Origin of the sequence: Mycolicibacterium setense, assembly GCF_000805385.1 — a bacterium.
Classification (GTDB): Bacteria; Actinomycetota; Actinomycetes; order Mycobacteriales; family Mycobacteriaceae; genus Mycobacterium; species Mycobacterium setense.
The window spans coordinates 461374-894023 of sequence record NZ_JTJW01000005.1 but is presented as its reverse complement, the minus strand read 5'-3'; the positions used below and the strand labels follow the sequence as shown (position 1 = coordinate 894023).

Here is a 432650-nt window from a genome sequence, read left to right as displayed (position 1 = left end):
ATATATTAGTGTGAATTTAATTCATACTTTTGTTTTTTCGTTCTCCCCCACCCGATTTTCCTCCCTGCCCCGGACCCACCGGCGAACGCGCCGACTGGTGGTGGTACACACCCTTCCAACCCCAACCACCACCATCGACGAACTAGCCGCGGGAGCGGCACGCGTCACGGTTCGTCGGAGACTACTTCCCGGAGGAACTGACCGCCGTGGATAGCGGCCAGTAGTGAACTCTCTGAGGTGCGGTTGGCGGTGAAGAGCAATTCGTCTCCGGCCTCGAGCACATCGTCGGGTTTGGGCAACCGGACCTTGTCTCCGCGGACGACCGTCACCAACGCGGTGTCCGCCGGCAGGTCCAGCCGGTCTACCCGCTGCCCGACCACCGGGTTATCGTGCGGCAGCGTGAGTTTCGTCAGCTCTACCCGTCCCCCGCGCAGCATCATCAGCCGGACCAGGTGGCCGACATCGATGGCACCCTCGACACCGGCCACCAATGCCCCGGGTGTCGACACCGCGACATCGATACCCCAGTCCTGGCCGAACAACCATTGGTTGCGGACGTCATTGATGCGCGCCACCACTCGCGGCACCCCGAACTCCGACTTGGCCAGCAACCCGACCACCAGATTGGACTTGTCGTCACCGGTGGCCGCGATCAGGACATCGGCGGTTTCGATGCCGGCCTCCTCCATCGCGGAGAGTTCGCAGGCGTCGGCCAGTAACCAGTCGGCGCTCGGCACGGTGTGCGGCTCGTATCGCCGGTGCAGCCTTTCGATCAGCAAGACCTTGTGACCGTTGTCGAGCAATTCCCGCGCAACGGAACGGCCCACGTTGCCCGCTCCGGCAACCACCACTCGCATATTTCCGTCCGCCACTCAGTCATCTTCGCCTATTCGCATGGCCCACTCACGCCCCTTCGTCCTGATTAACTAACTCTCGATGAGCCTGAACCAGCTGTACCTGACCTTGCTCACCGGCGGCGTCGTGCTGCTGGCAAGCATCATCGGCACGCGGGTGGCGACCCGGATCGGGTTCCCCAGCCTGCTGTTCTTCCTGCTGGTCGGAATGGTGCTCGGGGTCGACGGGATCGGGCTGGACTTCGACAACGTTGAACTGGCCCGCAACGTGTGCACCACCGCACTGGCGATCGTGCTCGTCGAAGGCGGTCTGACCACACGGTTCTCCGATATCCGCGGAGTACTGGCACCCGCAGCCGTGCTGGCCACCGTCGGAGTGATGATCAGCACCGCCATCACCGCCGTCGGCGCGCACCTGCTGCTGGGCATGGACTGGCAACTCGCGCTGCTACTCGGCGCGATCGTCTCCTCCACCGACGCCGCCGCGGTGTTCTCGGTGCTGCGGATCCTGCCGCTGCCCCGTCGGCTGGCTGGTCTGCTGGAGGCCGAATCCGGTTTCAACGATGCGCCGGCCGTGATCCTCGTACTGATGTTCAGCGTGGTGCCATTCGTGTTGCACCCCGAAGGCGCCATCACCCACCTCGCCTACGAACTGATCACCGGTGCCCTGCTGGGTCTGGCCGTCGGGTTCGCCGGGGCATTCGCGTTACGCCGTATCGCGCTGCCCGCCTCCGGTCTCTACCCGATCGCCACTTTCGGGCTGGGTTTCATCGCGTTCGCTGCCGCCGGCAGTGCCCACGCGAGCGGTTTCATCGCCGCCTACCTGTCCGCCGTGGTGTTGGCCAACTCCGGTCTGCCACACCGGTCGGCGACCCGTTCCTTCGCCGAAGGGGTGGGCTGGCTAGCCCAGATCGGCCTGTTCGTGCTCCTCGGGTTGCTGGTGAACCCGCACGACCTGGCCGGCGACATCATCCCGGCGATCGTCATCGGGCTGGTGCTGCTCCTGATCGCCCGGCCGGTATCGGTGGTCCTGTCGCTGGCCGGGTTCCGGATCCCGTTCCGCGAACAACTCTTCCTGTCCTGGTCGGGGTTGCGCGGTGCGGTGCCGATCGTGCTGGCGACGTTCCCGATCGTCGCGGGTGTGCCCGACAGCTACCGGTTGCTGAACGTCGTGTTCGTCCTGGTGGTGATTTTCACCCTGATACAGGCGCCCAGTATCCGATTCGTGGCGAATGCGCTGGGGCTGATCACCCGCGACATCACCCGCGAGATTCAGGTCGAGGCCGCACCCCTGGATGTGCTCGACGCCGAGTTGCTGACCATGACGGTGCAACCCCATTCCCGGCTGCACAACGTGACCATCCTCGAACTGCGGCTACCCGACCCCGCGGTGATCACGCTGATCATCCGCAACGGGCGCACCTTCGTCCCGCTGCCGGACACCCGCATCGCCGTCGGCGACGAACTGCTCATCGTCACCACCAGCAGAACCCGGCACGCGGCCGAGGCGCGGATGCGGGCGGTGAGCCGGCGCGGCAAACTCGCGTACTGGTTCGACGAATACGGGCTCGAGGACTGAAGCGGGCACAAGTACCCGTCACGGAGTGGCGGTCAGAAACTCCCACGTTGGCCCAGCGTTGCGCCCGGTCGGCTGACCGTCTTTAACGACCTCCGTTTTGCACAGATCCTGGCCGGCGCGCTTGAGCGCGAACATCAGATCGAAGACGGAGTCGAACGCCGTCGGGTCCCCGGCGAAGGTCTTGTGCAGGGCCGTCAGCAGGTCGGTGAGGCAGCGAGCGAACTTCACAGCCTTCTGCCCCGCCTCAGATTGCGGGTCGAGGTCGGTCAGCCGCTGGTTCGCGGTGATCGGGAAGACGCCGGTAGGGTCGTATGGGATCTCGGGCCCGGTGAACGAGAAGCCCTGCGGAACAGTGGAATCAGCGACGAGTTCCCGGCCTTTGATGATCTGTTCGAACCGGTAGTAGTGCGCTACCTCACCGGCAGCGTCCTTCGGTGATGTCTGGGTTCCCTCACCCTCGCGGACGATCACGTCGATGGCGGCCGACGCCGAGGTCACATCGACGATGGGAATCAATCGCGGAAACTCGAAACCCGTGTCGCTGAGTAACTGTCCGGTGGTGTCGCCGCGGAACGCGGAGTCGCCTAGTTGCGTGAGTTTCTCCTCAAGGGCGGCATAGAACGCCCCGATGGTGGCGAAGGCCGGCGCTTCTGCAACGCCGGGGAAGTGCAGCGGATCCTCGGGATGCTCGATACCCATGAAGGTGCGCTCCACGACGTCCAACGAAAAGCGCTCGACGCCAACGACGAGGCCCGAGGAAACCGCCATCGGCAGTTTCGAGGGATACGCCGGGACGAAGCCAGCGCTCGCGATGTCCGGCGTCCCACCCAACGCGATGAGAAGGTTGCAGCACAGCAGCATGTGCAGCATCTCGTCCACCGCCACACTCGACAGAATCCGTCCGATCTTGGCGTTGCGCTGGGCATCCAGCGACATCATGGCGGTGAGATACGGCGGCATGGTGGCGAATTCCAGCTCGATCGCGTGCTGGACGCTCTCGTGGAGGTCGGCCGCTGAGCTGGCCTCGTTGACCGCGTCGAGATAACGGGTTTCGAGTTCGACCATCGCCGCCGCCTCCTCGTGTCACCGGTCTTCCTCGCTCAGTGTGCGCGGGCGCTGCGGCGAGCGCGTGAGTAGCCGACTACGTGTATCGCGGGTCTCGCGACTGCCCATACGGGCACGGATCGAGTAGCCGACTACTCGCGCCAACTACCCATCACGAGGTTGATAGTCAGGGCACGGCGCGCGACAGATATGGCCGAAAGGGGCGGCGCGATGGACTTTCAGGGTGTTGTGGCAATTCTGGACGAGTCGATCGGCGGGCCGGGGGTGGGCATCGGCGCTCACCAAGCCTTCTGGCGCGACATCAGCCGCGATGAGTTCGTCGCCAAGAAAGTGATCGGCAAGAAACTCATCGTCATAGGCGACGGCGCTAATTCGAACCTGGTGCGCGCACTCAAGGGCGAAATCCCGTTCGGTTCCGACCTTCCCGGCGCCCCGCCCGAGGCGACGACACGTCGCATGCCCTCCGGCCGGCAGCCCGTGCCCGCCGAATCCATCGCTGCGATCGAGCAGTGGATCAACGACGGATGCCCGGAGAAACCCGCTGTGCAACCGGCGATCTGGCGGGAAACGAACGCACCGGCAGCCACGTCACGCACCGATGACATTTGGTTCATCGACTCACAGCGCGGCTGGGCGGTCAACAGCGACGGTCAGATCCTGCACACCGAGGATGGGTTCGCGACGTTCCAGGAACAGTTTCATGACGAAGACTCGGGCCTGTATCTGCGGTCGGTCGGGTTCGCCTCGGCCACTCGCGGCTGGGTAGGTACGACCACACCCGGCAGACAGCTGTTACAGACCGCCGACGGCGGGGCCACGTGGACCGAGGTGGCCAACTTGCCCGATCTGGCACCGCCTTTCGTGTGCGGCCTGTCCGTCGTCAGTGAGTCCGTCGTCTACGCCTCAGGCACCAACGATCCCGGTATGCCCGTACGCGTCATGCGCACCATCGACGGCGGGGCGACGTGGCAGGCCAACGACATGTCCGACCACGCCACGATTTTGATCGATATCTACTTCACCGACACCGACACCGGGTGGGTCGTCGGCGGCAAGGCCGCGCGGCCAACCCCGCCGATCCCGCACGATCCGCGAAGCCACATCAAGCCAGTCGTTCTGCACACCACCGACGGTGGACTGACATGGACAAACACAGTCGAGGGCCTGACCGATCAATTCCCCCTCGGGGAATGGGGATGGAAGATCCATTTCATCGATGATCATGTCGGGTTCATCTCCCTGGAGAACTTCTCCCAGGCTGCCATCCTCAAAACCGTTGACGGCGGTCATACTTGGGCCCGTATCGAAGTCCAGGACCCCCAGGGCAACGTCAACCTCGAAGGCATCGGATTCCTCGACGAGAACACCGGCTGGGTCGGCGGCTGGGGCAGCACCGATTTCCGCAAAGGCTTTTCCAGCGCCACCACCGACAGTGGAATGACCTGGAAGGACGCCAACGAGATCGGTCGATTCATCAACCGGTTCAGGTTCTTCCGCGACATCCCGCTCGGATACGCATCCGGGAAATCGGTCTACAAATACTCGGCCGAACCCGTCCCGCCCGCCATCGCCGGAGTCGCCGAATTCGGACCGCACCTGCTCGCCGACAACGAGCCGATGGCCGGCGCACTGCCATTGCCGGTCACGGTCGACGTGCCTCCAGACGCCGGCAGGCTCATCGTCTGTATCTGGGACCACTTCGCCAAACACGTCACGCGTCTGATCGATGAAGCCAGGCCGGCCGCCGGCGCACGCACCCTCGAGTGGGACGGACATGACGACGACGGCCGCGCCCTGCCTGCCGGGGACTATCTGATCCGGGTGACCGTCGACGGAAGCTCCGAAAGCCGAATCGTGTATGTGACGGGGTAGCTTGCGTTTGTCGGCACTTGGCGATGCCATTGGCGGCCAACCTATTTCGTCGAAGTGCCATCGTCTCGGTGGTCACTCACACCCCCGACACGCGCGGCGACTTGACCGCAGGCGTCGAACGTGTGTTCTAATGTCTCCGACCGCCAGCCCGCCCAGCGTAAGCGATGTTCGAAAAGGAGTTCGCCGTGACGATGACTGTAGACGCCCTGGCCCCAGAAGCTTTGACCCCCGACACCGACACTCCCGCCGATTCGGTCGCACCGACCGAGAACGCCGCGCCCACCGCTCAAGCCCCGGTCGACGACAAGCCCAAGAAGGCGCCGGCCAAAAAGGCGGCAGGCAGGAAAGCCAAGACCATCGAGCTGACCCTCACCGTCACCGGTACCGCCGACGGTGAGTGGCATGCCGAGCTCAAGCAGGGCAGCACTTACCTGGCGCGCAACGTCGCGGTCGCGGCCGCTGCCGTCTCCCGTGCCGCCAAGGAACTTCACGAGGACCTCTCCACCCCGATCGACGAGGTGATCGAAGAGGCGCGTTCGCAGCAGGCCGCCAAGGTTGCCGCCCTCGAAGCCGAACTTGAGGCAGCGCGAAAGGCCTTGTCCGACTTGGAGTGAGGCTGGAGCCGGCTTTTCCGACGGGGAAATTGGGATTCGAACCCCGAGGGGCGTCCGCTACTTTTCTTGGCGGAAATAAGGTTCAACGGTGCCGCTGACCTTGACGACCATCGGATTTCCGCGACGATCCTTGGCGGTAGGAACTTCGACACGCACCCAACCCTCGGCCACGTCGTATTCGTGGACATTGGATTTCTCGACGCCATTGAAGCGAATACCCACATCGCGGAGGAGCACCTCTTCGTCATAGAAGGGGCTGCGGGGATCGACGGAGAGGTGATTCGGTGGAACGTCTGTGTTCTGATCCTCGGGCATGATGGCTTTCGTTGAAGGCTGCGTTAGGCGCTTGGATTTGATTCCCTAAGAACCTACGCGACCTGTAGTGGCGGGTTCCGGCTAGGTCCTGGCGAGCTACCCTCGGGGGGATTCGGCCACAACAATCCCCGCACAGCAAAGAACCCGAAGCCGTCTGACTTCGGGTTCTCAAACGTGGAGCTAAGGGGATTCGAACCCCTGACCCCCACACTGCCAGTGTGGTGCGCTACCAACTGCGCCATAGCCCCGTTTGTCGTGCCCCACGAAGTTACACCACGGCCACCCGCCATTCAAAATCGCTGGTCAGGGAACCTCTCCGCCGGCTTCCGGGCCCAGCGCGCGGGCCGGCGTGTGCTCCGCGGAGGGCCGTCCGCGGGTCTCGGGAGCGAAGATCCAGCCCACCGCGGCCACGAGCAGAATCACCCCGCTGATCACGAAGGCCCACGAGAACGACAGGTACTGCGCGATCAGCCCGACCAGCAGCGAGCCGCCGACCGAACCGACGTCGGCCATCATCTGGAACGTCGCCACCGCAGTGCCGCCGCGCGCTTTGTTGCCGATGATGTCGGCCACCGCGGCCTGTTGAGGCGCGGTGAAGATCCCGGTCGAGAATCCCGCGATGTAGGCGCTCACCAAGAACAGCGTCAGCCCGTCGGTGAACCCCACCATCACGGTGGAGATCCCGGCCGCCGTGAGCCCGACGATCATCAGCAGGCGGCGCCCCACCCGGTCGGAGAGGTAACCGCTGGGGATCACCGCGGACACGTTGCCGACGGCGAACGTGGCCAGCGCCAGTCCCGCCATCCCGGGACCGCGATGCAGCACATCGACGATGAACAACGGCACCAAGGCAATTCGGAGGCCGAACGCCGACCATCCGGTCGCGAAATTCGACAACAACGCCGCCCGGTAGGCAGGGTTGCCCAGCGCCGTGCGGACGGTCACTTTCGCACCGTCGTCCGGCGCGGGCGCGGCCAGCGACGAGTGCCGCAGGCTGACGAACACCACGGCGGCAGCAACCGTCAACGCGGCACCGTAGATGACGAACGGGGCATTCAGTCCGAGCCCGGCGGTCAGGCTGCCGAGCACCGGCCCACCGACCGAGCCGACCAAAAAGGCCGAGGAGAACATTCCGGCGACGCGGCCGCGGGCGTCCTCCGGGCTCACGCGGATCATCAGCCCCAACGCCGACACGAAGAACATCGTGGAACCGACACCGCCGAGCGACCGGAACAGCAGCAGCTGCCAATACGTCTGCGCGAACGCACACGCACCGGTGGTGACGGCGACGATCAGCAGGCCCCAGACGTAGATCCGGCGCTCCCCCAGCCGCTGGATCAGCGCCCCGGTGGCCGGGGCGAAACACAGCCTCATCAGCGCGAACGCGGTGATGACGAACGTCGCGGCGCTGATGCTGACCCCGAAGTGGCGGGCGTAGGCCGGCAGCACCGGCGCCACCACCCCGTAACCGAGCGCGATGACGGCGTTGGCGACGATCAGAACCCAGACTTCACCGGGCAACTTCGGCTTGGCGTCGCTCTGACAGTCGCCCTCCGTAACGCTCACCCAACGACTGTATTAACCACGTCCTTCGCGGCCTCCTGCACCTCCGCCAGATGCTCGGCTCCGAGGAAGGACTCGGCGTAGATCTTGTAGACGTCCTCGGTGCCCGACGGCCGTGCGGCGAACCAGGCGTTCTGCGTGGTGACCTTGAGTCCGCCCAGCGCCGCACCGTTGCCCGGCGCGGCGGTCAACTTGGCGGTGATGGGTTCACCGGCCAGTTCGGTGGCGCTGACCTGCTCGGGTGACAGTTTCGCCAGCCGTGCCTTCTGGTCCCGGTCGGCCGGCGCGTCGATGCGCGCATAGGTCGGCGAGCCGTAGCGTTCGGCCAGTTCGGCATAGCGCTGCGACGGCGTCGTCCCGGTGATCGCCAGGATCTCCGAGGCCAGCAGCGCCAAGATGATGCCGTCCTTGTCGGTGGTCCAGGTCGAACCGTCGGTGCGCAGGAACGAGGCCCCGGCGCTTTCCTCGCCGCCGAAGCCGATACCGCCGCCGATCAACCCGTCGACGAACCACTTGAACCCGACCGGCACCTCGACCAGCTTGCGATCCAGCCCGGCCACCACGCGATCGATGATCGAACTGCTCACGGCGGTCTTGCCCACCGCGGTGGCCGCCGGCCAGTTCGGGCGATGGGTGTAGAGGTAGTCGATGGCCACAGCGAGATAGTGGTTGGGATTCATCAGCCCGCCGTCGGGGGTGACGATGCCGTGCCGGTCCGAGTCGGCGTCGTTGCCGGTGGCGATCTGGTAGGAATCCCGATTCGCTATCAGCCCGGCCATGGCGTTGGGCGAGCTGCAATCCATCCGGATCTTGCCGTCGGTGTCCAGGGTCATGAACCGCCATGTCGCGTCCACCAGCGGGTTCACCACGGTCAGGTCCAGGTTGTACCGGTCGGCGATGGCCCCCCAGTAGTCCACGCTGGCCCCGCCCAGCGGGTCGGCACCGATGCGGATCCCCTCGGCCCGGATCGCGTGCAGGTCCACCACATTGGCCAGATCCGCGACATAGGCATCGAGATAGTCGTGACGCTGTGCCATCTGCAATGCCCGCGACAGCGGCATGCGTTTCACCGACTTGAACCCCTCACGCAGGATCTCGTTGGCGCGCTTGGCAATCCAACCGGTTGCGTCCGTGTCGGCGGGTCCGCCGTTGGGTGGGTTGTACTTGAAGCCGCCGTCGCGCGGCGGGTTGTGTGAGGGGGTGACGACGATACCGTCGGCCAAATCCGAATCGCGGCCACGGTTGAACGTCAGGATGGCGTGGCTTACCGCGGGCGTCGGGGTGTAGCGGTCGGCCGAATCGATCATGGCCACAACATCATTGGCGGCCAGCACCTCCAGAGCCGACGCCCATGCGGGCTCCGACAGGGCATGGGTGTCGCGGCCGATGAACAACGGTCCGGTGGTGCCCTGTGCGGCCCGGTACTCGACGATGGCCTGAGTGGTGGCCAGGATGTGACCTTCGTTGAACGCGGTGTCCAGACTGGAGCCGCGGTGCCCCGAGGTGCCGAACGCCACCTGCTGCGCGATGTCGTCAGGGTCGGGTCGCCGGGTGTAGTACGCGGTCACCACCGCCGCGATGTCGATCAGATCCTCGGGTTGAGCCGGTTGCCCGGCGCGGGGATTGGCAGCCATGGTTCCCGATTGTGCTCCCCAACGGATGTCGCTGCCCGCCAGTCGCGCACCAACAGCCATACTTTTGGCTTATGTTCGGCCACGATCCCCGAGAATTGGCCGCGGTGTTCGTCGGCGGCGCCCTGGGCACGCTGGCACGCGCCGGCCTGGCGGTGATCGCGGCCCACGATCCCCATCGATGGCCCTGGCCCACCTTCATCGTGAATATCGTCGGCGCGTTCCTGCTCGGCTACTTCACCACCCGCTTGCTGGAGCGGCTGCCGGTGTCCAGCTATCGCCGTCCGCTGCTGGGGACGGGGTTGTGTGGCGGGCTCACCACGTTCTCCACGATGCAGGTCGAGACCATCACGATGCTCGAACACGGCCAGTGGGTGTTGGCCGCCGGCTACACCGTGGCCAGCATCGCTGCAGGCCTGCTCGCCGTCGCGCTCGCGACCGCGCTCGTCCGGCGGTCCGCGGTGCGAGGTTGAGTGCCCCGATGACCGCCGTCGTCTGGGCCGGGGTGATGCTGCTCGGCGGCCTGGGCGCGGTGTGCCGGTTGCTTCTCGACCGCGCGGTGTCCGCACGACATTCCCGGGGATTCCCGTTCGGCACCCTGGCGGTCAACCTCAGCGGCGCCCTTCTGCTGGGCTTCCTCGGCGGCCTGGCGCTGAACCCACACGCCGCGTTGCTGGCCGGCACCGCATTCGTCGGCTCCTATACGACGTTCTCCACCTGGATGCTGGAAACCCAGCGGCTCGGCGAGGAGCGCCGGATCTGGCCGGCGATCGGCAACATCGTCGTCAGCGTCGCACTCGGTCTGGTCGCGGCGTGGCTGGGCATGTCACTGGGGAGCCGCCTGTGACCACCACCGATTACCTCAAGCTCACCGCATACTTCGCCGAGCGGCTGCGCCATGAGCACCGGTTCGTCGCCGATGCACTCCTGGATCTGTACGGAGGCAGCGACATCGCGATCAGCGTGATGATGCGCGGGATCGCGAGCTTCGGACCACACCATCACCTGCGCACCGACGAGACATTGACCGCCTCGGAGGATCCGCCGGTCGCCATCGCGGCCGTCGACACCGCCGACAAGATATCCGCACTGGCCGAGCAGACCGTGGCGGTCATTCCCCGCGGGCTGGTCACCCTCGAGCGCGCTCAACTGATCCGCCGCGAGTCGACAGCACCGACGGTGGCAGACATGTGCAAGTTGACGGTGTACGTCGGCCGCCATCACCGAGTCGGAAGGATTCCGGCCTACCGCGCCGTGTGCGAAGTGCTCCACGGGCACGGCTTCGCCGCGACCACAGTCTTTCTCGGCGTCGACGGGACAGTGCACGGCGACCGTCGGCGCGCCGAGTTCTTCGGCCGCAACACCGAGGTACCGCTCATGATCATCGGGCTGGGGGCCGGCGCCCAGGTGAACACTGCTCTCGGTGAGCTCACCGAACTGCTGGACAATCCCCTGCTCACCGTCGAGCGGGCGCAGCTGTGCAAGCAGGGCGGGCAACTGCTGGCCCGGCCGGCCGCACTGCCCGCAACAGACGCCGAAGGCCGGCCGCTGTGGCAGAAGCTGATGGTCCACACCTCCGAAACCGCACAACATCACGGTGTCCCGATCCACCGGGCCATCGTGCGCACACTGCTCGAATCCAAGGCGGCCGGCGGCGCGAGCGTGCTGCGTGGAGTCTGGGGTTACAGCGATGGCGGTAAGCCCCACGGGGACAAGCTGTTCCAGGTGGGCCGGCAGGTGCCGGTGACGACGATCGTCGTGGACACGCCCAAACGGATCGCCGCATCCTTCGACGTCATAGACGAGATCACTCGCGAACACGGCGTGGTCAGCGCGGAGGTGGTTCCGTCGGCCACCGTCGTCGACGACGGTCAGCGCTTCGGCGGGACCGATCTGGCGCGTTTCTGAGGGTTCCGAGCACCCGCCGGCGCCGAGCGAGGCAGACCAGCCGTTGCTACGGTGAACGGGATAGCGCCTAGGGTTCCGGTGCGCCAGTCATGGTGTGCGTCTGGTCCGAGCGGCGCCACCGTAGTCCTGGACGGGGTGCGGTCATCTGAACGGACAAAAGCCTGGAGGATCTCCGTCGGCGTGCCCCACGCCGACGAGAAGGTCCTGCGATGTTGACTCTCGTCCTGGTTTTCATTCTCGCGCTTGGCGCCGGAGCACTCGGCGGTCTGGTGGGCACCGGATCGTCGCTCGTACTGCTTCCGGTGCTGGTGCTGCTGTATGGACCGCGCGCGGCGGTGCCGATGATGGCGATAGCAGCCGTGATGGCCAACGTCGGCCGCGTGGCCGCCTGGTGGCGACAGATCAGCTGGCGCCCCGTGTTCGCCTACTCGGCAACAGGCGCCCCCGCCGCAGTCCTCGGCGCGCACACACTGCTGACGATCTCTCCGAAGATCGTCGATGGGCTCCTGGGTGGGTTCTTTCTGGTGATGATTCCGGTCCGCAGAGCAATGGCGAAGCGAGGGTGGCGGGTGCGGCTGTGGCAGCTCGGTGTCGCGGGCGCTGTTGTGGGCTTCTTGACCGGACTGGTCTTGTCGACCGGACCGTTGAGCGTCCCGATGTTCACCGGATATGGGCTCAGCGGAGGTGCCTTCCTGGGATCCGAAGCGGCCAGCGCCTTGCTGCTTTACACAGCCAAGCTCGCCACCTTTGGTCAAGGCGGCTCCCTGACAACGGGTGTCATCGCTGACGGGGTGGCGATCGGGACGGCGTTGATGATCGGCCCATTCTTGGTCCGGCGGATCGTGCAACGACTTCGACCGCAGACCTACGCTCGCCTGATCGACATGGTCCTGGTTGCCGCCGCCACCGGCATGTTCATCGCCATGGGCTCGGTCTGAGCGCACACCCGGTCGCAGACTTAGTTATCGACCTCACAACAGCCTTGGTAAGGCTAGCCTACCTTTCATCAGGCGTGTACCGTGCCACCCCATGCAGTCGACAACACCCGAAGCGGTCAGCGCCGCCCTCACCGAGATCCTTCGCGACGACATGAACGTCGATGTCCGCCGGGTGACCAGGGAATCCCGACTGATCGACGACGCCGGGCTGGACTCCGTGGCGTTCGCGGTCGGGATGGTGGCGATCGAGGACAAGCTCGGGGTTGTGTTGTCCGAAGAGGACCTGCTGAGCTGCGACACCGTGGGCGACCTCGAAGCGGCCATCCTGGCGAAAGTGCCTGCCGCGCAGAGCAGCCAGTGAGCGTGCTCGCCACGGCGCTCGCCGCGTCGCTGACCACCACCGACGCCGACCTCGTGGTGTACGACCAGGAGACGAGCACCTGGATCCGCCGGCCTTGGGGCGAGATGTACGCCCGCGCCGAGAATGTCGCCGAACAGATCGGCCAGGACGGTTCGACAGCTGTCGGCGTGGTCGGTGAGCCCACGGTCGAGGGAATCGCGACGGTCCTCGGCGCGCTTCTGGCCGGTGCGGCGCTATCGGTACTGCCCGGCCCGATCCGGGGCGCCGACGTGGATACCTGGGCGCAGTCCACCATCAACCGGTTCGCCGGTATCGGAGTGGGCACGGTGTTCAGCCACGGTGGCTATCTCGATCTGCTCCGGACAGCCGAGACCTCCCTGCCGATCCACGACCACGCCGTCGTCGCCCACGCCCAACGCTCCACCACGCTGCCGCTGGGAACCGGCCCGTTCGCGGTACTGCAGGGCACTGCGGGTTCCACCGGTACGCCCCGTACCGCGCAGCTGACGCCCTCGGCAGTGCTCGCCAATCTGCAGGGACTCAGCGAGCGGATCAGCTTGTCGCCCAACGACATCGGCTGCTCGTGGCTGCCGCTGTACCACGACATGGGCCTGACATTCCTGCTGGCCGGGGCGCTCGGCGGCATCGAAGTGTGGCAAGCACCGACCCTGGCGTTCGCCGCCTCGCCGTTCAGCTGGGTGCGCTGGCTGACCGAGAGCCACGCCACCCTGACCGCCGCGCCGAACATGGCTTACGGCCTGATCGGCAAATACTCCAAACGGCTGACCGATCTGGATCTGTCGGCTGTGCGGTTCGCACTCAACGGCGGTGAGCCCGTCGACTGCGAGGCCACCAGCCGCTTCGGCACCGAGTTGTCCCGCTTCGGCTTCAACCCCGGTGCCCTGTCACCGTCCTATGGGATGGCCGAATCATCCTGCGCGGTAACAGTTCCCGTTCCAGGTCTCGGCGTCGTCCTCGACGAGATCACGGTCGCCACGGACGCCGGCTCCAACCGCCAGCAGCTCGCGGTCCTCGGTGACGCCATCCCTGGAATGGAAGTGCGGCTACGCCCCAGCGAGGACAATGCGGGCATCGTCGACCGCGAGGTCGGCGAGGTGGAGATCCGCGGCACCTCGATGATGACGGGCTACCTCGGCCAGGCTCCCCTGAACCCCGACGAGTGGTTCGCCACAGGCGATTTGGGCTACTTCGTCGACGGTGGCCTGGTGGTCTGCGGACGCAGCAAGGAACTGATCACGGTGGCCGGACGCAACATCTTCCCCACCGAGATCGAACGGGTTGCCGCCCAGGTCAAGGGTGTTCGTGAAGGCGCGGTCGTGGCCGTGGGCGCCGGGGAGAAGTCGGTCCGGGCCGGGCTGGTGATCGCAGCGGAGTTCCGTGGCGACGATGAGGCCGGGGCCCGCAGCCAGGTCATCCAACAGGTGGCATCCGAGTGCGGCATCGTGCCCGCCGACGTGGTGTTCCTTGCGCCGGGGTCACTGCCCCGCACCTCCTCGGGCAAGCTGCGCCGCCTTGAGGTCAAACGACAATTGGAGACAGCGAAGTCATGACCACGCTCACACCAACGCCGACTCCGGCCACCACCACGCTCGACGAGTACCGCGACCTGCTGGATCGGGCATTCGACAGCCAGGTCAAGGAGTGGACCGCCGAAGCCGAAGAGACGGAGAGCTTTCCGCGTCAGCTCATCGAGCACCTGGGCCGCAGCGGGGTGTTCAGCGAGAAATGGGGCGACGGTCAACAACCCGACGTGGCCAAGCTGATCGAACTTGCCTTCGCACTGGGCCGCAACGGTTCGTCCGGCATCGGCGTGGGGGTCAGCCTGCACGATTCGGCAATCGCCCTGCTGCGCCGCTTCGGGAAATCCGACCACCTGCGAACGATCTGCGAACAGGCCGTCCACGGCGAGGCCGTGCTGTGCATCGCGGCCTCCGAGGAATCCGGAGGTTCGGACCTTCAGATCGTAGAGACCGAAGTACGCACCGCCCGCGATGGATTCGAGATCAAGGGCATCAAGAAGTTCGTCTCGCTGTCCACGATCGCCGATCACATCATGGTGGTGGCCCGCAACGTCGACCACGATCCGACCAGCAGGCACGGCAACGTCGTCGTCATCGCGGTGCCGACCTCTCAGGTCGAGATCCAGACGCCCTATCGCAAGGTCGGCAACGGACCCCTGGCCACCGCTGCGGTGCACATCGACACATGGGTGCCCGCCGATCACCTGGTGGCCCGGGCCGGCACCGGCCTGGCGGCGATCTCCTGGGGATTGGCCCACGAACGCATGTCGATCGCTGGGCAGGTCGCCTCCGGATCGCAGCGGATTCTCGGAATCACGTTGGCGCGCATGATGAAACGGCGGCAGTTCGGGCAAACACTATACGAGCACCAAGCGCTGCGGATGCGCATCGCCGATCTGCAGGCTCGCGTCGACCTGCTGCGTTACGCCCTGGCCGGGGCGGCCGCGCAGGGCAAGCTCGATCTCCGGGCCGCCGCAGCCTTCAAGGTGACCGCCGCACGCCTGGGCGAGGAGGTCGCATCGGAGTGCATGCACATCTTCGGCGGCTCCGGCTATCTCGTCGACGAGACGCCACTGGGCAAGTGGTGGCGTGACATGAAGCTCGCCCGCGTCGGTGGCGGCACCGACGAAGTGCTGTGGGAGCTGGTGGCCGCGGCCATGAAGCCCGATTACGAGGGCTACGCGGAGTTCGCCGGATCCTGAACCGGTTCTCCGATCACCCGGCGGCGCCCAGGGTGTCGTCGGGTGTACGCGGCAGTGCGTAGAGGGCCATCCGGCGGTTGGACATCTGGTGCTCGCCGAGGAACTCGCATCCGGCCCATTCGCACACCCGGCGGGCGCCGGTGTTGCGATGGTCCGGATCGAACATGATGCGCCGGCAGTTCGGTTCGAGTTCGAACACGTTTGCCACGATGCGCGGCAGCAAGATCGGACCCATACCGCGGTTGACGAATCTCAGATCGGCGATCGCGGCGTGCATGCCGATGTCATACGGGTCGGCGGCGTAGCGCGGCGCGATCGAATCCTTGGCCGCCCGGTACAACTCGACGTAGCCGACCGGCTTGCCGCGAAAGCTCGCGATGAACGGCCGTGAGTATTCACCGTCAAGCTGAGCCTGCAGGTACCGGCGCCAGCGCTGCGGCTCCCAGTCGTACTCCCAGGCTTCCACCAGGTGCGGGCGGTTCATCCACTCCGATACCAGCTCGGCGTCGACGGCCGCGTCGGCCACCCGGATGTCGTACGGCTCGGCGAGGACAGGGGTGGGCGGGGCGTCGACAGCACGCACCTCGTCGGTGATGTCGGTCAGCTCGCGTTTGAGGACGGGGGCTCCCGGCACGTCCGTCACGTCGGTATCGATATCGCTCATTTGAGCGCCGAGCCTACCGCAGCGAATGAGGGTAGGTTTACCTTCCTCCGCGCGGCGCGATTCAGGTCAACAGCCCGGCAAGCACACTCAGGTGGCTGAGTTCGAGGTCACGGGTGGCCGTCACCAACGTGACGGTCCCCTTGCCGACCAGCGCCCGCAACTCGTCGAGCGCGGTCGACTCCTCGCCGGACTGCAGCTCCTGGGTATAGCGCGCTGCGAACTCCTCGTAGCGCTCCGGCTTGTGGTCGTACCAGTGACGCAACTCTGTGGACGGGGCAACCTCGGGCAGCCAGTGCCCGACCCGCGGATCGGTTTTCTTCAGCCCCCTGGGCCACAGTCGATCGACCAGCACCCGCTGCCCCTCATCGGGTTCGGGATCGGTGTACACCCGAGCCAACCGCACACGGTTCTTTTCGGCCATCACATGCCATGGTAGGAGGCATGAGCGTCGACCGGTTGGCAGATTTGCAGCGCTGGGAGGATTCCGGCGCTCACTGGCGCGTCCTCACCCGCACCGCCGACAGCCTCACGATCGCCCTGCTGCGGTGCGACGGCGGTGAGGAGGTGGACCGGTTCACCTCCAGCGATCCGCGGCTGATCGAGTTCGTGGGTGTGCGGGCTTCCAGCGAGGATCCCGAGCCGACGTAGGTCTCACCGGGATAGGTCCTCACCGGGCCCGGCGGTAGCGCACCAGCCGGGCCAGATGCGATCGGTCCTCGACGCCGACCTTGGCGAACACGCGGTACAGATGCCCGTCGACGGTACGTACGGACAGGCACAACAGATCGGCGATCTGCCGATTGCTCAACCCCGAATCGACGAGGTCGGCGATCTCCCACTCACGCTCGGTGAGCGGCAGTGGCTCCCCGGTGCAGCGCAGTGCCGGGGACTCCGCTCCGCCCTGGGCGGACAGCCACCGCGCTCTGGCGGCGGATTCCAATTCGGCACCGCGGCAGCCGGCCCGGGCATACTCGCGGGCCGCGTGGGCGGCAGCGTCGGCGGCCAGCGCGAGCGCGCCGAGCGCCTCAAATGTGTCTGCCGCGGCGACCAGTTGGGCGGGATCGTGCCGAGCCAGGCCACGGCTGTGGGCGCCGATCGCCTCGGCCATCCGGCCACCGTGCAGGGGCACCAAATGCCGGATTCGCCCGTGGCCCGTTGTTGCCCCGAACCGCAGCGCGGTGTGTAGAGCGGTGAGTTCGACCGCATCCATCCCGGCATCCTTGGCACGGCGCGCGGCCTGCAGGGCGTGCTCCACCGAGACCGCGGTGTCACCTGCGGCGGCCGCCGCCCAGCCTCGGGCCAGCTCCCACTCCGGCCGGAACACCTCGAGTGACGGCCCCACCGCGGCAGAGCCGGCCCGCGCCAAGGTGGCCGCTGCGGCGATGCCGTTGCCGCGCATGCCCTCGGCCTGGGCCAGCCACGCGGCAACGATCATCAGCCAGCCGGGGGGAAGCCCGTGCGGGGTGGCCCACATCGCGGCCCGAAGTGCTTCACAGGCCGAAGGCAAACAGCCACGGGCCAACTCCACCCGCCCGGACAACGCGCTGACGATGGACTCGGCCTGCGGCGAACCGGCCGCCAGAACGGCATAGCGGTCACACACCCGGCGTGCCGCCGCCAGCTCGCCGTCCGCCACATGAGCCGACACCTGCGCGAAGGCCAGCCAGTACCGCTGCAGTCCCGACTCGCAGCTCGCGGCCGCTCGTTCACCGGCCCGCACCACCGCGGCGACGTCGTCGGATCGGCCCGAAAGGGCCAGTGCGCCCGAGGCTCCCAGCGCCGCCCACATACCGGCCGTCGGCGACACGTCATCGTCGAAGCCGGCGGTGCCCAGCCTGACCGCGTCGGCCATGTCACCGACAAAGAATGCGAAGACCGCTTCCATCGCCGCCACCAGGCACGATGTCTGCGAACGGTGTATCCGCTCACGAAGCATCGTGAGCACCGCGTGCGCGGCTTCCGGACGGGCACAGCCGAAGAACAGATTCGACGCTCGCAGGCAACCCCACCGGGCCAACCCGGGCACGTCGTCGGTAGCCGGTACATTCCGGGCCAACAGCTCCTCGGCTTGCTCGCCACGACCCTGCCGGCTCAACGCATCGGCCAGCACGATGGCCGCGGGCACTCCGGCGCCGTGATCCAGTGCGTAGCGCGCGAGTTCTTCTCCGAGAACCAGATTGGACATGGTGACCGCACTTGCCGCAGCGTCGGCGATGACCTTCGGATCGGCCGGGACATCACCTTCGACCATGAATCGTGCCAACTGGATGCGTCCCCGCACATCGGCAACGGCGCCGCCGCCAGACTGCACGTGGTCCTGCAGCAGCCCAGCCAGTTGTGTATTGATCTGCCGGGAACGGCTTTTCGAGCAGCGGCTGCGCGCGACCTCTCCGGCGATCGGATGGCCGGGCCGCACGAGCGTGCAGGCCGCATCGTTGAGCACCTGAATCGCTCCCCTGCGCTCGACCCGGGCGATCGCATCGGCGTCGCAGGCTCGGACGAGCACGTCCCAGTCGAGCACCTCGGCTGTCGAGACGACCTCCACCACATCACGTTCATCCGGTGTCAGGGTGTCGAGCCGGGAAGCGATGAGCGCGTAGAGGTCCGCGCTCGCCCGCAACTGCCCGTGTAATCGCCAGCGCCCCTGATCACAGGCCAACACCGCATCGGCCAGCGCTGCATTGAGCGCACCCCGAAGGTAGAGCGGGCTTCCGGCGGAGAACCGATGCAGCTCGCCGACCGCATGCTCGTCGATCTCACCGCCCAGCACCGCCGCGGCCAACTCACCGGTCTGCGCCCTGGTGAAGGGTTCGAGGTCCATCCGCAGCAGTAGCTGTTCCTTCCACAACGTTGTCACGGCGTCGGAGATGGTCGCGCCGTTCTGCATGGTGACGATCAGCTTCGGCGAGCCGGCCACCGCCAGTTGCTGGACCAGCAGCGCCGACAACGAATCCAGGTGCTGCACGTCATCGACCACGATGAGCAGATCGGGTTCGGACGCCAACGCCTCGTGGGCTGCCGCCAGCATCACCGTCGGATCACGTGCGTCGGGCAGGGTCAGTGCGTGACGAAAGGCCCCCAGTGACACCGCGCGCCCTGTCTCGGTGCCCAGCACGAACCGCACCGGGCAGCCGTCGGCCTCCAGTTCGTCGGCCAGAACGCGGGCCAAAGCCGATTTGCCGACTCCGGCACCGCCGGCCAGAACCACACCCCGGGAACCGCCGCGCAATGCCTGCGCGGCCTCGCGCTGTTCGGCATCCCGTGCCACAAATGGCCAGTCCGACAAAACACCCCCAGATGCATTCCCTGAGCCGGGTGGTACCCAGCTCCGACGCTACGCCGGTGCAAGAAACCGTAACGGCCAATCACCACCGCCGCAGCGCGGATCCTTGCCTCAGAAAACAATTTTCGGACCGTCGAGCAGTGCCTCAGGCGACCTATGCCGTGGGCTCCAACTCCCACACGCCGCGACGCAACACTGCCTCCACCTTCAGATCCCGACCCAGGACCACGAGATCGGCTGCAGCACCCGGCGTCAGGTCGCCGCCAGGCAGACCGAGGGCTCGCGCCGGGTTGAGCGCGGCCTGGCGAACAGCGAGCATCAGGGCCTCGTCGCCTGCCAAACCGCAATGGGCCACGGCGAATCGGACCACGTGGTCCATGGTCGCGGTGCTCCCGGCGATGGTGTCGGTGCCCCCGACGAACGCCACCCCGTCCGCCACGTCGACCTCGACCGGCCCCAGGTGATAACGGCCGTCGGCCATGCCGGTGGCGGCCATCGCGTCGGTGATCAGCGACACCCGGTCCGGTCCGACAGCACGCGTGACGTGCCGGTAGACGGCCGGTGCGAGGTGGACCCCGTCGGTGATGAGTTCGACTGTGACAGAGTCATCTTCGAGAAGAGCGATCACCGGGCCCGGCTCGCGCCGGTCGATCGGGCGCATGGCGTTGAACAGGTGAGTGCCGATGGTGGCACCGGCGGCGATCGCCGCGCGGGTCTGTTGGTATGTCGCCTCGGTATGACCGACGGCCACCACCACACCGGCGTCGACCAACCGCTCGATGGCCGCAAGCGCACCAGGACGTTCGGGGGCGATCGTCACCATCCGGACCGTGCCCGCGGCGGCCGCGAGTATCCGGTCGATCTCGTCCGGATCCGGATCACGCATGAGTGCCGGTTGATGGGCCCCGCACCGCACCGTCGACAGCCAAGGACCTTCGAGGTGGATCCCGTCGATCCGCCCGGCCCGGACGTCCTCGGCCAGCACACCGACCTGGCGCAGCAGATCGTCCGGACTCGTGGTGACCAGGGAGGCGATCAGGGTCGTGGTGCCGTGCCTGCGGTGCAGTGCCACCGCGGCTGACGTGTCGGCCCGCGATGCGATCGAGAAACTGCCCCCACCACCGCCGTGGTTGTGAGTGTCGACGAAACCCGGCACGACCGTCACCGGACCGAGGCCGCGATCGGCAGGACGAGGCGCAGCGCCTGCCCCCAGCGCCGTCACCCGGCCGCCGGACACCTCAATCCACCCCGGCCGCAACAGTTCTGCGCCCGTGATCACGGTGTCGGCGGTCAACAACACTCAGATACCCTGCCAATCCGGCTTCGAGCGGTAAGTCTCACGGTAGTAGTCGATGAGCTGAAGCCGTTGCGCCGCAGAGTCGTCGAGCAGAACCGTGACATGCGGGTGATGCTGCAGGATGGTCGCCGGCCACATGGCGCTCACCGCACCCTCGACGAGATGGTGCACCGCTTCGGCCTTGCTGCGCCCGTGGGCCACCAGGATCACATGCCGGGCCGCCATGATGGTGGCCAGCCCCTGGGTCAGGCAATGCGTCGGCACCGCGTCGAGGTCGTCTCCGAAGAACCGGGCATTGTCGAGGCGGGTCTGGCGGGTCAGTGTCTTGATGCGGGTGCGCGACGCCAGCGAGGATCCCGGCTCGTTGAAGGCGATGTGCCCATCGGTGCCGATACCGACTATCTGCAGATCGACACCGCCCGCATCGCGAATCGCGTCCTCGTACGCCGCGCACGCCGCAGGAATGTCGGCCGCCAGACCATCGGGCCCCTGCACCGCATCCGGGGCGAAGTCGACGCGGGATACGAATACGGTGTCGATCACATTGCGGTAGCGCTCAGGATGATCCGCTGGCAGGCCGACGTATTCGTCCAGGGTGAACCCCCTGGCCTGCCGGAATGAGATCAGCCCGGCGGCACACCGCGCGGCGAGTTCGTCATAGATCGCCAGCGGCGACGAGCCCGTGGCCAGACCGAGGACCGCGTCTGGTTTGCGGCTCAGCAGCGCCCCGATCGCGTCGGCAGCCACGCCACCGATCGCCGCGGCACCGGCCAGGATGACGACCTCCATCTACCGATCCTGCTTGCTCGCCGTGAAAAGCTCTGCGCCCGAGTCGATATCGTCTCCGGCCTGGACGGGGCCGGCCACGGTCACGTTACGGGCCTCCCGCTCGTCCATGACCACCACCGGGACGATCGGATTGAGGCCCTTCGCCTCGACGGCGGGCACGTCGTAGGTGATCACGACCTGACCGGCGACCACCTGATCGCCCTGGCTCACATGCGTGGTGAATCCTTCGCCGTTCAGCGCGACCGTGTCCAACCCGAGGTGGACCAGCACGCCCACGTTGTCGGCCGTCATGATCACGTACGCGTGCGGCATCAGCTTCAACAATCTGCCGCTGACCGGGGCAATCGCGTCGACCACGCCACGCGACGGGTCCACCGCCGCGCCGTAGCCCACCATGCCGGCCGAGAACACCGGATCCGGAACATCCTGGAGTGCCACTGCGCGCCCGGCGACCGGGGCGAGTACCTGCGTCCTGCTCACTGTGCGACTCCTTCGTGGCGCGGCGTGCTCGTGCCACAAACAATACGAGCGTGCCCGAAACCGGGCCGCGAGTTCGCGGGTTCTCGTCTAAGCTTCCGCACAGCTTCGCGGCGGGTCGCGCCGGTTGCCAGGAGGGCGGTAGGCGATGAGCAGTCCGACGAATTCCGTAGGTGCACAGTCGAAATCAGGCTTGCGCATACCCGCTTTCGCGCAACTACAGCGACTCGGCAAGAGCCTCATGTTGCCCATCGCCGTGTTGCCCGCGGCGGGCATCCTGCTGCGGCTGGGCCAACCCGACCTGCTGGGCCGGATCGATTCTCCCGTGATCGGCCCTTTCTTCAAGGCGATGAGCGCCGCGGGCGACGCATTGTTCAGCAACCTTCCCCTGCTCTTCGCCGTCGGTGTCGCAATCGGCTTCGCCCGCAAGGCCGACGGGTCGACGGCGCTGGCCGCGGTGGTCGGCTATCTGGTGATGTCGGCGGTCTTCAAGACGATGTCCCCCATCGTGCTGGCGGGCGAGGTGGACAAGGCCGGCGATCAGGCACAGATCAACTACAGCGTGTTCGCCGGCATCGTAGTGGGCTTGTTGACGGCATGGCTGTTCGACCGTTACCACACCATCCAATTGCCTTCCTATCTCGGCTTTTTCGGTGGACGCCGATTCGTGCCGATCGTGGTGTCCCTGGCGAGCCTGTTCATCGCCTTCTTGATGAGCTACTTCTATCCGATCTTCGACACGGGGCTGACCGGACTCGGCCGGTTCATCGGCGGCAGTGGCGCGCTGGGCGCCTTCGTCTACGGTTTCGCCAACCGCATGCTGATTCCCTTGGGCCTGCACCACATCCCGAACTCATACGTGTGGTTCATCTACGGCGACTATCAGACCGCGGACGGCAACGTGGTCACCGGTGAGCTCACGCGCTTCGCGGCCGGCGATCCGACGGCGGGCATCCTCACCTCTGGGTTCTACCCGGTGCTGATGTTCGGATTGCCCGCCGCGGCCCTGGCGATGATCCTGGCCGCGAACCGCAAGCAGCGCAAGGTTGCGGTCGGCATCCTCTCCGCCGCTGGTCTGACCGCCTTCCTGACGGGCGTGACCGAGCCGCTGGAGTTCGCATTCATGTTCGTGGCGTTTCCGCTCTACGTCATCCATGCGGTCCTGACCGGGCTGTCCCTGGCAGTCGCCTACCTGCTCGACATCCACTTGGGCTTCTCGTTCTCGGCCGGACTCCTCGACCTGCTGCTCTACGGTGGCGCGCCCGCCGCGAGGAACATCTGGCTGCTCATCGCGATGGGAGCGGTGGTCGCGGTCATCTACTTCGTGTTGTTCTACGTGGCGATCACGAAGTGGAACATGCGCACTCCGGGACGCGAGCCCGAGTCAGAGTTCGAGGCAGAGGAGCAGGCGAACCTGGGCGAGGGCGCCGATTCCACTGCTGCCGGCGGTGCCGGCGATCCCACAACGGCCGGCGGAACCGCCACCGAAACCCTCACCGCGCCCGCGCGGGCAAACACCCAGGCCGAACAGATCATCGCAGCGTTCGGTGGTCGCGAGAATCTCGTCAACGTCGATGCCTGCATCACCCGGCTGCGGATGGAAGTGGCGGACAAGTCCAAGGTCGACCAGGACCGGTTGAAGGCGCTCGGCGCCGCTGGCGTGATCGAAGTCGGCAACAGCGTTCAAGCGGTGTTCGGCACCAATTCCGAGGCGCTGAAGAACGCGATCATCGACAGCCTGTAGGCGCCGGGGTCAGCCCCGGCCCGTCACACCGACAGCAGCCGCTGGAAGAAATCGCGGTACCTCGTGAGAGCGACACGGAGATCTTCGGTGGACGCCTTCTCGCCACGGGACCATTGCGCCTCGAGCCGCGAACGGGTGTCGGCGAAACTCGCGGTGAGCTCTTCGACGACCTCCGCCACAAGGTTGTCCGCTCTCTGCACGCACTCCTTCGGATCGTCGACGAAGGCCGCCTGGATGTCATTCCACCGCGAGTGCAATCCCGACCGATGCTCGTCGGCGAACAACAACGTGTTGTCCTCGGTGAGCGCCCCGGCCGGCGCACCTGAAGCTGCGTCGCGCGCCGGTGTCGATATCTGCTCGTCATGGGTCGTCATGCTCGCGCCTCCTTCGGCGAATCCGTACCGGCGTCGTTCGAACGGGCATTGTTCGCACGGGCATCGTTCGGTCGGGCCTCGTTCGGTCGGGCCTCGTTCGTACGGGCCTCGTGTTTGCCGGCGTCGCGCTCGGCCCCGGCCTCAGGCTGGGCTTCGTGTTCCAGCCGGCCTCCACGTTCTTCTGGCACCCCGCGTTCTTCTGGCACCCCGCGTTCTTCGGGCGCCTCGTGCCCGGCCCCGACCAACTGCTCGAACAGCGCGCGATAGTGGACCAGCGCCTCACGTTGGGCCTCCGTGCCGATGTCGCCCTGCTCCTGAGCGGCGTGCAGGATGTGCGCGGCGCGGTAGTGCTCCACCACCTTGGGGTGATCGACAGAGATGTCAGCCGCGCGTTGCTCGAAATCGTCTACCGGATAACCGCGTTCGCGCATCACCTCGGTGACGAGACGATCAGCTTCACTGACGGACTTCGCCGGGTTGTCGACGAAGCCGGCCTGCGTCGCCGCCCACGCCTCGACGTATCGCACCCGGGATCCCGGCGTCAACTCGGCGATGTCCAGCTTGTCGTGCTTCCGTTTGCGCGCGATGAGCTCCCGCTCCGCCGCACGTTGACCACCGGCGGTTTCTACGGCGTGCTCATACTCCGGGCCGAACTCTTCTTTGAGCCGTTCACTGCGCTTCTGACGCATCATCGATGCGGCCACGACCACCGCGAGCAGCACGATGACCGCGACAACCACAGCGATGACGATCCAACTCCATGTAGGCATTTCCAGACCTCCTGCGGCCAGGAGTACCCGCAGTGGGTCTACAGAAACGTCAATACTGGAGCGCCGCCGCGGTCAGCGGCAGTAGGACCTGGTGGCGTAGTCCAGTGCCCGGCGGAACAGCGGATCCAGCTTTCGTGCCGTGGCCACCGCATCGACGGCGTCCGCCAGGTCGGCCCGGCAGGCCGGTGAGTGCAGGACGAGCCATCGGCCGGCGATCTCGTCCACCATCGTGTGGTTGAGCGTGTCGATCGTCGACCTGGATGCCGCGAGGTCGGGCGCGGTCACCGGAGCCGTCGCCGGATCCAGCTTCCATTGCGAGAACAGGCCGTACTCCACTGCGACGGTCGCGTCGATCTGATCACGAAACACGCCGCTGACGTAGGCCGGATCGATGTGGCGGCCGGCGGCTTCGGCCATGGTGGCGTCGATGACCTGTTGCTCGCGACGCGGGTCCTCGATCGGCCCACCGGTACGGAACTTGTTGGCGGCCACCGAGTCCGCCGTCTGCAGACGCTGCGCGGCCGCATCGACCAGTGGCAGTAACGGACTGGGAGGTTCGGCCCGCGCGACCGGCACGATAAACAGCGCCGCGAACGTGAGCGCACCGGCCGCTGCGGCTCGGCTCTTGGTCACAGCTTCGAGAAGCAGGCGTCGTCGGATTCGTCGTTCGGAATGGCCGCGTTCTGGCTCGAGAACTTGCCCACCACGCCGGTGTCGGTCACCGCGACGCTGTCCGCGTGGATGCCCAGCGGGTAGGCATCGTTCAGCTTCGAGGTGAGGCTGTCGAGGGCCGCCTGCACGGTGTCTTTCTCGAAGGGCCCGCTGACATCGATGACCTGCAGATCCAGATTCCCGTTGTCCACCACCGGCTTCGCCGTGACCTCGGTGTCCCCCACGGCCTGCAGGGTGATGGTGCCCGCGGCCGGGTCGGTGCTCACGTCGGAGACCAGCGCACCGACGCCGGGCAGGTTCTCGGCCACCGTGTCCTTGATACCGGCCGATGTCCAACTCAGGGTGGCGCTCAATGATCCGATGGTGCCCTTGGAATCCTCGGTGCCCTGCAACCGGATGTCGGAGAGCGCCACATCGGCCGTCATCCCCTTCGCTGCCTGCACCTGCTTGCCGCCGGTCTTGACCGAGATGTTGGTGTAGTGCCCGTTGACGTGCTGCCAAAGGAATGGCGGATTGACCCCGAACGAGACCGAGGCACTGTCCTCCACAACGCATTCGGCGACCGCCACGAGTACCGAGTCGGCCTTGTGCCGGGCGTACAGTTCCGCACCGGTCAGGCCGATCACCACAACCGCCACCGCGACGACCGCGATGAGGATGATCGCCTGCGGGCTGCGCCATCGTGAGGACGGCTTGCCCGGCTCGGGAGCGGTAGCCCTTGGGCCGGCGGGCGGATGCTGCGGCGGCGGTCCTGCCGGGCGAGGAGCCATGGGTGGAGGCGGCCGCATGATCTTCTGGGTTGCCGCATCGGGTGGCTGGTGGCGGGCGCGGATCTGTTCGGTGGGTGCCTCGGATCGTCCCGGGCGGGGCAGCCGCCGAGTGGCCGGGTCGGGAGGCGGCACGGGGCCGCGGCCTTGCCGGCCGGGGTCGCCGGGGCGTTGCGGCGGTGTCGGCACCTCCGCATTCTGCCTCATCACCCCGGCGCTCAGCTGTGTGCCGCGCCTGTGGATTCTCTCCTCATTCCTGGTCGCCCGCGGCACCCGAAGGCACCGATTCGGGCTGTTGTTGCAGGCCGGCGGGATTTACGGTGGCCGCCGCGGCGATCGACAGTCCCGCGATCACCAGGCAGATCACGGTGTAGACCAGGCTGCCGGTGGGATCGCCGTCCATGGTGACCCCGTCGACCGCCCCGAAGTAGGCCGGCAGTGCCGTCAGCCACAGGACGGTCATGACCGCCAGGTAGACCGTCGCGTAGCGCAGGATGAGCGGGTTCGTGTAGCGCACGGTCGTCGGGTCGCGATCCTTGCGCAGGGTCGACCATTGACCCACGAGCACCGGGATAGCCACAACGGTGAGCACGACGAGTTCGGCGGCGTAGACGACGCCTCCGACGGTTGTGCTGCCCGAGATCGTCGCGGCCAGCGTGGCGGGCAGGGGCAGGATCGCGGTTCCGATGGACGCCAACACACCGACGACGATGGTGCGGCCCACCAGCTGCAACCCGCTGAAGGTCTTGCCGTCCTGGACATGGCGCCCGACGAAGAGCTGCACACAGAAGGCCAGCGACATCGGCCACAGCGCGGCGAACACCACCACGCTGGGCAGCGGCACCGAATCGAAGAACGGCTGGTTCATCGGATGATCGAGCGTCCACTCCCACCACCGCAGCTGCGGCCCGAGGTGGTCGAAGATCTCGTAGAACGCGTGATGGACGAAGCCGACGCAGATCGCTCCGACCAGGACACCGCGCCGGCGGAACACCCCGAGGATCCGGACGATCTCGTAGGCCACGGTGGCCATCATCGGGTAGATCGCCACGATGTACAGCGGGAGCCTGCCCCACAGGAAGTCCACGGTGAACACGTTGTGCGCGAACATCGTGTCGACGTGTTCGCTGATCCCGAACGCGCCGGGGAAATACAACGGCGGCTCGATGATCAGCAGATAGGCGATGGCGCCGAACCACAGCACCAGGTTGGTCGGATCGTTGTGCCGCCGCAGCCGCACGATCGCGTACACCAGGGCCAGCACCGCACCGACGATCACGGTGATCTCGAGCACCGGCAACGTCCAGTTCTCCAGCCCGAACGGGTTACGGAACTCGACCAACCCGCCGGCGGTGTCGCACGAAAAGCCCAGGCGCTGAGCCAAACCCGAGAAGGTCGGGGTACACAGATCAGACATCGGCGGTATCCGCCCTCTGGGCCGGGGCCTTGTCGGCGGTGTACCACTGGGTGACTTCGTAGCCGTCCTCGTAACGCTGGAACCACTCGTCGGCCAGTGCCGGCAGCTTCTCATGGGCAGGATTGTGGCCCGGGACCTGGCTGCGCACCACACCGGAGAGGGCGGTCAGCATCTCGCGCACCGGCAGGTGGGCGAAGGCGTTCGCCACCGGCCCGTCGTACGGGGTCTTGGTGAACGGAAGCTTTTGCAGCAGAGCCTTTTTGCGCGCCTGCATGCCGAACATCGACATCGCGTCGATCTGGCGTTCCTCCAGCGGAACATGCTTGTTGAAGCCTTCGCAGGCCACCTTGAGCACGGCCCAGACGTGTTTGAAGATCGACGGCGCGACGCGCATGCGGTACCACGGATCGTCGGCCACCGCGTCGTAGATGATCAGGGCCGAGCTGCGGTGCTCGACCTCTTCGACGAAGTGCCACAGGAACAGTGACGCCACCCGGTCGTCCCCCGGTGCGAACAGCGTGTCGTCATGGTCGAGCATCAGCTTGAACACCGGCGTGAACGTCGCCTCCAGATCGGCGGTGTAGGCCAACCGGTACTTCAGCGGCGTCTCGGCCGTCAGGTCGTCGAACGCCTTGACCACCTCGTCGAGGGTCTCCTTGAGGCCCGGGTACGTCTTGATCAGTCCCTTGGCGTGCTGACGGTGGGCCATCGCGTGCTGGCCTTCCTGCCGGACGAAGGCCTGGGCCTCCTCGGCCACCGCCGGATCGGTGATGTAGGGCATGGCCTCGGTGATCATGTGGCCGATCATCTTCTCGAATGCGATGGCCAGGAACGACACCGCGTTGGCCATCGACGAGAACGCCGGGTTGGCCTCGTTCCACAGGAACGGGACGCGGTGGTCCGCGAACGCGAACCTCATCTTGCGCACGATCAGATCCGTCATCGCCTGCCACCTCGCTTGTCCGAGCAATCATACAAAGTACGTCTTAGTTGTATGATTACTACACGCGGATGCGGCCCGTCAACGGCGGGTGGCGATATCCTGCATGAATGTCGGTGGCCAGGAGTCCGGACCATGGCGCGTAGGCGCGGGTGGGACGGGCGGCCGCCCAGCAGCGACGAGGAAGCCTCCGAGCGCATCGTGGCCGCCGCGGTGCAGCTGATCGCCGATACCGGCACCAGCATCAGCATCGCCGACGTCGCGGCATCGCTCGGCGTCATCCGCCAGACCGTCTACCGCTACTTCCCCACCGCCGAATCCCTGATGCATGCGGCGGCCATCGCCACGGTCGACGGATTTCTCGATCGGCTCGCCGAGAGTGTGCGTGGCATCACCGATCCCGCCGAGGCGATGACCGAAGGCGTCATGTTCACCCTGGAGGAAGTCGCCCGCACACCGCACCTGCGCATCATGCTGTCCGGGCCGCAGGCCGCAGCCAGTTCGGTCAACGTCGCCTCCGATGAAGGCCAAGCTTTCGGTATGCGGATGATCACGCGATTCGACGTCGACTGGGAGAAGTACGGGTACGACGAATCATCCCTGCGAGACCTGGTCGAGTTCACGTTGCGCACGATGCTCTCGTTCTTCGTCGCTCCGAACGAGCCCTCCCGCAGCCCCGAGGAATTGCGGCGCTTCGTCAGACGCTGGCTGGGCGGGGCGATTCTGGCGCAGCCGACCGATGATTCGCGATGACGTCACCGAACACCGCGGGCAGCAGCCGGTTGAAGATGTCGGCACGCTCCCACTGCAGGAAGTGACCGGCGCCCGGAACCACGAGCGGCCCAATCCGATTGAGAAACGCCCGCTCGCAGCGTGGGACGAAATCCTCACCGACCACATGATCGTCGGGACCGTACAGCACCAACGTGGGTACCTCGACCGCATCCATCAGTGGGATGTCGGACATGGCGCGACCATAGGCGAGTTGGTAGGACGCCCAGCCGGCACGTAGTCGCGCCTCGTCGGTGAACGGCTCGGTCATGAAATCCACGTCGGACTGCGTGAACGCATACGCCGAGCCCCACAACCGATTGGTGTACATCGCCGCCACCCACTGCCTGCGCGCCTCGGGTGTAGGCAGCATCGCTGCGAGTTCATCGGGGAACGCGCCCTGCATCCACCGGTAATCGCCGGTGGGATCGGCCGCACCGCCCACCGACGCCGGGTGCTGCGAACCGATTCCCGAATAGTCGACGGCCATGGGCGGCACCGTGTTGAAAACACAGAACCGCGTGACGAATCCGGGAAACCGGTGGATCAGATCGGTGCTCACGACCGCACCGACATCACTCGCGGCGATCAGGCAGGACTCGTGCCCCAGCCGGTCATGCACCAACGCGTACAGGTCGCGCGAGTACGTGACGATGTCGTGCTGATCACCGGACGGAATCGCGCTGTCGCCCATACCGCGCAGGTCCGGGGCGATGACCTCGAAACCGGCTGCGGCCAGAGCCTCGATGTTGCGCCACCAGATCCGCTTGGTCTCGGGATAGCCGTGCACCAGCAGCAGCGGCACGCCGCCGATGCCTTCCCGGACGAACGCCAGCGAAACGCCTTCGGCGACAACGGCAGTGTGAACGGTGAACGCGTCAGCGCCCGGCGCCTGAGGTTGCGCCGGACGGTGACGCGGATCGTAACGGAAATCCGCCATGACGAAAGATTCTGCCGGTCAGCGGGTCCCGCGCACCAGCCGGCCCGGACGGGCCCCGGTGTCGGCGCCGTGGCGGCGGGTCACCGTGCCGCTGACGATCGTCGCATCGTAACCACTTGCCCCCTGCACCAACCGCTTCCCACCCGCGGGCAGGTCGTAGGCCATCCTCGGCGCGTGCAAGGTCAGCGCGTCGAGGTCGATGACGTTGAGATCGGCCTTCTTGCCCACGGAGATCACGCCACGGTCCGACATCCCGTACAGCTGGGCGGTGTCGTGCGACTGCTTGCGGATGACGTATTCCAAGGGCAGCTTCTCGCCGCGATGACGGTCGCGCGCCCAATGCGTCAGCAGGAACGTCGGATACGAGGCATCGCAGATCATGCTGCAGTGCGCGCCACCGTCGGACAGGCCCAGCACGCCGGCCGGATGGGTGAGCATCTCGCGGATGGCATCGTGATTGCCGTCGGAGTAGTTGAACATCGGGTACATCAGCATGGCACCGGCATCAGCCTCGAGCATCAGGTCGTACATCGCGGTCAGCGGGTCGACGCCGCGCCGCTCGGCGATCGCCGCGACGGTGCGCTCAACAGTCGGCTCGTAGTCCGGCGGTTCCCCGATGTGGTACAGCCGGTTTGCCGCGTGCTGCGCCAGCATGAACATGCCGTCGAACAGCTTGTTCGGGTCGATCGGCAGGTCTTCCTCGGCCAGGATCGCGGCGCGCACCTTGGGATCCGCGAGCCGCTCGGCCAGCTCCTCGCGGGTGCATTCCGCTTGCAGGCGCCGGTACGTCGGGCGGTGGGTAAAGGCGTGGTGGCCCGGGAAGCCCAGCAACATGCCGAACGGCCGCGCCGCCACCTGCGGGAACAACCGGCTGCCGGCCTGGTGCGCCGCAGCCGACAGATCGAGCTGCTCACGCCACAGATTGGGGTCGGCGTCGACCTGGATCAGGGCGAAGCTGAGCGCGCAGTCGATCTCCTCGCCCAGGCGACGCATCCAATCGAGTTCTTTCTTGGGTGCGACGATGTCCTCGCCCGCAGCACCCTGCGGAGCCAGCTCGAAAACCGCTGCTCCACCAGCTGCAGTGGCCCGACCCAGGGCAAACAACTCGTCCTCTGCGGCGTACGTGCCGGGTACCGGCTCGCCGTCCATGGCGGTGTGCGCGATGGTGCGTGACGACGAAAAGCCAAGCGCGCCTGCCTCGATGGCCTCCTGCACCAATTTCGCCATGGCCTTGATGTCATCAGGGTTGGCCGGTTCATTGCGGGCGCCGCGCTCCCCCATCGCGTAAGCCCGGACCGCGCCGTGGGCGATCTGAGTACCCATGTCGACGGCCAACTCGCGCTGTCCGATCACGTCCAGATACTCGCCGAAGGTCTCCCAACCCCAGGTGATGCCCTCGGTCAGCGCCGTGCCGGGAATGTCCTCGACGCCCTCCATCAAGGAGATCAGCCACTCCTCCTGACCGGGCCGCACGGGCGCGAATCCGACCCCGCAGTTACCCGCCACCACGGTCGTGACGCCGTGATTGCTGGACGGTTCGAGCACGGCGTCCCAGCTCACCTGTCCGTCGTAGTGAGTATGGATGTCGACGAATCCGGGTGCGACGATTCTGCCGGTGGCATCGATGGTTTCGCCCGCATCACCGGCCAGTGCGGGGTCGTTGGGACCGCGACGGTGGACCTCGACGATCTTCCCGTCCTTGATCGCGACGTCGGCGGTGAACCGGTCGGCGCCGGTCCCGTCGACAACCGTGCCGCCGGTGATTTTGAGATCGAACACGTTTCTGCTCCCTTGAGGCGTTCAGGCCGCTACGGTGGCAATGTAACACCGTTACAGAACCGCCGTGCCGAGTTTTCGATCTTCGCACCGGGAGGAATTTGATGTCCCTGAGCTCCACCCGTAACGACAGCCCGAGACGGACCGACGCGATCGGCGATCCACCACAGCGCCCCACCCTGGTGCCGGCCGATCGGTACTACTCACCGGCATTCGCCCGACTGGAAGTGGAACGCATGTGGCCACGCGTGTGGCAGGCGGCGTGCACGGTGGACCACGTGGCCGAGGCGGGCGACTACTTCGAATACCGTTGCGGCCCATACTCGGTGCTGATCGTCCGGGACGACGACGGCGCGTTGCGCGCCTTCCAGAACGCCTGCCGCCATCGCGGCAACGCCCTGTGCACCGGCGCCGGGTCGTCACTGCGGGAACTGAAATGCGGTTACCACGGCTGGACCTGGGACCTGGCCGGAGCACTCAAGCGGATCCCGAACCGCAAAGGATTCGGATCCGTGCACATGTCCGAATTCCCGCTGGCACCGGTGCGGGTCGACACCTGGGAGCGTCTGGTCTTCGTCAACCTCGACATGTCCGCCATGCCGCTGGCAGACTACCTGGAGGCCGTCCCCGGCGACATCGCCTGGTGTGGACTAGGCGACTTCCGTTGCTACGCAACGATGACCATCGACGTCGATGCCAACTGGAAGACCATCGCCGACGGGTACAGCGAGACCTATCACGTCCAGACCCTGCACCCCGAACTGCACCGGTGCATGGACGATGTGTACGCACCGCAGACGATCTGGGGCCACACAGGCAAATCCGAATCCCTATACGGAGTTCCGAGCCCCCGACTGGCCGACGCGCTGAGCGACGAAGAGGTGTGGGACGCCTACGTGTGCACGCAAGGTCCGCTGATGGGCGTCGCCGAAGGCACACCGTTCCCCCGTGACCGGCAGTCTCCCGGCCAGACCGTCGCCGACGTGATCGCCACGCAGATCAAGGAATTCGCGGCCGGACGCGGGGTGGACATCGGCTGGGCCGACACCGACCAGGTGATGTGCCTGCACCAGTACAACATCTTCCCCAACCTGACCCTGCTGGCCAGCGCCGACCATCTGACCGTGATGACGTCGTTGCCCGGGCCCGATCCCGACCGGGGACAGCTCGTGATGACACTGATGACCCGCATGCCGCCGCACGCCCCCCGCGTCAGGCCGACCGACGTTCGGTTGGCTGCCGACGAGGCCCACCCGGGCGTGGTGATGAGCCAGGACCTCGCCGTGCTGTCCGGACTGCAGCGTGGATTGCATCAGCCGGCGATCACCCACCTGACCCTGTCCGCCGAGGAGCGCAGAATCATCAACATGCACCGCAACCTTGAGCGCTATCTCGATCTCCCCGAATCCGAGCGAATGTCCGCAGCAGAAGTCGGCGGATGACGCCCAAACCCAAGACGGTCAACGCCGACGTCATCCTCGACGCGGCGGCCGACCTCATCGAATCCGATGGGGTGGAAGCGTTCTCGATGCGGATGCTCGCCGAGCGCATCGGCGTGGCCGTCACGTCGATCTACTGGCACATCGGCGGCCGCGACGCACTCTTCGACAGCTTGGTCGACCGCCTGCTGACCGAGATGGCCGGCCTGCCGATGGAGGGCGACACCCCCGTGGACCGGATTGCCTCGCTTGCGCGTAACCAGCGCAGTCTGCTGATCCGCCGCCAGCACCTCCTGGCGATCGCCCATGAGCGGGACCGCACGCCGATGTTGTTCCTGCCGGTCCAGCAGAAGCTGGCCGCCGAACTCGCCGGGGCGGGGATCACCGGCACGCACGCCGCACTGGTGTTACGAGCCGTACAGGTACACGTGACGGCCTCTGCGGTGATGCTGTTCTCGGCTGTGCGCGGTCCTCAACACCAGGAGGAGGACCCGTCGCTGTGGACCGCCGACTGGCCCGATCAGGCGCTCGTCGCGGCCCTGCAGTCACCCACCGACTACGACGCGGTGTTCGAGTACGGCCTCGACGCGATGCTGGCTCCGCTGGCACAGGTCAACGGTCGGGTCAGGGCAGCACGGTCTTCATCAACATGACGTTGTAGGCCGACCACAACGACAGGTTGTAATACAGCTCCTTGCCCGTCGACCACGGATGCAGATACGGCGCGTAGATGCCGCCGGGGATCTGCGACGAGGGCGCGATCAACTGCTCGGGCCCCCACGGCCCCTGTGGCGCCGGCGCGGTCCGCATCACCACATCGTTGGCACCGTTGCCGTACAGCACCAGATACTGCTTGAGATACGTGTTGTACTGCGCCGACATCTCGCTCACCGGACCCGGGATCACCGGGGTCGCGGCGGCCGGATTGGCCGGCACCCAGGCGTTGTTGTCGGCATTCCAGTATTCGTATTTCGTCAGGTCCGGGATGAGTCCCGGAGCCACCCGTGCCAGATACGCCGAGCCGCCGCGTCCGTTCGGCGTACCGAACGTGTAGATGTACGGATCACCCGGGCCGGGTTTGAGGAATGCGCCCATCTGGAAGTTCTCGTTGCCGCCGCCGGGCGGACGGATGGTGCCCGGGTAGACGCCCCAGTTCTCGCCGTTGTCCGGCGACATCGCGATCGCCGAGAAGTTGGTCGACCACGCCCCCGGACTGTCCCAGTTCCGGATCGACATGAAGTTCAGATACTGGTTGCGACCGACCGCGATTCCCGCTGTCGGGATGATCCCGGTCTCCTCCGGCGCCCGGCCGATGCTGTTGACGATCTGCTTGGAGATGCCCTGCCGCCACACCGGCGAACCCGAATACTTGTTGTTGACCACACCGTCGGGCACGGCGACCGTGTTCGAGAGCGCACCGTCCGTGCTGCGGAACAACGCGTTGTACCGCCACTGCTTGCCGGGAATACCGCAATATCCGTTGGTGTCGCCGAAGGCCATCAGCACCTGGCGGTTCACCGGGTCTCCGTTGTCCCACATGATCCCGAGGTCGGTCCCGGTGATGGCGAAGCGCTTGATGGTCTGGTTGGGGCTGTCCGGGCCGGTCACCCATCCCACGATCGACGTGCCCGGCGGTGCCCCCGGCGCCGGTTGCGCTGCGGGGGCCGGGGCGGCCGCTGCCGGCTCCGGAGCCGGCTGTGCCACATTCGGGACAGGTTGGGCACCACCGGGATTGGGTGCGGGTACCACTGCCGCTTTTTGCCTGACCTGCCCGGTGTTCGGGATCAGCGCCTTGAGGATGGCCAGCGGCAACTGGCCGAGTTTGGGCAGCGGCGCCCGGTCATTCGCGCCCACCGGCATGTGCCCGATGGGGCGGTTGAGGGGCGCCAGCCTCGAGGGTTTGGGGATCTGAAAGGCCTGATGCGCGAGAGGTTGCGCGGCCGCGGCAGCGCCTTCGCAGGGTTCAGCCGATGCCGACGGCGCCACGCCGACGGCGACGACGAGTCCGATTGCGGCCGCCGCTGCCATCGTCGAAGTAGGTCGAGGACGTCGCGACATGTCACACCTTCCCAATACAGGGACGTCGACATGACGTCACAGTTGGCTGATGTGACGTTAGTGATCAATGTTGCCGATGTGGCCACTGATGCACTGATAGGTATCGTCCCGTGACCGTGTCGCAACCAGACCGGCGTGTTGCTTTTCCCCCCGTCACGCGAGAACCTGACAGGCCCGGCAACGTTGCGCTCATCGGTTGCCCACCCGCGCTGAACTGCCGCGAAAGCCGTTGACACAAGCCTGGGGCGCGCGCTGTTTTGAAAGGTTGACCGCGGTTCGCGTGCCGGACCCAGCGAATCTGGTTACGGTGGGCAGTGGTGGAACTATCGAAACGAGCGAGAGGCATCACCATGGCAGGAACATTCGATCCGAAAAAGGGCGGCAAATTCGAGCCGACCACCAAGGCCAAGCCGCCGCCACCGCCGCGGCCTGGCGGCAACAAGAAGTAGTCAGACGAAACTGCCCACGTGCAAGCGTTGTTCGCGAGCACGTGGGCAGTTTCGTTCGGCGGTCAGCTACGCACGGCTTCCAGCCGCCGCTTGGACGCCGCCGACTGGATGGCCTGCGGCCACCAGAACCACCGCCCCAGCAGCGCCGCGATCGCAGGGGTCATGAAGGACCGCACGATGAGGGTGTCGAACAGCAGGCCGAGCGCGATGGTGGTGCCGACCTGTGCCATGACCTTGAGATCGCTGAACGCGAACGACGCCATGGTGAACGCGAACACCAGGCCCGCCGAGGTCACCACCGAACCCGTTCCCGCCATCGCCCGGATGATGCCGGTCTTCAGGCCACCGGCGAGTTCTTCCTTGAACCGCGACACCAACAACAGGTTGTAGTCGGAACCGACGGCCAACAGCAGGATCACCGACATCGCCAACACCATCCAGTGCAATTCCAGACCGAGCAGGTGTTGCCAGACGAGCACGGACAATCCGAACGACGCACCGAGGGACAGCAGCACCGTACCGACGATCACCGCTGCCGCCACCACACTGCGCGTGATGAGCAGCATGATGATGAAAATCAGTGACACCGCTGAGATTCCGGCAATCAGCAGGTCGTAGAAGGAACCGTCCCGCATGTCCTTGTAGGTGGCCGCGGTGCCCGCCAGGTAGATCTTGGAACCTTCCAGCGGCGTGCCCTTGAGCGCTTCCTTGGCCGCCAACTTGATGGGATCCACATGGTCGACGCCCTCGGGCGTCGCGGGATCGCCCTCATGACTGATGATGAACCGCACCGACTTTCCGTCGGGCGAGATGAAGTTCTTCATGCCGCGCTTGAAGTCCTTGTTGTCGAAGGCTTCCGGCGGTAGATAGAACGTATCGTCGTTGCGGGCCTCGTCGAAGGCCTTGCCCATCGCCGTCGAATTCTCCTGCATGGCGGCCATCTGATCCTGTTGGCCGGCCTGCGTGGAGCGCTGCGTCAGCATCATCGTCTTCATGGTCTTCATGGACTCGATCTGCTGGGGCATCAGCGCGACCAACTGCGGCATCAACGTGTCGAGCCGCTCCATGTCGGGCAGGAGCTTCTGAATGTCGTCGGTCATGGTGTCGACACCGTCAAGGGTGTCGAAGATCGACCGGATCGACCAGCACACCGGGATGTCGGCGCAGTGCGGCTCCCAGTAGAAGTAGTTGCGGATGGGGCGCAGCCAGTCGTCGAAATCCGATATGTTGTCCCGTAATTCGGCGATGTCGATCGTCATCGCCTTCATCTTGGTCACCATCGAGTGCGTGGTGTCGGCCATCTCCTGAGTCAGCCGCGCCGTCTCCTCCAGAGTGTCGATGGACTTCTGCATCTCGTCGGCCTGGACCAGCATGTCGGCCATCCGGTCCTGCTGGTACTTCCGGTTCATCGTGTTGGTGGTGCCCTGCCGACTGAGCAGGAACGGGATGCTGGTGTGCTCGATCGGGCGACCGTTCGGCCGGGTGATGGCCTGCACCCGGGAGACTCCGGGCACCCGGACCACACCCTTTGCGATCCGGTCGATGATCAGGAAGTCGGCGGGGTTCCGCAGATCGTGGTCGGCCTCGATCATCAGTAGTTCGGGGTTCATCCGGGCGGCGCTGAAATGCCGTTCGGCAGCGGCGTATCCGAGATTGGCCGGCAGATCGGACGGCAGGTATTTCCGGGCGTCGTAATTGGTCTTGTAGCCCGGCAACGTGAGCAGGCCGACGAGCGCCAGCCCCAACGTCGCGGCCAGGATCGGGCCGGGCCACCGCACCACCGTGATGCCGACGCGACGCCACCCCCGCGACCGGATGCTGCGCTTGGGCTCGAAACGGCCGAACCGGCTGCCGATCACGATGACCGCCGGGCCCATCGTCAACGCGGCGATCACCGCGACGAACGTGCCCACCGCGCACGGCACACCCATGGTCTGGAAATAGGGCAGGCGGGTGAAACTCAGACACAGCATCGCGCCGGCGATCGTCATACCCGAACCGAGCACCACATGCGAGGTGCCACGGAACATCGTGTAGTACGCGGTTTCCCGGTCTTCGCCTGCGCCGCGCGCTTCTTGATAGCGGCCGATCGCGAAGATCGCATAGTCGGTTCCCGCCGCGATGACCATCAACGTCAGGAGGTTGACCGCGAAGGTGGACAGGCCGATCACCCCGGTGTGGGCCAGGAACGCCACGATGCCGCGCGCCGCGCCGAGCTCCATGAACACCATGAGCAGCACCAGGATCATGGTGGCCACCGACCGGTAGACGATCAGCAGCATCACCGCGATCACCACGAGCGTGATGGCGGTGACCCGGGCGACGCTCTTGTCGCCGGCATGGTGCTGATCGGAAACGAGCGGAGCCCCGCCGGTCACGTACACCTTGATGCCGGCCGGAGGTGACGACTGCCCGACGATGTCACGTACCGCGGCCACCGAATCGTTGGCCAGCGTTTCGCCCTGATTGCCCCGCAGGTACACCTGGACATAGGCGGACTTGCCGTCGTTGCTCTGTGCGCCCGAGGCCGTCAGCGGATCGCCCCAGAAGTCGGCCACGTGCTGCACGTGGGCGGTGTCCGCTTCGAGCTGGTCGACGATGCCGTCGTAATAGTGGTGCGCGTCGTCGCCCAGTGGGGCTTCGCCCTCCAGCACCACCATCGCCGTGCTGTCGGAGTCGAACTCTTGGAAGTCGCTGCCGATCTTGCGCATGGCGATCATCGCCGGCGCGTCTTTCGCGCTCAGCCCGACGGTGTTCTCCTCGCCGACCTTCTCAAGCGGTGGGACGAGAGTGTTGGTCAGGATGGTCAGGGCCACCCAGCCGAGCACTATGGGCAGGGCCAGCCGGCGAATGAACCGGGCGATGCCCGATCCGTTCTGCGTGCCGGCGCCGTGACTGCTCATCGAACGCCCGCGCGTATAGGTGATGCCTTGGTCTGCACAACCCGCCCCTTCGATCAGGCCACTGTCGCCCGGTGGGACAGGTCGCAAGCGATACACATTCGCGAACGCGCGTAATATACCTAGCCCGTCAAAGTGTTCGTGTCAATAATCACTTCGCACGTCGACGGACAGCTATTTCACAGTTGCGGGGCGCCGGCCGTCAGTCGGTGCCGTGCCCGTTCCCACGGCCAGGTCATCAGTGCCCACACCATCAGCACGATCGCCACCTCCGCCGCCAGATACACCGGCCACGGGCCCAATAGATCCAGCAGGGACGCGGTGGGAGGCTTCCGGTTGAGATAGCCGTAATTGGTTCCGGTGACCACGTTGAAGGTGAACGTGGCTGCCGCCCAGACCAGGGTTGCGATCACCGCGAAGGCGTAGTCGCGCCACCGCGGTCGCATACCTCTACCCCACGTGAGATAGACGGCGGCCAGCACGACGAGCACGTGAAGCGTGAAGAACGTGACGAAGAGGTGGTGGGGAAAGTCCGGAGCCCCCTCCTTCGGCGTTCCGATATCCGGCGTGATCAATGCCTGCGAGCTGAGCACCAGGCCCCAGTAATAGGTGAGGACGAAGGCCCAATGCCGTTGCGACCACAAGGCATACGCGGCTGCCAGTTCAGCGAGATCACACAGTTGCAGCGGTACCGACGTGTCGATCGTGGGATCGACCAACTTGTAGACCAGCGCCACGATGAACGCCCCGATGAGCAGAACCGCCAGGACACGGCCCAAGGTGCGGGCCTGCGCCTCGGTCTGCCGACGGCCGATCACGACCAGCAGCGCGGCAGCCGTCACGAACACCGCCAACACGACCAAGTGCGACGGGCCGTATGCCGAAAACTCACGCTGCGCAGAGAACATGTCGATCAACTCCCCGTTTCGTCGCAGGGACCGCTATCCATGATGGCAGGCCACGTCGGGAAACTTCATCAACCCACCTCAGGACACGATCGAACCGCCCTATACTCCTGCCGAACCCTGCGTTTGGCGGGAGTCGAGAATGGTCGGGCACGCAGCGGCAACGGCTTTGGGGCGTTACTCCCAGGGCGCAGCTTTTCGCGGGCTGCTGCTGCAATTCGCCCTGCGGATCGTGTTGGTGGCGTTCATCTTCTTCGCGTTGTTCCTGCAACCGCCCGAAACCTACCGCTGGCCATACGGGCTCGTCTGGATCGGCTACATCGCGGCGATCGCAGGTTGGGGCTTCTGGGCGCTGCGGCCGTCGAATCCGGCCGGGATCGAGGCCCGGCGCTCGGTCGCGCTGCTCATGTTGTTCGCGGATGTCGCTGTGGTGTCGATACTTTCGGTCGAATCGGGCCTCAGCTCACCGAACACCTGGACCTCCGATGTGCTCCACTACGGCTTGTTTCTGGTCCCACTGATCGCGGCGGCTCAGCTCGATCCGTTCGTGAGTGCGGTGATCGCCGTCCCCACAGTGGCCGCATACGTCGTTGTGCTGTGGGTAAACCAGGCGGCCAACGGAGATGAGCCGTGGGGTTCGATCCTCACGACCACCGGACTCCTGTTCGGATTGGCAGCAGGGTCGGTCACGCTGTCGTGGATCCAGAAATCGAAAGAGCAGACGATCGCCGGGTTGGCCCAGGAACGCAGTCACCTGCTCGAAGAAATCGTCATCCTCGAAAAGCGCGAAAGACAAACCCTTTCCGAACGGCTACACGATGGAGCGCTGCAGTATGTCCTGGCCTCACGCCGGGAGATGGAAGAGGTGCGAGAGGGATCCGCCGAATCGATGGACCGGGTCGACATGGCGCTCGGCGAGTGCTCGCGGCTGCTTCGCGACGTGGTGCGTGAATTGCATCCCGAAGTGCTTGCCCGCGCCGGGCTCAGGGCTGCCATCACCTCGCTGGCCGACGGCATCGCGGCACGCACCGACCTTGCCGTCCACCTGGACTTCGACAATTGGCCCGACGACTTGCGAACCGACGCCGATCACCTGCTCTACAGCGCTGCGCGTGAGTTTTCGACGAACGCGATCAAGCATGCCAAAGCCGACAACCTGAGGTTCACCCTGCAACGGTCGAACGGACGCGCCACGCTGTGCGTCGCCGACGACGGCGTGGGCATTGAACCGGAGCGCCTCGCGCTGAGCGTCGAAACCGGTCACATCGGTTTCGCGTCGATTCGGGCCAAGGTGTTGGCCCTCGGTGGCGTGCTGGACGTTCACGATGCCCGCGGCACCGAGATCGCGATCTCGCTGCCGTCGCAGGCAGCGGTCTGAAAACCGCTCAGATCCATCCGATTTCGGAGGGCGATGACGTGGGGCCGGGTGTCGACGGGCCAGACCCGGGTGGCTGCTGCCCGTACCCGGGTGACTGTGGGCTGTACGCGGGTGACGGACCGTGCAGGGAAGTATCAGGCCCAGGCACGGGGCCGTACTGCGGCACTGGGCCGGAACCCGGCAGCGGGCCGAACTCAGGCAGCTGACCGTAATCGGGTAGCGCCGGCCCGTACCCGGGCAGCGTTTGACCGGACCCGGCCAGCAGCTTGGAGGCGACGAAAGCCGCTGCCTGGGTGGTGTACACGGGGACGTAGCCCTCGGTGTGCCCACTCCACTCATTGCCCTGACCCTCATGACAGATCGGGTCGCTCGGGTTACACAGGTCGATCGCCTTGGAACCGAACAGTGCGCTCTGGGTTGCAATCGTTTGCTTGGTGCGGGTGCCCACGTCGCCGAAGGTAGTGATCGCCGCGACGTTGTCCGCATACTCGGGCGGCAGCGAATCGCCCCACTTGATGCCACCCAGCGGGTTGCCGGCCACGATGTTGATCACGCTCGCACCCTGCGAATAGCCGCCGAGCACGATCTGCGTGTCGGGGCACGAGGACAGCGTGGACTTGATGTGGGAAATCGCGTCTTTGGCGCCGTCACCACCGTGCAGCTGCAGCTTGCTGGCCTTGTAGTTCACCGCATAGGTGGCGATGTTCATGCCCACGGCCTGCTTGCGCAGGGACTCGACCAGTGCGTCACCGACCCGGCCCATACCCGGCGGCTCATCGGTGCCGCGCGCGAAGACGACCTCGACGTCAGCACAGTCGGCGGCCGACGCCGACGGCGGCGCGATCAGGGCGACCACCGGGCCGCCGAAGGTGAGAAGTGCAGTAGCGCCAAGCCCGACCCAGCGACCACCTGACCGCACACTGCCCCTCCCCGGGGTGTGTTTGCGGCAAGAAAACATGTCTCAACCTAACCCGTATCCCCGACGGATCAACATCAATGCCTGGATGGCCGCCGGCGATGTCGCTGCGAGATGCTGAAGGCAAGCCGAAACGGGGCCTCTCAATTGCCTCGTCTCGATGTGCTCAGGCCCGTGAATGGCCAGCCGCGTAGAGCTCCAAATGTGAGGTAGTCGTCTACCCCATCCCTGCGTGGGCACCCGACCGAAGATGTGATGCGAGGGGCCGCGATGAGCAAAGGAGGCAACATGAACAGCACCAACGTCCTGAAACGGGCAGTCGTTGGGGTGACGACAGCTGTCGTGATGTCTGGTTTGAGCCTGGCGGGTGTGACGCTGGCGGGTACCGCGCAGGCCCGGCCGACCTGGTGCCCGGGGGATCCCAGGCCGGCCGCGGCGCCGTGGCCCGACTTCGACTGGTCGTCCTGTTACGAGTACAGCGGAGCAGGCGGTCGGTACGGCTGGATCGACTTGGGCACCGGCATCTTCCATCCCATGCCCCTGGATATTCCGCCCACCCCGCCGCCGCCGAATCCGCCGGAATGCATCGGCTTCTTCCCGCTTCCCGGGGCAGACCCGTCACATTGCGTGATATGAGGAGGCAACGATAAAGGCCCAGGTCTGAGGGTTACTCAGACCTGGGCTTTTGTCGTGGAGCTGCCGGGAATTGAACCCGGGTCCTACGGCATGTCCTCGAGGCTTCTCCGTGCGCAGTTCGCTGTGTCTCTACTCGGATCTCTCAGTCACGCGAACAAGCCGAGATGACGATCCCAGTCGCTGTTTGGTGTCCCCATGGGTTCCGCGACCGAACCCGTGGGTGGGTCCCTCTAGCTGATGCCAGGGTCCGGGCCGAGGGCGCTCCCGGTCTGACAGACACGCAGTCGCTTAGGCAGCGAGTGCGTAGTCGCGCTGATTGGAATCGGCGCTTAATTGGTTGCAACGACGCTTACGGTGGTCTCTTGCCTGCACCGGCACGCTTCCCTTGATTCGATGCGCGAAGTCGAAACCGATCAGCCCCTCGCATCCCTGCCGACTTTCGGCAGGACAGTCAATGGTACGCCAGACTCAACTGCCGATGCCAAGTCATTATTCCGCGGTATTTTCGAGTCGCTCGCGACCGCTGAACGTGCTCAGGACATGCCCTTGGCGCGGCGGCCCAACTCGCGCGTGATCTCGCGGTCGGCGTCCCGTTTGGCCAGGTCCTGACGTTTGTCGTGGGCCTGCTTGCCGCGGGCCAGCGCCAGCTCGACCTTGACCTTGCCGTCGGAGAAGTACATCGACAGCGGCACCAGCGTCAGGTTGCCGTCGCGGATCTTGCCGATCAGGTTGTCGATCTGGCTGCGGTGCAGTAGCAGCTTGCGGTTGCGCCGCGGCGCGTGGTTGGTCCAGGTGCCGTGGTGATACTCCGCGATGTGCACGTTGCGCAGCCAGATCTCGCCGTCGTCGACGGTGGCGAACGCGTCGGCCAGCGACGCCTGGCCTTCACGCAGACTCTTGACCTCGGTGCCCATCAGCGCGATGCCGGCCTCGTAGGTGTCGAGGATCATGTAGTTGTGCCGCGCCTTGCGATTGCTGGCCACAATCTGCTTATTGCCGGCGGGGCTGGATTTCTTGGTCGCCACTAGCTCACGATTACCTTCGGATGTAGAGCCGCAGTGTCACGTACGCGGTAACCCCGGACATCGCCAGACCGAGGAACAGCATCCATGGTGCGCTGAAGTAGAGGACGTCAGCGTAGTCGACCCTGGCAATCAAATTCGACTGATAAAACTGGTCGAGCGCTTTCTCCAGGAACACCGCTCTGACCACGATCAATCCCACGATCGCGATCACCACACCGATCAGGGCCGCGATCATCGCCTCCACCAGGAACGGCAGCTGCGTGTACCAGCGGGTGGCACCGACCAGGCGCATGATGCCGATCTCGGTGCGCCGCGTGTAGGCGGCCACCTGGACCATGTTGGCGATCAGCAGCACCGCACCGATCGCCTGCACCAGCGCCACCGCGAACGCGACGCTACTGAGCCCGTCGAGCACGGCGAACAAACGGTCGATGAGGTCCTTCTGGTTCAGCACGTTGAGGACACCGGGCTGGCCCTGCATCGCCTTGTCGAACGCCTCGTGCTGCTCGGGGTCGTTGAGCTTGACGATGAACGACGCCGGGAACGCATCCTTGCCCGCCACGTCCTTGTACTGCGGGAACTTCTTGATCGCGTCCTCGTAGGCCTGGTCGCGGTTGAGGAAGCTCAGCGAGCGCACGTCATCGCGGTCGTCGATCATGCGATACAGCGCCTTGCACGCTTCGGCGTCGCAGGTGGGGTCGTTGGCGGAGATGTCGTCGGTCAGGAACACCTGGCTCTCGACACGGTCCAGGTAGATGTCACGAGACTGGTCGGCCAGCCGCACCACCAACAGACCGCCACCGAACAACCCGATCGAGATCGCGGTGGTCAGGATCATCGCCACCGTCATCGTGACGTTGCGACGAAGCCCGGTCAGAACTTCATTGACGAGAAAGCCGAAGCGCACTTAGCGATCCATTCCGTAGACGCCGCGCTGCTCATCACGGATCAGCCGGCCGAGTTCGAGTTCGACGACCCGCTGACGCATGGAGTCGACGATGTGATGGTCGTGGGTGGCCATCAGCACCGTGGTTCCGGTGCGGTTGATCCGTTCCAGCAGATCCATGATGTCCTTGCTGGTCTCGGGATCCAAGTTGCCGGTTGGCTCGTCGGCGATCAGGACCAGCGGGCGGTTGACGAAGGCCCGCGCGATGGCGACGCGCTGCTGCTCGCCACCGGAAAGTTCGCTCGGCAGCCGGTTGGCCTTGCCGGACAGACCGACCATCTCCAGCACATCCGGGACAACGCGGTTGATCACCTCGCCGCGCTTGCCGATCACCTCGAGGGCGAACGCCACGTTCTCGAACACGGTCTTCTGCTGCAGCAGCCGGAAGTCCTGGAAGACGCAGCCGATGACCTGACGCAGGTTGGGGACGTGCCGGCCGGCGAGCTTGTTGACGTGGAACTTGGAAACCCGGATGTCACCCGAGGTGGGCGTCTCGGCTGCCAGGAGCAGCCGCATGAACGTCGACTTGCCCGAACCCGACGGTCCGATCAGGAAGACGAACTCACCCTTGTCGATTTTCAACGAGACGTCGTCGAGCGCGGGGCGCGCCGAAGACTTGTAGTGCTTCGTCACGTGGTCGAGGGTGATCATCACGGCACGCCAGTGTAGCGGGGCAAGCGCATCGAGCAGGTCAGGCTATCGCGGCAAGGTCGGTGCCACCGGCTCCTGGCCGGGTTGCTGCTGCTCGACCGGGGGGCCGGGGGCCGGCGCGGGGAACACCGGCAACGTGATCGGCGGAAGCAGGCCGGGACCATCCGGATCGACGACCGTCGTGCGCGGAGCCCCCGGCGGCGTCGTCGTGGTGGGACTGGTGGTGGTCTCGGTCGTCTCCGGCATCTCGGTCGTCGTCATGGTCGTCGGAGGCGTGGTCTCGGTCGTCTCCGGGGTCTCGGTCGGCGTCGTCGAGCGCGGAGTCTGCAGCTTGGTACGCGGCACCCAGGTGTATTCGGGATCGGGCACGAATCCGGGCGGCACCACCTGGGTGTCCGGCGACTGCGGGGCGGCCTCCTTGGGGCGGTACTCCTGTTGCACCCACGACAGCGCGACGAACGCGACAAGCAGCACCACGGTCGACGTGCGGAGCCTGCCCACCCGGCTGCGCCACAATTTTTCTCCCGCGTCGACCACCCGGCTGAAGTCGAGTTTCACTTCTTCGGCTCCTGAGTCGATGCCGGGGGCGTCGCGACCGTCTCGGCGACGGCAGCCGGATGCATGACGTCGCCGGCCGCGGCGATCGACCCGTCCGACGATGTCACCACCCCGGCCCGCCGGAGCGCCCGCACCACCCGCACCCGCAACCGCCTGCCCACATCGAACTGTTTGCCCGGCAGGGTGCGCGCCACCATCCGCAGGTTCACGGTGTCGACTCCGATGCTCTCCACGCCCATCAGCTGCGGCTTGTCGAGCAGCAGCTTGGACAGCTCCCCGTCTTCGGCGGCCTTCTCGGCAACATCGTTGAGCACATCGTTGACCACGTTGAGGTCGGCACTCACCGATACCGGAATGTCGACCACCGCGCGCGCCCAGTCCTTCGACAGATTCAGCGATTTGACGATCTGTCCGTTGGGCACGGTGAACATCTCGCCTTCGGAGGACCGCAGCTTGGTGACCCGGAGCGTGACGTCCTCGACCGTGCCCTCTGCCTCGTTGGCCGCGGCGATCGTCAGTCGGACGAGATCACCGAAGCCGTACTGCTTCTCGGTGATGATGAAGAAGCCGGCGAGCAGGTCCTGCACGATGCGCTGGGCGCCGAAACCGAGGGCGGCGCCGAGCACCGCGGCCGGGGCGACCAGGGATGCGATGGGCACCGCGAGCGCGTCGGTGACCTCGACCAGCACGATGATGAACAGCACCGCCACCGACACCCAGGAGATCACCGAGGCGACGGCTTGCCGGTGCTTGGCGCTCTCCGAACGCACCAACTGGTCGCTTTCCTGGTACTCGGCGTCGATGCGGCGCACCACCCGTTGGGCGGCCCAGTTGATGAAGCGCGCGGCGAGCAGGCCGCCGATGAGCAGCAGCGCGATTCGCAGACCGGTGGTCAGGATCCATACGCCGATCTCGCCGTGCCAGAAATCGTGCCAGCGGTCGGCGAGGGCAAGGGCGAGCACGGTTTCAGTCATCGTCAATCAGTCGTCGTCGTCTTTTCGGTTGCGCCACCTGATCCCCGCTTCCAGGAATCCGTCGATGTCTCCGTCCAGGACGGTGGCCGGATTGCCGACCTCGTACTCGGTACGCAGGTCTTTCACCATCTGATAGGGATGCAGGACATAGGACCGCATCTGGTTACCCCAGGAGCTGCCGCCGTCCCCCTTGAGCGCGTCCATCTCGGCGCGCTCCTCCAGCCGCTTGCGTTCCAGGAGGCGTGCCTGCAGGACCCGCATCGCCGCGACCTTGTTCTGCAGCTGCGACTTCTCGTTCTGACAGGTCACCACGATCCCGGTCGGGATGTGGGTGAGCCGGACGGCCGAGTCGGTGGTGTTCACCGACTGCCCGCCGGGACCGCTCGAGCGGTACACGTCGACGCGCAGGTCGCCTTCTGGAATCTCGATGTGGTCGGTCGTCTCCACCACCGGGAGCACCTCGACGTCGGCGAACGACGTCTGACGCCGGCTCTGGTTGTCGAAGGGACTGATGCGCACCAGCCGGTGCGTGCCCTGCTCGACCGAGAGAGTGCCGTAGGCGAACGGGGCGTGCACGGCGAAGGTCGCGCTCTTGATCCCGGCTTCCTCGGCGTAGGACGTGTCGAACACCTCGACGGGGTAGTCGTGCTTCTCGGCCCATCGGACATACATCCGCATCAGCATCTCGGCCCAGTCCGCGGCGTCGACGCCACCGGCGCCGGAGCGGATCGTGACGACGGCCTCACGCTCGTCGTACTCACCCGAGAGCAGGGTGCGGACCTCGAGGGTCTCGATCTCTTCGCGGAGCTTGGCGAGCTCGGCGTCGGCCTCGGCGAGGGCGTCGGAACCTTCTGCCCCCTCCTCCTCGGCGGCGAGTTCGAACAGCACCGGCAGGTCCTCGACACGCTGGCGTAGTTCCTGCACCCGGCGCAGTTCGCTCTGCGCATGCGAGAGCTCACTGGTGACTTTCTGCGCCCGCGACTGGTCGTCCCAGAGCTTCGGATCGGAGGCCTGCTGCTCGAGCATGTCGATCCGCTGGCGCAGGCCATCGATGTCGAGCACCCGCTCCACGGTTGTCAGGGTGGTGTCGAGTGCGGCTACGGCGGCTTGGCGGTCTGGATCCACGAATGTTCAGGGTACCCGGCGGCATTTCGGCGGCAGATCTCTCCGACTCGCGGCAGCGCGGACGTTCTGTGTTTAAAGTCGGTTGGTACCCGGCCCCGCAGCCCTGGGCGGGTACGTGACGGCTTTTCAAGCTCGTAGAAGGCAGGCGTATGCGCCCATATCATGTAGCGATCGTCGGCTCCGGCCCCTCGGGATTCTTTGCTGCCGCATCGTTACTGAAGTTTGCCGATTCGCCCGACTCCGATCGCGACGTGCGCGTCGACATGCTCGAGATGCTGCCGACCCCGTGGGGCCTGGTGCGTTCGGGAGTGGCGCCGGACCATCCGAAGATCAAGTCGATCAGCGCGCAGTTCGACAAGACCGCCGCCGATGCGCGGTTCCGGTTCTTCGGCAACATCAAGGTCGGCGAGCACGTCACGCCGGCTGAATTGGCGGACCACTACGACGCGGTGGTCTATGCCGTCGGCGCGCAATCCGACCGGGCGCTGCACATTCCCGGAGAAGAGTTGCCGGGCAGCGTGGCCGCGGTGGATTTCGTCGGCTGGTACAACGCCCATCCCCACTTCGACGGCATGGAGCCCAATTTGGCGGGCGGCCGGGCAGTGGTCGTCGGCAATGGCAACGTCGCCCTGGACGTGGCCCGCATCCTGGTCAGCGACCCAGAGGCGCTGGCCAACACCGATATCGCCGACCACGCGCTGGCCTCACTGGACACCCGAGGGGTGGAGGAGGTGGTCGTCATCGGCCGCCGCGGACCGCTGCAGGCGACGTTCACCACCCTGGAATTGCGTGAACTCGGCGATCTCGAGGCGTTGGGCGATGTCGACGTCATCCTCGACCCGGCCGATTTCGACGGAATCACCGACGCCGATCTGGAGGCGGCGAGCAAGACCGTCAAGCAGAACATCAAGGTGCTGCGAAAGTATGTCGAGCAGCAACCGCGAGAGGCCAAGCGGCGCATCGTGTTCCGCTTCTGCACCTCCCCCGTTGAATTGCGCGGTGAGGACCGGGTCGAGTCGATTGTGCTGGGCCGCAACCAACTTGTCCGCGACGCCGACGGGCGCGTGGTGGCGAAGGACACCGGGGACCGCGAGGAGTTGCCGGTCCAGCTGGTGGTGCGCGCGGTCGGGTACCGCGGGGTGCCGACACCGGGACTGCCGTTCGACGAACGCTCGGGAACGATTCCGCACACGAACGGACGCATCGACGGCAGCAGCAACGAGTACGTCGTCGGCTGGATCAAACGGGGGCCGTCGGGTGTGATCGGCAGCAACAAGAAGGATTCACAGGACACCATCGACACGTTGCTGGAAGATCTTCGCGCCAGCGGCGTCGACGAGCGAGGCCCCGAGTACGGTATCGAACTCGCCCAATGGCTGTTGGAACACCAGCCGAAGCTGGTCAGCGGCGAACACTGGCAGCTGATCGACGCTCATGAGCGCGCTGCCGGGGAGTCAGCCGGCAGGCCCCGCGTCAAGCTGGCCAGCGTGGCCGAATTGCTCCGGATCGCGCACGCCTGATCAGGCCGGCGGCCCTCAGGAGGTCCAGGGGCCCAGCGGTTCGTGTGGCTCCGGTCTCCCCGGCGGCCCGTCCGACGCGAAGGCCCATTTGTCCGGGTTGCCCGGCGAGTAGACCACGGGGAACAGCGCACCCATCGCCGGCCACTCGTTGACGTCGACAGCCATGCGCTGGTACACGACGTGCTCGTTGACGGTCGGCCCGGTGATGACGCCGGTGATGGTGACGTACTGCTCCCCCGTCGCGTCCGGGCGCGGGCTCACTCCCGTCACCAGCAACGTGCCGTGGGCCAGCTCACCGCGAATTCCGCGGCGCCGCATGATCCGTGGCGCCAGCAGCAGCGCGAGGGCTCCGACCAGCAGGAGGAGTATCCCGAATTCCAGCACCAGGCCATGGTAGGACTTCTCGCATGAGTTCCACCTCGGATGACCTCACTCTGGCCCTCGAATTGGCCGATCAAGCCGATGCCCTGACCATGGACCGCTTCGGCGCGCTGGACCTGCGCATCGAGACCAAGCCCGATCTGACGCCGGTCACCGATGCCGACCGCGGGGCCGAGGAGGCGTTGCGCGCCTCGCTGGCCGCAGCGCGCCCCGACGACACGGTGTTCGGCGAAGAATTCGGTGGCACAACGACATTGACCGGGCGCCAGTGGGTGATCGATCCGATCGACGGGACCAAGAACTTCGTCCGCGGCGTGCCGGTGTGGTGCACGTTGATCGCGTTGCTCGACGACGGCGTTCCGACCGTCGGCGTGGTGAGCGCACCGGCACTCGCGCGACGGTGGTGGGCCGGGCTGGGCCAGGGGGCGTTCGGCTCATTCGCCGGGGCGACCCGCAAACTGTCGGTGTCGGGTGTCACCGATCTCGCGTCGGCAAGCCTGTCGTACTCGGATCTGACAACCGGATGGGAAGACCGCCGGAACCGATTCGTCGAACTCACCGACGCGGTGTGGCGCGTGCGGGCCTACGGCGACTTCTGGTCGTACTGCATGGTCGCCGAGGGCGCGGTCGACATCGCCTGCGAGCCCGAGGTGAAGCTGTGGGACATCGCCCCGCTCGACATCCTCATTCGCGAGGCCGGCGGCACGTTCACCAGCATCGACGGCGCCCCGGGCCCGCACGGGGGCAGCGCGCTGGCCACCAACGGGCCGCTCCACGACGCCGTCCTGGCCAGGCTGGCCGGCAACTGAGTTCACGGCTGGATGACGAACCGGCCACGGACCCCGCCTTTGGCGAGCGCCCGGTGGGCATCGGCCACCTGATCCAACGGCAGCACGGCGTGCACCCGCGCCGGCAACTGCGCGGAGGCCGCACGGGCCAGGAGTTCGGCAAGCCGAGTGCCATCGGGGTGGGCCACCACGGCCGTCACGGCGATGCCGCGTTCGGTCGGCAGTTCAGAACTCGGCTGCACACCGACGAACCGCCCGCCGTCGCGGACCAGCGCGAGAGCCGCATGCTGCATCGCGCCGGCGTCCGCGACCGCGTCCCACCCTGGCTCGGCGTCGGCTGTGAAGTCGCCTCCGAGGCCACGGACGAACTCCTCGTCATGGTCGCGGGCCAGACCGGCCACCTGCCAGCCCCGCTCTCCGGCGAGCGCGATGAGGTAACCCCCGACCGCGCCGGCGGCGCCGGTGACCAAGAGGCGGCGACCGTCGGCGGGCGCGTCGCCGAGCAGATCGAGGATCTGCAGTGCAGTTAATCCGTTGAGCGGCACTGTCGATGCGGTGATCAAGTCCAGCGCGTCGGGCACGACGGCAACATCGGCGGCGGACACCACCAAGCGCTCGGCGTAGGTGCCGTAGTCCCGGTCGAACCCGGCCACCACCCCGGCGACCCGTGTGCCCGCGGCCAGATCCACACCCGGACCGGCGGCCTCGACGGTGCCCGCGAAATCCCAGCCGAGCCCGGTCCAGTTCGGCTGATGCACCAGCCCGAGATCGTGGAACACGCCGGCTGCCACACCGAGGTCGACGGGGTTGACCGCCGCCGCGACGACCCTCACCCGGACCTGGCCGGGACCCGGCTCGACCAGCGGAACGTCGACGATCTCGATCGAGTCCGGACCGCCGGGAGTACGGACGACCGCGGCGCGAAACGTCGGAACAGACATGAAAATTCACTCCTTCAGAACTTGCGACGAACTGCTCTCCCACTCCACGATGGAGGGGTAACTCTCCAATGGGAAGTACGCACTTCGAAGTGCGTAACTCACCCCGGATCAAACGGAGCGGACGTGCCGACGAAAATCGCAGCCCAGAAACGGGCCCGAGCAAAGCTCGAATACGACGCCTTCCTGGCGAACTGCCCTAGCCGCCAACTGCTCGACAGGATCAGCGACAAGTGGGTGGCGCTGATCCTGGCGGCGCTCGGTGGCGACGGTCCGCACGCCGGGACCGGCGACACCGGGCAACCGCGCGCGATGCGCTACTCCGAGCTCTCGCGACGCCTGGCCGGTGTCAGTCAGAAGATGCTCACCCAGACCCTGCGCTCCCTCGAGCGCGACGGTCTGCTCACCCGGACAGTGACGCCGAGCGTGCCCGTCACGGTCACCTACGAGCTCACTGAACTGGGCTTTTCCCTGCAACAGCTGATGATGGGCATCAAGTCGTGGGCCGAGACCCACATGGACGAGGTCCGCGCCAGCCGCGAGCGGCACGACCTGCTCTCACCGGCGGAATCCTGACGCCAAGGGATGTGAGGTTGGTAACAGATGGCGTACCTTACTCCGGAGTAAGATACGGTCAGAAGCGTCGCCACGACCAACAGAGGCAGCTGACATGACCAACACCCTGCCGTCCAAGAACGGCACCCCCACACGTCCCTCCAGCTCCGGCCGGCAAAGCGCGGTCGGACTGCAAAAGCACAAGCGGACAGCGACCGACATCGGTTTGGCGCTGATCACCCCGATCGTCGGTCAGGAATTCCTGGACCGCTACGGCTTGCGGGATCCGCTGAATCGCGGCCTGAAATATGGTGTGAAACAAGTATTTTCGGCCGCAGGTGCCGCCACCCGGCAATTCCAGCGCGTCCAGGGCCTGGGCAAGGCACCGACCCGGCTGAAGGCCAGCGGGGCCGACTACTTCGACCTCACGCCCGACGATGACCAGCAGATGATCGTCGAGACGGTCGGGGAATTCGCCGCGGAGATTCTGCGGCCCGCCGCCCACGACGCCGACGAGGCCGCCGCCTACCCCGCGGACCTGATCGCCAGGGCTGCCGAACTGGGCATCACCGCGGTCAACGTGCCCGAGGACTTCGACGGCATCGCCGAGCACCGCAGCACCGTGACCAACGCGCTGGTCGCCGAGGCACTGGCCTACGGCGACATGGGCCTGGCCCTGCCGATCCTGGCGCCCGGTGGCGTCGCCGCGGCACTGACGCACTGGGGCAGCGCGGACCAGCAGGCCACCTACCTCAAGGAGTTCGCCGGCGAGAACGTGCCGCAGGCCTGCGTCGCGATCGCCGAACCGCACGCCCTGTTCGACCCCACCGCGCTGAAGACCACCGCGGTGCGCACCCCCAGCGGCTATCGCCTGTCCGGCGTCAAGTCGCTGGTGCCGGCCGCCGCTGAAGCCGAATTGTTCATTGTGGCAGCGCAATTGAACGGCAAGCCGGCATTGTTCATCGTCGAGGCCTCGTCGAAGGGGCTCACGGTCAAGGCCGACCCGAGCATGGGCATCCGGGCCGCGGCGCTGGGCCAGATCGAACTCGACAACGTGGCAGTGCCGCTGGGCAATCTGCTCGGTGAAGACGGTGCGACAGATCAGGATTATTCCGACGCGATCGCGCTGTCCCGGCTGGGCTGGGCCGCACTGGCCGTCGGCACCTCGCATGCGGTGCTCGACTACGTGATTCCCTACATCAAGGAACGCCAGGCATTCGGTGAGCCCATCGCCCACCGCCAGTCAGTGGCCTTCATGACCGCCAACATCGCCATCGAACTCGACGGCCTGCGGCTGATCACCTGGCGGGGCGCCGCCCGCGCCGAGCAGGGGCTGCCGTTCGCCCGCGAGGCGGCGCTGGCGCGCAAGTTGGGTACCGACAAGGGCATGCAGATCGGCCTCGACGGCGTGCAGCTGCTGGGCGGTCACGGTTACACCAAGGAGCACCCGGTCGAGCGCTGGTACCGCGATCTGCGGGCCATCGGCGTCGCCGAAGGTGTCGTTGTCCTCTAACTGCAGCGTCCTTTAACGGTCCTCCCTACATCACGCGAAAGACTAATCATGGCAATCAATCTGGAAATGCCTCGCAAACTGCGGGCGGTCATCGAGAAGGGCCACCAGGGCGCCGCCGAGATGCTTCGCCCGATCTCGCGCAAGTACGACCTCGCCGAGCATGCCTACCCTGTCGAGCTCGACACCCTGGCCACCCTGTTCGAGGGAATCTCGGGCGCGAAGACGATCTCGTTCGCGGGCGCCGAGGCGTTCCGCGACGACGCGAACGGCGACGGCAGCAAGACCACCGTCAACGGCGCCAACATGTCCGCACTGCTCAACGCGCTCGAAATCAGTTGGGGCGATGTCGCCCTGCTGCTCTCGGTGCCACGTCAGGGCCTGGGTAACGCCGCCATTTCCTCGGTGGCCACCCCCGAGCAGCTCGAGCGCCTGGGCAAGGACGTGTGGGCCGCGATGGCCATCACCGAGCCCGGCTTCGGCTCCGACTCGGCCGCCGTCACCACCACCGCGGTGCTCGACGGCGACGAGTACGTGATCAACGGTGAGAAGATCTTCGTCACCGCGGGTTCGCGTGCCACCCACATCGTGGTGTGGGCGACACTCGACAAGTCGTTGGGCCGGGCGGCGATCAAGTCGTTCATCGTGCCGCGCGAGCATCCCGGAGTCACCGTCGAGCGCCTGGAGCACAAGCTGGGCATCAAGGCGTCGGACACCGCGGTGATCCGCTTCGAGAACGCCCGCATCCCCAAGGACAACCTGCTGGGCGACCCGGAGATCCACGTGGAGAAGGGTTTTGCCGGGGTCATGGAGACCTTCGACAACACCCGGCCCATCGTGGCGGCCATGGCGGTCGGCATCGCCCGCGCCGCTCTGGAGGACCTGCGCGCGATCCTGACCGACGCGGGCATCGAGATCTCCTATGACAAGCCGGCCCATGCGCAGAGCGCCCCCGCGGCGGAATTCCTGCGGATGGAGGCCGACTGGGAGGCCGGGTACCTGTTGACCGTCCGCTCCGCGTGGCAGGCCGACAACAGCATTCCCAACTCCAAAGAGGCGTCGATGGGTAAGGCCAAGGCCGCCCGGGTGGCCAGCGACATCACCCTCAAGGCCGTCGAAATGGCCGGTACCACCGGCTATTCCGAGCAGACCCTGCTGGAGAAGTGGGCCCGCGACTCGAAGATTCTCGACATCTTCGAAGGCACGCAACAGATCCAGCAGCTCGTGGTGGCCCGCCGGTTGCTGGGGCTGTCCTCTGCCGAACTGAAGTAGCCCTCCCCCGCGGCCAATAGGGTGGCCGCATGGACACCTTTCAAGCACTCGTGGCACGCACCGACGGCGACAGCATCGTCGCCGCGGTCGAGACACTGCAGGCATCCGAGCTGCCGCCCGGCGAGGTCACCATCCGGTGCTGTATTCCAGCGTCAACTTCAAGGATGCACTGGCGCCGACACCCAAAGGCGGTGTGGTGCGCGATTATCCGATCGTTCCCGGCATCGACCTGACCGGCGAGGTGGTGACATCGGATTCGCCGGATTTCTCGCCGGGTGACGCGGTGCTGGCCCACGGCTATCAGATCGGCACCGGCCATCACGGCGGCTACGCCGAATACGCGCGGCTGCCCGCCGACCAGGTGGTCGCACTGGGCCCGCTGAGTCCGCGCGAGGGCGCGGCGATCGGCACCGCCGGGTTCACCGCCGCGATGAGCGTGCAGGCCCTCACCCGTCACGGCATCGGCCCGCAGGATGGCCCGGTCGTGGTGACCGGCGCGACCGGTGGTGTCGGGTCGGTCAGCGTGGATCTGCTGGCGGCCGCCGGCTACCACGTGGTGGCATCGACCGGAAAGGCCGATCACGCCGATCAACTGAGAGCGCTGGGCGCAGCAGAGGTGATCGGCCGGCTCCCGGCCGACCCCGACGCCAAGCCTCGCCCCCTGGGACGAACCCGATGGGCCGCGGCGGTGGACTGCGTCGGCGGCGCCACGCTGGCCGATGTGCTGAGCACCCTGGAGTACGGCGGTGCGGTGGCGGCCAGCGGACTGACCGGTGGCGCGGCCCTCAACACCACGGTGATGCCGTTCATCCTGCGCGGTGTGTCGCTGTTGGGCATCGATTCGGTGCAGCTGCCCATCGAGCCGCGGCGCGACCTGTGGGCCCAGCTGGGCGGTCCACTCAAACCCCGCCATCTCGACGACGTCACTCACGAAGTCGACGTCAAGGACGTCGTCGCGGTGCTCGACGAGGTCCGTGCGGGCCGCTACTCCGGACGTGCTGTGGTCAAAGTGGCCGGCGGCTTCCGACCAACAGACGCAAAACCCCCCGAATCTCACCGGATTCGGGGGGTTTCACTGGGGTACCGCCCGCTTGCGGGGGACTGCTCGCGCCAAGAGGGCGAGCGGGATGGACTAGCCGAGCACCCGCTGCAGGTCCGGAACCATGGCCTGCAGTTCCCGTGCCCAGTAGGCCCAGTTGTGCGTGCCGTTGTCCGGGAAGTTGAACACACCGTTGCTGCCGCCGGCAGCGATGTAGTTGTCCTGGAAGGTGCGGTTGGTCTTGATGGTCAGGCCTTCGAGGAAGGTGGCAGGCAGATCGCCGCCGCCGAGCTCGTTGGGCTGGCCGTTACCGCAGTAGATCCACAGGCGCGTGTTGTTCGCGACGAGTGTCGGGATCTGCAGCATCGGATCGTTGCGCTTCCAGGCGCTGTTCGGATCTTCGGTCGGACCCCACATGTCGTTGGCCTTGAAGCCACCGGCGTCACCCATGGAGATGTTGATCAGGAACGGCCACCAGCCCTCGGAGGGGTTGAGGAAGCCGGACATCGACCCGGCGTAGATGAACCGGTCGGGGTGGTAGGCAGCCAGGATCAGCGAGGCGGAGCCTGCCATCGACAGACCGATCGCAGCGTTGCCGTTGGCCGCGACGTCGCGGTTGGCGGCCAGCCACGCCGGCAGCTCGTTGGTCAGGAAGGTCTCCCACTTGTAGGTGACGCAGCCGGCCTTACCGCACGCCGGCGAGTACCAGTCGGTGTAGAAGCTGGACTGGCCGCCGACGGGCATGACCACCGACAGTCCGCTGTCGAGGAACATCTCGAACGCGTTGGTGTTGATGTCCCAGCCGTTGAAGTCTTCCTGGGCGCGCAGGCCGTCGAGCAGGTACACCGCGTGCGAACCCGGTCCGCCACTCTGGAACTGAATCTTGATGTCGCGGCCCATCGACGGCGACGGGACCATCAGGTACTCCACCGGCAGGCCCGGCCGGGAGAATGCCCCAGCGGTCGCCGATCCGCCGATAACGCCGATCAAGCCAGGCAGCATCAGCGCCACCACAGCCGCCACCGTCATGCGGCGGGCCCAATGGCCACGAATCTTGTCAATGAAGGTCATACTGCGAATCCATCCGTCTTCCGGTCAATTACGCCATTTGCGCGATCAGCGATCAGCATCGCCAAGCGACACCGCAGCGATCCCCTCGCCGCACTGTCACGCCCGCTCGCCGTCGCCGGACGCCTTATCAGACGCAGCAGAGCGGACCGAAGAATTCAGTTGTTGCGCCATGAGTAAAGCACGGGCCCACGACGGGGGAAAAGCCACGCCGCGCCGCTGAACGGCATATCCGGGGATTCAAAAAAGCGAATTCGGCACCGTCGACCTCCCACTGGCGGCCCATCTACCTGGGAAAACAGCACGATTCCACCGATCGCACCGGTAGTACTCGATGAACGCCGATGCCTATCCGTTCACAACTGGTGTCCGGAGGGTTATCCGATCGTCGCCAACCGGTATTCGAAATGCCCGCCCGACGCCCCGAGAACCGCCCGAAACTCAGAACATACTAAAAAGTATGGTAGCTTTCGGGCCATGACCTCGCCCCCCGCCACGGACCGCGTCATCACGTCCGAATTCGTCTCACGACTGGCCGAACGGGCCGCTGAAGCCGAACAGCTGCGCCGCCTTCCCGACGCGACGGTGGCCGACCTCGTCGAGTCCGGGTTCACCGAACTCCTGGTACCCGCCCGCTACGGCGGCCAGCAGGCAGATTTCCCACGGATCCTCGACCCCGTGCGCCGGATGGCCCATGGCTGCACATCGAGCGCGTGGACCATCGGCTTCCTGGCTCTGCACAACTGGATGCTGTCGCTGTTCGGCGAGCAGGCCCAGGAGGAGGCCTTCGCGAGCCGGCCGTTCCTGGCCCCGGCACCGCTCGCACCGACCGGGCGCGGGTTGCCGGCCGACGGCGGCATCCGTCTGACCGGCAGGTGGTCCTGGGCCACCGGGGTCATGCACGGGAACTGGATCATCGTCGCCGCGCTCTGCGGACCTGACGATGCGCTGTATCCCGCACTGGCATTGCTGCCCATCTCTGACGTGACCGTGGCCGATGTGTGGCACACCGACGGCATGCGGGCCACCGGCTCCAACGACGCCATCGCCACCGATGTCTTCGTGCCCGAACACCGGCTGGTGAAAGTGCTCGACATCTACTCCGGTACCGCCCCGGGCGCCGGGCTACATGACAGCCCCGCCTACCGCTGGCCGATGGTGCCCGCGCTGGCCCTGCTGGCCGCGATGCCCGCCCTCGGAAGCGCCGAGCGGGTCGCCGAGATCTATGCGCAGCGCCTCGGCGAACGGGTGCTGCCGTACGAAGGCGTCATACAGAAGGACAAACCGATCGCTCAGGCGCACCTGGCCGGGGCTCAGGTCCGGGTTCGCGCCCTGCGCGCCCTGCTGGCCGACACCGTCGGCGAGATCGAGGCCATCGTGGCGGCCGGCGACTCGGTGGACAAGCCGGTGCGCGCGCAGGCCCGCCTGTCGGCCGCACACATCGTCAGCGAATCCAAGGCGGTGATCGCGGACCTGTTGGGCGCGGGCGGCGCGAGCATCCATTTCCTGTCCAGCCCGCTGCAACGGTTCAAGCGCGATGTCGATGTTCTCGCCGGGCATGTGGTGTTCGACTACGACACCAGCAGGGAGCTGGCCGGTGCGCTGGCGCTGGGCATGCGGATTCCCCGAACGTCGATGATCTGAGGCGCGACCCGCGCTCAAGTCTGGGCCGGGGTACTCGCCAATACTTCGGTGACGGCCTCACAGAACGCCGGTAGATCGTCCGGCGAGCGGCTGGTGATCAGGTTGCCGTCGACGCAGACCTGCCGGTCCACCACGGTGGCCCCGGCGTTGCCGAGATCGGTGCGAATACTGGGATAACTGGTCAGCGTGCGTCCGCGCACCACATCGGCTTCCACCAGCGTCCAGGGCCCGTGGCAGATCGCCGCGACGGGCTTGCCCGACCGGACGAAATCGCGGACGAACGCCACCGCGGTCTTGTCGAGCCTCAGTTTGTCGGGGTTCACGGTCCCACCGGGCAGGATCAGCGCATCGAACTGGTCGACCTTCGCCTCGGCGACCGTGCGGTCGACGGGGAAGGTGCCTGCGGGTTCCAGATCGTGGTCGCGGGCCTGGATCTCGCCGGCCTTGAGCGACAGCAACTCGACGTGACCGCCCTCGTTCTCGACGGCCGCGCGCGGTTGTTCGAGTTCGATGCGCTCCACACCGTCGGCGGCAAGGATTCCGACCCTGCGGCCTTCCAATTCCTTTCGCATGCGAGTCCTTTCGTTGACACCGACGGGCGACTACAGGCGCGTGCGCCCCGTCAGGGGCTACCCGGACAAGCAGCGCCCGAAACGGGGGCGAGCACGCGATCGACACCCTTGCCACCCACCGCAACAAAAAGTAAAGTCACTTTCAGTTTTCGCCCGCACCCTTCAGGAGTCGAGCATGGAATCCTTCGTTCACCTGCGTAAAGGCAAGACCCCGAAACGGGTGCATGCCGACCTCAGCGCCATTGGGGGCCTCAAGGACGATGAGCTGGGCCGCGGCGGGTTCGTCGGCCGCACCGCGAACATGTACCGGCGCAATGATCCGACCGCCTACCGCACCGTCGGACCCCTGCGCCCCACCGACGTGTTGTCCAGCGAGCTCAAGCCCAGCGACGCCACCGACGCCCACGGCGGCCCGCTGCTGATGTTCTCCAACGCCGATTGCCAGGTCCTGCTGAGCCGGCGCACCGAGGAGATGCCGTTCTTCGTCCGCTACGTCGACGGCGACCTGTTGCTGTTCGTGCACAAGGGTTCGGGCCTGCTGGAGACCGAGTTCGGTCCACTGCGCTACCGCGAGGGCGACTGGGTCTACATCCCGAAGGCCTGCACCTGGCGCCACGTGCCCGAGACCGAATGCACCTGGTTAATGATCCAGGCCACCGACGATTTCCGGGTCCCGCCGGCGGGCACCCTGGGCCGCCACTTCCCGTTCGATCCCGCGCAGGTCACCATTCCCGAGCCCCAGCCGATCGACGACGACGGCCGGGACGAGTACGAAGTGCGGCTGATCCATTCCCCGATCGATGGAGTTGGGACGACCTCTCTCATCTACCAACACAATCCCTTGGACGTGGAAGGCTGGCGGGGCGACAACTTCCCGTTCACCTTCAACATCGAGGACTACACCGTCATCACCTCCGAGAGCGTGCACCTACCGCCGACGGTGCACCTCTTCATGCAGGCCACCGGGGTGTACGTGATGAACTTCCTGCCCAAGCCGGCCGAGAGCGTGCCGGGCACCGAGCGCACCCCGTGGTATCACCGCAACGTCGACTACGACGAGATCGCCTTCTTCCACGGCGGCACGTTGTACGGCATCCCGATGCCGCCCGGCCTGATTTCCCATGCACCACAGGGTGTTCACCACGGGGCCCCGGAGAAGGCACGGGAACGCGCCCGCCGCAAGTTCGACGACTACGACCGGGTCGACTGGTCGGTGATCGCGATCGACACCCGTCGTCGTCTCGTTCCGTCCGCCGAAATCCTCGCCAACGATCTGGGGCAACACTAGCGATGACAACCACCGAAGCACCTGTGAAGCACGAGTACGACCGGATCCCGTATCTGGTTGCCTACCAGAACAACTCGTCGGTCCGCGACGTCTACGGCGGCGTCGCCGAGCTGGTCGTGCTGGAGAGCTACCTGTTGCGGCCCAAATCGAAGCCCTCAGATACCGTCCTGGTGTTCATGCACCCGATCGGTGGCGGCGCGTACCTACCGATGATCAATGCGCTGGCCCGGGCCGGGCACCATGTCATCTACTGCAACAGCAGGTTCCGCGGCACGGACTCGGCGCTGCTCATGGAAAAGGTGGTCGAGGACCTCGGCGAGTGCATCAAGGACGCCAAGAACCGCCTGGGCTACGACAAGGTGGTGTTGGCCGGATGGAGCGGCGGCGGATCCCTGTCGGTGTTCTACCAACAGCAGGCGCAGAAGCCGACGGTGACCGCCAGCCCGTCCGGTGACGGTCCCGACCTCACCAAGCTCGGCCTGATCCCGGCAGACGGAATCATGTTGCTGGCCGCGCACATCAGCAGGCACGGCACCATGACCGAGTGGATGGACGCCTCCATCCTGGACGAGAACGATCCATCGAAGCGGGACCCGGAGCTCGACCTCTACAACCCCGACAACCCGAACCAGCCGCCCTACACCCCCGAGTTCCTGGAGCGGTACCACCAGGCCCAGATCGCGCGGAATCGGCGAATCACCAAGTGGGTCAAAGAGAAACTGGCGGAACTCAAGGCAAGCGGACGTCCCGACGACGAGTACGCGTTCGTCGTGCACGGCACCATGGCCGACCCGCGCTGGCTCGACCCGAGCGTCGATTCCAACGAACGCACGCCCGGCACCTGCTATCTGGGCGACCCGCAGGTGGTCAACATGAGCCCGGTCGGCCTGGCCAGATTCTGCACCTTGCGCAGCTGGCTGTCGCAGTGGAGCTACGACGACGCCAACGGCGACGCGGTCAAGGCCGGGCCCGATATCGCGGTGCCCGCCCTGGTGATCGGCAACTTGGCCGACGACGCCTGCACGCCCAGCCACACCCGTCGGCTGTACGAGGCGATCGGCCATCCTGACAAAGAGATGCACGAGATCCCTGGCGCCAATCACTACTATTCGGGCCCCGACCAACGCGGCACACTGCGCCAAGCCGTCGGGATCTGCACGGATTGGCTGCACCGCCACGGATTTTCAGCGGAGGGCAGGAGCGCAGCGACCCGGGAATCGGCACAGTGACCTCGGGAGCTTTGGACGGTATCAGGGTGATCGAGCTCGGCACCCTGATCTCCGGACCGTTCGCGGGCCGGCTGCTGGGTGACATGGGCGCCGAAGTCATCAAGATCGAGTTGCCGGCCACCCCCGATCCATTGCGCACCTGGGGGCAGGCCGAACTCGACGGGCACCACTTCTTCTGGACCGTGCACGCCCGCAACAAAAAGGCCGTCACCCTGGACCTGCGGACCGCCAAGGGCCGCGAGATGTTCCTCGAGCTGGTGGAGCGGTCCGACATCATCGTGGAGAACTTCCGCCCGGGCACCCTGGAGAAGTGGGATCTGGGTTACGACGTTCTGCGCGAGCGCAACAAGGGCATCATCCTGGTGCGAGTGTCCGGGTACGGGCAGACCGGACCCGACGCAGGCAAGGCCGGCTACGCCTCGGTGGCCGAGGCCTCCAGCGGTCTGCGGCACATGAACGGGTTCCCCGGCGGTCCCCCGCCGCGGCTGGCCCTGTCCCTGGGCGACAGCCTGGCCGGCATGTTCGCCGTCCAGGGCGCCCTGGCGGCCCTGTACCGGCGCACGGTCACCGGTGAGGGCCAGATCGTCGACACCGCATTGACCGAAAGTTGTCTGGCCATACAGGAATCCACCATCCCCGACTACGACGTCGGCGGCGTGGTGCGCGGTCCGTCCGGCACGCGGCTGGAAGGCATCGCGCCGTCGAACATCTACCAGAGCGCCAACGGCAGCTGGGTGGTGATCGCGGCCAACCAGGACACCGTGTTCCGCAGGCTGTGTGCGGCGATGGGCAACCCGGACCTGGCGACCGACGATCGCTTCGCCAATCACGTTGCCCGCGGCCGTAATCAGGACGAACTGGACAAGATCATCGGTGATTGGGCCGCCGCGCGGCAGCCTGACGAGATCATCGAGACCCTGTCGCAGGCCGGGGTGATCAGCGGGCCGATCAACACCGTGGCCGAGGTGGTGCAGGACCCACAGTTGCAGGCTCGCGGCATGATCGCCGACCACTTCGACGAGCGGATCGGGCGGACGGTAAAGGGTCCAGGCGTCGTCCCGGTGCTCTCCGAGTCACCCGGCACCATCCGCAACGCCGGTTCGGCACGCCCCGGCCAGCACAACGACGAGGTGTACGGCGGCCTACTGGGGCGCAGTGCACAAGACCTGGAAACCCTACGTTCGGAGGGGGTGCTGTGAGATGAACCTGCCCACCAAGGTCGACATTCGCGAGGTGTGCCTGCGCGACGGCCTGCAGATCGAGGCACCGATTCCGTTGTCCGCCAAGGTCGCGATCCTGGAGGCGATCGTCGCCACCGGGGTGCGGGAGGTGGAGGCGACGGCGTTCGTCTCCCCCTCGAAAGTGCCGGCCCTGGCCGACGCGGCCGAACTCGCGGAGGAATTGCACCGGTTCCCGGAAGTCGAGTTCTCCGCATTGGTGGCCAGCCCGAACGGCGCCAAACGCGCCATCGCCGCCGGGCTGCGCTCGATCGAGTACGTGGTGTCCGCATCGGATGCCCATTCTGAAGCCAACGTCGGCCGCACCTCGGCTGAGGCGACCGCGCAGATCGCCGACATCGTGGCCATCGCGGCCGACAGCGACACTTCGGTGGAGGTCATCATCGCCACCGCGTGGGACTGCCCGTTCGACGGACCGACCGAGCCGCAGCGGGTGCTCGACATCGCTTCGGCTGCCGTCGGTTTCGGAGTGAGCCGGCTGGCGATCGCCGACACCATCGGCACTACCACCCCGCGCCGGGTCAGCACATTGGTCGCGAAGGTCCGGCCGCTGATCGGGGACCTGCCGCTGGGCGCCCACTTCCACAACACCCGCGGCGCGGGCCTGGCCAGTGCGTGGGCGGCCGTTCACGCCGGTGTGACCCGGCTGGACGCGTCGGTCGGCGGGTTGGGCGGCTGCCCGTTCGCCCCGGGAGCCAGCGGCAACATCGCCACCGAGGACCTCGTCTACATGTTGCGCGACAGCGACATCGCCGTCGATGTCGACCTGTCCGCCGCCATCGACGCCGCCCGAGTCGCACAAGACGCGGTGGGCCACGAACTTCCCAGCGCCCTGCTGCGCGCCGGGGACCGGATCCTGGGCTGAGGCGCCGATGACTGCCGCCGAGCTGGGCACCAAGGGCCGCCAAACCCGGTCGGCCATCGAGCTTGCCGCTCGGAAACTGTTCGCCGAGCGTGGCTTTCACGGCACCACGCTCGCCGACATCACGTCGGCCGCCGGCAAGAGCCCGGCCGTGTTCTACCGGTATTTCACCGACAAGGAAGACCTACTGGCGGCGCTGGCCGAATCGTTCCTGCACGACGTCGTCGAACCGTCCGGCCTGAACCTGCACCTGCCGGACTCCCCCGACGACACCGAGTTCTTCACCACGGTGGTCACCGGGTACTGGAACATCTTCAAACAGAACATCGGCATCATGATCGCCGTCGCCCAGTTGGCTGCCACCCAGCAGCGCTTCGCCGACGTGCAGAACAACTTCCGCCGGTTCGGCATCGACATCGTCGTCGCCTCGGTGCGTCACGCCCAGGACCAGGGCCACGCGCACGGACTGGAACCGGAACACATCGGCGCGGCCATCGCCTTGCTGTTCGAGAACTTCACCACGGTCTTCGTCGGCGACTCCGGGCTCGGCATCGAGATCAGCGATGCCGACGCCATCGCCACCCTGTCCACAATCTGGAAGCGCACCCTGTACGGCTTCTGACCTGAAGAAGAGAGATCAACGTGGATTTCGCTTTACCCGAACACCTTTCAGACGTGCTCGCCGAGATGGACGCCTTCATCGAGGCGGAGATCAAGCCGCTCGAGCGCGAGCACATGCAGTACTTCGACCAGCGCCGCGAATACGCCCGCACCGATTGGGAGAACGGTGGTGTGCCGGCCCGTGCCTGGGAGGATCTGCTCGACGAGATGCGTCGCCGCGCCGATGCCGCGGGCTGGCTCCGCTACGGCTTGCCTGCCCGCTTCGGCGGGCGCGACGGCAGCAATCTCGACATGGCGGTGATCCGGGAACATCTGGCGCACAAAGGCCTCGGGTTGCACAACGACCTGCAGGACGAGTCCTCGATCGTGGGCAACTTCCCCCAAGTGATCATGATGGACCGGTTCGGCACCGAGGCACAGAAGGCCGAATGGGTCGAGGCGATGCTCACCGGCAAGCGTTCTATGGCGTTCGGATTGACCGAGCCCGACCACGGTTCCGATGCCACCTGGCTGGAGACGACAGCGGTACCCGACGGGGATGGATGGATCATCAACGGCCGCAAGCGGTGGAACACCGGAGTGCACCGCGCCACCCACGATCTGATCTTCGCCAGGACATCGGGCGATCCCGGTCAGGCCAGAGGGATCTCGGCATTCCTGGTGCCCACCGACACACCGGGATTCAGCGTCCCCTTCTACTGGTGGACGTTCAACATGCCCACCGACCACGGCGAGGTCGAGTTGGACAACGTGCGGGTGCCGGCTGATGCGGTGCTCGGCGAAGTCGACCGCGGCCTGGAGGTCGGTCAGACGTTCCTGCACGAGAACCGGATTCGACAGGCCGCCAGCAGTCTCGGTGCCGCCCAGTTCTGTATCGACCGCGCAGTGGACTACGCCAACCGGCGAAAGGTGTTCGGCAAACCGCTCGCGGTGAATCAGGCCGTCCAGTGGCCGTTGGTGGAATTGCAGACCGAAGCCCAGATGGTCCGGTTGCTCGTCCGCTATGCCGCAACGCAGTTGGACCAGAACCACCACATGGAGGTGTCCGACAAGGTATCGATGGCCAACTACCGCGCCAATCGCCTGGTGTGCGAAGCGGCGGATCGGGCCATGCAGGTGCACGGCGGCATCGGCTACAGCCGTCACGAGCCGTTCGAGCACATCTACCGCCACCACCGCCGCTACCGCATCACCGAAGGTGCCGAGGAGATCCAGATGCGCCGAGTGGCCCAGCGGCTGTTCGGCTTCGGCAGGGCCAAGCAGTGACCAGCCCGTCCGCACCGGCCGGCCGACTCACCTCCCGGCTGGCCGGTGTCCTGGCCCCGGTGCTGGGCGACACGGTAGCGGTGGAGAACCTGCGCGAGCTCACCGGCGGAGCCAGCCGCACCACGTGGTCCTTCGACGCCGTGACGAACTCGGCCCGGCGCCCGCTGATCCTTCGCACCGGCGCACCCGATGAAGTACACGCCGGGATGGAACTGGAGGCCGGTGCACAACGTGCGGCGGCGCTGGCCGGGGCGCCGGTCCCCCACGTGCTGATCGCCGACGATTCCGCCGCCCCGCTGGGCGATCCCTTCCTGATCTGCGACTTCATCGGTGGTGAGACCATCGTGCGGCGCATTCAACGCACCCTCGACGAGGTCGGCCGGGCCCGGCTGCTCACCCAGTGCGCACAGGCCCTGGCCGCCATCCACCGGGCCGAGCCACCGGCCCTGCCCGGCCTCGTCGAGCAGGACCAGCTGGCCCAGTGGCGCGAACAACTCGACGAGATGGGCGACACCACAGCCACTTTCGAGTGGGTGTTCCGCTGGCTGGCCGCCAACCGGCCGCCGCCCTCGACGACGCGGTTGGTGCACGGCGACTTCCGAATGGGCAATCTGATCGTGGATGACTCGGGTCTGGCCGCGGTGCTGGACTGGGAGCTGGTGCACCTCGGCGAGGTGTACGAGGACCTGGCCTGGTTCTGCATCCGGGCCTGGAGGTTCGGGGCGCCGGCGAGCGTCGGGGCGGGCGGTCTGGGCAGTATCGAGAGCTTTCTGACTGCCTACGAAGAAGCCGGCGGCGCGAATCTGGACCGATCCGCGATCCGTTGGTGGCTCGTACTCGCCACCCTGCGCTGGGGCGTCATCTGCCGCTATCAGGCTGAGCGCCACTTGAGCGGGCAGACCCGCTCGGTGGAGCTGGCGACGATCGGCCGTCGGGTCTGCGAAACCGAATGGGACCTGTTGTGTCTGCTGGACGGGAGCAGCTGGTGAGCAACCTCTACGGGCGGCCGAGCGCAGCCGAACTCGTCGCCGCGGTCGCCGAGTTCCTGGACAGCGAGGTGCGGGACAGTGAGACGGTCGCAGCCCCGGTGAAGTTCCAGGCCCGCGTCGCCGCCAACGCCCTGCGCATGGTCGAACGCGAACTGTTGGCCTCCGACAGCCCTGCCGCGGCCACAGCCTCGTCTGCAGCCTTGGCCGGTGTCGGGTTCAGCGACGAGGGTGCGCTGGCGGCGGCGATCCGGGCCGGGAGACTCGATGACCGAGCTGACGAGGTCACCGCCTGCCTGCGCGTCCTGGTACGGCAACGGCTTGCCGCCGCGCATCCGGGGTACGACGGACCGTGACCACCTTCGCGCCGAGTTCTACACCACGGTCGCGGTTCGCGCCTCGGTCACAGCCCTCGTGTCGATCTCGGCGTAGGTCAGAGCCGTCGAATCCGGGCCAGCCACGCCGGCTCGTCCACCTGGGCTCCGATCTGCTCGCCGAGCGCCTCGGCATGTGCGGCAGTCACCACGCCGCGGTATGTCGTGGCCTCCAACGCCTCCAGCTCCCAGCCCTCGGCAAAGGCCCGGCGGATCACGTCGGCGCTGACCTGGGGTCCGAAGCCGCGGCCCGCGTCGGAAAGCGCCAGCACATGCACCGTCGCACCGGGGCGGGCCGCGCGGTGCAAGCTGGAAACGTAGCGGGGCCGGTCGGCATCGCCGAAGATGTGGAACAGCGCGCTGTCGACGATGGTGTCGTAGCGCGGGCCCTGCGACTCACCCAGGCGGGTCGCGTCGGCGACGGCGAAGTGCGCGTCGATACCCCGCTGCGCGGCGTTCTCACGGGCCTGGACGACGGCCTGTTCGGAGAAGTCGATGCCGAGCACGTCGTACCCGAGTCGAGTCAGCAGCATGGTGTGTTCACCGGCACCGCAGCCGACATCGAGCACCTTGCCGCCCAGACGGCCGGTGCGTTCCAACTCGACGATGGCCGGTTGAGGCTCGCCGATCACCCACGGCGCGGTGCGGGACTCGTAGGCTTCGTCGAACAGCGAATGTGCAGGCGTGGAGTTCATGATTCGAGTGTGAAACCTGAATGACGATTGAGGTCAAGCCCCACACCCCGAGGAGCCGATGATGTCCCTTGCCGAGGTCCAGCGCGCCGAGGACGTCGCGCACCGGCTGTTCGAGGCGATCGAGCGCGGCGACAGGGCCGCTGTCGCCCAACTGTGGGCGGATGACGTCGCGGTGTGGCACGCCGGCGATGCCCGGGACAACGATCGGACCCGCGCGTTGAAGGTGATCGACTGGTTCATCGGGGCGACCCCCGTGCGCCGCTACGAGGTGCTGGATCGGCAGTTCTTCGACGGTGGGTTCGTCCAGCAACACATCCTGCACGCCACCGGGCGGGACGGCGCGGTGATCGCGCTGCGCGTGTGCATCGTGATCAAAGTGGGTACCGACGGTCTTATCCACCGGATCGACGAGTATTTCGATCCGAAAGACATCGCGCCCTTGTTCACCTGAACCGAACCGACGAGACAGGAGGCGGCATGGCCACGATCAGCGACGTCCTGACCGCGAGCGCGGGAAACTGGACACTGGTTCCGGATCGGTCGCGGGTGACGTTCCGGAACAAGACGCTCTGGGGCCTGGCAACCGTCACCGGCCGGTTCACCGAATTCACCGGTGAGGGCTCGGCGGGCGCCGGGGTCACCGGCCGGGTGGTGATCCCGGCGGCGTCGGTGAACACCGGGATCGCCAAGCGCGACAACCATCTGCGGTCCGCGGATTTCTTCGATGTCGACGCACACCCCGACATCACCCTGGAGGTGACCGGTTTGGTTCCGTCCGAAGCCGGCGCCACGCGGTTGACGGCGGTGCTGACGGTGCGGGGCGTGTCGAAACCCGTCGAGATACCGGTCGATACGCAGGCCGTCGATGACAACACCCTGCGGCTGTCGGGCCAGTTCGAGGTCCAACGGGACGACTTCGGAGTGTCGGGCGACCTGCTCGGGATGGTGGGGCCGACGACGGTACTTTCCGGTGAACTCGTGTTCACCCGAGACTGATGCGGCCCAACAGAATTCGTTGAGTTGTCCGGCCGAGGGCTCCCTGCGCAGTAGCATCGGCAGCATGGCCGGCCCCGAGCCGCTGCACATCCTGGTGTACAGCGACAACCCGCGCACCCGCGAACAGGTCCGTCTCGCACTGGGCAAACGGGTCCACCCGGAACTCCCCGAGCTGGACTATGTGGAGGTCGCCACCGCGCCTGCGGTGATCTCGCGGATGGACGCCGGGGGTATCGACCTGGCCATCCTCGATGGGGAAGCAACCCCGGCCGGGGGCATGGGCGTGGCCAAACAGCTCAAGGACGAGATCGCTAATTGCCCACCGGTCCTGGTGCTCACCGGGCGGCCAGACGATGCCTGGCTGGCTAGCTGGTCACAGGCCGAGGCGGCGGTACCGCACCCGATCGATCCGATCCGGTTGGGTGACGCGGTGGTGTCGCTGCTGCGCACCCCGGCCCAGTAACTTTCTTCGAATTGCCATGCTGCCGTTGATTGTTCGTGGCATGGCTATGGCCGCAGCGACACGCTGCCCCGATATGAAACGATACTAACCAAAATGTGTGGCACAGGCCGCAAAGCTCGCTAGGCTGTGGGTTAGCTCACATCGACAGCCCAGCGAGGGAGCGATCAGTGGCATGAATTTATACACGCCCATCCTGGTTCTCGGAGTGATCGCGGCGGCGTTCGCCGTGGTCTCCGTGGGGATCGCGCTCGTCATCGGCCCGCGCCGCTACAACCGGTCCAAACTCGAGGCCTACGAGTGCGGTATCGAGCCGATGCAACCCGGCGCCGCGGGGCTGACCGGCCAGCGCATGCCCATCCGGTACTACCTCACGGCGATGTTGTTCATCGTGTTCGACATCGAAATCGTCTTTCTCTACCCGTGGGCGGTGGCATTCGACAGCCTCGGGTTGTTCGCGCTGGTGGAGATGTTGCTGTTCATGCTCACGGTGTTCGTGGCATACGCCTATGTATGGCGGCGAGGGGGCCTGAATTGGGACTAGAGGAGCGTCTGCCCGGGGGAATCCTGCTGTCGACGGTGGAAGCCGTCGCGGGCTACGTGCGCAAGGGGTCGTTGTGGCCCGCCACATTCGGCCTGGCCTGCTGCGCAATCGAGATGATGTCGACCGCAGGACCGCGTTTCGACATCGCCAGATTCGGGATGGAACGATTCTCCGCGACCCCGCGTCAGGCCGATCTGATGATCGTGGCGGGCCGGGTGAGCCAGAAGATGGCGCCGGTGCTTCGGCAGATCTACGACCAGATGGCCGAGCCGAAATGGGTGTTGGCCATGGGAGTTTGCGCCTCGTCGGGTGGCATGTTCAACAACTATGCGGTGGTCCAGGGTGTCGATCATGTGGTGCCCGTCGACATCTATCTGCCCGGCTGTCCGCCACGGCCGGAAATGCTGCTGCACGCAATCCTGAAGCTGCACGACAAGATTCAGCAGATGCCACTCGGGGTCAACCGCGAGGAGGCCGTCCGCGAAGCCGAAAAGGCAGCGCTGGCGGTCACACCCACCATTGAGCTCAAGGGGCTGCTGCGGTGAGCACCACGAACGGAGGCAGCGAGCACACCGAGGCGGGCACCGGACAGGGGCCGGAGGTGATCGCGACGCGGCGCGGCATGTTCGGCGCCTCCGGCACCGGCGACACGTCGGGGTACGGCCGGCTCGTGCGGTCGGTGGCGTTACCCGGCAGCTCCCCGCGGCCCTACGGCCAGTACTTCGACGCGGTCGTCGACCGGCTCGCCGAAATCCTCGGTGAGGAGCGCTATGCCGTGTCGATCGAACGCGTGGTGGTTCATCGGGATGAGCTGACGCTGGAGGTCAGCCGGGTGCAACTGCCCGCCGTGGCCAGCGTGCTGCGCGACGACCCCCAGTTGCGGTTCGAGCTGTGCCTCGGCGTGAGCGGAGTGCACTACCCCGACGACACCGACCGCGAATTGCACGCTGTCTACCCGTTGATGTCGATCACCCACAACCGCAGGGTCCAGTTGGAAGTCGCAACGCCCGATGCCGATCCGCACATCCCGTCCCTGTACGCGATCTATCCGACCACCGACTGGCACGAGCGTGAGACCTATGACTTCTTCGGCATCGTGTTCGACGGACACCCGGCACTGACCCGCATCGAGATGCCCGACGACTGGGTCGGGCATCCCCAGCGCAAGGACTATCCGCTGGGCGGTATTCCGGTCGAATACCACGGCGCGCAGATTCCGCCGCCCGATCAGCGGAGGTCGTACAACTGATGAGCACCGAATCCCCTGTCGTGGTGGTCGGCGGGCAGGACTGGGAAGACGTGGTATCCGCGGCCCGTGAGCATGCGGGTGAGCGCATCGTGGTCAACATGGGCCCCCAGCATCCGTCGACCCACGGTGTGCTGCGGCTCATCCTGGAGATCGAGGGCGAGATCATCACCGAAGCCCGTTGCGGCATCGGCTATCTGCACACCGGCATCGAGAAGAACCTCGAGTACCGGAACTGGACCCAGGGCGTCACCTTCGTCACCCGGATGGACTACCTGTCGCCGTTCTTCAACGAAACGGCGTACTGCCTGGGTGTCGAGAAGCTGCTGGGCATCACCGACGACATTCCGCCGCGCGTCAGCGTGATCCGGGTGATGCTCATGGAGCTCAACCGGATCTCCTCGCATCTGGTGGCGTTGGCCACCGGCGGGATGGAGCTGGGCGCGATGTCGGCCATGTTCTATGGCTTCCGGGAACGCGAAGAGATCTTGCGGGTCTTCGAGTCGATCACCGGCCTGCGGATGAACCATGCCTACATCCGGCCGGGTGGGCTGGCGGCCGACCTGCCCGACGATGCGGTGAGCCAGGTTCGCGCGCTGCTCGATCTGCTGCCGAAACGCTTGCAGGACTTGGAGGACCTGCTCAACGAGAACTACATCTGGAAGGCTCGCACCGTCGGTGTCGGGTATCTCGACCTCACCGGATGTATCGCGCTGGGGATCACCGGACCGGTGCTGCGCTCCACCGGGCTTCCTCACGATCTGCGTCGCGCACAACCGTACTGTGGTTACGAGGACTACGAATTCGACGTCATCACCGACGACGGCTGCGACTCCTACGGCCGGTACATCATCCGGGTCAAGGAGATGCGGGAGTCACTGAAGATCGTCGAGCAGTGTGTCGACCGACTTGAGAAGCTCGGGCCGGGTCCGGTGATGATCAGCGACAAGAAGCTGGCCTGGCCCGCCGATCTGACGCTCGGTCCGGACGGCTTGGGCAACTCCCCCGAACACATCGCCAAGATCATGGGCCACTCCATGGAGGGGCTGATCCACCACTTCAAACTCGTCACCGAAGGCATCCGGGTGCCGGCCGGGCAGGTGTACGTCGCAGTGGAGTCCCCGCGCGGAGAGCTCGGGGTGCACATGGTCTCCGACGGTGGCACCCGGCCCTACCGCGTGCATTACCGCGACCCCTCGTTCACGAATCTTCAAGCGGTGGCAGCGATGTGTGAGGGCGGCATGGTGGCCGATGCCATTGCCGCGGTGGCGTCGATCGATCCGGTGATGGGCGGGGTTGACAGATGAGCGCTTGCGCGAAGAGGAGACAGCACAGATGAGCGCTTGCGCGAAGAGGAGACGGCACGGATGAGCGCTTGCGCGAAGAGGAGACGGCACGGATGACGGAAGTATTCCTCGAGCTGGGGCAGCGCCCCGATGAAGCGGGCCCGCCGATCAACGGGCCCGTGGCGTATCCGGAGGAGGTGACGGCCCGGCTCCTCGCGGACGCCGAGCAGATCACCGCCCGCTATCCCGACGCCCGCTCGGCCCTGCTGCCGCTACTGCATCTCGTGCAGGCCGAGGACGGTTGCCTCACCCCCGCCGGAATCGGTTTCTGCGCTGCGTTGTTGGGCCTGACCGAAGCCGAGGTCACCGCGGTGGCCACGTTCTACTCGATGTACCGGCGCACCCCGACCGGCGACTACCTCGTCGGCGTGTGCACCAACACGTTGTGCGCGATCATGGGCGGCGACGCGATCTTGGAAGCACTGCAGGACCATCTGGGTATCCACGCCGGGCAGACCACTACCGACGGCCAGGTCACCCTGGAGCACATCGAGTGCAATGCGGCATGCGATTACGCGCCCGTGCTGATGGTCAACTGGGAGTTCTACGACAACCAGACTCCTTCGTCGGCCCGGGATCTGGTGGACGGACTTCGCAGCGGGACACCCCCGGCCCCGACCCGAGGGGCCCCACTGTGCACATTCCGCGACACGGCCCGCACGTTGGCCGGCCTGACCGATCCGCACACCCCCGGCGGCGCGCCAGGGCCAGCCACCCTCGCCGGGTTGCGCGAGGCCCGCAATCGCGGAATGTCCACCCCCGATACGGCAGGTCCGATCGCATGACGCCGCTCACCCCGGTATTGAGCCGGTTCTGGGACGAACCGGAACCGTGGACGTTGGACACCTACCGCCGCCACGACGGATACCGCGGGTTGCAACGCGCCTTGGCGATGGAGCCGGACGAGGTCATCGCGCTGGTCAAGGATTCGGGGCTGCGCGGACGCGGCGGAGCCGGTTTCCCCACCGGGACCAAATGGTCGTTCATCCCACAAGGTGACGACGGCGCCGGGGCAAAGCCGCACTATCTCGTGGTCAACGCCGACGAGTCGGAACCCGGTACCTGCAAGGACATTCCGCTGATGCTGACCACGCCGCATTTCCTGGTCGAGGGTGTGATCATCGCGGCCTACGCGATCCGGGCGCGCCACGCCTTCATCTATGTCCGCGGCGAAGTGGTGCCGGTGTTGCGGCGTCTGCAGGCCGCCGTCGCCGAAGCCTACGCGGCCGGATATCTGGGCACCGACATCCTCGGCTCGGGATTCGACCTGGAACTGATTGTGCACGCCGGGGCGGGTGCCTACATCTGCGGCGAGGAAACCGCACTGCTGGACTCCCTGGAGGGCCGGCGTGGCCAACCACGTTTGCGTCCACCGTTTCCCGCGGTCGCGGGCCTGTACGCCTGCCCGACTGTAGTCAACAACGTCGAATCCATCGCCAGTGTCCCGCCGATCCTGGTCAACGGAGTGGACTGGTTCCGGTCGATGGGGTCCGAGAAATCCCCTGGATTCACGCTGTATTCGCTGTCGGGCCACGTCGCAAGGCCGGGGCAGTACGAGGCGCCGCTGGGCATCACGCTGCGCGAGCTGCTCGGTTACGCCGGGGGGGTCCGCGACGGGCACACCCTGAAGTTCTGGACGCCGGGCGGTTCCTCGACTCCGCTGCTCACGTCCGAACACATCGACGTGCCACTGGATTACGAGGGCATGGCCTCCGTCGGGTCGATGCTCGGCACCAAGGCGCTGCAGATCTTCGACGAGACCACCTGTGTGGTGCGGGCGGTGCGGCGCTGGACCGAGTTCTACGCACATGAGTCCTGCGGCAAATGCACACCGTGCCGGGAGGGCACCTACTGGCTGGCCCAGATCTATGCCCGGCTGGAAACCGGTACCGGCACCCGGGCAGATATCGACAAGCTGCTCGACATCGCCGACAACATCTTCGGAAAATCGTTCTGCGCGTTGGGAGACGGTGCGGCCAGCCCGATCGTGTCCTCGATCAAGTATTTCCGTGACGAGTACGTGGCGCACCTCGATGGGGGCTGCCCGTTCGACCCCCATGCCTCGACGTTGATGGCGACCGAAGGGGCGGGTGCGTAGATGAGGTCCTTCGCCACGAGAAGGGGGCGTGCATGACGCTGGCCGAGCCGACCAAGGACACCCCAGCGGTGGAGATGGTGTCGCTGACCATCGACGGTGAGCAGATCAGTGTTCCCAAGGGCACGTTGGTGATCCGCGCCGCCGAGCTGATGGGTGTCCAGATCCCGCGCTTCTGCGACCACCCGCTGCTCGATCCGGTCGGGGCCTGCAGACAATGCCTCGTCGAAGTCGAGGGCCAGCGCAAGCCGATGGCCTCGTGCACCACCACGGTGAGCCCGGACATGGTGGTGCACACCCAGTACAGCTCCGAGGCGGCGGACAAGGCACAGCGCGGCGTCATGGAACTGCTGCTGATCAACCATCCGCTGGATTGCCCGATCTGCGACAAGGGCGGCGAATGTCCGCTGCAGAATCAGGCGATGTCCAACGGGCGCCCGGAAACCCGGTTCGAGGATGTCAAGCGGACCTTCCCGAAGCCGATCAGCATCTCGGCACAGGTGCTGCTGGACCGCGAGCGCTGCGTCCTGTGTGCACGCTGCACCCGCTTCTCCGCGCAGATCGCCGGCGATCCGTTCATCGACCTGTTGGAACGCGGTGCACTCCAACAGGTGGGTATCGCTCCGGGCGAGCCGTTCCAGTCCTACTTCTCCGGCAACACGGTGCAGATCTGCCCGGTGGGTGCCCTCACCGGAACGGCATACCGGTTCCGGGCCCGGCCCTTCGATCTCGTCTCCAGCCCCAGCGTCTGTGAGCACTGCGCGTCGGGCTGCGCCCAGCGCACCGACCACAGGCGCGGAAAAGTGCTGCGCCGCTTGGCCGGCGACGACCCAGAGGTCAACGAGGAGTGGAACTGCGACAAGGGCAGGTGGGCGTTCACCTATGCGACGGTCGGTGACCGGATCACCACGCCGCTGCTCCGTGAGGACGGTGCGTTGCGCCCTGCTTCGTGGTCGGAGGCGCTGACGGTCACCGGGGCGGAGCTGCTGTCCGCCGGCGCGAACACAGGTGTGCTGGTAGGTGGGCGCTGCACCGTGCAAGACGCTTATGCCTACTCGAAGTTCGCTCGAATGGTGCTGGGCACCAACGATATCGACTTCCGCGCCCGCGCCCACTCCGTCGAGGAAGCGGACTTCCTCGCGGCACGTATCGCAGGTCAACCCATGACATTGCGTTACGCCGAACTGGAAAAGGCCCCGACCGTGCTGCTGGCCGGGCTGGAACCGGAAGAGGAATCCCCCATCGTCTTCCTGCGGCTGCGCAAGGCCGCCCGCAAGAACGGCCTGCAGGTGCTCGCGGTGGCGCCGTTCGCCAGCCGTGGACTGACCAAGATGGCGGGCACATTGATCCCGACGGTGCCAGGTGCCGAGGCTGCCGCGCTGGACGCGCTTCAGACCGATGAACGGCTGCGGCGCCCGGGCGCCGCGATCCTGGTCGGTGAACGCCTGGCCACCTCGCCAGGTGCCCTGTCGGCCGCACTGCGGCTCGCCTCGGTCACCGGCGCCCGGCTGGCCTGGATTCCCCGCCGGGCCGGCGAACGCGGGGCCGTGGAGGCCGGCGCCCTGCCGAACCTGCTTCCCGGCGGACGTCCCGTGGAGGACGCCGACGCCCGAGCCCAGACCGCCGCGGTGTGGAACACCTCCGATCTGCCCGACACCCCGGGCCGCGACACGAGCGCCATCCTGGCCGCGGCCGCCGACGGAATGCTCTCCGCGCTGATCGTCGGCGGTGTCGAGGTCACCGACCTGCCCGACCCGGCTGCCGCAGTGGCTGCGCTGCGGGCCACCCCGTTCGTGGTGAGCCTCGAACTGCGCGAGAGGGAGGTCACCGAACTGGCCGACGTGGTCTTCCCTGTCGCGCCGGTGGTGGAGAAGGGCGGCGCATACCTCAACTGGGAAGGCCGGATTCGCCCGTTCAAACCAGCATTGCAAACCAACGCGATCCCGGATCTACGCGTCCTGCACTACATTGCCGACGAGATCGGCATCGACCTCGGTCTTTCCGGACCCGACGCCGCCGACAGCGAACTGGCGCGGCTCGGCGCCTGGACGGGGCCGCGCGCCGCTGCGCCATCGACGGCGCCCGCACCGCCGGCCGCACCGGCCGCCGGACAGGCCGTGCTGGCCAGCTGGCGCCTGCTGCTGGACGCCGGCCGTCTGCAGGACGGCGAACCACACCTGGCCGGCACCGCCGTCAGCCCCGTGGTACGCCTGTCTCCGGCTACCGCAACGGAAATCGGAGCCACAGCGGGAGAGCCGGTCACCGTGAGCACCGAGCGCGGATCGGTCACCTTGCCGCTGGCGGTCACCGAGATGGCCGATCGGGTGGTGTGGCTGCCCGCGAACTCCCCGGGCTCGTCGATCCATCGCCAACTCGGGGCGACGGCCGGTGCCCTGGTTTCGATCACGCCGGCCGCGATCGGGCGGGCCGACTCATGACCTATCCCGACCCCACCCTGTTCGGTCATGACCCGTGGTGGCTGATCTTGGCCAAAGCCCTCGGGGTGTTCGTCTTCCTGCTGTTGACGGTGCTGGCGGCGATCCTGATCGAACGTAAGGTGCTGGGCCGCATGCAGATGCGGCCCGGACCCAACCGGGTCGGCCCATGGGGTCTGCTGCAGTCGTTGGCCGACGGCGTGAAACTCGCCCTCAAGGAAGGCCTCACCCCGGCCGGCATAGACAGGCCCATTTACCTTCTGGCGCCCATCATCTCGGTGATCCCGGCGTTCATGGCCTTCGCGGTGATCCCGATGGGCGGCGAGGTCTCGGTGTTCGGTCACCGCACCGCACTGCAATTGACCGACCTGCCCGTGGCGGTGCTCTACATCCTGGCTGTCACCTCGATCGGGGTGTACGGCATCGTGTTGGCCGGCTGGGCATCCGGATCCACCTACCCGCTGCTGGGCGGCCTGCGCTCCAGCGCCCAGGTGATCTCGTACGAGATCGCGATGGCCTTGTCGTTCGCTGCGGTGTTCCTCTACGCCGGCACCATGTCCACCTCAGGCATCGTCGCGGCGCAGGATCGCACCTGGTATGTCTTCCTGCTGCTGCCCTCGTTCATCGTCTACGTGACCTCGATGGTCGGCGAAACCAACCGGGCGCCTTTCGATCTGCCCGAGGCCGAGGGTGAGCTGGTCGGCGGATTCCACACCGAGTACTCGTCACTGAAGTTCGCGATGTTCATGCTCGCCGAGTACGTCAACATGACCACCGTCTCCGCGCTGGCCACCACCATGTTCCTCGGCGGCTGGCATGCGCCGTTCCCGTTCAACCTCATCGACGGTGCCAACAGCGGCTGGTGGCCGCTGCTGTGGTTCACCGCCAAGGTGTGGACGTTCATGTTCATGTACTTCTGGCTGCGGGCCACCCTCCCCCGGCTCCGCTACGACCAGTTCATGGCATTGGGCTGGAAAGTGCTCATCCCGGTGTCGCTGGTGTGGATCATGGTCGTCGCGATCACCCACAGCCTGCGCGAGCAGGGCTACCACAACTGGGCCACCGGTTTGGTGACCGCCGCGGTCGCGGTCGTGGCGGTACTGGCCGCCGCGCTGTGGAAATCCATGCGAGGCAGAACCGTTCAGCCGATCCCGGAGCAGAGTGTCGGCGCCTATCCGGTGCCCCCACTGCCGAACGTCAGCAAGGAGGCTCTCGATGTCTAAGAAGCCCAAGTTTCTCGACGCCCTGGCCGGGTTCGGGGTCACCTTCAGCTCGATGTTCAAAAAGACACTCACCGAACAATATCCGGAGAAGCCCGGCCCCGTCGCACCGCGCTATCACGGCCGGCACCAACTCAATCGCTACCCCGACGGCCTCGAGAAGTGCATCGGGTGCGAACTGTGCGCCTGGGCCTGCCCCGCCGACGCCATCTTCGTCGAAGGCGCCGACAACACCGAGGCACAACGCTTCTCGCCGGGTGAGCGCTACGGCCGGGTGTACCAGATCAACTACCTGCGCTGCATCGGCTGCGGACTGTGCATCGAGGCCTGCCCGACTCGCGCCCTGACCATGACAAACGAATATGAGATGGCCGACGACAACCGGGCGGATCTGATCTGGGGCAAGGACAAATTGCTGGCCCCAATGCAACCCGGCATGCAGGCACCGCCGCACGACATGGCACCGGGCAGCACCGACGACGATTACTACCTGGGCCGGATCACACCGCTCACCGAGGACGTCCCGTGAGTCCGGAGGTCATGCTGCTCGCCGCTGAGCACACTTCGCGGCTCGCCGCGGGAAACACCGCCGCGCACACCTCGACATCCGAAGCCGTGTTGTTCTGGATCCTGGGGACCGTCGCGGTGCTCGGCGCCATCGGCGTGGTGGCCGCACCGAAGGCGGTGTACTCCGCGGTGTTCCTGGCCTGCACCATGATCTCGCTGGCGGTGCTCTACATCGCACAGGACGCCCTGTTCCTGGGCGTGGTACAGGTGGTGGTCTACACCGGAGCGGTGATGATGCTGTTCCTGTTCGTACTGATGCTGATCGGTGTCGACCTGTCCGAATCGTTCACCGAAACGCTACGCGGACAACGTCTTGCCGCGCTCGCCGCGGGCACCGGATTCGGCATCCTGCTGATCGCCGGGATCGGCAGCGTATCGGTGAACGGATTCACCGGGCTGGCACAGGCAAACAGCGGCGGCAACGTGGAAGGGCTCGCAGCGCTGATCTTCACCCGGTACCTGTGGGCGTTCGAACTTACCAGCACACTGCTGATCACTGCGGCGCTCGGTGCGATGGTGCTCGCACACCGGGAACGCTTCGAGCGCCGCAAAACTCAGCGTGAACTGGCCGTCGAACGGTTCCAGGCCGGTGGCCACCCCACCCCGATGCCGAACCCCGGCGTCTACGCCCGGCACAACGCCGTCGACGTCCCCGCACGGCTTCCCGATGGCTCCGATGCGGCGTCGTCGGTCAGCGCGATTCTTCCCCCACGCAGCATGAGTAACTCGGGCAGGGAGGTCGAGTGAATGAACCCCGATAACTACCTGTATCTGTCGGCGCTGTTGTTCACCATCGGCGCATCGGGAGTGCTGTTGCGCCGCAACGCGATCGTCATGTTCATGTGCGTCGAGCTCATGCTCAACGCCGCCAACTTGGCATTCGTGGCATTCTCCCGCATGCACGGTCAGCTCGATGGCCAGGTGGTGGCGTTCTTCACCATGGTGGTGGCCGCCTGCGAAGTGGTGATCGGCCTCGCCATCATCATGACGATCTTCCGTGCCCGCCATTCGGCCTCGGTCGACGACGCCAGCCTGCTGAAGCACTAAGGGCAACATGACGCTAACTGATTGGCTCCCGGTCTGGCTCGTGATCGCCCTCCCCGCCGCCGGCGCAGCGGTGCTGTTGTTGAGCGGCAGACGCTCCGACCGGTGGGGACACCTGCTGGGTTGCGCGACCGCTCTGGCCGCCTTCGTCGTCGGGGCCGTGCTGTTCGCCCAGATGCTGGGCCGCGACGGGGAGCACCGCGCAATCGGTGAATCCCTGTTCTCCTGGGTTCCGGTGGCCGGTCTACAGGTGGATTTCGGGCTGCAACTCGACCAGCTGTCGATGTGCTTCGTTCTGCTGATCACCGGCGTGGGCTCGCTGATCCACATCTACTCGATCGGGTACATGGCGCACGATCCTGATAGGCGACGGTTTTTCGCGTATCTGAACCTTTTCCTGGCTGCCATGCTGCTGCTCGTGCTCGCCGACAACTACCTGGGCTTGTACGCCGGGTGGGAAGGCGTGGGCCTGGCCTCGTATCTGCTGATCGGGTTCTGGTCGCACAAACCCTCGGCCGCCGCGGCTGCCAAGAAAGCGTTCGTCGTCAACCGGGTCGGTGACATGGGTCTGGCCATCGCGTTGATGATCATGTTCGCCGCCATCGGGTCGGTTTCGTTCGCCGGAGTCTTTTCCGCCGCACCGGCATTGAGCGAGGCCACGCTGACTGCGATGGGTCTGCTGCTCCTACTGGGCGCGTGCGGCAAATCAGCCCAGGTGCCGCTGCAGTCCTGGCTCGGGGACGCGATGGAGGGCCCGACCCCGGTGTCGGCGCTGATCCATGCCGCCACCATGGTCACCGCCGGTGTCTACCTGATCGTGCGGTCCGGGCCGATCTTCGATCTGGCCCCCGGCGCGCAGACGGGCGTGGTGATCGTCGGCGCCGTCACACTGCTGTTCGGTGCGATCATCGGCTGCGCCAAGGACGACATCAAGAAAGCGCTTGCCGCGTCGACCATGTCGCAGATCGGCTACATGGTGCTCGCGGCAGGCCTCGGCCCCGCCGGATATGCGTTCGCGATCATGCACCTGCTGACCCACGGCTTCTTCAAGGCCGGGCTGTTCCTCGGCGCCGGGTCGGTGATGCACGCGATGGACGACGAGGTGAACATGCGCCGCTACGGCGGCCTGCGCAAGGTCCTGCCGGTCACGTTCGCCACATTCGGGCTCGGATATCTCGCGATCATCGGAGTACCTCCACTGGCCGGCTTCTTCTCTAAAGACAGCATCATCGAGGCCGCACTGGGCGCCGGCGGAGTGCGCGGCGTGATCCTCGGCGGCGCGGCGATTCTCGGCGCCGGAATCACCGCGTTCTATATGACGCGCGTGATGCTGATGACGTTCTTCGGTGAGAAGCGTTGGGATGAAACGACACATCCGCACGAGGCTCCTGCCGTGATGACCTGGCCGATGATCCTGCTGGCGGTCGGTTCGGTGGTCTCCGGTGGGGCGCTGGCCATCGGCGGCACGCTGTCACACTGGCTCGAGCCGGTGGTCGGCGCCCACGAGGCGCACCACGCGATCCCGGCATGGGTGGTCACGGTGGTGGTCCTCACCGTCGTCGCCATCGGCATCGCGATCGCCTACCGCATGTATGCACAGCAAGCGGTGCCGGCCGAGGTGCCCGACGGGTCGGCACTGACGGTGGCCGCCCGCAGAGACCTCTACGGCGACGCGTTCAACGAGGCGGTGTTCATGCGAGGGGGACAGACGCTGACCGCGGCTCTGGTGGTCGTCGACGACAAGGTGGTCGACGGCACCGCCGGCGGGTTGGCCGCGCTGGTGAGCCGAACTTCGGATGGGTTGCGCCAGTTGCAGACCGGCTTCGCCCGGTCCTATGCGCTGTCCATGCTCGGCGGGGCGGCTCTGGTGGTGGCGACGATTCTGGCGGTGCGACTGTGGTGAGCTCATTTCCGTGGCTGACGGCGTTGTGGGCTGTCCCGACGGTGGGAGCCGCCGTGGTGATGCTGCTCCCGGCCGCGCAACGGACGCTGGCGAAATGGCTGGCACTGGCGATCTCGTTGGCTGCGCTTGGGCTGGCAGGGGCGATCGCCGTCGGCTTCGAGCCAGCCGGCGAGCAGTTTCAGTTCGTCGAATCGCACCGCTGGATCCCGTCATTCGGGACGGGCTACATCCTCGGGGTCGACGGAATCGCCTTGGCCCTGGTGGTTCTCACCGCGGTGCTGCTGCCGCTGCTGATCGTCGCGGGCTGGAACGACGCCACCCATCAGACCGGGCTCGGCGGCCGGGGCGTGCAGGCCTACCTGGCCTTGACCCTGGCCGTGGAGGGCATGGTGTTCATGTCCCTGGTGGCGCTGGACATCCTGCTGTTCTACGTGTTCTTCGAAGCCATGCTGATCCCGATGTACTTCTTGATCGGCGGGTATGGAAGAGACCGTGGTGAGTCCTCCAAGGCGGCGGTAAAGTTCCTGCTGTACAACCTGTTCGGCGGTCTGGTCATGCTCGCCGCGGTGATCGGCCTGTACGTGGTCACCGCCGGCAGCGACGCGTTCCCGTCCGGGACGTTCGATTTCCGCGCGATCGTCGCCGCGGCCTCCTCCGGCGAGTTCGTGATCAACCCAGCGGTGGCCAACCTGCTGTTCCTGGGCTTCATGTTCGCGTTCGCCGTCAAGGCCCCACTGTGGCCATTCCACCGTTGGCTGCCCGATGCGGCGGTGCAGGCCACGCCGGCCAGTGCGGTGCTGATGATGGCGATCATGGACAAGGTTGGCACGTTCGGCATGCTGCGCTACTGCCTGCCGCTGTTCCCAGACGCATCAACGTATTTCCGGCCGCTGGTGATCACCCTCGCGGTGATCGGCATCGCCTACGGTGCCGTGCTGGCGATCGGGCAGACCGACGTGATGCGATTGATCGCCTACACCTCGATATCGCACTTCGGTTTCATCATTCTGGGTATTTTCGTGATGACCAGCCAGGGCCAGGCCGGGTCGACGCTGTACATGGTCAATCACGGCATCTCCACGGCTGCCCTGTTCCTGATCGCCGGATTCCTGGTGACGCGACGCGGTTCCCGGTTGATCGACGCCTACGGCGGCGTGCAGAAGGTGGCTCCGGTTCTCGCCGGTACGTTCCTGGTGGCCGGCCTGGCGACGTTGTCGTTGCCGGGTCTGGCGCCCTTCATCAGCGAATTCCTGGTTCTCATCGGCACATTCACGCGCTACCCGGTGGTCGCGGTGTTCGCCGCCACCGCCTTGGTGCTGTCGGCGGTGTACATCTTGTGGATGTATCAGCGGATGATGACAGGTCCGGTCCGCGACGATCTGGTCGACGGCGAGCACAAGGTGCGTGACCTGGTGCCGCGAGAACTCGTGGTGGTGGCACCTCTGATCGCGCTGCTGCTGGTGTTGGGCATCTATCCCAAACCCGCACTGGACGTGATCAATCCGGCCGTGCAACACACCCTGACCACCATCGGACAGACCGATCCGGCACCGAGCGCACCACCGACCATCGCCGAGGGGGGCCGCTGATCATGGTGACGCCGAGCATCGAGTACGCCCTGCTCTCCCCCATGCTGATCGTGTTCGGGGTGGCGGTGGCCGGTGTGCTGGTCGAGGCCTTCCTGCCCCGGCCGGCGCGTTACGGGGTGCAGGTCACTCTCGCGCTGGGCGGGCTGGTGGCCTCCGTGGTGGCGGTCGTGCTGCTGGCCCGGGACCTGCACGGCACGCCCGGCCGACCCGCGGTGTTGGGCTCTGTGGTGCTCGATGCCCCCGCGCTGTTCCTGCAGGGCACCATCGCCCTCGTCGGCATTCTGGGCATCCTGCTCATCGCCGAACGCCAGTCCGCGACCGAAACTTCCGGTGGTCCACGCGGTCTGGACGGCTTCACACCTCAGGCGTCGGCGGTGCCGGGAAGTGTGGCCGAGCAGCTGGCCACGAAGACCGGTGTGATGCAGACCGAGGTCTTCCCGCTGACCATGTTCGCCATCGGCGGCATGCTGCTGTTCCCGGCCGCCGACGATCTGCTGACCATGTTCATCGCGCTGGAAGTGCTCTCGCTACCGCTGTATCTGCTCTGCGGGCTGGCCCGTCGCCGGCGGTTGCTGTCGCAGGAAGCATCCTTGAAGTACTTTCTGCTGGGCGCGTTCTCGTCGGCGTTCTTCCTGTACGGCGCAGCGATGCTGTACGGCTATGCCGGCACCCTGGACCTCAACGGGATCGCCAACGCCGTCGTCACCAAGGAGCCCAACATCCCGCTGGCACTGATCGGAATCGCCCTGTTGCTGGTCGGGGTGCTGTTCAAAGTCGGTGCCGTGCCGTTCCATTCGTGGATCCCGGATGTGTACCAGGGCGCGCCCACTGCGATCACCGCGTTCATGGCGGCGGCCACCAAGATCGCCGCGTTCGGCGCGATGCTGCGCATCTTCTACGTCGCGCTGCCGCAGTTGCGTGACGATTGGCGGCCGGTCCTGTGGGCCATCGCGATCCTGACCATGGTGGTCGGCACCATCACCGCCGTCACCCAGACCGACGTCAAACGCATGCTGGCCTACTCCGCGGTGGCACATTCGGGGTTCATCCTCACCGGTGTGATCGCCGCGAATCCGGCCGGGGTGTCCTCGACGCTGTTCTACCTGTTCGCGTACGGATTCAGCACGCTGGGCGCGTTCGCGGTCGTCGGCCTGGTGCGAAACGCTTCCGGTGAGGAGGCCACCGCGATGGCCCAGTGGGCCGGCCTGGGCAGACGGTATCCGATTGTCGGCGTGGTGTTTTCGCTGTTCCTGCTGGCGTTCGCCGGGATTCCGCTGACCAGCGGATTCGTCAGCAAGTTCGCGGTGTTCAAGGCTGCGGGTGAGGGCGGCGCGATCCCGCTGGTGGTCGTCGGCGTCGTCGCCAGTGCGGTCGCGGCCTACTTCTACGTGCGGGTGATCGTGCTGATGTTCTTCACCGACCCACCCGAGGACGCCCCCGAGGTCGTCGTCCCCAGCGGGTTGTCCACCGCCGTCATCACCGTCACCGCGGCCATCACCTTCGCGCTCGGCGCGCTGCCGCAGCCGTTGCTGGATCTGGCCAACAACGCCGAGACCTTCCTGCGCTGACGATTTCCCACGAGCAGACGGAGAATCGCATTACCAAGTGCAGTTTCATGCGATTCTGTGTCTGCTCGCGCAGGCTAGATTGATCCCATGACGACCGTCCTCATCGCCGACCACGGCGCGGTTCGCGTGCTCACCCTCAATCGCCCGCAGTCGCGCAATGCGCTGGGTCGTGAGCTGATCGAGGAACTCTACGGAGCGCTGGACGGCGCCGATGCCGACGAGGCGGTGCGCGCCATAGTCCTGACCGGCGCCGATCCGGCCTTCTGCGCGGGTGTCGACCTCAAAGAGGCGCAGTCGCTGGGAATGGGATATTTCGAGAAATTTCAGTCGCACAACTGCATCACCAAGACGGGCGAACTCCGCACGCCGATCATCGGGGCGATCAACGGTGCGACGTTCACCGGCGGGCTGGAGATGGCGCTGGGCTGCGACTTCCTGATCGCCTCCGAGCGCGCGGTGTTCGCCGACACCCACGCCCGCGTCGGCATCCTGCCCGGCGGCGGGATGACAGCACGGCTGCCCCACGTGGTCGGCGCCGCGATGGCACGCAGGCTGTCGATGACCGGCGAAGTCATCGACGCCGCCCACGCCGAACGCCTGGGCCTGGTCACCGAAGTGGTCGCACATGAACGCCTGTTGGGCCGGGCGCTGGAACTGGCCGGGCACATCGCCGAAGTGCCCGGCCCGATCATGTCCGGGCTCAAGGAGATCTACACCCGAGGAAGCGAGCCGGTCATCGGTCCGGCGCTGGCCGCCGAGCAGGCGATCGCCGGCGCGCAGACGCGCGACCTCGACGGACTCGGTGACCGTTATCGCGCTGTGGCTCAACGGAACCGAGGCCAGATCGACGGTTAGCCGTTCTGGCTGGGCTCGATGATCGTCATCCCAGATCCGGCGGGCACATCCATGGCGGCCAACGCCGCGCCGGCGTCGTCCAGCCCCACTCGCCGGGTGACCAACAGCTCCGGCTGCAGCGCACCGGAAGCGACGAGGCCGAGCATCGCCGGATAGTCGACGGCCGGCATGCCGTGCGACCCCAGGATCGAAAGTTCCTGTGCGATCACCCGGTCCATCGGGAAGGCGGTCTGCGCCGCGTCGCCGAGCAGAAGACCCGCTTGGATGTGCCGGCCGCGACGACGCAGCGAACAGATCGAAGCCACTGCCACGGACGGATGCCCGATGGCATCGACCCCGATGTGTACGCCGCCACTGGTGCGATCGATCACTTCGGTTGCGACATCGGCGCTCTCGGTACCGTTGATGATCTCATCGGCCCCAAGTCGAGCGGCCGCCGCCAACGCATCGGCGCTCACGTCGACCGCAACAACCTTGGCGCCGAACGCTTTTGCGGTCATCACCGCCGACAGTCCGACTCCGCCGCAACCATGGACCGCCACCCATTGCCCCGGCTGCACGGCGCCGTGGGTGACAACGGCGCGGAAGGACGTCGCGAACCGGCACCCCAAGGACGCCGCCGCGACGAACGAGACGTTATCGGGAAGCCGGACGAGGTTCGCCTCAGCTCGTGGCACCGCGACCCGTTGTGCGAACGATCCCGGCAAAGTGAAGCCAGGCTGCAACTGATCGGGACACACCTGGGCGTCACCGGCCAGGCAGAATTCGCAGCGCCCGCAGCCCAGCACGAAGGGGGCCGTCACGCGGTCGCCCACCTGCCAGCCCGATACTCCGGCACCGACGGCCACGATGGTGCCGGCGAACTCATGCCCGGGGATGATCGGCAACTCGACCGGATCGTGACCCCGCCAGGCGTGCCAGTCGGACCGGCACACACCGGTGGCCGCAACCTCGACCACCACTCCCTCGTCGGGACACGCGGGGTCGGGCACCTCGGCCACGGCGGGCAACACGCCGACCTCGGAATACATCACAGCACGCACAGTTGCGATGGTAGGCCGACGGCCCCCGGATCAGCGATGCCGCTTCAGGATGAAGCCGACGGTTCGCTCGCCGAAGTCCGGCAGTGCCGGGGTCGACATCTCCACCTGCTTGCGGGCCTGCTCGAGGACGGGCGTGTCCGGATCGAGCACCGTGAGATAAACCTCATGAGCGGCAAGGGAATTCACCGCGATCTCGGTGTAGCCGTCGACCACCTCGCAGTGCGTGGGCTCCGGTCCGTTCTCGAAGAGCCACGTCGGTGGGTCGTCGAGGCTGTCGTAAGCCGCGGCAACGGCGTGGGCGAACTCGATGTGATCGCGTTGGTTGGGCGCGCCGGGCGCCCAGCTCGGCCCGCTGTACAGCGTGATGACGACGTCAGGCCCCAGCGCCTCGATGGTCTCGGCGATCTTCGCCCGCAGCTCCGGGGTGTCGCGGATGTTGCTGTCCGGAAACTCCCAGAACTCCACGTCGTCGACTCCGACGATGGCGGCCGATCGTCGCTGCTCGCCTTCCCGCAGCGGCCCGGCCTCCTCCGGTGGCATACCGGCGATACCGACCTCGCCCCGCGACGCCAGCGCGTAGTGCACGGCCTTGCCCGCGGAGGTCCACTTCGCCACCGCCGCGCCGACCCCGTATTCGGGGTCATCCGGGTGAGCGACCAGAACGAGCGCGGTCTGCCAGTCGGTGGGAAACGGTTGCAGCGCCATGGCTGGATCCTGCGCGTTCATCACACCAGTGTCGAACCTGAACGGCAGTTCATGTCAACCGAAAGGCCGCACCCGGATGCTCAGGAGCCAGTAACGGCCCGGCGCCGCCGAGCCGCTCGCGGAGGGTGACCGGCTCGCTGTGGTCGGGCACCCGGCCACGTCGACGCAGCTCGGGCACGACGAGGCGGGCGAAATCGACAAAGGTGCCCGGCGTCGTGACGTAGGCCAGGTTGAATCCGTCGACACCGGCCTCATCGACCCACCGCTCGAGTTCGTCGGCAACCTCGGTCGGTGAGCCCACCACCACCGGACCACGGCCGCCCAGACCCACCTCGTGAGCCAGCTCGCCCGCCGTCCAGTTGCGGTCCGACGTGGTAAACGACGCCAGCGCAGAACGATTGGCTTCGGTCTGGACATACCTCAGGGGTTCGTCTGCCCCGAGCTCGGCCAGATCAACCCCGGTCCAGCCACCGAACAGTGCCAACGCACCCTCCGTACTGACAAACTGCCGATACTCGTGCAGCTTGGCGACAGCCAACTCATGAGTCTCGGCGACGATCGGCGTGAGCATCGTAAACACCTTGATGGCCTGAGGATCTCGTCCGTGGTCAGCCGCGGCGGCGCGCAGCGCCTTGACCGGCTTGGCCACGATCTCCGGCGTCGGGCCCGACACGAACACCGCCTCAGCATGAGCCGCGGCGAACCGGACTCCTCGCGGCGAAGCGCCTGCCTGAAACAGCATCGGGGTGCGTTGCGGGGACGGTTCACACAGGAACGGCCCTGGCACGCTGAAGTACTGGCCCTTGTGTTCGATGTCATGCACTTTCGCCGGATCGGTGAACACGCCTCGCTCCCGATCACGGACGACGGCGTCGGGCTCCCACGACGCCTCCCACAGCTTGTAACAGACCTCGAGGTATTCCTCGGCGATCTCGTAGCGCTCGTCGTGCGGGATCTGGCTGCCCAGCCCCAGGTTGCGGGCGGCACTGTCGAGGTAGGAGGTGACGATGTTCCACGCCACCCGGCCATCGGTCAGATGGTCCAGCGTCGAGAGCCGGCGGGCCAGCGCATAGGGCTGCTCATAGGTCAACGACACCGTGACACCGAATCCCAGGGTCTCGGTGACCGCCGCCATGGCCGACACTGCCAAGGTCGGATCATTGACCGGTACCTGTGCGGCATCGGCCACCGCCGCATCTCGTGAACCGCCGTACACGTCGTAGACACCGAGCACGTCGGCGAGGAACAACGCGTCGAAGCCACCGGCCTCCAGGGTGCGGGCCAATTCGGTCCAGTATTTGAGTTCGCGGTAGCGGTAGCCCTGATCGTCGGGATGGCGCCACAAGCCCGCGGATTGGTGTCCCACGCAAGCCATGTCGAAGGCGTTGAGATAGATCCTGCTCATCGCTCATCCCCCATCTCGTCGCGATGGGTTTCCCGCGCGAAGTACGCCGCGGTGAAGGTGATGGCCGTCAGCACCGCGAAGTATCCGACGATCAGCCAGGGGCTACCACCACCGGCGACCAGCAGTGCCGCGGCGATCAACGGAGCGAAACCTCCCGAGAGCACCGCACCGATCTGGTAGCCCAACGACGCCCCGCTGTAGCGCACCCGGGTGTCGAACAGCTCCCCGAACCACGCGGCCTGTGGTCCGTACATGGCGTCGTGAGCGATGTTGACGCCGAACACAATCGACAACACGATGGCGACGTGCGATCCGGTGCCCGCCGCGACGAAGAACAGGATCAGCGCCAGCACGCCGGCCACCGCGCCGAACAGGTACGGAGGCCGCCTGCCGTAGCGGTCTGACACCATTGCCCACACCGGCGTACTGACCAGGCCGATGGCCGACGCGATGAGAACCGCCGTCAGGCCGACCTGGCTGCCCGCATTCGTCGAATCCTGAAGATATGTCAGTGAATACGTGGTCAGCAGGACGAACAGGGCGATCTGCGAGAACCGCAATCCGGTGGTGATCAACACATTGCGCGGCTGGGTACGCAGCACCTCCAGCACCGGCAACCGCGCCACCTCGCCGCGGTCTCTGATCTCGGTGAACACCTCCGCATCGGTGAGCCTCAGCCGGATCACCAGGCCGACGACGACCAGAACAGCACTGAGCAGGAATGGGATTCGCCAGCCGTAGGCGAGGAACGCATCGGGGCCGGTGACTGTTCTGGTCACGTAGAAGATCGCCGTCGACAGCAACATGCCGGCCGGTGAACCCAGTTGGGTGAAGCTGCCGAACAAACCTCGACGCCCTGGTGGCGCGTGCTCCACCGAAAGTAAAGCCGCACCGCCCCATTCGGCACCCACCGCCAGGCCTTGCAGCAACCTCAGGGTCACCAGCAACGCGGGTGCGATCAGCCCGACGTGGGCGTACGTCGGCAGGAGTCCGATCGCGAACGTGCTCAGACCCATACCCACCAGCGCGGCCACCAGAACGGTCTTGCGGCCCAGCCGATCTCCGTAGTGACCCGATATCAGGGCACCCAACGGCCGGGCCCCGAACCCCGCGGCATAGGTCGCGAACGAGGCCAGCGTGCCCGCCGTCGACGAGATGTTGGGGAAGAACAGGGGTTTGAAGACCAGGGCCGCGGCCGTGGCATACAGGTAGAAGTCGTACCACTCGATCGTGGTGCCGACCGCGCTGCCCAACGCGACGGTGCGCGCGCTCGGCTTGGCGGTGACCACTGAACGTGGATCGGTAACAGTCACGTGGCCGCAGGTTATGCGGGGTCGGAATCACCCGGAAGATTTGTCCTCAGCCTGACGCAAAGACGCCCGCCCTCACTTGGCGACGGTGGCTCCGTGCACCAGGATCGCCGCCGTCTGTGCGACCCACTCGTCGTCGAGTTCACGTTCGGGCCACAGCAGCATGCGCAGCATGGTCGAGCCGCCGATGAGCTCCACCAGGCGGTCGGGGTCGACATCCGGTTGGACCTCACCGCGGACGATGCCGTCGACGATCCGGGCGCGCACCGTGACGAAGGTCCCGGCGAACCGCTGCATCACCCGCGCGTTCAAGTCGGTGTCGGCGACGACGTCGGCGACCAGTCCGGGAAGCGCCGCGCGCATCACCGGACTGGTGAACACGTCGCGGGCGGCACCGATCATCGCCCGGATATCTGCGGCGATGTCACCGGCCGGCGCCGTCAGTGCGGTCGCGGCGGCGGGGAACACCGCCTCGTGCACCAGCTCCGCTTTGCTCGACCACCGCCGGTACAGCGCGGTTTTCGTGGTCTGTGCCCGCTCTGCGACCGCCGCCATGGTCAGGTTCGCATAGCCGATTTCGACAAGCAGGTCCGTGGTCGCCTGCAATATGGCAGCGTCGATGCGCGGGTCGCGGGGACGTCCTGCTCCGGCGGTCTTGCCAAGTGGTGATGGCTCTGCTTTCATAACGCTACTAACAGTATCGTAATTGTGGCCGTAAGGAACAGTTGAATGGCAAACGAGGCCGTGGACGCTCCTGTGGAGAATGTCGACCACCTGCAACGCTCCAGCCGTGACGTCACCACCCTGCCATCGGTGCTGTCGAAATGGCTGTCCACCGTGATGCCGGGCGGCATCGCCCCGGAGATCACCGTGGAAAGCGGAGTCGACTCCAACGGAATGTCGTCCGAGACGATCATGCTGACCGGCCGCTGGGAAGAAGACGGCGAGCCCAAAGAGCAGAAGTGGGTGGCCCGCGTCGCCCCCACCCAGGACGACGTCCCGGTGTTCTCCTCCTACCGGCTCGATCACCAATTCGAGGTGATGCGGCAGGTCGGCGAACTCACCGATGTGCCGGTCCCCGACGTGCGCTGGATCGACGCCACCGGCGAGGTGCTGGGCACCCCCTTCTTCCTGATGGACCGCGTCGACGGCCAGGTGCCGCCGGACGTCATGCCATACACCTTCGGTGACAACTGGTTCGCCGATGCCCCCGCCGCACGCCGCCGCGAGTTGCAGGACAGCACCGTGGCCGTGCTGGCGAAACTGCACGCGATCCCCGATGCCGCAGAACGATTCGCGTTCCTGTCCGAGGTCGATCCGCCGGGCGATACACCGCTGAGCCGCCGCTTCGGCTGGCTCAAGGACTGGTACGAGTTCTCGGTACCCGACATCGGCCGCTCACCGCTGGTCGAGCAGGCGCTGCAATGGCTCGAGGACAACTTCCCCACGGATGTGGCCGCCTCGGAAAGCGTTCTGACCTGGGGCGATTCCCGCATCGGAAACGTGCTCTACGACGACTTCCGCCCGGCCGCCGTCCTCGACTGGGAAATGGCCACCATCGGCCCACGCGAACTGGACGTTTCCTGGATCATCTTTGCGCACATGGTGTTTCAGGAACTGTCCGGCATGGCCGGGCTGCCGGGCCTGCCCGATGTGATGCGCGAAGAGGATGTCCGGGCCACCTATCGCGAGTTGACCGGGGTCGAGCTCGGCGATCTGCGGTGGTTCTACATCTACTCAGGCGTCATCTGGTGCTGCGTGTTCATGCGCACCGGTGCTCGGCGCGTGCATTTCGGCGAGGCGGAGAAGCCCGACAACGTAGAGACCATGTTCTACCATGCGCCGTTGCTGCGGCGCCTCATTGAGATCCCGGAGGGCAGGAGCGAAGCGACCCGGGGAAAGGAAGGAGCGTAAATGCTCGGCCCGATGGACGAATTCCCGGTACATCAAACCCCACAACCGATCGCCTGGCCCGGATCGTCGGACCGGAACTTCTACGACCGTTCGTATTTCAACGCCCACGACCGCACCGGCGACGTCTTCGTCATCACCGGTCTCGGCTACTACCCCAATCTCGGGGTGAAGGACGCCTACTTCCTGGTGCGACGTGGAAATGAACAGACGGCCGTGCACCTGTCCGACGCGATCGATCAGGACCGGCTCAACCAGCACGTCGGCGGCTACCGCGTCGAAGTGCCCGAGCCACTGCACAAGGTGCGCATCGTGCTGGAGGAAACCGAGGGCATCGCCGCGGATCTCACCTGGAACGGCCTGTTCGATGTCGTCCAGGAACAGCCGCACCTGATGCGTCAGGGCAATCGGGTCACCCTCGACGCCCAGCGCTTCGCCCAATTGGGTTCCTGGAGCGGCCATCTGGAGATCGACGGCCAGCGTATCGACGTCGACCCAGAGACCTGGATCGGCTCGCGCGACCGGTCCTGGGGTATCCGGCCGATCGGCGAGGCCGAACCCGCCGGGCGTCCCGCCGACCCGCCGTTCGAAGGCATGTGGTGGCTGTACGTACCGATGGCCTTCGACGACTTCGCGCTGGTCCTCATCATCCAGGAGGAGCCCAACGGGTTCCGCTCGCTGAACGACTGCACGCGGGTCTGGAAAGACGGCCGCGTCGAGCAGCTCGGCTGGCCGCGGATCAAGATCCACTACCGCTCGGGCACCCGCATCCCGACGGGCGCCACCATCGAGGCCACCGCGCTCGACGGCACCCCGGTCCGGTTCGACGTGGAATCCAAACTGCCCGTGCCGATTCACGTCGGCGGCGGCTACGGCGGCGACGTCGACTGGATCCACGGCGTGTGGAAGGGCGAGAAGTTCACCGAACGGCGGACCTACGACATGACCGACCCGGCCGTCGTCGGCCGGACCGCATTCGGCGTGATCGACCACGTCGGGCGGGCGGTGTGCACCGAGGGCGATGGTGCGCCGGTGGAAGGCTGGGGCCTGTTCGAGCACGGTGCGCTAGGGCGTCACGATCCCTCGGGCTTCGCCGACTGGCTCACGGTCGCCCCCTAGGCACTCCCCTGCGCGAGCCGGGAAATCAGGCGGCCAAGAGCAGCGCTGCCGCGCCGATCGCTTCGACCAAGGAGTAGAACCAGTTGGGGTAGAACGACGTCCTTTCGTCGAACACCGCCGAGACGGCGCGACCGACGGCCATTCCGGCCAGTGCCGCGCCGACCGTGATCAATATCCCGGTGCGCACCTCGGCCGGGGCCATGGCCGCATAGGCCAGCACCGCCGCCATGGCCAGACCGAAACCGCCATACACACCACGGACTTCCGCGCGGGCCGCAGCCGTTCTGAGGTCATAGTCGAACGGCCGCAGAATCGCGGCGGGAGCCGCCAGGGCGTACAAACCCATGCCGGCGAAGAACACGCCGACGACGGCGATCACAGCAACAGCCACGGTATCCTCCTGTTCACGTTGTCCGCACAGCATGCCCCCGACACCGTCGAGCCGCTTCCACAAACCTGCTGCCCGACGGTGTGGTTGTGGCCCGGGCAGGCGCTCTACGCCGGGCCGGGCCTCGGTCTCGAACCGCACTCCGGGTCGGTGTGGTGCTCAGTGGTCGGGGTCGACGGGCCGTTGTCAGTGGCTGTGGAGGGCCACACCGTCGTCGCACGCAGTGTGTTGGTCCCACCACGGCTCACCCATCACCTGTCGATGCAGGGCGCGATGGTGTCGTGCTATCTCGATCCCAGCTCGCAACGAAGCGCATCGTGCCGGCAGCAGTTCACCGAATTCCGGCACGGCATCGGTGTCGGCCACGCCGCCGAAGCCGAACTGACGGTGACGCCGCGCGACGACGCGGCCGCCCGGCGCTGGCTCGACCTGGCCGCCCCCGACACGGTTCACCGCATTGATCCACGGATCGAACTGGTGGCCAAGCAGATTCGCCAAGACCCGGCGGCAGCGGCGTCGGCGCGCGAGCTCGCGGCCGCCGCAGGCCTGTCGGAGTCTCGGTTCCTTCATCTGTTCCGGCGCGAGGCCGGCACCAGCCTGCGGCGCTACCGGATGTGGAGCAGGCTCGTGGCGGCGGGCACCGCCGTGGCGGCCGGTGAGAATCTGACCACGGCCGCCGCCGATGCCGGGTTCGCCAGCCCGTCACACCTGGCCGACCGGTTCAAGACCACGTTCGGATTGTCCGCCACACAGCTGCTTTCGACGGGTTTGCGCATCCGCACGCCGTGACGCGTACCGGCCCGCACACTCGCGGCGTTCAGGAGGCCACGTTCTCGACGGCCGGGGCACGGCCGAAGACCATCGACTCCTCGATGCGGTCGAAGCGGTGGTCGATGGCATCGAGCACATAATTGTGCCGAACGTGCCATGGCCGCTTGGTGCCCGACCGCGGCAACGCATGCTCTGAACGCTGGATGTAGCCGGCCTCCAGATCCCACGTCCGCTTCTCCGGCATCGGCGCCGCACCCTTGTGCGGATAGGCATGGGTGTACCCGTGAGCGCCCATGTAGGCCAACAGGTTCGCGAATGCCCGCGCGGTCATGTCCGCCCGCAATGTCCACGATGCGTTGGTGTAACCGATGCACCAGGCCAGGTTCGGGACATCCTCCAGCAGAAATTCCTTGTAGACGAACCTCTCGGTGGGCTTGACCTCGTGACCGTCGACCGCCAGCCTGATCCCGCCGAGCGCCTGAAGTTGCAAGCCGGTCGCGGTGACGATCACGTCGGCATCCACCCGCGCACCGGATTTCAGCACGATGCCGGTCGCGTCGACGTGGTCGATGTGATCGGTGATGACGTCCACTTGGCCGTGGCTGATGTGCTGGAACAGGTCTCGGTCGAGCACCAGGCACAAACGCTGGTCCCACGGGTTGTACCGCGGCTTGAAGTGCACGTCGACGGGGTAGCCCTCGGGTAATGCGGCGATCGTCCGGTTGCGGATCAGCCACCGCCCGAACTTGGGCGCCTTCCGGAACACGAAGTACATCAGCACGTGGATCATCGCATTGCGGAACCGCACCACCTGATGAGAAACCCTGCGCGGCAGGATCTTCCGGATGGCTTGAACCATCGGATCGATGCGCGGCATCGACATCATGTAGGTGGGCGAGCGCTGCAGCATCGTCACATGGGAGGCCTGCTCGGCCAACGCGGGCACCAGGCTGATCGCCGTGGCACCGCTGCCGATCACCACGACGCGCTTGCCGGAGTAGTCCAGCGACTCGGGCCAGAACTGCGGGTGGACCACGTCGCCGCCGAAGCTCTCGATACCGGGGAATTCCGGGGTGTAGGGCTCGTCGTAGTTGTAGTACCCCGTGCCGCAGAACAGGTACCGGCACCGGTAGGTCCCGGGCCGGCCGTCCTGTTCGGTCTGCACGGTCCAGGTGTCGGTGCCCGAATCCCAATCCGCCGACAGCACATGGGTGTTGAACCGGATGTGGCGGTCAATGCCGTGTGCCCGAGCGGTCTCGGTCAGGTAGTCGCGGATGTCGTCGCCGTCAGCCACGTTCTCCGGCCTGGTCCACGGTTGGTACGGGAAGCTCAGCGTGAAGATGTCGCTGTCCGAGCGGATCCCGGGATAACGGAACAGGTCCCAGGTACCACCGATCCGCTCCCGGCGTTCCAGGACGGTGTAGGTCAGCCCGGGGCTCTTCTCATGTACGCGGTAGGCCGCCCCCAACCCTGAGATGCCGGCCCCGATGATCAGTACATCCGAATAGTCCGGATCCGCAGCCCGACGAGCGTCGTCCATGGCGAACCTCCTTTGGTCCCGCTCAGTACCACCCTATGTGCTCAGTCGCGCAGCGCGTCAACGATCTGGGCAAGCGAATCCACCTCGATCGGACCCGGCTGGTACAGGCAGATCCGGTCGGACACGCCGGCCACGCGGTCCCGGATGTGGGCGGCGATGTCGGCGGGGCTGCCGCAGGCCGCGATGGTGTGCAGCACATCGTCGTCGATCAGCGAACCCATCTCCTGCCAGCGGCCCTGTTTGGACAGCGCATTGAGCTCGGGCTGCAAATCGCCCCAGCCGTGCACATCCAGCACCGGCCGGTAGGCCGGGGTGGAACCGTAGAAGGCGAGCAGGCGTCGCGCCGCGTCGTGATTCGGGTCCTTCTCGGATGCGGCCGACACGATGATCTCCGGGACGATCGCCAACTCCGCCTCGTCGCGTCCCGCGGCGGTCAGCCCCTCGCGCACCGCGGGCAGCGTGGCCTCCTGCAGGAACCGTTTGGACCCGAACGGCATGACCAGCAGGCCGTCCGCGAACTGTGCGGTGGCCCGGGTGAGCCGCGGCCCCAGCGCGCCCACATAGATCGGCGGTGGACCGTACGGGTTGTCCCGCGGCGTGAACGTGGGCGTCATCAACGTGTGCCGGTAATACTCGCCCCTGAAATTCAAGGAGTTCAGTCCGTTGGGGTCATCCCACGCCGCGAAGATCGCCCGCAACGCGCCGAGCAACTCCGACATCCGTTCCACCGGGCGGTCGAACTCGGCGCCGAACCGCTTCTCGATCTGCGTACGGATCTGCGTGCCGAGCCCCAGGGTGAAGCGCCCACCGGACAGGATCTGGTGGTCGATGGCCTGGTGTGCGAGGTGAATCGGGTTGCGGGGAAAGGCGATTGCCACATTGGTCATCAGGTCGAGACCGCCGACCGTGGCGGCCAGCGTCAACGGGGTGAACACATCATGGGGACCCTCGAAGGTGAACACCCCACTGGCACCCGCCTCACGCAGGGCCCTGGCCCTCTCGATGGCATCTTGCGGGCCGAACAACGCTGTCATGACCTTCACGCGTGAGAGCCTAGACAGGTGAGCATCCCAACGAACACCGACGTCGTCGTGGTCGGCGCCGGTTTCGCCGGCCTGACCGCCGCCCGCGCGCTGGTCGGGCTCGGACATCAGGTGGTGGTGCTGGAGGGCCGCGACCGCGTCGGCGGCCGCTCGTCGACCGCCATGATCGCCGACGTGCCGGTGGACCTGGGGGGCACGTTCGTCGGCCCGACCCAGGATGCGGTGCTGGCGCTGGCCGACGAACTCGGGTGCCGCACGGTGCCCACCTACGACCGCGGCAAGAACCTGATCCGGTGGCACGGGCGGGTGCGCTCCTACCGGAGCACCATCCCGCGGCTGTCGATGATGGAACTGTTCGACGTGTCGCGCATCCAGTGGCGCTTCGAACGGCTCTGCCGGCTGATCCGGATCACCGAGCCGTGGACAAGTCCCAACGCCGAGAAACTCGACGAACTCACCCTCGAGCAGTGGTTGCGCTCGGCCGGTGCCAACGCGTCGACCCGCAACCTCATGGCGATCATGTCGCGGGTCACCTGGGGTGCCGAGCCCGACGAGGTGTCGATGCTGCACGCCGCCCGCTACGTCAAGGCCGCGGGCGGGCTGGATCGCATGCTCGACGTCCGCGACGGCGCGCAACAGGATCGTTTTCCCGACGGGAGCCAGCAGATCGCCGTGAAGATGGCCGACGAGCTCGGAGATCGGGTGCTGCTCAACGCCCCTGTCGGCGCCATCGAGCGCCGCCCCGACGGCACTGTCGCGGTGAGCTCCCCGGCCGGCGCAGTACACGCACGCGCGGTGATCGTCGCCATCCCGCCCCAACACCGGGTCGGCATCGAATTCAACCCGCCACTGCCCGAGCCCTACACCGAGCTGGCCGAGAACTGGCCGCAGGGCAATCTCAGCAAGGCCTACGCCGCCTACGAACGACCGTTCTGGCGCGCCAACGGCTGCTCGGGTGAGGCATTGTCCGACGAGGGGCCGGTGTTCATCACCTTCGACGTCAGCCCGGGAGACGGTTCATCCAACGGGCCCGGAATCCTGCTCGGGTTCACCGATGCCCGCACATTCGACCGGCTCCCACCGGACCAGCGGCGCGAGCAGGCACTGTCCGGGTTCGCCACGCTGTTCGGCGATGCGGCGCTGACACCGATCGACTACATCGACCAGTGTTGGAGCGCAGAACAATTCGCACCCGGCGGGCCGACGGCGGCGGTGCCACCGGGTTCGTGGACTCAGTACGGCCGGTGGCTGCGCGAACCGGTGGACAGCATCCACTGGGCGGGCACCGAGACCGCCGATGAGTGGACCGGATTTCTCGACGGGGCAGTCCGGTCCGGCAAGCGGGCGGCCGCCGAAGTCGCGGGCCGGCTCACCGGCTGACTGCTTGATCCACCGCCCGGGTCGAAGCCACCGATTCGGCCAGCGCGCGCAATTGGGCATTCACCTGTGACGGGCATTCCAGGATGGCGCAGTGCCCGCCGGGCATCTCGACGAACGCGCTCAGGTTCGGGGCGTCGGCGGCGATGCGGCGGGCGGCGTTGATGGGCAGCAACCGGTCCTTGGCACTACCGATCACGAGCGTCGGGACCGACAGATTTTTCAGTGAGATATGTTGCGGTCCAACACTGTTGACCAGCGCCCTGGCCCAGCCGCCGCGTCCGGCCGCCGACGTCTCGGCGAACAGGCGATAGACGAACTCGGCGACCCACGGCTCGGCCTCGTAGCCCACCGCCAGACGCGCGACCAACCGCTTGTTGGGACGCTCGGTGATCCGGGGCATCCGCGCTCCGCCCAAGGTCCTGATCGCGGTACCCGCGGCCCGGATGCGCGTCGACGCCAGCGGCGCGGGCACCCGCAGTAGTTGCACGTCCCGCACCAGGTCCCCGGTGGTGGTGTTGATCAGCGCGACAGCGTCGGCGCGGGCGGCCACCTGGGCCGGGTAGCGCTGCGACCACGAGGTGATCGCGATGCCGCCCATCGAGTGCCCGGCGATAATCGCCCGTTCACCGGGCTTGAGCGTGGCGTCGAGTACCGCGTCGAGGTCGGCTGCGAGGTGGTTGAGGCTGTAGCGATCGCGGCCGCGTGGAGCCTCGCTGCGGCCGTGCCCGCGGTGGTCGTAGGCGATGACGCGGTAATCGGTGGCCAGATCGGCGATCTGATGGGCCCAGACCCCGATGGCACAGGTGATGCCGTGGGCCAGCACGATCGGATAGCCGTCGGCGGGCCCGAACACCTCGGCGTGCAACCGCACGCCGTCGACAGCGCGCACCTGCACGGCGCGCCCCGGTGGTAGCTGGGGAAGGGTCATGATGCTCCGATCATTGGCGTCGTTGCCGGGTGAAACCGGGCTTTATGAGCCTACCGTTCCGGTGATCAACACCGGTTTGACGACGTCAGCGGCCTTGGCAGCGGCCCAGGCCCGGTCGAAGTCGTCGAACAGGAAGCGGCTCACGAATTTGTCGAGCGGAAGTTCGCCACGGCGATGCAGATCCACCAGGCGCGGGATGAAGGTGTGCGGTTCGCTGTCACCCTCCACCACGCCGCGCACGGTCAGACCCTTGCCCATGATGGCAGCGACGGGTAGCTCGGCGGTCAACGCACCCAGGCCCAGCAGCGCCAACGTGCCACGTTCGCGCAACACCCCGACGGCGGCGGCCAGGACGTCGGGCCGTGCGGTGGTGTCGACGGCGGCGGCCGCTCCCCCGGTCAGCTCGAGCACCACCGCAGCGGCGTCGGACGCGACCGGGTCGATGGCCGCGGTGGCTCCCAATTCGGTTGCCAGCGTGCGCCGCTGCACGATCGGATCGACGGCGATGACGGTGCGGCACCCGGCGATGCGGGCGCCCATCACCGCCGAGAGCCCGACGGCGCCGGCACCGAACACCACGAGCGCATCCGCGGGTTGTGGCGCAAGCACATTGAGCACCGCACCCACACCGGTCTGCACGCTGCAGCCCAGCGGGGCGGCCAGCGCGGGATCCATCGGCTCGGGCAGCACCACGGCATTGCGGCTACCGGCGATCGCGTAGGTGCAGAAGCTGGACTGGCCGAAGAACCCGCCGCCGATCGGGGCACCGTCGCGGTACATGGCGCTGGACGCGTCGGGACGGCTGCCGCGCATGTTCAGGTCGGTGGAACGCTCGCAGTAGGCCGGGGCGTCGGCCCGGCAGTTGAAGCACGTGCCGCAACTGGCGAAGGTGAGGACCACTTGGTCGCCGATCCGGGCGACGGCATCCGGCCCGGTCTGGACCACGGTTCCCGCGCCTTCATGGCCGAACACCATCGGGAGCCTGCGAAACCGCGCGGCCACGCTCACATCGGTGTGGCAGATGCCCACCGCGTCGATGCGGACCAGAACTTCGTCACCGACTGGCTCGCGCATCTGGACGTCAGTGAGCTGCGGATCGGCTCCGGCGTCGAGCACCACCGCGGCGCGGGCGTTGAGCATCCGGTGATGCTAACCACCAACTTGACACCTGTCACAATTGGCTGGCGACCCACCAGAAGGAGACACCGATGCGTGCAGCACAGATCACCGCCCTCGACGGTCCCGATGCGGTACGGGTGGCCGACGTCGCCGAACCCTCAGCTGACGAGGCGGTGGTGATCGACGTCCACGCCGCTGGGGTCGCGTTCCCGGACGCCCTGCTCACCCGCGGGCTCTACCAATACAAGCCTGATGTGCCGTTCACTCCCGGCGCCGAGGTCGCCGGGGTGGTCCGCAGCGCTCCGGCCGGGGCCCACGTCCGCGCCGGTGACCGGGTGCTTGGCCTGACCATGTTGTCCGGCGGCATGGCCGAAGTCGTGGCACTGCCCGCCGATCGGGTGTTCGCTCTGCCGCACGCGGTCTCGTTCGAGGCCGGCGCCGGCATCCTGTTCAACGACCTGACCGTGCATTTCGCGTTGCGCACGCGCGGCAGGCTGGCCAAGGGTGAGACCGTACTGGTGCACGGCGCGGCAGGAGGCATCGGCACCTCCGCGCTGCGATTGGCCCCTGCGCTGGGCGCGTCGCGCACCATCGCGGTGGTGTCCACCGAGGAGAAGGCCGAAATCGCCAGGGCCGCAGGCGCATCGGAGGTGGTGCTGGCCGACGGATTCCGGGATGCGGTAAAGGAACTCACCGACGGCCGCGGCGTGGACATCGTCCTCGACCCGGTCGGCGGCGACCGCTTCACCGACTCACTGCGGTCGCTGGCCGTGGGCGGACGCCTGCTGGTCGTCGGGTTCACCGGCGGTGACATTCCCACGGTCAAGGTCAACCGCCTGCTGCTCAACAACGTCGACGTGATCGGCGCGGGCTGGGGTGCCTGGACGTTCTCCCACCCCGGTTATCTGCAGGAGCAGTGGGCCGAACTGCAACCGTTGCTGGCCTCCGGTGCGGTGCCCGCACCGCAGCCGCAGGTGTACCCGCTGGAGCAGGCCGCGCAGGCCATAGCGTCACTGGAGAACCGCAGCGCGAAAGGCAAAGTGGTCCTGAAGCTGCGCTGACCCCGGAATATCTCCGCGGTCGCCGGTGTTGCGGGGTGCGTGAGCGAACATGCCGAACTGAGCCCGACCGACTGGGTACGTGACCAGACCCAACGCATCCTGGAGCAAGGCACCACCGACGGCGTCGAGGTGCTCGATCGCCCGATCGTGCTGTTCACGACGACAGGCGCCAAGTCAGGTAAGAAGCGGTACGTGCCGCTGATGCGCGTCGAAGAGAACGGTCGTTACGCGATGGTGGCGTCCAAGGGCGGCGACCCGGCGCACCCCTCGTGGTACTTCAACGTCAAGGCCAACCCGGCCGTGACGGTGCAGGACGGCGACAAGACCGCGTCGCTGACTGCCCGTGAACTGGCTGGCGAGGAGCGCGAGCATTGGTGGAAGCTGGCAGTCGAGGCCTACCCGCCTTATGCCGAGTACCAGACCAAGACCACTCGGCAGATTCCCGTCTTCATCGTCGAATAAGCGGCGTCGAATAAGCGCTACCACCATCCGAGGGCGTCGGACATCTGCCGCGCCAACTCGGTGGTGAGTGTGCGCACGTAGGCCGCCGACAGGTGATGGGCATCGTGGTACACCAGCACGTTGCCCTCCACGGCCCGACAGACGGTGGGCCGGCACACCGCATCGCTGAGGTCGAGCGCCTTCATCAGCGGATAGTCGGTTAGGTACTCGACGGTCGGATTGCGCTGGGCCAGCGCCAAGTCGCGCGGCAGCCCGCAGGAGTCGGCGTCGCCACCTTTCGACAGACAGTCGACGGGTGAGAAGAACCATCCGTCCCGGATCATCCACGGTGTATCGCGTATGCCAAGCATCGGGATCCCGTTGGCGGACAAGTCATCCCAGATCCCGAGGTAGTGGTCGGGCACATAGTCGCCCGGGCTGTTGAGCTTCGGGCGCGTCGAGGTGAAGAACACATAGTCCGGGCGGTCGGCGATGATCCGCGCCAGCGCATTGTCGGACCACGTCCGGCAGGACGGATAGGTGTCCGAGGATCCCGCGATGATCGGTACGCGTTTGGTGGTCAGCGGGCAACCGAACTTCAGGTAGGTGGTCACCTTGAAGCCGTGTTGACGCCCGAGCTGGTGCAGCGCGGTCAGCCAGTGCTCCGAATGCGATCCGCCGGCCAGCGCGATGGTGTGGTCACCCTTGGGGTCGCCGTACACGCACGTGAGGACGTCATCACCGGTGAACCCCGTGACGCAATGGTCGACCGATGAGGGCGGGATATCGTCGTCGGCCTCCAGCGCACTCGGCCGAGTCGGCAACTTCGCGACCCGACGATTCTCGATCAGCGCCTGCGCCCCCGGATAGTCGCGGATCGGGAGCATGCCGAGTTCCGCGCCGCTGGCCCGGGCCAATGCGACATGGCCCTGCCACATCAGCGACATCGCCACGAGCACCACCGCGACCAGCAGCACGACCGCACCCGACACCATCCGGATGCCGGGCCCGCGACGCCACGGCAGCTGCGCACACCGCGCGGTCAGCAGCGCCAGCAGCCCTGCGGCCAGCATGATCGCGATGCCGTCGACCAGGCCGACGGCATCGTCGTTGATGGTGGCCAGCCAGAAGATCAGCACGGGCCAATGCCACAGGTACAGCGGATAGGCCGCCGCCCCGATGGTGACCAACGGGCCGCTGCGCAGGAACTCCGTTGCCCTGTCCGACGTCCCCTGTGCCGCACTCACGATGATGAGCACCGTCGCGGCCACCGGAATCGCCGTCCAGAGGCCCGGGGACTGCACGGTCCGGTCGGTCACCACACCGCACACCAGGATCGCCGCCAGCCCGGCCACCGCCGCACCCGCGCGCAACCAGTCGGGCCACCGGATTCCGCCCACCGGGCCGGAGACGACAGCTGCCGCCAGCACTCCGGCCAACGGCTCCCACGCCCGGGCGGCGGTGCTGTAGTAGGCGAGCATCGGGTTGTCCGATTGTGTCGTGAGCGCGTAGTACAGCGATGCCGCCGCCCCGATCCCGGCCGAGGCCACCAGAACCCGGCGTCGCGCACCGCGACCGCGACGCAATGTCAGCACGATCGCCGCACCGGCGAGCAAGAAGAACGCGAGCGCGAACTGGCCCAGCACCGAGACGGCCCACAGGTGGTGCAGAGGCGTCACCGCCTCACCGGCCTGCACATAGTCGTCGGCCGACCGGAGCAACTGCCAATTCTGATAGAAGCCGAGGCCGGCCAGGGTCTGGTCGGCGAATGCCTCCCACCGGGTCTGCGGCTGGATCAGCACCGTGCCCACCGCACTCACCAACACCACGAGAACCAGGGGAGGCAGCAGCCTGCGCGCGACCCGTACCAGCTCCGCCACCAGAACCGTCGGGCTCGCCGTGCCGATGCTGCGGAGTACGCGGCCGCCGAGGAAGTACCCGGACAGGACCAGTAGGACGTCCAGGCCGCCGGGCGCCCGACCGAACCAGAGGTGGCAGACGACCACCATCAGGATGGCCACGCCGCTCAGTCCGACCAAGTCGTCGCGAACCGGACGGGTCGCGGCGGCAATGCGGACCCGATCGCCAACAATCGCCTGCACGCTGAAACTTCCCCTGGGCCGAGTTCGCCGGTCAATGACGATGAGAACACCCTGGGGCCACACCGATCGCCTCAGCGAGCATAGGCCACCCCAACAGGTGGTGATCCCCCGCGTCGACGCCTCTGGGACGCCACATCGGACAACCATGATGGCAGCGTTGTACGAACCGGCCATAGGCAGATTTGCCCGGCAAATCTAGCCTTGACCCATGACCGCCACCACCGCACCGGCTGCCAAGAAGTCCACCTACCGGCCGCTGGAGCTGTTCGACACCGACCGACTGCTCGATCAGGACGAGCGCGACATCGCCGCGAAGGTGCGGCAGTTTGTCGACAGCCGGCTACGGCCGAATGTCGGTGAGTGGTTCGAAGATGCCACGTTGCCGAGGGAGTTGGCCAAGGAGTTCGGCAAGCTCGGGGTGCTCGGCATGCATCTGCAGGGTTACGGCTGCGCCGGCACCAACGCCGTCAGCTACGGCCTGGCCTGCATGGAGCTGGAAGCCGGCGACAGTGGCTTCCGCAGTTTCGTATCCGTACAGGGCTCGCTGTCGATGTTCTCGATCTACCGGTACGGATCCGAGGAACAGAAGAATGAATGGCTGCCGCGACTGGCGACCGGTGATGCGATCGGCTGCTTCGGCCTCACCGAACCCGACTTCGGCTCGAACCCCGCCGGTATGCGCACCCGCGCCCGCCGCGACGGTGCGGACTGGGTGCTCAACGGCACCAAGATGTGGATCACCAACGGCAACCTGGCCGATGTGGCCACGGTGTGGGCCCAGACCGATGACGGCATTCGGGGATTCCTGGTGCCCACCGACACGCCGGGCTTCACCGCCAACGAGATTCATCGCAAGCTCTCGCTGCGGGCCTCGGTGACCTCCGAGCTCGTCTTGGACAACGTGCGGCTGCCGGCCTCGGCGCAACTGCCGCTGGCCGAGGGCCTGTCCGCGCCGCTGTCGTGTCTGAACGAGGCCCGGTTCGGCATCGTGTTCGGTTCACTCGGCGCCGCGCGCGACAGCCTGGAGACCGCGATCGACTACGCCGGCTCACGTGAGGTGTTCGACAAGCCGCTGACCAGCTACCAGCTCACCCAGGAAAAGCTGGCCAACATGACCGTCGAACTCGGCAAGGGAATGCTGCTGGCGATCCACCTGGGCCGCATCAAGGACGCCGAAGGAGCCAGGCCCGAACAGATCAGCCTGGGCAAGCTCAACAACGTCCGCGAGGCACTGGCCATCGCCCGGGACTGCCGGACCCTCTTGGGCGGCAGTGGAATCACCCTCGAATACTCACCGCTGCGGCACGCCAACAACCTCGAATCGGTTCTCACCTACGAGGGCACCTCCGAGATGCACCTGCTGTCGATCGGCAAGGCGCTGACCGGGCAGGCGGCGTTCCGCTGATGAGCGCTTGCGCGAAGAACAGAACGCACTGATGAGCGCTTGCGCGAAGAAGAGAACGCACCGATGAGCGCTTGCGCGAAGAGGAGAAGGCACTGATGGGCGCCCTCGACGGTGTGGTCGTCGTCGATTTCAGCCGGGTACTCGCCGGACCGTACGCGACCATGATGCTCGGCGACTTCGGGGCCGAGGTGATCAAGGTCGAACGACCGGGAACCGGCGACGACACCCGCGCCTGGGGACCGCCCTACGACTCATCTGGCGTGGCAACGTATTTCAATGCCGTCAATCGCAACAAGCGCTCGGTGGTGCTGGATCTGACCGACGCCGGCGACCGTGACCGGGCCAGATCCCTGGTGGCCGGCGCCGACATCGTGGTGGAGAACTTCCGGCCGGGCACCATGGAGAAACTGGGGCTCGGTTACGAGGATCTGCGAGCGATCCGTCCCGATCTGATCTACTGCTCGATCACCGGATTCGGTCGCGACGGCGGGGCCGAGTTGCCAGGATATGACCTGCTGGTCCAGGCGGTGGGCGGCCTGATGAGCGTCACCGGAACCGAACCGGGCGATCCGACCAAGGCCGGCGTGGCCCTGGTCGACGTGTTGGCCGGCCTGCACGCGCTGAGCGGAATCCTGGCGGCGCTGGCACACCGCGACCGCACCGGAGTCGGCCAGCGCGTCGACACCAACTTGTTCTCGGTTTTGTTGTCCTCCATGGTGAACCAGGCCTCGGGCTATCTGGGCGCCGGTGCGGTGCCGCAGATGATGGGCAACCGGCATCCGAGCATCGCCCCGTACCAGACATTCGATACCGCCGACCGCCCCATCGCGGTCGCCGTCGGCAACGACAAGCAATTCCGCGCCTTCGCCGCCGCCATCGGTGAACCACAGCTGGCCGACGACCCGCGGTTCGCTACCAATCCCCAACGGGTTGCTCATCGAGATGTGTTGTGCCCCGTCATCGAAACAGCGCTCAAGGTCCACGGTGCCGATCACTGGTATGCGGTGCTGACCGCCGCCAGTGTGCCCGCCGGGCCCATCAACGACCTCGCGGAGGCATTCGATTTCGCCCGCCGGCTCGGGATCGACGCGACGGTCCCGGTGCCCGGAACCACCACACCCCAAGTGGCCAACCCGATCACCTTGTCGGCGACACCGGTCACCTATCGCAGCGGGCCGCCACTACTGGGTGGCGATGACGCCGATCTCAGCCTGGCCGGCGAGACGCCAGCAGCTGCCAGGCCTTGAGGGCCAGCCACAGCTGCGCGCGGGTGTCGGCCGATTCCAGGTCGTCGCCCAACAGGCCAGAGATGCGCCGCATCCGGTTACGCATGGTGTGCCGATGGACCGCGAGCTCGGCGGCCGCCGCCTCCATCTGACCGTTGCGTCCGAGGAAGGCGGCCAGGGTGGGAATCAGTTCCTCCGCGCCGTCCAACGAATCCAATGGCGCTGCCAACAAGCGTAATTCGGCGGAACTGCGGCCGTCGAGCAGCACGCCCATCGGAGTGAGGTCCTCGAATTCGCTGAACCGCCCAGGGCTGGAATGCGCCGCAATGTGGGCCTGTTCCAGTGCCGTACGAACATCTGCCAGACGGGCAGGGCGGCTCATTCCGCCGCTGACCGTGATGCCCGCCTGCTGTTCGAGTTCGTCGATGACAGCGCGAATGCGGCTTCGGCCATCGCCGGCCGGAATCACGATCACGATCTCGCCGGCTCTCGGGGCCATCAGAAACGTGCTCAGCACACGGCCCAGTACGTGCTCGGCCGCCAACACCGGCCCCGTGCCGGTGAACGATGCCACCACCACGTCACCGTCGGGCTCAAAACCGAAGTAGCGCAATACCGCACGGTCGACAGCGCCGGAACCGGTGAACATCTCACGGGTGACGGCAATCCGCAGCAGTTGCTCCGCGTCGATCACCCGCGCCGGCTTCTCGATCGCAATCGAGATGAGCGACACCGCGTGCGCCACCAGTAGGCGGTCGGAATTGGACATCGGGGCGAGGGTCCGTACGGCGAGCCGACCGCGAACCGGATGGGCGGCCCGCAGATTCTGGATGGTCACAAAGGCATCCCCGTCGACGGTGACGTGAGCACCGTGGCGACGCGTCGCGCCGGCCTGCTCACCGAGCACAGCGATCAACCGCTCCTGCCCGCTGCCGGCGGCCGCCAACACCGTGCTGTCGGTGTCGACGACCACGACGGTCCCCGACAGACACTCGGCCAGCGCACCGACCACGCCGGGGATGCCGCCGCGCAGCGTGGCCCGGGCGAGGACTTCCTGCGCGTCGACGACCCGCTGCACCGATTGCAATTCGTCCGCCTTGAGCGCATCGACCACCACCCGGGCGATCGCGATGAACGGCGTCGATGCCGGCACCTCCAGCACCGGGAGACCGAATTCGTCTCCCGCGGCGCGCACGGCCGGTGGCACCTCGGCGATCGTGGTGCCGATATCGACGGCCAGCGCCGCCGTCCCGGCCGCGGCCAGGCGCGCTACGTAAGCGGATTGCGCGACGGCGTCCACACCGATGTTGATGCCCGTCGTCATGACCAACTCACCACCGGCCAGGTACGGGGTCGGATCCGGCAGCTCGATCGCATGCGCCCACGCGATCTCACGGTCGGCGCCTCGCCCTCCTGCCACCAACACCAGACCGAGGCTGTCGACCTCGGCCAGATCTCGTACGGTGAGCCCCACAGAAGCAGTCTTACTCCCCGAGACAGTCACGTGGCCACCCTCTGAGATTCGAGGTTTCCGCGGTCACCGGCATCACCCCAGAGCCCTGCTGTGACCGCCGGCACATCATCGCAGTCAATCACGTTGGGCTGTAGTGGAACTCACACTCTAAGAATTGGTTTTAATCTGCGCCGGCGGCGAGCATGGAGGGGTCCCATTTTCTTCGGGCGACCCCCGATGTGTGGATGTCAACAAACAAGCGAGGGCCCGCGATCCGGGCGCTCAGAGGAGTGAGAAGGATGTCGTTCGCACAATTTCGTGCAAATCAGAAGCGGGCCAGTATGCGGCGCCGCCTCTACGCGCGGATCAACCAGCTGCCCGACTCGTCGGTTCGCGAAGAGTTGATCGCAGTCGTCCAGCGGTACGAGCTTCAGGATTCAGTTCACTGAAATAGCGACTCCGCTGTCCAGAGCCGGTGGCCCCAAGGCCTCCGGCTCTGTTGTTTTACGGGTGGAACCGTCAGCCGCGGCCGAAGTACGGCATGGCCCGCGCCATCACGGTGAGCGACGGGACCGAAACCTCCAGCGGCAGATCGACCAGGTGCGCAACGGCACGCGCCACATGCTCGACGTCGAAAGTCGGCTCAGCCGCGAGACTTCCATCGGCCTGCAAGGTCTGGTGGCTGAAACCGGCGGTCATGTCGGTGGCGGCATTGCCGATGTCGATCTGGGTGACACAGATGTCGACATCGCGCAGATCCAACAACATTGACGCGGTCAAGCCACTCATCGCGTGCTTGGTGACGGTGTAGGCCAGGCTCTTGGGGCGCGGCCGGTGAGCGGAGATCGACCCGTTGTTGATGATGCGCCCGCCCCTCGGCAACTGGGCGGCCATGACGCGCGCGGCTTCTCGGGCGCAGAATACTGCGCCGTCGACATTGGTACGCCAGGTGGAATGCCACTGCTCATCCTCGATATCGGAAATCGAAGCCGACGGTCCGAACACACCTGCGTTGTTGAACAGCACATCGACCCGCCCAAAGGTGGAGACCGCATCGGCGAACAGAGCCTGCACCGAGGCTGAATCCGTGACATCAGTCGGGACGACACGGGCATTCGGGTTCCCGTCAGCGACAGCGCTCAGCGGTTCGGGGCGCCGGCCCGCCAGCACCACCCGATGGCCGGCATCCAACAGGACCCGGGCCGTCGCACGGCCGATGCCACTGCCCGCGCCGGTGATGATCACGACTTTCTGCACGGGTTCGATTGTGCCCCACCTCGCCTCAACGCATCCGGGATCGCCGGTTGCGCTGAGGCGAGGGAGTTCAGGTGAGCAGGTAAAGACCCACCGTGCCACCGTCGTTCACGGCGTAGACGGCCTCACCCGGGCCGGCGCCGACCGCGTTTGCGGCGGCCACCGCCGATGGGGCATCGGCATGATTTCCGGTCCAGTGCCACGCGCGTCCACCCGTGCCGGTGTGGTTGTCGAAGATGTAGAGGCCGACGGTCCCGCCGTCGTTGACCTCGAAGATCGCCTCGCCGGGGCCCGCACCCGATTCGGTGGCCGCGGCTGCCGCCGACGGTGCGTCCCCGTGATTGCCAGTCCATCTCCAGCTCATGTTGATCTCCTGTGTCGCGCGCCGATGCCCCCGGTTGATGGGCACATCCACTGTCGGCCGCAATCAGGGCATGACGCATGCGTAGTGCACTACTCGACTGCTGACGGACTTACGAGAAATTGCGCAGTTCCCTCCCGCGTCAATGCGTCGGCGTACCGCCCGCGGGACTCGGACGCGGCGCCGTGAAGAACGACGTGACCACCGCGATCACGCTGATCACCGCGGCGGCCATGAAAGCCGCATGCACGCCAGGCAGATCCGGCGCCCCACCCGAGCGGGACGCCTTGGTCATCACGGTCACGAACAGGGCTGTGCCCGCCGCGCCCGCCACCTGTTGCAGCGTCGTCAAGATGGCACTGCCATGTGAATAGAGCCGGTCGGGTAGGACGCCGAGCGCGTCAGTCATCAACGGGGTGAACATCATCGACAAGCCCACCATCATGATCGTCTGCAACACAACGAGTTCCCACACCGGCGACGCCGCCGACAACAACGTGAATCCCCACAACGACACACACAGCAGTACCGAACCGGGCACGACGAGCACCCGGGCACCGTGCCGGTCATACGCCCGCCCGACCAATGGACCGGCCAATCCCATCAGCAGACCGCCCGGCAACGTCGCCAACCCGGCGACCAACGCGCTCTGCTTCAACACGTCCTGGACATACAGCGGCACCATGATGATCGCGCCGAAGAGCCCCATGAAGCCCAGGACCACCAGGCCCAGCGACACCGAGAACCGCCGATAGGTGAACGGCCGCAGATCCAGGAATGCGCGGTCGCGTCGCTGCAGCTGTATCTGCCGCGCACCGAAGAGCACCATGGCCACCGCACCGATCGTCATCGGCACCCACGCGGGCAACGACTGCTGACCGTGTGCGGACTCCCCCATCAGCGACAGCCCGAACACCAAGCCCGCGAACGCAATCGCCGACAGCGGTACCGAAATGGGATCGATCGGGGTCGGTTCTTCACGCTCATCGCCGACCCGCAGCCATGCCATCCCGGCACTGAGCGCCGCCAGCGCGATGGGCAGCACGATCCAGAACATCCACCGCCAGTCGAGTGAGCCCAGGATGAATCCCGACAATGTGGGTCCGATCGCCGGTGCGACGGCGATGACGATCGAGATAGTGCCCATCATCTGGCCGCGCCGATCGGCCGGGATCAACGTCATGACCGTCGTCATCAACAACGGCATCATGACGGCGGTGCCGCAGGCCTGCACGATCCGTCCGATCAGCAGGACCGCGAATCCAGGCGCCAGCGCGGCGACCAGCGTGCCGGTACAGAACAACGCCATCGACCCCAGGTAGATGCTGCGCACCGGAAAGCGCTGCAACAGCGAGCCCGACATCGGGATGACGACGGCCATGGTCAACAGGAAGCCACTGGTCAGCCATTGCGCGGTGCTCGCGGAGATGTCCAGGTCGACGATCAGGGCGGGCAGCGCCACGCTCATGATCGTCTCGTTGAGGATCATCACGAACGCCGACCCCACCAACAGCGCGATGATGACATTTGCGCTCGCCAGGGCGCGCGGCTGCGTCGCGATCTCCCGGGTGCTCGGGCCCGTCGTCATTACCTCTCCCTGTCTCCCCCGAGACTTCGTCTTCGCAGCCACCCAGGGTAGGTGGGACACCCGACATGAGGGAAACCAGTTTTCGGGCTCCGCGGCAGCACACAAATTGACGCTGGCAGAAATTGAGTAGTGCACTACTGCATACGCCCGCGGCGCCGGGGCGAGAGCATCTCCCTGTGTGAGCATCTGCCCACGGCAGCTTCGGCGGCCCACTCTGAGGAGACGCAATGACAATTGCCGACGCGATCCCGCTCCAAGACGGCGCTATCCCCGCATCTCCCATGTCCGCCAACGGGATGCCGCATCCACTTGCGCTCACCGCGGCGAGTTTCAACGCAGCGATGACGGCTGCGGACAGGCTGATCATCGACGGTCACGCCACGAACGATGAAGTGCAAACACGAGTTGACTCCGCCTGCGATGCGCTTTCCGATCAGATTCACCTCCACCTGCGCTCCGGCACACCTGGCGCCGACGAGATGGGTACCTTCGTACGCCGGGAGACCTACCCGTACCTGGGGCTGAGCACCCTCATCGACCGGTCCTACACCAAGCCCCGCGGCTACGCAGGTGACTACCTGACGTTGCAGATGGTCTACGACGACCAACCGGACGGAGCCGGCAGACTCGGCCCCTACATCGACCGCTGGTTTCTCGGGATTCCGGCCTCCAGAGCGGTCAAGAATCGACGAAAACTATTGCGGGACATTATCGTCGATATCGCGCAGTCCTGCCACGGCAGGCCAACCGCGATCACCAGCCTGGCCTGTGGGCCGGCCCGTGAGATCTTCGACATCTTCGGCGAGCCGGACCACCCCGACATCATCGCCACCTGCTTGGACATCGACGACCAGGCTTTGGCCTACGCCACGAGCATCGCGCGCAGCATCGGCGTGACCGGACGAGTTGAGTTCGTGCAAGCCAATGTCGTCAAGATCGCTCTAGGACGCCAAGTACTCGAGTTGGGTGACCAGGATCTGGTGTATTCGATCGGCCTCATCGACTACCTGGCCGATCACCTCGTGGTGAGGCTGCTCGACTGGATGTACCACCGCCTGCGGCCCGGTGGCACCGCGATCGTCGGCAACTTCGACGTCGACAACCCCGACCGCGCCTTCATGGACCACCTGCTCGACTGGAGACTGATCCATCGGTCCCCGCAAGACTTGGCGGATCTGTTCGCGCAATCGGAGTTCGGGACCGCGCGGGTGCAGGTGCGGCGCGAAGCGGCCGGGATCAACCTGTTCGCGTCTGCCAATCGGCCGGGGTAACCGGGCGCGCAATCCATTCACATGCAATAGAGAATGGCCCCCGGAGATGATCTCCGAGGGCCATTCTCGCTAGTAGCGGGGACAGGATTCGAACCTGCGACCTCTGGGTTATGAGCCCAGCGAGCTACCGAGCTGCTCCACCCCGCGTTGGTAAATAGAAGGTTACCGGGGTGGTCGGCACAGTTCCAAATCGTCTGCTCAGAGCCGGTTTTTGGCCCGATAGGACATAGATCGCGACCCGAAATCCGGCTCACGATCAGTCCACGAAACGCACCACCTGGCCGCATCGGAACACACCGGCCGGGTCGTGCCGCTCGGCCAGGGCGGCCAGCCAGTGCCGGCTCTCCTCGTCGTAGACCCGTACAGCCCGCCCAGCGTCCTCAGAGGGCGCGAAATTGACCAACTGGCCGCCGCTGGACCATTGCGACAGCGCGACGATCAATGCGCCGGCCTGAGGCGCCACGGCTTCGGCCATCGGAGGCACCAGGACGCCGACGGTGCTCACCGCGAAAGCCGCGTCACGATGGCAGAACGCGCTGCGATGTCGCCCCTCGCGCGCCAACGCCCCGCCGAGCATCCGGACTTCGACGATGGTCTGCACCGAACCGGAATCCGGCCCGGCCGCGCCCAGAAGTACCTCGACGGCCTCCGCGGTCAATTCCCGCAGCAGCGTGTGATGTTCGTAGATCGGCATCGGGTCGACCGGATCGGCATGCACCGCACCGATTGCGGCGTACGGCATCACTGCCACGGTGTCGAGGACCGGGGTGGCGATCGCCCGCATCGGCGCCAGGAGCCGTTCGGCCTCGGCGAAATCGCCGAGGGCGGCGTAGCGCACCGCGACCGTGAAGCGGCCGGCCAGCGGCTCGGGAATCGCGGGCAGCGGCGGAAGCTGCTGCAGGGCAATGGATGTAGAGACCGATTCGGGTAGGTCAGCGCACCAACCGGCCCATTCGCGCAGCACCACCGCGGCATCCGCACCGTCGAAATACACCGCGCCGCCATAAAACTCGGAGATCGGGAGCAGATCGATCTCGACGGCCGTGACGATGCCCAACGTCGACTTGCCGCCGCGCAGACCCCAGAACAGCTCCGCGTTCTCCTCCGGCGACGCGCGCAGCAACTCCCCTGCGCCGGTGACCAACTCGAAGGACCGCACATAGTCCGACGACAGCCCCACCGAGCGCACCAACGGACCGATGCCCGCGCCGGTCAGGAATCCGACGACACCGACGCCGGGCGCGGAACCACCCAACCCCGCGAGCCCGTGCGGCGATGCCGCGTCGAGCACGTGCTGCCACGTAGCCCCGGCCGCCACCCGCGCGGTGCGGGTCACCGGGTCCACGGTCACGTCGGTCATGGCAGAGGTCACCACGAGGATCGTGTCGGAGGCGACAGACAAAGCACCGTGGCCGGTGGCCTGCACGCCCACCCGGTAACCCTTTGCGGCCGCGAAGCCGACGGTGTTGGCGATGTCGTAGGCCGTGGACGCCAACACCACCGCCGCGGGCGCCACGGTGGCCGCCACATTCCACGGGGTGGCCCGCTCATAGCCGGCTTCCCCCGGCAATGCGACAGGCGCGGCAACATGGGCTCGTAACCCTTCCAGGGCATCGTCCAGGCCCTCGTGCGGAAGGTCGGTCATGGTCATCGGGATCCTCCAGGAAATGGCGCTCGACAGCACGTGCGAATTCTCGGCGCACAGCATCGCCGCGGCCACTTGGCATCTACTTGGCGGCCAGCTCAGGCGGGACCAGCTGCGACAGAAGTGCCCACCTTCCAAGGAAAGTGGGCACTTCTGTCGCGCCAACCCGCTGCGCTACTTGGACGAATCGAACTTCTTCATCGCATCGTTCAAACGCTGCAGCGCCTGCCCGTACTTGCCGAAGTCACCGCTGCGCTGCGCATCCTGCGCCTCCGTCAGGGCCGATTCGACCTCCTTGAGGGCGGCGGCCTTGGCGGGCGACAACTGCACCGGCTCACCGGGCGGGATCGCCCCGGCCGGCGGCGCGACGACCTGCGGCGCCTGACCGTCCGGACCGGCCGGCGGCTGGGCGGCCGGCGGCGCTTCCGGATTGGCTATGGCCTGCGGCCTGCCGTCAGTGGGAGCCACATTGGTGGCGGTCGCTCCCGCCCCCGGGCCGAACAACTCGGTCAGCGCGTCACTGACGGTCGGGCCGTACCCGACCTTGTCGCCGTAGAGCATGGCCACCCGGATCAGGCGCGGATAGGTCGATGCCGCGTCGCTGGTACCGGGGGACGCGTAAACCGGTGCCACGTACAGCAATCCGCCGTCAGCGACCGGCAGGGTCAACAGGTTGCCCCACCGGATCCGGTTCAGGTTGTCGCGCCCGATCACACCGAGGTCCTGTGTCACGGCAGTGTCGGTACTGATCGCGTTGAACGCCTGCTTCGGGCCCTTGACCTCACCCGGGATGGTCAGCACCGTGATCTTGCCGTAGCTCGACGGATCCGAGCTGGCGCTGACATAGGCGGCGAGGAACTCACGCTGCAGCCAGTTCAGCGCGCTGGTCAGCTGGAACGACGACGAATTGTCGTTGTTGGCCAGGTCCCGGGCCACGATGTAGTACGGCGGCTGGTAGCTGCTCGCGTTGGGGTTGGGATCCAGCGGCACATTCCAGAAATCGGCGTTGGTGAAGAACTTCACCGGATCGTCGACGTGGTACTTGGTCAGCAGGGACCGCTGGACCTTGAACAGGTCTTCGGGATAACGCAGGTGCGACTGCAACTCCGGGGAGATGTCGGCCTTCGGTTTGACGGTGCCCGGGAACACGCTCATCCAGGCCTTGAGAACGGGATCCTGTTCGTCCTGGGCGTACAGCGTCACCGTGCCGTCGTAGGCGTCGACCGTGGCCTTGACGGAGTTGCGGATGTAGGACACCTGCTTGTCGGGAGCCAGCCGGTTGACCGCGACCTCGTTGGAATCAGCTGTCGCACTCGACAGCGTGGTCAGCTCCGAATACGGGTAGTTGTCCAGTGTTGTGTAGCCGTCGACGATCCAGACCATGCGCTTGTTGACGATCGCCGGGTACACGCTCGTGTCGGTGGTCAGCCACGGCGCCACCGCCTCCACCCGCTCGGCCGGATCCCGGTTGAACAGGATCTTGCTGTTCTCACCGATCACGTTGGACAGCAGGAAGTTTCGCTCGGCGAACTTGGCGGCGAACACCGACCGCGCCAGCCAGTTGCCGATCGGCACTCCGCCGGTGCCCGAGTATGTGTAGTTCTTGGTGTCGGTGTTGGTCTCGTAGTCGTACTCGCGGTCGGCATCACCGTTCTTGCCGACGATCGCGTAGTCAGCGGCGGTGTCGGAGATGACCGGCCCGAAGTAGACGCGCGGCTGATCGAGCGGTGCGGGGCCGGGTGAGACGACCTTGCCGTTGGCACCGACGACGCTGGCGAGGAACTCCGGGTAACCGCCGTTCTGGTTGGGGTCGTTGGCGATTCCGCGCACCGTGTTGGCCGGCGAGGCGATGAACCCGTTGCCGTGCGTGTACACGGTGTGCCGGTTGATCCAGTCGCGCTGGTTCTCGATCAGCCGATCCGGGTTGAGTTCACGTGCGGCGACGACGAAGTCGCGAGGATTCCCGTCGGGACCGGCATAGCGGTCGATGGCCAGCTGGTCCGGGAAGAAGTAGAAGTTCTTGCCCTGCTGGAACTGCGTGAACGCGGGGCTGACGATCGTCGGATCGAGCAGCCGGATATTCGACGTGGTGGCCCGGTCCGCCGCAACCTGCGCGGCGGTCGTCTGACCGTTGCTCTCGTAATTGCGGTACGTCACCGTGTCGTCGGTGAGCCCGTAGGCCTGCCGCGTCGCGGTGATACTGCGGCTGATGTACTCGCTCTCCTTCTGCGCGGCGTTGGGCTTGACGCTGAACTGCTCGACGATCAACGGCCACCCCGCCCCGACCACCAGAGAGCTCAGCAGCAACAGCACCACGCCGATGGCCGGAATCCGCAAGTCGCGCAGCACGATCGCCGAGAACACCGCCACCGCACAGATCACAGCGATGGCCAGCAGGATCAGCTTGGCCGGCAGCACGGCGTTGATGTCTGTGTAGCCGGCACCGGTGAACGGCTTGCCGGCGCGAGTGTTGCTCAGCAATTCGTAACGGTCCAGCCAGTACGCGAGTGCCTTAAGCACGATCAGGAAACCGACCAGGCTGATCAGTTGGATGCGGGCGGCCCGGCTCAGCGCTCCACTGCGGCCGGCCAGCCGAATCCCGCCGAACACATAGTGCCCCAGCAGATTCGCGATGAACGCCAGGAACGTCGCGACGAACAGGTAGGTCAGCACCAACCGGTAGAACGGCAGATCGAACGCGTAGAAGCCCAGATCGCGGCCGAACTGGGGATCGGTGATCCCGAAGTCACTCCCGTGCAGGAACAACTGCACCCGCACCCAATAGCTCTGAGCGATCACGCCGGCCAGCAGGCCGATGAAGACCGGCACCCCGATTCCGAACAGCCGCAACCGGGCGAGCACGGTGGTGCGGTAACGCGCCACCGGATCGTTCGGGCCGGTAGCCGGGACGAACACCGGGCGGTTGCGGTAGGCCAGGGCCAGCCCGGCGAACACCACCGCTCCGATGAGCAACCCCACCACGAGGAACACGATGAGCCGGGTGGCCAGCACGGTGGTGAACACCGAGCGATACCCCAATTCGCCGAACCACAACCAGTCGACATAGGTGTCGACCACCCGGGGTCCGATCAGCAACGCCAGCACCGCCACCAGTGCCAGCCCGATCAGGACCCGACTACGTCGCGTCAACTTCGGCATCCTCGCCGCGGGCCGCATCCCCACTCGTGAACTCCCGTTTCAGCCTCGGTGGACTCGTGACATGCCCGACGGGGCCGCCCGATTTTCTACAACTCTAGTCATCCACGGGCCGCGTGCGGTCTAGCAGCGAGGCGGTTCGCCACCGGCAGAAATCGAGTGCAGCGCATCGACCGCCTGCGTCAGCGTCTCCACCCTCACCAAGTCCATGCCGTCCTGGGGTGCCGACCGTGCTTCTGTGCAGTTGTCCGCGGGCACCAGGAACACCGAGGCGCCCGCTTCCTTGGCGGCGAGCATCTTGTGCGTGATGCCACCGATGGACCCGACCTTGCCCTCGCCGGTGATGGTTCCGGTGCCGGCGATGAACTTGCCGTCGTTGAGATCACCGGTGGTCAGCTTGTCGACGACGGCGAGGCTGAACATCAGCCCCGCCGAGGGGCCACCGATGTTGGCGAGGTTGAAGTCGATGTCGAACGGCGCCCATGGGGCGTCGAGCACACCGACGCCCAGGAATCCGTAGTCCCGGTCGGGGTTGTCGCCGAGGGTGATGGTCGCGACTCCGGGCGGCGCGTTCTTGCGGCGGTAGTCGATCACCAGCTGGTCACCCGGCTTGGTCTTCTTCAGAATGGCCTGGAACTCGTCGAGGTTGGCGACCGGCGTGCCGTTCACCCCGTCGATCGCGTCGCCGTCGTGCAGCTTGCCCGCCGACGGACCCGGATCGGTGACGCTCTGCACCGTCACCGCCACCGGGTACTTCAGGAAGGACAGAGCCGCGTACGCGGCGCTGTCCTCGGACTTCTTGAAATCGGAGTTGTTGGCCTCGTCGATGTCCTTCTTGGACTTGTCCGGCGGATACACCAGGTCGCGCGGAACCAGCTGCTCACGCCCCGACATCCACAACGCCATCGCCTGGCCCAGGGTCAGGCCGTCGCGCTGGGACACCGTGGTCATGTTCAGATGCCCCGAGGTGGGGTGGATGACCGAGTCGCCGGCCCCACCGGTGCTCTTTATATCGACGACCTGCTTGCCCTCGACCTCACCGAGCGTGTTGAAGGTCGGCCCCGGGCCCAGCGAGACGAAGGGCACCGTCACCACCGACAGCAGTACGCCGAACGCCACAATCGGCACCAGCGCAACCAGCAGCGTCAAAATCCGCCTGTTCACGCCGCCCACAGTAAAGCCTGCGCCATCGTGTTCACCCACAGCGTGACCCGCAGCCGCACCGAGGCACCCGGTCATGAGTACCGTTGTGGGTATGGCTGACCTGCCCTTCGGCTTCTCCGCCGGGGATGAACCCGACCGAGACAAAGACAAGAAGGACCCCGATCCGGGATCCGGCTCCGGCAACCCCGGACCAGGCCCGGGTTCGGATCCGTTCGGTTTCGGCATGGGCGGAGCCAACTTCGACATGGGCGATCTCGGCCAGATCTTCACGAAGCTCGGCGAGATGTTCAGCGGCGCAGGCAGCGCGATGGCCGGCGGCAAACAGTCCGGCCCGGTGAACTATGACCTGGCCCGGCAATTGGCATCCAACTCCATCGGGTTCGTCGCACCTGTTCCGGAAAAGACCACCGGCGCGGTCGCCGACGCGGTGCGGTTGGCCGAGACGTGGCTCGACGGGGTCACTCCGCTGCCGGCGGGCACCACCAGAACGGTGGCGTGGACTCCAAGCGACTGGCTGGACAACACCCTCGACACCTGGAAGCGGTTGTGCGACCCGGTGGCCGAACAGATTTCGTCGGTGTGGGCCTCGGCATTGCCCGAAGAGGCCAAGAGCATGGCCGGCCCGTTGCTGGCGATGATGTCGCAGATGGGCGGCATGGCATTCGGCTCCCAACTCGGCCAGGCGCTGGGCAAGCTGTCCCGCGAGGTGCTGACCTCCACCGACGTCGGCCTGCCGTTGGGCCCCAAGGGTGTCGCGGCGCTCATGCCCGAGGCCATCGAATCGCTGACCGAGGGGCTGGAACGTCCCCGCAGCGAGATCCTGACCTTCCTGGCCGCGCGCGAAGCTGCGCACCACCGGCTGTTCAGCCACGTGCCGTGGCTGTCGAGCCAGTTGCTCGGTGCCGTCGAGGCCTTCGCCAAGGGCATGAAGGTCGACATGACCGGGATCGAAGACTTCGCCCGCGGCTTCAACCCCGCCTCTCTCGGCGACCCCTCGGAGATGGAGCAGCTGCTCAACCAGGGCATCTTCGAACCGAAAGCCACCCCCGAGCAGGAAGCCGCGCTGGAGCGGTTGGAAACCCTGCTCGCGCTGATCGAGGGCTGGGTACAGACCGTCGTCACCGCGGCACTCGGTGATCGCATCCCAGGCGCCTCGGCACTGGCCGAGACCCTGCGCCGGCGTCGCGCCACCGGCGGGCCCGCCGAACAGACCTTCGCCACGCTCGTGGGCCTGGAACTTCGCCCCCGCAAGATGCGCGAAGCGGCGGCGCTGTGGGAACGGCTGACCCAGGCGGTCGGCACCGACGTCCGCGACAGTGTGTGGCAGCACCCCGACCTGCTGCCGAGCGCGGCCGATCTCGACGAGCCGGCCGGCTTCATCGACCGGATGGTCGGCGGCGACACCACCGGCCTCGACGATGCCTTCGAGCAGGCCATCGCAGATCTGGAAAAGGAACAGGGCGAGCGCGGCGACGACGACGGCAACGGCAACTGACCCCTGGACGACGGCCTGTGGATAACTGAAACGGCCGTACCCGCCGTCATGGCAGAGTCGTCGCATGACGCGCTACGTGCTCGCCTCGGGCCGGCCGATCCTGCTGCGTCCCGACGACGCGATTCAGCTGGGCTGGGACCCGAGGCGTGCGGTGCTGGTCCATCCGCCCGCAGGGATGACCCAGAAGCAACTGGCCGAACTACTGCGCGTGTTGCAGGCCGGCGCCACCCGCGACGAATTGATCACGGCAGCAGGATTATTCGACGATCCCGAACCGATCGATGAGTTGATCGACGGGCTCACCCAGATCGGGTTCCTCACGGCGCTGAACGTCCGGCCGTCACGACCGACCCGCTCGGCATCCATCCGTGTCCACGGCCGCGGCCCCCTGTCAGACCTGCTGGCCAACGGCCTGCGCTGCTCGGGCGCGAAGATCAGACACAGCACCAACCCGCACACCGGAAACGTGGCAGCATCTACCGACCTGGTGGTGCTGGCCGACGATCAGATCACCGACCCGCGGCTACTGCAGGACCTGCATCACGACGGCATCGCCCACCTGCCGGTGCGGGTCCGAGACGGTGCCGGGCTGGTAGGGCCGCTGGTGATCCCTGGTCTGACCAGCTGCCTGCATTGCGCTGATCTGCACCGCACCGATCGCGACGCGGCATGGCCGGCCGTGGCAACCCAACTGCGAGGCGCCGTCGGCAGTGCCAGCCGGGCGACCATCCTGGCCACCGCGGCGTTGGCGATGCATCAGGTAGACCTCGTGATCCGGGCCGTCCGCACCGGAGACGACCAGCCGGCGCCGGTCGCGCCGCCGACGCTGAACACCACCCTTGAACTCGACGCCGATGGATACTCGATCGTCGCGCGGCGCTGGTCCAGGCACCCCGACTGCCCATGTTGAAAACGATTGTTGCCAGTTGGTTGTGGGCGGTTCAGCCGAGTCGTGGATGATGGTCTGGTGACCGACATCAAACGGGGAAGCGTCGCACGCAATGCGAAGCTCGCCGGCCTGGCCGGCGGCATGGCGGGACGGGCCGCGCTGGGCTTCGGCAAGCGTCTGACCGGCAAGTCCAGGGACGAAGTCACTGCCGAATTGATGGACAAGGCCGCCCAACAACTGTTCACCGTCCTCGGTGAGCTCAAGGGCGGCGCGATGAAGGTGGGCCAGGCCCTGTCGGTGATGGAGGCAGCCATCCCCGAGCAGTACGGCAAGCCGTATCGCGAGGCACTCACCAAACTGCAACGGGAGGCGCCGCCGCTGCCCGCGCCCAAGGTGCACCGCATGCTCGACTCCCAGCTGGGCACCAAGTGGCGGGACCGGTTCAGCTCATTCGACGACACCCCGGTGGCCTCGGCCAGCATCGGCCAGGTCCACAAGGCAGTGTGGTCGGACGGACGTGAGGTGGCCGTCAAGATCCAGTACCCCGGCGCCGACGAGGCTCTGCGCGCCGACCTCAAGACCATCCAGCGCCTGGTCGGGGTGTTCAAGCAGCTGGCTCCCGGCGCAGACATCCAGGGTGTGGTCGACGAGCTGATCGAACGCACCGAGATGGAACTGGACTACCGGCTGGAAGCCGACAACCAGCGAGCGTTCGCCAAGGCCTACGAGAACGACCCGCATTTCGCGATTCCCCACATCGTGGCCAGCGCACCCAAGGTGGTGATCGCGGAATGGATGGAGGGCATCCCGATGTCGGCGATCATCCGCGACGGCACGCCCGAACAACGCGACCTGATGGGTACCCGGCTCACCGAGCTGACCTTCGGCGCGCCGAAACGCCTGGAGATGATGCACGGCGACGCGCATCCCGGAAACTTCATGCTGTTGCCCGACGGTCGGATGGGCGTCATCGACTTCGGCGCGGTCGCACCGTTGCCCGGCGGCCTGCCATACGCGCTGGGCGAGATGATCCGCTTGGCGCGCGACAAGAACTACGACGAGCTGCTCCCCGTGATGGAAGCTGCGGGCTTCATCCAGAAGGGTGAACAGGTCTCGATCGAGGAAGTCAACGACATGCTGCGCCAGTACGTCGAACCCATCGAGGTCGACGTCTTCCACTACACCCGACGGTGGTTGCAACGCATGGCCGCCGGGCAGATGGACAATTCGGTGGCGCAGATCAAGATGGCCCGCCAACTCGATCTGCCGGCGACCCTGGCGATCCCGGCCCGCGTGATCGCTTCGATAACCGCGATCTGCTGTCAGCTCGACGCCCATGTGCCCGTGAAAGACATTGCCACGCAATTTGTTCCGGGCTTCATCGAGGAAGCCGCCTGAGCGTCGACTCTGCGGTCAGGGTGTGAGAGTTCGAGAAGAACTCGCCCTGACCGCAGAGTCAACGCCGTTAAGCGGCGACCACGTTCTTACGCGGACGCCCACGCGGCCGCTTGCGGGCCACGATGCTTCCCCGGTCGAGGATCTCTCCGCCCCAAACGCCCCACGGCTCTTGCCGTTCCAGCGCGGCGGCCAGACACTCGCGGCGGATCGGGCAATCCGCGCACAGCGCCTTGGCCTGCTCCAGATCGACTGGACTCTCGGCGAACCACAGATCGGGATTCCCGATGTGGCACGGCACCGCCGGCAGCCGCTCCTCGCATGTCAACGGCGCGACGCTCACCTCCGGAGCGGTCATCGCAATGGACATGTGCTTATCCCCTACTTCCTGGTCGTAGTTGTCGGCGATCTGTCTTTTCGATGGATCTGCGACCAGGCTTCTTGGGGTGGAACAACTCCCAAAAAATTTGGCCACGGATCCGGTTGACTGCGGGTCCGTGGCCATTTGGCTGTGATGGGAGCTCTACCTAGTAGGGGCTCCGATCCACGGACGTGCCAGTCGCGGCGGCCGGACGGCGCTTGTGCTGCGGTGCAGCAGGAGCAGCGGCGGCGGCCAGCCATGCGGCGGCGGGGGCAGCGGGCGCGGCATGCCGACGTCCCTCCGGGGAGACGGGGGAAACGGCGACGGCGAGCACGGACGACGGCATGCCTGCAACCGCTACACCACTGAAATTAATGTTGCTATCCATTGCGGGCACCCTCCTTCCGTCTCGTCACCAGAGCTGTGTTACGAGGCTAAAGCCTAACAGCCAAATCGCACAACCTATTTTCTACCTGCGGTTTTGGCACAATCTTTACGAACTTTGGCGGCTCCGGACCAACTCGAGTACATCGGGGCCGTACTGCTCGAGCTTGCGGGCACCGATGCCGGGAAGGGCGACCAGTGCCGCCTCGTCGGCCGGAAGAGACTCGGCGATGGCGATCAGGGTGTTGTCGGTGAACACCACGTACGCAGGCACTTTCATCTCCTTGGAGACGCGCAGCCGCCACTCCTTGAGCTCGGCGAGCAGCTCCTCATCCAGGTCCGACGGACACGTTTCGCAGCGGCGCAACATGATCGCCGGAGGTGTCGTCAATGCGGCATTGCATACTCGGCACCGCGGTGCCGGACCACGTTGACGACGAGACCGATCCGGGCCGGGGCCGGACGAATTCTGCAGTTGCGGCGCGATGCCGTTGAGGAACCGCGACGGCCGGCGGCCCTGACGCCCGCCGGGAGTGCGGGCCAGCGCCCAACTGAGCCCAAGATGCACGCGGGCCCGGGTGACGCCGACATAGAGCAGCCGACGCTCCTCCTCCACCGGCTCGCTGTCGGGCCCGTGCGCAAGGGCATGGGAGATCGGCAACGTGTTGTCGGCCAGGCCGACCAGGAACACCGCATCCCACTCCAGGCCCTTGGCGGCGTGCAGCGATGCGAGTGTCACGCCCTGCACCACCGGTGGATGCCGGGAGTCGGCCCGTTGACGCAGCTCGGCGACCAGTGCCCGCAGATCCAGCTCCGGGCGCAGCGCAACCTCTTCGTCGACCAGTTCGGCCAACGCCGTCAGCGCTTCCCAACGTTCGCGGGCCTTGGCGCCGGCCGGGGGTTCGGCGGTCAGGCCGAGCGGTTCGATGAGCTCACGCACGAGGGCAGGCAGGTTGTCCTCGGGAACGTCACGTTCGGCGAAGCGCTGCATGGCCACCAGCGCCTGACGGATCTCCTGACGGCTGAAAAAGCCCTCACCGCCACGGACCTGGAATGCGACGCCGGCCTCGGTGAGCGCCTCCTCATACACCTCGGACTGCGCGTTGATCCGGTAGAGCACCGCGATTTCGGCCGGCTCCGTTCCGTTTTCGATCAGCTTCTTGATGGACCGGGCGACGGCGTTGGCCTCGGCCACCTCGTCGGGGTACTCCGAGAACGTCGGTTCGGGACCCGGATCGCGCTGCCCCACCAGATGCAGCTTGCTGCCGGCCATCCGCCCGCGTGCGGCCGCGATCACCCGGTTGGCCAGGGACACCACCTGCGGCGTGGAACGGTAGTCACGTTCCAGCCGGACCACCGAGGCGTCCGGGAAGCGCCGCGAGAAGTCCAACAGGAACCGCGGGGTGGCCCCGGTGAACGAATAGATCGTCTGGTTCGCGTCACCGACCACGGTGAGATCGTCGCGCTCCCCCAGCCAGGCGTCGAGCACCCGTTGCTGCAAGGGCGTGACGTCCTGGTATTCGTCGACGACGAAGCAGCGGTAGCGGTCGCGGAATTCCTGCGCGACAGCGGCGTCGTTCTCGATGGCCGCGGCGGTGTGCAACAGCAGATCGTCGAAATCCAGCAGCGCCGAGCCGTCCCGGCGAGCCTTGAGCGCCTCGTAACCGGAGTAGACGGCCGCGACCTTGGCCGCATCGAACGGAATGTCGCGGCCGACCTTGGCCACTGCGGTGCTGTAGCCCTCAGGGGTGATCAAAGATGCTTTGGCCCACTCGATTTCGCCGGCCAGGTCACGAACGTCGTCCGTGCTGGTCTGCATCCCGGCCCGGTTCGCGGCCTGCGCGACGACCGCAAACTTGCTGTCGAGCAGCTCCCAGCCGGTGTCACCGACCAGGCGCGGCCAGAAGTACTGCAGCTGCCGGCGCGCTGCCGCGTGAAACGTCACCGCCTGCACCGCCGCGGTGTTGACTCCCGACTCCTGACCCAATATCCGCAACCGGCTCCGCATCTCACCGGCGGCCCGCGCGGTGAACGTCACCGCGAGTACCTGGCTGGGCGCCACATGACCGCCGGCCACCAGATGGGCGATCCGGCGGGTGATGGTGCGGGTCTTGCCGGTACCCGCGCCGGCCAGTACGCAGACCGGGCCGCGGGCGGCCAACACGGCCTCCCGCTGCTCATCGTCCAGATCGCCCAGCGCGGGCGAGGGAGCCTCCAACGGCATGCGCTCCATGATGTCAGGGACCGGTGACTGTTCTGGGCCCGGCGTGGCCGTGGCCTACCGCTGCCGGCTCAGCCACTGGTCGAACGTGGTGGGCGCGACGCGGGCGTCGTCGCCGGGTAACAGCGCATTGCCCGACATCTCGACACCGAAGATCGATGACCACGTCGGCACCAGGGTCACGTCGCGGCCACGCACCGCCAAGGTTCGCCGGGCCATGTCCACGACATCCTCGGTCCGCGGGCCGGCCACGTCGCGGTAGCGGCCGTGCGGATCACCTACGACGATCTCGGCGAGCACGGCGGCGATGTCGTCGGGATCGATGGGCTGCACCAGAAGCGGGGCGATCGCCGCACGGCCGTCCTGTTCGGTCCAGCCCACCACCATCTCGGCGAAATCGTGGAACTGGGTGGCCGGCACGATCGTCCACGGCACCGGCCCGGCCTCGATCAGCCTCTCCTGCTCGCGTTTTCCGGCGTAGTGCGGATTTCCGTCGATGCCGTGGATGCCCACGATGGACAGCAGCACATGGTGAGCCACCCCGGCCCGCTTCTCTGCGGCGAGCAGGTTGGCCGTGGCAGTGCCCAGGTAGTCCACGGTGCGGTCCCGGTCGGCGGGTGGCGCGCTGATCGCGTCGACGACCGCATGGACGCCGGCCAGGGCAGCGTCGAGGCCCTCCCCGGTGGACAGGTCCACCCCGGCCGAGCGGCTGATCGCCACCACCTCATGTCCTGCCTCCTGCAGGGCCGCGACCACGCGCGCCCCGATGTTTCCCGTAGCTCCGGCAACTGCGATTCGCATGGTGTCTCCCGTCCTGGCCGATAGATTATCTCGGACTATATAGGTCCGTGATATCTGTAATACACTCCGGGCTGTGAAACTTCCCGTGGCCACCGAGTGGGCGCTGCACTGCGCGACGTCGCTGGCACAGCTCGAGCCCGGGACCAGCGCATCGGCCGCCGATCTCGCGGAGTATTTCGACCTGCCCGCGGCCTATCTGGCCAAGCAACTGCAGGCGTTGACGCGTGCAGGCGTGCTGACCGCGACAACCGGTCCGCGGGGCGGATTCCGACTGGGGCGCGCGCCGGCCGACATCACGCTGTTGCAGATCGTCGAGGCCGTCGACGGCGCCTCCCGTCCGTACGAATGCCGGGAGATCCGCCAGCAGGGCCGGGGCGCGCTGCCTGCCAGTTGGTGTCGCCACGAATGCATCCTGGCCGTGAAAATGGCGGAGGCACACCAGGCCTGGCAGGCCAGCCTCGACGGTGTCACGCTTGCCGACATCCTCGCCGACATCCCGGCCGCAGCGCCGGCCCGCACCCGAAAGTTGTTGGGACGGCGGGGCTGACACCCGGGTCAGGCCACGGCGAGCAGCCGGCGCAGCTCCTCGCGGCCGTCGTCATCGAGGGGTAGCAGCGGAAGCCGCGGCACTCCGACGCCCTGGCCCAACAGCTCGAGCCCGCCTTTGACCGTGGTGGGCAGACCGCCGGCCACGATGAACTCCAACAGCGGACGCAAATCCTCGTACAACTCCTCGGCCCGGCCCTTGTCGCCCGCGCGAATCGCCTCGTAGAGAGCCAGGCACGGCTCCGGGCGCAGGTTCGGCGCCGCGGTGCACCACCCTTTTGCTCCGGCGTTGAAAGCCTTGAGCGCCAACGGGTTGTTGCCGTTGTAGAAGGGCAGCTGCCCATCGCTCAACTCGGCAATCCGGTGCATCCGCGACAGGTCGCCGGTGGATTCCTTGACCATGGTGACATTGTCGATGTCCTCGAACATCTGAACCAACAGCTCCGGCTGCATGTCGATGCCACTGGTGGCCGGGTTGTTGTAGACCATGATCGGAATGCCGATCGCGGCGCCGACCGCGGCGTAATGCTGGGCGATCTCGCGTTCGGACAGCTTCCAGTACGAGATCGGCAGCACCATCACGGCATCCGCACCGGCCCGCTCGGCGTACTGGGCCCGGCGAATGGTGTTGGCGGTGGTGAGATCTGACGCGCCGATGATGACGGGCACCCGGCGGTCCACCACGCCGATGGTGGTGTCGATGACGGTATCGAACTCGGCCTCGGCGAGGTAGGCCGACTCACCGGTGCTGCCGAGTGGGACGATCCCGTGCGCGCCGCCGGTGACCAGGCGGTCGACCAGGGCGGCGAGCTTGGGGGTGTCGACCTGGTTGTCCTCGGTGAACGGCGTTACCGGATAGGCGAGAATTCCGTGGATCTCGGTGCTGGAGGGCATCGTGGTGTCCTTCTTTCGTGTCGTTGTGGGCCGGTCGGACGGATCAACTGGTCAGCGCGTCGGGATGGTTGCGCAGCGCACGTCGGGCGTAGTAAGCGAAATTGGCCTGGCTGCGCTTGGGCCGCAACGTCCAGTCGTGGGCCTCACGCGCCAACCGGGGCGGCAGGTCGGCGATCGTTCCGGCCGCCATGGCGGCCAGTTGCAGCTTGGCGCCGCGTTCGATCAGCATCGCCAGTGAGCACGATTCCTCGATGCTGGCCCCGGCGATCACATGGCCATGGTGAGCCAAGAGGATGGCCTTCTTGTCCCCCAGTGCGGCACTGATGATCTCGCCCTCTTCGTTACCCACCGGAACGCCGGGCCAATCGGCCAGGAAGGCGCAATCGTCGTACAGCGGGGCGATGTCCATCTGCGACACCTGCAACGGAACTTCCAGCATCGACAATGCGGCGACGTGGAACGGGTGAGTGTGCACGATGCACTGGACGTCGGGCCGCGCGCGGTAGATCCAGCTGTGGAAGCGGTTGGCGGGGTTCGCCATTCCGCCCCCCTCGAGGACGTTGAGATCTTCGTCGACGAGCAGCAGATTGTCTTCGGTGATCTCGTCGAAACCCAGTCCCAGGCGTTGGGTGTAGTACGTACCCGGTTCCTCGGCGCGCGCGGTGATCTGGCCGGCCAGGCCCGAGTCGTGGCCCGCGTCGAACAGGGCCCGGCAGGTCAAGGCCAGCTTCTGCCGTGTCGTCAGCGTGGACTCCTCGATATGGGTGGACAACCCGTCGAGCGCACGCTGCATCAGAACTTGTTTCGAATCACCAAGCGTGGTGGTCATCTCGGCGTTCCTTTCCGTATTGCGGGACCGAAGACACAACACGAACAGTAGGACACTTTGTGTCTTCAAGTCAACGGTCGCGGCCAGGCCGAAAAGTGTCCGTCGCATCAGACGGCACCGCCGCCCCCACCGGTCCATCGGCAACCGAAACAATCGCGCGCCTACAAGCCGACGGCACAAGGGTGATCATCAACAAGGTCGGCACGGTCGTGGTCCGCCCTCAGGCGAAGACGGTCACCATCCACGGCCTACCGGATTTCGAACCGATCCCCACAGTGCACGTCAACCTCAAGTGCTGACGGTCCACCGCTGGAGCCCGGAGCGCGAGCTGTCAGCGATTACGGCCGTACTCGGTGTGGGTGATCACCAGAACCTCACTGGGCGTGCCGCCTCGCTGCCGAAGTTGGTGCGGCAGCGAGGCGTCGAAATAGGCGCAATCACCGGGCTCCAAGACGACCGACTCGTCCTGGTACCGCAACTCCACAGTTCCGGCGTGGACGAACACCAACTCCTGCCCGGCATGCTCCGGATGAGGATGCTCGGCGAACTTGAGAGTGGGGCGCACGACGAACGGCGACATCGACTTCCCGAGCATCCCCGCGGCCACGGCGTGGTATCGGCTACTTGCTCGCTCGCCGGCCCGGTCAACCGATATTGTCGTGACGGCTGGATCCTCTGAAAACAGCTGTGCGACATCGACGTCGAGCGCACGCGCGACCTTCATCGCCACCGCAATCGACGGCGTGGAACGCTGTCGCTCGACCTTGGACAGGTAGCTCTTGGTCAATCCGGTTGCCTCGGCGAGCTCTTCGAGCGTCATACCCCGCTGTTGACGCACAGCCCGCAACAAGGCGCTCATGACACCTCCCGAGGCAAGCCAACGATCGACATGACCACATGGTCGCATATGACAGCCAGTGTCATATGGTCGACATTCCGATCGCTAGCCACCGGTGGCAGTGACCAACGCCCACAACCCATCTGCGCCCGTCCCGGTGGCGTGGTCGGTCAGGACCTCGTCCCAGTGGGCCACCGAACCGTACTCCGAACGCCAGGCCAGGGCAGGCATGGTGAACTCGTGCAAGCGGTGTTCTTTGGTGGTGCCGATCGCACCGTGCACCTGATGAGCATTGCGCACCACGACGGAAGCAGCATGCCCGGCACATGAACGCGCAACCGCGACAAGGAAATCCAGGTGTGGCGAGGACCAATCCGAGCGCAGCGCCTCGGCGAGTGCACCGTCGGTGGCAGCGCGGGCCAGTGCCGACTCGGCAGCGATGTCGGCCACGAGGTTCTGCACGGCCTGAAACTTGGCGAGCGGCCTGCCGAACTGAGTGCGTTCGCGGGAATGCGCAACCGACAGCGCCAGGATCCGGTCCAGTGCGGCGCAGACTTGAACGGCCCGCACCAGGGCCGCCCGTCGCATGAACTGTGCGACCGCCTCGTCGGGTACCGGGCTGCCGGTCAACGCCGCCAGGTCCACCCTGACGTCATCTCGCGGCTCTCCCGCGTTGTTGTGGCCCGCGGTAATCGACAACGACGATGCCGCCACGTCGGCCACTTGGTAGCCGGTTGCGCTCTGCCACAGCAGCACCACCGACTCGGAGTCGGCCGCCCATGGCACATCGCGCGCGGCACCGTCGTCGTCGAGCAGGCAGGCGGTGCGCCGGGCGTCATCGACCGGCAGGCCCACAGTGTCCAACAGCCAACAGGCCAGCAGATCATGCTCGGCCAGAGGGATTCTCACGCCGTTCCAGACAGCGGCACGCAGTAATTCGGCGGCCTCGGCCCAGCCCGCGCCACTGCCGCCGGACTCCTCGGATCCGGTGAGCCGGACCAGACCGAGTTCGTCGAGCCGGCTCCACAACTCCGCCACGCCCTCACCTGGTTCATGCTGCTCCCGGTGCGCGGCGAAGACCGCCGACATCATCTCCACCAGTTCAGCATCGACGGCACTCATGAGCGCAACCCCAGTCCCCTCGCAATGACCCCACGCAACACCTCATTGGTGCCGCCGCGCAGCGTGAACCCCGGGCGCTGCACCACGGCATCGGCCAGCATGGTGCGGTAACCCTCGTCGTCGGTCTCACCGAGAACATCGGCGAAGTCGGCGACATCACCCTCGGTGGATGTTCCGAGCACCTTGACCACGGCAGCCGCTGTATCGGCCGATTCATGGCGTTCCAGCGCACCGGCGACCGCCATCGACATCTGGTGCAGGCCGGCGATGCGGGCCAGGTAGCGCCCCAGATCGGTGTGCCGGGGCAGAGATCCGTCGCGCATGTGGGTGGCCATGTCCGCCAGGAGCGGGAACGTCGACAGGAAACGTTCGGGACCACTGCGTTCGAAGCTGAGCTCCGAGGTCACCTGCTGCCAACCGTTGCCGATGGTGCCGAACACCATGGCGTCGGGCACGAACACCTCATCGAGGATCACCTCGTTGAAATGGTGCTTTCCGTTCATCGAGATGATGGGTCGGATATCGACGCCGGGGGCGTGCAGATCGACGATGAACTGACTCAGACCGTCGTGGCGATGCGTCGGGTCCACCGGTGCATCACGCGCCAGGCAGATGAAAGCGTGGGCCAGATGCGCCCCGGAGGTCCACACCTTGGCGCCCGTGATCACCCAACCACCGTCAACCTGGACAGCCCTGGTGCGCACGCTGGCCAGATCCGACCCGGAATCCGGCTCGCTCATCCCGATTCCGAAGTAGCACTCACCTTTGGCTATGGCCGGCAAGAACTTTCGTCGCTGCACCTCGGTGCCGTACTTGAGCAACGACGGAACGATCTGGCGGTCGGCGATCCAGTGGGCCCCGACCGGAGCTCCGGCGGCCAGCAGTTCTTCGGTGACCACGAACCGTTCCTGATGACTGCGCCCGTGCCCGCCGTACTCGACCGGCACCGTCATGCCCAACCAACCGCGGGCGGCCAACGCCCGGCTGAAGTCCTCGTCCCAACCGGTCAGCCAGCTGTCGGCGTACCGGCCGATCTTGCCGGTCCGCTGCTGCTCGGTGACGAACTGGCGCACCTGCAACCGCAACTCATCGAGCACATGCGGGTCACCGGCCACCGGCGGCACCAATCGGGTCATGTTCAGCTCCGTCCCACTGCGGATTAGCAACTTACCGGTGAGTGCCGGAGACCTGCGTCACCGCGGGCATGAGACAGCGGTTCGGCTACGTTATGTGCACTATGACCGCTACACCGGCTTTGACCATGTACACCACCACCTGGTGCGGCTACTGCTCGCGACTCAAAATGGCACTGAAGTCTGAGGGCATCGCGTGGACCGAGGTCGACATCGAGCAGGATCCGACCGCCGCCGAGTTCGTCGGCTCGGTGAACGGGGGCAACCACGTGGTGCCCACGGTGAAGTTCGCCGACGGGTCGACGCTGACCAATCCCACGATCAAGCAGGTCAAGGCCAAACTCGCCTGATCCCGCGTGCGCGGATCGGGCAGCCCCTAGTCCAGGGCGGCCCAGGACTCGATGATCTCGCGCGCAATCGAGATAGATCCCGGCAGTAGCAGTCTCGAACGTGAATCGCCTTCGGCTGCGCTCCAGTCACCCTGATCCAGCGCCTCACGGATCTCGGCGCGAGTGAACCAGTCGGCCTCGGCGATCTCGCCGTCGTTGAACGAGAACGGCTGCTCCGGATCGGCGGTGGCATGGAACCCGACCATCAGCGACCTCGGGAACGGCCACGGCTGACTGCCGAGGTACTGCACGTCGGTGACCGTGAGGCCGACCTCCTCGGCGATCTCACGCACCACACAGGCCTCGAAGGATTCACCGGCCTCGACGAAACCGGCCAGGATCGAGAACAACCGCTCCGGCCACGCGGTCTGCCGGGCCAAGACCGCACGATCATGGCCGTCGTGGACCAGACAGATCACCGCAGGATCGATACGCGGGAACTCTTCATGGCCGCTGACCGGGTCGATCCGTGACCAGCCGCCCTTCGCCGACTTCGTCGCCGCACCGTCCACCGCACTGAACCTGGCCCGGTCATGCCAGTTCAGCAGTGCCGTCGCGGTCGCCACCAGCTGGGCGCTGGTGTCGTCGAACACCTCGCCGGCCCGACGCAGGTCGAGCACCTCGGCAGGTACATCGGGATCCTCGGGGCCCTCCAGCGCGCTGCGGATACCCCAGACGTGCCTGCCGTCGCCCAGCCGACCCAGGAACACCGCCTGCTCCGGCGGCTTGTCGGTGCCCAGGCTCGACGCCTTGCCGAGCACCACCTGGCCGTTCGAGATCAGCACTTGATTGCGTCGGTCGACACGCAGCAAAAGCGCGTCCTTCCAGCCCTCGGTCGCGGCGTCGACGTCGGTGCGCAGCGTGTCGGCCCGATCGGCGCCGACACGCGAGAGCAAGGGAACGTTGCGCAGGCCGAAGGTTCTGCGCTCCAGATCACCCGATGTCATCGCTCGGCATCCGCGCTGCGGATGTAGAGCAACCTGTCGCCGGCCTCCAACGCATCCACCTCCGGGGCATCGACGCGCACCAGCCGGCCGTCCCGCACCACACCCAGCACGATGTCGTGCAGATGCCGCGGCGAGCCCCCCTCCTCCTTGGGCGTCACCTCGCGCTCTGCGATGGCGAAGCCGGCATCGGGGGTCAGCAGATCCTCCATCATCTCCACCACGCTCGGGGTCTGCGTCGCGATACCGAGCAGCCGGCCGGCGGTCTCGGAGGACACCACGGTGGAGTCCGCACCGGACTGCTTGAGCAGATGCAGGTTGTCGGATTCCCGCACCGCCGCGATGATCTTGGCCTTGGGCGCCAACTCGCGGGCCGTCAACGTCACCAGCACCGCGCTGGCGTCGTTGTCCGCGGCGACGATGATCGACTTGGCGTGCTGGGCCCCGGCCAGCCGCAGCACACCGGAATTCGTGGCGTCGCCGTGCACGGTCACCAGCCCGGCGCCCTTGGCGCGTTCCAGCGCGGCGGCACTCTCGTCGACGACGACGATGTCGGCCGGCGAGACCTCGTCGCCGACCATCGCGGCGACCGCCGTCCGGCCCTTGGTGCCGTATCCGACGACGACGGTGTGGTTGCGCACTTTGTTCCTCCATCGCTGAATCTTCAGCGCCTGCCGCGATTGGGTGGTCAGGGTTTCCACGGTGGTACCGATGAGCACGATCAGGAAAGCCACCCGCAGCGGCGTGATGACGATGACGTTGACCAGACGCGCCGTATCCGAATACGGCGTGATGTCGCCGTAGCCGGTCGTCGACAGTGACACCGTCGCGTAGTACAGGCAGTCCAGGAACGAGAGCGGATTGTTCGCATCCGGGGCGCTGTCGTTGTCCCGGTACCCGTACCGGTCCGCGTAGACGATGAGCACCGCGGCGAACAGCGCGCCCAGCGCGTACAGCACCCGCATGATGATCTTGCGAGCCGGACTGACGAACGGCTCGGGGATACGCAACACGTCGACGAGCGCGGCGTCCGGACGCGAGGTCAGGTTCGAGTCGATCGCGGCGAGTCGGCGCCGCAGCCTGCCTTTAGCCACGCGAACCCGTCATCGAGCAAAGCGCCCCGGGACGCGCCGGGATCAATCTGATCAGACGCACGCCACAATGTAACCATGACTGCACCCGAGCCTCAGCGGATCTCCACCGCACCCGCCGCCCAACGGATGGCCGCCCTGCTCCTGGGCATGGGGGTTCTGCACTTCGTGGCACCCAAACCATTCGACTCGATCATTCCGGCCGAGTTGCCCGGCACCCCGCGCTTCTACACCTACGCCTCCGGCGTCGGCGAGCTCGCCACCGGCGCGCTGCTGGCCGCACCCCGCACTCGGCGGCTGGGCGCGCTGGCCGCGGTGGCCCTGTTCGTCGCGGTGTTCCCGGGCAACGTCAACATGGTGCGGTTGTGGTGGGACAAGCCATGGCCGATGCGCATCGGGGCGATCGCCCGGCTGCCACTGCAGATCCCGATGATCACCTCGGCCCTGCGGATCTACCGCAACTCCTAGCCGATCCGGCCAGAACACCTGGGCTCCAACTGGTTTCGCTACCAGCCCGGCCCCGGGAACGTCTGCAACCAAGTTTGGCAAGGCTATCGTTGCTGGTGGCGTCCAGTTTTCGCCGATACCGTCGGACCGTGACGAACCTCAGCCATCCGTCCGAACCGCACGTGGGTTCACTGTCGTCCAAGCTGAACTGGCTTCGCGCCGGAGTTCTGGGCTCCAACGACGGCATCGTCTCCACCGCGGGCATCGTCGTCGGCGTGGCTGCCGCCACGGTGGACAAAGCGCCCATCCTGACTGCCGGCATCGCCGGCCTGGCCGCAGGAGCGGTCTCGATGGCGCTGGGTGAATACGTCTCTGTGAGCACGCAACGCGACACCGAGCGCGCATTGCTGCGCAAGGAACGCCGCGAGTTGCGCGACGACCCGGCCGCCGAACTGGACGAGTTGGCGTCGCTGTACGAGGCGAAGGGCCTGTCAACGGCCACCGCGCGCACCGTGGCCGAGGAACTCACCGATCACGACGCCTTTGCCGCACACGCCGAGGTCGAATTGGGGCTCGATCCCAAAGACTTGACCAATCCGTGGCAGGCTGCCGCGTCCTCGGCGCTGTCGTTCACCATCGGCGCGCTGTTGCCGTTGATCGCGATCCTGGTTCCGCCGACCACATGGCGGATCCCTGTGACCGCCGCGGCCGTGCTGCTGGCGCTGATGCTCACCGGAGCGGTGTCGGCCGGGCTGGGTGGGGCGCCCAGAGGACGGGCGGTGCTGCGCAACGTGATCGGCGGCGGCTTGGCCCTGGCGATCACCTACCTGATCGGCCTGCTGGTCGGGACCACGCTCGCCTGACGGCCTACCCGTCCACGTTCGGCTCGCCGTGCCGCACCGGTGTATCCGGCACGTCCCGCGCATCGGGCACATCCGGCACGTCCCGCGCATCCGGCGAGGTGGTCGTGGTGTCGGTCAACAGGGCGACGAGCTCGTCCTCGCCGGGAAGCGACTCGGGGCTGACGGTGAGACCTGACCGCACGTAATGGAAGGCGGCGCGCACCGATTCCGGCGGACAGCCGCGCAATGATGCCCAGGCCAGGCGGTACACCGCGAGCTGAACCGCGGCCTGCGCCATGGCTTCCGGCGTGGCCGGTGGTTCCCCGGTTTTCCAGTCCACCACGGTGGTGGTGCCGTCTTCCTGCGCGAAAACCGCGTCGATCCGGCCCCGCACAACGGTGGTCCGGGTCCGCCCGATGGCCATGTCGAACGGCACCTCGACCTCGATCGGGGTACGCGCGGCCCACGGGGACATGACGAAGGCGTCCTGCAGCTCGGACAGTTCGGCAGCACTGACGCGCCCACTGTCGCTGTCCACCGCACCGGGCAGATCGTCCAGATCGAACAACCGCTCGGAATGGAAGAACCGCTGCACCCACTCGTGGAACGCGGTGCCCAACAACGCGTGCGGGTCCGGACGCTGCGGCAGCCTGCGGTGCAGACGCTGCAACGCAGCCTGTCGATCACGACTGAGCTCCACCAGCGTGCTGACCGACAGCTGGCCGGGCAGCTCCATCGGGGCGGGCCGCGGCGCGCGATCACGTTCGGCCAGTAGGGCATCGACGTCGGCGGCCCAGCCTTCGCCATCGACCGTTTCGGCGGGCTCGTCGCCGGGGTCGAGCGTCAGCGCCTGCGCCACCAGGGCCGCGCCCCGATCGACATCAGCGGCTTTGGCCGGCGCCGCCGGCCAGAGGGCCTCGACGGCCGTGTCCCGCAATGGGTTTACCTCCCCAGCCGGAGGATCGGGCGCCCATTGCTCGATCACGCCACAGGGATGGCCCTGGGCAGCTGCGTCTTCGATGATCGTCTTGATCTCGCACAGGAACTCCGATGGGCCACGCGGCTTGCTCTCGGTGGCCCCCCAGTGATGTCCCGAGATCAGCAAGGTGTCCTCGGACCGGGTGATCGCGACATAGAGCAGTCGGCGTTCCTCGTCGACGCGGCGCTGCTCGAGGCTGCGCTTGTGATCAGAGATTTTGTCCGACAAGATTTTCCGGTCGTAGATATCGGAGGTGTCCAGCACGGGGACACCCAGCTCCGATTCGGTCGCACGGTCGCCGCGCAGCAGCGGCGGCAGATCCGACGGATCCGTGAGCCAGGTGCGTGCCGAAGCCGTCGACGGGAACACCCGGGCACTCAGATGCGGAACCGCCACCACCTGCCATTCCAGCCCCTTGGCGGCGTGCACCGTGAGAATCTGCACCCGGTCGTGGGAGACCGTCAATTCCGCAGGGGCCAGGCCATTTTCCACGTCGGTGGCCACGTCCAGGTAGGCCAGCAGGGCGAGCACCGAGCTTCCCGGCCGGCCCGCGAAATCGGCCACCAGATCGCAGAACGCGTCAAGGTTCTCGGTCCCCGTCCAGCCCGCGGTCACCGGGCGGGCCGCGCGCGCCTCGGCGTCGAGTCCGGCGACGCGCCGCACCTCGGCCACCAACTCCGGCAGCGGGTGGCTCAAGTGCGCACGCAGCATGGTCAGCTCGCGCCCGAGGGTCTGGATCCGCTGATAGCCGGTCGGTGAATAGTGTTCGGCGGCACCGGGATCGCAGATCGCGTCGGCCAGACATGCCGAATCGGCATCCGGGGCGGCCTGAGCCACGATCTCGGCGGGGCCGAGCTCCCCCACCGGCCGATCGTCGAGTTCCCTGGCTCTCCGCCACAACGCCGCGATGTCCCGTGCGCCGAACCGCCAGCGCGGCCCCGTCAGCACCCGCATCACCGCCGACCCCGCGGCGGGATCAGCCACCAACCGCAACATGGCGACCAGGTCGGCGACCTCGGGCACCGCCAACAATCCCGCCACCCCGACCACCTCGACCGGCACCCCGCGGGCGCTCAGCGCCTCGGCCATCGGCGCGGCGTCGGCGTTGCGCCGTACCAGTACCGCCGCGGTCGGCGTGGCCGTGTCCCGGGCCACCGCGCCGTGGTAGATCCGGGCCAGATGGTCTGCCACCCAATCACGTTCGGTCTCGACATCGGACAACAGTGCGCACCGGATGGTGCCGGGCTCGGCGTCAGGCCGCGGCCGTAGCTCATGCACCGTGACCGAGCGGCTCCGCGCCTCGGCCGACACTGCGTTGGCCAGATGCAGGGCACTGGGCGGATTGCGCCAACTGGTCCGCAATTCCAGCGTCGGGGCCGGGGTGCCGTCGACGAGCGGAAAGTCGGTGGTGAACCGGGGCAAGTTCGTCGCCGACGCGCCGCGCCACCCGTAGATCGACTGGATCGGATCACCCACCGCGGTCAATGCGAGACCTTCGTCGACGCCGGCGCCGAACAGCGAGGACAACGCCACCCGCTGCGCATGCCCGGTGTCCTGGTACTCGTCGAGCAGCACCACACGGAAGCGTTGCCGCAACTGCTCACCGACTTGGGGAAAATTGGAGGCCAGCCGTGCCGCCGCGGACATCTGCATGCCGAAATCCATCACCTTGTCGGCACGCATCCGCTGGTGCAGCGCGTCGATCAACGGCACCAGTTCGGTGCGCTCGGTCTGGGTGGCCAGCATTTTCAGCAGCCACTGGCTGGGTCCGCGCTCGCGCTGGTAGGGGCCGGCCGGCAGGGTGTGCACCAGCCGCTCCAGCTCCACATGGGTGTCGCGCAGCTGGACTGTGTCCACCAGATGCTCGGCGAGCGCACCGGCCAGACGCAGCACCATGTCGGTGACGGTGGCCGGCGTCTTCTCGATGGCCAGCTCCCCCGGATGGGCGCAGACCACCTCGAAAGCCAACTGCCACAGCTCTGTCTGGCTGAGCAGCCGGGTGTCCGGCTCCACCGGGAGCAGCAAGCCGTGCTCACGCAACAGGGTGCCTGCGAACGCGTGATAGGTGCTGACGGTGACCGACTCGGCCGATCCGTCCATCGGCCCCTGCACGGGCGCGAGGCCGGCGCCGGCCAGCCGTGCCAGCCTGGTCCGCACCCGGCGCAGTAGCTGACCCGCGGCCTTACGGGTGAAGGTCAGACCCAGCACCTGCGATGGCGTGGCATATCCGTTGGCCACCAACCAGACCACCCGGGCCGCCATCGTCTCGGTCTTGCCCGCGCCCGCACCGGCGATCACCACCACGGGACCGGGCGGTGCGGCGATCACCGCGGCCTGCTCCTCGGTCGGCGGGAAAAGCCCGAGGGCCGTGGACAAATCGGCCGGGCTGTACCGAACACCGGCCGGCACGACACCTGTCATGATCGGTCCCCGAGTGCCTGGGCCGGGCATGACGAACGCACCGGGCAGTTCGCGCAGCCGTCGTTGACTCGAGCCACGAAGTGCGGCGCGGCCGTGGCGGCCGCAGCGGCGCTGACGGTGCCCAGCCAGTCGGCACGGGTGTCCGGTGACATCGGATCCTGTTCGCGTTCGGTGGCGCCGGCGGCCCCGGCCTTGCCCAGGTATACCAGCCGGCCACCGCCGGGCTCGTCGCCGTGCGGCAACAAGCCCGCGGCCACCGCGAGCTGGTAGGTCGCCAGCTGGGCATGCTTCTGCGCATCGTCCTTGGTGACCGGACTCTTACCGGTCTTGAGGTCGACCACGACAAGCCGGTCCTCCCGATCCCGCTCGAGCCGGTCCAACCGGCCCCGCACCCGAACGGCCGGCCCGCCGGAACCTGGTTCGACGATCACACCGTCGACATCGATCTCGGTGGCGACCTCGGTCAGCTGCGCCCGGGAGTCCGCGCGCCACCGGGTGAAGGTCTCCAGCATCGCCCGGTGCCGCGTCAACTCGTTGTCCGAGTACCACTTCGCCTCGAAAGGCAGGTCTTCCCAGACCTTTTCCAGATCGTTGATCAACTGGCTCTCGCTCTTACCGGAGTCGGAGACCAACGCGTGCAACAACGACCCGACCGTCGAGCGCACGTCGCGTCCGTCACTGCCACCGTGCCGCTCCAGCAGCCAACGCAACGGGCAGTCGGTCAGCATCTGCAACGTCGAGGGCGACAAGACAACCTCGGGCGCCACGCCATCGACCTCCGCCCACAGCGGCTCCTCGGTGGACAACGGTGTCATCGTGTGCCATTGCGAAGGGTCGGCACCCGGCACTCCCGCGGCGGCCAGCCTGGCCAATTGGTTTGCGGCACAGGCGCGTGACTCATCATCGACGGCGCCCTCCGGCGCGCACACGACGGCCCGGAGCCGACCGACCACCGCCGACGGCAGCAGCACCCGCGGGGCGGCCAGTGGGGGCAACGGCACGGATTCCCCTGCCACTTCAGCCAGCTCGGCACAGAACGGCGACGGCAGCAGCGATTCATCACCGTCGCTGTCCACCGCGGTCACCAGCAGCCGCGTCCTTGCCCGTCCCATGGCCGCCATCAACAGCCGCCGCTCCTCGGCAAGCAGCGGCGCTCGGGTCGAGACCGCCCGATCGTCCGGAGCGGCGACCCCGTCGAGCACATCCACCAGGTTCTGCGTACCCAGGATGCCGCCGCGTGGAACGATGTTGGGCCACAACCCTTCCTGCACACCGGCGATCACGACGAAATCCCACTCCCGCCCGAGTGCGGCGTGCGCGCTGAGCACCGCCACCGCGTCGGTCTGCGACGGCGAATCGGATGCCGACAGCGACGTTCCCAATGTCGCCACATGGTCGACCAGCCCGCGCAGCGACGCCCCCGCGGTACGGCCCACATACTGATCGGCCACATCGAACAAACCCGTCACCGCGTCCAGATCCCGGTCGGCCTGCGCCCCGATGGTGCCGCCCCGCTCGCTGGCGGCCAGCCAGCGCGGCTGCAACCGGCAGGCGTTCCAGGCCTGCCACAGCGTGTAGCGCGGATCGCCACCGTCACGCTGGCTGCGGCGGGCCGCGGCCAGCACCGACCGGAGCCGGCGCAGCGGCTTGACGTGTTCGGGCGACAATCCGGCCGGCTCCGCGGCGATCGCGGCGACCAGGAGGTCGGTGAAATCCCGTGGTGGCGTGGAGCCGTCGGCGCGGCGCAGTGCCCGGCGCAACTGCCGCAAGGTCACCGGGTCGACGCGGCCGATCGGACCGGTGAGCAGGCTGATCGCGCTGTCCCCGTCCAGCTGCCCGGACGCGGTCACCTCAAGCACCGTCAGCAGCGCCGCAACCGCGGGCTGCTGAGCCAGCCCCAGATCGGGGCCCGTGGCCTGCACGGGGACACCCGCACTACTCAGGGCCCGCGCCAGTGCCGCCCCCACCCGGGGTACCGAGCGGACCACGACGGCCATTTCGGACCACGGCACGCCGTCGACCAGATGGGCGCGGCGCAGGGCGTCGGCGATGAACGCGTTCTCGGCGTGCGGTGTGGCCGCCAGCCGCATGGTCACCTCTCCCTGCCCACGCTCCGGATTGCCCTCCAGCACACGGCAGGCCCCGACGCCGGGCAGCCGGCGCGCGATACCCGAGATCGCGGCGGCGACCGTGGGAGCACAGCGGTGCGACCGGGTGAGGGTGATGGCCGGGGTGTCGTCACCACCACGATCACGCAGCAATACCGGCTCCGCGCCGCGGTAACCGAACACCGCCTGGTCGGGATCGCCCGCGATGACGGTCAAACCTGGCCGGGCAGCCAGCACCCGGACCAAGAGGGCAGCCTGCGGGTCGAGGTGTTGCGCGTCGTCGACCAGCAACAGGCTGATCCGCGCGCGTTCGGCCGCCAGTAGATCGGCGTCGGTCCCGAGGGCTTCCAGGGCCGCCCCGACGAGTTCGGCGGCGCCCAGCGCCGGCACCGTGGCCTGCGGCGCGGCCATGCCGACCGCCGATCGCAACAGCATGATCTGCTCGTAGGCCTGCGCAAACCTGCCTGCCGCCAACCATTCCGGACGCCCGGCCGAGCGGCCGAGCCGTTGCAGGGCACGTGGGTCCACACCGCGCTCGGTGCAGCGGGCCAGCAGATCCCGCAACTCGGTGGCGAAGCCTGCGGTGCTCAGCGCCGGCCACAGCTGCTCGGGCCAACCCACGGGCGAATTGGCACCGTCCTCCAGGTCGCCTGCCAACAGTTCACGAATGATGCCGTCCTGTTCGGCGGTGGTGATCAGACGCGGCGGCGGATCACCGTTGCGCTGGGCGGCCAGCCGCAACAGTGCAAACGCATAGGAGTGCACCGTCCGAACCATCGGTTCACGTACCACGCCGTGGGTGCCCGCGCCCAGCAGTCGCGCGGTGATGGCGGCCCTGGCCTCCGAGCGCAACCGGGCCGAACCGGTCAGCAACAGCACCGATTCGGGATCGGCGCCCGCCGCGATGTGATCGACCGCCGTGCTGATCAGCAGTGAGCTCTTTCCGGTGCCCGGGCCGCCCAGCACCCGCACCACGCCGTCGCACCCCGGTGCCAGCCGCTCGGTGCCTTCCAGGGTGGGCTGGGCGTGTTGTGCGGTCATGGAATGCATGACACCAGAGGGGACCGACAAGTAGCGGAGCGGATTGGAGCGAATGGCCCGACAAGTTTGGCTCTGGCAGCATCTATGGAATGTCAGCCGAGAAGTTGCACGTCCACCACTACGGGCCCGACCAGCCGCCCCAGCTGTTGCTCATCCATGGGTTGACCGGGCACGGCCAACGCTGGAAGACCCTGGCCGAGCAGCACCTGCCCGAGACTGCGGTACTGGCCCCCGATCTGCTCGGCCATGGCCGCTCGTCGTGGGCTGCCCCGTGGACGCTGGATGCCAACGTCGAGGCCCTGGCCTCCCTGCTGGACGGTCCGACGTTGGTGGTCGGGCATTCCTTCGGTGGTGCGGTGGCGCTCAATCTTGCTGCCGCACATCCGGATCTGGTCAGCGGGTTGGTGTTGCTGGACCCCGCGGTGGAGCTCGACGGCGAATGGATGCGTGAGATCGCCGATGCCATGTTGGCCTCACCGGACTATCCCGACCGGGCCGAGGCACGCGCCGAGAAGGCCAACGGGTCGTGGGGCGAGGTGGCTGCGGCCGAGTTGGACCGTGACCTCGACGAACACCTCGTCGAACTGCCCGGCGGCCGCTACGGGTGGCGGATCAGCATTCCGGCCATGATGTCCTACTGGAGCGAGCTGGCCCGCCCGGTTGCCTTGCCGCGCAAGGGCACTCCCACGGTCCTGGTCCGCGCGACCCGCACCAGCCCGCCGTACGCGCGTGAGGGGCTCATCACCGCGCTCAGCGGGCATCTCGGTCCGGATTTCACCCTGCTGGATTGGGATTGCGACCACATGGTCCCCCAGGCCAAACCCGCCGAGACCGCGAAACTGATCCTCGAACAACTGGGCTGACATGCCGGCCGTGACCGAGGAGCAGGTGGAGCTGGTGCGGACACTGGTGGCTGCGATCCCATCGGGAAAGGTGTCGACGTATGGCGACATCGCCGACGCCGCAGAGCTTTCCAGCCCCCGGATCGTCGGCTGGATCATGCGGACCGATTCCTCGGACCTGCCCTGGCACCGGGTGATCCCGGCGTCCGGACGCCCGGCCCCGCATCTGGCCACCCGACAGCTGGAACGGTTGCGCGCCGAGGGCGTGCTCGCCACCGACGGGCGGGTGTCACTGCGCGAGTACCGGCACAGTTTCTAGCTAGGAGACCTCGCCGCCAAGCGCGCTCAAGCAGAAGCGTCACAGCCGTTCATTGACGAGTTCCAGCTCGCCTTCGGGGTGGGGAGCGAAGGCGTAGGTATGGAAGACCGAGCGCGCAAGTTCGGCCAGAAACCACGGATCCCATTCCGGATCGGGGGGGTTCAGCAGGCCTCGCCGTCAGCTTCTCCAACCGAAACGGCAGAACAATTTCCAGTTTGTCGTTCAGCCGGCAGCTGCGCCGGCGACATCTGCGACGACGGGCGTGGCGATGCCGAGTCTCATTCCAGCGGCTCTTCGCCCGCGAGGATCGTGCGATGCATGAGCCGGCCGCTGTCGACGGCATACGGCAGTGCCCGGTGCATGGTGCCGGTGTTGTCCCAGATCAGCAGGTCGCCGGCCTGCCACTGGTGGCGATAGACGTACTGCGGCTGAGTTGCCCAATCACGCAGGCGCGCAAGCAAAGCGCGGCTTTCCTCAATCGGGAGACCGATGACGTAATCCGCCGTGGCGCCGAGCAGCAGTGACTTGCGGCCAGACTGGTGCGTCCACACCATCGGGCAGGTCTTCGTCGCGGACTTCTGCCAGAACGCGATCTCGTCGTAGCTCATCTCCGGGGTGACGTAGTACTGCGATCGCTCAGCACTGTGCACGACGCGAAGATCCGCGATGAGGTCCTTGTCGGCCTGCGGCAAGTCGTCGTAGGAGGCGTAGGTGTTGCAGAACTCGGTGTCCCCACCGGTAGCGGAGAGCTTGACCGCACGAAGCAGGGTCGCGAGGTTCGGGTAGGGCTGCAACGAACCGTCGAAGTGCCAGAACAACGAGCCCTTCAGATATTTGGCGCGTTCGTTCACCGTGTCGTCGAGGGAGATCTTGTAGATGCCCTCCTCCCCCTCGTTCTGCACGAGATTGCCGAGGGTTTTGGCGATGGAGACCTGCTCGTCGTCACCGATCTGCAAGCCGCGGAAGTAGACCACGCCACGCTGTTCTAGCGTCGCGCGGATGTTCGCAGCCTCTCGGCCGCTCAACAGGGCCTCGAGGTCGATTCTGATTTCACTACCGATCCGCGGAGCGACATCGACGACGTCCAGCTGTGCCGAAGTAAGTGCCATGGTTCAGCTCACTCTCGTGAGAATGGTTTTGGCCGAATGCTTTACGCGAGGTTGCCGCCACAACTCGACCGCAAGCGAAACGGTGATCAGCGAGTACAGCAGGTTTCGGAGATTGGCGACGTCATCTGGTAGCGGTTCGGCATAGTCGAACTTGTCGATGTAGGCGACCGCTTCCTCGGCGCGGGGAAACACCTGGTCGTAAAACGCCTGAATCTCGTCCATGGAACTGTTCACGCGCTTCAAATAGCGCTCGTGCCCGTCCTCGATGGCCCACTCACCGACCAGGTGCTCGAGTTGTGAAAACTCAGGCGGCAGAGACTCACTCATCGCGATGCCTTCGCATTCTCGCCCGTCTCAACGTAATCGGCCACCACCTTGTGCAGATGACGCAGCAGGATCTCTTCGTCATTCATCGTGAAGTGCGTCAGCGCCCCGCTGTTGAGCATCGCCTGCAATCCTTCAGATGGGCTGGCGTCTTCCAGGATGATGTCGTTGAGAAACGTCACCGTCAACTCCTGCCCCAGCCGCTCCTTGTGCGTGGTCGGCGGCTGGTAATACATCTCAGTTTCGAAGATGTGAGAGTGCGGCCCGGTGGGCCAATGGGTGTGGATCGTGTAGCCCGACGCTCCGAAGATGAGGATGAAGTTGGGGAAGAACTGAAACGAATCGAAGCCGTATTTCTCGGAGCGGGTGGGATTGAGCCCAGGCGGCATCGGTCCACGGTCGGTGCGCTTGTTCCACGGCCCGGCAGCGCTGGCCTCCATCACACATTCGATCGGCTTGGAGTACGGAGTTTTCTGCGACGGTTCGCCGGCGAAGGAGTACATCCGGTGTGGACCGCTGAGCCGGTAGGACAAGGCATCGGTAAACGGGTTCGGCTGGTCAAACGCATCCCTGGCTTCCGCCGTGACCGCCCCGAACGACGAGGCATGGAGATATGGGCCGTGGTAGCTCTCAGCGAAGCCATCGAGAAAGATCTTCCAGTTGCACTGCAACTCGGCATTGAATCGGTAGACCTGGTGCGGCCCGGCAAAGGGATAGCCCTCGATGCCATGGGCCAGGTCACCGAGGTAGTCGCGCACCGACTCGGTGTTGTCGGGGTTGAGATTGACGAAGATGAAGCCTTCCCAGACTTCGCATTGAATCGCAGGCACCCGGCAGCTGTCGGCATCAAAATCCAGGAGGAGATCCTTCCTCGTGGCTGAGTGCAGCGAGCCGTCGAGCTTGTAGCGCCAGCCATGGAAGCGGCAGTACAGCAGTGGCGCGCGGCCCTGTACCTCCTGGAAAGGGTCGTCCTCCCACAACATTTTGTTGCCGCGGTGTGGGCAGACGTTGTGCAGGGCCCGAACCACGCCGTCCTTGCCCCGCACGACGATGATCGAAGTATTGAGGAATTTCAGTTCGCGCGTGAAGTAGCTGCCCGACTTGGGTATTCGCTCGACCCGCCCCATGTAGAGCCAAGTCTTCTTGAAGACGTGCTCACGTTCCTTCTCGTAGAACTCCTCGGAAACACAATCTTCAAGGGAAACCGGACCACGACCCAGTTCCGGATACGCGTCTGTCCAATGCCCGCTTGCCGGCTTTGTGACCAGGGCTTCAGTACTCACGAAAGCGCTCCCATCAGGCCTAGAGGCCGAACGTAGCACTTGACAAATGTGCCTAGAAAGGGCCGACAGCGCAACAGGCTGTTGCATATCTGGAACACTCACGGCCGTGGAGCAGAGCCTTCCTTTTGACGTCGACGCACTGCTGATATTCGGCAAGGTGGTCGAATGCCGCAGTTTGTCGAAAGCGTCCGCGCTGCTCGGCATGCCCAAATCCACGGTCAGCCGCAAGCTCAGCAAGTTGGAGGCCGATCTCGGCATCAAACTGCTGCGCATGAACACCCATCAGCTCACGGTCACCGACCTCGGCAAGAAGATCTACGACCACGGGGCGAAGATCCTCACCGAGGCCAACAGCGTTCGCGCGTTGGTCGAAAGCAGTAGGCAAGAGCCACAGGGTGAGCTGCGGGTTGCCATGCCGGTCTTTGTCGGCACTGACTATGCGTCCCGGGTGGGGGCCTCGTTTCTACAGCGGTATCCCCACTCTCGACTCGACATTCAGCTGGTCGATGACATGGTCCATCCGATCAATGACGGCTTCGACGTGGTGTTCGGAATCGGGCCACTGCAGGACTCGACGCTGATCTCGCGAAAGGTTTTCAGTCTTGAACTCTTTCTGTGCGCATCACCGGGTTTCGTCCGACGGTTGGCTGAGCCGCTTACCAACCCGGCGCAACTGAACTCACTGCCGTTCATCGACTTCGGCTTTCGCGACGCCCAACGCAAGCTCACGGTCGTCAGGCACAAGCGGCGTCACGAGCTCGCGCCCGCGGTCCGCGCTCGGGCCAACAGCTTTCAGGTTTGCAAGCAGTACATCCTTCATGGGCTGGGAGTCGGCGCGATGCCCAACCAGATCATCTGCACCAACGAGCTGCGCGATGGCAGCATCGTGCCTGTCCTGCCGGGGTGGGACCTCGAGCCCCTGGACGTGCACATGGTCTATCCCTTTCAGCTGTCCTTTTCCACCCTCATCAGCGCGTTCTATGACGCCGCCTGCGAGATCATCGTCGAGAACACGGCGCGGGAGTGAGGACAGCTCCGGATCGACCTCGCCATGATGCACGTCGGTCGAGTTGACTGCGGCGGCGCCTGGCGCTCAGTTCGCCCCCTCGATCGGCACCGTATTCGGAAATTCAGCACCGCCGGGCAGCACGAACTCGCCGTCGATGTTGATATAGCCAGAGTGTTTGGCGGGCAACGGAAGAGCGGGATCAGGGGACGGCCGATCGGTCCCGTCGCCGCACAGACCACCGTTGGCCCATCGACACCTGAAAGGTCAAGATGGCGCCGCCGAGGACAGCCCAGATGAGGACAGCAGCTCGGTGAAGAAGCTGTGAATCTCGGCGCAGAGGCGCAGACGAAGGTCAAGCCCGATCAACTACACGCTCACTTGACCGCGAGCCCAGAAGCTACAGGATCAGCCGGATGAGCGAGGCGGTGCGCGCCAGGCCCGGAAAGGCCGCCGCGGTGGACCGCGGGTGCAGCGCGTGCACGGCCAGCCGGAACATCAACGCGCGCAACAACATCTGCGGCCATTCCGGTAGCGACGCCCAACGCTCGACCAGTCCGTCGTCGGCGTCACCCCAGGATAACGCGTCGACCACCACCACCCCGGCAGCCCACGGCGCCGGGCGCCAGTACGGGGTGATGTCGGTGATTCCCGGTGCCGCCGTCCCGGCGAAAAGCACTGTGCCGTAGAGGTCACCGTGCACAAGTTGGCTGGCGCTCCTGGTCGGTCTGCGCAAGCCGGCCAACTGATTGATCAGTTCTACGGAGCGTTGACCATCTGACGAACCGGGCGAAACCCTTGCGCCGGGCGGCAGGGAGTGCAGCGGGCGTTCCTCCCAAGCGGCCCGGTCCGCCGCGATGAACACGTCGATGTCAGCCCACGGTGCGACGGGCGGTTGTGTGAGGAAGCGGGGCCGCTCCAGCTTCGCGGTGGCCTCGTGCAATCGAACCGCCGCGGACACCACCTCGTCGTGACGGGGTTCAGGCGTGCCGGCGACGTAGGTGTCGGCACGCCATCCGGCCACCACGTAACGGCCGTCTGTCGAGCGGACCGGGCGGGCGAGCCGCACGCCGTCGATGAACAACGATTCCCGAACCTTGGCCGACCACGCCGCACGGGCGTGCTCGGGCACCATCGACATCACCACTTCGCCGCAGCGCCAGCCACCCTCCCAGCTCGAGCCGAGCGGTACCGGGCGCACCCCGGACAGGCCGAACGCCGCCAGCACATGTTCCGGCGGCCGTTCCACACTCACAGCCTCAGCCTAAGCTGTTGACCGGCAAACCAGCGCTCAGTACATCACCATGTCGGGCTCGAGTTGCTTGGCCCAGGCCACAATTCCGCCCTGCAGGTGCACCGCATCGGAGAATCCTGCCTTCTTGACGATGGCGAGCACCTCGGCCGACCGGATCCCGGTCTTGCAGTACAGCACCGGTGTTCGGTCCACCGGGAGCTTGGCCAACGCGTCACCGGACTCGAACGACGGCTTCGGAATGAGCTCGGCGCCCTCGATGTGATTGATATCCCACTCGACGGGCTCACGGACATCGATCAGCGCCAACGGTTTCCCGGAGTCGATGAGATCCTTCAGCTCCAGCGGGGTGATCGTCGAGCCGGCCGCAGCATCCGCGGCGGCTTCGGAAACGACACCGCAGAAGGCCTCGTAGTCGATCAGCTCGGTGATCTTCGGCGTGGCCGGATCCTTGCGGATTCGGATGGTCCGATACGACATCTCCAGCGCGTCGTACACCATGAGACGGCCCAGCAGCGGTTCACCGATGCCGGTGATCAGCTTGATCGCCTCGGTACCCATCACCGACGCGATCGACGCGCACAGGATGCCCAGCACGCCACCTTCGGCACACGAGGGCACCATCCCCGGTGGCGGCGGCTCGGGATAGAGATCGCGGTAGTTGAGGCCGAGACCGTCGGGGGCGTCCTCCCAGAACACCGACACCTGGCCTTCGAACCGGTAGATCGAGCCCCACACGTAGGGCTTGCCTACCAACACCGCAGCATCGTTGACCAGATACCGGGTGGCGAAGTTGTCGGTGCCGTCCAGGATCAGGTCGTACTGGCTGAACAGGTCCACCGCGTTGTCCGGCTCCAACCGGAATTCGTGCAGATTCACCGTCACCAGCGGGTTGATCTCGAGAACCGAATCCTTGGCGCTCTGCGCCTTGGACCGGCCGATGTCCGACTGACCGTGGATGATCTGCCGCTGCAGGTTGGACTCGTCGACCACGTCGAATTCGACGATGCCGATGGTGCCCACCCCCGCCGCCGCCAGGTACAGCAAGGTCGGCGAACCCAGCCCGCCGGCACCGATCACCAGCACCTTCGCGTTCTTCAATCGCTTCTGCCCGATCACACCGACATCCGGAATGATCAGGTGCCGGCTGTAGCGCGTCACCTCTTCACGCGTCAGTTCTGCGGCCGGCTCAACCAACGGCGGTAACGACACGTCCAAATTCGCGGACACCGTATGTCTCCTCAGTTTTCCTGGTCAGTTCATCGTCCCAGCTGCTCGTACCCACAACGGTAATCCGGTGCCGATGCTTCCCACTCTCGGGCCACCACGACCGCGCGCGCCAGGACCCGGGTATGCGCGCCTCGACGCGCAGCAAGGCACGCGTCGCCGCGCCCGAAGTCAGGCGATGGGGTACGGCCAGGGATTGAACTTGCAGGTCAACCCATCGGCCTTGACCGTTTCCGGGTCGAACTTGGCTGCATCGTCGTTCGAGGTGGAGAACGTCTGCTGCATCATGATCGGCGCCAACTGTCCGTTGGCCTCGCACCCCTCGTGCCGCTGATATCCGATGGCGTGACCAACCTCATGGTTGATCAGGTACTGCCGGTAGGAGCCGATGTCGCCCTGGAACGGCACAGCGCCGCGAACCCATCGGGCCTCATTGACGAACACCCGCGGCTGATGCCCGTCGAACGACGGGTTGTAGCAGGACGCCTCCAACTGGATGTCGTAACCGCAGCCCTCGCGCACCGTCATCGGCGACGTCAGCGACACCCGGAAATCGGGTTCGATGCCACTGCTCTCATCCACCCGCGTGAAGGCGAACAGCCCGTTGTGCGTCCAGCTCTTCGGATTGGCCAGCGTCTCGGAGACCATCCGGGCGAAACCATCGTCACCACCGAAGGCGGTGGTGTCCACGCCGTCCTCGATCTCGACGGTGTAGTGGAACGCTTTCGTCGTGCCTTCACCGATCTTGGGTGTGGTACCCGGCACGATCCGCCAGGTCCGGGCGCCGGCCTCGGTGAACTGGCCGCCCGCGGGCAGGATGCCGGTGGGCAGGTTCGCGTCGAACTGGGTCAGGCCTTTGGGCGGCGCACCGATGATCGACGTGCTCGCCACGTCGATGGTGGGCGGCCCCTGCACGGGACCTTCGTCTCCCTGCGCCGCGTGCGGCGCGCTGGTGCCGGTGACGGTCTGGTACATCACGACCACGGTCAGCACGATCAGCACCGGCAACGCATACGCGCGCCACCCATAGGTGGACACGAAGCGGCCGATCCATGTCTGCTTGCGCCACTGTTGGTGGTCGTCCCGATTCGATCTGGCTCGGCCCGAATCGGCCGCGATCGGATCTCGCTGTGCGCGAAGCGGCTCCCGCCACTCGTTGCGCAGCGCCGGGACACGGCCACCCCCGCGACGTCCCGGGTCGTAGGTCACGGGAACCAGAATGGCACAGAGTCCTGTGGATCGGTTCTCAGCGCAGCTAGGCCGTGACCACGCTGGTGTCATTTCGAAACCCATGACCGTTTCGGGACGACCGAGCGGAGGAAAGAGCGCGCCACGGTAGTAGTGTCGGTGCGATCAGCGGCTCGGATGATCATGTCCAAGTGCGCCAGAGCAATACAGATTGAGGACCTGATGAGCGATCTCGCCAACACCGCCGAGAGGAGAGGTGACAAGCCTGCGTCCGCTGGTCGACGCGGCAATCGCCTGCCTCGTGATGAGCGGCGGGGACAGCTGTTGGCGGCCGCCAGCGAGGTATTCGTCGAGCGCGGTTACCACGCAGCAGGCATGGATGAGATCGCCGAACGCGCAGGCGTGAGCAAGCCTGTTCTGTATCAACACTTTTCGTCAAAGCTCGAGCTCTACCTGGCAGTGTTGCAGCGCCACGTCGACAATCTGGTGTCGGGTGTGCGCCAAGCCCTGCGCACCACGACCGACAACCGCCAGCGCTTGCGTGCGGCGGTCGAGGCGTTCTTCGATTTCATCGAGCACGACAGCCAGGGTTACCGGCTGATCTTCGAGAACGACTATGTCAGCGAGCCGCAGGTGGCCGCGCAGGTGAAGGTCGCCACCGAAGCATGCACCGATGCGGTGTTCGATCTGATCAGCCGCGACTCCGGACTCGAGGCGCACCGCGCCAGGATGATCGCGGTCGGATTGGTGGCCATCAGCGTCGACTCGGCGCGGTACTGGCTGACCAATGACCGCCCGATCGACCGGAACACCGCCGTGGATGGCACGGTGCAGTTCGCCTGGGGCGGACTGTCACACGTGCCACTCACCCGGTCCTGATCTCAGGCGGATTCCGCTCCCACCCCGAAGCCGACCCGGCGCACATCGGCGGCGCCGATCTCGACGTAGGCGATCCGGCTGTTCTGCACCAGGAATCGCCGTCCCTTCTCATCGGTCAACGCCAGCACACCCGAATCCTTGGCGAGTGCGTCGATGACCTGCTGCTCCACCTCGGTGGGTGTCTGCGCACTGTTGAAGGTCAGCTCGCGCGGGCTGTCCGTGACACCGATTTTGACCTCCACGCTGGGCCCTTCTTTCTTTCTCACTTCGTTTCTCGACTTCCCTGAGCAGGCTAGTAGACAGCCGGACCTCACCGCCGCCGCCGGGTCGGGACCGGAGCTACGCCGTGCGCGAAACACGGATACCGAACCGAGTCCGGACCGTGACCGACACGCACCAGCCTCAACCTCATCTGTCACTTTTGCCTCGATAGCATCAGGATCGATATTGGACGAGACGACTGGGGCAGCCGCATGACCAGGCACTATTCGCCGTATGACACCACCCCGACCGAGCGCTTCGGGGACCGCTCGTATGAGCCGAGCGGGTACTCCGGTTACGGCACCGACGCCGGCGCCGAGGCGGATTACCCGGCCGATTACGACAACTACGACGCCGACTACGACGACGAGGTCACGTTCTACGAGGACCCCATCGACCGGCGCTGGATCTGGGTCGCCGGCGTGGCAGGCGCGATCCTGCTCGTCGCGGTGATCTGCACCGTGGTGATCCTGGGCGGCGGGGACAGCGGGTCGGTGTCGGCCACCCTGACCTCACCCTCGGCACAGCCGACGCAGACCACCCAGCCCGCGCAGGACGCCACCTCCAAGCCGGCTCCGCCGCGCGCGGCACCCACGGCGCCGCTGTCGCCCGAGACCGTCACCACGCTGACCCCGGCACCTAGTGCGACCGCGACACCCGCGCCCGTCGCGCCCCCTGCGGCGGCCCCGCCTGCAGGAATCGCGACCCCGAACGCGGTCACCTACCGGGTGACCGGCAACCGGCAACTCATCGACCTGGTGACCATCGTCTACACCGATGAGCAGGGTGCACTACAGACCGACATCAACGTGGCGCTGCCGTGGGCCAAGACCGTCGTGCTGAACCCGGGTGTGACGCTCAAGTCCGTGACGGCGACCAGCGTCGCCGGCCAGCTCAACTGCTCGATCACCGACGCCTCGGGCGCCGTGCTCGTCGCGCAGGCCAACAACACGATGATCACCACCTGCACGCAGTGACCCGTGAGGGTGGCAGCGACCCTGCCGCTAGAGCGAGGCGATGGCGAAGGCCGACTTCGGGAGACGCGGTGACGGGCCCGCGGGCACGGGTGGCGCGCGGCGGGCTGCTGTTCTTCGCCGTCGTCTCCGCTGTCCTGGGAGTTGTCATCCTGGCCGTCCCCGAGTCGTTCTTTGCCCTGTCCTGGGTCAATCTCGGGATGCCGTACAACCCGCATCTCATGCTCGACTACGGGGCCATGAATCTGGCATTGGCGATTCCACTGGCGGCATCGGCCCTGACAGCAAATCCGTTGGCCGTGCGCAGCGGACTGGCCTCGTACGCGGTGTGGTCGATCGCGCACCTGGTGATCCACCTGCGCTACCGCGCGCATCTCGCGGCGCACACCTCCGATGAGAACGCGACGGTGCTGTTGGCGATACTCGCCGTCGCGGTAGTGGTGTCGCTGGCGCTGTTCCTGCTCTCGCTCACCGATCGGGACAGCGGCGGCCTACCGCCGGGCGGCCGCCATCAGTGATGTAGCCGGCCTCAGGCCAGGCCCAGTTCCTGCATCCGGGACTGATGGGTGTTCTGCAGCCGGTCGAAGAACTCGGCCAACTGGGTCAGACCCTCACCACTGGACATCACCAGGTCGACGAGTTCGTCATGATCGGCCAGCACGAACTGCGCCTGGGTGACGGCCTCGCCGAGCAGACGACGCGCCCACAACGCCAGCCGATGCCGCTGCCGATCGCTGGCCGTCACCGCCGCACGCACCTCGGCGACCACGAACTGCGAATGCCCCGTTTCGGACAGCACCGCGCGCACCACCGTCGACACCGCCTCGGGCAGTGCATCGGCGATCTCGAGATAGAAATCGGCGGCGAGCGCATCGCCGATGTAGGTCTTGACCAATGCCTCCAGCCACGTGCTGGGTGTGGTCATCCGGTGGTAGTTCTCCAACGCCGACGCGTACTTGGTCATGGCCGGAACGACGTCAACTCCCCTGTGTTCCAACGCATCCCGCAACAGCTCGTAATGGCCCATCTCGGCGGCCGCCATACTCGCCATGTTGATCCGGCCGCGCAGATTCGGCGCCATGCGGGCCTCTTCGGTGAGCCGGTAGAACGCGGCGACCTCGCCGTAGGCCAGGACGGCGAACAGTTCATTGACCCCGGGATGATCCGCCGTCACGCCCGAATCGACCGGTTTGACGATCTGTTCCGTGGCAGGCCGAGGCGAATTCATGAGCCCAACTCTAGACGCCGTCAGAACACCGTGATCGGCTGGCAAATCGGCCCAGATCCCACGACCAGCTACAATGGCATTTGGTAACGGCTTCGAGCCGACAATTGAGCGCCCGAACCGCTACCAGGAAATGTGCGTGCACGCAGTTGGCCCGCCCTCTGGGAGCTGGGCCCAACGGATCGGCAGCGCCGAGGATACGAACCTTATCCGGGCGAACCCGACCGTTTCACCGTCAAACTCCGTGTGCGCTGGATGCCCGTGAGGTTTGACAGTGAAAGGCCACCTCTACCAACCATGACGCATGTAAATAAAACGTTTGCCGAACTCGGTGTCCGCGACGAAATCGTCCGCGCCCTGAGCGAAAACGGCATCGAACATCCCTTTGCCATCCAAGAACTGACCCTCCCGCTGGCACTGGCCGGCGACGATCTGATCGGTCAGGCCCGCACCGGTATGGGCAAGACCTTCGCCTTCGGTGTCCCGCTGCTGCACCGCATCTCCACCGACCAGGCCCGCCCGCTCAACGGCACCCCTCGCGCCTTGATCGTGGTGCCCACCCGTGAGCTCTGCATTCAGGTCTATGGCGACCTCGCCGGAGCGGCCAAGTACCTGAGGGTCGACACCGAAGCGGGCAAGGACCGCAAGTTCTCCGTGACCTCGATTTACGGCGGCCGTCCCTACGAGTCCCAGATCGAGGCACTGCGCAACGGCGTCGACGTCGTCGTCGGCACCCCGGGCCGGCTGCTCGACCTGGCCCAGCAGGGCCACCTGCAGCTGGGCGGACTGTCCGTGCTGGTGCTCGACGAGGCCGACGAGATGCTCGACCTGGGCTTCCTGCCCGACATCGAACGCATCCTGCGGCTCACCCCTGACGACCGGCAGTCGATGCTGTTCTCGGCCACCATGCCCGACCCGATCATCACGCTGGCTCGCACCTTCATGAACCAGCCGACCCACATCCGGGCCGAGGCCCCGCACTCGGCGGCCACCCACGACACCACCGAACAGTTCGCCTACCGGGCTCACGCACTGGACAAATCCGAGCTCGTGAGCCGGATCCTGCAAGCCGAGGGCCGCGGCGCCACGATGATCTTCACCCGCACCAAGCGCACCGCGCAGAAGGTGTCCGACGAACTCGGCGAACGCGGGTTCAAGGTCGACGCCGTACACGGTGATCTCGGCCAGGGCGCCCGCGAAAAGGCCCTCAAGTCGTTCCGCTCCGGAACGGTGGACGTGCTGGTCGCCACGGATGTGGCGGCCCGGGGTATCGACATCGACGACGTCACGCACGTCATCAACTACCAGTGCCCCGAGGACGAGCAGGCCTACGTGCACCGCATCGGCCGCACCGGCCGCGCCGGCAAGACCGGTGTCGCGATCACCCTGGTCGACTGGGACGAACTGCCCCGCTGGGAGACGATCGACAAGGCGCTGAACCTGGGTTGTCCCGCTCCCGCCGAAACCTATTCCAGCTCGCCGCACATCTACGAAGAGCTCGGCATCCCGAGCGACGCCACCGGCCGGATCGGCGAAGCGCGCAAGCCCGCGCCCAAGCGCAGTGCCGACGAGAAGCGCATCTCCTCGGCGGATTCCGAGGACCGGCCCGCCAAGACCCGCAACCGCAGCCGTCGGCGCACCCGAGGCGGCCAGGCGGCCACCGGGCACCCCCAGGGCACCCCTGCGCCGGCAGCGAACGACGGCGATACCGCTCCGGCGACCGACGCGGACGCCGCGGACGAAACGTCCGCCAACGGACGTCGCCGCCGCCGGCGTCGTCCCCGGAAGACCGAGACCGCTACTGCCGGCTGACCGGCGAACGCCAGACAAGACCTGTCAGTGGTCAAACCCGAACGCCGCACCCGCGGCGACATGGCTGCCGCGGCGGCAATCGTCGCGGTCATCGCGGTGGTGGCCGGCCTGATCTGGTGGACCAGTGACGCCAGGGCCACCATCAGCAGGCCCGCCGCGTCACCGGTTCCCTACCTGACTCCGGCCCGCGAGGTTCCGGCAGGACTGCAACAGCTGTGGGTCGCCAACAGCCCGAAGACCACCGAACCCGTGCTCGCAGGTGGATCGGTGGTGACCGCCGACGGCTCCACCGTCGAGGGCCGCGACCCGGTCAGCGGAGCGGTGTTGTGGAGCTATGCCCGCGACCTCGAACTGTGCGGTGTGACGTCGGTGTATCAGAACGCGGTCGCCGTGTATCCAGACGTCCGCGGTTGCGGACAGGTCAGCACCGTCGACGGCAAGACCGGCAGACGCGGGCCGGCCCGCACCGCCTACGCCGACCCCGAGGTCCGGCTGTCCTCCGACGGGTCCACCGTGCTCTCGGCCGGGGACAGTCGCCTCGAACTGTGGCGTTCGGACATGGTCCGGATGCTCTCCTACGGCGCCCTCGACGCCCGCATCAAGCCGGACGTACCGGCTTCACCTGTGTGCCGGCAACTGTCGGCAGCAGCGAGTTCCTCGGCGGTCTCGGTGCTGGAATCCTGTCCGAAGAGCAAGTTCGTCCGGCTGACGCTGCTGCGCCCGGCCGACGAAGAGGACACGCCCGACGTGCGCTACGTCGAACTGCAGGACATCACCGAGGAGTCGGGGGCCCAGGTCGTCGCGGTGTCGGGCACCACGACCGCGGTGTACCTGCCCACGCCGAAGCCGATGGTCAACGTCATCGACGAGACCGGCAAGACTCTGGCCAGCCTGCCGCTGGCCAAGCCTGCCGCGCCGCAGTCGACGACCACCCGGAGCGGCGATCTGATCAGCTGGTGGACCGGTGACTCGGTGTTGGTCTTCAGTACCACCGGGACAGCGGGTCTGCAGTACAAGTACACCGTGACCCCAGCCGGACCGCATTTTCCCGTCGGGCCCGCCACGGTGATGGCGGGCCTGCTCGTGGTTCCGGTCAACGACGGTTACGACGTCTTCGATCAACAGACCGGCGCCGGACAGCGCCACATCGCGCTGCCGCGCACACCCAGTGTGTCGCCGGTAATTCCGGTGGCGGCCGGAGACACCCTGCTCGAGCAGCGGGGCACGCAACTGGTCGCGCTGGGCCCCGCATAGGACCCGGCCGCACGTCGGCTCAACCGATGTCGATCACGATCACGGTGGTGTTGTCGCTGCCGCCGGCATCGTTGGCCACCTGAACCAGCCGCTGCGCCGCGATCTCGGGTTCCTGATCCGTTGCGGCGACGGCGATCTCGGCCGTATCGGCTCCTGCGAACAAGCCGTCGCTGCTGATCAGCAGCCGGTCACCGGGACGGCAGTCGAGATCGAACAGATCCGGCCGGATGACGGGACCGATGCCCAGCGCCCGGGTGAGCAGATGCCGGTGCGGGTGAAAACGGGCCTCCTCCCGGGTGATCTCACCGGCGCGCACCAGCTCCCCCGAGACACTGTGATCGTCGGTGAGCTGATACATGACTCCTTCGCGAATCCGGTTCAGCGGCGAATCCCCGATGTTGATGGCCATGGGCCCGCCCTGCTCGTCACCGAACATCGCGACCACCGTCAGCGTCGCCCCAGAACTGGTGCCGGATGCGTTCACATGTGCGACGACCTGCTCGTTGGCCTGTTGGACCGCGCCGATCAAGCCGTCACGGTCGGGGGCGGCGGCGAATCCGGCGGCCAGCACCTCGAGCGCGATCCGGCTGGCTTGTTCACCGCCGGGTCCGAAACCGTCCGAGATCGCGTACAGAATGCCGTCGGCGAGCAGTGAATCCTGATTGCTCTCCCGTACCGGCCCCTGATCGGTTGCCGTCGCGGCCCGCAACACCGAAGCCATGCAGATCGTCCTCTCATCGGTCCGGCGGCCCCCTGCCGTCGGAGAAGCTTGAGCCAGCAGCGCGCCCCGAACCGCCCCGAGTGCCGCACGGCGGTGCGCATATTCGTCATCGAGTGCCGTCCGCCAGGCAGTCAGTTGCTGCTCGGTCGGATGCTCCAGGAATTCGGCGATTTCGGCGACCGGTATCTGAGCTCCGCGGAGCAACCCCACCGTGCGGGCCTGGGCAATCTGGTCGTGAGAGTAGTACCGGTAACCCGTCAACTCGTCGACCGCGGCCGGTGTCAATGCGCCCGAGGCCGCATACGAGCGCAACATCTTGGCCGACAACCCGGTCCGGGCCGCGAACTCTCCGATGCTCAGCAGGTCTTGGTTCATGTCGTCAGCATCGGGTCTGCCCGGCGGGCAAGGTCAAGGCCGGCCGCCCGCCTACACCACCTCGGGCGTGAAGGTGGGCAGCTTCTTGCCCGACTTCCAGTGTTTGAGCAGGGCCTGCGCCAGCTCGCGGTAAGCCAGCCCGCCCTTGCTCTTGCGGCCCGCCAGCACCGAAGAACCCGACGCGCTGGCCTCGGCGAACCGGACGGTGCGCGGAATGGGCGGAGCCAGCACCGGCAGCTGGTACCGATCGGCGACGTCCAGCAGCACGTCGCGGCTGTGGGTGGTGCGCGAATCGTAGAGCGTGGGCAACGCGCCCAGCAGCGCGAGATCGGGATTGGTGATCTGCTGCACGTCGGAGATCGTCCGCAGGAACTGCCCGACACCGCGGTGCGCCAGGGTTTCGCACTGCAACGGGACGATCACCTCGTCCGCGGCGGTCAGACCGTTGAGCGTCAAGACACCCAGCGATGGCGGACAGTCGAGGATCACCACATCAAAATCGGATTCGACCTTGGCCAGGGCCCGCTTGAGGGCATATTCCCGCCCGGCCCGCATCAACAGCATGGCCTCGGAGCCCGCCAGGTCGATGTTGGCCGGCAGCAGCGTCATCCCCTCGGCCGTCTCGACCAGGGCCGCCCCCGGCTCGACGTCGCCGAGCAGTACTTCGTGCACCGACACCGGCAGCTTGTCCGGATCATGGCCCAATGAAAACGTCAGACAGCCTTGCGGATCCAGATCGACCAGCAGTACGCGCTTCCCCTGCTCGGCCATCGCCGCGCCCAGCGACGCCACCGTCGTCGTCTTGGCTACCCCACCCTTTTGATTGGCGACCGCTAATACTCGCGTCACACCTTCATCCAAGCACGCTCTCGGCGGCATTGCCGGAACGTGGGGCAGAATCGCCGGTGTGAGCGACCGCCTACACCGCCTGATCCTGCTCCGCCACGGCGAGACCGAGTGGTCAGCGAGCGGCAGGCACACGGGCCGCACCGAGCTGGATCTCACCGAGACCGGACGTGAACAAGCCGAGCTGGCCCGCCCCGCACTTGCCGAACTGCAGCTGAGCAACCCGCTGGTGATCAGTAGCCCGCGGCGCCGCGCGCTGGTCACCGCCGAACTGGCCGGCCTGCACGTCGATGAGGTCAACGCCGTGCTGTCCGAGTGGGATTACGGCGACTACGAGGGACTGACCACACCGCAGATCCGCGAGACCGTGCCCGATTGGCTGGTGTGGACTCACGGTTGTCCGGGAGGTGAGACCGTGGCACAGGTGAGCACCCGTGCCGATCAGGCCGTCGCGCTGGCGCTGGAACATGTGCCCACCCGCGATGTGGTGTTCGTCGGGCATGGGCATTTCTCCCGCGCGATGCTGACCCGCTGGGCGGAACTGCCGGTGGCAGAAGGAATCCGGGTGTCGATGGTGCCCGCATCTCTGGCGGTATGCGGCTTCGAGCACGGCGTGCGCCAGATCACCGCGCTCGGCCTGACCGGGCACCCCAACCCGTGCCTGTCGCTGTGAACCCCTCGTTCGTGCTGGCCGGCCCGACCGGTGCCGTCCTGGCCGAGGGCATCAGCACCGGCTTCGCCGATATCGCCGACGCCCAGGCAGCACTGCGCGCGGGAACGCCAATTGTGCTGGGCGCCTTGCCATTCGATTTGACCGCACCGGCCGCCCTTTACGCGCCGCAGGCGGTTCAATTCGGCGAGGCACTGCCGGAATGGGACGCGAGCCCACCCCCAGCGGTGCTGGACCGCGAAACGCTGCCGCCCGGGCCGGTGCACCGCGCGAGGGTGGCCGAGGCGATCCGTCGGCTGCGGGACCCGGAGATCCCGCTCGACAAGGTGGTGCTGGCCCGCGCGTTGCGGCTTTCCGCGGATTCCGCATGGGACGTGTGCGGTGTGCTTCGCAGGCTGGCCGACGCCGACCCGGCCGCCACGGTCTATCTGGCGGACCTGTCCCCGGCGGGAGCAGCCCACGCCGGCACCGTGCTGGTGGGCGCGAGTCCGGAATTGCTGGTGGCGCGCGAGGGCGAGACGGTGATCTGCCAGCCGTTCGCCGGGTCGGCACCACGATCGCCCGATCCCGAGATCGACGCGGCCAATGCGGCCGCGCTGGCCGCCTCGGCGAAGAACCGGCACGAGCATCAATTGGTGGTCGACATGATGCGTCAGGCGCTGGACCCGTTGTGCGCGGAACTGGAGATCGCCGAGGAACCCCAGTTGCACGGCACCGACGCGCTGTGGCACCTGAGCACGCCGGTCGTTGGACGATTACGCGAAAGGCACACCACGGCAATCGATCTGGCGCTGGCATTGCATCCGACGCCGGCCGTCGGCGGCGTTCCGAACGACCGCGCAGCTGCGCTGATCTCCGAGTTGGAGGGCGATCGCGGGTTCTACGCGGGCGCCGTCGGCTGGTGTGACAGCAACGGTGACGGACGGTGGGTGGTCTCGATCCGCTGCGCGGTGTTGTCCGCGGACCGGCACACCGCCCTGGCCAGTGCCGGCGGCGGTATTGTCGCCGAATCCGATCCAGATGACGAAGTCGACGAGACCACCACCAAATTCAGGACCATCCTGACGGGACTAGGGGCGACATGAGCGACGCTTGCGAGCGAATCATCGGCCGGCCATGCGGCGACGGAGCCTGCGAGGGCGTCGCATGAGCGACGCTTGCGAGCGAATCATCAGCCGGCCATGCGGCGACGGAGCCTGCGAGGGGGCCGCATGAGCGAGTTGATCCGCCGGGCACGGCCCGGCGACGAAGTCGAGATCACCGCGATGGTTCGGGAGCTGGCCGAGTTCGAACGAGCCTCCGATGAGTGCACCGTGACCGAACAGCAGATGCACACAGCGCTTTTCGGTGACCATCCGGTGGCGTACGCCCACATGGTCGAGGTCGACGGGCACGTCGCCGCGACCGCGGTCTGGTTCCTCAACTTCTCCACCTGGGACGGCGTGGCCGGGCTCTACCTGGAGGACCTCTACGTGCGCCCGGCGTTCCGGCGCCGCGGCCTGGCCCGGAAACTGTTGTCCGCCTTGGCCGCCGAATGCGTCGAACACGGCTACACTCGCATGACCTGGGCGGTGCTGAACTGGAATGTCAACGCCATCGCGCTCTATGACGCCGTCGGCGGCAAGCCACAGACCGAGTGGACCACCTACCGGGTATCGGGCGCCGAACTTTCGGCGTTGGCCGGCGAGTCGGCCCACGGCAGCTGAGCAGTCGACTAGCGCTCATTCGAATCTGCGGTGAGGGCACAGAATGTCGAGAACGACGCGCCCTCAGCGCAGAGTCGATGCACAGTTACGGCCGGCGAGCCCCGTAGCTAACTGCGCCGGGTGATCCAGTCCACCGATGACGGGCTGAACAGCAGACCCAGCGTCACCAGCGCGAGTAATCCGACCAGCACGCCGTACACGACGTGGTGCGAGGTGATCACGTACCAGGCCACGGGCAGCAGCAGCAGGTTGGTCATCACCGCGATCCCCCGGCCCCAGCGCCGGGCGGTGATCAGCGCCCATCCTCCGGCGAGCACCCCGCCACCGATCAGCACGAACCAGATCGCGGTGCCGTAACCGCTGACGATGTGCTGGTCGGCACCGCCGACCGCGCGCACCAGCAGCACGACCGCCATGATCAGCGCGGCGACTCCTTCGGCGGCGGTCAGAAAACCTGCGTACCGGATGGACGGAGGCTGGATCACGACTGCCGCTCCGCGAGGTAGCGCACCGCGTACTCATATCCGGCCGGACCCGCTCCGGCGATCACCACCTGCGCGACGGCCGACACGTACGAGTGGTGCCGGAACGGTTCCCGGGTGTGGATGTTGCTCAGGTGCACTTCTACGACCGGCAGTTCGGCGGCACTCAGCGCGTCGCGGATCGCCACCGAAGTGTGGCTGTAGGCCGCGGGATTGATAATGATGCCCACGCAGTCACCACGCGCCGCCTGGATCGCGTCGACGAGCACGCCCTCATGGTTGCTCTGCACCGCGCGGACCTCGAAGCCGAACCCGGCGGCTACTTCGGCCACCCGCTGCTCGATCTGAGCCAGGGTGGTGGATCCGTAGATCTCGGGCTGACGGGTGCCGAGCATGTTGAGATTCGGCCCGTTGACGAGCAGTAAACAGGGCTTGTCCGAGCGTGCGGTCACCCGTAGTACGGTACCGACGCTCGCGCCGCTGACCGCAAGGCGCACCGGCACACCGGCCGTGCCGTTGGCGCCGGTTCACGACGTCGAGATCGACGCCAGGGTTGTGGTTGGGCAAAATCCACAGCCCTCACGTCGAATTCGGCGTACGGGACGGGTGCGGATGGCGCACGGGACGGCTGGAGATACTGAACGGCGTGTCGAGCGTCAACTCCTGCCCGTGCGGTACCGGCCGCGCCTACATCGAGTGCTGCGGACCGCTTCACACCGGCGCCCGCACCGCCCCGACGGCCGTCGCACTGATGCGGTCGCGGTTCAGCGCGTTCGCCGTCGGCGACATCGGCTACCTGCTGTCCTCCTGGCATCCCGACACCCGCCCCGCCGAGCTGGAACTCGACGAGGCGATCACCTGGCGCCGGCTGCAGATCGTCGACACCGACGCGGGCGGAGAAGGAGATGCCGTCGGCATCGTCGAATTCCGTGCCCAGTACGTCGACGGCGGCGGCAGGCACATCCTTCATGAACGAAGTCGTTTCGAGCGGGTGAAGGGCGAGTGGCGCTACCTCGACGGGGAGCTCTACAAATAACGCCCGTACACCTCGCCCGGTTAGGCTCATGCCCCGTGCGTGCCGTGCTGATCGTCAACCCGAACGCCACCTCGACCACCCCTGCGGGTCGTGACCTGCTCGCCCATGCGCTGGAAAGCCGGGTGACGCTGACCGTCGAACACACCAACCACCGTGGTCACGCCATCGAGATCGCCCGTGACGCCACCCGTGATGGTGTCGATGTGCTGATCGTCCACGGCGGCGACGGCACGGTCAACGAGGTGGTCAACGGCGTCCTCGGGGACTGTGGCGGCACCCGTCCCGATGCCGGCGTGGCCCCGGCGGTCGCCGTCGTCCCGGGAGGTTCGGCCAACGTCTTCGCCCGTGCGCTGGGCATCAGCCCCGATCCCATCGAGGCCACCAACCAACTCGTCGACCTGCTCGGCGGTTACCGGATGGGACGTCCGTGGCGCCGGATCGGCCTGATGGACTGCGGCGAGCGCTGGGGCGTGTTCACCGCGGGGATGGGTGTCGACGGCGACGTGGTGGCGGCCGTGGAGGCCCAGCGCGAAAAGGGACGCAAGGTCACCGCATCGCGCTATATCCGGGTGGCCGTGCGCGAGATGCTGGCCAGCGCGCGCAAGGAACCGATCCTGACGCTGCATCTGCCGGGCGCCGACCCCGTAGCCGGGGTGCACTTCGCCTTCGTGTCGAACTCGAGTCCGTGGACGTATGCGAACGCCCGCCCGGTGTGGACGAACCCCGAAACCACGTTCGATACCGGCCTTGGCGTGTTCGCCATCACGAGCATGAACATATGGGCGAATCTGCGGCTGGTCCGGCAGATGGTGGCACGCAAACCACGCCTTGCCGCCAAGCATCTGATCCGTGACGACGACGTGTCATCGGTGACCGTGACGAGCAACACGCCTGTGGCCTGCCAGATCGACGGAGATTACATCGGCACGCGCGAAACTATGACGTTCACGTCGGTTCCCGAGGCGCTGAGCGTCGTCGCACCCACGAAGAAAATTGATTGACCTGCGCAAACACACCGCTTAGGGTGGAATTAGGGCGCAGCTGAATCCAGAGTGTAGTACACAGGAGTGAGGCTTCCGGTCACCGCCCCACCCAGTGACTTTGCCCACGTGTTAACTCAATGCTATTGACATCTGTTCAGCCTGTGAAAGCATCGATGCAACAGTGCAGAAACATTCGTGTGCACGCGTTAACAGCCGAAGAAAATCTAGTGCGCTTCGCCGCGCACGCATGACATGTCTAACGAGGAGTTTGATCTTATGGATTGGCGCCACAAGGCCGTCTGTCGCGACGAAGATCCGGAGCTGTTCTTCCCCGTGGGAAACAGTGGCCCGGCGCTTGCTCAGATCGCCGACGCGAAGCTGGTGTGCAACCGGTGCCCCGTGACCACTGAGTGCCTCACCTGGGCCTTGGACTCCGGCCAGGATGCCGGCGTGTGGGGCGGGATGAGCGAGGACGAGCGTCGCGCGCTCAAGCGCCGCAACGCCCGCACCAAGGCCCGCACCGGAGTCTGAGCTTCCTCAGACCTCGACACAAGCTATGGCCCCGACGAATGTCGGGGCCATAGCTTATTTTTGCGGCATTTATCGATAGCAAATTGCGTAATGGTCGTCACATTTCGCATTGGCTGGTTGCGTAATTACTTCATTGGTACTGATGTCCCACTGTGGACATCCTGTGAACCACTCACTGGATCCCCCGGCCGCGGCGGCCGATCGGCACCCTCAGCACCACGTCGGTGCCGCCCGAGGCGACCTCGTGCATGCCCAGCGACCCGTCCAATTCGGCGGTCACGAGCGTCCGGACGATCTGTAGGCCCAACCGGTCGGACTTCTCCAGGCTGAACCCGTCCGGCATCCCACGCCCGTCGTCGTGCACCACGACGTCGAGCCAGCGTGCCGACCGCTCGGACCTGATGGTGACGCATCCCTGGGCCGTGTTCGCGTCGAAGGCGTGCTCGATGGCGTTCTGGACCAATTCGGTGATCACCATGATCAGCGCGGTCGCGCGATCGGCGTCGAGCACACCGAGGGCGCCCTCCCGGTTGATCCGGATCGGGGTGTCCACCGAGGCGACGTCGTTCATGATCGGCAGGATCCGGTCGATCACCTCGTCGAGGTTGACCTCCTCATCGACCGACATCGACAGCGCGTCGTGCACGAGCGCGATCGAGGACACCCGTCGGACCGATTCGATCAGGGCCTCGCGGGCCTCCACATTGTTGGTGCGGCGCGCCTGCAGCCGTAGCAGGGCTGCCACGGTCTGCAGATTGTTCTTCACCCGGTGGTGGATCTCCCGGATGGTCGCATCCTTGCTGAGCAACGCGCGGTCACGCCGTTTGACCTCGGTGACGTCACGGATCAGGACGGCTGCGCCCACCGCGGTGCCGTGCACCACCAGCGGGAGGGTCCGCAACAGCACCGCCGCACCGCCTGCGTCGACCTCCATACGCATGCTGGAGCCGCCGGCCAGCGAGTCGCGCACATGGTTGGCCAGTTCCTGGGCCTCGAACGGGTCGGAGATCAGCGGCCGGGTGACGGTGACCAAATTGTGCCCGTCGAGCTCGGAGGCCAGGCCCATGCGGTGATAGGCCGAGATGGCGTTGGGGCTGGCGAACACCACGTCGCCGACCTCGTCGAGGCGGATGAACCCGTCACCCACCCGCGGGCTGGAACGCGACATGGCCAGATCGCCGACATTGGGAAAGGTGCCCTCGGACAACATGTGCAGCAGGTCGCTCGCGCAGTCCAGGTAGGCACCCTCAAGCGGACTGGCCATGCGACGGGCGGCCAACGCGGTCTGGTGCGTCAGGACCGCGACGACGTGATCTTGGTGCCGCACCGGCACCGCTTCCACGTTCAGACCGGGCAGATCCGGCGAATGCCGTTGTGTACCACCATTTCCCCGCCCGATCGCACCGGACTCGAAGGCAGTTGTGACCACAGGAAGATCGGCGGCCGCCGCCAGCGAGCCGACCGAATCGGCGAGCAACACCGTCGGTGCGGTGTTCGGGCGCACCTGGGCGACACACACCAGGACGCCGTCGTCGCGGCGGACCCACATCAGGTAGTCGGCGAACGACAGGTCAGCCAGCAGCTGCCACTCCCCGACCACCGCGTGCAGGTGGTCCACCGCACTGCCCGGCAGCACGGTGTGCTCAGCGAGCAGGTCACCGAGGGTGGACATCAGCCAGCGCTTCGCAAGCGTCAGTCGATAACCGCGATCAGGTGGCCCGCCTGGATGACGTCGCCCTCGGCGACATTGACCTTGGTCACAGTGCCCGCGACCTCGGCCAGAACCGGGATCTCCATCTTCATCGACTCGAGCAGCACCAGGGTGTCCCCCGCACCGATCTGATCGCCCTCGTGAACCACGACCTCAAGCACACTGGCCACGATTTCGGCGCGAACGTCCTCGGCCATCTTCACCCCACTTCACTCCGGCTGCTACCCGACTACTTGTGCGGCCTATATCGAACCACAACACCGGGTGGTCAGCGGCGCCGCCGGGTCATGAGACACTAGGGGGCAAGCTCTTACACCATCTGGAGGATCATCATGGCCAAGCGTGGCCGCAAGAAGCGGGACCGCAAGCACTCGAAGGCGAACCACGGCAAGCGCCCCAACGCCGGTTCGAAGTCAGTGCGCTAGCCATTTCGGCTTGACTTGACCGCCCGACTCCCTTCGGAGATCGGGCGGTTTGTCGTCGAACCCACCTGGGGATACGCGGCGTGTCAGCCCTGGATGATCGTGGTCCGGCTGATCTGGATCCGCAGCCGCTCCCGCAGGCCTTCCGGGGCCTTTTCGCCGCTGCACTTGGCCGCGATCAGTCGCTTGACCCGCTCCTCGACCCCGTAGTGACGCAGGCAGGCCGGGCATTCTTCGAGGTGGTGCTTGAGCTTGTCACGGCTTTCGGGCGTGCATTCGCCATCGAGCAGCGTCCATACCTCCGCGATCACCGCAGCACAATCGGGATGCTCGGGATCGACGGGACCGATCGGCGGAGTCCAGCGCTCGCCCTCATCGTGCTTGTCACTCATGACGAGACCTCCTCCGGCTCACCAAGCTGCTGACCTCGGATGAAGCCACGATCCCTGGCCACATCCGCCAGCAGCTCGCGCAGCTGCTTACGACCGCGGTGCAGTCGGGACATCACCGTCCCGATGGGAGTATCCATGATCTCGGCGATCTCCTTGTAGGGAAAGCCCTCGACGTCGGCGTAATACACCGCCATCCGGAATTCCTCGGGCAGTGCTTGCAGCGCTGCCTTGATCTCGGTGTCGGGCAGCGCCTCCAGCGCCTCCACCTCCGCCGAACGCAGGCCGGTCGAGGAATGCTCGGCATTGGCGGCCAGCTGCCAATCGGTGATCTCGTCCGTCGGGTATTCAGCGGGCTGGCGCTGCTTCTTGCGGTAGCTGTTGATGTAGGTGTTGGTCAGGATGCGGTACAGCCACGCCTTGAGGTTGGTGCCCTCGCGGAATGACCGGAACCCGGCATACGCCTTGACCATGGTTTCCTGCAGCAGGTCCTCGGCGTCGGCGGGGTTGCGGGTCATCCGCAGCGCGCCGCCGTACAGCTGGTCCAGCAGCGGAATGGCATCACGTTCGAACCGCGCGGTCAGCTCGGCATCGGTTTCGGCAGGAGGCTGCGGCGCGTCAGGCTCGGCCTGCTCGACGTCAGTCATCGTGGGAAACACCTTCCCTTCTGTCGCGGCGCCACCAACAGGCGCGGAATACCACTGGGTATCCGCCGGCCGTTCCAGGCATACGGTTGGCACCAGAATCCTCCTTAGATCCTAGAGCGTGCTACCGACAAGTAGCGCTGAGCAGGTGTCGAGAGCAATAACAGCATGTAGGGGCCACTGTGTTCCCGGCGTGCCCGGCGTGCCCCCGGCTACCCTGTGCCGATGGCACGCGCAGCGACCCCGGCCATCGCCGCCCTGGTGGCAGCAGGTATCGACCATGAGGTGGTGCAGTACCACCACGATCCGCGCAACGAATCCTTCGGTGCTGAGGCGGTGGCCGAACTCGCCGCGGCCGGTTTCGCCGCCGAACAGGTTTTCAAGACACTGGTCATCGCCTTGCCCAAGGGCCTGGCAGTGGCGGTGCTACCGGTGCCGACCAAGCTTTCTCTCAAGGCCGCGGCCTCGGCGCTCGGAGTGCCGAGGGCCGAGATGGCCGACCCTGCCGCAGCGCAGCGCTCCAGCGGCTACGTGGTCGGCGGCATATCCCCGCTGGGACAACGCAAACCGTTACCGACCGTTGTCGACACCTCGGCGCTCGCCTTCGACAAGGTGCTCTGCAGCGCGGGAAAACGGGGCTGGGATGTCGCGCTGGCCCCAGAGGACCTGATCCGCGCGACAACGGCGGTGACAGCCGATATCGCCGTGACCGCCTGAACCCCTGCCTGCCATGCGGCACCGGCATGTCGCAAACGGAAATCTGTCGGTGTGCGAATGCGTGATTTACACCACGCCGCATGCCAGATTGCATGTACCCGACAAGGAAGGCGGGTGCACATGACGATCAGCGTGGCCGAACGAGCGGAACTGGCCGCCGCGGTCTCCGGGTTGCTGCACGACGAATGCACCGAGGGCGACGTGCGCCGGGTGATGGGCACCGACGAGGCCTTCGACCGCGAGTTGTGGCGCAAGCTCGCGGCCCAGGGCGTCACCGGTCTGTTGGTCGCCGGCGAGTTCGGGGGCGTCGGCCTCGGTGCTCTCGAGCTCGAGGCCGTCGCCGAAGCGACCGGGGCCGCGCTGCTGCCCGCTCCGTTCCTGTCCAGTGCGGTGCTGGCGTCGGCACTGATCGGTGAGGCCGGCACGGGAGACGACAAGCGGCGCCTGCTTCCGGGCCTGGTCGAGGGAACCTCGGTGGCGACCGTCGCGCTGACCGGCTCCCGGGGCACCTGGGCGCCGGAGGGCGTCGCGGTCCGCGCCTCCTGTGAAACAGGCCCGGATTACACCCTCAGCGGCAATGCCCACTATGTGCTCCACGGTCAGGTTGCCGACGTGATCCTGGTCGTCGCCCGCACCAACGGAGACTTCGGCGTTTTCCAGATCGAACCAGATGCCGACGGCTTCGAGCGCACGGCCGCAACGGTTTTCGACCCGACGGTGCCCCTGTCGACGTATACCTTCGACGCCACACCGGCCCGGCGGATCGGCACTGCCGGATGGGACGCGGTGCGGCACGCCCTCGACCTCGCATCGATCGCGCTGGCCGGCGAACAGGTCGGCGGGGCGCGGCGGATCTTCGACATCACCGTGGACTACCTCAAGACCCGGATCCAGTTCGGCCGCCCCATCGGCAGCTTCCAGGCCCTCAAGCACATGGCCGCCGACCTGCTGTTGCAGGTGGAATCAGCCACCTCGGCCGCCCAGCACGCGGCCGCAGAGTTGGCATCCGGTAGCGAAAAAGCCGGCGGGGCAATCGCTCTGGCCGGATTCGCCTGCGCCGAGGCCTACCACACGACCGCCATGTCGGCCATCCAGATGCACGGCGGCATCGCATTCACCTGGGAACACCCGGCTCACCTGTTCCTGCGCCGGGCCCGCACCGGCCTGCAACTGTTCGGTAGCTCGGAACTGCACCGCGAGCGCTACCTCACCTCGAAAGGTGCCTGAAGATGACCGCCGACCTGCCCAGCGCCGATGAACTGCGCACCGAGGTGCGCGACTGGCTCGCCCAAAACTGGTCCGGGCTACCGAAATCCACCGATCCGTGGGTCAGCTCCCCCGAGCGGGTGGCATGGCTGCAGAAGGTGCTCGACGCGGGCTACGCCGTGCCAACCTATCCGAGCCAATGGTTCGGACGGGAGTACCCGAACGCGCTCGCGGCGGTCGTCGAACAGGAGTTCCGGGCCGTCAAGGCCCCGGGTGCCCGCCAGGACAAATACAGCATCCCGGCGAACACCGCGCTCACATTCGGCACCGAGCGACTCAAGAACGATCTGCTGCGTGACTTCCTGACCGAGCGGGCCCGCACCTGTCTGCTCTACAGCGAGCCCGGAGCCGGATCCGATCTGGCCGCCGTGCGCACCACAGCGGTGCGCGATGGCGACGAGTGGGTGGTCAACGGCCAGAAGGTGTGGACGTCGGGGGCCACCACGGCCCAATACGCACTGCTGATCGCCCGCACCGACTGGGACGTGCCCAAGCACAAAGGCTTGAGCTTCTTCATGATTCCGATGCGCCAGCCCGGTATCGACGTCCGGCCGCTGGTCCAGATCACCGGGGAATCGCACTTCAACGAGGTGTTCATCACCGACGCACGGGTGTCCGACGCCTATCTGCTGGGTGGCGAGGGCAACGGGTGGCGGGTGCTGCAGACCGCACTGGCCTATGAGCGGTCGATCATGGGCGACGCCGGGCGCGGCTCACGCAACCGGACCCGGGCCGACGATCTCATCGGCCTGGCCCGCGACCACGGCCGGCTGGACGATCCGGCGGTGCGCAGGGAACTGGCCAACGTGCTGGCGTTGCGGGAGCTCAACGCACTCAACAACGCTCGCGCCAAAGCCGCTGCGACACAAGGAACATCAAGCTCGATCATGTCACTGGGCAAGCTCGCGATGTCGAACATCCTGCATTCGGAGGCGCGGCTCAAAACCGAGATCATCGGCGCGGAGGCGCTTTTGGCCGGGCCCGAGAACCCCGAGGCCGACGACATCAACTTCCTCACCCTCAACGCGTTCTTCACCTCGATCGGCGGCGGCACCGACCAGATCCAGCGCAACATCATCGGTGAGCGGGTCCTCGGTCTGGCCAAGGAGCCCGAGGTCGATCGCGACATCCCGTTCCGCCAGGCCCGTCGGAGCTGACCGCGATGGCCAACCCCGTCAACCCCCTCAACCCCGCCGCCTACGACCCACCCCTGGCCGGGGTTCGGATCCTCGACCTGTCACGCGGCCCGATGACCGCGGTGGGCCGGCTACTGGCCGACCTCGGTGCCGCGGTCACCCAGGTGCACCTGCACGGCGTCACCGAGAAACCCGCCGAGCCCCTTGGCATCGGGGTCGATGCCGACTCCGTGGCCATCGCGATCAACCGACACGGGATACCCACCGTCGTCCTCGATCCGGCGGCACCCGGCGACCAACGTCGATGGGTCCAACTGCTGGCCGGAGCCGATATCCTGATCGAGAACACCGCGCCCGGCTCCCTCGCTGAAAAGACCTTGGCAGCGCATAACATTCACGCTGAGCACCCGAGCCTGGTGATCTTGTCCATCAGCGATTTCGGCCGCGACACCAGCTACCGCGGCTGGCAAGCCACCACCCCGGTGCTGCATGCGCTGACCAGCGAGCTGTCCCGCTCGGGCATTCCGGGGCGCGAGCCCCTGGTACCGCCTGCCGCGCAACTCCCCTACCACGTGGCGGCGGCACAGGCCGCCGTGATGACCGTCAGCGTGTACCTCGACCGATTACGTACGGGCGAAGGCGATCTCATCGATTTCTCGATCCTGGACGGGGCCATGCAAACGCTCGATCCGCCGTACGGGACAGCAGGCACCGCCTCGGCCGGGGTCGCGCTCAGCGCGCAACGACGCGACTGGAAGGCCGAACAGCTGCGGTACCCGATCATCGCGTGCAAGGACGGTCACGTGCGGATCTGCCTGCTGGCAAAACGCCAGTGGCACAGCATGTTCGAATGGATGGGCCGGCCCGAACAGTTCGCCGATCCATCCTTCGACCGGCTGCGGGTACGGCTCAGCTCGCCGGAACTGATGGCCGCGATCGGGCGGTTCTGCGCCGGGCAGACCCGGGCCGAACTGGAAATTGCCGGCCAGCGTCACGGGGTCCCCACCGCGGCGGTGCTGACTCTGGCCGAAACCCTCGGCACCGAGCAGGTCGAGAGCCGTGGGTTCTTCCACGAAGTCGAACTGGCGCCCGGCATCCCGGCACCGGTGCCTGCGGGTGTCGTCGAGATCGATGGGCACCGCGCCGTCGCACCGCCGCGCTCCGAACGGGCGCGACGCATCGATGTCGCCCCGATCCTGGCCGCCCGCGGGCGTCGCAACGAAGGCCTTCCGCTGGAAGGCGTACGCGTGCTCGATCTCGGCGTCATCGTCGTCGGATCCGACACCGGGCGGCTGTTCGGCGATCTCGGCGCCGATGTCATCAAGATCGAGAACTCGGCATTCCCGGATGGACTGCGCGGCAACCTGACCGCGATGTCCCAGACCTACGGCGCGGGCCACCGCAACAAACGCTCGATCGGCATCGACCTGCGGACACCGCGGGGCCGCGCCCTGGCACACGAACTGGCCGCGGTGTCCGACGTCGTGCTCACCAACTTCAAACCGGGTGTGGCCGAGACGCTGGGAATGGACTTCCAGAGCTTGCGGGAGCTGAATCCGGGCATCGTGGTGGTGGACAGTTCGGCGTTCGGCCCCACCGGCCCGTGGGCGAAGCGGATGGGCTACGGCCCGCTGGTACGGGCGGCCGCCGGGTTCACCGACCTGTGGGTGTACCCCGACGAGCCGGAATCCTTCTGCGACACGGTCACCGTCTACCCCGACCACGTGGCTGCCCGGATCGGTGTACTCGGGGCTCTCGGCCTGTTGTTGCGCCGGGAACGCACGGGCACCGGCGGGTCGGTCAGCGTCGCGCAATCAGAGGTGATGCTGAGCCACCTGGCCGGCGAGATCGCTGCCGACGTCATGGTGCGGCGCGGGCACGAGCCTTCGGTTCAACCGGCCCACGGTGCAACGTGGGGCCTGTTCCCGGCCGCCGGCGAGGACCGGTGGCTTGCCGTCACCGTGCGCGACGACGCCGACTGGTGCGCGCTCTGTGCGGTGATCGACCGTCCGGATCTCGGTGCCGACGTGCGACTGCGCACCCGCACCGGACGCGACGCCCACCGCGGCCGCATCGATGAGGCCGTGCGTGCGTGGTCATCACAGCGCCCGGCGGCCGAAGCGATGGATCTGCTGCAGGCGGCCGGTGTGCCGGCCGGCGCCGTGCTGCGTGCCGTGGAAGTCGCGGAATGGGACTACTACGTGCAGCGACGCGCATTCCGCGAGGAACTCCATCCCTACGCGGACGAGCCGTTCACGATGGAGAACGTACAGATCCATTCGGATCGCATCGCTGACCCGCCGCTGCTGCAGGCGCCGCTGCTCGGCGAGCAGACCCGGGAGATCGCCGCCGAACTGCTCGACATGGATGAGGCAGGCATCGATGAGCTGATCGCCGCCGGCGTGTTCGAGGTTCCCCAACGCGCGCAACCGGCGGGGCGCTGATCACCCGTCTCGTACGATTCGTGGGCACACCCCTCGAACAGCCCTCGAATCGCCGGAAATGACCGCATGGACTTCACCAGACTCTCCTACTTCGTGGCGGTTGCCGAGGAACTGCACTTCAAGCGGGCCGCCGACCGGTTGATGATCACGCCGCCACCGTTGAGCAAGCAGATCAAGCTGTTGGAGAAGGAACTCGGCGGGCAGCTGTTCGAACGCAACTATCACGAGGTCCGCCTCACTCCGCTGGGCGCCAAGCTGCTCGGTCCCACTCGCGAGATCCTGCGGCAGATTGATGAGTTGAAGGCCACCGCGGTACGGCTCACCGAGGGAGCCACGACGGTCCGGGTGGGCGCAACCGCTTACGCGCCATCGGATTTCGTCGCAGAGGTCGAGGCCGCCGTCGCCGGCCTGCCTGTGCCGACCGAGTTCAGTGTTCCCGGATCGGCCGCGGAGGTCACGGCCAAGCTGGTGTCCGGCCACCTCGACCTCGGGCTGATCCACCTGCCCACGTCCGACAAACGGCTGCGATACCGCGTGGTGGCCACGTTCGGCGGTGCCGTGGCAGTGCGATTCGACGATCCGCTGGCGGCCGAGGACCTGGTGTCGATCGAGGATTTGCGCGATCGCGACGTCGTGATCGACTTCGCCCGCCCCAATCCCGTCATGCTGGCCGGCCTGACCCGTGCGCTCAACGCCCGCGGGGTGACTCGCATCGTGCGGACCACCAACCAGTTCGGCGGTGAACTGGAGATGGCTGCCCAGGTGTCCAACCGCCACCTCGTCGCGCTGGTGCCCTACGCACCCGAATCACTGATCGGCAAGATCTTCTCGCCGCCGGAGTTCACGCTGGTGCCCATCGACGAGAGCACCTGGGCACCGGCGCGGATCGCCTTGGCCTGGGTGCCCGATCGCCTGAAGGACCCGGCAGAGATGGAGGCGCTGGTGGCTCAGCTCGCGCCGGTATTGGTCCGCGGGCGGCCGCAGTAAGGTGTTCACGGTGATGCCGATGATGGTGGGCGCAACTGTGGCCTCGAGTGTCGCCGCACTGGCGGCACTCCTGGGAACGTCCGCGCCCGCACCGCAGATTCACCTGGTCGACGACTCCATCCCGATGACCCAGGGTGACGGCTCGCTCGCCGACGGGCAGGTCCTGACACCGTTCGACGTGCAGAACCCGGCCATCGGCCGGCTGGAACCGCGGCTACTGGCCGCCATCCAGAACGCCGCCACCGCCGCGGCCGCCGAGGGCGTGACCATGACGATCAACTCGGGCTGGCGGTCGGCGGAGTTCCAGCAGTCGCTGCTCGATCAGGCGGTGCAGACGTACGGCAGCCTTGCAGCCGCACGGCAGTACGTGCAGACCCCGGCCGCGTCCCGGCATGTCACCGGCGAGGCGGTCGATGTCGGTGGCCCGCAGGCTGATCACTGGTTGATCGCCAACGGCGCGCGATTCGGGCTGTGCCAGATCTACGCCAACGAGCTGTGGCACTTCGAACTGGTCGCCGACCCGGCGGGCGTGTGTCCCCCGCTGCAGCCCGACGCCGCGGGCTGACCTAGTCGGTGACCGGCACCATGTCGGCGCCGCAGGTGCACTTGTAGTTGCTTTCGGGGCCTTTGCAATGGCATTCGGACTCGACGCGGATCCGGCACCCACAGCCCTCGTGAGCACAGGTCAGCACGGTGCCTGCCGGGACAACGCTCATGTCTCCTCCAGTTTCGTCTGCACGGTGGACCAGTCCCATCGTCCCTCTTGCGGTAGCGCTGAACCGGCGAAATCAATACAAGTCGGTCGGCCTATCGTGTCCCTATGACTCTGTCCGGGAAGACCATGTTCATCTCCGGCGCCAGCCGCGGTATCGGTTTGGCGATCGCCAAGAAGGCCGCTGCTGACGGCGCCAACATCGCACTGGTCGCCAAGACCGCCGAGCCACATCCCAAGCTCGAAGGCACCGTCTACACCGCGGCCAAGGAGATCGAGGACGCCGGCGGCCAAGCCCTGCCGATCGTCGGTGACGTCCGCGACGGCGACTCCGTGGCCGCCGCAGTCGCCAAGGCCGTCGAGCAGTTCGGCGGCATCGACCTTTGCGTCAACAACGCCTCTGCCATCAACCTGGGCTCGATCGAGGAAGTGCCGCTCAAGCGCTTCGACCTGATGAACGGCATCCAGATCCGCGGCACCTACGCGGTGTCGCAGGCCTGCATCCCGCACATGAAGGGCCGCGAGAACCCGCACATCCTCACCCTGTCCCCGCCGCTCCGGCTCGAGTCCGAATGGCTCAAGCCGACTGCCTACATGATGGCCAAATTCGGAATGACGTTGTGCGCGTTGGGCATCGCCGAAGAAATGCGGGAGGCAGGCATCGCCTCCAACACGCTGTGGCCGCGCACCCTGGTGGCCACCGCCGCGGTGCAGAACCTGCTGGGCGGTGACGAGGCGATGGGCCGCGCCCGCAAACCCGACGTCTACGCCGACGCGGCGTACACGATCTTCAACAAGCCCGCGCGCGAGTACACCGGGCAGAGCCTGCTGTGCGAGGACGTCCTGCTGGAAAACGGCGTCACCGATCTGTCGGTCTACAACTGTGTGCCCGGCTCCGACCTCGGCGTCGACCTGTGGGTGGACACCCCCAACCCGCCCGGATACACCGGCCCGTAGGCCGGCCCCGGAAATCGCCAGGAGTTTGCCCGCCTGGCGAGCGACAAGTCAGCGACAACCTGAAAATGGTTGCTGGGCTGGCAACATGTAGATAGAATCGAACATGTGTTCGAATTGCTCGATCGGTCGGCGCTCGGTGAATTCACTGACGCCGCACTGATCGACGCCCTCGACCACCGCACCCGCACCGAGGCCCGCGCAGCGGCTCAACGCCTGGCCATCATCGCCGAAATCGTGGCCCGCCACTGCGACGAGGAAGACGACGAATCCGCCTACCGCGCCATCGACGGCTGGGAAATCGCCACCGCCGCGGTCAGCGCTGCCTGCAATCTGAGCCGTGGCGCCGCCGCCGCCCAGATGCGCATCGGTCAAGCCCTACGCGAACGCCTGCCCAAAATCGCCGCCGTCTTCGCCCGCGGACAGATATCGGCCAAAGTTGTCTCCACCATCACCTGGCGCACCCAACTCATCGTCGAGCAGGACGCCCTCGGGTTGATCGACACCGCCCTGGCCGGTGCCGCCACCACGTACGGAGCGCTCTCGTCGGCCAAGGCTGAACAAGCCATCGATGTGTGGGTGGAGAAATTCGACCCGGCCGCCGTCCGCAGAACCCGCACCGCTGCCCGTGAGCGCGACATCCACTTCGGCGACGCCGAGGATCCCAATGGCACCGTCTCCATCTGGGGACGCCTATTGGCCACCGACGCGGCGCTGATCAAAACCCTGCTCAACGCCATGGCCCGCGGAGTCTGCGATGACGATCCACGCACCATCGGCCAACGCCGCTCCGATGCCCTCGGCGCCGTCGGCGCCGGGGCCGACCACCTCACCTGCCAATGCGGCAACCCCGACTGCGACGCCACCGGCATCGATCCCCGCTCCCGTGCCGTGGTGATCCACCTCCTCGCTCAGGTGCTGCCCCAGTGGGCTGCCGACAGCGCCGAGGGTGAGGCCCGCGATGAGGGCCCGGGCGCAGACACCGACACCGACGAGGCGGGCAGCGAGCGTGGCGACGAAGCCTACTCGAATGCCGCGGTCGAGACCCCTGCCGAGCAGTCCACCCAGGCTCCAACGCCCCGGGACCCACGCATCCACGGCAAACCCGACCAGAGCGAGTTGGCCGCCGACCGCACACCGGCAGTCACCGGCGGCCCCGCGGTCATCCTCGGCGGCGGGATCGTGCCCGCACCCTTACTCGCCGAATTGATCGCGACGGGCGCCACAGTCAAGTACCTCAGCGGCGCCGACGCCCTCAGCGCCCAGCGCAGTTACCGGCCTTCAACGAAACTGGCGGCCTACGTACAGATGCGCGACCTGGTGTGCATGTTCCCCGGCTGTGGCGTTGCGGCCGATCGCTGCGACCTCGACCACAGCACGCCGTGGCCGGCCGGTGCCACCCATCCCGGCAACCTCGGGCCAAAATGCCGGACCCACCACCTCATCAAAACTTTTCAGACCGGCGCGGGTGGGTGGACCGATGTTCAACATCCCGACGGCAGCCATACGTGGACCGCACCCACCGGTCACACTTACCACACCACGCCGTTCAGCCGAATCCTGTTCCCCCAGTGGGCCACCCGCACCCCCGCCCCACCAACCGGACCGGCCCCCACAGCCGCCGCCGACCGAAGCATGAGGATGCCGGTCCGCCAACGCACGCGCCAACAATCCCGCACTCAACGCATCAACACCGAACGCCGGCTCAACACCGAACTGGACAAACCCCCGCCCTGCTGATCGAACCCGGTCACGTCGCGCATCTTGCTGCGCTCGCACAGGCATGCCGCGAACTAGTCTCGTCTGCATGCCTGACCCACAGCCCACGAACTGGGCCGCCGGCCGATACGAGGCCGTTGCCGAACAGATCGCCGTCATCGCCCGTGAGGTGGTCACAGCGGCCGACCGGCTTCAGCCCCTCCGTGGCACCGCGCTCGTCGACCTGGCCTGCGGCACGGGAAGCGCTGCGCTGGCTGCCGCTGATACCGGAGCCCGGGTCACCGGGGTGGATCTCACCGCAGAGCTGATCGCCATCGCCAAAACGCGCCCCGGAGCCGACACGGTGCAGTGGGTGGTCGCCGATGCCGCACACACCGGCCTGCCCACGAGCGGCTTCGACACCGTGGTGTCGAACATGGGCATCATCTTCGTCGAACCCACCAGCCTGATCGCCGAGGTCGTCCGACTGCTGGCGCCAGGCGGGTTGTTCGCGTTCTCGACCTGGGTGCGCGACGAGGCGGGCAGCCCGTTCTTCACGCCCATCGTGGAAACCCTGGGCCGGCCGCCCGCGTCGGTGTATTCGCCCGATCAGTGGGGCGACCGGGAGATCGTGCAGTCGCGGCTGGCTGCCCAGTTCGACCAGGTGCATATCGAAACTGACTCGCACACCTGGCGATTCGACTCCGTCGAGTCCGCGGTGCGGTTCATCGCGGACGAATCGCCGATGCACGTCGACCTGCTGAGCCGACTGGACGAGACGACACGCGCCCGATTACTCGATGCCTTCACCGCCGCCCTGCGGGCGCAGGCCGACGGCGAGGGTCGCGTCGCCTTCGGCGCGCCGTATGCAGTGGTGTCCGCACGCCGCAAAGCGTGAATCATTCGGCCTGGTAGAGGATCCCGCGACCGATCGCCTCACGTATCTCCGGCAGCGCCGCCTGGGCCAGTGCACCGGCGTCCACCCCGTGATGGGTGGCCAACAGTTCGATCAGGGTGCCCAGCGGGACCTCTCCGCGACAGCCGGCCAACAGAGCCCGTAGTACCTCGTCGACCCCGATGACCGCGGCCGGTCCGCCGGGGCGGCGGACGGCGGCCCCGATCTCCTGCCAGCCCTGCGGCCCGGGCAGCGACTGCGCCTCAAGGAAAACCGGGGCAGTGGAGAGCCGGGCCGCCAGCAGCGTGTCGTCGGAGGTGTCACGCAGGTAGGCCCGCCGGGCGAAGAACGCGTCCACTTCCGCTCCGGTCAGGGCCTCGTCGGCGCCGGTGATCTCCTCCAGAATCTGTTCCGGCTCTTCACCATTGCGCGGCACGCGCAACGAGATCATGCCCATGCCGATACCGGCGATACCTTCCTCGGTGAACCAGTCGAGCCATTGCCCACCGCGTTGCACCTGCCGTTCGAGGTCCTCCCCGGCATCGGCCAGCCACAGCGACACGTATCTCACCGGATCGGCCAGTTCGCGCTGTACCGCCCAGGCGTGCAGGCCGGTGCCGGCCAGCCAACCGCGCACGCGATCCCGCCAATCCTGACCGTCGCGGACGATCCAGTTGGCCATGATGTGAGCGGTACCGCCCGGCAGCAGGTGGTCAGCGATCTGCTCGATCAGGCTCTGGCACAACGTGTCTCCTGCCAGCCCGGAGTCGCGGTAGATGTAGTCGCGGGCACCCGAGCCCACCACGAACGGTGGATTCGAGACGATCAGGTCGAAGCGTTCACCGGCGACCGGCTCGAACAGGCTGCCGCACCGAAGATCCCACGACATGTCGTTCAGCCGCGCCGTCATCGCGGCCAGGGCCAGGGCACGCTCGTTGGTGTCGGTCGCGACGATCTCGTCGCAGTGGGCATTCAGGTGCAGTGCCTGGATCCCGCACCCGGTACCGAGGTCGAGCGCGCGCCCGACGCGGTTACGCGTGACCGCCCGGGCAAGTGACAGCGACGCCCCACCGATGCCGAGCACATGATCAGGGCGCAACGGCCCGCGGCGCACCGCAGCGTCCTGGTCGGAGACCACGTAAAAATCCCGTGCCCCGTCACCGTGCGGTCGGATGTCGAGGGCGGCCCGGACCGTGTCGCGACCCGATTCCAGGACGCCGCCGGCGATCAGCGCCGACAGCCCCACCGTCGGGAACGCCGCCTCGACGGACTCCGGCGTTTCCTCCGTGCCAAGCAACAACAGACGCACCAATACACCGAGGCGCCGGCAGTCGGCCGGTGCGGCCTGGGTCGCCCGCACCGCAGGCCACCACACCCCGCGACCGAGGGCGGCGTTGGCGTCGGCTCCCAGGAGATCAGCCACTCCGTCGGTGGTGAACCCGGCCGAACGCAGGTCGGCACCCATCGCATCGACCAGGCCCGGGTCGAGACCGGCATCGATCGCGCTCAAAACAGCCCCGGTTCTTCAGGCTCGGCTGGTTCCGCCGGTTCGATGAGCTCCGGACCGTTGTTGCGGACGCTGTTGACCAGTCGCGAGACCTCGCGGACCGCGATCCGGTCCAGGTCGCCGTGGCCGCGCAACAACCCCTCGTCGATCGGGGCATCCGGATCCATCCAGCGGTCCCAGTCCGGTGCGCTGATGGTCAGCGGCATCCGATCGTGGATCTCGGCGAGCGGACCGGCGGCATCGGTGGTGATGATCGTGCAACTGAGCAGTGGCGGCGCGTCCCTGGGCGCGCCCTGTGGGCGCCACGTCGTCCACAACCCCGCCATGAACAACAGCTCACCGTCGGCGCCGTACATGTAGTAGGGGGTTTTCTCGCCCTTCTGGCCCTTCCACTCGTACCAGCCGTCCATCGGGATCAGGCAACGCTTGTTCTTGGCGGAGTTGCGGAATGCCGGCGAGCTGGTCACCTTGTCGGCGCGTGCGTTGATCAACAGCGGGCCCTTGGTGTCCGGGCCGCCGCCCTCGGCGGTCTTCACCCACGGCGGGATCAGACCCCAGCGCATCGAGCGCACGCGGCGCGTCGACTCATCGTCGGGTTCGGTGTGCCGTTTGACGACGCTGCTGATGGTCGTCGTCGGAGCCACGTTGTAGTTGGTCGGCGGAGCATCCTTGGCCGCGCTTTCATCGAGCGCCTGGATCTTCTGCGCCAGCAGCGCCGGATCGGTGGTCACCGCAAAACGTCCACACATAGTGCCCATGGTTGCAGAGTCCGCGGACAAGGCAGGATATAGAGCGTGAGTGCACGTGAGGAGCAGATGACGCATTGGCCGGCTCCGTCGGCGACGGCCCCGGTCGACGCGACGGTGACAGTGCCGGGTTCGAAGTCTCTGACCAACCGCGCGCTCGTACTGGCCGCGCTGGCCACCGCACAGGGCCCCTCGACGGTCCGTGGCGCGCTGCGGAGCCGCGACACCGACCTGATGATCGAGGCCATCCGCACCCTGGGCGTCACCGTGCAGGCGGCGGAAGGCGACGACACCGAGTTGACGGTGAGCGGCGCTATCGCGCCGGCCTCCGGTGCCCGGGTCGACTGCGGACTGGCCGGCACGGTGTTGCGGTTCGTGCCGCCGGTCGCCGCACTGAGTACCACCTCGGTGACGTTCGACGGGGATGAGCAGGCCCGTTCCCGGCCCATCTCTCCGTTACTCGACGCGCTGCGCGGTCTGGGTGTGGACGTGGATGGCGACGGTTTGCCGTTCGCGGTGCGCGGGCGCGGCGGCGTGGCCGGCGGCACGGTCGAGATCGACGCGTCGGGGTCTTCTCAGTTCGTCTCCGGGTTGCTGCTGTCCGGTGCCACGTTCACCGACGGCCTCACCATCGTGCACACCGGCACCTCGGTGCCTTCGGCACCGCATGTGGCGATGACGGTGGCGATGCTGCGCGACGCCGGGGTGCGGGTCGACGATTCGGTCCCCAACCGCTGGCACGTCGCCCCTGGTCCCGTCGCCGCGCGGGAGTGGAACATCGAGCCGGACCTGTCCAACTCAACGCCGTTTCTGGCGGCTGCGATCGTCACGGGCGGAACGGTGCGGATCGCCGGCTGGCCAACGGTGAGCATCCAGCCCGCCGATACGATCCTCGATCTGCTCGCGAAGGTGAATGCGACTGTGCACCAGCGTGATTCGCACCTGGAAGTCAGTGGCGCCGAGGCCTACGACGGGTTTGACGCCGATCTGCACGATGTGGGCGAGCTGGCCCCCACCGTTGCCGCTCTGGCCGCACTGGCCCGCGACGGCGCGACGTCGCGGTTGCGGGGCATCGCGCATCTGCGCGGGCACGAGACCGACCGGCTGGCGGCGCTGACCACCGAGATCAACGGGCTCGGTGGCGAATGCGCCGAAACCGACGACGGCCTGCTCATCACGGCGCGGCCGCTGCACGGCGGGACCTGGCGGTCATATGCCGACCACCGGATGGCCACGGCGGGGGCGATCATCGGTCTGCGCGTACCGGGCGTCGAGGTGGAGAACATCGACACGACGGCCAAGACACTGCCCGATTTCCCCATGATGTGGGTGCAGATGCTGGCGGGCGACCCGCACACGAGGGGGAAGTAAGCCACCTTGGGAGCGCGGGAGTACGACGAGTCCGACGTCCGGATCAGACCGGGCAAGGGCTCGCGTCCGCGCACCAAGACCCGGCCGGACCACGCCGACGCCCAGTCCGCGATGGTGGTGACCGTCGACCGTGGCCGGTGGGGCTGTGCCCTCGACCGCGACCCGTATCACCGCGTGGTCGCGATGCGTGCCCGTGAGCTGGGCCGCACCCCGATCGTGGTCGGCGACGACGTCGACATCGTGGGCGACCTGTCCGGGCGGCCGGATACCCTGGCCCGCATCGTGCGCCGGGGCGAGCGCCGAACGGTGTTGCGCCGCACCGCCGATGACACCGATCCCACCGAGCGCGTCGTGGTGGCCAACGCCGATCAGCTGTTGATCGTGGTAGCCCTGGCCGACCCACCGCCGCGCACCGGCTTCGTCGAACGCACGTTGATCGCCGCATACGCCGGCGGGCTGAAACCCATTCTGTGCCTGACGAAGTCGGACCTGGCTCCGCCGGAACAATTCGCGGCACAGTTCGCCGACCTCGACCTGACCATCGTCAACGCCGGCCGGGAGGATCCGCTGGCGGCCGTCGCCCCGTTGCTGACCGGGCAGGTCACGGTGTTCCTCGGCCACTCCGGTGTCGGCAAGTCCACCCTGGTGAACCGTCTTGTGCCAGAAGCGGACCGGGCAACAGGCGAGGTTTCCGGCGTGGGCAAGGGCAAGCACACCTCCACCCAGTCGGTGGCACTGCCCCTCGACGGAACCGGGTGGGTGATCGACACTCCCGGCATCCGCTCGTTCGGCCTGGCCCATATCCAACCGGACGACGTGATCCTGGCGTTCTCGGATCTGGCGGAGACCATCGACGAATGTCCGCGCGGCTGCGGCCACATGGGCCCGCCCGCCGATCCCGAATGTGCGCTGGACACGTTGTCCGGCCCGGCGGCCGGCCGAGTTGCCGCTGCCCGGCGCCTGCTGGCGGTACTCAAGGAAGCTTGATCACCTGCTGTGTACCGCTGGGCGGCACACCCCGTCGATCAATCGACGTGCCGCACTAGGGTCGCTGATTGTGGCTACCTATGTTCTCACCGGCAGCGCCTCTGGACTCGGCGCCGCCACCAAGAAAAGACTTCAATCCGACGGTCATCGGGTGATCGGTGTCGACCTGCGCGATGCCGACGTGAACGTGGACCTGAGCACCCCCGACGGGCGCGCCGAGGCGATCGCGAGGGTCACCGAGCTCGCCGACGGCGGTATCGACGGTTTCGTCCCGTTCGCCGGGCTGGCCGCCGCGACCGGCCGTCCGGCGCATCTGCTCATTGCCGTCAACTACTTCGGCGCGATCGAGCTGCTGGAAGGCCTGCGCCCGTTGCTGGCCGGCCGCGAGAACGCGTCGGTGGTACTGATCAGTTCGAATTCGACCACCAGCCAACCCAATTGGCCAGTCGAGCTGGCCGAGGCCTGCCTGGCCGGCGACGAGGCGGGCGCCAACACGATCGCCTCCGCCTACGGCGATTTCGCGGCGATACAGGCCTATCCGGCGACCAAGGCCGCCCTGGCCTACTACGCGCGCACCAAGTCCGCGGAGTACATCGCCGACGGCATCCGGCTCAACGCGATCGCGCCGGGACTCATCGACACCCCGATGACCCAGGAAGGCCGCAAGGACCCGCTGATCGGTGCGGGAATGGAGCAGTTCCTCAAAACCATCCCCGCCGGGCGCGGCGGGCGCCCCGAAGAGGTGGCCGCACTGGTCGCGTTCCTGCTCGGCCCCGAGGCGAGCTACTTCGTCGGGTCGGTCATCTTCGTCGACGGCGGCATCGACGCCGTGGTGCGCGGCAAGGACTGGCCGAAGGTGTGGGAACTCAACATGTGAGGTCAGTGCTTGGCCTTGGCCTGATCCGCCTCGGCCTGCTGCTGTTCCTGTTCGGCCTGTTGCTTGGCCGCCGCGATGGCAGCGCGACCCTCTGGGCTGGCGGCCGAGTTGCCCGGCGTCTTGGCCGAGGCCACACCGGCGCTGCAGTTGAGGTTGAGCAGCACGGTGTCGGTGACCGGGGTGAAATTGTCGCCCTTGAGCCAAGATGCCTTCTCCGAGCTTGCGACCACACAGTCGTCGTCGGACAGCGAATCCCCGGAACGGGTCGCAACGACGCCCTTCATGCCGGCGTCGGCCAGCGCCGACTGGGCATCGGAGTACTTCTGGCCGGCGTAGTCGTCGGCCGCGGCGACACCGGTGGCCATTGCGGCCATCGGGACGATCGACGCGCCGAGCATCATGGCAGCCAAGCCGAGCTTCCTGTTCACGAGCGAAACGCTATGGGCGACGGCTGCCAGGACCCTGGGAGTGCGTCGAGCAAGTGCTTGGAATCCCGGCCCGTCTTTACCTTCGACAGGTCAGCGTCGGCGCCAGCCCCGCACCGTCTCGATGGCCGACTTCAGACCACGACGACGTCCGGTGTCGGGATCGGTGACGCCGTAACCTTCGAGCTCGGTGAACATCCGCTCGCTGCGGGTCTCCGGCGCGTTGTCGGCCGTGTCCTTCAGGAACCGGTCCGGCAGCGACAGTTTGGCGATCGTGCGCCAGGTCTTTCCGTACTGCACCAGGAACGGTCCCGTGGTGTAGGGCAGGTCGTATTTCTCGCACAGTGCCCGCACGCGGATCGCGATCTCGGCGTACCGATTGCTCGGCAGGTCCGGGAACAGGTGATGCTCGATCTGGTGGCACAGGTTGCCACTCATGAAGGCCAGGGCCGGGCCGTTGTCGAAGTTGGCGCTGCCCAGCATCTGGCGCAGGTACCACTGGCCGCGGCTCTCACCGACCATGTCGGTCTTGGTGAATTTCTCTGCGCCATCGGGGAAATGGCCGCAGAAGATCACCGCGTTGGCCCACACGTTGCGGATGACGTTGGCCACCGCATTCGCCTTCAGCGTGGACTTGAAGGTCGCACCGGGCGACAGCGAGGTCAGCGCGGGCCACACGACATAGTCCTTGGCCACCTGATGGCCGGCCTTGACGCCGAACTCGCGAACCCGCTCCAGCGTGGCGTTGCGGTTGTCGCGACCCTTGAAGATCTTGCCGAGCTCGAGGTGCTGCAGCCCCACGCCCCACTCGAAGCCGATCGCGAGAAGGGTGTTGAACAGCAGGTTGCCGTACAGGTTGAACGGCTTCCATTTGGCGTCTCGGGTGACCCGGATGACGCCGTAGCCCACGTCGTCGTCCATGCCGAGGATGTTCGTGTACTTGTGGTGCATGAAGTTGTGGGTGAACCGCCAGTGCTTGGACGCCCCGCTCATGTCCCACTCCCATGACGAGGAGTGAATCTCGGGATCGTTCATCCAGTCCCACTGGCCGTGCATGACGTTGTGGCCGATCTCCATGTTCTCGATGATCTTGGCCACGCCCAGGGTCAGAGTCCCCGCCCACCACGCGGAACGCTTGGAGCTCGCCGCGAGCATGACGCGGCCGGCGACGTCGAGCGCGCGTTGCGCCGCGATGGTGCGGCGGATGTAGCGCGCATCGCGCTCACCGCGGGAGTCTTCGATGTCTTGCCGGATCGCATCCAGTTCCAGGGCGAGATTCTCAACATCGGCATCGGTCAGATGCGCGAACGCGGGAACGTCGGTGATTGCCATCGCAGCCTCCTCTCAATTACCTACGGTAGCGTAACCTACGATGCCGTAGGTTACTAGCCAGTAAAGTTTAGACATCCAGCACACAATCGCCCGACGCTGCCGAAACACAGGTCTGGATCCGGGTGCCCGGCTCGTGCTCGACACCGGTGCGCAAGTCACGCACATGCCCGTCGACCAGGCTCACCACGCAGGACTGACAGATTCCCATCCGGCAGCCGAATGGCATCTGGATGCCCAGCTGCTCCCCCGCATCCATCAACGGCGTCGCGCCGTCGACAGTGAGCTCCTTGCCGCTGCGTTCGAATTTCACCGTGCCGCCGGCCCCGTGCGGAGCAGCGCGGGACACCGCGAACCGTTCCAGGTGCAGGCTGTCGGCGATACCGGCCGCTTCCCACACCTGCTCGGCGTCGTTGAGCATGCCTTCCGGCCCGCACGCCCACGCTTGGCGTTCCCGCCAATCGGGAACCACCTCACCGATCCGGGCCAGGTCGAGCCTGCCCTCGGTGCGGGTGCTGCGCAACAACAGCCGGTAGCCGGGATGCGCATCGTGCAGAGCTGCCAATTCCTGGCCGAACAGTACGTCGGATTCCGTTGGCGCGGAATGCACATGCACGATGTCGGTGATCTGGTCGCGGCGCACCAGGGTACGCAGCATCGACATGACCGGCGTGATTCCCGAGCCCGCGGTCACGAACAACACCGTTGCCGGCGCAGGCGCGGGCATGACGAAGTTGCCCTGCGGCGCGGCCAACCGCACGACGGTTCCCGGCCGCAACCCGTCGACCAGGTGAGTCGACAAGAACCCTTCGGGCATCGCCTTGACCGTGATCGAGATGGTCCGTGCGCCTGCCACTTTGCCTGCACCGCGCTCCGGCGTCGAGGTCAGCGAATACGATCGCCACCGCCACCGGCCGTCGATGAGCACACCGATACCCACGTACTGGCCGGGCTCGTAGTCGAACGAGAATCCCCAGCCCGGTTTGATCACCAAAGTCGCGGAATCAGCCGTTTCCCGCCGCACCTCGACCACCCGGCCGCGCAGCTCCCGGGCCGACCACAAGGGGTTGGCCAGTTTGAGGTAGTCGTCAGGCAGTAGCGGAGTGGTCACCTGACCGACGATGCGGCGGAGCGCGTTCCAGGCAGGACGCCGCGAGGCGTCCGCAATCGTGGGGCGGACCGTATCGGCCACATTGGCCGAGACCTTGATGGAGTTCTTGGCCATGAACCTACGGTACCGTAGGTTACTGCCACGTAGCCAGTCCGACGACCATCGTCACAGTCACGGCACCAGCGCGTTCTTGTATGTTTTCCCGTCCTTCATGATCACTTTGAAGTTGCGATCAGGGTCGGCAACCAGATCCAGGCGAGCCAACGGGTCGCCGTCGACCAGCAACAGGTCCGCCAGCGCTCCTTCCTCGACGACACCCAGCTTTCCGGCGTACGGATTGCGCTTGCCCGACATCGCCAGCAGTTCGGCGTTGGTGCCCGTAGCCATCGCCAACGTCTCGGCCGGCGAGAACCACTTGCCCAGCCCCGCCAACAGCGCACCCTGCTTCGGCGCCAACTGTGGGGAGAACAGGATGTCGGTGCCGAACGCCGTCTTGAGCTTGTACTTGCGGGCCAGTTGGTAGACGTTGCCGACTCCGTCGACGATCTCCTTGGCCTTGGCGGCCTCGTCGGAACCGGGCGGGAACGCGCCGATCATCTCGGCCGGGATGGGCTGCGTGCTCAGCCAGATGTTCTTGTCCGCCATCTCTTTTGCCGTCGCATCGTCCATCAGGTGAGCGTGCTCGATGCAGGTGACCCCGGCGCGGATCGATTGCTGGATGGTCTGCGGGGTGTAGGCATGCACGGTCACATAGGTGCCCCAGTTGCCCGCCGCTTCGGTGGCCGCGCGCAATTCGGGTTCGGTGAACGTGGTGACGTCGAGTGGGCTGTGCGGCGAGGACACCCCGCCGCCCGCGGTGAGCTTGATCTGCGAGGCGCCCTGGAACAACTGCTCACGGGTACGCATCCGCACCTCGTCGGGACTGTCGGCGACCATGCTCGCCCCGAGCGCTTCCTGCTGGGACAGCGGCCCGCCGGGGTTGCGCGGGAGATCGTGGCCGGTACGGAAGTCACCATGGCCACTGGTCACCGTGATGATCGCGCCCGACGGGTAGATACGCGGCCCGTCGATGACGCCTTCGTCGATGGCCTGCTTGAGGCCGAAGCTCGGGCCACCGAGATCGCGGACGGTGGTGAACCCGCGCATCAAGGTGTCGTTGGCCTCCGCGCCGGCCAACAGGTTGAGATATCCCGGGTCCAAGGTCGTCAACTGTGTCACCGGCGGCCGCACGAGCATTGTGTGCCAATGGTTGTCGATCAGCCCCGGCATCAACGTCCGGCCTCCGCCGTCGATGACCGTGGCCGCCGGATCGGCCGGCAGCGGCTCGGTGGAGATCCGGTCGATCCGGTTGCCCTTGACCCGGACATTCGACGGTGCCGACAGCCGATCACTATGGCCGTCAAAGATTTTGACGTTGCGGAAGTCCGTGATGGGCACGGCGTCCGACGGCGGTGCGGGTTGAGGCGATTCCGCCGGGCGGCCCGGCTCGGCGGAATCGGGCGAGGAGGCTGCCGGGGAGTTGTCACCCCCGCCTGCCGAACATGCCGTACCGGCCAGGATCACGGCCAGCACAGTCAACAGCCCGAATGCGCGCATCAGAATCCCTTGTCTCGTCGGTCAGAGCAGTTCGAGCAGGAACGGCAACTCCTGCGGGGCATACCAAGCGAGGTCGTGATCCTGGGCGTCTCCCACCGTGAGCTCGGCGTCCTCGTCCCCCAGATCGGCGTCGTCGATGACGTCGACCGCGGCCAGCACGGCCGGCTCCGCGTCGGCATTGTCGACGTACACCGCGACGACGGCGTCGATCGGCAACGGCCCGGACAACCGCACCACAGCGTCGTCGAGATCGGGGCGGGCGCTTACCTCGACATCCGGCCCAGGGTCGGCCACCACCACGGCCCGGCGCGGTGGCAGGCCGGAATCCGTACCGGCGGCGAGCAACCGCAGCGAGGCGAGCGCGGCCTCACGCAACGCCACCTCGGCGAGTTCGTCGTCGTCGCCCTCGGCGTAGGCCTCCCGCAGCGTCGGGGTGACCGCGAAGGCGGTTCCATTCACGACGAGCAGGTGACGGTCGGCGACAAGCTGCTGCAGGGCGACCAGAGTCGTCGGGATGTAGACGCGCACACCGCGACCCTAGCCGTCCACAGCGTCCTTTTTGTCCTCGGCCGTTTTGTCTTCGGCCGTTTTGTCTTCGGCGTGCGGGTCCTTCTCCACCGAAATCACGAAGTCGTCGCCGTGCTGGGTCACACCGGCGACCACAGCATCGTTGACCGCCTCCAGCGCGTACTCGCGGCGCACCACCATGGGGTCGCGCCGTAGGTCCCGCACCAGCGACACCGCGAGGCCGATCATCACCAGAACGAAAGGCACCGCGACGACGATGGTGATCGACTGCAGGCCGTTGAGGGCGTCCTCTCCCCCGACCAACAGCATCACCGCGGCCACCGCACCCGTGGCGACACCCCAGAAGATGACCGTCGGCCGGGTCGGTTTGATGGTGCCGCGCTCGGACAGCGACCCCATCACGATCGACGCGGCGTCGGCACCGGACACGAAGAAGATGGCCACCAGAATCATCACCACCACACTGGTGACCGTCGCGATCGGGTACTCGCCGAGCAAACTGAACAGCTGTCGCTCCTGGCTGCCCATTCCGGCCAGGTCCACACCGTTCTGCTGCTCGAAGATGGCCGCGCCGCCGAACACGCAGAACCAGATCACCGATACCACGCTGGGTACCAGCAGCACGCCCGTCACGAATTGCCGGATGGTGCGACCACGGGAGATCCGGGCGATGAACATCCCGACGAAGGGGGTCCAGGAAATCCACCACGCCCAATAGAAGATGGTCCAGCTCTGCAGCCAGGTACTGACGGCCTCGCCTTCGGCACCGGTGCGGGCCGCCATCTGGGCGAGATCACCGATGTAACTGCCGATGGACGTCGGAATCATGTTGAGCATGAACATCGTCGGGCCGACCACGAAGATGAACAGCGCCATCGCCAGCGCCAGCACCATGTTGATGTTGGACAACCACTGGATGCCGCGCGCCACGCCCGACACCGCCGACAACACGAACGCGACGGTGAGGATCGTGATGATGCCGATCAGGATGGCGTTGCCGGTCTCCCCGACGCCGGCGACGATGTGCAGACCGCTGCGGATCTGTAGTGCGCCGAGGCCGAGCGAGGCGGCCGATCCGAACAGCGTGGCGAAGATCGCCAGCATGTCGATCACCTTGCCCCACGGCCCGTTGGCCCGTTTGCCCAGCAGGGGCTCGAACGCGGCCGAGACGAGCTGCAGCCTGCCCTTGCGGTACACCCCGTAGGCGATGGTCAGGCCGACGACGGCGTAGATGGCCCACGGATGCAACGTCCAGTGGAACATCGTGGTGGCCATCGCGGTCTCGGCCGCCCGGGGATTGCCCGGCCCACCGGTCCCCGGCGGCGGGTCGGCGAAGTGCGACAGCGGCTCGGACACCCCGAAGAACATCAGGCCGATACCCATGCCGGCGCTGAACATCATGGCGACCCAGGACGTGGTGCGGAACTCCGGTTCGTCGTCGTCGCGTCCCAGCGGGATGTTGCCGTACCGGCTCATCGCCAGCCAGATCACGAACACCACGAAGCCGGACGCGGTCAGCACGAACAGCCAACCGACATCGGCCATCACCCAGCCGAGGGCGTTGGACGAGGCGGTGGCCAGAGAATCGGTGCTGAGGAATCCCCAGACCAGAAAGGCCACGGCGATCAGAGCGGTGACACCGAACACCACCCAGTCCACACCGGCGCGTCGGGTGTAGGCCTTCTGCTCGACCGGCACATCCAGGACAGGATGCGGCACGACGTCGCCGGTCGGCGATTTCAGCGCCTTCTGTGTTGCTTTCTTGACTTCCTGCGTGTGCTTGTCGGGTCTACTTTTTCGTATCTCAGCTGGCATGATCAATTCATCAGACCGCGAATTGCGGCTCAGGTCAAACACGTCGAGCCGTTTTGCCAGAGTTACTTGGCGGCCTCGAGCAGTTCGTCGAGAGATTCCCGGAGCAGGCTCGGAAGCACCTCGACATCGCTCATCGCGTCCCGGTCGGCGTTGATTCCGAAGTACAACATGCCGTCGTACGAGGTGACCCCGATGGCCAACACCTGGTTCTGCAGCAGCGGCGGCACCGCATAGGTCTCCAGCAACTTGGTGCCCGCGATGTACATCTGCTTCTGCGCGCCCGGCACGTTGGTGATCAGCAGGTTGAAGAGCCGCGCCGAGAAACCCGTCGCCACGCGAATACCCATGGCGTGCAACGTCGGCGGGGCGAACCCGGACAGGGTCACGATGGTGCGGGCGTCGACCAGACTGGCCGCGGTGGAATGCGATTCGGTGGCATGGGCGATCTGCGAGAGCCGCACCACCGGGTTGCCCTCCCCGACCGGCAGATCCACCAGGAACGGTGACACCTCGCTGATGGCCTGCCCCGGCCCCGAGGAGTCCAGTTCGGCGTCCGGGTACACCGACATCGGCGCCATCGCCCGCACCGTCGTGGTCGGCGTCACCGGCTCACCGCGCGACAGCAGCCAGTTGCGCAGCGTTCCGGCCACCACCGCCAGGACGACGTCGTTGATGTCGCAGTTGTAGCGGGCCCGCACCAGCCGGTAGTCCTCCAACCGATGCTGGGCCACCGAGAACCGGCGGTTGCGCGAGACCCTCGTGTTCAGCGGACTGCTGGGGGCGGTGCCACGCGCCACCGTGCGGGCCACGTCGGCCACGCGCCGACCCACCGCAGCCAGTTCGCTGGCACTGGTGGCCACCTCGGTCACCGTGTCCCGCAAGGCGGCCAGCTGGCTGGTGGGCCGGGTGATCCACTCGCCGATGGCGCCGAGCACCAACTGCCGATCGCTGGGTTCGCGCGCCGGAATCCAGATGTCCTCGCCGAACTCGGGCGGCTTCTGCGAACGGTCGGCGATGACATGCCCGATCTCGAGGGCGGTCATTCCGTTGACCAGGGCCTGGTGCGTCTTGGTGTAGATCGCGATGCGGTTTTTGGTCAACCCCTCGACCAGGTACATCTCCCACAGTGGGCGGGTCCGGTCCAACGGCCTCGAGCCCAGCCTCGCGATCAGGTCATGCAGCTGCGCGTCGCTGCCCGGAGACGGCAGCGCCGAGCGGCGGATGTGGTAGGTGATGTCGAAATCCCGGTCGTCCACCCACACCGGACGGGCCAGGCCCAGCGTCACTTCCCGCACCTTCTGCCGGTAACGCGGAATCTGCGGCAGACGGTGTTCGACCGTCTCCAGCAGGGTCTCGTAACTCAAGCCCGCACGCGGCTTCCGCAGGATCGACAAGGACCCGACGTACATGGGCGTAGCGCTGTTCTCCAAGTGATAGAACGCTGCGTCGGACGCCGACAGCCTGCTCACCATGCGGCGCCAACCTCCCCTTCTCGCTCCGCTCGAACCCCGTCACGTTAACCGGCCATTCGGGACGCGCGCATCACGGGTGCTACCGCGCGTCAATTTCATGCCCCGCATTCGGGTAACCGTTCCCGCACCAACCCATACCTGGCCCCGAAGATCCGTGCGTCCGGCACGCCGAACCCATGCGATCATGGGTAGGTCTGCACCTCTCCAGCAGATGTCGCCCCTGACGCCGACCGCTGGAGACTGCCTGTGCAAATCCCAAGACTCACCGCTCAATCCGCCCCTGCGCGGGATCGGCGGCCGCTGACCGCCCCGATCATCGACTGCGAGCCGCCGGCGCTTCCGCTGAGAGGTGCGCCAGGGCCGGTGCTCATGCCGGCCCGGCCGGCGACGTGCCCGGCACCGACCGTTCTGCACGGGCATGGTCAGCGCCGGCTACGGCTGGTCAGCCCCGACCCGGAACCCCAATTGCAGCCCGGCGCCGCACAGTTCGCCGACATGGCACTGCGCCGGGTCCTCGAGGTCGTCGACCGACGCAGGCCTCCGGCCCAGCTGAGGTCACTGATGAGCCAACTGTTGCTCGACGCCGTCGTCGCCGCCGCCAAGCCCCGGCACCCGACCACGGCAAGCCTGCGCCGCGTGGGCCTGCGCCCGGCAGCCCCGTCCGGGGCCGCCGAGCTGTTCGCCACCTACACCCGTGGCGCGCGCGTCCGCGCCATCGCCGGGCGCATCGAATTACGCAGTGGCCGTTGGCAACTCACCGCGTTGCAGCTGGGCTAGTTCTTGCGGTGCGACTTCGACGGCCGACCGGTCTTGGCCTGCTTGCGGGCCGCTTCGCGACGCTCGCGCCGGGTGCCGCCGGAGGACGCGGAGTGGCGACCGGCACCGCCGGAACGCTGGACCTCCGCGGAGCCGTCCTCGGCGGGTCCGGTGTAGGTCAGCGGCGGCGCCTCATTGTCGATCCCCTTGGCCCGCAATGCAGGTGCCGGTCGCTCCTTGGTGGCCACCGCGCCCGACTCCGCACCGGCGGCTGTAGCCTCGCCGGCCTTCGCTGCGGCAGCCGCAGCGAACTCGGCCAGCCCACTGGGTGCGGCCACCGGCGCGACCTGAGCGCTGGGCGGAGCCGGGGCCGCCTCGACCTGGACGTTGAACAGGAAGCCGACCGACTCCTCTTTCAACCCGTCGAGCATCGCGACGAACATGTCGTAGCCCTCGCGCTGGTACTCCACCAGCGGGTCGCGCTGCGCCATCGCCCGCAGGCCGATGCCTTCCTTGAGGTAGTCCATCTCGTAGAGGTGCTCGCGCCACTTGCGGTCGATCACGTTGAGCAGCACGTTGCGTTCCAGCTGACGCATGGCGCCTTCGCCGGCGATCTCCTCGAGCTGCTTCTCCCGCTCGGCGTAGGCGCGTTCGGCATCCTTGACAAGCGCGTCGAGCAGTTCCTCACGGGTCAGCTCACCGGGTTCGCCGACCGCGTCGGAGTCCAGCAGATCGTTGTGATCGATACCCACCGGGTAGAGCGTCTTGAGCGCCTCCCACAGCTTGGCCAGGTCCCAATCCTCGGCGTAGCCCTCGGCCGTGGCGCCGTCAACGTAGGCGGTGATCACGTCGACGAGCATGTCGTGGGCCTGCTCCTGGAGGTTCTCGCCCTCCAGGATCATCCGCCGCTCCTTGTAGATGACCTTGCGCTGCTGGTTCATCACCTCGTCGTACTTGAGGACGTTCTTGCGGACCTCGAAGTTCTGCTGCTCGACCTGCGTCTGGGCGCTCTTGATGGCGCGGGTCACCATCTTGGCCTCGATGGGCACATCGTCGGGCAGGTTGAGCCTGGTGAGCAGCGATTCGAGCGTCGCGCCGTTGAACCGCCTCATCAACTCGTCACCCAACGACAGGTAGAAGCGGGACTCACCCGGGTCGCCCTGGCGACCCGAGCGGCCGCGCAGCTGGTTGTCGATGCGGCGAGACTCGTGACGTTCGGTGCCGAGTACGTAGAGACCGCCGGCCTCGACGACCTTCTCCGCTTCCTCACTGGCCTCGGCCTTGATGGCGGTGAGGGTGTCGTCCCAGGCGGCTTCGTACTCTTCGGGCGTCTCGACCGGATCCAGCCCCTTGGCCCGCAGCCGCTTGTCGGCCAGGAAGTCGGCGTTGCCGCCGAGCACGATGTCGGTGCCGCGACCGGCCATGTTGGTGGCGACCGTGATGGCGCCGAGCCGGCCGGCCTCGGCGATGATGTTCGCCTCTTGCTCGTGGTACTTCGCGTTGAGGACGTTGTGCGGAATCTTGCGCTTGGTGAACTGACGCGACAGGTACTCGGAACGCTCGACGCTGGTGGTACCGATCAGCACCGGCTGACCCTTTTCGTAGCGCTCGGCCACGTCGTCGACGACGGCGATGTACTTGGCTTCCTCGGTCTTGTAGATCAGGTCGCCCTGGTCAGCACGGACCATCGGCTTGTTGGTCGGGATCGGCACCACACCCAGCTTGTAGATCTCGTGCAGCTCGGCGGCCTCGGTCTCGGCCGTACCTGTCATGCCGGACAGCTTGTCGTAGAGGCGGAAGTAGTTCTGCAGCGTGATGGTGGCCAGGGTCTGGTTCTCGGCCTTGATCTCGACGTGTTCCTTGGCCTCGATGGCCTGGTGCATGCCCTCGTTGTAGCGGCGGCCCAACAGCACACGACCCGTGAACTCGTCGACGATGAGCACCTCGCCGTCGCGGACGATGTAGTCCTTGTCGCGCTGGAACAGCTCCTTGGCCTTGATGGCGTTGTTCAGGTAGCTGACCAACGGCGAGTTGGCGGCCTCGTAGAGGTTCTCGATGCCCAGCTGATCCTCGACGAACTCGACACCCAGCTCGTGCACACCGATGGTGCGCTTGCGGATGTCGACCTCGTAGTGGACGTCCTTCTCCATCAGCGGGGCCAGCCGGGCGAACTCGCTGTACCAGTTGGAGGCGCCGTCTGCAGGGCCCGAGATGATCAGCGGGGTACGGGCCTCGTCGATCAGGATCGAGTCGACCTCGTCCACGATCGCGAAGTTGTGGCCGCGCTGAACCATGTCCTCGACCGAGTGCGCCATGTTGTCGCGCAGATAATCGAAGCCGAACTCGTTGTTGGTGCCGTAGGTGATGTCGGCGCCGTACGCGGCGCGGCGCTCCTCGGGGGTGAGCCCCGACAGGATGACACCCACCTCCAGACCCAGGAACCGGTGCACGCGGCCCATCCACTCGCTGTCGCGTTTCGCCAGGTAGTCGTTGACCGTGACGACGTGCACGCCCTTGCCGCTCAGCGCGTTGAGATAGGCGGGCAACACGGCGGTCAGGGTCTTGCCCTCACCGGTCTTCATCTCCGCGACGTTGCCGAAGTGCAGGGCCGCACCGCCCATGACCTGGACTTCGAAGTGCTTCTGGGACAGCACCCGCCACGCGGCCTCACGGGCTACCGCGAACGCCTCGGGCATCAGGTCATCGAGGTCTTCGGGGTTCTTGTCGTCGGCCAGGCGCCGCCGGAACTCGTCGGTCTTGGCACGCAGCTCAGCGTCCGAGAGCTTCTCCATGTCGTCGGACAAGGTGTCGACATAGTCGGCCACCTTCTTGAGGCGCTTGACCATGCGGCCTTCACCGAGACGGAGCAACTTCGACAGCACGCTATTTCCCCTGTGGGTTCGATGGATCCTGTGGGTGGGATCGCTCGGGCTTGGTTGACGTCCATCGTAGGTGACCGGCCGAACTCGCTGGTTCTGCTGGGGCGAAGAGACGAAAACGCACCCCGGAACGCTCCGGGGTGCGGTTTCGTTGCGTCGTGTCTGTTCGGAAGGGCTACGCCAGGCGGATCAGGCCGTAGTCATAGGCGTGGCGGCGGTAGACGACGGACGGCCGGTCGCTCTCCTTGTCGTGGAACAGGAAGAAATCGTGGCCCACCAGCTCCATCTCGTAGAGCGCGTCGTCGACGGTCATCGGCTTGGCCGGGTGCTCCTTGATACGCACGATCCGGCCGGGCTCATGGTCATCGAGGCCGTCCGGCATCTGGGTATCGGCCGCCGCCTGCGGCCGGTCGTCGAACAGCGTCTCGTGCGCCGTGGCCTCGGCCAGTGAGACCGGCGTCTTGTCGCCGTAGTGGATCTTGCGGCGGTCCTTGCTCTTGCGCAGCCTGCTCTCGAGTTTGCCGGCCGCTGCCTCCAGGGCGGCGTAGAAACTGTCGGCGCAGGCCTCGCCGCGCACCACCGGTCCACGGCCGCGGGCCGTGATCTCGACATGTTGGCAGTTTTTACGTTGACGGCGGTTGCGTTCGTGGTCGAGTTCGACGTCGAACAGGTAGATGGTGCGGTCGAACCGCTCCAGGCGCGACAACTTCTCCGAGACGTAGATACGGAAATGGTCTGGAACTTCTACGTTTCGACCCTTGACCACGACCTCTGCATTCGGCTCCGGGGTGGTTTCGCCGACCTGTTCGTCGGGGTCGACCACCATGGTGGCGCTTGTATCCGGGGTATGGGTTGACATACTCGGCAACTCGTTTCTCTCAGTTGTCACACGCTTCATGCGTGCCCTGCTTCTCAACGAATCGTGGCGATGGGCCGGAAGTTTGCTCCACCCATCGGCGCAAGGTGTCGGGTAACTCACCTCCTGCCCGGCTACAGCCATGTGCGGCGAAGTGGCGCCGGTGTCCTGTCAGCGCCGCCGTGAGTAATTCACGGGTGGTTGCTGCCGACGGTAGTCCGTGTTCACCCACTCGTGCCACCAATTTCAAATACGTGTTTTCAGTTCTTCACGCGGGTTTGATCCCGGCGAAACCCGCCGCACGTCAGGCATGCGAAATCGCCAGCACAGCGGACACTTCAGCCCCCGCACGCCTGAGCATCCGCACCGATTCGGCCGCCGTTGCCCCGGTCGTGACGATGTCGTCGACGAGGACCACTTCGCCGGTGACGGGCCTGACGAGACGCACTCGGCCGGCGATATTGCGCTGACGTGCGGCACCGGACAGGCCCACCGAATCTCGCACCCAGGGCCGCAGGCGCAGCGCAGGCACGACGCACGCCCCGGGCAGATCGGCCACCGCCGACGTCGCCATCCGGCTGACCGGATCGCCGCCACGGCGACGCGCTGCGGCACGCCGGGTGGGCGCCGGCACCACCGTCACCGGAGTGCCGATGATGCCCCAGGTCAGCAGGTGCTGCAGGCCGGCGCTCAGCGCTGTGGCCAGGGGGCCGATCAGGTCCGTGCGCCCCTTTTCTTTGGCGGCGACGATGACGCGTCTGCGGACGCCGGCATGGCGGCCCAGCGCGAAGACCGGGACTCCCGGATCGGTCCGCGCAGTGAACAGGTGCGGCTCGTCGTCCCCAACCCCGAGTTGTGCGGCGCACGAGGCACACCACCTGGTCGACGGCGCACCGCAGCCACCACATTCCAACGGCAGGATGAGGTCGAGCATGTCCGGCAGTCTGCGCGTCCGGGCCGACATAGCCGGACTCTCATTCGCCTGACTTCGCAGATTTCTACCGCTGGGTCGCGAAACCCGGCGGTGCACAGCCCAGAAGTGGAAACCGGCGCGCCGAGCGGCCTCAGCCGGGCAGTACCGGCACCGAGCCGGCAATCATCAACGGGCGCACCTCGACCCACCCCGGGTTGTCCTCACTGGCCGACGCCGAGAGCTGCAGCACGCCGCGTTGGTCGGCGACATATACCGTCGACGGATTGGCGGCCACGGTGCCCACCGGGGCCACCAGATTGCGGCTCGGCCCGTCGGAGTTGACCCCGTCGAGATTCACGTACGACACCGGGTGGGCCGGGTCGGTCCGGCTGACCACGATGTCGTCGCCGGTGCGCCAGGACAGCGACACCACGCTGTTGCCCAGGCCGAAGCCGAGGCGCCGCGGGTAGGTCAGCAGGAACTGTCCCTCGGGGGTGCGCTCGATTCCCGCCAGGATCACCTGCCCGCCGATCACCATCGCCGCACGCGTGCCGTCGCGTGAGAGTTGCAGTTCGGTGATCGGGCCCGGATAGCGGGTGGACACCGCCGCGACGTCGACCGGAATGCGGGCCGGCACGCCTGACGCGTCGCGGATGGCCCGCACCACGTTGACATCGTCGACCACCACCCACACCGCCTGATCCAGCGACCAACTGGGCCGGGTCAGGCTGCGGCCCTCGATGGCCTTGGCCGTGGGCCCGCCCAGCGGCCCCATCCATAGCGAGGCAGCCGTGGCTTCCGGCGCGTCCGGCAGCACGACGACCGAGGCCGCGTCCTGCCCGTTGCGCGACACCGCGGCCGACTTCTGATTGGGCGCAGAGCCGAATGCGCCGGGCACCCTGGCCGTCTGCTGGCCGTCGAGCGCCACGAGCGAGCCACCCACCAGCGCGTGCAGCCCGGCCGCCGCGCCGGGTACCGCCCCCGGATCGGCCGCCGCGACATCGGAGGTCTCCCAGCCGTCGGCGAACCGGTCGTCCAATGGCGCACCGTCGGCGTTGATCACGTACGGGCCGCTGACCCCGGCGCGCGACAGGGTCCAAATGATTTGGGCGGCAAGCAGTTGACGACTGTGCGGATCGGTGGTCGACAGGTTCTCGAGGTCGATGCGGGCGCCGCCGTAGCCACGGCCCACGCCGGTCTTGCCGCCGTCGGCCCGGGTGACCGGGCCGCGCATCCGCAGCGGTGCGTCGAGCAGGTTCCGCACGGATCTGGCCATCTCCGGGCGTGGCCCGGCAACGAGTTTGGAGATCAACTCGGTGGCCAACTGGTCGGGATCGGAGACCGCGACGTAGCGCGGATCGGGCACGACGGTGGTTCCGGTCGGGTCGACGAAGTAAAGGGTGTTGCGTTTGTAGGTCGACTGGAACTGTTGCCAGTCGAGGAACACGCCGTTGGGCAACCGGTCGATACGCCATCCGCCCGGGGTCTGGACGAGTTCGATGGGACCGGGATCGGGCAGCGCGCCCTCCCCCGTCTCGAACACTCCCATGTCGGACAGTGACCCCAGGATGTCAGCCCGCATGCTCACCGAAACCCGGTCCGAGCCACGGGTTTCGACGAACACCACGCGGTCGAGCAGCAGCGCGCTACCGGCGTCGTCCCATGCGCTGGAGGCCGACTCGGTGAGGAACTGCCGCGCGGCCAGGTGCCGGTTCGCGGGATCGGCAGTGGCCTTGAGGAATTCGCGTAGCAACACGTCGGGGTCCATGCCGGGCGCCGGTTTGGGAAGGTTCGGTGGTGCCGGTTTGTCGACCGTGCCGATCGCCTGCGGGGACGACGAATTCGGAATTCCCGCGCATCCGGACACCAGGACTACCAGACCGACGATCACCACCGTCAGCAGGCGCTTCACACGTTCTCCTCCGCTTGCTCCCGGTCCCGGGTGGGACGCTGCCGCTGCTTCTGCTGCGGCGCAACGGGTTTGAGCGGCAACGGGCTCGTGGTCACCTTGTGGCCGCGCACCAGGGGCAGCGTCAGGCGGAAGCAGGCTCCCTTGCCCGGTTCGCCCCAGGCCTCCAACCGGCCCTGGTGCAGGCGCGCGTCCTCGATGCTGATCGCCAGCCCCAATCCGGTGCCGCCGGAGCGACGCACCCGTGACGGGTCCGACCGCCAGAATCGGCTGAACACCAGCTTCTCCTCGCCGGGGCGCAGACCGACGCCGAAGTCGCGGACGGTGACGGCCACGGTGTCCTCGTCGGCGGCCATCCGGATGCGCACCGGTTTGCGTTCGGCGTGGTCGATGGCATTGGCGATGAGGTTGCGCAGGATCCGTTCCACCCGGCGCGGATCCACCTCCGCGATCACCTCATCGGCGGGCATGTTGACGTCGAGGTCCACCTCCGCGTCGGCGGCCAGGTGCCCGACGTTGTCCAGCGCGCTCTGCACCGTGGAGCGCAGATCGACCGACTCCACCGACAGCTCCGCAACGCCGGCGTCGTGGCGGGAGATTTCCAGCAGGTCGGCCAGCAGGGTCTCGAAGCGGTCCAGTTCGTTGACCATCAGTTCGGTGGACCGCCGCAATGCGGGGTCCAGATCCTCACTATGGTCATGGATCAGATCCGCGGCCATGCGCACGGTGGTCAGGGGCGTGCGCAGCTCGTGGCTGACGTCAGAAGTGAAGCGGCGCTGCAGGTTTCCGAACTCTTCGAGTTGTTGGATCTGGCGGGACAGGCTCTCGGCCATGTCGTTGAACGACACCGCCAACCGCGCCATGTCGTCCTCGCCGCGCACCGGCATGCGCTCGGTCAGGTGTCCTTCGGCGAACCGCTCGGCGATACGCGAGGCCGAACGCACCGGCTGCACGATCTGGCGGGCCACCACCAGGGCGATCGCGGCCAGCAGGCCCAACAACACCACGCCGCCGGTCGCCATCGTGCCGCGCACCAGCGAGATGGTGCTCTCCTCGTTGTTCAGCGGAAAGATCAGGTACAGCTCAAGATTGGGCACCGACGAGGACGCCGGGCTGCCGACGATCAGCGCCGGCCCGGAGAACCCATCGGTATGCACCGTGGCGTACTGATAGCTGACCTGCCCGGCTTTGACGAAGTCGCGCAACGCCTTCGGCACCTGTTGCACCGGCCCGGCCGCCGCGGCCTCGCGTGGACCGTCGCCGGGAACGATGAGCGCGGCGTCGAACGCACCGGCCACGTCAGCGCGGGCATCGGCCTTGCGATCGATCAAGGTGTTGCGCGCCAGCTGCAGGCTGCTGTCCAGCGAGCGGCTCTCCTCACCGCCGACGATGCCGCCGACCGTGACGCGGGCACGCTCGACTTCCTCGGTGGCGGCCTTGACCTTGACCTCGAGAATCCGGTCGGTGATCTGACTGGTCAGCACGAAACCGAGTACCAGGATGACGGCGAGCGAAAGCCCCAATGTCAGCGTGACCACACGCAGTTGCAGCGAACGACGCCACACCAGGCTCAGCGCCCTGCCGAGCGTCCCGAGTCCACGCAACAGTGGGCCGGAACCTCCCCAGCGCCCACGGATGCGCCGTCGTGAGCCGAAGATCACGGCCACCGCCAGGCGGTGAACGTCACGGCGGTCCGGCCTTGTATCCCACTCCTCGAACGGTCAACACCACCTGCGGGTTCTCCGGGTCCTTCTCGACCTTGGCCCGCAACCGCTGGACATGCACGTTCACCAAACGGGTGTCGGCGGGGTGGCGATATCCCCACACCTGTTCGAGCAGCACATCACGAGTAAACACCTGGCGTGGTTTGCGTGCCAGCGCCACGAGCAGGTCGAACTCCAGCGGTGTCAGCGAAATCTGCTCGCCCTGCCGGGTCACCTTGTGGGCGGGCACATCGATCTCGACATCGTTGATCGACAGCAGCTCGGCAGGCTCGTCCTCGTTACGGCGCAGACGCGCGCGCACGCGGGCGACGAGCTCCTTCGGCTTGAACGGCTTCATCACATAGTCGTCGGCACCGGATTCCAGGCCCAACACCACGTCGACGGTGTCGGTCTTGGCGGTCAGCATGACGATCGGCACGCCGGAGTCGGCACGCAGCACCCGGCACACGTCGATCCCGTTCATGCCGGGCAACATGAGGTCCAGGAGGACCAGATCGGGCCGCAACTCACGGACCGCGGTCAGCGCTTGGCTGCCGTCGCCGATGACCGCGGTGTCGAATCCCTCACCACGCAAGACGATGGTGAGCATCTCGGCCAGCGATGGGTCGTCATCGACGACAAGGATCCTTTGCCTCATGGTGTCCATGGTGTCACCCGTTCGCGATAAAACCGGGGTACCACACGCGGGTTTCTCCGCTTTATCTGCTGCTTAGCCGTCCCGCCAAGGCGGCCGGGTCCACATCCGGGCCCGCCACGGCCCAGCCGCCGCACCAGTCGGCGGCGGCCAGCGCGGCATAGACCGCACCGGTGCGCTGTTGCAGCCCGCCGTCCCGCTCGTAGGCGTCCTTGGCGCGGTCGGCCTCGGTGTTGGCGCGATGCTCGGCGCGCTGGGCGGCCAACTCGGCCGGAACGTCGAGCAACAGCTGCCAGTCCGGTGCGGGCAGTTTGAGCCGGTCGAACTCGAGCTCGCGCACCCAGGCGACCACATCCCCGTCAGCGCCCTGATGCAGCCGGGCGGCGCTGTAGGCGGCATTGGACGCGACGTAACGGTCCAGGATCACGACGTCATAGGCCGCCTGCAGATGTTCGATCTCCTCGCGGGCGCCGGCGCGGTCGAGCGCGAACAGGACTGCCATGGCGTAGACCGAGTCGGCCAGGTCTCCGTGCTTTCCATGGAGCGCTTCTGCCGCGAGATCGGCGGGCACCGAGTGGTGATAGCGCGGGAACGCCAGTGTGCCGACGGACTTGCGATCGGCCTCGAACGCCGCCCGCAGGCCGCCCGTCAACGTACGTTTGCCTGCGCCGTCGACGCCCTCGATCGCTATGAGCACAGTGGCAGCGTAATGGTGCGCCCGCCTAGAACTCGCCGCAGTTGGGTGTGGTCGGCAATCCGTTGAAGCGATCGGCAATCCACTGCATACCCCGCTCGCCGTCGACGAGCATCGGTAGTGCGTGGTTGATCACCAGCTTGTTCAGGAACGGCGGCTCCTCGTTCGTCCAGAACTGGATGTCCGCACCTTTCTCACACCAGTCTTTGCCCAGCTGGTTGGCTGCCGTCCACGGCACCAGCGGGTCATATCGGTTGCTCAGGACCATCACCGGCGCGTTCGGCTTGTAGCGGCCGATCTTCTGCATGTCGAACAGGGTGCTGAACGGCTCCTCGTTCACCGCCCGATAGATGTCGACGTTGAAGTAGGGCTGCAGGTGACGGAACATGAACTTGGTGGCCGTCTCGGCCACGCACTGGTCCTGAACCTTCTGCAACAGGTCCACCCCGCGCGGTGTGAGCTTCGAGCGGATCACGTCCTCGAATTCCGGGTAGGTGGCGATGACGGAGTTCAGCGCGTACCCCACCACGCCGACCAGCGCGCTGCCGTCGGCGTAGGGAAAGAGTTCCTTCAGGTCGGCGGGCGGCGCGCCCGCATAGGTGCCCACCACGTGTAGGTCAGGTGCGTAGGACGACGCCAACTCAGCCGCCGACGCGGCGGCGCCACCACCCTGCGAGTACCCCCAAAAAGCCACTGGCCCATGCGGATCCAGGGATGTGCCGGGCAGTTTCATCGCGGCGCGACCGGCGTCGAGCATGGCATTGCCTTCGGCGACCCGGTTCACGTACGTGTGCAGACCCGGCGTGCCGAGCCCCTGATAATCGGTCATCACGATGGCGAATCCGCGCGCCACCATGGTCGCGACGAACAGTTCCTCGTAGTTGAACGCCACGTCGAGCCACGGAGACCAGTGGATGCCCTGATTGAACTGCCGCGATGGTGCGCACTGGTCGCCCTGGCCCTGGGTGCCCGGGCCGTAGACGATCAGCGGCCGCGGCCCCTTGCCCGACCACGCGTTGTGGGGCTCGAAGTAGGTGCCGGTCACCGCCATCGGATTGCCGCGAGCATCGGTGCTGCGGTACATGATTCGCGTTCCGTCGGCGACGATGGCGCCGAGCTCACCGGACGGTTCCAGCACCAGCCGTGACGGCTCGGACTTGATCAGGTCCCCCGGCACCCCGGGCAACGGGTCGGGCGGCGTGTAGAACTCGGCGTACTCGTCCTCGTTGAAGATCGGGTCGTGCCCGTCATTCGACGGATCGGCGTGCGCCGGCACGATGCCGACAGTTCCGAGCAGCAATACGACACACAGAATCCCCCAGGCCCGACCCACGAGGCGGAACAATAACAGTCAGAGCCTGCCAATTGTCGGGTACAGACATAAGCGACCTGGTCAAGTCGCTGAGCAGCCACGCCGAGCAGACGCAAAAACCCCCAAATCCACAGGGAAATGGGGGTTTTCGCTGGGGGCACCTCCCGCTTGCGGGGGGACTGCTCGCGCAGAAGGTAAATCAGTACCGGTAGTGCTCCGGCTTGTACGGTCCCTCGACGTCGACGCCGATGTACTCGGCCTGCTCCTTGGTGAGCTTGGTCAGCGTGCCGCCGAGTGCCTCGACGTGGATGCGCGCGACCTTCTCGTCGAGGTGCTTGGCCAGACGGTAGACCTCGTTGTCGTACTCGTCGTTCTTGGTCCACAGCTCGATCTGGGCGATCACCTGGTTGGAGAAGCTGTTGCTCATCACGAATGACGGGTGGCCCGTGGCGTTTCCGAGGTTGAGCAGACGGCCCTCGCTCAGCACGATGATCGACTTGCCCGAGTCGCCGAACGTCCACTCGTCGACCTGCGGCTTGATGTTGATCCGGGTGGCGCCCGAGCGCTCGAGAGCCGCCATGTCGATCTCGTTGTCGAAGTGACCGATGTTGCCCAAGATGGCCTGGTCCTTCATCGCCTTCATGTGCTCGATCTTGATGATGTCCAGGTTGCCGGTCGCGGTGACGACGATGTCGGCATTACCGATCGCATCCTCGACCTTGACCACGTCGAACCCGTCCATCAAGGCCTGCAGCGCATTGATCGGGTCGATCTCGGTGACCTGCACACGGGCGCCCTGGCCGGCCAGCGACTCCGCGCAACCCTTACCCACGTCGCCGTAGCCACAGATCAGCACCTTCTTGCCGCCGATCAGCACGTCGGTGCCACGGTTGATGCCGTCGATCAGCGAGTGCCGGGTGCCGTACTTGTTGTCGAACTTGCTCTTGGTGACCGAGTCGTTGACATTGATGGCCGGGAACGCCAGTTCACCGGCAGCGGCGAACTGGTAGAGCCGCAAGACACCGGTGGTGGTCTCCTCGGTGACGCCCTGGACCGAATCGGCGATCTTGGTCCACTTGTCCTTCTCCGTCTCGAAGCGCTTGCGCACCAGGGAGAGGAAGACCTTCCACTCGGCGGGATCGTCATCCTCGGCGGGCGGCACCACACCGGCCTTCTCATACTGCGCGCCGCGCAGCACCAGCATGGTGGCGTCACCGCCGTCGTCGAGAATCATGTTGGCGGGCTCATTCGGCCAGGTGAGCATCTGCTCGGCGGCCCACCAGTACTCCTCCAGGCTCTCGCCCTTCCACGCGAACACCGGGACACCCTTGGGCTCCTCGGGCGTTCCGTGCGGTCCGACGACGGTGGCCGCCGCGGCATGGTCCTGGGTGGAGAAGATGTTGCAGGACGCCCACCGAACTTCGGCGCCCAGTGCCACGAGGGTCTCGATCAGCACCGCGGTCTGCACGGTCATGTGCAGCGAGCCGGAGATGCGGGCACCCTTGAGCGGCTGGACGTCGTGGTACTCACGGCGCAGCGACATCAAGCCGGGCATTTCGTGCTCGGCGAGCCGGATTTCCTTGCGGCCGAACTCGGCCAGCGACAGGTCGGCAACCTTGAAGTCGATGCCGTTGCGGCTGTCGGCCTTCAACTCGGTCATTTAGAGCCCTCTTTTCAGTCGTGATTGCTTGCAAGCGCACAGGCGCGCACTACGGCGACGCCAGATGCTGATACCTCTAGCCTGCGGGCTCGCGGGACAGGCGCTCATGCGTTTTTCAACAGCGGCGGCGCACTGACAGCTACGGGGTATCTATGACACCGTAGCGCTCGGCGAACGGCGTCATGAGTCGGGCCAGGTCACCGGCCACATCGTGGTCCGCCTCCGGCGGCATCGAGACATAGCTCATCGCCAGCCGCACGATCGCCCGGGCCAGCACCCCGGCGTCCTGGTCGCTCGCCTTCATCCAGCTGTTCTGGAACGTTCCGGTCAGCCGCGCCGAGCATCGGCTGATGATGGGCCCGCTGCCGGTCGTGATGATCTGCAGCAGGTCGGGCTTGGACGCGCCGGTGAGCAGCGAGATCACCAGCGGGTCGGCGGCGGACTCGAGGAAGAAGGCCCGGAAGCCCTCAAGGAATGCCGCGTGGACCTCGCCGACGTTGTTGTTGATCGCGTCGTCGACCGCGTCGACGAGCCGGTCGGCCAGGCGCATCGCGTACCCCTCGGCCAGGCCCTGCCGTGAACCGAATTCGTTGTAGATCGTCTGCCGGCTGATCCCCGCGACCTGGGCCACATGCGACAGCGTGATGGCCGACCAGTCGCGGGTCAGCAACAGCTCCCGCATGCCGTCGAGGATCGAATCGCGCAGCAGCACCCTGGATGCCTCCGCATACGGGATGCGCTGTTTGTCTCGCGGCCGACTCACACGGGCGACAATATCGCTTTCCGGCGAGGTTTCGAGCCCGTCGCTGCAAGCCGTCAAGGCCGCGCGACCTCGACCATCTCGAAATCAGACTTCGCCGCGCCGCAGTCCGGGCAGCTCCAGTCGTCGGGAATCTCATCCCAGCGGGTGCCCGGGGCGATGCCGTCCTCGGGCCAGCCCTTGGCCTCGTCGTACTCGAATCCGCACTGCACGCAGATGAACAGCTTGTAGGGCTGGGTCATTTCACTGCTCCCATCGGTTCGAAATCGATCTTCTCCCGCACCGCACAGTCTGGGCAGCACCAGTCGTCGGGCACGTCGTCCCACGACGTCCCGGCCGGAAAGCCCTCGCGCGGTGCGCCTTTGGACTCGTCGTAGATGTAGCCGCAACCGGGGCACTGGAAGGCGTTCACTTCTGCACCCCCTCGCTGTCCGCGCCGTAACGAGCCAGCACCTTCTCCCGCAGCCGCGGCTGGATGTTGACCTTCGTGATGTCGCCGTCGTAGTGCTCCAGCACCCGGTGGTCCATCAGCTTGCGCCACAACGGCGGCAGGTAGGTGAGCCCGATCAGTGACGCGTAGCCGCTGGGGAGGTTCGGAGCGCTGTCGATGCTGCGCAGAGTTTGGTACCGGCGTGTCGGGTTGGCGTGGTGATCGCTGTGCCGCTGCAGGTGGTACAGGAACAGGTTGGTGACGATGTGATCGGAGTTCCAGCTGTGCACCGGCGCGCACCGCTCATAGCGACCGCTGGGCAGCTTCTGCCGCAGCAGCCCGTAATGCTCCAGGTAGTTCACCGATTCGAGCAGGCTGAATCCGTAGATGGCCTGGATGATCATGAACGGGATCACGCCGACGCCGAAGATCGCGATCAGCACGCCCCAGAACACCACCGACATCGCCCACGCGTTGAGCACGTCGTTGGACCAGTGCCACGGCGAGCGGTCCTGCCGGCGCAGCCGCTGGGCTTCCAATTCCCACGACGAGCGCAGGCTGCCGAACACGCTGCGCGGCAAGAACTCCCAGAACGTCTCACCAAACCGCGCCGAAGCGGGATCCTCGGGAGTGGCCACCCGTACGTGATGCCCACGGTTGTGCTCGATGTAGAAGTGGCCGTACCACGTCTGAGCCAGCGTGATCTTGGACAGCCAGCGCTCCAGCGAGTCCCGCTTGTGACCCATCTCGTGTGCGGTGTTGATGCCCACCCCTCCGAGCACACCCACCGACAGTGCGATGCCGATCTTGGCCGGCCAGGCCAACCCGCCGTCGAACCCGAGCCAGCCGAGGTCTGACGCGGTGAACAGATACGCACCCATCACGACACTCGCGTACTGGAAGGGGATGTAGAGGTAGGTGCAATACCGGTAGTACTTGTCGTTCTCCAGCTGCTCCATCACCTCGTCGGGCGGGTTCTGGCCGTCGGGTCCGAACCGCAGATCCAGCAGCGGGAGCAGAACATAGAGCAGGATCGGGCCGATCCAGAGCGGTACCTGCGCCACGGCATGCCAGCCCGCCTGGTTGAGCGCCCAGACCAGCGGCAGCATCAAGAAGATCGCCGTCGGGGCGATGAGCCCCATGAGCCACAGGTGCCGCTTCCTGTCCCGCCATTGCCCGACATCTGCCACGTCCTGGCCGTCGGAAAGTCCTGCCACCACCATGAACCTCCTTCTGTGAGCACTGTCACTGCAATGACTTGACTATAATCGTGCTTATGTCTCCTGTCTAGACATTCACCCGTCTTTTGTAAAGAATGGAAGGTGTGCGGGGTCACACAACCGAGCGGCATCGCTCCCGAGAATGCAGCCAGGGACAGAACCGTCGCCGATTCTGTCCCTGGCTTCAATGTCGATGGCGCGGGTGCATCTCGCGCTAGCTGGGCACCTCCGCGGTGGTCACGTCCCGGCGGCCCAGCAGGGAGTGGCGCCGGCCGTACGCGAAGTAGACCGCCACGCCGATCGCCATCCAGACCAGAAACCTGATCCAGGTCAATCCGGTCAGGTTGAGCATCAACCACAGGCACGCCAGGATGGCGGCGATCGGCAACACCGGTACCCAGGGCACGCGGAATCCGCGTGGTAGGTCAGGACGGCTGCGCCGCAGCACGATGACACCGGCCGAGACCAGTACGAAGGCGAACAACGTACCGATGTTCACCATCTCCTCGAGACGGCCCATCGGGAACACCGAGGCAGCGATCGCCACCAGCACACCGACGATGACCGTGATCCGGACCGGTGTCCCGTGGCTGCCGGTCACGGCCAATCGGCGCGGCAGGAGACCGTCGCGCGACATCGCGAACAGCACCCGGGTCTGCCCGAGCATCAGCACGATCACGACGGTGGTGAGGCCCGCGAGCGCTCCGATCGAGATGACCTTGGCCGCCCAGTGCACACCGTTGGCCTCGAATGCCGTGGCCAGGTTGGCGTGGCCGTCGGGCACATCGCGCAGCACCGTGTAGGACACCATGCCCGAGAGCACCACCGAAACCGCAACGTAGAGCACGGTGACGATGCCGAGCGAGGCGAGGATCCCGCGGGGCACATCGCGCTGCGGATCGCGGGTCTCCTCGGCGGTGGTCGCGACGACGTCGAATCCGATGAACGCGAAGAACACGATCGAGGCGCCGGCCAACACGCCGTACCAGCCGTAGTGACTGCCCGCGGCTCCGGTCAACAACGAGAACAACGACTGGTCGGCCCCGCCGGCGCCCGCACCGGCCTCATTGGGCGGGATGAACGGGGTGTAGTTGGCGGCCTTGATGTAGAACGCACCGACGATCACGACCAACAACACGACCGACACCTTGATGATGGTGATCGCCAGACTGAAGTGGGCGGACAACTTGGTGCCACCCGCCAGCAGGATCGTCACCAGCGCGATGATCACCAGCGCGCCCCAGTCGACATCGAGGCCGCCGAAGTCCGCGATGCCCCCACCGAACCCGAACACCGTGCCGAGATAGCTCGACCAACCCTTGGCCACCACGGCCGACGCCACGGCGAACTCCAGGATCAGATCCCAGCCGATGATCCAGGCCGCGAACTCACCGAACGTGGCATAGGAAAAGGTGTACGCGCTGCCGGCGACGGGCACGGTCGAGGCGAACTCCGCGTAACACAACGCGGCCAATCCACACGCGACGGCAGCGATCACGAAGGCGATGGAGATCGCGGGGCCGGTCAGATTGCCCGCCGTGGACGCGGTGATCGTGAAGATGCCCGCGCCGATCACGACGGACACCCCGAACACCGTCAGGTCCCACCAGGTGAGGTCCTTGCGCAGCCGGGTGGACGGTTCATCGGTGTCGGCGATCGACTGCTCGACAGATTTGGTTCGCCGAAGGGCAGACATATGTAGTAGTGCCTCTCATGCTGGCCGGGGTCTGGCAATGTTCCCACCACGCCGGCCGTGAAGCGGGTAGGACTCTCAAAGTTCCGCTCAACCGTGCCATCCGGCGCCAGTGGGGCCTACGTCACACTTGACATTGATCGTGATACGGTTCGCGCGTGGCTGAGCTCCCCTATTTCGACCTGCTGATCGACGAACGGCAGGACGGCGGCGAAACCGGCCAGCTGTGGGAGAACCAGGTGCACTGGGGCTATTGGGAGAACCCCAAGGCCGCCGACGGCACCCGAGCCGATTACATCGCTGCCATGGAGCAGATGGACCACGTGCTGTTCACGGCGGGCAAAGTCGCCGACGGACACAAGGTGCTCGACGCCGGTTGCGGTTTCGGTGGCACCATCCAGCAGATCAACGGCACGTACTCCAACATGGACCTCACGGGCCTGAACATCGACCCGCGCCAGCTCGCGGCGGCCGAAGCCCAGACCGAGCCCGTCAACGGCAACAAGATCGGCTGGGTGGAAGCCGACGCCTGTCAGTTGCCGTTCGAGGACGACTCGTTCGACCGCATTCTCGCGGTCGAGTGCATATTCCACTTCCCGTCCCGTGAGAAGTTCCTCGCGGAGGCAGCGCGGGTTCTCAAGCCCGGCGGCTACCTCGCGGTGTCCGATTTCGTGCCGACCCTGATGTTCTTCGGCAAGACGCCGATCTGGATGGCGATCCGTCCCCGGATCGCGAAGTCGTACGGAACGCTCGGCAACGTCCCCCTGCGGGGCTACCGGTCCATGGGCAAGCGTGCGGGCCTTCAACTCGCGGAGAAGCGCAACATCCGGAAGAACACGTTGCCGACGTACCCGTTCCTGCTCAAGTTCTTCCGCGAGCAGGGGTCGGCCGATGCGCAGAAGACGATGATCGTCGGCACCCGGTGGATGAAGTGGCTCTCCAAGCTCGGCCTGATCCAGTACCGGGTGTACACGTTCCACAAGCCTGCCTGACGGTAGCCGGGGTTCGGCCTCGGCACTCGGCCATGCGGCTGTCGGCGCGTCAGAGGCACTTCACATGGTGGGCATGAACTCGGCGAGCGCCAGGATCATGAACACCACCAGGGCAAGCCCGATCAGCCCTCCGGCGGGAATCATGGCGACGCACACCACAACCCACACGAACAGCCTCGGCCATTCGAACGGCTGGTTGCCCACCACACCGCCCCGACGGTCTCGGTAAACGTGGTAGGCCGCCCACACGCCGGCCCCGGCCGCTGCGGCCGCGATGATCCGCACACCGTCCGGCGTCGCCAGAAGCGCGACGCTCGCCATGATCGCCACGCCGGTGAGACGTGCCGCCAGCGCGATGGGAAGCTGGGCCACGCGTGCGACCAAGGGGGCGCGGTCCGGTTCACCGCGGTAACGCGGTAGCCGGCCCTCGATACCCAGCATTCGCCAGATCCACCGCGACCACGCCGTACGCAGTCCCAGATCCTCGGCCACCCGCCGGACGTCGGCCGCCGATTCCGCCATCATCTGGCGGGACTGAGCACTCCTCCAGAAGGCAGATTTGAAGACCCGCCGCGGCACCCCGAATTGCCGCGCGAAAGTGCGTGGCGGGCCGATCATCTCGCCGATCAACCACCGGAGGAAAAACGGGAAGAGAATTGCGTACCAGGCGCGCTTCATTCGCCCGACGCTTTGCATTCGCTCGGCCAGAAGATCGTCGGCAAACGATATGTGACGGGCTTCCTCGGCCAGATGGATGTAGGTGATCTTGTTGAGCAGCGGCGGCACATGGGCTGCGCCGCGATGCTGCAGCGTCTGCTGGAAGTGCAGTGGCTGTTCCCCGCACAACACCCCGATGAAGTGAATGATGTTGGCATAACCGCCGATAAAGCCCAGGATCGGCCCGATCACCCGAGAGCCTCGCCGCATGCCGGGCACATCCTCGCCTGCGCGATTGACGAACTCCTGGAACATGTGGATGTGATTACATTCGTCGATCAGCTCGTGCAGTAGATACTGGAATACCGGCGAACGGTTCGGCAATTTGCCGGCGTAATGCACAACACCGCGAACCAGCATCATTTCGAATTGCAGCGTCACCTTGAGGGTGTTGGCGGTAATCCAGCGGCCCATGTCGATGCGTCGCTGCAACGACTGCTCCGCGTACCAATCCGTCGCCGCCAGTGGAGCGCTTTCGGGATCCAACTGCCATCGCGGATCGTCGTCTTTCAACGCGTTCTCGGGTGCGTCCCAGTCGATGTCGACGTAGGGATCGAAGCGTCGACGGACCGTTGCACGAGAGAGGGCCTCCACCCTGTCGAAATAGAGGTCCCCCGATGCCGTGTCGTCCGCGTCGCTGACCGTTGTCATTGCCCCATCCGTTGATGTGTGAGTTTCCTTGCAGAGGGTAGCAACCTGAGAGCCATATCACGCCTCCAGGCACGGGATTGTGCCATGACTTGTTGCAAGTCCGTTAGCAAGTGCGTCAATTCGGCTGGAGCACCCGCGCCCACCTGGGCCGCAACCGGCCTCACGGGCGCCCGACACGCGGCGGTGCGCGGCCTCGACCGCCTTGGAGACGGTGCCTGAACGGTCGACAATTGACGTGCCCTCTTATTCTGACCCGACGACGATCCGCTCGAAGTACGGTGGCCACCAATGCGCAACTCTCACGAACTGTCACAGAACCATGCCGTCGTTGTCGGGGGAAGTATCGCAGGCCTGTGCGCCGCGCGGGTCCTCACCGACCATTTCGACCGCGTCACGGTCTATGAGCGTGACGAGCTACCGGACCAGCCGGTCAATCGCAGTGCAATACCGCAGGGTCAGCACGTGCATCTGCTGATGGCCCGCGGCGCCCAGGAGCTGGAAGGGCTGTTTCCCGGACTGCTCCATGACATGGCGGCCGCGGGCGTCCCGGTGGTACGCAACCGGCACGAGTCGATCCACTTCGCCGCGGCCGATCACGTGCTGGCAACCGGGCTGGACGACAAGTACACCGCCTACGTTCCCAGCCGGGGCCATCTCGAATGGCAGATCCGCAAGCGTGTCAGCGCGTCGGCCGGCGTCGACATCGTGCGTCAGGTGGTCACGCATCCGCGGTACGACCAGGCGGCCGAGCGGGTGACCGGCGTCGTTCTCGACGATGGTGACGTCGCGCCGGCCGATCTGGTGATCGACGCGTCCGGGCGCGGCAGCCGGCTGCCGGCGTGGTTGCAGCAGTGGGGATTTCAGCGCCCGCACGAGGATTCGGTACAAGTTGGCGTCACTTACGCCTCGCACCGCGTGAAGATTCCCGACGGAATGCTTCCCCAGAAGATGGTCATCGTCGGGGCCACCCGAGAGCGCCCGTTGGGAATGGGCATGTTGTTCCACGAGGACGGCATATGGATGGTGACGACGTTCGGGGTGGCCAAGGCGGAGCCACCGCGTGACTTCGCGGGCATCTGCGCGCTGGCCGAGGAACTGGTGCCGGCCGAGATCAGTACCGCGTTGCGCGCCGGTACGCCCATCGGCGACATGAACTTTCACCGGTACCCGACGAGCAAGTGGCGGCGCTACGAAGGGATGGCCAGATTTCCCGCGGGCATCTTGCCGTTCGGTGACGCCATCGCAAGCCTCAACCCGACATTCGGGCAGGGCGTGACCATGTCGGCACTGCAGGCCGACAATCTGCGACACGTGCTGTCCGGTGGAACTGACAACCTGATGCAGCGGTTCGCGTTCCGCACAGCCAAGACGATTTGGCCGGTGTGGCTGATGAACGCCGCCGCCGACCACAGCGAGCACGGGGCGCAGGGCGACCGTCCGTGGTGGTACCGGCCGGCGTACGACCTGTTCAAGCAGCTCGTCGCCGCCGCCGAAACCGATCCCGTTCTGGCCGAATGGTTTTTGAGCAGAACCAGCTTGCTCGACAGCCTTTATCTGGTGCCGACACCCCGGCTGATCGGCCGTGCGGTCCGCAACAACGTCAGGCAATGGCTGGCCGAGCGCAGGGGCGGCGAGGTCGACATCCTCACCAGGGTGTGACCGGTGCCCGTCAGATGCCGATGGTCACGCGGAAAAGTTTCGCCGGCTCTGCGGCGGTCAGCCGGATAGGGCCGTCCTCGGCAGCCACCCACGCTGCCGAGCCGCGCTCCATGGTCAGCTTGTCATCGTCGGCGTAGATCACCACGGCGCCCTGCGTGCACAACAGCAACTGCGGCCCGTGATGGTGGGAGTGCACGTCGATCTCGTCACCGATGCGGTCGGCATCGACGGTCAACACCGACACCGCGAACTCGTGCGCGGGGGTCTGGTAGATGGTTTCCGCACCGTCGGTGACGGTTTCGGGGCGCAACCGCTCTTCCGGTGTCGGGGTGAAGTCCAGCACCCGCAGGAGTTCGGGGACATCCACGTGCTTCGGGGTCAGCCCACCGCGCAGTACGTTGTCGGAGTTGGCCATCACCTCGACGCCGACACCGTGAAGGTATGCGTGCAGGTTTCCGGCCGGAAGGTAGATGCCTTCGCCGGCCTGCAGACTGATCCGGTTGAGCAGTAAGGACGCCAGCACGCCGGCATCACCGGGGTAGCGCTCACCGAGTTCGAGCACGGTTTTCACCTCGGCTGCGAATTTCTTTGCCCCGGAACGGATGTAATGGACAGCCCCGTCGAGAACGGCGGGCACCAGCACGTCGAGGTCCGGCTGCGGCGCGGTGATCCAGGTGGTGAACAGGGCCCGCAACCCGTCGGCATCGGATTGATCGGAAAGCAGGTTGATGAAGGGGTCCAGGTCGGAGACCGCCAGCGCCCGCATCAGCTCCACCGTGCGGTCGACGGTGCGGAATCCGGCGAGCGCATCGAATTGACCTAGCGCAACCAGCAATTCGGGCTTGTGACTCCGGTCGCGGTAGTTGCGGACGGGTGAGGACACCGGGATGTCGAGCCGGTCTTCACGGTCGAATCCCTCCCGGGCCTGAGCCGCGCTGGGATGTGCCTGCAACGACAACGGTTCATCGGCGGCCAGCACCTTGACCAGGAACGGCAGCGCGTCGCCGAATCTGCCGATCGCCACGCTGCCGAGTTGGCCCTCCGGGTCGTCCTGAACCGCCTGCAGCAGCGACTCTTCACCATGTTCGGTCTGCAGCCACGCCGGGTCACCCGGATGCGCTCCGAGCCACAGTTCGGCCTCCGGATGGATTGTCGGACTGGGCCTTCCGGTGAAATCAGCGATTGCCGTACGCGAACCCCAGGCATAGGTCCGCACCGCTCCCCGTAGCAGATGCACTTCTTATCCTCGAACCAATTTCATGTATACGGCCGCCATCTCCACACGGACAGCCAGAACCGCCAGTTGTTGTTCCGGGCGCCCGGCCGGCAGGGTCGGCCCAGTGGGTTCCGGCACATCTTCGGCACCGACCACCGCGATGTCGTCGAATCCATTGACCCGAGCACTCACCGCTTGGCGTTCGGTGTCGGTGATCAACACGAATGTGCGCATGCGGCGCGGCAGCGGGCCGTCGATCTCTTCGTCGTGGAACAGCGATGTGGCCGCGGGCGGCCCCACGGCCCCACTGGACTTCGCGGCAAGCACATCGCCCAGTCCGGCAGCGGCCACCACTTCTCCGGCCAGGCGCAGCATCGCCGTCGCCCCGTGCCGGGCCAGCGCCAGCGTGGCCGGATTGTCGCCGGCCAGCACCACGGCGCTGCCCGACATCCGCTCGGCCAGCGTCTTGGCCGGGTTGGTGAACAGCGCTCGTCCCGCACTGTTGCGCAACGCCTCGGCGTCCAGTTCGTCGGCCAGCGCGGCCAGATCCACGCGCATACCGGGATCCAGAACATGTAATGCCGCCAGTCCGGCGGCCAGGTACCGGGTCAGACCGAAATCGTCGGGCACCCACAGCCGTGGCGCCAGCACCACGGCGCGTCCGGCCGCGATGTCGCGCAACGGGCCTTCATGCGGAGCCACGATCAGCACCCGGGCGCCACGGCGCACCCCCGTGGCCGCCGCGTTCACCAGCGCCGGATCACCGGCATCGTCACCGGCCACGATCAGCACGTCGAGTGCGCCGAGCCACGGCGGCGTCTCGGTGGCCACCACGAGCGGCGCCGAGATGGACGCACCGAGCGCGGCGACGAGGATGGCGCCGGCATTCTCGGCGGTGCCGCGGCCGGCAACCCAAATCACTGTGCGCGGTGGGCGATCCGCACGCAGCGTGTCCAGCACGCCCTCGGCCAGTGCCGCGGCGGTGGCCCGAACCTGGGCGCCCGCCATTGCCGCGGCCCGCAGCAGACCGTTGCGGTCGGCGGCGAGAAGTCCGTCGCCGTCGTCCAGGTCGACCGTGGCGTCCACGGCGTTCACGGCACCGGCTCGCTCACCCCACGGATCTGTGCCGACACTCTGTCGACGAGCGCGGCGACATCCTCGGCGGTACGGGCTTCCACGTTGAGCCTCAACAGCGGCTCGGTGTTCGACGTACGGAGGTTGAACCAACTGCCGTCACCGAGATCGACGGTGACGCCGTCGAGGTGATCGATGGACTGGATCGAGCTCGCGAAGGATTTGAGTACGGCGTCGACGCATGCCGGGGCATCGGCGACGGTGAAGTTGATCTCGCCGGACGCCTCGTAGCGCTGGTAGTCCGCCATGAAATCCGAGAGCGGACGGTCCTGCTCACCCAGTGCGGCCAAGACGTGCAGTGCGGCGAGCATGCCGGAATCGGCGCCCCAGAAGTCGCGGAAGTAGTAGTGCGCCGAGTGTTCCCCGCCGAAGATGGCCCCGGTCTCGGCCATCAGACCCTTGATGTAGGAGTGCCCGACCCGAGACCGCACGGGAGTGCCGCCACGCTCGACGACCAATTCGGGCACGGCGCGTGAGGTGATCAGGTTGTGGATCACCGTTGCGCCGATCTCGCGCTTGAGCTCGCGGGCGGCCACCAGTGCGGTCACCGCCGACGGCGACACCGGGCGGCCGAGTTCGTCGACGACGAAACAGCGGTCGGCGTCCCCGTCGAACGCCAGACCGATATCGGCGCCGGTGGCCAGCACGTGGGCCTGCAGGTCGACGAGGTTGGCCGGATTCAGTGGGTTGGCCTCGTGATTGGGGAAGGTGCCGTCGAGTTCGAAGAACAGCGGCAACACGGTGGCGCCCGGGATGGGCCCGAGGACCGCCGGCGTGGTGTGACCGGCCATGCCGTTGCCCGCATCGACCGCGATGCGCAGCGGACGCAGCTCGCTGAGATCGACGAGTGACCGGAGGAAGCTGCCGTAGTCGGACAGCACGTCGCGGTCGGACACCGAACCGGTGCGGCCGTCGAACACAGGCACCCCGGCGATCACCTCGTCGGAGATGATCGAAAGGCCGGTGTCCTTGCCGACGGGTTTGGCCCCGGCGCGGCACAGTTTGATCCCGTTGTAGGCGGCGGGGTTGTGGCTAGCGGTGAACATGGCGCCGGGGCAGTCCAACAGACCCGACGCGAAATACAGCTGATCGGTGGAGGCGAGGCCGATGCGGACCACGTCCAGCCCCTGAGCGGTGACGCCGTCGGCGAAGGCAGAGGCCAGTGTCGGGGAACTGGCCCGCATGTCATAGCCGATCACCACTTGTTCGGCACCCTCGGCGCGGACCATACGAGCGAACGCGCCGCCTACCTCCGACACGAACGCCTCGTCGATCTGACTGCCGACCAATCCCCGGACGTCATAGGCCTTGATGACATCGTGAACAGCCGCCGCTGGCCTAGACATATAGCTCCTCGTGAAACGGAATCGTTGGCGCCAGCCTAACCGTCGGGCGGCGTCGACACGCTCACTACTCTTGGGCTGGTCGTCGTCCGGTCAGTGCCAGTCAGGGCTAGTCAGAGCTAGTCCGGGCTAGTTCTCGGGGTCCGGCAGCACCCGCAGGTGCCCGCGACGACGGCCGTTGGTCTCGGCCGGACGCGCTGTCGGTGCCATCACCGCGCTGGTGCTCACGCCGGTCGAGGGATCGGAGAATCCGGCCACCACGCCACCACGGGAAACGGCACCGGACTGGCCTTCGCGGACCGCGTCGGCCAGCGCCACCAGATCGTCCTCATCGGGGTGGGTCGGCAGCGGTCCGGCGTGGCGGACCAGCTCCCAGCCTCGCGGCGCCGTGATACGGCCGGCATGGCCGACACACAGATCCCAGGAATGGGGCTCAGACACCGTGGCGAGTGGTCCGACTACCGCTGTGGAGTCGGAGTAGACAAAAGTCAGCGTCGCCACGGCATAGTGCGGGCACCCGGGCCGGCAGCAGCGACGGGGAGCATTCACGCTCCAGAGATTACTTTGGACGATCGCTGTGTGCCGCCGGACACGCGCAGCCGTCGGGGCCCCGATCCCGAACCGTTACGATCATCGCCGTGGCCCAGCGCAACCCATGGCGATCGCGTCGCGGCCGCGATATGCGCGGACCGCTGCTTCCGCGCTCGGTTCCGGGCTGGCGCAGCCGGGCCGAGCGGTTCGACATGGCGGTGTTGGAGGCCTACGAACCGATCGAGCGGCGGTGGGCGTCGCGGCTGGGAGAGCTGGACGTCGCGGTCGATGAGATTCCGCGGATGTCTCCGAAAGATCCCGACAGTGTGCAATGGCCGCCTGAGGTCATCGCCGACGGGCCGATCGCGCTGGCGCGGCTGATACCTGCTGGGGTCGATGTCAGGGGAAATTCGACCCGGGCTCGAATTGTCTTGTTCCGCAAGCCCATCGAGCGCCGGGTCAAAGGATCCGATGAGCTAGCTGACTTGCTGCATGAAATCCTGGTGGCCCAGGTGGCCACCTATCTGGGAGTTGAGCCGTCGGTCATCGACCCGACGATCGACGACGACTGACCGCGAGCGCCGCACCGTGTGATGAAGCGCTCTACCGAGAAGAGCGTCAGATGATGCCGCGTTTGAGCCGGCGACGCTCCCGCTCGGACAGCCCTCCCCAAATACCAAAGCGTTCATCATGTGCGAGCGCATATTCCAGGCATGCGTCCTTTACTTCGCAGCCCTGGCAGATGCGCTTGGCCTCGCGGGTAGACCCGCCCTTCTCCGGGAAGAACGCCTCCGGGTCGGTCTGTGCGCACAGCGCACGTTCCTGCCATTGGTCGTCTTCGTTTTCCGGATCAACATCAATGAGTTCGGGAACCGAACCCACAGGAACCAAACTCAGTTGGGGACGTCCGGTCTCCCCCAGCGGTGTCGGTGCCGTGTTGATGTGCGGTGCGTTGTCTACCGAGCCGAGTAGCCGGTTGTCGAACCGGACCACACGATCGAAATCGCCGCTCTCATAAGACATTATCCCCCGCCTCCTCACTCGGTCTCGTAGATCCTAAGTGGAGCCCCACTATTGCGATGTGCGGTCACCCCATTCGAACATTTGATCGAATCTCGGTCTGCGACACCGGAATCAGTCACCAACCGGGAAATGACACATCTGTGATTACACACGTGTTAGCTGCCGGGGTCAAGCGCCAGGACGCGAATTCATACCATCTCGTAATGTCAAATCGGCGCGTCGCGACATCGGCGTGTCCTGCCCGTGACGACGTCGTTTCCATCCGCGCGCCCTCAGAGCTTAGGGTCGGACGTTGTGAAGATCACCGTTCTGGTCGGCGGCGTCGGAGGCGCCCGGTTTTTGCTGGGGGTACAGCATCTGCTGGGCCTCGGACAGTTCGCCGGGAGCGACAGCAAGCATGAACTCACAGCGATCGTGAACGTCGGTGACGACGCGTGGATGCACGGGGTACGGATCTGCCCGGACCTCGACACCTGCATGTACACCCTGGGCGGCGGCATCGATCCCGAGCGCGGCTGGGGTCATCGGAACGAGACCTGGCACGCCAAGGAAGAACTTGCCGCTTATGGCGTCCAGCCCGACTGGTTCGGCCTGGGCGACCGGGACCTGGCCACCCATCTGGTCCGCACCCAGATGCTGCGCGCCGGCTATCCGCTGTCGCAGGTCACCGAGGCACTGTGTAAACGCTGGTCACCCGGGGCGCGGTTGTTGCCGGTCACCGACGATCGCAGTGAGACGCACGTGGTGATCACCGACCCCGGCCCCGGCGATGAGGCCGGCACCCGGCACGCAATCCACTTCCAGGAGTGGTGGGTGCGCTACCGCGCGCAGGTGCCCTCACACAGCTTTGCCTTCGTCGGTGCGGAACAGGCAACCGCCGCGCCGGGTGTCACCGAGGCGATCGCCGATGCGGACGTGGTGTTGCTGGCACCGTCGAATCCCGTCGTGAGCATCGGGCCGATCCTGCAGATCCCCGGTATCCGCGGCGCGCTGCGTTCGACCAAGGCGCCCGTGATCGGGTACTCCCCCATCATCGACGGAAAACCGTTGCGCGGCATGGCAGATCAGTGCCTGTCCATCATCGGTGTCGAATCCACATCAGAGGCCGTCGGTCAACACTTCGGCGCCCGGTCGGGCACCGGCATCCTGGACGGATGGCTGGTACACGAAGGCGATCACGCCGAGATCGAGGGTGTGGAGGTACGGGCGGTACCGCTGCTGATGACAGACCCGGCGACCACCGCCGAGATGGTGCGGGCAGGTCTGGACGTGGCAGGCATCGCGCTGTGACCGCGGACGTGAACACCGAGCACGGGTCTGCCGACAGGGTAGAGATTCTTCCGGTGCCGGGGCTTCCCGAGTTCCGTCCGGGTGACGATCTCGCCGCGGCCCTCGCCGGTGCGGCACCGTGGCTGCGTGACGGGGACGTGCTGGTCATCACCAGCAAGATCGTGTCCAAGTGCGAGGGCCGCATCGTCACCGCACCTTCAGATCCGGACGAGCGGGACACCTTGCGGCGCAAGCTCATCGATGCCGAGGCGGTCCGCGTGCTGGCACGCAAGGGCCGGACTCTGATCACCGAGAACGCCATCGGGCTGGTCCAGGCCGCCGCCGGGGTCGACGGCTCCAACGTCGACTCGAACGAGCTGGCCCTGCTGCCGGTCGATCCCGACGGCAGCGCGGCGGCGCTGCGCGACGGCTTGCGTGAGCGACTCGGCGTCACCGTCGCGGTCGTGATCACCGACACCATGGGCCGCGCCTGGCGTAACGGCCAGGCCGATTTCGCCATCGGCGCCGCCGGGCTCACCGTGCTGCACGGTTACGCGGGCGCGCACGACCGGCACGGCAACGAACTGCTGGTCACCGAGGTGGCTGTGGCCGATGAGATCGCTGCCGCAGCCGATTTGGTGAAGGGCAAGCTCACCGCGATTCCGGTCGCGGTGGTACGCGGCCTCGATCCGATCGACGACGGATCGAACGCGCGGACGCTTTTGCGCTCCGGCGAGGACGATCTGTTCTGGCTCGGCACTGCCGAGGCAATCCAGCTGGGGCGCAGCCAGGCCCAGCTATTGCGTCGTTCAGTGCGCATATTCTCCGATGAACCGGTCGATCACGCACTCGTCGACGCCGCCGTGGGCGAGGCGCTCACCGCACCCGCGCCACATCACACCCGCCCGGTGCGCTTCGTCTGGGTGCAGGACGGCGCCACGCGCCTACGGCTGCTGGACCGGATGAAGGACAAGTGGCGTGCCGATCTGACCGGCGACGGGCGGGACCCGGAGGCCGTCGAACGTCGCCTGAACCGTGGCCAAATCCTTTATGATGCCCCGGAACTGGTGATTCCGTTCATGGTCCCCGACGGCGCCCACAGCTACCCCGACCCGGCCCGCACCCAGGCCGAGCACACCATGTTCACCGTCGCGGTGGGTGCGGCGGTGCAGGCCCTGCTGGTGGCGCTGGCGGTGCGCGAGGTGGGCAGTTGCTGGATCGGTTCGACGATCTTCGCCGGCGATCTGGTGCGGGCCGAGCTCGATCTCCCGGCAGAGTGGGAACCGTTGGGCGCCATCGCGATCGGCTACCCGGCCGATCCACAGCCGCCTCGCGAACCCGTCCCCACCGACGGCCTGTTGGTCGTGAAGTGAGCGCCGAGAGTCTTCACGCCTCGGCCGTCGAGGTACTGACGCAGTGGCAGACAAGTGATCCCGGTCAGGACACGCTGCGGCATGCGGTGTTGTCGTTCCTGGCCGCCCGTCCCGATGCCTGCCTGCGGTCATGCGTTCCCGGGCACATCACCGCCTCTGCTCTGGTCATCGACCACACCGGAACCCAGACACTGCTCACGCTGCATCCCCGCTTCGGGCGCTGGCTGCAGCTGGGCGGGCATTGTGAGGAAACGGATTCCGACATTCGCGCCGCCGCCCTGCGCGAGGCCACCGAGGAGTCCGGCATCACCGGACTGACCATCGATCCCCAGTTGGCCGCACTGCACGTGCATCCGGTGACGTGCTCACTGGGTGTACCGACCCGTCACCTCGATATGCAGTTCGTGGTGCGGGCCTCAGCGGGCGCCGAGATCGCCTGCAGCGACGAATCTTTGGACCTGCGCTGGTGGCCACTCGATGCCCTGCCCGAGGGCACCGACTTCGGGCTGACCCAATTGGCCGCCTCCGTACCGCGAAGCGTCTAACCGGGAGCCTGCGTGCAGTACGCGCGACGGGCCGCGCGCAACGCAACCGAGGTCTGCTCCGGGGTGGCGGCGTACTGGCCCGCCATCTGGTCGATCACCGCCTGCGCGGGCGTCCCGGTGTACAGCAGTCGACACATCTCCCGCCCGACCAGCAGCAACTGGTCGTCGTCGCCGGGGAACACCCCGCGCGTGGCCTTGAGATAGTTGGTGTCCTGCGCGGTCAACGGAATCGGCCACGCCGCGGCCCGCGGGGCCGTCGCTCCCAATAACGAGCCGAGCACCAACGTTGCCGCGATCGGCGCCACCGCCACGCGCCGTAGTCCAGTGAGCATGGTCCCCCTCTTTCGCCGATCACAGCCTAAGGCGTGACAGGGGCCGGCAAACACACTTTTGTCCACGCCCACACGGCGCGGCCGGACTCACACGTCGGTCGAGTACCGGATACCGCCGTCGGGAATGTTGACCCCGGGCCACACCCTGGCACCGCGCAACAGTTCGCAGCGGGCACCGATATCGGCCCCGTCGCCGATCACGCCGTCACGAATCAGTGCCCGGGGGCCGATCCTGGCGCCGAAGCCGATGATCGAACGTTCAATGACCGCACCGGCTTCCACCCGTACGCCGTCGAAGATCACCGCCCCGTCCAGGCGGGCGCCCGCACCGATCTCGGCTCCGCGACCCACCACGGTGCCGCCGATGAGCAAGGCGCCGGGGGCGACCGCCGCGCCTTCGTGCACCAGGGACTCGCCACGCTGGCCGTTGAGTGCCGGTGACGGTGCGATACCGCGGACCAGATCGGCAGAACCGCGGACGAAATCCTCGGGTGTGCCCATATCGCGCCAGTAGGAGGCGTCGACGTATCCGCACACCTTGAGCCCATCGGTGAGCAGGCCCGGGAACACCTCGCGCTCGACCGAAACCGGCCGCCCACTCGGAATCTGGTCGATGACATGCTTTTTGAACACGTAGCAGCCGGCGTTGATCTGGTCGGTCGGCGGGTCCTGGGTCTTCTCCAGGAATGCCGTCACGCGACCGTCGGCATCGGTGGGCACGCAGCCGAATGCACGCGGATCACTGACGCGCACCAGATGCAGCGTGAGGTCGGCCTGGTGGGTGTCATGGGACTCGAGCAACGCGCCGAGATCGGCCGCCGACAGCACGTCACCGTTGAACACCATGGCCGTGTCATAGCGCAGCTTGTCGGCCACGTTGGCGATGGCACCACCGGTGCCGAGTGCTTCGCTCTCGGTGACGTATTCGATCTCCAGCCCCAGATCGGAGCCGTTACCGAAAGCTTCCTCGAAAACCTCGGCCTTGTACGAGGTGCCCATCACGACATGTTTGATGCCGGCAGCCGCGATCCGGGCGAGCAGATGGGTCAGGAACGGGACTCCGGCCGTCGGCAACATCGGCTTGGGTGCCGAAAGTGTCAGCGGCCGCAGCCGGGTGCCACGGCCGCCGACGAGAACGACGGCATCCACTTCCGCGGGATTGATCACGTCAGCGCCCTTTCGCGTGCTTACGTCGAGAACTACCGACCACCAGGCCCGCGCGTGCTGCCAGCGCGCCCCGAATTGTCCACCGTAACGGCGCCTGCCAGGGCGCCGGATATCGATCGGCCAGAAAAGTGTAGGTACTGCGGTGATGGGCGGCCAAGTTGCGCGCCGGGTCACGGCCGGTGGAGTGGCCCTTGTGGTGCAGCACCTCGGCCGAGGGCACGTAGACGTTCTGCCAGCCGGCCCGGGCGATCCGGTCACCGAGGTCGACGTCCTCCATATACATGAAGTAGCGCTCGTCGAACCCGCCGACGGCGTCGAAGGCGGCGCGGCGCATCAGCAGGCATGAACCGGACAGCCAGCCGACCTCGCGCTCACTGGGCTCCTGGCGGTCCTGACGGTAGGCGGCGGTCCACGGATTCGACTTCCAGAACGGACCGATGACGGCGTGCATGCCGCCGCGGATCAGGCTCGGCTGGTGGCGCGCCGACGGATACACCGATCCGTCGGGATCGTGGACCAGCGGCCCGAACGCCCCGGCCCGAGGCCACCGCTGCGCGGCGTCGAGCAGCATGTCGATCGAACGGGGTCCCCACTGCACGTCGGGGTTGGCGATGATGAAAAATTCCGCGCAGTCCCCGTCGGAGATCTGGGCCGCGCCGCGATTGACCGCACTGCCGTAACCCAGATTGCCGCCGGTACGCAGCAGCTGGACGTTCGGATAGCGTTTTTCAGCCTGCTCGGGTGCACCGTCGGTCGAGCCGTTGTCGGCCATGATGACCTTCACCGGCCGATCGGTGGCCAACGCGAGTGAGGCCAGGAAACGGTCAAGGTGTGGACCCGGCGAGTACGTCACCGTCACCACAACGAGCGGGCGGGCCGCATCCTCAGTCACGGCGTAGAGGGTAACGGGCCGGACGACCGGTCTTTTCCAACCGCGGTGTTCCCGATCGCTGCGACGAGCGCCTCCCGCCAATCCCGCAGCGGGGTCAGGCCCGCCTCGGCGGACCGCCGCGCGGACAGGACGGTGTAGGCGGGGCGCAGTGCGGGGCGCGGATGGCGATCGCTGCCGACCGGGCGGACGCGCTCTGGATCGGCGCCGACGGCCGCGAAGGTCTCCCGCGCCAGGTCGAAGCGGCTGGCCGGTCCGGAGTTGACGGCGTGCAGTATGCCGGGCCGCACGCCGCCGTCGGCGATCCGCAGTAGGGCTGCCACCAGGTCACCGGTATAGGTCGGCGACCCGATCTGATCGGCCACCACGTCGACAGGACCGTCGCCGGCCGCCAGCCTGCGCATGGTCGCCACAAAGTCGGCTCCGTCGCCGCCTCGGTACACCCACGCGGTGCGAACGACATGCGCGTCGGGCTTGGCGGCCAGCACTGCCTGTTCCCCGGCCAGCTTGGTGCGGCCGTAGACGTTGACCGGTCCGGTCTCGTCGTCGGTCTCGTAGGGCGTGCGACGCTCGCGGGACGCGCCGAATACGTAGTCGGTGGAGATGTGCACCAGGCCGGCACCGGCCTGTGCACACACCGCGGCGAGGTTGCCAGGACCGGCCGCGTTGACGGCGTAGGCCCTCTCCTGATCGGTTTCAGCGGCGTCCACCTGCGTGTATGCCGCGCAATTGATCACCACGTCACCTGGCTGCACGAATTGCCGGACCGCGCCGGCGTTGGTGATATCACATTCGGCAGAGGTCAAGGCCAGCACGTCGCGGCCCTCACCACGCCCCTGATCAGCCAATACCCGGCCGACCATGCCGCCGGCCCCGGTGATCACAATCCGTTGCGCCATGCGCCGAGTCTGGCACGCCGGTCCGCGTTACCCGGCTCACGTCCTGGCCGCAAGTAGCCTGGGCACGTGCGTATCCCCCTCCTTCGCTCCCTTGCTGTCGCCACGGCGTCGGCCGTGGTGCTCGGAACAGGGGTGGCCTGGACCCAGATCCGCTCGTTCGAATCCGGTATCAACCACATCAGCTCGGCGGCGCTCGGCGGCGGCGGCGAGGACGGCGCCATCGACATCCTGCTGGTCGGTATGGACAGTCGCACCGACGCCCACGGCAATCCGCTGTCGGCCGAGGAGTTGGAGGCCCTGCGCGCCGGTGACGACGTCTCGACCAACACCGACACCATCATCCTGGTGCGCATCCCCAACAACGGGAAGTCGGCCACCGCCATCTCCATCCCCCGCGACTCGTACGTCGAAGCGCCGAACTGGGGAAAGATGAAGATCAACGGGGTGTTCGGAGACGTCAAGCTCGAGCGGATGAAGCAGCTCGTCGAGGTCGAGGGTGAAGATCCGGCCGTCGCCGAGCCCAAGGCCACCGAGGCTGCCCGCGAGGAACTGATCCAGACTGTCGCCGGGCTGACCGGTGTGACGGTGGACCACTACGCCGAGATCGGGCTGCTCGGCTTCGCGTTGATCACCGACGCCCTCGGCGGCGTCAACGTCTGCCTCAAAGATGCTGTCTACGAACCACTTTCGGGTGCAGATTTCCCGGCCGGCTGGCAGAAACTCAACGGCCCGCAGGCGCTGAGTTTCGTGCGCCAACGCCACGATCTGCCGCGCGGTGACCTCGACCGGGTGACCCGGCAGCAGTCCGTGATGGCGTCGCTGGCCCATGAGGTGATCTCCAGCAAGACGCTGTCCAGCCCGGGGACGCTGGGGCGGCTGCAGGAGGCCGTGCAGCGCTCGGTGGTGATCTCCGACGGCTGGGACATCATGAGTTTCGTCGAACAGCTGCAGAAGCTCGCGGCCGGCAACGTGGCGTTCGCGACCATCCCGATCCTGCGTGAGGACGGCTGGAGCGACGACGGCATGCAGAGCGTGGTCCGGGTGGATCCCGATGACGTCCACCAGTGGGTGTCGAGCCTGCTGCAGGACCAGGACGAGGGCAAGACCGAGCAACTCAGCTACTCGCCGGACAACACCACCGTCGAGGTGGTCAACGGCACCGACATCAACGGCCTGGCTGCCGCGGTGTCGCAGGTGTTGAGCAACAAGGGATTCGTGCCCGGCGCCACCGGTAATCACGAAGGCGTCCCGCCGGCATCCAGTCAGGTACTCGCCGCCAAGTCCGACGACCTCGGCGCACAGGCCGTGTCGAAGGACCTCGGTGGATTGCCGGTGAACGCGGATTCGTCGCTGCCGCCCGGCGCGGTGCGGGTGGTGCTGGCGGCGGACTACACCGGGCCCGGGTCCGGTCTGGACGGCAGTGATCCCTCAGCGGTGGATCCGGCCGCCGTCGGGGACACCTCCGGCGACACCGGCGAAGAGAGCCCGCCACCACCTCCGTCGCCGATCCTCAACGCGGGTTCGGACGATCCCAAGTGTGTGAACTGATCGTCCTCGAGTACAACCACAAGTTATGAGCACACTCAGCGCCGCCGTGCTGGATCCGCTGTTGGCAGCGGATCCGGCCGGGCCACGGATCACCTATTACGACGACGCCACCGGTGAGCGGATCGAGCTGTCGACGGTGACCATGGCCAACTGGGCCGCCAAGACCGCCAATCTGTTGCGCGACGAGATGGGTGCCGGCCCGGGAACGCGGGTGGCGGTGCTGCTGCCCGCGCACTGGCAGACCGCCGCGGTGTTGTTCGGGGTCTGGTGGATCGGCAGTGAGGTGGTTTTGGCCGGCGCACGCGAGGAGCAATCGGGCATGACGGAAGCCGACATCGCCCTGTGCACCCGCGAGCGGCTCGACGAGGCCGACGACGCGGTCTCCGGCGGCGAGGTCGCCGTGCTGTCGCTCGACCCGTTCGGCAAACCCGCCGCGGATCTGCCCATCGGGGTCACCGACTACGCCACCGCGGTCCGGGTGCACGGGGATCAGATCGTGCCAGAACGTGTGCCCGGGCCGGCCCTGGCCGGACGATCGGTCGCCGAGGTACTGGAGGCCGCCCGAAGTGCCGCGGCGGCACAGGGTTTCACCGATCGCGACCGCGTGCTGTCCACGGCGTCCTGGGACACCCCCGACGAGCTGATCGAGAACCTGGTCGCGGTGTTCGCCGTCGGGGCGTCGCTCGTGCAGGTGGCCAATCCCGATCCCGGCGCCCAGGAGCGACGCCGGGCGACGGAGAAGGTCACCCGCGGCTGACCGCCAAAATGCCCAAAGGCCAGTTATCGCACGTTCTTTCGGTGAAAGTGTGCGCTAACTGGCCACTGGGCGGTCGTTAGTTACTTCAGCAGGGCGCGGCTCATGACCACGCGCTGAATCTGGTTGGTGCCCTCGTAGATCTGGGTGATCTTGGCGTCGCGCATCATCCGCTCGACCGGGAAGTCCACCGTGTAGCCGGCGCCGCCGAACAGCTGCACCGCGTCGGTGGTGACCTCCATGGCCACATCGGAGGCGAAGCACTTGCTCGCCGCCGAGATGAACCCGAGGTTGTGCTCGCCACGCTCGGCGCGCGCCGCGGCGTGGTAGACCATCAACCGCGCGGCCTCCAGCTTCATCGCCATGTCGGCCAGCATGAATTGCACAGCCTGGAAATCAGCGATGGCCGTACCGAACTGCTTGCGGTCCTTGGTGTAGGCGATCGCCGCGTCCAGTGCGCCCTGGGCGACACCCACGGCCTGCGCACCGATGGTCGGGCGGGTGTGATCCAACGTCGCCAGCGCAGTCTTGAAACCGGTGCCCGGCTCGCCGATGATCCGGTCACCCGGAATGCGGCAGTTCTCGAAGTACAGCTCGGTGGTCGGGCTGCCCTTGATGCCGAGCTTGCGCTCCTTGGGGCCGACGCTGAAGCCCTCGTCGTCCTTGTGCACGATGAATGCCGAGATGCCGTTGGCGCCCTTGTCCGGATCGGTCACCGCCATCACGGTGTACCAGGTCGACTTGCCGCCGTTGGTGATCCAGCACTTGGTGCCGTTGAGGATCCAGTCATCGCCGTCGGCCTTCGCGCGGGTTCGCATGCCCGCCGCGTCCGAGCCGGCCTCGCGCTCGCTCAAAGCGTAGGAGGCCATCGCCTCACCGGAAGCCAGCGAGGGCAGCACCTGCTTCTTCAGCTCATCGGAGCCGCGCAGGATCAGGCCCATCGTGCCCAGTTTGTTGACCGCCGGGATCAGCGACGCCGAGCAATCCACCCGCGCCACTTCCTCGATCACGATGCACGCCGCGACCGAGTCGGCACCCTGGCCGCCGTATTCCTCGGGCACGTGAACCGCGTTGAAACCCGAAGCATTCAGGGCCTGCAGCGCTTCCTCCGGGAAGCGCGCGTTCTCGTCGACGTCGGCAGCGTGCGGGGCGATTTCCTTCTCCGCCAGTGCCCGAATCGCCGCCCGAAGCTCCTGGTGCTCCTCAGGCAACTGAAACAAATCGAAAGATGGGTTACCGCCCCAGCCAGCCATGATCGTCTCCCTAGCTCTCAGCTCGTGGCTCTCTTGGATCAATCGTTGCGCGGACCGCACATCGAGTGCATCGTCCTGCTACTTTTGGTACTCAGTACCATAGCATCGGCACTCAGTCCCACGAAAGGTGCACTCATGCCCGATTTGCCCAGCACTCGGGAGCGCCTGGTGAGCGCGGCATTCGAAATGTTCGAAGAACGTGGGTATGAGGCCACCAGCGTCGACGACATCGCCGCACGGGCGGGGGTGGGACGCACCACTGCGTTTCGCCAGTTCGGGTCGAAAGAGGCGTTGATCTTTCCCGATCACGAGACGCTGCTGCAGCGCGCCGACCAAAGGTTGTCAACGGCACCGGCCGAAGGGCTGCCCGCCGAGGTCATCGCGGTGGCGACAACCTCGGTGTTCGAGAACTATCTCGCCGAGGGCGAGCGGGCCCGGACGCGGTATCGACTCACCCGCTCGGTACCTGCCCTGCGCGACTTCGAAACGGCCGTCGTGTCGCGGTATGTCCGGCTGTTCACCAAACACCTGAGGGCAGCCCAGACCGGAGATTGGACGGCGGGCCTGCGCGCCGAATTATTCGCCAACGCCGTGGTCGCCGCGCACAACCACGTCCTGCGTCGATGGCTGCGCGGCGACGTGACCGACCCACGGTCGGACCTGGCCGAGGCGCTGGCCGCGACGTGGCCGATCTACCGGGGCGGCGGCGGTCGCACGGCGGTTGTGGTCATGTCGACCGATGAACCGATCGAGTCCCTCACACCCCGCATTCGCGACCTGATCGGAGATTGACTCAGTCTCGTCTCGTTCAGCCGTCGCCCAGCAGGCGATCGCGCAAGGCGGCGTCCTTCGCCAACACCATGTTCTCCAGGTCGGCCTGGAATTTCACCATCCGGGACCGCAGTGTGGTGTCCGAAGACCCCAGGATGCGCACGGCCAGCAGGCCCGCATTGCGTGCTCCCCCAATGGAAACCGTGGCCACCGGCACGCCGGCGGGCATCTGCACGATCGACAGCAGCGAGTCCATGCCGTCCAAGCGCGCCAACGGCACCGGAACGCCGATGACCGGAAGCGGCGTGGCAGACGCCACCATGCCGGGCAGGTGCGCGGCTCCCCCCGCTCCGGCGATGATCACCTCGACACCCCGGTCCGCGGCGGTCTTGGCGTAGTCGAGCATGCGCTGCGGAGTGCGGTGCGCGGAGACCACACCGACCTCGAACGGCACCTCGAACTCGGCGAGCGCGTCGGCCGCATCCGACATCACCGACCAGTCGCTGTCGCTGCCCATGATGAGGCCGACCCTGGGACCCGAACCCGAGCCCGTCGCTTCGCTAGTCGCCATGTTCATCCCATCCGTCGGTCCACTCGCCGTGCGACAACCAGTGCGCGGCCCGCACCGCACGCTCGCGAAGTTCGTCCATGTCAGTGCCAATGATGTTGACATGCCCGAGTTTGCGCCCGGACCGTTCACCCTTGCCGTACAGATGCACCTTCGCGTCGGGGATCCGGGCGAACAGGTGGTGCAGGCGCTCGTCCATCGACATCGTCGGCGTCTCCGGCGCCCCAAGGACGTTGGCCATCACCGCAGCGGGCGCAATGGCCGAGGTGTCGCCGAGCGGGTAGTCCAAGACCGCGCGCAGATGCTGTTCGAACTGGCTGGTGACCGCGCCGTCCATGGTCCAGTGCCCGGAGTTGTGCGGACGCATGGCCAGTTCGTTGACCAGCAGGGCGCCGTCGGTCGTCTCGAAGAGCTCGACGGCCAGCACACCGACCACGCCGAGCTCGTTCGCCAGTCGCAGCGCGAGTTCCTGTGCAGCCGAACCTAATTCATCCGACAGTCCCGGCGCGGGGGCATACACCTCGACGCAGATTCCGTTGCGTTGCACGGTTTCGACGACAGGCCAGGCCGCGCCTTGCCCGAACGGCGAGCGGGCCACCAGCGCGGCGAGCTCGCGGCGCATCGCAACGCGTTCTTCGGCGAGCACCGCGACCCCGTCGGCCAGGTAAGCGGCCACGGTCTCACGCGCGGAGGCCAGGTCGTCGGCCATCACCACGCCTTTGCCGTCGTAGCCGCCGCGCACGGTCTTGATCACCACCGGACCGTCGATCTTCCGTACGAAATCCTCGACGTCGGCGACCGAGGTGATCTCGGCGAAGCGCGGCACCGGGGCGCCGATGCTGTGCAGCTTGCGGCGCATGAGCAGTTTGTCCTGGGCGTGCACCAGCGCCGCCGGCGGCGGGTTGACCGTCACCCCTTCGGCGACGAGCTTCTCCAGGTGTTCGGTGGGCACGTGCTCGTGGTCGAACGTCAACGCCGACGCGCCTGCCGCTGCCCGCCGCAGCGCGTCCAGATCGGTGTGCGAGCCGATGACGACGTCGGGAGTGACCTGTGCGGCGGATTCGTCCGGCCCGGCGGCCAGCACCCGCAGAGTCTGCCCGAGTGCGATGGCCGCCTGGTGGGTCATCCTGGCGAGCTGGCCGCCACCGATCATCGCCACGACAGGTGGAGACGGCTTGTTGGGAGTTGTCGGCACGCGCTCTATGGTGTCATGCGCGGATTGGTGTCATCGTTGTGACCGGCTCATTGACCTGCGGTTAAGGTCGGGCTTCGCAACGATTCGGCATCGAACGACGCATTTCCGTACACTGCCTACCTGTGTCCTTCGCCGATGCGACAATCGCTCGATTGCCGCGATTCGTCCGTCCCTATGCCGAGCGGCATCACGAACTGATCAAGTTCGCGATCGTCGGCGCGACGACGTTTGTCATCGATTCGGCGATCTTCTTCACCCTCAAACTCACGGTGCTGGAGCCCAAGCCGGTCACCGCCAAGATCATCGCCGGCGTCGTTGCCGTCATCGCCTCCTACATCCTCAATCGGGAGTGGAGCTTCCAGAACCGCGGCGGCCGCGAGCGCCACCACGAGGCCCTGCTGTTCTTCGCGTTCAGCGCCGTGGGTGTGCTGCTTTCGATGCTGCCGCTGTACTTCTCCAGCTACGTGCTGGGTCTGCGGGTGCCCGAGGTGTCGTTGACGGTGGAGAACATCGCCGACTTCGTCTCTGCCTACATCCTGGGCAACCTGCTGCAGATGGCGTTCCGGTTCTGGGCGTTCCGCCGCTGGGTGTTCCCCGACGAGTTCGTGGCCAAGCCCGATCTGGCGCTGGAGTCCACACTCACCGGCGGCGGTATCGCCGAGGCCCTCGAGGATCACGCAGAGCACAGGTCCGCGACCGTGACGCCGCTGCGAACTCCGAGTCGCCGCGCGAAGGCGCGTCAGCTCGGCGATTCCTCAGAGCCCAGGGTGTCGAAGACTTCGTGATACAGCAGTGAGTGCACCTGCTCCACGCGCGGAATATCGTGGAACTCCAAGGGGTCCTGCGACGCCGATTCGATGATCAGGGTGCCGGTGCGCAACAGCCGGTCGGTCAGCCCGTGACGGAATTCGACGCTGTTGATCCGTGCGAGAGGGATGTCGATTCCCGAGCGGGTCAGTAGGCCGTGCCGGAACATGACCCGCCGGTCGGTGATCACGAAGTGGGTGGTCCACCAGTTCAGGAACGGCCAGACGGTCAACCAGCCGACGACGACGAGCCAGATCACGCCGATCACGATGAAGAGCACGTTCTTGGCGGTGCTCTGCCAGTCCATGGTGTTGACCACGGCGGCGACGAACGCCGCTGCCGCGCTGATCAGTACCAGGACGAGGACCGCACCGATCAGACGTTTCCAATGCGGATGCCGGTGGAGCACCACCTGCTCGTCGTTGGCCAGCACATTCTCCGGGTAACCCACGGCAGCACTCTACGGCTCATCAGGCCGCAGGTGGGTGATGTCGCCCGCGGAAACCCTGACCTGTTCAGAGCCGGTGTCCATGATCAGCCGCCCGAGGTCGTCGACGTCGACGGCGGTGCCCACCAACGTGTTGTCTCCCGGCAGGACCGCGCGCACGCGGGTGCCGATCGTGACGCTGCGTGCGCGGTAGTCGGCCGCCAGTTGCGGATCGGAATTGCGCCAGCCGGCGAAACGGGCGGCCAGATGCCGGAGCAGAACCTGGGCCAGCGGATTGCGGTCCACTGTGCCTGCGCCGAGCTGCGACAGTGAGGTGGCGCGCGGGTCCGGGGACTCGTCGGCCGTCATCGTCACGTTCAGGCCGAGCCCGACGACGACCACCGGTGCCGGCGACGCCACTTCGGCGAGGATGCCCGCCAGCTTTCCGCCGCCCGGGCCGACCAGGACGTCGTTGGGCCACTTCAGGCCGACGCGCACACCGGTGACCTCTGCGACGGCGTCGACGACGGCGACGCCGGTGGCCAACGGCAGCCATCCCCAGATATCGGTCAGCACCCCGGACGCGTCGACCCCCACCGACAACGCCAACTGCGACCGGGGCGGCGACGACCACTGCCGGCCATGGCGGCCACGTCCGGCAGTCTGGTATTCGGCCAGCAGCACCGTACCCGCGATGTCGGCACCGCCGGCTGCCCGCGCCAGCAGGTCGGCGTTGGTGGACCCGGTCTCCTCGACGACATCGAGTTGACGCCAGGGCGAGCTCAACCCGTTGCGCAGTGCCGTCACATCCAGCGGTGGCCTTGTGTTCATTGCCGTCAGCCTATTCGACCGACGGTCCGCTACCGATTGGCCAGGTTGGCCGCGACCTCCTCGTGCCAGAGCTCGTTGGCGTGGGTGGTGTCGACCTCCTGCTCGAAGCGATCGGTCATGTCGGGCGTGACATCGGCAAGGTCGACATAGAACTGCTCGTACCACCGGCGGTGGTGGTAGACCGGCCCGTCCTCCTCGGTCAGCAACGGGTTGTCGATGCGGGCCTTGTGTTTCCAGATCTCGACATCCTCCATGAAGCCGTCGCCGAAGCTCCGGCTCATCGCCGCCGCGAGCTTCGCCGCCTTGTCCGCGGGCATCCCCGGATTCTGCTGGACCGCGACACCCCACTGCAGCACGAACGAGTTGTGTGTCACCGGATAGTGGCAGTTGATCAGCGCGACCTCGACGGTGAATTCCGGGGCGAGATCGTTGTGGAGCCAGTTGATCATGTACGCGGGGCCGAAATACGTTGCCTCCGAACGCAGATAGGTGCCGTCCCAGAGTTCTCTGGTGGCGTAGTCCGGACGCGGTTTGGACTCCATGAACTGGCTGGCGGTGTGGCCTTCGATGACGTTCTTGAAGTAGGTCGGGTACGCGTGGTGGATGTAGAAGAAGTGCGCCATGTCGACGTTGTTGTCGACGATCTCCCGGCAGTGCGATCCCTCGATCAGGATCGAATTCCATTGCCACGGTGACCAGATGCCCTCGTCGTAGCCCTCGATCGTGGGCGGGGTCAGCTCAGCCGGCGGGGTCGAACCTTCGGGGTCGTGCCAGACGAGCAGCTGGCCGTTGACCTCACAGGTCTCCCATTTGCGGGTGCGCGCCAGCCGCGGCGTGCGTTTGGCGTAGGGCACCAGCTTGCACTTGCCGTCACCGCCCCAGCGCCAATCGTGGAACGGGCAGGCGAGGTTGTCGTCCTTGACCGAGCCCATGGACAGGTCGCCGCCCATGTGTCGGCAGTAGGAGTCGAGCACATGCAGGTCGCCGGCGGAGTCGGAGTAGACGACGAGTTTGGTACCGAACGCCTCGATACCGTGCGGCCGGCCGTCTCGGAACGTTTCAGCGAGCCCGACGCAGTGCCAGCCGCGCGCGAACCGCGTCATCGCCGTGCCGGCGTCGATTTCCCTTACGTCACTCATGCTTCTCCCCTTGGTTCTTCGCGCGAGCGCTCATTCTTCTCCCCTGCCTAGCATGTCTTTGACCGCCAGGTGGCTGAACAGCATGCTGGTTCCGATCGGATTTCCGCCGCCCGGATAGGCGGTGCCGCTGGGAGCGGCCATGGTGTTGCCCGCGGCGTACAGCCCGGCGATCACCTGCCCCTCGGCGTCGAGTACCCGGGCCGCGGTGTCGGTGCGCAAACCGCCCTTGGTTCCGAGGTCGGAGATGCCGAATGCGGCGGCGTGGAAAGGGCCCTTCTCGATCGCGACGAGTGGGGATGCACCACCGGAGAAGGCGCGGTCGTACGCCTCGTCGCCACGACCGAAATCCTCGTCCGACCCGGCGGCGACGAAGCCGTTGAACCGCGCGACGGTCGCAGTCAGGTTCTCGGCGGGGACGCCGATCTTGGCGGCGAGATCTTCCAGGGTGTCGGCGGTGTGCCACAACCCGGCGTCGACGTAGTCCTGTGTGTCGACCATCGAGACGTTGGTGGCCTTGACCGGCGGCACTATTCCTTCTTCGCCGTCCCGATCATTGTCGTAGATCATCCAGTACGGCAACGTCATCGAACCGTCGGCCAGCCGCGGCAGGATGGCCCGGCCGATCCGGTCGTAGGCCGCGGATTCGTTGACGAAACGCTGCCCGTTCTGGTCGACGAAGATGCCGCCGGTGAACCACAGCGCGAAGGCCGAGCGCCCGTCGGGGTGAGTCAGGCCCGGTGACCACCAAGCCTGGTCCATCAGGTCGACGTCGGCGCCCGCGGCGATCGCCGCCCGATGGGCGTGGCCGAGGTTGGCGGGCGGCCCCATGGTGTCGCGTGCGACACCGGGAACGCCGTATTCACGGCGCAATTCGTCGTTGCCCTCGAAACCGCCTGCGGCCAACAGCACACCGCGTCGCGCCCGGATCGCCTGCCGCGTCCCGTCGATTTCCACGACCGCACCTGTCACCGCCCCGTCCTCGACGACCAGCTCCACGAGCGGGGCATTTCGCCGAAGCGACGTATTCGGGTACTGCTCAATGGCTTTCAGAAAGCGGGCGATCAATGCCCGGCCGCCGATGAAATAGTCGTCGGGCTGCTCGGCACCGAGCCGGTCGGCGTCGAGTGGCCCGCGCACCAGCTCGCGCAGGTGCGGAGCCTTCTCCACCTTGAGTGGACGGGCCGCGATGTGGCGTTGGCCGTCGGCCCTGGCCTTGGGCGCCTTGCCGAAGTAGTCCGGCCACGGCATCGGCGCGAACTTCAGATTGTCATCGGCTTCGAGGTATTCGATCAGGTCGGCACCGCCGCGGACATAGGTGTCCTGCAGTTCCCGTGGGGTCCGGTCGCCGACGACGGCGTGGTAGTACTCCAGCGCATCCTCGATGGTGTCGTCGGTACCGGCCCGCTTGAGCACCGGGTTGCACGGGAACCACACCCCGCCGCCACCGGAATACGCGGTCGTGCCGCCGAATTTGTCGCTGGCCTCCACCAGGATCACCGACAGGCCTTCGCGCGCGGCGGTGTAGGCGCCGGTCACGCCGCCGCCCCCGGATCCGGCTATCAGGACGTCACACTGGTCATCCCACTTCATAGGTAACGCTGCCTCCCGTACTGCGCGAACTCGGCGTCCAGCGACAGCTTGTCATCGTCGCCCATGGCCTCATACGCGGGCGCCCCGCGTCCCGCCCACCGGTACACCGGCTCGCCGGTGTGCCACCGGTCCTGCTGCAGTTCGCGTTTGAGCACCTTGTTGGACCCGGTGACGGGCAGGTTCTTCGAGACCCGCAGGAATCTCGGAATCCCCTTGGCCCCCAAGTCTTCCTGGGCGGCCAAATAGGTCACGAACGCTCCTGCGTCGAACCGGTCGGGGTCGGTTACCTCGATCGCGGCCATCACCTGGTCACCCGAACGCGGATCCGGAACCGCGTACGCACCGGCGGCCACCACGTCGGGGTGACGGCGCAGCACCCGCTCGATGTTGAGCGCGGACGTGTTCTCCCCGTCGACCCGGATCCAGTCACCACGACGGCCGGCGAAGTAGATGAATCCCTGCTCGTCGAGATAACCCAGATCACCTGTCCAGTACCAGCCGTTGCGGATGCGCTCGGCGTTGGCCTCGTCGTTCTTGTAGTAACCCTCGAACGTGCGGGTGCCGAACTTGTCGACGATCTCGCCCACGGCGTCGTCGGGGTTGAGGACGCGGCCGTGCTCGTCGAAAACCGCTGGCGCACAGTCCTGCAGCGATTCGGGGTCGACTATCGCCACCCCGGCGTGTGCCGGGCGGCCCAGCGCTCCCGCCGGCATGTCGGGGGCCAGCACCACTGCCCCACCGCCTTCGCTGGAGCCGTAGCCCTCGAACAGCTCGGCATCGAACCGGCGCCGGAACTCGCGCTGGTCATCGGGCGACGCCTCGGTGCCGAAACCGCGGACCAGCGGGTTGTCGGCATCGTCGGGCTGTTCGGCGGTGGCCATCAGGTAGCCGAGCGCCTTGCCCACATAGGTGAAGAACGTCGCGCCGAAATACCGTACGTCAGGCAAGAATCCGGATGCCGAGAAAGCCGGCGTGAGGCACACCGTCGCCCCGACCGACAGCGCCGGTGCCCACAACGCCATGATCGCGTTGCCGTGGAACAGCGGCATGCAGCAGTACTCCACGTCTTCGCGCACATGGCCGAATTTCTCGGCGGCCGCATAGGCGATCCGGGCCAACCTGCCCTGGCTGCATTTGACTGCCTTCGACGCACCCGTCGTCCCCGAGGTGAACAGCAGCAGCATGAGCGAGTCCGCGCCGACGCCGGGCGCCTGCGCCGGTGACACCCGGACCGCGTTGACCGCCTCGATGTATCCGGGTTGGTCGATCACCAGGACCCGGTCATCCTGCAGGCCGGTATCCAGGCTGCGGAGCCGCGCCGCGCCCGGGGTGTCGGTGACGATCAATTGGCAATCGGCAAGCCGGATTTCGGCTGCCAACTCCGCCGCACCGCGGGTCGGGTTGATCCCCACCACGGTGGCACCGACAAGTGCGGCGCCACCCAGCCAGAACAGGAAGTCCGGCACGTTGTCCAGGAGCACGCCGATATGGAAAGGCCCATCGATTCGGATCGCTTGGGCCAGCGCCCCGCGCGCGGCCGATTCGGCGACCACCTCGTCCCAGGTCCAGTCCCGGTCACGGGTGCGCAGGCCCAGGTGTTGGTCGCCGGCCCGGTCGAGCAGCATCGCCGCGATCGAGTCGCGCACGGCCTCAGCCATGAGCCTCGGTGGCGGCGCGCTTCTGGTCGATGTAGGCCTGCGGCAGGTCTTCCCGGCTCAGCTTGGTCACGCTGACCGGACCGGTTTGGTAGGCATCCTCACCGATGATGAGGCCGTCGGCGTCGATGGGCCAGTTGATGAGCTGCCGGAACAACAGGAGGTAGTCGCCGTCCGGGTCGTCGACCTCGACGCCGATGCCCTGGGCGGCCGCGCCGGGGTAGATCATCTTCATCCAGCCTTCGGTCATCACCAGATCATCGTCGACGGCAAGGCGATCGATCTCGAAAACGAGGTGGTTGGCACCGCTGGCCACGAAGGCCTCGTAGTAGGCGCGCACACCTTCGGTGGTCTTGGGCCCCATATCGGTATTGGCGTACCAGAAGTGGTAGTCCGGGTTGGGGCTCAGCGTCGCCATCAGCCGGCCCATATCGGGCTCGGCCTCGGCCTTCATGTGCTCCAGAACGACGCTGAGTACCTGACGATGCCGCTCGTTGGTGGTGGCGGCCAGGCGCTCTTCCACGGGGACCCAGGTCTTGGTCGGGTCGATGATGGCCATGCGGCCTCCTTGTGTCGATCAGTGTGGGTGGGCTGCATCGCAATCCTGACCAACGGGGCGATCGCCGTCAGCCGACGCACGTCGGGCGATTTCGCGGATTAACCCGACACTTGTCGGAGTGGTAGGGCCTCGGCGGCGGCGCCCGGCGCCCTACAGCAGGTCCGCGTCGGCGAGTTCCGCCGACGACATCGCGATGCGCCGCACCATGAGCACCAGTGTGCCCAGGAAACGGTCGACCGGGTCATCGAAATCCCACCCCATCGCGGTCTGCACGCGCGCCAACCGGGCCGCCACCGTGCTGTGGTGCACGTGCAGTTCGGCGGCCGTCCGCCGCAACGAGCCGTAGACGAAGAATGCCTCGGTGGTCCGCACGTCGAGATCCCCCGCAGGCGATGACGCGATGTCGTTGATACGGGCCACATCGCGATTACGCCGCACCCGGTCGATCGGCAGGTCCGCCAGCAATTCCAGCGAGCTCAGCCGGTCATAGGCCACCACGCGTCGGCCGAACCCGGTCGACGATGCGAACCGCAGTGCCCGCACGGCCTCGTGCCATGAGGTCGACGCGCCGAACACGTTACCCAGCGATCCGATGCCGACCCACGGGCCGGACGCGGTGCCGACGTTCACCACCGCCGGAAACTGTTCGACGATGCGGCGCTCCAGACGATCCGAGAGTTCCCTCATGTCGAACGACCCCTGGCACACGATGGCAGTCGCGTTGCCGATCACCGCCGATCGCACTGTCGGCGTGGGCAATTCACCGGTGATGAGCCGCAGCGTCTCCCGTGGCGAATGGCCGGACGCCGCCAGCACGCACGTAGGCCTGGTCTCGTCGAGGCCCAGCAGCCGGATCGCACGTGCCCGGTCTTCGCGATGCTCCTTGCCCGACAGCACGACCTCGAGCAACGCGGGGTCACCGAGATGCGGAGTCCCGCTCACCCCGGTCCGGGCCGCGACGCGGCTGAGCAGTCGCCGCAACCGGTCGAGCAGGACATCGTCCAACGGATGCCCGGATCCGTCGCGCTCCACCCAGACGACGGTCTCGCCCCCCGACGTCGGCACAGCCGCGTCCTCGATCGGATCCAGACGTCCGGACGCGTCGTACCGGACGACGGTGCCGCCCGGCCAGCGGACACCGACGGGGCATTGCGCTGTCAGCGCGGCAAACCGCACAGCGGCGTCGGCGTTGACCTCCTGCTCCTCCAGCGCGTCGAACTGGGCGACGAGTCGAAGCACCGATCCGGGATCGCTGCCCAGTTCGGACAGCAGAAGCGGCCCGGTGGTCATGGTCGAGAGCGTAGGCCCGCAGGCCGCCGCGGCGTCGGGCCACAGCACACAACGCCTGCCGCAGTGACGCGCGCCACGTCCACCTCTCTTAGACCAGTCTTAGGGTTACCGATAGCATCGGGACCTATGACGAGCGTTACCGAGCCGTCCGCCGAGCACCAGGTGGACATCCACACCACTGCAGGCAAGCTGGCTGACCTCAAGAGGCGGGCCGAAGAGACGCTGCATCCCGTCGGCGAAGCCGCCGTGGACAAGGTGCATGCGAAGGGCAAGCTGACCGCCCGCGAGCGCATCCTCGCCCTCCTCGACGAGGGGTCGTTCGTCGAACTCGACGCGCTGGCCAAGCACCGCAGCACCAACTTCGGCCTAGAGAACAACCGGCCGCTGGGCGACGGCGTGATCACCGGCTACGGCACCATCGACGGCCGCGATGTCTGCATCTTCAGCCAGGACGCCACCGTGTTCGGCGGCAGCCTCGGCGAGGTGTACGGCGAGAAGATCGTCAAGGTCCAGGAGCTGGCCATCAAGACCGGCCGCCCGCTGATCGGCATCAACGACGGCGCCGGCGCCCGCATCCAGGAGGGCGTGGTCTCGCTCGGCCTGTACAGCCGGATCTTCCACAACAACATCAAGGCCTCGGGTGTCATCCCGCAGATCTCGTTGATCATGGGCGCCGCGGCCGGTGGCCACGTCTACTCCCCCGCGCTGACCGACTTCATCGTCATGGTCGACCAGACCAGCCAGATGTTCATCACCGGCCCGGACGTCATCAAGACCGTCACCGGCGAGGACGTCACCATGGAGGAGCTGGGCGGCGCCCACACCCACATGGCGAAGTCCGGCACCGCGCACTACGTCGCCTCGGGCGAGCAGGACGCCTTCGAGTACGTCCGCGACCTGCTGAGCTACCTGCCTCCGAACAACTACGCCGAGCCGCCGCACTACCCGGTGGCCACGGCGCAGGGTTCCATCGAGGAGACCCTGACCGACGAGGACATCGAGCTCGACACCCTGATCCCGGACTCCCCGAATCAGCCGTACGACATGCACGAGGTCATCACCCGGATCCTCGACGACGAGTTCCTCGAGGTTCAGGCCGGGTACGCCGGCAACATCGTGGTCGGCTTCGGCCGGGTCGACGGCCGCCCGGTCGGCATCGTGGCCAACCAGCCGACGCAGTTCGCCGGCTGCCTCGACATCAACGCCTCGGAGAAGGCCGCCCGGTTCATCCGGACCTGCGACTGCTTCAACATCCCGATCGTCCTTCTGGTCGACGTCCCCGGCTTCCTGCCCGGCACCGACCAGGAGTACAACGGCATCATCCGGCGCGGCGCCAAGCTGCTCTACGCCTACGGTGAGGCCACCGTCGCCAAGATCACCGTCATCACCCGCAAGTCCTACGGCGGCGCGTACTGCGTGATGGGTTCCAAGGACATGGGCGCCGACGTGGTGGTCGCCTGGCCGACGGCACAGATCGCCGTCATGGGCGCCTCCGGCGCGGTGGGCTTCGTGTACCGCAGCCAGCTCAAGGATGCCGCCGCCAAGGGCGAGGACGTCGACGCGTTGCGCCTGGAGCTGCAGCAGACCTACGAGGACACTCTGGTCAACCCCTACATCGCCGCTGAGCGTGGATATGTCGACGCGGTCATCCCGCCGTCGCACACCCGTGGCTATGTGGCCAACGCGCTGCGGCTGTTGGAGCGCAAGATTATTCAGATGCCGCCGAAGAAGCACGGGAACATTCCACTGTGAGCGGGGCGAACGAGGCCGACACTGTGAGCGGGGCGAACGATTCAGCTGCTGTGAGCGCCGAAGTACAGGCCGACGAAGTGCAGGCCGAGCAGAAGGCCGACCATGAAGCCCACATCAAGGTGCTGCGCGGTCAGCCCACCGACGAGGAGATGGCCGCGCTGATGGCTGTCCTCAGCACCGCCGGTGGTGGCAGCTCCGAGCCGGTGGTCCGCGATCGCAACCTGTGGGGGCATCCGGTGGACAAGCTGCGCTACTCGATCTTCAGCTGGCAGCGCATCACGCTGTGGGAGCGCACCCACATGCGCCGCTGATGAGCGCTGGCGCGAAGAAGAACCGGCCCTGAATGACCCGGGTCGTTCTGGGTTCGGCATCGACAGGCCGGCTTGGCGTTCTACGCCAGGCCGGCCTCGATCCGTTGGTGGTGGTCTCCGGTGTCGACGAGGACGCCGTCATGGCCTCGTTGGGCGATGCCCCACCTGAAAAGGTGGTGAGTGGACTGGCCGCGGCCAAGGCCGACGAGGTGGTCACCCACCTGCCCGCGGCGGCGGTGGACGACTGTGTAGTCATCGGCTGCGACTCGATGTTGTTTCTCGACGGCCGGCTGTGTGGCAAGCCCGGCGATGTCGACACCGCGCGGCGGCAATGGCAGGCGATGTCGGGTCGCACGGCGCAGTTGTATTCGGGCCACGCCGTACTAGTGGTGCGCGACGGGTCCGTGACCCAGCGTATTGCCGAAACCGGGGTCACCGCAGTGCATTTCGGTTCGCCGAGTGAGGGCGATCTGGAAGCCTATCTGCGCAGCGGTGAACCTCTCGGTGTCGCAGGCGGTTTCACTCTTGACGGGCTGGGCGGCTGGTTCATCGAAGGAATCGACGGAGATCCGTCCAACGTGATCGGACTGAGCCTGCCACTGCTGCGCCGGATGCTTTCTGCCGCGGGGATTTCCATCGCACAGCTCTGGAACGGTTCGACTCAGGTCTGAGCTGGGCCGGCACTCGTGCCGTGCGCACACCTTCCTGACCGTTCTGCCCGACGGATCAGCTCCATCTCGACGAGCTCGAAGTGCCGCGTTTCGGCGAGCCATCAAGGGGTACCCGCGCCAGAGCCGACGAAAGGAGCGCCGTCATGGGTTTTCCCGATCAACATCAGCCGGTGCCGGGTTTACAGGAGCGGATGGACCCGGTGCCCGATTGTGGTGAGAACAGCTATCGCGGGTCCGGCAAGCTGGCCGACCGGAGAGCTCTCATCACCGGCGGCGACAGCGGGATCGGTCGAGCCGTGGCCATCGCCTTCGCCCGGGAAGGCGCCGACGTGGCGATCGCGTATCTCAACGAGGACGAGGACGCCGAGTCGGTTGCCGAACTGGTGCGGCAGGCCGGACGCAAGTGTGTGTTGATCCCCGGTGACCTGTCGGATCCGGCCCGCTGCCGTTCGGCTGTGGAACGCACGGTGACCGAGCTGGGCGGGATCGACATCCTCGTCAGCAATGCGGCGTATCAGATGACGCACGAGACGTTGGACGAGATCGACGACGAGGAGTGGGATTACACCTTCAAGCTCAATGTCGGCGCGTACTTCCACCTCGTCAAGGCGGCCGTGCCGCATATGGCACCCGGTTCGTCGATCATCGGTAGTTCGTCGGTCAATTCCGACATGCCGTCGCCGACTCTGGCTCCCTACGCCGCCACCAAGGCGGCCATCGCGAACTTCTCCGCGAGCCTGGCGCAGTTGCTGGGCGAGAAGGGGATCCGGGTGAACAGCGTTGCGCCGGGCCCGATTTGGACCCCGCTGATCCCCTCGACCATGCCGTCGAAGAAGGTCACATCGTTCGGCGAGGACACACCGCTCGGCCGCGCCGGACAGCCCGCCGAGTTGGCGCCTGCCTATGTGCTGTTGGCGTCCGACGACGGAAGCTACATATCGGCGGCGAGGCTGGCGGTCACAGGCGGGCGCCCCATCCTCTGACGCCGGAGTGACCAAATTGCAACCTTTCGAGTCGCGGCACGCCGTGCCGATGTCCCGAATAGTCTCAACCACGGGTTGACACTGGGCCGATGCCAGTCGAAGAAACTATGTGGGATGTTCGCGTGGCGCGCGACTTCGAAACATGCGATCTGGAGCGGCTGCGCGCCGCATTCGCCGACATCATCACCAAGCGACTCTCCCCGGGCAAGCGACTGCTTCGCGTCGTGACCTGGTCGCAGAACGGCGGTTCGCTGTTCCGCGCGAACAATGGCGCCCGCCGGTACGCCGTGGCCTACGAGGTGGCCTTCACCGCATAGGCGCCGGTCGTGGGCACTGCCGCAGCGCGAATAATCGGCCCGACGGTACGCTCTTGGTGTGCCGTTGCCTGCTGATCCCAGCCCCACTCTTGCCGAGTACGCCCATCCGGAGCGCCTGGTCACCGCCGACTGGCTGGCCAGCAATCTGGGTCGGCCCGGTTTGGCCATCGTCGAGTCCGACGAGGATGTCTTGCTTTATGACACCGGCCATATCCCGGGCGCGGTCAAGGTCGACTGGCATCTCGACCTCAACGACCCCAATGTGCGTGACTACATCGACGGTGAGCAGTTCGCCGAGTTGATGGACCGCAAGGGCATCAGCCGCGACGACACGGTCGTCATCTACGGCGACAAGAGCAACTGGTGGGCGGCCTACGCGCTGTGGGTGTTCACCCTGTTCGGCCACCCCGATGTGCGCCTGCTCGACGGCGGGCGCGACCTGTGGGTGTCCCACGGCCGCGACACCACCCTTGAGGTGCCCACCCGGCAGTCCAGCGGTTACCCGGTTGTGGAACGCAACGACGCCCCGATCCGGGCTTACCGCAACGACGTGCTCGACATCCTCGGCAAGCAGCCGTTGATCGACGTCCGCTCGCCCCAGGAGTACACCGGCGAGCGCACCCACATGCCCGACTACCCGGAAGAAGGGGCTCTTCGCGGCGGGCACATCCCCACGGCGAAGTCGATCCCATGGGCCAAGGCGGCCAAGGACAGCGGCCAGTTCCGCAGCCGCGCAGAACTCGAGGAGCTCTACAGCTTCCTCACCCCCGAGGACAAGACCGTCGTGTACTGCCGGATCGGTGAGCGCTCGAGCCACACCTGGTTCGTGCTCACCCATCTGCTCGGGCTGCCCGGTGTGCGCAACTACGACGGCTCATGGACCGAATGGGGCAACGCCGTTCGGGTCCCCGTCGCGGTCGGCCCGGACCCAGGTGACGCCCCGGGCGCCTCGTGACTTCGATGCCGGACACCTTGGCGGAGGTCGTCTCCGACTTCCAGGAGGTCGCCGGCCAGGACAAGTTGCAGCTGCTGCTGGAGTTCGCCAACGAGTTGCCACCATTGCCGCCCCATCTGGAAGAGGCTGCGATGGAGCCGGTTCCGGAGTGCCAGTCCCCTTTGTTCCTGGACGTCGACGCGTCCGATCGGAGCAAGGTGCGGTTGTTCTTCAGCGCACCGCCAGAGGCCCCGACGACGCGGGGTTTCGCCGCGATCCTGGCGGCCGGCCTCGACGGCCAACCGGCTGACGACATCTTGGCGGTCCCCGACGACTTCTACACGGCGCTGGGCCTGGCCGCGTTGATCAGCCCGCTGCGACTGCGCGGAATGTCGGCGATGCTGAGCCGGATCAAGCGTCGGCTTCGTGCGGCCTGAGCCTCGACCCGCCCGACCCAACCGAGAATGATGATGAAAACCGCGGCCGCCACACGGCCACCAGTTGTCCCAGGCCAACACGGTGAAACCGCCGAGTTGCCGCCGCAGTCAAACGGATCCGAAAAAACCTACTGATCAGTAACCGATACCGGCTGGGCAGGCCTTGAGGTGCGCCGCATAAACTGCCCGCGATAGATTCTTAAAGACGTTTCTTAGAGAACTGCCGAGGAGGCACCGTGGCCAACCACGCCAGCTCAAAGATCTCCAAGGTGCTGGTCGCCAATCGCGGGGAGATCGCGGTCCGGGTGATTCGCGCCGCCAAAGACGCCGGACTGACCAGCGTGGCGGTGTACGCCGAGCCTGACGCCGATGCGCCGCACGTGCGGCTCGCTGATGAAGCCTTCGCCCTGGGCGGCCAGACCTCAGCCGAGTCCTACCTGGTCTTCGAGAAGATCCTGGACGCCGCCGCCAAGTCCGGCGCCAACGCCATCCACCCGGGTTACGGCTTCCTGTCGGAGAACGCCGACTTCGCCCAGGCCGTGCTCGACGCCGGGTTGATCTGGATCGGGCCGAGCCCGCAGTCCATCCGCGATCTGGGTGACAAGGTCACCGCGCGCCACATCGCCGCCAAGGCCAAGGCACCGCTGGTTCCGGGCACCCCGGACCCGGTCAAGAACGCCGACGAGGTCGTCGCGTTCGCCAAGGAGTTCGGTGTGCCCGTCGCGATCAAGGCCGCCTTCGGCGGTGGCGGTCGCGGCATGAAGGTGGCCCGGACCATCGAGGAGATCCCGGAGCTGTTCGACTCGGCGACCCGTGAGGCCGTCGCCGCGTTCGGCCGCGGCGAATGCTTCGTCGAGCGCTACCTGGACAAGCCGCGCCACGTCGAGGCCCAGGTCATCGCCGACACGCACGGCAACGTCGTCGTCGCCGGTACCCGTGACTGCTCGCTGCAGCGCCGCTTCCAGAAGCTGGTCGAGGAGGCTCCGGCTCCGTTCCTCACCGACGCGCAGCGCAAGGAGATCCACGAATCCGCCAAGCGCATCTGCAAGGAGGCCGGCTACTACGGTGCGGGCACCGTTGAGTACCTGGTCGGTCAGGACGGGCTGATCTCCTTCCTGGAGGTCAACACCCGTCTGCAGGTCGAACACCCGGTCACCGAGGAGACCTCGGGCATCGACCTGGTGCTACAGCAGTTCAAGATCGCCAACGGCGAGGCACTCGACATCACCGAGGATCCGACGCCGCGCGGCCACTCGTTCGAGTTCCGCATCAACGGTGAGGACGCCGGTCGCGGCTTCCTGCCCGCCCCCGGCCCCGTCACCAAGTTCGAGGCGCCGACGGGTCCGGGTGTCCGGATGGACTCCGGCGTGGAGTCCGGCTCGGTCATCGGTGGCCAGTTCGACTCGATGCTCGCCAAGCTGATCGTTTCCGGCGCCACTCGCGAGGAGGCCCTGGCCCGCTCGCGTCGCGCGCTGGCAGAGTTCAACGTGGAGGGCTTGGCCACCGTTATCCCGTTCCACCGGGCCGTGGTGTCCGACCCCGCCTTCATCGGCGACGGGGACGGCTTCAGCGTGCACACCCGGTGGATCGAGACCGAGTGGGACAACACCGTCGAGCCGTTCACCGGTGGCGATCCGATCGAGGAAGAGGACACCATTCCTCGCCAGACCGTGGTCGTCGAGGTCGGCGGACGCCGCCTCGAGGTGTCGCTGCCCGGTGACCTGGCGCTCGGCGGTGGCGGTGCAAGCGGTGGTGCGAGCGGTGTCCTCAGGAAGAAGCCGAAGGCCCGCAAGCGCGGTGGCGGCGGCGCGACCGCGGCATCGGGTGACTCGGTGACGGCGCCGATGCAGGGCACCGTGGTCAAGGTGGCTGTCGAGGAGGGCCAGGAAGTGGCCGCGGGCGACCTGGTCGTGGTCCTGGAGGCCATGAAGATGGAGAACCCGGTGACGGCGCACAAGGACGGCGTCATCACCGGCCTGGCCGTCGAGGCGGGTGCCGCCATCACCCAGGGCACCGTGATCGCCGAAATCAAGTAGATCTTTCGGACCGAGTGGCCACTTGTGGCACGGATTCTGCTGAATCCTGTGTCGTAAGTGGCCATTCGGCGTTCTTGGAGGGCTCATGGAACCTGTCGAGATCAACAACGGACAGTGGTACCTGCGCGGACTGCGCGCCGATGACCGCGTCGATGACCGGCCCGCGCTCGCGGACCTGGGAGAGGACGATCTGGACTACGTGCACGACGCCGCGGACGGCTGGGCCGACGACACCCGGTACACCTGGGCGGTGTGCGAACCGACTAGCGGCGAATTGCTCGCCGAGGTCATCCTCGACCCCGTCACCGGATTCCTGAGCAGCCGCGGCCGGCCCGGCTTCGAGGACGCCGCCGCCATCTCGGAGGACACCGTGCGGCGGTACGCCATGGAGGTGCTCGGTCTGGACGTGCACACGTGAGTGCGTCCGCCAGATAGCGGTCAGCGCTCGTCGATGTCCAGGCCCGTGGCCAGGTCGCCGCATTCCACCGCGACGACGTCGTCGCGGGCTCCGAGAAACGCCCGGGCCCCCTGGTCGCCGTGCAACGCGGCGGCCAGCTCCGCGAGGTGCCTGCGGGCCACCACGACGGGGTGGCCGGGGCGGCCGTCGTAGCCCGCGCGGGCCAGACCGGAACCGGCGCCGCGCGCCGCATCCAGAACCCGGGCCACGACGTCGGCGCCGACGTCGGGGGTGTCGACCGTCTGCAGCACGACCCATTCAGCGTCTCCGGCGGCCTTCAGCCCTTCGCGCACCGAAGCGCTCATTCCGTCGGCCCAGCGCGCGGCCACCACGGCGCGCGCAGGCGCAGGTACTTCGACCACGGCCGCACCGAGCACCACGATGATGTCGTCGCAGCCGCCGTGATCGAGCGCGGCCACCGCCCGTGCAAGCCACTCGCCCTGGTCGGCAAGAACTTTCGGCATTCCGAACCGGCGGCCCGCGCCGGCGGCCAGCACCACGCCGGCTACCGGGTCGGCCTTTGACATGGCAACAGTCTGACCCGGGAGTCTAAGAATCCACTCAAACAAATTGTCCGTTGACCTTGATGGCGGTAGGGTTCTGACAGGTTGAGTTCACAGCCGCAGCGAGCGTAGTCGACATGCGCGCGGAACTCGTGACGCTGTCGATTGATGCCGCACCAACAGTACGAATACATGTATTACGACTGATGGAGCTACCCATGACCGTCTTTTCGACGAACGCTCTCATCGACCAGACTGACGAATCGCCGGCCACCTTCGCCACCCGCTGGCTGCCTCCGTCCACGGCCGTGATCAGTGCCCACGGCGAAATCGACGCGGTCAACGCAGCCGAGTTCGCCGACTACACGTTGCGACACACCATCGAGGCCGAACGGGTCGCAGTCGACCTCACCGACGTCGATTTCTTCGGCACCGCAGGATTTTCCGCCCTCAAGGACATCGAAGGTCGCTGCTCGACCACCCATACCGACTGGGTGTTGGTGCCCAGCAAAGCGGTCAACCGGCTGCTGCGCATCTGCGACCCCGATTCGGCACTGCACACGTGCTACAGCGTGGCCGCGGCGTTGTCCACGCTGAACGGCAAGACCCCGCTACTGCAGTTGGTCACGAAGTCGCGCTAGCGATTTCGCGAGCAGCCGCGACACATGCATCTGCGATACTCCGACACGCTCGGCGATCTGAGTCTGCGTCATCGACTCGAAGAACCGCAGCAGCAGTACCGTGCGTTCCCGCTCAGGTAGTTGAGCAAGCAAGGGCCGCAGCGTTTCCCGATTCTCGATCTGGTCCAGGCCGTCATCCAGGTCGCCGAGCGTGTCGACTATCGCCGGCGCATCCTCGTCACCTCCGCCGCCGCTGTCGATCGACAACGTGTTGTACGAGCGCCCCGCGACCAGGCCTTCGATCACCTCTTCGCGATCCATGTCGAGTTCCTCGGCAAGTTCGGAAGCGGTCGGCGCACGGCCCAACCGCTGAGACAGCTCCGCGGTCGCCGCGCCCAGCCGCAGGTGCAGCTCCTTGAGCCGTCGCGGCACCTTCACCGACCAGCTGTTGTCGCGAAAGTGGCGCCGGACCTCCCCCATGATCGTCGGCACCGCGAACGACACGAAGTCCGATCCGGTCTCGACATCGAATCGGTTGATCGCATTGACCAGGCCGACCCGCGCCACCTGGACCAGATCTTCACGCGGCTCACCGCGGCCGTCGAAGCGCCGCGCGATGTGATCGGCGAGCGGCAGGCAGCGCTCGACGATTCGCTCACGTTGACGTTCGTAGGCCGGCGAGTCCTCGGACAGTCCGCCGAGTTCGCGGAACATTTCCCGAACGTCCGCATATTCCGACGTCACCGCAGCAGGCTCGCTCGCCTCGTCGTCAGGGTGATGCCGAATACCTGGCCGGTGTCGTCGGGCCCGTCACCGTTGGTGAAGGTGTTGACCTCGTCGGTCAAGGAGCTCAGCACGTGCCAGCTGAAGCTGCCGGGCTCGAGCACCGCAGCACCCGTGCAGGTGGTGGAAGCGGTGATCATCACCGACTCATCGTGGGGGTCGACGACCAGATGCAGACTCGAATCCGGTACCGCCGACCTGATCAATGCGGTGCAGGCCTCGTCCACGGCCAATCGCAGGTCGGCGACGACGTCGAAATCAAGGTCTTCGAAGGCAGCTACCGCAGCGACAAGTGTGCGCACCACGGCCAGGTTCTCCAGCCTGGCAGCGACCCGAATCTCCACCGACCGCTCCACGCGGCGCGGCTTGGGTTGGCCCTGTTCGTCGGCCATCTCACCTCCCGGCGTCTCGGATCGACAATGTCCCGGCTGGGACGGTTGTCTCACGAGACCGCTCTGCTGATCGTGCTCCCTCGACCCTGAACCATAACGCGCCGAGCAGTTTCCGTCAGAGGCAGTGCGGGTCCGCCCCGTCGGGGCGATGTCGGTCTCGACTTCGGCACTGTTGTTCCTTTCCTGCACCCTGACTGGACCGCCTGGGATCCCAGCCAGGGATGCCCATCGCGCCGCGACCCGAAACATGTGATCGACGTGGGATTATTGACGGCATGGATCCGGACCGCGACGAGACGGAAGCCGAGCGTCTGGACCGCAACTGGAACAACCTGCTGCAAGAGCTGCGAGTGGTGCAGACCGGCGTCCAGTTGCTCACCGGCCTGCTGGTCACTCTGCCGTTCCAGGAACGGTTCTCGATGCTCGACGAGTCGATGCGGCTCCTGTATCTCGTGACCGTCGCGTGTTCGGCCGGTGCCACCGCGTTCCTGGTCGCTCCGGTCGGGATGCATCGGATCCTGTTCCGCAGGCACCGCTTGAATCTGCTGGTGTCGGCCGCACACCGCTGCGCGTTCACCGGCCTGGTGTTGCTCGGCCTCGCGATGGCCGGGGTGACCGAGCTGATCTTCGACACTGTGGCCGGGCGCGAGGCCGGCGTGATCGCCGGGGCGGTCGCTCTCGTGACGTTCGTCGGTATCTGGGTGTTGCTGCCGTTGGCGATGCGTCTGGGGCATCCGATGTCGACCGGCGCCTCAGTCGAACTCGGCGCGCAGCGCAGCCAATAGCGGTCTCGCCGCTTCGTCGAGGAATCGCTGCTGGCCCTCGTCACCGATCTGGACAAGGGCGATATCGGTGAAGCCCGCATCCCGATAAGGCGCGACGGCCGCGACGATCGCGTCCAGGTCCGGTCCACACGGGATGGCGTCGGCGACATCCTCCGGCCGCACGTACTGGGTTGCCGCGGCGAAACCGGCGGGTGTCGGCAGATCCGCGTTGACCGCCCAGCCGCCACCGAACCAGCGGAACTGGTCGTGGGCCCGCTTCACCGCGGCATCGCGATCAGGATCCCAGCACACGGGGATCTGTCCGATCACCCGACCTTCGGGCAGTACGCCGGTGGCTTGCCGGCGCTGCTGCCAGCCCTCGACGATCGCCCGGTCGGGTGCGACGTTGATCAGGTGATCGGCTGCCACGGCAAGCTTCTCCACGGCCTTCTCACCGGTCATCGAGACGGCGATGGTCACCGGAACCTCCGGCAGATCCCAGATACGGCCAGAGTCCACTTCGTAGAACTCACCCCTGAAGTCGACGAGGTCGCCGCTAAGCAGTTCACGGATCACCTTGATCGCCTCGGCGAGCATGTCGAGGCGACGCTGCACGGTGGGCCAACCGTGACCCACGACGTGTTCGTTGAGGTTCTCACCGCTGCCGAGACCCAGGGTGAACCGGCCATCGGCCAGGATCTGCACGGTGGCGGCCTGCTGGGCCACGATCGCCGGGTGATACCTGATGGTCGGGCAGGTGACGTACGAGTAGAGCTGCACGGTGTCGGTGGCGTGGGCCACCGCGCCCAGCACGGGCCAGGCGTTGGGGGCGTGTCCCTGACTGGCCAGCCAGGGACTGTAGTGATCACTGCTCACCTCGAAGTCGAAGCCGGCCTGCTCCGCCGACACCGCATAGTCGACGAGCTGTCGGGGGCCGCTCTGCTCGGTCATCAATGTGTATCCGAATCTGGCCATGGCGCTGGAATACCCGTGCAGAAGACCGCGAAACTGGGTATGCGGACGCCATGACCGAATCACAGACTCTGCAGACACAGCACACCGGCGAGCGGCGGATGCGGATTTCGCTCACCTGGGTGCTGGCCGTGTTGACCGTTCCCGCGGCCATCGCGGTGTTCCTGTACGGCATGGGTGCGGTGATGGGTATGGCCGGATGTACCGGCGACGTGTGCGCGAGCAAGGGCCCCGGAGAATTCTGGTTCGGGATCCTGTTCTACGGCGCGCCCGTTGTGCCCGTGGTCACGATCGCCGTGTCCATCATCACCGCACGCTTGCGGTACGGCATTCTTGTTCCGCTGATCGGATTGGCGCTGTTGGCAATCGATTTCGCGGTACTGGCGCTCACGTTCTGAGCTTGCGCCGCGCCGCACGACACCCACCCGGCTGCTCAGCTGCCGGGTGGGTCGGCGCGGTTCTCAGCTGCTCGGCCGCTGCCGCATCACGCCGGGATGGTCTGTGTACCAGCGATCCTCGATGCGGCGCACTCGCATGTGCTCGAGCGCCAGCCACATCGATCCGATGCCGAGCCCGGCTGCGGACAACGTGCCCACGGTCAGGCCCACATCGGGGTGGCCGGTGGCGAACGCCGCCAGACACCCGACGAACAGCACCAATCCCAGGAGGATCAGTACGAGCGCGGGCATGATGACGTTGTCCTTCATCGACTCGCCGGCGTGTGGCCGGGTTGTCCGGGCGTGGTCAACTGGATCTTTTGGACCCTTCATGGCTGCTCCTTCCCGCCACTTCGCCCCACCTGCCGTGCATGGGCTGTCTCCACGGTAGATCTATTGGACCCCTCTGGCGAGAGAAACACCATCATCGATCAATGGTTGCGGAGCATCCCGATCAGTTCGCGCTTGTTCTTGTCGGAATAGCCCTTGATGCCAAGCTCTTTCGCCCGCTTGCGCAGGTCGTCGACCTTCCAGTCGTCATAGGAACCGGACTCGCCGCCCGAGCGGCCGACATTCGAACGCCCCCGGGCCGCGGCAGCGTTCGAGATCCGCGCCGCCTTCTCCTTCGAATTTCCTTCGTCGCGCAGCTCCTCGTAGAGCTTTTCGTCCTTGATCGACGAATTCGGCATCTCGCACCTCCCTTGTCGTTGCTGACGATGTTGAGACGGCCGTGTGGTCAATACCAGCTTCGACGCCCCGCGACCGGCCGCCCGATCGACCCGAGCAGCCAGAAGACGGCACCGATGACCAGCAGGATCACGCCGGCCACCCAGAGCAGATAGATGTTGAAGACCAATCCGAGAACGAGCAGGATCGCTCCGAGCACAATCATGACGACCTCAATTCAGTGCGGCGATGGGAGCCATCGCACTGGGTTGCGGCAAACGGCACTCGTCCACCTTGGGATTGACACCCGCGTAGTTCAGCGGGCCGGCCAGGACCGTGAGTGCTATTGCGCCCGCGGTCGCACAGTTCGTTGATCCACCGTGGAAATAATCGCGCTGCCAGGCCGCCACCACGCCGATGATCAGCCAGATGAGCACGACTGTTCCGAACAATCCACCAAGTCTCATGGGATGCGATGTACCCGGCTGACGCGTGGGTCAAACATTGAGGCAAACCGCACGCAAGCGTGGTCGCGGCGTTGATCGGTGGGCCGCACCGCTTCTACCCTTGACCGCTACACCGACGTGGTCCGGCAGGAGAGCTTCGATGGACACCGACGAACCGTCACTGATGGACCTGGCCCGTGACGAGCGGGCCGATCTTGCCGAATTCCTGGCCACCTTGACCTCCGATGAGTGGCAGACAGAGTCGCTGTGCACCGGCTGGACAGTGAAAGACGTTGTGGCCCACATCGTCAGCTACGAGGAGCTGGGCGTCGCTGGATTGTTCAAGCGGTTCGTGAAGGGGCGGGTGGTGCGGGCCAATGAAGTCGGTGTCGCCGAATACTCGACGATGTCCACGACCGGACTACTCGAGTTCCTCAACCGGCATCTGCGCCCGCAAGGTCTGACGGCGGGGTTCGGCGGCATGATCGGTCTGGTCGACGGGACCGTTCATCATCAGGACATTCGGCGTGCACTCGGCCACCCGCGCGACGTGCCCGCGCAGCGACTACAACGGATCCTGCCTCTGGTGCCCGGCAACCCGCGCCTCGGTGCGGGCCGGAGAATCAGAGGACTTCGATTGTGCGCCAACGATATCGAGTGGGAGCACGGCCACGGACCGGAAGTCTCCGGCTCCGGTGAGGCGCTACTTCTTGCGATGACCGGCCGCAGGCAAGCCGCCGAGGAACTCAGCGGCCCGGGTGTGGAGATCCTGCTCGGGCGGCTCTGACCGCACTACCGGCAGCAGTTCGGGTCGAGCACTACACACAAGGCCTGGAGAGCCTCGGGCAGCACGCGATGAAGGACATTCATTCCGCGGCGGTCCGATATCACCAGTCCGGCCTTGCGTAGCTGACCCATGTGGTGGCTGACGGTCGACTCGCTCAACCCGAGCGCGGCGGCGAGGTTGCCACTCGTCTCACCACCCGGCGTCGCGGTGAACAACAAGGACACGATCTTGACCCGTGCCGGGTCGGCGATCGCCTTGAGCCGCATCGCCACGGCCACCGCGTCGTCATCCGTGATCGGGCCTGCCGCCACCGGCGAACAACACACCGGCGTGGACATATCGATCACGGGCAGCGCTTTCGGCATGGCTCCATCATGCCATGAATATTGACATATATCGAAAAGGTGGCATCCTGGGCCCTGATGGTTAATTCGATATATGTCTCATCCCAGGTGGAGGTTCGCATCATGTCCCGTGTCCAGCTCGCGCTCAACGTCGATGATCTCGACGAGGCGGTCACGTTCTACACCAAGCTCTTTGGCGTTTCCCCGGCCAAGGTCAAGCCCGGCTACGCCAACTTCGCGGTCACCGAGCCGCCACTAAAGCTGGTGCTGCTGGAAAACCCCGGCAAGGGCGGCACCATCAACCACCTCGGGGTCGAGGTCGAATCCAGCGAGACGGTGCACGCCGAGATCGCCCGCCTGACCGGCGAGGGCCTGTTCACCGACGAGGAGATCGGCACGACCTGTTGCTTTGCCACCCAGGACAAGGTCTGGGTGACCGGCCCGGCCGGAGAGAAATGGGAGGTCTACACGGTGCTGGCCGATTCCGACACATTCGGCACCAGCCCCCGACTCCTCGCCGACGGCGAGGGTGGCGAGGGTGGAGTCTGCTGCGGCGGAAGTGCCGCCGCAGACGCCGAGTCTGAGACGGCCGAGACCACGTCCTGCTGCTGAGCACTCGGCTTGACGGCGGGTTCGATAAGCATCAATATTGAAGGATGTCGAAATCATCGGATCCGTCCGACGAGGCGTGCTGCCCGCCCGGCGCGTTACTGCGTGAACCGATCTCGCCTGCCGAGGCCGCGGATATGACGGTCAAGCTCAAGGCACTGGCCGATCCGGTCCGCTTGCAGTTGTTCTCGGCGATCGCCAGCCATGCCGGTGGCGAGGCCTGCGTCTGCGACATCTCAGCCGGGGTCGACGTCTCGCAGCCGACGATCAGCCACCACCTCAAGGTGCTGCGCGACGCCGGCCTGCTCACTTCGCAGCGCCGAGCGTCCTGGGTGTACTACGCGGTGGTGCCCGACGCGCTGGCCAGCCTCACCGTCCTGCTCGGCGCTCCGACCTCCGCCACGGCCTCCGCATGACCGCCACGACAGCCGCCGCGCCGCCGGTCGTCGGCAAGCTCTCCACCCTCGACCGGTTCCTACCGCTCTGGATCGGCGCGGCGATGGTCGCCGGGCTGCTCCTCGGCCGCTGGGTCCCCGGTCTCAACACCGCGCTGGAAAGCGTTCAGATCGACGGCATTTCACTGCCCATCGCCCTGGGCCTGTTGATCATGATGTATCCCGTGCTGGCCAAGGTCCGCTACGACCGCCTCGATACCGTCACCGGCGACCGCAAACTGCTGCTCTCTTCGCTGCTGTTGAACTGGGTGCTCGGCCCGGCGTTGATGTTCGCCCTGGCCTGGCTGCTACTGCCCGATCTGCCGGAATACCGCACCGGCCTCATCATCGTCGGCCTGGCCCGCTGCATCGCCATGGTCATCATCTGGAACGACCTCGCCTGCGGAGACCGCGAAGCCGCCGCCGTCCTGGTCGCACTCAACTCGATCTTCCAGGTCATCATGTTCGCCGTGCTGGGCTGGTTCTACCTCTCTGTGCTGCCCGGCTGGCTCGGCCTGGAGCAGACCACCATCAGCACCTCGCCGTGGCAGATCGCCAAATCCGTGCTCATCTTCCTCGGCATTCCGCTGCTGGCCGGCTACCTGTCCCGCCGCATCGGGGAGAAGACCAAGGGCCGCGACTGGTACGAATCCGAGTTCCTGCCCCGCATCGGGCCGTGGGCGCTCTACGGACTGCTGTTCACCATCGTGATTCTCTTTGCGCTGCAAGGTGATCAGATCACCCACCAGCCATGGGACGTGGCCCGGATCGCGCTGCCGCTGCTGGCCTACTTCGCGATCATGTGGGGCGGCGGCTACCTGCTCGGCACGGTGCTCGATCTCGGTTACGAGCGCACCACCACCCTGGCGTTCACCGCGGCCGGCAACAACTTCGAACTCGCCATCGCCGTGGCGATCGCCACCTACGGTGCCACCTCCGGCCAGGCACTGGCAGGGGTCGTCGGCCCGTTGATCGAAGTGCCGGTGTTGGTCGCTCTGGTCTACGTCTCCCTGGCGCTCCGAAACCGATTCTCCCACCACACTTCTGAGCACTTGCCGACCAGCCCGCCGACGGTGCTGTTTCTGTGCACCCACAACGCCGGGCGCTCGCAGATGGCCCTCGGATACTTCACCCACTACGCGGCTGGCGGGGCCATTGCACTATCCGGCGGGTCAGAACCGGCACATGAGATCAATCCGACCGCCGTCGCCGCGATGGCGGAGGTCGGCATCGACATCACAGGCGGATCCCCGAAACGTTGGACAGAGGAAATCGTCTCGGCAGCCGATGTGGTGGTCACCATGGGATGCGGCGACAGCTGCCCCATCTTCCCGGGGAAGCGCTACGTGAACTGGGAACTGCCGGATCCTGCCGGCAAGGACCTCGCGGCGGTCCGCCCCATCCGCGACGAGATCGACACCCGTGTCAGGCACTTGTTGACGGAGTTGGCCGTACGCAGCTGAATTCGATCAACGAAATTGGCTCCGCCAGTGTTGTTTTCATCTACCGAGGGGCCGCTCGGTAGCAGTGTTGCGGACGAGACAGACGTGGCGCGCCGCCGGGAACACTCGCGGATCGATTGTTCGAGCGCATGATGGGGCGTAAAGTCGGTCGCAGGTTGAGTTCACAGCCGCCCTGAAAATCGTCATCGGATGCAGGGTAGTGACCCTGTATCCAGGGGTTTTGAGCCCACAGAACCTGAAGTGTGACGTGACCGCAGTGTTTCTGCTGAGGAGTCACCGATGTCCACAATGAACGTCACGAGCTTGAATGTCGCGAGCCGGGTCACCACGTCTCCCCATGACCGCACCCGTGCGCAGTTCTGCGCGCAATGGCTGTGGCCGGCGACCGCGGTGATCAGCGTCAGCGGCGAGCTGGATGCGTCCAATGCCACCGAGCTGACCGACTGCGGGATTCGGCACACCAGGCCCAGCGGACAACTCGTTCTCGACCTCAGCGCGGTCGACTTCTTCAGCGCAGGCTGCTTCGCCTGCCTTCATACCCTCAACGTGCGATGCGCCGGCGAGAACATCGACTGGGTGTTGATTCCCAGCCGCGCCGTGTCCCGCGTGCTCGGCATCTGCGATCCTGCCCGCGCGTTGCCGGTCTCGACTTCGCTTCCTGCCGCCCTCTCGACGCTGCGCAATCAGCCGAGGCAGTTGCGGTTGGTCGACGTAACTCCCTAACGTCGCACCGACAACCCGTTCCGCCGGACGGTCAGCGAAATACCCAGCACCGGGCTGAGTTCATCGGCGTGCTCGGAGTCGAGCTCGTCGACGAAGGTGTCCACCTGCTCGGCGAGCGACTCCAGTACCCGGCGGCTGAAGCCGCTCAGGCCGGCACTGCCAGGCTCGCCATGGACGCTGTCACAGGCGGTTGACACGCGGACGCTCAGTACATCCACCCCAGGGTCTTCCACCAGCACGAGGTTGGCTCCGGGCGAAGACATGCCGATCAGCACCGTGCAGGCTTCATCCACCGCCAACGCCAGGTCACCAGCCGTATCGCCGTTCAATTCCTCATAGCCGGCCAGACAACCCGTCATGGCCCTCACCACAGCCAGCGACTCCACCCGGGCCGGTACCCGCAGCTCTACAGCTCGCGATCCGCGTGTGTGGCCCGATGCCGCCCGGGGTATCCGCCGACCGTGCAGCACAGTCAGTGGAGGCCCCGGTGCCCGGCCAGACAATGACATATGGGTCGCGTACCCACAGTCGCCTGGTCGCCAAACCAGGATGTGGGCCGCAATGAGGCTGCGGCGCAGCGTCGTCGGTGGGCCGGGGATTCACCGGGTGCGCCGTGGCCGGAGATTCAGTTACCGCGATGACGACGGGGCCGCCGTCACCGATGCGGCAACGCTGAAGCGCATCGAGGATCTGGTGATCCCGCCGGCCTGGAAGAAGGTATGGATATCCCCGCATCCGAACGGACACATCCAAGCCGTCGGCACCGATGTCGCGGGACGGCGCCAATACCTGTATCACTCCCAATGGCAGCAGGAGCGCGGCGAGGAGAAGTTCGACCGGGTGCTCGAACTGTCGGCCGGCCTTGCTGACTGGCGTAGCGCCATCGCGAGGGATCTGAGACGACGTGGGTTGACCCGCGACCGCGTGCTGGCACTGGGACTACGACTTCTCGACCTCGGGTACTTCCGCGCCGGTGGAGACCACTACGCCGAGGAGAACAACTCGTTCGGTGTCGCGACGTTGCTCCGTGAACACATCACGTTGCACCCGGATGCGGTCGAGTTCGATTATCCGGCCAAGAGCGGCGTGCGGCGCATGCTGCTGGTCGAAGATCCGGCGGTGGTGCGTGCAGTCCGGTCCTTGCAGCGGAGTCGGGGCAACGGCGATCGCCTGCTGGCTTTTCGCAACTCGTCCGAGTGGACGGAGGTCCATGCCGAGGATCTCAATGTCCGATTCAAAGAAATGGTCGGCGACGGCTACACCGTGAAAGATCTGCGCACCTGGCACGGCACGGTGCTGGCGGCCGAGTCGTTCGTCGACGCGGACCCTCCCATCGACGGCAAGGTGATCAAACGCGTCGAGTCCGCGGTGATGCGCGAGGTCGCCGAGGCTCTCGGAAACACCCCGGCCGTCGCCCGCAGCGCCTACGTCGATCCCCGAGTGGTCGATGCGTACCGGGACGGACTGACCATCGGCCCCGCCGTACGGCGAGCCGCACGCGTCCGCGACTCTGACAAGCGCCAGACGATCCTCGAGCGTGGCACAGCCCGGTTGATCCGAAAGGTGGACAGGCAGACATGACCCCCTACGACGCCGAGGTCGCCTGCGGCGGCAGGTACACGGCAGGTTCCACGCGGTCGTAGACCCGCAGCGTGTCGGACGCGATCCGGTCCCACGAATAGCGGGACCGGGCCCGATCGCGGCCGGCGGCACCGAGACTCTGCCGGTGGAAGTCATCGCGCAGCAGCGCGTTCAGAGCGTCGGCGAGCAGGTCAGGCCGTTTCGGCGGCACCAGCCGACCGGTGATGTCGTCCACCACGGTGTCCAACATGCAACCGACGGCCGAGGCGACCACCGGAATCCCACAGGCCATCGCCTCCAGTGGGACGATGCACAACGACTCGTACCACGGCGTGCACGCAACCACGTCCGCCGATCGCAGGATCGCCGGCATGTCCGCGCGGTCGACGGCGCCACAGAGGTGCACCCGGTCTGCGACGCCGAGTTCCCCGGCCAGTCGCCGCAGCCGGTGCGCCTCGGCATCGCGTGCCAGCTCGGCTCGCGGTGGTCCGCCCACGATCACCAACTCGGTGTCAGGAACGGTGATCAGTGCCCGGATGGCGAGGTCGAAACCCTTGCGCGGCAGGAATCTTCCGACACTGACGATGCGGTGGGGCGCGCCGCGCCGGCTGCGGGGCCCGTCGGGTGTGAAGAGGTCGACATCTACACCGCAGGGCACCACGGAGATTCTCGAGCGGGACCGGCCCAACCGCATCAGCTCGAACACTTCGTCGGTGCAGGTGGCCGCAACCCATGTCGCGCCACGCGCCACCATCGTTTCCAGCTTGAGGCGCTCGGGAGGGCTCATGCCATCGCCTCCCCGATGGCGGCGCTCGACCACGCCCAACTCGTAGAAGGTCTGCACGACCGGCAGATTGAGATGACGTGCCGCCAGTTGGCCGGCCACGCCCGACATCCAGAAGTGCGCGTGCACGATGTCCGGGCGGTCTTCTGCCCATGTCGTGTCGAGGAATCTGGCGAACTCGCCCATGTGCTGCAGCAGTTCGTCTTTCGGAATGCGTTCGGCACGTCCTGCCGGGACATGCACCACGGTGTATCCGTCGGCCGTCCTGACCCTGGCAGGCAACTCCGGGTCGTCGCGGCGGGTGTAGACGGTGACGTGGTGCCCCTCCCGGGCCAGCGCGGCCGACAGCGCGGCCACATGCACGTTCTGCCCACCCGTGTCGATTCCGCGGAGTGCAGCCAGCGGACTGGCATGCTCTGACACCATCGCGATCTTCATGCAAGCCTCCTCGACGAGCTCACGGCCGGATCGACATCGTGTTCCCGCAACGCTCCAACCGGAACCTCTTGCACCGCATGCCTGCCCGACATACATGCCACGCGAGAATTGATCGCGAGGGTTCTGAGTTCATGCGGCCGGAAGTACCCGGGCAACGGTCACTTAAACACCCGAAGAGTTTGATCAAGGGGGCATCGGGTATCCGGGGCCCTATGAGCCGCGAAGATGTGCCCGACGAGGTGCCGATCGCCGATGCGCTCGAGCAGGACCGTGAGCCCAGCGAACCGGTTCCCGACGCCGAAGTGCCTGTGACAGACGCGGACGGCCCGCCGCTGGAGGCTGCCGATCCGGACTGGCAGGAACAGCGGGAGGCGGTCGCCGACGACCTCGGACTCGACGAGTTCGACCGTGACGACCGCGACGATGGCGGCGAAACCCTGCCCGGATGACGGTGACCGCCATGGCGGAGCAGGCAGAAAAAGAAGACCGTGCCCGGCGAGTTCGGGCTGTATTGATCACTGTCGTCCTGATCGCCGTGCTCGGGCTGCTGCTCACTCGCTGCCCGGCCAACCGCGATGGCATGCCCGGCAAGCTCGCCCAGGGCATGGAAGAGACGGTGGCTGCCGCCCGCAGCGGCGCATACGCGCTGGACCTGCGAATGCGTGACCGATCCACACCGCAACTGGTCAGCGTGCAAATCTCTGATGCCCGGGACGAGATCGTCAAGGCCTACCAAGGAGTCGCCGATCTCAAGGCCGACGATCCGGTCGACGTCGAGCGCCAGCGGATGCTCACCGAGGCCATGACCAGGTTGATCGGCCAGCTCAACACCGCCTCAGCTCGGGTCCGCGAAGTGGCTGTCGAGCCCGAGCTGTCCGCGCTGCGCGGCCACTTGCTGGCATCGGCCGACGCCCTCGAGACCGGCTACCGTTGATGAAAAAGTTCTTCGCGGTAGCGCTGGGGATCCTGACGGCGATCGGCGGGTTCCTCGACATCGGCGATCTGGTGACCAATGCCGTGGTCGGTTCCCGGTTCGGCCTGGCACTGGTCTGGGTGGTGCTCGTCGGCGTTGTCGGGATCTGCCTGTTCGCCCAGATGGCGGGACGGGTCGCGGCGGTGAGCGGTCGCGCCACCTTCGAGATCATCCGGGAACGCTTGGGTCCACGCACGGCGGCGGCGAACCTGACGGCCTCGTTTCTGATCAATCTGATGACGCTGACCGCCGAGATCGGCGGCGTCGCCCTGGCACTGCAACTGGCGACCGACGTCGGACGGATGATGTGGATACCGGTCGCCGCTTTCGCGGTATGGCTGGTGATCTGGCGGGTCAAGTTCACGGTGATGGAGAACACCGCCGGGCTGGCTGGGCTCTGCCTGATCGTGTTCGCCGTGGCTGTCTTTGCCCTGCAACCGAATTGGGGTGATCTGGCCCAGCAGGTGGCGCAACCGGTGATTCCCGAAACCGAATCCTCGGCGACCTACTGGTATTACGCGATCGCCCTGTTCGGCGCCGCGATGACTCCGTACGAGGTGTTCTTCTTCTCCTCCGGTGCCGTTGAAGAGCATTGGAAGACAAAAGATCTCGGTGTGTCACGGCTCAACGTCCTGGTCGGTTTCCCGCTCGGCGGCATCCTCTCGGTCGCCATCGCCGCCTGCGCGACCCTGGTTCTGTTACCGAAACAGATCGAGGTGACGTCACTGTCACAGATCGTGATGCCTGTCGTGGAGGCCGGCGGCAAGCTGGCGCTGGCGTTCGCCATCATCGGCATCGTGGCTGCGACATTCGGTGCCGCCCTTGAGACCACGCTGTCCAGTGGCTACACCCTGGCGCAGTTCTTCGGCTGGCCGTGGGGCAAGTTCCGCCGTCCCGCCGAGGCGTCCCGGTTCCACGTCGCGATGTTCGTGAGCATCGTCGTCGGCACTGCCGTCCTGTTCACCGGCATCGACCCCGTCATGGTCACCGAGTATTCGGTGGTGTTCTCGGCCATCGCTCTGCCCCTGACCTACCTGCCCATCCTCATCGTGGCCAACGATCCGGAGTACATGGGCGACAAGACGAACGGAAGGCTGCTCAACATGTTCGGTTCCGTATATCTGGTGATCATCGTGGCCGCCTCGCTGGCCGCCATACCGCTGATGATCGTGACGGGGGCGGGTCAATGAGAATCGTCGACGCGCGCCTGCACCTCCTGGACCGGCAACTGCTCGACGATGAGGGCGCCCCGGCCGGCATCGTCGACGACCTGGAAGTCGATGGCGTCGAGACCGACGTGGACATCGATCCGGGCAGCCCGCCGCCGCGCGTCACCGCGATACTTTCCGGGCAGGTGATGATGACGCGCATCCTCGGCGGCGCACCGCCGCGATCGATGCTGCACGAGATTCCGTGGAGACAAGTCGCTTCGGTGGGTGTCACCGTGCAACTGAGCGCTTCCGAACCGCCGGCGGACACCGACTGGGTCGAGCGTTGGCTGCGTGACCACATCGTCGCCCGTATCCCGGGAGGGCGTCATGCAGCTGAGTAATCTGCTCGGGCTCCGCGTGCTGGACGCCGGCCACCATCCGGTCGGAAACGTCATCGACGTCCGACTCAGGCTCGACGGCGACAGCGCTGACCACCCGCGCAGCCCGGAACTGACCGGCCTGGTGATCAGTCCGCGCACCCGCTCGTCGTATCTGGGCTACGAGCGCACCGACCTCGACGCGCCCTGGCTCATCGCCACGATCGCGAGATGGCGACACCGCGGCACGTTCCTGGCCGCATGGGACGATGTGGCCAAAGTCGCGTCCGACCACATCACGCTGCGTGCCGGATACGGCCGGCATTCGCCTGGTCTGCGGAGTCAGTGACCGCATCACCATGGCAATGCCACCGCAATTCGGTCAAGGCGTACTCCGTGAGAGCCTGCTGTCGCTGGGACTCGATGACGTCGGCGATCCGCTCGAAAAGCACTTCTGGCCCGGCCATGTTCCTCACCTCGACTTCGACAGATCGGCGTATACCCCGGCGGGTAACGAGGCAAACCGGCCGAAACGGTTTGAACGGACACCGCTGGGTTACCCACAGCGACAGCGCCGCGCGTCCGCGCGACTTTCACAGAAAGGGCTGTCCCGTGGGAACTGCGAATCCAAGTCCCGACCGCTCCGTACGGTGGACCCCGCTGCAGGCCGGCGCGATGATCGTCGGGATCCTCTTCCTCATCGTCGGGGTGCTGGGGTTCATACCGGGCATCACCACCGACTACGGCGATCTGCACTGGGCGGGACATCACTCCGAAGCCATGCTGCTCGGACTGTTCAGCGTCTCGGTTCTGCACAATCTGGTGCACCTCGCATTCGGTGCAGTCGGAGTGCTGATGGCCCGCCGAGCCGATGCCGCACGCGCCTATCTGATCGGCGGCGGCGTGGTCTACGCCATCCTCTGGCTCTACGGTCTGGTGATCGACCCGGACAGTGCGGCCAATTTCATCCCGGTGAACAGCGCTGACAATTGGCTGCACCTCGGCCTGGCGGTCGTCATGATCGCATTGGGGTTGGTGTTCGGCCGGGCGGCGACAGCGACCAGCGGGATCGGCACGGGCGCGCCCGGAACCATCGAGTGACCCGCGGTAACGGTAAACACGCTGCGACAGACGGGTTTACCGCCTGCCGCCGACGGGCATACCTCAACCGCCATGACGACGCCTTCAACCCTCACGCAGCCAGGGCTTCCTCCCGCGAAGGGGCCCATCTCCGGTGCGCTGATCGAGCGGCTCGGCGATCGGGCACCGCACAACCACCTCGAGCCCGTCTGGATCCCGCTGCGCGATGCCGATCCACTCGGCCTGGATGTGCAACTGGCGCTCTACATCTGCTACGAGCTGCACTATCGCGGCTTTGCCGGCGTCGATCTGGACTGGGAATGGAACGCCGGGCTGTTGCATTTGCGTTCGCAGTTCGAGCGAATGTTTCTCGCGGCGGTCCGGCGCGAGGTCGGCCCAATCGATCCTGACGACACCGCAGAGCGCGAGATGGCGGGTCTGTCGGTGGAGCGCGTCGACGGGACGGGCCCGTCGTTTCACCTTCGCGACGAGGGCACGTGGGATCAGATGCGCGAGTATTTCGTGCACCGGTCGCTGTACCACCTCAAAGAGGGCGACCCGCACGCCTGGCTGATCCCGCGCCTGAGCGGCCAGGCGAAAGCCGCCTTCGTCGCCGTCGAATACGACGAGTACGGGGCAGGCTCGGCCGACCGCCTGCACCAGAACCTGTTCGCCGACCTCATGCGCGAGGCCGAACTGGACGACCGCTACCTGGGCTATCTGGACGCGGTACCGGCCGAAAGCCTCGCGTTGGTCAACCTCATGTCCATGTTCGGCTTGCACCGACGACTGCGTGGCGCCGCCGCGGGCCACTTCGCGGCCACCGAGATCACGTCCTCACCGGGGTCGCAGCGCATGCAGGCCGCCTTGGAACGCCTGAATGCGCCCGAGGCGTGTATTCGGTTCTACCGTGAGCACGTCGAGGCCGACGCCGTCCACGAACAGGTAGTCCGCCACGATGTGGTGGGTGACCTGGTGCTGCGTGAGCCTGACCTCGACACCGACGTCGTGTTCGGCATCCGCGCCTTCGCCGCGATGGAGGACAGGTTGGCCGACCACCTGATGAAATGCTGGGTGGCCGAACGTAGTTCGCTATGCCGGCCGCTTGCCTGACTTTTGGCTGCTCCGCTCGACCCTGCGGTGGCTGGTATCGCACAACGGATAGGTCTTGGAGCGGCGGCACGTGCACAGCGCCACCATGAACCGATCCGATTCCACGATGCTCCCGTCGGGCAGTTCGATCCGTACCGGCCCCTCGACCAGGATCGGCCCGCCCTGGACCACCCGCACCGCCCGACGCTCGGTCATGGCTTGTCCGCCCGGATCACGACCAATTCCTCTTCTGTCCTGGCGTCCGTCAAACGCCCGGTGTCCCGCAGCCAACCCGCCTGCAGGTGCAGCACCGGCCCGAACGGAATCCGCTGGGTCGCATAGACGTCCGCATCGAGGCCGCCGGCACGCAACAGCTTCACCGACCGCTCGACATCGGCGAACTCCGACTGGACCAGGAACAGCGACCCGCCTTCGGCCAGAAGCGCCGCGGCCGAGCGGCACAGCGGATCGAGCACCAGCCTGCCGTCCGGACCGCCATTCCACGAGACCATCGGCCCCGTCGACACGACCACATCCGCGGAGGTTTCCGGCGCCACCGGAACATAGGGCGGATTGCAGACCACGACGTCGAACGGTTCGTGTTCCAGCGCCTGGGTCCACGAGCCGAGCCTGGCATCGACATCGACCTGCGCGGCCAGCGCGTTGACCTGGGTACAGCGCACCGCGCTGGGCGAAATATCCAGCGCGGTGACTTCGCCTGCACCCAGCTCGGCCGCGGCGATGGCGATGGCTCCGCTACCCGCACACAGGTCGACCACCCGGCGGCCCGCCACGACGTCGTCGCGCACGAGTACGTCGATCAGCAGCCGCGAGTCGTGCTGCGGCCGGTAAACGCTCTCGGCGCCAACGGCAATGGTCTCTGTGGCCATTTCGCCGGTCATGTCTCCGGCCATTTCGCTCATTCCTGAAAGCACGACTATTCGGTACCCAACCGGGCCATCCGCAAACTTCGGATCCGGTGATCCCGATGTGCCACGACACGTTTAGCTCCGTCGCATCCGGGAATCCCCAGGGGTGCGTGGAGAAGCCGCGTGGAACGAACCAATCCACTCCAGTAGCGGAAAGGTAAAGCATGACCGAGAAGAACTCAGGACCCGAAGAAGGCATCAAGGGCGTCGTCGAGGACGTCAAGGGTAAGGCGAAGGAAGCCGTCGGTACGGTAACCGGGCGCGAGGACCTGGTCCGGGAGGGTAAGGCCCAGCAGGACAAGGCCGATGCCCAGCAGGACGCGGCCAAGAAGGAAGCCGAGGCCGAGTCGGCCCGGGCGGGTGCCAAGGCTGCCGAAAAACGCGAGCAGGCGAGCCAGCGGCCCTAGCCCGACCTGAATGAAAGAGATGGCCCAGCCAAAGGCGGCTGGGCCATCTCGTCATCTCGGGTCAACTGTTGGGCGCCTGCCTGGTCACATCGGGATGCTCTGCGTACCAACGTTCTTCGATACGCCGCACGCGCAGGTGCGCGACCGCGAGCCACAGCCCGCCGGCCAGCAGGCCGATGGCCGCCAGCACGGCGAGCACCACACCCACCCCGGTGTTGCCGGTCGCGAAGCCGAACAGACAGGCGACGAACATCACCACACCCAACCCGACCAAAACCAGCGCCGGCATGTTGCGGTTGTCCTTCATCGCCTCGCCGGCATGCGGCCGGGTCGTCCTGGTGTGGTCAACAGGATCGTCGGGACCTTTCATCATTTCTCCCTCTTACTCGTAGCGTGGGTATTGCCCCACCTTGAGCAGTCCGGCCAGATGCGCCGCATTCCGCGCCGCAGCGGCGGTGGCATCGGCGACGGGACCGGGCACCTCGTCGAGATCCTGGTAATCGGTGCCGTGCATGGCCTCGCCGTTCCAGTACGTACAGCCCTGAGCCGGGATGGTGTAGCCGATGTCGTTGAGCGCCTGGAAAAGATCGGCGACCGTCTTGTGGGCGCCGTCCTCGTTGCCGACGACCGACACCAGCGCCACCTTGCCCGCCAGCACCGGACGCCCCTCGTCGTCGGTGTTGGACAGTTCGGCGTCCAGCCGCTCCAGAACGCGTTGCGCGATGCTCGATGGATGACCCAGCCACACCGGCGTCGACAGCAGCAGGATGTCGGCGTCGAGAATCTTGCGGCGAATCTCCGGCCACTGATCGTCGCCGCCCATATCCGCCTCTACCCCGGGCTCGATGACGAAGTCGGCGCAGCGCAACGACTCCGAGCCGACTCCGAGCACACCGAGATCCTCCCGGACCTGATCGGCGATGAGCTCGCTGCTGGACTCAGCCGGGCGGCGCTTGAGACTGCAGACCAGGGCCAAAGCGGTCAGAGTCGGGGCCGTCATGAGTCACTACTTCCCTCGACGGGCCCGGGCTAAACCTCGGGGCCGACTCGCAGGTGGGCGGTGAGCAGCAACCGGTCCAAGATGGCGCGGCTGGGAAGGGTCTCGGAGTAGTCGAGGTCCAGGAAATCTCGGGCCAGCTGCTCGGCCAGCGCCCGCAACTTGGTGTTGGTTTCCTGCGACCGCCACTTGAGCAGGTCGAATGCCGCATCCCCGTTGATCCGGTAGATCAACATCAACATGCCCTTGGCCTGCTCGATGGCAGCTCGAGCCTCGGCGATCCCGGCCACGGCCTCGGTGACAGCCTCCGCCTGTGCATGCGCGATCGAGGGTGAGACGTCGACGTAGAAGCCGTGTGTCCCGATGACCGCACCGTCGTCGTCGAAGAGCTGATCCCCGACCACCACCACGTGGTGGACGTCGCCGGCTGTGTCGATGATGCGGTGCCGGGTGCTGAACGCACCGGAAGTTCGCCGGATCTCGAGCAGCGTCGCGGCCACCTGCCCGTAGTCCTCGGGGTGCTTGTGGGCGAGCACCAGCTCGGTGGTCGGGTTCGCGGTACCCGGGTCGTACCCGTGCATCCGCTCCACCTGCGGCGACCATTCCCAGCGCTCGTCGGCGAAGTAGAACCGGAACCAACCGACTCGCTGCGGCTGACCGCCGGCAAGCGCGTGTTCGATCGGCGACTCGGTGTTCCCCGCGTCCGAGTCACTTGTCACGCATTGAGCCTAGCCCGGCGGACCGGTGGTGGCTCGGCCGATTCGGCACAAAACTTGTCACCGGCAGCATCTACATTCGGCACCGTGAGACGGGCCCGGATCAAGATTCTCGTCGCGGCCGGTGCGGCGGCGGCGTTGGCGAGTCACCTGGCCGGAGCCGACGCAACTCGCAGCGTGGCGATCGGTGTCGTGGTGCTGCTGTTGCTGGCGGCCACTCCGACGTTCCTGCTGGGTGCCCTACGTGGGGCCGGCACCCCCACCGCGCGTGAGCAGGCGGCCCCCGAGATGACCGGGCTGGAATTCGAAGACCATGTGGCCCGTGCGGCCCGCAAGTGTGGACTGCCGGTGATCATGACTCCCCTCAGCGGGGACTGGGGGGTGGACCTGATCGTCGGACACCGGCCCAACCGGATTGCCGTGCAATGCAAACGCCTGTCACGGCCGGTAGGCGCCGGCGCCGTCCAGGAGGTCGTCGCAGGCGCGCCGATGCAGGATTGCACCAGGACCATGGTGGTCACCAACAACCAATTCACCCCGGCCGCACGTAAACTCGCCGAACTCCACGGCTGCGAGCTGGTGAGCGGAACCGACCTGCCCAGGCTCAAGTCCATCCTGCGCCGCGCCGCGTCGTCAGAGCCCGCCCCCGACTCCTGACCTCAACGCATCCCGCACCGCGTCGAGGCATTGATCGATCTCCCTGCGGGTCACGCTCAGCGCCGGCCGGAACCGCACCGAGTCGGGCCCACTCGGCAGCATGATGACGTGGCGGTCCCACAACCGCCGCACCAGCTCGTCGCGCGCGGTGGCTGTCGGCAGACTGAACGCACACATCAGGCCGCGGCCCCGCGGATCGAGCACGATGTCAGGGAAATCCGCTGCGAGCGCGCATAACTGACCGAGCAGGTAGTCCCCCGTCAGCGCTGCATTGCCGAACATGTCCTCGGACTCGATGACCTCGAGGATGCGCCGGGAGCGCACCATGTCCACCAGGTTGCCGCCCCAGGTGGAGTTGATTCGCGAGCTCACCGTGAAGACGTTGTCGGCAATGTCGTCCACCTTGCGGCCCGCCATCACCCCACACACCTGGGTCTTCTTGCCGAAGGCCACCACATCCGGGGTGACGCCCAATTGCTGGTATGCCCAGGCTGTTCCGGTGATCCCACAACCCGTCTGCACCTCGTCGAAGATCAGCAGGGCATCGAACTCGTCGCACAGCTCCCGCATGGCGGCGAAGAACTGGGGCCGCATGTGCCGGTCACCCCCCTCACCCTGGATCGGCTCGGCGATGAAGCAGGCGATGTCGTGGGGGTTCGCCTCGAACGCGGCCCTGGCCGCACGCAGCGAATCAGCTTCGAGTGCACCGATATCCGCGCCGGGTCGCAGATAGGGCGCGTCGATGCGGGGCCAATCGAACTTCGGGAATCGGGCCACCTTGATCGGGTCCGTGTTGGTCAGTGACATGGTGTATCCGCTGCGGCCGTGGAACGCACCGCGCAGATGCAGCACCTTGGCGCCCAGTGCCGGATCCCGCCCGTGCGCCTCGTTGTGCCGGCTCTTCCAGTCGAAGGCCACTTTGAGCGCGTTCTCGACCGCCAGCGCACCGCCGTCGACGAAGAACAGGTGCGGCAGGTCGGGGTCGCCGAGGACGCGCCGGAAGGTATCGACGAACCGGGCCATCGGCACGCTGTAGATGTCGGAATTGCTCGGCTTGTTGACCGCGACCCGGGCCAGCTCAGCGCGGAAGTCTTCAGCGCCGGGCAGGTCGCCGGCCAGCGCCGGGTGGTTCATGCCGAGTGCCGACGAGGCGAAGAACGTGAACATGTCCAGGAAGCGTTCGCCCGTGCGCGCGTCCACCAAATAGGAACCTTGAGAGCGGTCCAGGTCGAGGACGAAGTCGAAGCCGTCGGTCAGGACGCTGCGGGCCAGGACCGCTCGCACCCGGTCAGGCGTTACCTGCGACGTGGTCGTCAACACTGCGGTCATGGCGCCATACTAACGGAATCTTTACGGCTGCCGCCCATCGAAACCGGAACCGTTACGGAACGTAGTCTCGTCCACTGTAAAATGTCTGCAAGATGATGGTGCTGCGCGTCCGGACATTGGCGGCGGTCCTGATGCGCTGGAGCAGATCCTCCAAAGCCCGGGCCGAGGAGACCCGGACCAGCAGGACGTAGCTCTCCTCACCCGCGACGGAGTGGCACGATTCGATTTCGGGGATGTGCTGCAACCGCGCGGGTGCATCATCGGGTTGAGACGGATCGAGAGGAGTGATGGCGACGAACGCCGAGAGCATGTTGCCCAGCGCCTCGGGATTGAGCCGCGCGGAGTATCCCGTCACCACACCCCGCGACTCCAACCGGCGCACCCGAGCCTGCACCGCCGACACCGACAAACCGGCCGCCGCCGCCAGCTGCGCCAGCGTGGCCCTGCCATCGGCGACGAGCTCCCGCACCAGAATCCGGTCGGTGTCGTCCAGCACATGTTCGTCGGCTTCACCCATGGCCCGCACTGTAACTCCTCGGCGACCCCAGAAAGGCACATGATGACCACCACCGAACGGACCGATCTCCCCACGGCCGAGGAGCTGCGCCGGCGCGTACGGCAGTCGCTTGAAGCTGTCGGCGCCGCACCGGAACTCGGCGAGCCGGCCGCCCAGGACAAGGGCCTGCACGCCAGCACCCCGATCAGCGGCGACATGCTGTTCAGCCTCCCCGAAGACAGCCTCGAGCAGGTGGATGCCGCCATCGCAGCTGCCGCACAAGCCTTCTCGACCTGGCGTACCACTCCGGCGCCCGTCCGCGGAGCCCTGGTGGCCCGCCTCGGCGAGTTACTCGTCGAGCACAAAGCCGATCTGGCGGCCCTGGTGACCGTGGAGGCGGGCAAGATCACCTCAGAGGCACTGGGCGAGGTGCAGGAGATGATCGACATCTGCCAGTTCGCCGTCGGGCTGTCGCGCCAGTTGTACGGCCGCACCATCGCCTCCGAGCGCCCCGGACACCGCCTGATGGAGACCTGGCATCCGCTGGGCGTCGTCGGCGTGATCACCGCGTTCAACTTCCCGGTCGCGGTGTGGGCATGGAACACCGCGGTGGCGCTGGTCTGTGGCGACACCGTGGTGTGGAAGCCGTCGGAGCTGACGCCGCTCACCGCGATCGCCTGTCAGGCACTGATCGAACGCGCCGCATCAGAAGTCGGGGCGCCCGCCGCGGTGAGCCGGCTCGTCCTGGGTGGACGCGAGCTGGGTGAGCGGCTGGTCGACGACCCACGGGTGGCGCTGCTCAGCGCCACCGGGTCGGTGCAGATGGGCCAGGAGGTGGGCCCGCGGGTCGCAGCCCGGTTCGGCAAGGCGCTTCTGGAACTGGGCGGCAACAACGCGGCGATCGTCACGCCCTCGGCCGATCTCGACCTGGCGGTGCGCGCGATCGTGTTCTCCGCGGCAGGCACCGCGGGCCAACGGTGCACGACGCTGCGCCGGCTGATCGTGCACTCGTCGGTGGCCGACGATCTGGTGTCGCGGATCGCCTCGGCCTATCGGAGCCTCCCGATCGGCGATCCGAGCCTGGACGGCACCCTGATCGGGCCGCTGATCCACACCCGGGCCTACCGGGACATGGTCGGTGCGCTGGAACAGGCCCGCGCCGATGGCGGCGAGGTGTTCGGCGGTGAGCGCCACGACGTCGGTGATGAGGGGGCGTTCTACGTCGCGCCTGCGGTGGTTCGGATGCCGGCGCAGACCGACGTCGTGCACACCGAGACCTTCGCCCCGATTCTCTACGTGATGACCTACGACGACATCGACGACGCGATCGCCCTGAACAATGCGGTACCACAAGGGCTTTCGTCGGCAATCTTCACCACCGACGTGCGCGAGGCAGAGCGGTTCATGGCAGCCGACGGATCCGACTGCGGCATCGCCAACGTCAACATCGGGACCTCGGGAGCCGAGATCGGCGGCGCGTTCGGCGGTGAGAAGCACACCGGCGGCGGCCGCGAGTCCGGGTCGGATGCGTGGAAGGCGTACATGCGCCGGGCCACCAACACCATCAACTACTCCTCAGAGCTGCCGCTGGCCCAGGGGGTCCATTTCGGGTAGGCAGTGCGAATGGACATTGAGAACTCGGTCGCGGTCATCACCGGCGCCGGATCAGGCATCGGCCGGGCACTGGCCGAAGCGTTGGCCGCGGAGGGTGCCCGGGTGGTGGCCGCCGATCTCGACCAGGAGTCGGCCGAACAGACCGCCGCGCAGATCCGCTCCGGTGGCGGGCAGGCGCTGGGAGTACGGGCCGACGCCGGTGTCACAGCCAACATCGAGGAGCTGACTGCCACCGAGTTCGGCCCGGTCGACATCTATGTGGCCAACGCCGGAATCATCGGTGCCCCCGGGCTGGGCACCGACGAGGACTGGGATGCCATCCTGGACGTCAATCTGCGCTCCCACGTGCGCGCGGCACAAGTGCTTGTCCCGCAGTGGTTGTCGCGCGGCGGCGGATACTTCGTGTCGGTCGCCTCGGCGGCCGGTCTGCTGTCCCAGATCGGGGCGGCCGGTTATGCCGTCACCAAGCACGCGGCTGTCGGGTTCGCAGAATGGCTGGCGATCACCTACGGAGACGACGGCATCGGGGTCAGCTGCGTGTGCCCGTTGGGCGTGGCCACCCCGCTGCTCGACGCGGTACGTGCTTCAGCGGATCCGGATTCCGCGGCCGGTGCGGCGTCGATCGTGCAGTCGGGCGACGTGATCAGCGCCGAGGATGTCGCGACGGCCACCGTGGCAGCCGTGCGGTCGGACCGGTTCCTCGTGCTTCCCCACCCCCAGGTGCTGGACATGTACCGCCACAAGGGCTCCGATTACGACCGCTGGATCGCCGGGATGCGGCGCTACCAGCGGTCACTGCGCACCGGCGGATGACCGTCCGGAGGGCAACCTCTGGGGCGGGACGTAGAGGCCCAGTGGGATGCGATGCCACCAGACGTGTTCGCGACGTAGCTCGCTCCAGGTGCTGAACTCGTAGCGGTACAGCCGGGCCCGCACGTACCGCGGTGGCTCATCGGGAAACGGGTTGCTGCGCAGCAATTTCAGCGTGGTTCGGTCATTCTCCAGAAGCCGGGTCAGCAGCGTACGCAACCAGCCGTGGGCATACGCCGGGGAGATGGCGGCGAACCACATCAGCCAGTCGAGCCGCAGATGATAGGGCGCGTACTGCCTCGGCCACCGATGGACATCGCCGGGCTTGCCCTTGAACTCGTACTCCTTCCACACCGTGTCGTCGGTCAGGTCCCGGTCCGAGGTGCCCTCCAGCACCACCTCGTCGCGGGTGCGGCCGACCGAGCCGAAGGCACCGTAGGAATTCACCAGGTGATACCGGTTGTAGGAGGCATTCATCCGCTGCCGTTTGGAGAGGAGGTTGCGTGCCGGCAAATAGCTCAGCGCCGCGACCGCCACGGCGAACACGATCACCACCACGGCGAACCATGTTGGGGTCTGGCCGAATTGGTGTTCGGGGAGCGGGAACACCACGCCCGCGGTTGAATCCGAGAGTGCGCTGAACGCCAAGACAATCGTGATCCAGTTGAGCCAGGCGAAGTTGCCCGATACGACCAGCCACAGTTGCGTGATGATCACGACCAGCGCCGCGCCACTGGCCACCGGCTGCGGAGCGAACAAGGCGAACGGCACGACGAGTTGCGCGAAGTGGTTGCCGGCCACCTCGATTCGGTGCAGGGGCTTGGGCAGGTGGTGGAAGAACCAGCTCAGCGGGCCCGGCATGGGCTGTGTCTCGTGGTGGTAGTAGAGGCAGGTCAGGTTGCGCCAGCACGGGTCGCCGCGCAGCTTGATCAGGCCCGCACCGAACTCGACGCGAAAGACGAGCCAGCGGGCCAGCAGCAGGACCAGAAGTGGTGGCCCGACTTCGTCATTACCGAGGAACATCACCAGGAACCCGGCTTCGAGCAGCAGCGATTCCCATCCGAACGAGTACCACGTCTGCCCCACGTTGACGATCGACAGGTACAGCATCCACAGCACCAGCCAGATCAACATCGCCGCCCACAACGGCACCAGATCTCCGAGGCCGGCCACCATCCCGGCAGACAGCACCGCGCCCAGAATGCAGACGCCGGCGAAGAAGCGGTCCGAGTAGTGGAGTTGGAACACGCTCGGGGCGTTCCGGAACGAGCTGGCGGCCAGGAATCGGGGTATCGGTAGCAGCCCTCGCTCACCGAGGAGCCCGCGGAACTGCCGGGCCGCCACGATGAACGCGATCAGGTAGATCGCGGCGGTCCCCCGCTGCAACACCTGTCGGGCCAGCCAATATTCGTCTGCGATGAACCATTCCATGCGCGGACCTGCCGACGTTGCGGATCTGTCTGTCCACGAAGACCGTACCCCGGATAGGGGCATTTCATGCCCGGTACGGCGGCCGGCGTCGCCCTACCGGCGGTGCAGGCCCAGCCGGAACCCGGCGGGCATCATGGTCAGGCGCTCCTGCACCTGCAGCGTGTAGCCCGGGTCCGCGGTCAGGTCGTAGCGCCGGATCAGCACCGCCAACATCAGCACCGCCTCGTGCAGCGCGAACTGCCTTCCGATGCATGATCTTTCACCGGTACCGAACGGCTTGTACAAACCGCCGGGACGGGCTCGCACCTTTTCCGGGGCGAATCGCTCCGGGTCGAAGGCGTCCGGGTCTGGACCCCAGCGCGGGTCGCGGTGCAATGTCGTCGTCAGGGCAAGCGCCCAGTCGCCCTTGCGCATCGGGTGGATCCCGGCGAGCACGGTGTCTTCACGAGCGGCGCGGTAGTAGGCCGGCACCGTCGGCTGCAGTCGCAGCGACTCGTCGAGAACCCGCCGCACATAGCGCAGTTTGGCGATCTTCTCGAAATCTGGCCGCGCCTCGTCGCCCCACACCTCGTCGACCTCGGCGCGGGCCCGGGCGAATACCTCCGGATGCCGCGACAGGAAGTACAGCGCGAACGATATTGCGCCGGAGGTGGTCTCATGTCCGGCGATCAAGAAGTTGATCAGCTGATAGCGGATGTTGGCGGCGTCGAGGTCGGACTCCAGCATGATCTGCAGCAGATCGTCATGACCACCCGATGGCTGCGCCCGCCGGCTCGCGACGATGTCGTCGGCCAGCCCGTGCAAGTAGTCCGCGTCGCGGTGCAACCGGCGCTCGTAGCGTCGGTAGACGAAGCCGGGCAGGAAGGTTTCACGCAACACCCCGAGGCGGTCGGCGCCGAGCAGCGCGGACACCATGTGTGCGATGAACGGATGCTCGGAATCTCTCTCGAAGGTTCCGAACGAGTACCCGGCTGTGCACCGGCCGATGATTTCCAGGGTGACCCTGGTGGTGTCGGCCGAGACATCGACGGTGTCGTCCCGGGCGGCCCGCTGATCCCAATGCTCGGTCAGCTCGTCGGCGACGTCGAACATCACCGCGTGGTAGCGACGCATCGCGGCCTGACTGAATGCGGGCATCAGCAGCTGATGGGCCGTGAGCCAGTTCGGCTCCTCGTTGTACGCCGTGAACAGCCCGTCGCCGGCGACGATCCGCAGGGCCTCGATATCGGGTCCCACATGCTTGCAGAACCGGGATTCGTCGTTGAGATCATTGACCGCGTCGGCGCCGGCGGCCACCACGTAGCGAGCACCCAGGAACCGGAACTCACAGATCGGCCCCAGCTCGGCCATCCCCATCGCGTTCTGCATCGATGAGTCGGGCTTCAGCCCGAACACATCGCCGAGCAACGGCACCCGCCGCGGTGGATGGGGCAGTTTTGGATACTTGGCGTTGTCGGGGTGTGAAGTCCGTGCGCCCGCGACGGTCATGACACCAGGATTCCGTTCTTGTTATACATGTGTCAAGTAAGGCCGGTCACGTTAAGCTGCAGGCGTGAGTGCCGAATCGAGACGGCGGCTCTCCCCTGCCGACAGACGCAACGAGCTGCTGGCGCTGGGAGCCGAGGTGTTCGGCCAACGACCGTACGACGAGGTCCGTATCGACGAGATCGCCGAACGCGCCGGAGTCTCACGGGCCCTGATGTATCACTACTTCCCCGACAAGCGCGCGTTCTTCGCCGCCGTGGTGCAGGCCGAGGGCGAGCGCTTGTTCGAGGCCACCAGCACCCCTGCGGAGCCTGGCCAGAGCCTGTTCGGCCAGCTCCGCGCAGGTGTGCTGGCCTACCTGCGCTACGACGAGGAACATCCGCACGGTGCGTGGGCGGCTTACATGGGACTGGGCCGCACCGACCCGGTGCTGCGCGGCGTCGACGACATCGACAACGACCGCCAGGCCGACCGGATCATGAGCCGTATCGGCGCGGCCGTATCCGAGCCGCTGGACGCCAAGGTCGAACGCGATCTGCGGGCCACCGTCTACGGCTGGCTGGCACTGACCTTCGAAATGTGCCGGCAACGGCTCAAGGACCCCTCGATCGATGCCGGTTTCGTCGCCGACAGCTGTGCGCATGCCCTGCTCGACGCCGTCGGCCGGGTGCCGGGGCTGCCTGCCGAGCTGGCCTGCGCGGCAGCTCCCGAACACCGCTGAAGCCCACTTGTCGGTGCTGCGCGGCAGTATGGCTAGATGACCACCACGCCGGCCGATCCGCTGGCCCGGTTCAGTGCGCTGACCCGGGAGTGGTTCACGGCTGCCTTCCCGGCGCCGACGGCCGCGCAGGCCCAGGCCTGGTCCGCCATCGCCGGGGGTGACAACACCCTGGTCATCGCGCCGACCGGCTCGGGCAAGACGCTCGCCGCGTTCCTGTGGGCCATCGATGAGCTGGCCCAGCTGCCGTCGGCCCCACGTCCAGGCACCCGGGTGCTGTACGTGTCACCGCTCAAGGCCCTGGCCGTCGACGTCGAGCGCAACCTTCGCACCCCGCTGACCGGTATCACCCGGGTCGCCGAGCGCCACGGCGTCCCGGCGCCGTCGATCAGCGTCGGCGTCCGCTCCGGGGACACCACACCCAGCCAACGGCGCGCGATGCTGAGCAAGCCGCCCGACATCCTGATCACCACGCCCGAATCGCTGTTCCTGATGCTGACCTCGGCGGCCCGCGAGACGCTGGCCTCGGTACAGACCGTGATCGTCGACGAGGTTCACGCCGTCGCCGCCACCAAACGTGGCGCACACCTGGCACTTTCACTCGAACGGCTCGACCAGCTCCTCGACAAGCCGGCCCAGCGGATCGGCCTGTCGGCCACCGTGCGCCCGCCCGAGGAAGTGGCGCGGTTCCTCTCCGGGCAGGCTCCCACCACGATTGTCGCCCCACCGTCGGGCAAGACCTTCGACCTGTCGGTACAGGTGCCCGTGCCGGACATGGCCAACCTCGACAACAACAGCATCTGGCCCGATGTCGAGGAACGCATCGTGGATCTGATCGAGGCACACCAGTCCTCGATCGTGTTCGCCAACTCCCGCCGGCTGGCCGAGCGGCTGACCTCGCGGCTCAACGAGATCCACGCCGAGCGGGTCGGCCTCGAGCTGTCGCTCGACCACAATCCGCAGGTCGGCGGTGGGGCCCCGGCCCAGCTCATGGCCAGCGGTCAGGCCAACGGCGCGCCGACCCTGCTGGCCCGGGCCCACCACGGCTCGGTCAGCAAGGAGCAGCGGGCCCAGGTCGAGGACGATCTGAAATCCGGCCGCCTACGCGCCGTCGTCGCCACCTCGAGCCTGGAGCTTGGCATCGACATGGGGGCGGTCGATCTCGTGATCCAGGTGGAATCGCCGCCGTCGGTGGCCAGTGGGCTGCAGCGCATCGGACGCGCCGGCCACCAGGTCGGGGAGATCTCCCAGGGCGTCCTGTTCCCCAAGCACCGCACCGACCTGATCGGTTGCGCGGTCGCGGTGCAGCGCATGCGCTCCGGCGACATCGAGAACATGCACGTCCCGGCCAATCCGCTCGACGTGCTGGCCCAGCACACCGTGGCCGCGGCTGCCCTGGAACCGGTCGATGCCGACGCCTGGTTCGACGCGGTGCGGCGCAGCGCACCCTTCGCCACGTTGCCGCGCAGTGCCTTCGAGGCAACCCTGGACCTGCTGTCCGGGAAGTATCCGTCCACCGAGTTCGCCGAACTGCGGCCGCGGCTCGTATATGACCGCGACACCGGAACGCTGACCGGGCGGCCGGGAGCGCAACGCCTGGCCGTCACCTCCGGCGGCGCGATCCCCGACCGCGGGCTGTTCACTGTTTATCTGGCCACCGATTCCGAAAAGCCGTCGCGGGTGGGTGAACTCGACGAAGAGATGGTGTACGAGTCGCGCCCGGGTGATGTCATTTCATTGGGCGCAACCAGTTGGCGGATCACCGAGATCACCCACGACCGGGTGCTGGTCATCCCGGCGCCCGGTCAACCCGCCCGCTTGCCGTTCTGGCGCGGCGACAGCGTGGGCCGGCCCGCCGAGCTGGGTGCAGCGGTCGGGGCGTTCACCGGCGAGCTCGCCGCACTCGGCCGCGCCGAGTTCGACGAGCGCTGCCAGACAATGGGTTTCGCCGGCTTCGCCACCGACAACCTGCACCAGCTGTTGCATGATCAGCGCGACGCCACCGGCGTCGTTCCCAGCGACAGCACGTTCGTGGTGGAACGCTTCCGCGACGAGCTCGGAGATTGGCGGGTGATCCTGCATTCCCCGTACGGGCTCAGGGTCCATGGACCCTTGGCGCTGGCGGTGGGCCGACGGCTGCGGGAACGGTACGGCATCGACGAGAAGCCGACCGCTTCCGACGACGGCATCATCGTGCGGCTACCCGACAGCGGCGAAAACCCGCCGGGTGCAGATCTGTTCGTGTTCGACGCCGACGAGATCGAACCCATCGTCACCGCGGAAGTGGGCGGTTCGGCGTTGTTCGCGTCCCGCTTCCGCGAATGCGCCGCACGTGCGCTGCTGCTGCCGCGCCGACACCCGGGCAAGCGTTCGCCGTTGTGGCATCAACGGCAGCGCGCCGCACAATTGCTCGACATCGCCCGCAAGTATCCGGACTTCCCGATCGTCCTGGAAACCGTCCGGGAATGTCTGCAGGACGTCTACGACGTGCCGGCCCTGACCGAGCTGATGCGGCGCGTCGCACAGCGCCGGCTGCGGCTGGTCGAGGTGGAAACCGCCGTCCCGTCGCCGTTCGCCGCCTCGCTGCTGTTCGGCTATGTGGGCGCGTTCATGTACGAAGGCGACAGTCCGCTGGCCGAGAGGCGCGCCGCGGCGCTCGCGCTGGACACCGTGCTGCTGTCCGAACTGCTGGGCCGCGTCGAGCTGCGCGAGCTGCTGGACCCGGCGGTGATCGCCTCGACATCGGCACAGCTACAACACCTGACCGAGGAGCGTGCAGCGCGGGACGCCGAGGCGGTGACCGACCTGCTGAGGATGCTCGGTCCGCTCACCGAGCCCGAGATCGCCGCACGCGCCACCACCGATGCCGTCGGAGGCTGGCTCGATGGGCTGCAGGCCGCCAAACGCGCACTGCCGGTGACCTATGCGGGCCAGACCTGGTGGGCGGCAGTCGAAGACATCGGCCTGCTGCGCGACGGGGTGGGCGCGCCGGTGCCCGTCGGCGTGCCCGCGGCATTCACCGAATCAGTCGACGACCCCCTCGGCGACCTGATCGGCCGCTACGCCCGCACTCACGGGCCCTTCACCACCGCGGAAGTGGCTTCCCGGTTCGGGTTGGGATTGCGGGTGACCGCAGATATGCTGGGCCGCATGGCTGTTGACGGCCGAATGGTGCGCGGTGAGTTCGTGGACGATCTGCCCGGCGATCAGTGGTGCGACACCGAGGTGTTGCGCATCCTGCGCCGTCGCTCCCTGGCCGCGTTGCGTGCCCAGGTCGAGCCGGTGAGCACCGCGGCCTACGGTCGCTTCCTGCCTTCCTGGCACCACGTGGGGTCCACTCACAGCACGGGCACCGACGGGTTGGCCTCGGTGATAGAGCAACTGGCGGGCGTCCTCATTCCAGCCTCGGCGCTGGAATCGCTGGTCTTCGGCCAGCGGGTGCGCGACTACCAGCCGGCCATGCTCGACGAATTGCTGGCCTCCGGCGAGGTCATGTGGTCGGGTGCCGGGCAGATCGGCGGCAGTGACGGCTGGGTGTCATTTCACCTCGCAGAGACCGCGCCACTGACCCTGCCCGCTCCCGCCGAGATCGAGTTCACCGACACCCACCGGGCGATCATGGAGACGCTGGGACACGGTGGGGCATACTTCTTCCGCCAACTCACCGATCAAGCCGGCGAATCCGAGCTGAAAAACGCTCTGTGGGAACTAATCTGGGCCGGCTGGGTCACCGGGGACACATTCGCCCCCGTGCGGGCGATGCTGTCCGGCCCGCGGCGGTCCGGTACCCCGGCGCATCGACAACGTCAGCGCCCGCCCCGGCTCAGCCGCTACAGCGTGGCACGCCCCCACAGCCGAGCGGCTGATCCGATGGTGTCCGGGCGGTGGTCGGCATTGCCCGGCGTAGAACCGGATTCGACCGTTCGTGCGCACTTCCAAGCCGAGCTGCTGCTCAACCGGCACGGCGTGCTCACCAAAGGGGCCGCGGCGGCCGAAGGGGTGCCGGGCGGCTTCGCCACCTTGTACAAGGTGCTGAGTGCGTTCGAAGATGCGGGCCGGTGCCAGCGCGGCTACTTCGTCGAATCGCTGGGCGGTGCACAGTTCGCGGCAGCCTCGACAGTCGACCGGTTGCGGTCCTACCTCGACGGGGTCGATCCTCAACGTCCCGAGTACCACGCCGTGATGCTCGCCGCGACCGATCCGGCCAACCCTTACGGTGCCGCACTCGCGTGGCCCGCGTCGGCCGAGGATTCTCATCGGCCCGGACGCAAGGCAGGCGCCCTCGTGGCACTGGTCGACGGGCAACTGGTGTGGTTCCTGGAACGCGGTGGACGCACCCTGCTCAGCTTCACCTCCGATCCGGACACGCAGCGAGCAGCCGCCGGCGCCCTGGCCGACCTGGTGTCCGCTGGGCGGATGCCGTCGCTACTGGTGGAGCGGATCAACGGGGTCGCAGTGCTCGATCCCGGGTTCGACGCGGACCGCGCCGCTGTGCAGGACGCATTGACCGGAGCCGGATTCTCCCGCACGCCACGCGGTTTGCGGTTGCGATGAGCTTGGTCCGCCATGCCCGAAGGTGACACCGTTTTCCACACCGCCACCGCACTGCGCGCGGCGCTGTCGGGTAAGGCATTGATCCGCTGTGATATTCGGGTTCCCCGCTACGCCACAGTCGATCTCAGCGGGCAGATGGTCGACGAAGTGCTCAGCCGCGGCAAGCACCTCTTCATCCGGGTGGGGCCCGCCAGCATTCATTCGCACCTCAAGATGGAGGGCAGCTGGCGCATCGGATGGAGCAAGGGTGCAGCACACCGTGTCCGGATCGTGTTGGAAACCGCCGACAGTCGGGCCACCGGGATCGACCTGGGCTTGTTGGAGGTGCTGGACCGCGAGACTGACATGGCTGCCGTCGAGCACCTCGGGCCCGACCTGCTCGGCCCCGACTGGGAGCCCCGCACCGCGGCAGCGAATCTGACTGCCGACCCCACGCGCCCGCTGGCACCCGCGCTCCTCGATCAGCGGGTGATGGCCGGTGTCGGCAATGTTTACTGCAATGAACTCTGTTTCGTCTTCGGCCGGCTACCGACCTCGCCCGTCAGCTCCCTGACCGACCCGTTGCGCGTCGTGCAACGGGCCCGGGACATGCTGTGGCTCAACCGGTCCCGGTGGAACCGCACGACCACCGGCGATACCAGACCCGGACGCCAGCTGTGGGTGTACGGCCGCGCCGGCGAGCCATGCCGCCGCTGCGGAACGCTGATCGAGACCGACAACGCCGGTGAGCGGGTGGCCTACTGGTGCCCGACCTGTCAAGCCTGAATTGCTTTGCACGGCAGAATCTGTGGATGAATCGTGCACTGTGGATAACGCTCAATCGTGTCGGTGGGTGGTGGCATAATCGAACGTATGTTCGACGCTGATGCTGATGCTGATGCTGACGCCGGTGCGGCGTTGATCGATGCGATCACTGCCGCGGCGCGGGCCGAGTCAGCAGCGATCGCGGCCCGGTTGGCCGCCATCGGAGAGTTGGATACCCGGCGGGAACACGAGTTGGCCGAGACCATCTTTTGGACCACCGATCCGTTCGAGGAGGTGGCCGCCGAAATCTCGGCGGCGATGCGGATCAGCCGCAGCCGCGCCGGCACCCAGATCCACCACGCCCGAGTCTTGCGCGACAAACTTCCGCTGGTGGCAGCCCGGTTCGCCGCAGGCGATATCGACTATCGGGTGGTGCGCATCATCATCGCCCGCACCGAAACCGTGCATGCGTCGGTGTGGGGCCAGCTCGATGAGGTGTTGGCGTCGCGGGCACGGACCTGGATGCGGCTTTCTGAACGCAAAATGCGCGAACGAGTCGATCAGCAGGTCGCCAAACTCGACCCGAACGGGGTGCGGGTCCCACCCGATCTGACCGAGGATGCGTTCGTTCAGATCGAGCCGGGCAGCCCGGGGCGGGCCACACTGTGGGCCAACATCGATGCAGTGGATGGGGCAGCACTGGATCAGCGCCTCGACGCGCTGGCCAACACCGTGTGTGACAACGATCCGCGTACTCATGCGCAGCGCCGCGCTGCGGCGGTCGGGCCGCTGGCTCGGCTGGAGGCCCAGTTGCGGTGCCTGTGCGGGCTACCGGAGTGCCCGGCAGTGCAGAAGCGGGCGGCCGCTAATGCGGCGGTGGTTCATGTGTTGGCTGAGCAGGCCACCGTGGAGGGCACCTCCAACAATCCGGGCTATCTGCCCGGTCATGGCATCCTGCCCGCCCACAGGGTGCGCGACCTGGTGGACTCGGCCAAACTCAAGCCGCTGCACGTGCCGGCCGCGCGGACTGACACGCCGCAGCGGACCCAACCCACCGAACCGGCCGAACCCAGCCATGCGTCTGAGGCATCCGAACCGGCCGAACCCAGCCATGCGTCTGAGGCATCCGAGCCATCCGAACCCAACGAGTCCACAGGCAACTCAGAGCCGGCCGGGCCGACCGAACCCACCGGGTCTACCGAGGCGGCTGAACCGGTCGACGTATCCGAGCCGACCGGGTCCACCGAGCCGAGCGGGCCCGCTGAGCCGAGCGGGCCAGCCGAGACGACAGCATCGACTGAACCCAGCGAAACCACCGGCGCCGACGAGCCCAGCCAACCTGCCGATGCGGGCGAGCCCGGGTATCGCCCGTCGGCGGCACTTTCCGAGTTCATCCGGTGGCGCGATCTGACCTGCCGGTTCCCCGGCTGCGACGCCCCCGCCCAACGCTGCGACATCGACCACACCGTGCCCTACCCGACCGGGCCCACCCACCCGTCCAACAACAAGCTCTACTGCCGCGCCCACCACCTGCTCAAAACTTTCAGCACCGGCTGGACCGATCGCCAATTGCCCGATGGCACCGTGATATTCACCGCACCCACCGGGCACACCTATGTCACCGAACCCCACGGCGCCGCCATGTTCCCGGCATTAGCCACCCCGACTGGGGACCTGGACCTGCCCGAACCCGACGCGCCCCACCCCAACCGCGGCGCGATGATGCCGACCCGCCGCCAAACCCGCGAACAGGACCGTCAAAACCGCATCTCAGAAGAACGCTGGCTACGCGCCGAACTCAACAATGACCTCGAACACGAACGCCAATTCCAAGCCTGGATCGCCGAACACTACGAACCACCCCCACCATTCTGAGTGGCACGGGGTACCAGGCCCCTAGCCCGCTTTCACGTTCAGTGCCATGGCGACCTCCACCCAGAGGCCGGATTCGAAAGCGCCTTCGATGCCCAATGGGTGGTGTCGCCGCGGAAACCCCGGCCCCGGTCTGGCCGATCAACACATCAATGCCACTTAGGGTGAGAACATGACCCACGCCGTCGTCCGCCCCACGTCACCGGATGACCTCGACGCGATCGGCACCATCTACGCCCACCATGTCGAGACCGGGGTGGCCACGTTCGAACTGATCCCGCCGCATCGCGACGAGTGGGAGCGCCGGTTGGCGACGGCACGCGAACGTGAATTGCCGTTCCTCACCGCGACACTCGATGGCGAGATCGTCGGCTACGCGTACTGCGCACCTTGGAAACTACGTCCGGCCTATCGGCACACCGTGGAGAACTCGATCTACCTCGCCCCGCAGTGCGCCGGGCGCGGCATCGGGACTCTGCTACTGAAGGGACTGCTCGACGGCTGCACTGCGGCGGGCATCCGTGAAGTCATCGCCGTGGTGGTCGATGCCGAAGAGGCGGCGGCATCGCTTGCCCTGCACCGCAAGCACGGCTTCGTAGAGGCCGGGCGGCTGCGTGCGGTGGGCTACAAGCACGGGCGGTGGCTGGACACGGTGCTGCTGCAGCGCAGCCTGCCGGTCAGCAGTTGACGAGTTCCGGCTCGCAGATCGACTGCGAATCCGGTTCCGGTGCAGTTTTTTTGGTGGCCGGCTCGGGATCCTTGGGCGTGCTCCCCCACGGGAATGCCAGGCGCACGATCTTGCGGACCACCGAGGCGAACTGCTTGTGGATCGGGCCGGTGTTGTAGGGCAGGCCGTAGCGCTGGCAGATCTCCTTGACCTCACCGGAGATCTCGGCGTAGCGGTGCGCCGGAATATCCGGGAACAGGTGGTGTTCGATCTGGAACGACAGGTTGCCGCTGAAGATGTGGAACCACTTGCCGCCGGACAGGTTTGCCGAACCCAGCAGTTGACGGAAGTACCACTGGCCGCGGGTCTCGTCCTGGGTCTCCTCGATGGTGAACTCGTGGGTGCCCTCCGGGAAGTGCCCGCAGAAGATGATCGTGTACGACCACACGTTGCGCATGAGGTTGGCAGTCATGTTGCCCGCGAACACGAATGGCGCGAACGGGCCCGCCAGCAGCGGGAAGGCCACATAGTCCTTGACGGTCTGCTTGCGGACCTTGGCCCACATCTCGCGCAGCATGTCCTTCTTGTCCCGCAGCTTGATCTCGCCGGTGCGGATCCGCTCGGTCTCCAGCTCGTGCAGAGCCACGCCGTACTGGAAGAACACCATCAACAGGAATGCGTAGAGCGGGTTGCCCAGGTAGTACGGGCTCCACTTCTGGTCCTCGCTCATCCGCAGGACGCCGTAGCCGATGTCGCGGTCCATGTCGACGATGTTGGTGTAGGTGTGGTGCATGTAGTTGTGGGAGTGCCGCCACTGGTTGGACGGGCAGGCCGAATCCCATTCGAAGTTCTGGCCCCGCAGCGCGGGATCGCCCATCCAGTCGTATTGGCCATGCATGACGTTGTGGCCGATCTCCATGTTGTCGAGAATCTTCGACAGGCCGAGCATCACGGTGCCGACAGGCCAAGCCGGCGGCAGGAACAGTAGGGCCCGGCCACCGACCTCGAGCTTGCGCTGGAGCTTGATGATGTCGCGGATGTAGGTGGCGTCGCGCTCGCCGAGATCGGCGACTGCCTTTTCACGGATGGCGTCGAGTTCGGCGCCGAAGGTTTCGAACTGCTCGGGGGTCAAGGTGTAGTGAGTCATGTCTGCGCCTTTCAGGGGTCTACAGGTCTCAAAGGTCGATGACGACGTCGCCGACGGGTGCGGTGACGCAAATTTCGATGTCTTCGCAATCGGCGGTGGAGATCGCGCCGGTGATCAGGTTGCGGACTGCGCCGCTGGTCTTGAAACGGGTGCAGGTGTGGCAGATGCCCATCCGGCAGCCGCTTTCCGGCGTGAGCCCGGCGGCCTCGGCCTGCGCCAGCAGTGGTTGACCGTCATCGGTCACCTCCACGTTGCTGTTGGCGAACCTGACGGTGCCTCCGGTGGATCCCGTCGGCATGGCGAACACGGGTGGGACGAAGCTCTCCGAAAGTGCATCGGGACGCACCTCCCGCACGGCCTCGACCAACGCCTGCGGGCCGCAGACGAACACCGCATCCGGCTGGGCGCCGGCGAAGGCAGCGGCCAGGTGCGCGGGACCGAAGTGCCCGTCGAGGTCACCCTCGGCGCCGTCGCGGGTGTAACCGTGCAGGACCCGCACGCCGGCCGAAGCCATGTCCGCGAGCTCCGCGCGATAGCAGGCCTCGTCGACGCCACGTGCGTAGTGCAGGAATGCGATTTCGCCGGTGAACGCCTGTGCACGCAGCGTGCGCAACATGGACAGCACCGGGGTGATCCCGCTGCCACCGGAGACGAACAGGATGCGCTGAGGCAGTGTCTCGGGCAGGAGGAAATCTCCGCCGACCGAGTCGAGTCCCAGCACCATGCCCGGATAGGCGTGGTCACACAGGTAGTTCGACACCAGCCCGCCTTCGTGGCGGCCGATGGTCAACTCGAGGCGGTGGGCGCCTTGGGCGCTGGCCGGCGAATAGCAGCGGGTGCGCCGCCGGCCGTTGATTTCGACGGACAGGTTGATGTGCTGGCCGGCCCGGAACCCGGCGAAAGCCGTATTGGGTTCCAGGGTCAGCGTGACGCTGCGCGACGTCTGCCGCCGCACGGCGACCACCTTGGCGCGGGCGTCGCCGCGGGTCCAGGTCGGTTCGACCAGCTCGGTATATCGGTCAACGCCGTGGGGACCGGTCAACAAATTCGCGAGCGCACTCATTCGCGGTCCGGCCAACAGCCTTCGGCCAACCCCTTGGGTCATGGTTTGAGTGAACATATGTACACAGTGCGCGTGCACGCACGGGTCTGTCAACGACAAAAATGCTGCAAGTGGTAGGGTTCACACCAGTGAACAAACGTACGCCCACTTCACGAACATCGAGCTCACGAACGTCGAGCTCTCGTTCGCGTTCCCGCGATACGCTGACCAGGGAAGAACGCAAAGAGGCCACCCGGCGCGCGATCATCGCCGCCGCACTTACCCTTCTCGAGGACCGCAGCTTCAGCGCGCTGTCCTTGCGGGAGGTCACCCGAGAGGCCGGCATCGTGCCTGCCGCGTTCTACCGGCACTTCGACTCGATGGATGCGTTGGGCCTGGTGCTCATCGATGAGTCCTTCCGGTCTCTGCGCGACATGCTCCGCGGTGCTCGGGCCGGCAAGCTCGACCCGCACCATGTCATCGAATCGTCAGCCGAGATTCTGATCGGCAGTTTCAACGACCGGCGCGAGCACTGGCGGTTCATCGCCCGTGAGCGCTCCAGCGGGGTATCGGTGTTGCGCTATGCGATTCGCACCGAGATCAGGTTGATCACCTCCGAACTCGCGATCGACCTGGCCCGCTTTCCCGCCCTCAAGGACTGGAGCAGCGAGGATCTCAACATCCTGGCCAGTCTGTTCGTCAACGCGATGATCTCGATCGCGGAGAACCTAGAGGACGCTGTAGATGCACAATCAGTCGCCGCGATCCACCGCACCGCCGTCAAACAACTACGCATGATCGCCGTTGGCGTCAACGGGTGGCACAGCAGCGGCTAGGGTCCGCTCATGCCTCTCGAACTCGCCTTCCCGCGGCCCGATATCGCCGTCCTCACGCTCAATCGGCCCGAGAAGCTCAATGCGTTGTCGTACGAACTGGTCGAGGCCCTGCATGACACCTTGGACTCGATCGCGGCGAACAACGAATGCCGCGTCGTGGTGCTCACCGGCGCCGGAAGAGGCTTCTGCTCGGGCCTGGATCTGAGCGATCCCAACCCGCCCGAGGCCGGGGGCGGCACCGAGTTTCCCCGCTCGGGCATGCGCTGGCAGGAACGCATCGCGAACCTGACGGTCAAACTGCACCGGTTACGTCAACCCGTCATCGCCGCGGTCAACGGCGCGGCCTACGGCGGCGGCTTCGCCTTGGCCGCAGCCAGCGACATCCGTATCGCCGGCCCGGCGGCGAAATTCTGCACGCAGTTCATCAAGCTGGGCATCGGCGGCTGCGACATCGGGGTCAGCTACACGCTGCCCAGGATCATCGGCGCCGGCCCCGCGTTCGACCTGATCCTCACCGCGCGTGCCGTCGACGCCGCCGAGGCGATGCGGCTCGGCCTGGTCACCCGCGTCGTCGACGACACCGCGAACTTGCTCGACGCAGCCCTCGAGATCGCCGAAACACTGTGCAGCTACGGGAAGTTCGGGCTGGAATCAACCAAACAGGTGCTCTGGGCCAACCTCGACGCAGGCTGCCTGGAGACGGCTCTGCATGTCGAGAACCGCAGCCAGATCCTGTCGGTCGGGACCGGCAGCCTGAGCGGGTCGGCTCAGTTCATCAAGCGTGAGTAAGCGTCACAACTTTTTCCCGTCGATCGGCACGAGCCACAGGAACCCGATCCCGAGCAGCCAAGCCAACATGACGGCAACGAAGATGTACCCTGCGATCCGAAAGCGCCGAGGCGAAGTGAACGGCAGCGTCATCAAGACCATGGCCGCCATGATGCCGAGTCCACCCACCAAAGATTTGGCCGCGAGAAACGAACCCACGAGCCCGGCCACCACAGCGAACGGGATGACCCACCGGTAGTACTCACGCGGTATGCCGAACGGCAACATCGCTCCGTCGGCCGGCAGCACCAGATCGGGCCGATAGTGCGCCAGCCAGCGCCCGATCTGCCCGGTGGGCCAATCCTTCTCGAACTCATGCGGGTAGATGGCACCTTCACCCTGCGCGCAGATGGCCCATGCATTGAAGACGACTCGAAAGGACCCGCTCATATTGACCATGGCGATCCCGGTGATGTCGCCCCACTCGAGCTGCAGTGTCTTGCCGCGGCGTTCGAACGTGATACCGGCCGGCGACATCGTCAAAGTCTGACGTGCCCGACTACGCCACACGCGGGTACTGTCCGCACCCTGCAGCACGACGGGCACGGTGAAGTCGTCGTACACCGGAACAGTCATCGCGGCGTCCCGCCTCCGTCGACGATGATCACCTGCCCGGTCATGTAGCTGCCCGCGTCCGAACACATCAGCAAGGCCGCACCGACCATCTCGTCGGGGCTGGCCAGGCGGTTCATCAAGGTCCCGCCCACCATGTGATCGATTGCCTCCTGTGGGTTTCCGCGCATCATGTCGGTGTCCACCGGTCCCGGCGCGAGTGCGTTCACCCGGATCCCGAACGAGACGAACTCGGCCGCCATCGACCGGGTCACCGACATCAGCGCGGCCTTGCCGGACGCGTAGATCGACAGGGCCGGCGCGAACATGAACGCCCCGACCGACACCATGTTGAGCACCGCCGCATTCGGGCTGGCCTTCAGATGCGGCAGCGCATGCTGCACCAGGAACACCGGTCCGCGCAGGTTCACCTCGTACGACTTGGCCCAGGCCTCCGGAGTGGTCTGCCCCAACGGCTGCGCCAGCGCGTTGGCGGCGTTGTTGACCACCACATCGACGCCGCCGAACTCGGCGACCGTGCGCTCAACCAGCACACCCAGGTCGTCGACGTTTCCGCTGTGCGTGGGCACCCCGATCGCCTGTCCCCCGAGCTCACGCAGGTGCTCGGCCGCGCGCTCGCAAGCCTCAGGCTTGCGGCTGGCGACCACCACCCGCGCACCGGCCAGCGTAAAGCCCTCGGCGAGAGCCAATCCGATGCCACGGGTGCCACCGGTGACGATCACGGTCCGGTCGGTCATGTCGAACAGATGGTCAAATTTCTGACGGTTCACCCCGTCAGTAGACCATCAGCTCACTCCCGCCATGTACGGAGTCAGCCCAATACCCGGGCACTGACGAATTCGCGGGCCTCGCCGGTGATCGGGTCGGTGAACTCAAGGCGGTGGGCCAACAGTTGCAGCGGATCGGCGAAATCGTCGGACGCGACGTCGATCACCTTGGGGTACAACGAATCACCGATGATGGGCAATCCGATCGAGGCCATGTGCACCCGCAGTTGATGTGTCCGCCCGGTGCGGGGTGACAATCGGTAGAGTCCCATCCCCATGTCCTCGACATAGGTCTCGGCGTTGGGTTCTCCAGGCTCCTCGAACGCCTGTAACTGCCCGCGGTGCTTGATGATCCGGCTGCACAGCGTCGTGGGCAACGACACGCCGGGCGTGCCCTCGGCACGAGCCAGGTACGTCTTGCGCGTCCCGCCCTCGGCGAACAGCCGCTGATAACGGCCGCGGACCTCGCGGCGCACGGTGAACAGCAGCACACCGGCGGTCAGCCGGTCGAGCCGATGGGCCGGGCTCAGTTCCGGCAGATCCAGTTCACGACGGAGCCGCACGAGCGCGGTCTGCGCGACGTGACCACCCCGGGGCATGGTGGCCAGGAAGTGAGGCTTGTCGACGACGAGGATGTCGTCGTCGCGATGGAGCACCGGGATGTCGAACGGCACCGGCACCTCGTCGGCCAGATCACGGTAGAAGTAGACGTGTGCTCCCGCGGGCAGCGTCGTCGTCGCATCCACCGCCGTACCGTCTGGCAGAACCACTTCTCCGGCAAGCACTTTCGCACCGATACCGAATCGGGCCTGCAACTCGTCGTGCACGTTGCCGCCCAGCAACCGCAACCGCGCGGGCCCGAGGCCGTCGCGCACCGGTAACGGTGGGCGCTGTCTCAATTGAGCGGAACGGGTTCGAGAATCTCCGCACGTGCCTCCGGCGCGGCCTGCCGCAGCGCGTCGGCGGACTGATCGTCGGGCTGGGTCTGCGAAAGCACCTCGGCCTCGACGCGGGCGATGTAGGTGGCGACCTCGCGGTCGACATCCTCGGCGGTCCACCCCAGTACCGGCGCCACCACTTCAGCGACCTCTCGAGCGCAATCCACCCCACGGTGCGGGTATTCGATCGCGATCCGCATCCGTCGGGCCAGGATGTCCTCGAGATGCAGGGCGCCTTCGGCGGCAGCCGCGTAGTAGGCCTCGACCTTGAGGTACACCGGTGCATCGGTGATGGGCGCCAACAGTTCCGGGTTTCCCTCCGCCATCTTGAGCACCTCGCCGATCAGCGAGCCATAGCGGTCCAGCAAGTGCCGCACCCGGTACGGATGCAGGCCGTAATGCTTCCCGACGAACTCGGTCTGATTGATCAGGGCGAAATACCCGTCGGCCCCCATCAACGGAACCTTCTCGGTGATCGACGGGGCCACCCGGGCCGGAATGAACTCCGCGGCAGCGTCGATCGCGTCGGCCGCCATCACCCGGTAGGTGGTGTATTTGCCACCCGCGATGGCCACCAGGCCCGGTGAAGGCACCGCGACGGCGTGCTCACGCGAGAGCTTCGAGGTTTCCTCGCTCTCACCCGCCAGCAGCGGCCGCAGCCCGGCGTAGACGCCGTCGATGTCGTCGTGGGTCAGCGGTGTGGCCAGCACGGTGTTGACGTGCCCCAGGATGTAGTCGATGTCGGCCTTGGTGGCCGCCGGATGCGCGAGGTCGAGGTTCCAATCCGTGTCGGTGGTGCCGATGATCCAGTGTGTGCCCCAGGGGATCACGAACAGCACCGACTTCTCGGTACGAAGGATGATCGCCACCTCGCTGACGATCCGATCCCGTGGGACCACGATGTGCACGCCCTTGGAGGCGCGCACCCGGAACCGGCCACGTTCCTTGGACAGTGCTTGGATCTCGTCGGTCCACACGCCGGTGGCGTTGACCACGACATGGCCGCGTACCTCAGTGGTGGCGCCGTCTTCGGAATCGCGCAGGGTCACCCCCACCACACGATCGCCCTCGCGCAACAACGACACCACCTGGCTCGATGAACGCACCACCGCGCCGTAGTGGGCGGCGGTGCGGGCCACGGTCATGGTGTGCCGCGCGTCGTCGACAACGGTGTCGTAGTAACGGATCCCGCCGATCAACGAGCTGCGCTTGAGGCCCGGCGCCAACCGAAGCGCGCCCGCCTTTGTCAAATGTTTTTGTGCCGGAACGGATTTCGCTCCGCCAAGCTGGTCGTAAAGGAAGATCCCGGCCGCCACATACGGCCGTTCCCACACTCGGTTGGTCAAGGGGAACAGGAACGGCAACGGCTTGACGAGATGCGGCGCCAGCGTGGTCAGACTCAGTTCACGTTCGTGCAGGGCCTCACGGACAAGCCCGAACTCCAACTGCTCGAGGTAGCGCAGCCCACCGTGGAACATCTTGGAGCTGCGGCTGGATGTGCCCGACGCGAAGTCGCGGGCCTCGACGAGGGCGACTTTCAGTCCGCGCGTCGCCGCATCGAGAGCTGCGCCGGCCCCGACGACACCGCCGCCGATCACCACTACGTCGAATTGTTCGCTGCCGAGTCGTTGCCAGGCTTGCGCCCTTTGCTGCGGTCCGAGGAAGGTTTGCCCGTCGCCCGGTGCTGAGATCGGGTCAGTCACGATCCCAGGCTACGTGGGCGACGTCGGATCCGCCCGATTCTCTAGTCCAGGTCGTCGTGTTTCATCAATTGGCGTGCCGCCTCGGTGATCGAGCCGGACAACGACGGGTACACCGAGAACGTCTGGGCCAGCTCGTCGACGGGGATGCCGTTCTGCACAGCCAGGGCGATGGGCAGGATCAGCTCGGAGGCGATGGGTGCCACCACCACACCGCCGATCACCACGCCGGTGGCCGGGCGGCAGAAGATCTTGACGAAGCCGCGGCGCAGGCTCGACATCTTGGCCCGGGCATTCGTGTTGAGCGGCAGCGTAAGGGTGCGGGCCGGCACCGACCCGTCGTCGATCGCGGCCTGCGGCACGCCGACGGCGGCGATCTCCGGGCGGGTGAACACCGCGGCGGCGACGGTCCGCAACCGGATCGGGGCCACCGCCTCTCCCAGCGCGTGATACATCGCGATGCGTCCCTGCATGGCCGCCACCGAGGCCAGCGGAAGCAACCCGGTGCAGTCCCCCGCCGCGTAGATGCCCGGCACCGTGGTCCGCGACACCCGGTCGACTTTGAGGTAGTTGCCGGGCCCGAGTTCGATGCCGACACGCTCAAGGCCGAGACCACTTGTATTGGGAACCGAACCGACCGTCATCAGGGCGTGACTGCCCTCGACGGTGCGACCGTCGGCCATGGTGACGAGCACGCCGCCGTCGGTGCGGGTGACCGACTCCGCCCGGGCGTTCTTGATCAGCGTGACGCCGCGTTCGGAGAACACCTCCTCCAGCACCGCGGCCGCGTCGGAGTCCTCGTGCGGCAGGATCTGGTCGCGGCTGGCCACCACCGTCACGGTGACCCCGAGCTCGGTGTAGGCGTTGACGAACTCCGCGCCGGTCACGCCCGACCCCACCACCACGAGATGTTCGGGCAGCGCGTCGAGGTCGTAGAGCTGGCGCCAGTTGAGGATGCGTTCCCCGTCGGGCGCGGCGTTGGGCAGCACCCGGGGGCTGGCACCGGTGGCGATCAACACCACATCGGCGGTCAGCTGGCTGATCTCACCGTCGGCGCCGGTGACCTTGACCCGGTGCTGGGCCATGCCGGGGACGTCGTCGATGAGCTCGCCACGGCCCGCGATCAACTCGATGCCGTCGCCGCGCAGCCGTCCGGCAATGTCGTCGGACTGGGCTGTGGCCAGTGTCTTCACCCGCTCGTTGATCTCGGGCAGTGAGATCTTGGACTGCTCGAAATCGAGCGAATATCCCAGGTTGGGGGCACGCCGCAGTTCGGTGCGCACACCCGTGGAGGCGATGAACGTCTTGGACGGCACGCAATCCCACAGCACGCACGCGCCGCCGATGCCGTCGCTGTCGACGATGGTGACGTGAGCGACCTCAGGGCCGCGGGCAGCGGCGACGAGCGCCGCCTCATAGCCGGCGGGTCCGCCGCCGATGATCACGATGCGGGTAGCCACGGGACCAACCTAACCAACTTCGCCGATTAAGCTGTCTTACCGTGCCGCTGTACGCCGCGTATGGATCGAATATGCACCCGGAGCAAATGCTCGAGCGGGCGCCGCACTCGCCGATGGCGGGTACCGGGTGGCTGCACGGCTGGCGGCTGACGTTCGGCGGTGAGGACATCGGCTGGGAAGGCGCGCTGGCGACCGTCGTCGAGGATCCGCTGTCGAAGGTTTTCGTCGTGCTCTACGACATGACGCCGGCCGACGAGCAGAGCCTCGACCACTGGGAGGGATCCGAACTCGGGTTCCACAAAAAGATCCGCTGCCGGGTGCACCGGCTGTCGTCGGACACCACCACCGACCCGGTGTTGGCCTGGCTCTACGTGGTCGACGCCTGGGAGGGCGGCCTGCCCTCGGCGCGCTATCTCGGGGTGATGGCCGACGCCGCGGAGATCGCCGGTGCACCGGCGGAGTATGTGCACGATCTGCGTACCCGTCCCGCCCGCAATATCGGGCCGTAGCCGGGCGGAAGAGCTAGGCGGACGCGGCGACGATGTTGACCATCGTGCGCACGCCGACCCCGAGCGCACGCTCGTCGATGTCGAACGTGGGCTGATGCAGATCGAGCTGCGGGCCCTGCCCGCTCCACACCCCGAGCCGCCCCATGGCACCGGGCACGTCTTCGAGGTACCAGGAGAAGTCCTCGCCGCCGCCCGACTGATGGGTGTCGGCGAGCACGTCGGGGCCGACGGCCTCGATCGCGTGGGTGAGGATGCGGGTGGACACCTCTTCGTTCACCACCGGAGGCACACCGCGCCGGTAGTTGAGGCTGTGGGAGATGTTCAGCGGGGCCAACAGCGTCGTAACCGTCTCTTCCACAATGGATTCCAGAGTCAACCAGGTATCGCGGCTCGCGGTGCGGATGGTCCCGGCCAGAGTTCCGATCTGCGGAATGGCATTGGCGGCCACGCCGGCATTGACCGCGCCCCACACCATCACGGTGTCGTGGCGCGGGTCGATCCGACGAGACAGCACGCCGGGCAACCCGGTGATCAGTGTGCCCAACCCGTAGACCAGGTCACCGGTCAGGTGCGGCCGGGAGGTGTGCCCGCCGGGCGAGTGCAGGGTGATCTCGATGGAATCAGCTGCCGAGGTGATGGGACCGGGCTTGGTGGCCACCCGACCGACGGCCAGTCGCGGATCGCAGTGCAGCGCGAAGATCCGGCTCACCCCGGTCAGCACACCCGCGTTGATGGCGTCGATCGCACCACCGGGCATGAGCTCTTCGGCGGCCTGGAACACCAGCCGCACCCCGACCGGCAACTCCGGCACCGACGTCAGTGCCATCGCCGTGCCGAGCAGCACCGCGGTGTGCGCATCGTGCCCGCAGGCGTGCGCGACGTTGGGGACCGTCGAGGCATAGGACGCGCCGGTGCGGTCGGCCATCGGCAGAGCATCCATATCGGCGCGCAGCGCGATCCGTGGGCCGTCCTCGGGACCGAAGTCGCAGGTCAGACCCGTGCCGCCCGGCAATACCTTGGGGTTCAGCCCCGCGTCGGCCAGGTGGCGCGCCACGAATTCGGTGGTGGCGAACTCTTGGCGACCCAGTTCCGGATGGGCATGCAGATGCCGCCGCCAGGACACCATCTCGTCGTAGTTGGCCGACAACCAGCGGGCAGCCGCGTGTTGCAGCACACTCATGACGACCGCCTCCTCTGCAGCGCCTCCAAGACCCGGTCCCGCTGCGCAGGCGTCTCGGCCAGCTGAACGACGCTGCGAGCCAACATGATTGCGCCTTCTAGCACAGCCTGGTCGGCACTCGGGCCCGCCGCGGCGGCGGTGAAAGCCGGCTGGTGGATCGCCGCCCCGCCCGAGTCGATACCGATTACCGGATGGATCCCGGGCATCACCTGACTGATGTTGCCCATATCGGTACTGCCCAACGGCACGCTTGCCTCCACGTTCTCCGGCAACGGACTACGGCCCAGGCGCCGCATCTCGGCGCGAATGGTCTCGGAAAGCCATGGGTCGGGCACCAATTCGGCGTAGGCAGGGCCGATCTCGGTGACCCGGTGCTCACAGCCGGTTGCCAGCGCTCCGGCCGAAAAGCACTGGCCCATACGGCCTTCCAGCTCTCGCAGCGCCGGCATGTCGGTGGCTCGCATGGTGTAACGCATCTCGGCCCGGCCAGGGATGACGTTGGTGGCCTGCCCTCCGTGGGTGACGATGCCGTGCACCATCTGCCCCGGCATGAGCTGTTGGCGCAGCAGACCGATGGCCACCTGCGCGACCGTGACCGCGTCGCCGGCATTGACCCCGAGGTAGGGGGCCACCGCCGCATGCGATTCCCGGCCGGTGTAATCGACCGTCACCTCCGACAGCGCCAGCGAGCGCGCCGCGGCGATGTCCACCGGCCCGGGATGCAGCATGACCGTGGCGGCGATGTCGTCGAACACTCCGGCGTTGAGCAGCAACACTTTTCCACCGCCGAGCTCCTCGGCCGGGGTCCCGACGAGCACCACGGTCAGGCCCAAGTCGTCGGCGACGTCGGCCAAGGCCAGGGCGGTGCCGACGGCGGAGGCCGCGATGATGTTGTGCCCGCACGCGTGACCGATTTCGGGCAATGCGTCGTACTCGGCGCAGATTCCGATGACCAGCGGGCCGCTGCCGTACGTCGCCCGGAACGCGGTGTCCAGCCCGCCGGCGGCGGCGGTGATCTCGAATCCGTACTCCGCGACCAGCTCCTGCGTCTTGGCGCAGCTGCGGTACTCGGCGAATGCCAGCTCGGGCTCGGCGTGTATCGAGTGCGAGAGCTCGATGAGGTCGCCACGACGCCGATTGATGGCGTCCTCGACGCTCAGCGAGGCGGTGGCAGACGGCATCCTCGCAGTATCTCACTGCCAGTTTCCGGCGGATAAGCTCGCCTATCGTGACCGATCGCCAGGCTGCCGCCGAAATCGCCGAACGCACCGGAGTCGAGCGCCACGACGTCGCGGTCGTGCTCGGCTCGGGGTGGGCGCCCGCGGTGGCCGAGTTCGGCGACCCGGTGGCCACGGTGCCGATGGCCGACCTGCCGGGCTTCACCCCGCCGAGCGCGGCCGGGCACGGTGGCCAGGTGCACTCGCTGCGCATCCGTGGCCATCGCGTACTGGTCCTGGCCGGGCGTATCCATGCCTACGAGGGCCATGACCTGCAGCATGTGGTTCATCCCGTGCGGGCGGCGGCGGCCACGGGCGTATCGACCGTGGTGCTCACCAACGCCGCAGGCGGCCTGCGGGCCGAGTATCAGGTCGGCCAGCCGGTCCTGATCAGCGACCACCTCAATCTCACCGCGAGATCCCCGCTGGTCGGCGCGCAGTTCGTCGATCTGGTCGACGCCTACTCCCCCCGGCTGCGCGCGCTGGCCCGCGACATCGACCCCACGCTGGCCGAGGGCGTGTACGCCGGGTTGCCCGGCCCGCACTACGAGACTCCGGCCGAGATCCGGATGCTGCGCACCCTGGGCGCCGACCTGGTCGGAATGTCGACGGTGCACGAGACGATCGCTGCCCGGGCCGCGGGCCTGCAGGTATTGGCGATCTCGATGGTGACCAACCTGGCCGCGGGTATGACCGGCGAACCGCTCAGTCACGCCGAGGTGCTCGAGGCCGGACGCCGGTCCGCGACCCGGATGGGTGCACTGCTGCGTTCGGTGATCGAGCGGATCTAGCCGACCAGGTACCGCTGCAGGGTGGGGCCGATCCAGTCGATGATCTGCTGCCGGTCCATTTCCACCAACGGCCCGAAGGCGAGCACGTACCGGCACAGCGCCATCCCGAGGACCTGCGAGGCGACCAGGCTCGCCCGCGTCGGGGTGTCAGGCGCATCCGCGGTCAGTTTGGCGATCGCCGGTGCGAGTTGGGCGGCGAAGATCGTCCGCATCCGCTCGGCGACGGCCTCGTTGGTCACGCCGGCCCGCAACAAGATCAGCAGTGCTTCGTCGCGCTCCCAGCGCTCGAGGAAATGCGCGGCCATCGCGGCGCCCAGTTGGTCGTGCGGCACCAAGGCGAGATCCGGCAATTCCAAATCGAATTCAGCGGCCGCGGCGAACAACCGCTCCTTGTTGCCGTAGTACCGCATCACCATCGACGGGTCGATGCCGGCATCGCCCGCGATGGCCCGGATGGTGGCCCGCTCGTACCCGTCGGCGGCGAAGCGCTCGCGGGCCGCGGCGAGGATGACGGACTTGGTCTCGGCTGCCGGTCGTCGCATGCCAACAATTGTAGGCCAACAACCGTTGACTTCGGCCGGGAACCGTCCTACCGTGATGCCAACAAGCGTTGACCAACAGTTGTTGACAAAGGAGTCGAAGATGCAGACCTTCACCACCGACGTCCTGATCGTCGGCGCCGGGCCCGTCGGCCTGACTGCCGCGATCGTGTTGACCCAACACGGCCACGACGTGGTCGTGGTGGACCGCCAGGCCGAGGGCACCAACACCTCACGGGCCGCCGTCGTCCACCCCCACACCCTGGAATTGCTGGAGCCCTACGACGTCGTCGACGACCTCGTCGCACGCGGCGTACACACCCCGACCTTCACCATCCGGGACCGCGACAACCTACTCATCGCCGTGCCCTTCAGCGAGCTGCCCACCGCCTATCCCTACACACTGATGATCTCGCAGGCCGACACCGAGGCGTTCCTGCTCAACCGCCTGGAGCAGCTGGGCGGCAAGGTTCTGCGCCCGGCCGACGTGACCGGGATCCGGCAGACCGTCGACCACGCGATCGCCACCCTGGCCGACGGTCAGCAGATCCGGGCCCGGTACCTGGTCGGCGCCGACGGCATGCACAGCACGGTTCGCGAACACGCCGGGATCGCGTTCAGCGGCGGCAGCTCCGGCTGGATTGCTCCTCACGTCCGCGACGGCAAGTCGTTCGCGCTGGCCGATGTCCGCCTGTCCGGCGGCGTCCCGGCCGATGAGGTGATTCTCTACTTCTCTCCGGCCGGACTCGTGGTGGTGGCACCGCTGCCCGACGGGATGTACCGCATCGTGGCGACGGTGGACGAAGCTCCGCAGCACCCCGACATCGCCTTTGTGCAATCACTGCTCGACGAACGCGGCCCGGTCGCCACGCCGGCGGTGGTCGACGAAGTGGTCTGGGGTTCCCGGTTCCGGGTCCATCACCGCATCGCGGACGCGTTCCGCGACAACCGCATCCTGCTCGCGGGCGACGCCGCACACGTGCACTCGCCGGCAGGCGGGCAGGGCATGAACCTCGGGATCGAGGACGCCGTCATCGTCGGCGAGAGCCTCTCGCAGGTGTTGGACGCCGGTGCCGACGAGACGCTGCTCGACGACTATGCCGCTGCACGTCACCACACCGCTCGCGGCGTCGTGGCGATGACCAGCCGCCTCACCGAGCTCGCCACCGCGTCGTCTCGACGGCGACCCATCCGCAACCGCGTCATGCGGCTGGCCGGGAAGGTGCCGGCCGTGCGCCGGGCGCTGGCGTGGCGCCTGTCCGGCCTGGATCGACGCTGACATCTGCGGCACCACCGCGGCGCCGGTCCCGCCGCCTGCCCAACCTCGCCATCGCCCTGGCCATCAGTGGTGCGACGAACAGCATCAGCAGGACCCGTAGAACCTGTGCGGCGACGATGAAGGTGACGTTGGAACCGGTTTCCACCGCAGTGGCCAGCACGGCGTACACCCCACCCGGACTGGTCGCGAGGTAGCCCTCGAGTTGCGTCATCCCGGTGACGTCGGCCAGCACGATGCCGAGACTCGCGGTGGCCACACCGAGCACCACGATCAGCCCGAGCGCCAGTGGAAGGATCCGGCCGATGGCACGCAGCGACTCCCGGGTGAAGGCGATACCGGCCTGCCAGCCGATCACCATGTAGGCCGCCTGCACCAGCAATACCGGGACCGCCAATCCGAAGGACAGGCCCGTGAGTTGCAGTGCCACCGTCAGGGCGAGCGGGCCGAGCAATCCGGCACCGGGCAGCTTGACCCAGCGCCCGCCGACGACGCCGACAGCGACGATGACGGCCAGCATTGCGAGGCTGAGATACCAAGGCGCGGTGACCGTTTCGCCCGCATTCACTGCCTGCCCTGCTGCCTGCCTGTCGGCGTGGAAGACGAGGGTCACCACGAGCGGAATGGTCGCGGTGACGAGCGCCACGCGCAGGTATTGGACGACGGAGACGACGCGGTCGTCGCCGCCGAGCTCACGGGCGATGGCCACCAGACCCGACGCGCCACCAGCCACCAGCGCCAGCGACCCGGTCAGCGGGCTCACGTCGCGGTGCAGTCCGAGCAGCCCGCCGGCAACGACACTCAGGAGCAACGTGGCCACCGTGATCGCCAGCACGATCAACCAGTCCGAGCCGATCGCGCCGACCGCATCGTGATGGACCATCGTGCCGATGTAGACGCCGAGCACACCCTGGGCGATCACCCCGGCCGGGCGCGGCATGTGTTTCGGGGCCAGGGCGGCCAGGGCCAGCGCGATCCCCACCGCCAGCCCGGCGAACAGCGCGGCCGAGGGAACGCCGACGAGGTCGAGCGGGATGGTGACGCCGGCAGTTGCGCTGACGAGCAGTGCCCATCGCAGCATCCGCGTCATCGCTGTCTCGCACCTCCTCACCAAAATAGTAAGTTATCCCTTCAAACTGTTGACGCCCTGTGCAGTTCAATAAGCGCCAGAACGGACAAATACCAAGGTATAACTTGTTCATGGCAGCTACATCGGCGACTGAACTACGCGAGTCGATGATGGCGGTGACCCGCCAGATGCGGCGGCACCGTCCAGACCACGGCCTGACCTTGAGCCAGCTGGAGCTGCTCGGGGAGGCCAGTCGTACCGGAACCACCACCCCGGCGGAGATGGGCGCCCGCCTGCACGTCCGGGCGCAGTCGCTGACAGACAGCATCAATGAACTCGTCCGCCGCGGCCTGATCGCGCGGCGTCCCGATGCCAACGACCGTCGCCGTCAACTCATCGAGATCACCGCAGAAGGGACGGCATTGCTGCAGGCCGACCGTGCCGAGCGCGACGCCTGGCTCAACGCCACCATGCGGGAGAACCTGACGGATCTGGAATTCGATCTGCTGATGCTGGTGGCACCGGTCCTGCGCAAGCTGGCTTACTCCGATGCGACTGCGGGCACACTTGGGTCATGACCTCCATCGCGACCGCCGCCGCCGAATGGATCGCACACGACCCCGACCCGGACACCGCGGCCGAATTGTCCACCTGCAGCCCGGATGAACTCGACCGCCGATTCGGCAATCCACTGACGTTCGGCACCGCGGGGTTACGGGGGCCGATACGGGGCGGGCCCGACGCGATGAATCTGGCCGTCGTCCTGCGCACCACATGGGCGGTGGCGCAGGTCCTCAAAGACAGGGGCCTGGGCGGATCCCATGTGGTGGTGGGCCGCGATGCCCGGCACCGCTCTGACGAGTTCGCCTTGGCTGCCGCTGAAGTCCTTGCCGCCCAGGGCTTCCCGGTACTTCTCATGATGGCCTCCGTCCCTACGCCGGTGGTCGCCTATACCGTCCGGCATCTGCCTGCCGAGGCCGGTATCCAGATCACCGCATCGCACAATCCGCCCACGGACAACGGCTACAAGGTGTTCCTCGACGGCGGCATGCAGCTCATCTCGCCCGCCGACCGTGAGATCGAGGACGCGATGGCCCGGGCCCCTCACGCCGACGAGATACCGAGGGCCGCAGTCGAAACCGGAGGGCTCCGGCAGGTCTACGGCTACCTGGAACGGGCCGCACGGGTACGACGCAGCACCGGTTCGGTGCGGGTGGCGCTGACTCCGCTGCACGGTGTCGGCGGCGAATACGCCCTTGACGCAATGGCCTTGGCCGGGTTGGACGACGTCCACGTGGTCGAGGAGCAGTTCAACCCCGACCCCGACTTTCCCACCGTCAGCTTCCCCAATCCCGAGGAGCCCGGTGCCGTCGACGCGCTCCTGGCACTGGCCGACGACGTCGACGCCGAAATCGCCATCGCACTGGACCCCGATGCCGACCGGTGCGCAGTAGGGGTGCCCGGACCTGACGGATGGCGCATGCTCACCGGCGACGAAACCGGTTGGCTGCTCGGCGATTACATTCTCTCCCAACTCGAACCGGGCCCGGTCAGCGAAGCCGCCCTGGTGGCCAGCACCGTGGTGTCCTCGCGGATGCTCGCCTCCATCGCCGCAGCGCACGGCGCGCAGCACGCCGAAACCCTCACCGGATTCAAGTGGTTGGCCCGCGCCCAGTCTCCGGGTAACACGTTGGTCTACGCCTACGAGGAGGCGATCGGGCATTGCGTCGACCCGGCCTCGGTGCGCGACAAGGACGGGATCAGCGCCGCCATCCTGGCTGCCGACCTGGTGGCCGCGCTACGCCAACAGGGACGCACCGTACTCGACGCGCTCGACGATCTGGCCAAGGTGCACGGCGTGCACGTGACGGGGGCGGTCACCCGCCACGTCGATGACGGCGCGGCCGCCATGAGCCGCTTGCGCGCGGCCCCGCCGGCCGAACTGGCCGGCATCGCCGTCACCGTCGAGGATCTGCTGGAACTGGCCGGACAACAGCGCACCGACGCGCTGATCTTCACCGGCAGCGACGCCGACACCTCGGTCCGGGTGGTGGTGCGCCCGTCGGGGACCGAGCCCAAACTCAAGTCCTACACCGAAGTCCGCTGCGCACCGACCGACGACCTGACCACCGCGCGGGCGCACGCGCAAAAACTGAGCCAAGACCTGGCCGACGCCGCGGCGCGCTGGTAGCAGCGAACCTTCATGCCGGACTGGACTTATCAACCGCTTCGTCCCATCGCGTCCGCGGCCATCGGGGAACGTCGTACCCAACGCTGGGCGCTGCGGTTTCTGGCGACCCTGGTCGAAGCGGGCGGATACCGCTGGATTCCGCGGGTATTCGATCACCCGCCGGTGCCGGCCGAGTGGGTAGGCCGGTTCGGGGCGGTCGTCCCGCCATCCGTGGCCCGAGACGCCGTGCTGGTGTTGCCGGTCCAGGGCGCCACCATCATCGAGATCACGCCGGTGACGGTGGCCGACATCGACACGGTGCGGCGGGCGGCCGCCGGTCGGCGCTGCCACGTCGTCGCCCGGGTGGATTCCGCCGAGGTCGCCGACCTTCTCGCCGACGCCGTCGACGAGGTCGTCACAGGCACCGCGGGCGATACTCACTACCTGACCGCCCCTGATGTCGATGCCGCCGTCGCGGTGCTGCAGGATCCGGCGAGTGTCGTGCTGGCCCGGCCCAGCGTGTTGTTGGCGAGCGGGCCGGGCTGGTTCAACCGTGTGATCGAGGCTGCGTCGCGGCCTGCTTCGCGCCCACCCGGCCTGGCCGAAGCCGGAGCCAACCCTTTTCGTTGGCCGGGCTGGTTGTGGGGCGTGCTCGCCGGGCTCGGCCTGATCGTGGCCGGTGTCGGTGCGGGCGCCATCACGCTGGGGCCGGTGTTGATGAGCTATGACCGGTCCTATCTCGGCCTGGGAGTAGATGATCTCCGCCGGATCAACGACAACCTGGTCCATTTCATCCAGCATGACCGGATCAGCATGGCGGGCAATATGATCGGCCTCGGAGTGCTGTATGCCGGATTGTGCTGGGGCGGGATCAGACGCGGCCTGGTGTGGGCCCGCAACGCCCTGCTGATCTCAGGTCTGGTCGCGTTTCTGACCCTGTTCTATTTCGTCGGAACAGGTTTCGTCGATCCCCTGCATACCCTGGTGGTGGTGATTCTGTTCCCGATGCTGCTGGCCGCTGTGTGGAACAGGCCCGCCCCGCCACGATGGCGATCGCTGCCAGACGGTCCGGAGTCGCTGCGCAGGCGGGCACTATGGGGCCAGCTCTTGTTCATCGGCCTGGGCGCCGGGCTCGCCGCCGCCGGGGCGACCATCTCGTTCGTCGGACTGACCGACGTATTCGTCTCCACTGACCTCGGATACATGCACACCCACGGTGCCGCGCTACGGACGGCTGATCCCCAACTGGTCAGCTTCATCGCGCACGACCGCGCGGGATTCGGTGGCGCCCTGATCGGTTCGGGGCTGGCGATCGCGTTGACGGCGTTGTGGGGGTTCCGTCGCGGCGAGCGCTGGGTGTGGTGGACGTTGTTGATCGGGTTCGTCACGGGCACGCTGCCGGCGTTGGCCGTGCACTACGCCATCGGCTACACCACCTTCATCCACCTGTTGCCGGTGTATGTGCTCGTGGTCGCCACCGCGGCGGCACTGGTGTTGTCCCGGCCGTACCTGACTGCTAGAGCGCCTCAGCGCGGGCCGAACTGACGGTCCCCGGCGTCACCGAGTCCGGGGACGATGTAGGCGATCTCGTTGAGCCCCTCGTCGATGGTCGCGGTGACGAGCCGCATTTCGGGGGCGATCTTCTCGATCGCGGCGATCCCCTGCGGAGCACACACCACACAGACTGCGGTGATGTCGTCGGCATTGCGTTCCTTCAGCAGGTTGATGGTGTAAGCCATCGAGCCGCCGGTCGCCAGCATCGGGTCGAGCACGAACACCGGCCGCGCGCTCAGGTCGTCGGGCAGCGACGCCAGGTATGGCGTCGGCTGGTGCGTCGTCTCGTCGCGCGCCATCCCGACGAAACCGACCTGCGCCTCGGGAATCAGGGCATGCGCCTGGTCGACCATCCCCAAACCGGCCCGCAACACGGGTACGAGCAACGGCGGATTGGCCAAGCGCGAACCGGTGGTGTCGGTCACCGGGGTGCGCACCGCGATCTGCTCCGATGCCGCATCCCTCGTGGCCTCGTACACCAGCATCAGCGTCAGGTCGCGCAGCGCCGAACGGAAGCCAGCGTTGTCGGTCCGCTCATCCCGAAGGGTGGTCAGCCGTGCGGCGGCCAGAGGGTGGTCGACGACGCGTACATCCATGCGCTGACCTTAACGGGAACCGATCGGCGTCGGCGGGCGTCCTAACCACATGCCCGCCGACACTCTCCGCGCCGACATGGCGGCCATCCGCGCCCTCGGCGACGCCCTCGGTGCCCATGCCGCGGACCTCAGGGCCGTGGCCGCCGCCCTTCGCTCCATGCCGTCGCCTGCGGCGGCTCTCGGCCCGATCGGCCAACGGTTTGCGACGGCGTTCACCGAGGCCGTCAACGCCCACAGCGACGCGGTCGCGTCTTTGGGCGCCCGGACCGGCGGGGGTGCCGTCAGCGCCGAGAACTCCGCTGCCGGCTACGACGCCGCCGGGCAGCGCGCGGCTGCACTGCTGCCTCCGGTGTAGCCGTGCCCGCCTCCGCCATCGCGCTGGCCGCGCCGCTGTACGAGCTTCGGGATCTACTGGGCACCGGCCGGCCGTCGCACAGTCCGGCCGTGACCGCCCTGGATGGGGCGCACACCGCCCTCTCGGATATCGCGGCTGCGCTCGGGCGCTCCTGGGAGAGCGCCGCCGAAGGTTGGGCGGGAGCCTCGGCGACGGCGGCGGCGGGGTTCGCCGCGGATACCGCGGCGAAAGTCGCGGGGCTGGCCGAGCAGGCACAGGCCCTGAGCACGGCGGCCCGTGATGCGGACTCGGCCGTGGACCGGGCCAGGTCACTCCTGCAGGCGATCATCGACCGCTTCGAGGAACGCGCCGCAGCGCTGGCTCCCCACCTCGATGAACCAGGAGTGGCCCAAGAACTGCAGGCCGAGGCACGCCGCGCGATCGCCGAGGCATCGGCCGTCGTCGACGAACTACGCGCCGAACTGGACCAGCAGGCCGAGGCAGTGGCCACCCCGACGGCCGGCTCGGCGGGCTTCCCGGCCGGCTCCGGTTACTCGGCCGGCTCCGGCGGTTTCGCACCGGCCGCTGCGGGGTTCTCCGGGAATCCACTGCCTGCCACCCCGGCGAGCGGTTGGAGCGGTGATCGTTCCGAAGCCGCCGTCGGTCTGCGCGACCCCGGCATGTTCGGCGACGGCGTGGCGGTGCGGTTGCCCGACGGCAGCACAGCCGTGGCGCCCAACGGCGTGGCAGCCAGCGCGGTGCGGCACGCGCTGACCCAACTGGGAGTGCCGTACCGGTGGGGAGGCACAACGCCGGGTGTCGGGTTGGACTGCAGTGGATTGACCCAGTGGGCCTATCGCGAAGCAGGACTGGACATTCCGCGGCTCGCCCAGGAGCAGGACATCGGCACGGCGGTGTCGGCGGCAACGTTGCGTCCGGGTGATCTGGCGGTATGGGACGGGCACGTCGCGATGATCGTCGGAGCGAACACCATGATCGAGGCCGGTGATCCGGTGAAACTGTCCCCCATCCGGACCACGAATGCCGGTCAGGGCTTTCAGGGATTCTGGCGGCCGACGGTGTGAGCGGTTGTCAGTAGAGCCCGAACCGGAGACAACCTGACTGGCGTCCAGGCCATCCCATTAGGCTGTGCCGCATGGCTGCTGACATCGTGCCGGTCCGGCTCGGACTGACCAAGGGCGACCTTTACACACTGTGGGCTCCGCGTTGGCGGGATGCCGGCGATGAGTGGGAGGCGTTCCTGGGCGAGGGTGATGCCCTGTATGCCTTCGAATCGGTCGCTGACCTGGTGGCTTTCGTGCGCACCAACACCGACAACGATCTCGCCGACCACCCGGCGTGGAACAAGCTCACCGCGGCCAACGCGCACAAGCTTCAGCCGTCGGAGGACCGCGAGTACGACATCGTCGGGGTACCCGACCTGGTCGCCGAAAAGCCGACCGAGGAATCCGTCGCCGCCCTGCACCGCACCCTTGTGGTGGTGTCCTCCATCGGTTCGGTGTGCGAACTGGCGGCCATCAGCAAGTTCTTCAACGGCAACCCTGTGCTGGGCACGGTCGGTGGCGGGTTGGAGGGCTTCACCGGCCGCTCCGGACGTAAGCGCTGGGCCGAGATCGAAGCCGTGATCGCGCGGGGCTGGGACGGCGTCGTCGACTCCATCGACGAGATCGTCACGAGCCCCGAGGACCTCAACGCCGACGCGATCAAGAAGGCCGAGGCCGAACTCGAGGCGGACGCTCCCGAAGAGGACGAGGACGACCTCACCGCCGATACCGACGACGAGGACCAGAGCGACGACGACGCCGAGGACGAGAGCGCGCCCGCGCGCAGCGTCGCCGACACGGCCGTCCTGGGCGACGACGAGGACTTCTGGCAGAAGGTCGGTATCGACCCGGTGCGCATCATGACCGGCTCGGGCACCGTCTACACGCTGCGCTGCTACCTCGACGACGAGCCGGTCTTCCTGGGACGGAACGGCCGCATCAGCGTGTTCAGCTCCGAACGTGCCCTGGCCCGCTACCTGGCCGACGAGCACGATCACGACCTGTCGGACCTGGCCACCTACGACGACATCAGGACCGCCGCCACCGACGGATCCCTGCGCGTCGAGGTCGCCGACGAGAACGTCTACGTCCTCAGCGGCATCTCCGACGACATCGCAGACGGCCCCGACGCGGTCGACCATGACCAGTTGGAGCTGGCCGTCGAGTTGCTCCGCGACGTCAGCGACTATTCCGAGGACAAGACCGTCGACGAGACGCTGGCGGACACCAAGGCGCTCGGCAAGTTCGTCGGTTATGTCCTGGGCAACGAGAACGCCCGCAAGCCCGAGGCTCCGTACGCGCAGGCCGTCGAGCAGTGGGATGCGTTGGAGCGTTTCGTGGAGTCGCGGCTGCGGCCGGAGTAGCCGCGATGAGTTCTGGCCGCGCATCCGGTCAGAACACCCATGACCACCTCCAGCAGCCTCTCCACCCATACCGTCACGGTTCCCGGCGCCCGCCTGCACTATGAGGTGCGCGGGACGGGACCGCTGCTGATCATCCTCGGCGCCCCGATGTCGGCCGCCGAGTTCGCGCCACTGGCACACGCGTTGGCCGGTGACCACACCGTGGTGACCGCCGATCCGCGCGGCATCGCGGGTAGCTCGGTCGATGATCCGGCTCAGGATTCGACGCCCGACCTGCGGGCCGATGACGTCGTCGCCATCCTCGATGATCTGGGCGCCGCCTCAGCCGACGTGTTCGGCTCCTCCGGCGGCGCGGTGACTGCGCTCGCGTTGGCGGCCCGGCACCCCGACCGGGTCCGCACGGTCGTCGCACACGAGCCTCCCCTACTCGAGTTGCTGCCCGACGCCGACGCCCAGCGCGCCGCCACCGAGGACATCATCGCCACCTTCGACCGGGACGGGATGTTCGCGGCGTGGGGCAAGTTCATGGCCAACGCCGGCTTCGACGTGCCCTCCGACGCACCCTCCGACGCACCGGGGATGCCCGACATGCCCCCGCTCAGCGATCAGGATCTGCGCGATGCGGCGCACTTCTTCACCCATGAACTGCGGGCCACCACCCGCTACCTGCCCGACGTCCAGGCGCTGAAGAACGCAGCGGTGGTGCTGGGTCTCGGCGAGGAGTCCGGGCACCTGCTGACGCAGCGGACGACGACCGCGCTGGCCGAACGCTTGGGGGTACGACCGGTGATGTTCCCCGGTGACCACGGTGGATTCATCGGCGCCCCAGGAGTTTTCGCCGATGCGCTACGTGCGGTGCTCAGCCGACCAGAACCGCATACCGGGGTTTGATCACCTCGTCGATCAGCGCCAGTCGTTCGTCGAACGGGATGAACGCCGACTTCATCGCATTGATGGTGAACCGCTCGAGGTCGCTCCACCCGTAGCCGAAAGCCTCGACCAGCCGCCGCATCTCCTGGCTCATCGTGGTGTCGCTCATCAACCGGTTGTCGGTGTTGACGGTGACACGGAACCGCAGCCGCGCCAGGCGGTCGAACGGATGCTCGGCAATGCTGGGCGCCGCACCGGTCTGCACATTGCTGCTCGGGCACATCTCCAGCGGAATGCGCTTGTCGCGCAGGATGGATGCCAACCGGCCCAGCCGCTGCGTACCGTCGTCGAACTCGGTGATGTCGTCGACGATGCGCACCCCGTGGCCCAGCCGGTCTGCCCCGCAGAACGCGATGGCCTCGTGGATGGACGGCAGGCCGAACGCCTCACCGGCGTGAATGGTGAAGCGCGCGTTGTTGCCTCGCATGTACTCGAAGGCGTCGAGGTGCCGGGTGGGAGGGTATCCCGCCTCGGCACCGGCGATGTCGAATCCCACGACTCCCTTGTCCCGGAACCGGATTGCCAGCTCGGCGATCTCGCGGGAGCGGGCGGCGTGGCGCATGGCGGTGACCAGACAGCGCACGGTGATGGTGCGGCCCTCCGCGGCGGTTGCCTTCTCGCCGTCGGCGAAGCCGGCCAGCACGGCGTCGACCACGTCGTCGAGGGACAGACCACGGTCGATGTGCAGCTCCGGCGCGAACCGGACTTCCGCGTAGACGACGTTGTCCGCAGCCAGGTCCTCCACGCATTCGAAGGCGACGCGATGCAGCGCCTCGGGCGTCTGCATCACCCCGACGGTATGGGCGAACGGCTCCAGGTAACGCACCAACGAGCCGCTGTGCGCGGCCGTGCGGAAGAACGTGGCCAGCTCGTCGAGCTCGGTGGCCGGCAGGTCGTCATAACCGAGCTGACCAGCCAGGTCGAGCACGGTGGCCGGTCGCAGTCCGCCGTCCAGGTGGTCGTGCAGCAAGGCCTTGGGAGCGTGCTGGATCTTGTCCAGACTCAGCGGCGTACTCATGTCCCCATCATGCGTGACAGCGGCCGGTCAGCGACGCTCATTCAGGCTGCGACCTGCTCAACAGTCGGTGACGAAACAGCTCCAGCACCTGATCGAGCGCGGCCCGGGTGGGCTGCCCCGGCTCATCGATCAGGTGCTCGGTGAGCACCGAGTGCGGTGCCATCGTCGCGGCCGGGTTGGCGTCGGCATCGTCGAGTTCGACCGCGACGAATGCATCGCCCAGCTGCTCGCTCAAGAAGTCGAAGCGTTCCCGCGGTACCAGTCGATCTCCGGTGAATCGCAGACCCATGACCGTCAGACCGCGGGCGCAGCGTTGCTTGACGACGGCCAGATCCTCCTCCGAGATGTCGATCGACCGGCGTTGGGCGGCGGTCAGCGCTATCGGCATCGAAGGTTGCGACAGGACCGGGGCGAGCAACGCATCATCGGTGGCCATCGCCAGGGCATAGCCACCGGTGAAACACATGCCGACGGCACCGACACCGGGCCCGCCGCAACGCTCGTGTTCGTGCCGGGCCAGCGCCCGCAGCCAGTCGATGACCGGAGAGGTCTTGCCGGTCGCCATCGTCACGAATTCCCGGCTGATGCAGGCCGGTACCAGCGAGCTGACCGCATTCGCCACGAAGCCAACCCGACCGCGTGCATCCGGGTTCGGATCGCGGCCCGGGACTCCGAAGAGGTGCGGAAGGACTGCGGTGCAACCGATCCCGCTGACCTGACGGGCAAAGTCGAGAACTCTGGGGGTGATGCCGGGCATTTCGGCGATGATGATGACCGCTGGGCCGTCGCCGAGCCGAAATATGGTGCGGGTCTTGGACTCGTAGGTGAACTCTGATCGTTGGAAATCCGCAAGGTTGTCGTCGGGCACCATCTGTGCCTAGCAGCTGTGCGCCCGATTGACCAGGCTGGGTTTTCGGTGGCGCCAGGAGAGAATGCTCTCGATGAGACCTTCTGACGGCGTCCGGTTCTACTTCGCGCTCGCGACACTGACCACATTCGCAGTGGTCTCAGTCCTGTTCGGATTGCTTGTGGCACAAGCCGGCAACTTTGTCGCCCTGAGATATTGCCTGCTCTTTGCTTTGGTGATCGCCCTCGTGATCGCGTACAGCGTCGTCGTTCGAATCCGGCGTGTCGATCCTTCGGCAGCGGTCCGCACGGTCGAGCTGGATGGCATTTCGGGGACGGAGATTCGTTACTCGGCATGGCCGTTCAATATCCTGGTCGCCTTGATGGTGTGCTGCGCAGTTTTCTGCGGTATGGCCGCCATCGAGATATTCATCCACCAGGACGAGGGATTTCCCGGGGGCGCCGTGCTCATAGGCGCGCTCGGCGTCGTGTGCGCGTCCTTCGTGGGCGCCGTCGGCGTTGGATGTGTTCGCCGGGGCGGCATCACACTGTCGCATCAGGGGATCGTGCACCGGGGACGGAGCTTCGAGTCGCGATTGGACTGGCCGGCCATTGCGGGCGTGACACCGGCTTCCAACGGCTATCCGGCAATCCTGGTGATCGGGTATACCAACGCCGATTGGGTCCGCCGGTACACGACGCGCTTCTGGCGCATCGATCGCCTTCCCCCGGTACCGATGATCGAATTCGACTACCGACTGTTCGATGTCGATCCCCGCGTCCTGTACTACTACGTGCGGGCCTACGTCGACGACCCAGAACTGCGGGCAGAACTCGGTACCGAAGCGGCCCTCACACGAGCACGGCGGCGCTAACCGATCCGGTCGATGATCAGCGGCCGCTGCGTGGGCTCCGTGTCACCGACAGTCCAGGCGCCGTCGAGTTCGGCCAGTGCACCGGGCAGCCGCTCGGCCGTCTCCGTGTAGAGCGTGAACAGCGCCTCCCCCGCGGCCACGGGCTCGCCCGGCTTGCGGTGGATCCGCAAGCCGGCACCTAACTGCACGGGTTCACCCGGCTGGGCCCGGCCGGCGCCCAACCGCCACGCCGCCAGCGCCACACCCATGGCGTCGAGGTCGCCCATGACGCCGCCGTGCGGGGCCGTCACGGTCTCGCTGACGGCCCCGATGGGCAGCGGGCGGCTCAGATCCCCGCCCTGGGCTGCCACCAGCGCACGGAAGCAATCCATCGCGCTGCCATCCCGCAGGGTCTCGGCCGGGTCGGCTCCGTCGATGCCGGCCGCGTCGAGCATTTCCGTGGCCAGCGCCAGCGTCAGGGCGACCACATCTGACGGCCCGCCGCCCGCCAGCACCTCCAGCGATTCGGTGACCTCCACAGAGTTGCCGACGGTCCGGCCCAGCGGGCAGTTCATGTCGGTGAGCAACGCCCGGGTCGGCACCCCGTCGGAATTGCCGAGATCGACCATGATGCGGGCCAGTTCGCGTGCGTCGTCCTCGGTCTTGAGGAATGCGCCCCGACCCACCTTGACGTCCAAGACCAAGGACTGTGCACCTTCCGCCAATTTCTTGCTCATCACCGAGCTCGCGATCAACGGCGTCGAGTCGACGGTGGCCGTGATGTCTCGCAGGGCGTAGATCTTGCGGTCGGCGGGAGCAAGTTCACCAGCGGCGAAGATCGCGCCACCCACTTCGGAAAGTTGCTGGCGGATACGGTCTTTGGACAATTCCGCGGTGAATCCGGGGATCGATTCCAGCTTGTCCAGGGTGCCGCCGGTATGCCCTAGCCCGCGGCCCGAGGCCTGCGGAACGGCGGCGCCACAGGCCATCACGACCGGCAGCAGCGGAATGGTGATCTTGTCCCCCACCCCGCCCGTGGAGTGCTTGTCCACCAAGGCCAACGACCGGCCGTCACGGCGCAGATCGGTGAAGTCGAACCGCTCTCCGGAAGCCACCATCGCGGTGGTCCAGCGGGTGGTCTCGGCCACCGTCATCCCGTTCAGGAAAATCGCCATCAGTAGCGCCGACATCTGCTCGTCGGCCACGCGTCCGTGGGTGTAGCCGTCGATCACCCAGTCGATCGCGGCGTCGGACAGCACTCCGCCGTCACGTTTGGTCCGGATGACGGTCGGCGCGTCGAGATGGGGCATGGCAGTAAACCTACTCGCCAGTAACCCGGAGTTGTTGGACCACTTGGCCTTACCCGCGCCGCAGATCCTCGGGCCCGAAGGCATCGGGCAGCAGGTCGCGTAGCGGTCGCGGGCCGTCCTGATGGTCGATGAGCAGCTCGGGACCGCCGTGCTCCAGCAAGACCTGACGACAGCGCCCACAGGGCATCAAAAGACCCCCGTCCGGGCCCACACACGACAGTGCGACAAGCCTTCCGCCGCCTCCCGAATGGAGGGCACAGGCCACAGCGCACTCGGCACAGAGACCTAGGCCATATGAGACATTCTCCACATTGCATCCGGCCACGACGCGGCCGTCGTCGACCAGAGCCGCGGCCCCCACCGAAAACCCCGAATAAGGCGCGTACGCGTGGAACGAGACGCCAATTGCCTTGTTGCGCAACATATTCCAGTCGACATCGATCGTCATGCGACAAACCCGAACGTAGGTTCTGAATGCATTCCGAAACCCCAATTCCCGGCCCGCACATTAAGATAGGTAAGCCTAACTTTTACCTCGTCAGCGGGTCGAACTGTTCAACCGTAGTTCGTTCGCCACTGCAAATGGGTTTAGAGTCGCCCCGAGGTTTGGGGCTAATTCAATCCGAGTCCCAGACGTCCCACCGATGGCGTTGGAGGGCCCGATGAGTACTCAGACGGAGGTACCGGCTCCGCAACCCAGGAAAGCACGACGGCGCACCCTTTATCGCGGTGATCCGGGAATGTGGTCCTGGGTGCTGCACCGTATTACCGGTGCCACGATCTTCTTCTTCCTGTTCGTACACGTCCTCGATACCGCGTTGGTCCGGGTGAGCCCGCAGGCCTACAACGAGGTCATCGAGACGTACAAGACGCCCATCGTCGGACTGATGGAGATGGGGTTGGTCGCCGCGGTGCTGTTTCACGCGCTGAACGGCATCCGCGTCATCCTCATCGACTTCTGGCAGCAGGGCCCCCGCTACCAGCGGCAGATGCTCGCGGTCGCCATCGGCATCTTTGCCGTGGTCCTCATCGCATCACTAGGAGTTATCGGTATGCACATGGCGGAGCGGTTCCTGTGAGCGCGCCAGGAGCGGGCGAGTCGCGGTTGGGCCGCCCGGCACCGGTGATGGAACGTGAGCACGACCGGCCGGCCGCGCTGGACCACCCGCGCGCGCCGCGCCGTCCCCGCGGCATTCCGTACTTCGAGAAGTACGCCTGGTTGTTCATGCGGTTCTCCGGGCTGGCGCTGGTGTTTCTCGCGCTCGGCCACCTGTTCATCATGCTGATGTGGCAGGACGGCGTGTACCGCATCGACTTCAACTACGTCGCGCAGCGCTGGGCCTCCCCGTTCTGGCAGATCTGGGACATGGCCCTGCTGTGGCTCGCGATGATCCACGGCGCCAACGGCCTGCGCACGATCATCGGCGACTACGCCCGTAAGAACACCACCAAGTTCTGGCTGAACGCGGTGCTGCTGCTGGCGACCGGATTCACGTTGGTGCTGGGCAGCTACGTGCTCGTCACCTTCGACGCGAACATCTCCTAAAGGGGACACAGATGATTCAGGAACATCGCTACGACGTCGTCATCGTCGGTGCCGGTGGCGCCGGCATGCGCGCGGCCGTCGAGGCCGGACCCCGGGTACGCACCGCCGTGCTGACCAAGCTGTACCCGACCCGCTCGCACACCGGCGCAGCCCAGGGCGGCATGTGCGCCGCGCTCGCCAACGTCGAGGAAGACAACTGGGAGTGGCACACCTTCGACACAGTCAAGGGCGGCGACTACCTCGCTGACCAGGACGCCGTCGAGATCATGGCCAAAGAGGCCATCGACGCGGTGCTCGACCTCGAGAAGATGGGCATGCCGTTCAACCGGACGCCCGAGGGCCGCATCGACCAGCGTCGCTTCGGCGGGCACACCCGCGATCACGGCAAGGCCCCGGTGCGCCGGGCCTGTTACGCCGCCGACCGCACCGGCCACATGATCCTGCAGACGCTGTACCAAAACTGCGTCAAGCACGACGTGGAGTTCTTCAACGAGTTCTATGCGCTGGACATCGCGCTGACCGAGACCCCGGCCGGCCCGGTGGCCACCGGCGTCATCGCCTATGAGCTGGCGACCGGCGACATCCACATCTTCCACGCCAAGGCGATCGTCTTCGCGACCGGCGGTTCGGGCCGGATGTACAAGACCACCTCCAACGCCCACACCTTGACCGGTGACGGCCTCGGCATCATCTTCCGCAAGGGACTTCCCTTGGAGGACATGGAGTTCCACCAGTTCCACCCGACAGGCCTGGCCGGCCTGGGCATTCTGATCTCCGAAGCCGTGCGCGGTGAGGGCGGCCGGTTGCTCAACGGCGAGGGCGAGCGGTTCATGGAGCGCTATGCGCCGACGATCGTCGACCTTGCGCCCCGCGACATCGTCGCCCGGTCGATGGTGCTCGAGGTGCTCGAAGGCCGCGGCGCCGGACCGAACAAGGACTACGTCTACATCGACGTGCGCCACCTCGGCGCGGATGTGCTGGAGGCCAAGCTTCCCGACATCACCGAGTTCGCCCGCACCTACCTGGGCGTCGACCCCGTCACCGAACTGGTGCCGGTGTACCCCACCTGCCACTACGTCATGGGCGGTATCCCGACCACGGTCCACGGCCAGGTGCTGCGCGACAACACCAACGTCATCCCCGGCCTGTACGCCGCGGGTGAGTGCGCGTGCGTGTCGGTGCACGGCGCCAACCGCCTTGGCACCAACTCGCTGCTGGACATCAACGTGTTCGGCCGTCGCGCCGGCATCGCCGCCGCCGAGTACGCCGCCAACCACAACCACGTCGACCTGCCGGAGAACCCGGCCGAGATGGTGGTCGGCTGGGTCGGCGACATCCTCTCCGAGCACGGCAACGAGCGCGTCGCCGACATCCGCACCGCGCTGCAGCAGTCGATGGACAACAACGCCGCGGTGTTCCGCACCGAGGAGACGCTCAAGCAGGCGCTGACCGACATCCACGCCCTCAAGGAGCGTTACGCACGAATCACCGTGCACGACAAGGGCAAGCGCTACAACAGCGACCTGCTGGAAGCCATCGAGTTGGGCTTCCTGCTCGAACTGGCCGAGGTGACCGTGGTCGGCGCGCTGAATCGCAAGGAATCCCGCGGCGGACACGCCCGCGAGGATTACCCCAACCGCGACGACACCAACTACCTGCGGCACACCATGGCGTACAAGGAAGGCGACGACCTGCTTTCCGACATCCGGCTGGACTACAAGCCCGTCGTCCAGACCCGGTACGAACCGATGGAGCGGAAGTACTGACGATGGCACCTGTCGCTGAAGTTGTAGACAAGCCCGAAGCCGGCGATCCGCCTCTGCCACCCGTGCCCGAGGGCGCGGTGATGGTCACCCTCAAGATCGCCCGGTTCAACCCCGAAGATCCCGACGCCGCGGGCTGGCAGAGCTTCCGGGTTCCCTGCCTGCCCACCGACCGGCTGCTCAACCTGCTGCTGTACGTGAAGGGCTACCTGGACGGCACCCTGACCTTCCGGCGCTCCTGCGCCCACGGGGTGTGCGGTTCGGACGCCATGCGCATCAACGGCGTGAACCGGCTGGCGTGCAAGGTGCTGATGCGCGACATGCTGCCGAAGAAGCCGGGCAAGCAGCTCACCATCACCATCGAGCCGATCCGCGGCCTGCCCGTGGAGAAGGACCTCGTGGTGGACATGGAGCCGTTCTTCGACGCCTACCGCGCTGTGAAGCCGTACCTGATCACCAGTGGCAACCCGCCCACCAAGGAGCGCATCCAGAGCGCCACCGACCGGGCCCGCTACGACGACACCACCAAGTGCATCCTGTGTGCCTGCTGCACCACTTCGTGCCCGGTGTACTGGAGTGAGGGGTCGTACTTCGGCCCGGCCGCGATCGTCAACGCGCACCGGTTCATCTTCGATTCGCGTGATGAGGCGGCCGCCGAGCGGTTGGACATCCTCAACGAGGTCGACGGCGTGTGGCGCTGCCGCACCACGTTCAACTGCACCGAGGCCTGCCCGCGTGGCATCCAGGTGACCCAGGCGATCCAGGAGGTCAAGCGCGCACTGATGTTCGCGCGCTAGGTCTTTCCCGGTTTCTTTGCCCAGTGTTGGCTTGTGTTCGAGATTCTTCGTGATTCTCGAACACAAGCCAACACTCGTTTGCAGGCTCTGTCACACATTGCCGGGCCATCTCGTCTAACCCATATGACCGAGACCAAGACACGAATCCCCGCTGTCACCCCGAAGCAAGCCGGCCTGCTGACCCGCGCGATGTACTGGTACGCCAAGCGCGAGTTCGGTGAGGTGCCCGAGCCGTTCGCCGTGGCCGCCCACCACCCGCGCCTGCTGGTCGCCAACGCCGTCCACGAGGGCCTGCTGCAGTCCGGCTCCAAGAAGCTGCCCGCGACGGTCCGCGAACTCGCGGTGTTCTGGACCGCCCGCACCGTCGGCTGCTCGTGGTGCGTGGACTTCGGCTCCATGCTGATGCGGCTGGAGAACCTCGACGTGGAGCGGCTCAAGTCGATCGACGACTACGCCACCTCGCCGCTGTTCACCGACGACGAGCGCGCCGCGATCTCCTACGCCGACGCCATGACCACAGACCCGCACACCGTCACCGACGAGCAGGTGGACGACCTGCGCCGGCGCTTCGGCGACGACGGCGTGATCGAGCTGACCTACCAGATCGGCGTGGAGAACATGCGGTCGCGGATGTACTCGGCGCTGGGCATCACCGAGCAGGGCTTCAACTCCGGAGACGCGTGCCGGGTTCCGTGGGCCGACACTGAGTGATCCCGCGGTGGGACCGGGTGGTAGAACACGTTACAGAAATCACCCGCTCACCTAGGGATCAACCATGCACTGGTACACCGGCAACACGCTCTATGACACGGTGCTGACCGCGGCCTTCGCGTTCGCGGCATTCGTGATCATCGGCGGGTTCTTCGCGCAGAGTTCCTACGGGCGCTTCTCGACGACGAAACTCGGCTTGAACCTCAACCCGAAGCTCGGCTGGTGGCTGATGGAGATCCCCGCAACCGTGGTGTTCTTGATCAGCTACCTGGCCGGGCCCAACCGATTCGAGCCGACGTCGCTGGTGCTCGCTGGGATCTGGCTGCTGCACTACGCCAACCGCGGCTGGTTCTTCCCGCTCGCGATCCGCCAGGCCCCCGGCAAGCGCGGCACCTTCAACATCTCGGTGATCGTGATGGGCATGCTCGTCACATCCATGCACGGCTACCTGAACGGAACCCTGTTCAGCCACGACTTCTTCGGGCAGTACACCACCCAGTGGCTGACCGACCCGCGATTCCTGGTCGGGTTGGTGATCTACCTGTGCGGATTCGCGCTGCTGGTGAACTCCGAATCCATCGTGCGGAACCTGCGGGAGAAGGGCAGCCCGGGCGGGGCCGAATACCGGATTCCGTTCGGCGGCGGCTTCCGGTTCGTCACCAGCCCGGCCTATCTGGGCGAGATCATCGCCTGGTCCGGCTTCGCGCTGCTGACCTGGGCGCTGCCCGGGGTCGCCATCCTGCTGATCACGGCAGGCAACCTGATCCCCCGGGCGCTGGGCACTCACCGCTGGTATCAGGACAAGTTTCCCGAGTACCCCACCGACCGTAAAGCGTTGATCCCGTACGTCTTGTGACGACGAGTCACGCCGAAGCAGGCGTGATCTCGATGAAAGCCATTGGCACGCCCAGGGTCTGACTACTGACGTCGAGGCTGCGCTCCAGCAGCTTCATGGGCGGGCTCCAGTTGGCGGCGATGACCGCGTCGGCGTGCGCGTGTTCTGCCTCGGGCAGGATGCGCGCCACGCCGGCCACCACCGGACCGCGAGGCTTGCCGCGCAGACTGCTCGCCACGACGAGAACCTGTGGATTGTTGCGAAGGCGTTTGACCTTTCCGGTCGACGCGTCGGTGCGCACGTAGAGCTTGCCGTCCGCGATTCCGTGGTTGATCGGGCTGGGGACCGCCTCACCCGAACGTTTGAACGTCACCAACACGATCTGGCGGTAGTTCTCGAACCCGGCGAAGCTGGATCCGGTGGCCGGGCCGATGTCGAAGGCGTCACGATGACGCATCTTGTCCATGCCGCGGAACATCATTCGGCTGAACGTCTGGGCCAGGGTTCCGGGTTCGTTGGGCATCACGACACACCTCTCAGCGGGGATCCGGTGAACTTGTCGGGGTTGGCGATGTCCCAGACGGCGCAGACCTTTCCGTCCCGAACGGTGAAGACCGTGACCCGGGGCGACATCTCGGGGTAGCCGTCACCGGCCGGCGCGCCGGTCGTGTATACGCCCAACTGCCCGTTGACGAGCGCAAATTGACTGCCTGACAACCAATTCGGTCCGTAGCGCTTGGACAGCCCGAGGATGAACCGGGCCACCTTGTCCGCACCATGGATGACGCGGGCAGCTGTGGGCGCTTTGCGGTTGGAATCGCCGGTGAACGTGACATCGGGATGCAGCAACCGAACGACCGCGTCGAGTTCGCCCGTGGCCAGGGCGGCCATCAGCTCGCCGGCAACCTGGTTGTGCGTATCGTCGGGTGCCGGGGCCGGCGTATCCGCAACGGCCTTGCGGGCCCGCGACGCCAGTTGCCTGGCCGAGGCATCGCTGACCCCGAGTACCTCGGCGATCTCGGTGAACGGCACACCGAACCCGTCGTGCAACACGAAGGCCACCCGCTGATCCGGGGTGAGCCGCTCCAACACCACCATCGCGGCGAACCGGGCGTCCTCCCCGGCCACCACCGCGTTGAGCGGGTCGTTGGCGTCGAGTCCGGTCACGACGGGCTCTGGCAGCCATTCCCCGTAATAGGACTCGCGACGATGTGCCGCGGAGCGCAAGCGGTCCAGGCCCAACCTGCTCACCACGGTGGTCAGCCACGCCCTCAGGTCAGCGATCTGCGTACGGTTGGCGTCCCACCGCAGCCATGCGTCCTGGACGATGTCCTCGGCGTCGGCGAAGGTCCCCGTCAACCGGTAGGCCACGGCCAGCAGATGCGGCCGCAACTCCTCGAACTCGCCGACCCGAGCGCTCGCGGTCATGGCCCCAGTTTAGGGCGGACCGGCCTACGACCGTGCGCGCCCTCAGGCACCCACCATGACGTAAGTCTTGCGGACCGTCTCCTTGATCAGCCAGGTCCCCCGCCATCCTCGGGGCAGGACCAGTAGAGAGCCGGGCCCGATGTCGGCGGCGGTTCCGTCCTCCCCGACCACCCGGCCGGAGCCCGAGATGATGTGGCACACCTCGGTCGCGCCCGATCGGTCCGCGGTGAACTCGCCAGGGCCGCACTCCCACACGCCGGTGTCGGTCACCGTATCGGCCCAGACCGAGACGGAGGACTCCAACTGGCCGCTGAGGCTCGTCGGTTTCGGTTGCGGCTCGGGCAGTTCGGCCGTGCCGGCGTCAATCTGAAGTAGCTTCACACTTGTCTCCATCGCGTCAGCGCCCTGTGATCTTGTTGGCCAGCCGGGCCAGTCCACTCGTGCCGGACAGGCCACGGGTGGACTCGCGCCGGTCAGCGGTGCGGTACAGCGCGTACATCGCCTGGACGCCGAGCCACCGCAGCGGCTCCGGTTCCCACTTGCGCACCCGGCGACCCACCCACGGCAATCGGGTGAGCGCGGTGTCACGCTTCAGCACGAGATCGGCGAGTGTGTGCCCGGCCAGGTTGGTGGTGGTCAAGCCACTGCCCACATAACCGCCCGCCGTGCCCAGCCCGCTGGCCCGGTCGAAATCGACGGTGGCGGTCCAGTCGCGCGGAACCCCGAGTACACCGCACCAGGCATGCTCGATCGGCACATCGCGGGTGGCCGGGAACATGTCGCGAACCAGGGCGCCGAGGGCGTCGATGGTCCACTGCTGGGTGGCCCCGCGATGATCGAGCGCCGAACCGTACCGGTACGGAATACCCCTGCCGCCCAGGGCGATTCGGTTGTCGGCAGTGCGCTGGGCGTACATGTAGCCGTGCGCATAGTCGCCGAGCAGTTCGGCGCCCTTCCAACCGACCTGTTCCAGCACCGAATCGGGAAGCGGTTCGGTCACCACCATGGAGGAGTTCATCGGCAGCCACGCCCGGCGTTGCCCCGGCATGGTCGCGGTGAAGCCCTCAAGGCATCGCAGGATCACGGGCGCCCGCACGTCGCCTCGGGCCGTGATCGCGCGGCCAGCCTTGATGTCGGTCACCTCGGTCTGTTCATAGATGGCCACGCCCATGCCCTCCACCACACGGGCCAGACCACCGACCAGCTTGGCCGGCTGCACCCGTGCGCAGTGTGGAGTGAACAGTGCACCCATGGCGTTATCGACCCGGATGCGGGCATTCGATTCGTCTCCGGTGAGCACCACGAAGTCGTCGTCCGTCGCGCCCCAATCCCGCTCGTAGTCCAGGGATTCGCGGAGCCTGCCCATCTGAGCCTGGTTGCGTGCCACATGCAGTACACCGTCCTTGACGATGTCAGCATCGATACCTTCGGAGTTCGCGACACCGATGACCTCGTCGACCGCGCCTCGCATGGCCCGCATGAGAGCGACGACGCCGTCGTGGCCGTGTGTCGAGGCGTAGGCGTCGCGCGATCCGGCGAGTTCGGCCGACAGCCACCCACCGTTGCGGCCCGATGCCCCGAAACCGGCGAACTCCTTCTCCAACATGACGATTCGAAGGTCGGGCTGTTCCTTCTTGAGGTAGTACGCGGCCCACAAGCCGGTCAGGCCCGCGCCGACGATGCATACGTCGGCTTCGCGGGAACCCGGCAGTGCCGGCCTCGATTCCGGCCAACCCGCCTGGCGGTACCAGAACGACACGCTGCCGTTCACGAAGTCATTGGCGAGACCGCTGGTGGTCCGACCGTCGGGGGACATCTTGGTTCTCCTGTGCTCGTAGCTGATGATCAGTTGGACGTGTCGGCGGGCAGGATGGTGGCGACATCGGGATCGAAGGTCAGCCAAACCTGCTGCCCCGCTTTGGCCGACGTGATGCTGTCCGCGCTTTCGCGGACCAGCGCGGTGGTGCCATCGGCAAGGCTGACCTCGACCTTGCGCGAGTTGCCGAGGTAGATCTCCTGAACCACGGTGCCCGGCACCGCGTTGACGACGTCGGGCTCGGCCTCACCGGTGAGGATGCGGAGGCGTTCCGGCCGCACGACGACGGCTACCGAGTCGCCGCGCGCCGCCTCGCCCCGACCCGCCACGATTCGGCGGCCATGGGCGTTCACGGCTCGCCCGTCTTCGAGCTTTCCGTAGAACAGCGACGACTCGCCGAGGAACCGCGCCACGAAGATGCTCTTGGGGTGCTCGTAAAGATCTGTGGGCGAACCGATCTGTTCGATGCGTGCCTTGTTGAACACCGCGATGCGGTCCGACAGCACCAGTGCTTCGTCCTGGTCGTGGGTGACGTAGACGAACGTGGTGCCGAGTTCGCCGTGAATACGCTTGATCTCAAGTTGCAGCGAGTCGCGCAGCTTCTTGTCCAGCGCGCCGAGCGGCTCGTCCATGAGCAGCACCCGCGGTTCGTAGACCATGGCCCTGGCGAAGGCGACACGCTGCTGCTGGCCTCCGGACAGTTCCTTGGGCATCCGCTTGCCGTAGCCGTCGAGACCGACCGTCCGCAGCGCAGCGGCCACCTTCTCGCGGCGTTGGTCCTTGGGCATCTTGCGTTGGCGCAGCGGGTATTCGACATTGTCGATCACCGTCATGTGCGGGAACAGCGCGTAGTGCTGGAACACCATGCCGATGTTGCGGCGGTGTGGCGGCAGGTCGGCAACCGGCCGGCCGTCGATCAGTAGTTCGCCCTCGGTGACGTCGGTGAATCCGGCGATCATGTTCAGCGTCGTCGTCTTACCCGAGCCGCTGGGGCCGAGCAGGGTGAGGAACTCACCCGGCCGCGCATCGAGGTCGATGGCGTCGACGGCCTTTTCCGACCCGTAGGTCTTGGTCAGGCCCCGCAAGGTGATCGACGCACCGTGCGGAGTGTTGTCAGTGGACACGGTTCCTCCTGCGCGAATAGATGCCCGCAACGACGGTCAAAAGCGTCGTGAGGGCGAGGATGAGAGTGGCGGCCGCAGCGATCGTGGGATCGGTGTCACGCGTGACCGAGGCGTACATCTTCACCGGAAGCGTCTGCAGATAAGGGTTTTGGATGAACAGCGACAGGACGACCTCGTCGAAACTCGTCGCGAATGCGAAGAGTGCACCCGAGAGCACCCCTGGTGCCACCAACGGGAGTGTCACGGTGCGGAACGTGGTCCAGCGGCCGGCACCGCAGATCGCGGCGGCATCCTCCAGGCGCCGGTCGAATCCTTGCAGGCTGGCCATCACGGGCACGATGACGAACGGCAGCGCCAGCATGGTGTGGGCGACGACGAACCCGAACAAGGTGCCGAGCAGGTTCAGCCTCAGAAACAACGCATAGAGGCCGACGGCGACAACGATCACCGGAACCACCATGGGAGCCATCAGGAATGCCCGGATCCCCTGCCGCCCGGCCAGTCCGGTACGGCTCAGCGCCACCGCGGCGGCAGTGCCGAACAAGGTGGCGAAGACGGCCACCAGAATGCCGACTTCCAGGCTTGCCTTGAGCGCCGAGATCCATGCGGGGTCTTCGAAGAACGTTTGGTACCACCGCGTCGACCATCCGCTCGGCGGGAACGCGAACGACGGTCGATCGGTGAAGCTCAACGGCACCACGATCAGCGACGGTGCGACCAGCCACAATCCGACCGCGGCGCAGAACAATCCGAGCAGAACGGTCCAGAACGTCTTTGCGTGCCGTGTCATGCCGTGCGCTCCTTCCGGTTTCGGCGCAGCAGGTACAACAGCGCAGCGAGCACCAAGAACGTGACGAGCAGCAGGACCACGCCCATCGCTCCTCCCTTACCCCAGGCCAGCAGGCTGGTGACCTGCACGTAGATCTGCTGACTGATCAGTGCGTCATCCGGAGCACCGAGCAGAGCGGGCGTGACGTAGAAACCGAGGCTGCTGATGAAGACCATCAGGCAACCGGCACCCACGCCTGGCAGTGACAACGGAACCCAGATCCTGGCGAACGAGATGACCGGCCGCGCACCGAGACTCGACGATGCGAGCACGAGCCTCCGGTCGATACCCGACATCACCGCATACAGGGGCAAAACCATGAACGGCAAAAGGATCTGGCTCATGCCGATGACCACGCCCAAGTTGGTCCGGAGCAACGGCACACCACCCAACCCGACGAACGACAGTAGGGTCTGTATCGGTCCGCCGTCCTCCAGCAGGATCACCCACGCGAACGTGCGCACCATCAGGCTGGTCCAGAACGGAACCAGAACGATCAGTGTCAGCGCGACCCGCACCGCCGGTCCGAACGCGACCATCGCGTAGGCGTACGGATAACCGAGGACCAGGCAGATGACGGTGACCTCGAGGCCGGTGGTGAACGTGCGCAACAGAACGCTGCGCTGAACGGAATCCCCCAGGTACCAGGCGAAATTGCCGAAGCCGAGTTCCGGATCGCTGAACGCCTGCCACAACATGATGGCCAGCGGCAGTCCGAAGACGCCGACCACGAGCAGGATCGACGGCAGCAACAAACCGATGTCGCCCAGTCTCCGGCGGGAGGTGGCGGGGGTTGCCTGCGTCTGCGGTGGCGCACCGCCCGCCAGAACATCGACCATCGACATGCGAAGAAACCTCCTAGCCCGCGAGCCAGGCCGTGTACTTGGAAGCGATCTCTTCCTGGTGTTCGGCCCAGTACTTCAGATCGAGGGGGAACTTGTCCTTTTCCCGCTCCGGCGTGGTGGTCAGGTATGACCCGGCGAGATCATCGAGTTGCGGCTTGGCGTCGACGTTGATGGGGCTGTACGACGTCAGTTCGGCAAGCTTGGCCTGCTGCTCCGCGCCCAGGTAGAAGTTGATGAATGCCATGGAGGCCTTGGGGTTCCTGGCACCGATGGGCACGGCGATCGTGTCGGCTTCCGGCATCCACTGGTTCCACATCGGAGCGAACGGCGCGCCGTTCTTGACCGCCGAGTACGCGCGACCGCTCCACACCAGGGCCATGTCGACCTGTCCGGACTCGATGAGTTGCTGAGACTGGGCACCGGTGGTCCAGAAGATCGTGTCCTTGCGGATGCTGTCCATCTTCTTGAGTGCGCGGTCGAGATCGATCGGGTAGATCGCCTCGGGCGCGACACCGTCGGCCAGGAGCGCACCTTCGGGGACACCGGGATCGAGCTCACCCGGAACACCTTCGATGGCCCGCTTGCCGGGGAACTTCGCCGTGTCGTAGAAATCGGCCCAGGTCTTCGGCGGGTTCGCCCCGTACTTCTCGGTGTTGTACACCACGATGAGGCCGTAACCCATTGCGGGAACCGAACAGTCGTCGGTCTTGGTGCCCGCCGGTAGCTTGCTGATATCGACGATGCTGGTATCGAGCGGCATGAAGAGCGTGCCGCAGTTCTTGGCCGTGAACACGTTGGTGCTGTCGACGACGTCCCACGTCACGTTCTTGGAGTCGACCTGCGCCTTGATCTTGGAATTCTCAGTAGGGCCGTCCTGCAACATCTTTGCCCCGGATTGCGCGGCGAACGGCTCGATCGCCGCCTTGGCCTGGCCATCCTGGAAGATGCCGCCGTACGAGACGAACGTCATGGTGGTGCCCTTGAGCGCCCCCTCCTTGACCGTGCCGGCCTGCGGCGGCCCGCTGCCGAGATCGACGTCGCCCGATTGACCGGGGCCGGCAGGCGTACATGCCGTGGCGAGCAGAACGCCGGCGGCGATCAAGGCGGGCACACTGCGGGCGACAGGTGACATGTTCATGGGGATCTCTCCTTGGGATCTGGAGCGGATGATCTGGGACAAAAGGGGTTTCGCGGCTCTTGGACCGTCAGGTCGGCCAGTCGGTCGGGGGGCTGACGATCCAGATGAGTTCAACTGGCGCGTCACTCAAGTTGTGGACGGTGTGCGGCATAGAAGTGCGGTATTCCGCGCTGTCTCCCGCTTCGAGCACGTAGCGCTCGCCGTCGAGTTCCAGCGTCGGGGTTCCGGCGATGACGATCAGGATCTCCTGGGCGTCCCCGTGCACATAGGCCTCGCCTGCGCTCGACCCTGGCGAGAGTTCACCCGCGTACACCTCGAGATTGCGCAGCGGCTTCTGCGACAGAAGGTATTTGGTGCTCAACTCGGACACCTCGATGGTCGGACGCGCGGCCTTGCGGAGGATGCGGACGTCGGACACCTCGTCGTCGGTGAACAGGTCGGGCAGCGAGATGCCCAGCGCCTGCGCCAGGCGGCGCAACGTCCCGACGCTCGCGTTGACCTGCCCGCGCTCCACCTGACTGAGAAAGCCCGCGGAAATTCCGGCCCGGTCGGCCAACTGCCGCAGCGACATCTTCCGGGCGCCCCGAAACTGCCGGATCCTGCCGCCGACCACGGTGTCTGCCGTCTCAGCGGGATCGGGCTCGACAGTCGCACTCATATCGAAATATCCGTTCGCCTTTAAAGAGCAAGAAGATTCTGATCAGCGAACACTTTGTTCGCTCACGCCGAACTCTATGTCTGCTCAGACGGGCTTCGCAAGGCTTCGATCACATTTTCAACATGTTGTGGGATGAGTCACATCGGTATGTTTTCGATGTCGATTGGCATCAAGTGCAACGTTTACCGTGGTCAAAACCGGCATCTACGACTGATTTCGTAGACAGGGTGCTTCAGTGCCTGCCGAGCACGTTCGGGCCGCTGCGCACCGGGATGCCCGCCGCGAAACGCGCCGGCGACCAGGCGGCCACGTCGGCGTCCGGTGTGTGCCCCTCCGCCAGATCGGCGAGCACTTCACCCATCAGCGCGGAGTACTTGAAGCCCTCCCCCGAGTCGCCGCACGCGACGACGATCCCGCCATCGAGGCGGTCGACGACGAAACTGCCATCGGGAGAGTCGGTCCAACTGCATACCTGGGCATGGAGCACGGTCGGAACCACCGAGGGCATGTCGGCCCGCACCCGGTCGCGGAGCACGCCGGTTCGGGTATCGTCGGGCGTCCGGTCGATATCGCCGGCCCGGTAATCCCGCAGCGGGGAATCCAAGCCGATCTTGTAACCGGCGCCCGGCGATGGCATCGCATAGATGCCGGGACGATCTGCACGCGGTCCGTCGAACAGACACGGAAATCCGTCGGCCGCACCGGGATCGGCCGGATCTCCGAAGTACACCACCTGCTCCAGGTAGGGGTGTAGCGGGACATCGAGACCGAGCGGCGCCAGCAGGGCGCGCGCACCCGGACCGGCCGCGATCACCGCGACGTCGACGTCGAGCGTGTCACCTTCGGCGAGTACCACCCGAACCCCGTGGGAGGCCCGCTCGACCTGAGCCACGTCCCGGACGAGAAGCGTTGCGCCGGGGTAACTCTGAAAGATCTTCAACTGAGCCCGCAGCGATGCGGCGGCAAGTACGACGCCTGCCTCCGGCTGCCAGAGCGCCTCACGTCCGTCGCTGCGAAGACCAGGAAAGAAGCGGTCCACGTCGCCCGCAGCGACGCCCGTGTACGCGATGTCGAGTGCGTCCAGGGTCGAAGCCACCGCCGGCAGTGAGACGTCGTCACGCCACAGCAGGCCACGGGTGAGGAAGACCGGCGACCCCGCCCGCTCGGTGAGGCGGCGCATCGCGTCGACACCGCGTTGCGCCAACCGCACCCGCAGCGGGTCCGGGTCGGCGAGCCGCCACAACCGGGTCGACCCGGCCGACGAGGACAGGGCGTTGAGAGGTCCGTAGCGGTCGATGAGCGTCACCCGGTGCCCGCGTCGCGCCAACTCGGCCGCGGCGGGCAGACCCCAGGCGCCCGCGCCGATCACCACACAGTTCATGGTCACGGTAGAAACTCCGGGCCGAGCTCAGCGCTTGGTGAAAATCGTTCGGTGCCAGTCTTTTTCGGCCACACCGGTGATATCGCTCATCACATGTTTGATGGTGAGGTATTCCTCGAACGAGTAATCGCTCATGTCCTTGCCGAAGCCCGAGGCGCCGACACCGCCGTGCGGCATCTCGCTGATGATCGGGATGTGGTCGTTGACCCACACACACCCGGCGTGGATCTCGCGGGAGGCCCGCTGCGCGCGGTACACGTCGCGGGTCCAGGCCGAGGCGGCCAGGCCGTAGTCGGTGTCGTTGGCCTGCCGGATCGCGTCGTCGTCGTCGGTGAACGCCCGCACTGTCAGCACCGGACCGAAGATCTCGTCGCGGTACACCTCGGAGGTTTCGGCGACATCGGCGATCAGGGTGGGCCGGTAGAACGCTCCGGGAAGATCGGGCGCGACGCCGCCGGTGACGATGCGGCCGCCTTGTCCGGGCGCGCGGGCCACCATGGCCGCCACCTTGTCGCGGTGCGCGAACGAGATCAGCGGACCGAGGTCGGTGTCGGGATCGTGCGGGTCGCCGACGACGATCTTGCTCATCACCTCGGCCACGCCGGCCACGAAGTCGTCGTACAGGTCCCGGGCGACGATCGCCCTGGTGGCCGCGGTGCAGTCCTGGCCGGTGTTGATCAGGGCGCCGGCCACCGCGCCCTGGATGGCGGCGTCCAGGTCAGCGTCGTCGAACACCACGAACGGCGCCTTACCACCCAGCTCGAGCTGGGTGCGGTGGCCGTGAACCGCGGCCGCGGCCATCACCTTGCGGCCGACCGGGGTGGATCCGGTGAAGGTGACGACATCGACGTCGCGGTGCCCTGCCAGGGCAGAACCGACATCGGCGCCACCGCCGGTGACGACGTTGAACACGCCGTCGGGTAGGCCTGCTTCGGTGGCCAGCCGGGCCAATGTCAGGGTGGTCAGCGGGGTGATCTCGGCGGGCTTGATGACGACGGAACAGCCGGCGGCCAACGCCGGGATTGCCTTCCACACCGCCATCTGCAGGGGGTAGTTCCACGGCGTGATGGTGGCGACCACGCCGACGGCTTCACGCCGGATGCTTGAGGTGTGGTCCCCGGAGTACTCGGCCGTCGCCTTGCCCTCCAGGTGGCGGGCCGCACCCGCGAAGAAGTCGATGTTGTCGACACTGCCGGGCACATCGAATTCGGTCGCCAGCCGTACCGGCTTGCCGGTCTGGCTCACCTCCTCGGCGATCAGCTGATCGGCATGCTCGTCGGCGAGTTTGGCCAGCTTGGCCAGTACGGCCGACCGCTCGGCCGGCGTTGCGGTCGACCATGCGGGGAACGCTTTGCGGGCAGCATCGACGGCATTGTCCACGTCGGCCGGAGTGGCCAGGGCGTAGTCGGCGACAGGTCGTCCGGTCGCGGGGTCGATGATCTGATGGGTGGGCCCGGTGGTCGCCACCGGTGCACCGTTGATCCAGCTGCTCGTCACATTCACTGCCACACTCATGGAGCCCCACGGTAACCGATGGGTCACCCGATCTCTACGCAATCCCGCGCTGAGACCCGGTTTGAACGAGGGATTTCATCGATTCGGTTGCCCTAAACGACGGATTCCGTGCACAATCGGTGCATGACCGACCCTGATGGTCCCGACCTTCAGGCCGTCTCGCTGCGTGTGAACAATTCTCGCACCGCCTTTCAACTCGACGACCTGTCGAAGGCGATCATCGAGAAACTGCAAGCCGACGGCCGCCGTTCGTATGCCGGAATCGGTAAGGCCGTCGGCCTGTCCGAGGCCGCGGTACGCCAGCGCGTGCAGCGCATGGTCGACGCGGGCGTCATGCAGATCGTCGCGGTGACCGATCCGCTGCAACTCGGGTTCGCCCGGCAGGCGATGATCGGCATCCGCTGCACCGGCGACACCCTGAAGTTGGCGGAGAAACTGTCCGCCATCGAGGCCGTGGACTACGTCGTACTGACGGCCGGGTCCTTCGACGCCATCTGCGAAGTGGTCTGCGAGGACGACGACAGCTTGCTGGAACTTCTCAACACCCAGATCCGCTCATTGCCGGGAGTGATAACCACCGAAACCCTCGTCTACCTGAAACTCGTCAAACAGCAATACAATTGGGGAACTCGATGAGCGTCACCGAAAAGTCCGATCTAGGAGCCAAAGCCAACCGCCACCTGTGGGGGCACTTCGCCCGCCACGGGGAGGGCATCACCCCGCCGATCATCACCCGCGGCGAGGGCGTCCACATCTTCGACGACAAGGGCAAGAGCTACATCGACGGCCTGTCCGGCCTCTTTGTCGTCCAGGTCGGCCACGGCCGCAAGGAACTGGCCGAGGCCGCGGCCAAGCAGGCCGAGAAGCTGTCCTTCTTCCCGCTGTGGTCCTACGCCACCCCGCCGGCCATCGAACTGGCCGAGCGCGTCGCCAACTACGCACCGGGTGACCTGAACCGGGTCTTCTTCACCACCGGCGGCGGCGAGGCCGTCGAGAGCGCATGGAAACTGGCCAAGCAGTATTTCAAGCTGACCGGAAAACCCGGTAAGCACAAGGTGGTTTCGCGTGCCATCGCCTACCACGGCACGCCGCAGGGCGCGTTGGCGATCACCGGAATCCCGGCGTTCAAGGCTCCGTTCGAGCCGCTGACCCCCGGCGGCTTCCGGGCACCGAACACCAACTTCTACCGGGCGCCTGCCGAATACGCGCACGACGAAAAGGTTTTCGGCCGCTACTGCGCCGACCGTATCGCCGAGGCCATCGAGTTCGAGGGTCCCGACACCGTGGCCGCCGTGTTCCTCGAGCCCGTGCAGAACGCCGGCGGCTGCTTCCCGCCGCCGCCCGGATACTTCGAACGAGTCCGCGAGATCTGCGACGAGTACGACGTACTTCTGGTGTCCGACGAGGTGATATGCGCGTACGGCCGCATCGGTTCGATGTTCGCCTGCGACGATTTCGGCTACGTGCCGGACATCATCACCAGCGCCAAGGGCCTGACGTCGGGCTACTCACCGCTGGGCGCGATGGTGGCCAGCGACCGGCTGTTCGAGCCGTTCAACGACGGCAAGACGGTGTTCGGGCACGGCTACACCTTTGGCGGACACCCGGTTTCGGCCGCGGTGGCGATGGCCAACCTCGACATCTTCGAGCGCGAGGGCATCAACGCCCACGTCAAGGAAGCCGCTCGGGCGTTCCGGGCCACCTTGGAGAAGCTGTACGACCTGCCGATCGTCGGCGATGTCCGCGGTGAGGGCTTCTTCTACGGAATCGAGCTGGTCAAGGACAAGGCCACCAAGGAGACGTTCAACGACGAAGAGTCCGAGCGGCTGCTGCGCGGGTTCCTGACCCCCGCCCTGTGGGAAGCCGGCTTGTACTGCCGCGCCGACGACCGTGGCGACCCAGTGATCCAGCTGGCCCCGCCGCTGATCAGCGGGCAGGCCGAGTTCGACGCGATCTACGAGGTCCTGCACGGCGTGCTCTCCGAAGCCGGAAAGCTGCTCTAACTCTCGCCTGAATTCGCTCGAGCCTGCGGTGAGATCGCGCTTCGTCGCGAAATGGCGGTCTCACCGCAGCCTCGGTACGAGAATGACCGGATGCCACGCAAGCCACCCATCGATCCGGTCCGTTGGACGCCACCTCCCATCGACCCGCTGCCCGACTTCGGGCCGGCCGAGCTGACCATCGTTCCGATGCCCGGGGATGGACCCGAGGACGTCGTCGCAGACGCGGCCGGACAGCTGTGGACCGGACTGGTGGACGGGCGAATCGTGCGCGTCTCCCCCGACGGCGCCGCCACGGTCGTCGCCGATACGGGTGGACGCCCGCTCGGCATGCACGTCGCTCGCGACGGAAGGGTCCTGATCTGCGACAGCCTCCGCGGGCTGCTGGCACTGGACCCGGCCACCGGCACGATAACGACGCTGGTCGAGTCGGTGAATGGCAGGAAGCTGAAGTTCTGCTCGAATGTCACCGAAACATCAGACGGCACAATCTATTTCACCGAGTCGACCAGCCACTTCCAGTTCGAGCATTTCTCCGGAGCCATCATGGAAGCCCGCGGGCGGGGCGGACTGTTCCGGCTGGGTGTCGATGGGTCCGTCACCACGCTGCGAGACGGCCTGTATTTCGCCAACGGCGTGACCGTCACCGCTGACGAATCAGCGTTGGTGTTCGCCGAGACCCAGGGCCGGCGGCTGTCGAAGTACTGGCTGAGCGGGCCGCAGGCCGGCACCGTGACGCCGCTGGCGGTCCACCTGCCGGGGTACCCGGACAACATCTCCACCGGTTCCGACGGCCGGATCTGGGTCGCGATGGTATCCCCGCCGAACGCCGCGGCCGAATGGCTCGCACCCCGGGCGCCGGTGATCCGAAAAGTCCTGTGGCATTTGCCCGACCGGCTCCAACCCCAGATCCGGCCGCAGGTATGGGTCCTGGCGTTCGACGCCGACTCCGGGGACGTGGTCGCGGGCGTGCAGATGACACGTCCCGACTTCGGCACCGTCACCGGGTTGGTCGAATCCGCGGGCAAGCTGTGGATGTCGACGATCGCCTTCCCGGCACTCGCCCACACCGAACTCGCCGCCCTGACTTAGTGCGTTGCGGCGCCGCCCTTCTTCAAGGCATGGCTGACACGTCGGGCGCTGTCTCCCAATGCGGTCATCTGGTCCCGATTCAGCGGTGCGAGGTAGAACTGTCGCACCAGCATGGCGTAGGTGCGCAACGCCGGCCGCAGGCGCTCCTGACCGTGCCGGGTAATCCCCACGACGACGCCTCGCCCGTCTTCGCGGCTGCGGAATCTGCGGACCAGACCTTGCTCCTCCAGCCGACGGACCTGCCACGTCAGCCGGCTCGGCGCGAGAACCAGCGCATCGGCCAGAGTGCCCATCCGCACACGTCGGCGCGCGTTCTCATTGAGGAGATTGAGTAGATGCACGTCGGGAACCGCGAGACTGTGTCTGGCGACGAGAGCGGCGTTGATCTCCCGGTAGAGCAACTCAGCGGACTGACCGAAGTTGCCCCAGTGCCGCCATTCTTCATCACTGGCATTCGGTACTCCTCGGGAGTTTGGGGATTCAACTGCCAGCATCGACTCGAACTGCTCCTTCGCCGCGGGGCCGCCGCCCCGGCGACCGCTGGGAAGATCACAGCCCAGCAAGAAATATCGGTCTATGCAGAATGGGACAGCCCGGTTGCGTCCTACACTGCCGATCCATGGACGTGCCGTTGGTCCGGACCCGGATCACCCAACTCGAGGACCTGCGCAATGCGGTCAACGATGCCGGGCTGAGCGCGTTCCAGATGTCGCGTGAACCGCCGCGCGGCAGTCTGATTCATGCCGCCGACGGCGGAATCGCGTTCAGTTCCGGCCGCTTCGACAGCCGGGTACAGATCCGTGGCCCGTTGTCTGCCGATGGCGTCTCCATCGCCGTCGGCCTGCGGATTCCACCCAGGAACCGGCTGCTGTTGCGGGAAATCGACTCGGGCATCGTCACGATGTTTCGCCCTGGCGATGAGCACGAGGCCTTTCACGACGTCGACTCGCTCTACGCCGTCGTCACCCTGCGCGAGGAAACCCTTGAAAGCGAAGCCGAACGCCATGGACTCAGCCTCTCCCCCAACGCTTTCCGGCGCACCGGTATCCATCCCCAACCTCTGGCGCAGGCACATCTCGCCGCCATCTCGGCGCACCTGGCTCGGGTGCACCGGGGTGGCGACCACGCGCAGCTAGGCTCAGCGGCACTGGCCGACATCGTCGCGGCATTCATCGGTCACTTCGCCCGGCAGCCGGCGCCGCTGCCCGCTTTCACGCTGCGGCAACGTCAGAGAATCGTCGAGGTGACCCGGGCATACATCGACCGGAACCTCGACAAACGTCTCGACATCGAAGGCCTCGCACGGCTCGCCGGGATCTCCCGCCGCACCCTCGCCCGATCGTTCCACGAGACACTCGGCGAGTCACCGCAGTCCTACATCGCGCGGATGCGCCTGCATCGCATCCGGGCGGACCTGCTCGCCGGCAGCGATCCAGGGTCCACGATCGCCGACGTATCCAACCGGTGGGGAATCAGCGAGCTCGGTCGCATGTCGTCCCGATACCGCAGTCTGTTCGGTGAACTGCCGTCGCAGACCCGGATGCGCGGCTCGCGTTGATCTAGCACGAATCCCGGACTGGAACGGGTTGCAGTTCTGGCTTATAGCAAGGCTCCCGTCGCGCCATATTTGAATCTTGAAAGTCTGTGCGCGTTGCTGAAGCGGCGCTAGCAGGACAATATCTCCAGTTCAGAAGGCATATGAGCACACAGACGTGCGTCGCGATTTGAATTGAAATTTCTCCGACATCGCGACCTAGAGCCTCTCGTTCCGCTACTTTTCTGGTCGTTAAATCCCCTTCCAGGAAGGATCCATCGATGCAATTGGCGTTACGGCCATTCACGACGGCCGGTGTAGCACTCGTGGGGGCTGGCGTCATCGCCGTGTCACCGCTTGCGCCACCACCCGCGACGACGTCTACCCATATGTACACCGCGCCGGTCACACTCTCGGCGTCCGCTTCCTTCGTCGACCCGATCACATACTGGGGCAACGTGTTCGCGACAACGCAAGGCAATGTAGCCAAGCTTGTCGATGTCGCGTCGGAAAACCCATTCCCTGTCTTGAACCAGGTAATCGAAAACCAGGCACGATACGCGAACGCGATCGGCACGGCACTGTCGTCCGCCGCCGATGGTCTTTACCAATGGGCCGAGGAGAGTATTGGGCGGCGACTCCCGGAAGCTTTGAACGCACTCGCCCAGGGCGATCTGCTGGCCGCGGCGCAAGTGATCAAGTTTGCGGTCACCGACTTAGGAATAGCCGCAGTTGGGATGCTTCCACTCCTGAGCCTTCCTTATGAAATCGCGCAGAACGTTGCGAATATGCTCGAGACGATGGCAGCACAGGGGGCTGACACCGGCATCATCGGGAAGCCGGCTTTTGGTTTGCTCAACCTCGCAAACACGATGGTTGGGGCCGCCGCAACGTTCGGGCAGGCACTTGTCGACGCCACAGAAGCCGGCGACCCCGTGACAGCGCTCAGCACAATCGTCAATGCCCCCGCGTTCTTCACCGACTGCCTACTTAACGGCCAGGCAGTGGTGCGGCCCAATGGTTCCGTTATCCGAACGGCCGGACTTCTCAGCCTCGACTCTGTCACGAAGACTTCCTGGAGCCTCGGCAGTGCGTTGCTTGTCCATATCCCCCGGGCGATCGCGGCAGCGATCACCCCTCCCGCGACGACAGCAACCGATTCTATGGCCATCGCGGCAGCACCTGCACGCGAGCTTCCCACCACGAACAGTCCAGTGACCACTCTCGAGACCGCGCCGGCGTCAGATCCAGCACCGGCTACGTTGGATTCTCCACTCGACAATTCACCTGAGCCAGGCATTCAGACCGAGCACGACGCCACGGCCTTGGTCAGCGCCAGTTCACCTGCAGCCAAGGATGTTCCGGCGGATACCGCGACCAAGTCCGACACGGCAGTATCCCTTCCAGCCAAGCGCGTCAGGGCATCCCTGCACGATGCCGCCGATCAGGCCGGCGACGGGGTCAAGAAGCTGACCAACGGCATTGAGAAGTCCGTCAAGAAGTTCACCGACAGCTTCTCGAAGGTCCGCAAGAAGGAAGGGGCTAACAACACCGGCACGCGCTCCGCCAAGAAGGCCAAGGCCGCCAACGGCGGTGCCACCTCGTCCGACAAGAAAGACAACACCGGCAGCGAGGACTGAGGTGCTCGGGGCATCGGTAACCCCATTCGATTGAACGGCGTCACCTAGGTCTAATCCGCGAGCAACTCAAGCGGTGGCGAACCACCACTGGGTCGGGGGACGCCGGGTAACCGGCAAGCATTCGGGCCCCATCCTCCGGTGGGGCCCGAATGTCTTCTCAAGCCACGTTCTGGCGCCGCTCAATCGTCACCGCTGTCTCACCAGGGCGAATCGGAGGATTCCCATTTGTCACACAAACCACACACGTCACAGCGTGGCAAACCGGAAATCGGGCGACAATCGCCTAACCTTCGGACACGATGGCGACCTTGCGGAGGACTACCCAGCGCGCCGTGTCAGCGTTCGCGGCACTGGCGATGGTGACGGCACCCCTGATGACGGCCGGTGTGGCCAATGCCGACCCGGCACCCGAGTGCCCCTACAAGGTGACAACCCCGCCGGCCGTCGACGCCTCCGAAGCACCCAAGCCCGGCGAGGTCGCCCCCGGCCCGCTACCTGTGCCCACCAAGACGATTGGTGGTGAGGCGCTTTCGGGTTGCGGCGTGATCACCGCGGCGAATACCCCGCCGCTGCCCAATGATGTCTCGGCCGAGGCCTGGTTGGTCGCCGACCTGGACACCGGTGACATCATCGCCGCCAAGGACCCGCACGGGCGCCACCGCCCTGCCAGCATCATCAAGGTGCTCGTGGCCACCGCCGCACTCAACGAACTGAACCTCAACAAGTTGGTCGCGGGCACCCAGGACGACGCCAACTCCGAGGGCACGCGCGTCGGAGTCGGCCCCGGTGGCCGCTACACGATCAACGACCTGCTGCACGGTCTGCTGATGCACTCCGGCAACGACGCCGCGCACGCACTCGCGGTCCAGCTGGGCGGGATGGACCCCGCACTGCAGAAGCTGAACATCTTGGCGGGCAAGCTCGGCGGCCGCGACACCCGCGCCGCCACCCCATCGGGCCTGGACGGCCCCGGTATGAGCACTTCGGCGTACGACATCGGGCTGTTCTACCGATACGCCTGGCAGAACCCGGCATTCGCCGACATCGTGGCCACCCAGACCTACGACTTCCCCGGGCGCGACGGCAATCCGTCCTATCCGGTGGAGAACGACAACAAGCTGCTCTACAACTATCCGGGCGCGATGGGCGGCAAGACCGGATACACCGATGACGCGGGCCAGACCTTCGTCGGTGCCGCCAACCGCGACGGCCGGCGCCTGGTCGCCATCCTGATGAAGGGCACGCGAGTGCCGATCGCTCCGTGGGAGCAGGCGGCGCACCTGCTCGACTACGGGTTCGCCACCCCACCGGGAACCAAAGTCGGAACCCTCGTCGACCCCGATCCGTCATTGATCACGCCCAAGGCCGACGAGCCGACCGCGGCCCAGGCGGCGTCGGTGCTGCCGCCGGCCGATTCACTGCCGGTGCGGGTCGGTGTGGCCGTCGTCGGTGCCGTGATCGTTTTCCTGTTGATCATGGGTGCGCGGTCGCTGAATCGCCGGCCCGCTCGCTGATCGACACCTCCCGATAGGCCTCCAACCAGCCGGTATGCGCCGGCTCAGGGCTACCGCCTTGCCGATTTCTGACCGATCGGTCTAATCTCAGACCATGCGGTCAGAGCGAACGAAGACGTTTACCGAACAGGCTCGCCGTCGGCAGATTGTTGAGGGCGCCCTGGAGGTGATCGCCGAACAGGGCTATCCACAGGCGTCGCTGGCGCGCATCGCCGAACACATCGGCATCGCGAAAAGCGCTGTGTTGTATCACTTCACCAACAAGTCAGAAGTGGTCGAGGCGGTCTTCACGGAAATCTTCACCCGTGGCGCCGCGGTGATCGTCCCGGCGGTCAACGCCGAAACCACCGCGGCGGCAAAGCTGTCCGCCTACATCCGAGCCAACATCGCGTTCGTCGCAGCCAACCGGTCGGCGGCCGTGGCGATGCTCGAGCTCATCTCCGGATACCGCGACGCGGACGGATTGCGGGTCGACCAGGCCGCGGCCAAGGCCGTCCAGGAGAATCCGCCGACCGGAGACCTGGCCGCTCTCGACCCGCAGAGCATCTTCGCCGCCGGGGTGGAAGGCGGTGAGTTCCGGGAACTCTCACCGCTGTTCATGAAGAACATCCTGCGTGGTGCGCTGGACAGCGCAGCACAGGAGTACGCCCGCGACCCCGGTTACGACGTCGTCGCCCACGGCGAAGTGCTCGTCGACATCTTCGAGAAGGCCACCGCACCGTGACCACCATCGTCATCGCGGCCTTCGGTACCCGCGGGGACGTCGCCCCGTACACGGGTCTGGCGCAGAAGCTCGCCCAGCAGGGTTATCGCGTCGCCGTCGCCGCCCAGGAGCCGTACCGGGAACTGGTGTCCGGCTGCGGAATTGAATTCCGCTCACTGCCCGGGGATACCGAACGCGCGACCAAAGCCTCACCGGTCGCGCAGGCGTTCGTCGACGGCGCCAGGATGCGGCCGTCCCGGGAGATGCTCGACGAGATGCGCGAGGATCTGCGCCGGCTGGGCCGTGGCCTGATCGAGGCAGCGAAAGACGCTGACCTGCTACTGCTCCCGTCCGTGGCGGCGCTCCTCGGATACCACGTCGCCGAAGGACTCGGCATCCCCAGCGCAGGGGTGTTGCTACAGCCGACCGCACCCACCGGCGACTTCCTGCCGTCGGTGCTCAGCGCGCGATCGCTCGGCCGCTGGGGCAACCGCGTCATCGGCCGGTTGGGCGCGCTCGGCGAGAAGCCGCACCTGGCGCTGATCAACGAGCTACGCACCGAACTCGGGCTGCGCCCGACCACGTTGGCGGGGTATCAAAGCAGACGCGCAGCCACCTGGCCCATCCTGCACGGGTTCAGTGAGCACGTGGTGCCGCGGCCCGCGGACTGGCCGGCGCACCTGCAGGTCACCGGCTATTGGTGGCCGTCGGAGCCCGACAACTGGTCGCCGCCTGCGCAACTGGTCGACTTTCTGCAGGCCGGTCCGCCACCGGTGTTCGTCGGTCTCGGCAGCACCGCAACGGCGCGGGGACCCGAGCTGTCCGACACCATCGGCTCAGCTCTGCGTGCCACCGGCGCGAGGGCGGTCGTGCAGACCGGCTGGGCCGGGCTGCACTGCGCCGGTGACGACATTCTGATGGTCGACGAGCTTCCGCACTCATGGCTGTTTCCCCGGGTCGCGGCCGTCGTGCACCACGGCGGTGCGGGCACCACCGCAGCGACGCTCCGGGCCGGTGTCCCGTCGATACCCGTCACCGGAATCATGGATCAACCGTTCTGGGCGAAGCGCCTGCGACTCCTGGGCGCCGCACCTGCCGCCCTTCCGCGCGCCAAAGTGACCGCCCCCGAACTCGCCACCGCCCTGCGCGAGGTGTGCGGCGATCCGTCGTATCGGGCGCGCGCTCAACAGCTCTCGACGCTGCTCGCCGGCGAGGACGGAGCGGGGTCGGCAACGCACCGCGTCACCGAACTGCTCGATCGATCACAGGAGGTACACCATGGCCAGTGACGCACTGATGGGTAACGCCCTGTTGGCCGGGGCAATCGTGCTGGCCGGCGGAGCGATCGGCGCCGGCATCGGCGACGGGCTCGCCGGCTCGCAGTTCATCGCCGGTGTGGCGCGCCAGCCGGAAGCCCAAGCGCGCTTGTACACACCGTTTTTCATCACGGTGAGCCTCGTGGAGGCGACGTTCTTCATCAACATCGCGTTCATGGCGTTGTTCGTCTTCGCCACCCCAGGCGGATAGATGGCGACCATCGCGATCATCGCCATCGGCAGCCACGGCGATGTGGCACCACTGACCGGGGTCGGTGCGCGATTGCAGCGAGCCGGGCATCGCGTGATCGTGGTGGCGTATCAGGCATTCGCCGAACTCGTCACCGGATGCGGGCTGGAGTTTCGCGGACTGGCCGACGAACTCGACGGCACCTCATCCGATCTGTCGGACGTATCGGCGCGCCAAGCCGCAAAGGCCATGGCGGCATTCCTCTCACCGCGTGGCATGCGGGTGCTGGGCGATCGCGTGCTGGCAGCCGTCCGTGACGAACCTCTCGATGCGCTGCTGCTGTCACCGTTCGCGGAGCTGGCCGGCCATCCGCTGGCCGACGCGCTCGCCGTTCCCAGCATCGGCGTTCGGTTGCAGCCCTTCTCGGCAACCGCCGACTATCCACCGGCCGTGCTGGGAGCCTGGTCCGCCGGGCGGTTCGGGAACAGGGCGGCCGCGAGGATCGGTGCGGCCACGATCGACGGGCTGTATGGCTGGGCAGTCAACCACTTTCGCGCGCAACTCGGTCTCCCCTCGGCGCCGGCCCGGGTGCTGCGACAGCGGCGCACCGATGCTGGGTGGCCGATCCTGTACGGCTACTCGGCCACGGTCCTGCCCCGGCCGGCCGACTGGCGGCCGGGTATCGATGTCGTCGGTTACTGGTGGCCGGAGCGTGCGACCGGATGGCAGCGGCCCACCGAGCTGGTGGACTTCCTCAACACCGGCCCGCCGCCGGTCGTCATCGGCTTCGGGAGCACGGTCAACAGCCGCGCCGAGGCCCAACGACTGTCCACGCTTGTCACACAGGCGGTTCGGGGCGCGGGCGCGCGTGCCGTGATCCAGGCCGGCTGGGCAGGGCTCGACTTCAGCGGGGACGACGTGATCGCGGTCGGCGAGGTGCCCCACGACTGGCTGTTCGCGCAGGCGGCGGCCGTTGTGCACCACTGCGGTGCGGGCACCGCCGCGGCCGGACTACGTGCCGGTGTGCCGGCGATCGCGGCACCAGGCCCCTACGGCGACCAACCGTTCTGGGCGCGAAGGCTGTTCGACCTCGGAGTCAGCCCGCGGCCGATCCCGCAACGTCGACTCAGCGCCGACAACCTCAGTGAAGCGATACGCGATGTGTTGTCAGATAACAGCTTCGGAGGCCAGGCGGCGAAGACGGCCGCAGCCATCGCTGCCGAGGACGGTGCGGGCGGGGTTCTCGCAGCCGTTGAGAAGCTGCTCAGCTGAGACTCAGCGAATTCGCGGGTTCGACTGACAAACAATTGCCGCTCAAGTTAAATACATCCCGGTCCTGCCAATCCGCCGCCGCTCTCGGCGGGTTGGCAGGCTCACCCATGCCAGCGCCCGAGTAGCTGCTCGGCCCCTTCCGACAGCGATCGGACGATTTCTGCCGCCCCGGCGGGCGTGCGCACCAGCCCCACACCCTGCCCCGCGTTGACCGGCGATCCGCGCAGCACGCGCTCGGGGATGGTCTCCGGCCACCGATATCCGGCGGCGACGTCGTATTCGGTGGTCAGCTCGGTCGCCTCCCCCTCGGCGGCCAGCAGGGCGTCGCGCGCGGGCACCGGCGTCAGCGCCTCGGCGCATGCGGCGAAGGCTGTGCCGACCCAGGCGGCGCCCGCCCCCGCGGCCAGCACTGCAGCGACCGACCGTGGCGAGGAGATTCCGCCGGCCGCGAGCACGGGAACGTCGACGGCGTCGAGCACCTCGGCCAGCAGCGGCAGCGTGCCCATCGTCGGCTCACCGTGACCGCCGCCCTCGGCCCCGCGTGCCACCAGCACATCGACGCCGGCATCGACCGCGCGTCGGGCCGCATCGACCGTGGCCACCTGGGTCGTCACCGTCAGGCCCGCATCGTGTGCCCGCCGCACCCAATCCCAGTCCTGCCCGAAACTCACGCTGAGCAACGCAGGCCTGGCGGCCAGCGCGACGTCGAACAGATCCGGCCGATCCTGGGCGACCCAGTGCACCAGGCCGATTCCAAATCGCCGCGCATCGAGTTGCGCCAGTTGGTCGGTCAACTGCTCGGCTGTCGCCGAACTGCCCATCCCGACCATGCCCAGGCCGCCGGCGGCCGAGACCGCGGATGCCAGCCGGCCTCCGGCCGCGCCGCCCATCGGCGCGTTGACGATGGGGACATCGATGCCGATCGACCGCGACCAGGTGGTTGCCAAGCTCACAGCCTGCAATGTTACGTCGTTGTTACAATAGGGATCGCCAACACATGGCACCGGACGAGGCGCACCCGTACCCGGCCAGCGAAAAGACGGGGTGTTTGGAGGTGTGCCATGGCCTGGTTGATTCTCGTCCTCTCAGGTGTCCTCGAAGCCGTATGGGCGACCGCCCTGAGCAAGACCGAGGGCTTCACCCGCCTGGTTCCGTCAGTCGTGTTCTTCGTGGCGCTTGCGTTCTCGATGGTCGGACTGGCCATCGCGATGCGCAGCCTGCCCCCTGGCACCAGCTACGCGATATGGGTGGGCATCGGCGCGGTGCTCACTGTCGGCTACGCGATGATCACCGGCGCCGAATCCGCTTCGGTGATCAAGGTGGTACTCATGCTCGGCGTCGTCGGCTGCATCGTCGGCCTGAAGGCCGTCAGCCACTAACGCCGCAGTAACCGCGAAAGCCCGAGAGCGCCAATGGCTCCCATGGCGGCCGCGGCCAAAGCGCCGGACACCCCGATCCCCTCGTGGACCTGCACCCTGGTGACGATCTGCGCGGGGTTCGGTGGTGGCACCGGCGCCTCGGCCAGGCTCTCTGTGGACGTCGCCGCCCAGGCAGTCGCGAACAAGATCAGCCGCGCGGTGACGTAGGCGAACACCATCAGGCCCAGCACCGGGCCGAACGTCGCACCGGCGGGGCCGCCCAGCACGGACTGCAGGTAGATCGACGCCACCTGCTTGAAGATCTCGAAGCCCACGGCGGCCAGGAGGCCGGCCCGTATCGACCGGCGGAAGGGCACCGGTTCGCGCGGCAACCGGGAGATGATCCAGCTGAACAACAGCCACGAGATCGAGACCGACACGACGATCGATATGACGCGCAGCCCGCTGCCGAGGATGACCCCATCGTGGAAGCCGATCCATCGCAGCACTTTCCGCATCAGCGCGGGGTCCCCCAGTGCCGTCAGCGCGATGGTGATCACCATCGCGAGGAACGCCGACACCAGGGCAAGAAGGTCCGACAGCTTGTTGCCGACGAAGTTGGACTCGGCGTGCTGCTCCCACATCTGACTCAGAGCCTCGCGCAGGTTCGCCATCCAGCCGAGGCCGGCCCAGGCCGCGGTCGCCAGTCCGATCACGCCGACGGTGCCGCGGGAGGCGATGGCCGAGTCCATCAGCGTGATCAGTTGCTGGCCGAGATCACCCGAGACCGCTTGACGGATCCGCTGCTCGATTTCCTCGAGCAGATCGGGTCGTCGTGACAGCAGGAAACCGCCGGCCGCAAAGCCGACCATCAGCAGCGGAAACAGCGCGAAGATCGTGAAATAGGTGATGCCGGCGGCGTAGAAGTTGCCGTTGCAGTCGGTATAGCGGTCCTGCGCCCGCATCACGTGGTCGAACCAGGGGAAGCGTGCGCGTGCCCGGGCCAGCAGTCCCGGCTTCTCCGGCTCGTCCACCGCCAACCCTCCCCGTTACCTATGGCGTTTGCTGGAGAAACCCTATCCTGTCGTAAACCCGCGCGAGGGTATTGCCCGCGACCTCGCGGGCGTGTTTGGCGCCGGCAGCCAGTACCGACTGGAGTTCTGCCGGGTCAGCGAGCAATTCGTCCACCCTCGTCTTGATCGGCGTGACGAATTCCACGACGGCCTCGGCGGTTTCCTTCTTGAGATCGCCGTAGCCACGGCCGGCATAGCCTTCGACCAGCTTGTCGATGTCGGCGCCGGTCACCGCGGACTGGATGGTCAGCAGGTTCGAGATGCCGGGCTTGGCCTCGGGATCGAACCGGATCTCCCGCTCGCTGTCGGTCACCGCGGAACGGATCTTCTTGGCCGTGGCCTTCGGATCGTCGAGCAGGCTGATCAGGCCGGCGTCACTGGCTGCCGATTTGCTCATCTTCGCCGACGGATCCTGCAGGTCGTAGATCTTGGCCGTGGCCTTGGGGATCATCGCCTCGGGCACCACGAAGGTCTCCGGGAACCGGGCGTTGAAGCGCTGCGCCAGGTCGCGGGCCAGCTCCAGGTGCTGACGCTGATCCTCCCCGACCGGAACCAGATCGGTGTCATAGAGCAACACGTCGGCGGCCATCAGCACCGGGTAGGTGAACAGGCCCACGGTGGTGGCGTCCGCGCCCTGCTTCTGCGACTTGTCCTTGAACTGCGTCATACGCGATGCCTGGCCGAAGCCGGTGAAACATCCCAGCACCCAAGCCAATTGGCTGTGCTCGGGCACATGGCTCTGGACGAACACGGTGCTGCGCGTCGGGTCGATGCCCAGCGCCAGGTACTGCGCGGCCGTCACCAGCGTGCGCCGGCGCAGCGTCTCCGGATCCTGCGGGACGGTGATGGCGTGCTGGTCGACGACGCAGAAGAACGCCTCGTAACCGTCCTGCAGCTGCGCCCAGTGCGTGACGGCACCCAGCGCGTTGCCGAGGTGCAGGGAGTCAGAGGTGGGCTGGGCGCCCGAGAATACGACCTGTTTGCTTCCGCTACTCATGATCTTCTGATTTTCGCACTGACGTCATCCGGATTCTTCGCGGGTCAGCTGCTGAAGCACCCGCAGGAACACTGCCCGGTCGTCAGCAGACAGCTCGCCCAGCCACCGCTCCTCGCCGCGCTGGATCTCGCGCTGGACCGCATCCTTGACCTCGCGCCCCGCATCGGTGATGGCCAGCAGCCGCACACGGCGATCGTCGGGGTCGGCCTCGCGCTCGATGAAACCCTGCTGCTGCAGGTCATCGAGGGTGCGGATGATGCGGGTCTTGTCGGCGCCGATCGCCTCCGCCAGCGCCGCTTGAGTGCGCACCGACGATCGGTCGAGGGTCAGCAGGACGACGTAGCCCCACATCGTCACGCCGTGGGCGTCCAGCACCGGCTGCTCGGCCGCGAGCAGCTCACGCAACAGCGGGGCCAGCATGGCCGCCAGATCTGGGCGTCGAGACACCTGATCAGCGTAAGCGTTGCATTATGATGTGCTTGCGCCTATCGTAAGCACATGCACACAATTGATTCAGACCTACGCCCCTTGCACCGCGTCGCCGTTCTCCGCTCCATCGCAGCCGTCGAAGCTGTCCGCACATCCGACCTGGACCGCCCAACCCCCTGCTCGGACTGGGAGCTGGGCGACCTACTGGCACACATGACCGTGCAACATCGCGGGTTCGCCGCCGCCGCCCGTGGACACGGCGCCGACGAGGCGGCATGGAAAGTCGAGACGGTGGCCGACGCCGTACGCGCCGACCCAGCCGGTGCGTATGCCGCGGCAGCCCACGACGTGCTCGACGCCTTCGCCGCCGACGGCGTCACCGAGGTGACGTTCGCATTACCCGAATTCGGCCCGGATGCGGCGTTCCCCGGCGCGCTGGCGATCGGATTCCACTTCGTCGATTACGTCGTGCACGGCTGGGATGTCGCCGCCAGCCTCGGAGTGGCCTACGAACTACCGTCCGACGTCGTCGCCGCGGTCCTGCCATTGGTGATGGCGATCCCCGACGGCGATTTCCGCGATGATTCGTCCTCACCGTTCGGCCGGGCCGTCAACGGTTCAGCGGCAACAGATCTCGATAAGGTCCTGCTCCACCTGGGCCGCCGCCCGGACTGGCATCAGCCGTAGGTAACCGTCACCGGTGAGTGGTCCGACCACCGCAGCGCATACAGCTCCGCCCGGTCCACCCGCGCGGACGTGGCCCGGACCGCCAGTGACGGGCTCGCGAGGTGGTAGTCGATGCGCCAGCCCGCGTCATTGTCGAAAGCCTTGCCGCGCCACGACCACCAGCTGTAGGGCCCGGCCACGTCGGGGTGCAAGCCCCGCACCACATCCACCCAGCCCGTGCCCAGCAATTCGGTGAGCCAGGCCCGTTCACTGGGCAGGAAGCCGGCCATCTTGATGTTGCCCTTCCAGTTCTTGATGTCGTTCTCGGTGTGCGCGATGTTCCAGTCACCACACAGCACCGCGTCGCGGGCATGCAGCTCGGCCATCCGCGCCGCGATGGCGGCCATGAACCGCTCTTTCTCCAGCTGACGGTCCGTTTCGGCCTCACCGGTCGGGACGTACACGCTGCCCACCGTGACGCCTGCGGTATCCACTTCGAGGTAACGCCCGTGCGCCTCGAACTCGTCGGAGACCAGCAACCGGGACGCCTCGATGGGATGTCGGGACAGCACCGCAACCCCATTGCGCCCCTTGACATGCGGGACGGCCGAGGCCAGGTTCCAGCCGTCGGCCAGGGCCGGCGCCAAAGCATCGTTGAGCTGCTCGTCGTCGGCGCGCGTCTCCTGCAGACACACCACGTCGGCCTCGGTTTCCTTGAGCCAGGGCAACAGGCCGAGGTTGTCGGTGGACCGCTGCTTGACCGCGGCCCGGATGCCGTTGACGTTGATGGTGCTGACAGTCATCGATGTTCCGGCGCTCACGTCCATAGACCGTACCGGTGGCTACCGTCACTCACGGGTGGCCTCTTGCGATACCGGAGGTATCACCTTAATGTCTGGCGGCATGGCCGAACGTGCTCCCATTCACCTCGGGTCGGGCGAACCGATCCTGCTGCTGCACCCGTTCCTCTTGTCGCAGAGCGTGTGGAAGTACGTTGCACCGCAACTCGCGCAGACCGGCCGCTACGAGGTGTTCGCCCCGACCATGGCCGGCCACCACGGCGGCGCCCACGCACCGCTCCTCCTCGACGTCGCGGCACTGGCCGATGACGTGGAACGCCGGCTCGACGAGATCGGCTGGTGCACCGCGCACATCGTCGGCAATTCCCTCGGCGGCTGGGTGGCCTTCGAACTGGAACGGCGTGGCCGGGCCCGCACGTTGACCGGCATCGCGCCCGCAGGTGGCTGGTCGATGCACACGCTGGCGAAGTACGAGATCATCGCCAAGTTCATGGCGGCCCTGCCGATAGTGCTGTCGACTGCGGTGTTGGGCGAGCAACTGCTGAAACTCCCACTGACCAAGCAGATCTCATATCTGGCCGTGAGCGCCACACCCGACGTGCTCAACGACAGCGATCGCCGCGACCTGATCGAGGACCTGGCCCACTGCCCGGCGTATTTCAAACTCATGGTCAAGGCTTTGACCACCGCGGGCCTGATGGAGATCAAAAACTCGCGAACCCCAACCCAACTGGTGATCTGCGAGAAGGACCGGGTGCTGCCTGCGCCGCGCTTCAGCCGGCATTTCACCAAGAGCCTGGCACCGGACGCGGTGGTGAAAACGCTCAAGGGCGTTGGTCACGTCCCGATGTTCGAGGCGCCCGACACCATCACCAAGGTGATCACCGAGTTCGTGGACCCGCACATCAGTCAAACGCGCGCCACGGGCTGACGCCCGCGTGGGTAACGCAGTGGCGGACGAATCGCTGACCGCCACCGCGTTACCGCGCCGAGGAGCCTAAGCGTTCTCGGCGGCTGCGAGATCCTCGTTGAGCGTCTTGCTCGGCCGCATCACCGCGGCGGTCTTCTCCGGGTCCGGGTAGTAGTAGCCACCGATGTCGGCCGGCTTGCCCTGTGCCGCATTGAGTTCGGACACGATGGTCTGCTCGTGCTCGGCGAGCGTCTTGGCCAGCGGCGCGAAGTGCGCGGCCAGCTCCTTGTCCTCGGTCTGCTCGGCCAGCGCCTGCGCCCAGTACAGCGCGAGGTAGAACTGGCTGCCGCGGTTGTCCAGCTCACCGGTCTTGCGCGACGGAGACTTGTTCTCGTTCAACAACTCTCCGGTCGCGGTGTCCAGCGCGGCCGCCAGCACCTTGGCCTTGGCGTTGTCGGTCTTGTTGCCCAGGTCCTCAAGGCTGGCGCCCAGCGCCAGGAACTCGCCGAGCGAATCCCAGCGCAGGTGGTTCTCCTCCACCAGTTGATGGACGTGCTTGGGCGCCGAACCACCGGCACCGGTCTCGTACAGGCCACCGCCGGCCATCAGCGGCACGATCGAGAGCATCTTGGCGCTGGTGCCCAACTCCAGAATCGGGAACAGGTCGGTCAGATAGTCGCGCAGGATGTTGCCGGTCACCGAGATGGTGTCCTTGCCGCGGATCAGACGCTCCAGCGTGTAGCGCATGGCCCACACCTGCGGCAGGATCGTGATCTCCAGGCCCTCGGTGTCCTCCTCCTTGAGGTATGCCTTGACCTTCTTCCGCAGCTCGTTCTCGTGCGGACGCTCGTCGTCGAGCCAGAACACCGCAGGCATACCGGACAACCGGGCGCGGTTGACGGCCAGCTTGACCCAGTCCCGGATCGGGGCGTCCTTGACGATCGGCATCCGCCAGATGTCGCCCTCTTCGACCTCCTGGCTCAGCAGCACCTCACCGGAATCGATGTCGACGATCTTGGCGACCCCGGCCTGCGGGATCTCGAACGTCTTGTCGTGGCTTCCGTACTCCTCGGCCTTCTGCGCCATCAAACCGACGTTGGGCACCGTGCCCATCGTGGTCGGATCGAACTGACCGTGGGTCTTACAGAAGTTGATCACTTCCTGGTACATCCGGGAGAACGTCGACTCCGGGTTGACGGCCTTGGTGTCCTTGGTACGGCCGTCGGCGCCATACATCTTGCCGCCGAGGCGGATCATCGCCGGCATGGAAGCGTCGACGATGACGTCGCTGGGCGAGTGGAAGTTCGAGATGCCCTTGGCCGAATCCACCATGGCCAGCTCGGGCCGGTGCTCGTGGCAGCGGTGCAGGTCCTCGATGATCTCCTCACGCTGCGAGGCAGGCAGCGCCTCGATCTTGCTGTAGAGATCCGACAGGCCGTTGTTGACGTTGACACCGAGCTCGTCGAAGAGCTTCTCGTGCTTGGCGAAGGCGTCCTTGTAGAAGACCTTGACCGCGTGGCCGAACACGATCGGATGGCTGACCTTCATCATGGTCGCCTTGACGTGCAGCGAGAACATGACGCCGGTCTTGTAGGCGTCTTCGATCTGCTCTTCGTAGAAGTCGATCAGCGCCTTCTTGCTCATGTACATGCTGTCGATGACGTCGCCCTCGTCGAGCTTGACCTCGGGCTTGAGCACTACAGTCTTGCCGGGCTCGCCTCCGATGGTCTCCAGCTCCATGCGGACGTTGCGAGCCCGGTCCAGCGTCATCGACTTCTCGCCGTGGTAGAAGTCGCCGGTCTTCATGGTGGCCACGTGGGTCCGTGAGGCTTGCGACCACTCACCCATGCTGTGCGGATGCTTGCGCGCGTACTCCTTGACCGCCTTGGGGGCGCGGCGGTCCGAGTTACCTTCGCGCAGAACGGGGTTCACCGCGCTGCCGAGGATCTTCGCGTACCGCTCCTTCAGAGCCTTCTCTTCGTCGGTCTTGGGGTCGCCCGGGTAGTCCGGGATCGCGTAGCCCTTCTCCTGCAACTCCTTGACCGCGGCGACGAGCTGCGGAACCGAGGCGCTGATGTTGGGCAGCTTGATGATGTTGGTCTCGGGCAGCTGGGTGAGGCGGCCCAGCTCACCGAGGTTGTCCGGGACTTTCTGGTCCTCGGTCAGGTAGTCGCCGAATTCGGCCAGGATGCGGGCCGCCACCGAGATGTCACTGGTCTGGACGTCGATACCGGCCGGCTCCGCGAAGGCGCGGATGATCGGCAGGAAGGAGTACGTCGCAAGCAGCGGCGCCTCGTCGGTCAGCGTGTAGATGATGGTCGGCTGCTGGGCAGTCATGGTTTGCTCTCCCGGCGTCAGTCGGGTTCGACGAGGATCACTCGCCCTCACCCGCGGTTATTCGCTGCTCTAGTTATCGCGGCCAGACTACAAGGACGGGCATCGCCCCGAAGGGGCAGCTTTCATTACTGACCAGTAACTTTGGCTGACGTTCAGGCGGCCGACACCTTCGCGCCGCGACCGAACTGAACGTGTTTCAGTCCGGCCCACGCAGAACCGGCAAACACCCCGGACAACCGACTGGCACGGCCTCAGCGCGTTGCGTTAAGCTGCAAGCCGGTCATGAGTGTCAGCATCAAGCCCCGGCTTGCTGGCCGGCAACCCTCCAACCGCGGTGGGGTGCCCCGGGTGATGACCAGGTTGAGCAGTCGTTCGCGGCTGTAAGGCAAGCGCGGGTCCGAAGGTACGGGCCCCCAGACAGACAGGGAAACCTGATGGAGGCCAGCCATGTGTATGTGTCAGTGAACCCACGGTGTCGGCCAGTCGTGATCGACGACAGGCCCGACGCCCGGTAGCCGACCGCACCCCCTGACCTTCCTCATCCCGTACGGAGGAGACACCGAGCCATGACAAACCCAGAAATCACCGCGAACTGGTCGTTCGAGACCAAGCAGGTCCACGCGGGCCAGACGCCGGACAGCGCCACCAACGCCCGCGCGCTGCCGATCTACCAGACCACCTCGTACACCTTCGACAGCACCGACCACGCCGCCGCGCTGTTCGGCCTGGCCGAGCCGGGCAACATCTACACCCGCATCGGCAACCCCACCACCGACGTCGTCGAGCAGCGCATCGCCGCACTCGAAGGCGGCGTCGCCGCGCTGCTGCTGTCCTCGGGCCAGGCCGCCGAGACCTTCGCGATCCTCAACCTGGCGGGCGCCGGGGACCACATCGTGTCCAGCCCGCGCCTGTACGGCGGCACGTACAACCTGTTCCACTACACGCTGCCCAAGCTCGGCATCGAGGTCAGCTTCGTCAAAGACCCTGATGCTCCTGACTCATGGCAGACCGCCGTCCGGCCGAACACCAAGGCGTTCTTCGCCGAGACCATCTCCAATCCCCAGATCGACGTGCTCGACATCCCCAGCGTGGCCGCCGTGGCACATGAGAACGGCGTGCCGCTGATCGTCGACAACACCATCGCAACCCCCTACCTGATCCAGCCGATCTCGCTCGGCGCCGACATCGTGGTGCACTCGGCGACGAAGTACCTGGGCGGGCACGGTTCGGCGATCGCCGGGGTGATCGTCGATGGCGGCAACTTCGACTGGACGGCCAGCGGACGCTTCCCCGGGTTTACGACACCGGACCCCAGCTACCACGGCGTGATCTTCGCCGAGCTCGGCGCACCGGCGTACGCGCTCAAGGCCCGGGTGCAGCTGCTGCGCGATCTGGGCAGCGCCGTCTCACCGTTCAACGCGTTTTTGATCGCGCAGGGATTGGAAACGCTGTCCCTGCGTGTTGAACGCCACGTGGAGAATGCGCAGAAGGTCGCCGAGTTCCTGGCCGGACATGACGGCGTCACCTCGGTGAACTACGCCGGACTCCCCACCTCCCCCTGGTACGAGCTGGGCCGGACCATCGCTCCGAAGGGCACGGGCGCCGTGCTCGCATTCGAATTGGAGGGTGGGATCGAGGCCGGCAAGGCATTCGTCAACGCTCTGACGCTGCACAGTCACGTCGCCAACATCGGTGACGTTCGTTCCCTGGTGATCCACCCCGCCTCGACCACCCACGCACAGCTTTCCCCCGAGGAGCAATTGACCACCGGCGTCACGCCCGGTCTCGTGCGGTTGGCCGTCGGCATCGAGGGCATCGACGACATCCTGGCCGACCTGGAGCAGGGATTCGCCGCCGCGCGTCCGTTCAGCGGCGTCCCGCAGACTGCGGCGACGGTGTAGGACGGCGAGAGAAGACCGGCATGACGATCACCGAAGAACCGGCCGTGTCCACCCTGCACTTGCCCGCCGAAGGCGAAATCAGCGTCGTGCACATCGGTGCGCTGACGCTCGAGAGCGGCACCGTCCTGCCTGACGTGTCGATCGCCGTCCAGCGCTGGGGCGAGTTGTCCCCCGCGCGCGACAACGTGGTGATGGTGCTGCACGCGCTGACCGGCGACTCCCACGTCACCGGACCCGCCGGCGACGGCCATCCGACCGCAGGCTGGTGGGACGGGGTGGCCGGGCCAGGCGCCCCGATCGACACCGACCAGTGGTGTGCGATTTCGACCAACGTCCTTGGCGGCTGCCGAGGGTCCACCGGTCCCGGCTCGCTCGCCCCCGACGGAAAGCCATGGGGCTCAAGGTTTCCCCAGATCACCATCCGTGACCAGGTCGAGGCGGACCGGGCCGCTCTGGCAGCCTTCGGCATCACCGAGGTGGCCGCGGTGGTCGGCGGCTCGATGGGCGGAGCCCGCGCGCTGGAATGGCTCATCGGGCATCCCGACGACGTGCGGTCCGGGCTGGTGCTGGCCGTCGGAGCCCGCGCCACGGCCGATCAGATCGGCACCCAGAGCACCCAGGTGGCCGCGATCAAGGCCGATCCGGATTGGCAGGGCGGGGACTACTACGACACCGGCCGGGCCCCGCTGGCCGGCATGGAGATCGCCCGGCGCTTCGCCCACCTGACCTATCGCGGCGAGGAAGAACTCGACGAGCGATTCGGCAACGAGGCTCAGGGCGAGGAAGATCCGGCCACCGGCGGGCGCTACGGAGTGCAGAGTTACCTGGAATACCAGGGCGGCAAACTGGCCCGCCGCTTCGACCCGGGCACCTATGTGGTGCTCTCCGATGCGCTGTCCACCCACGATGTGGGCCGCGGCCGCGGCGGGGTCGCCAGCGCCCTGCGCAGTTGTCCGGTGCCCGTCATCGTCGGCGGGATCACCTCCGACCGGCTGTACCCCATCAGGCTGCAGGAGGAACTGGCCGAATCACTGCCCGGCTGCAACGGACTCGACGTCGTCGACTCGGCCTACGGCCACGACGGCTTCCTGGTGGAGACCGAGGTGGTGGGCAAGCTGATCCGCCGCACACTGGAGCTGGCACAGCGGTGAGCTCGTCCAAGCAGCGTTCCCTGTCCTTCGGCTCGGAAGCCGCTGCATATGAGCGCGGCCGGCCGTCCTATCCGCCGGAGACCATCGACTGGCTGCTTCCCGAGGGCGCCAACGATGTACTCGACCTGGGCGCAGGCACGGGCAAGCTGACGACGCGGCTGGTGGAGCGCGGGCTGAATGTGATCGCCGTCGATCCCATCCCGGAAATGCTTGAGCTGCTGTCGAACTCACTGCCGGACACCCCGGCGCTGCTGGGCACGGCCGAGGAGATTCCGCTGGCCGACAACAGCGTCGACGCGGTGCTCGTCGCCCAGGCCTGGCACTGGTTCGACCCCGAGCGGGCGGTCAAAGAGGTCAGCCGGGTGCTCCGCCCCGGAGGCCGGCTGGGACTGGTGTGGAACACGCGCGACGAGCGGCTGGGCTGGGTCAAGGATCTGGGCCACATCATCGGCCCCGAACACGATCCGTTCAACAACGAAGTGAAACTGGCCGAGCCGTTCGGCGAGATCGAACGGCATCAGGTGGAGTGGACGAGTTATCTGACGCCCCAGGCCCTCATCGATCTGGTGGCCTCCCGCAGCTACTGCATCACCTCACCTGAGCGGGTGCGCACCCAGACCTTGGAGAAGGTCCGCGAACTGCTCGCCACCCACCCGGCGCTGGCCAACTCGTCGGGGCTGGCGCTGCCCTACGTCACGGTGGGGATCAGATCCAACTTGCGCCGAACGTGAGCTTGTTGCCCATTTTTCGACGAAATCTCGCACACAAGCTCACATTCGGCGGCGAGCACGTAGCGCGGCCCCCCGCTGTCCTGCGCCGCGCTCTCAGGCGCTGAGCGCGGCCACCTCGGCTTCCGGACCGAACCAGCGGTGCAGCGCCGCCCGCAGCCCAGCCTCGTCGAATTCGTCTGCGGCCCAGGCGACATAGCCGTCGGGCCGGATCAGCAACGCCGCGGCGGGCCGGTCGACGACGGTCGCCACGACAACATCGACCCGATCCTGCCAACCCGACACTGCATCGGCACAGTCGCCGCCGGACAGGTCGAGCAGCACGGGCCGTCCACTGTGCAACAGTTCGGCGATCCGGCGGCCGTCGGACAACGTCAATGCCGGGACCAGGTAACCGGACAACCTGTGCCCATCACCGACGTCGTAGCGGACGTCGGAACCGGCCAGCACGCCGGCGATGTGCGCCGAGCCGTCCGGCGTGGCCAGCAGTTCACCGAAAAGTGTTCGCAGCGCGGTGACTTCGGGACCAGCGGCCATCAGGGCGGCCTGGGCCTTCGAGTGCATCATCACCCGCTGCCCGGCCGGCCAGCGCTCGCTGTGATAACTGTCCAGCAGGCCATCAGGTGCCCGGCCCTGCACCGCAGCGGCCAGTTTCCAGCCCAGGTTCATGGCATCCTGCATGCCCAGGTTCAGCCCGGGCCCGCCCATGGCCGAATGCACATGGGCCGCATCGCCGACGAGGAAGACATTGCCGGCGCGGTACTGCGCGGCCTGACGGGTGTTCTGGCCGTTGATCCGCCGCAGAGCATGCGGTCCCGGCCAGTTCGGCGGGGCAAGCGGCACGTCGGCGCCGACAACGCGGTGCACGCTCGCCCGCAATTCGTCGATGGTCATCTCCGGGGCGTCGTCGGGCAGCAGCGAGGCATACTCGATGGTCCCGACCATCGACCGTCCCGGCTGGAACTCGGCATAGATCAGAACCCCACGGTCGAAACGATTGTGACCGAACGGGATTCGCCCGAGACCGGGAACATTCAATTCTCCGTACCCGCTGCGCAGTTCGTCCGGCAGGCTGACGTGGGCCACCCTGGCGACCACGTCTGTGGTCAGCCCGGGAAACTCGATACCCGCCTTCTTCCTGACCGGGCTGCGGCCACCGTCGGCTCCGACCAGGTAGGTGGCCGGCAACGTGTAGTCACCTGACGGCGAGGTGACCTCGATGAGGACGCCCGCAGCGCCCTGCTCGAACCCGACGAGCTCGTGACCCCACCGGATCTCGACCCCCAGGCTCTGCACCCAGTCCACCAGTTGCCGCACCACGCGCGGTTGCTGAATCATCATGCCGTACATCGGGTTGTCGACGACATCGGTGAACGGCACCTGCATGCCCGCGAAGATGTAGCCCGGCATCGGCTCCGGCGCCTGACCCGTCCCGCTGAGCTCCCGGTACAGGCCGCGCAGATCGAGCGCTCGGTTGGCCTGTCCGACAATGCCGTTGGCCTTGAGTTCCTCGCTGGGTTCGGGCAATTGCTCGAGCACCACCGGGCGTACCCCGGCCAGGGCCAGCTCCCCCGCCACCAGCAGGCCGTTGGGTCCGGCGCCCGAGATGACGACATCGGTTTCGGTCATGGTTTCTCCCCACATGTTTCGTGCCCCGTCCGCGTCGGTTTCGACGCCAGGGCAGTTGTCTGGCCGCCGCCGCAACCCTCAGGTAGAAATCGGCGGAGATGGTTCAGGCAGGCCCGCGGCCACCGCCGCGAACCCTTCGCGCAGCAGTGACGTGAAGGCCACCGGTGGATCAGACATTCCGTACTCGTCCATCGCGACGTCGCCGACCGCACGCACGACGGCAGCCACCAATCGCGGATACATGTCGCGCTGCGGATCGGTGCCGGTCCGTTCGGCGATCGCCGCGACCCACTCCTCGAACATCCCCCGAAAGGTGGCGTCGCGAATCTCCGGGACCATGAGTAATTTTCGGACCTCGGCCAGCTGCTGACGGGTCGGCAGCGAGTGCTCCACACCGTAGACGTCCGACATGTCGGCGTCCAGCGGTTTGATCACCGCCTCGGTGATGGCGGTCCAGAGCGGCTCATCTGCGGGACGTCGGCGCAACAGTTCGATGCTTTTGCGCATACGTTCCTGCTGCCGGTACGCCAGCGCGTCGTACTTGCCGGCGAAGTAGTTGGTGAACGTGCGCAGCGAGACCCCGGCCAGGTTGGCGATGTCCTCGCGGGTGACGTTCTCCAGCCCACGCTCGAACGCGAGGCTCAGCGCGGCGTCGCTGAGCGCCCTGCGGGTGTCGAGCTTCTTGCGTTCTCGCAGTCCGGGTGGCATGGCTTCACGGTAACCAAATGTTGCCCGACAGGCAAGATTGCCTCCTGGGCATCTCCTGTGAAAATTCGGTTGAAGCCAGACCGCCGCCTGCCTAGCGTGGCAGCCATGTCAGTGACCTACATCCGCTTGCGCATCACATAGCCGGCGGACCTCACTTTCTCGGAGCATCCGCCGCAGCAGCTTTGTCCCTGCGACTTGCGGAGTTTCCGTGCCTTCAACTCTTCACGGCCGGCACGAGTACGGCCAGAACTTCCTGTGCGACCGTCGAGTGGTCGCCGACATCGTCAAAATCGTCGCGCGCACAACAGGTCCCATCGTCGAAATCGGCGCCGGTGACGGTGCGCTGACCCTCCCGCTGCAACGGCTGGGCCGTCCGCTGACCGCCATCGAGATCGACCGCCGACGGGCCAGACGGCTCGCGAACCGGACCTCGGCCGAGGTGCTCAGCACCGACTTCCTGCAGTACCGGCTGCCGAGGGCACCGCACGTGGTGGTGGGCAACCTCCCCTTCCACCTGACCACCGCGATCCTGCGGCGGCTGCTGCACGGCCCGGGCTGGACCGACGCCGTACTGCTGACGCAGTGGGAGGTGGCCCGGCGGCGGGCCGCCGTCGGCGGTGCCACCATGATGACGGCGCAGTGGTGGCCGTGGTTCGAGTTCGATTTGGCGCGAAAGGTTTCCGCTGATGCGTTTCGGCCACGGCCCGGCGTGGACGGTGGGTTGCTGACCATCAGGCGCCGAGATGAACCTTTGATCCCATGGGCCGACCGCCGCGACTATCAGGCCCTGGCGCACGAGGTATTCACCGGGCGGGGGCGCGGCCTGGCGCAGATCCTGCGACCGCACGTGGACCGGCGATGGTTGCAGGCCAATGGAATCCATCCGTTGGCGCTGCCACGGGAGTTGTCCGCACAGCAGTGGGCGGCCTTGTTCGCCGCGGTCCGCTAGCTGGTGCCGAGTGGGTCGATGGTCCAGGCGATGTAGAGCACCGCAGCACTCGCCGTCGCCGTGGTGGCGAAGTCGATGGTCCGCGAGCGCACCACCAGAAGCCCGGCCCGATCATCGGTCAAGGCCAGGCGCAGCGCTGCCGCGGCGCCCACCCCGATGCCGATGAACAACGCGCCGCGCCGCCAGTAGCCGGCCACCACCAATGCGAAGGCCGCGACGAAAATGAGCCCGACCACCAGGATCGGCCACTGCCCGGCAACCACCTTGCGGACGAACTCCTTTGCCGTCACGCCAGTTTCGACTCTTCGAGCTCGACAACGTTGGTCAGCAGGAATGCGCGGGTCAGCGGGCCCACCCCGCCCGGGTTGGGCGACACGTGCCCGGCCACTTCCCAGACGTCGGGCGCGACATCGCCGGTCAGCTTGCCGTCCACCCGGCTCACACCGACATCGACGACGGCGGCACCCGGCTTGACCATATCCGCGGTGACCATGTGCGGCACACCGACCGCGGCGATGATGATGTCGGCCTGCCGGGTCAGCGCGGGCAGATCACGGGTGCCGGTGTGGCACAGCGTCACGGTGGCGTTCTCCGAACGGCGGGTCAGCAGCAGGCCCATCGGCCGGCCGACGGTGACGCCGCGTCCGATCACCACGACGTGCGCCCCCGCGATCGGCACGTCGAACCGGCGCAGCAGGTGCACGATGCCACGGGGAGTGCAGGGAAGAGGCGCGTCCTTACCGAGCACCAGCCGACCGAGATTCGTCGGATGCAGACCGTCGGCGTCCTTGGCGGGGTCGACGCGCTCCAGCGCCGCGTTCTCGTCGAGATGCTTGGGCAGCGGCAGCTGCACGATGTAGCCCGTGCACTCCGGGTTGGCGTTGAGCTCATCGATCGTCTCGTCGAGCTGGGCCTGGGTGATGTCGGCGGGCAGGTCGCGGCGGATCGAGTTGATACCGACCTTCGCGCAGTCGGCGTGCTTGCCGCGCACATAGGCCTGCGAGCCGGGGTCGTCACCGACCAGCACGGTCCCGAGGCCGGGCGTCCGGCCGGCTTCGGCCAACTTCGCTACGCGCTGCTTGAGGTCGACGAAGATCTCGTCGCGCGTCGCCTTACCGTCCAACACAATCGCACCCACGGCTGCCATTGTGTCAGGCACCGCGGCGGGCCGCGCAAAGTTGCACTGTGGCAGGCTTCCTACATGAACACTCAGCCCAATGTGTTCACTGATGTTTTCAGTGAGGCCAAGCTCGGCCCGGTGACGTTGCGCAACCGCGTCATCAAGGCCGCCACCTTCGAAGCGTCCACACCAAATGCCCTGGTCACAGAGGATTTGATCAACTACCACCGACTACCCGCAGCCGGCGGCGTCGGCATGACCACCGTCGCCTACTGCGCGGTCTCCCCCGGCGGCCGCACCGACGGCTGGCAGATCTGGATGCGCCCCGAGGCCGTCCCAGGACTGACCAAACTCACCGAGACCATCCACGCCGAGGGCGCGGCCATCAGCGCCCAGATCGGCCACGCCGGGCCCGTCGCCAACTCCCGGACCAACAAGGCCACGGCGCTCGCACCGGTGCGGTTCTTCAACCCGCTGTCGATGCGGTTTGCGAAGAAAGCTTCGATCGACGACATCCGCGCGGTGACCGAGGCCCACGCCAACGCCGCACGCCTGGCCATCGACTCCGGATTCGACGCAGTCGAGGTTCACCTCGGGCACAACTACCTCGCCAGCTCGTTTTTGTCCCCGCTCATCAACCGACGCACCGACGAGTTCGGCGGATCGCTGGAGAACCGCGCGAAGGTGGCCCGCGGTGCGGTGCGCGCGGTGCGCGACGCCGTCGACAAGCACGGTGACAAGAAGATCGCCGTCATCGCCAAGCTCAACATGAGCGACGGTGTCCGCGGCGGCATCCCGATCGACGAGTCGCTGCAGACGGCGAAGTGGCTCGAGGAAGACGGCGGGCTGGACGCCATCGAACTCACGGCGGGCAGCTCGCTGGTCAACCCGATGTATCTGTTCCGCGGCGGCGCCCCGGTCAAGGAGTTCGCCGCGAACTTCAAACCCCCGATCAGCTGGGGAATCCGGATGAGCGGCAACAAGTTCTTCCGCGAATACCCGTACCACGAGGCGTATCTGATGCGCGACGCCGAGAAGTTCCGCGCCGAGCTGACCATGCCCATCATCCTGTTGGGCGGCATCACCAACCGCGAGACCATGGACCGGGCGATGGCGGCGGGTTTCGAGTTCGTCGCGATGGGCCGCGCGCTGCTCGCCGAGCCGGACCTGCTCAACCGGATCAAGGCCGAAAAGGACATCGACGGTCAAGGCCGTGTCTTGTCCAAGTGCACGCACTGCAACATGTGCATGCCGACGATCTACAGCCACACCCATTGCGTGGTGACGGGAGCGCCGGACACACTCGTGAAGTGAGCTCCGACATCACCAGCGACACGATGGTGACCTACCGCTATGTGCGGGTCGGCCTGGTCGCGCTGGTGGTGTTTCTGTTGACCTCACTGGCTTTGACGTGGGCGCACAGTTGCCCGCAGGGGTCGATCAGCGCGTTCTTCTACACCCGCACCCACGCGGTGTTCGTGGCCGCACTGTGCGCCATCGGCATCTGCCTGATCGCGTACAAGGGCAGCCGGGTCGGCGAGGACGCGCTGCTGAACTACTCCGGCTTCATGGCATTCATCGTGGCCCTGGTGCCCACGGGTCCCGACGACCTGTGCCGCCCATGGCTTCCCACGGTGACCGACCCGTTCGGCGGCGTCGCCAACAACGTCGCCGCACTGTTCGTGGCCGTCGCCGTCGGCACCGGGATGTATCTGGCCCTGCAACGCTGGCGCCGCCCACAGGCGGCACCCGTGGCGTCGGTCCCCTCCTGCGAAGAGGCCGCATCACTGTGGAAGACGATTGCCACCGCGCTCCTCGGCGTCGAAAAATGGCTGCCGGCAGCGCTATTGGCCATCTCCATCGCCGGAGCACCGCTGATGCTGTGGGGCTGGTTCGCCGACCACGCACACGTGATCGCGGCGGTGGCGATGTTCCTGGCCATCACTCTCGTGGCGGTCTACCACGCGTGCTACGCCAGGGCCGCGGTGCGCCGGCGCCTGGCTCGGTTCTACGCGGCCATCTCCACGCTCATGCTCGTCACCATCGTGGCCGGAGTCGTGCTGCTGATCCTGGGATGGCACTTCTGGGTGATCGCCGTCGAGCTCACCCTCATCGTGCTGTTCGCCGTGTTCTGGGCCGTGCAGACCTGGGACGTCTGGGACGCCCAGGACCGCTACCCGGCCGAAGCCGTTCCCACACTGGCGAATACACCCGCCTAAGCGGTGTAGCCGTCGACCTGCAGCGTCTGCCCGTCGCGTCGCAGCACCAGCACCGCGCCCGGCACGGGGACGATTCCCTCGACCGCTTCCGCCGGCACCGCAGCGGTCTGAGTACACGTCTTCGAGTCGAATGTGCGCAACGATCCCGCGCCGCCCCGGGGGCCCCGGTCCGCGAGCAACAGGGTGTCGGGGAACGTGACAAAGGCAGGCTGATCGACTCGTAGGCTCTGCACGTTCATCCGTACCGGCTCGACACCGTCGGGTACCTGGCACCGCTGGTGCCCGTCAGGACCGAACAGGGTCAGCCGGGTCGCCCGGTCAGTCAGATACCACACCACGAAGTCCTCACTGGGACCGTATGTTTCGGCGGGACGCCCGTCTGCCGGCAGTGGGGTCACAATGCGATGAGCGATGTCGGCATACAGTGCACCGTTCGGCGCACCGGCTCCGACCAGTGACACGAAGACTCCGATGCCGTTGGCCGGCCTGGCCCCGAGTTGGAGATAGCGCTGCTCGATCGGCAATGACGGGTCGATCGGCTTGTCCGACAGCACTGTGTCCCAACCGGTTTCCCCGGTTTCGGGATCGAGCACGGTCAACCAGACCTTGCCGTCCTGGCATTGGACCGTCGACACCACACCCGAAGTCGTCACCACGGGTTCGACGATGCCGCAACCGGGATGCGGTGCGGGCACGCTCCACATCGCGCGGCCGGTGCGACCGTCATACCGGGTCCAGACGCGCTCGTCGTTCCAACCCACGATGAACGGACCGGTCGCAACGCTGAAGCGCCCGCGGGCGGCCTCCTGCAGTTCTGCGGCCGCACCGATCCACAACTGCTGCCCGGTGATGGCGTCCAGGCCGACAAGACCGCCATCGATGAAGGCCAAGACCGTAGCGCCACCGTCGAGGACCCGCATCCCGGTGACGCCCACATCGCCGGGCCCGGTACGCGCGTAATGCCAACGCTCTTTGCCGTCGGGACCGTAGGCCGTGATGCGGCCATCCCGGTACACCGCGAAACCTGCTCCAGCAGAACTGATGTCATACGTCGGCAGGCCTTGATCGGCGAACGCGTCGGGCACCGACACCGTGAATGTCCGCTTCCCCAACGCGCCGGGCAGCGCGGGCGCATCGGTAGCTGGCGCCGTCGTCGCGTCCAGGAAGCGGCCGTCGTCACCGGCACGCAACGCACCCACCGTCACCACCGCGGCAACCACGACAGCGATCGCTGCACCGACAGCCAGCAACTTCGCCGCGCCGCGTTCCGACCGCGGGATGGCCCGCGCCGCGAGGAACGTCGCCGCCGCACCGGCCAGACACAACCACCACGAGGCCATGCCGGCAGGCAATGCCGCGGTGACCGGCGAACTGTCCATCGCCGTCCGGTAGAAAGCCGGGATTCCCTGGCTGACGTAAGCGATGAACAGCAGCGCCGCGACCCCTGCCGCCCCGGCAGGGGTCGCCGCCAGGTCGCGGGCCGTGCGCCCACGCCAGACGCTGTAGGCCATCGCGGCGATCAGCACCACCGCGATCACGGCCACGGCCAGAGCCATCCGGTTCGGCAATGCGTCGCCCCAGCGGTGCAGGCCGACCACATACCAGGCGCTTTCGGCGGTGCTGCGCGGTGCGATCAACCGCGCCCACGCGCCCAGCGCCGCGGCCCACACCAACAACACCACTGCCGCTCCGGCCAGCATCGTGCCGACCGACCGCAGCACGCCCAGCACCCGGGCGGCCGTCTTCTGCGACCCTTCAGAAACCATGTGAGCCATCGTCACACGCCGCGACACCGCCGCAACGGCCCAGCCCCGGTGAAAAGTACCGATAGAGTTGAGCGCGATGAGCCCTGCGCTGACCGTTCGTTACGACGGATCGACCCGTACCTTTGCCCCGGGCAACGATGTCGTCATCGGCCGAGACCTCCGAGCCGACGTCCGTATTGCCCACCCGCTGATCTCGCGCGCGCACCTGGTGCTGCGCTTCGACCAAGGCCGATGGGTCGCGATCGACAACGGCAGCCTCAACGGCATGTACGCCAACGGCCGCCGGGTGCCCTCGATCGACATCCATGACGGCCAGGTCGTCAACATCGGCAACCCGGACGGCCCCCAGGTGACCTTCGAGGTCGGACGACACCAGGGCTCCGTCGGCCGGACCCCGACCGCGGCCGTGCCGATCGCCAACCGGCCCAGCGGCGCCTGGCCCACGCAGGCAGCCGCTCCCGGGCGTCAGCAATACGGTCAGCCACCTGCGGCCCAGCGCCCGGGCTACTCCTCCGGCCCGCAACCGCGCTACCCGACGCCGTCGACCGGATATCCGAGCGCGCCGCAGGGCGGCTACCCCAGCGGACCACAAGCCGGATATCCCAGCGGGCCGCAGGGCAGTCACCCCAGCGGACCCCAGGCGTATCAGTCGCAGCCTGTCCGCAACAACGCGAACCCGGCCCAGGCGCCGACCACGATGGGTCCCGCGGCCACACCTGACCGCGGCAGCAGCGAGCCCGGCGGCAACATCGCGACCAGCATGATGAAGATCCTGCGGCCCGGGCGTACCGCCCCGGCGCCCGCAGGCGCGGTGAAGATCGGCCGCAACACCGACAACGACATCGTCATCCCCGACGTGCTGGCCTCACGCCATCACGCCACCTTGATCCCCCTGCCCGGCGGCACCGAGATCCGTGACGAGCGCAGCATCAACGGCACGTTCGTCAACGGCGCGCGGGTGGACTCGGCGGTGCTGCACGACGGTGACGTGATCACCATCGGCAACGTCGACCTGGTGTTCTCCGGCGGCACCCTGGTGCGCCGCAGCGAGACCGAGGCCGACACCCGCACCGGCGGGCTCGAAGTTCGCGGCCTGACCTGGACCATCGAGGGCAACAAGACGTTGCTCGACAACATCTCCGTCGACGCCCGGCCCGGCACCCTCACGGCGGTCATCGGCCCGTCCGGTGCGGGCAAGTCGACGTTCGCCAAACAGGTCGCCGGCTACACACATCCGACCAGCGGCACCATCACCTTCGAGGGCCACGACGTCCACGCCGAGTACGCCTCGCTGCGCTCCCGGATCGGCATGGTCCCGCAGGACGACGTGGTGCACGGTCAGCTCACCGTGCGGCAGGCGCTGATGTTCGCCGCCGAGCTGCGGCTGCCGCCCGACACCACCAAGGAAGACCGCGAACAGGTCGTCATGCAGGTGCTCGAGGAACTCGAGATGACCAAGCACCTCGACACTCGCGTCGACAAGCTCTCCGGCGGACAGCGCAAGCGTGCCTCGGTCGCTCTCGAGCTGCTGACCGGCCCGTCACTGCTGATCCTCGACGAACCCACCTCGGGCCTGGACCCGGCGCTCGACCGCCAGGTGATGACGATGCTGCGCCAGCTCGCCGACGCCGGCCGCGTGGTGCTGGTCGTCACGCACTCGCTGACCTACCTCGACGTGTGCGATCAGGTGCTGCTGCTGGCCCCCGGCGGCAAGACGGCCTTCTGCGGCCCGCCCGACCAGATCGGCCCCGAACTCGGCACCACCAACTGGGCTGACATCTTCAGCACCGTCGCGGGCGATCCTGCCGAGGCCAACCGGCGCTACCTGGCCCGCACCGGCCCGGCACCCGCGGCCGAGGCATCCTCGAAACAGCCCACCGACCTGGGTGAACCTGCCAAGACGAGCCTGCTGCGCCAGTTCTCCACGATCGCCCGCAGACAGATGCGGCTGATCATCTCCGACCGCGGCTACTTCATCTTCCTGGCGCTGCTGCCGTTCATCATGGGTGTGCTGTCACTGTCGGTGCCCGGCACCGTCGGCTTCGGCGTACCCAACCCGATGGGCGACGCACCCAATGAGCCGGGCCAGATCCTGGTACTGCTCAACGTCGGCGCGATCTTCATGGGTACCGCACTGACCATCCGCGACCTGATCGGCGAGCGGGCGATCTTCCGACGCGAACAGGCCGTCGGCCTGTCCACCACCGCCTACCTGCTGGCCAAGGTCTGCGTGTACTCGGTGTTCGCCATCGTGCAGTCGGCGATCGTCACCGCCATCACCATCGCGGGCAAGGGCTTTGGCGAGGGCGCGGTCGAGACCGGGGTGGTCCTGCCCAACCGGTCCCTCGAGCTGTTCGCCAGCATGGCCGCCACCACCGTCACCGCCGCGATGGTGGGCCTGGCGCTGTCGGCCCTGGCGAAATCCAACGAACAGATCATGCCGCTGCTGGTCGTCGCGATCATGAGCCAGCTGGTGTTCTCCGGCGGCATGATTCCGGTGACCGGCCGTGTCGGGCTCGACCAGCTGTCCTGGATCACCCCGGCACGGTGGGGTTTTGCCGCGTCGGCCTCGACCGTCGATCTGATCCGCCTGGTGCCCGGGCCGCTGACGCCCAAGGACGCGCACTGGGAGCACACCACCAGCACGTGGCTGTTCGACATGGCGATGCTGGCCGCGCTGTCGGTGTTCTACGTCAGCTTCGTGCGCTGGAAGATCCGCCTGAAGGCCGGCTGAGTTCCGCCGTACCCGTCATCCGCCGTGGACGTCGAGGCCGTGGGCGGCCGAGTAGGCCAGTGCCTGGGCGATGTCGATCTTGGCGCCGCGCACCTTCGCGGTGGTCCAGAACGTGGGGTCGACGCGGGCGCCGCGTAGATCGGCCTCGTCGAGCTTGGCGTCCTGCACGCGCGCACCGGTGAGGTCCGCCTGCCGTAGCACCGCCTTGCGCAGGTCGACCCCGACCAGGCTGGCCTCACGCAACCGGCAGTCCGACAGGTCGACACTGCGCAGATCGCAGCCGCCGAGCACCGCCAGGGTCAGATCCGACTCCACGATCTTGATGGGCCGCAGCCGGCACTCGGTGAAAACCGAACCCAGCAGACTGCAGTTGGTGAACGTGCTGTGCCACAGAGTGGCGCGGCGGAACGTGCAGTTGCGGAACGCCGAGCCGAAATGCTGCGACTCGGACATGTCCACACCGCTGAAGTCGCACTCGGTGAACACCACACGCTCGGTACGCAGCCGGCTGAGATCTTCCTCGCGGAAATCGTGGCCGGTGAATTCCCTGTCCGCCCAGGCCGTTTCGTCTGCTGCCACGCCTCAGCCGGGCATTGCGCTGAGAGTGGTCAACGAGTACTCGGTGACCGCGATCAGCGCGGCCTTGGCCGAGTTGCGGTCGCGGGCATCCACGGCCACCACCGGGATGTGTTCCGGCAGGGCCAGCGCCTTGCGCACCGCCTGGGTGGGATGCTTTGGTGCGTCGTCGAACTCGTTCACCGCGACGATGAACGGCAACTTGCGGGCCTCGAAGAAATCGACCGCGGCGAAGCTGTCCTGCAGACGCCGCACGTCGACCAGGATGATGGCACCGATCGCGCCACGCACCAGGTCGTCCCACATGAACCAGAACCTGCGCTGCCCGGGTGTACCGAACAGGTACAGCACCAGATCCTCGTCGAGGGTGATCCGGCCGAAGTCCATCGCGACGGTGGTGGTGCGCTTGTCCGGAGTGCCGTCCAAGGCGTCGACACCCTCAGAGACGTTGGTTACCAACGCTTCTGTACGGAGAGGCATGATCTCGGACACCGCGCCCACGAATGTCGTCTTCCCTGCCCCGAACCCGCCGGATATGACGATCTTCGTCGACGCGGCCCCACGTCGGGGGGCGCCGGAGGCCGAGCGGGGTTCAGAGTGCTCGTAGGCCACGCAGGGTCCTTCCAATCAATTCGCGGCGTTCGTCGAAGCTAGCCGAATCATCAAGGGTGGCTTCCACCCGTAGATAACCCTGCGTCACCAGGTCCCCGATCAGCACGCGCGCCACGCCGAGGGGGAGGGATAAATGTGCGGCAATCTCGGCAACCGAAGGACTGCCGGTGCACAACTCTACGATCTGTGCGCGCACATCGTGCCCCGTCCAACGCGGTTCGCGCGTCGTGTCGGTTTTTCGCACCGGCGCTTCCAGCGGAAGATGCACGCGCGAGTCGGTACGGCCGGCCGTCAATGTGTACGGCCGCACCAAACTCGGTCGATCGGTGGCTTCTGGTTCGTCCACAGGCACCTCGCGAAGGGCAAGAAAGGGTCAGGGACTCAGGACGGTTGCGGTGTGCGGCGCGATGACTGCACCACCGCACCGACCCGCTCGACCAGGATGGCCATCTCATAGCCGACCTGGCCGATGTCGCACGAGGGGGCGGTCAGCGTGGCCAGGTTGGAGCCGTCACCCACCCGCATCAGCAGGAGGTAGCCGTTCTCCATCTCGACCACCGACTGCATCACATGGCCGCCGTTGAACAACTGGGATGCGCCGGTGGCCAAGCTGGCCAGGCCGGAGGCGACCGCGGCGAGCTGGTCGGCCCGCTCGATCGGCATGTGTTCGCTGGCTGCCATCAGGAGTCCGTCGGCCGAGACCAGCACCGCGTGGGACACCCCGGAAACCTCGCGGGCGAACTTGGACACGAGCCAGTCCAGGGAGTCGCGCTGCGTCGGACGGGTCATTCGTTATCGGTTCCTCTGGTCTCACGGGCATGCGATCGTCCGGCGTGCACGCCTCCGAAAAGGTTGCTGGTGCTCGTACGGACAGCCTCGGGGTCGCGTGGTTTGAATGCCGCGAACATGCCGCTGTCAGGTTCGTCTGCCGATGCTACCGCCTCGAAGCCGTCGTCGTTACGGTGCACTCCACCGTTGCGGTGACGGCCGTTGGACTCGCCCGAGGCGCCAACGGCGGCTGCGACGCCGCCCGGCACGAGACGCGCGCCCGGCGTACGCATGGGCAGGCCTTCCTCGGTGTGCTGTTCGACCGGCGCGTCCTGCGCGGCGGCAGCCACCGACCAGCCCTTCTCCCACACCGTCTGCCAGTCCAGGTCGGCGCTGCGCACATGGGTGGTCGGGTCGATCTCGAATTCCGAGACCATCGACTGATAGATCGAATCGCCCTCAGAGCTCTCGGCCTCGGCCGCGACGGCCTCGACGGATTCCTCGGGTACGGGCTCGGCTTGAGGAGCCGCACCGTTGACGCCTTCGGCGCCGTTCAGGCCGGCGCCGTTGAGGTCGCTCGCCCCGTTGAGACCGCTGTGGCCGTTGAGCCCGCTGTGGCCGTTGAGCCCGTTGAGTCCGTTGACCGCCTCAGCACCATTGACACCGTTGACGGCCGCCTGCCCGCGGGAGGCGAAGAACGACGATGTGTTGGTCGGAGACAGACGCCCGGCCTCCACGTCGTCATCGGCTTCCGTCTCGGGCCCCGCGCCGGCTTCGGCCTTGGCTTCACCCTTGGCCAGCGCTGCACTCTCTTCGGTGTGCACCGGCCACTGCTGTGGCCACTCCCCGACCGGCTCGTCCGCGGGCTGCTCGACAGGCTCCTCGACCGGCGCCTCGGCGTCCGGTTCCGGTTGCGGGGCGAGCGTGCCCGGCAGCTCCGAGATGCCGCTGGCACCGGGACTGCGCTGCGGCAGCAGGTCGAACGGCACCTCGGCGCCGTTGAGGTGGGGTTCGGCAGGGCCCGACCCGAACACCGACGCATCGGCAGGGTCGGCGTCCAACGAGAGGGCCGTCGTGATCCCGGCATGGGCGTCGACGGGCTGCCCGAAAGGAAGGTCGGCCGCGTCGCCACCGTCGCGGGCCAGAAGCGTGGCCGGGATGTACACCCCTGCCGTCGTGCCCGAACTGGGTTCTTCTGCGACGGTGCTGCGCAGCCGGACCACCAGACCGTGCTGGGTGGCCAGGCGACCGACCACGAACAGACCCATGTGACGGGCGGTGTAAGGGTTGACCTCACCGCCGGACTGCAGACGCGTGTTGGCGACCCGCAGGTCCGCCTCGGTCATGCCCAGGCCGACATCGCTCACCTCGATCACCAACGCACCCTTGGCCGCATGCACGGCCGACACCCGCACCTGCGAGATCGGCGGTGAGTAGCGCAGCGCGTTGTCGAGCAGCTCGGCCAGCAGGTGGATCAGATCGCCCGCCACCGCACCGGTGATCTCGACGTCGGCCACCGATGCGGTGACCACGCGGGCGTAGTCCTCCACTTCCGAGGCCGCGGCATTGATCACGGTCGCCAGTGGCACCGGACGGCTGTGCTCACGCGCCAGCTTGGAGCCGGACAGCACCAACAGGTTCGCGCCGTTGCGGCGCATGCGGGCGGCGAGATGGTCGAGCCGGAACAGGCTTTCCAGACGTTCCGGATCGTCCTCGTTGCGCTCCAGCTGATCGATGAGCGACAACTGCTGGTCGACGAGTGAGCGGCTGCGCCGCGACAACGTCTCGAACATGTCCGCGACCTGCAACTGCAGCTGAGCCTGTTCCCCGGCGAGGAACACCGCCTGCTCGTGCAGCTCGTCGACGGCGTGGGCCACCTGACCCACCTCTTCGGTGGTCTGCACCGGGATCGGGACGACCGGCACCAGCTCGCCGCCGGCGCGGACCCGTTCGATCTCCTTGGCCAGGTCCTGGTGGGCGACCTTGAGCGCGCTGTCGCGCAGCGTCCGCAGCGGGCGAACCAGCGAGCGGGCCACCAACAACACGATGACCATGGCACTGACGATCGCGGTCGCCACCAGGATGGCGTCCCGGATCGCGTCATTGCGGGCGTCGTTGGCCTGGGCCTCCACGGCAGCCGGAATGGCCGCGGTGGTGTCCTCGATGATGTGCCCGGCGATCTTGTTGGTCGCATCCAGCGAGGCCAGCATGTCCGGGTTACCGACGAGCGGGATGCCGGGATTCGACATCATCGCCATGCGCTTGACCATCTCGGCCCGAAGCGTCGCCGCTTCCTCGGAGCCACCGCCGAGCACCTTCGTCAGCGCGGCGACGGTGGACGGCTCGGTACCGGCCATCGTGATCATCGACGTGCGGAGCAATGGCTCCGGCTCGTCGCCACCCCGGTTGACCAGCATGCGCTGGATGGCCATCTGCCCGCGGGCACCGACCGCGCGGGCCAGCGCCTCCACCTGGGCGGCAACCGCCTGCTGATTGCTGTGCACCGAGCCGGTGATCGCGGCTTCGCCGGTCAGCAGCAGCGGGCCATAGTCGAGGATGCGCTGGCGCAGATCGATCGAATTCGACATCACCGCGTCGACGAGTTGCTGCCCCTTGCCGAGAAGACCGGACACGGCCTGATCGACGTCCTCGGGTACATCGGTGGCCTCCACCCGCTGCTGCAAGTCCGATTTGCGCTCCTCGAACGTCGACACCGCGGCCTGCCCGTCACCGCCCTCGGTCGCCGCGATGAGCACGCCCTCCATGGCGGCCATATACGCGTCGATATGGGGAATCAATTCGGCACGGTCAGCCGCGACCCGCAGATCGCCGGCAGCGCTTGCGCTGGCATAGATGCGCAAGCCACCGAACGTCGCGGCCAGGATCAACGGCACGAGGACGATGGCCAGAACTTTCCTGGTGACCGGCCAGTTGACCGGCGACCAGCGCGAAGGACGCTTGGCCGGAGCCGATGGTGCGGGCGAAAATTCGACGAGGGTGCCGTCAGCCTGTTTCAGCTGCGTAAAGGCAGTCATCGGCGCCCAACCGCGCTACCGGCTGTGTGGCCGCAATTTACTCGTGGGGCGTGATTCATAAGACTTCCTGCTGTTTCCGCCCACGCAGGGGCGGGCGTCAAACGCCTTGGCAATTGCACGAGTATGACAGCCGGGCGCGAGCGTTTCCACAATTCTTACTGAACAGACAGAGTTCGTGACCGAGCCGTAGCGCAGTTGTGTGGTAATCGAGCAAACAGTGCTGTCCTTGCCGAAACGTGTGCCGACTTTCCGTTCCCATTCCGGGTGCCGATTCACACCTCAATTCACAGCCGATTCGCTCATCCACGCGCCTTCGTACGATCATCGTCGGATGTTCCGGGTGTTGTTCTTTTCTCCTCGCATCGCACCGAACACCGGCAATGCGATCAGGATGGTGGCAGGTACCGGGTGTGAACTCCACCTGGTCGAGCCATTGGGTTTCGATCTGTCCGAACCCAAGCTGCGCCGGGCCGGCCTGGACTACCACGACCTGGCATCGGTGACGGTGCACACCGATCTGGAAGCCGCGTGGCGCGTGTTGATGCCTGCCCGCGTCTATGCGTTCACCGCGCATGCGTCGACCCCGTTCACCGAGGTCTCCTACCAACCGGGAGATGTGCTGATGTTCGGCCCGGAACCCACCGGACTGGATATGCAGACCCTCGCCGATCCGAATATCACCGCGCAGGTACGTATTCCGATGCTCGCCGGCAGGCGGTCACTGAATCTCTCCAATGCCGCGGCCGTCGCCGCCTATGAGGCATGGCGCCAACACGGTTTCGCCGGCGGCGTCTAGTTACGCCACGGGCGTGGGCCGGCAAGCGACCCACGCCCGAATCTCACAGAGAGTTCATACTCCCGCTTCACAGTTTCACCGGTGGCAACAGGCGCCCCAGGGGGCTCCGGTCTCACCAACTGCCGGCCTCACCACCTGTCCCAGTGCGAGAACTGCTCGGCCGGAAGGCGCTTGGCCTTCTTGAAGTCGGTGCCCTTGGTGTAGGCGATCGGGAACAGGCCCGCCTGGGCGTACCGATCGAACGGAATGCCGAGCACTTCGGCGGCCTGCTTCTCGCCGTCACCGAGCAGGTGCAGCGTGGTCCAGGCCGAGCCGAGGCCACGCGAGCGCAACGCCAGCATGAAACTCCACACCGCGGGCAGCAGCGACCCCCAGAACGACGCGGACATGCCGGCGGGTGCACCGTCCGGCCGGCCCTCGAGGCATGGGATCAGCAGTACCGGGGCCTTCTCGAAGTTCTCGTTCAGATACTTGGCCGAACTCATCACCGCATCGATCTGCTGATCGCGGATGTCGCCCCGCTCGGGCTTCGGCAGATCCAGGTACGGGTTGGCGTTCGACCGGTAGATGTCGGCCAACGCCTTCTTCTTTGCCGGGTCCTCGACGAAAACCCATTGCCAGCCTTGCGCATTCGAACCAGTGGGCGCCTGAAGGGCCAGGTCCAGACATTCTGTGATGACCTCACGTGGCACCGGCTTCTCGAAGTCGAGACGTTTGCGCACCGAGCGAGTGGTGGTCAGGAGCTCATCGACGGTCAAGTTCAGGGCTGGTTCGGCTGTCATGCCGCGAGACTACAACGTCCACCGAAACGTCCACCGAAACCGAACAGCTCCCCAGCAGTTTGCTGGGGAGCTGTCAATCATCGTGCGCCGCAGTGAATCTCAGCTAACCGATGAAGGTAGCGAATCGTCGCCGGATCGGCGACATCGCACGGGTCGATCAGCCGGCGTTTTCGGAGACCAGGACGGGTTCCCAGCCGTTGGCCTGCGACTCGTCGGACGAACCGTATTCAACCGGGTTCGGAACGGCATGGATGCCATGGTCGTCGCCGGGCAACCCGCCCAGCGCTGCGATGGTGTCGCGGATCTTGGCCGCCTCGGCGTCGGTCGGCGTTGCGCCGGCCTCGAGTTCGTCGAGCAGGCCGTCACGCAGGCCGGCGCCGTTGGCCACTTCCTGAGCCGACAACTTGGCGTGGATGCGGGTGACGTAGATCTGCTGTCCCAGAGAGGATCCCGGCGCCGCGGCGGCGTGGGCCATCAGCGAGTCATACCGCTGACGGACTCCGCTCAGCGCCACGATGACCGCGGGAGACGGCCGGCTACTGCTGGCCGCCTCGGCCAGTGAGGCACGCAGCTTGCGCAGGCCGGACAGGACAACGTCGGCGCGCTTGTGGAACTTCTTGTCCTCGGGGAAAGGCAGTGCATCGATCGCGGCGGAATACATGTGCATCGCCGCTTCCGACAGACTGACGATGACCGCCGAATCACCTTCCAGCGTCGCGTTTTGTCCCATGGGCCCTCAATTCTCAAGCGAAAAGATCAACAGAAAGTGAGCGGCCGGTTGCCGGACCCGTCGGACCCGTTCACCGCCGCTCGCGGTGAGCACGCCGATGACACTAGCGGTTTCGGAGCGGCACGTCATCGCTAGGGGCCCTTGAAGAATGACGAAAAACAGGCTATGCGGGCGCGGGTGCCACCAGCCGGTAACACCGGCCGGCGACCGTGGTCCTACTCTGAACGCGGCACGGTGGCAGGCTTGGCCGACGGGAGGTCGACATGGCCGGACTAACTGACTCGACAACGGTCGCTGAGTCTTCAGGGGGCGCCCCGTTGGATTACGGACAGAACGGCGACGCAACCGAACCCATGCGAGTAGTGGCTGCCCTGGATCCAGAGCCGGCGCCCAAGGCGTCGCCGGTCGACGCCAAGACCGGTATCTGGTGGCTGGTGTGCGGCGGCGTGGGAATTCTGGGCATCGTCGGGTTCCTGCTGTTCGGTCCGGGCCAGTCCGGGAGCAAGGCGGAGTGGTTCTTCGGCGCCGTCGTCTTCGTCGTGGCGATGGTGACGGTGTGGCTGACCCTCGCCATCCAGCGTCAGGCCAAATACGACATCGCCCAAGCCGGCGAACGTCTGCGCCGGGAGCTGGCGGCCGCCGATGAACGCTCGGCGCTGGAACTCGCCCTGACCCAGAAATGGCATCGGGCGCAGATGGAGTCCCAGCAGAAACTGCACCACGCCGAACTCGTGGCCCAGCGGGAGCTGGCCCGCATCGAACGCAACAACCTGCTCGATCAACTGCAGAAGCAGGCGATGATCGAGGTGTCACGCGCTGTGGGCGCCCACACCCGGATGCTCGCGGCGCTGTGGTCCGAAGGGGCGAGCCAACTGCGCAACCCCGATCGCGACGAGCGGGAAACCGCGATGAACGCGATCTTCGAGCAGATCAGCCAAGTGGTGAGCGACGTTTCGGTCGAACTCGACAACGCCCACCTGGTCAGCCAGGACGATCGGCTGCAGGATGCGCTCAACCGGATCAACGACGCGGTGCTGTTGGCCATCCAGGTCGCCGAGGATCTGCATGCCGACGTGGTCGAGGGCCGCACGCCCGAAACCAATCCCATCCCGGCCGTGCAACGCCTGCTGCACGAGCGGGCCACCGCCGCGCGGCGGATGGCGTGGTCGCTGTTGCGGACCGGGCTTGAGGACGGCACCGGCGCGGGTACGCCCAGTGGGCCCGGAGCAGAGTCGAGCTGACCCGCCTCAACGGAAATCCCGCGACCGGGAGCCGACTCGTAGCTTGACCGGGTCCATCCGGTCGGCGATCACGGTGACCGCTCCCGTCGCGTTCTGCACGATGCCACGGACCACCAGCGCCGGCGCGGTCTGGGCCAGCTTGCGGTAGCGCGCCCACACACCGGGGGCACACAGCACGTTGACCATCCCGGTCTCGTCCTCCAGGTTCATGAACGTCACGCCCTGCGCGGTCGCCGGACGCTGCCGGTGAGTTACCGCGCCGGCAACCAGGATCCGCGTTCCGTCGACGACGTCGAGCAACTTGTCCGCGGGAATCACACCGAGCGCGTCGAGGTCGGCGCGCAGGTACTGGGTGGGATAGCTGTCCGGTGAGATACCGGTGGCCCACACGTCGGCGGCCGACAGCTCCAGCGCGCTCATCCCGGGCAGCGGCGGGACATGCGAGGAAGAACCCACTCCCGGCAGCCGGTCCGGCCGCTCGGTGGCCGCCGCCCCCGCCGCCCACAACGCCTCGCGTCGGCTGATCCCGAAACAGCCCAGCGCACCGGCGGTGGCCAGCGCCTCGGTCTGGGGTACCGACAGCTGTACCCGGTTGGTCAGATCGATGAGGGAGGTAAACGGCCCGTTGGTATTTCGCTCGTCGACCAGGCGTTCCGCCAACTCGTCACCGATGTGGCGGACACTGCCCACCCCCAGCCGCACGTCCATCCCGTGATTTTCCAGCGTGGCGTAGGCCAGACTGGCGTTGACGTCAGGGCCGTGCACCACCACCCCGTGCCGGCGCGCGTCGGCGACCAGTGACTGTGGCGAGTAGAACCCCATCGGCTGAGCCCGTAGCAGCGCCGCGCAGAACGCTGCCGGGTGGTGCAGTTTGAACCACGACGAGTAGAACACCAGCGACGCGAAACTCAGCGAATGACTCTCCGGGAAACCGAAATTGGCGAAGGCCTCGAGCTTCTCGTAGATCCGCTCGGCCACCTCACCGGTGATGCCATGCAACTCTCGCATGCCGTCGTAGAACCGGCTGCGCAGCCGTCGCATCTTCTCGGTGGAGCGTTTGGAGCCCATCGCCCGGCGCAACTGATCAGCCTCGGCGGGGGTGAAACCCGCACAGTCGACTGCCAGTTGCATGAGTTGTTCCTGGAACAGCGGAACACCCAGCGTTTTCTTCAGCGCCGGTTCCATCGACGGGTGCTCGTAGGTGACCTTCTCCAACCCGTTGCGCCGCTTGATGTAGGGGTGTACAGAGCCGCCCTGGATCGGGCCGGGCCGGATCAGCGCCACCTCGACCACCAGGTCGTAGAACTTCCTCGGCTTGAGCCGGGGCAGGGTGGCCATCTGCGCGCGGGACTCCACCTGGAACACCCCGACCGAGTCGGCTTTCTGCAGCATTTCGTAGACCGCAGGCTCCGACAGGTCCAGCTTGGCCAGGTCGACGGTGATGCCCTTGTGTTCGGCCAGCAGATCGATGGCGTAGTGCAGCGCCGAGAGCATCCCGAGACCGAGCAGGTCGAACTTGACCAAACCGATTGCCGCACAGTCGTCTTTGTCCCACTGCAGCACGCTGCGGTTGGCCATGCGGGCCCACTCCACCGGGCACACGTCGGCGATCGGGCGGTCACAGATCACCATGCCACCCGAGTGGATACCGAGGTGCCGCGGCAGGTTGGCGATCTGGGTGGCCAACTCGATGACCGGCTGCGGGATGTCTTCGGCCTCCGGCGAGTCCGGGCGTCCGTTCCACCGGCTGAGCTGCTTGCTCCAGGCATCCTGCTGCCCCTGGGAGAAACCCAGCGCCCTGGCCATGTCGCGGACCGCACTGCGGCCGCGATAGGTGATGACATTGGCCACCTGCGCCGCGTAGTCACGGCCGTAGCGTTCGTAGACATACTGAATGACGTTCTCGCGCAAGTCAGATTCGATGTCGATGTCGATGTCGGGCGGGCCGTCGCGGGCCGGGGACAGGAATCGCTCGAAGAGCAGTTCGTTGGCGATCGGGTCGACGTTGGTGACCTTGAGTGCGTAGCAGACCGCCGAATTGGCTGCCGATCCCCTGCCCTGGCACAGGATGGCGTTGTCCCGGCAGAATCGGGTGATGTCGTGCACCACAAGGAAATAGCCGGGGAACTTCAGCTGCTCGATGATGCGCAGTTCGTGTTCGATCTGCGCATATGCCTTCACGGCTCGCTCCTGCGGTCCGTACCGCTCGGCCGCCCCGGTCATCACCAACTCGCGCAACCAACTGTCCTCGGTATGTCCGGCTGGAACGTCGAACGGTGGCAGCTGCGGGGCGATGAGCGCCAGCCCGAAGGCGCACTGCTCACCGAGATCCGCCGCGGCCGTGACGATCTCCGTACCGAACAGCCTGGCCATCTCCTCCCCCGACCGCAGGTGGGACCCGCCGAGCGGGGCCAGCCAGCCCGCAGCGGTGTCCATCGAGTTGCGCGCCCGGATCGCGGCCATCGCCATGGCCAGCCGGCCCCGGTCGGGAGCGGCGAAGTGCGCACCCGTGGTGGCGACCACGCTCAGCCCGAACCGCGGAGCCAGGCCGGCCAGGACGGCGTTACGTTCGTCGTCACACGGGTGGCCGTGATGGGCAAGCTCGATACTGACCCGGTCGGACCCGAACCGGTCCACCAGATCGGCCAGTGCGGCGGCGGCCGCTTCCGGACCTCCTTGGGAAAATGCTTGGCGGACATGGCCTTTACGGCACCCGGTGAGGATGTGCCAGTGGCCACCGGCGGCCTCGGTGAGCCCGTCGAAGTCGTAGCGCGGCTTACCCTTCTCGCCTCCGGCCAGATGCGCCTTGGCGATCTCCCGGGAGAGCCGTCGATACCCTTCCGGACCGCGGGCCAGCACCAGCAGATGCGGGCCTGGCGGGTCGGGATCCTCCGTACGGGGAATGTTCCCCAGTGACAACTCGGCACCGAACACCGTGGCCACGTCCAGCTCCCTGGCCGCCTCGGCGAACCGGACCACACCGTAGAGCCCGTCGTGATCGGTCAGCGCGAGCGCCCGCAGGTTCAGCCGGGCCGCCTCCTCGACCAACTCCTCCGGCGTACTCGCGCCATCGAGGAAGCTGTACGCCGAATGTGCGTGCAGTTCGGCATACCGGACCGACGTTCGCGGCCGGTCGAGTTCCGGGGGCTGATAGATGCCGCGCTTACGTGACCAGGCCGGGCTGTCCCCGCCGTCGCCTGCGGGCTCCAATGGCAGACCGGAACGGCGAGGCTTGCCATCCGTGGCGTGCCGCGGCAACCGGCCTGAGAGTACCCGCTCCATCTCCGACCAGCTCGGCGGCCCGTTGTGCCAACCCACCACGCCAGTGTATCGAACATTTGTTCGAGCTTCAGCCCGGGTATGTCCATCCGCTGTGCGCCCAGAACGGCGAGCAGCCGCATCGCCTCCTCGGCCTAGGTGTAGGTCACCTCGTGATGCCGATCACGACGCCGCACCCTACGATGCCGTTGGGCTGGGGATCGGCTGGAAAAGGACGGGCAATGGCATCGACATCAGTATCAACCAGGTACATCGGCTATGTCGGTGGTGTCGCGGTAGCCGCGGGAGTCGGGGCGGCGATCGCCGTGGCCGGCCAGGGCACTGCCCATGCCGATTCGACTGACGGTGCGTCCAAGGAATCGCCCAGCCGCACATCGCAACACGTCAACGCCGGCCCCAAGCGCGGCGAGACCAAGGCCGGCGACACCAAGCGGACCAAGCCCGTGTCAGGCGTCGCCAAGGTCAAGGACGCGGTCAAGGACAGCATCGACAAGCGGGCCGGCAGGATCGAGAAAGCCGCCGCACATGTCACCAAGGCCGTTGAGGACGCCAAACCCGCCAAGCCGGTGGCGGTCAAGCCGAAGCCCAGTGCCGAGGAGTTCGAGGCCGGCCAGGTCGCCAAGCTCAAGGAGCTGTTCAATCCCAAGCCGGCGCCCGTGGTGGAGGACAAGCCGGACACCGAATCCGTCGCGCAGCCGGTGAGCAGGACCTTGGCCACCCCGAAGGTCGGCGCGGTGCAGGCCCAGGCCGACACCGCCGCGGACGACCAGGCGTGGGACCCGAACCCGTTCCGTGCCGACGACCCGGAGCCGACCGACATTCCCGACGCGATCATGAATCTCCGGAACGCACTGATGGCCGCGTCACCCGATGAACTCGATCCACTCGTGCGCGAGGCGACCGAGCAGATCTACCGGGGCAGCCAGATGATCCCCTGGGTCAACGCCGTGATCCCGATCGCCAAGATCGTGGAGCATGCGGCTCCCGCGGTCGGAAGCGACGACGCGGCACGCGCCGCCCGGCAGACCATCATCAACGAGTTGATCAAGACCACCCCGCCGGGGTCGTTCATCTACTACGGCTACGACCTCGTCGCCGACGTGATCAATCTGGAGGGCCCCGGCGCCGAGCTCAAGGACACCGCGGTGACCACGGTGTGGGATCTGCTGGATCCGTTCGAGTTGGCGCACAACACGGGCGAATCGGGTATCGGCAACGCGGCCGGATAGCCCCGCGTCCACCGCGAAATCGACGCCATGGTCGTAAATCCCGTGCGATGACGACCATTTCGTCGGTTTCGCGGCGCCTCGGCGGACCTACTCCACGAGCGACGGCGTGTCGTACCGCAGCGTCGCACCCTGGAAGAAGGCAGGATTGACCGACCGCCACACCAACATCAGCACGGCGCCCAGGATCAGCACGCCGAAGCCGATGAAGAACACCAGCCCGATGCCGCCGATCGCCGCGCCGCTGGCGTTCTCCGGGTTCATGCTCTCGCCGATCGAGATCACGAACACCGCCGCCAGCACGATTCCGCCGACCAGCGGGAACAGGAACTTGAACACCATGTTGTGGACGCTGGTGAACAACTCCCGACGGAAGTACCAGACACACGCGAACGCCGTGATGCCGTAGTACCAGCAGATCATGATGCCAAGGGCGGCAATGGTATCCAGCAACGCACTCTCCGACAGCAGGCTCACCACGGTGTAGAACACACCGGTGACCACGCCTGCGGTGATGGTCGCGAAGCTGGGCACCAGGTAGCGGGGGCTCACCTCGGCGAAACGCGACGGGAACGCCTTGTAGGCACCCATCGCCAGCATCGCCCGCGCGGCGGGCAGGAACGTGGTCTGCAGACTGGCCACCGATGAGGCCAGGATCGCCAGGAACAGCAGTGGCCCCGCCCAGGTACCCAGCACCGGATCCGCCAACGCGGCGAACACGTTCTCGGCATTGTCCGGGTTGCCCAGCCCGAGGTCGGTTTCCCCGACGCCGGCGTACATCATCACCGCGACCGCGATCAACAGATACGTCGCCAGGATCGACAGCACGCACAACAGCCCGGCCCGACCCGGCACCTTCGTGGGATCCTTGGATTCCTCGCCCAGCGTCAGGCACGTGTCCCAGCCCCAGAAGGCGAAGATCGACCCCGTGACACCAACCACGAAGGCGCTCAACGCGAGTCCGCTGAACGGGTTGAACCAGTCCAGGTCGAAAGACAACCCGGCCGGCGCGTCGCCGCGCCCCACATGGACGAACGCCATCACCGCGAACGCCACGAGCACCACCATCTGGAAACCGACCAGCACGTACTGCACCCGTTCACTGGTGGTGATACCACGACTGGCGATGGCGGTGGCGATGACCAGGAACACCAGCGTGGTGACGATGTTGATGACCTTGTTGCCGGCGAGGTCGGCGATCGACGCGTGATTGGTGATCCGGGCGATGAACAGATAGAAGAACTCGACGGCGATCGCGGCGAGGTTGGACAGCACGATGATGGACGCGACCACCATGCCCCATCCGCACATCCACCCGACATAGGGGCCGAACGCCTTGGTGGACCATGTGAACGACGCACCGCAATCGGGCGCACGCGAGTTGAGTTCGCGGTAGGCGTAGGCGGTCAGGAACATCGGGATGAATCCGGCGATGAAGATCGCCGGCATCTTCAGGCCGACTGCGGCGACGATCAACCCGATACTGGCGGTCAGCGTGTATCCGGGCGCCACACAAGAGATCCCGAGGATCGCACCCGAGAACGTGCCGACCTTGCCCGCGGCCAGGCCCTTGGACACCAGTCCTGCGGAGTGCTCGGCCTCCTCGAGCTTCTGGTGGGACTCGTGTGCCGATGCGGACTCAGTCATGAGCGTCCTCGCCGTCTTTCAGTTCATCCCGGGGCACAACCACCATCGGCACGTCCAACACCCGCAGCATCTTGGCCGCCGTGGAACCGAGGAAGATCCGCCGCGGTGCACTGAGCCGGCTGGACCCCACCATGATGATGTCGCCGTCATCCCAGCCCAGCTGTTCGACGGCAGCCTCGACCGTGGGACCGTTCACGATCGTGGAGGTGACCGGAAAGTCCGCGGGTAGTTCGCTTCTGGCAGCATCCAGGGTCCGCTGGGCATGGGCGAGCGCATGTTCGCGCCGCGCGTCGTCGTCACCTCGCAGCGAGCCGAAGGCGGGGTCGAGCGCCACCAGCGACACCAGCCGCAGCGGCACTCCCGCCGCCCGGCTGGCCCGTACCGCGGTGTCCAGCAACAGATCCGAACCCTGGCGCTCACCGATCGCGCAGGTGATCTCGTGAACCCGCTCCACCCTGGAGAAGCGGGTTCCACGCGGCGCCACGGCGACCGGAACCGGTGAGGAGTGCAGCAGCTCGCTGACCACCGACCCCAGCGAGTAACTGCCGACCAGCCCACCTCCGGAACCGCCGACCACGATGGCACTCGCCTGCAATCGCAGCGCCTCGCGGATCAGCCCATCGGTGAACGATTCGTCGAAGCTCAGATGGGTGTGTGCCACAACGTCGTCGGGCACCGAGGCCAGCGCCTCGTCCAACCAGGTCTGAGCCTGGCCGGCCACCACCTCCTCGTAGCCGCCCTTGGGACCGATGCCCGCCGGAGCGGTGTCGGGCGGCAGGACGATGCAGATGTCGATCTCAGCGCCCAGCACGCGGGCGAACCGGACCGAAAGGGCCAACGCATCGGCGCCGCCGGGGGTGGCGAGATACCCAACGACCAGGTTTGCCTGCGCCATCTGCCACCGCCCATCCCGCACCGCGCCGGTGCGACGTCGTATTCGATCCTGTCAACCCACCATGCGGCGTGCAGGGCTTCTACGAAATTGCCGGATCACTCGGTGTACTCGGCGGCGCCGTCCTCGAGCACGAGCCGGGCCTCGGCACCGTCGGACCCGCCGGCCTCGGTGCGGAAGACCGCACGTCCCGGTTCGGTGCGCCAGATCGACGTCGTCAGCGTCTCGCCCGGGAACACCGGCGAACTGAATCGCGCCGCCACCGCATGAACCTTCGTCGCGTCGCCGCCACCGAGCGCGGCGACCAGGGCCCGACCGGCCACGCCATAGGTGCACAGCCCGTGCAGGATCGGCTTCGGGAACCCCGCGAGATTCTGCGCGAACCAGGGATCGCTGTGCAGCGGATTGCGGTCACCGGAGAGCCGATAGATCAGCGCCTGGTCCTCGCGCGTGGGCAGCACCACCTGCGCGTCGGGTGCCCGGTCCGGAATCTGCGGCGCGGCGGGGCGCTGCCCGGGCTGCCCGCCGAATCCGCCCTCACCCCGAATCACCACGGTGGTAAGGGTTTCCGCGACAACCTCGCCGCTGGCCGGGTCGGTGCCGATGCCCTTGAGCATGACCACCGCGTTCTTGCCCTCCCCCTTGTCCTGGATGTCGACCACCTCGGAGACGACGCTCAGCTTTCCGGCCGGGGGCAACGGCCGGTGCAGCCGGATCTCCTGGGACCCGTGCAGCAGCATGCTGAAGTTGAAGGTGCCGATCTTGAGCGCCGCCGGAAAGGCCGAGCAGGCGATCACCGCATAGGTGGGCAGCACCTGCTGTTCGATCTCGTGACTGTTCTCGGTGGTGAAGGCAAGGTCATCGGTTCCCGCACCGACGCCGATCGCGTACAGCAAGGTGTCGCGGTCGGTCCAGTCGAACGAAATCGGATCGGTCGTCTCGCCAATGGCATCAGGATTGAGTGGCATGCGTGCCGACGATAGTTGAGTCGACCGCCTGTGTTGACGTTTGCCCGATCTAAGGCCACGATGGCTCGCATGCGTTATGTCGTTACCGGCGGTACCGGGTTTATCGGCCGCCGAGTGATCACCCGGATTCTGTCCCGCGAACCCGGCGCCGAAGTATGGGTCCTGGTGCGCCGTGAATCGTTGACGCGGTTCGAGCGGCTGGCCCAAGAGTGGGACGAGCGGGTGAAACCGCTGGTCGGCGACCTGACCGCGGCCGATCTGGGCTTGACCGACACCGACATCGCCGAACTCGGCGACGTCGCGCACGTGGTGCACTGCGCTGCCATCTACGACATGACCGTCGGTGAATCCGAGCAACGGGCTGCCAATGTCGATGGCACCCGCGCGGTGATCGAGCTGGCCCGGCGCCTGGACGCCACGTTGCACCACGTGTCCTCGATCGCGGTCGCCGGAAACCATCGGGGCGTGTTCACCGAGGACGATTTCGACGTCGCTCAGGACCTGCCCACGCCGTATCACCAGACCAAGTTCGAAGCCGAGTTGCTGGTGCGTTCGACACCGGGCCTGCGCTACCGGGTGTACCGCCCGGCCGTCGTGGTCGGCGATTCGCAGACCGGCGAGATGGACAAGATCGACGGCCCGTACTACTTCTTCGGTGTGCTGGCACGCCTCTCGGCGCTTCCCAGGTTCACGCCCATGATGCTGCCCGATTCGGGCCGGACGAATGTCGTGCCGGTGGACTTTGTTGTTGAAGCCGCCGTTCATCTCATGCACGCCGAGGGCAAGGACGGCGAGACGTTCCACCTCACCGCGCCCGAGACCATCGGGCTGCGCGACATCTACCGCGGGGTGGCGGGCGAGGCCGGACTGCCCACGCTGCGCGGATCGCTCCCGCGCGCCACCGCGGCACCGGTGTTGCGGGCGCGGGGACGAGTCAAGGCGGTGCGCAACATCGTCGCCACCCAGCTGGGCATCCCCGGCGAGGTGCTCGACGTGGTCGAGTTGCGGCCGACGTTCACCGCCGACAACGCCACCGCCGCGCTGCGCGGTACCGGCATCGAGGTACCCGAATTCCGCACGTACGCACCGAAACTGTGGCGGTACTGGGCTGAGCACCTCGACCCCGATCGGGCGCGGCGCGACGACCCGGCCGGTCCGCTGGTCGGCAAGCACGTCATCATCACCGGCGCCTCCAGCGGCATCGGCCGCGCGTCGGCCATCGCGGTCGCCGAACGCGGTGCCTGCGTCTTCGCGCTGGCCCGCAATGGCGAGGCGCTCGATGATCTCATCACCGAGATCCGTTCGGCAGGCGGACAGGCTTACGCATTCACCTGCGACGTGACCGATTCGGCGTCGGTCGAGCACACCGTCAAGGACATCCTCGGCCGCTTCGGCCACGTCGACTACCTGGTGAACAACGCCGGGCGGTCCATCCGCCGCTCGGTGGTGAACTCGACGGATCGGCTGCACGATTACGAAAGAGTGATGGCGGTCAACTACTTCGGCGCCGTCCGCATGGTGCTGGCGCTGCTGCCACACTGGCGCGAACGCCGCTTCGGCCACGTGGTCAATGTGTCCAGCGCCGGGGTGCAGGCCAACAGCCCGAAGTACAGCGCCTACCTGCCGTCCAAGGCCGCACTCGACGCCTTCTCCGAGGTGGTCGGCACCGAAACCCTCTCGGATCACATCACTTTCACCAATATCCACATGCCCCTGGTGAAGACGCCGATGATCGCACCGTCACGCAGGCTCAACCCCGTGCCACCGATCTCCGCCGAGCATGCCGCGGCCATGGTGGTGCGTGGCCTGGTGGAGAAACCGGCCCGGATCGACACGCCACTGGGTACCGTCGCCGATTTCGGCAACTATCTGACCCCGAAACTGTCTCGCCGCGTTCTGCATCAGCTGTATCTCGGCTATCCGGACTCGGCCGCCGCCCGTGGGCTGGACGTCGAAGAGGGCACGGTGAGCGCGCCACGCCGGCCCAAGCGTCCGGCCCGCAGTACCCGCGCCCTGCGGGTGCCGCGGTCGGTGGCCCGCCCGGTCAAGCGGGCGGTGCGGCTGGTGCCCGGCGTGCACTGGTAGGCCGGTAGCTACGTCCGCGATCGGCCGTGGTCATCCAACGGCGTTGTCCCAGGCCATCATTGCCATATCCACCGTCGCATCCATATCGGCGCGGGAAGCGCCGTCCCTGGCCTGGATCGACAATCCGTACAGCACCGTGATCATGAACGAGGCCAGCCGCTGCGCGTCGAGGCCATCGGGCAGCTCGCCGTCGGCCATCCCCTCGCGGATCCGGCCGAGCAGACGCGCGCGGTCCTCTTCGCGGCAGGACTTGAGCAGGTCGCGCATCACCTCCGTTTCGCTCGAGTAGGCGATGCCGGCGAGCACGATGAGGCAGCCCGGCGGCGTTGCGGGATCGGCATAGTCGCGCACGTTGTCCCGCAGCATCGCCTCCACGGCCTCCCGGACCGGGCCCGGGCGCTGCAGCGCCATCGTGGTCGGTGAGCGGTCTGGCGCGTTGTAGTACGCGACCGCTTCGCGGAACAGATCCTCCTTGGAACCGAACGTGGCGTACAGGCTCGGGGCATTGAGGCCCATCGCCGCGGTGAGGTCACTGACCCGGGCCCCTTCGTAGCCGCGCTCCCAGAACACGTCCAGCGCCGCCTGCAGCGCGGTGTCCCGATCGAACGCACGGGGCCGGCCGCGGCGACCTACGGGTTGACGGGGCATGGGATCAGTCTATATTTGTAGTATTCATTACAAAATAGATTGGAGCTCGGCATGGCATTGACATCCAAAGCGGCGCTGGTCACCGGAGGCAGCCGCGGGATCGGCGCCGCGATCGCGCAACGACTGGCCGCCGAGGGTGCCGACGTGGCCTTCACCTACCGCTCGTCGCCCGAGCGGGCATCCGAAGTGGTCGACGCGATCACCGGATCCGGCGCGAAAGCCCTTGCCCTACAGCTCGACACCGCCGCACCCGACGCCGCGCAGCGAGCCGTCGATGCGGTAATCGAGGCGTTCGGCCGGCTGGACATCCTGGTGAACAACGCCGGAATCTTCCCCAACGGTCCGCTGGAGGAGGTGAGCACCACCGATATCGACCACGCCATCAATCTGCACATCCGCGCGCCGTTCCTGTTCAGTCAGGCCGCTGCGGCGGTCATGGGCGAGGGCGGCCGGATCATCACCATCGGCAGCAATCTGGCAGACCGCACCCCCTTCCCCGGCGTGACGCTGTATTCGACGACCAAGGCGGCCCTCGGTGCGCTCGCCCGAGGGCTGGCCCGCGATCTCGGGCCCCGGGGAATCACCGCCAACGTGGTGCAACCGGGCAACACCGACACCGAGATGAATCCGGCCGACAGCCCCGACGCCATCGCCGACCTCCCCAACATTCCGCTGGGACGCTTCGCACACGCCGACGAAATCGCCGCCGCCGTCGCCTATCTCGCCGGTCCGGACGCCCAGTACGTCAACGGCACCACCCTGACCGTCGACGGCGGATACAACGCCTGACCCGGAGGCAACGATGTCGTGGGTATTGCTGGTCTTCGCCGGCCTGCTGGAAATCGTCTGGGCGCTGGCGATCAAACAGTCCGAAGGCTTCACCCGGCTGTGGCCGAGCGTGGTGTGCGTGGTCGCTGCAGTGGTCAGTTTCGTAATCCTGGCGCTGGTGGTCAAACACCTGCCGGTGGGCACGGCCTACGCCGTGTGGGCCGGCATCGGGGCGGTCGGGGTGACCATTGCGGGCGTGGTGTTGTTCAGCGATGCGCTGACACCGTTGCGGGTGACGTTCATCGCGCTGATCGTGGTGGGCCTGGTCGGTCTGCGCTTTGTTGAGCAGTGAGCCCGCCCGCCTTAAGGTTGGCGACGTGACGCCACCGCCGCTGAACGGCGAATCGATGATGCCCGTGTTCGCCGATGTGGACACCGGTGTCGACGACGCCATGGCGCTGGCGTATCTGCTGGCCAGCCCGGAAGCCGACCTGGTCGGTATCGCTTCGACAGCGGGAAATATTGGAGTGCAACAGGTCTGCGCCAACAACCTGGGCCTGCTGGAGCTGTGCGCAGTGACCGGGATCCCGGTCTCCAAAGGGTCCGAACAGCCGTTGAGTGCACCACTGCGCACGGCCGAGGACACCCACGGGCCGCAGGGTCTGGGCTACGCGCAACTGCCGGATACCGACCGGCTGCTCACCGCACACGACGCAGCCGAGGCCTGGGTGCGGGCCGCGAGGGCCCACCCGGGTGAGTTGATCGGGCTGGCCACGGGCCCGCTGACCAATCTGGCGCTGGCCATGCGCGCCGAGCCCACCCTGCCCAAGCTGCTGCGTCGCCTGGTGATCATGGGCGGGGCATTCGACTACCGCGGCAACACCACTCCGGTCTCGGAGTGGAACATCAGCGTGGACCCCGAATCCGCAGCCGAGGTGTTCAGCGGCTGGAACGCCGCCTGGGGACTCGACAACGCGACACATGTGCCAATCGTGCTGGGCCTCAACCTCACCGAGAACATCGCGATGACGCCCGCGTTGCTGAACCGGCTGGCATCCGCGGCCGGAGCGCCATCGGCGCCGATGAGCGTGCTCGACGAGAGGGGCACGCGCTCGACTGCGGACAACCCTTTGATCCGCGTGCTCGAAGATGCCATGCGGTTCTATTTCGAGTTCCACTTCGACACCGGCGACGGATATCTGGCCCATTTGCACGATCCCCTGGCCGCCGCGGTCGCGCTGGACCCGGAGTTGGTGAGCTACCGGGAAACCACGATCGATGTCGAGCTGAACGGCACCCTGACCCGCGGTATGACGGTGGCCGACTGGCGCGGACACTGGGGCCGCCCGCCCAATGCGCTGATCGGCACGGAGGTCGACCCGACGGCGTTCTTCGACCGGTTCATCGATCGGGTGGGAGACTACGCGAAGCGGCTGATGTAGCGAGCGCCCCAACGTGGGACAGCGCTACCCAATGCCCCTGTTCGGCGCCTGCGGTACGGGTGTCGGCGCCGGGCGGCTGGGGGTGGGCATGGAAACATCTGGAGCATCGACGATCTGGGGCGTTTCCACGACATCTTCGCGTGTGCAACAGCCGGGATCGATATCTGGCGCGTCGCAGTAGGGAACGGTTCCTCCCATTCCCTTCGTGTCCCCGCCGGCCATGTAGCAACACTGCGCGACGAGATCGTCGTATTCGACACCCGGGTTCCCCGCGGCCACGCAGGCGTTGTAGGCATCCTCGTTCAGTGTTTCCGGTCTGGCGCCGGCGATTGCGGTTGACCATAAGGCGATCCCGGCAAGGAGCACGGATGCAGCCAAGCAGTGACTGGTGCGGGTGGTTGTCGAAGTGGTTGTCGAACGGGTTGTCGAGGTCATTTCCGGTCCTTGGTGGTCGAGTGATCTGGGCGTCCGACCGTCCTGACCGCTATGGGTGGCATGCAATCGGGTCCGTGGTTCGCTGCGTTGACCCGAACCCACAGCAAGATTAGTGATTTAGGGGGAGAATGTCTTTTGCTCGTTTCACTGACTGAAAAGAGCATCATCAGCCCCGGCGCGGGAGGGGGCAGCAATGGTCGGCACTATCGACGACGACCACACCATGGTCGGACGTGTCCTTGCCGTCATCGAGGCGGTGGCTGAGTCTGGGCCCAACACCAATCTCGGGCAGCTGGCCACGATCACCGGCCTCCCCAAGGCAACCGCGCTGCGCATCGCGAACACCCTCGTACGACGCGGGCTGCTGGGGCGCAGTGTGTACGGCTACATGCTCGGACCGGAACTGAGCCGTTTCGGCGAGACAGCTTCGCTGCACCAGGATTTCGACCGTTATCTGCCGGTGCTCGAGGAGCTGCACGCCGCTCACGGCGGTGTGGTGTGGCTGACCGCCGGACACGAGTTGGTCAATGTGCAACCCATTATCGTGGTGTGCGACAACGGGTTATCCGTAGCACAGGTAGGAGGCCCCGCGCCGGGAAGTGCAGCGATGCTGCTCAACACCGCTGGGGGCCATTTGGTGCTGGCACACCAACCGCATCTGCTGGAACGCATGGCCCGCAATGGGATGGCACCCTCTACATCCCATTCTCTACGCGACGTGACACAGCTCTACGCGAGCGTGCATCGAGCCCGGCAGGAGGGAGTCGCCGTGGAATCCGAGCAGAGCAGCCCCGGATGGAGTTGCGCGGCAGCGCTGCTACCGAGCACGACCGACAAATGCGCCCTCATCGGCATCACCATCCCAGCCGGACGAGCCAACACCCGCGAAAAGCTCCGCGCCGTGCTTCGCGCGTTCGACGCGATCGTCGCAGACGCCGGCCCCCTCAACCAATCCCGCACACTCGGCGGCAGACACTAGCTATTCATAGGCACCCTCCAGATACCACCGGCGTTGCCGGTAACACAACAGCAGAGCCATATCCCCTTCCCCGGCCTCCTCGTGACTGCCCAGCAGCACCTGGACCCGCGCGGTGCGTCCGGCCCCCCGGTTCTCCGGATCCCACCACCGCTCGTCGACCGGCCATGGCCCCGCCCACCACCGCAGCCTGCCGTCACGGCGCCCGGCGCCGGCAAGTTGTGCCGGATCGGACGAGAACAATCCGCGGCTGGTGACCCGGACCGGATTTCCTTGGACATCAAGAAGTTCCACCGGATCGTCGAGCAGGACGGTCGGTGAGGGCTCGGGCAGCTGACCGGGCCAGGGCTGCCGAGGGTCGGCTCGTGGCACCGGCTCATCCCCCAACGGCGTGAAGGTGATGCGCTCGGCAGGCCCGCGGCCGCCGCTGAGCACCGGCACCTGCACCGCCTCCGGGCCGAGCAGCCCCTGAACCCGCAGCAGCGCACGCCGCGCCCGCAGCCGGTCCTCCTCCCCGATTCCGCCCCACAGCGGCAATTGCAGCGCCGCGGCCGACACCACCTCCACCGGGCGCAGGCGCAGCACCGTGACGGGGGCGGTGGGCCGCTCGGAAGTGCGACGGTTCAACCAGCCGTCCAGCTGCCAGCGCACCCGGTCGGCGGTGGCATCCTCGGTCAACGGTTCAGCACACCGCCAGACCCGTTCCAACTCTTCACCATTGGCGGTGACGGCATGGATCGCCAGCCGGGTGCAGCCCACCCCGGCCGCCTCCAGATGACGATGCAGATCACTGGCCAGCGACCGGCCCGCGAATGCTGCGGCATCGACCCTTTCGATCGGCGGATCGCAGTTCATCACCGCATCGAGTTCGGTGGCCGGATCCCGCCCGGAGGGGCCCCGGTCCGGCTCCCCGCAGGCGAACCGGTGCGCCGCCACCGCATCGGCCCCGAACCGGGAGGCGACATCGGTGCGGGACAACTCGGCGAACTGCCCCAGAGTTCGGATGCCCATCCGCCACAAGAGGTCTGCCAGGTCCTCGCGACCAGGAGCGGCCAGGGCCGGTTCGGTGGCCAACTGCCGGATCGACAGCCCGGACAGGAACCGCGCGTCGTTCCCGGGTTCGACGATGCACCCCGCCCTGGCGGCGAAGACCGCGGTGGAAAGCTGATCGGCGATACCGACCTGACATTCCGCCCCCGCCGCGGCGACAGCATCGATCAATCGTTCGGCCGCAACCGGTTCGGACCCGAAGTACCGTGCCGCGCCGCGCACCGAGAGCACCAGCAGCCCCGGACGCAGCACCTCGGCACGCGGCACGAGATCGTCCACGGCAAGCGTCACGTTCTCGAAATGACGGGCGTCCCTGGCCGGATCGGCAGCGACGACATGCAATTGCGGGGACCGAGCCTGCGCCTCGCGACGGCGCAGGCCGCGCCGGACCCCGGTGGCACGCGCCGACGCCGAGCAGGCGATCACCCGGTTGGCCAAAGTGACCGCGACCGGCACCGTCGACGTCAAACCGGCCGCCGCCGCGGCGGCCACCGCCGGCCAGTCCATACACCAGAGGGCGAGCACCCTGGAATCCGCAGGCACGAGCTATCCGCCTGCCGCACAAACCGATCCGGTGCCCCGCCCCCTGGCCCGCATGGCCAGCCGGATCCGGCTGATCCGGCCACGCCCGGGCAGCGGGACGTCCTGGCCGGCACCGGCCACCTCATAACCGCACACCCGGGCCTCCAGCCGAGCCGATGCGCCCTGCCAGTCCCCGTCGGTGACCAGCAGGGTGCAGCCCTTCTGCCTGGCCCGTGCCACCATCACCCGGGCCCGACTCGGCGGCACCGAACGCCCGCCCAACCCGAGCACCACCAGATCCATCCCGTCCATCAGCACCGCAGCCACCTCGACCGGGTCGGCACCCGGATCGGGGATCACCGCGAGCCGGCTCAGGTCGGCACCCATCTCCACGGCCGCCAGCAGGCCGACATCGGGTTGCCCGATGATCACCGCATGCCCGCCCCCGGCCGTCACCGCCGCCACCAATCCCAGCGACAGCGACCGGGCGCCCGCAGCCACCGCGACGGACCCGCGTGGCAGCATCGTCGGCAGGCCCTCGGGCAACGTCTCAACCAGCGCCCCAGCCGGCTCCAGCAAAGTTTCCGGAGCCGGGACCACCGCTGGGGACCGGGGCGCGCCACGATGCGCCTGGCCGACCTTGCCCGACACCGAGGCAATCTTGTGCCGGAGGTGTTCTACCTGCTCGGAGCGGGTGAGAAGGCGCAAATCGCACTCTGTCGCAGCAGTCACAACAACACCTCCCGCATCATCTGTCCATCACCGTTTTCGAATATATGTTCGATAGCTCGAGTAAACACCCACCCCCCGACAGCGTCAAGCTGCGAGAGACAGCCGCCCACCCCGGGAGAGGGGGCCGGTCGGAATGGTTCTGCGACGGTCCGGACCTTAAGTTAGAGTTCGGTCCACCAGAACCCGCTTCGGGATGGGACTGGGCCACGATTTGCGTTGCAAGTAGTGGGAATCCACCGCGATTCGCCGAAGGCATTCTTGTAACAGCACGGGGGACAGTGAGGACACCATCATGAAGTCTGGGCAGTTGACTCGTCGGCTCACCGTCATCGCGGGCGGGGCGGCAGTCATCGGGATGATCTCGTTCACCGCGGCGTGCGGCACCGAGGAGAAGAGTCCCGAGACCACCACGCCGACCACCACCACGACGACGACCACCACGCCGGCCTCCCCCGCCCCGCCGCCTCCGCCATCGGTCGAGCCGACCGAGAAGTCGATCAACCCCACCGGCGGAAATCTGTTCACGCCCGGCGTGAAGGCACCGCCGGCGCCGACCGCCATCCCCGGCGACAACTAGGACGCGGAGCACAGAAAGTCGGTCGTTCACCGATGGCCGGGATGAACATGGCGCCCCGACGGGCGCTATTGGCGCTGGTGTTGTCCAGCGCCCTGCTGGTCTCCGACCTGCGGACCACTCCCGCCACGGGCGATTGGGCGTACGGGCCCTCTGAGATCAACGGCCCGTATGCTCAACTGCTTTCTGCCTCAACCGATCTCGGCGACGCCGAAGACGGCTCGGCACAGCTCACCATGACGCTGCTCAACGCCGCCCGACCGGCGACGCTGTTCGGGTGGGCCGAGAAGCACTCACTGTCGGTCCGGTGGCGGCCCGGCAACGCGTGGGCAATCGTAGAGGGCCGGTCCGCCGACATGGCAACCGCTTTCGGGGTGGACATCCACGACTACCGGGGCCGGCGCGGTCAGGAGTTCTACGCCTCACCGCAGCAGCCGTCGATCCCCGAGCCGCTGTCCGGTGAGGTCACCGAAGTCGGCCGCATCCTGGGCTACACGCCGTATCGAATGTCGCTGCCGGACCTGCGGAACCTGCCGACCGATGTTCCGGATCAGGGCCTGACCCCGAAGGGGGTGCTCAACACCTACAACCTCGCCGGCCTGTCGGCACAGGGGTTCACCGGCAAGGGCACCACCATCGTGTTCTTCGCGTTCGACGGATTCGATCAGACCGATCTGGACACCTTCGCCGGCACCTTCGACCTGCCCAGGTTCACGCCCACGGTGGTCGGTGGGCAGCCGAGTGCACCCCGCGGAGAGACCACGATGGACCTGCAGGTCGCCCACGCCATCGCCCCTGATGCGCACAAGGTCGTCATCAATGCCCGGCCGACAGTTCAGGGTGACGGCGCCTACGAGAAGATCGGCAAGATGCTGGAGTCTGCGGACCAGCAGTTCCCCGGCGCAGTGTGGAGCTTCTCGATCGGCTGGGGTTGCGACAAGTTGATCACCGCAGCCGATCTCGCCCCCGTCCGCTCGGCACTTGCCACCGCACACACCCACGGAACCACGGCATTCAACGCCAGTGGTGACCTTGCCGGGCTGGAATGCAAAGGCGGACAAGACTGGTCGTCCGCGCCCGGCAAGGATGACATCGGTCTGGACTCGGTGGCCTCGCTCCCGGAGATGACAGATGTCGGCGGTACAACACTGTCCACTGACGCCGACGGCGGCTGGCTGGCCGAACAGGCCTGGTTCGACGTCCCGCTGTCGCAGGGTACCGGCGGCGGGGTGTCCTCACTGTTCGACCGCCCGGACTGGCAGCGCGGACTTTCCGCACCGGGAAGCACCGAAGCCGGCGGCGACCAGAAGCGGCTGACCCCGGACATCTCGGCTGTCGCCGACCCGTTCACCGGGGTGAAAATCGTTCTGAACGGCCAGGTTCTGGTCGGTGGCGGCACCTCACAGTCCGCACCGCTGTGGGCCGCCATGGCCGCGGTGATGAATCAGTACCTGATCGCCAACGGTGGCCGCGCGCTCGGCGACCTCAACCCGCAGCTGTACCGCATCGCCACAGGGGCTCCGCTGCCGGCGTTCCGCGACGTCACCCTCGGCGGGAACGCGGTGGCCACCGCCGGGCCCGGGTACGACATGGTGACCGGGCTTGGCACACCAGACGTCGAGAACCTCGCAAAGAATCTTCTCGTCCTGCAGAAGGCACGCCGATGACCGACACGCCTGGCGACACCGACGTCCCCACCACCGAGTGCCGCGTCTGCAAGGTCGACGTGCCCGACGGCAAGTACTGCGGCCTGTGTGGGGTGCCGCTCGACAAAGAGCGGGGAGACGGGCCGGAATGGTTGCGGCTCAGCGCATCCTGCGTCGCTCCCGACGAGCATCTGCTGCGCCCGTCGATCGCGAGCTCACTGTTCCCGCACCTATCGGACCAATCCCGTACTCCCTTCCGGGTGGCCATGCTGGCACTGTTGGCCGGTCTGGTGGCCTGCGCACTCCTGAAGCTGCCCGCGGCCCTGATCGCAGTTGCCGCACTCGGTCTTCCCTTGCTCTTCCTGATCTATCTCTACGAGTCCGACGCCTTCCGCGACCTGCGCCGAGTCAATCTGGCACTGACCATGATCCTGGGAATCGCGCTGGGCGTGGGATGGGTGCTTCTCACGGGCCACATCATGGCCAAGTCCTACGGCGTCCCGCTCGGGGCCGGGCTGACCGGATCCCGGATCGTTCGCAACGGCTTGGGCATTCCGCTGGGCGGCGCAATCTTGATGCTGGTGCCTGCCGTGGTGATCCGGCTGTCACGGCCGTCGAGCCGGGAATCGTTGGACGGCTTCATGATCGGCGCACTCGGTGCGACCGCGTTCACCGCGGCGGCCACCCTGACCCGGCTGGCACCCCAGCTCACCACCGGAATGGTGGCGCACAATCGCCCGATGTCCGGGCTGCTCGTCGAAGCTGGAATCCGCGGTATCGCAGTCCCTTTGACCGCAGCGTCCATTGGTGGACTGATCGGCGCGGCGTTGTGGTTCACCCGCCCGGCCACGAAGGCCGGCAAACACGTCGGCTATGTCCGGCTGGTGATGTTCTCCTGCGCATTTGCCGTGTTGCTGATCTACGCAGCGCTGGGCCTGGTCGATGTAGCCCGTATTCCCCAGTGGTTCCAGCTGGGCGTGCACATCGCCGTAGCGCTCACGGCGGTATTGGCGCTACGCGTCGGTCTGCATCTTGCGCTGCTGCACGAGGCACAGGACGAGGTCGCATCTGACCAACCCATCTTCTGCCCACGCTGCGGCCACGTCGTGCCCGACATGTCGTTCTGCCCCCACTGCGGTGCGGCCACCCACGCGTCCTCACGCACATCCAGAGAAGAACGCCGCGAGCGCCGGCCGGTACGCGATTCGGGGTCCGACGGCGGATGAGCACGTTCTTTCCCGGATACGCGGTGCCGATCGCGACAGGCAGAACCCGAGGCATCCGCGGCACCTCCGCCCTGAAACTGCTGACCGTCCTGGGCACCGGAATCGCCCTGGTGGCCGGCGTGCTGGCCTGGGTCTCCCATACGACGAGCCGCCCGCCGGTCCGCTACATGTGTCCGCCGGACTGCGGGCGGCCACCGACCGGGCAGGCGGTGGCGATCAATCCGGTGTTCACCGCCCCCGACGGGAGTTTCTCGGTCTCGTACCCGGTGGCCTCCTCGGCGTACAAGGTCACCACCAACCCGACGGGCGTCACCGCGGAATTCCAGGCCGGAGACGGTGGCATGCTGCAGTTGTTCAGCGAGCCGGCCGGTGGCCGCAGCCCCGAGGACATCGCCAATTCCCTTGTCGAAAAGACGTTTCCGGACACCAAGACCGCCTACAACATCCCCAATGCGATGGTGGGTTACCACCCTGGGTTCGGCCTGGTGGCCGATTGCTGGCCGCAGGGCGCCGCGAGTAACTACATGCGGATGCGGGTCCTGGTTCTGGTCGCGGTGAAAGACGACCTGGCGCTCGTCGCGTCGGCGGTCGGACCCTACCGGGAATTCGGCCCGGGCTCTGGTGCCAGTAAACCCTCGGGCGCCAACCTGCAGCTGGCGCTGGACATGGGCAAATATGTCAACAGTTTCCGCTGGCGCGGAGATCCTGGCCGCTGAGCTGGCCGTTCGAGCAGGTACGGATACTGTCGCGGCCAGATTCCGCAATTGACGCCCGCGCCGGAGCGCACTGGGATAGAGTTTGCCAGCAACCCGATTGGGTGCTGTTTCAAGCCGCCCGCGGGGCACAGTTAGGACTAATCATGAGGTCACGCCGATCAGCTCGTCGCCTCGCAGCCGCCGCGGCCTCCGCCGCGGTCATCGGAATCGTCGGGCTCAGTGCTTGCGGTACCGGCGAGAAAGCACCCGAGACCACGAGCCCCACCCCGACCACCACGACAACGACCACCACGACGCCGCCGTCGATGCCCGTCGCGCCCACAGAGAAGCAGGTCACCCCCGGCGGTGCCAACAGCTTCACACCCACCCACGTCGAACCGGCGGCACCACCCACCGGGCGCCATGGGATCGGAAGCCCGCACAGGCAGTAGTGGCGTCAGACGTCGGCCGCTGATCCCGCGGCCGGTCACACCATGAGCACCGGTACCCACCCCGACGCCCCAGTGCCCGCAATCGAATGCCGGGTGTGTGAAACCGTCGTTCCGGCCGGCACGTTCTGCGGTCGGTGTGGTGCATATCTGGAGCGCTCGCGCGGTGGGCTCGGATGGTTGCGGATCACGGCGTATTGCGCCGGCCGGAACGAACACCTGCTCCGGCCGTCGGTGGTCAGTTCACTGTTCCCACAACTACCGCGGCATTCACGCACACCGTTCCGGCTGGCGGTGGGCCTGCTGCTGATCGCGGTGCTCGCCTGCGCACTGCTGCGGCTGCCCGCGGCGATGAACGCATTGGCCGCGTTCGGAGTACCGCTGCTGTTCCTCACATATCTACGCCGATCCGTTGTCCTACACGATGTTCCGGGACCCACGCTGCTGCTGACTGCTGCCATGGGGGCCGGGCTGGGCGCCGCCTGGACACTGACGACCGGTACCGCGGTGGCCCGCGAATACGACATGCCCATGGGCGCCGACATCCCGCAGTTCCGGATCCTGCGCGACGGCCTCGGCGTCCCGCTCGGCGCCATGCTGCTGATGCTCACCCCGGTGGTGGTGGTCCGCCTGCTCGGCCCGCGCACGCGAAAACCGTTGAACGGCTTTGTGATCGGAGCTCTCGGTGCACTGGCTTTCACCGGGGTCGCCACGCTGAGCCGGTTGGCTCCGCAGTTCGACGACGGAATGGTAGACCGCGACCGCCCGTTGAGTGGGCTGTTGGTCCAGGCCGGAATTCAGACGATGGCGGTGCCGTTGACGGCCGCGGCCGCCGGTGCTCTGGTCGGTATCGTTCTGTGGTTCAACCCGGCGTCGGACGACGTGCCCGAACGCCCGAAGCATGCGCGTGCAGTCGTGGCACTGACGGCCGCATCCGTCCCGGCCTGCTATGCGGCCCTCGGCCTGATCGGCGTCGCGCCGGTGTCGCAGTTCTGGATACTGGCAGCGCATTTCGTCGTACTGGCGGTGACACTGCTGGCCTTGCGCATCGGCCTGCAGCTCGCCTTGCTGCACCAGGCGCATGAGCCCGTAAATACTGACGAAACACTGCGGTGCCCACAGTGCGACAACACAGTTCCCGACATGGCGTTCTGCCCGGACTGTGGGGGCGCGATCCGGGCGCTGTCACGACCGGTACAGCGGGACCGCGACCGGCAGCTGTTGGCGGCATGGGGTGCCGCGGTCACGCTGCTGGCATTGGCCCTCGTCGGCGTGTCCGCCTTGATCAGCAGCCCGCCCGCACGCTACCGATGCCCGCCCGACTGTGGCAGACCACCGACCACGGAGCCGGTGGCGACCAATCCTCGCTTCACCGCCGCCGACGGTGCGTTCTCCGTCGCGTATCCGGCCACCGGTGCGGCCTATTCGGTCACGACCGCCGACGACGGTGTGACGGCGGATTTCCTGGCCGGCGACGGCGGCACCATGCAACTGATCGGCATGCCCGCGGCCGGGCGAACGCCGAAGGAGATCGCCACGGCCCTGCTCGAAGAGACCTATCCCGATACCGAGATTGATTACGAGATCCCGAATGCCATGGTCGGTTACCACCCCGGCTACGGGATGGTCCTCGACAGCTGGCCGCAGAACACCACCGGCGACTACATGCGGGTGCGCGTGGTCATTCTGGCGGCGGTCAAGAACGATCTGGCCCTGATCGCCGTCGCCAGCGGTCCCTATCACGCCTACGGCCCCGATTTCGGCCCGGGCATTCCGTCCGGTGCCAACCTGGACCTGGCACTGGACATGGGCAAGTACGTCAACAGTTTTCGGTGGCGCGGCGACCCGGCGCGCTGACCTGGCCGGAACGGAACGCGATACCTACATCGCCAATTGTTGACATTGACAAATGTCATCAATTGGGGGTGTACTCCTTGCACGCTTCAATGAGGAGGCCCCATGTCCGGAACCACCGGAATTCACCCGGCCGTGCCGCGCCGCGGATCCCTGCGAGCCCGTGGTGCATCCAGAGTCAGCAGCCTGACTCTGCGCCAGGTCAGCGCCGCCCTCCCGCCCGACACCGGCTGGGGACTGTGGACCTCACGCAGGCTGATCGCGCGGATCATGGCCACCTTCGGGCCGTCGCTGTCGGGCACCCGAGTCGAACGTGTCGACGTGCGCATGGCCGACGGTCGGCGCGTCGTGGGCGAATGGGTGCGCGGCCCTGGCGTGACCGAAGGTGAACGCGCTGTCTACTACCTGCACGGCAGCGGATTCGCGCTGTGCTCGCCGCTGACTCACCGGCGGCTCACCGCATGGTTGTCGCGCCTGACCGGACTGCCGGTCTTCTGCGTCGACTACCGATTGGCTCCCGAACACCGGTTCCCCGCCGCCGCCAACGACGTTCGCGCAGGATGGGATTGGCTGTGCACCGAACGCGGACTCCGCCCCGACCGCATCGTGATGGCCGGCGACTCCGCGGGCGGGCACCTGGCCGTGGATCTGCTCCTGCAGCCCGACGTGGCACACCCAGCCGGGCTGGTGTTGTTCTCCCCGCTGATCGACCTGACATTCACGCTTGCCCGCGCCCGCGAAAGCCTGCGCCCCGACCCCGCGATTCGCGTAGCCGACGCAGCGCGGCTGGTCGAGTTGTATTGCGGAAGAGTAGATGTCAGCCATCCCCGACTGAAACTGGACATCGCGGGCGGGCGGCCGTTGCCGCCCACGTTGATCCAGGCCGGTGGCGCCGAGATGCTGCTCGCCGACGCACGCTCACTCGACGCGGACATCCGCGCGGCGGGCGGCGATGCCGAGCTGCAGGTGTGGCCCGACCAGGTGCACGTTTTCCAGGCACTACCCCGGCTCAGCCCGGAAGCCGCCCCTGCCATGCGACAGGCCGCCGGCTTCATCTCGGAATCCCTGCGCTACTCCACGATCGAGGTCGCCAGGTGAACATCTTCGGATCGGGCCGCAAACGCAGCCGCCATGCCGACGCCGTCGTCACCGGTGCGGGCAGCGGCATCGGTGCCGCGTTCGCCCGCGAACTGGCCGCCCGCGGCGGCAGAGTGGTCTGCAGCGACATCGACGAGGCCGGCGCCCGGGCCACCGCCGACGCCATCGTCGCCGGCGGTGGTCAAGCCACCGCGGTGCGCTGCGACGTCTCGCAGATCGAGGAAGTCGGCCGTCTCGCCGACGCCGCACAAACCTGGTTCGACGGCCCGCCCTCACTGGTCGTCAACAACGCGGGTGTCGGAGCGGGCGGACAACCGGTCGGCGACACCAGCATCGAGGACTGGAACTGGGTGCTCGGCATCAACCTCTGGGGCCCGATTCACGGCTGCCACGTGTTCACACCCATTCTGCGGGCGGCACATTCGGATCAGCCGCGCGGCATCATCAACGTCGCCTCGGCCGCGGCATACGGCGCGGCGCCGGGAATGGCCGCCTACAACGTGAGCAAGGCCGGGACGCTGTCGCTGTCGGAGACGCTGGCCGCCGAGCTGTCCGGCACCGGCATCAACGTCACCGTGCTGTGCCCGACGTTCGTCAAGACCAACATCGTCACGTCCGGCCGGATCACCGAACAATCCACCCAGCTCGCCGACCGGCTGATGCGCTGGACCGGCTTCTCGCCGGACCGGGTCGCCCGGATGTGCCTGGACACCAACGACCGTGGCGGCCTGTACTGCATGCCACAGCCCGATGCCCGGATCGGTTGGGGCATCAAACGACTCACCCCGACGTTCTACACCCGCGCCGTGGGTTTGACGACCCGCGTCACTGATGACCTTTCTGCTCCTCGCGTCCGCACTCCCAAGGAGGTTTAGCCATGGCCATGGATATGGAACGAATGCTCGCGAAGATCAAGGACCGCCAGTGGGCGTTGGCCGACATCGACTGGGACGCACCGGGCGCCGAGACCATCACCGATGAGATGCGGCCCAAGCTCAAGGCTTTCATGGCCGATCTGTGCTGGATCGAGAACGTCGGTGCGCGCGGGTTCGCCGCGCTCGCCAAGAAGGCGCCGACGCCGACCATCGCCGAGATCTACCGCTACTTCCACGCCGAAGAACAACGGCACGCCAACGCCGAACTGGCCTTGATGAAGCGCTGGGGCATGCTCGAGGACGGCGAGATGCCCGAACCCAACGTCAACATCCGGCTGGCCATCGAATGGCTGGACACCTTCTCCGACAACATGTCGCTGTCGATCCTCGGTACCGTCATCCCGATGCTCGAGGTGGCCCTTGATGGAGCACTGTTGAAGTTCCTGCTCGAAGAGGTCGACGATCCTGTCTGTCATCAAGTCTTCGAGAAGATCAACAACGACGAATCTCGCCATATCGCAGTTGATTTCGAGGTGCTGAACATGATCGGCAACTCCACCGTGCGGCGACTGGCGGTCGAATTCGTCGGCAACGTGGCCTCACCGGGCGTGATCATCGGCACCTTGATGTACGTGCCGCTGCTCAACCGGATGCGCAACAACATCGTCGACATGGGCCTGCAGCCCGAGAAGCTGTACAAGGCCATGATGCGCTTCAAGGAGATCGGAGGCCGCGGTGAGCACACCTGGCGCGTACCGACCTATCAGCTGCTCAAGCTCCACGGCCGGATGGTCACCAACCCGCGTCACCCCTACCACTGGATCGCCAACCCCATGGTGTGGGCGTCCGACCGCTACCCGAAGACAATGCTCCGACCGATACCCAGCTGGTTCAAAGAGCTGACCCACGAGCCGGCGGCCTGATATGCGCACATACGACACGCTGATCGTCGGTGCCGGGTTCACCGGCATCGGCACCGCCATCAAGCTCATCGAGGCCGGCGTCGACGATTTCGTCATCCTGGACCGCTCGGACAACGTCGGCGGGACCTGGCGTGACAACACCTATCCCGGTGCGGCATGCGATATTCCGTCATTGCTGTACTCGTTCTCTTTCGTCAAGAATCCGGACTGGTCCCGGGCCTACTCCCCGGCCGGCGAGATCCGTGCGCACATCGAGGACATGGTCGACGCATTCGACCTGCGCCGGCGCATCCAGTTCGGTGTCGAGGTCAACGGTCTGTCCTTCGACGAGGCCGACGGGGTCTGGACGGTGAAGACCACGGGGCGGGAACAGTTTCAGGCGCGCGCCGTCGTACTGGCCTCCGGTCCCCTGCCTGACCACAAATGGCCCGATATCCGCGGATTGGACACATATGAGGGCCACAAGATCCACAGCGCCAACTGGGATCACGACTACGACTTCACCGACAAACGCGTCGCCGTCATCGGCACCGGAGCCAGCGCCGTGCAGATCATTCCCGAGCTGGTGAAGACCGCCGGATTCGTCAAGGTGTTCCAGCGCACCCCGGGCTGGGTGATCCCGCGGCTGGACATCGAAACGCCACCGGCGGCGCGCACGTTGTTCGCGAAAGTACCTGCCGCACAACAGCTCGCCAGGCAGATCCTGTTCTGGGGTCATGAAGCGAGCGCGACGGCCATGGTGTGGAACACCCCGCTGACCGGGCTGGTGGCCCGGCTCGGCAAGGCACATCTGCGCCGGCAGGTTTCCGACCCGTGGCTGCGCCGGCAACTGACCCCGGATTTCACCCCCGGCTGCAAGCGCATGCTGGTCTCCAGCGATTACTACCCGGCGCTGCAACGCGACAACTGCAAGCTCATCGACTGGCCCATCGCCACGATGAGCCCGGTGGGCATCCGCACCAGTGACGGCATCGAACACCACCTCGATGCGATCGTGTTCGCCACCGGCTTCGACGTCCACCTCACCGGCCCGCCCTATCCCGTCACTGGGCTCGGCGGCCGGTCCCTGGCCGACGAGTGGACCGGCGGCGCCCAGGCGTACAAGAGCATCAATGTCCACGGGTATCCGAACCTGTTCCTGATGACCGGCCCCAATTCGGGGCCGGGGCACAATTCGCTACTCGTCTATGTCGAGGGCCAGATCGACTACGCCGTCAACGGCATCAGAACCATCCTGCGCAAGAATCTCCGGTACCTCGACGTGCGGGCGGACGTGCAACAGCGGCACAACACCCGGCTGCAAGAGCGACTGACCAAAACCACCTGGATGTCGGGGTGCACCAGTTGGTACCTGACCGCAGACGGATTCAACGCGTCGATGTATCCCGGGACCGCCACCCAGTATCTTCGACAGATGCGGGATTTCCGGCTGGGCGACTATGACGTAGCGGTGCGCGACGCACGTGTCGCGATCAGCTCCTCGGCCTGATGGCGGCCAAGCAGCCCCGACAGCCTGCGGGGGCCATCTCCACCATCCTCACCGGCCTGCGCCGGGCTCCCCGGCAGATCCGGCGCGGCTCACGCGACGTCATCGAGACGGCGGTGTCCCAGCTCTTCGATGCCGCCGTACAGCCCCACGGTGCCGCGGCGTCCGGCGAATATCGGATCGACGAACTCGCCCGGCTGGCCGGCACCACCACACGCAACATCAGGGTGTACCGCGACCGGGGGCTGCTGCATCCGCCGCTGCGCGTCGGCCGGATCGCGTTGTTCAACGACACCCACCTCACCCGGTTGCGGCTGATCACCTCGATGCTGGACCGGGGCTACAACATCGCGCACGTCCACGAGATGCTCAGCGCCTGGGAGCAGGGCAAGGACATCGGCGATGTTCTCGGTCTCGAGGATGCCATCGCCGGGAACTGGGCGACCGAGAAACCCGAGCGGATGCCGCTCGTCGATGCCAAGAGGCTGGTCGACGACGACGCGGCGTTCGACCGGCTGGTCGGCAACGGCGTGATCAAGCTCGATACCGAACAGGCAATCATCGTGCGGCCCAAGCTGATCGAGGCGTTCAACGAGGTACGGCGCTACGGTGTGCCGATCGACACGCTGATCGACGTGCACGAGCAGGTGGTGCCGCTGCTCGACCAGATCAGCTCCATCCTGGTTCAGGCAGGCGTGGAGCAGGTGTCCGAGAAGATCAAACCCGGGGAGTCCCTACCCGCGGATACCGAAGTGGCCGAACTGATCACGATGCTGATCCAGTTCCGGACGCAGGCCGTCTCCGCGGTGAGCGCGACACTGGCCGCCTCGATCGAGTCGACCATCGAATCCGTGGTCAGTCAGATGTTGACCGAGTACGTCGAGAAGGCGGCCGAGTAACCGGTGTCTATTCCCACTCGATGGTGCCCGGCGGCTTGCTGGTGACATCCAGCACCACCCGGTTGACCTCGGGCACCTCGTTGGTGATCCTGGTCGAAATCCGTTCCAGCACTTCGTAAGGCACGCGCGTCCAGTCCGCGGTCATGGCGTCCTCACTGGAAACCGGCCGCAGCACGATCGGGTGGCCGTAGGTGCGTCCGTCGCCCTGCACACCGACCGAACGGACGTCGGCCAGCAGCACCACCGGGCACTGCCAGATCTGTTGATCCAAGCCGGCGGCGGTGAGCTCCTCGCGGGCGATCGCGTCGGCACGGCGCAGTGTGTCGAGCCGGTCGGCGGTCACCTCGCCCACGATGCGAATGCCCAGGCCTGGCCCCGGGAATGGTTGGCGGGCAACGATTTCCTCGGGCAGGCCCAGCTCACGGCCCACCGCACGCACCTCGTCCTTGAACAGCAGACGCAGCGGCTCAACGAGCTTGAACTTGAGGTCGTCGGGCAGCCCACCGACGTTGTGATGGCTCTTGATGTTGGCGGTGCCAGTACCACCGCCGGATTCGACGACGTCGGGATACAGCGTGCCCTGCACCAGGAAGTCGATGTCCGACTCGCTGAGAGTGTCACGCACCGCACCCTCGAAGGCGCGGATGAACTCGCGACCGATGATCTTGCGCTTACCCTCGGGGTTGGTCACCCCGGTCAATGCTTCGAGGAAACGGGCGGCGACATCGACGGTCACCAGCTTGGCGCCGGTGGCGGCGACGAAATCGCGTTGCACCTGTGCGCGCTCCCCGGCCCGCAGCAGACCGTGGTCGACGAACACACACGTGAGCCGGTCCCCGATCGCGCGTTGCACCAGAGCGGCGGCGACCGCTGAGTCGACACCACCGGACAGACCACAGATGGCCTGGCCGTCACCGATCTGGGCGCGGACCGCCTCGATCAACTGCTCGGCGATATTCGCCGGGGTCCACGTCGCGCCGATCCCGGCGAACTCGTGCAGGAACCGGCTCAGCACCTGCTGACCGTGGGGCGAATGCAGCACCTCGGGGTGATACTGCACGCCGGCCAGTCGCCGGGCCCGGTTCTCGAAACCCGCGACCGGTGCGCCGGCGCTGGAGGCGATCACCTCGAAGCCTTGGGGTGCCGCCGTGACCGCATCGCCGTGGCTCATCCAGACCGGCTGGGTGGCGGGCAGCTCGGAGTGCAGATCGCCGCCGGAAACGTTCAGCTCGGTCCGGCCGTATTCGCTGGTACCGGTGTGTTCGACGGTGCCGCCGAGGGCTTGGGCCATGGCCTGGAAGCCGTAGCAGATGCCGAACACCGGGACGTCGAGATCGAACAGCGCCGGATCCAGCCGTGGCGCACCTTCGGCATAGACACTGGCCGGGCCGCCCGAGAGCACGACGGCCTGCGGGTCCTTGGCCTTGATCTCCTCGACAGTGGTGGTGTGAGGGATGACCTCGGAGAACACCCGCGCCTCACGGACCCGGCGAGCGATCAGCTGTGCGTACTGAGCGCCGAAGTCGACGACGAGGACCGGACGGGGAGATGCAGATGTCACCGGAACAGTCTAGTGGGCTGCTCAGAGCCTGCTCGCGGCGCCGGAAATCTGAGTAATCCGCACTGAGGGGAAGTGCCCCGCGCACCGGCACCCGCGACAGAAGGCGTGTTTAAACCCACCCCTCGCGTGGCGATTACGCATGATGAAGGAGACGTCGGCGAAAGCGAGGACGCTGTGCTGGGCTTGCCCGAGCAGATCACGGCCTGCCTGTTCGATCTTGACGGCGTGCTCACCGATACCGCGAGCGTGCACAAGAAGGCCTGGAAGGCCATGTTCGACAACTATCTGCGCCGGCGGGCCGAACGCACGGGTGAACCGTTCGTCGAGTTCGACATCGCCGGCGACTACCTGAGCTATGTCGACGGCAAGCGCCGCGAGGATGGCGTCCGGTCCTTTCTGACCAGCCGCGGCATCGAACTGCCCGAGGGCACACCGGACGACGCCGCCGATGTCGACACCGTCGAAGGTCTGGGCAACCGCAAGAACGCCATGTTCCACCAGACCCTGCTATCCGACGGAGTCGAGGTTTTCGAAGGGTCCCGCCGCTACCTGCAGGCCGCGACCGACGCGGGCCTGCGCCGGGCCGTGGTGTCCTCCAGTGCCAATACCGAGGAGGTACTCAAGATCACCGGACTCGACGCATTCATCGAGCAGCGAGTGGATGGGGTGACGATGCGCGAGGAGAACTTGCCGGGCAAGCCGGCGCCGGACAGCTTCTTGCGCGCAGCCGAACTACTGGGCGTCTCTCCCGCGCAGGCCGCGGTGTTCGAGGACGCCTTGGCCGGGGTCGCTGCGGGCCGGGCGGGAAAGTTCGGTTTCGTGGTCGGCGTGGACCGCGTCGGGCAGGCCGAGCAGCTGCACCGCGACGGCGCCGACGTCGTGGTCACCGACCTGGCGGAGCTGATCTAGGGCCATGATGATCACCCACGACGCGTACCCGGTGGAACCGTGGCAGGTACGGGAAACCCGCCTGGACCTCAACCTTCTTGCGCAATCCGAATCGCTGTTCGCGCTGTCCAACGGCCACATCGGTCTGCGCGGCAACCTCGACGAGGGCGAGCCGTACGGCCTGCCGGGCACATACCTGGCCGGATTCTTCGAGGTGCGCCCACTGCCTTACGCCGAAGCCGGATTCGGCTACCCCGAGGCCGGGCAGACCGTCGTCAACGTCACCAACGGCAAGCTGCTGCGGCTGCTCGTCGATGACGAGCCGTTCGACGTCCGTTACGGCGATCTGATCGGTCATGAGCGCACCCTGGACATGCGCGCCGGCACTCTGACCCGCCACGCGCATTGGCGTTCCCCGGCGGGAAAGCAGGTCAAGGTGGTCACCACCCGCCTGGTGTCGTTCGCCCATCGAGGCGTCGCCGCCATCGAGTACTGCGTCGAGGCGATCGACGAATTCGTCCGGGTCACAGTGCAATCCGAGCTCGTCACCAACGAAGATCAACCCGAGACATCCGACGATCCACGTGTCTCGGCCGTACTGAAACACCCGCTGCGCGCTGTACATCACGAAAACACCGACAGCGGTGCGCTTCTGGTGCATCGCACGGTCGGGAGTGGACTGATGATGGCAGCCGCGATGGACCATGACGTCGAGGTGCCCGGACGCGTCGAGGTCAGCACGGACGCCAGCGAGGACCTGGCCCGGACCACGGTGATCTGCGGGCTGCGGCCGGGCCAGAAGCTTCGCATCGTCAAATATCTCGGCTACGGATGGTCCAGCCTGCGCTCCCGTCCGGCGTTGCGCGATCAGGCCGCCGCGGCGATCACCGGCGCCCGGTACAGCGGGTGGCAGGGACTGCTCGACTCTCAGCGCGCCTATCTCGACGAGTTCTGGGACTGCGCAGACGTCGAGGTGGAGGGCGACCCGGACTGTCAGCAGGCGGTGCGATTCGGGTTGTTCCACGTGCTGCAGGCCAGTGCCCGCGCCGAGCGCCGCGCCATCGCGGGCAAGGGGCTGACCGGCACCGGCTATGACGGCCATGCGTTCTGGGACACCGAGGGTTTCGTGCTCCCGGTGCTCACCTACACCAAACCGCAGGCCGCGGCGGACGCGCTGCGGTGGCGGGCCTCCACGCTGGACCTCGCCCGCGAGCGTGCCCAACAGCTCGATCTGTTGGGCGCCAGTTTCCCGTGGCGCACGATCCGGGGCGAGGAGTGCTCGGCGTATTGGCCGGCGGGCACGGCTGCGTGGCACATCAACGCCGACATCGCCGCCGCGTTCGAGCGCTATCGCGTTGTCACCGGCGATGATTCGCTTGAGCAGGAATGCGGGCTCGCGGTTCTGGTGGACACCGCCCGGCTGTGGATGTCGTTGGGCCACCACGACCGCCACGGGGTCTGGCATCTGGACGGGGTGACCGGGCCGGACGAATACACCGCGGTGGTGCGCGACAACGTCTTCACCAATCTGATGGCCGCGCACAACCTGCGGGTGGCCGTGGCCGCGTGCACGCGCCATCCCGATGCCTCCTACTCGATGGGTGTCACCACCGAGGAGACCGCCGCCTGGCGCGACGCGGCCGACGCCGCGCACATTCCCTACGACGACGAGTTGGGTGTGCACCAGCAGTGTCAGGGCTTCACCACCCTGGCCGAATGGGACTTCTCGGCCAATACCGCCTACCCGCTGCTGCTGCACGAGCCGTATGTGCGGCTCTATCCGGCCCAGGTGCTCAAGCAGGCCGATCTGGTGCTGGCGATGCAGTGGCAGAGCCACGCATTCACCCCGGAACAGCGGGCCCGCAACGTCGACTACTACGAGCGGCGCACCACCCGGGACTCGTCGCTGTCGGCCTGCACCCAGGCCGTGATGTGTGCCGATGTGGGTCATCTCGAGCTGGCCCACGACTACGCCTACGAGGCGGCCCTGATCGATCTGCGTGACCTGCACCAGAACACCCGTGACGGCCTGCACATGGCGTCGCTGGCCGGAGCATGGACTGCCCTGGTGGCCGGATTCGGCGGGCTGCGCGACGACGAGGGCGTTCTCTTCCTGGACCCCCACCTGCCCGACGGCATCTCCTGCCTGCGTTTCCGGTTGCGATGGAAGGGTTTTCGGGTGACGGTCGAGGCGACCCACGACAACGTCACCTACACGTTGCGCGACGGCCCCGACGGGTCGCTGACCATCCGTCACGCCGGCGATGACGTGGCACTCAGCACCAGTGGACCGACCACCGTCGCCGTCGTTCCACGCCTCGCGCTGCTGCCGCCACCACCTCAGCCGCCCGGGCGAGAGCCGATACGTCGTCGCGCCGGCCGCTCCGAGCGGTAGGGACGCCGTCGCGGGGTTTGAAGTACCGACGGCGCGGGGTACCCCGCTTCTCGTACGTCACGGCGGTGGCGTCGCTGCTTGGCGCCCGCCGCTGAACAGCGAAAGGAGCGCGCGGTGACCGGTACACAGCCCAAGCCGACAACCACCGACGCCGGAATCCCGGTTTACAGCGACGAACACTCGCTGACGATCGGTCCCGACGGGCCGATCCTGCTGCAAGACCACTATCTGATCGAGCAGATGGCGATGTTCAACCGGGAGCGGATCCCGGAGCGCCAGCCGCATGCCAAAGGCGGAGGCGCATTCGGCCATTTCGAGGTCACCAACGACGTCAGCGCGTACACCAAGGCCGCACTGTTCCAGCCGGGCGTCAAAACCGAGACCCTGACCCGGTTTTCGACCGTCGCCGGCGAGCGCGGCAGCCCAGACACCTGGCGCGACCCGCGCGGGTTCGCCACCAAGTTCTACACGTCCGACGGCAACTTCGACATGGTCGGCAACAACACGCCGGTGTTCTTCATGCGTGACCCGTTGAAGTTCCAGCACTTCATCCGCTCCCAGAAACGGCGGGCCGGTAACAACCTGCGTGATCACGACATGCAGTGGGATTTCTGGACGCTGTCCCCCGAGTCAGCACATCAGGTGACATGGCTGATGGGCGATCGTGGCATCCCCCGCGACTGGCGGCACATGAACGGCTACTCCAGCCACACCTACAGCTGGATCAACGCGGCCGGGGAGATCTTCTGGGTCAAGTACCACTTCAAGACCGACCAGGGCGTCGAGTTCCTCACCCAGGAGGAAGGCGATGAGATGGCCGGCATCGACGGCGATGCCCATCAGCGCGACCTGTACTCGGCGATCGAGCGCGGCGAGTTCCCGACCTGGTCGTTGAAGGTGCAGATCATGCCGTTCGAGGAGGCCAAGGACTATCGGTTCAATCCGTTCGACCTGACCAAGGTGTGGCCGCACGGCGACTATCCGCTGATCGACGTCGGCACGTTGCGCCTGGACCGCAACGTCACCGATTACCACACCGAGATGGAGCAGGCCGCCTTCGAACCGAACAACCGGGTGCCCGGCACCGGCCTGAGTCCCGACAAGATGCTGTTGGCGCGTGACTTCTCCTACGCCGATGCCCACCGCCACCGGCTCGGCAGCAACTACAAGCAGATTCCGGTCAACTCGCCGAAGGTGGAGGTGAACAGCTACTCGAAGGACGGCGCCATGCGGATCAAGAACGTGTCCGATCCGGTGTACGCCCCGAATTCGTACGGCGGCCCGCAGGCCGATCCGGCGCGTACCGGCGAATCACTGTGGCACGCCGACGGTGACATGGTGCGTGCGGCGTACAGCCTGCACGCCGAGGACGACGACTGGGGTCAGGCCGGAACGCTGGTGCGCGATGTGCTCGACGACGCGGCGCGGGCACGCCTGGTGTCCAACATCGCCGGGCACCTGTCGAAGGGCGTCTCCGAGCATGTCCTGGAACGGGCTTTCGAATATTGGAAGAACGTCGACAAGCAACTCGGCGAGAAGGTCGAATCAGCCGTCCGCAACGGCTGACCAACCCGCAGAGCCGCTGGGTCCGAGGATGTGCGCGATCTCGGCAACCACCGCGGCGCGCATTTCATCGTCGCTGAGTGAGTCCAGGCCGGTGGCCGATTTGAGGAACGGCTCGAACAACCGCCAACCCAGTTGCAGCGCAACGGCATTGGCGACGGCGAGCCGTCCACTGCGCTCATCCGCGAAATGCGGGAGCACCTGGCCGAGCAGCCTGGTCACCCCCGGGAACCGCGTCTGGAGACGCCCCACGGGATAGCCGTCGAGCACAGCCCTGGCCATCAGCCTCATGTGCTGGTCCAAGGTCCGGTCGATCTCGTCGGCCGGACCGCCGGCATCCAGCAAGTCAGTGAGCCGGCCGCCGAGGTGATCGAGTACGGCGCCCACCAGCTGATCTTTGGTGCCGAAGTGCCGGTAGATCAGCCCATGGTTGACCTTGGACCTGGCGGCGATGTCCCGGATCGACGTGGCGGCCGGTCCCTGCGCGGCGAACAGCTCCGCCGCGGCCGCCAGTGCGGCCGCCACCACCTCCTCCCGGCCGACCGGGCCCGCCGCATCCTTGGACGGTGGCGTCGGTGTAGTCATGTGGCTACACTAGCCCACATGCAGGTGTAGTCGCTTGACTACATTTGTTCCGACCAGCGCAAAGGACAATCCGATGACCGCATCCAGCACCACTGCCCTCACCGTCAAGAAGCTCGGCAGCCGAATCGGTGCCCGCATCGACGGGGTGCGGTTGTCCGGAGACCTCGACGAGAGCACGGTCACCGAGATCCGGCGCACCCTGCTGCAACACAAGGTGATCTTCTTCGGCGGTCAGCACGATCTCACCGACGAAGAGCAGAACGCGTTCGCCCGCCTGCTTGGCCGGCCCATCGGCCACCACGCGCTCAAGTCCGATGAGGCTCCACTGATCACCCCCATCGACTCCGAGTACGCCAAGGCCACCCGCTGGCACACCGACGTCACGTTCGTGCCGGACTACCCCGCCATCTCGATCCTGCGGGCGGTGACACTGCCGGAGTACGGCGGCTCGACCCTGTGGGCCTCCACCGCGGCGGCCTACGACGCACTGCCCGAACCGCTCAAGCGGCTGACCGAAAACCTGTGGGCTGTGCACAGCAACCGCTTCGACTACGCGGCGGTGGCGGCTGCCGCGCTCAGCGACGAACAGCAGCAGCTGCGGGCGGCCTTCGAGAAGCCCGACTTCCGCACCGAGCACCCCGTGGTGCGGGTGCATCCCGAGACCGGCGAACGCACCCTGGTGGCAGGCGATTTCACCCGCGGCTTCCTCGGCCTCGACAGCCACGAATCGGCCACCCTGCTGGAGTTGCTGCAGCGCCGAATCACCGTTCCGGAGAACACGGTTCGCTGGAACTGGTCACCCGGTGACGTCGCGATCTGGGACAACCGGGCCACCCAGCACCGCGCGGTCGACGACTACGACAACCAGCGCCGCGTGATGCACCGCGTGACGCTCGCCGGCGACGTACCCGTCGACATCCACGGGCAGCGCAGCCGCCCGCTCGCGGATGCCGCTCTGCTCCAGGCGGTCTGACTCACATCTTGATCGCGGGCATCAGCCGGGTCATGTTCCACAGTCTGTTACGTCGCGCCGACAACCCCGAGATGGTCAGCGCGCCGGCCCAGATCACCAGCAGCGTGATGATCGCCTGCCAGAGCCGGTGATCGATCCCGCCGAGGATGAGCTGACGTAAACCGTTGACGCCGTATGTCATCGGGTCATAGCTGTGGAACACCTGGAACGGCCGTGAGGTCGTCTCCACCGGATACATGCCGCCCGCGCTGACCAACTGGAGCATGAGCAGGGCCATCAGCAGCACCCGGCCCACCGCGGGCCCGACCAATGCGTTGATCGCCTGGGTCGCGGCGACGAAGGCGCATGACACCAGGATCATGAAGCCCAGCATCGCGACCGGGTGTGCCACCTGCATGCCGAGCGCGAATCGCACGACGCAATAAAGGATGATCGCCTGGAATATCCCGATCACCGCCGCGGGCAGGTAGCTGGCGAGCGCCACGCGGATCGCCAGTACCTCCGCGGCGATCGGCCGGTTCTGCAACGGCCGCAACACCATCCACAGCACGAGCGCACCGAAGAACAGGGCGAGCGTGATGAAGAACGGCGCCATTCCGGTGCCGAAGTTGGGCGCGGCGTTCTCCGACGAGTTCTGCAGGTGAACCGGGCCCCCGATGGTGTCGGCGATCGCCTCCTTCTGCGCGGGCGTCCAGTCCGGCACCTGGCCGGCACCGTCGGCGAGCTTGGTCGCCAGCTCGGCCGAACCGGACCGCAGTTGCGTGGTGCCCGATTTCAGCTGCCCGGCGCCGGTATCGAGTTTCGCGATGCCACTGGCCAATTCGGCGTTGCCAGAAGCCAGCTGCTGAGCGCCGCTGCGCAGCTGGTTCAGTTTGGCGTTGAGGTCGGAGTTCTTGCTGCCCACCTGATTCAGCGCGGAGTTGAGCGGGCTGCCCGGGTTGCGCAGTGATGACGTCATCGAGATCGCCGCGTTCTCGGCGTCGGTGAGCTGCTGACGGATCTGCGGGGTGAACTGGTGGGCCCGAAGGTCATCGGCCACCCCGCGCAGGGTTCCGGCGGCATTGTTGGCGATCGGATCCGGGCTGGTCGAGAGCTGATCGATCACCGTGTTCAATGCCGTCGCGGCGGAATCCTGCGCGCCGGTGACGGCGCCGATCTGGTCGTTGGCCTGCCGCAATGCCGCGGTGCCCTCCTCGAGCTGTCGAGTGTCGCCGCCGACCTTCGACAGTGCCGACGTGACCGCCACCAGCGGATCGGTGGCCTTCGTGATGCCGTCGGAGAGCTGCTTGGCGCCGGTGGCCAGCTGGGCCGAGCCGGATCGCGCCGTGTGCAATCCGGACGCCAGCTGGCCGGCGCCGTCGTCGACTTTGACTGCCCCATCGGCGAGTTGGCCGGCTCCGTCTGCCGCCTGCTTTATCCCCGCACCCGAGCTGACAACGACCGAGAGCACCTGGTTGACCGCCTGGCCCGAGATCCGGGTCGATACCGCATTGAGCACCTGGTCGATGGCCGTGCGGCCGATGTTGGACGAGATGTAGTTGTTGGCGTCGTTGTAGACCGCGTTCAGGTTGGCCTGCTTGGGATCTCCGGTCAGCGGTGAGGCGATGGCCTCGCTGAAATCGGGGGGCAACTCCAGCATGAAGTAGTACTGGCCATGGTCGACACCTTGGCGCGCCTCGTCGGCATCCACCACGTGCCAGTTCAGGCTGGCATCGTCGGTCAAGCTCTTGGCGATCTCGGAGCCGACGTTGATCTGCTGACCCGAAACCACCGCTCCCCGATCGGAATTGACGAGTGCCACCGGCATCTTGTCGACCTGCCCGAACGGGTCCCAGTATGCCCAGAGGTAGAGCGCGCCGTACACGAGCGGCAGCAGCATCAGCACCACGATCGCGGCGCGGGTCATTCGGCTGCGGCCGAAGCGTTTGATTTCCGAGCCGAAAGCGAGTCCAGCCAACATTTCAGTTCTTTCCGGTCAGGATGCGGTGATCATGCAGATCGTGGTCGGGGGCTTCCACACCGAGCGGGTTGGTCACGCCGACGACGACACTGCGCTGTGTGGCGATGGCGCCGAGCCGTTCGACCGCGGTCGCCCGTCGCGAGTTGTCCCTGACCTGTTCGAGGTCGCCGACGACCAGGATGGGGCGATTCGAGAACAGCGCCAGGGTGACCTTCAGCAGGAACAGGTCGAGATCGGACAGTTCACTGATGTAGGTCTCGGGCGCGGGCGGCGTCAACTCTCCGAAGACCTCGCGGAGTGCGGATTCGCCGGCCTCGATCGGCACCCTTCGGTACCACGGGGCCAGCCACCGGCGCTGCTCGGCGAGCACTGTCCGCACGGTGACCGAGTCCTCCAGTTCGTCGATGTCGGCGAACGCGGCGATCGCGCAGTGTCGCCGGATCGCGCGGGGCTCGGTATCCCCGCAGACGGTCACGGTGCCGTGGCTGGGCTTGAGCCGTCCGGCCAGCGTCAGCAGCAGTGCGGTCTGGCCCCAACCGCCGGGCATCTGGATGGCATGGAATCCGGGGGTGAGCGCGAGATCGATATCGGAGAACAGCGGTCCGTGCTCGCCGTCGACCCCCAGACCGGCGGTCACGATCTGCGGCGCGGCCTCGGGCACCTCAGCCGTGCCCGCGTCCTCGGAGGCCTGGGCATCCCCGGCCTCGTCCCTGTCTTCCATCTGCGACCTTTCGATACTCACTGGTATCCATACGATACTAGCGAGTATTGTGGTGGTCATGTCGGCTGTCAAACCCACCCGCACGCGTCCCACCCGCGACGAGGTACGCGATCGGATCCTCGATGCCGCGCTGACGGTTTTCGCGGCCGAAGGGTTCGCCGGCGCCACCATCGACGCCATCGGTCACGCCGCGGGATTCACCAAAGGGGCGGTGTACTCGAACTTCGAATCCAAGGACGAGCTGTTCCTGGCCCTGCTGGACCGGCAGTTCGAGAGTCGCGGCGCCCTCATCGCCACCGCGCTCGACAGTGGCGGCGGCGACACCGCCACGATCGCCGAAGCCCTGAGCCGGTCAACACTGGACTCGATTCACGATCAGACGGAGTACCAGATCGTGCTGATCGAGTACTGGCTCCGCGCGATACGCGATCCTCAGCTGCGCGAGCGTCTCGTGGCCCGCCGGCGCGCAGCCGCAGATCAGGCCCTGCACATCGTCGAACAAGCCGGCACCGCATTGCCCGGCCACCAGCTGTCGGCACTGGCCCAACTCGTGGTCACCATCACCTCCGGTATCGCCACCGAGGAGGTGCTGCAGCCGGGCACGATCGACATCGACACCCTCACCCGGCTTTTCACAGCACTGCTGGAATCCTCGCCCGCCGCCACGCGGTGAGGCGGCTCAGGCCAGCTTCTTGTGGGTAGGCCGGCCGCCGGTGGCCTCGAAGATGACCCGCTTGCCGATCTCGACGGCGTGATCGGCGTACCGCTCGTAGTAGCGGCCCAACAATGCGACATCGACAGCCGAGCACACCCCGTCCTCCCACTGACGATCCAGCAGCAGGGTGAACAGGTGGCGGTGCTCGGCGTCGACGGCGTCGTCCTCGTCACGCAGGCGCGCGGCGGCCTCGGGATCCCGCGACACCAGCACCTCCTGCGCGGTCTGGGCCAACCGCACCGCCTGCGATCCCATGTCGGTGAAGCTCGCACGCACCTCGTCCGGCACGGCGCACTGGGGATGGCGCAACCGGGAGATGTCCGCGACATGCATGGCGAGCGCGCCCATCCGGTCGATATCGGCGGCGATGTGCATCGACCCGACGACCGTGCGCAACTCGCTGGCGACGGGCTGCTGCAGAACCAGCAGCCGGAACGCCGACTCCTCGATTCGATGGCCGTATGCGGCGATGCGTTCGTGATCGGCGATGACCTGCTCGGCCAGCGACAGGTCCGAGTCGAGCAAGGCCTCGTTGGCCCGCTGCATCGCACTGACCGCCAGGGCACACATCTCGGCGAGTTGATTGCACAATGCCGCCAACTCGTCGTGGAACGCCTTGCGCATCTGCCACACCCTCCCCGCCGGACCTCGCCGCCCGGCGAGGACTAGGTACCCGGAAAGGGTCAGCCGCTAACCGGCCGAGTTGACCGGCTCGATCGGCAGCCGCCGCAGTCCGCCAGGAGCCTCGGCCGGCACCACGGGATGCTGCGGCGCGATCGGCGCCAGTTTCCGGTACGGCTCATTCTGCGCCGGACGCTGGTCATCCTGCCCTTTGTTCGGCCACAACGACGCCGCCCGCTCGGCTTGCGCCGTGATCGACAGCGACGGATTCACACCGAGGTTCGCCGAAATGGCCGCGCCGTCCATGACATACAGCGTCGGGTAGTTGTAGACGCGCTGATACGGGTCGATGACGCCGTGCTCCGCGCTGTCACCGATGGCCGCCCCGCCGAGGAAGTGCGCGGTGAGCGGGATGTTGAACAACTCGCCCCAGGTGCCGCCCGCGACCCCGTCGACCTTCTCCGCCATCCGCCTGGTGAACTCGTTGCCCACCGGAATCCACGTCGGATTCGGCTCACCGTGGCCCTGTTTGGACGTCATCACGCGCTTGCCCCCGGGCCCACGCTTGGTGAAGGTGGTGATCGAGTTGTCCAGATGCTGCATCACCAGGGCGATGACCGTCCGCTCACTCCAGTGGGCCGGGTTCAGCAGCCGGATCAGCAGCCCTGGCCGCTCACGACCCTGGTCCAGGAACTGCCGCCAGCGCGGCACATCGGTGCCCTTCGGCCCGGTGCCGTCGGTCATCAGCGTCTGCAGCAGCCCCATGGCGTTGGAGCCCTTGCCGTAGCGCACCGGCTCGACGTGGGTGTCGGCGGTCGGATGCACCGAGGAGGTGATGGCCACGCCGTGGGTGAGATCCAGATCCGGCGACACCGTCAGGGTCTGCGCACCCACGATGGACTCGGAGTTGGTCCGGGTCAGTACGCCGAGACGCGAGGACAATTTTCCGAGTTTTCCCGAGTCCCGCATCTTGAACAGCAGCTTCTGCGTGTTGTACGTCCCGGCCGCAAGGATCAGGTGCGTCGCGGTGAAGGTCTTGCGGCGACGACGCAGCTTGCTGCCGGTACGGACGGTGGTGACCTCCCACAGACCGTCGGCGCGCTGCTCGAAATTCGTCACCGTCGTCATCGGATGTACTTGCGCCCCAGCCGATTCCGCGAGCCCGAGGTAGTTCTTGACGAGCGTGTTCTTGGCGCCGTGCCGACAACCGGTCATGCACTCGCCGCACTCGATACACCCGGTGCGAGCCGGACCGACACCGCCGAAGTACGGGTCCGGCACGGTCTTGCCCGGTGCCATCTCACCGTCGGGGCCGAAGAACACCCCGACGGGCGTCGCGACGAACGTGTCACCGCAACCCATGTCGTCGGCGACCTCTTTGACAATGCGGTCCGCATCGGTGAAGGTCGGGTTCTTCACCACACCGAGCATCCGCTGAGCCTGGTCGTAGTGCGGCATCAGCTCGGCCCGCCAGTCGGTGATGTCCTTCCACTGCGGGTCGTTGAAGAACGGGTCCGGCGGCACGTAGAGGGTGTTGGCGTAGTTCAGCGATCCGCCGCCCACGCCGGCACCGGCCAGGATCATCACGTTGCGCAGCAGATGGATGCGCTGGATGCCGTACATGCCCAGCTGCGGGGCCCAGAGGAACTTGCGCAGATCCCACGAGGTCTTGGCGAAATCCGCGTCGGTGAACCGCTGGCCGGCTTCGAGTACACCGACCCGATAGCCCTTCTCTGTCAGCCGCAGCGCACTGACGCTGCCGCCGAACCCCGAACCGATCACCAAGACGTCATAGTCAGGCTTCATGTGATCAGTATGACGCTACCCACAGGTAACTTCTAGACAGGAAGCCCTAACTTGTAAAGAAGAAGCCTTGAGCCGCTCGTCGCTTTCCACATGAGGGTCGCGAACTCGGCATCGACACAACCCAGCGGTAGAAACCGGCGAAAGGCCCCGCACCGGCGAAGGTGACCCGCGCAGGGGCTAGGACCCGACCGTGAGGCCGACCTTCTGGAACTCCTTGAGATCGCAGTACCCGGCCTTGGCCATCGACCGGCGCAGGCCACCGACCAGGTTCAGCGAACCGAACGGATCGTCGGACGGCCCGGTCAGCACCTGTTCCAGACCGGGGCGCTCCCCGACCGCCACCTGCAGCATGGCGCCACGCGGCAAGGACGGATGCGCGGCCGCAGTGGGCCAGAACCAGCCACCGCCCTGCGCCTCGGCAGCGACCGCCAGCGGCGTGCCCAGCACCACCGCGTCGGCCCCGCAGGCAATCGCCTTGGCCAGGTCGCCGGACGAATGGATGTCGCCGTCGGCCAGCACGTGCACGTACCGGCCGCCGGTCTCGTCGAGGTACTCGCGGCGTGCGGCAGCCGCATCGGCGATCGCGGTGGCCATCGGCACGCTGATGCCGAGCACTTCGTCGCTCGTGGTGACACCGGCCGTCGAGCCGTAGCCGACGATCACGCCTGCCGCGCCGGTGCGCATCAGGTGCAGCGCGGTGCGGTGGTCGAGCACGCCGCCGGCCACCACCGGGACGTCGAGCTCGGAGATGAACGTCTTCAAATTGAGGGGTTCGCCGTCGGACGCGACGCGCTCGGCGGAGATGATGGTGCCCTGGACGACCAGCAGGTCGATCCCGGCGGCCACCAGCGTCGGGGTCAGCGCCTGGGCGTTCTGCGGGCTGACGCGGACCGCGGTGGTCACGCCGGCCTCACGGATGCGGGCCACGGCCGCACCGAGCAGCTCGGGGTCCAGCGGCGCGGCATGCAGCTGCTGCAGCAGCCGGATGGCCGCCGAGTCATCGTCAGCGCTCGCCGCAACGTCGCGGAGCTGGGCGATCTTGTCCTCGACATCGGCATGCCTGCCGATCAGGCCTTCGCCGTTGAGCACGCCCAACCCGCCGAGCCGACCCATCTCGATCGCGAACTCCACCGACACCAGGGAGTCGGTGGGGTGCGCGACGACCGGAACCTCGAAGCGGTAGGCATCGAGCTGCCACGCCGTCGACACGTCCTGGGACGAGCGGGTGCGCCGCGAGGGCACGATCGTGACGTCGTCGAGCTCATAGGTGCGCCGGGCGGTTCTGCCCATGCCGATTTCAACCATGTCGCGCATGACTGCTCTTAGTCTCCTGCCCCACCGAATCAGCGGGTGTAGTAGTTGGGGGCCTCGACAGTCATGGTGATGTCGTGCGGGTGGCTTTCCTTCAACCCGGCCGCCGTGATCTGAACGAACTGCGCCTGCTGCAGCTGCTCGATGGTGCCCGCGCCGGTGTAGCCCATGGCGGCGCGCAGCCCGCCGGTCAGCTGGTGGATCACTGTCCCCAGCGGACCACGGAACGGCACGCGACCCTCGATGCCCTCGGGCACCAGCTTGTCCTCGGAGAGCACGTCGTCCTGGAAGTAGCGGTCCTTCGAGTAGGACTTGCCACCGCCGCGTCCCTGCATGGCGCCCAGCGAGCCCATGCCGCGGTAACTCTTGAACTGCTTGCCGTTGACGAAGATCAGGTCCCCGGGCGACTCGGCGGTGCCGGCCAGCAGCGATCCCAGCATGGCTGTCGAGGCACCAGCGGCCAGCGCCTTGGCGATGTCACCGGAGTACTGCAGGCCGCCGTCGGCGATCACCGGCACGCCATATGGACGGCAGGCTGCCACCGCCTCAAGGATGGCGGTGATCTGCGGGGCGCCTACGCCGGCCACCACGCGGGTGGTGCAGATGGAGCCCGGGCCGACACCGACCTTGACCGCGTCGGCACCTGCCTGCACCAGTGCGGCGGCCGCCGCGCGGGTCGCGACGTTGCCGCCGACCACCTCGACGCGCTCGCCCACAGCGTTCTTCACGCGCGCCACCATGTCGAGCACACCCCGGTTGTGGGCGTGCGCGGTGTCGACGATCAGCACGTCGACACCCGCGTCGACCAGGGTCATGGCCCGGGCCCAGGCATCGTCGCCGACGCCGACTGCGGCGCCGACCAGCAGCCGACCGTCGCTGTCCTTGGTGGCCAACGGGAACTGCTCGGTCTTGACGAAGTCCTTGACCGTGATCAGGCCGGTCAGCTTGCCTTGTCCGTCCACGATCGGCAGCTTCTCGATCTTGTGACGGCGCAACAGCCCCAGCGCGGCCTCGGCCGAGACACCTTCCTGTGCGGTGATCAGCGGCGGCTTGGTCATCACCTCGGCGACAGACTTGTTCTCGTCCACTTCGAATCGCATGTCGCGGTTGGTGATGATCCCGACGAGTTCGCCCGAGCCGTCCACGACCGGCAGACCGGAGATCCGGAACCGGGCACACTTCGCGTCGACCTCGGCCAGCGTGTCGGTCGGCGAGCAGGTGACCGGGTCGGTGACCATGCCGGCCTCCGACCGCTTCACCGTTTCCACCTGGGCGGCCTGCTCGGCGGCCGGAAGGTTGCGGTGCAGCACACCCATGCCGCCCGCACGGGCCATCGCGATGGCCATGCGGGATTCGGTGACGGTGTCCATCGCGGAGCTGACCAACGGCACGCGCAGGCGGATGTTGCGGGTCAGCTGACTCGAGGTGTCAGCGGCGGCGGGAACCACATCGGAGGCAGCCGGCAGCAGTAGCACATCGTCAAAGGTGAGACCGAGCATCGCGATCTTGGTGGGATCGTCGCCGCCGGTCGGCACCGGTACGGCGATGGGAACGCTGCTTTCAGCGATCGACATGGGTGGGGCCTCCAGTGGCAGGCGTAAAGCGTGTAACCAGATTCTATCGGCTCGGATATTTACAGTGATGTTGCCGCTCCTTGCACCTCAGGCGCACATCCCTGCATGGATCCGGACGGCTGGCGCGATGGGAGCACGGCTGCGTAGTGTGGGACTCGTGCGTGACCACCTCCCCCCTGGTTTGCCGCCCGATCCGTTTGCCGACGATCCGTGCGATCCGTCGGCTGCGCTGGACGCCATCGAGCCGGGCCAGCCCCTGGACCCCCAGGAACGGACGGCTGTCGAGGCTGATCTAGCCGATCTCGCGGTGTACGAAGCGTTGTTGGCGCACAAGGGAATTCGCGGCCTCGTCGTGTGCTGTGACGAATGCCAGCAGGACCACTACCACGACTGGGACATGCTGCGGGCCAACCTGCTGCAGCTGCTTGTCGACGGCACCGTGCGCCCGCACGAGCCGGCCTACGACCCCGAACCCGACGCCTACGTGACATGGGATTACTGCCGCGGCTACGCCGACGCTTCCCTCAACGAGGCCACCTCGGACACCGACGGCTACCGCTGACCGCCGCCTAGCCCCGGCAACAGGGGCACCTCGATCGTCGGCAATGCCGGCCCCTCACCATTTCCCCCGCCCGCCGGGTTCTCGTGACCTGCGCCACTGCCGGTCTCGGCAGGGGCTGCCGTGGTGCGTGCCGGGGGTGCCGAGGGCACCGATGTGGGCTCGACCGCCGGAGCGACGGTCGTGCTGGTCACCGGCGGCTCGGCCGCCGGAGCGGCCGAGGTGACAGGTGCCGACGAGGTGTGTGTCGCCGAAGGCTGTGAAGCCGGCGCCGACGCGCTCGTCGTCGGCTCGGCACTGGTTGTCGGCGATGACGGCGCGGACGAGGACGGCTGGGTTGCCGGCGCAGACGTCTCGGACGGCCCGGTGGTCGCCGAAGGCGCGGTTGTCGCCGACGGGCTGGACGTCTCCGATCCGGGCGTGGTCTCGGTCGGCGAGGTCGACGGCCCAGTGGTCGGCGTCGACGTCGGCGTCTCCCCTGAGGTGCTCTCGGACGGCGAGGACGGTGTCGTCGTCACCGTCACCTCGGGCAAAACCACCGGCGGCGCATCAGGCGGGACGGTCGCGTTCGGGTCGCGGTTCTCCACCTTCACCGACAGCTGCTGCCACTGATCGACGAGCTCCTGCTTGCGCTGCTGGTCGTCGACGGTGGCGACGGTGGTGGTGAGGGTCTGCAGCTTCTGCTGCGCCTGTTCCCATTGCCCTTCGTCGATCAGCTGCTGAACCTGCTTGAGCTCACTGGACGCCAACTCGACACCCACGTCGCGCGTCACCGGCGCCGATCCGAAGACCAGCCCGCGCACGCCGTACAGTGCGTCGCCCGGGCCCGACCCGTACACCGCCGCACCGAACCCGCCGAGGCACAACAACGCGGCCGCCATAGACCCCACGAGCGCCATCGGCATGCGCACCCGCCCCTTCGAGGTGGCCTTGTCCAGCGCCGCCACTGCCTCACGGGGCGTGGCGATGCCCGACATCGGGGCGCGGCGGGCGTCGTCGCGCCATCCGGCCAGCAGCACAGCCAGTTCGGCCTCTTCGTGGTCGGTGGCGTAGACCTGCCGCTCGAGGGACAACGCCTCGATGAATTTCTCGGAACGGTTGATCTCGTTGAGAGACGGATCACCACCGTTCGATGTCCAGCGTCCGAAGTCAGGCATGGTCACGTCCCGTCGCCATGATCTCGGTCTTGAGCCGGGCCAGCGCACGGTGCTGAGCCACCCGCACCGCACCGGCCGTGCTGCCCACAGCCTCGGCTGTCTCCTCGGCACTCATGCCGACCACGACACGCAGGATCAGGATCTCGCGCTGCTTTTCGGGCAGCACGGACAACAACCTGGACATCCGCTCAGAGGACTCGGTGTCGAGCGCGGACTGCTCGGGCCCCGCGTCAAGGGAGAACCGCTCGGGCACCACGTCCGTGGGCTCGGCACGATTCCTGGCCGCCGCGCGATGCGCGTCAGCAACCTTGTGCGCAGCGATGCCATACACAAAGGCCAGGAACGGACGTCCCTGATCTTTGTAGCGCGGCAGCGCCGTTATGGCGGCCAAGCAAACCTCCTGCGCAACGTCATCAGCTGAGAGACCACTGCGCTCGGTCGCCCCCACCCTCGCCCGGACATACCGCACGACGATCGGCCGAATGATCTCCAGCACTTCCGAGAGCGCGTTCCGATCACCTGCCACTGCCTCAGCAACGACAAAGTCGAGACGGTCTCCCGAACTTGTCATCGTGGGCGATCTCTCCAGCGTTACGTTGCACCGACACTCGCGGCGGTTGGCTCAGCTAAACAATAACGATCGGGGCGGGGTAACCGTGATCAGTGCCGGTTCTGGGCGCCGGCCCAGACGCCGCCTCTGCGACGCACTGTATCGGCGCTGAGGTCCCGGATCCGACTGATTTGCGCGGCGTCGTGGGCCGCGCTGCCGATGTCGGCCAGCACGCAGGCCAACGCCCAGCGCAGCGGGATCAACCCGAACTTCTCGGTGGCCTGCAGGGCCGCGTCGGCGATCTCCCGCGCCTCGTCGACCGCGCCGGCGCTGCACAGTGCCGCAGCCAGCACGACGTCGGATTTGACCGCGTGGCGCGCGGAACGGTGACCGGCGGCAACCGCGACGCCGCGCCGGGCGTGGTCGACCGCGGCGGCACCGTCGCCCTGGACCATCGCGAGTTCGGCGCTCACCCACGACAGGCGGATCCGCCGGCGGGAGTCATCGGGCGTGTCGATCTCACGCGCGCGGTCCAGCAGCCGCGCCGATACGCCGAAGCGGCCGAGTCCGAGGGCATCGGCGGCCAGCCCGACGAGCGCGTCGGCGGCAGCCTCGTCGTCGTCGCCGCGGTGAGCCCATGCCTGGCCATCGGCAGTGCGCGCCCGCGCATGCCCGCCCAGTTGGCGAAGGAACGAGGCCCGCGTGCTGTGCGCCAACGACACCAGGGGGCCGGAGCCCGGGCATCGCAGGATGGAGGCGAGCTCACCGAAGGCAACGCCGTACCGCCCCTGCCCACCCGCGGCGACGGCCCGCAGCCAGCTCTCGTGCGGGGTGGTCGCGCTGGGCAACGGCCACCGGCCGGGGTCGTCCCCGAAGGCGACGTCAGCCAGGACCGGCGCGGCCGCCGCGATTGCAGTCATCGGTTGGCGACGCTATCAATGCCGTGGACATTGCAAGCCCCCGGGCAACCCTGAACCGGCGGACACGCGGAAATTCACTTTGCTCCCCGGTCAATAGTTAACAATTGATGGCTTGAATGTTAATGGCATGTCAACCAACTATCGCCCGCCCAAAATTGGCGACACCGCCCTCGCCTGCCCGAACAGGGAAAACACGGCCACCGTTGCCGTACCCCTAACACTCATGTCTCGGTCAAGGCATCACAACGATGAACGTGATGTAAATTCTCGACCTGCGGTTATGCCCTTTAGCACATGGGCAGCCTATTGACGCGCTTTATTCAGTCCCCCTAGTTTGTGTGCACGAGCGGTCATCGGCGACACGTGCTCAGTTCGGTTCCACCGACTCAAAACCGCCCACTTTTGGCGAAATGGGCGAGCAGAGAGGGGTTTTCCATATGCCGCAGCCGCAGCAGCTTCCCGGACCCAATGCGGATATCTGGGATTGGCAAATGCAAGGACTTTGCCGTGGCGTCGATTCGTCGATGTTCTTCCACCCCGACGGTGAACGCGGACGCGCACGGGCACAGCGAGAGGTGCGCGCCAAGGAGATGTGCCGCAGCTGCCCGGTGATCACCCAGTGCCGGTCGCACGCGCTGGCCGTCGGTGAGCCGTACGGCATCTGGGGTGGACTGAGCGAGTCGGAGCGCGAGCTCATGCTCAAGCGAGGCATCCGCCGTAGCGCCTGACCGATACAGCAAACTTCACCCGCCGAGCTGAAAAGGCCCCATCCTCACGACGGATGGGGCCTTTTCAGTTGGGCCGGCAGTTTGGGGTCAGGCGTTCTGCTGTGCCTCCTCCGCGTCATCCAGGTCGGGCAGGCTCTGCACGTCACCGTCGAGATCGGAGGTGATGTAACCCGTCAACGACTGCTCGAACGGGCTGATGGTGGCATCCGCCTTCAGATATCCGGAATGTGTTCCGGAGACGGTGATGTCGGCGACGTAGTGCACGTTGCCTTGGTTGGCGGTGTAGTCGGCCGACTCCGTGCCGTTGAGGATCATGCCGTCCTCGTTGACGTAGTCGGTGTAGGTGACGGTGCGGATCGTGCGGGTCGGATCCGTCGGGTCCGGTGCCTCGCTGACCACCGCGGTCCCGCCGCCTGCACCGGCGTACGATCCGGTCGCAGGCAACGGTGTGGTGGTGGGAACGTAGCTTCCGAGTTCCGGAGCCCAGTCCGGGTTCGGAGTAGACCGGTCGGCGGCCACCGGCCCGACGCTGGTCGTGTACTTCAGGTTCGCGATCACCAGTCGTGACTGCGTCGGATCGTCGACGCTGGACTCCCAGAACGTGACCGCGGTGCCGTCCGTATTCCAGCTCGGCATGCTGCGGGCGGCCCATCCGTCGCCGGTGTCGAACAACGGGATACCGTTCTCGCGCTTGAGCTCATCCTCTGCCGCGACCAACCATTCCTGATTCGAGACGTTGATCGGGATCGCGTACTGGTAGTACACGGGCGCGCTGACATAGGTCGGCAGGAAGTTGGGCCGCACGATCCTGGTCATCGGCGTCAGCGCGTCGAGGCCGCGGGTACTTCCGATGGCGATCCACTGCTGGTTGGGTGAGTAGTCCATGTCCTCGTCGTAGTCGAGGTTGGCAGTCACCCGCCGCACCTCACCGGTCTCCAGATCGACCACGATGTCGTCGACATTGCCGGCCTCGTAAGCCCCGCCGAGGATGACGACGCCCTTGCCATCGGGGGTCCACTGCTTGCCCTCACCGGTCGGATACACCACCCGTGCATCTTCGACCACATACCCGTCTTCGGTACGGGTCAACGTGCCCACGATGGGAAGCGCTTGGACAAGGTTGTCCGGCCCCAACACAATTCGGGTGAACAACACGTGAGTTCCGTCGGGCGAGACCCGCATCTCGCGTTGCTGGTCGATGGCGTATCCCCCGCCCGGCGGCGTGGTGATCGGAACCAGCTGCCGCCCGTCGACGCCGTCCTCGAAGACGGAATAGCGGGGCGACTGTCCGGGCACGTCGACCACCACCACGATGCGCCCCGAACCATCCTGGAAGGGAACCGGTTTGCCCAGGTTGCCGGTCTCTTCGATCGACACGCCACACGTCAGGCACTCGACCTGGCTGCCGTCGACACTGATCTGATAGATCTCCTGACGACCACCGGCGGTGGGCGTGCCGGCGAAGTAGATGGATTGTCCGTCTTCCGAATACCGCGGATTGACCGGATTCTTGACGCCGTCGGGCATCTCCAGGATGACCCGCTCAATCGCCGGGTTGAGCACCGACAGCGGAGTGTCCGATTCCGCAGTGTGCGGGCGGAACAGGCTCAGCACGTTGAACTTCCCGTCGCTCACCGACACCGTGAAGGAGTCGGTTTGGATCGAGTCGTAGTCGATGTCGTCGGGCGTGTAGGTGAAGTTGCCGGTCGCCTGGTCGATCGTGAGCGTGCCGTGCTCGGGCTGCTTCGTGACGGTGTAGGTCAGCTGATCGCCCTCGATATCGGCGGCGCCGATGTTGCCCGTGACGGTCTGCCCGGCCTGCACCGTGGTGGTCGGGTTGTACGTGACGGTCGGTGCCTGGTTGAACGCGTTACGTCGCACCCAGGCCAGTAGCGCCCACGCCATCGGTGTCAAGGGTTCCGGCGAATCGGGGGCCGGCGCCAGGAACGGGTTGAGAAGGTCGGTGACAATCCCGTTCACGAATCCAAAGACACCAGAACCTATTTCGGCAACGTCTGCCGTCGGGTTGAGCGGCGTGACGGCAGCGGTGGCCACCGGAGTACGCACCGCTCTGCTGACCGTGTCGGCCTTGAAAGCCTCTGCGGTGGATGTGGCGATCGACTCGGTGACCGTGTCGGAGAACCGCTTGACGACTGCACGGGCATCTTCGACACCAAGTGAGGTGCTCACCCTTGATGCCGCGCCACCCAGTGTGGACGCGGCGGTACTCAACGAGTCCTCCACGTCACCGATCGCCGTGAGATGCGTCGAGTTCGACTCGTTCTTCGTCGGAACGGGTGCCGTGGGCACGATGCCGGGCAGTGAGATCGACGGCAATGTGAGCGCCGCGCCGGCCTCGTTCCCCTCGCTCGGGATCACCGGCTCCGGTGAATCGCCTTGTGCCCCCTCAGCACTGGGAATTTCCGTCGACGGGCGGGCCGGTACCTTCACCGGCGGCCCGAGCTTGATGTCGCGTGACCCGATTTTGATGCTGTGGGCGCCACCGCTGCTGCTGATCGTCACGCCGGGCGCGATCTGGGTGCTCGACGAAGTCTTGCCCGAATTCTTCGCGCCGGCTTTCGGATTGGTAGACGGCGATCCGCCCGCCCCCGCCGCGCTCTCGCCTCCGGTCGCACCGGGTGCCGACGCCGTCGGGGCCTTGGCGCCGCCGGAGGATTCTCCGGTCGAGGCCGAGGTCTCCGAACTCGTCGACGGCGAGTCTGCCGACGCGCCGTCGGTCTCGGCCGCGGAAATTCCGTACCCTGTCGCGACCGCGGCGACCAACCACGCCGCGACGGCCATGCCGCCGTATCCGCCGACCCTCGCGGCAGTCTCCGCCGCTCTCCGCGATGGCCCGCGGGTGGCTGGCGCACTCCGGGCAAGCGGGGCGGGTACGTGGTTGACGGGCTGACGGTCGCTGCTCATGTTCGGCTCCGATACGACGTCGCAATAATTTGGTCGATCGATCAGGAACGGTGACACAGACCACAACGGGGTGTCAACGAAAGATTTCGGTAGACTGCTGCGCGCGGCGGTGCCACTACGAGATTCGCATCCCGGTCTGCGCTCGACAGGAAACCGCGTGGCACGGTTGAGGATCCGCCGTGGACAGCGTCTCCGGCCGCCACCAGCGGGACATCAGCAACCGCACCAGCTAATCAATTGAGAGCGGTCGCATGTCCCCGTTCGACGGGGTTTCGCACTCCGCCAAGTTGACCGCAATGTTGTTCTACAAGGTAATCATCACCACGATTCAGGCTCGACCACCGCTACCCGGTCGGGTCGCGAGCAAATGTGAACCTGTGGTCAGCCAGGCCGTCCGCCGCGGCCTGGCGCCAACCCGTCACGCGCGCCGACGATTACCGGCGCCACCGCCTCACGCCAGACGGCCACGCACCATCGTCATAGGCTCAACGGTGGCGCGCCGACCCCCTTCAACCGCAACTTCAACCGCAACCAGACGGCACCCAGAACCTGATCACTTGATCAACTCTTGGGATCGCGCCGCGCGCCGATCCGCAACCGCCCGTTACTGCGTGTTGACTCGTGCGACGATCCGAACCGACGCGATCGGTCGACCTGCTGAGGAGAGTGGCATGACATCTGAGGAAACTGGGGGCGCGGCGGCAGCACCCGACGGCGTGGTGACCGTGGCCGAGACAGGTGCGGGGACCTACACCCAGCAGATCACCGCGGGGCGCCACCAACTCGTCGCTGACGAACCGGTTCCGGTTGGTGACGATGCCGGGCCCAACCCCTATGACCTGGTGCTGGCCGGCCTCGGTGCGTGCACATCGATGACGGTGCGAATGTACGCCAACCGCAAGGGCTGGGCTCTCGATAAAGTCCGAGTGGCGTTGCGGCACTCCCGCATTCATGCCAAAGACTGTGCCGACTGCGAGACCACCAAAGGCATGATCGACCACATCGATCGCGACATCGAGTTGATCGGCGACCTGGACGATACCCAGCGGGAACGACTCATGGGCATCGCCGAACGATGCCCGGTCCATCAGACCCTGACCTCGTCGGTCCACATCACCACCACCGAAGTTTCCTGATCTGAGTGCACCATCGAGCCGCCCAGGCGTAGTAAGGAAGCCATGACCGACAACTGGAACGACCAGATCATCGCCGAGTTCCGCGCCAACGGAGGCAAGGTCGGCGGACCGTTCGAGGGCGCGACCCTGCTTCTGCTGCACACCACCGGAGCCAAGAGCGGGAAGGAGCGCGTCAGCCCGGTGATGGCGTTCGACCTTGACGGAAAGCTCGCGATCGTCGGGTCTTACGCGGGCGCTGACGTCGACCCGGCGTGGTTGCACAATCTGCGGGCACATCCGGACGCGCACATCGAGATCGGCACCGACGCCTACGACGTGCATGCGCGCGAGATGCCGCGGGACGAGCGCGACGCCGCCTACCCCCGGATTGTCGAGAAGGCACCCGGCTTCGGCGAATACCAGACCAAGACCGACCGCGTCATCCCGGTGATCGAGTTGCAGCGCCGCTGACCCTCCGATCGTCGGTCCCGGTGAGCGGAACTGCGCTCCGGGAGTGCGATTCTTCACCCCTACCGTCGGTCCATGACATCACAGCCGACCATGCGTGCGATGGTGCTGGACGAGTTCGGCGGACCGGAGGTCCTGTACGCGGCATCTATCGACCGGCCAACGGCCGCTCCGGACGGAGTGGTCATCCATGTCGCGTACGCCGGGGTGAACCCGGCCGACTGGAAGAACCGCGAAGGGTGGCTGGCGCAGTTCTTCGAATACCGGTTTCCGTTTGTGCTGGGTTTCGACGCGGCCGGCGTGATCGCCGAAGTCGGTGAGGCAGTTTCCGACCTCGCCGTCGGCGACCGGGTGCTCACCGCATCGAACATGGGCCGCGGGGAGCGCGGCACCTATGCCGAGTACGTCGCATCCGACCGGGAACGAGTCGTCAAGCTGCCCGACTCGGTCGGTTTCGCCGAGGCCGCAGCGATTCCGACCGCAGGGTGCACCTGCTGGGAGGCGCTGTTCGACGTGGGCGGTGTCACCGAGGGCTCATCCGTATTGATCAACGGCGGCGCCGGCGGCATGGGCAGCTACGCGATCCAACTTGCCGCGATGGCAGGAGCGAAGGTCGCTGCGACGTGCGGACCGTCAAATCTGGACTATGTCCGCGCCCTGGGTGCCGACCTGGCCATCGACTACCGGCGCGGAGGCATCCGAGAGCAGGTGCGCGAGTGGGCACCTGACGGTGTCGACCTCGTGGTCGACACCGTCGGGCAGGGCACTCTGATCGACTCGATCGAGATGGTGCGACGGGGTGGGATCGTCACCCCGATCGCGACTCTGATCGCCAACGAGCCGATGCCCGACCCGGTTCGGGCAGCCGAGCTCGGCGTCTCGGTGGTCCCGACCATGTCGAACCATGCCAATCAAGAGCGCCAACTCAATTCGCTGGTCGACGCGCTCGCCGCCGGCCGCATCCGCGCCCCACATATCGAGATTCTTCAGCTGGCGGATGCCGCCGAGGCGCAACGGCGCATCGCCGGGGGTCACGTGCGAGGCAAGATCCTCCTCGAGGTCAATGCCCGCCTGATGCCCGCCTGAGCCCGCCTGCTCGCTAAGCCCGCTCCCCCGGCCAGTCCGGCGGGCGTTTCTCGATGAACGCCTGCACTCCCTCAAGGGCGCTCGGCTCCATCATGTTGCAGGCCATCGTCGCGCCGGCGTCCGCGTAAGCAGACTCGATGTCGACGTCGATCTGCCGGTAGAACAACGCCTTTCCCATGGCGACGGCAACGCGGGGCTTCGCCACGATGCTCGCGATCATGGTCTCGACCTCGTCGTCGAGACCATCGGCCGGCACCACCCTGTTCACCAGACCCAACGCCAGGGCCTGTTCGGCAGACACGAATTCGCCTGTCACCAGCATCTCGAACGCGGCCTTGCGCGGGACGTTGCGCGAGAGCGCCACTCCCGGGGTCGCGCAGAACAACCCGACGTTGACGCCGCTGACCGCGAATCGCGCGTCGGCGCTTGCCACGGCGAGATCACACATCGCGACAAGCTGGCACCCGGCTGCGGTCGCAAGGCCCTGGACCCGCGCGACCACCGGCACCGGCAACCGTTGGATCGACAGCATCACCTCGGTGCACTGGGCGAACAAGCGCTCGTAGTACTCCAGTGACGGTTCGGCCCGCATCTCCTTGAGGTCATGCCCGGCGCAGAACGCCTTACCGGACGCCCCGAGCACCACGGCACGCACCGAATCATCTTCGGCCAGCGCATCAATGGCCTCACCGAGCGCCGTCAGCATCGCCTCCGACAACGCGTTGAAGGCCTGCGGGCGGTTGAGCGTCAGCGTGACGACGCCCCGGCCGTCGCGTTCCTGAAGGAGCAGTGTCATGGCTCGATCAGCACCTTGAGGGCCTCGCGGTCGGCCATGGCGCGGTAGCCGTCGGGGGTTTCGTCGAGACCGATGGTGCGGTCGAAGACCCGGCCGGGTTCGATGACACCCTCGAGAACGTCCGGCATGAGTTCCTCGATATAGGCCCGTGCGGGCGCCACTCCCCCGGTCAGCGTGACATTGCGGAAGAAGGTTCCGAAACCCATTGGTACCTCGGTGTATTGGGATACCCCCAGTCGACTGACCCGGCCACCGGCGCGGACTGCGTCAAGCGCGGTGGCCAGCGACGGCTCGGTGCCGACGCATTCGATGACCGCGTGGGAACCGTCCCCGCCGGTCAGTTCGCGAATCTTCTCGACCGCTTCGTCGCCACGTTCGGCGACGACATCGGTGGCGCCGAATTCGCGTCCCAGATCGGTCCGCACGGTGTGGCGGCCGTTCAGGATGATCTGCTCCGCACCCAGCCGTTTGGCCGCCAGCACCGCGCACAAACCCACCGCGCCGTCACCGATGACCGTCACCGACGATCCCGGCCCCACCCCGGCGGTCACCACACCGTGATGGCCGGTGCAGAACACGTCGGACAACGTCAGCAGGGAGGCCATGAGCGCCGAATCCTCGGCCACCGGAAGCTTCACCAACGTGCCCTGCGCCTGCGGGACGCGCACGGCCTCGCCCTGGCCGGCGTCGACGCCCGGCGCGCCCCACCCGCCGCCGTGGCGGCACGACGTCTGCAAGCCCTCCTGGCAGAAGTCACACGTGTTGTCCGCCCAGACGAACGGGGCCACGACCAGATCACCGCGCCGAAGTCCGGAGACGTCGGCGCCGACGTCCTCGACGATGCCGATGAACTCGTGGCCCATGCGCCGGCCGCCGTCCTTGTGCGGCATCGACTGGTACGGCCACAGGTCACTGCCGCAGATGCAGGCACGGGTGACCCGCACGATGGCATCGGTGGCTTCCTTCAATTCTGCGTCGGGCACGTTCTCGACGCGCACGTCGCCGGCCCCATACATCACGGTTGCTCGCATGCTCGGTTCCTTCGCTCGTCCACAGGCCAGGTGAGTCTCAACGACTCGAGGCTAAGCCGGATGGTGTGCGCCGTGTGAGCACACTGGCGCTACGGCATCAGAAGTTCAGTCCCGAAAACATGATCCGGCCGGGATCGTACTTCTGCCGAGTAGCGGCCAGCCGGGAGGTGTTGGCACCGAAAAAGCGCGACGCGGGCTGGTTCGCTTCGAGATAGTTCACGTATCCGCCCACCGAATACGCGGCCACCGCTTGATGCGCGGTGTTGAGCCAACTGGCCGCTGCCGCCGGTGATCCGGAGGTCTCCACGTACCACTGAACCAATGCCGACTGCCGTCGCCACGGAAACGCCGTGTCCCCCGGCCCCACGGTGGCGAGGGCCCCGTCGAGCGCGTGCATGATCACCAACGGGCGACCGGCCCCGGCCGGGAAGGCGTTGAACGCCGCGGCGATCCCCTGGGCAACCGCCGGGGTGATCGACTGGAAGACATCGGATCCGCCGACATAACCGAGCGGCGAAGGGTTGAGGTTGTTGACGGCCAGGAATTGCACCAGGTCCAGGTAGTTGAACGTGTGTTTCTCTACGCTCATCGGTTGCAGCCCAACCGCTTTGGCGACCGCGGTCGCCGTGGCGTCACCGGAGCCGACCGGACTGGTCGCGAGGATGCGGCAGTGCGCGCCTCCCGGGTCGGTGATGGTGTCGGCCAGTGCCCAACTGCTGCGGTCGGCCGAACGGAGCCAGTTCTGCCAGCCGACCAAAACCTGCGCGAAAGCCTGCAACGGATAGTGAACGTTCACCGCATCCACCTCGCTGGTGGGGAAGGTGGCGAAGGTCAGCGCAGTTGTCACTCCGAAGTTGCCGCCACCTCCGCCGCGCAACGCCCAGAACAGGTCTGGATTCTGGTTGGCCGATGCGGTGACCGCCTTGCCGCCGGGCAGCACCACCGTCGCCGACACCAACTGATCAGACATCAGGCCCGCGCGGCGAGATTGGGCGCCGAGCCCGCCGCCGAGAGCGTGCCCGGCCGCGCCGACAGAGGGGCAGGTTCCCGTCGGGATGCCCCGCCCGGCGCCGGCGAGCGTCTGGTGAATCGCGTACAGCTGGGTCGCAGGCGTCACCGTGACATAACCGGTCCCGGCGTCGTAGCCGATGTCACCGGGCAATTGCCGCAGGTCCAGGACCATGGTGCCGTTTGCCGTCGATGCGCCCACGTAGGAATGCCCACCACCGCGGGGCGCAACCTTGAGGTTGTGGGTGGCGGCGAAGGCCATCGCCTTCTGCACGTCCTCCGCCGAACTCGGGGTGACGACCGCCGCCGGTGCCAGGCCGTTGAAGTTGGTGTTGAAAACCGCCTTGGCCGAGGCGAATTGACCACCGTTGTCCGGCAGGATCACCTGGCCTCTGATGGCGGCAGAGAGATCACCCCAACCCGAGGGGTCGGCACTGGCGCGGCTCGATCCGAAAACCGCACCGGCCGCCAACGCCCCGACGGCGCCGCGCAGGAACGTCTGACGCGAGACCCCGCGCGGTGACTCCCGCGGTTCCGTCATGTCCGCATTGTGAGCCACCTGGCATCAAAAACCGGCCTGTCGCAGGGCGTGTCGCGCCGGCGGTCCGGCAAACGACGAGATCGTCACCCTCCGACGCTACGATCGCCACCGCCGGGTGATTCGCCCGGTTCCGACCGCAGACCTGGAGGCCGGCGCCATGAGCGCACCGTCGAACCCGAACGTCATACCCGCCCACGCCGTGCTCCCCGGCCTCCCGCTCGACGACGAGGATCGCGCGACGCTCACTACCGAGATCTGGCGCATGCTGGTCACCGGCAACGACGACGTCGACGAGTTCCTCGAGATCTACGCCGACGACTACGAACTCACCGACGAGCAACTGACGGCTGCCTTCTCCGCCCTGCGCGAGGCGCGACTACGCCAGCAGGCCGAACTCGGCGACTACCAGTCGCGCACCCAGGCGGCCTTCGAGGAGCTCAACGCCAATGGCGTCGTCGCCGGTGCCGACTTCTCGTGCTGCGGCACCTGCGCGTCGGCCGAGATCGGTGACGAGCGCGACGACAGCCGCCACTGGACGGGCTTCATCTACTTCCACAACCAGGACACCGAACGCCTCGTCGAGGACGGCTCCACCTATGTCGGCTACGGCGCGTTCGCGCCGGAGAACTTCGACGAGGAGGCGTACAACCGGCTCAGCGATGAGTCCAAGGAGGACCTGTACTTCCGCGACGTGACCCAGATGCTCGACGACATCGTGTTTCCCATCGTGCGGCGCCACGGCATCGAACCCGAGTGGAACCGCGATCTGGGGACGCGGGTGCTGCTCACCAACGCCGACTGGTACGCACCGATCGAGGCCTGAGCCTCGTGACGGCTACGCCCGATCCTGTGCCAGCTCGGCCAGGTGCTTGAGCGAGTTGTCCAGGTGCTGCCGGTCGAACGGGGGGAACTCGATGTGTTCTCGAAGCGCGGGCGGCACCGCCGACCAGTCGTACGTCAGCGTCACCGTCGTCCGGTCGTCACCGACGGGCTCGAGGTCGTAACGCCAGATCCAGCCGCCGAACTCGAGGTTGGCGTCGTCAGCCCCTTGGCCCGGCAACCATGCGATCGCGCGGGGAGGATCGAAAACCTCGACCCGGTTGGCCATCTCGTAGTGCATGCCGCCGTAATTGTCGTGGTACATCGCCATCCGGAAGACCTGGCCCGTTTCGGTCAGTTGCTTGCCGTCGAGGGACTCCCGCACCCAGCCGGTGCCGTCGATCGCCTGATGGGTGGTCGGGTCGGCCAGTACCCCGAACACGGTGTCGGCCGGCGCGTTGATGGTGCACGCGGTGCTCATGGTGTCGTCAGTCATACCCGTACCGACTGAGTGCGGCGCACAAACTCATCGCGCAGTCTCAGTGCTGGCCGCCGCGAGGCCGAAAACCTTTACCGCGGCCGCCTTGCCCTTCAGTTCGTAAAACCCCCGGTCGGTGAGTCCGGGCGGGCGCACGTTCAATGCGTCGACGGTCGGCTGGGTCAGCAGGATCGAGTCACCGGTCGTCTTGGTGAGCTGCTCGACGCGTGCGGCGACATTGACGGCATCGCCGATCAGCGTGAATTCCAGCTTGCCTCCGCCACCGATGGTCCCGGCGATCACCACACCGGTGTTGATGCCGATCCCGATCCGAAGCTCACCACCGAATCCCTCACCGACAAGCCGATCAATCACCACAGCGGCGCTCACCGCCGCATCGGCATGACGCGCAAGGACATTCGGGGCACCGAAGACCGCGAGGGCACCGTCGCCGAGAAACTTGTTCACGTGCCCACCGGCGTCGACCACCGCGGGCACCACGATCGCGAACAGCGCGTTGAGCCGGGCAACGGTGTCCTCAGCACTGTTGGTCTCGGCGAACGGCGTGAAATCGCGGATGTCGACGAACAACACCGTCACATCCCGACGCTCACCGGTGAATATGTCGTCACCTTGCTCAAGCAGCCGCGCCGCCAAAGCCGGATCGACATAGGTCCCGAACGCGGCCTGAAGTCGTTGCCGCTCAGCCAAACCCGCCTGCATGCGGTTGAACGAGGCCGACAGCGCACCCAGGTCGTCGTCCTGGACTACGGGCAGGCGTTGGCCGTAGTCGCCGGCGGCCACGCGTTCAGTCCCCTCGGCGAGATCCCGGATCGGTCGCAGGAAGGGAGCGATCGCCATGACCGCGACCGGCCCGGCAATCAGCGTCAACGCACACCCGATCGCCAGGGAGACGAGGGGGTCCTCACGGGCGCGGTCGATCACCGACGCCATGATGGCGGCACCGGTGGAGAATCCGAACGCCATCGCGAGCATGGTGAGGTGGGACCACGCGGCAAAAGTCGGGTGAGAGCGCGGCAGGGAATCGCCGATTCCCGTGTCACCGGCGACGGCTGTCCTGGCCGGCCTGAGCGACCCCTCAGTGAAGCTGTGCACACCGAACAGTCCCGTGGCCGCGCCGTACGCGGCACCGACAATCCCATACTGGACCAGCCGCCACCCCGTCGCGCCGGCGAGCGTTGCGACCACGACCGCGACGCACGGCGCCCAGGCCACATCGGTTGCCAGCACCCGGGCAGTCGTCCGCCGCGCGTAGGTGTAGGTGGCGCGCAGCGCGTCCATCGGATCGACCTCGCGGCCCGCCGCCCAGTTTTCGATCAGCCGCAACGACTTCGAGCCGGGAAGTACCAGCAGGTAGGCCCGCACCAGCATGGCGACACCGGTGATGACGGCCGCCTCCAGGTAAATATCGGATCCCTCGAAGGCGACGATGATCAACGGGAAGGCGAGGTGGACCGACAGCCCGGCCAGGTAGACCAGTACGCAGATCGCCCAGGAATACACCGGCCCATACCGATCCCACACCCACTGAAAGATCCGGTCCATGCCGAAACGAAACACCCCCGGCCTGGTGGCCGGGGGTGTTTCGTACTACTTCTCGTGAGCTGCTTCTAGTGGGCGTGGCCGTGATGGCCGTGCCCGTGGTCCTCGTCCTCGGCAGGCTTGTCCACGACGGCCGTCTCGGTCGTCAGGATC

Annotated in this window: 423 protein-coding genes, 2 tRNA genes, 1 other RNA gene, 3 pseudogenes and 2 riboswitches (1 of these 431 running past the window's edge); of the genes and pseudogenes, 209 read left to right on the top strand and 220 right to left on the bottom strand. The window is 66.6% G+C overall.

All coding sequences use genetic code 11. The features are described from left to right. Nucleotides 1-164: 164 nt before the first annotated feature. Complete coding sequence (locus QQ25_RS10630; protein ID WP_052235739.1) at nucleotides 165-857, bottom strand: potassium channel family protein; 693 nt, start codon at nucleotides 855-857, stop codon at nucleotides 165-167. A 79-nt stretch (nucleotides 858-936) separates the two neighbouring features. Between QQ25_RS10630 and QQ25_RS10625 the strand changes: the two genes are divergently transcribed. Further along, nucleotides 937-2433 carry a potassium/proton antiporter gene (locus QQ25_RS10625; RefSeq protein WP_039378540.1) on the top strand — a complete coding sequence of 499 codons (1497 nt, stop codon included), beginning with the start codon at nucleotides 937-939 and terminating at the stop codon, nucleotides 2431-2433. 18 nt (nucleotides 2434-2451) lie between these two features. Here the strand turns inward: QQ25_RS10625 and QQ25_RS10620 are convergent, their stop codons facing one another. Next, nucleotides 2452-3498: a ferritin-like domain-containing protein gene (locus tag QQ25_RS10620; protein WP_039378539.1), complete on the bottom strand. Its 1047-nt coding sequence runs from the start codon at nucleotides 3496-3498 to the stop codon at nucleotides 2452-2454. Nucleotides 3499-3708: 210 nt separating this feature from the next. Between QQ25_RS10620 and QQ25_RS30135 the strand changes: the two genes are divergently transcribed. Beyond that, on the top strand, nucleotides 3709-5370 hold the full coding sequence (locus QQ25_RS30135) for a YCF48-related protein (protein ID WP_131546147.1): 1662 nt from the start codon (nucleotides 3709-3711) through the stop codon (nucleotides 5368-5370). A gap of 191 nt (nucleotides 5371-5561) precedes the next feature. Then, nucleotides 5562-5984 (top strand): DUF6319 family protein, encoded by a 423-nt coding sequence (locus tag QQ25_RS10610; protein ID WP_039378700.1) that lies wholly within the window; start codon nucleotides 5562-5564, stop codon nucleotides 5982-5984. A 57-nt stretch (nucleotides 5985-6041) separates the two neighbouring features. On the opposite strand, the gene QQ25_RS30130 is transcribed toward QQ25_RS10610, so the two are convergent. The 4 genes from QQ25_RS30130 to pgm form a co-directional block, all read right to left on the bottom strand. Further along, the gene (locus QQ25_RS30130; RefSeq protein ID WP_064871842.1) at nucleotides 6042-6299 is read right to left on the bottom strand and encodes a DUF3297 family protein; all 258 of its coding nucleotides are present in this window, start codon (nucleotides 6297-6299) and stop codon (nucleotides 6042-6044) included. Between the two features lie 175 nt (nucleotides 6300-6474). After that, a tRNA-Ala gene (locus tag QQ25_RS10600) sits at nucleotides 6475-6547 on the bottom strand. Between the two features lie 55 nt (nucleotides 6548-6602). Further along, nucleotides 6603-7865, bottom strand: coding sequence for an MFS transporter (locus QQ25_RS10595; protein ID WP_039378538.1), 1263 nt, complete (start codon nucleotides 7863-7865; stop codon nucleotides 6603-6605). Beyond that, the gene (gene pgm, locus QQ25_RS10590; RefSeq protein ID WP_039378537.1) at nucleotides 7862-9496 is read right to left on the bottom strand and encodes a phosphoglucomutase (alpha-D-glucose-1,6-bisphosphate-dependent); all 1635 of its coding nucleotides are present in this window, start codon (nucleotides 9494-9496) and stop codon (nucleotides 7862-7864) included. The genes QQ25_RS10595 and pgm overlap by 4 nt, the downstream gene beginning before the upstream one ends. 71 nt (nucleotides 9497-9567) lie before the next feature. On the opposite strand from pgm, the gene crcB (QQ25_RS10585) reads away from it, so the two are divergent. The 7 genes from crcB (QQ25_RS10585) (at nucleotide 9568) to mbtN (ending at nucleotide 15443) form a co-directional block, all read left to right on the top strand. Then, nucleotides 9568-9966: a fluoride efflux transporter CrcB gene (gene crcB / locus QQ25_RS10585; protein ID WP_039317966.1), complete on the top strand. Its 399-nt coding sequence runs from the start codon at nucleotides 9568-9570 to the stop codon at nucleotides 9964-9966. A gap of 8 nt (nucleotides 9967-9974) precedes the next feature. Beyond that, entirely contained in the window at nucleotides 9975-10340 is a 366-nt protein-coding gene (gene crcB, locus QQ25_RS10580; protein WP_039317965.1) for a fluoride efflux transporter CrcB, read from the top strand. Next, the gene (locus QQ25_RS10575) at nucleotides 10337-11401 is read left to right on the top strand and encodes a putative PII-like signaling protein (protein ID WP_039317963.1); all 1065 of its coding nucleotides are present in this window, start codon (nucleotides 10337-10339) and stop codon (nucleotides 11399-11401) included. Before crcB (QQ25_RS10580) ends, QQ25_RS10575 begins: the two co-directional genes overlap by 4 nt. A 209-nt stretch (nucleotides 11402-11610) precedes the next feature. After that, nucleotides 11611-12339 (top strand): sulfite exporter TauE/SafE family protein, encoded by a 729-nt coding sequence (locus tag QQ25_RS10570; protein ID WP_039378536.1) that lies wholly within the window; start codon nucleotides 11611-11613, stop codon nucleotides 12337-12339. A 91-nt stretch (nucleotides 12340-12430) separates the two neighbouring features. After that, nucleotides 12431-12700, top strand: coding sequence for a mycobactin biosynthesis acyl carrier protein MbtL (locus QQ25_RS10565; protein WP_039317957.1), 270 nt, complete (start codon nucleotides 12431-12433; stop codon nucleotides 12698-12700). After that, the gene (mbtM, locus tag QQ25_RS10560) at nucleotides 12697-14271 is read left to right on the top strand and encodes a long-chain-fatty acid--ACP ligase MbtM (RefSeq protein WP_039317954.1); all 1575 of its coding nucleotides are present in this window, start codon (nucleotides 12697-12699) and stop codon (nucleotides 14269-14271) included. Before QQ25_RS10565 ends, mbtM begins: the two co-directional genes overlap by 4 nt. Further along, the gene (mbtN, locus tag QQ25_RS10555) at nucleotides 14268-15443 is read left to right on the top strand and encodes a mycobactin biosynthesis acyl-ACP dehydrogenase MbtN (RefSeq protein WP_039317952.1); all 1176 of its coding nucleotides are present in this window, start codon (nucleotides 14268-14270) and stop codon (nucleotides 15441-15443) included. Before mbtM ends, mbtN begins: the two co-directional genes overlap by 4 nt. Before the next feature lie 13 nt (nucleotides 15444-15456). Here mbtN and QQ25_RS10550 read toward each other — a convergent pair whose 3' ends face one another. Next, nucleotides 15457-16107, bottom strand: coding sequence for a GNAT family N-acetyltransferase (locus QQ25_RS10550; protein ID WP_039317950.1), 651 nt, complete (start codon nucleotides 16105-16107; stop codon nucleotides 15457-15459). 61 nt (nucleotides 16108-16168) lie between these two features. After that, nucleotides 16169-16528: a DUF488 domain-containing protein gene (locus QQ25_RS10545; RefSeq protein ID WP_039317948.1), complete on the bottom strand. Its 360-nt coding sequence runs from the start codon at nucleotides 16526-16528 to the stop codon at nucleotides 16169-16171. A gap of 20 nt (nucleotides 16529-16548) precedes the next feature. On the opposite strand from QQ25_RS10545, the gene QQ25_RS10540 reads away from it, so the two are divergent. Continuing rightward, nucleotides 16549-16755, top strand: coding sequence for a hypothetical protein (locus QQ25_RS10540; RefSeq protein ID WP_039317946.1), 207 nt, complete (start codon nucleotides 16549-16551; stop codon nucleotides 16753-16755). A gap of 19 nt (nucleotides 16756-16774) precedes the next feature. On the opposite strand, the gene QQ25_RS10535 is transcribed toward QQ25_RS10540, so the two are convergent. From QQ25_RS10535 to QQ25_RS10520, 4 genes are all read right to left on the bottom strand, one after another. Then, nucleotides 16775-19375 (bottom strand): helix-turn-helix transcriptional regulator, encoded by a 2601-nt coding sequence (locus tag QQ25_RS10535; protein WP_234706062.1) that lies wholly within the window; start codon nucleotides 19373-19375, stop codon nucleotides 16775-16777. A gap of 169 nt (nucleotides 19376-19544) precedes the next feature. Continuing rightward, on the bottom strand, nucleotides 19545-20690 hold the full coding sequence (gene nagA / locus QQ25_RS10530; RefSeq protein ID WP_039317941.1) for an N-acetylglucosamine-6-phosphate deacetylase: 1146 nt from the start codon (nucleotides 20688-20690) through the stop codon (nucleotides 19545-19547). Continuing rightward, a complete protein-coding gene (gene nagB, locus QQ25_RS10525) occupies nucleotides 20691-21476 on the bottom strand; it encodes a glucosamine-6-phosphate deaminase (RefSeq protein WP_039317937.1) in 786 nt (261 codons plus the stop codon). Further along, nucleotides 21477-21956: a PTS sugar transporter subunit IIA gene (locus tag QQ25_RS10520; RefSeq protein ID WP_039317934.1), complete on the bottom strand. Its 480-nt coding sequence runs from the start codon at nucleotides 21954-21956 to the stop codon at nucleotides 21477-21479. It abuts the gene before it with no gap. Nucleotides 21957-22101: 145 nt separating this feature from the next. Between QQ25_RS10520 and QQ25_RS10515 the strand changes: the two genes are divergently transcribed. After that, the gene (locus QQ25_RS10515) at nucleotides 22102-23697 is read left to right on the top strand and encodes a PTS transporter subunit EIIC (protein ID WP_039317930.1); all 1596 of its coding nucleotides are present in this window, start codon (nucleotides 22102-22104) and stop codon (nucleotides 23695-23697) included. Nucleotides 23698-23720: 23 nt separating this feature from the next. On the opposite strand, the gene QQ25_RS10510 is transcribed toward QQ25_RS10515, so the two are convergent. The 6 genes and pseudogenes from QQ25_RS10510 to QQ25_RS10485 all read right to left on the bottom strand — a co-directional run bounded on the left by QQ25_RS10510 (nucleotide 23721) and on the right by QQ25_RS10485 (nucleotide 28640). Then, a complete protein-coding gene (locus QQ25_RS10510; RefSeq protein WP_039317927.1) occupies nucleotides 23721-24071 on the bottom strand; it encodes a hypothetical protein in 351 nt (116 codons plus the stop codon). A gap of 194 nt (nucleotides 24072-24265) precedes the next feature. Continuing rightward, nucleotides 24266-24841: pseudogene (locus QQ25_RS10505) on the bottom strand (hypothetical protein); the annotation flags it as partial. 72 nt (nucleotides 24842-24913) lie between these two features. Next, entirely contained in the window at nucleotides 24914-25474 is a 561-nt protein-coding gene (locus QQ25_RS31330) for a chorismate mutase (protein WP_052235738.1), read from the bottom strand. Continuing rightward, on the bottom strand, nucleotides 25471-26469 hold the full coding sequence (locus tag QQ25_RS31325) for an LmeA family phospholipid-binding protein (RefSeq protein WP_234711886.1): 999 nt from the start codon (nucleotides 26467-26469) through the stop codon (nucleotides 25471-25473). The genes QQ25_RS31330 and QQ25_RS31325 overlap by 4 nt, the downstream gene beginning before the upstream one ends. Before the next feature lie 61 nt (nucleotides 26470-26530). Further along, nucleotides 26531-27697, bottom strand: coding sequence for a DUF7802 domain-containing protein (locus QQ25_RS10490; RefSeq protein ID WP_039378535.1), 1167 nt, complete (start codon nucleotides 27695-27697; stop codon nucleotides 26531-26533). Next, nucleotides 27690-28640, bottom strand: coding sequence for a metal-dependent hydrolase (locus QQ25_RS10485; RefSeq protein WP_039317919.1), 951 nt, complete (start codon nucleotides 28638-28640; stop codon nucleotides 27690-27692). The genes QQ25_RS10490 and QQ25_RS10485 overlap by 8 nt, the downstream gene beginning before the upstream one ends. 132 nt (nucleotides 28641-28772) lie before the next feature. Here QQ25_RS10485 and QQ25_RS10480 point away from each other — a divergent pair, with 132 nt between their 5' ends. After that, nucleotides 28773-29390, top strand: coding sequence for a TetR/AcrR family transcriptional regulator (locus QQ25_RS10480; protein WP_039317916.1), 618 nt, complete (start codon nucleotides 28773-28775; stop codon nucleotides 29388-29390). Here QQ25_RS10480 and QQ25_RS10475 read toward each other — a convergent pair. Continuing rightward, the gene (locus QQ25_RS10475; protein ID WP_039378533.1) at nucleotides 29335-30348 is read right to left on the bottom strand and encodes an alpha/beta fold hydrolase; all 1014 of its coding nucleotides are present in this window, start codon (nucleotides 30346-30348) and stop codon (nucleotides 29335-29337) included. The genes QQ25_RS10480 and QQ25_RS10475 overlap by 56 nt on opposite strands. An 18-nt stretch (nucleotides 30349-30366) precedes the next feature. Next, nucleotides 30367-32127, bottom strand: coding sequence for an N-acyl-D-amino-acid deacylase family protein (locus tag QQ25_RS10470; protein WP_039317912.1), 1761 nt, complete (start codon nucleotides 32125-32127; stop codon nucleotides 30367-30369). Nucleotides 32128-32228: 101 nt separating this feature from the next. On the opposite strand from QQ25_RS10470, the gene QQ25_RS10465 reads away from it, so the two are divergent. Together QQ25_RS10465 and QQ25_RS10460 are read left to right on the top strand one after the other, a co-directional pair. Beyond that, a complete protein-coding gene (locus QQ25_RS10465; RefSeq protein WP_039378532.1) occupies nucleotides 32229-33566 on the top strand; it encodes an aromatic ring-hydroxylating oxygenase subunit alpha in 1338 nt (445 codons plus the stop codon). Further along, entirely contained in the window at nucleotides 33563-34216 is a 654-nt protein-coding gene (locus QQ25_RS10460) for a TetR/AcrR family transcriptional regulator (protein WP_039317907.1), read from the top strand. Before QQ25_RS10465 ends, QQ25_RS10460 begins: the two co-directional genes overlap by 4 nt. Here QQ25_RS10460 and QQ25_RS10455 read toward each other — a convergent pair. The 3 genes from QQ25_RS10455 to QQ25_RS10445 all read right to left on the bottom strand — a co-directional run bounded on the left by QQ25_RS10455 (nucleotide 34188) and on the right by QQ25_RS10445 (nucleotide 39878). Further along, nucleotides 34188-35621 carry a glycoside hydrolase family 183 protein gene (locus QQ25_RS10455; RefSeq protein ID WP_039317904.1) on the bottom strand — a complete coding sequence of 478 codons (1434 nt, stop codon included), beginning with the start codon at nucleotides 35619-35621 and terminating at the stop codon, nucleotides 34188-34190. The two genes, QQ25_RS10460 and QQ25_RS10455, sit on opposite strands and share 29 nt — an antisense overlap. 511 nt (nucleotides 35622-36132) lie before the next feature. Continuing rightward, nucleotides 36133-38973, bottom strand: coding sequence for an MMPL/RND family transporter (locus QQ25_RS10450; protein ID WP_039378530.1), 2841 nt, complete (start codon nucleotides 38971-38973; stop codon nucleotides 36133-36135). Between the two features lie 176 nt (nucleotides 38974-39149). Next, nucleotides 39150-39878: a YwaF family protein gene (locus tag QQ25_RS10445; protein WP_039378528.1), complete on the bottom strand. Its 729-nt coding sequence runs from the start codon at nucleotides 39876-39878 to the stop codon at nucleotides 39150-39152. Between the two features lie 139 nt (nucleotides 39879-40017). Here QQ25_RS10445 and QQ25_RS10440 point away from each other — a divergent pair, with 139 nt between their 5' ends. Next, the gene (locus tag QQ25_RS10440; RefSeq protein ID WP_039378527.1) at nucleotides 40018-41253 is read left to right on the top strand and encodes a sensor histidine kinase; all 1236 of its coding nucleotides are present in this window, start codon (nucleotides 40018-40020) and stop codon (nucleotides 41251-41253) included. A gap of 7 nt (nucleotides 41254-41260) precedes the next feature. Here QQ25_RS10440 and QQ25_RS10435 read toward each other — a convergent pair whose 3' ends face one another. Continuing rightward, nucleotides 41261-42172 carry a cutinase family protein gene (locus QQ25_RS10435; RefSeq protein WP_039317893.1) on the bottom strand — a complete coding sequence of 304 codons (912 nt, stop codon included), beginning with the start codon at nucleotides 42170-42172 and terminating at the stop codon, nucleotides 41261-41263. Between the two features lie 285 nt (nucleotides 42173-42457). Between QQ25_RS10435 and QQ25_RS10430 the strand changes: the two genes are divergently transcribed. Continuing rightward, nucleotides 42458-42805 carry a hypothetical protein gene (locus QQ25_RS10430; RefSeq protein WP_131546145.1) on the top strand — a complete coding sequence of 116 codons (348 nt, stop codon included), beginning with the start codon at nucleotides 42458-42460 and terminating at the stop codon, nucleotides 42803-42805. Between the two features lie 52 nt (nucleotides 42806-42857). Here the strand turns inward: QQ25_RS10430 and ssrA are convergent. From ssrA to prfB, 7 genes are all read right to left on the bottom strand, one after another. Beyond that, nucleotides 42858-43226: a transfer-messenger RNA gene (ssrA, locus tag QQ25_RS30120) on the bottom strand. A 112-nt stretch (nucleotides 43227-43338) separates the two neighbouring features. Continuing rightward, nucleotides 43339-43830 (bottom strand): SsrA-binding protein SmpB, encoded by a 492-nt coding sequence (gene smpB / locus QQ25_RS10425; RefSeq protein ID WP_039317887.1) that lies wholly within the window; start codon nucleotides 43828-43830, stop codon nucleotides 43339-43341. Nucleotides 43831-43840: 10 nt separating this feature from the next. Then, entirely contained in the window at nucleotides 43841-44737 is an 897-nt protein-coding gene (gene ftsX / locus QQ25_RS10420; protein WP_039317884.1) for a permease-like cell division protein FtsX, read from the bottom strand. Continuing rightward, entirely contained in the window at nucleotides 44738-45427 is a 690-nt protein-coding gene (gene ftsE / locus QQ25_RS10415) for a cell division ATP-binding protein FtsE (RefSeq protein ID WP_003881403.1), read from the bottom strand. It abuts the gene before it with no gap. 45 nt (nucleotides 45428-45472) lie between these two features. Further along, complete coding sequence (locus QQ25_RS10410) at nucleotides 45473-45985, bottom strand: Rv3103c family proline-rich protein (protein ID WP_052235736.1); 513 nt, start codon at nucleotides 45983-45985, stop codon at nucleotides 45473-45475. Continuing rightward, a complete protein-coding gene (locus QQ25_RS10405) occupies nucleotides 45982-46959 on the bottom strand; it encodes a mechanosensitive ion channel family protein (RefSeq protein WP_039378524.1) in 978 nt (325 codons plus the stop codon). The genes QQ25_RS10410 and QQ25_RS10405 overlap by 4 nt, the downstream gene beginning before the upstream one ends. A gap of 6 nt (nucleotides 46960-46965) precedes the next feature. Beyond that, nucleotides 46966-48084 (bottom strand): peptide chain release factor 2, encoded by a 1119-nt coding sequence (prfB, locus tag QQ25_RS10400; protein WP_029106640.1) that lies wholly within the window; start codon nucleotides 48082-48084, stop codon nucleotides 46966-46968. A gap of 149 nt (nucleotides 48085-48233) precedes the next feature. Between prfB and QQ25_RS10395 the strand changes: the two genes are divergently transcribed. Next, nucleotides 48234-49604: an FAD-dependent oxidoreductase gene (locus tag QQ25_RS10395; protein ID WP_039378523.1), complete on the top strand. Its 1371-nt coding sequence runs from the start codon at nucleotides 48234-48236 to the stop codon at nucleotides 49602-49604. A gap of 15 nt (nucleotides 49605-49619) precedes the next feature. Here QQ25_RS10395 and QQ25_RS10390 read toward each other — a convergent pair whose 3' ends face one another. Then, a complete protein-coding gene (locus QQ25_RS10390; RefSeq protein WP_039378521.1) occupies nucleotides 49620-49988 on the bottom strand; it encodes a hypothetical protein in 369 nt (122 codons plus the stop codon). A 23-nt stretch (nucleotides 49989-50011) separates the two neighbouring features. On the opposite strand from QQ25_RS10390, the gene hisN reads away from it, so the two are divergent. Beyond that, nucleotides 50012-50794, top strand: coding sequence for a histidinol-phosphatase (hisN, locus tag QQ25_RS10385; protein WP_039378520.1), 783 nt, complete (start codon nucleotides 50012-50014; stop codon nucleotides 50792-50794). A 2-nt stretch (nucleotides 50795-50796) separates the two neighbouring features. Here the strand turns inward: hisN and QQ25_RS10380 are convergent, their stop codons facing one another. Beyond that, complete coding sequence (locus tag QQ25_RS10380) at nucleotides 50797-51714, bottom strand: NADP-dependent oxidoreductase (protein WP_039378518.1); 918 nt, start codon at nucleotides 51712-51714, stop codon at nucleotides 50797-50799. A 123-nt stretch (nucleotides 51715-51837) separates the two neighbouring features. Between QQ25_RS10380 and QQ25_RS10375 the strand changes: the two genes are divergently transcribed. From QQ25_RS10375 to QQ25_RS30115, 4 genes and pseudogenes are all read left to right on the top strand, one after another. Next, nucleotides 51838-52287, top strand: coding sequence for a winged helix-turn-helix transcriptional regulator (locus QQ25_RS10375; protein WP_039378517.1), 450 nt, complete (start codon nucleotides 51838-51840; stop codon nucleotides 52285-52287). Between the two features lie 94 nt (nucleotides 52288-52381). Continuing rightward, nucleotides 52382-53779 (top strand): acyl-CoA dehydrogenase family protein, encoded by a 1398-nt coding sequence (locus QQ25_RS10370; protein ID WP_039378516.1) that lies wholly within the window; start codon nucleotides 52382-52384, stop codon nucleotides 53777-53779. Between the two features lie 48 nt (nucleotides 53780-53827). Then, a complete protein-coding gene (locus QQ25_RS10365) occupies nucleotides 53828-55048 on the top strand; it encodes an acyl-CoA dehydrogenase family protein (protein ID WP_039317862.1) in 1221 nt (406 codons plus the stop codon). Nucleotides 55049-55077: 29 nt separating this feature from the next. Then, nucleotides 55078-56072: pseudogene (locus tag QQ25_RS30115) on the top strand (oxidoreductase); the annotation flags it as partial. A 108-nt stretch (nucleotides 56073-56180) separates the two neighbouring features. Here QQ25_RS30115 and QQ25_RS10355 read toward each other — a convergent pair. Beyond that, nucleotides 56181-57158 carry an esterase family protein gene (locus QQ25_RS10355; protein WP_039317857.1) on the bottom strand — a complete coding sequence of 326 codons (978 nt, stop codon included), beginning with the start codon at nucleotides 57156-57158 and terminating at the stop codon, nucleotides 56181-56183. Nucleotides 57159-57632: 474 nt separating this feature from the next. Between QQ25_RS10355 and QQ25_RS10350 the strand changes: the two genes are divergently transcribed. Next, nucleotides 57633-58799 (top strand): acyl-CoA dehydrogenase family protein, encoded by a 1167-nt coding sequence (locus tag QQ25_RS10350; RefSeq protein WP_039378512.1) that lies wholly within the window; start codon nucleotides 57633-57635, stop codon nucleotides 58797-58799. Between the two features lie 14 nt (nucleotides 58800-58813). On the opposite strand, the gene QQ25_RS10345 is transcribed toward QQ25_RS10350, so the two are convergent. Then, entirely contained in the window at nucleotides 58814-59371 is a 558-nt protein-coding gene (locus tag QQ25_RS10345; protein ID WP_039317852.1) for a type 1 glutamine amidotransferase domain-containing protein, read from the bottom strand. Between the two features lie 175 nt (nucleotides 59372-59546). Between QQ25_RS10345 and QQ25_RS10340 the strand changes: the two genes are divergently transcribed. From QQ25_RS10340 to QQ25_RS10305, 8 genes are read left to right on the top strand one after another with little or no spacing between them, the layout of a single operon-like run. Further along, on the top strand, nucleotides 59547-60659 hold the full coding sequence (locus QQ25_RS10340; RefSeq protein ID WP_039378511.1) for a homogentisate 1,2-dioxygenase: 1113 nt from the start codon (nucleotides 59547-59549) through the stop codon (nucleotides 60657-60659). A 2-nt stretch (nucleotides 60660-60661) separates the two neighbouring features. Further along, on the top strand, nucleotides 60662-61888 hold the full coding sequence (locus QQ25_RS10335; protein WP_039378509.1) for an alpha/beta hydrolase: 1227 nt from the start codon (nucleotides 60662-60664) through the stop codon (nucleotides 61886-61888). Further along, nucleotides 61885-63087, top strand: a complete 1203-nt coding sequence (locus QQ25_RS10330; RefSeq protein ID WP_039378507.1) for a CaiB/BaiF CoA transferase family protein — start codon at nucleotides 61885-61887, stop codon at nucleotides 63085-63087. Before QQ25_RS10335 ends, QQ25_RS10330 begins: the two co-directional genes overlap by 4 nt. A gap of 1 nt (nucleotide 63088) precedes the next feature. After that, nucleotides 63089-63991, top strand: coding sequence for a hydroxymethylglutaryl-CoA lyase (locus QQ25_RS10325; protein WP_039378506.1), 903 nt, complete (start codon nucleotides 63089-63091; stop codon nucleotides 63989-63991). A gap of 7 nt (nucleotides 63992-63998) precedes the next feature. Then, complete coding sequence (locus QQ25_RS10320; RefSeq protein WP_039317840.1) at nucleotides 63999-64610, top strand: TetR/AcrR family transcriptional regulator; 612 nt, start codon at nucleotides 63999-64001, stop codon at nucleotides 64608-64610. 20 nt (nucleotides 64611-64630) lie between these two features. Continuing rightward, the gene (locus tag QQ25_RS10315) at nucleotides 64631-65875 is read left to right on the top strand and encodes an acyl-CoA dehydrogenase family protein (RefSeq protein ID WP_039317837.1); all 1245 of its coding nucleotides are present in this window, start codon (nucleotides 64631-64633) and stop codon (nucleotides 65873-65875) included. After that, nucleotides 65872-66864 carry a phosphotransferase family protein gene (locus QQ25_RS10310; protein ID WP_039378504.1) on the top strand — a complete coding sequence of 331 codons (993 nt, stop codon included), beginning with the start codon at nucleotides 65872-65874 and terminating at the stop codon, nucleotides 66862-66864. The genes QQ25_RS10315 and QQ25_RS10310 overlap by 4 nt, the downstream gene beginning before the upstream one ends. Then, nucleotides 66825-67217, top strand: coding sequence for a DUF6285 domain-containing protein (locus QQ25_RS10305; protein WP_052235735.1), 393 nt, complete (start codon nucleotides 66825-66827; stop codon nucleotides 67215-67217). Before QQ25_RS10310 ends, QQ25_RS10305 begins: the two co-directional genes overlap by 40 nt. A 77-nt stretch (nucleotides 67218-67294) precedes the next feature. On the opposite strand, the gene QQ25_RS10300 is transcribed toward QQ25_RS10305, so the two are convergent. After that, nucleotides 67295-67930, bottom strand: a complete 636-nt coding sequence (locus tag QQ25_RS10300; protein ID WP_039317831.1) for a class I SAM-dependent methyltransferase — start codon at nucleotides 67928-67930, stop codon at nucleotides 67295-67297. A 61-nt stretch (nucleotides 67931-67991) separates the two neighbouring features. Between QQ25_RS10300 and QQ25_RS10295 the strand changes: the two genes are divergently transcribed. From QQ25_RS10295 to QQ25_RS10210, 18 genes are all read left to right on the top strand, one after another. Next, the gene (locus tag QQ25_RS10295; RefSeq protein ID WP_039318577.1) at nucleotides 67992-68381 is read left to right on the top strand and encodes a nuclear transport factor 2 family protein; all 390 of its coding nucleotides are present in this window, start codon (nucleotides 67992-67994) and stop codon (nucleotides 68379-68381) included. A gap of 26 nt (nucleotides 68382-68407) precedes the next feature. Beyond that, nucleotides 68408-68926 (top strand): YceI family protein, encoded by a 519-nt coding sequence (locus tag QQ25_RS10290; protein ID WP_039317828.1) that lies wholly within the window; start codon nucleotides 68408-68410, stop codon nucleotides 68924-68926. 64 nt (nucleotides 68927-68990) lie between these two features. Continuing rightward, complete coding sequence (locus tag QQ25_RS10285; RefSeq protein WP_039317826.1) at nucleotides 68991-69389, top strand: Rv3143 family two-component system response regulator; 399 nt, start codon at nucleotides 68991-68993, stop codon at nucleotides 69387-69389. Between the two features lie 172 nt (nucleotides 69390-69561). Next, nucleotides 69562-69930 (top strand): NADH-quinone oxidoreductase subunit A, encoded by a 369-nt coding sequence (locus QQ25_RS10280; protein ID WP_039317823.1) that lies wholly within the window; start codon nucleotides 69562-69564, stop codon nucleotides 69928-69930. Next, nucleotides 69921-70475 carry a NuoB/complex I 20 kDa subunit family protein gene (locus QQ25_RS10275; protein ID WP_039317820.1) on the top strand — a complete coding sequence of 185 codons (555 nt, stop codon included), beginning with the start codon at nucleotides 69921-69923 and terminating at the stop codon, nucleotides 70473-70475. Before QQ25_RS10280 ends, QQ25_RS10275 begins: the two co-directional genes overlap by 10 nt. After that, nucleotides 70472-71179 (top strand): NADH-quinone oxidoreductase subunit C, encoded by a 708-nt coding sequence (locus tag QQ25_RS10270; protein ID WP_039378503.1) that lies wholly within the window; start codon nucleotides 70472-70474, stop codon nucleotides 71177-71179. The genes QQ25_RS10275 and QQ25_RS10270 overlap by 4 nt, the downstream gene beginning before the upstream one ends. After that, nucleotides 71179-72483: an NADH dehydrogenase (quinone) subunit D gene (nuoD, locus tag QQ25_RS10265; RefSeq protein WP_039317813.1), complete on the top strand. Its 1305-nt coding sequence runs from the start codon at nucleotides 71179-71181 to the stop codon at nucleotides 72481-72483. Before QQ25_RS10270 ends, nuoD begins: the two co-directional genes overlap by 1 nt. A gap of 92 nt (nucleotides 72484-72575) precedes the next feature. Continuing rightward, nucleotides 72576-73307, top strand: a complete 732-nt coding sequence (gene nuoE, locus QQ25_RS10260; protein WP_101906208.1) for an NADH-quinone oxidoreductase subunit NuoE — start codon at nucleotides 72576-72578, stop codon at nucleotides 73305-73307. Beyond that, complete coding sequence (gene nuoF, locus QQ25_RS10255) at nucleotides 73304-74620, top strand: NADH-quinone oxidoreductase subunit NuoF (RefSeq protein WP_039317807.1); 1317 nt, start codon at nucleotides 73304-73306, stop codon at nucleotides 74618-74620. The genes nuoE and nuoF overlap by 4 nt, the downstream gene beginning before the upstream one ends. 32 nt (nucleotides 74621-74652) lie before the next feature. Beyond that, nucleotides 74653-77055, top strand: coding sequence for an NADH-quinone oxidoreductase subunit G (locus QQ25_RS10250; protein ID WP_039378498.1), 2403 nt, complete (start codon nucleotides 74653-74655; stop codon nucleotides 77053-77055). Beyond that, nucleotides 77052-78275: an NADH-quinone oxidoreductase subunit NuoH gene (nuoH, locus tag QQ25_RS10245; RefSeq protein ID WP_039378497.1), complete on the top strand. Its 1224-nt coding sequence runs from the start codon at nucleotides 77052-77054 to the stop codon at nucleotides 78273-78275. Before QQ25_RS10250 ends, nuoH begins: the two co-directional genes overlap by 4 nt. Beyond that, entirely contained in the window at nucleotides 78268-78801 is a 534-nt protein-coding gene (gene nuoI / locus QQ25_RS10240; RefSeq protein ID WP_039378494.1) for an NADH-quinone oxidoreductase subunit NuoI, read from the top strand. Before nuoH ends, nuoI begins: the two co-directional genes overlap by 8 nt. An 11-nt stretch (nucleotides 78802-78812) precedes the next feature. Further along, nucleotides 78813-79586, top strand: a complete 774-nt coding sequence (locus tag QQ25_RS10235) for an NADH-quinone oxidoreductase subunit J (protein ID WP_039318575.1) — start codon at nucleotides 78813-78815, stop codon at nucleotides 79584-79586. After that, nucleotides 79587-79886 carry an NADH-quinone oxidoreductase subunit NuoK gene (gene nuoK, locus QQ25_RS10230; protein WP_039317796.1) on the top strand — a complete coding sequence of 100 codons (300 nt, stop codon included), beginning with the start codon at nucleotides 79587-79589 and terminating at the stop codon, nucleotides 79884-79886. It abuts the gene before it with no gap. A gap of 7 nt (nucleotides 79887-79893) precedes the next feature. Then, on the top strand, nucleotides 79894-81786 hold the full coding sequence (nuoL, locus tag QQ25_RS10225) for an NADH-quinone oxidoreductase subunit L (protein WP_039378493.1): 1893 nt from the start codon (nucleotides 79894-79896) through the stop codon (nucleotides 81784-81786). Beyond that, the gene (locus QQ25_RS10220; RefSeq protein ID WP_039378491.1) at nucleotides 81780-83375 is read left to right on the top strand and encodes an NADH-quinone oxidoreductase subunit M; all 1596 of its coding nucleotides are present in this window, start codon (nucleotides 81780-81782) and stop codon (nucleotides 83373-83375) included. The genes nuoL and QQ25_RS10220 overlap by 7 nt, the downstream gene beginning before the upstream one ends. 2 nt (nucleotides 83376-83377) lie before the next feature. Then, nucleotides 83378-84943: an NADH-quinone oxidoreductase subunit NuoN gene (gene nuoN / locus QQ25_RS10215; protein ID WP_039378490.1), complete on the top strand. Its 1566-nt coding sequence runs from the start codon at nucleotides 83378-83380 to the stop codon at nucleotides 84941-84943. An 87-nt stretch (nucleotides 84944-85030) separates the two neighbouring features. Further along, on the top strand, nucleotides 85031-85798 hold the full coding sequence (locus tag QQ25_RS10210) for an enoyl-CoA hydratase (RefSeq protein ID WP_039378489.1): 768 nt from the start codon (nucleotides 85031-85033) through the stop codon (nucleotides 85796-85798). Here the strand turns inward: QQ25_RS10210 and QQ25_RS10205 are convergent. From QQ25_RS10205 to QQ25_RS10185, 5 genes are all read right to left on the bottom strand, one after another. Next, on the bottom strand, nucleotides 85795-86841 hold the full coding sequence (locus tag QQ25_RS10205; protein ID WP_039378486.1) for a zinc-dependent alcohol dehydrogenase family protein: 1047 nt from the start codon (nucleotides 86839-86841) through the stop codon (nucleotides 85795-85797). The genes QQ25_RS10210 and QQ25_RS10205 overlap by 4 nt on opposite strands. Nucleotides 86842-86871: 30 nt before the next feature. Then, on the bottom strand, nucleotides 86872-87546 hold the full coding sequence (locus QQ25_RS10200) for a PIG-L deacetylase family protein (RefSeq protein ID WP_039318574.1): 675 nt from the start codon (nucleotides 87544-87546) through the stop codon (nucleotides 86872-86874). Between the two features lie 49 nt (nucleotides 87547-87595). Next, nucleotides 87596-88951: an LLM class flavin-dependent oxidoreductase gene (locus QQ25_RS10195; protein ID WP_039378484.1), complete on the bottom strand. Its 1356-nt coding sequence runs from the start codon at nucleotides 88949-88951 to the stop codon at nucleotides 87596-87598. Then, entirely contained in the window at nucleotides 88948-90240 is a 1293-nt protein-coding gene (locus tag QQ25_RS10190; protein WP_162627833.1) for an MFS transporter, read from the bottom strand. Before QQ25_RS10190 ends, QQ25_RS10195 begins: the two co-directional genes overlap by 4 nt. A 96-nt stretch (nucleotides 90241-90336) precedes the next feature. Continuing rightward, nucleotides 90337-90945 (bottom strand): TetR/AcrR family transcriptional regulator, encoded by a 609-nt coding sequence (locus QQ25_RS10185; protein WP_039317774.1) that lies wholly within the window; start codon nucleotides 90943-90945, stop codon nucleotides 90337-90339. A gap of 45 nt (nucleotides 90946-90990) precedes the next feature. Between QQ25_RS10185 and QQ25_RS10180 the strand changes: the two genes are divergently transcribed. Further along, nucleotides 90991-92175: a phosphotransferase family protein gene (locus tag QQ25_RS10180; RefSeq protein ID WP_039317772.1), complete on the top strand. Its 1185-nt coding sequence runs from the start codon at nucleotides 90991-90993 to the stop codon at nucleotides 92173-92175. Next, the gene (locus tag QQ25_RS10175) at nucleotides 92176-93291 is read left to right on the top strand and encodes an Rv3169 family protein (protein WP_039378481.1); all 1116 of its coding nucleotides are present in this window, start codon (nucleotides 92176-92178) and stop codon (nucleotides 93289-93291) included. Nucleotides 93292-93316: 25 nt separating this feature from the next. Here QQ25_RS10175 and QQ25_RS10170 read toward each other — a convergent pair whose 3' ends face one another. Further along, entirely contained in the window at nucleotides 93317-93682 is a 366-nt protein-coding gene (locus QQ25_RS10170) for a DUF4345 family protein (RefSeq protein WP_234711885.1), read from the bottom strand. A gap of 18 nt (nucleotides 93683-93700) precedes the next feature. Here QQ25_RS10170 and QQ25_RS10165 point away from each other — a divergent pair, with 18 nt between their 5' ends. Beyond that, a complete protein-coding gene (locus QQ25_RS10165; protein WP_039378478.1) occupies nucleotides 93701-94468 on the top strand; it encodes an AraC family transcriptional regulator in 768 nt (255 codons plus the stop codon). Between the two features lie 28 nt (nucleotides 94469-94496). Here the strand turns inward: QQ25_RS10165 and QQ25_RS10160 are convergent, their stop codons facing one another. Beyond that, nucleotides 94497-95990 carry a flavin-containing monooxygenase gene (locus QQ25_RS10160; protein ID WP_039317760.1) on the bottom strand — a complete coding sequence of 498 codons (1494 nt, stop codon included), beginning with the start codon at nucleotides 95988-95990 and terminating at the stop codon, nucleotides 94497-94499. A gap of 41 nt (nucleotides 95991-96031) precedes the next feature. After that, nucleotides 96032-97024 carry a TIGR03617 family F420-dependent LLM class oxidoreductase gene (locus tag QQ25_RS10155; protein WP_039378695.1) on the bottom strand — a complete coding sequence of 331 codons (993 nt, stop codon included), beginning with the start codon at nucleotides 97022-97024 and terminating at the stop codon, nucleotides 96032-96034. Between the two features lie 27 nt (nucleotides 97025-97051). Between QQ25_RS10155 and QQ25_RS10150 the strand changes: the two genes are divergently transcribed. Beyond that, nucleotides 97052-98413: a flavin monoamine oxidase family protein gene (locus tag QQ25_RS10150; protein ID WP_039378477.1), complete on the top strand. Its 1362-nt coding sequence runs from the start codon at nucleotides 97052-97054 to the stop codon at nucleotides 98411-98413. Here the strand turns inward: QQ25_RS10150 and QQ25_RS10145 are convergent. Next, a complete protein-coding gene (locus tag QQ25_RS10145) occupies nucleotides 98403-99341 on the bottom strand; it encodes an alpha/beta fold hydrolase (protein ID WP_039378476.1) in 939 nt (312 codons plus the stop codon). The two genes, QQ25_RS10150 and QQ25_RS10145, sit on opposite strands and share 11 nt — an antisense overlap. Before the next feature lie 42 nt (nucleotides 99342-99383). Then, nucleotides 99384-100481: an NAD(P)-dependent alcohol dehydrogenase gene (locus tag QQ25_RS10140; RefSeq protein WP_039378475.1), complete on the bottom strand. Its 1098-nt coding sequence runs from the start codon at nucleotides 100479-100481 to the stop codon at nucleotides 99384-99386. Between the two features lie 68 nt (nucleotides 100482-100549). Here QQ25_RS10140 and QQ25_RS10135 point away from each other — a divergent pair, with 68 nt between their 5' ends. After that, complete coding sequence (locus QQ25_RS10135) at nucleotides 100550-101521, top strand: NADPH:quinone oxidoreductase family protein (RefSeq protein ID WP_039378473.1); 972 nt, start codon at nucleotides 100550-100552, stop codon at nucleotides 101519-101521. A gap of 39 nt (nucleotides 101522-101560) precedes the next feature. After that, nucleotides 101561-101983, top strand: coding sequence for a nitroreductase family deazaflavin-dependent oxidoreductase (locus QQ25_RS10130; RefSeq protein WP_039317749.1), 423 nt, complete (start codon nucleotides 101561-101563; stop codon nucleotides 101981-101983). Between the two features lie 17 nt (nucleotides 101984-102000). Here the strand turns inward: QQ25_RS10130 and QQ25_RS10125 are convergent, their stop codons facing one another. After that, nucleotides 102001-104064, bottom strand: a complete 2064-nt coding sequence (locus tag QQ25_RS10125; protein WP_052235734.1) for an acyltransferase family protein — start codon at nucleotides 104062-104064, stop codon at nucleotides 102001-102003. Nucleotides 104065-104272: 208 nt separating this feature from the next. Between QQ25_RS10125 and QQ25_RS10120 the strand changes: the two genes are divergently transcribed. Together QQ25_RS10120 and QQ25_RS10115 are read left to right on the top strand one after the other, a co-directional pair. Next, nucleotides 104273-105469: an acyl-CoA dehydrogenase family protein gene (locus tag QQ25_RS10120; RefSeq protein ID WP_039378471.1), complete on the top strand. Its 1197-nt coding sequence runs from the start codon at nucleotides 104273-104275 to the stop codon at nucleotides 105467-105469. 95 nt (nucleotides 105470-105564) lie between these two features. Continuing rightward, the gene (locus QQ25_RS10115; RefSeq protein WP_052235733.1) at nucleotides 105565-106716 is read left to right on the top strand and encodes a CaiB/BaiF CoA transferase family protein; all 1152 of its coding nucleotides are present in this window, start codon (nucleotides 105565-105567) and stop codon (nucleotides 106714-106716) included. Here QQ25_RS10115 and QQ25_RS10110 read toward each other — a convergent pair. The 4 genes from QQ25_RS10110 to QQ25_RS10090 form a co-directional block, all read right to left on the bottom strand. Continuing rightward, nucleotides 106676-108169 (bottom strand): PucR family transcriptional regulator, encoded by a 1494-nt coding sequence (locus QQ25_RS10110; protein ID WP_039378470.1) that lies wholly within the window; start codon nucleotides 108167-108169, stop codon nucleotides 106676-106678. The genes QQ25_RS10115 and QQ25_RS10110 overlap by 41 nt on opposite strands. Nucleotides 108170-108667: 498 nt before the next feature. Then, nucleotides 108668-109414, bottom strand: a complete 747-nt coding sequence (locus QQ25_RS10100) for an SDR family oxidoreductase (protein ID WP_039378690.1) — start codon at nucleotides 109412-109414, stop codon at nucleotides 108668-108670. A gap of 58 nt (nucleotides 109415-109472) precedes the next feature. Then, nucleotides 109473-109766, bottom strand: coding sequence for a hypothetical protein (locus QQ25_RS10095; protein WP_131546143.1), 294 nt, complete (start codon nucleotides 109764-109766; stop codon nucleotides 109473-109475). 139 nt (nucleotides 109767-109905) lie between these two features. Next, nucleotides 109906-111351 carry a DHA2 family efflux MFS transporter permease subunit gene (locus tag QQ25_RS10090; RefSeq protein WP_039317743.1) on the bottom strand — a complete coding sequence of 482 codons (1446 nt, stop codon included), beginning with the start codon at nucleotides 111349-111351 and terminating at the stop codon, nucleotides 109906-109908. A 227-nt stretch (nucleotides 111352-111578) separates the two neighbouring features. Here QQ25_RS10090 and QQ25_RS10085 point away from each other — a divergent pair, with 227 nt between their 5' ends. Continuing rightward, nucleotides 111579-112622, top strand: coding sequence for a class I SAM-dependent methyltransferase (locus tag QQ25_RS10085; RefSeq protein ID WP_052235731.1), 1044 nt, complete (start codon nucleotides 111579-111581; stop codon nucleotides 112620-112622). A 73-nt stretch (nucleotides 112623-112695) separates the two neighbouring features. Here QQ25_RS10085 and QQ25_RS10080 read toward each other — a convergent pair. From QQ25_RS10080 to QQ25_RS10065, 4 genes are all read right to left on the bottom strand, one after another. After that, a tRNA-Met gene (locus QQ25_RS10080) sits at nucleotides 112696-112769 on the bottom strand. A 109-nt stretch (nucleotides 112770-112878) separates the two neighbouring features. Continuing rightward, nucleotides 112879-114273, bottom strand: a complete 1395-nt coding sequence (locus QQ25_RS10075) for an FAD-binding oxidoreductase (protein ID WP_039378687.1) — start codon at nucleotides 114271-114273, stop codon at nucleotides 112879-112881. A 168-nt stretch (nucleotides 114274-114441) separates the two neighbouring features. Further along, nucleotides 114442-117450, bottom strand: a complete 3009-nt coding sequence (locus QQ25_RS10070) for a UPF0182 family protein (protein WP_039317739.1) — start codon at nucleotides 117448-117450, stop codon at nucleotides 114442-114444. A gap of 96 nt (nucleotides 117451-117546) precedes the next feature. Continuing rightward, nucleotides 117547-118587, bottom strand: coding sequence for a YlbL family protein (locus QQ25_RS10065; RefSeq protein ID WP_039318556.1), 1041 nt, complete (start codon nucleotides 118585-118587; stop codon nucleotides 117547-117549). A 91-nt stretch (nucleotides 118588-118678) separates the two neighbouring features. Between QQ25_RS10065 and QQ25_RS10060 the strand changes: the two genes are divergently transcribed. The 3 genes from QQ25_RS10060 to QQ25_RS10050 all read left to right on the top strand — a co-directional run bounded on the left by QQ25_RS10060 (nucleotide 118679) and on the right by QQ25_RS10050 (nucleotide 122369). Next, nucleotides 118679-120082 (top strand): zinc-dependent metalloprotease, encoded by a 1404-nt coding sequence (locus QQ25_RS10060; protein WP_039317737.1) that lies wholly within the window; start codon nucleotides 118679-118681, stop codon nucleotides 120080-120082. 64 nt (nucleotides 120083-120146) lie between these two features. Further along, nucleotides 120147-120992 carry a bacteriocin biosynthesis cyclodehydratase domain-containing protein gene (locus QQ25_RS10055; protein ID WP_039378466.1) on the top strand — a complete coding sequence of 282 codons (846 nt, stop codon included), beginning with the start codon at nucleotides 120147-120149 and terminating at the stop codon, nucleotides 120990-120992. Between the two features lie 42 nt (nucleotides 120993-121034). After that, nucleotides 121035-122369 carry a macrolide-binding ATPase MABP-1 gene (locus tag QQ25_RS10050; protein WP_039317731.1) on the top strand — a complete coding sequence of 445 codons (1335 nt, stop codon included), beginning with the start codon at nucleotides 121035-121037 and terminating at the stop codon, nucleotides 122367-122369. A 67-nt stretch (nucleotides 122370-122436) separates the two neighbouring features. Here QQ25_RS10050 and QQ25_RS10045 read toward each other — a convergent pair whose 3' ends face one another. From QQ25_RS10045 to QQ25_RS10035, 4 genes are all read right to left on the bottom strand, one after another. Further along, nucleotides 122437-122736 carry a WhiB family transcriptional regulator gene (locus tag QQ25_RS10045; RefSeq protein WP_029106575.1) on the bottom strand — a complete coding sequence of 100 codons (300 nt, stop codon included), beginning with the start codon at nucleotides 122734-122736 and terminating at the stop codon, nucleotides 122437-122439. Between the two features lie 157 nt (nucleotides 122737-122893). Further along, a complete protein-coding gene (locus QQ25_RS30830) occupies nucleotides 122894-123115 on the bottom strand; it encodes a hypothetical protein (RefSeq protein ID WP_131546141.1) in 222 nt (73 codons plus the stop codon). A 105-nt stretch (nucleotides 123116-123220) separates the two neighbouring features. After that, nucleotides 123221-125344 (bottom strand): ATP-dependent DNA helicase UvrD2, encoded by a 2124-nt coding sequence (locus QQ25_RS10040; protein ID WP_052235730.1) that lies wholly within the window; start codon nucleotides 125342-125344, stop codon nucleotides 123221-123223. A gap of 45 nt (nucleotides 125345-125389) precedes the next feature. Continuing rightward, a complete protein-coding gene (locus QQ25_RS10035) occupies nucleotides 125390-126133 on the bottom strand; it encodes an SDR family oxidoreductase (RefSeq protein ID WP_039378464.1) in 744 nt (247 codons plus the stop codon). Between the two features lie 73 nt (nucleotides 126134-126206). On the opposite strand from QQ25_RS10035, the gene QQ25_RS10030 reads away from it, so the two are divergent. Next, a complete protein-coding gene (locus tag QQ25_RS10030) occupies nucleotides 126207-126680 on the top strand; it encodes an RrF2 family transcriptional regulator (RefSeq protein ID WP_039378463.1) in 474 nt (157 codons plus the stop codon). Between the two features lie 8 nt (nucleotides 126681-126688). On the opposite strand, the gene QQ25_RS10025 is transcribed toward QQ25_RS10030, so the two are convergent. Together QQ25_RS10025 and QQ25_RS10020 are read right to left on the bottom strand one after the other, a co-directional pair. Then, the gene (locus QQ25_RS10025; protein ID WP_039378462.1) at nucleotides 126689-127573 is read right to left on the bottom strand and encodes a dihydrodipicolinate synthase family protein; all 885 of its coding nucleotides are present in this window, start codon (nucleotides 127571-127573) and stop codon (nucleotides 126689-126691) included. A 43-nt stretch (nucleotides 127574-127616) separates the two neighbouring features. After that, a complete protein-coding gene (locus tag QQ25_RS10020; RefSeq protein WP_039378460.1) occupies nucleotides 127617-128402 on the bottom strand; it encodes an aldolase in 786 nt (261 codons plus the stop codon). 95 nt (nucleotides 128403-128497) lie between these two features. Between QQ25_RS10020 and QQ25_RS10015 the strand changes: the two genes are divergently transcribed. Beyond that, nucleotides 128498-128701 carry a hypothetical protein gene (locus tag QQ25_RS10015; protein WP_039378458.1) on the top strand — a complete coding sequence of 68 codons (204 nt, stop codon included), beginning with the start codon at nucleotides 128498-128500 and terminating at the stop codon, nucleotides 128699-128701. A gap of 32 nt (nucleotides 128702-128733) precedes the next feature. Here QQ25_RS10015 and QQ25_RS10010 read toward each other — a convergent pair whose 3' ends face one another. The 3 genes from QQ25_RS10010 to QQ25_RS10000 form a co-directional block, all read right to left on the bottom strand. Beyond that, nucleotides 128734-129261: a helix-turn-helix domain-containing protein gene (locus tag QQ25_RS10010; RefSeq protein ID WP_039378456.1), complete on the bottom strand. Its 528-nt coding sequence runs from the start codon at nucleotides 129259-129261 to the stop codon at nucleotides 128734-128736. An 84-nt stretch (nucleotides 129262-129345) separates the two neighbouring features. After that, nucleotides 129346-130362 (bottom strand): acyl-CoA dehydrogenase family protein, encoded by a 1017-nt coding sequence (locus tag QQ25_RS10005; RefSeq protein WP_039378455.1) that lies wholly within the window; start codon nucleotides 130360-130362, stop codon nucleotides 129346-129348. After that, nucleotides 130359-131504, bottom strand: coding sequence for an acyl-CoA dehydrogenase family protein (locus QQ25_RS10000; protein WP_039378685.1), 1146 nt, complete (start codon nucleotides 131502-131504; stop codon nucleotides 130359-130361). The genes QQ25_RS10005 and QQ25_RS10000 overlap by 4 nt, the downstream gene beginning before the upstream one ends. A gap of 95 nt (nucleotides 131505-131599) precedes the next feature. On the opposite strand from QQ25_RS10000, the gene mrx1 reads away from it, so the two are divergent. Further along, on the top strand, nucleotides 131600-131845 hold the full coding sequence (mrx1, locus tag QQ25_RS09995) for a mycoredoxin Mrx1 (protein ID WP_039378454.1): 246 nt from the start codon (nucleotides 131600-131602) through the stop codon (nucleotides 131843-131845). Between the two features lie 26 nt (nucleotides 131846-131871). Here mrx1 and nudC read toward each other — a convergent pair whose 3' ends face one another. After that, the gene (nudC, locus tag QQ25_RS09990; RefSeq protein WP_039378452.1) at nucleotides 131872-132831 is read right to left on the bottom strand and encodes an NAD(+) diphosphatase; all 960 of its coding nucleotides are present in this window, start codon (nucleotides 132829-132831) and stop codon (nucleotides 131872-131874) included. Further along, complete coding sequence (locus QQ25_RS09985) at nucleotides 132828-133922, bottom strand: potassium channel family protein (RefSeq protein WP_039378450.1); 1095 nt, start codon at nucleotides 133920-133922, stop codon at nucleotides 132828-132830. The genes nudC and QQ25_RS09985 overlap by 4 nt, the downstream gene beginning before the upstream one ends. A gap of 75 nt (nucleotides 133923-133997) precedes the next feature. Here QQ25_RS09985 and QQ25_RS09980 point away from each other — a divergent pair, with 75 nt between their 5' ends. Together QQ25_RS09980 and QQ25_RS09975 are read left to right on the top strand one after the other, a co-directional pair. Further along, complete coding sequence (locus QQ25_RS09980) at nucleotides 133998-134387, top strand: DoxX family protein (protein ID WP_039317701.1); 390 nt, start codon at nucleotides 133998-134000, stop codon at nucleotides 134385-134387. A 128-nt stretch (nucleotides 134388-134515) separates the two neighbouring features. Next, nucleotides 134516-135229 (top strand): VIT1/CCC1 transporter family protein, encoded by a 714-nt coding sequence (locus QQ25_RS09975; protein WP_039378449.1) that lies wholly within the window; start codon nucleotides 134516-134518, stop codon nucleotides 135227-135229. Nucleotides 135230-135233: 4 nt separating this feature from the next. Here QQ25_RS09975 and QQ25_RS09970 read toward each other — a convergent pair whose 3' ends face one another. After that, a complete protein-coding gene (locus QQ25_RS09970; protein ID WP_082017476.1) occupies nucleotides 135234-138608 on the bottom strand; it encodes an ATP-dependent helicase in 3375 nt (1124 codons plus the stop codon). Further along, on the bottom strand, nucleotides 138605-141757 hold the full coding sequence (locus QQ25_RS09965) for an ATP-dependent helicase (RefSeq protein WP_039378682.1): 3153 nt from the start codon (nucleotides 141755-141757) through the stop codon (nucleotides 138605-138607). Before QQ25_RS09965 ends, QQ25_RS09970 begins: the two co-directional genes overlap by 4 nt. A gap of 89 nt (nucleotides 141758-141846) precedes the next feature. On the opposite strand from QQ25_RS09965, the gene QQ25_RS09960 reads away from it, so the two are divergent. Further along, on the top strand, nucleotides 141847-142620 hold the full coding sequence (locus QQ25_RS09960) for an alpha/beta hydrolase (protein ID WP_039378448.1): 774 nt from the start codon (nucleotides 141847-141849) through the stop codon (nucleotides 142618-142620). Between the two features lies 1 nt (nucleotide 142621). Beyond that, on the top strand, nucleotides 142622-142918 hold the full coding sequence (locus QQ25_RS09955; RefSeq protein WP_039317691.1) for an MGMT family protein: 297 nt from the start codon (nucleotides 142622-142624) through the stop codon (nucleotides 142916-142918). Between the two features lie 278 nt (nucleotides 142919-143196). Here the strand turns inward: QQ25_RS09955 and QQ25_RS09950 are convergent, their stop codons facing one another. From QQ25_RS09950 to QQ25_RS09940, 3 genes are read right to left on the bottom strand one after another with little or no spacing between them, the layout of a single operon-like run. Beyond that, a complete protein-coding gene (locus QQ25_RS09950) occupies nucleotides 143197-144027 on the bottom strand; it encodes a TauD/TfdA dioxygenase family protein (protein WP_039378445.1) in 831 nt (276 codons plus the stop codon). 3 nt (nucleotides 144028-144030) lie between these two features. Then, nucleotides 144031-144354 (bottom strand): hypothetical protein, encoded by a 324-nt coding sequence (locus tag QQ25_RS09945; RefSeq protein ID WP_039378443.1) that lies wholly within the window; start codon nucleotides 144352-144354, stop codon nucleotides 144031-144033. Continuing rightward, complete coding sequence (locus QQ25_RS09940; RefSeq protein WP_039378442.1) at nucleotides 144351-145634, bottom strand: aromatic ring-hydroxylating oxygenase subunit alpha; 1284 nt, start codon at nucleotides 145632-145634, stop codon at nucleotides 144351-144353. The genes QQ25_RS09945 and QQ25_RS09940 overlap by 4 nt, the downstream gene beginning before the upstream one ends. 106 nt (nucleotides 145635-145740) lie before the next feature. Here QQ25_RS09940 and QQ25_RS09935 point away from each other — a divergent pair, with 106 nt between their 5' ends. Beyond that, nucleotides 145741-146661 carry a LysR family transcriptional regulator gene (locus QQ25_RS09935; protein ID WP_039378441.1) on the top strand — a complete coding sequence of 307 codons (921 nt, stop codon included), beginning with the start codon at nucleotides 145741-145743 and terminating at the stop codon, nucleotides 146659-146661. A 379-nt stretch (nucleotides 146662-147040) separates the two neighbouring features. Here QQ25_RS09935 and QQ25_RS09930 read toward each other — a convergent pair whose 3' ends face one another. The 3 genes from QQ25_RS09930 to QQ25_RS09920 all read right to left on the bottom strand — a co-directional run bounded on the left by QQ25_RS09930 (nucleotide 147041) and on the right by QQ25_RS09920 (nucleotide 150328). Continuing rightward, nucleotides 147041-147895, bottom strand: coding sequence for a TIGR02569 family protein (locus QQ25_RS09930; protein ID WP_039317679.1), 855 nt, complete (start codon nucleotides 147893-147895; stop codon nucleotides 147041-147043). Between the two features lie 36 nt (nucleotides 147896-147931). After that, nucleotides 147932-149110, bottom strand: coding sequence for an adenylyltransferase/sulfurtransferase MoeZ (gene moeZ, locus QQ25_RS09925; protein WP_101906315.1), 1179 nt, complete (start codon nucleotides 149108-149110; stop codon nucleotides 147932-147934). 180 nt (nucleotides 149111-149290) lie between these two features. Beyond that, nucleotides 149291-150328 carry a DUF3152 domain-containing protein gene (locus QQ25_RS09920; protein WP_039317674.1) on the bottom strand — a complete coding sequence of 346 codons (1038 nt, stop codon included), beginning with the start codon at nucleotides 150326-150328 and terminating at the stop codon, nucleotides 149291-149293. A 201-nt stretch (nucleotides 150329-150529) separates the two neighbouring features. On the opposite strand from QQ25_RS09920, the gene QQ25_RS09915 reads away from it, so the two are divergent. After that, nucleotides 150530-151186 (top strand): HTH-type transcriptional activator FasR, encoded by a 657-nt coding sequence (locus QQ25_RS09915; protein WP_039318546.1) that lies wholly within the window; start codon nucleotides 150530-150532, stop codon nucleotides 151184-151186. Nucleotides 151187-151188: 2 nt separating this feature from the next. On the opposite strand, the gene QQ25_RS09910 is transcribed toward QQ25_RS09915, so the two are convergent. Further along, nucleotides 151189-151428, bottom strand: coding sequence for a DUF3107 domain-containing protein (locus tag QQ25_RS09910; RefSeq protein WP_039317670.1), 240 nt, complete (start codon nucleotides 151426-151428; stop codon nucleotides 151189-151191). A gap of 231 nt (nucleotides 151429-151659) precedes the next feature. On the opposite strand from QQ25_RS09910, the gene QQ25_RS09905 reads away from it, so the two are divergent. After that, on the top strand, nucleotides 151660-152424 hold the full coding sequence (locus tag QQ25_RS09905; RefSeq protein ID WP_039317669.1) for a hypothetical protein: 765 nt from the start codon (nucleotides 151660-151662) through the stop codon (nucleotides 152422-152424). A 68-nt stretch (nucleotides 152425-152492) separates the two neighbouring features. Continuing rightward, nucleotides 152493-152939 carry a hypothetical protein gene (locus QQ25_RS29730; protein ID WP_131546139.1) on the top strand — a complete coding sequence of 149 codons (447 nt, stop codon included), beginning with the start codon at nucleotides 152493-152495 and terminating at the stop codon, nucleotides 152937-152939. Between the two features lie 11 nt (nucleotides 152940-152950). On the opposite strand, the gene QQ25_RS09895 is transcribed toward QQ25_RS29730, so the two are convergent. Beyond that, a complete protein-coding gene (locus QQ25_RS09895; RefSeq protein WP_039317666.1) occupies nucleotides 152951-153649 on the bottom strand; it encodes a ferritin-like fold-containing protein in 699 nt (232 codons plus the stop codon). Between the two features lie 294 nt (nucleotides 153650-153943). On the opposite strand from QQ25_RS09895, the gene QQ25_RS09890 reads away from it, so the two are divergent. Next, complete coding sequence (locus QQ25_RS09890) at nucleotides 153944-155458, top strand: DEAD/DEAH box helicase (protein ID WP_039378440.1); 1515 nt, start codon at nucleotides 153944-153946, stop codon at nucleotides 155456-155458. A gap of 27 nt (nucleotides 155459-155485) precedes the next feature. Beyond that, on the top strand, nucleotides 155486-156712 hold the full coding sequence (locus QQ25_RS09885) for an Rv3212 family protein (protein WP_039378439.1): 1227 nt from the start codon (nucleotides 155486-155488) through the stop codon (nucleotides 156710-156712). 19 nt (nucleotides 156713-156731) lie between these two features. Here the strand turns inward: QQ25_RS09885 and QQ25_RS09880 are convergent, their stop codons facing one another. After that, complete coding sequence (locus tag QQ25_RS09880) at nucleotides 156732-157808, bottom strand: MerR family transcriptional regulator (protein WP_082017475.1); 1077 nt, start codon at nucleotides 157806-157808, stop codon at nucleotides 156732-156734. A 51-nt stretch (nucleotides 157809-157859) separates the two neighbouring features. Then, entirely contained in the window at nucleotides 157860-158687 is an 828-nt protein-coding gene (locus tag QQ25_RS09875; protein ID WP_082017474.1) for a ParA family protein, read from the bottom strand. A 28-nt stretch (nucleotides 158688-158715) separates the two neighbouring features. Here QQ25_RS09875 and QQ25_RS09870 point away from each other — a divergent pair, with 28 nt between their 5' ends. The 3 genes from QQ25_RS09870 (at nucleotide 158716) to QQ25_RS09860 (ending at nucleotide 161030) form a co-directional block, all read left to right on the top strand. After that, complete coding sequence (locus tag QQ25_RS09870; protein ID WP_039378438.1) at nucleotides 158716-159327, top strand: acid phosphatase; 612 nt, start codon at nucleotides 158716-158718, stop codon at nucleotides 159325-159327. Next, a complete protein-coding gene (locus QQ25_RS09865; protein WP_039378436.1) occupies nucleotides 159324-160409 on the top strand; it encodes an isochorismate synthase in 1086 nt (361 codons plus the stop codon). Before QQ25_RS09870 ends, QQ25_RS09865 begins: the two co-directional genes overlap by 4 nt. A gap of 126 nt (nucleotides 160410-160535) precedes the next feature. Beyond that, entirely contained in the window at nucleotides 160536-161030 is a 495-nt protein-coding gene (locus tag QQ25_RS09860; protein WP_039378435.1) for a GNAT family N-acetyltransferase, read from the top strand. A gap of 107 nt (nucleotides 161031-161137) precedes the next feature. Here QQ25_RS09860 and QQ25_RS09855 read toward each other — a convergent pair whose 3' ends face one another. Then, entirely contained in the window at nucleotides 161138-161515 is a 378-nt protein-coding gene (locus QQ25_RS09855) for a hypothetical protein (RefSeq protein ID WP_101906214.1), read from the bottom strand. Then, the gene (gene aroQ / locus QQ25_RS09850) at nucleotides 161512-161964 is read right to left on the bottom strand and encodes a type II 3-dehydroquinate dehydratase (RefSeq protein WP_039318534.1); all 453 of its coding nucleotides are present in this window, start codon (nucleotides 161962-161964) and stop codon (nucleotides 161512-161514) included. Before aroQ ends, QQ25_RS09855 begins: the two co-directional genes overlap by 4 nt. 194 nt (nucleotides 161965-162158) lie before the next feature. Between aroQ and QQ25_RS09845 the strand changes: the two genes are divergently transcribed. The 3 genes from QQ25_RS09845 (at nucleotide 162159) to whiB1 (ending at nucleotide 164062) form a co-directional block, all read left to right on the top strand. Next, on the top strand, nucleotides 162159-162548 hold the full coding sequence (locus tag QQ25_RS09845) for a YchJ family protein (RefSeq protein WP_039318532.1): 390 nt from the start codon (nucleotides 162159-162161) through the stop codon (nucleotides 162546-162548). A gap of 35 nt (nucleotides 162549-162583) precedes the next feature. Continuing rightward, the gene (locus QQ25_RS09840; RefSeq protein WP_039317648.1) at nucleotides 162584-163549 is read left to right on the top strand and encodes a diacylglycerol/lipid kinase family protein; all 966 of its coding nucleotides are present in this window, start codon (nucleotides 162584-162586) and stop codon (nucleotides 163547-163549) included. A gap of 258 nt (nucleotides 163550-163807) precedes the next feature. Continuing rightward, nucleotides 163808-164062: a transcriptional regulator WhiB1 gene (gene whiB1, locus QQ25_RS09835; RefSeq protein ID WP_003882795.1), complete on the top strand. Its 255-nt coding sequence runs from the start codon at nucleotides 163808-163810 to the stop codon at nucleotides 164060-164062. A gap of 172 nt (nucleotides 164063-164234) precedes the next feature. On the opposite strand, the gene QQ25_RS09830 is transcribed toward whiB1, so the two are convergent. Both QQ25_RS09830 and QQ25_RS09825 read right to left on the bottom strand, forming a co-directional pair. Then, entirely contained in the window at nucleotides 164235-165734 is a 1500-nt protein-coding gene (locus QQ25_RS09830; RefSeq protein ID WP_039317641.1) for a two-component system sensor histidine kinase PdtaS, read from the bottom strand. Between the two features lie 20 nt (nucleotides 165735-165754). Then, a complete protein-coding gene (locus QQ25_RS09825; protein ID WP_039317638.1) occupies nucleotides 165755-165970 on the bottom strand; it encodes a biotin/lipoyl-binding carrier protein in 216 nt (71 codons plus the stop codon). Between the two features lie 135 nt (nucleotides 165971-166105). Between QQ25_RS09825 and QQ25_RS31630 the strand changes: the two genes are divergently transcribed. Then, nucleotides 166106-166198 (top strand): 50S ribosomal protein bL37, encoded by a 93-nt coding sequence (locus QQ25_RS31630; protein ID WP_003882799.1) that lies wholly within the window; start codon nucleotides 166106-166108, stop codon nucleotides 166196-166198. Nucleotides 166199-166281: 83 nt separating this feature from the next. On the opposite strand, the gene rsrA is transcribed toward QQ25_RS31630, so the two are convergent. Then, nucleotides 166282-166587 carry a mycothiol system anti-sigma-R factor gene (gene rsrA, locus QQ25_RS09815; RefSeq protein ID WP_039317635.1) on the bottom strand — a complete coding sequence of 102 codons (306 nt, stop codon included), beginning with the start codon at nucleotides 166585-166587 and terminating at the stop codon, nucleotides 166282-166284. Continuing rightward, complete coding sequence (locus QQ25_RS09810) at nucleotides 166584-167231, bottom strand: sigma-70 family RNA polymerase sigma factor (protein WP_039317632.1); 648 nt, start codon at nucleotides 167229-167231, stop codon at nucleotides 166584-166586. Before QQ25_RS09810 ends, rsrA begins: the two co-directional genes overlap by 4 nt. Before the next feature lie 222 nt (nucleotides 167232-167453). Here QQ25_RS09810 and ybaK point away from each other — a divergent pair, with 222 nt between their 5' ends. The 6 genes from ybaK (at nucleotide 167454) to QQ25_RS09780 (ending at nucleotide 174343) form a co-directional block, all read left to right on the top strand. Then, entirely contained in the window at nucleotides 167454-167945 is a 492-nt protein-coding gene (gene ybaK / locus QQ25_RS09805) for a Cys-tRNA(Pro) deacylase (protein ID WP_039317629.1), read from the top strand. A gap of 120 nt (nucleotides 167946-168065) precedes the next feature. Continuing rightward, the gene (locus QQ25_RS09800) at nucleotides 168066-169172 is read left to right on the top strand and encodes an acyl-CoA dehydrogenase family protein (RefSeq protein ID WP_039378433.1); all 1107 of its coding nucleotides are present in this window, start codon (nucleotides 168066-168068) and stop codon (nucleotides 169170-169172) included. Nucleotides 169173-169174: 2 nt separating this feature from the next. After that, nucleotides 169175-170368 (top strand): acyl-CoA dehydrogenase family protein, encoded by a 1194-nt coding sequence (locus QQ25_RS09795; RefSeq protein WP_039378431.1) that lies wholly within the window; start codon nucleotides 169175-169177, stop codon nucleotides 170366-170368. Nucleotides 170369-170373: 5 nt separating this feature from the next. Then, nucleotides 170374-172791 (top strand): CaiB/BaiF CoA-transferase family protein, encoded by a 2418-nt coding sequence (locus QQ25_RS09790; RefSeq protein WP_039378430.1) that lies wholly within the window; start codon nucleotides 170374-170376, stop codon nucleotides 172789-172791. Between the two features lie 66 nt (nucleotides 172792-172857). Further along, complete coding sequence (locus QQ25_RS09785; protein WP_039378428.1) at nucleotides 172858-173778, top strand: LysR family transcriptional regulator; 921 nt, start codon at nucleotides 172858-172860, stop codon at nucleotides 173776-173778. Nucleotides 173779-173797: 19 nt separating this feature from the next. Then, nucleotides 173798-174343: a M15 family metallopeptidase gene (locus tag QQ25_RS09780; protein WP_039318495.1), complete on the top strand. Its 546-nt coding sequence runs from the start codon at nucleotides 173798-173800 to the stop codon at nucleotides 174341-174343. Between the two features lies 1 nt (nucleotide 174344). Here QQ25_RS09780 and mymT read toward each other — a convergent pair whose 3' ends face one another. Continuing rightward, nucleotides 174345-174494: a copper-binding metallothionein MymT gene (gene mymT, locus QQ25_RS09775; protein WP_039318493.1), complete on the bottom strand. Its 150-nt coding sequence runs from the start codon at nucleotides 174492-174494 to the stop codon at nucleotides 174345-174347. A gap of 104 nt (nucleotides 174495-174598) precedes the next feature. On the opposite strand from mymT, the gene QQ25_RS09770 reads away from it, so the two are divergent. The 3 genes from QQ25_RS09770 to QQ25_RS09760 all read left to right on the top strand — a co-directional run bounded on the left by QQ25_RS09770 (nucleotide 174599) and on the right by QQ25_RS09760 (nucleotide 178040). After that, nucleotides 174599-175447, top strand: coding sequence for an SDR family oxidoreductase (locus tag QQ25_RS09770; protein WP_039378427.1), 849 nt, complete (start codon nucleotides 174599-174601; stop codon nucleotides 175445-175447). A gap of 105 nt (nucleotides 175448-175552) precedes the next feature. Then, nucleotides 175553-177184, top strand: coding sequence for an HNH endonuclease signature motif containing protein (locus QQ25_RS09765; protein WP_052235728.1), 1632 nt, complete (start codon nucleotides 175553-175555; stop codon nucleotides 177182-177184). A 67-nt stretch (nucleotides 177185-177251) separates the two neighbouring features. Further along, complete coding sequence (locus QQ25_RS09760; RefSeq protein WP_039378426.1) at nucleotides 177252-178040, top strand: class I SAM-dependent methyltransferase; 789 nt, start codon at nucleotides 177252-177254, stop codon at nucleotides 178038-178040. Between the two features lies 1 nt (nucleotide 178041). Here QQ25_RS09760 and QQ25_RS09755 read toward each other — a convergent pair whose 3' ends face one another. Further along, nucleotides 178042-179502: a DUF7782 domain-containing protein gene (locus QQ25_RS09755; protein WP_052235761.1), complete on the bottom strand. Its 1461-nt coding sequence runs from the start codon at nucleotides 179500-179502 to the stop codon at nucleotides 178042-178044. 41 nt (nucleotides 179503-179543) lie between these two features. Next, nucleotides 179544-180293 carry an SOS response-associated peptidase gene (locus QQ25_RS09750; protein ID WP_198530774.1) on the bottom strand — a complete coding sequence of 250 codons (750 nt, stop codon included), beginning with the start codon at nucleotides 180291-180293 and terminating at the stop codon, nucleotides 179544-179546. 66 nt (nucleotides 180294-180359) lie between these two features. Here QQ25_RS09750 and aroA point away from each other — a divergent pair, with 66 nt between their 5' ends. The 3 genes from aroA to QQ25_RS09735 all read left to right on the top strand — a co-directional run bounded on the left by aroA (nucleotide 180360) and on the right by QQ25_RS09735 (nucleotide 183525). Next, nucleotides 180360-181661, top strand: a complete 1302-nt coding sequence (gene aroA, locus QQ25_RS09745; RefSeq protein ID WP_039378677.1) for a 3-phosphoshikimate 1-carboxyvinyltransferase — start codon at nucleotides 180360-180362, stop codon at nucleotides 181659-181661. A gap of 6 nt (nucleotides 181662-181667) precedes the next feature. After that, a complete protein-coding gene (gene rsgA / locus QQ25_RS09740) occupies nucleotides 181668-182648 on the top strand; it encodes a ribosome small subunit-dependent GTPase A (protein ID WP_039378425.1) in 981 nt (326 codons plus the stop codon). Nucleotides 182649-182718: 70 nt separating this feature from the next. Further along, nucleotides 182719-183525, top strand: coding sequence for an SDR family oxidoreductase (locus QQ25_RS09735; protein WP_039378424.1), 807 nt, complete (start codon nucleotides 182719-182721; stop codon nucleotides 183523-183525). Between the two features lie 2 nt (nucleotides 183526-183527). On the opposite strand, the gene QQ25_RS09730 is transcribed toward QQ25_RS09735, so the two are convergent. The 7 genes from QQ25_RS09730 to QQ25_RS09700 all read right to left on the bottom strand — a co-directional run bounded on the left by QQ25_RS09730 (nucleotide 183528) and on the right by QQ25_RS09700 (nucleotide 191801). Further along, nucleotides 183528-183923 (bottom strand): hypothetical protein, encoded by a 396-nt coding sequence (locus QQ25_RS09730; protein WP_052235760.1) that lies wholly within the window; start codon nucleotides 183921-183923, stop codon nucleotides 183528-183530. A gap of 120 nt (nucleotides 183924-184043) precedes the next feature. Beyond that, nucleotides 184044-185282 (bottom strand): fatty acid desaturase family protein, encoded by a 1239-nt coding sequence (locus QQ25_RS09725; protein WP_039317605.1) that lies wholly within the window; start codon nucleotides 185280-185282, stop codon nucleotides 184044-184046. Nucleotides 185283-185349: 67 nt separating this feature from the next. Beyond that, complete coding sequence (locus QQ25_RS09720) at nucleotides 185350-186504, bottom strand: ferredoxin reductase (RefSeq protein ID WP_039378423.1); 1155 nt, start codon at nucleotides 186502-186504, stop codon at nucleotides 185350-185352. Between the two features lie 57 nt (nucleotides 186505-186561). Further along, complete coding sequence (locus tag QQ25_RS09715; RefSeq protein ID WP_082017471.1) at nucleotides 186562-187986, bottom strand: metal-dependent hydrolase family protein; 1425 nt, start codon at nucleotides 187984-187986, stop codon at nucleotides 186562-186564. Between the two features lie 21 nt (nucleotides 187987-188007). Beyond that, nucleotides 188008-188514 carry a DUF6912 family protein gene (locus QQ25_RS09710; protein ID WP_039317601.1) on the bottom strand — a complete coding sequence of 169 codons (507 nt, stop codon included), beginning with the start codon at nucleotides 188512-188514 and terminating at the stop codon, nucleotides 188008-188010. A 9-nt stretch (nucleotides 188515-188523) separates the two neighbouring features. Beyond that, nucleotides 188524-190329, bottom strand: a complete 1806-nt coding sequence (locus QQ25_RS09705; protein WP_052235758.1) for a BCCT family transporter — start codon at nucleotides 190327-190329, stop codon at nucleotides 188524-188526. Between the two features lie 62 nt (nucleotides 190330-190391). Further along, nucleotides 190392-191801 carry a WS/DGAT/MGAT family O-acyltransferase gene (locus QQ25_RS09700; RefSeq protein ID WP_039317599.1) on the bottom strand — a complete coding sequence of 470 codons (1410 nt, stop codon included), beginning with the start codon at nucleotides 191799-191801 and terminating at the stop codon, nucleotides 190392-190394. Between the two features lie 246 nt (nucleotides 191802-192047). On the opposite strand from QQ25_RS09700, the gene QQ25_RS09695 reads away from it, so the two are divergent. Then, entirely contained in the window at nucleotides 192048-192578 is a 531-nt protein-coding gene (locus QQ25_RS09695; RefSeq protein ID WP_234711884.1) for an Rv3235 family protein, read from the top strand. Here QQ25_RS09695 and secA read toward each other — a convergent pair. From secA to QQ25_RS09625, 14 genes are all read right to left on the bottom strand, one after another. After that, nucleotides 192575-195439 carry a preprotein translocase subunit SecA gene (secA, locus tag QQ25_RS09690; RefSeq protein WP_039378422.1) on the bottom strand — a complete coding sequence of 955 codons (2865 nt, stop codon included), beginning with the start codon at nucleotides 195437-195439 and terminating at the stop codon, nucleotides 192575-192577. The genes QQ25_RS09695 and secA overlap by 4 nt on opposite strands. Nucleotides 195440-195611: 172 nt before the next feature. Continuing rightward, nucleotides 195612-196295, bottom strand: a complete 684-nt coding sequence (gene hpf, locus QQ25_RS09685) for a ribosome hibernation-promoting factor, HPF/YfiA family (protein WP_039378421.1) — start codon at nucleotides 196293-196295, stop codon at nucleotides 195612-195614. Nucleotides 196296-196596: 301 nt separating this feature from the next. Beyond that, nucleotides 196597-197226, bottom strand: coding sequence for a ComF family protein (locus tag QQ25_RS09680; protein WP_039378420.1), 630 nt, complete (start codon nucleotides 197224-197226; stop codon nucleotides 196597-196599). A gap of 130 nt (nucleotides 197227-197356) precedes the next feature. Next, nucleotides 197357-199117, bottom strand: a complete 1761-nt coding sequence (lpqB, locus tag QQ25_RS09675; RefSeq protein WP_039378419.1) for an MtrAB system accessory lipoprotein LpqB — start codon at nucleotides 199115-199117, stop codon at nucleotides 197357-197359. Beyond that, nucleotides 199114-200775 (bottom strand): MtrAB system histidine kinase MtrB, encoded by a 1662-nt coding sequence (gene mtrB, locus QQ25_RS09670; protein ID WP_039318475.1) that lies wholly within the window; start codon nucleotides 200773-200775, stop codon nucleotides 199114-199116. Before mtrB ends, lpqB begins: the two co-directional genes overlap by 4 nt. Before the next feature lie 22 nt (nucleotides 200776-200797). Further along, nucleotides 200798-201484, bottom strand: coding sequence for a two-component system response regulator MtrA (mtrA, locus tag QQ25_RS09665; RefSeq protein WP_019343547.1), 687 nt, complete (start codon nucleotides 201482-201484; stop codon nucleotides 200798-200800). A 52-nt stretch (nucleotides 201485-201536) separates the two neighbouring features. Continuing rightward, nucleotides 201537-202169: a dTMP kinase gene (locus QQ25_RS09660; RefSeq protein WP_039317586.1), complete on the bottom strand. Its 633-nt coding sequence runs from the start codon at nucleotides 202167-202169 to the stop codon at nucleotides 201537-201539. Nucleotides 202170-202194: 25 nt separating this feature from the next. After that, entirely contained in the window at nucleotides 202195-203442 is a 1248-nt protein-coding gene (locus tag QQ25_RS09655; RefSeq protein WP_409371012.1) for a lipase family protein, read from the bottom strand. A gap of 235 nt (nucleotides 203443-203677) precedes the next feature. Beyond that, on the bottom strand, nucleotides 203678-205138 hold the full coding sequence (gene ahcY, locus QQ25_RS09650) for an adenosylhomocysteinase (RefSeq protein ID WP_039317580.1): 1461 nt from the start codon (nucleotides 205136-205138) through the stop codon (nucleotides 203678-203680). Between the two features lie 139 nt (nucleotides 205139-205277). Further along, complete coding sequence (gene alkX, locus QQ25_RS09645; RefSeq protein ID WP_039317577.1) at nucleotides 205278-205901, bottom strand: TetR family transcriptional regulator AlkX; 624 nt, start codon at nucleotides 205899-205901, stop codon at nucleotides 205278-205280. A 53-nt stretch (nucleotides 205902-205954) separates the two neighbouring features. Then, on the bottom strand, nucleotides 205955-206140 hold the full coding sequence (locus tag QQ25_RS09640) for a rubredoxin (RefSeq protein ID WP_039317574.1): 186 nt from the start codon (nucleotides 206138-206140) through the stop codon (nucleotides 205955-205957). Further along, a complete protein-coding gene (locus tag QQ25_RS09635) occupies nucleotides 206137-206310 on the bottom strand; it encodes a rubredoxin (RefSeq protein WP_039378417.1) in 174 nt (57 codons plus the stop codon). Before QQ25_RS09635 ends, QQ25_RS09640 begins: the two co-directional genes overlap by 4 nt. Next, nucleotides 206307-207551 (bottom strand): alkane 1-monooxygenase, encoded by a 1245-nt coding sequence (locus QQ25_RS09630; RefSeq protein ID WP_201774212.1) that lies wholly within the window; start codon nucleotides 207549-207551, stop codon nucleotides 206307-206309. The genes QQ25_RS09635 and QQ25_RS09630 overlap by 4 nt, the downstream gene beginning before the upstream one ends. Before the next feature lie 211 nt (nucleotides 207552-207762). After that, a complete protein-coding gene (locus QQ25_RS09625; protein ID WP_039317567.1) occupies nucleotides 207763-209244 on the bottom strand; it encodes an amino acid permease in 1482 nt (493 codons plus the stop codon). A 155-nt stretch (nucleotides 209245-209399) separates the two neighbouring features. Between QQ25_RS09625 and QQ25_RS09620 the strand changes: the two genes are divergently transcribed. After that, nucleotides 209400-210233 carry a class I SAM-dependent methyltransferase gene (locus QQ25_RS09620; protein WP_039378416.1) on the top strand — a complete coding sequence of 278 codons (834 nt, stop codon included), beginning with the start codon at nucleotides 209400-209402 and terminating at the stop codon, nucleotides 210231-210233. Between the two features lie 60 nt (nucleotides 210234-210293). On the opposite strand, the gene QQ25_RS09615 is transcribed toward QQ25_RS09620, so the two are convergent. Beyond that, nucleotides 210294-211601, bottom strand: coding sequence for an AurF N-oxygenase family protein (locus QQ25_RS09615; RefSeq protein ID WP_039378415.1), 1308 nt, complete (start codon nucleotides 211599-211601; stop codon nucleotides 210294-210296). Nucleotides 211602-211889: 288 nt separating this feature from the next. On the opposite strand from QQ25_RS09615, the gene QQ25_RS09610 reads away from it, so the two are divergent. Continuing rightward, a complete protein-coding gene (locus tag QQ25_RS09610; RefSeq protein WP_039378414.1) occupies nucleotides 211890-213260 on the top strand; it encodes an FAD-dependent oxidoreductase in 1371 nt (456 codons plus the stop codon). A gap of 10 nt (nucleotides 213261-213270) precedes the next feature. Here QQ25_RS09610 and manA read toward each other — a convergent pair whose 3' ends face one another. The 4 genes from manA to QQ25_RS09590 form a co-directional block, all read right to left on the bottom strand. Continuing rightward, the gene (manA, locus tag QQ25_RS09605) at nucleotides 213271-214497 is read right to left on the bottom strand and encodes a mannose-6-phosphate isomerase, class I (protein WP_039378413.1); all 1227 of its coding nucleotides are present in this window, start codon (nucleotides 214495-214497) and stop codon (nucleotides 213271-213273) included. A gap of 3 nt (nucleotides 214498-214500) precedes the next feature. Next, nucleotides 214501-215571, bottom strand: coding sequence for a hypothetical protein (locus QQ25_RS09600; protein WP_039378412.1), 1071 nt, complete (start codon nucleotides 215569-215571; stop codon nucleotides 214501-214503). Further along, on the bottom strand, nucleotides 215568-216956 hold the full coding sequence (locus tag QQ25_RS09595; RefSeq protein WP_039378411.1) for a phosphomannomutase/phosphoglucomutase: 1389 nt from the start codon (nucleotides 216954-216956) through the stop codon (nucleotides 215568-215570). Before QQ25_RS09595 ends, QQ25_RS09600 begins: the two co-directional genes overlap by 4 nt. Before the next feature lie 126 nt (nucleotides 216957-217082). Beyond that, the gene (locus QQ25_RS09590; protein ID WP_039317549.1) at nucleotides 217083-217502 is read right to left on the bottom strand and encodes a DUF3499 domain-containing protein; all 420 of its coding nucleotides are present in this window, start codon (nucleotides 217500-217502) and stop codon (nucleotides 217083-217085) included. A gap of 131 nt (nucleotides 217503-217633) precedes the next feature. On the opposite strand from QQ25_RS09590, the gene QQ25_RS09585 reads away from it, so the two are divergent. Beyond that, nucleotides 217634-218056: a metallopeptidase family protein gene (locus QQ25_RS09585; protein ID WP_029107265.1), complete on the top strand. Its 423-nt coding sequence runs from the start codon at nucleotides 217634-217636 to the stop codon at nucleotides 218054-218056. 46 nt (nucleotides 218057-218102) lie between these two features. Here the strand turns inward: QQ25_RS09585 and QQ25_RS09580 are convergent, their stop codons facing one another. Further along, nucleotides 218103-218507, bottom strand: a complete 405-nt coding sequence (locus QQ25_RS09580; protein WP_039317544.1) for a WhiB family transcriptional regulator — start codon at nucleotides 218505-218507, stop codon at nucleotides 218103-218105. 294 nt (nucleotides 218508-218801) lie between these two features. Here QQ25_RS09580 and cofD point away from each other — a divergent pair, with 294 nt between their 5' ends. Genes cofD through QQ25_RS09565 form a run of 3 tightly spaced genes read left to right on the top strand, consistent with a single transcriptional unit; the run spans nucleotide 218802 to nucleotide 221694 of the window. Then, nucleotides 218802-219797: a 2-phospho-L-lactate transferase gene (cofD, locus tag QQ25_RS09575; RefSeq protein WP_039378410.1), complete on the top strand. Its 996-nt coding sequence runs from the start codon at nucleotides 218802-218804 to the stop codon at nucleotides 219795-219797. Then, nucleotides 219794-221149: a coenzyme F420-0:L-glutamate ligase gene (locus tag QQ25_RS09570; protein ID WP_039378409.1), complete on the top strand. Its 1356-nt coding sequence runs from the start codon at nucleotides 219794-219796 to the stop codon at nucleotides 221147-221149. Before cofD ends, QQ25_RS09570 begins: the two co-directional genes overlap by 4 nt. Beyond that, a complete protein-coding gene (locus QQ25_RS09565) occupies nucleotides 221146-221694 on the top strand; it encodes an NUDIX hydrolase (protein ID WP_039378408.1) in 549 nt (182 codons plus the stop codon). Before QQ25_RS09570 ends, QQ25_RS09565 begins: the two co-directional genes overlap by 4 nt. On the opposite strand, the gene QQ25_RS09560 is transcribed toward QQ25_RS09565, so the two are convergent. From QQ25_RS09560 to rfbD, 4 genes are all read right to left on the bottom strand, one after another. After that, entirely contained in the window at nucleotides 221691-222026 is a 336-nt protein-coding gene (locus QQ25_RS09560) for a DUF732 domain-containing protein (protein WP_039378407.1), read from the bottom strand. The genes QQ25_RS09565 and QQ25_RS09560 overlap by 4 nt on opposite strands. Before the next feature lie 87 nt (nucleotides 222027-222113). Then, the gene (manB, locus tag QQ25_RS09555; protein ID WP_039317534.1) at nucleotides 222114-223193 is read right to left on the bottom strand and encodes a mannose-1-phosphate guanylyltransferase ManB; all 1080 of its coding nucleotides are present in this window, start codon (nucleotides 223191-223193) and stop codon (nucleotides 222114-222116) included. 1 nt (nucleotide 223194) lies between these two features. Beyond that, a complete protein-coding gene (locus tag QQ25_RS09550) occupies nucleotides 223195-224085 on the bottom strand; it encodes a glycosyltransferase family 2 protein (protein ID WP_039378405.1) in 891 nt (296 codons plus the stop codon). After that, nucleotides 224082-224981 (bottom strand): dTDP-4-dehydrorhamnose reductase, encoded by a 900-nt coding sequence (gene rfbD, locus QQ25_RS09545; protein ID WP_039378404.1) that lies wholly within the window; start codon nucleotides 224979-224981, stop codon nucleotides 224082-224084. Before rfbD ends, QQ25_RS09550 begins: the two co-directional genes overlap by 4 nt. A 66-nt stretch (nucleotides 224982-225047) precedes the next feature. Between rfbD and QQ25_RS09540 the strand changes: the two genes are divergently transcribed. Both QQ25_RS09540 and QQ25_RS09535 read left to right on the top strand, forming a co-directional pair. Beyond that, nucleotides 225048-226529 carry an LCP family protein gene (locus tag QQ25_RS09540; protein WP_039378403.1) on the top strand — a complete coding sequence of 494 codons (1482 nt, stop codon included), beginning with the start codon at nucleotides 225048-225050 and terminating at the stop codon, nucleotides 226527-226529. A gap of 25 nt (nucleotides 226530-226554) precedes the next feature. Beyond that, the gene (locus QQ25_RS09535) at nucleotides 226555-227286 is read left to right on the top strand and encodes a TIGR03089 family protein (RefSeq protein WP_039317523.1); all 732 of its coding nucleotides are present in this window, start codon (nucleotides 226555-226557) and stop codon (nucleotides 227284-227286) included. Nucleotides 227287-227366: 80 nt separating this feature from the next. On the opposite strand, the gene QQ25_RS09530 is transcribed toward QQ25_RS09535, so the two are convergent. Beyond that, nucleotides 227367-228536 (bottom strand): acyl-CoA dehydrogenase, encoded by a 1170-nt coding sequence (locus QQ25_RS09530; protein WP_039317520.1) that lies wholly within the window; start codon nucleotides 228534-228536, stop codon nucleotides 227367-227369. A gap of 135 nt (nucleotides 228537-228671) precedes the next feature. On the opposite strand from QQ25_RS09530, the gene QQ25_RS09525 reads away from it, so the two are divergent. Continuing rightward, nucleotides 228672-229328 carry a TetR/AcrR family transcriptional regulator gene (locus QQ25_RS09525; RefSeq protein WP_039317517.1) on the top strand — a complete coding sequence of 219 codons (657 nt, stop codon included), beginning with the start codon at nucleotides 228672-228674 and terminating at the stop codon, nucleotides 229326-229328. 16 nt (nucleotides 229329-229344) lie between these two features. Here QQ25_RS09525 and purE read toward each other — a convergent pair whose 3' ends face one another. Both purE and QQ25_RS09515 read right to left on the bottom strand, forming a co-directional pair. After that, nucleotides 229345-229884, bottom strand: a complete 540-nt coding sequence (purE, locus tag QQ25_RS09520; protein ID WP_201774211.1) for a 5-(carboxyamino)imidazole ribonucleotide mutase — start codon at nucleotides 229882-229884, stop codon at nucleotides 229345-229347. Continuing rightward, nucleotides 229868-231028, bottom strand: coding sequence for a 5-(carboxyamino)imidazole ribonucleotide synthase (locus QQ25_RS09515; RefSeq protein ID WP_039318468.1), 1161 nt, complete (start codon nucleotides 231026-231028; stop codon nucleotides 229868-229870). Before QQ25_RS09515 ends, purE begins: the two co-directional genes overlap by 17 nt. Nucleotides 231029-231192: 164 nt before the next feature. Here QQ25_RS09515 and QQ25_RS09510 point away from each other — a divergent pair, with 164 nt between their 5' ends. Further along, nucleotides 231193-231855 carry a GtrA family protein gene (locus QQ25_RS09510; protein WP_039317513.1) on the top strand — a complete coding sequence of 221 codons (663 nt, stop codon included), beginning with the start codon at nucleotides 231193-231195 and terminating at the stop codon, nucleotides 231853-231855. On the opposite strand, the gene QQ25_RS09505 is transcribed toward QQ25_RS09510, so the two are convergent. The 7 genes from QQ25_RS09505 to QQ25_RS09475 all read right to left on the bottom strand — a co-directional run bounded on the left by QQ25_RS09505 (nucleotide 231810) and on the right by QQ25_RS09475 (nucleotide 239368). Beyond that, nucleotides 231810-232328: a PH domain-containing protein gene (locus QQ25_RS09505; RefSeq protein ID WP_039317510.1), complete on the bottom strand. Its 519-nt coding sequence runs from the start codon at nucleotides 232326-232328 to the stop codon at nucleotides 231810-231812. The two genes, QQ25_RS09510 and QQ25_RS09505, sit on opposite strands and share 46 nt — an antisense overlap. 9 nt (nucleotides 232329-232337) lie before the next feature. Further along, a complete protein-coding gene (locus QQ25_RS09500) occupies nucleotides 232338-233135 on the bottom strand; it encodes a biotin--[acetyl-CoA-carboxylase] ligase (RefSeq protein WP_039378402.1) in 798 nt (265 codons plus the stop codon). 29 nt (nucleotides 233136-233164) lie between these two features. Next, a complete protein-coding gene (locus tag QQ25_RS09495; protein ID WP_039378401.1) occupies nucleotides 233165-234274 on the bottom strand; it encodes a 3-ketosteroid-9-alpha-monooxygenase, oxygenase component in 1110 nt (369 codons plus the stop codon). 30 nt (nucleotides 234275-234304) lie between these two features. Beyond that, on the bottom strand, nucleotides 234305-235864 hold the full coding sequence (locus tag QQ25_RS09490) for an FAD-binding protein (RefSeq protein WP_039378399.1): 1560 nt from the start codon (nucleotides 235862-235864) through the stop codon (nucleotides 234305-234307). Further along, nucleotides 235861-237522 carry a steroid-22-oyl-CoA synthetase gene (casI, locus tag QQ25_RS09485; protein WP_039378398.1) on the bottom strand — a complete coding sequence of 554 codons (1662 nt, stop codon included), beginning with the start codon at nucleotides 237520-237522 and terminating at the stop codon, nucleotides 235861-235863. The genes QQ25_RS09490 and casI overlap by 4 nt, the downstream gene beginning before the upstream one ends. After that, nucleotides 237515-238078 carry a nuclear transport factor 2 family protein gene (locus tag QQ25_RS09480; RefSeq protein WP_039378396.1) on the bottom strand — a complete coding sequence of 188 codons (564 nt, stop codon included), beginning with the start codon at nucleotides 238076-238078 and terminating at the stop codon, nucleotides 237515-237517. The genes casI and QQ25_RS09480 overlap by 8 nt, the downstream gene beginning before the upstream one ends. A gap of 150 nt (nucleotides 238079-238228) precedes the next feature. Next, complete coding sequence (locus QQ25_RS09475; RefSeq protein ID WP_039378395.1) at nucleotides 238229-239368, bottom strand: PucR family transcriptional regulator; 1140 nt, start codon at nucleotides 239366-239368, stop codon at nucleotides 238229-238231. 126 nt (nucleotides 239369-239494) lie between these two features. Between QQ25_RS09475 and QQ25_RS09470 the strand changes: the two genes are divergently transcribed. The 9 genes from QQ25_RS09470 to QQ25_RS09430 all read left to right on the top strand — a co-directional run bounded on the left by QQ25_RS09470 (nucleotide 239495) and on the right by QQ25_RS09430 (nucleotide 247227). After that, nucleotides 239495-241120, top strand: a complete 1626-nt coding sequence (locus tag QQ25_RS09470) for an acyl-CoA carboxylase subunit beta (RefSeq protein ID WP_039378393.1) — start codon at nucleotides 239495-239497, stop codon at nucleotides 241118-241120. Between the two features lie 23 nt (nucleotides 241121-241143). Beyond that, nucleotides 241144-241431 (top strand): acyl-CoA carboxylase subunit epsilon, encoded by a 288-nt coding sequence (locus tag QQ25_RS09465; RefSeq protein WP_039378671.1) that lies wholly within the window; start codon nucleotides 241144-241146, stop codon nucleotides 241429-241431. A gap of 32 nt (nucleotides 241432-241463) precedes the next feature. Next, complete coding sequence (locus QQ25_RS09460; RefSeq protein WP_039317488.1) at nucleotides 241464-242102, top strand: Maf family protein; 639 nt, start codon at nucleotides 241464-241466, stop codon at nucleotides 242100-242102. A gap of 143 nt (nucleotides 242103-242245) precedes the next feature. After that, nucleotides 242246-243085: an SDR family oxidoreductase gene (locus QQ25_RS09455; RefSeq protein WP_039317485.1), complete on the top strand. Its 840-nt coding sequence runs from the start codon at nucleotides 242246-242248 to the stop codon at nucleotides 243083-243085. A gap of 89 nt (nucleotides 243086-243174) precedes the next feature. Then, the gene (locus tag QQ25_RS09450; protein WP_231965657.1) at nucleotides 243175-243402 is read left to right on the top strand and encodes a hypothetical protein; all 228 of its coding nucleotides are present in this window, start codon (nucleotides 243175-243177) and stop codon (nucleotides 243400-243402) included. 58 nt (nucleotides 243403-243460) lie between these two features. After that, nucleotides 243461-244357 (top strand): sulfurtransferase, encoded by an 897-nt coding sequence (locus tag QQ25_RS09445; RefSeq protein ID WP_039317480.1) that lies wholly within the window; start codon nucleotides 243461-243463, stop codon nucleotides 244355-244357. Nucleotides 244358-244362: 5 nt separating this feature from the next. After that, on the top strand, nucleotides 244363-244773 hold the full coding sequence (locus tag QQ25_RS09440; RefSeq protein ID WP_101906319.1) for a SufE family protein: 411 nt from the start codon (nucleotides 244363-244365) through the stop codon (nucleotides 244771-244773). A 236-nt stretch (nucleotides 244774-245009) separates the two neighbouring features. Beyond that, nucleotides 245010-246809, top strand: coding sequence for an acetyl-CoA carboxylase biotin carboxylase subunit (locus QQ25_RS09435; protein WP_039378390.1), 1800 nt, complete (start codon nucleotides 245010-245012; stop codon nucleotides 246807-246809). An 85-nt stretch (nucleotides 246810-246894) separates the two neighbouring features. Next, nucleotides 246895-247227, top strand: a complete 333-nt coding sequence (locus QQ25_RS09430) for a hypothetical protein (RefSeq protein WP_039317474.1) — start codon at nucleotides 246895-246897, stop codon at nucleotides 247225-247227. A gap of 20 nt (nucleotides 247228-247247) precedes the next feature. Here QQ25_RS09430 and QQ25_RS09425 read toward each other — a convergent pair whose 3' ends face one another. After that, complete coding sequence (locus tag QQ25_RS09425) at nucleotides 247248-247793, bottom strand: nucleotidyltransferase family protein (protein ID WP_039378388.1); 546 nt, start codon at nucleotides 247791-247793, stop codon at nucleotides 247248-247250. A gap of 194 nt (nucleotides 247794-247987) precedes the next feature. Between QQ25_RS09425 and QQ25_RS09420 the strand changes: the two genes are divergently transcribed. Next, nucleotides 247988-248410, top strand: a complete 423-nt coding sequence (locus QQ25_RS09420; RefSeq protein ID WP_052235727.1) for an STAS domain-containing protein — start codon at nucleotides 247988-247990, stop codon at nucleotides 248408-248410. On the opposite strand, the gene QQ25_RS09415 is transcribed toward QQ25_RS09420, so the two are convergent. Together QQ25_RS09415 and QQ25_RS09410 are read right to left on the bottom strand one after the other, a co-directional pair. Then, on the bottom strand, nucleotides 248381-249103 hold the full coding sequence (locus QQ25_RS09415) for an RNA polymerase sigma factor SigF (protein ID WP_234711889.1): 723 nt from the start codon (nucleotides 249101-249103) through the stop codon (nucleotides 248381-248383). The two genes, QQ25_RS09420 and QQ25_RS09415, sit on opposite strands and share 30 nt — an antisense overlap. Nucleotides 249104-249129: 26 nt before the next feature. Next, nucleotides 249130-249564 (bottom strand): ATP-binding protein, encoded by a 435-nt coding sequence (locus QQ25_RS09410; RefSeq protein ID WP_039317468.1) that lies wholly within the window; start codon nucleotides 249562-249564, stop codon nucleotides 249130-249132. 275 nt (nucleotides 249565-249839) lie between these two features. Between QQ25_RS09410 and QQ25_RS09405 the strand changes: the two genes are divergently transcribed. Further along, nucleotides 249840-250349 (top strand): DUF6328 family protein, encoded by a 510-nt coding sequence (locus tag QQ25_RS09405; protein WP_052235726.1) that lies wholly within the window; start codon nucleotides 249840-249842, stop codon nucleotides 250347-250349. On the opposite strand, the gene QQ25_RS09400 is transcribed toward QQ25_RS09405, so the two are convergent. Beyond that, complete coding sequence (locus tag QQ25_RS09400) at nucleotides 250317-251303, bottom strand: LLM class F420-dependent oxidoreductase (protein ID WP_039317466.1); 987 nt, start codon at nucleotides 251301-251303, stop codon at nucleotides 250317-250319. The genes QQ25_RS09405 and QQ25_RS09400 overlap by 33 nt on opposite strands. Nucleotides 251304-251353: 50 nt before the next feature. On the opposite strand from QQ25_RS09400, the gene QQ25_RS09395 reads away from it, so the two are divergent. Then, a complete protein-coding gene (locus tag QQ25_RS09395; RefSeq protein WP_039317463.1) occupies nucleotides 251354-251698 on the top strand; it encodes a hypothetical protein in 345 nt (114 codons plus the stop codon). Between the two features lie 63 nt (nucleotides 251699-251761). On the opposite strand, the gene usfY (QQ25_RS09390) is transcribed toward QQ25_RS09395, so the two are convergent. The 4 genes from usfY (QQ25_RS09390) to QQ25_RS09380 all read right to left on the bottom strand — a co-directional run bounded on the left by usfY (QQ25_RS09390) (nucleotide 251762) and on the right by QQ25_RS09380 (nucleotide 252870). After that, entirely contained in the window at nucleotides 251762-252070 is a 309-nt protein-coding gene (gene usfY / locus QQ25_RS09390; protein ID WP_039317460.1) for a protein UsfY, read from the bottom strand. 98 nt (nucleotides 252071-252168) lie between these two features. Then, nucleotides 252169-252426, bottom strand: a complete 258-nt coding sequence (locus tag QQ25_RS09385; RefSeq protein WP_039317457.1) for a DUF7218 family protein — start codon at nucleotides 252424-252426, stop codon at nucleotides 252169-252171. Between the two features lie 47 nt (nucleotides 252427-252473). Beyond that, nucleotides 252474-252629 carry a DUF6131 family protein gene (locus QQ25_RS30570; RefSeq protein ID WP_101906218.1) on the bottom strand — a complete coding sequence of 52 codons (156 nt, stop codon included), beginning with the start codon at nucleotides 252627-252629 and terminating at the stop codon, nucleotides 252474-252476. 7 nt (nucleotides 252630-252636) lie between these two features. Beyond that, entirely contained in the window at nucleotides 252637-252870 is a 234-nt protein-coding gene (locus QQ25_RS09380; RefSeq protein WP_039317454.1) for a hypothetical protein, read from the bottom strand. A gap of 139 nt (nucleotides 252871-253009) precedes the next feature. Here QQ25_RS09380 and QQ25_RS09375 point away from each other — a divergent pair, with 139 nt between their 5' ends. After that, on the top strand, nucleotides 253010-253636 hold the full coding sequence (locus tag QQ25_RS09375) for a maleylpyruvate isomerase family mycothiol-dependent enzyme (protein WP_039317451.1): 627 nt from the start codon (nucleotides 253010-253012) through the stop codon (nucleotides 253634-253636). A 5-nt stretch (nucleotides 253637-253641) separates the two neighbouring features. Here QQ25_RS09375 and QQ25_RS09370 read toward each other — a convergent pair whose 3' ends face one another. Beyond that, nucleotides 253642-254001, bottom strand: coding sequence for an Rv2640c family ArsR-like transcriptional regulator (locus QQ25_RS09370; protein ID WP_039378386.1), 360 nt, complete (start codon nucleotides 253999-254001; stop codon nucleotides 253642-253644). A gap of 102 nt (nucleotides 254002-254103) precedes the next feature. Here QQ25_RS09370 and QQ25_RS09365 point away from each other — a divergent pair, with 102 nt between their 5' ends. The 4 genes from QQ25_RS09365 to QQ25_RS09350 all read left to right on the top strand — a co-directional run bounded on the left by QQ25_RS09365 (nucleotide 254104) and on the right by QQ25_RS09350 (nucleotide 257209). Beyond that, nucleotides 254104-254592, top strand: coding sequence for an ArsI/CadI family heavy metal resistance metalloenzyme (locus tag QQ25_RS09365; RefSeq protein WP_039378670.1), 489 nt, complete (start codon nucleotides 254104-254106; stop codon nucleotides 254590-254592). 44 nt (nucleotides 254593-254636) lie between these two features. Continuing rightward, nucleotides 254637-255005 carry an ArsR/SmtB family transcription factor gene (locus tag QQ25_RS09360; RefSeq protein ID WP_039378385.1) on the top strand — a complete coding sequence of 123 codons (369 nt, stop codon included), beginning with the start codon at nucleotides 254637-254639 and terminating at the stop codon, nucleotides 255003-255005. Next, nucleotides 255002-256486: an ACR3 family arsenite efflux transporter gene (gene arsB / locus QQ25_RS09355; RefSeq protein ID WP_039378383.1), complete on the top strand. Its 1485-nt coding sequence runs from the start codon at nucleotides 255002-255004 to the stop codon at nucleotides 256484-256486. The genes QQ25_RS09360 and arsB overlap by 4 nt, the downstream gene beginning before the upstream one ends. 279 nt (nucleotides 256487-256765) lie before the next feature. Beyond that, entirely contained in the window at nucleotides 256766-257209 is a 444-nt protein-coding gene (locus tag QQ25_RS09350; protein WP_131546136.1) for an STAS domain-containing protein, read from the top strand. On the opposite strand, the gene QQ25_RS09345 is transcribed toward QQ25_RS09350, so the two are convergent. Further along, on the bottom strand, nucleotides 257206-257568 hold the full coding sequence (locus QQ25_RS09345; protein WP_234711883.1) for an anti-sigma factor: 363 nt from the start codon (nucleotides 257566-257568) through the stop codon (nucleotides 257206-257208). The genes QQ25_RS09350 and QQ25_RS09345 overlap by 4 nt on opposite strands. A gap of 202 nt (nucleotides 257569-257770) precedes the next feature. Between QQ25_RS09345 and QQ25_RS09340 the strand changes: the two genes are divergently transcribed. Further along, nucleotides 257771-258790: a DNA topoisomerase IB gene (locus tag QQ25_RS09340; protein ID WP_039378382.1), complete on the top strand. Its 1020-nt coding sequence runs from the start codon at nucleotides 257771-257773 to the stop codon at nucleotides 258788-258790. 4 nt (nucleotides 258791-258794) lie between these two features. Here the strand turns inward: QQ25_RS09340 and QQ25_RS09335 are convergent, their stop codons facing one another. Next, nucleotides 258795-260012 carry a glycosyltransferase gene (locus tag QQ25_RS09335; protein WP_039378380.1) on the bottom strand — a complete coding sequence of 406 codons (1218 nt, stop codon included), beginning with the start codon at nucleotides 260010-260012 and terminating at the stop codon, nucleotides 258795-258797. A gap of 212 nt (nucleotides 260013-260224) precedes the next feature. Between QQ25_RS09335 and QQ25_RS09330 the strand changes: the two genes are divergently transcribed. The 7 genes from QQ25_RS09330 (at nucleotide 260225) to QQ25_RS09300 (ending at nucleotide 264706) form a co-directional block, all read left to right on the top strand. Then, nucleotides 260225-260461, top strand: a complete 237-nt coding sequence (locus QQ25_RS09330) for a hypothetical protein (protein ID WP_052235724.1) — start codon at nucleotides 260225-260227, stop codon at nucleotides 260459-260461. Next, nucleotides 260458-260946 carry a hypothetical protein gene (locus QQ25_RS09325; RefSeq protein WP_234711882.1) on the top strand — a complete coding sequence of 163 codons (489 nt, stop codon included), beginning with the start codon at nucleotides 260458-260460 and terminating at the stop codon, nucleotides 260944-260946. The genes QQ25_RS09330 and QQ25_RS09325 overlap by 4 nt, the downstream gene beginning before the upstream one ends. Further along, nucleotides 260946-262175: an NRAMP family divalent metal transporter gene (locus QQ25_RS09320; protein WP_039317429.1), complete on the top strand. Its 1230-nt coding sequence runs from the start codon at nucleotides 260946-260948 to the stop codon at nucleotides 262173-262175. The genes QQ25_RS09325 and QQ25_RS09320 overlap by 1 nt, the downstream gene beginning before the upstream one ends. Then, on the top strand, nucleotides 262172-262537 hold the full coding sequence (locus QQ25_RS09315; RefSeq protein ID WP_052235723.1) for a hypothetical protein: 366 nt from the start codon (nucleotides 262172-262174) through the stop codon (nucleotides 262535-262537). Before QQ25_RS09320 ends, QQ25_RS09315 begins: the two co-directional genes overlap by 4 nt. Beyond that, nucleotides 262524-262862: a hypothetical protein gene (locus QQ25_RS09310; RefSeq protein WP_039378379.1), complete on the top strand. Its 339-nt coding sequence runs from the start codon at nucleotides 262524-262526 to the stop codon at nucleotides 262860-262862. The genes QQ25_RS09315 and QQ25_RS09310 overlap by 14 nt, the downstream gene beginning before the upstream one ends. Nucleotides 262863-263188: 326 nt before the next feature. Further along, the gene (locus QQ25_RS09305) at nucleotides 263189-263614 is read left to right on the top strand and encodes a DUF4383 domain-containing protein (protein WP_039317423.1); all 426 of its coding nucleotides are present in this window, start codon (nucleotides 263189-263191) and stop codon (nucleotides 263612-263614) included. Nucleotides 263615-263686: 72 nt separating this feature from the next. Further along, entirely contained in the window at nucleotides 263687-264706 is a 1020-nt protein-coding gene (locus tag QQ25_RS09300; protein WP_039378376.1) for an iron-containing redox enzyme family protein, read from the top strand. Here QQ25_RS09300 and QQ25_RS09295 read toward each other — a convergent pair. After that, nucleotides 264686-264901, bottom strand: coding sequence for a CDGSH iron-sulfur domain-containing protein (locus QQ25_RS09295; protein ID WP_039378375.1), 216 nt, complete (start codon nucleotides 264899-264901; stop codon nucleotides 264686-264688). The two genes, QQ25_RS09300 and QQ25_RS09295, sit on opposite strands and share 21 nt — an antisense overlap. Beyond that, complete coding sequence (locus tag QQ25_RS09290) at nucleotides 264898-265599, bottom strand: HemK2/MTQ2 family protein methyltransferase (RefSeq protein ID WP_234706057.1); 702 nt, start codon at nucleotides 265597-265599, stop codon at nucleotides 264898-264900. The genes QQ25_RS09295 and QQ25_RS09290 overlap by 4 nt, the downstream gene beginning before the upstream one ends. 179 nt (nucleotides 265600-265778) lie before the next feature. Here QQ25_RS09290 and mbp1 point away from each other — a divergent pair, with 179 nt between their 5' ends. Next, nucleotides 265779-266021, top strand: a complete 243-nt coding sequence (gene mbp1 / locus QQ25_RS09285) for a microaggregate-binding protein 1 (protein WP_029107199.1) — start codon at nucleotides 265779-265781, stop codon at nucleotides 266019-266021. Nucleotides 266022-266082: 61 nt separating this feature from the next. Here mbp1 and usfY (QQ25_RS09280) read toward each other — a convergent pair whose 3' ends face one another. Genes usfY (QQ25_RS09280) through QQ25_RS09270 form a run of 3 tightly spaced genes read right to left on the bottom strand, consistent with a single transcriptional unit; the run spans nucleotide 266083 to nucleotide 267737 of the window. Next, the gene (gene usfY, locus QQ25_RS09280; RefSeq protein WP_039318434.1) at nucleotides 266083-266391 is read right to left on the bottom strand and encodes a protein UsfY; all 309 of its coding nucleotides are present in this window, start codon (nucleotides 266389-266391) and stop codon (nucleotides 266083-266085) included. 12 nt (nucleotides 266392-266403) lie between these two features. Continuing rightward, the gene (locus QQ25_RS09275; RefSeq protein WP_039317413.1) at nucleotides 266404-267021 is read right to left on the bottom strand and encodes a flavodoxin family protein; all 618 of its coding nucleotides are present in this window, start codon (nucleotides 267019-267021) and stop codon (nucleotides 266404-266406) included. A 29-nt stretch (nucleotides 267022-267050) separates the two neighbouring features. Further along, nucleotides 267051-267737, bottom strand: coding sequence for a PAS and ANTAR domain-containing protein (locus QQ25_RS09270; RefSeq protein ID WP_039378374.1), 687 nt, complete (start codon nucleotides 267735-267737; stop codon nucleotides 267051-267053). Between the two features lie 84 nt (nucleotides 267738-267821). Here QQ25_RS09270 and QQ25_RS09265 point away from each other — a divergent pair, with 84 nt between their 5' ends. Continuing rightward, entirely contained in the window at nucleotides 267822-268391 is a 570-nt protein-coding gene (locus tag QQ25_RS09265; RefSeq protein WP_052235722.1) for a restriction endonuclease, read from the top strand. Here the strand turns inward: QQ25_RS09265 and lat are convergent. Then, the gene (gene lat, locus QQ25_RS09260; RefSeq protein WP_039378373.1) at nucleotides 268368-269720 is read right to left on the bottom strand and encodes an L-lysine 6-transaminase; all 1353 of its coding nucleotides are present in this window, start codon (nucleotides 269718-269720) and stop codon (nucleotides 268368-268370) included. The genes QQ25_RS09265 and lat overlap by 24 nt on opposite strands. Nucleotides 269721-269772: 52 nt before the next feature. After that, complete coding sequence (locus QQ25_RS09255; protein ID WP_039378371.1) at nucleotides 269773-270237, bottom strand: Lrp/AsnC family transcriptional regulator; 465 nt, start codon at nucleotides 270235-270237, stop codon at nucleotides 269773-269775. A gap of 42 nt (nucleotides 270238-270279) precedes the next feature. On the opposite strand from QQ25_RS09255, the gene amaB reads away from it, so the two are divergent. Continuing rightward, nucleotides 270280-271830, top strand: coding sequence for an L-piperidine-6-carboxylate dehydrogenase (amaB, locus tag QQ25_RS09250; protein WP_039378665.1), 1551 nt, complete (start codon nucleotides 270280-270282; stop codon nucleotides 271828-271830). Nucleotides 271831-271839: 9 nt separating this feature from the next. After that, on the top strand, nucleotides 271840-272643 hold the full coding sequence (locus tag QQ25_RS09245) for an SDR family oxidoreductase (protein ID WP_039378370.1): 804 nt from the start codon (nucleotides 271840-271842) through the stop codon (nucleotides 272641-272643). On the opposite strand, the gene QQ25_RS09240 is transcribed toward QQ25_RS09245, so the two are convergent. Both QQ25_RS09240 and QQ25_RS09235 read right to left on the bottom strand, forming a co-directional pair. Beyond that, complete coding sequence (locus tag QQ25_RS09240; protein ID WP_039378367.1) at nucleotides 272623-274071, bottom strand: lipase maturation factor family protein; 1449 nt, start codon at nucleotides 274069-274071, stop codon at nucleotides 272623-272625. The genes QQ25_RS09245 and QQ25_RS09240 overlap by 21 nt on opposite strands. A 93-nt stretch (nucleotides 274072-274164) precedes the next feature. Beyond that, a complete protein-coding gene (locus QQ25_RS09235) occupies nucleotides 274165-275559 on the bottom strand; it encodes a cytochrome P450 (protein ID WP_039378363.1) in 1395 nt (464 codons plus the stop codon). 64 nt (nucleotides 275560-275623) lie between these two features. On the opposite strand from QQ25_RS09235, the gene QQ25_RS09230 reads away from it, so the two are divergent. The 5 genes from QQ25_RS09230 to QQ25_RS09210 all read left to right on the top strand — a co-directional run bounded on the left by QQ25_RS09230 (nucleotide 275624) and on the right by QQ25_RS09210 (nucleotide 284132). Continuing rightward, complete coding sequence (locus QQ25_RS09230) at nucleotides 275624-276277, top strand: TetR/AcrR family transcriptional regulator (RefSeq protein WP_039317401.1); 654 nt, start codon at nucleotides 275624-275626, stop codon at nucleotides 276275-276277. Nucleotides 276278-276313: 36 nt separating this feature from the next. Beyond that, a complete protein-coding gene (locus QQ25_RS09225; protein ID WP_039378362.1) occupies nucleotides 276314-280828 on the top strand; it encodes an ATP-dependent helicase in 4515 nt (1504 codons plus the stop codon). Between the two features lie 12 nt (nucleotides 280829-280840). Further along, a complete protein-coding gene (gene nei2 / locus QQ25_RS09220) occupies nucleotides 280841-281593 on the top strand; it encodes an endonuclease VIII Nei2 (protein ID WP_039378361.1) in 753 nt (250 codons plus the stop codon). Nucleotides 281594-281680: 87 nt separating this feature from the next. Continuing rightward, nucleotides 281681-283447 carry an HNH endonuclease signature motif containing protein gene (locus QQ25_RS31315; protein ID WP_039378359.1) on the top strand — a complete coding sequence of 589 codons (1767 nt, stop codon included), beginning with the start codon at nucleotides 281681-281683 and terminating at the stop codon, nucleotides 283445-283447. A 169-nt stretch (nucleotides 283448-283616) separates the two neighbouring features. Then, complete coding sequence (locus QQ25_RS09210) at nucleotides 283617-284132, top strand: GNAT family N-acetyltransferase (protein ID WP_052235721.1); 516 nt, start codon at nucleotides 283617-283619, stop codon at nucleotides 284130-284132. On the opposite strand, the gene QQ25_RS09205 is transcribed toward QQ25_RS09210, so the two are convergent. Further along, nucleotides 284122-285258, bottom strand: coding sequence for a fatty acid desaturase family protein (locus QQ25_RS09205; RefSeq protein WP_039378358.1), 1137 nt, complete (start codon nucleotides 285256-285258; stop codon nucleotides 284122-284124). The two genes, QQ25_RS09210 and QQ25_RS09205, sit on opposite strands and share 11 nt — an antisense overlap. Nucleotides 285259-285286: 28 nt before the next feature. Continuing rightward, on the bottom strand, nucleotides 285287-286378 hold the full coding sequence (locus QQ25_RS09200; protein ID WP_039378356.1) for a ferredoxin reductase: 1092 nt from the start codon (nucleotides 286376-286378) through the stop codon (nucleotides 285287-285289). A gap of 71 nt (nucleotides 286379-286449) precedes the next feature. Here QQ25_RS09200 and QQ25_RS09195 point away from each other — a divergent pair, with 71 nt between their 5' ends. Next, on the top strand, nucleotides 286450-287136 hold the full coding sequence (locus QQ25_RS09195; RefSeq protein ID WP_039317385.1) for a TetR family transcriptional regulator: 687 nt from the start codon (nucleotides 286450-286452) through the stop codon (nucleotides 287134-287136). Between the two features lie 9 nt (nucleotides 287137-287145). Further along, on the top strand, nucleotides 287146-287925 hold the full coding sequence (locus QQ25_RS09190; protein WP_039317383.1) for an enoyl-CoA hydratase/isomerase family protein: 780 nt from the start codon (nucleotides 287146-287148) through the stop codon (nucleotides 287923-287925). A 3-nt stretch (nucleotides 287926-287928) separates the two neighbouring features. Here QQ25_RS09190 and QQ25_RS09185 read toward each other — a convergent pair whose 3' ends face one another. The 5 genes from QQ25_RS09185 to QQ25_RS09165 are packed head-to-tail and all read right to left on the bottom strand — an operon-like array spanning nucleotide 287929 to nucleotide 293402. Then, nucleotides 287929-288540, bottom strand: coding sequence for a hypothetical protein (locus QQ25_RS09185; protein WP_039378355.1), 612 nt, complete (start codon nucleotides 288538-288540; stop codon nucleotides 287929-287931). After that, nucleotides 288537-289307: an SDR family NAD(P)-dependent oxidoreductase gene (locus QQ25_RS09180; RefSeq protein ID WP_039378352.1), complete on the bottom strand. Its 771-nt coding sequence runs from the start codon at nucleotides 289305-289307 to the stop codon at nucleotides 288537-288539. Before QQ25_RS09180 ends, QQ25_RS09185 begins: the two co-directional genes overlap by 4 nt. A gap of 41 nt (nucleotides 289308-289348) precedes the next feature. After that, entirely contained in the window at nucleotides 289349-290179 is an 831-nt protein-coding gene (locus tag QQ25_RS09175; RefSeq protein WP_234711881.1) for a pseudouridine synthase, read from the bottom strand. A 20-nt stretch (nucleotides 290180-290199) separates the two neighbouring features. Beyond that, the gene (locus tag QQ25_RS09170; RefSeq protein WP_039378349.1) at nucleotides 290200-291945 is read right to left on the bottom strand and encodes a glycerol-3-phosphate dehydrogenase/oxidase; all 1746 of its coding nucleotides are present in this window, start codon (nucleotides 291943-291945) and stop codon (nucleotides 290200-290202) included. Nucleotides 291946-291986: 41 nt separating this feature from the next. Then, nucleotides 291987-293402 carry an NAD(P)H-quinone dehydrogenase gene (locus QQ25_RS09165; RefSeq protein ID WP_039378347.1) on the bottom strand — a complete coding sequence of 472 codons (1416 nt, stop codon included), beginning with the start codon at nucleotides 293400-293402 and terminating at the stop codon, nucleotides 291987-291989. 41 nt (nucleotides 293403-293443) lie between these two features. Here QQ25_RS09165 and QQ25_RS09160 point away from each other — a divergent pair, with 41 nt between their 5' ends. After that, the gene (locus QQ25_RS09160) at nucleotides 293444-293911 is read left to right on the top strand and encodes a gamma-glutamylcyclotransferase family protein (RefSeq protein ID WP_039317369.1); all 468 of its coding nucleotides are present in this window, start codon (nucleotides 293444-293446) and stop codon (nucleotides 293909-293911) included. 13 nt (nucleotides 293912-293924) lie between these two features. Here QQ25_RS09160 and QQ25_RS09155 read toward each other — a convergent pair whose 3' ends face one another. Together QQ25_RS09155 and QQ25_RS09150 are read right to left on the bottom strand one after the other, a co-directional pair. Then, entirely contained in the window at nucleotides 293925-295091 is a 1167-nt protein-coding gene (locus QQ25_RS09155) for a M20 family metallopeptidase (protein WP_039378345.1), read from the bottom strand. Then, on the bottom strand, nucleotides 295088-296272 hold the full coding sequence (locus tag QQ25_RS09150) for a M20 family metallopeptidase (protein ID WP_039378344.1): 1185 nt from the start codon (nucleotides 296270-296272) through the stop codon (nucleotides 295088-295090). The genes QQ25_RS09155 and QQ25_RS09150 overlap by 4 nt, the downstream gene beginning before the upstream one ends. Nucleotides 296273-296319: 47 nt before the next feature. Between QQ25_RS09150 and QQ25_RS09145 the strand changes: the two genes are divergently transcribed. Beyond that, on the top strand, nucleotides 296320-297099 hold the full coding sequence (locus QQ25_RS09145; RefSeq protein WP_234711880.1) for a purine-nucleoside phosphorylase: 780 nt from the start codon (nucleotides 296320-296322) through the stop codon (nucleotides 297097-297099). Here QQ25_RS09145 and QQ25_RS09140 read toward each other — a convergent pair. After that, nucleotides 297096-297641: a TetR/AcrR family transcriptional regulator gene (locus tag QQ25_RS09140; RefSeq protein WP_039378340.1), complete on the bottom strand. Its 546-nt coding sequence runs from the start codon at nucleotides 297639-297641 to the stop codon at nucleotides 297096-297098. The genes QQ25_RS09145 and QQ25_RS09140 overlap by 4 nt on opposite strands. Before the next feature lie 100 nt (nucleotides 297642-297741). Between QQ25_RS09140 and QQ25_RS09135 the strand changes: the two genes are divergently transcribed. Then, nucleotides 297742-298917: an FAD-dependent oxidoreductase gene (locus tag QQ25_RS09135; RefSeq protein WP_039378339.1), complete on the top strand. Its 1176-nt coding sequence runs from the start codon at nucleotides 297742-297744 to the stop codon at nucleotides 298915-298917. Here QQ25_RS09135 and QQ25_RS09130 read toward each other — a convergent pair. Beyond that, nucleotides 298841-300004, bottom strand: a complete 1164-nt coding sequence (locus QQ25_RS09130; RefSeq protein ID WP_052235720.1) for an AbrB family protein — start codon at nucleotides 300002-300004, stop codon at nucleotides 298841-298843. The two genes, QQ25_RS09135 and QQ25_RS09130, sit on opposite strands and share 77 nt — an antisense overlap. Nucleotides 300005-300114: 110 nt before the next feature. Between QQ25_RS09130 and QQ25_RS09125 the strand changes: the two genes are divergently transcribed. From QQ25_RS09125 to QQ25_RS09115, 3 genes are read left to right on the top strand one after another with little or no spacing between them, the layout of a single operon-like run. Continuing rightward, nucleotides 300115-300561 carry a MarR family winged helix-turn-helix transcriptional regulator gene (locus QQ25_RS09125; RefSeq protein ID WP_039378661.1) on the top strand — a complete coding sequence of 149 codons (447 nt, stop codon included), beginning with the start codon at nucleotides 300115-300117 and terminating at the stop codon, nucleotides 300559-300561. Further along, complete coding sequence (locus QQ25_RS09120) at nucleotides 300558-302174, top strand: phospho-sugar mutase (RefSeq protein ID WP_039378338.1); 1617 nt, start codon at nucleotides 300558-300560, stop codon at nucleotides 302172-302174. Before QQ25_RS09125 ends, QQ25_RS09120 begins: the two co-directional genes overlap by 4 nt. Nucleotides 302175-302186: 12 nt before the next feature. After that, entirely contained in the window at nucleotides 302187-303698 is a 1512-nt protein-coding gene (locus QQ25_RS09115) for a hypothetical protein (RefSeq protein WP_039378335.1), read from the top strand. On the opposite strand, the gene upp is transcribed toward QQ25_RS09115, so the two are convergent. Next, on the bottom strand, nucleotides 303680-304303 hold the full coding sequence (upp, locus tag QQ25_RS09110) for a uracil phosphoribosyltransferase (RefSeq protein ID WP_039378333.1): 624 nt from the start codon (nucleotides 304301-304303) through the stop codon (nucleotides 303680-303682). The genes QQ25_RS09115 and upp overlap by 19 nt on opposite strands. A 49-nt stretch (nucleotides 304304-304352) precedes the next feature. On the opposite strand from upp, the gene QQ25_RS09105 reads away from it, so the two are divergent. The 4 genes from QQ25_RS09105 to QQ25_RS09090 all read left to right on the top strand — a co-directional run bounded on the left by QQ25_RS09105 (nucleotide 304353) and on the right by QQ25_RS09090 (nucleotide 307956). Continuing rightward, nucleotides 304353-304658 carry a type VII secretion target gene (locus QQ25_RS09105; RefSeq protein ID WP_039378331.1) on the top strand — a complete coding sequence of 102 codons (306 nt, stop codon included), beginning with the start codon at nucleotides 304353-304355 and terminating at the stop codon, nucleotides 304656-304658. A gap of 2 nt (nucleotides 304659-304660) precedes the next feature. Further along, the gene (locus QQ25_RS09100; RefSeq protein ID WP_039378328.1) at nucleotides 304661-305722 is read left to right on the top strand and encodes a C40 family peptidase; all 1062 of its coding nucleotides are present in this window, start codon (nucleotides 304661-304663) and stop codon (nucleotides 305720-305722) included. Between the two features lie 71 nt (nucleotides 305723-305793). Next, nucleotides 305794-307065 carry a protein export chaperone SatS gene (gene satS / locus QQ25_RS09095; protein WP_039317338.1) on the top strand — a complete coding sequence of 424 codons (1272 nt, stop codon included), beginning with the start codon at nucleotides 305794-305796 and terminating at the stop codon, nucleotides 307063-307065. Nucleotides 307066-307104: 39 nt separating this feature from the next. Beyond that, a complete protein-coding gene (locus QQ25_RS09090; RefSeq protein WP_039378326.1) occupies nucleotides 307105-307956 on the top strand; it encodes an alpha/beta fold hydrolase in 852 nt (283 codons plus the stop codon). Here QQ25_RS09090 and QQ25_RS09085 read toward each other — a convergent pair. Then, nucleotides 307925-309013 (bottom strand): adenosine deaminase, encoded by a 1089-nt coding sequence (locus tag QQ25_RS09085; RefSeq protein ID WP_039378323.1) that lies wholly within the window; start codon nucleotides 309011-309013, stop codon nucleotides 307925-307927. The two genes, QQ25_RS09090 and QQ25_RS09085, sit on opposite strands and share 32 nt — an antisense overlap. Nucleotides 309014-309050: 37 nt before the next feature. After that, the gene (locus QQ25_RS09080) at nucleotides 309051-309881 is read right to left on the bottom strand and encodes a dienelactone hydrolase family protein (RefSeq protein ID WP_039378660.1); all 831 of its coding nucleotides are present in this window, start codon (nucleotides 309879-309881) and stop codon (nucleotides 309051-309053) included. A gap of 160 nt (nucleotides 309882-310041) precedes the next feature. On the opposite strand from QQ25_RS09080, the gene QQ25_RS09075 reads away from it, so the two are divergent. Beyond that, nucleotides 310042-310734 carry a hypothetical protein gene (locus tag QQ25_RS09075; protein ID WP_131546134.1) on the top strand — a complete coding sequence of 231 codons (693 nt, stop codon included), beginning with the start codon at nucleotides 310042-310044 and terminating at the stop codon, nucleotides 310732-310734. On the opposite strand, the gene QQ25_RS09070 is transcribed toward QQ25_RS09075, so the two are convergent. Next, nucleotides 310731-312023, bottom strand: a complete 1293-nt coding sequence (locus QQ25_RS09070) for a thymidine phosphorylase (protein WP_082017467.1) — start codon at nucleotides 312021-312023, stop codon at nucleotides 310731-310733. The two genes, QQ25_RS09075 and QQ25_RS09070, sit on opposite strands and share 4 nt — an antisense overlap. 49 nt (nucleotides 312024-312072) lie before the next feature. Next, the gene (locus QQ25_RS09065; RefSeq protein ID WP_039378321.1) at nucleotides 312073-312471 is read right to left on the bottom strand and encodes a cytidine deaminase; all 399 of its coding nucleotides are present in this window, start codon (nucleotides 312469-312471) and stop codon (nucleotides 312073-312075) included. A gap of 214 nt (nucleotides 312472-312685) precedes the next feature. Here QQ25_RS09065 and sdhC point away from each other — a divergent pair, with 214 nt between their 5' ends. From sdhC to QQ25_RS09035, 6 genes and pseudogenes are all read left to right on the top strand, one after another. Further along, nucleotides 312686-313102 (top strand): succinate dehydrogenase, cytochrome b556 subunit, encoded by a 417-nt coding sequence (gene sdhC / locus QQ25_RS09060; RefSeq protein WP_082017495.1) that lies wholly within the window; start codon nucleotides 312686-312688, stop codon nucleotides 313100-313102. A 47-nt stretch (nucleotides 313103-313149) separates the two neighbouring features. After that, a complete protein-coding gene (locus QQ25_RS09055) occupies nucleotides 313150-313569 on the top strand; it encodes a succinate dehydrogenase hydrophobic membrane anchor subunit (RefSeq protein ID WP_276016009.1) in 420 nt (139 codons plus the stop codon). A gap of 11 nt (nucleotides 313570-313580) precedes the next feature. Beyond that, a complete protein-coding gene (gene sdhA / locus QQ25_RS09050) occupies nucleotides 313581-315335 on the top strand; it encodes a succinate dehydrogenase flavoprotein subunit (protein WP_039317324.1) in 1755 nt (584 codons plus the stop codon). A 2-nt stretch (nucleotides 315336-315337) separates the two neighbouring features. Continuing rightward, a complete protein-coding gene (locus QQ25_RS09045) occupies nucleotides 315338-316129 on the top strand; it encodes a succinate dehydrogenase iron-sulfur subunit (protein WP_039317321.1) in 792 nt (263 codons plus the stop codon). Between the two features lie 90 nt (nucleotides 316130-316219). Next, nucleotides 316220-316840: pseudogene (locus QQ25_RS09040) on the top strand (carboxymuconolactone decarboxylase family protein); the annotation flags it as partial. 64 nt (nucleotides 316841-316904) lie between these two features. Further along, nucleotides 316905-317696 carry a phosphatidylethanolamine N-methyltransferase family domain-containing protein gene (locus tag QQ25_RS09035; protein WP_039317316.1) on the top strand — a complete coding sequence of 264 codons (792 nt, stop codon included), beginning with the start codon at nucleotides 316905-316907 and terminating at the stop codon, nucleotides 317694-317696. A gap of 7 nt (nucleotides 317697-317703) precedes the next feature. Here the strand turns inward: QQ25_RS09035 and QQ25_RS09030 are convergent, their stop codons facing one another. The 11 genes from QQ25_RS09030 to QQ25_RS08980 form a co-directional block, all read right to left on the bottom strand. After that, nucleotides 317704-318198 (bottom strand): PPOX class F420-dependent oxidoreductase, encoded by a 495-nt coding sequence (locus QQ25_RS09030; RefSeq protein WP_039378317.1) that lies wholly within the window; start codon nucleotides 318196-318198, stop codon nucleotides 317704-317706. Continuing rightward, entirely contained in the window at nucleotides 318198-319103 is a 906-nt protein-coding gene (locus QQ25_RS09025; RefSeq protein WP_039317311.1) for a sigma-70 family RNA polymerase sigma factor, read from the bottom strand. Before QQ25_RS09025 ends, QQ25_RS09030 begins: the two co-directional genes overlap by 1 nt. Nucleotides 319104-319145: 42 nt before the next feature. Next, nucleotides 319146-319484, bottom strand: a complete 339-nt coding sequence (locus QQ25_RS09020; RefSeq protein WP_052235755.1) for a cupin domain-containing protein — start codon at nucleotides 319482-319484, stop codon at nucleotides 319146-319148. Between the two features lie 16 nt (nucleotides 319485-319500). Continuing rightward, complete coding sequence (locus QQ25_RS09015) at nucleotides 319501-320919, bottom strand: NAD(P)/FAD-dependent oxidoreductase (protein ID WP_039378314.1); 1419 nt, start codon at nucleotides 320917-320919, stop codon at nucleotides 319501-319503. Between the two features lie 29 nt (nucleotides 320920-320948). Beyond that, nucleotides 320949-322043, bottom strand: coding sequence for an ABC transporter ATP-binding protein (locus QQ25_RS09010; RefSeq protein ID WP_039317303.1), 1095 nt, complete (start codon nucleotides 322041-322043; stop codon nucleotides 320949-320951). Beyond that, a complete protein-coding gene (locus QQ25_RS09005) occupies nucleotides 322033-322833 on the bottom strand; it encodes an ABC transporter permease (protein WP_039378312.1) in 801 nt (266 codons plus the stop codon). The genes QQ25_RS09010 and QQ25_RS09005 overlap by 11 nt, the downstream gene beginning before the upstream one ends. Then, on the bottom strand, nucleotides 322830-323717 hold the full coding sequence (locus QQ25_RS09000; protein ID WP_039317299.1) for an ABC transporter permease: 888 nt from the start codon (nucleotides 323715-323717) through the stop codon (nucleotides 322830-322832). Before QQ25_RS09000 ends, QQ25_RS09005 begins: the two co-directional genes overlap by 4 nt. Before the next feature lie 13 nt (nucleotides 323718-323730). Then, complete coding sequence (locus QQ25_RS08995; protein ID WP_039378309.1) at nucleotides 323731-324855, bottom strand: ABC transporter substrate-binding protein; 1125 nt, start codon at nucleotides 324853-324855, stop codon at nucleotides 323731-323733. 67 nt (nucleotides 324856-324922) lie between these two features. Further along, a complete protein-coding gene (locus QQ25_RS08990; protein WP_039317295.1) occupies nucleotides 324923-325513 on the bottom strand; it encodes a type II toxin-antitoxin system RelB family anti-toxin in 591 nt (196 codons plus the stop codon). A 232-nt stretch (nucleotides 325514-325745) separates the two neighbouring features. Further along, nucleotides 325746-326894 carry an FAD-dependent oxidoreductase gene (locus QQ25_RS08985; RefSeq protein ID WP_039378307.1) on the bottom strand — a complete coding sequence of 383 codons (1149 nt, stop codon included), beginning with the start codon at nucleotides 326892-326894 and terminating at the stop codon, nucleotides 325746-325748. A gap of 27 nt (nucleotides 326895-326921) precedes the next feature. Then, the gene (locus QQ25_RS08980) at nucleotides 326922-328409 is read right to left on the bottom strand and encodes a gamma-aminobutyraldehyde dehydrogenase (protein ID WP_039378304.1); all 1488 of its coding nucleotides are present in this window, start codon (nucleotides 328407-328409) and stop codon (nucleotides 326922-326924) included. 123 nt (nucleotides 328410-328532) lie between these two features. Between QQ25_RS08980 and QQ25_RS08975 the strand changes: the two genes are divergently transcribed. The 3 genes from QQ25_RS08975 (at nucleotide 328533) to QQ25_RS08965 (ending at nucleotide 331501) form a co-directional block, all read left to right on the top strand. Next, nucleotides 328533-329045, top strand: a complete 513-nt coding sequence (locus QQ25_RS08975) for an Lrp/AsnC family transcriptional regulator (protein ID WP_039378303.1) — start codon at nucleotides 328533-328535, stop codon at nucleotides 329043-329045. Next, a complete protein-coding gene (locus QQ25_RS08970) occupies nucleotides 329042-330412 on the top strand; it encodes an aspartate aminotransferase family protein (protein ID WP_039378301.1) in 1371 nt (456 codons plus the stop codon). Before QQ25_RS08975 ends, QQ25_RS08970 begins: the two co-directional genes overlap by 4 nt. 90 nt (nucleotides 330413-330502) lie before the next feature. Further along, nucleotides 330503-331501, top strand: coding sequence for an SMP-30/gluconolactonase/LRE family protein (locus QQ25_RS08965; protein ID WP_039378657.1), 999 nt, complete (start codon nucleotides 330503-330505; stop codon nucleotides 331499-331501). Here the strand turns inward: QQ25_RS08965 and QQ25_RS08960 are convergent. Further along, nucleotides 331498-331995, bottom strand: coding sequence for a MarR family winged helix-turn-helix transcriptional regulator (locus QQ25_RS08960; RefSeq protein WP_039378656.1), 498 nt, complete (start codon nucleotides 331993-331995; stop codon nucleotides 331498-331500). The genes QQ25_RS08965 and QQ25_RS08960 overlap by 4 nt on opposite strands. A 125-nt stretch (nucleotides 331996-332120) precedes the next feature. On the opposite strand from QQ25_RS08960, the gene QQ25_RS08955 reads away from it, so the two are divergent. From QQ25_RS08955 to QQ25_RS08925, 7 genes are all read left to right on the top strand, one after another. Further along, nucleotides 332121-333059, top strand: a complete 939-nt coding sequence (locus QQ25_RS08955; RefSeq protein ID WP_039378299.1) for a helix-turn-helix transcriptional regulator — start codon at nucleotides 332121-332123, stop codon at nucleotides 333057-333059. A gap of 365 nt (nucleotides 333060-333424) precedes the next feature. Further along, entirely contained in the window at nucleotides 333425-334675 is a 1251-nt protein-coding gene (locus QQ25_RS08950) for a hypothetical protein (protein WP_039378297.1), read from the top strand. 299 nt (nucleotides 334676-334974) lie between these two features. Beyond that, nucleotides 334975-336189 carry a D-alanyl-D-alanine carboxypeptidase family protein gene (locus QQ25_RS08945; protein ID WP_039378294.1) on the top strand — a complete coding sequence of 405 codons (1215 nt, stop codon included), beginning with the start codon at nucleotides 334975-334977 and terminating at the stop codon, nucleotides 336187-336189. Between the two features lie 94 nt (nucleotides 336190-336283). Beyond that, nucleotides 336284-336913 (top strand): TetR/AcrR family transcriptional regulator, encoded by a 630-nt coding sequence (locus QQ25_RS08940; protein ID WP_039378292.1) that lies wholly within the window; start codon nucleotides 336284-336286, stop codon nucleotides 336911-336913. Further along, nucleotides 336910-338181 carry a glycosyltransferase gene (locus tag QQ25_RS08935; RefSeq protein WP_039378290.1) on the top strand — a complete coding sequence of 424 codons (1272 nt, stop codon included), beginning with the start codon at nucleotides 336910-336912 and terminating at the stop codon, nucleotides 338179-338181. The genes QQ25_RS08940 and QQ25_RS08935 overlap by 4 nt, the downstream gene beginning before the upstream one ends. After that, complete coding sequence (locus QQ25_RS08930; RefSeq protein ID WP_039378287.1) at nucleotides 338171-338419, top strand: F0F1 ATP synthase subunit C; 249 nt, start codon at nucleotides 338171-338173, stop codon at nucleotides 338417-338419. The genes QQ25_RS08935 and QQ25_RS08930 overlap by 11 nt, the downstream gene beginning before the upstream one ends. Further along, nucleotides 338420-339670, top strand: coding sequence for a glycosyltransferase (locus QQ25_RS08925; RefSeq protein WP_039378285.1), 1251 nt, complete (start codon nucleotides 338420-338422; stop codon nucleotides 339668-339670). Nucleotides 339671-339771: 101 nt separating this feature from the next. Here QQ25_RS08925 and QQ25_RS08920 read toward each other — a convergent pair whose 3' ends face one another. Further along, nucleotides 339772-340632 carry an NAD(P)H-dependent flavin oxidoreductase gene (locus QQ25_RS08920; protein ID WP_082017464.1) on the bottom strand — a complete coding sequence of 287 codons (861 nt, stop codon included), beginning with the start codon at nucleotides 340630-340632 and terminating at the stop codon, nucleotides 339772-339774. Between the two features lie 22 nt (nucleotides 340633-340654). After that, nucleotides 340655-340719, top strand: a riboswitch (guanidine-III (ykkC-III) riboswitch). Nucleotides 340720-340731: 12 nt separating this feature from the next. Here QQ25_RS08920 and QQ25_RS08915 point away from each other — a divergent pair. Further along, complete coding sequence (locus QQ25_RS08915; RefSeq protein ID WP_039378282.1) at nucleotides 340732-341049, top strand: DMT family transporter; 318 nt, start codon at nucleotides 340732-340734, stop codon at nucleotides 341047-341049. Here the strand turns inward: QQ25_RS08915 and yhjD are convergent. The 3 genes from yhjD to QQ25_RS08900 are packed head-to-tail and all read right to left on the bottom strand — an operon-like array spanning nucleotide 341046 to nucleotide 343518. Continuing rightward, nucleotides 341046-342062, bottom strand: coding sequence for an inner membrane protein YhjD (gene yhjD, locus QQ25_RS08910; RefSeq protein ID WP_039378280.1), 1017 nt, complete (start codon nucleotides 342060-342062; stop codon nucleotides 341046-341048). The genes QQ25_RS08915 and yhjD overlap by 4 nt on opposite strands. A 19-nt stretch (nucleotides 342063-342081) precedes the next feature. Further along, a complete protein-coding gene (trpS, locus tag QQ25_RS08905; protein WP_039317277.1) occupies nucleotides 342082-343098 on the bottom strand; it encodes a tryptophan--tRNA ligase in 1017 nt (338 codons plus the stop codon). A gap of 24 nt (nucleotides 343099-343122) precedes the next feature. Beyond that, a complete protein-coding gene (locus tag QQ25_RS08900) occupies nucleotides 343123-343518 on the bottom strand; it encodes a MarR family winged helix-turn-helix transcriptional regulator (RefSeq protein ID WP_052235716.1) in 396 nt (131 codons plus the stop codon). A 78-nt stretch (nucleotides 343519-343596) separates the two neighbouring features. Between QQ25_RS08900 and QQ25_RS08895 the strand changes: the two genes are divergently transcribed. After that, a complete protein-coding gene (locus QQ25_RS08895; RefSeq protein ID WP_039378277.1) occupies nucleotides 343597-344214 on the top strand; it encodes a TIGR03086 family metal-binding protein in 618 nt (205 codons plus the stop codon). Here the strand turns inward: QQ25_RS08895 and QQ25_RS08890 are convergent. Further along, nucleotides 344205-344996 (bottom strand): exodeoxyribonuclease III, encoded by a 792-nt coding sequence (locus QQ25_RS08890; protein ID WP_039378655.1) that lies wholly within the window; start codon nucleotides 344994-344996, stop codon nucleotides 344205-344207. The genes QQ25_RS08895 and QQ25_RS08890 overlap by 10 nt on opposite strands. Nucleotides 344997-345096: 100 nt before the next feature. On the opposite strand from QQ25_RS08890, the gene QQ25_RS08885 reads away from it, so the two are divergent. Then, on the top strand, nucleotides 345097-345924 hold the full coding sequence (locus QQ25_RS08885) for an epoxide hydrolase EphH (protein ID WP_039317269.1): 828 nt from the start codon (nucleotides 345097-345099) through the stop codon (nucleotides 345922-345924). A gap of 66 nt (nucleotides 345925-345990) precedes the next feature. On the opposite strand, the gene QQ25_RS08880 is transcribed toward QQ25_RS08885, so the two are convergent. After that, on the bottom strand, nucleotides 345991-348240 hold the full coding sequence (locus QQ25_RS08880; protein WP_039378276.1) for an NADP-dependent isocitrate dehydrogenase: 2250 nt from the start codon (nucleotides 348238-348240) through the stop codon (nucleotides 345991-345993). Between the two features lie 278 nt (nucleotides 348241-348518). Further along, nucleotides 348519-348638: riboswitch (SAM riboswitch) on the top strand. Nucleotides 348639-348806: 168 nt separating this feature from the next. On the opposite strand from QQ25_RS08880, the gene QQ25_RS08875 reads away from it, so the two are divergent. From QQ25_RS08875 to QQ25_RS08865, 3 genes are read left to right on the top strand one after another with little or no spacing between them, the layout of a single operon-like run. Next, complete coding sequence (locus QQ25_RS08875; protein WP_052235715.1) at nucleotides 348807-350141, top strand: bifunctional o-acetylhomoserine/o-acetylserine sulfhydrylase; 1335 nt, start codon at nucleotides 348807-348809, stop codon at nucleotides 350139-350141. Nucleotides 350142-350161: 20 nt separating this feature from the next. Next, nucleotides 350162-351292: a homoserine O-acetyltransferase MetX gene (gene metX, locus QQ25_RS08870; protein ID WP_039378274.1), complete on the top strand. Its 1131-nt coding sequence runs from the start codon at nucleotides 350162-350164 to the stop codon at nucleotides 351290-351292. Next, nucleotides 351289-352023 (top strand): class I SAM-dependent methyltransferase, encoded by a 735-nt coding sequence (locus tag QQ25_RS08865; protein WP_039378273.1) that lies wholly within the window; start codon nucleotides 351289-351291, stop codon nucleotides 352021-352023. The genes metX and QQ25_RS08865 overlap by 4 nt, the downstream gene beginning before the upstream one ends. 93 nt (nucleotides 352024-352116) lie before the next feature. Here the strand turns inward: QQ25_RS08865 and QQ25_RS08860 are convergent, their stop codons facing one another. Beyond that, on the bottom strand, nucleotides 352117-353649 hold the full coding sequence (locus QQ25_RS08860; protein WP_039378272.1) for an FAD-dependent monooxygenase: 1533 nt from the start codon (nucleotides 353647-353649) through the stop codon (nucleotides 352117-352119). A 78-nt stretch (nucleotides 353650-353727) separates the two neighbouring features. Next, complete coding sequence (locus QQ25_RS08855) at nucleotides 353728-354357, bottom strand: TetR/AcrR family transcriptional regulator (RefSeq protein ID WP_039378271.1); 630 nt, start codon at nucleotides 354355-354357, stop codon at nucleotides 353728-353730. Nucleotides 354358-354565: 208 nt separating this feature from the next. Between QQ25_RS08855 and erm the strand changes: the two genes are divergently transcribed. Continuing rightward, nucleotides 354566-355306, top strand: a complete 741-nt coding sequence (gene erm / locus QQ25_RS08850) for a 23S ribosomal RNA methyltransferase Erm (RefSeq protein ID WP_039378270.1) — start codon at nucleotides 354566-354568, stop codon at nucleotides 355304-355306. Here the strand turns inward: erm and QQ25_RS08845 are convergent. Both QQ25_RS08845 and QQ25_RS08840 read right to left on the bottom strand, forming a co-directional pair. Continuing rightward, a complete protein-coding gene (locus QQ25_RS08845; RefSeq protein WP_039317256.1) occupies nucleotides 355303-355596 on the bottom strand; it encodes a DUF3017 domain-containing protein in 294 nt (97 codons plus the stop codon). The two genes, erm and QQ25_RS08845, sit on opposite strands and share 4 nt — an antisense overlap. After that, entirely contained in the window at nucleotides 355593-356444 is an 852-nt protein-coding gene (locus tag QQ25_RS08840; protein WP_039318409.1) for a bifunctional methylenetetrahydrofolate dehydrogenase/methenyltetrahydrofolate cyclohydrolase, read from the bottom strand. The genes QQ25_RS08845 and QQ25_RS08840 overlap by 4 nt, the downstream gene beginning before the upstream one ends. A gap of 63 nt (nucleotides 356445-356507) precedes the next feature. On the opposite strand from QQ25_RS08840, the gene QQ25_RS08835 reads away from it, so the two are divergent. Both QQ25_RS08835 and QQ25_RS08830 read left to right on the top strand, forming a co-directional pair. Further along, nucleotides 356508-357740, top strand: coding sequence for an NADH:flavin oxidoreductase (locus QQ25_RS08835; RefSeq protein ID WP_039317254.1), 1233 nt, complete (start codon nucleotides 356508-356510; stop codon nucleotides 357738-357740). Nucleotides 357741-357763: 23 nt separating this feature from the next. Further along, nucleotides 357764-358645 (top strand): hypothetical protein, encoded by an 882-nt coding sequence (locus QQ25_RS08830; protein WP_039378653.1) that lies wholly within the window; start codon nucleotides 357764-357766, stop codon nucleotides 358643-358645. Here the strand turns inward: QQ25_RS08830 and QQ25_RS08825 are convergent. Further along, on the bottom strand, nucleotides 358642-360411 hold the full coding sequence (locus QQ25_RS08825; RefSeq protein WP_039378652.1) for a BamB-related PQQ repeat family beta-propellar protein: 1770 nt from the start codon (nucleotides 360409-360411) through the stop codon (nucleotides 358642-358644). The genes QQ25_RS08830 and QQ25_RS08825 overlap by 4 nt on opposite strands. Nucleotides 360412-360487: 76 nt before the next feature. On the opposite strand from QQ25_RS08825, the gene QQ25_RS08820 reads away from it, so the two are divergent. Next, complete coding sequence (locus QQ25_RS08820) at nucleotides 360488-363145, top strand: FHA domain-containing protein (protein WP_039378269.1); 2658 nt, start codon at nucleotides 360488-360490, stop codon at nucleotides 363143-363145. Nucleotides 363146-363160: 15 nt separating this feature from the next. On the opposite strand, the gene QQ25_RS08815 is transcribed toward QQ25_RS08820, so the two are convergent. The 5 genes from QQ25_RS08815 to QQ25_RS08795 are packed head-to-tail and all read right to left on the bottom strand — an operon-like array spanning nucleotide 363161 to nucleotide 368136. Then, the gene (locus QQ25_RS08815; protein WP_039317250.1) at nucleotides 363161-363724 is read right to left on the bottom strand and encodes a pentapeptide repeat-containing protein; all 564 of its coding nucleotides are present in this window, start codon (nucleotides 363722-363724) and stop codon (nucleotides 363161-363163) included. Between the two features lie 3 nt (nucleotides 363725-363727). Further along, nucleotides 363728-364333 carry a GTP-binding protein gene (locus QQ25_RS08810; RefSeq protein ID WP_039317248.1) on the bottom strand — a complete coding sequence of 202 codons (606 nt, stop codon included), beginning with the start codon at nucleotides 364331-364333 and terminating at the stop codon, nucleotides 363728-363730. Then, the gene (locus QQ25_RS08805) at nucleotides 364314-364679 is read right to left on the bottom strand and encodes a DUF742 domain-containing protein (RefSeq protein WP_039318403.1); all 366 of its coding nucleotides are present in this window, start codon (nucleotides 364677-364679) and stop codon (nucleotides 364314-364316) included. Before QQ25_RS08805 ends, QQ25_RS08810 begins: the two co-directional genes overlap by 20 nt. Before the next feature lie 35 nt (nucleotides 364680-364714). After that, on the bottom strand, nucleotides 364715-365122 hold the full coding sequence (locus QQ25_RS08800) for a roadblock/LC7 domain-containing protein (protein ID WP_003882323.1): 408 nt from the start codon (nucleotides 365120-365122) through the stop codon (nucleotides 364715-364717). Beyond that, on the bottom strand, nucleotides 365119-368136 hold the full coding sequence (locus tag QQ25_RS08795) for a HAMP domain-containing sensor histidine kinase (protein ID WP_039378268.1): 3018 nt from the start codon (nucleotides 368134-368136) through the stop codon (nucleotides 365119-365121). Before QQ25_RS08795 ends, QQ25_RS08800 begins: the two co-directional genes overlap by 4 nt. A 331-nt stretch (nucleotides 368137-368467) precedes the next feature. On the opposite strand from QQ25_RS08795, the gene QQ25_RS08790 reads away from it, so the two are divergent. Next, nucleotides 368468-368932, top strand: a complete 465-nt coding sequence (locus QQ25_RS08790; protein ID WP_039317246.1) for a tRNA (cytidine(34)-2'-O)-methyltransferase — start codon at nucleotides 368468-368470, stop codon at nucleotides 368930-368932. Nucleotides 368933-369060: 128 nt separating this feature from the next. Here QQ25_RS08790 and QQ25_RS08785 read toward each other — a convergent pair whose 3' ends face one another. Beyond that, a complete protein-coding gene (locus QQ25_RS08785) occupies nucleotides 369061-369714 on the bottom strand; it encodes a nitroreductase family protein (protein ID WP_039378266.1) in 654 nt (217 codons plus the stop codon). 157 nt (nucleotides 369715-369871) lie between these two features. Further along, nucleotides 369872-370444: a hypothetical protein gene (locus tag QQ25_RS08780; RefSeq protein WP_039317244.1), complete on the bottom strand. Its 573-nt coding sequence runs from the start codon at nucleotides 370442-370444 to the stop codon at nucleotides 369872-369874. A 263-nt stretch (nucleotides 370445-370707) separates the two neighbouring features. Here QQ25_RS08780 and QQ25_RS08775 point away from each other — a divergent pair, with 263 nt between their 5' ends. Beyond that, nucleotides 370708-371685, top strand: a complete 978-nt coding sequence (locus tag QQ25_RS08775) for a hypothetical protein (protein ID WP_039378264.1) — start codon at nucleotides 370708-370710, stop codon at nucleotides 371683-371685. Between the two features lie 6 nt (nucleotides 371686-371691). On the opposite strand, the gene QQ25_RS08770 is transcribed toward QQ25_RS08775, so the two are convergent. Continuing rightward, on the bottom strand, nucleotides 371692-375003 hold the full coding sequence (locus tag QQ25_RS08770) for an error-prone DNA polymerase (protein ID WP_039378263.1): 3312 nt from the start codon (nucleotides 375001-375003) through the stop codon (nucleotides 371692-371694). Between the two features lie 182 nt (nucleotides 375004-375185). Between QQ25_RS08770 and QQ25_RS08765 the strand changes: the two genes are divergently transcribed. Continuing rightward, nucleotides 375186-376193, top strand: a complete 1008-nt coding sequence (locus QQ25_RS08765) for an NADH-quinone oxidoreductase subunit E (protein WP_234711879.1) — start codon at nucleotides 375186-375188, stop codon at nucleotides 376191-376193. Between the two features lie 87 nt (nucleotides 376194-376280). Here the strand turns inward: QQ25_RS08765 and QQ25_RS08760 are convergent, their stop codons facing one another. From QQ25_RS08760 to QQ25_RS08750, 3 genes are all read right to left on the bottom strand, one after another. Next, nucleotides 376281-377837 (bottom strand): APC family permease, encoded by a 1557-nt coding sequence (locus tag QQ25_RS08760; RefSeq protein ID WP_039317238.1) that lies wholly within the window; start codon nucleotides 377835-377837, stop codon nucleotides 376281-376283. Continuing rightward, nucleotides 377830-378732 carry a universal stress protein gene (locus QQ25_RS08755; RefSeq protein WP_039318401.1) on the bottom strand — a complete coding sequence of 301 codons (903 nt, stop codon included), beginning with the start codon at nucleotides 378730-378732 and terminating at the stop codon, nucleotides 377830-377832. The genes QQ25_RS08760 and QQ25_RS08755 overlap by 8 nt, the downstream gene beginning before the upstream one ends. Before the next feature lie 95 nt (nucleotides 378733-378827). Next, nucleotides 378828-379697 (bottom strand): MaoC family dehydratase, encoded by an 870-nt coding sequence (locus QQ25_RS08750; protein ID WP_039378259.1) that lies wholly within the window; start codon nucleotides 379695-379697, stop codon nucleotides 378828-378830. A gap of 69 nt (nucleotides 379698-379766) precedes the next feature. Here QQ25_RS08750 and QQ25_RS08745 point away from each other — a divergent pair, with 69 nt between their 5' ends. Continuing rightward, nucleotides 379767-381782, top strand: coding sequence for an SDR family oxidoreductase (locus tag QQ25_RS08745; protein ID WP_101906222.1), 2016 nt, complete (start codon nucleotides 379767-379769; stop codon nucleotides 381780-381782). A 30-nt stretch (nucleotides 381783-381812) separates the two neighbouring features. Here the strand turns inward: QQ25_RS08745 and QQ25_RS08740 are convergent, their stop codons facing one another. Further along, a complete protein-coding gene (locus QQ25_RS08740; protein WP_039378258.1) occupies nucleotides 381813-382430 on the bottom strand; it encodes a TetR/AcrR family transcriptional regulator in 618 nt (205 codons plus the stop codon). 51 nt (nucleotides 382431-382481) lie between these two features. Here QQ25_RS08740 and QQ25_RS08735 point away from each other — a divergent pair, with 51 nt between their 5' ends. The 3 genes from QQ25_RS08735 to QQ25_RS08725 are packed head-to-tail and all read left to right on the top strand — an operon-like array spanning nucleotide 382482 to nucleotide 384640. Continuing rightward, complete coding sequence (locus QQ25_RS08735; RefSeq protein WP_039378257.1) at nucleotides 382482-383219, top strand: SDR family NAD(P)-dependent oxidoreductase; 738 nt, start codon at nucleotides 382482-382484, stop codon at nucleotides 383217-383219. Nucleotides 383220-383232: 13 nt separating this feature from the next. Next, complete coding sequence (locus QQ25_RS08730; RefSeq protein WP_039378255.1) at nucleotides 383233-383550, top strand: DMT family transporter; 318 nt, start codon at nucleotides 383233-383235, stop codon at nucleotides 383548-383550. 58 nt (nucleotides 383551-383608) lie between these two features. Then, nucleotides 383609-384640, top strand: a complete 1032-nt coding sequence (locus tag QQ25_RS08725; RefSeq protein WP_039378651.1) for a nucleoside hydrolase — start codon at nucleotides 383609-383611, stop codon at nucleotides 384638-384640. Nucleotides 384641-384664: 24 nt separating this feature from the next. Here QQ25_RS08725 and QQ25_RS30825 read toward each other — a convergent pair whose 3' ends face one another. Then, nucleotides 384665-385075 carry a hypothetical protein gene (locus QQ25_RS30825; protein ID WP_131546132.1) on the bottom strand — a complete coding sequence of 137 codons (411 nt, stop codon included), beginning with the start codon at nucleotides 385073-385075 and terminating at the stop codon, nucleotides 384665-384667. Between the two features lie 193 nt (nucleotides 385076-385268). Between QQ25_RS30825 and QQ25_RS08720 the strand changes: the two genes are divergently transcribed. Then, nucleotides 385269-386054 (top strand): IclR family transcriptional regulator, encoded by a 786-nt coding sequence (locus tag QQ25_RS08720; protein ID WP_039317225.1) that lies wholly within the window; start codon nucleotides 385269-385271, stop codon nucleotides 386052-386054. Here the strand turns inward: QQ25_RS08720 and QQ25_RS08715 are convergent, their stop codons facing one another. Both QQ25_RS08715 and QQ25_RS08710 read right to left on the bottom strand, forming a co-directional pair. After that, entirely contained in the window at nucleotides 386055-387608 is a 1554-nt protein-coding gene (locus tag QQ25_RS08715; RefSeq protein WP_052235713.1) for a DNA polymerase Y family protein, read from the bottom strand. Nucleotides 387609-387647: 39 nt separating this feature from the next. Next, on the bottom strand, nucleotides 387648-388355 hold the full coding sequence (locus tag QQ25_RS08710; protein WP_039317223.1) for a DnaE2-dependent mutagenesis accessory factor ImuA': 708 nt from the start codon (nucleotides 388353-388355) through the stop codon (nucleotides 387648-387650). Between the two features lie 292 nt (nucleotides 388356-388647). Between QQ25_RS08710 and QQ25_RS30100 the strand changes: the two genes are divergently transcribed. From QQ25_RS30100 to QQ25_RS08655, 11 genes are all read left to right on the top strand, one after another. After that, complete coding sequence (locus tag QQ25_RS30100) at nucleotides 388648-388932, top strand: hypothetical protein (RefSeq protein ID WP_082017461.1); 285 nt, start codon at nucleotides 388648-388650, stop codon at nucleotides 388930-388932. A gap of 41 nt (nucleotides 388933-388973) precedes the next feature. Continuing rightward, nucleotides 388974-390596: a S53 family peptidase gene (locus QQ25_RS08700; protein ID WP_039378650.1), complete on the top strand. Its 1623-nt coding sequence runs from the start codon at nucleotides 388974-388976 to the stop codon at nucleotides 390594-390596. Further along, complete coding sequence (locus QQ25_RS08695) at nucleotides 390593-391801, top strand: zinc ribbon domain-containing protein (RefSeq protein WP_039317219.1); 1209 nt, start codon at nucleotides 390593-390595, stop codon at nucleotides 391799-391801. Before QQ25_RS08700 ends, QQ25_RS08695 begins: the two co-directional genes overlap by 4 nt. Continuing rightward, a complete protein-coding gene (locus QQ25_RS08690; RefSeq protein ID WP_039317217.1) occupies nucleotides 391798-392517 on the top strand; it encodes a hypothetical protein in 720 nt (239 codons plus the stop codon). Before QQ25_RS08695 ends, QQ25_RS08690 begins: the two co-directional genes overlap by 4 nt. 143 nt (nucleotides 392518-392660) lie before the next feature. Next, nucleotides 392661-392948 carry a hypothetical protein gene (locus tag QQ25_RS30095; protein WP_082017459.1) on the top strand — a complete coding sequence of 96 codons (288 nt, stop codon included), beginning with the start codon at nucleotides 392661-392663 and terminating at the stop codon, nucleotides 392946-392948. Nucleotides 392949-392990: 42 nt separating this feature from the next. After that, complete coding sequence (locus tag QQ25_RS08680; RefSeq protein WP_039378251.1) at nucleotides 392991-394802, top strand: zinc ribbon domain-containing protein; 1812 nt, start codon at nucleotides 392991-392993, stop codon at nucleotides 394800-394802. A gap of 102 nt (nucleotides 394803-394904) precedes the next feature. Next, nucleotides 394905-395897 carry an alpha/beta hydrolase gene (locus QQ25_RS08675; protein ID WP_039317212.1) on the top strand — a complete coding sequence of 331 codons (993 nt, stop codon included), beginning with the start codon at nucleotides 394905-394907 and terminating at the stop codon, nucleotides 395895-395897. Continuing rightward, nucleotides 395894-396772, top strand: a complete 879-nt coding sequence (locus QQ25_RS08670; RefSeq protein ID WP_052235712.1) for an SDR family NAD(P)-dependent oxidoreductase — start codon at nucleotides 395894-395896, stop codon at nucleotides 396770-396772. Before QQ25_RS08675 ends, QQ25_RS08670 begins: the two co-directional genes overlap by 4 nt. 2 nt (nucleotides 396773-396774) lie before the next feature. Then, nucleotides 396775-397695 (top strand): reductase, encoded by a 921-nt coding sequence (locus QQ25_RS08665; protein ID WP_039317210.1) that lies wholly within the window; start codon nucleotides 396775-396777, stop codon nucleotides 397693-397695. Nucleotide 397696: 1 nt separating this feature from the next. Then, the gene (locus QQ25_RS08660; RefSeq protein WP_039378250.1) at nucleotides 397697-399184 is read left to right on the top strand and encodes a flavin-containing monooxygenase; all 1488 of its coding nucleotides are present in this window, start codon (nucleotides 397697-397699) and stop codon (nucleotides 399182-399184) included. Beyond that, a complete protein-coding gene (locus QQ25_RS08655; protein WP_039317206.1) occupies nucleotides 399184-400080 on the top strand; it encodes a MerR family transcriptional regulator in 897 nt (298 codons plus the stop codon). Before QQ25_RS08660 ends, QQ25_RS08655 begins: the two co-directional genes overlap by 1 nt. Nucleotides 400081-400087: 7 nt before the next feature. Here QQ25_RS08655 and guaA read toward each other — a convergent pair whose 3' ends face one another. Then, nucleotides 400088-401641 carry a glutamine-hydrolyzing GMP synthase gene (gene guaA, locus QQ25_RS08650; RefSeq protein WP_039378249.1) on the bottom strand — a complete coding sequence of 518 codons (1554 nt, stop codon included), beginning with the start codon at nucleotides 401639-401641 and terminating at the stop codon, nucleotides 400088-400090. A gap of 174 nt (nucleotides 401642-401815) precedes the next feature. Here guaA and QQ25_RS08645 point away from each other — a divergent pair, with 174 nt between their 5' ends. The 3 genes from QQ25_RS08645 (at nucleotide 401816) to QQ25_RS08635 (ending at nucleotide 406490) form a co-directional block, all read left to right on the top strand. Next, nucleotides 401816-402550: a beta-phosphoglucomutase family hydrolase gene (locus QQ25_RS08645; protein WP_039317202.1), complete on the top strand. Its 735-nt coding sequence runs from the start codon at nucleotides 401816-401818 to the stop codon at nucleotides 402548-402550. Between the two features lie 7 nt (nucleotides 402551-402557). Then, nucleotides 402558-404924, top strand: a complete 2367-nt coding sequence (locus QQ25_RS08640; RefSeq protein ID WP_039378648.1) for a glycoside hydrolase family 65 protein — start codon at nucleotides 402558-402560, stop codon at nucleotides 404922-404924. A 114-nt stretch (nucleotides 404925-405038) separates the two neighbouring features. Further along, entirely contained in the window at nucleotides 405039-406490 is a 1452-nt protein-coding gene (locus tag QQ25_RS08635; RefSeq protein WP_039378245.1) for a catalase, read from the top strand. Here the strand turns inward: QQ25_RS08635 and QQ25_RS08630 are convergent. Continuing rightward, a complete protein-coding gene (locus tag QQ25_RS08630) occupies nucleotides 406470-407072 on the bottom strand; it encodes a TetR/AcrR family transcriptional regulator (RefSeq protein WP_039317198.1) in 603 nt (200 codons plus the stop codon). The two genes, QQ25_RS08635 and QQ25_RS08630, sit on opposite strands and share 21 nt — an antisense overlap. A 73-nt stretch (nucleotides 407073-407145) precedes the next feature. Between QQ25_RS08630 and QQ25_RS08625 the strand changes: the two genes are divergently transcribed. Further along, nucleotides 407146-408045 carry a TauD/TfdA dioxygenase family protein gene (locus QQ25_RS08625; RefSeq protein WP_039378244.1) on the top strand — a complete coding sequence of 300 codons (900 nt, stop codon included), beginning with the start codon at nucleotides 407146-407148 and terminating at the stop codon, nucleotides 408043-408045. 1 nt (nucleotide 408046) lies between these two features. On the opposite strand, the gene QQ25_RS08620 is transcribed toward QQ25_RS08625, so the two are convergent. Next, nucleotides 408047-410005 carry a YhgE/Pip domain-containing protein gene (locus QQ25_RS08620; protein WP_039378242.1) on the bottom strand — a complete coding sequence of 653 codons (1959 nt, stop codon included), beginning with the start codon at nucleotides 410003-410005 and terminating at the stop codon, nucleotides 408047-408049. 1 nt (nucleotide 410006) lies between these two features. After that, nucleotides 410007-410726 carry a P-loop NTPase family protein gene (locus QQ25_RS08615; protein ID WP_039378240.1) on the bottom strand — a complete coding sequence of 240 codons (720 nt, stop codon included), beginning with the start codon at nucleotides 410724-410726 and terminating at the stop codon, nucleotides 410007-410009. 58 nt (nucleotides 410727-410784) lie between these two features. Between QQ25_RS08615 and QQ25_RS08610 the strand changes: the two genes are divergently transcribed. Next, nucleotides 410785-411399 carry a TetR/AcrR family transcriptional regulator gene (locus QQ25_RS08610; RefSeq protein ID WP_276015605.1) on the top strand — a complete coding sequence of 205 codons (615 nt, stop codon included), beginning with the start codon at nucleotides 410785-410787 and terminating at the stop codon, nucleotides 411397-411399. 6 nt (nucleotides 411400-411405) lie between these two features. Here the strand turns inward: QQ25_RS08610 and phoU are convergent, their stop codons facing one another. The 4 genes from phoU to guaB all read right to left on the bottom strand — a co-directional run bounded on the left by phoU (nucleotide 411406) and on the right by guaB (nucleotide 416753). Then, nucleotides 411406-412065 carry a phosphate signaling complex protein PhoU gene (gene phoU / locus QQ25_RS08605; protein ID WP_039317190.1) on the bottom strand — a complete coding sequence of 220 codons (660 nt, stop codon included), beginning with the start codon at nucleotides 412063-412065 and terminating at the stop codon, nucleotides 411406-411408. A 66-nt stretch (nucleotides 412066-412131) separates the two neighbouring features. Next, nucleotides 412132-413868, bottom strand: a complete 1737-nt coding sequence (locus QQ25_RS08600; protein ID WP_039317188.1) for a GMC family oxidoreductase — start codon at nucleotides 413866-413868, stop codon at nucleotides 412132-412134. A 177-nt stretch (nucleotides 413869-414045) separates the two neighbouring features. After that, nucleotides 414046-415182: a GuaB3 family IMP dehydrogenase-related protein gene (locus tag QQ25_RS08595; protein ID WP_039317186.1), complete on the bottom strand. Its 1137-nt coding sequence runs from the start codon at nucleotides 415180-415182 to the stop codon at nucleotides 414046-414048. 29 nt (nucleotides 415183-415211) lie between these two features. Beyond that, entirely contained in the window at nucleotides 415212-416753 is a 1542-nt protein-coding gene (gene guaB / locus QQ25_RS08590; protein ID WP_039317184.1) for an IMP dehydrogenase, read from the bottom strand. A 157-nt stretch (nucleotides 416754-416910) separates the two neighbouring features. Between guaB and QQ25_RS08585 the strand changes: the two genes are divergently transcribed. After that, entirely contained in the window at nucleotides 416911-417315 is a 405-nt protein-coding gene (locus QQ25_RS08585) for a DUF5319 domain-containing protein (RefSeq protein ID WP_003882245.1), read from the top strand. On the opposite strand, the gene QQ25_RS08580 is transcribed toward QQ25_RS08585, so the two are convergent. The 3 genes from QQ25_RS08580 to QQ25_RS08570 all read right to left on the bottom strand — a co-directional run bounded on the left by QQ25_RS08580 (nucleotide 417306) and on the right by QQ25_RS08570 (nucleotide 419939). Next, nucleotides 417306-418469 carry an anti-sigma-D factor RsdA gene (locus QQ25_RS08580; protein WP_039378238.1) on the bottom strand — a complete coding sequence of 388 codons (1164 nt, stop codon included), beginning with the start codon at nucleotides 418467-418469 and terminating at the stop codon, nucleotides 417306-417308. The genes QQ25_RS08585 and QQ25_RS08580 overlap by 10 nt on opposite strands. After that, complete coding sequence (locus QQ25_RS08575) at nucleotides 418462-419040, bottom strand: sigma-70 family RNA polymerase sigma factor (protein ID WP_039317126.1); 579 nt, start codon at nucleotides 419038-419040, stop codon at nucleotides 418462-418464. Before QQ25_RS08575 ends, QQ25_RS08580 begins: the two co-directional genes overlap by 8 nt. Nucleotides 419041-419129: 89 nt before the next feature. Beyond that, nucleotides 419130-419939, bottom strand: coding sequence for a tetratricopeptide repeat protein (locus QQ25_RS08570; protein ID WP_039317124.1), 810 nt, complete (start codon nucleotides 419937-419939; stop codon nucleotides 419130-419132). A 437-nt stretch (nucleotides 419940-420376) separates the two neighbouring features. Between QQ25_RS08570 and QQ25_RS08565 the strand changes: the two genes are divergently transcribed. Beyond that, the gene (locus tag QQ25_RS08565; RefSeq protein ID WP_039378236.1) at nucleotides 420377-420667 is read left to right on the top strand and encodes a WhiB family transcriptional regulator; all 291 of its coding nucleotides are present in this window, start codon (nucleotides 420377-420379) and stop codon (nucleotides 420665-420667) included. Between the two features lie 87 nt (nucleotides 420668-420754). Here QQ25_RS08565 and QQ25_RS08560 read toward each other — a convergent pair whose 3' ends face one another. Beyond that, nucleotides 420755-422857 carry an Ig-like domain-containing protein gene (locus tag QQ25_RS08560; RefSeq protein ID WP_234706054.1) on the bottom strand — a complete coding sequence of 701 codons (2103 nt, stop codon included), beginning with the start codon at nucleotides 422855-422857 and terminating at the stop codon, nucleotides 420755-420757. Here QQ25_RS08560 and QQ25_RS30960 point away from each other — a divergent pair. The 4 genes from QQ25_RS30960 to QQ25_RS08540 all read left to right on the top strand — a co-directional run bounded on the left by QQ25_RS30960 (nucleotide 422850) and on the right by QQ25_RS08540 (nucleotide 426261). Beyond that, complete coding sequence (locus QQ25_RS30960) at nucleotides 422850-423578, top strand: hypothetical protein (RefSeq protein WP_039378235.1); 729 nt, start codon at nucleotides 422850-422852, stop codon at nucleotides 423576-423578. The two genes, QQ25_RS08560 and QQ25_RS30960, sit on opposite strands and share 8 nt — an antisense overlap. 685 nt (nucleotides 423579-424263) lie before the next feature. Further along, complete coding sequence (locus tag QQ25_RS08550; RefSeq protein WP_039378233.1) at nucleotides 424264-424728, top strand: OsmC family protein; 465 nt, start codon at nucleotides 424264-424266, stop codon at nucleotides 424726-424728. Between the two features lie 42 nt (nucleotides 424729-424770). Next, on the top strand, nucleotides 424771-425178 hold the full coding sequence (locus QQ25_RS08545) for a nitroreductase family deazaflavin-dependent oxidoreductase (RefSeq protein ID WP_039378232.1): 408 nt from the start codon (nucleotides 424771-424773) through the stop codon (nucleotides 425176-425178). Nucleotides 425179-425250: 72 nt separating this feature from the next. Continuing rightward, nucleotides 425251-426261 carry an NADP-dependent oxidoreductase gene (locus QQ25_RS08540; protein WP_234711878.1) on the top strand — a complete coding sequence of 337 codons (1011 nt, stop codon included), beginning with the start codon at nucleotides 425251-425253 and terminating at the stop codon, nucleotides 426259-426261. A 13-nt stretch (nucleotides 426262-426274) separates the two neighbouring features. Here QQ25_RS08540 and QQ25_RS08535 read toward each other — a convergent pair whose 3' ends face one another. The 3 genes from QQ25_RS08535 to QQ25_RS08525 all read right to left on the bottom strand — a co-directional run bounded on the left by QQ25_RS08535 (nucleotide 426275) and on the right by QQ25_RS08525 (nucleotide 429637). Further along, entirely contained in the window at nucleotides 426275-427057 is a 783-nt protein-coding gene (locus QQ25_RS08535; protein ID WP_039317114.1) for an enoyl-CoA hydratase, read from the bottom strand. After that, the gene (locus QQ25_RS08530) at nucleotides 427054-428088 is read right to left on the bottom strand and encodes a zinc-binding dehydrogenase (RefSeq protein ID WP_039378231.1); all 1035 of its coding nucleotides are present in this window, start codon (nucleotides 428086-428088) and stop codon (nucleotides 427054-427056) included. The genes QQ25_RS08535 and QQ25_RS08530 overlap by 4 nt, the downstream gene beginning before the upstream one ends. Nucleotides 428089-428185: 97 nt before the next feature. After that, a complete protein-coding gene (locus tag QQ25_RS08525; protein WP_039378228.1) occupies nucleotides 428186-429637 on the bottom strand; it encodes an FAD-dependent oxidoreductase in 1452 nt (483 codons plus the stop codon). 157 nt (nucleotides 429638-429794) lie between these two features. On the opposite strand from QQ25_RS08525, the gene QQ25_RS08520 reads away from it, so the two are divergent. Further along, nucleotides 429795-430460, top strand: coding sequence for a DUF6891 domain-containing protein (locus QQ25_RS08520; RefSeq protein WP_039378643.1), 666 nt, complete (start codon nucleotides 429795-429797; stop codon nucleotides 430458-430460). Between the two features lie 12 nt (nucleotides 430461-430472). On the opposite strand, the gene QQ25_RS08515 is transcribed toward QQ25_RS08520, so the two are convergent. The 3 genes from QQ25_RS08515 to groL all read right to left on the bottom strand — a co-directional run. Continuing rightward, complete coding sequence (locus QQ25_RS08515) at nucleotides 430473-430952, bottom strand: SRPBCC family protein (RefSeq protein WP_039378227.1); 480 nt, start codon at nucleotides 430950-430952, stop codon at nucleotides 430473-430475. 30 nt (nucleotides 430953-430982) lie between these two features. Next, nucleotides 430983-432500, bottom strand: a complete 1518-nt coding sequence (locus QQ25_RS08510) for an adenylate/guanylate cyclase domain-containing protein (protein ID WP_039378225.1) — start codon at nucleotides 432498-432500, stop codon at nucleotides 430983-430985. 65 nt (nucleotides 432501-432565) lie between these two features. After that, nucleotides 432566-432650, bottom strand: partial view of a chaperonin GroEL gene (gene groL / locus QQ25_RS08505; RefSeq protein WP_039378224.1) — the 3' end only. 1535 nt of this gene lie beyond the right edge of the window; the window shows 85 of its 1620 coding nt (coding positions 1536-1620); the start codon falls outside the window, past its right edge; the stop codon is at nucleotides 432566-432568.

Excerpts from the sequence above, each read along its gene's own strand:
- QQ25_RS10630 (WP_052235739.1), bottom strand. The coding sequence starts at position 857 with ATGCGAGTGGTGGTTGCCGGAGCGGGCAACGTGGGCCGTTCCGTTGCG.
- QQ25_RS10625 (WP_039378540.1), top strand. The coding sequence starts at position 937 with ATGAGCCTGAACCAGCTGTACCTGACCTTGCTCACCGGCGGCGTCGTG.
- QQ25_RS10620 (WP_039378539.1), bottom strand. The coding sequence starts at position 3,498 with ATGGTCGAACTCGAAACCCGTTATCTCGACGCGGTCAACGAGGCCAGC.
- QQ25_RS30135 (WP_131546147.1), top strand. The coding sequence starts at position 3,709 with ATGGACTTTCAGGGTGTTGTGGCAATTCTGGACGAGTCGATCGGCGGG.
- QQ25_RS10610 (WP_039378700.1), top strand. The coding sequence starts at position 5,562 with ATGACTGTAGACGCCCTGGCCCCAGAAGCTTTGACCCCCGACACCGAC.
- QQ25_RS30130 (WP_064871842.1), bottom strand. The coding sequence starts at position 6,299 with ATGCCCGAGGATCAGAACACAGACGTTCCACCGAATCACCTCTCCGTC.
- pgm (WP_039378537.1), bottom strand. The coding sequence starts at position 9,496 with ATGGCTGCCAATCCCCGCGCCGGGCAACCGGCTCAACCCGAGGATCTG.
- crcB (WP_039317966.1), top strand. The coding sequence starts at position 9,568 with ATGTTCGGCCACGATCCCCGAGAATTGGCCGCGGTGTTCGTCGGCGGC.
- crcB (WP_039317965.1), top strand. The coding sequence starts at position 9,975 with ATGACCGCCGTCGTCTGGGCCGGGGTGATGCTGCTCGGCGGCCTGGGC.
- QQ25_RS10570 (WP_039378536.1), top strand. The coding sequence starts at position 11,611 with ATGTTGACTCTCGTCCTGGTTTTCATTCTCGCGCTTGGCGCCGGAGCA.
- QQ25_RS10565 (WP_039317957.1), top strand. The coding sequence starts at position 12,431 with ATGCAGTCGACAACACCCGAAGCGGTCAGCGCCGCCCTCACCGAGATC.
- mbtN (WP_039317952.1), top strand. The coding sequence starts at position 14,268 with ATGACCACGCTCACACCAACGCCGACTCCGGCCACCACCACGCTCGAC.
- QQ25_RS10550 (WP_039317950.1), bottom strand. The coding sequence starts at position 16,107 with ATGAGCGATATCGATACCGACGTGACGGACGTGCCGGGAGCCCCCGTC.
- QQ25_RS10545 (WP_039317948.1), bottom strand. The coding sequence starts at position 16,528 with ATGGCCGAAAAGAACCGTGTGCGGTTGGCTCGGGTGTACACCGATCCC.
- QQ25_RS10540 (WP_039317946.1), top strand. The coding sequence starts at position 16,549 with ATGAGCGTCGACCGGTTGGCAGATTTGCAGCGCTGGGAGGATTCCGGC.
- nagB (WP_039317937.1), bottom strand. The coding sequence starts at position 21,476 with ATGGAGGTCGTCATCCTGGCCGGTGCCGCGGCGATCGGTGGCGTGGCT.
- QQ25_RS10515 (WP_039317930.1), top strand. The coding sequence starts at position 22,102 with ATGAGCAGTCCGACGAATTCCGTAGGTGCACAGTCGAAATCAGGCTTG.
- QQ25_RS10510 (WP_039317927.1), bottom strand. The coding sequence starts at position 24,071 with ATGACGACCCATGACGAGCAGATATCGACACCGGCGCGCGACGCAGCT.
- QQ25_RS10490 (WP_039378535.1), bottom strand. The coding sequence starts at position 27,697 with ATGTCTGATCTGTGTACCCCGACCTTCTCGGGTTTGGCTCAGCGCCTG.
- QQ25_RS10485 (WP_039317919.1), bottom strand. The coding sequence starts at position 28,640 with ATGACGGATCTGATCGTGCGCAAGATGAGGTTCGCGTTCGCGGACCAC.
- QQ25_RS10480 (WP_039317916.1), top strand. The coding sequence starts at position 28,773 with ATGGCGCGTAGGCGCGGGTGGGACGGGCGGCCGCCCAGCAGCGACGAG.
- QQ25_RS10475 (WP_039378533.1), bottom strand. The coding sequence starts at position 30,348 with ATGGCGGATTTCCGTTACGATCCGCGTCACCGTCCGGCGCAACCTCAG.
- QQ25_RS10465 (WP_039378532.1), top strand. The coding sequence starts at position 32,229 with ATGTCCCTGAGCTCCACCCGTAACGACAGCCCGAGACGGACCGACGCG.
- QQ25_RS10460 (WP_039317907.1), top strand. The coding sequence starts at position 33,563 with ATGACGCCCAAACCCAAGACGGTCAACGCCGACGTCATCCTCGACGCG.
- QQ25_RS10455 (WP_039317904.1), bottom strand. The coding sequence starts at position 35,621 with ATGTCGCGACGTCCTCGACCTACTTCGACGATGGCAGCGGCGGCCGCA.
- QQ25_RS10450 (WP_039378530.1), bottom strand. The coding sequence starts at position 38,973 with ATGAGCAGTCACGGCGCCGGCACGCAGAACGGATCGGGCATCGCCCGG.
- QQ25_RS10445 (WP_039378528.1), bottom strand. The coding sequence starts at position 39,878 with ATGTTCTCTGCGCAGCGTGAGTTTTCGGCATACGGCCCGTCGCACTTG.
- QQ25_RS10440 (WP_039378527.1), top strand. The coding sequence starts at position 40,018 with ATGGTCGGGCACGCAGCGGCAACGGCTTTGGGGCGTTACTCCCAGGGC.
- QQ25_RS10430 (WP_131546145.1), top strand. The coding sequence starts at position 42,458 with ATGAACAGCACCAACGTCCTGAAACGGGCAGTCGTTGGGGTGACGACA.
- ftsE (WP_003881403.1), bottom strand. The coding sequence starts at position 45,427 with ATGATCACCCTCGACCACGTGACGAAGCACTACAAGTCTTCGGCGCGC.
- QQ25_RS10405 (WP_039378524.1), bottom strand. The coding sequence starts at position 46,959 with ATGACTGAAACCGTGCTCGCCCTTGCCCTCGCCGACCGCTGGCACGAT.
- QQ25_RS10395 (WP_039378523.1), top strand. The coding sequence starts at position 48,234 with ATGCGCCCATATCATGTAGCGATCGTCGGCTCCGGCCCCTCGGGATTC.
- hisN (WP_039378520.1), top strand. The coding sequence starts at position 50,012 with ATGAGTTCCACCTCGGATGACCTCACTCTGGCCCTCGAATTGGCCGAT.
- QQ25_RS10380 (WP_039378518.1), bottom strand. The coding sequence starts at position 51,714 with ATGTCTGTTCCGACGTTTCGCGCCGCGGTCGTCCGTACTCCCGGCGGT.
- QQ25_RS10370 (WP_039378516.1), top strand. The coding sequence starts at position 52,382 with ATGACCAACACCCTGCCGTCCAAGAACGGCACCCCCACACGTCCCTCC.
- QQ25_RS10365 (WP_039317862.1), top strand. The coding sequence starts at position 53,828 with ATGGCAATCAATCTGGAAATGCCTCGCAAACTGCGGGCGGTCATCGAG.
- QQ25_RS10355 (WP_039317857.1), bottom strand. The coding sequence starts at position 57,158 with ATGACCTTCATTGACAAGATTCGTGGCCATTGGGCCCGCCGCATGACG.
- QQ25_RS10350 (WP_039378512.1), top strand. The coding sequence starts at position 57,633 with ATGACCTCGCCCCCCGCCACGGACCGCGTCATCACGTCCGAATTCGTC.
- QQ25_RS10345 (WP_039317852.1), bottom strand. The coding sequence starts at position 59,371 with ATGCGAAAGGAATTGGAAGGCCGCAGGGTCGGAATCCTTGCCGCCGAC.
- QQ25_RS10340 (WP_039378511.1), top strand. The coding sequence starts at position 59,547 with ATGGAATCCTTCGTTCACCTGCGTAAAGGCAAGACCCCGAAACGGGTG.
- QQ25_RS10335 (WP_039378509.1), top strand. The coding sequence starts at position 60,662 with ATGACAACCACCGAAGCACCTGTGAAGCACGAGTACGACCGGATCCCG.
- QQ25_RS10325 (WP_039378506.1), top strand. The coding sequence starts at position 63,089 with ATGAACCTGCCCACCAAGGTCGACATTCGCGAGGTGTGCCTGCGCGAC.
- QQ25_RS10320 (WP_039317840.1), top strand. The coding sequence starts at position 63,999 with ATGACTGCCGCCGAGCTGGGCACCAAGGGCCGCCAAACCCGGTCGGCC.
- QQ25_RS10305 (WP_052235735.1), top strand. The coding sequence starts at position 66,825 with ATGGGACCTGTTGTGTCTGCTGGACGGGAGCAGCTGGTGAGCAACCTC.
- QQ25_RS10300 (WP_039317831.1), bottom strand. The coding sequence starts at position 67,930 with ATGAACTCCACGCCTGCACATTCGCTGTTCGACGAAGCCTACGAGTCC.
- QQ25_RS10295 (WP_039318577.1), top strand. The coding sequence starts at position 67,992 with ATGTCCCTTGCCGAGGTCCAGCGCGCCGAGGACGTCGCGCACCGGCTG.
- QQ25_RS10290 (WP_039317828.1), top strand. The coding sequence starts at position 68,408 with ATGGCCACGATCAGCGACGTCCTGACCGCGAGCGCGGGAAACTGGACA.
- QQ25_RS10285 (WP_039317826.1), top strand. The coding sequence starts at position 68,991 with ATGGCCGGCCCCGAGCCGCTGCACATCCTGGTGTACAGCGACAACCCG.
- QQ25_RS10280 (WP_039317823.1), top strand. The coding sequence starts at position 69,562 with ATGAATTTATACACGCCCATCCTGGTTCTCGGAGTGATCGCGGCGGCG.
- nuoD (WP_039317813.1), top strand. The coding sequence starts at position 71,179 with ATGAGCACCGAATCCCCTGTCGTGGTGGTCGGCGGGCAGGACTGGGAA.
- nuoE (WP_101906208.1), top strand. The coding sequence starts at position 72,576 with ATGACGGAAGTATTCCTCGAGCTGGGGCAGCGCCCCGATGAAGCGGGC.
- nuoF (WP_039317807.1), top strand. The coding sequence starts at position 73,304 with ATGACGCCGCTCACCCCGGTATTGAGCCGGTTCTGGGACGAACCGGAA.
- QQ25_RS10250 (WP_039378498.1), top strand. The coding sequence starts at position 74,653 with ATGACGCTGGCCGAGCCGACCAAGGACACCCCAGCGGTGGAGATGGTG.
- nuoH (WP_039378497.1), top strand. The coding sequence starts at position 77,052 with ATGACCTATCCCGACCCCACCCTGTTCGGTCATGACCCGTGGTGGCTG.
- nuoI (WP_039378494.1), top strand. The coding sequence starts at position 78,268 with ATGTCTAAGAAGCCCAAGTTTCTCGACGCCCTGGCCGGGTTCGGGGTC.
- QQ25_RS10235 (WP_039318575.1), top strand. The coding sequence starts at position 78,813 with ATGCTGCTCGCCGCTGAGCACACTTCGCGGCTCGCCGCGGGAAACACC.
- nuoK (WP_039317796.1), top strand. The coding sequence starts at position 79,587 with ATGAACCCCGATAACTACCTGTATCTGTCGGCGCTGTTGTTCACCATC.
- nuoL (WP_039378493.1), top strand. The coding sequence starts at position 79,894 with ATGACGCTAACTGATTGGCTCCCGGTCTGGCTCGTGATCGCCCTCCCC.
- nuoN (WP_039378490.1), top strand. The coding sequence starts at position 83,378 with ATGGTGACGCCGAGCATCGAGTACGCCCTGCTCTCCCCCATGCTGATC.
- QQ25_RS10210 (WP_039378489.1), top strand. The coding sequence starts at position 85,031 with ATGACGACCGTCCTCATCGCCGACCACGGCGCGGTTCGCGTGCTCACC.
- QQ25_RS10200 (WP_039318574.1), bottom strand. The coding sequence starts at position 87,546 with ATGGCGCTGCAACCGTTTCCCACCGACTGGCAGACCGCGCTCGTTCTG.
- QQ25_RS10195 (WP_039378484.1), bottom strand. The coding sequence starts at position 88,951 with ATGAGCAGGATCTATCTCAACGCCTTCGACATGGCTTGCGTGGGACAC.
- QQ25_RS10185 (WP_039317774.1), bottom strand. The coding sequence starts at position 90,945 with ATGAAAGCAGAGCCATCACCACTTGGCAAGACCGCCGGAGCAGGACGT.
- QQ25_RS10180 (WP_039317772.1), top strand. The coding sequence starts at position 90,991 with ATGGCAAACGAGGCCGTGGACGCTCCTGTGGAGAATGTCGACCACCTG.
- QQ25_RS10175 (WP_039378481.1), top strand. The coding sequence starts at position 92,176 with ATGCTCGGCCCGATGGACGAATTCCCGGTACATCAAACCCCACAACCG.
- QQ25_RS10160 (WP_039317760.1), bottom strand. The coding sequence starts at position 95,990 with ATGGACGACGCTCGTCGGGCTGCGGATCCGGACTATTCGGATGTACTG.
- QQ25_RS10155 (WP_039378695.1), bottom strand. The coding sequence starts at position 97,024 with ATGACAGCGTTGTTCGGCCCGCAAGATGCCATCGAGAGGGCCAGGGCC.
- QQ25_RS10145 (WP_039378476.1), bottom strand. The coding sequence starts at position 99,341 with ATGACCCTTCCCCAGCTACCACCGGGGCGCGCCGTGCAGGTGCGCGCT.
- QQ25_RS10140 (WP_039378475.1), bottom strand. The coding sequence starts at position 100,481 with ATGCTCAACGCCCGCGCCGCGGTGGTGCTCGACGCCGGAGCCGATCCG.
- QQ25_RS10135 (WP_039378473.1), top strand. The coding sequence starts at position 100,550 with ATGCGTGCAGCACAGATCACCGCCCTCGACGGTCCCGATGCGGTACGG.
- QQ25_RS10120 (WP_039378471.1), top strand. The coding sequence starts at position 104,273 with ATGACCGCCACCACCGCACCGGCTGCCAAGAAGTCCACCTACCGGCCG.
- QQ25_RS10115 (WP_052235733.1), top strand. The coding sequence starts at position 105,565 with ATGGGCGCCCTCGACGGTGTGGTCGTCGTCGATTTCAGCCGGGTACTC.
- QQ25_RS10095 (WP_131546143.1), bottom strand. The coding sequence starts at position 109,766 with ATGAGCTGGAGATGGACTGGCAATCACGGGGACGCACCGTCGGCGGCA.
- QQ25_RS10090 (WP_039317743.1), bottom strand. The coding sequence starts at position 111,351 with ATGACGACGGGCCCGAGCACCCGGGAGATCGCGACGCAGCCGCGCGCC.
- QQ25_RS10085 (WP_052235731.1), top strand. The coding sequence starts at position 111,579 with ATGACAATTGCCGACGCGATCCCGCTCCAAGACGGCGCTATCCCCGCA.
- QQ25_RS10075 (WP_039378687.1), bottom strand. The coding sequence starts at position 114,273 with ATGACCATGACCGACCTTCCGCACGAGGGCCTGGACGATGCCCTGGAA.
- QQ25_RS10060 (WP_039317737.1), top strand. The coding sequence starts at position 118,679 with ATGGCTGACCTGCCCTTCGGCTTCTCCGCCGGGGATGAACCCGACCGA.
- QQ25_RS10055 (WP_039378466.1), top strand. The coding sequence starts at position 120,147 with ATGACGCGCTACGTGCTCGCCTCGGGCCGGCCGATCCTGCTGCGTCCC.
- QQ25_RS10045 (WP_029106575.1), bottom strand. The coding sequence starts at position 122,736 with ATGTCCATTGCGATGACCGCTCCGGAGGTGAGCGTCGCGCCGTTGACA.
- QQ25_RS30830 (WP_131546141.1), bottom strand. The coding sequence starts at position 123,115 with ATGGATAGCAACATTAATTTCAGTGGTGTAGCGGTTGCAGGCATGCCG.
- QQ25_RS10040 (WP_052235730.1), bottom strand. The coding sequence starts at position 125,344 with ATGGAGCGCATGCCGTTGGAGGCTCCCTCGCCCGCGCTGGGCGATCTG.
- QQ25_RS10035 (WP_039378464.1), bottom strand. The coding sequence starts at position 126,133 with ATGCGAATCGCAGTTGCCGGAGCTACGGGAAACATCGGGGCGCGCGTG.
- QQ25_RS10025 (WP_039378462.1), bottom strand. The coding sequence starts at position 127,573 with ATGCCCTCCAGCACCGAGATCCACGGAATTCTCGCCTATCCGGTAACG.
- QQ25_RS10020 (WP_039378460.1), bottom strand. The coding sequence starts at position 128,402 with ATGACCACCACGCTTGGTGATTCGAAACAAGTTCTGATGCAGCGTGCG.
- QQ25_RS10010 (WP_039378456.1), bottom strand. The coding sequence starts at position 129,261 with ATGAGCGCCTTGTTGCGGGCTGTGCGTCAACAGCGGGGTATGACGCTC.
- QQ25_RS10005 (WP_039378455.1), bottom strand. The coding sequence starts at position 130,362 with ATGAGTGCCGTCGATGCTGAACTGGTGGAGATGATGTCGGCGGTCTTC.
- mrx1 (WP_039378454.1), top strand. The coding sequence starts at position 131,600 with ATGACCGCTACACCGGCTTTGACCATGTACACCACCACCTGGTGCGGC.
- nudC (WP_039378452.1), bottom strand. The coding sequence starts at position 132,831 with ATGACATCGGGTGATCTGGAGCGCAGAACCTTCGGCCTGCGCAACGTT.
- QQ25_RS09980 (WP_039317701.1), top strand. The coding sequence starts at position 133,998 with ATGACTGCACCCGAGCCTCAGCGGATCTCCACCGCACCCGCCGCCCAA.
- QQ25_RS09970 (WP_082017476.1), bottom strand. The coding sequence starts at position 138,608 with ATGACAGGTGTCGTGCCGGCCGGTGTTCGGTACAGCCCGGCCGATTTG.
- QQ25_RS09965 (WP_039378682.1), bottom strand. The coding sequence starts at position 141,757 with ATGACCGCACAACACGCCCAGCCCACCCTGGAAGGCACCGAGCGGCTG.
- QQ25_RS09960 (WP_039378448.1), top strand. The coding sequence starts at position 141,847 with ATGTCAGCCGAGAAGTTGCACGTCCACCACTACGGGCCCGACCAGCCG.
- QQ25_RS09955 (WP_039317691.1), top strand. The coding sequence starts at position 142,622 with ATGCCGGCCGTGACCGAGGAGCAGGTGGAGCTGGTGCGGACACTGGTG.
- QQ25_RS09950 (WP_039378445.1), bottom strand. The coding sequence starts at position 144,027 with ATGGCACTTACTTCGGCACAGCTGGACGTCGTCGATGTCGCTCCGCGG.
- QQ25_RS09945 (WP_039378443.1), bottom strand. The coding sequence starts at position 144,354 with ATGAGTGAGTCTCTGCCGCCTGAGTTTTCACAACTCGAGCACCTGGTC.
- QQ25_RS09915 (WP_039318546.1), top strand. The coding sequence starts at position 150,530 with ATGAGCGATCTCGCCAACACCGCCGAGAGGAGAGGTGACAAGCCTGCG.
- QQ25_RS09905 (WP_039317669.1), top strand. The coding sequence starts at position 151,660 with ATGACCAGGCACTATTCGCCGTATGACACCACCCCGACCGAGCGCTTC.
- QQ25_RS09895 (WP_039317666.1), bottom strand. The coding sequence starts at position 153,649 with ATGAATTCGCCTCGGCCTGCCACGGAACAGATCGTCAAACCGGTCGAT.
- QQ25_RS09890 (WP_039378440.1), top strand. The coding sequence starts at position 153,944 with ATGACGCATGTAAATAAAACGTTTGCCGAACTCGGTGTCCGCGACGAA.
- QQ25_RS09880 (WP_082017475.1), bottom strand. The coding sequence starts at position 157,808 with ATGAACCAAGACCTGCTGAGCATCGGAGAGTTCGCGGCCCGGACCGGG.
- QQ25_RS09875 (WP_082017474.1), bottom strand. The coding sequence starts at position 158,687 with ATGCCGCCGAGAGCGTGCTTGGATGAAGGTGTGACGCGAGTATTAGCG.
- QQ25_RS09860 (WP_039378435.1), top strand. The coding sequence starts at position 160,536 with ATGAGCGAGTTGATCCGCCGGGCACGGCCCGGCGACGAAGTCGAGATC.
- whiB1 (WP_003882795.1), top strand. The coding sequence starts at position 163,808 with ATGGATTGGCGCCACAAGGCCGTCTGTCGCGACGAAGATCCGGAGCTG.
- QQ25_RS09830 (WP_039317641.1), bottom strand. The coding sequence starts at position 165,734 with ATGTCCACCCTCGGTGACCTGCTCGCTGAGCACACCGTGCTGCCGGGC.
- QQ25_RS09825 (WP_039317638.1), bottom strand. The coding sequence starts at position 165,970 with ATGGCCGAGGACGTTCGCGCCGAAATCGTGGCCAGTGTGCTTGAGGTC.
- QQ25_RS31630 (WP_003882799.1), top strand. The coding sequence starts at position 166,106 with ATGGCCAAGCGTGGCCGCAAGAAGCGGGACCGCAAGCACTCGAAGGCG.
- rsrA (WP_039317635.1), bottom strand. The coding sequence starts at position 166,587 with ATGAGTGACAAGCACGATGAGGGCGAGCGCTGGACTCCGCCGATCGGT.
- QQ25_RS09810 (WP_039317632.1), bottom strand. The coding sequence starts at position 167,231 with ATGACTGACGTCGAGCAGGCCGAGCCTGACGCGCCGCAGCCTCCTGCC.
- ybaK (WP_039317629.1), top strand. The coding sequence starts at position 167,454 with ATGGCACGCGCAGCGACCCCGGCCATCGCCGCCCTGGTGGCAGCAGGT.
- QQ25_RS09800 (WP_039378433.1), top strand. The coding sequence starts at position 168,066 with ATGACGATCAGCGTGGCCGAACGAGCGGAACTGGCCGCCGCGGTCTCC.
- QQ25_RS09795 (WP_039378431.1), top strand. The coding sequence starts at position 169,175 with ATGACCGCCGACCTGCCCAGCGCCGATGAACTGCGCACCGAGGTGCGC.
- QQ25_RS09790 (WP_039378430.1), top strand. The coding sequence starts at position 170,374 with ATGGCCAACCCCGTCAACCCCCTCAACCCCGCCGCCTACGACCCACCC.
- QQ25_RS09785 (WP_039378428.1), top strand. The coding sequence starts at position 172,858 with ATGGACTTCACCAGACTCTCCTACTTCGTGGCGGTTGCCGAGGAACTG.
- QQ25_RS09780 (WP_039318495.1), top strand. The coding sequence starts at position 173,798 with ATGATGGTGGGCGCAACTGTGGCCTCGAGTGTCGCCGCACTGGCGGCA.
- mymT (WP_039318493.1), bottom strand. The coding sequence starts at position 174,494 with ATGAGCGTTGTCCCGGCAGGCACCGTGCTGACCTGTGCTCACGAGGGC.
- QQ25_RS09770 (WP_039378427.1), top strand. The coding sequence starts at position 174,599 with ATGACTCTGTCCGGGAAGACCATGTTCATCTCCGGCGCCAGCCGCGGT.
- QQ25_RS09760 (WP_039378426.1), top strand. The coding sequence starts at position 177,252 with ATGCCTGACCCACAGCCCACGAACTGGGCCGCCGGCCGATACGAGGCC.
- QQ25_RS09755 (WP_052235761.1), bottom strand. The coding sequence starts at position 179,502 with ATGGGTGCCGACCTGCGTTCGGCCGGGTTCACCACCGACGGAGTGGCT.
- QQ25_RS09750 (WP_198530774.1), bottom strand. The coding sequence starts at position 180,293 with ATGTGTGGACGTTTTGCGGTGACCACCGATCCGGCGCTGCTGGCGCAG.
- aroA (WP_039378677.1), top strand. The coding sequence starts at position 180,360 with ATGACGCATTGGCCGGCTCCGTCGGCGACGGCCCCGGTCGACGCGACG.
- QQ25_RS09730 (WP_052235760.1), bottom strand. The coding sequence starts at position 183,923 with ATGCTCGGCGCGTCGATCGTCCCGATGGCCGCAATGGCCACCGGTGTC.
- QQ25_RS09725 (WP_039317605.1), bottom strand. The coding sequence starts at position 185,282 with ATGGCAATCACCGACGTTCCCGCGTTCGCGCATCTGACCGATGCCGAT.
- QQ25_RS09720 (WP_039378423.1), bottom strand. The coding sequence starts at position 186,504 with ATGGCCAAGAACTCCATCAAGGTCTCGGCCAATGTGGCCGATACGGTC.
- QQ25_RS09715 (WP_082017471.1), bottom strand. The coding sequence starts at position 187,986 with ATGCGCGCATTCGGGCTGTTGACTGTGCTGGCCGTGATCCTGGCCGGT.
- QQ25_RS09705 (WP_052235758.1), bottom strand. The coding sequence starts at position 190,329 with ATGCCAGCTGAGATACGAAAAAGTAGACCCGACAAGCACACGCAGGAA.
- QQ25_RS09700 (WP_039317599.1), bottom strand. The coding sequence starts at position 191,801 with ATGGTGAGCAGGCTGTCGGCGTCCGACGCAGCGTTCTATCACTTGGAG.
- hpf (WP_039378421.1), bottom strand. The coding sequence starts at position 196,295 with ATGTCAACCCATACCCCGGATACAAGCGCCACCATGGTGGTCGACCCC.
- QQ25_RS09680 (WP_039378420.1), bottom strand. The coding sequence starts at position 197,226 with ATGCTCGACCTCATCCTGCCGTTGGAATGTGGTGGCTGCGGTGCGCCG.
- mtrA (WP_019343547.1), bottom strand. The coding sequence starts at position 201,484 with ATGGACACCATGAGGCAAAGGATCCTTGTCGTCGATGACGACCCATCG.
- ahcY (WP_039317580.1), bottom strand. The coding sequence starts at position 205,138 with ATGACCGAGTTGAAGGCCGACAGCCGCAACGGCATCGACTTCAAGGTT.
- QQ25_RS09640 (WP_039317574.1), bottom strand. The coding sequence starts at position 206,140 with ATGACCCAGCCCTACAAGCTGTTCATCTGCGTGCAGTGCGGATTCGAG.
- QQ25_RS09630 (WP_201774212.1), bottom strand. The coding sequence starts at position 207,551 with ATGGTGGTGGCAGGACTTTCCGACGGCCAGGACGTGGCAGATGTCGGG.
- QQ25_RS09625 (WP_039317567.1), bottom strand. The coding sequence starts at position 209,244 with ATGTCTGCCCTTCGGCGAACCAAATCTGTCGAGCAGTCGATCGCCGAC.
- QQ25_RS09615 (WP_039378415.1), bottom strand. The coding sequence starts at position 211,601 with ATGACAACGGTCAGCGACGCGGACGACACGGCATCGGGGGACCTCTAT.
- QQ25_RS09610 (WP_039378414.1), top strand. The coding sequence starts at position 211,890 with ATGCGCAACTCTCACGAACTGTCACAGAACCATGCCGTCGTTGTCGGG.
- QQ25_RS09595 (WP_039378411.1), bottom strand. The coding sequence starts at position 216,956 with ATGTCTAGGCCAGCGGCGGCTGTTCACGATGTCATCAAGGCCTATGAC.
- QQ25_RS09585 (WP_029107265.1), top strand. The coding sequence starts at position 217,634 with ATGCGCGGACCGCTGCTTCCGCGCTCGGTTCCGGGCTGGCGCAGCCGG.
- QQ25_RS09580 (WP_039317544.1), bottom strand. The coding sequence starts at position 218,507 with ATGTCTTATGAGAGCGGCGATTTCGATCGTGTGGTCCGGTTCGACAAC.
- QQ25_RS09560 (WP_039378407.1), bottom strand. The coding sequence starts at position 222,026 with ATGCTCACTGGACTACGGCGCGTGGCGGTGGCGCCGATCGCGGCAACG.
- rfbD (WP_039378404.1), bottom strand. The coding sequence starts at position 224,981 with ATGGCGCAACGGATTGTGATCACCGGGGCCGGCGGCATGGTCGGCCGG.
- QQ25_RS09535 (WP_039317523.1), top strand. The coding sequence starts at position 226,555 with ATGAGCACACTCAGCGCCGCCGTGCTGGATCCGCTGTTGGCAGCGGAT.
- QQ25_RS09530 (WP_039317520.1), bottom strand. The coding sequence starts at position 228,536 with ATGGCTGGCTGGGGCGGTAACCCATCTTTCGATTTGTTTCAGTTGCCT.
- QQ25_RS09525 (WP_039317517.1), top strand. The coding sequence starts at position 228,672 with ATGCCCGATTTGCCCAGCACTCGGGAGCGCCTGGTGAGCGCGGCATTC.
- purE (WP_201774211.1), bottom strand. The coding sequence starts at position 229,884 with ATGAACATGGCGACTAGCGAAGCGACGGGCTCGGGTTCGGGTCCCAGG.
- QQ25_RS09515 (WP_039318468.1), bottom strand. The coding sequence starts at position 231,028 with ATGATCGGTGGCGGCCAGCTCGCCAGGATGACCCACCAGGCGGCCATC.
- QQ25_RS09500 (WP_039378402.1), bottom strand. The coding sequence starts at position 233,135 with ATGAACACAAGGCCACCGCTGGATGTGACGGCACTGCGCAACGGGTTG.
- QQ25_RS09495 (WP_039378401.1), bottom strand. The coding sequence starts at position 234,274 with ATGAGTGACGTAAGGGAAATCGACGCCGGCACGGCGATGACGCGGTTC.
- QQ25_RS09490 (WP_039378399.1), bottom strand. The coding sequence starts at position 235,864 with ATGAAGTGGGATGACCAGTGTGACGTCCTGATAGCCGGATCCGGGGGC.
- casI (WP_039378398.1), bottom strand. The coding sequence starts at position 237,522 with ATGGCTGAGGCCGTGCGCGACTCGATCGCGGCGATGCTGCTCGACCGG.
- QQ25_RS09480 (WP_039378396.1), bottom strand. The coding sequence starts at position 238,078 with ATGGCCATCATCGACCCGACCAAGACCTGGGTCCCCGTGGAAGAGCGC.
- QQ25_RS09475 (WP_039378395.1), bottom strand. The coding sequence starts at position 239,368 with ATGACCACCGGGCCGCTTCTGCTGTCCGAACTGGGCAGCGATCCCGGA.
- QQ25_RS09470 (WP_039378393.1), top strand. The coding sequence starts at position 239,495 with ATGACGAGCGTTACCGAGCCGTCCGCCGAGCACCAGGTGGACATCCAC.
- QQ25_RS09460 (WP_039317488.1), top strand. The coding sequence starts at position 241,464 with ATGACCCGGGTCGTTCTGGGTTCGGCATCGACAGGCCGGCTTGGCGTT.
- QQ25_RS09455 (WP_039317485.1), top strand. The coding sequence starts at position 242,246 with ATGGGTTTTCCCGATCAACATCAGCCGGTGCCGGGTTTACAGGAGCGG.
- QQ25_RS09450 (WP_231965657.1), top strand. The coding sequence starts at position 243,175 with ATGCCAGTCGAAGAAACTATGTGGGATGTTCGCGTGGCGCGCGACTTC.
- QQ25_RS09440 (WP_101906319.1), top strand. The coding sequence starts at position 244,363 with ATGCCGGACACCTTGGCGGAGGTCGTCTCCGACTTCCAGGAGGTCGCC.
- QQ25_RS09430 (WP_039317474.1), top strand. The coding sequence starts at position 246,895 with ATGGAACCTGTCGAGATCAACAACGGACAGTGGTACCTGCGCGGACTG.
- QQ25_RS09425 (WP_039378388.1), bottom strand. The coding sequence starts at position 247,793 with ATGTCAAAGGCCGACCCGGTAGCCGGCGTGGTGCTGGCCGCCGGCGCG.
- QQ25_RS09420 (WP_052235727.1), top strand. The coding sequence starts at position 247,988 with ATGACCGTCTTTTCGACGAACGCTCTCATCGACCAGACTGACGAATCG.
- QQ25_RS09415 (WP_234711889.1), bottom strand. The coding sequence starts at position 249,103 with ATGTTCCGCGAACTCGGCGGACTGTCCGAGGACTCGCCGGCCTACGAA.
- QQ25_RS09410 (WP_039317468.1), bottom strand. The coding sequence starts at position 249,564 with ATGGCCGACGAACAGGGCCAACCCAAGCCGCGCCGCGTGGAGCGGTCG.
- QQ25_RS09405 (WP_052235726.1), top strand. The coding sequence starts at position 249,840 with ATGGATCCGGACCGCGACGAGACGGAAGCCGAGCGTCTGGACCGCAAC.
- QQ25_RS09400 (WP_039317466.1), bottom strand. The coding sequence starts at position 251,303 with ATGGCCAGATTCGGATACACATTGATGACCGAGCAGAGCGGCCCCCGA.
- QQ25_RS09395 (WP_039317463.1), top strand. The coding sequence starts at position 251,354 with ATGACCGAATCACAGACTCTGCAGACACAGCACACCGGCGAGCGGCGG.
- usfY (WP_039317460.1), bottom strand. The coding sequence starts at position 252,070 with ATGAAGGGTCCAAAAGATCCAGTTGACCACGCCCGGACAACCCGGCCA.
- QQ25_RS09385 (WP_039317457.1), bottom strand. The coding sequence starts at position 252,426 with ATGCCGAATTCGTCGATCAAGGACGAAAAGCTCTACGAGGAGCTGCGC.
- QQ25_RS30570 (WP_101906218.1), bottom strand. The coding sequence starts at position 252,629 with ATGATTGTGCTCGGAGCGATCCTGCTCGTTCTCGGATTGGTCTTCAAC.
- QQ25_RS09380 (WP_039317454.1), bottom strand. The coding sequence starts at position 252,870 with ATGAGACTTGGTGGATTGTTCGGAACAGTCGTGCTCATCTGGCTGATC.
- QQ25_RS09375 (WP_039317451.1), top strand. The coding sequence starts at position 253,010 with ATGGACACCGACGAACCGTCACTGATGGACCTGGCCCGTGACGAGCGG.
- QQ25_RS09370 (WP_039378386.1), bottom strand. The coding sequence starts at position 254,001 with ATGCCGAAAGCGCTGCCCGTGATCGATATGTCCACGCCGGTGTGTTGT.
- QQ25_RS09365 (WP_039378670.1), top strand. The coding sequence starts at position 254,104 with ATGTCCCGTGTCCAGCTCGCGCTCAACGTCGATGATCTCGACGAGGCG.
- QQ25_RS09360 (WP_039378385.1), top strand. The coding sequence starts at position 254,637 with ATGTCGAAATCATCGGATCCGTCCGACGAGGCGTGCTGCCCGCCCGGC.
- arsB (WP_039378383.1), top strand. The coding sequence starts at position 255,002 with ATGACCGCCACGACAGCCGCCGCGCCGCCGGTCGTCGGCAAGCTCTCC.
- QQ25_RS09350 (WP_131546136.1), top strand. The coding sequence starts at position 256,766 with ATGTCCACAATGAACGTCACGAGCTTGAATGTCGCGAGCCGGGTCACC.
- QQ25_RS09345 (WP_234711883.1), bottom strand. The coding sequence starts at position 257,568 with ATGACGGGTTGTCTGGCCGGCTATGAGGAATTGAACGGCGATACGGCT.
- QQ25_RS09340 (WP_039378382.1), top strand. The coding sequence starts at position 257,771 with ATGAGGCTGCGGCGCAGCGTCGTCGGTGGGCCGGGGATTCACCGGGTG.
- QQ25_RS09335 (WP_039378380.1), bottom strand. The coding sequence starts at position 260,012 with ATGAAGATCGCGATGGTGTCAGAGCATGCCAGTCCGCTGGCTGCACTC.
- QQ25_RS09330 (WP_052235724.1), top strand. The coding sequence starts at position 260,225 with ATGAGCCGCGAAGATGTGCCCGACGAGGTGCCGATCGCCGATGCGCTC.
- QQ25_RS09325 (WP_234711882.1), top strand. The coding sequence starts at position 260,458 with ATGACGGTGACCGCCATGGCGGAGCAGGCAGAAAAAGAAGACCGTGCC.
- QQ25_RS09320 (WP_039317429.1), top strand. The coding sequence starts at position 260,946 with ATGAAAAAGTTCTTCGCGGTAGCGCTGGGGATCCTGACGGCGATCGGC.
- QQ25_RS09315 (WP_052235723.1), top strand. The coding sequence starts at position 262,172 with ATGAGAATCGTCGACGCGCGCCTGCACCTCCTGGACCGGCAACTGCTC.
- QQ25_RS09310 (WP_039378379.1), top strand. The coding sequence starts at position 262,524 with ATGCAGCTGAGTAATCTGCTCGGGCTCCGCGTGCTGGACGCCGGCCAC.
- QQ25_RS09305 (WP_039317423.1), top strand. The coding sequence starts at position 263,189 with ATGATCGTCGGGATCCTCTTCCTCATCGTCGGGGTGCTGGGGTTCATA.
- QQ25_RS09300 (WP_039378376.1), top strand. The coding sequence starts at position 263,687 with ATGACGACGCCTTCAACCCTCACGCAGCCAGGGCTTCCTCCCGCGAAG.
- QQ25_RS09295 (WP_039378375.1), bottom strand. The coding sequence starts at position 264,901 with ATGACCGAGCGTCGGGCGGTGCGGGTGGTCCAGGGCGGGCCGATCCTG.
- QQ25_RS09290 (WP_234706057.1), bottom strand. The coding sequence starts at position 265,599 with ATGGCCGGAGACATGACCGGCGAAATGGCCACAGAGACCATTGCCGTT.
- mbp1 (WP_029107199.1), top strand. The coding sequence starts at position 265,779 with ATGACCGAGAAGAACTCAGGACCCGAAGAAGGCATCAAGGGCGTCGTC.
- usfY (WP_039318434.1), bottom strand. The coding sequence starts at position 266,391 with ATGAAAGGTCCCGACGATCCTGTTGACCACACCAGGACGACCCGGCCG.
- QQ25_RS09275 (WP_039317413.1), bottom strand. The coding sequence starts at position 267,021 with ATGACGGCCCCGACTCTGACCGCTTTGGCCCTGGTCTGCAGTCTCAAG.
- lat (WP_039378373.1), bottom strand. The coding sequence starts at position 269,720 with ATGACCGCAGTGTTGACGACCACGTCGCAGGTAACGCCTGACCGGGTG.
- QQ25_RS09255 (WP_039378371.1), bottom strand. The coding sequence starts at position 270,237 with ATGGGTGAAGCCGACGAACATGTGCTGGACGACACCGACCGGATTCTG.
- amaB (WP_039378665.1), top strand. The coding sequence starts at position 270,280 with ATGACCACCACCGAACGGACCGATCTCCCCACGGCCGAGGAGCTGCGC.
- QQ25_RS09245 (WP_039378370.1), top strand. The coding sequence starts at position 271,840 with ATGGACATTGAGAACTCGGTCGCGGTCATCACCGGCGCCGGATCAGGC.
- QQ25_RS09240 (WP_039378367.1), bottom strand. The coding sequence starts at position 274,071 with ATGGAATGGTTCATCGCAGACGAATATTGGCTGGCCCGACAGGTGTTG.
- QQ25_RS09235 (WP_039378363.1), bottom strand. The coding sequence starts at position 275,559 with ATGACCGTCGCGGGCGCACGGACTTCACACCCCGACAACGCCAAGTAT.
- QQ25_RS09225 (WP_039378362.1), top strand. The coding sequence starts at position 276,314 with ATGACCACCACGCCGGCCGATCCGCTGGCCCGGTTCAGTGCGCTGACC.
- nei2 (WP_039378361.1), top strand. The coding sequence starts at position 280,841 with ATGCCCGAAGGTGACACCGTTTTCCACACCGCCACCGCACTGCGCGCG.
- QQ25_RS31315 (WP_039378359.1), top strand. The coding sequence starts at position 281,681 with ATGTTCGACGCTGATGCTGATGCTGATGCTGACGCCGGTGCGGCGTTG.
- QQ25_RS09210 (WP_052235721.1), top strand. The coding sequence starts at position 283,617 with ATGACCCACGCCGTCGTCCGCCCCACGTCACCGGATGACCTCGACGCG.
- QQ25_RS09205 (WP_039378358.1), bottom strand. The coding sequence starts at position 285,258 with ATGACTCACTACACCTTGACCCCCGAGCAGTTCGAAACCTTCGGCGCC.
- QQ25_RS09200 (WP_039378356.1), bottom strand. The coding sequence starts at position 286,378 with ATGTTCACTCAAACCATGACCCAAGGGGTTGGCCGAAGGCTGTTGGCC.
- QQ25_RS09190 (WP_039317383.1), top strand. The coding sequence starts at position 287,146 with ATGCCTCTCGAACTCGCCTTCCCGCGGCCCGATATCGCCGTCCTCACG.
- QQ25_RS09185 (WP_039378355.1), bottom strand. The coding sequence starts at position 288,540 with ATGACTGTTCCGGTGTACGACGACTTCACCGTGCCCGTCGTGCTGCAG.
- QQ25_RS09155 (WP_039378345.1), bottom strand. The coding sequence starts at position 295,091 with ATGAGTGTGCTGCAACACGCGGCTGCCCGCTGGTTGTCGGCCAACTAC.
- QQ25_RS09150 (WP_039378344.1), bottom strand. The coding sequence starts at position 296,272 with ATGCCGTCTGCCACCGCCTCGCTGAGCGTCGAGGACGCCATCAATCGG.
- QQ25_RS09140 (WP_039378340.1), bottom strand. The coding sequence starts at position 297,641 with ATGCGACGACCGGCAGCCGAGACCAAGTCCGTCATCCTCGCCGCGGCC.
- QQ25_RS09135 (WP_039378339.1), top strand. The coding sequence starts at position 297,742 with ATGCAGACCTTCACCACCGACGTCCTGATCGTCGGCGCCGGGCCCGTC.
- QQ25_RS09130 (WP_052235720.1), bottom strand. The coding sequence starts at position 300,004 with ATGACGCGGATGCTGCGATGGGCACTGCTCGTCAGCGCAACTGCCGGC.
- QQ25_RS09125 (WP_039378661.1), top strand. The coding sequence starts at position 300,115 with ATGGCAGCTACATCGGCGACTGAACTACGCGAGTCGATGATGGCGGTG.
- QQ25_RS09120 (WP_039378338.1), top strand. The coding sequence starts at position 300,558 with ATGACCTCCATCGCGACCGCCGCCGCCGAATGGATCGCACACGACCCC.
- QQ25_RS09115 (WP_039378335.1), top strand. The coding sequence starts at position 302,187 with ATGCCGGACTGGACTTATCAACCGCTTCGTCCCATCGCGTCCGCGGCC.
- upp (WP_039378333.1), bottom strand. The coding sequence starts at position 304,303 with ATGGATGTACGCGTCGTCGACCACCCTCTGGCCGCCGCACGGCTGACC.
- QQ25_RS09105 (WP_039378331.1), top strand. The coding sequence starts at position 304,353 with ATGCCCGCCGACACTCTCCGCGCCGACATGGCGGCCATCCGCGCCCTC.
- satS (WP_039317338.1), top strand. The coding sequence starts at position 305,794 with ATGGCTGCTGACATCGTGCCGGTCCGGCTCGGACTGACCAAGGGCGAC.
- QQ25_RS09090 (WP_039378326.1), top strand. The coding sequence starts at position 307,105 with ATGACCACCTCCAGCAGCCTCTCCACCCATACCGTCACGGTTCCCGGC.
- QQ25_RS09085 (WP_039378323.1), bottom strand. The coding sequence starts at position 309,013 with ATGAGTACGCCGCTGAGTCTGGACAAGATCCAGCACGCTCCCAAGGCC.
- QQ25_RS09070 (WP_082017467.1), bottom strand. The coding sequence starts at position 312,023 with ATGCCCCATCTCGACGCGCCGACCGTCATCCGGACCAAACGTGACGGC.
- QQ25_RS09065 (WP_039378321.1), bottom strand. The coding sequence starts at position 312,471 with ATGACGATCGATGTCGACTGGAATATGTTGCGCAACAAGGCAATTGGC.
- sdhC (WP_082017495.1), top strand. The coding sequence starts at position 312,686 with ATGAGTACTCAGACGGAGGTACCGGCTCCGCAACCCAGGAAAGCACGA.
- QQ25_RS09055 (WP_276016009.1), top strand. The coding sequence starts at position 313,150 with ATGGAACGTGAGCACGACCGGCCGGCCGCGCTGGACCACCCGCGCGCG.
- sdhA (WP_039317324.1), top strand. The coding sequence starts at position 313,581 with ATGATTCAGGAACATCGCTACGACGTCGTCATCGTCGGTGCCGGTGGC.
- QQ25_RS09045 (WP_039317321.1), top strand. The coding sequence starts at position 315,338 with ATGGCACCTGTCGCTGAAGTTGTAGACAAGCCCGAAGCCGGCGATCCG.
- QQ25_RS09035 (WP_039317316.1), top strand. The coding sequence starts at position 316,905 with ATGCACTGGTACACCGGCAACACGCTCTATGACACGGTGCTGACCGCG.
- QQ25_RS09030 (WP_039378317.1), bottom strand. The coding sequence starts at position 318,198 with ATGCCCAACGAACCCGGAACCCTGGCCCAGACGTTCAGCCGAATGATG.
- QQ25_RS09025 (WP_039317311.1), bottom strand. The coding sequence starts at position 319,103 with ATGACCGCGAGCGCTCGGGTCGGCGAGTTCGAGGAGTTGCGGCCGCAT.
- QQ25_RS09015 (WP_039378314.1), bottom strand. The coding sequence starts at position 320,919 with ATGTCCCCCGACGGTCGGACCACCAGCGGTCTCGCCAATGACTTCGTG.
- QQ25_RS09005 (WP_039378312.1), bottom strand. The coding sequence starts at position 322,833 with ATGACACGGCACGCAAAGACGTTCTGGACCGTTCTGCTCGGATTGTTC.
- QQ25_RS09000 (WP_039317299.1), bottom strand. The coding sequence starts at position 323,717 with ATGTCGATGGTCGATGTTCTGGCGGGCGGTGCGCCACCGCAGACGCAG.
- QQ25_RS08995 (WP_039378309.1), bottom strand. The coding sequence starts at position 324,855 with ATGAACATGTCACCTGTCGCCCGCAGTGTGCCCGCCTTGATCGCCGCC.
- QQ25_RS08990 (WP_039317295.1), bottom strand. The coding sequence starts at position 325,513 with ATGAGTGCGACTGTCGAGCCCGATCCCGCTGAGACGGCAGACACCGTG.
- QQ25_RS08985 (WP_039378307.1), bottom strand. The coding sequence starts at position 326,894 with ATGAACTGTGTGGTGATCGGCGCGGGCGCCTGGGGTCTGCCCGCCGCG.
- QQ25_RS08980 (WP_039378304.1), bottom strand. The coding sequence starts at position 328,409 with ATGAGTGTGGCAGTGAATGTGACGAGCAGCTGGATCAACGGTGCACCG.
- QQ25_RS08975 (WP_039378303.1), top strand. The coding sequence starts at position 328,533 with ATGACCGACCCTGATGGTCCCGACCTTCAGGCCGTCTCGCTGCGTGTG.
- QQ25_RS08970 (WP_039378301.1), top strand. The coding sequence starts at position 329,042 with ATGAGCGTCACCGAAAAGTCCGATCTAGGAGCCAAAGCCAACCGCCAC.
- QQ25_RS08965 (WP_039378657.1), top strand. The coding sequence starts at position 330,503 with ATGCCACGCAAGCCACCCATCGATCCGGTCCGTTGGACGCCACCTCCC.
- QQ25_RS08960 (WP_039378656.1), bottom strand. The coding sequence starts at position 331,995 with ATGCTGGCAGTTGAATCCCCAAACTCCCGAGGAGTACCGAATGCCAGT.
- QQ25_RS08955 (WP_039378299.1), top strand. The coding sequence starts at position 332,121 with ATGGACGTGCCGTTGGTCCGGACCCGGATCACCCAACTCGAGGACCTG.
- QQ25_RS08950 (WP_039378297.1), top strand. The coding sequence starts at position 333,425 with ATGTACACCGCGCCGGTCACACTCTCGGCGTCCGCTTCCTTCGTCGAC.
- QQ25_RS08945 (WP_039378294.1), top strand. The coding sequence starts at position 334,975 with ATGGCGACCTTGCGGAGGACTACCCAGCGCGCCGTGTCAGCGTTCGCG.
- QQ25_RS08940 (WP_039378292.1), top strand. The coding sequence starts at position 336,284 with ATGCGGTCAGAGCGAACGAAGACGTTTACCGAACAGGCTCGCCGTCGG.
- QQ25_RS08930 (WP_039378287.1), top strand. The coding sequence starts at position 338,171 with ATGGCCAGTGACGCACTGATGGGTAACGCCCTGTTGGCCGGGGCAATC.
- QQ25_RS08925 (WP_039378285.1), top strand. The coding sequence starts at position 338,420 with ATGGCGACCATCGCGATCATCGCCATCGGCAGCCACGGCGATGTGGCA.
- QQ25_RS08915 (WP_039378282.1), top strand. The coding sequence starts at position 340,732 with ATGGCCTGGTTGATTCTCGTCCTCTCAGGTGTCCTCGAAGCCGTATGG.
- trpS (WP_039317277.1), bottom strand. The coding sequence starts at position 343,098 with ATGAGTAGCGGAAGCAAACAGGTCGTATTCTCGGGCGCCCAGCCCACC.
- QQ25_RS08900 (WP_052235716.1), bottom strand. The coding sequence starts at position 343,518 with ATGCTGGCCCCGCTGTTGCGTGAGCTGCTCGCGGCCGAGCAGCCGGTG.
- QQ25_RS08895 (WP_039378277.1), top strand. The coding sequence starts at position 343,597 with ATGCACACAATTGATTCAGACCTACGCCCCTTGCACCGCGTCGCCGTT.
- QQ25_RS08890 (WP_039378655.1), bottom strand. The coding sequence starts at position 344,996 with ATGACTGTCAGCACCATCAACGTCAACGGCATCCGGGCCGCGGTCAAG.
- QQ25_RS08885 (WP_039317269.1), top strand. The coding sequence starts at position 345,097 with ATGGCCGAACGTGCTCCCATTCACCTCGGGTCGGGCGAACCGATCCTG.
- QQ25_RS08880 (WP_039378276.1), bottom strand. The coding sequence starts at position 348,240 with ATGACTGCCCAGCAGCCGACCATCATCTACACGCTGACCGACGAGGCG.
- QQ25_RS08875 (WP_052235715.1), top strand. The coding sequence starts at position 348,807 with ATGACAAACCCAGAAATCACCGCGAACTGGTCGTTCGAGACCAAGCAG.
- metX (WP_039378274.1), top strand. The coding sequence starts at position 350,162 with ATGACGATCACCGAAGAACCGGCCGTGTCCACCCTGCACTTGCCCGCC.
- QQ25_RS08860 (WP_039378272.1), bottom strand. The coding sequence starts at position 353,649 with ATGACCGAAACCGATGTCGTCATCTCGGGCGCCGGACCCAACGGCCTG.
- QQ25_RS08855 (WP_039378271.1), bottom strand. The coding sequence starts at position 354,357 with ATGCCACCCGGACTGCGAGAACGCAAGAAGCTCGACACCCGCAGGGCG.
- QQ25_RS08835 (WP_039317254.1), top strand. The coding sequence starts at position 356,508 with ATGAACACTCAGCCCAATGTGTTCACTGATGTTTTCAGTGAGGCCAAG.
- QQ25_RS08830 (WP_039378653.1), top strand. The coding sequence starts at position 357,764 with ATGGTGACCTACCGCTATGTGCGGGTCGGCCTGGTCGCGCTGGTGGTG.
- QQ25_RS08825 (WP_039378652.1), bottom strand. The coding sequence starts at position 360,411 with ATGGTTTCTGAAGGGTCGCAGAAGACGGCCGCCCGGGTGCTGGGCGTG.
- QQ25_RS08820 (WP_039378269.1), top strand. The coding sequence starts at position 360,488 with ATGAGCCCTGCGCTGACCGTTCGTTACGACGGATCGACCCGTACCTTT.
- QQ25_RS08800 (WP_003882323.1), bottom strand. The coding sequence starts at position 365,122 with ATGACCCGTCCGACGCAGCGCGACTCCCTGGACTGGCTCGTGTCCAAG.
- QQ25_RS08795 (WP_039378268.1), bottom strand. The coding sequence starts at position 368,136 with ATGACTGCCTTTACGCAGCTGAAACAGGCTGACGGCACCCTCGTCGAA.
- QQ25_RS08790 (WP_039317246.1), top strand. The coding sequence starts at position 368,468 with ATGTTCCGGGTGTTGTTCTTTTCTCCTCGCATCGCACCGAACACCGGC.
- QQ25_RS08785 (WP_039378266.1), bottom strand. The coding sequence starts at position 369,714 with ATGACAGCCGAACCAGCCCTGAACTTGACCGTCGATGAGCTCCTGACC.
- QQ25_RS08780 (WP_039317244.1), bottom strand. The coding sequence starts at position 370,444 with ATGGGACAAAACGCGACGCTGGAAGGTGATTCGGCGGTCATCGTCAGT.
- QQ25_RS08775 (WP_039378264.1), top strand. The coding sequence starts at position 370,708 with ATGGCCGGACTAACTGACTCGACAACGGTCGCTGAGTCTTCAGGGGGC.
- QQ25_RS08765 (WP_234711879.1), top strand. The coding sequence starts at position 375,186 with ATGGCATCGACATCAGTATCAACCAGGTACATCGGCTATGTCGGTGGT.
- QQ25_RS08760 (WP_039317238.1), bottom strand. The coding sequence starts at position 377,837 with ATGACTGAGTCCGCATCGGCACACGAGTCCCACCAGAAGCTCGAGGAG.
- QQ25_RS08755 (WP_039318401.1), bottom strand. The coding sequence starts at position 378,732 with ATGGCGCAGGCAAACCTGGTCGTTGGGTATCTCGCCACCCCCGGCGGC.
- QQ25_RS08750 (WP_039378259.1), bottom strand. The coding sequence starts at position 379,697 with ATGCCACTCAATCCTGATGCCATTGGCGAGACGACCGATCCGATTTCG.
- QQ25_RS08745 (WP_101906222.1), top strand. The coding sequence starts at position 379,767 with ATGCGTTATGTCGTTACCGGCGGTACCGGGTTTATCGGCCGCCGAGTG.
- QQ25_RS08740 (WP_039378258.1), bottom strand. The coding sequence starts at position 382,430 with ATGCCCCGTCAACCCGTAGGTCGCCGCGGCCGGCCCCGTGCGTTCGAT.
- QQ25_RS08735 (WP_039378257.1), top strand. The coding sequence starts at position 382,482 with ATGGCATTGACATCCAAAGCGGCGCTGGTCACCGGAGGCAGCCGCGGG.
- QQ25_RS08730 (WP_039378255.1), top strand. The coding sequence starts at position 383,233 with ATGTCGTGGGTATTGCTGGTCTTCGCCGGCCTGCTGGAAATCGTCTGG.
- QQ25_RS08725 (WP_039378651.1), top strand. The coding sequence starts at position 383,609 with ATGCCCGTGTTCGCCGATGTGGACACCGGTGTCGACGACGCCATGGCG.
- QQ25_RS30825 (WP_131546132.1), bottom strand. The coding sequence starts at position 385,075 with ATGACCTCGACAACCCGTTCGACAACCACTTCGACAACCACCCGCACC.
- QQ25_RS08720 (WP_039317225.1), top strand. The coding sequence starts at position 385,269 with ATGGTCGGCACTATCGACGACGACCACACCATGGTCGGACGTGTCCTT.
- QQ25_RS08715 (WP_052235713.1), bottom strand. The coding sequence starts at position 387,608 with ATGGACTGGCCGGCGGTGGCCGCCGCGGCGGCGGCCGGTTTGACGTCG.
- QQ25_RS30100 (WP_082017461.1), top strand. The coding sequence starts at position 388,648 with ATGAAGTCTGGGCAGTTGACTCGTCGGCTCACCGTCATCGCGGGCGGG.
- QQ25_RS08700 (WP_039378650.1), top strand. The coding sequence starts at position 388,974 with ATGAACATGGCGCCCCGACGGGCGCTATTGGCGCTGGTGTTGTCCAGC.
- QQ25_RS08695 (WP_039317219.1), top strand. The coding sequence starts at position 390,593 with ATGACCGACACGCCTGGCGACACCGACGTCCCCACCACCGAGTGCCGC.
- QQ25_RS08690 (WP_039317217.1), top strand. The coding sequence starts at position 391,798 with ATGAGCACGTTCTTTCCCGGATACGCGGTGCCGATCGCGACAGGCAGA.
- QQ25_RS30095 (WP_082017459.1), top strand. The coding sequence starts at position 392,661 with ATGAGGTCACGCCGATCAGCTCGTCGCCTCGCAGCCGCCGCGGCCTCC.
- QQ25_RS08680 (WP_039378251.1), top strand. The coding sequence starts at position 392,991 with ATGAGCACCGGTACCCACCCCGACGCCCCAGTGCCCGCAATCGAATGC.
- QQ25_RS08675 (WP_039317212.1), top strand. The coding sequence starts at position 394,905 with ATGTCCGGAACCACCGGAATTCACCCGGCCGTGCCGCGCCGCGGATCC.
- QQ25_RS08665 (WP_039317210.1), top strand. The coding sequence starts at position 396,775 with ATGGCCATGGATATGGAACGAATGCTCGCGAAGATCAAGGACCGCCAG.
- QQ25_RS08660 (WP_039378250.1), top strand. The coding sequence starts at position 397,697 with ATGCGCACATACGACACGCTGATCGTCGGTGCCGGGTTCACCGGCATC.
- QQ25_RS08655 (WP_039317206.1), top strand. The coding sequence starts at position 399,184 with ATGGCGGCCAAGCAGCCCCGACAGCCTGCGGGGGCCATCTCCACCATC.
- QQ25_RS08640 (WP_039378648.1), top strand. The coding sequence starts at position 402,558 with ATGATCACCCACGACGCGTACCCGGTGGAACCGTGGCAGGTACGGGAA.
- QQ25_RS08630 (WP_039317198.1), bottom strand. The coding sequence starts at position 407,072 with ATGACTACACCGACGCCACCGTCCAAGGATGCGGCGGGCCCGGTCGGC.
- QQ25_RS08625 (WP_039378244.1), top strand. The coding sequence starts at position 407,146 with ATGACCGCATCCAGCACCACTGCCCTCACCGTCAAGAAGCTCGGCAGC.
- QQ25_RS08620 (WP_039378242.1), bottom strand. The coding sequence starts at position 410,005 with ATGTTGGCTGGACTCGCTTTCGGCTCGGAAATCAAACGCTTCGGCCGC.
- QQ25_RS08615 (WP_039378240.1), bottom strand. The coding sequence starts at position 410,726 with ATGGAAGACAGGGACGAGGCCGGGGATGCCCAGGCCTCCGAGGACGCG.
- QQ25_RS08610 (WP_276015605.1), top strand. The coding sequence starts at position 410,785 with ATGTCGGCTGTCAAACCCACCCGCACGCGTCCCACCCGCGACGAGGTA.
- phoU (WP_039317190.1), bottom strand. The coding sequence starts at position 412,065 with ATGCGCAAGGCGTTCCACGACGAGTTGGCGGCATTGTGCAATCAACTC.
- QQ25_RS08600 (WP_039317188.1), bottom strand. The coding sequence starts at position 413,868 with ATGAAGCCTGACTATGACGTCTTGGTGATCGGTTCGGGGTTCGGCGGC.
- QQ25_RS08595 (WP_039317186.1), bottom strand. The coding sequence starts at position 415,182 with ATGCGCGACATGGTTGAAATCGGCATGGGCAGAACCGCCCGGCGCACC.
- guaB (WP_039317184.1), bottom strand. The coding sequence starts at position 416,753 with ATGTCGATCGCTGAAAGCAGCGTTCCCATCGCCGTACCGGTGCCGACC.
- QQ25_RS08580 (WP_039378238.1), bottom strand. The coding sequence starts at position 418,469 with ATGCCTGACTTCGGACGCTGGACATCGAACGGTGGTGATCCGTCTCTC.
- QQ25_RS08575 (WP_039317126.1), bottom strand. The coding sequence starts at position 419,040 with ATGACAAGTTCGGGAGACCGTCTCGACTTTGTCGTTGCTGAGGCAGTG.
- QQ25_RS08570 (WP_039317124.1), bottom strand. The coding sequence starts at position 419,939 with ATGACTGCAATCGCGGCGGCCGCGCCGGTCCTGGCTGACGTCGCCTTC.
- QQ25_RS08565 (WP_039378236.1), top strand. The coding sequence starts at position 420,377 with ATGCCGCAGCCGCAGCAGCTTCCCGGACCCAATGCGGATATCTGGGAT.
- QQ25_RS08550 (WP_039378233.1), top strand. The coding sequence starts at position 424,264 with ATGACATCTGAGGAAACTGGGGGCGCGGCGGCAGCACCCGACGGCGTG.
- QQ25_RS08545 (WP_039378232.1), top strand. The coding sequence starts at position 424,771 with ATGACCGACAACTGGAACGACCAGATCATCGCCGAGTTCCGCGCCAAC.
- QQ25_RS08540 (WP_234711878.1), top strand. The coding sequence starts at position 425,251 with ATGACATCACAGCCGACCATGCGTGCGATGGTGCTGGACGAGTTCGGC.
- QQ25_RS08535 (WP_039317114.1), bottom strand. The coding sequence starts at position 427,057 with ATGACACTGCTCCTTCAGGAACGCGACGGCCGGGGCGTCGTCACGCTG.
- QQ25_RS08530 (WP_039378231.1), bottom strand. The coding sequence starts at position 428,088 with ATGCGAGCAACCGTGATGTATGGGGCCGGCGACGTGCGCGTCGAGAAC.
- QQ25_RS08525 (WP_039378228.1), bottom strand. The coding sequence starts at position 429,637 with ATGACGGAACCGCGGGAGTCACCGCGCGGGGTCTCGCGTCAGACGTTC.
- QQ25_RS08520 (WP_039378643.1), top strand. The coding sequence starts at position 429,795 with ATGAGCGCACCGTCGAACCCGAACGTCATACCCGCCCACGCCGTGCTC.
- QQ25_RS08515 (WP_039378227.1), bottom strand. The coding sequence starts at position 430,952 with ATGACTGACGACACCATGAGCACCGCGTGCACCATCAACGCGCCGGCC.
- QQ25_RS08510 (WP_039378225.1), bottom strand. The coding sequence starts at position 432,500 with ATGGACCGGATCTTTCAGTGGGTGTGGGATCGGTATGGGCCGGTGTAT.